430 protein-coding genes, 3 tRNA genes, 1 rRNA gene and 2 pseudogenes (1 of these 436 only partly in view) are annotated in these 451,512 nt (G+C 68.5%); 217 read left to right on the top strand and 219 right to left on the bottom strand.

The window, feature by feature from the left end; all coding sequences use genetic code 11:
* A protein-coding gene (locus tag ACLJRM_RS19095; RefSeq protein ID WP_410663804.1) for a tyrosine-type recombinase/integrase crosses the window boundary here: on the bottom strand, window positions 1-85 show its 5' end (the start). 1,028 nt of this gene lie to the left of the window's left edge; the window shows 85 of its 1,113 coding nt (coding positions 1-85); the start codon lies at window positions 83-85; the stop codon falls past the left edge of the window.
* 348 nt (window positions 86-433) lie between these two features.
* Here ACLJRM_RS19095 and ACLJRM_RS19090 point away from each other — a divergent pair, with 348 nt between their 5' ends.
* Entirely contained in the window at window positions 434-1,552 is a 1,119-nt protein-coding gene (locus ACLJRM_RS19090; protein WP_410663803.1) for a cytochrome P450, read from the top strand.
* On the opposite strand, the gene ACLJRM_RS19085 is transcribed toward ACLJRM_RS19090, so the two are convergent.
* Together ACLJRM_RS19085 and ACLJRM_RS19080 are read right to left on the bottom strand one after the other, a co-directional pair.
* Entirely contained in the window at window positions 1,543-1,968 is a 426-nt protein-coding gene (locus ACLJRM_RS19085; RefSeq protein ID WP_410663802.1) for a nucleoside deaminase, read from the bottom strand. The two genes, ACLJRM_RS19090 and ACLJRM_RS19085, sit on opposite strands and share 10 nt — an antisense overlap.
* The gene (locus tag ACLJRM_RS19080; RefSeq protein WP_101607776.1) at window positions 1,965-2,834 is read right to left on the bottom strand and encodes an LLM class flavin-dependent oxidoreductase; all 870 of its coding nucleotides are present in this window, start codon (window positions 2,832-2,834) and stop codon (window positions 1,965-1,967) included. Before ACLJRM_RS19080 ends, ACLJRM_RS19085 begins: the two co-directional genes overlap by 4 nt.
* A 92-nt stretch (window positions 2,835-2,926) precedes the next feature.
* Here ACLJRM_RS19080 and ACLJRM_RS19075 point away from each other — a divergent pair, with 92 nt between their 5' ends.
* Window positions 2,927-3,373: an Lrp/AsnC family transcriptional regulator gene (locus tag ACLJRM_RS19075; RefSeq protein WP_101607777.1), complete on the top strand. Its 447-nt coding sequence runs from the start codon at window positions 2,927-2,929 to the stop codon at window positions 3,371-3,373.
* A 36-nt stretch (window positions 3,374-3,409) separates the two neighbouring features.
* Here ACLJRM_RS19075 and rox read toward each other — a convergent pair whose 3' ends face one another.
* Window positions 3,410-4,858, bottom strand: a complete 1,449-nt coding sequence (gene rox, locus ACLJRM_RS19070; RefSeq protein ID WP_101607778.1) for a rifampin monooxygenase — start codon at window positions 4,856-4,858, stop codon at window positions 3,410-3,412.
* 264 nt (window positions 4,859-5,122) lie between these two features.
* Between rox and ACLJRM_RS19065 the strand changes: the two genes are divergently transcribed.
* Genes ACLJRM_RS19065 through ACLJRM_RS19055 form a run of 3 tightly spaced genes read left to right on the top strand, consistent with a single transcriptional unit; the run spans window position 5,123 to window position 7,788 of the window.
* Window positions 5,123-5,797: a TetR/AcrR family transcriptional regulator gene (locus ACLJRM_RS19065; protein ID WP_410663801.1), complete on the top strand. Its 675-nt coding sequence runs from the start codon at window positions 5,123-5,125 to the stop codon at window positions 5,795-5,797.
* On the top strand, window positions 5,794-6,927 hold the full coding sequence (locus ACLJRM_RS19060; protein WP_410663800.1) for an FAD-dependent oxidoreductase: 1,134 nt from the start codon (window positions 5,794-5,796) through the stop codon (window positions 6,925-6,927). The genes ACLJRM_RS19065 and ACLJRM_RS19060 overlap by 4 nt, the downstream gene beginning before the upstream one ends.
* Before the next feature lie 54 nt (window positions 6,928-6,981).
* The gene (locus ACLJRM_RS19055) at window positions 6,982-7,788 is read left to right on the top strand and encodes a hypothetical protein (RefSeq protein WP_410663799.1); all 807 of its coding nucleotides are present in this window, start codon (window positions 6,982-6,984) and stop codon (window positions 7,786-7,788) included.
* 343 nt (window positions 7,789-8,131) lie between these two features.
* Here the strand turns inward: ACLJRM_RS19055 and ACLJRM_RS19050 are convergent, their stop codons facing one another.
* Window positions 8,132-8,707, bottom strand: a complete 576-nt coding sequence (locus tag ACLJRM_RS19050) for a TetR/AcrR family transcriptional regulator (protein WP_101607782.1) — start codon at window positions 8,705-8,707, stop codon at window positions 8,132-8,134.
* 223 nt (window positions 8,708-8,930) lie between these two features.
* Here ACLJRM_RS19050 and ACLJRM_RS19045 point away from each other — a divergent pair, with 223 nt between their 5' ends.
* The 5 genes from ACLJRM_RS19045 (at window position 8,931) to ACLJRM_RS19025 (ending at window position 15,239) form a co-directional block, all read left to right on the top strand.
* Complete coding sequence (locus ACLJRM_RS19045; RefSeq protein WP_101607783.1) at window positions 8,931-9,383, top strand: (2Fe-2S)-binding protein; 453 nt, start codon at window positions 8,931-8,933, stop codon at window positions 9,381-9,383.
* Window positions 9,370-10,329 carry an FAD binding domain-containing protein gene (locus ACLJRM_RS19040; protein ID WP_410663798.1) on the top strand — a complete coding sequence of 320 codons (960 nt, stop codon included), beginning with the start codon at window positions 9,370-9,372 and terminating at the stop codon, window positions 10,327-10,329. The genes ACLJRM_RS19045 and ACLJRM_RS19040 overlap by 14 nt, the downstream gene beginning before the upstream one ends.
* Entirely contained in the window at window positions 10,329-12,503 is a 2,175-nt protein-coding gene (locus tag ACLJRM_RS19035; RefSeq protein WP_410663797.1) for a xanthine dehydrogenase family protein molybdopterin-binding subunit, read from the top strand. The genes ACLJRM_RS19040 and ACLJRM_RS19035 overlap by 1 nt, the downstream gene beginning before the upstream one ends.
* 71 nt (window positions 12,504-12,574) lie before the next feature.
* On the top strand, window positions 12,575-13,384 hold the full coding sequence (locus tag ACLJRM_RS19030; protein WP_410663796.1) for an endo alpha-1,4 polygalactosaminidase: 810 nt from the start codon (window positions 12,575-12,577) through the stop codon (window positions 13,382-13,384).
* 226 nt (window positions 13,385-13,610) lie between these two features.
* Window positions 13,611-15,239 (top strand): carboxylesterase/lipase family protein, encoded by a 1,629-nt coding sequence (locus ACLJRM_RS19025; protein ID WP_410663795.1) that lies wholly within the window; start codon window positions 13,611-13,613, stop codon window positions 15,237-15,239.
* Window positions 15,240-15,276: 37 nt separating this feature from the next.
* On the opposite strand, the gene ACLJRM_RS19020 is transcribed toward ACLJRM_RS19025, so the two are convergent.
* Entirely contained in the window at window positions 15,277-16,275 is a 999-nt protein-coding gene (locus ACLJRM_RS19020; protein WP_410663873.1) for a glycosyltransferase, read from the bottom strand.
* 101 nt (window positions 16,276-16,376) lie between these two features.
* Between ACLJRM_RS19020 and ACLJRM_RS19015 the strand changes: the two genes are divergently transcribed.
* A complete protein-coding gene (locus tag ACLJRM_RS19015) occupies window positions 16,377-16,787 on the top strand; it encodes a DUF6228 family protein (protein ID WP_410663794.1) in 411 nt (136 codons plus the stop codon).
* 80 nt (window positions 16,788-16,867) lie between these two features.
* On the opposite strand, the gene ACLJRM_RS19010 is transcribed toward ACLJRM_RS19015, so the two are convergent.
* From ACLJRM_RS19010 to ACLJRM_RS18990, 5 genes are all read right to left on the bottom strand, one after another.
* Window positions 16,868-17,527 (bottom strand): response regulator, encoded by a 660-nt coding sequence (locus ACLJRM_RS19010; protein WP_101607790.1) that lies wholly within the window; start codon window positions 17,525-17,527, stop codon window positions 16,868-16,870.
* A complete protein-coding gene (locus ACLJRM_RS19005) occupies window positions 17,524-18,717 on the bottom strand; it encodes a sensor histidine kinase (RefSeq protein WP_410663793.1) in 1,194 nt (397 codons plus the stop codon). Before ACLJRM_RS19005 ends, ACLJRM_RS19010 begins: the two co-directional genes overlap by 4 nt.
* 93 nt (window positions 18,718-18,810) lie before the next feature.
* Window positions 18,811-20,262 carry an alpha/beta hydrolase gene (locus tag ACLJRM_RS19000; protein ID WP_410663792.1) on the bottom strand — a complete coding sequence of 484 codons (1,452 nt, stop codon included), beginning with the start codon at window positions 20,260-20,262 and terminating at the stop codon, window positions 18,811-18,813.
* A gap of 139 nt (window positions 20,263-20,401) precedes the next feature.
* Window positions 20,402-21,004 carry a TetR/AcrR family transcriptional regulator gene (locus ACLJRM_RS18995; RefSeq protein ID WP_101607793.1) on the bottom strand — a complete coding sequence of 201 codons (603 nt, stop codon included), beginning with the start codon at window positions 21,002-21,004 and terminating at the stop codon, window positions 20,402-20,404.
* 149 nt (window positions 21,005-21,153) lie between these two features.
* A complete protein-coding gene (locus ACLJRM_RS18990; RefSeq protein ID WP_410663791.1) occupies window positions 21,154-22,368 on the bottom strand; it encodes a saccharopine dehydrogenase family protein in 1,215 nt (404 codons plus the stop codon).
* Between the two features lie 97 nt (window positions 22,369-22,465).
* Here ACLJRM_RS18990 and ACLJRM_RS18985 point away from each other — a divergent pair, with 97 nt between their 5' ends.
* Window positions 22,466-22,999, top strand: coding sequence for a TetR/AcrR family transcriptional regulator (locus ACLJRM_RS18985; RefSeq protein WP_410601285.1), 534 nt, complete (start codon window positions 22,466-22,468; stop codon window positions 22,997-22,999).
* 10 nt (window positions 23,000-23,009) lie between these two features.
* Window positions 23,010-23,387 (top strand): hypothetical protein, encoded by a 378-nt coding sequence (locus ACLJRM_RS18980; protein ID WP_410663790.1) that lies wholly within the window; start codon window positions 23,010-23,012, stop codon window positions 23,385-23,387.
* Between the two features lie 689 nt (window positions 23,388-24,076).
* Here the strand turns inward: ACLJRM_RS18980 and ACLJRM_RS18975 are convergent.
* Complete coding sequence (locus ACLJRM_RS18975; RefSeq protein ID WP_101607797.1) at window positions 24,077-24,469, bottom strand: MerR family transcriptional regulator; 393 nt, start codon at window positions 24,467-24,469, stop codon at window positions 24,077-24,079.
* Between the two features lie 58 nt (window positions 24,470-24,527).
* Between ACLJRM_RS18975 and ACLJRM_RS18970 the strand changes: the two genes are divergently transcribed.
* The gene (locus tag ACLJRM_RS18970) at window positions 24,528-25,895 is read left to right on the top strand and encodes an MFS transporter (protein ID WP_410663789.1); all 1,368 of its coding nucleotides are present in this window, start codon (window positions 24,528-24,530) and stop codon (window positions 25,893-25,895) included.
* 48 nt (window positions 25,896-25,943) lie between these two features.
* Here the strand turns inward: ACLJRM_RS18970 and ACLJRM_RS18965 are convergent, their stop codons facing one another.
* On the bottom strand, window positions 25,944-26,234 hold the full coding sequence (locus ACLJRM_RS18965) for a hypothetical protein (RefSeq protein ID WP_101607798.1): 291 nt from the start codon (window positions 26,232-26,234) through the stop codon (window positions 25,944-25,946).
* Window positions 26,235-26,270: 36 nt separating this feature from the next.
* The gene (locus tag ACLJRM_RS18960) at window positions 26,271-26,537 is read right to left on the bottom strand and encodes a hypothetical protein (RefSeq protein ID WP_101607799.1); all 267 of its coding nucleotides are present in this window, start codon (window positions 26,535-26,537) and stop codon (window positions 26,271-26,273) included.
* A gap of 154 nt (window positions 26,538-26,691) precedes the next feature.
* Between ACLJRM_RS18960 and ACLJRM_RS18955 the strand changes: the two genes are divergently transcribed.
* The 3 genes from ACLJRM_RS18955 to ACLJRM_RS18945 are packed head-to-tail and all read left to right on the top strand — an operon-like array spanning window position 26,692 to window position 28,697.
* Entirely contained in the window at window positions 26,692-27,117 is a 426-nt protein-coding gene (locus tag ACLJRM_RS18955; protein ID WP_168214320.1) for a helix-turn-helix domain-containing protein, read from the top strand.
* Between the two features lie 57 nt (window positions 27,118-27,174).
* Window positions 27,175-27,603, top strand: coding sequence for an ImmA/IrrE family metallo-endopeptidase (locus ACLJRM_RS18950; RefSeq protein ID WP_233223273.1), 429 nt, complete (start codon window positions 27,175-27,177; stop codon window positions 27,601-27,603).
* Complete coding sequence (locus ACLJRM_RS18945) at window positions 27,600-28,697, top strand: MAB_1171c family putative transporter (protein ID WP_410663788.1); 1,098 nt, start codon at window positions 27,600-27,602, stop codon at window positions 28,695-28,697. Before ACLJRM_RS18950 ends, ACLJRM_RS18945 begins: the two co-directional genes overlap by 4 nt.
* Here the strand turns inward: ACLJRM_RS18945 and ACLJRM_RS18940 are convergent.
* Window positions 28,621-29,832 (bottom strand): DUF418 domain-containing protein, encoded by a 1,212-nt coding sequence (locus ACLJRM_RS18940; protein ID WP_410663872.1) that lies wholly within the window; start codon window positions 29,830-29,832, stop codon window positions 28,621-28,623. The genes ACLJRM_RS18945 and ACLJRM_RS18940 overlap by 77 nt on opposite strands.
* Window positions 29,833-30,300: 468 nt before the next feature.
* Entirely contained in the window at window positions 30,301-31,281 is a 981-nt protein-coding gene (locus ACLJRM_RS18935; protein ID WP_410663787.1) for an FG-GAP repeat domain-containing protein, read from the bottom strand.
* Between the two features lie 104 nt (window positions 31,282-31,385).
* Here ACLJRM_RS18935 and ACLJRM_RS18930 point away from each other — a divergent pair, with 104 nt between their 5' ends.
* A complete protein-coding gene (locus tag ACLJRM_RS18930; RefSeq protein WP_101607803.1) occupies window positions 31,386-31,772 on the top strand; it encodes a VOC family protein in 387 nt (128 codons plus the stop codon).
* 150 nt (window positions 31,773-31,922) lie between these two features.
* Window positions 31,923-32,339 carry a hypothetical protein gene (locus ACLJRM_RS18925; protein WP_410663786.1) on the top strand — a complete coding sequence of 139 codons (417 nt, stop codon included), beginning with the start codon at window positions 31,923-31,925 and terminating at the stop codon, window positions 32,337-32,339.
* 64 nt (window positions 32,340-32,403) lie between these two features.
* Here the strand turns inward: ACLJRM_RS18925 and ACLJRM_RS18920 are convergent, their stop codons facing one another.
* On the bottom strand, window positions 32,404-32,769 hold the full coding sequence (locus ACLJRM_RS18920) for a hypothetical protein (RefSeq protein ID WP_410663785.1): 366 nt from the start codon (window positions 32,767-32,769) through the stop codon (window positions 32,404-32,406).
* A 442-nt stretch (window positions 32,770-33,211) separates the two neighbouring features.
* On the opposite strand from ACLJRM_RS18920, the gene ACLJRM_RS18915 reads away from it, so the two are divergent.
* The gene (locus ACLJRM_RS18915; RefSeq protein WP_101607806.1) at window positions 33,212-34,453 is read left to right on the top strand and encodes an acetyl-CoA carboxylase biotin carboxylase subunit family protein; all 1,242 of its coding nucleotides are present in this window, start codon (window positions 33,212-33,214) and stop codon (window positions 34,451-34,453) included.
* A gap of 39 nt (window positions 34,454-34,492) precedes the next feature.
* On the top strand, window positions 34,493-36,538 hold the full coding sequence (locus tag ACLJRM_RS18910) for a hypothetical protein (RefSeq protein ID WP_410663784.1): 2,046 nt from the start codon (window positions 34,493-34,495) through the stop codon (window positions 36,536-36,538).
* Between the two features lie 31 nt (window positions 36,539-36,569).
* Here ACLJRM_RS18910 and ACLJRM_RS18905 read toward each other — a convergent pair whose 3' ends face one another.
* The 6 genes from ACLJRM_RS18905 to ACLJRM_RS18880 form a co-directional block, all read right to left on the bottom strand.
* Complete coding sequence (locus ACLJRM_RS18905) at window positions 36,570-37,253, bottom strand: choice-of-anchor P family protein (protein ID WP_233223265.1); 684 nt, start codon at window positions 37,251-37,253, stop codon at window positions 36,570-36,572.
* A gap of 27 nt (window positions 37,254-37,280) precedes the next feature.
* A complete protein-coding gene (locus ACLJRM_RS18900) occupies window positions 37,281-38,099 on the bottom strand; it encodes a L,D-transpeptidase family protein (protein ID WP_101607809.1) in 819 nt (272 codons plus the stop codon).
* A gap of 777 nt (window positions 38,100-38,876) precedes the next feature.
* On the bottom strand, window positions 38,877-39,365 hold the full coding sequence (locus ACLJRM_RS18895) for an HIT family protein (protein ID WP_410663783.1): 489 nt from the start codon (window positions 39,363-39,365) through the stop codon (window positions 38,877-38,879).
* Window positions 39,362-40,750: a hypothetical protein gene (locus ACLJRM_RS18890; RefSeq protein WP_410663782.1), complete on the bottom strand. Its 1,389-nt coding sequence runs from the start codon at window positions 40,748-40,750 to the stop codon at window positions 39,362-39,364. The genes ACLJRM_RS18895 and ACLJRM_RS18890 overlap by 4 nt, the downstream gene beginning before the upstream one ends.
* 20 nt (window positions 40,751-40,770) lie before the next feature.
* Complete coding sequence (locus ACLJRM_RS18885; RefSeq protein WP_410663781.1) at window positions 40,771-41,421, bottom strand: response regulator; 651 nt, start codon at window positions 41,419-41,421, stop codon at window positions 40,771-40,773.
* Window positions 41,418-42,500 carry a sensor histidine kinase gene (locus ACLJRM_RS18880; RefSeq protein WP_410663780.1) on the bottom strand — a complete coding sequence of 361 codons (1,083 nt, stop codon included), beginning with the start codon at window positions 42,498-42,500 and terminating at the stop codon, window positions 41,418-41,420. The genes ACLJRM_RS18885 and ACLJRM_RS18880 overlap by 4 nt, the downstream gene beginning before the upstream one ends.
* Window positions 42,501-42,588: 88 nt before the next feature.
* On the opposite strand from ACLJRM_RS18880, the gene ACLJRM_RS18875 reads away from it, so the two are divergent.
* The 4 genes from ACLJRM_RS18875 (at window position 42,589) to ACLJRM_RS18860 (ending at window position 47,132) form a co-directional block, all read left to right on the top strand.
* The gene (locus tag ACLJRM_RS18875; RefSeq protein WP_410663779.1) at window positions 42,589-44,055 is read left to right on the top strand and encodes an alpha/beta hydrolase; all 1,467 of its coding nucleotides are present in this window, start codon (window positions 42,589-42,591) and stop codon (window positions 44,053-44,055) included.
* 239 nt (window positions 44,056-44,294) lie between these two features.
* Window positions 44,295-44,744 (top strand): DUF6294 family protein, encoded by a 450-nt coding sequence (locus tag ACLJRM_RS18870; protein ID WP_410663778.1) that lies wholly within the window; start codon window positions 44,295-44,297, stop codon window positions 44,742-44,744.
* Between the two features lie 496 nt (window positions 44,745-45,240).
* Entirely contained in the window at window positions 45,241-46,482 is a 1,242-nt protein-coding gene (locus ACLJRM_RS18865; protein ID WP_410663777.1) for a 2-isopropylmalate synthase, read from the top strand.
* On the top strand, window positions 46,479-47,132 hold the full coding sequence (locus ACLJRM_RS18860) for a Sua5/YciO/YrdC/YwlC family protein (protein WP_410663776.1): 654 nt from the start codon (window positions 46,479-46,481) through the stop codon (window positions 47,130-47,132). Before ACLJRM_RS18865 ends, ACLJRM_RS18860 begins: the two co-directional genes overlap by 4 nt.
* A gap of 15 nt (window positions 47,133-47,147) precedes the next feature.
* On the opposite strand, the gene ACLJRM_RS18855 is transcribed toward ACLJRM_RS18860, so the two are convergent.
* A complete protein-coding gene (locus ACLJRM_RS18855; RefSeq protein WP_410663775.1) occupies window positions 47,148-47,738 on the bottom strand; it encodes a TetR/AcrR family transcriptional regulator in 591 nt (196 codons plus the stop codon).
* A gap of 101 nt (window positions 47,739-47,839) precedes the next feature.
* Here ACLJRM_RS18855 and ACLJRM_RS18850 point away from each other — a divergent pair, with 101 nt between their 5' ends.
* Window positions 47,840-48,532 (top strand): nitroreductase, encoded by a 693-nt coding sequence (locus ACLJRM_RS18850; RefSeq protein ID WP_410663774.1) that lies wholly within the window; start codon window positions 47,840-47,842, stop codon window positions 48,530-48,532.
* Between the two features lie 544 nt (window positions 48,533-49,076).
* Here ACLJRM_RS18850 and ACLJRM_RS18845 read toward each other — a convergent pair.
* Window positions 49,077-49,556 carry a hypothetical protein gene (locus tag ACLJRM_RS18845; RefSeq protein ID WP_410663773.1) on the bottom strand — a complete coding sequence of 160 codons (480 nt, stop codon included), beginning with the start codon at window positions 49,554-49,556 and terminating at the stop codon, window positions 49,077-49,079.
* 230 nt (window positions 49,557-49,786) lie between these two features.
* Between ACLJRM_RS18845 and ACLJRM_RS18840 the strand changes: the two genes are divergently transcribed.
* The 6 genes from ACLJRM_RS18840 to ACLJRM_RS18815 all read left to right on the top strand — a co-directional run bounded on the left by ACLJRM_RS18840 (window position 49,787) and on the right by ACLJRM_RS18815 (window position 63,469).
* Window positions 49,787-50,617: an ESX secretion-associated protein EspG gene (locus tag ACLJRM_RS18840; RefSeq protein WP_410663772.1), complete on the top strand. Its 831-nt coding sequence runs from the start codon at window positions 49,787-49,789 to the stop codon at window positions 50,615-50,617.
* 52 nt (window positions 50,618-50,669) lie between these two features.
* Window positions 50,670-52,013, top strand: a complete 1,344-nt coding sequence (locus ACLJRM_RS18835; protein ID WP_410663771.1) for an MFS transporter — start codon at window positions 50,670-50,672, stop codon at window positions 52,011-52,013.
* 130 nt (window positions 52,014-52,143) lie between these two features.
* A complete protein-coding gene (locus ACLJRM_RS18830; protein WP_101607822.1) occupies window positions 52,144-53,052 on the top strand; it encodes an AurF N-oxygenase family protein in 909 nt (302 codons plus the stop codon).
* A 1-nt stretch (window position 53,053) separates the two neighbouring features.
* Entirely contained in the window at window positions 53,054-54,559 is a 1,506-nt protein-coding gene (locus tag ACLJRM_RS18825; protein ID WP_410663770.1) for an FAD-dependent oxidoreductase, read from the top strand.
* Between the two features lie 318 nt (window positions 54,560-54,877).
* The gene (locus ACLJRM_RS18820; protein ID WP_410663769.1) at window positions 54,878-63,172 is read left to right on the top strand and encodes a SpvB/TcaC N-terminal domain-containing protein; all 8,295 of its coding nucleotides are present in this window, start codon (window positions 54,878-54,880) and stop codon (window positions 63,170-63,172) included.
* 66 nt (window positions 63,173-63,238) lie between these two features.
* Window positions 63,239-63,469 (top strand): hypothetical protein, encoded by a 231-nt coding sequence (locus ACLJRM_RS18815; protein WP_410663768.1) that lies wholly within the window; start codon window positions 63,239-63,241, stop codon window positions 63,467-63,469.
* 144 nt (window positions 63,470-63,613) lie between these two features.
* On the opposite strand, the gene ACLJRM_RS18810 is transcribed toward ACLJRM_RS18815, so the two are convergent.
* Complete coding sequence (locus tag ACLJRM_RS18810; RefSeq protein ID WP_410663767.1) at window positions 63,614-65,002, bottom strand: KamA family radical SAM protein; 1,389 nt, start codon at window positions 65,000-65,002, stop codon at window positions 63,614-63,616.
* An 84-nt stretch (window positions 65,003-65,086) separates the two neighbouring features.
* On the bottom strand, window positions 65,087-66,460 hold the full coding sequence (locus tag ACLJRM_RS18805; protein ID WP_410663766.1) for a hypothetical protein: 1,374 nt from the start codon (window positions 66,458-66,460) through the stop codon (window positions 65,087-65,089).
* Between the two features lie 73 nt (window positions 66,461-66,533).
* Here ACLJRM_RS18805 and ACLJRM_RS18800 point away from each other — a divergent pair, with 73 nt between their 5' ends.
* The 3 genes from ACLJRM_RS18800 to ACLJRM_RS18790 are packed head-to-tail and all read left to right on the top strand — an operon-like array spanning window position 66,534 to window position 70,540.
* A complete protein-coding gene (locus ACLJRM_RS18800; protein ID WP_410663765.1) occupies window positions 66,534-68,144 on the top strand; it encodes an amidohydrolase in 1,611 nt (536 codons plus the stop codon).
* Window positions 68,145-68,153: 9 nt separating this feature from the next.
* Window positions 68,154-69,746 carry an apolipoprotein N-acyltransferase gene (lnt, locus tag ACLJRM_RS18795; protein ID WP_410663764.1) on the top strand — a complete coding sequence of 531 codons (1,593 nt, stop codon included), beginning with the start codon at window positions 68,154-68,156 and terminating at the stop codon, window positions 69,744-69,746.
* A gap of 26 nt (window positions 69,747-69,772) precedes the next feature.
* Window positions 69,773-70,540: a polyprenol monophosphomannose synthase gene (locus tag ACLJRM_RS18790; protein WP_101607829.1), complete on the top strand. Its 768-nt coding sequence runs from the start codon at window positions 69,773-69,775 to the stop codon at window positions 70,538-70,540.
* Here the strand turns inward: ACLJRM_RS18790 and ACLJRM_RS18785 are convergent.
* Window positions 70,527-71,291, bottom strand: a complete 765-nt coding sequence (locus tag ACLJRM_RS18785) for a DeoR/GlpR family DNA-binding transcription regulator (protein WP_101607830.1) — start codon at window positions 71,289-71,291, stop codon at window positions 70,527-70,529. The genes ACLJRM_RS18790 and ACLJRM_RS18785 overlap by 14 nt on opposite strands.
* 51 nt (window positions 71,292-71,342) lie before the next feature.
* On the opposite strand from ACLJRM_RS18785, the gene ACLJRM_RS18780 reads away from it, so the two are divergent.
* On the top strand, window positions 71,343-71,714 hold the full coding sequence (locus tag ACLJRM_RS18780) for a DUF4406 domain-containing protein (protein WP_410663763.1): 372 nt from the start codon (window positions 71,343-71,345) through the stop codon (window positions 71,712-71,714).
* Here ACLJRM_RS18780 and ACLJRM_RS18775 read toward each other — a convergent pair.
* Window positions 71,711-72,595, bottom strand: a complete 885-nt coding sequence (locus ACLJRM_RS18775; RefSeq protein ID WP_410663762.1) for a LysR family transcriptional regulator — start codon at window positions 72,593-72,595, stop codon at window positions 71,711-71,713. The genes ACLJRM_RS18780 and ACLJRM_RS18775 overlap by 4 nt on opposite strands.
* 73 nt (window positions 72,596-72,668) lie before the next feature.
* Between ACLJRM_RS18775 and dapA the strand changes: the two genes are divergently transcribed.
* A complete protein-coding gene (dapA, locus tag ACLJRM_RS18770) occupies window positions 72,669-73,568 on the top strand; it encodes a 4-hydroxy-tetrahydrodipicolinate synthase (RefSeq protein ID WP_410663761.1) in 900 nt (299 codons plus the stop codon).
* Between the two features lie 92 nt (window positions 73,569-73,660).
* Here dapA and ACLJRM_RS18765 read toward each other — a convergent pair whose 3' ends face one another.
* The 3 genes from ACLJRM_RS18765 to ACLJRM_RS18755 all read right to left on the bottom strand — a co-directional run bounded on the left by ACLJRM_RS18765 (window position 73,661) and on the right by ACLJRM_RS18755 (window position 76,424).
* Complete coding sequence (locus ACLJRM_RS18765) at window positions 73,661-74,008, bottom strand: RNA polymerase-binding protein RbpA (protein WP_005151365.1); 348 nt, start codon at window positions 74,006-74,008, stop codon at window positions 73,661-73,663.
* 226 nt (window positions 74,009-74,234) lie between these two features.
* Complete coding sequence (locus ACLJRM_RS18760) at window positions 74,235-74,993, bottom strand: thymidine kinase (RefSeq protein WP_410599042.1); 759 nt, start codon at window positions 74,991-74,993, stop codon at window positions 74,235-74,237.
* A gap of 30 nt (window positions 74,994-75,023) precedes the next feature.
* On the bottom strand, window positions 75,024-76,424 hold the full coding sequence (locus ACLJRM_RS18755) for an MFS transporter (protein WP_101607834.1): 1,401 nt from the start codon (window positions 76,422-76,424) through the stop codon (window positions 75,024-75,026).
* 270 nt (window positions 76,425-76,694) lie between these two features.
* On the opposite strand from ACLJRM_RS18755, the gene ACLJRM_RS18750 reads away from it, so the two are divergent.
* On the top strand, window positions 76,695-77,369 hold the full coding sequence (locus ACLJRM_RS18750) for a transglycosylase family protein (protein WP_168214322.1): 675 nt from the start codon (window positions 76,695-76,697) through the stop codon (window positions 77,367-77,369).
* Between the two features lie 90 nt (window positions 77,370-77,459).
* Here the strand turns inward: ACLJRM_RS18750 and ACLJRM_RS18745 are convergent, their stop codons facing one another.
* Entirely contained in the window at window positions 77,460-78,239 is a 780-nt protein-coding gene (locus ACLJRM_RS18745; protein WP_101607836.1) for a glycerophosphodiester phosphodiesterase family protein, read from the bottom strand.
* A 66-nt stretch (window positions 78,240-78,305) separates the two neighbouring features.
* Between ACLJRM_RS18745 and ACLJRM_RS18740 the strand changes: the two genes are divergently transcribed.
* Complete coding sequence (locus ACLJRM_RS18740) at window positions 78,306-78,689, top strand: hypothetical protein (protein WP_101607837.1); 384 nt, start codon at window positions 78,306-78,308, stop codon at window positions 78,687-78,689.
* Between the two features lies 1 nt (window position 78,690).
* Here the strand turns inward: ACLJRM_RS18740 and ACLJRM_RS18735 are convergent, their stop codons facing one another.
* The gene (locus ACLJRM_RS18735; RefSeq protein ID WP_101607838.1) at window positions 78,691-79,671 is read right to left on the bottom strand and encodes a tyrosine-type recombinase/integrase; all 981 of its coding nucleotides are present in this window, start codon (window positions 79,669-79,671) and stop codon (window positions 78,691-78,693) included.
* Window positions 79,672-80,316: 645 nt separating this feature from the next.
* Between ACLJRM_RS18735 and ACLJRM_RS18730 the strand changes: the two genes are divergently transcribed.
* Together ACLJRM_RS18730 and ACLJRM_RS18725 are read left to right on the top strand one after the other, a co-directional pair.
* Complete coding sequence (locus ACLJRM_RS18730; protein WP_410663760.1) at window positions 80,317-80,838, top strand: DUF4303 domain-containing protein; 522 nt, start codon at window positions 80,317-80,319, stop codon at window positions 80,836-80,838.
* An 88-nt stretch (window positions 80,839-80,926) separates the two neighbouring features.
* A complete protein-coding gene (locus ACLJRM_RS18725) occupies window positions 80,927-81,766 on the top strand; it encodes a class I SAM-dependent methyltransferase (protein ID WP_410663759.1) in 840 nt (279 codons plus the stop codon).
* Here the strand turns inward: ACLJRM_RS18725 and ACLJRM_RS18720 are convergent.
* Genes ACLJRM_RS18720 through ACLJRM_RS18705 form a run of 4 tightly spaced genes read right to left on the bottom strand, consistent with a single transcriptional unit; the run spans window position 81,744 to window position 84,482 of the window.
* A complete protein-coding gene (locus ACLJRM_RS18720; protein WP_410663758.1) occupies window positions 81,744-82,409 on the bottom strand; it encodes a class I SAM-dependent DNA methyltransferase in 666 nt (221 codons plus the stop codon). The genes ACLJRM_RS18725 and ACLJRM_RS18720 overlap by 23 nt on opposite strands.
* Window positions 82,410-82,419: 10 nt before the next feature.
* Window positions 82,420-83,178, bottom strand: a complete 759-nt coding sequence (locus ACLJRM_RS18715; RefSeq protein ID WP_101607842.1) for a putative protein N(5)-glutamine methyltransferase — start codon at window positions 83,176-83,178, stop codon at window positions 82,420-82,422.
* The gene (locus tag ACLJRM_RS18710) at window positions 83,175-83,942 is read right to left on the bottom strand and encodes an NAD(P)-binding domain-containing protein (protein WP_101607843.1); all 768 of its coding nucleotides are present in this window, start codon (window positions 83,940-83,942) and stop codon (window positions 83,175-83,177) included. The genes ACLJRM_RS18715 and ACLJRM_RS18710 overlap by 4 nt, the downstream gene beginning before the upstream one ends.
* A gap of 12 nt (window positions 83,943-83,954) precedes the next feature.
* A complete protein-coding gene (locus ACLJRM_RS18705; protein WP_410663757.1) occupies window positions 83,955-84,482 on the bottom strand; it encodes a DinB family protein in 528 nt (175 codons plus the stop codon).
* A gap of 140 nt (window positions 84,483-84,622) precedes the next feature.
* Between ACLJRM_RS18705 and ACLJRM_RS18700 the strand changes: the two genes are divergently transcribed.
* From ACLJRM_RS18700 to ACLJRM_RS18680, 5 genes are all read left to right on the top strand, one after another.
* Window positions 84,623-85,150: an RNA polymerase sigma factor gene (locus ACLJRM_RS18700; RefSeq protein ID WP_410663756.1), complete on the top strand. Its 528-nt coding sequence runs from the start codon at window positions 84,623-84,625 to the stop codon at window positions 85,148-85,150.
* A 41-nt stretch (window positions 85,151-85,191) separates the two neighbouring features.
* Complete coding sequence (locus ACLJRM_RS18695; protein WP_410663755.1) at window positions 85,192-85,641, top strand: peroxiredoxin family protein; 450 nt, start codon at window positions 85,192-85,194, stop codon at window positions 85,639-85,641.
* Between the two features lie 32 nt (window positions 85,642-85,673).
* Window positions 85,674-86,279, top strand: a complete 606-nt coding sequence (locus tag ACLJRM_RS18690) for a TetR/AcrR family transcriptional regulator (RefSeq protein WP_101607847.1) — start codon at window positions 85,674-85,676, stop codon at window positions 86,277-86,279.
* Window positions 86,263-87,882 carry an acyl-CoA dehydrogenase family protein gene (locus ACLJRM_RS18685; protein ID WP_410663754.1) on the top strand — a complete coding sequence of 540 codons (1,620 nt, stop codon included), beginning with the start codon at window positions 86,263-86,265 and terminating at the stop codon, window positions 87,880-87,882. The genes ACLJRM_RS18690 and ACLJRM_RS18685 overlap by 17 nt, the downstream gene beginning before the upstream one ends.
* 135 nt (window positions 87,883-88,017) lie before the next feature.
* On the top strand, window positions 88,018-88,449 hold the full coding sequence (locus ACLJRM_RS18680) for a hypothetical protein (protein WP_101607849.1): 432 nt from the start codon (window positions 88,018-88,020) through the stop codon (window positions 88,447-88,449).
* 4 nt (window positions 88,450-88,453) lie between these two features.
* Here the strand turns inward: ACLJRM_RS18680 and ACLJRM_RS18675 are convergent, their stop codons facing one another.
* Window positions 88,454-89,614, bottom strand: a complete 1,161-nt coding sequence (locus ACLJRM_RS18675; protein WP_410663753.1) for a 4-hydroxybenzoate 3-monooxygenase — start codon at window positions 89,612-89,614, stop codon at window positions 88,454-88,456.
* A 53-nt stretch (window positions 89,615-89,667) separates the two neighbouring features.
* On the opposite strand from ACLJRM_RS18675, the gene ACLJRM_RS18670 reads away from it, so the two are divergent.
* Both ACLJRM_RS18670 and ACLJRM_RS18665 read left to right on the top strand, forming a co-directional pair.
* The gene (locus ACLJRM_RS18670; RefSeq protein ID WP_410663752.1) at window positions 89,668-90,426 is read left to right on the top strand and encodes an AraC family transcriptional regulator; all 759 of its coding nucleotides are present in this window, start codon (window positions 89,668-89,670) and stop codon (window positions 90,424-90,426) included.
* 25 nt (window positions 90,427-90,451) lie between these two features.
* Window positions 90,452-91,099, top strand: coding sequence for a DUF4865 family protein (locus tag ACLJRM_RS18665; protein WP_410663751.1), 648 nt, complete (start codon window positions 90,452-90,454; stop codon window positions 91,097-91,099).
* On the opposite strand, the gene ACLJRM_RS18660 is transcribed toward ACLJRM_RS18665, so the two are convergent.
* Both ACLJRM_RS18660 and ACLJRM_RS18655 read right to left on the bottom strand, forming a co-directional pair.
* The gene (locus tag ACLJRM_RS18660; protein ID WP_410663750.1) at window positions 91,036-92,196 is read right to left on the bottom strand and encodes an SWIM zinc finger family protein; all 1,161 of its coding nucleotides are present in this window, start codon (window positions 92,194-92,196) and stop codon (window positions 91,036-91,038) included. The genes ACLJRM_RS18665 and ACLJRM_RS18660 overlap by 64 nt on opposite strands.
* Window positions 92,193-94,910 carry a DEAD/DEAH box helicase gene (locus ACLJRM_RS18655; RefSeq protein WP_410663749.1) on the bottom strand — a complete coding sequence of 906 codons (2,718 nt, stop codon included), beginning with the start codon at window positions 94,908-94,910 and terminating at the stop codon, window positions 92,193-92,195. Before ACLJRM_RS18655 ends, ACLJRM_RS18660 begins: the two co-directional genes overlap by 4 nt.
* A gap of 69 nt (window positions 94,911-94,979) precedes the next feature.
* On the opposite strand from ACLJRM_RS18655, the gene ACLJRM_RS18650 reads away from it, so the two are divergent.
* Entirely contained in the window at window positions 94,980-95,774 is a 795-nt protein-coding gene (locus ACLJRM_RS18650; RefSeq protein WP_410663748.1) for a TetR/AcrR family transcriptional regulator, read from the top strand.
* 178 nt (window positions 95,775-95,952) lie between these two features.
* On the opposite strand, the gene ACLJRM_RS18645 is transcribed toward ACLJRM_RS18650, so the two are convergent.
* From ACLJRM_RS18645 to ACLJRM_RS18625, 5 genes are read right to left on the bottom strand one after another with little or no spacing between them, the layout of a single operon-like run.
* The gene (locus tag ACLJRM_RS18645) at window positions 95,953-96,183 is read right to left on the bottom strand and encodes a hypothetical protein (protein ID WP_101607855.1); all 231 of its coding nucleotides are present in this window, start codon (window positions 96,181-96,183) and stop codon (window positions 95,953-95,955) included.
* Window positions 96,184-96,189: 6 nt separating this feature from the next.
* On the bottom strand, window positions 96,190-96,738 hold the full coding sequence (locus ACLJRM_RS18640) for a hypothetical protein (protein WP_410663747.1): 549 nt from the start codon (window positions 96,736-96,738) through the stop codon (window positions 96,190-96,192).
* Entirely contained in the window at window positions 96,722-98,122 is a 1,401-nt protein-coding gene (locus ACLJRM_RS18635; protein ID WP_410663746.1) for a hypothetical protein, read from the bottom strand. Before ACLJRM_RS18635 ends, ACLJRM_RS18640 begins: the two co-directional genes overlap by 17 nt.
* Window positions 98,119-98,406, bottom strand: a complete 288-nt coding sequence (locus ACLJRM_RS18630; RefSeq protein ID WP_410663745.1) for a hypothetical protein — start codon at window positions 98,404-98,406, stop codon at window positions 98,119-98,121. Before ACLJRM_RS18630 ends, ACLJRM_RS18635 begins: the two co-directional genes overlap by 4 nt.
* Before the next feature lie 37 nt (window positions 98,407-98,443).
* Entirely contained in the window at window positions 98,444-99,481 is a 1,038-nt protein-coding gene (locus ACLJRM_RS18625) for a hypothetical protein (RefSeq protein ID WP_410663744.1), read from the bottom strand.
* Between the two features lie 83 nt (window positions 99,482-99,564).
* Here ACLJRM_RS18625 and ACLJRM_RS18620 point away from each other — a divergent pair, with 83 nt between their 5' ends.
* Both ACLJRM_RS18620 and ACLJRM_RS18615 read left to right on the top strand, forming a co-directional pair.
* On the top strand, window positions 99,565-100,698 hold the full coding sequence (locus ACLJRM_RS18620; RefSeq protein ID WP_410663743.1) for a glycosyltransferase: 1,134 nt from the start codon (window positions 99,565-99,567) through the stop codon (window positions 100,696-100,698).
* Window positions 100,695-101,927: an RNA polymerase sigma factor gene (locus tag ACLJRM_RS18615; protein ID WP_410663742.1), complete on the top strand. Its 1,233-nt coding sequence runs from the start codon at window positions 100,695-100,697 to the stop codon at window positions 101,925-101,927. The genes ACLJRM_RS18620 and ACLJRM_RS18615 overlap by 4 nt, the downstream gene beginning before the upstream one ends.
* Window positions 101,928-102,033: 106 nt before the next feature.
* Here ACLJRM_RS18615 and ACLJRM_RS18610 read toward each other — a convergent pair whose 3' ends face one another.
* Both ACLJRM_RS18610 and ACLJRM_RS18605 read right to left on the bottom strand, forming a co-directional pair.
* Window positions 102,034-102,525 (bottom strand): DUF1772 domain-containing protein, encoded by a 492-nt coding sequence (locus ACLJRM_RS18610; RefSeq protein ID WP_101607861.1) that lies wholly within the window; start codon window positions 102,523-102,525, stop codon window positions 102,034-102,036.
* Window positions 102,526-102,557: 32 nt separating this feature from the next.
* A complete protein-coding gene (locus ACLJRM_RS18605; RefSeq protein ID WP_410663741.1) occupies window positions 102,558-103,385 on the bottom strand; it encodes an NmrA family transcriptional regulator in 828 nt (275 codons plus the stop codon).
* 81 nt (window positions 103,386-103,466) lie between these two features.
* Between ACLJRM_RS18605 and ACLJRM_RS18600 the strand changes: the two genes are divergently transcribed.
* Window positions 103,467-104,405, top strand: coding sequence for an AraC family transcriptional regulator (locus tag ACLJRM_RS18600; protein WP_101607863.1), 939 nt, complete (start codon window positions 103,467-103,469; stop codon window positions 104,403-104,405).
* Here the strand turns inward: ACLJRM_RS18600 and ACLJRM_RS18595 are convergent.
* Window positions 104,384-105,337: a helix-turn-helix transcriptional regulator gene (locus ACLJRM_RS18595; protein WP_410663740.1), complete on the bottom strand. Its 954-nt coding sequence runs from the start codon at window positions 105,335-105,337 to the stop codon at window positions 104,384-104,386. The genes ACLJRM_RS18600 and ACLJRM_RS18595 overlap by 22 nt on opposite strands.
* 131 nt (window positions 105,338-105,468) lie before the next feature.
* Here ACLJRM_RS18595 and ACLJRM_RS18590 point away from each other — a divergent pair, with 131 nt between their 5' ends.
* Entirely contained in the window at window positions 105,469-106,125 is a 657-nt protein-coding gene (locus ACLJRM_RS18590) for an SDR family NAD(P)-dependent oxidoreductase (protein WP_410663739.1), read from the top strand.
* Here ACLJRM_RS18590 and ACLJRM_RS18585 read toward each other — a convergent pair.
* Window positions 106,105-106,908: a pentapeptide repeat-containing protein gene (locus ACLJRM_RS18585; protein ID WP_410663738.1), complete on the bottom strand. Its 804-nt coding sequence runs from the start codon at window positions 106,906-106,908 to the stop codon at window positions 106,105-106,107. The two genes, ACLJRM_RS18590 and ACLJRM_RS18585, sit on opposite strands and share 21 nt — an antisense overlap.
* A 269-nt stretch (window positions 106,909-107,177) precedes the next feature.
* Between ACLJRM_RS18585 and ACLJRM_RS18580 the strand changes: the two genes are divergently transcribed.
* Window positions 107,178-108,359: a S8 family peptidase gene (locus ACLJRM_RS18580; protein ID WP_335645071.1), complete on the top strand. Its 1,182-nt coding sequence runs from the start codon at window positions 107,178-107,180 to the stop codon at window positions 108,357-108,359.
* Window positions 108,360-108,435: 76 nt separating this feature from the next.
* On the opposite strand, the gene ACLJRM_RS18575 is transcribed toward ACLJRM_RS18580, so the two are convergent.
* On the bottom strand, window positions 108,436-109,266 hold the full coding sequence (locus ACLJRM_RS18575) for an SGNH/GDSL hydrolase family protein (protein ID WP_410663871.1): 831 nt from the start codon (window positions 109,264-109,266) through the stop codon (window positions 108,436-108,438).
* A gap of 152 nt (window positions 109,267-109,418) precedes the next feature.
* Between ACLJRM_RS18575 and ACLJRM_RS18570 the strand changes: the two genes are divergently transcribed.
* On the top strand, window positions 109,419-110,642 hold the full coding sequence (locus ACLJRM_RS18570; RefSeq protein ID WP_410663737.1) for a helix-turn-helix domain-containing protein: 1,224 nt from the start codon (window positions 109,419-109,421) through the stop codon (window positions 110,640-110,642).
* On the opposite strand, the gene ACLJRM_RS18565 is transcribed toward ACLJRM_RS18570, so the two are convergent.
* A complete protein-coding gene (locus ACLJRM_RS18565; RefSeq protein ID WP_410663736.1) occupies window positions 110,601-111,446 on the bottom strand; it encodes a helix-turn-helix transcriptional regulator in 846 nt (281 codons plus the stop codon). The two genes, ACLJRM_RS18570 and ACLJRM_RS18565, sit on opposite strands and share 42 nt — an antisense overlap.
* 85 nt (window positions 111,447-111,531) lie before the next feature.
* On the opposite strand from ACLJRM_RS18565, the gene ACLJRM_RS18560 reads away from it, so the two are divergent.
* Window positions 111,532-112,311, top strand: coding sequence for an SDR family NAD(P)-dependent oxidoreductase (locus ACLJRM_RS18560; RefSeq protein WP_410663735.1), 780 nt, complete (start codon window positions 111,532-111,534; stop codon window positions 112,309-112,311).
* On the opposite strand, the gene ACLJRM_RS18555 is transcribed toward ACLJRM_RS18560, so the two are convergent.
* Together ACLJRM_RS18555 and ACLJRM_RS18550 are read right to left on the bottom strand one after the other, a co-directional pair.
* Window positions 112,308-112,769, bottom strand: a complete 462-nt coding sequence (locus ACLJRM_RS18555) for a tautomerase family protein (RefSeq protein WP_101607872.1) — start codon at window positions 112,767-112,769, stop codon at window positions 112,308-112,310. The genes ACLJRM_RS18560 and ACLJRM_RS18555 overlap by 4 nt on opposite strands.
* 5 nt (window positions 112,770-112,774) lie before the next feature.
* Window positions 112,775-114,484 (bottom strand): phytoene desaturase family protein, encoded by a 1,710-nt coding sequence (locus ACLJRM_RS18550; protein ID WP_410663734.1) that lies wholly within the window; start codon window positions 114,482-114,484, stop codon window positions 112,775-112,777.
* A 133-nt stretch (window positions 114,485-114,617) separates the two neighbouring features.
* On the opposite strand from ACLJRM_RS18550, the gene ACLJRM_RS18545 reads away from it, so the two are divergent.
* Window positions 114,618-115,163 carry a TetR/AcrR family transcriptional regulator gene (locus tag ACLJRM_RS18545; protein ID WP_410663733.1) on the top strand — a complete coding sequence of 182 codons (546 nt, stop codon included), beginning with the start codon at window positions 114,618-114,620 and terminating at the stop codon, window positions 115,161-115,163.
* Window positions 115,164-115,181: 18 nt separating this feature from the next.
* Here the strand turns inward: ACLJRM_RS18545 and ACLJRM_RS18540 are convergent, their stop codons facing one another.
* The 9 genes from ACLJRM_RS18540 to ACLJRM_RS18500 form a co-directional block, all read right to left on the bottom strand.
* Window positions 115,182-116,129 carry a glycoside hydrolase family 6 protein gene (locus ACLJRM_RS18540; RefSeq protein ID WP_410663732.1) on the bottom strand — a complete coding sequence of 316 codons (948 nt, stop codon included), beginning with the start codon at window positions 116,127-116,129 and terminating at the stop codon, window positions 115,182-115,184.
* Between the two features lie 1,926 nt (window positions 116,130-118,055).
* The gene (locus tag ACLJRM_RS18535; RefSeq protein ID WP_410663731.1) at window positions 118,056-118,832 is read right to left on the bottom strand and encodes an AraC family transcriptional regulator; all 777 of its coding nucleotides are present in this window, start codon (window positions 118,830-118,832) and stop codon (window positions 118,056-118,058) included.
* 233 nt (window positions 118,833-119,065) lie between these two features.
* Window positions 119,066-120,124 (bottom strand): zinc-binding dehydrogenase, encoded by a 1,059-nt coding sequence (locus tag ACLJRM_RS18530; RefSeq protein WP_410663730.1) that lies wholly within the window; start codon window positions 120,122-120,124, stop codon window positions 119,066-119,068.
* Between the two features lie 1,077 nt (window positions 120,125-121,201).
* Window positions 121,202-121,798: a DUF3558 domain-containing protein gene (locus ACLJRM_RS18525; protein WP_410663729.1), complete on the bottom strand. Its 597-nt coding sequence runs from the start codon at window positions 121,796-121,798 to the stop codon at window positions 121,202-121,204.
* Entirely contained in the window at window positions 121,795-122,481 is a 687-nt protein-coding gene (locus ACLJRM_RS18520; protein ID WP_410663728.1) for a hypothetical protein, read from the bottom strand. Before ACLJRM_RS18520 ends, ACLJRM_RS18525 begins: the two co-directional genes overlap by 4 nt.
* Window positions 122,482-122,522: 41 nt before the next feature.
* Window positions 122,523-122,906 (bottom strand): hypothetical protein, encoded by a 384-nt coding sequence (locus ACLJRM_RS18515; protein WP_410663727.1) that lies wholly within the window; start codon window positions 122,904-122,906, stop codon window positions 122,523-122,525.
* Window positions 122,903-123,214 carry a hypothetical protein gene (locus ACLJRM_RS18510; RefSeq protein WP_410663726.1) on the bottom strand — a complete coding sequence of 104 codons (312 nt, stop codon included), beginning with the start codon at window positions 123,212-123,214 and terminating at the stop codon, window positions 122,903-122,905. Before ACLJRM_RS18510 ends, ACLJRM_RS18515 begins: the two co-directional genes overlap by 4 nt.
* Window positions 123,211-123,684 carry a YbaB/EbfC family nucleoid-associated protein gene (locus ACLJRM_RS18505; RefSeq protein WP_410663725.1) on the bottom strand — a complete coding sequence of 158 codons (474 nt, stop codon included), beginning with the start codon at window positions 123,682-123,684 and terminating at the stop codon, window positions 123,211-123,213. The genes ACLJRM_RS18510 and ACLJRM_RS18505 overlap by 4 nt, the downstream gene beginning before the upstream one ends.
* A gap of 962 nt (window positions 123,685-124,646) precedes the next feature.
* Entirely contained in the window at window positions 124,647-125,597 is a 951-nt protein-coding gene (locus ACLJRM_RS18500) for an NADP-dependent oxidoreductase (RefSeq protein WP_410663724.1), read from the bottom strand.
* An 84-nt stretch (window positions 125,598-125,681) separates the two neighbouring features.
* Between ACLJRM_RS18500 and ACLJRM_RS18495 the strand changes: the two genes are divergently transcribed.
* Window positions 125,682-126,260 carry a TetR/AcrR family transcriptional regulator gene (locus tag ACLJRM_RS18495; RefSeq protein WP_410663723.1) on the top strand — a complete coding sequence of 193 codons (579 nt, stop codon included), beginning with the start codon at window positions 125,682-125,684 and terminating at the stop codon, window positions 126,258-126,260.
* Here ACLJRM_RS18495 and ACLJRM_RS18490 read toward each other — a convergent pair.
* From ACLJRM_RS18490 to ACLJRM_RS18465, 6 genes are all read right to left on the bottom strand, one after another.
* Window positions 126,257-126,973, bottom strand: a complete 717-nt coding sequence (locus ACLJRM_RS18490; RefSeq protein ID WP_410663722.1) for a methyltransferase domain-containing protein — start codon at window positions 126,971-126,973, stop codon at window positions 126,257-126,259. The two genes, ACLJRM_RS18495 and ACLJRM_RS18490, sit on opposite strands and share 4 nt — an antisense overlap.
* 27 nt (window positions 126,974-127,000) lie before the next feature.
* Window positions 127,001-127,071 (bottom strand) — tRNA-Gln (locus tag ACLJRM_RS18485).
* Window positions 127,072-127,078: 7 nt separating this feature from the next.
* Window positions 127,079-127,154, bottom strand: a tRNA-Leu gene (locus ACLJRM_RS18480).
* 22 nt (window positions 127,155-127,176) lie between these two features.
* Window positions 127,177-127,250: transfer RNA gene (locus tag ACLJRM_RS18475), tRNA-Leu, on the bottom strand.
* A 259-nt stretch (window positions 127,251-127,509) separates the two neighbouring features.
* Complete coding sequence (locus ACLJRM_RS18470) at window positions 127,510-128,250, bottom strand: dienelactone hydrolase family protein (RefSeq protein ID WP_410663870.1); 741 nt, start codon at window positions 128,248-128,250, stop codon at window positions 127,510-127,512.
* A gap of 19 nt (window positions 128,251-128,269) precedes the next feature.
* Window positions 128,270-128,506: a cupin domain-containing protein gene (locus tag ACLJRM_RS18465; protein ID WP_410663869.1), complete on the bottom strand. Its 237-nt coding sequence runs from the start codon at window positions 128,504-128,506 to the stop codon at window positions 128,270-128,272.
* Window positions 128,507-128,805: 299 nt separating this feature from the next.
* On the opposite strand from ACLJRM_RS18465, the gene ACLJRM_RS18460 reads away from it, so the two are divergent.
* Window positions 128,806-129,399 carry a class I SAM-dependent methyltransferase gene (locus ACLJRM_RS18460; protein ID WP_410663721.1) on the top strand — a complete coding sequence of 198 codons (594 nt, stop codon included), beginning with the start codon at window positions 128,806-128,808 and terminating at the stop codon, window positions 129,397-129,399.
* Window positions 129,400-129,467: 68 nt separating this feature from the next.
* On the opposite strand, the gene ACLJRM_RS18455 is transcribed toward ACLJRM_RS18460, so the two are convergent.
* Window positions 129,468-130,076 carry a TetR/AcrR family transcriptional regulator gene (locus ACLJRM_RS18455; protein ID WP_101607910.1) on the bottom strand — a complete coding sequence of 203 codons (609 nt, stop codon included), beginning with the start codon at window positions 130,074-130,076 and terminating at the stop codon, window positions 129,468-129,470.
* An 86-nt stretch (window positions 130,077-130,162) separates the two neighbouring features.
* On the opposite strand from ACLJRM_RS18455, the gene ACLJRM_RS18450 reads away from it, so the two are divergent.
* Complete coding sequence (locus ACLJRM_RS18450; protein ID WP_410663720.1) at window positions 130,163-130,588, top strand: nuclear transport factor 2 family protein; 426 nt, start codon at window positions 130,163-130,165, stop codon at window positions 130,586-130,588.
* On the top strand, window positions 130,585-131,430 hold the full coding sequence (locus ACLJRM_RS18445) for an NmrA family NAD(P)-binding protein (RefSeq protein WP_410663719.1): 846 nt from the start codon (window positions 130,585-130,587) through the stop codon (window positions 131,428-131,430). Before ACLJRM_RS18450 ends, ACLJRM_RS18445 begins: the two co-directional genes overlap by 4 nt.
* A 120-nt stretch (window positions 131,431-131,550) precedes the next feature.
* Here ACLJRM_RS18445 and ACLJRM_RS18440 read toward each other — a convergent pair whose 3' ends face one another.
* The gene (locus ACLJRM_RS18440) at window positions 131,551-132,336 is read right to left on the bottom strand and encodes an MBL fold metallo-hydrolase (RefSeq protein WP_410663718.1); all 786 of its coding nucleotides are present in this window, start codon (window positions 132,334-132,336) and stop codon (window positions 131,551-131,553) included.
* A gap of 90 nt (window positions 132,337-132,426) precedes the next feature.
* Here ACLJRM_RS18440 and ACLJRM_RS18435 point away from each other — a divergent pair, with 90 nt between their 5' ends.
* A complete protein-coding gene (locus tag ACLJRM_RS18435) occupies window positions 132,427-133,065 on the top strand; it encodes a CGNR zinc finger domain-containing protein (RefSeq protein WP_101607913.1) in 639 nt (212 codons plus the stop codon).
* A 493-nt stretch (window positions 133,066-133,558) separates the two neighbouring features.
* On the opposite strand, the gene ACLJRM_RS18430 is transcribed toward ACLJRM_RS18435, so the two are convergent.
* The gene (locus tag ACLJRM_RS18430; protein ID WP_410663717.1) at window positions 133,559-134,152 is read right to left on the bottom strand and encodes a TetR/AcrR family transcriptional regulator; all 594 of its coding nucleotides are present in this window, start codon (window positions 134,150-134,152) and stop codon (window positions 133,559-133,561) included.
* A gap of 9 nt (window positions 134,153-134,161) precedes the next feature.
* Window positions 134,162-135,139 (bottom strand): quinone oxidoreductase family protein, encoded by a 978-nt coding sequence (locus ACLJRM_RS18425; RefSeq protein ID WP_410663716.1) that lies wholly within the window; start codon window positions 135,137-135,139, stop codon window positions 134,162-134,164.
* A gap of 165 nt (window positions 135,140-135,304) precedes the next feature.
* Between ACLJRM_RS18425 and ACLJRM_RS18420 the strand changes: the two genes are divergently transcribed.
* Together ACLJRM_RS18420 and ACLJRM_RS18415 are read left to right on the top strand one after the other, a co-directional pair.
* On the top strand, window positions 135,305-135,757 hold the full coding sequence (locus tag ACLJRM_RS18420; protein ID WP_410663715.1) for a nuclear transport factor 2 family protein: 453 nt from the start codon (window positions 135,305-135,307) through the stop codon (window positions 135,755-135,757).
* Window positions 135,758-135,774: 17 nt separating this feature from the next.
* Window positions 135,775-136,992, top strand: coding sequence for an epoxide hydrolase family protein (locus ACLJRM_RS18415; protein ID WP_410663714.1), 1,218 nt, complete (start codon window positions 135,775-135,777; stop codon window positions 136,990-136,992).
* A 9-nt stretch (window positions 136,993-137,001) separates the two neighbouring features.
* Here the strand turns inward: ACLJRM_RS18415 and ACLJRM_RS18410 are convergent, their stop codons facing one another.
* Both ACLJRM_RS18410 and ACLJRM_RS18405 read right to left on the bottom strand, forming a co-directional pair.
* Window positions 137,002-138,741, bottom strand: a complete 1,740-nt coding sequence (locus tag ACLJRM_RS18410) for a pyruvate dehydrogenase (protein ID WP_410663713.1) — start codon at window positions 138,739-138,741, stop codon at window positions 137,002-137,004.
* Window positions 138,742-138,826: 85 nt separating this feature from the next.
* Window positions 138,827-139,426 (bottom strand): isochorismatase family protein, encoded by a 600-nt coding sequence (locus ACLJRM_RS18405; protein ID WP_410663712.1) that lies wholly within the window; start codon window positions 139,424-139,426, stop codon window positions 138,827-138,829.
* A gap of 119 nt (window positions 139,427-139,545) precedes the next feature.
* Here ACLJRM_RS18405 and ACLJRM_RS18400 point away from each other — a divergent pair, with 119 nt between their 5' ends.
* Window positions 139,546-140,502 carry a helix-turn-helix domain-containing protein gene (locus ACLJRM_RS18400; protein WP_410663711.1) on the top strand — a complete coding sequence of 319 codons (957 nt, stop codon included), beginning with the start codon at window positions 139,546-139,548 and terminating at the stop codon, window positions 140,500-140,502.
* A gap of 375 nt (window positions 140,503-140,877) precedes the next feature.
* Here ACLJRM_RS18400 and ACLJRM_RS18395 read toward each other — a convergent pair whose 3' ends face one another.
* Window positions 140,878-141,243: an ArsR/SmtB family transcription factor gene (locus tag ACLJRM_RS18395; protein ID WP_410663710.1), complete on the bottom strand. Its 366-nt coding sequence runs from the start codon at window positions 141,241-141,243 to the stop codon at window positions 140,878-140,880.
* A gap of 264 nt (window positions 141,244-141,507) precedes the next feature.
* Here ACLJRM_RS18395 and ACLJRM_RS18390 point away from each other — a divergent pair, with 264 nt between their 5' ends.
* Window positions 141,508-142,179, top strand: a complete 672-nt coding sequence (locus ACLJRM_RS18390; RefSeq protein ID WP_101607923.1) for a hypothetical protein — start codon at window positions 141,508-141,510, stop codon at window positions 142,177-142,179.
* Between the two features lie 7 nt (window positions 142,180-142,186).
* Here the strand turns inward: ACLJRM_RS18390 and ACLJRM_RS18385 are convergent, their stop codons facing one another.
* The 14 genes and pseudogenes from ACLJRM_RS18385 to ACLJRM_RS18320 all read right to left on the bottom strand — a co-directional run bounded on the left by ACLJRM_RS18385 (window position 142,187) and on the right by ACLJRM_RS18320 (window position 157,559).
* Entirely contained in the window at window positions 142,187-142,336 is a 150-nt protein-coding gene (locus ACLJRM_RS18385; protein ID WP_168214325.1) for a hypothetical protein, read from the bottom strand.
* A gap of 177 nt (window positions 142,337-142,513) precedes the next feature.
* Window positions 142,514-142,864, bottom strand: a complete 351-nt coding sequence (locus ACLJRM_RS18380) for a beta/gamma crystallin domain-containing protein (protein ID WP_101607924.1) — start codon at window positions 142,862-142,864, stop codon at window positions 142,514-142,516.
* Between the two features lie 141 nt (window positions 142,865-143,005).
* The gene (map, locus tag ACLJRM_RS18375) at window positions 143,006-143,803 is read right to left on the bottom strand and encodes a type I methionyl aminopeptidase (RefSeq protein ID WP_410663709.1); all 798 of its coding nucleotides are present in this window, start codon (window positions 143,801-143,803) and stop codon (window positions 143,006-143,008) included.
* 155 nt (window positions 143,804-143,958) lie between these two features.
* Window positions 143,959-145,332, bottom strand: coding sequence for an aspartate aminotransferase family protein (locus ACLJRM_RS18370; protein ID WP_410663708.1), 1,374 nt, complete (start codon window positions 145,330-145,332; stop codon window positions 143,959-143,961).
* Complete coding sequence (locus ACLJRM_RS18365; RefSeq protein WP_410663707.1) at window positions 145,329-149,393, bottom strand: Pls/PosA family non-ribosomal peptide synthetase; 4,065 nt, start codon at window positions 149,391-149,393, stop codon at window positions 145,329-145,331. Before ACLJRM_RS18365 ends, ACLJRM_RS18370 begins: the two co-directional genes overlap by 4 nt.
* Window positions 149,390-150,658, bottom strand: a complete 1,269-nt coding sequence (locus ACLJRM_RS18360; protein ID WP_410663706.1) for an aspartate kinase — start codon at window positions 150,656-150,658, stop codon at window positions 149,390-149,392. Before ACLJRM_RS18360 ends, ACLJRM_RS18365 begins: the two co-directional genes overlap by 4 nt.
* A 730-nt stretch (window positions 150,659-151,388) precedes the next feature.
* Window positions 151,389-151,676 (bottom strand): hypothetical protein, encoded by a 288-nt coding sequence (locus ACLJRM_RS18355; protein WP_410663705.1) that lies wholly within the window; start codon window positions 151,674-151,676, stop codon window positions 151,389-151,391.
* Window positions 151,673-152,341 carry a hypothetical protein gene (locus ACLJRM_RS18350; RefSeq protein WP_410663704.1) on the bottom strand — a complete coding sequence of 223 codons (669 nt, stop codon included), beginning with the start codon at window positions 152,339-152,341 and terminating at the stop codon, window positions 151,673-151,675. The genes ACLJRM_RS18355 and ACLJRM_RS18350 overlap by 4 nt, the downstream gene beginning before the upstream one ends.
* Window positions 152,338-152,676, bottom strand: coding sequence for a PadR family transcriptional regulator (locus ACLJRM_RS18345; RefSeq protein WP_410663703.1), 339 nt, complete (start codon window positions 152,674-152,676; stop codon window positions 152,338-152,340). Before ACLJRM_RS18345 ends, ACLJRM_RS18350 begins: the two co-directional genes overlap by 4 nt.
* A gap of 51 nt (window positions 152,677-152,727) precedes the next feature.
* A pseudogene (locus ACLJRM_RS18340) lies at window positions 152,728-153,140 on the bottom strand (carboxymuconolactone decarboxylase family protein).
* Window positions 153,141-153,263: 123 nt separating this feature from the next.
* Window positions 153,264-154,079, bottom strand: coding sequence for a serine hydrolase (locus ACLJRM_RS18335; protein ID WP_410663702.1), 816 nt, complete (start codon window positions 154,077-154,079; stop codon window positions 153,264-153,266).
* A 97-nt stretch (window positions 154,080-154,176) separates the two neighbouring features.
* Window positions 154,177-154,833, bottom strand: coding sequence for a DUF6518 family protein (locus ACLJRM_RS18330; protein ID WP_410663701.1), 657 nt, complete (start codon window positions 154,831-154,833; stop codon window positions 154,177-154,179).
* Between the two features lie 24 nt (window positions 154,834-154,857).
* A complete protein-coding gene (locus ACLJRM_RS18325; RefSeq protein WP_146044335.1) occupies window positions 154,858-155,292 on the bottom strand; it encodes a hypothetical protein in 435 nt (144 codons plus the stop codon).
* 107 nt (window positions 155,293-155,399) lie between these two features.
* Entirely contained in the window at window positions 155,400-157,559 is a 2,160-nt protein-coding gene (locus tag ACLJRM_RS18320; RefSeq protein ID WP_410663700.1) for a DUF6461 domain-containing protein, read from the bottom strand.
* 125 nt (window positions 157,560-157,684) lie between these two features.
* On the opposite strand from ACLJRM_RS18320, the gene ACLJRM_RS18315 reads away from it, so the two are divergent.
* Window positions 157,685-158,101 (top strand): hypothetical protein, encoded by a 417-nt coding sequence (locus ACLJRM_RS18315; protein ID WP_410663699.1) that lies wholly within the window; start codon window positions 157,685-157,687, stop codon window positions 158,099-158,101.
* Between the two features lie 57 nt (window positions 158,102-158,158).
* On the opposite strand, the gene ACLJRM_RS18310 is transcribed toward ACLJRM_RS18315, so the two are convergent.
* The 4 genes from ACLJRM_RS18310 to ACLJRM_RS18295 form a co-directional block, all read right to left on the bottom strand.
* The gene (locus ACLJRM_RS18310; RefSeq protein WP_410663698.1) at window positions 158,159-159,316 is read right to left on the bottom strand and encodes an HAF repeat-containing protein; all 1,158 of its coding nucleotides are present in this window, start codon (window positions 159,314-159,316) and stop codon (window positions 158,159-158,161) included.
* Between the two features lie 533 nt (window positions 159,317-159,849).
* The gene (locus tag ACLJRM_RS18305) at window positions 159,850-160,638 is read right to left on the bottom strand and encodes an ANTAR domain-containing protein (RefSeq protein WP_410663697.1); all 789 of its coding nucleotides are present in this window, start codon (window positions 160,636-160,638) and stop codon (window positions 159,850-159,852) included.
* 60 nt (window positions 160,639-160,698) lie between these two features.
* Window positions 160,699-161,382: an ABC transporter ATP-binding protein gene (locus tag ACLJRM_RS18300; protein WP_410663696.1), complete on the bottom strand. Its 684-nt coding sequence runs from the start codon at window positions 161,380-161,382 to the stop codon at window positions 160,699-160,701.
* Window positions 161,379-162,461 (bottom strand): ABC transporter permease, encoded by a 1,083-nt coding sequence (locus ACLJRM_RS18295; RefSeq protein WP_410663695.1) that lies wholly within the window; start codon window positions 162,459-162,461, stop codon window positions 161,379-161,381. Before ACLJRM_RS18295 ends, ACLJRM_RS18300 begins: the two co-directional genes overlap by 4 nt.
* A gap of 171 nt (window positions 162,462-162,632) precedes the next feature.
* On the opposite strand from ACLJRM_RS18295, the gene ACLJRM_RS18290 reads away from it, so the two are divergent.
* On the top strand, window positions 162,633-163,808 hold the full coding sequence (locus ACLJRM_RS18290; RefSeq protein WP_410663694.1) for a sensor histidine kinase: 1,176 nt from the start codon (window positions 162,633-162,635) through the stop codon (window positions 163,806-163,808).
* Complete coding sequence (locus ACLJRM_RS18285) at window positions 163,805-164,440, top strand: response regulator (RefSeq protein ID WP_410663693.1); 636 nt, start codon at window positions 163,805-163,807, stop codon at window positions 164,438-164,440. Before ACLJRM_RS18290 ends, ACLJRM_RS18285 begins: the two co-directional genes overlap by 4 nt.
* A 241-nt stretch (window positions 164,441-164,681) precedes the next feature.
* On the opposite strand, the gene ACLJRM_RS18280 is transcribed toward ACLJRM_RS18285, so the two are convergent.
* The gene (locus tag ACLJRM_RS18280; RefSeq protein ID WP_101607942.1) at window positions 164,682-165,248 is read right to left on the bottom strand and encodes a TetR/AcrR family transcriptional regulator; all 567 of its coding nucleotides are present in this window, start codon (window positions 165,246-165,248) and stop codon (window positions 164,682-164,684) included.
* Window positions 165,249-165,335: 87 nt separating this feature from the next.
* Between ACLJRM_RS18280 and ACLJRM_RS18275 the strand changes: the two genes are divergently transcribed.
* Window positions 165,336-165,797 (top strand): nuclear transport factor 2 family protein, encoded by a 462-nt coding sequence (locus ACLJRM_RS18275; RefSeq protein ID WP_410663692.1) that lies wholly within the window; start codon window positions 165,336-165,338, stop codon window positions 165,795-165,797.
* A 1-nt stretch (window position 165,798) separates the two neighbouring features.
* On the opposite strand, the gene ACLJRM_RS18270 is transcribed toward ACLJRM_RS18275, so the two are convergent.
* The 4 genes from ACLJRM_RS18270 to ACLJRM_RS18255 form a co-directional block, all read right to left on the bottom strand.
* Window positions 165,799-166,557, bottom strand: coding sequence for an ABC transporter ATP-binding protein (locus ACLJRM_RS18270; RefSeq protein ID WP_101607944.1), 759 nt, complete (start codon window positions 166,555-166,557; stop codon window positions 165,799-165,801).
* On the bottom strand, window positions 166,554-167,576 hold the full coding sequence (locus ACLJRM_RS18265; RefSeq protein ID WP_101607945.1) for a glycine betaine ABC transporter substrate-binding protein: 1,023 nt from the start codon (window positions 167,574-167,576) through the stop codon (window positions 166,554-166,556). The genes ACLJRM_RS18270 and ACLJRM_RS18265 overlap by 4 nt, the downstream gene beginning before the upstream one ends.
* Window positions 167,577-167,591: 15 nt before the next feature.
* Entirely contained in the window at window positions 167,592-168,395 is an 804-nt protein-coding gene (locus tag ACLJRM_RS18260) for an ABC transporter permease (protein ID WP_410663691.1), read from the bottom strand.
* Window positions 168,396-168,470: 75 nt separating this feature from the next.
* The gene (locus tag ACLJRM_RS18255) at window positions 168,471-169,163 is read right to left on the bottom strand and encodes a class I SAM-dependent methyltransferase (RefSeq protein ID WP_410663690.1); all 693 of its coding nucleotides are present in this window, start codon (window positions 169,161-169,163) and stop codon (window positions 168,471-168,473) included.
* Window positions 169,164-169,244: 81 nt separating this feature from the next.
* Between ACLJRM_RS18255 and ACLJRM_RS18250 the strand changes: the two genes are divergently transcribed.
* On the top strand, window positions 169,245-170,255 hold the full coding sequence (locus ACLJRM_RS18250) for a DUF2891 domain-containing protein (RefSeq protein ID WP_410663689.1): 1,011 nt from the start codon (window positions 169,245-169,247) through the stop codon (window positions 170,253-170,255).
* A gap of 28 nt (window positions 170,256-170,283) precedes the next feature.
* Entirely contained in the window at window positions 170,284-170,769 is a 486-nt protein-coding gene (locus ACLJRM_RS18245; RefSeq protein WP_410663688.1) for a DinB family protein, read from the top strand.
* Here the strand turns inward: ACLJRM_RS18245 and ACLJRM_RS18240 are convergent.
* Window positions 170,756-171,499, bottom strand: coding sequence for an SDR family NAD(P)-dependent oxidoreductase (locus ACLJRM_RS18240; RefSeq protein ID WP_410663868.1), 744 nt, complete (start codon window positions 171,497-171,499; stop codon window positions 170,756-170,758). The two genes, ACLJRM_RS18245 and ACLJRM_RS18240, sit on opposite strands and share 14 nt — an antisense overlap.
* Before the next feature lie 45 nt (window positions 171,500-171,544).
* A pseudogene (locus tag ACLJRM_RS18235) lies at window positions 171,545-171,766 on the bottom strand (Atu4866 domain-containing protein); the annotation flags it as partial.
* Window positions 171,767-171,867: 101 nt separating this feature from the next.
* On the opposite strand from ACLJRM_RS18235, the gene ACLJRM_RS18230 reads away from it, so the two are divergent.
* From ACLJRM_RS18230 to ACLJRM_RS18220, 3 genes are all read left to right on the top strand, one after another.
* A complete protein-coding gene (locus ACLJRM_RS18230) occupies window positions 171,868-172,725 on the top strand; it encodes a helix-turn-helix transcriptional regulator (RefSeq protein WP_410663687.1) in 858 nt (285 codons plus the stop codon).
* A gap of 543 nt (window positions 172,726-173,268) precedes the next feature.
* Window positions 173,269-173,670 carry a hypothetical protein gene (locus ACLJRM_RS18225; protein ID WP_410663686.1) on the top strand — a complete coding sequence of 134 codons (402 nt, stop codon included), beginning with the start codon at window positions 173,269-173,271 and terminating at the stop codon, window positions 173,668-173,670.
* A 133-nt stretch (window positions 173,671-173,803) separates the two neighbouring features.
* Entirely contained in the window at window positions 173,804-175,279 is a 1,476-nt protein-coding gene (locus ACLJRM_RS18220; protein ID WP_410663685.1) for a hypothetical protein, read from the top strand.
* A 76-nt stretch (window positions 175,280-175,355) separates the two neighbouring features.
* Here the strand turns inward: ACLJRM_RS18220 and ACLJRM_RS18215 are convergent, their stop codons facing one another.
* Window positions 175,356-175,889 (bottom strand): hypothetical protein, encoded by a 534-nt coding sequence (locus ACLJRM_RS18215; RefSeq protein ID WP_410663684.1) that lies wholly within the window; start codon window positions 175,887-175,889, stop codon window positions 175,356-175,358.
* A 316-nt stretch (window positions 175,890-176,205) separates the two neighbouring features.
* Here ACLJRM_RS18215 and ACLJRM_RS18210 point away from each other — a divergent pair, with 316 nt between their 5' ends.
* Entirely contained in the window at window positions 176,206-176,463 is a 258-nt protein-coding gene (locus ACLJRM_RS18210; protein WP_101607958.1) for a hypothetical protein, read from the top strand.
* A gap of 25 nt (window positions 176,464-176,488) precedes the next feature.
* Here the strand turns inward: ACLJRM_RS18210 and ACLJRM_RS18205 are convergent, their stop codons facing one another.
* On the bottom strand, window positions 176,489-177,940 hold the full coding sequence (locus ACLJRM_RS18205; protein WP_410663683.1) for an aldehyde dehydrogenase: 1,452 nt from the start codon (window positions 177,938-177,940) through the stop codon (window positions 176,489-176,491).
* A 79-nt stretch (window positions 177,941-178,019) separates the two neighbouring features.
* On the opposite strand from ACLJRM_RS18205, the gene ACLJRM_RS18200 reads away from it, so the two are divergent.
* The 3 genes from ACLJRM_RS18200 to ligA all read left to right on the top strand — a co-directional run bounded on the left by ACLJRM_RS18200 (window position 178,020) and on the right by ligA (window position 181,765).
* Complete coding sequence (locus ACLJRM_RS18200; protein ID WP_168214326.1) at window positions 178,020-178,556, top strand: TetR/AcrR family transcriptional regulator; 537 nt, start codon at window positions 178,020-178,022, stop codon at window positions 178,554-178,556.
* A 65-nt stretch (window positions 178,557-178,621) separates the two neighbouring features.
* Window positions 178,622-179,719 carry a calcium:proton antiporter gene (locus ACLJRM_RS18195; protein ID WP_101607961.1) on the top strand — a complete coding sequence of 366 codons (1,098 nt, stop codon included), beginning with the start codon at window positions 178,622-178,624 and terminating at the stop codon, window positions 179,717-179,719.
* Window positions 179,720-179,773: 54 nt separating this feature from the next.
* Window positions 179,774-181,765 (top strand): NAD-dependent DNA ligase LigA, encoded by a 1,992-nt coding sequence (gene ligA, locus ACLJRM_RS18190; protein WP_410663682.1) that lies wholly within the window; start codon window positions 179,774-179,776, stop codon window positions 181,763-181,765.
* Between the two features lie 230 nt (window positions 181,766-181,995).
* Here ligA and ACLJRM_RS18185 read toward each other — a convergent pair whose 3' ends face one another.
* The 4 genes from ACLJRM_RS18185 to ACLJRM_RS18170 are packed head-to-tail and all read right to left on the bottom strand — an operon-like array spanning window position 181,996 to window position 186,897.
* A complete protein-coding gene (locus ACLJRM_RS18185) occupies window positions 181,996-183,147 on the bottom strand; it encodes a family 2 encapsulin nanocompartment cargo protein terpene cyclase (RefSeq protein ID WP_410663681.1) in 1,152 nt (383 codons plus the stop codon).
* Window positions 183,148-183,173: 26 nt separating this feature from the next.
* Window positions 183,174-184,037: a geranyl diphosphate 2-C-methyltransferase gene (locus tag ACLJRM_RS18180; protein WP_101607964.1), complete on the bottom strand. Its 864-nt coding sequence runs from the start codon at window positions 184,035-184,037 to the stop codon at window positions 183,174-183,176.
* 53 nt (window positions 184,038-184,090) lie between these two features.
* Window positions 184,091-185,479 (bottom strand): family 2B encapsulin nanocompartment shell protein, encoded by a 1,389-nt coding sequence (locus ACLJRM_RS18175; RefSeq protein WP_101607965.1) that lies wholly within the window; start codon window positions 185,477-185,479, stop codon window positions 184,091-184,093.
* The gene (locus ACLJRM_RS18170) at window positions 185,476-186,897 is read right to left on the bottom strand and encodes a family 2B encapsulin nanocompartment shell protein (RefSeq protein ID WP_410663680.1); all 1,422 of its coding nucleotides are present in this window, start codon (window positions 186,895-186,897) and stop codon (window positions 185,476-185,478) included. Before ACLJRM_RS18170 ends, ACLJRM_RS18175 begins: the two co-directional genes overlap by 4 nt.
* Window positions 186,898-187,368: 471 nt before the next feature.
* Here ACLJRM_RS18170 and ACLJRM_RS18165 point away from each other — a divergent pair, with 471 nt between their 5' ends.
* From ACLJRM_RS18165 to ACLJRM_RS18150, 4 genes are read left to right on the top strand one after another with little or no spacing between them, the layout of a single operon-like run.
* Entirely contained in the window at window positions 187,369-187,707 is a 339-nt protein-coding gene (locus tag ACLJRM_RS18165) for an ArsR/SmtB family transcription factor (RefSeq protein WP_101607967.1), read from the top strand.
* Window positions 187,704-188,357 carry a cation transporter gene (locus ACLJRM_RS18160; RefSeq protein ID WP_174720411.1) on the top strand — a complete coding sequence of 218 codons (654 nt, stop codon included), beginning with the start codon at window positions 187,704-187,706 and terminating at the stop codon, window positions 188,355-188,357. The genes ACLJRM_RS18165 and ACLJRM_RS18160 overlap by 4 nt, the downstream gene beginning before the upstream one ends.
* 10 nt (window positions 188,358-188,367) lie before the next feature.
* On the top strand, window positions 188,368-188,979 hold the full coding sequence (locus ACLJRM_RS18155; protein ID WP_410663679.1) for a class I SAM-dependent methyltransferase: 612 nt from the start codon (window positions 188,368-188,370) through the stop codon (window positions 188,977-188,979).
* 43 nt (window positions 188,980-189,022) lie between these two features.
* Complete coding sequence (locus ACLJRM_RS18150) at window positions 189,023-189,481, top strand: hypothetical protein (protein WP_410663678.1); 459 nt, start codon at window positions 189,023-189,025, stop codon at window positions 189,479-189,481.
* A 4-nt stretch (window positions 189,482-189,485) separates the two neighbouring features.
* On the opposite strand, the gene ACLJRM_RS18145 is transcribed toward ACLJRM_RS18150, so the two are convergent.
* On the bottom strand, window positions 189,486-190,532 hold the full coding sequence (locus ACLJRM_RS18145; protein ID WP_410663867.1) for an oxygenase MpaB family protein: 1,047 nt from the start codon (window positions 190,530-190,532) through the stop codon (window positions 189,486-189,488).
* Between the two features lie 96 nt (window positions 190,533-190,628).
* Here ACLJRM_RS18145 and ACLJRM_RS18140 point away from each other — a divergent pair, with 96 nt between their 5' ends.
* Entirely contained in the window at window positions 190,629-191,270 is a 642-nt protein-coding gene (locus ACLJRM_RS18140) for a TetR/AcrR family transcriptional regulator (protein WP_410663677.1), read from the top strand.
* 412 nt (window positions 191,271-191,682) lie between these two features.
* Here ACLJRM_RS18140 and ACLJRM_RS18135 read toward each other — a convergent pair whose 3' ends face one another.
* Window positions 191,683-192,276 (bottom strand): TetR/AcrR family transcriptional regulator, encoded by a 594-nt coding sequence (locus ACLJRM_RS18135; protein ID WP_410663676.1) that lies wholly within the window; start codon window positions 192,274-192,276, stop codon window positions 191,683-191,685.
* A 70-nt stretch (window positions 192,277-192,346) separates the two neighbouring features.
* Between ACLJRM_RS18135 and ACLJRM_RS18130 the strand changes: the two genes are divergently transcribed.
* Window positions 192,347-193,240 (top strand): NADP-dependent oxidoreductase, encoded by an 894-nt coding sequence (locus ACLJRM_RS18130; RefSeq protein WP_410663675.1) that lies wholly within the window; start codon window positions 192,347-192,349, stop codon window positions 193,238-193,240.
* 7 nt (window positions 193,241-193,247) lie between these two features.
* Here ACLJRM_RS18130 and rraA read toward each other — a convergent pair whose 3' ends face one another.
* A complete protein-coding gene (gene rraA, locus ACLJRM_RS18125; protein ID WP_101607974.1) occupies window positions 193,248-193,724 on the bottom strand; it encodes a ribonuclease E activity regulator RraA in 477 nt (158 codons plus the stop codon).
* 370 nt (window positions 193,725-194,094) lie between these two features.
* Window positions 194,095-194,694 (bottom strand): TetR/AcrR family transcriptional regulator, encoded by a 600-nt coding sequence (locus tag ACLJRM_RS18120; RefSeq protein ID WP_410663674.1) that lies wholly within the window; start codon window positions 194,692-194,694, stop codon window positions 194,095-194,097.
* A 60-nt stretch (window positions 194,695-194,754) separates the two neighbouring features.
* Between ACLJRM_RS18120 and ACLJRM_RS18115 the strand changes: the two genes are divergently transcribed.
* Window positions 194,755-195,003 (top strand): hypothetical protein, encoded by a 249-nt coding sequence (locus ACLJRM_RS18115; protein ID WP_101607976.1) that lies wholly within the window; start codon window positions 194,755-194,757, stop codon window positions 195,001-195,003.
* Here ACLJRM_RS18115 and ACLJRM_RS18110 read toward each other — a convergent pair.
* Together ACLJRM_RS18110 and ACLJRM_RS18105 are read right to left on the bottom strand one after the other, a co-directional pair.
* Window positions 194,987-195,607, bottom strand: a complete 621-nt coding sequence (locus ACLJRM_RS18110) for an NAD(P)-dependent oxidoreductase (RefSeq protein ID WP_101607977.1) — start codon at window positions 195,605-195,607, stop codon at window positions 194,987-194,989. The genes ACLJRM_RS18115 and ACLJRM_RS18110 overlap by 17 nt on opposite strands.
* On the bottom strand, window positions 195,604-196,506 hold the full coding sequence (locus ACLJRM_RS18105) for an EamA family transporter (RefSeq protein WP_410663673.1): 903 nt from the start codon (window positions 196,504-196,506) through the stop codon (window positions 195,604-195,606). The genes ACLJRM_RS18110 and ACLJRM_RS18105 overlap by 4 nt, the downstream gene beginning before the upstream one ends.
* Before the next feature lie 79 nt (window positions 196,507-196,585).
* On the opposite strand from ACLJRM_RS18105, the gene ACLJRM_RS18100 reads away from it, so the two are divergent.
* Window positions 196,586-197,458, top strand: coding sequence for a LysR family transcriptional regulator (locus tag ACLJRM_RS18100; RefSeq protein WP_410601205.1), 873 nt, complete (start codon window positions 196,586-196,588; stop codon window positions 197,456-197,458).
* A 58-nt stretch (window positions 197,459-197,516) separates the two neighbouring features.
* Here the strand turns inward: ACLJRM_RS18100 and ACLJRM_RS18095 are convergent, their stop codons facing one another.
* Both ACLJRM_RS18095 and ACLJRM_RS18090 read right to left on the bottom strand, forming a co-directional pair.
* Window positions 197,517-198,371, bottom strand: a complete 855-nt coding sequence (locus tag ACLJRM_RS18095; RefSeq protein WP_101607979.1) for an NAD(P)-dependent oxidoreductase — start codon at window positions 198,369-198,371, stop codon at window positions 197,517-197,519.
* Window positions 198,372-198,381: 10 nt separating this feature from the next.
* Entirely contained in the window at window positions 198,382-199,257 is an 876-nt protein-coding gene (locus ACLJRM_RS18090; protein ID WP_410663672.1) for an NAD(P)-dependent oxidoreductase, read from the bottom strand.
* A 95-nt stretch (window positions 199,258-199,352) separates the two neighbouring features.
* Here ACLJRM_RS18090 and ACLJRM_RS18085 point away from each other — a divergent pair, with 95 nt between their 5' ends.
* From ACLJRM_RS18085 to ACLJRM_RS18070, 4 genes are all read left to right on the top strand, one after another.
* Window positions 199,353-202,541, top strand: a complete 3,189-nt coding sequence (locus ACLJRM_RS18085; RefSeq protein ID WP_410663671.1) for a BTAD domain-containing putative transcriptional regulator — start codon at window positions 199,353-199,355, stop codon at window positions 202,539-202,541.
* Window positions 202,542-202,689: 148 nt separating this feature from the next.
* On the top strand, window positions 202,690-205,269 hold the full coding sequence (locus tag ACLJRM_RS18080) for an ABC transporter permease (protein ID WP_410663866.1): 2,580 nt from the start codon (window positions 202,690-202,692) through the stop codon (window positions 205,267-205,269).
* Window positions 205,262-205,954, top strand: a complete 693-nt coding sequence (locus tag ACLJRM_RS18075; protein WP_101607982.1) for an ABC transporter ATP-binding protein — start codon at window positions 205,262-205,264, stop codon at window positions 205,952-205,954. Before ACLJRM_RS18080 ends, ACLJRM_RS18075 begins: the two co-directional genes overlap by 8 nt.
* Complete coding sequence (locus tag ACLJRM_RS18070; RefSeq protein ID WP_101607983.1) at window positions 205,954-206,616, top strand: ABC transporter ATP-binding protein; 663 nt, start codon at window positions 205,954-205,956, stop codon at window positions 206,614-206,616. Before ACLJRM_RS18075 ends, ACLJRM_RS18070 begins: the two co-directional genes overlap by 1 nt.
* 319 nt (window positions 206,617-206,935) lie before the next feature.
* On the opposite strand, the gene ACLJRM_RS18065 is transcribed toward ACLJRM_RS18070, so the two are convergent.
* Entirely contained in the window at window positions 206,936-208,579 is a 1,644-nt protein-coding gene (locus ACLJRM_RS18065; protein ID WP_410663670.1) for a tannase/feruloyl esterase family alpha/beta hydrolase, read from the bottom strand.
* A 241-nt stretch (window positions 208,580-208,820) separates the two neighbouring features.
* Between ACLJRM_RS18065 and ACLJRM_RS18060 the strand changes: the two genes are divergently transcribed.
* A complete protein-coding gene (locus ACLJRM_RS18060; protein ID WP_410663669.1) occupies window positions 208,821-213,113 on the top strand; it encodes a GH92 family glycosyl hydrolase in 4,293 nt (1,430 codons plus the stop codon).
* Between the two features lie 64 nt (window positions 213,114-213,177).
* On the opposite strand, the gene ACLJRM_RS18055 is transcribed toward ACLJRM_RS18060, so the two are convergent.
* Together ACLJRM_RS18055 and ACLJRM_RS18050 are read right to left on the bottom strand one after the other, a co-directional pair.
* Complete coding sequence (locus ACLJRM_RS18055; protein ID WP_410663668.1) at window positions 213,178-214,593, bottom strand: MFS transporter; 1,416 nt, start codon at window positions 214,591-214,593, stop codon at window positions 213,178-213,180.
* Between the two features lie 577 nt (window positions 214,594-215,170).
* Window positions 215,171-217,903, bottom strand: coding sequence for a M36 family metallopeptidase (locus tag ACLJRM_RS18050; protein ID WP_410663667.1), 2,733 nt, complete (start codon window positions 217,901-217,903; stop codon window positions 215,171-215,173).
* A 204-nt stretch (window positions 217,904-218,107) separates the two neighbouring features.
* On the opposite strand from ACLJRM_RS18050, the gene ACLJRM_RS18045 reads away from it, so the two are divergent.
* The 4 genes from ACLJRM_RS18045 to ACLJRM_RS18030 all read left to right on the top strand — a co-directional run bounded on the left by ACLJRM_RS18045 (window position 218,108) and on the right by ACLJRM_RS18030 (window position 225,026).
* A complete protein-coding gene (locus ACLJRM_RS18045; RefSeq protein WP_410663666.1) occupies window positions 218,108-219,004 on the top strand; it encodes an RNA polymerase sigma-70 factor in 897 nt (298 codons plus the stop codon).
* 31 nt (window positions 219,005-219,035) lie between these two features.
* Entirely contained in the window at window positions 219,036-219,794 is a 759-nt protein-coding gene (locus tag ACLJRM_RS18040) for an SDR family oxidoreductase (RefSeq protein WP_410663865.1), read from the top strand.
* Between the two features lie 64 nt (window positions 219,795-219,858).
* A complete protein-coding gene (locus ACLJRM_RS18035) occupies window positions 219,859-222,942 on the top strand; it encodes a GH92 family glycosyl hydrolase (RefSeq protein ID WP_410663665.1) in 3,084 nt (1,027 codons plus the stop codon).
* Complete coding sequence (locus ACLJRM_RS18030) at window positions 222,939-225,026, top strand: FUSC family protein (protein ID WP_410663664.1); 2,088 nt, start codon at window positions 222,939-222,941, stop codon at window positions 225,024-225,026. Before ACLJRM_RS18035 ends, ACLJRM_RS18030 begins: the two co-directional genes overlap by 4 nt.
* A 44-nt stretch (window positions 225,027-225,070) precedes the next feature.
* On the opposite strand, the gene ACLJRM_RS18025 is transcribed toward ACLJRM_RS18030, so the two are convergent.
* Window positions 225,071-225,715 carry a DUF4360 domain-containing protein gene (locus ACLJRM_RS18025; protein WP_101607992.1) on the bottom strand — a complete coding sequence of 215 codons (645 nt, stop codon included), beginning with the start codon at window positions 225,713-225,715 and terminating at the stop codon, window positions 225,071-225,073.
* A 279-nt stretch (window positions 225,716-225,994) separates the two neighbouring features.
* Complete coding sequence (locus ACLJRM_RS18020) at window positions 225,995-226,636, bottom strand: DUF4360 domain-containing protein (protein ID WP_168214328.1); 642 nt, start codon at window positions 226,634-226,636, stop codon at window positions 225,995-225,997.
* A gap of 458 nt (window positions 226,637-227,094) precedes the next feature.
* Between ACLJRM_RS18020 and ACLJRM_RS18015 the strand changes: the two genes are divergently transcribed.
* Window positions 227,095-228,084, top strand: a complete 990-nt coding sequence (locus ACLJRM_RS18015; protein WP_101607993.1) for a malate dehydrogenase — start codon at window positions 227,095-227,097, stop codon at window positions 228,082-228,084.
* A gap of 58 nt (window positions 228,085-228,142) precedes the next feature.
* On the opposite strand, the gene ACLJRM_RS18010 is transcribed toward ACLJRM_RS18015, so the two are convergent.
* A complete protein-coding gene (locus tag ACLJRM_RS18010; protein ID WP_101607994.1) occupies window positions 228,143-228,571 on the bottom strand; it encodes a hypothetical protein in 429 nt (142 codons plus the stop codon).
* Between the two features lies 1 nt (window position 228,572).
* Complete coding sequence (locus tag ACLJRM_RS18005) at window positions 228,573-228,932, bottom strand: MerR family transcriptional regulator (RefSeq protein WP_410663663.1); 360 nt, start codon at window positions 228,930-228,932, stop codon at window positions 228,573-228,575.
* A gap of 52 nt (window positions 228,933-228,984) precedes the next feature.
* Between ACLJRM_RS18005 and ACLJRM_RS18000 the strand changes: the two genes are divergently transcribed.
* Together ACLJRM_RS18000 and ACLJRM_RS17995 are read left to right on the top strand one after the other, a co-directional pair.
* Window positions 228,985-229,821: an NAD(P)-dependent oxidoreductase gene (locus ACLJRM_RS18000; RefSeq protein WP_410663662.1), complete on the top strand. Its 837-nt coding sequence runs from the start codon at window positions 228,985-228,987 to the stop codon at window positions 229,819-229,821.
* 117 nt (window positions 229,822-229,938) lie between these two features.
* A complete protein-coding gene (locus tag ACLJRM_RS17995; protein WP_410663661.1) occupies window positions 229,939-232,386 on the top strand; it encodes a DUF6493 family protein in 2,448 nt (815 codons plus the stop codon).
* Here ACLJRM_RS17995 and ACLJRM_RS17990 read toward each other — a convergent pair.
* Window positions 232,369-233,502: an SWIM zinc finger family protein gene (locus tag ACLJRM_RS17990; protein ID WP_101608003.1), complete on the bottom strand. Its 1,134-nt coding sequence runs from the start codon at window positions 233,500-233,502 to the stop codon at window positions 232,369-232,371. The two genes, ACLJRM_RS17995 and ACLJRM_RS17990, sit on opposite strands and share 18 nt — an antisense overlap.
* A 507-nt stretch (window positions 233,503-234,009) precedes the next feature.
* Between ACLJRM_RS17990 and ACLJRM_RS17985 the strand changes: the two genes are divergently transcribed.
* Window positions 234,010-234,936, top strand: coding sequence for a helix-turn-helix domain-containing protein (locus tag ACLJRM_RS17985; RefSeq protein WP_410663660.1), 927 nt, complete (start codon window positions 234,010-234,012; stop codon window positions 234,934-234,936).
* Here the strand turns inward: ACLJRM_RS17985 and ACLJRM_RS17980 are convergent, their stop codons facing one another.
* Window positions 234,937-236,094, bottom strand: coding sequence for a HesA/MoeB/ThiF family protein (locus tag ACLJRM_RS17980; protein ID WP_410663659.1), 1,158 nt, complete (start codon window positions 236,092-236,094; stop codon window positions 234,937-234,939).
* Window positions 236,095-236,322: 228 nt separating this feature from the next.
* On the opposite strand from ACLJRM_RS17980, the gene ACLJRM_RS17975 reads away from it, so the two are divergent.
* Window positions 236,323-237,192 (top strand): DUF5753 domain-containing protein, encoded by an 870-nt coding sequence (locus ACLJRM_RS17975; protein WP_410663658.1) that lies wholly within the window; start codon window positions 236,323-236,325, stop codon window positions 237,190-237,192.
* Window positions 237,182-237,415: a DUF397 domain-containing protein gene (locus tag ACLJRM_RS17970; protein WP_410663657.1), complete on the top strand. Its 234-nt coding sequence runs from the start codon at window positions 237,182-237,184 to the stop codon at window positions 237,413-237,415. The genes ACLJRM_RS17975 and ACLJRM_RS17970 overlap by 11 nt, the downstream gene beginning before the upstream one ends.
* 255 nt (window positions 237,416-237,670) lie before the next feature.
* Here ACLJRM_RS17970 and ACLJRM_RS17965 read toward each other — a convergent pair whose 3' ends face one another.
* Entirely contained in the window at window positions 237,671-238,537 is an 867-nt protein-coding gene (locus ACLJRM_RS17965; RefSeq protein ID WP_410663656.1) for a TetR/AcrR family transcriptional regulator, read from the bottom strand.
* 87 nt (window positions 238,538-238,624) lie between these two features.
* Here ACLJRM_RS17965 and ACLJRM_RS17960 point away from each other — a divergent pair, with 87 nt between their 5' ends.
* Together ACLJRM_RS17960 and ACLJRM_RS17955 are read left to right on the top strand one after the other, a co-directional pair.
* A complete protein-coding gene (locus tag ACLJRM_RS17960; protein WP_410663655.1) occupies window positions 238,625-240,418 on the top strand; it encodes a right-handed parallel beta-helix repeat-containing protein in 1,794 nt (597 codons plus the stop codon).
* 71 nt (window positions 240,419-240,489) lie between these two features.
* Window positions 240,490-241,119, top strand: coding sequence for a hypothetical protein (locus tag ACLJRM_RS17955; protein WP_101608005.1), 630 nt, complete (start codon window positions 240,490-240,492; stop codon window positions 241,117-241,119).
* An 18-nt stretch (window positions 241,120-241,137) separates the two neighbouring features.
* Here ACLJRM_RS17955 and ACLJRM_RS17950 read toward each other — a convergent pair whose 3' ends face one another.
* Window positions 241,138-242,517 carry a PLP-dependent aminotransferase family protein gene (locus tag ACLJRM_RS17950; protein WP_101608006.1) on the bottom strand — a complete coding sequence of 460 codons (1,380 nt, stop codon included), beginning with the start codon at window positions 242,515-242,517 and terminating at the stop codon, window positions 241,138-241,140.
* Here ACLJRM_RS17950 and ACLJRM_RS17945 point away from each other — a divergent pair.
* Entirely contained in the window at window positions 242,516-243,739 is a 1,224-nt protein-coding gene (locus tag ACLJRM_RS17945; RefSeq protein ID WP_410663654.1) for an aminotransferase class V-fold PLP-dependent enzyme, read from the top strand. The genes ACLJRM_RS17950 and ACLJRM_RS17945 overlap by 2 nt on opposite strands.
* 56 nt (window positions 243,740-243,795) lie before the next feature.
* Here the strand turns inward: ACLJRM_RS17945 and ACLJRM_RS17940 are convergent, their stop codons facing one another.
* From ACLJRM_RS17940 to ACLJRM_RS17925, 4 genes are all read right to left on the bottom strand, one after another.
* A complete protein-coding gene (locus tag ACLJRM_RS17940; protein WP_410663653.1) occupies window positions 243,796-245,838 on the bottom strand; it encodes a M3 family metallopeptidase in 2,043 nt (680 codons plus the stop codon).
* A 102-nt stretch (window positions 245,839-245,940) separates the two neighbouring features.
* On the bottom strand, window positions 245,941-246,651 hold the full coding sequence (locus tag ACLJRM_RS17935; RefSeq protein ID WP_410663652.1) for a histidine phosphatase family protein: 711 nt from the start codon (window positions 246,649-246,651) through the stop codon (window positions 245,941-245,943).
* 62 nt (window positions 246,652-246,713) lie between these two features.
* A complete protein-coding gene (locus tag ACLJRM_RS17930) occupies window positions 246,714-247,553 on the bottom strand; it encodes an undecaprenyl-diphosphate phosphatase (protein WP_101608009.1) in 840 nt (279 codons plus the stop codon).
* Window positions 247,553-248,599: an LLM class F420-dependent oxidoreductase gene (locus ACLJRM_RS17925; protein WP_101608010.1), complete on the bottom strand. Its 1,047-nt coding sequence runs from the start codon at window positions 248,597-248,599 to the stop codon at window positions 247,553-247,555. The genes ACLJRM_RS17930 and ACLJRM_RS17925 overlap by 1 nt, the downstream gene beginning before the upstream one ends.
* Window positions 248,600-248,736: 137 nt before the next feature.
* Here ACLJRM_RS17925 and ACLJRM_RS17920 point away from each other — a divergent pair, with 137 nt between their 5' ends.
* From ACLJRM_RS17920 to ACLJRM_RS17910, 3 genes are all read left to right on the top strand, one after another.
* Window positions 248,737-249,702, top strand: a complete 966-nt coding sequence (locus tag ACLJRM_RS17920) for an aldo/keto reductase (protein ID WP_199193005.1) — start codon at window positions 248,737-248,739, stop codon at window positions 249,700-249,702.
* Window positions 249,703-249,815: 113 nt separating this feature from the next.
* Window positions 249,816-250,829 (top strand): YncE family protein, encoded by a 1,014-nt coding sequence (locus tag ACLJRM_RS17915; protein ID WP_410663651.1) that lies wholly within the window; start codon window positions 249,816-249,818, stop codon window positions 250,827-250,829.
* Window positions 250,826-251,047, top strand: coding sequence for a DUF5703 family protein (locus ACLJRM_RS17910; protein WP_016334446.1), 222 nt, complete (start codon window positions 250,826-250,828; stop codon window positions 251,045-251,047). The genes ACLJRM_RS17915 and ACLJRM_RS17910 overlap by 4 nt, the downstream gene beginning before the upstream one ends.
* Here the strand turns inward: ACLJRM_RS17910 and ACLJRM_RS17905 are convergent.
* Genes ACLJRM_RS17905 through ACLJRM_RS17890 form a run of 4 tightly spaced genes read right to left on the bottom strand, consistent with a single transcriptional unit; the run spans window position 251,040 to window position 254,621 of the window.
* On the bottom strand, window positions 251,040-251,783 hold the full coding sequence (locus ACLJRM_RS17905; RefSeq protein ID WP_101608013.1) for an SRPBCC family protein: 744 nt from the start codon (window positions 251,781-251,783) through the stop codon (window positions 251,040-251,042). The two genes, ACLJRM_RS17910 and ACLJRM_RS17905, sit on opposite strands and share 8 nt — an antisense overlap.
* Window positions 251,784-252,380, bottom strand: a complete 597-nt coding sequence (locus ACLJRM_RS17900; RefSeq protein ID WP_101608014.1) for a winged helix-turn-helix domain-containing protein — start codon at window positions 252,378-252,380, stop codon at window positions 251,784-251,786.
* A gap of 40 nt (window positions 252,381-252,420) precedes the next feature.
* Window positions 252,421-253,299: an alpha/beta fold hydrolase gene (locus ACLJRM_RS17895; protein ID WP_101608015.1), complete on the bottom strand. Its 879-nt coding sequence runs from the start codon at window positions 253,297-253,299 to the stop codon at window positions 252,421-252,423.
* The gene (locus ACLJRM_RS17890; RefSeq protein ID WP_101608016.1) at window positions 253,299-254,621 is read right to left on the bottom strand and encodes a M20/M25/M40 family metallo-hydrolase; all 1,323 of its coding nucleotides are present in this window, start codon (window positions 254,619-254,621) and stop codon (window positions 253,299-253,301) included. Before ACLJRM_RS17890 ends, ACLJRM_RS17895 begins: the two co-directional genes overlap by 1 nt.
* A gap of 265 nt (window positions 254,622-254,886) precedes the next feature.
* On the opposite strand from ACLJRM_RS17890, the gene ACLJRM_RS17885 reads away from it, so the two are divergent.
* The gene (locus ACLJRM_RS17885; RefSeq protein ID WP_410663650.1) at window positions 254,887-256,533 is read left to right on the top strand and encodes an ArnT family glycosyltransferase; all 1,647 of its coding nucleotides are present in this window, start codon (window positions 254,887-254,889) and stop codon (window positions 256,531-256,533) included.
* 125 nt (window positions 256,534-256,658) lie between these two features.
* Window positions 256,659-257,255, top strand: coding sequence for a hypothetical protein (locus tag ACLJRM_RS17880; RefSeq protein WP_410663649.1), 597 nt, complete (start codon window positions 256,659-256,661; stop codon window positions 257,253-257,255).
* A 40-nt stretch (window positions 257,256-257,295) separates the two neighbouring features.
* Here ACLJRM_RS17880 and ACLJRM_RS17875 read toward each other — a convergent pair whose 3' ends face one another.
* Entirely contained in the window at window positions 257,296-257,781 is a 486-nt protein-coding gene (locus tag ACLJRM_RS17875) for a hypothetical protein (RefSeq protein ID WP_410663648.1), read from the bottom strand.
* Window positions 257,782-257,816: 35 nt separating this feature from the next.
* Complete coding sequence (locus ACLJRM_RS17870) at window positions 257,817-258,704, bottom strand: LysR family transcriptional regulator (RefSeq protein ID WP_410663647.1); 888 nt, start codon at window positions 258,702-258,704, stop codon at window positions 257,817-257,819.
* Between the two features lie 70 nt (window positions 258,705-258,774).
* Here ACLJRM_RS17870 and ACLJRM_RS17865 point away from each other — a divergent pair, with 70 nt between their 5' ends.
* The 5 genes from ACLJRM_RS17865 to ACLJRM_RS17845 all read left to right on the top strand — a co-directional run bounded on the left by ACLJRM_RS17865 (window position 258,775) and on the right by ACLJRM_RS17845 (window position 262,714).
* Window positions 258,775-259,500, top strand: coding sequence for an SDR family NAD(P)-dependent oxidoreductase (locus tag ACLJRM_RS17865; protein ID WP_410663646.1), 726 nt, complete (start codon window positions 258,775-258,777; stop codon window positions 259,498-259,500).
* Window positions 259,501-259,792: 292 nt separating this feature from the next.
* On the top strand, window positions 259,793-260,362 hold the full coding sequence (locus ACLJRM_RS17860; RefSeq protein ID WP_410663645.1) for a YbaB/EbfC family nucleoid-associated protein: 570 nt from the start codon (window positions 259,793-259,795) through the stop codon (window positions 260,360-260,362).
* Entirely contained in the window at window positions 260,362-260,718 is a 357-nt protein-coding gene (locus tag ACLJRM_RS17855; RefSeq protein ID WP_101608022.1) for a WXG100 family type VII secretion target, read from the top strand. Before ACLJRM_RS17860 ends, ACLJRM_RS17855 begins: the two co-directional genes overlap by 1 nt.
* On the top strand, window positions 260,719-261,984 hold the full coding sequence (locus tag ACLJRM_RS17850; protein ID WP_410663644.1) for a WXG100 family type VII secretion target: 1,266 nt from the start codon (window positions 260,719-260,721) through the stop codon (window positions 261,982-261,984).
* A 22-nt stretch (window positions 261,985-262,006) separates the two neighbouring features.
* On the top strand, window positions 262,007-262,714 hold the full coding sequence (locus ACLJRM_RS17845) for a hypothetical protein (RefSeq protein WP_101608024.1): 708 nt from the start codon (window positions 262,007-262,009) through the stop codon (window positions 262,712-262,714).
* A gap of 269 nt (window positions 262,715-262,983) precedes the next feature.
* Here the strand turns inward: ACLJRM_RS17845 and ACLJRM_RS17840 are convergent, their stop codons facing one another.
* The gene (locus ACLJRM_RS17840) at window positions 262,984-263,448 is read right to left on the bottom strand and encodes a MarR family winged helix-turn-helix transcriptional regulator (RefSeq protein WP_410663643.1); all 465 of its coding nucleotides are present in this window, start codon (window positions 263,446-263,448) and stop codon (window positions 262,984-262,986) included.
* A 119-nt stretch (window positions 263,449-263,567) separates the two neighbouring features.
* On the opposite strand from ACLJRM_RS17840, the gene ACLJRM_RS17835 reads away from it, so the two are divergent.
* Together ACLJRM_RS17835 and ACLJRM_RS17830 are read left to right on the top strand one after the other, a co-directional pair.
* Window positions 263,568-263,768 carry a hypothetical protein gene (locus ACLJRM_RS17835; RefSeq protein ID WP_410663642.1) on the top strand — a complete coding sequence of 67 codons (201 nt, stop codon included), beginning with the start codon at window positions 263,568-263,570 and terminating at the stop codon, window positions 263,766-263,768.
* A gap of 8 nt (window positions 263,769-263,776) precedes the next feature.
* On the top strand, window positions 263,777-264,706 hold the full coding sequence (locus ACLJRM_RS17830) for a DUF5996 family protein (protein ID WP_410663641.1): 930 nt from the start codon (window positions 263,777-263,779) through the stop codon (window positions 264,704-264,706).
* 33 nt (window positions 264,707-264,739) lie between these two features.
* On the opposite strand, the gene ACLJRM_RS17825 is transcribed toward ACLJRM_RS17830, so the two are convergent.
* Window positions 264,740-265,597 (bottom strand): hypothetical protein, encoded by an 858-nt coding sequence (locus tag ACLJRM_RS17825; protein WP_410663640.1) that lies wholly within the window; start codon window positions 265,595-265,597, stop codon window positions 264,740-264,742.
* Between the two features lie 137 nt (window positions 265,598-265,734).
* Between ACLJRM_RS17825 and ACLJRM_RS17820 the strand changes: the two genes are divergently transcribed.
* From ACLJRM_RS17820 to ACLJRM_RS17775, 10 genes are all read left to right on the top strand, one after another.
* Window positions 265,735-267,780, top strand: a complete 2,046-nt coding sequence (locus ACLJRM_RS17820; RefSeq protein WP_410663639.1) for an MDR family MFS transporter — start codon at window positions 265,735-265,737, stop codon at window positions 267,778-267,780.
* A 152-nt stretch (window positions 267,781-267,932) separates the two neighbouring features.
* On the top strand, window positions 267,933-268,757 hold the full coding sequence (locus tag ACLJRM_RS17815) for a S1 family peptidase (RefSeq protein WP_101608029.1): 825 nt from the start codon (window positions 267,933-267,935) through the stop codon (window positions 268,755-268,757).
* 224 nt (window positions 268,758-268,981) lie between these two features.
* Window positions 268,982-269,965, top strand: coding sequence for a hypothetical protein (locus tag ACLJRM_RS17810; RefSeq protein WP_101608030.1), 984 nt, complete (start codon window positions 268,982-268,984; stop codon window positions 269,963-269,965).
* A 101-nt stretch (window positions 269,966-270,066) separates the two neighbouring features.
* Window positions 270,067-270,411 carry a hypothetical protein gene (locus ACLJRM_RS17805; RefSeq protein ID WP_101608031.1) on the top strand — a complete coding sequence of 115 codons (345 nt, stop codon included), beginning with the start codon at window positions 270,067-270,069 and terminating at the stop codon, window positions 270,409-270,411.
* A complete protein-coding gene (locus ACLJRM_RS17800; protein ID WP_410601112.1) occupies window positions 270,408-270,638 on the top strand; it encodes a hypothetical protein in 231 nt (76 codons plus the stop codon). Before ACLJRM_RS17805 ends, ACLJRM_RS17800 begins: the two co-directional genes overlap by 4 nt.
* A 254-nt stretch (window positions 270,639-270,892) precedes the next feature.
* Window positions 270,893-273,772, top strand: a complete 2,880-nt coding sequence (locus tag ACLJRM_RS17795) for a type 2 lanthipeptide synthetase LanM family protein (RefSeq protein ID WP_410663638.1) — start codon at window positions 270,893-270,895, stop codon at window positions 273,770-273,772.
* 13 nt (window positions 273,773-273,785) lie between these two features.
* A complete protein-coding gene (locus ACLJRM_RS17790) occupies window positions 273,786-273,980 on the top strand; it encodes a hypothetical protein (RefSeq protein WP_101608033.1) in 195 nt (64 codons plus the stop codon).
* Window positions 273,981-274,069: 89 nt separating this feature from the next.
* Window positions 274,070-276,958 (top strand): ATP-binding protein, encoded by a 2,889-nt coding sequence (locus ACLJRM_RS17785; protein WP_410663637.1) that lies wholly within the window; start codon window positions 274,070-274,072, stop codon window positions 276,956-276,958.
* A 3-nt stretch (window positions 276,959-276,961) separates the two neighbouring features.
* Window positions 276,962-277,201: a glutaredoxin family protein gene (locus tag ACLJRM_RS17780; protein ID WP_410601109.1), complete on the top strand. Its 240-nt coding sequence runs from the start codon at window positions 276,962-276,964 to the stop codon at window positions 277,199-277,201.
* On the top strand, window positions 277,198-277,407 hold the full coding sequence (locus ACLJRM_RS17775) for a ferrous iron transport protein A (RefSeq protein ID WP_410663636.1): 210 nt from the start codon (window positions 277,198-277,200) through the stop codon (window positions 277,405-277,407). Before ACLJRM_RS17780 ends, ACLJRM_RS17775 begins: the two co-directional genes overlap by 4 nt.
* Before the next feature lie 640 nt (window positions 277,408-278,047).
* Here ACLJRM_RS17775 and ACLJRM_RS17770 read toward each other — a convergent pair.
* The gene (locus ACLJRM_RS17770; protein ID WP_410663864.1) at window positions 278,048-279,370 is read right to left on the bottom strand and encodes an aldehyde dehydrogenase family protein; all 1,323 of its coding nucleotides are present in this window, start codon (window positions 279,368-279,370) and stop codon (window positions 278,048-278,050) included.
* 93 nt (window positions 279,371-279,463) lie between these two features.
* On the opposite strand from ACLJRM_RS17770, the gene ACLJRM_RS17765 reads away from it, so the two are divergent.
* Window positions 279,464-280,393 (top strand): hypothetical protein, encoded by a 930-nt coding sequence (locus ACLJRM_RS17765; RefSeq protein ID WP_410663876.1) that lies wholly within the window; start codon window positions 279,464-279,466, stop codon window positions 280,391-280,393.
* A 124-nt stretch (window positions 280,394-280,517) separates the two neighbouring features.
* On the opposite strand, the gene ACLJRM_RS17760 is transcribed toward ACLJRM_RS17765, so the two are convergent.
* Complete coding sequence (locus ACLJRM_RS17760; protein WP_101608039.1) at window positions 280,518-282,851, bottom strand: chitobiase/beta-hexosaminidase C-terminal domain-containing protein; 2,334 nt, start codon at window positions 282,849-282,851, stop codon at window positions 280,518-280,520.
* Between the two features lie 189 nt (window positions 282,852-283,040).
* Window positions 283,041-283,496: a hypothetical protein gene (locus ACLJRM_RS17755; protein ID WP_410663635.1), complete on the bottom strand. Its 456-nt coding sequence runs from the start codon at window positions 283,494-283,496 to the stop codon at window positions 283,041-283,043.
* Between the two features lie 166 nt (window positions 283,497-283,662).
* On the opposite strand from ACLJRM_RS17755, the gene ACLJRM_RS17750 reads away from it, so the two are divergent.
* The 3 genes from ACLJRM_RS17750 (at window position 283,663) to ACLJRM_RS17740 (ending at window position 286,070) form a co-directional block, all read left to right on the top strand.
* Window positions 283,663-284,493 (top strand): peptidoglycan-binding protein, encoded by an 831-nt coding sequence (locus ACLJRM_RS17750; protein WP_101608041.1) that lies wholly within the window; start codon window positions 283,663-283,665, stop codon window positions 284,491-284,493.
* Between the two features lie 123 nt (window positions 284,494-284,616).
* Complete coding sequence (locus ACLJRM_RS17745; protein ID WP_410663634.1) at window positions 284,617-285,240, top strand: cyclodeaminase/cyclohydrolase family protein; 624 nt, start codon at window positions 284,617-284,619, stop codon at window positions 285,238-285,240.
* On the top strand, window positions 285,237-286,070 hold the full coding sequence (locus ACLJRM_RS17740; RefSeq protein ID WP_101608043.1) for a bifunctional 5,10-methylenetetrahydrofolate dehydrogenase/5,10-methenyltetrahydrofolate cyclohydrolase: 834 nt from the start codon (window positions 285,237-285,239) through the stop codon (window positions 286,068-286,070). Before ACLJRM_RS17745 ends, ACLJRM_RS17740 begins: the two co-directional genes overlap by 4 nt.
* Here the strand turns inward: ACLJRM_RS17740 and ACLJRM_RS17735 are convergent.
* On the bottom strand, window positions 286,051-286,644 hold the full coding sequence (locus ACLJRM_RS17735) for a TetR/AcrR family transcriptional regulator (protein WP_101608044.1): 594 nt from the start codon (window positions 286,642-286,644) through the stop codon (window positions 286,051-286,053). The two genes, ACLJRM_RS17740 and ACLJRM_RS17735, sit on opposite strands and share 20 nt — an antisense overlap.
* A 113-nt stretch (window positions 286,645-286,757) precedes the next feature.
* Here ACLJRM_RS17735 and ACLJRM_RS17730 point away from each other — a divergent pair, with 113 nt between their 5' ends.
* The gene (locus ACLJRM_RS17730) at window positions 286,758-287,498 is read left to right on the top strand and encodes a class I SAM-dependent methyltransferase (protein WP_410663863.1); all 741 of its coding nucleotides are present in this window, start codon (window positions 286,758-286,760) and stop codon (window positions 287,496-287,498) included.
* Between the two features lie 44 nt (window positions 287,499-287,542).
* On the opposite strand, the gene ACLJRM_RS17725 is transcribed toward ACLJRM_RS17730, so the two are convergent.
* Entirely contained in the window at window positions 287,543-288,994 is a 1,452-nt protein-coding gene (locus ACLJRM_RS17725) for a cellulose binding domain-containing protein (RefSeq protein ID WP_101608046.1), read from the bottom strand.
* Complete coding sequence (locus ACLJRM_RS17720; RefSeq protein WP_410663633.1) at window positions 288,991-291,336, bottom strand: cellulose binding domain-containing protein; 2,346 nt, start codon at window positions 291,334-291,336, stop codon at window positions 288,991-288,993. The genes ACLJRM_RS17725 and ACLJRM_RS17720 overlap by 4 nt, the downstream gene beginning before the upstream one ends.
* A 177-nt stretch (window positions 291,337-291,513) precedes the next feature.
* Between ACLJRM_RS17720 and ACLJRM_RS17715 the strand changes: the two genes are divergently transcribed.
* The gene (locus ACLJRM_RS17715) at window positions 291,514-291,921 is read left to right on the top strand and encodes a YybH family protein (RefSeq protein WP_410663632.1); all 408 of its coding nucleotides are present in this window, start codon (window positions 291,514-291,516) and stop codon (window positions 291,919-291,921) included.
* A 5-nt stretch (window positions 291,922-291,926) separates the two neighbouring features.
* Here the strand turns inward: ACLJRM_RS17715 and ACLJRM_RS17710 are convergent, their stop codons facing one another.
* Complete coding sequence (locus ACLJRM_RS17710; RefSeq protein WP_410663631.1) at window positions 291,927-292,292, bottom strand: RNA-binding S4 domain-containing protein; 366 nt, start codon at window positions 292,290-292,292, stop codon at window positions 291,927-291,929.
* 219 nt (window positions 292,293-292,511) lie between these two features.
* Here ACLJRM_RS17710 and ACLJRM_RS17705 point away from each other — a divergent pair, with 219 nt between their 5' ends.
* Window positions 292,512-294,077 (top strand): GMC oxidoreductase, encoded by a 1,566-nt coding sequence (locus tag ACLJRM_RS17705; protein WP_410663630.1) that lies wholly within the window; start codon window positions 292,512-292,514, stop codon window positions 294,075-294,077.
* A 231-nt stretch (window positions 294,078-294,308) separates the two neighbouring features.
* Here ACLJRM_RS17705 and ACLJRM_RS17700 read toward each other — a convergent pair whose 3' ends face one another.
* Together ACLJRM_RS17700 and ACLJRM_RS17695 are read right to left on the bottom strand one after the other, a co-directional pair.
* Window positions 294,309-294,788: a carboxymuconolactone decarboxylase family protein gene (locus tag ACLJRM_RS17700; RefSeq protein ID WP_101608051.1), complete on the bottom strand. Its 480-nt coding sequence runs from the start codon at window positions 294,786-294,788 to the stop codon at window positions 294,309-294,311.
* Window positions 294,785-295,864: a dihydrodipicolinate reductase gene (locus ACLJRM_RS17695; RefSeq protein WP_410663629.1), complete on the bottom strand. Its 1,080-nt coding sequence runs from the start codon at window positions 295,862-295,864 to the stop codon at window positions 294,785-294,787. Before ACLJRM_RS17695 ends, ACLJRM_RS17700 begins: the two co-directional genes overlap by 4 nt.
* 381 nt (window positions 295,865-296,245) lie before the next feature.
* Here ACLJRM_RS17695 and ACLJRM_RS17690 point away from each other — a divergent pair, with 381 nt between their 5' ends.
* The gene (locus ACLJRM_RS17690; protein WP_410663628.1) at window positions 296,246-297,391 is read left to right on the top strand and encodes a Cmx/CmrA family chloramphenicol efflux MFS transporter; all 1,146 of its coding nucleotides are present in this window, start codon (window positions 296,246-296,248) and stop codon (window positions 297,389-297,391) included.
* Here ACLJRM_RS17690 and ACLJRM_RS17685 read toward each other — a convergent pair.
* A complete protein-coding gene (locus tag ACLJRM_RS17685) occupies window positions 297,342-297,959 on the bottom strand; it encodes a GNAT family N-acetyltransferase (protein ID WP_101608054.1) in 618 nt (205 codons plus the stop codon). The two genes, ACLJRM_RS17690 and ACLJRM_RS17685, sit on opposite strands and share 50 nt — an antisense overlap.
* A 52-nt stretch (window positions 297,960-298,011) precedes the next feature.
* Here ACLJRM_RS17685 and ACLJRM_RS17680 point away from each other — a divergent pair, with 52 nt between their 5' ends.
* The 3 genes from ACLJRM_RS17680 (at window position 298,012) to ACLJRM_RS17670 (ending at window position 299,523) form a co-directional block, all read left to right on the top strand.
* Entirely contained in the window at window positions 298,012-298,611 is a 600-nt protein-coding gene (locus ACLJRM_RS17680) for a formylglycine-generating enzyme family protein (RefSeq protein ID WP_410663862.1), read from the top strand.
* Between the two features lie 81 nt (window positions 298,612-298,692).
* Window positions 298,693-298,956 (top strand): amphi-Trp domain-containing protein, encoded by a 264-nt coding sequence (locus ACLJRM_RS17675; RefSeq protein ID WP_101608056.1) that lies wholly within the window; start codon window positions 298,693-298,695, stop codon window positions 298,954-298,956.
* Between the two features lie 81 nt (window positions 298,957-299,037).
* Entirely contained in the window at window positions 299,038-299,523 is a 486-nt protein-coding gene (locus tag ACLJRM_RS17670; RefSeq protein WP_410601091.1) for a hypothetical protein, read from the top strand.
* Window positions 299,524-299,617: 94 nt separating this feature from the next.
* Here the strand turns inward: ACLJRM_RS17670 and ACLJRM_RS17665 are convergent, their stop codons facing one another.
* Complete coding sequence (locus ACLJRM_RS17665; RefSeq protein WP_410601090.1) at window positions 299,618-300,343, bottom strand: SDR family oxidoreductase; 726 nt, start codon at window positions 300,341-300,343, stop codon at window positions 299,618-299,620.
* A 92-nt stretch (window positions 300,344-300,435) separates the two neighbouring features.
* On the opposite strand from ACLJRM_RS17665, the gene ACLJRM_RS17660 reads away from it, so the two are divergent.
* A complete protein-coding gene (locus ACLJRM_RS17660) occupies window positions 300,436-301,110 on the top strand; it encodes a TetR/AcrR family transcriptional regulator (protein WP_101608059.1) in 675 nt (224 codons plus the stop codon).
* 1 nt (window position 301,111) lies between these two features.
* Here ACLJRM_RS17660 and ACLJRM_RS17655 read toward each other — a convergent pair whose 3' ends face one another.
* The gene (locus ACLJRM_RS17655; RefSeq protein WP_101608060.1) at window positions 301,112-301,969 is read right to left on the bottom strand and encodes a fructosamine kinase family protein; all 858 of its coding nucleotides are present in this window, start codon (window positions 301,967-301,969) and stop codon (window positions 301,112-301,114) included.
* A 97-nt stretch (window positions 301,970-302,066) separates the two neighbouring features.
* On the opposite strand from ACLJRM_RS17655, the gene ACLJRM_RS17650 reads away from it, so the two are divergent.
* A complete protein-coding gene (locus tag ACLJRM_RS17650; RefSeq protein ID WP_410663627.1) occupies window positions 302,067-302,756 on the top strand; it encodes a hypothetical protein in 690 nt (229 codons plus the stop codon).
* Here ACLJRM_RS17650 and ACLJRM_RS17645 read toward each other — a convergent pair.
* Window positions 302,727-303,548: a helix-turn-helix domain-containing protein gene (locus ACLJRM_RS17645; protein ID WP_410663626.1), complete on the bottom strand. Its 822-nt coding sequence runs from the start codon at window positions 303,546-303,548 to the stop codon at window positions 302,727-302,729. The genes ACLJRM_RS17650 and ACLJRM_RS17645 overlap by 30 nt on opposite strands.
* 57 nt (window positions 303,549-303,605) lie before the next feature.
* On the opposite strand from ACLJRM_RS17645, the gene ACLJRM_RS17640 reads away from it, so the two are divergent.
* Window positions 303,606-304,490, top strand: a complete 885-nt coding sequence (locus ACLJRM_RS17640) for an alpha/beta fold hydrolase (protein WP_410663625.1) — start codon at window positions 303,606-303,608, stop codon at window positions 304,488-304,490.
* On the opposite strand, the gene ACLJRM_RS17635 is transcribed toward ACLJRM_RS17640, so the two are convergent.
* Window positions 304,466-304,843: a hypothetical protein gene (locus ACLJRM_RS17635; protein ID WP_410663624.1), complete on the bottom strand. Its 378-nt coding sequence runs from the start codon at window positions 304,841-304,843 to the stop codon at window positions 304,466-304,468. The genes ACLJRM_RS17640 and ACLJRM_RS17635 overlap by 25 nt on opposite strands.
* A 164-nt stretch (window positions 304,844-305,007) precedes the next feature.
* On the opposite strand from ACLJRM_RS17635, the gene ACLJRM_RS17630 reads away from it, so the two are divergent.
* Together ACLJRM_RS17630 and ACLJRM_RS17625 are read left to right on the top strand one after the other, a co-directional pair.
* Complete coding sequence (locus tag ACLJRM_RS17630; RefSeq protein WP_410663623.1) at window positions 305,008-305,763, top strand: thioesterase II family protein; 756 nt, start codon at window positions 305,008-305,010, stop codon at window positions 305,761-305,763.
* A gap of 101 nt (window positions 305,764-305,864) precedes the next feature.
* A complete protein-coding gene (locus tag ACLJRM_RS17625; RefSeq protein ID WP_410663622.1) occupies window positions 305,865-306,881 on the top strand; it encodes an alpha/beta fold hydrolase in 1,017 nt (338 codons plus the stop codon).
* On the opposite strand, the gene xylA is transcribed toward ACLJRM_RS17625, so the two are convergent.
* Complete coding sequence (gene xylA, locus ACLJRM_RS17620; RefSeq protein WP_410663621.1) at window positions 306,878-308,047, bottom strand: xylose isomerase; 1,170 nt, start codon at window positions 308,045-308,047, stop codon at window positions 306,878-306,880. The two genes, ACLJRM_RS17625 and xylA, sit on opposite strands and share 4 nt — an antisense overlap.
* Before the next feature lie 92 nt (window positions 308,048-308,139).
* On the opposite strand from xylA, the gene ACLJRM_RS17615 reads away from it, so the two are divergent.
* Window positions 308,140-309,315, top strand: coding sequence for an ROK family transcriptional regulator (locus tag ACLJRM_RS17615; RefSeq protein ID WP_101608068.1), 1,176 nt, complete (start codon window positions 308,140-308,142; stop codon window positions 309,313-309,315).
* Here the strand turns inward: ACLJRM_RS17615 and ACLJRM_RS17610 are convergent.
* The 3 genes from ACLJRM_RS17610 to ACLJRM_RS17600 all read right to left on the bottom strand — a co-directional run bounded on the left by ACLJRM_RS17610 (window position 309,272) and on the right by ACLJRM_RS17600 (window position 311,774).
* The gene (locus ACLJRM_RS17610; protein WP_410601080.1) at window positions 309,272-309,733 is read right to left on the bottom strand and encodes a hypothetical protein; all 462 of its coding nucleotides are present in this window, start codon (window positions 309,731-309,733) and stop codon (window positions 309,272-309,274) included. The genes ACLJRM_RS17615 and ACLJRM_RS17610 overlap by 44 nt on opposite strands.
* A 429-nt stretch (window positions 309,734-310,162) precedes the next feature.
* On the bottom strand, window positions 310,163-311,080 hold the full coding sequence (locus ACLJRM_RS17605) for a lysyl endopeptidase (RefSeq protein ID WP_410663620.1): 918 nt from the start codon (window positions 311,078-311,080) through the stop codon (window positions 310,163-310,165).
* 214 nt (window positions 311,081-311,294) lie between these two features.
* Entirely contained in the window at window positions 311,295-311,774 is a 480-nt protein-coding gene (locus tag ACLJRM_RS17600; protein WP_410663619.1) for an Lrp/AsnC family transcriptional regulator, read from the bottom strand.
* 135 nt (window positions 311,775-311,909) lie between these two features.
* Between ACLJRM_RS17600 and pdhA the strand changes: the two genes are divergently transcribed.
* The 6 genes from pdhA to ACLJRM_RS17570 all read left to right on the top strand — a co-directional run bounded on the left by pdhA (window position 311,910) and on the right by ACLJRM_RS17570 (window position 317,730).
* Entirely contained in the window at window positions 311,910-313,007 is a 1,098-nt protein-coding gene (gene pdhA, locus ACLJRM_RS17595; protein ID WP_410663618.1) for a pyruvate dehydrogenase (acetyl-transferring) E1 component subunit alpha, read from the top strand.
* Entirely contained in the window at window positions 313,007-314,005 is a 999-nt protein-coding gene (locus ACLJRM_RS17590) for an alpha-ketoacid dehydrogenase subunit beta (RefSeq protein ID WP_101608073.1), read from the top strand. Before pdhA ends, ACLJRM_RS17590 begins: the two co-directional genes overlap by 1 nt.
* The gene (locus tag ACLJRM_RS17585; RefSeq protein ID WP_101608074.1) at window positions 313,998-315,191 is read left to right on the top strand and encodes a dihydrolipoamide acetyltransferase family protein; all 1,194 of its coding nucleotides are present in this window, start codon (window positions 313,998-314,000) and stop codon (window positions 315,189-315,191) included. The genes ACLJRM_RS17590 and ACLJRM_RS17585 overlap by 8 nt, the downstream gene beginning before the upstream one ends.
* Window positions 315,192-315,272: 81 nt before the next feature.
* Window positions 315,273-316,661, top strand: a complete 1,389-nt coding sequence (locus tag ACLJRM_RS17580) for an MFS transporter (RefSeq protein ID WP_410663617.1) — start codon at window positions 315,273-315,275, stop codon at window positions 316,659-316,661.
* Window positions 316,588-316,845 (top strand): VOC family protein, encoded by a 258-nt coding sequence (locus tag ACLJRM_RS17575; protein WP_146044350.1) that lies wholly within the window; start codon window positions 316,588-316,590, stop codon window positions 316,843-316,845. Before ACLJRM_RS17580 ends, ACLJRM_RS17575 begins: the two co-directional genes overlap by 74 nt.
* Window positions 316,846-316,947: 102 nt before the next feature.
* On the top strand, window positions 316,948-317,730 hold the full coding sequence (locus tag ACLJRM_RS17570; RefSeq protein ID WP_101608077.1) for a PE-PPE domain-containing protein: 783 nt from the start codon (window positions 316,948-316,950) through the stop codon (window positions 317,728-317,730).
* Window positions 317,731-317,825: 95 nt separating this feature from the next.
* On the opposite strand, the gene ACLJRM_RS17565 is transcribed toward ACLJRM_RS17570, so the two are convergent.
* Window positions 317,826-318,962: a serine hydrolase domain-containing protein gene (locus ACLJRM_RS17565; protein WP_410663616.1), complete on the bottom strand. Its 1,137-nt coding sequence runs from the start codon at window positions 318,960-318,962 to the stop codon at window positions 317,826-317,828.
* Between the two features lie 221 nt (window positions 318,963-319,183).
* Between ACLJRM_RS17565 and ACLJRM_RS17560 the strand changes: the two genes are divergently transcribed.
* Window positions 319,184-319,678, top strand: a complete 495-nt coding sequence (locus ACLJRM_RS17560; RefSeq protein WP_101608079.1) for a hypothetical protein — start codon at window positions 319,184-319,186, stop codon at window positions 319,676-319,678.
* Here ACLJRM_RS17560 and ACLJRM_RS17555 read toward each other — a convergent pair.
* Window positions 319,675-320,037 carry a hypothetical protein gene (locus tag ACLJRM_RS17555; protein ID WP_101613211.1) on the bottom strand — a complete coding sequence of 121 codons (363 nt, stop codon included), beginning with the start codon at window positions 320,035-320,037 and terminating at the stop codon, window positions 319,675-319,677. The two genes, ACLJRM_RS17560 and ACLJRM_RS17555, sit on opposite strands and share 4 nt — an antisense overlap.
* A gap of 71 nt (window positions 320,038-320,108) precedes the next feature.
* Between ACLJRM_RS17555 and ACLJRM_RS17550 the strand changes: the two genes are divergently transcribed.
* The 4 genes from ACLJRM_RS17550 to ACLJRM_RS17535 all read left to right on the top strand — a co-directional run bounded on the left by ACLJRM_RS17550 (window position 320,109) and on the right by ACLJRM_RS17535 (window position 322,249).
* Window positions 320,109-320,504 (top strand): GntR family transcriptional regulator, encoded by a 396-nt coding sequence (locus ACLJRM_RS17550; RefSeq protein ID WP_101608080.1) that lies wholly within the window; start codon window positions 320,109-320,111, stop codon window positions 320,502-320,504.
* A complete protein-coding gene (locus ACLJRM_RS17545) occupies window positions 320,501-321,526 on the top strand; it encodes a DUF1648 domain-containing protein (protein WP_410663615.1) in 1,026 nt (341 codons plus the stop codon). The genes ACLJRM_RS17550 and ACLJRM_RS17545 overlap by 4 nt, the downstream gene beginning before the upstream one ends.
* 36 nt (window positions 321,527-321,562) lie before the next feature.
* On the top strand, window positions 321,563-321,823 hold the full coding sequence (locus tag ACLJRM_RS17540) for a PASTA domain-containing protein (protein ID WP_199192999.1): 261 nt from the start codon (window positions 321,563-321,565) through the stop codon (window positions 321,821-321,823).
* A 75-nt stretch (window positions 321,824-321,898) separates the two neighbouring features.
* On the top strand, window positions 321,899-322,249 hold the full coding sequence (locus ACLJRM_RS17535; protein ID WP_101608083.1) for a DUF5997 family protein: 351 nt from the start codon (window positions 321,899-321,901) through the stop codon (window positions 322,247-322,249).
* On the opposite strand, the gene ACLJRM_RS17530 is transcribed toward ACLJRM_RS17535, so the two are convergent.
* Complete coding sequence (locus ACLJRM_RS17530; protein ID WP_410663614.1) at window positions 322,246-323,013, bottom strand: LysR family substrate-binding domain-containing protein; 768 nt, start codon at window positions 323,011-323,013, stop codon at window positions 322,246-322,248. The genes ACLJRM_RS17535 and ACLJRM_RS17530 overlap by 4 nt on opposite strands.
* Window positions 323,014-323,142: 129 nt before the next feature.
* Window positions 323,143-323,424 carry a hypothetical protein gene (locus tag ACLJRM_RS17525; protein WP_410663613.1) on the bottom strand — a complete coding sequence of 94 codons (282 nt, stop codon included), beginning with the start codon at window positions 323,422-323,424 and terminating at the stop codon, window positions 323,143-323,145.
* Window positions 323,425-323,431: 7 nt separating this feature from the next.
* On the opposite strand from ACLJRM_RS17525, the gene ACLJRM_RS17520 reads away from it, so the two are divergent.
* Window positions 323,432-323,647: a hypothetical protein gene (locus ACLJRM_RS17520; protein ID WP_410663612.1), complete on the top strand. Its 216-nt coding sequence runs from the start codon at window positions 323,432-323,434 to the stop codon at window positions 323,645-323,647.
* A 29-nt stretch (window positions 323,648-323,676) separates the two neighbouring features.
* Here the strand turns inward: ACLJRM_RS17520 and ACLJRM_RS17515 are convergent, their stop codons facing one another.
* From ACLJRM_RS17515 to ACLJRM_RS17495, 5 genes are read right to left on the bottom strand one after another with little or no spacing between them, the layout of a single operon-like run.
* Window positions 323,677-326,400: an AbfB domain-containing protein gene (locus ACLJRM_RS17515; RefSeq protein WP_410663611.1), complete on the bottom strand. Its 2,724-nt coding sequence runs from the start codon at window positions 326,398-326,400 to the stop codon at window positions 323,677-323,679.
* A gap of 9 nt (window positions 326,401-326,409) precedes the next feature.
* Window positions 326,410-327,402, bottom strand: coding sequence for an ABC transporter permease (locus ACLJRM_RS17510; protein ID WP_101608086.1), 993 nt, complete (start codon window positions 327,400-327,402; stop codon window positions 326,410-326,412).
* Complete coding sequence (locus tag ACLJRM_RS17505) at window positions 327,399-328,355, bottom strand: ABC transporter permease (RefSeq protein ID WP_410601329.1); 957 nt, start codon at window positions 328,353-328,355, stop codon at window positions 327,399-327,401. The genes ACLJRM_RS17510 and ACLJRM_RS17505 overlap by 4 nt, the downstream gene beginning before the upstream one ends.
* 38 nt (window positions 328,356-328,393) lie before the next feature.
* Complete coding sequence (locus ACLJRM_RS17500; RefSeq protein ID WP_101608087.1) at window positions 328,394-329,869, bottom strand: sugar ABC transporter ATP-binding protein; 1,476 nt, start codon at window positions 329,867-329,869, stop codon at window positions 328,394-328,396.
* A 2-nt stretch (window positions 329,870-329,871) separates the two neighbouring features.
* Window positions 329,872-330,942, bottom strand: a complete 1,071-nt coding sequence (locus ACLJRM_RS17495) for an ABC transporter substrate-binding protein (RefSeq protein WP_101613213.1) — start codon at window positions 330,940-330,942, stop codon at window positions 329,872-329,874.
* Window positions 330,943-331,103: 161 nt separating this feature from the next.
* Here ACLJRM_RS17495 and ACLJRM_RS17490 point away from each other — a divergent pair, with 161 nt between their 5' ends.
* The 5 genes from ACLJRM_RS17490 to ACLJRM_RS17470 all read left to right on the top strand — a co-directional run bounded on the left by ACLJRM_RS17490 (window position 331,104) and on the right by ACLJRM_RS17470 (window position 335,762).
* Complete coding sequence (locus ACLJRM_RS17490; protein ID WP_410663610.1) at window positions 331,104-332,102, top strand: LacI family DNA-binding transcriptional regulator; 999 nt, start codon at window positions 331,104-331,106, stop codon at window positions 332,100-332,102.
* Window positions 332,103-332,205: 103 nt separating this feature from the next.
* Window positions 332,206-333,309: a sensor histidine kinase gene (locus ACLJRM_RS17485; RefSeq protein ID WP_410663609.1), complete on the top strand. Its 1,104-nt coding sequence runs from the start codon at window positions 332,206-332,208 to the stop codon at window positions 333,307-333,309.
* Window positions 333,306-333,941, top strand: a complete 636-nt coding sequence (locus tag ACLJRM_RS17480) for a response regulator (protein WP_410663608.1) — start codon at window positions 333,306-333,308, stop codon at window positions 333,939-333,941. Before ACLJRM_RS17485 ends, ACLJRM_RS17480 begins: the two co-directional genes overlap by 4 nt.
* 97 nt (window positions 333,942-334,038) lie before the next feature.
* Window positions 334,039-334,437, top strand: a complete 399-nt coding sequence (locus ACLJRM_RS17475) for a hypothetical protein (protein ID WP_101608091.1) — start codon at window positions 334,039-334,041, stop codon at window positions 334,435-334,437.
* 2 nt (window positions 334,438-334,439) lie between these two features.
* Window positions 334,440-335,762, top strand: a complete 1,323-nt coding sequence (locus tag ACLJRM_RS17470) for a DJ-1/PfpI family protein (protein WP_410663607.1) — start codon at window positions 334,440-334,442, stop codon at window positions 335,760-335,762.
* A 9-nt stretch (window positions 335,763-335,771) separates the two neighbouring features.
* On the opposite strand, the gene ACLJRM_RS17465 is transcribed toward ACLJRM_RS17470, so the two are convergent.
* From ACLJRM_RS17465 to ACLJRM_RS17450, 4 genes are all read right to left on the bottom strand, one after another.
* Window positions 335,772-336,725 carry an Acg family FMN-binding oxidoreductase gene (locus ACLJRM_RS17465; protein ID WP_410663606.1) on the bottom strand — a complete coding sequence of 318 codons (954 nt, stop codon included), beginning with the start codon at window positions 336,723-336,725 and terminating at the stop codon, window positions 335,772-335,774.
* 109 nt (window positions 336,726-336,834) lie between these two features.
* Complete coding sequence (locus tag ACLJRM_RS17460) at window positions 336,835-337,194, bottom strand: antibiotic biosynthesis monooxygenase (protein WP_410663605.1); 360 nt, start codon at window positions 337,192-337,194, stop codon at window positions 336,835-336,837.
* Window positions 337,195-337,249: 55 nt separating this feature from the next.
* Window positions 337,250-337,900 carry a response regulator gene (locus tag ACLJRM_RS17455; RefSeq protein ID WP_410601056.1) on the bottom strand — a complete coding sequence of 217 codons (651 nt, stop codon included), beginning with the start codon at window positions 337,898-337,900 and terminating at the stop codon, window positions 337,250-337,252.
* Complete coding sequence (locus tag ACLJRM_RS17450; protein ID WP_410663604.1) at window positions 337,897-339,147, bottom strand: sensor histidine kinase; 1,251 nt, start codon at window positions 339,145-339,147, stop codon at window positions 337,897-337,899. The genes ACLJRM_RS17455 and ACLJRM_RS17450 overlap by 4 nt, the downstream gene beginning before the upstream one ends.
* A 119-nt stretch (window positions 339,148-339,266) precedes the next feature.
* Between ACLJRM_RS17450 and ACLJRM_RS17445 the strand changes: the two genes are divergently transcribed.
* Genes ACLJRM_RS17445 through hypF form a run of 3 tightly spaced genes read left to right on the top strand, consistent with a single transcriptional unit; the run spans window position 339,267 to window position 343,957 of the window.
* Window positions 339,267-340,040, top strand: coding sequence for an ABC transporter ATP-binding protein (locus ACLJRM_RS17445; RefSeq protein WP_410663603.1), 774 nt, complete (start codon window positions 339,267-339,269; stop codon window positions 340,038-340,040).
* The gene (locus ACLJRM_RS17440; RefSeq protein ID WP_410663602.1) at window positions 340,025-341,590 is read left to right on the top strand and encodes a hypothetical protein; all 1,566 of its coding nucleotides are present in this window, start codon (window positions 340,025-340,027) and stop codon (window positions 341,588-341,590) included. The genes ACLJRM_RS17445 and ACLJRM_RS17440 overlap by 16 nt, the downstream gene beginning before the upstream one ends.
* 54 nt (window positions 341,591-341,644) lie before the next feature.
* Window positions 341,645-343,957 carry a carbamoyltransferase HypF gene (gene hypF / locus ACLJRM_RS17435; protein WP_410663601.1) on the top strand — a complete coding sequence of 771 codons (2,313 nt, stop codon included), beginning with the start codon at window positions 341,645-341,647 and terminating at the stop codon, window positions 343,955-343,957.
* Here the strand turns inward: hypF and ACLJRM_RS17430 are convergent.
* The 6 genes from ACLJRM_RS17430 to ACLJRM_RS17405 are packed head-to-tail and all read right to left on the bottom strand — an operon-like array spanning window position 343,913 to window position 349,008.
* Window positions 343,913-344,032 (bottom strand): DUF6893 family small protein, encoded by a 120-nt coding sequence (locus ACLJRM_RS17430; RefSeq protein WP_410663600.1) that lies wholly within the window; start codon window positions 344,030-344,032, stop codon window positions 343,913-343,915. The genes hypF and ACLJRM_RS17430 overlap by 45 nt on opposite strands.
* Window positions 344,029-344,679 carry a DUF6084 family protein gene (locus ACLJRM_RS17425; protein WP_410663599.1) on the bottom strand — a complete coding sequence of 217 codons (651 nt, stop codon included), beginning with the start codon at window positions 344,677-344,679 and terminating at the stop codon, window positions 344,029-344,031. The genes ACLJRM_RS17430 and ACLJRM_RS17425 overlap by 4 nt, the downstream gene beginning before the upstream one ends.
* Window positions 344,680-344,682: 3 nt before the next feature.
* Window positions 344,683-345,309: a DUF5947 family protein gene (locus tag ACLJRM_RS17420; protein WP_410663598.1), complete on the bottom strand. Its 627-nt coding sequence runs from the start codon at window positions 345,307-345,309 to the stop codon at window positions 344,683-344,685.
* Window positions 345,306-346,163 (bottom strand): NifU family protein, encoded by an 858-nt coding sequence (locus ACLJRM_RS17415; protein ID WP_410663597.1) that lies wholly within the window; start codon window positions 346,161-346,163, stop codon window positions 345,306-345,308. Before ACLJRM_RS17415 ends, ACLJRM_RS17420 begins: the two co-directional genes overlap by 4 nt.
* Before the next feature lie 9 nt (window positions 346,164-346,172).
* Window positions 346,173-347,939: a nickel-dependent hydrogenase large subunit gene (locus tag ACLJRM_RS17410; RefSeq protein ID WP_410663596.1), complete on the bottom strand. Its 1,767-nt coding sequence runs from the start codon at window positions 347,937-347,939 to the stop codon at window positions 346,173-346,175.
* 19 nt (window positions 347,940-347,958) lie between these two features.
* Complete coding sequence (locus tag ACLJRM_RS17405; RefSeq protein WP_101608103.1) at window positions 347,959-349,008, bottom strand: hydrogenase expression protein HypE; 1,050 nt, start codon at window positions 349,006-349,008, stop codon at window positions 347,959-347,961.
* 328 nt (window positions 349,009-349,336) lie between these two features.
* On the opposite strand from ACLJRM_RS17405, the gene ACLJRM_RS17400 reads away from it, so the two are divergent.
* The 15 genes from ACLJRM_RS17400 (at window position 349,337) to ACLJRM_RS17330 (ending at window position 359,785) form a co-directional block, all read left to right on the top strand.
* A complete protein-coding gene (locus tag ACLJRM_RS17400) occupies window positions 349,337-349,828 on the top strand; it encodes a helix-turn-helix domain-containing protein (protein WP_233223160.1) in 492 nt (163 codons plus the stop codon).
* Between the two features lie 46 nt (window positions 349,829-349,874).
* On the top strand, window positions 349,875-350,168 hold the full coding sequence (locus ACLJRM_RS17395; protein ID WP_410663595.1) for a muconolactone Delta-isomerase family protein: 294 nt from the start codon (window positions 349,875-349,877) through the stop codon (window positions 350,166-350,168).
* Window positions 350,169-350,223: 55 nt separating this feature from the next.
* Window positions 350,224-350,661, top strand: a complete 438-nt coding sequence (locus tag ACLJRM_RS17390) for a helix-turn-helix domain-containing protein (protein WP_101608106.1) — start codon at window positions 350,224-350,226, stop codon at window positions 350,659-350,661.
* A 32-nt stretch (window positions 350,662-350,693) separates the two neighbouring features.
* A complete protein-coding gene (locus ACLJRM_RS17385) occupies window positions 350,694-351,317 on the top strand; it encodes an SIS domain-containing protein (RefSeq protein ID WP_410663594.1) in 624 nt (207 codons plus the stop codon).
* Window positions 351,314-351,529, top strand: coding sequence for a HypC/HybG/HupF family hydrogenase formation chaperone (locus ACLJRM_RS17380; protein ID WP_101608108.1), 216 nt, complete (start codon window positions 351,314-351,316; stop codon window positions 351,527-351,529). Before ACLJRM_RS17385 ends, ACLJRM_RS17380 begins: the two co-directional genes overlap by 4 nt.
* Window positions 351,526-352,194 carry an SIS domain-containing protein gene (locus ACLJRM_RS17375; RefSeq protein ID WP_410663593.1) on the top strand — a complete coding sequence of 223 codons (669 nt, stop codon included), beginning with the start codon at window positions 351,526-351,528 and terminating at the stop codon, window positions 352,192-352,194. The genes ACLJRM_RS17380 and ACLJRM_RS17375 overlap by 4 nt, the downstream gene beginning before the upstream one ends.
* A complete protein-coding gene (locus ACLJRM_RS17370) occupies window positions 352,191-353,441 on the top strand; it encodes a hypothetical protein (RefSeq protein ID WP_410663592.1) in 1,251 nt (416 codons plus the stop codon). The genes ACLJRM_RS17375 and ACLJRM_RS17370 overlap by 4 nt, the downstream gene beginning before the upstream one ends.
* The gene (locus ACLJRM_RS17365) at window positions 353,438-353,959 is read left to right on the top strand and encodes a hydrogenase maturation protease (protein WP_410663591.1); all 522 of its coding nucleotides are present in this window, start codon (window positions 353,438-353,440) and stop codon (window positions 353,957-353,959) included. The genes ACLJRM_RS17370 and ACLJRM_RS17365 overlap by 4 nt, the downstream gene beginning before the upstream one ends.
* Window positions 353,932-354,204 (top strand): HypC/HybG/HupF family hydrogenase formation chaperone, encoded by a 273-nt coding sequence (locus ACLJRM_RS17360; RefSeq protein WP_101608112.1) that lies wholly within the window; start codon window positions 353,932-353,934, stop codon window positions 354,202-354,204. Before ACLJRM_RS17365 ends, ACLJRM_RS17360 begins: the two co-directional genes overlap by 28 nt.
* 10 nt (window positions 354,205-354,214) lie before the next feature.
* Window positions 354,215-355,342 (top strand): hydrogenase formation protein HypD, encoded by a 1,128-nt coding sequence (gene hypD / locus ACLJRM_RS17355; protein ID WP_410663590.1) that lies wholly within the window; start codon window positions 354,215-354,217, stop codon window positions 355,340-355,342.
* The gene (gene hypE / locus ACLJRM_RS17350) at window positions 355,339-356,442 is read left to right on the top strand and encodes a hydrogenase expression/formation protein HypE (protein ID WP_410663589.1); all 1,104 of its coding nucleotides are present in this window, start codon (window positions 355,339-355,341) and stop codon (window positions 356,440-356,442) included. Before hypD ends, hypE begins: the two co-directional genes overlap by 4 nt.
* 10 nt (window positions 356,443-356,452) lie before the next feature.
* Window positions 356,453-356,836, top strand: coding sequence for a hydrogenase maturation nickel metallochaperone HypA (locus ACLJRM_RS17345; protein WP_101608115.1), 384 nt, complete (start codon window positions 356,453-356,455; stop codon window positions 356,834-356,836).
* On the top strand, window positions 356,791-357,552 hold the full coding sequence (gene hypB / locus ACLJRM_RS17340; RefSeq protein WP_410663588.1) for a hydrogenase nickel incorporation protein HypB: 762 nt from the start codon (window positions 356,791-356,793) through the stop codon (window positions 357,550-357,552). Before ACLJRM_RS17345 ends, hypB begins: the two co-directional genes overlap by 46 nt.
* 64 nt (window positions 357,553-357,616) lie before the next feature.
* Complete coding sequence (locus tag ACLJRM_RS17335; protein WP_101613215.1) at window positions 357,617-358,384, top strand: DUF1206 domain-containing protein; 768 nt, start codon at window positions 357,617-357,619, stop codon at window positions 358,382-358,384.
* Between the two features lie 51 nt (window positions 358,385-358,435).
* On the top strand, window positions 358,436-359,785 hold the full coding sequence (locus tag ACLJRM_RS17330; RefSeq protein WP_101608117.1) for a DUF2252 domain-containing protein: 1,350 nt from the start codon (window positions 358,436-358,438) through the stop codon (window positions 359,783-359,785).
* Window positions 359,786-359,803: 18 nt separating this feature from the next.
* On the opposite strand, the gene ACLJRM_RS17325 is transcribed toward ACLJRM_RS17330, so the two are convergent.
* Both ACLJRM_RS17325 and ACLJRM_RS17320 read right to left on the bottom strand, forming a co-directional pair.
* A complete protein-coding gene (locus ACLJRM_RS17325) occupies window positions 359,804-362,374 on the bottom strand; it encodes an FtsX-like permease family protein (RefSeq protein ID WP_410663587.1) in 2,571 nt (856 codons plus the stop codon).
* Window positions 362,375-362,378: 4 nt separating this feature from the next.
* Window positions 362,379-363,119: an ABC transporter ATP-binding protein gene (locus ACLJRM_RS17320; RefSeq protein WP_410663586.1), complete on the bottom strand. Its 741-nt coding sequence runs from the start codon at window positions 363,117-363,119 to the stop codon at window positions 362,379-362,381.
* Window positions 363,120-364,433: 1,314 nt separating this feature from the next.
* On the opposite strand from ACLJRM_RS17320, the gene ACLJRM_RS17315 reads away from it, so the two are divergent.
* The 3 genes from ACLJRM_RS17315 (at window position 364,434) to ACLJRM_RS17305 (ending at window position 369,626) form a co-directional block, all read left to right on the top strand.
* Window positions 364,434-367,214 carry a BTAD domain-containing putative transcriptional regulator gene (locus ACLJRM_RS17315; protein ID WP_410663585.1) on the top strand — a complete coding sequence of 927 codons (2,781 nt, stop codon included), beginning with the start codon at window positions 364,434-364,436 and terminating at the stop codon, window positions 367,212-367,214.
* Between the two features lie 577 nt (window positions 367,215-367,791).
* Window positions 367,792-368,991, top strand: a complete 1,200-nt coding sequence (locus tag ACLJRM_RS17310) for a sensor histidine kinase (protein WP_101608119.1) — start codon at window positions 367,792-367,794, stop codon at window positions 368,989-368,991.
* The gene (locus ACLJRM_RS17305) at window positions 368,979-369,626 is read left to right on the top strand and encodes a response regulator (protein ID WP_101608120.1); all 648 of its coding nucleotides are present in this window, start codon (window positions 368,979-368,981) and stop codon (window positions 369,624-369,626) included. Before ACLJRM_RS17310 ends, ACLJRM_RS17305 begins: the two co-directional genes overlap by 13 nt.
* 429 nt (window positions 369,627-370,055) lie before the next feature.
* Here the strand turns inward: ACLJRM_RS17305 and ACLJRM_RS17300 are convergent, their stop codons facing one another.
* Window positions 370,056-371,753 carry a bifunctional 3'-5' exonuclease/DNA polymerase gene (locus ACLJRM_RS17300; protein ID WP_101605794.1) on the bottom strand — a complete coding sequence of 566 codons (1,698 nt, stop codon included), beginning with the start codon at window positions 371,751-371,753 and terminating at the stop codon, window positions 370,056-370,058.
* Between the two features lie 150 nt (window positions 371,754-371,903).
* On the opposite strand from ACLJRM_RS17300, the gene ACLJRM_RS17295 reads away from it, so the two are divergent.
* Window positions 371,904-373,538: an acyl-CoA synthetase gene (locus ACLJRM_RS17295; protein WP_101605795.1), complete on the top strand. Its 1,635-nt coding sequence runs from the start codon at window positions 371,904-371,906 to the stop codon at window positions 373,536-373,538.
* On the opposite strand, the gene ACLJRM_RS17290 is transcribed toward ACLJRM_RS17295, so the two are convergent.
* Window positions 373,535-374,485, bottom strand: coding sequence for a hypothetical protein (locus ACLJRM_RS17290; RefSeq protein WP_174720381.1), 951 nt, complete (start codon window positions 374,483-374,485; stop codon window positions 373,535-373,537). The genes ACLJRM_RS17295 and ACLJRM_RS17290 overlap by 4 nt on opposite strands.
* Before the next feature lie 261 nt (window positions 374,486-374,746).
* On the opposite strand from ACLJRM_RS17290, the gene ACLJRM_RS17285 reads away from it, so the two are divergent.
* The 5 genes from ACLJRM_RS17285 (at window position 374,747) to ACLJRM_RS17265 (ending at window position 379,495) form a co-directional block, all read left to right on the top strand.
* Entirely contained in the window at window positions 374,747-375,997 is a 1,251-nt protein-coding gene (locus ACLJRM_RS17285) for a S8 family peptidase (RefSeq protein ID WP_101605797.1), read from the top strand.
* A gap of 100 nt (window positions 375,998-376,097) precedes the next feature.
* Window positions 376,098-376,850: an SDR family oxidoreductase gene (locus ACLJRM_RS17280; RefSeq protein WP_101605798.1), complete on the top strand. Its 753-nt coding sequence runs from the start codon at window positions 376,098-376,100 to the stop codon at window positions 376,848-376,850.
* On the top strand, window positions 376,847-377,911 hold the full coding sequence (locus ACLJRM_RS17275) for a phosphotransferase family protein (protein ID WP_410663584.1): 1,065 nt from the start codon (window positions 376,847-376,849) through the stop codon (window positions 377,909-377,911). The genes ACLJRM_RS17280 and ACLJRM_RS17275 overlap by 4 nt, the downstream gene beginning before the upstream one ends.
* Window positions 377,911-378,567, top strand: a complete 657-nt coding sequence (locus ACLJRM_RS17270; RefSeq protein ID WP_410663583.1) for a histidine phosphatase family protein — start codon at window positions 377,911-377,913, stop codon at window positions 378,565-378,567. The genes ACLJRM_RS17275 and ACLJRM_RS17270 overlap by 1 nt, the downstream gene beginning before the upstream one ends.
* A gap of 10 nt (window positions 378,568-378,577) precedes the next feature.
* The gene (locus tag ACLJRM_RS17265) at window positions 378,578-379,495 is read left to right on the top strand and encodes an SMP-30/gluconolactonase/LRE family protein (RefSeq protein WP_101605801.1); all 918 of its coding nucleotides are present in this window, start codon (window positions 378,578-378,580) and stop codon (window positions 379,493-379,495) included.
* Here ACLJRM_RS17265 and ACLJRM_RS17260 read toward each other — a convergent pair.
* Window positions 379,487-379,957: a VOC family protein gene (locus ACLJRM_RS17260; protein WP_410663582.1), complete on the bottom strand. Its 471-nt coding sequence runs from the start codon at window positions 379,955-379,957 to the stop codon at window positions 379,487-379,489. The two genes, ACLJRM_RS17265 and ACLJRM_RS17260, sit on opposite strands and share 9 nt — an antisense overlap.
* A gap of 62 nt (window positions 379,958-380,019) precedes the next feature.
* On the opposite strand from ACLJRM_RS17260, the gene ACLJRM_RS17255 reads away from it, so the two are divergent.
* A complete protein-coding gene (locus ACLJRM_RS17255; RefSeq protein WP_410663581.1) occupies window positions 380,020-380,970 on the top strand; it encodes a helix-turn-helix transcriptional regulator in 951 nt (316 codons plus the stop codon).
* A gap of 226 nt (window positions 380,971-381,196) precedes the next feature.
* On the opposite strand, the gene ACLJRM_RS17250 is transcribed toward ACLJRM_RS17255, so the two are convergent.
* The 4 genes from ACLJRM_RS17250 to ACLJRM_RS17235 are packed head-to-tail and all read right to left on the bottom strand — an operon-like array spanning window position 381,197 to window position 384,934.
* Window positions 381,197-382,024, bottom strand: coding sequence for an enoyl-CoA hydratase family protein (locus ACLJRM_RS17250; protein ID WP_410663580.1), 828 nt, complete (start codon window positions 382,022-382,024; stop codon window positions 381,197-381,199).
* Window positions 382,021-382,713 carry an SDR family NAD(P)-dependent oxidoreductase gene (locus tag ACLJRM_RS17245; protein WP_410663579.1) on the bottom strand — a complete coding sequence of 231 codons (693 nt, stop codon included), beginning with the start codon at window positions 382,711-382,713 and terminating at the stop codon, window positions 382,021-382,023. The genes ACLJRM_RS17250 and ACLJRM_RS17245 overlap by 4 nt, the downstream gene beginning before the upstream one ends.
* A complete protein-coding gene (locus ACLJRM_RS17240) occupies window positions 382,710-384,212 on the bottom strand; it encodes a benzoate-CoA ligase family protein (protein ID WP_410663578.1) in 1,503 nt (500 codons plus the stop codon). Before ACLJRM_RS17240 ends, ACLJRM_RS17245 begins: the two co-directional genes overlap by 4 nt.
* The gene (locus ACLJRM_RS17235; protein ID WP_410604006.1) at window positions 384,209-384,934 is read right to left on the bottom strand and encodes a creatininase family protein; all 726 of its coding nucleotides are present in this window, start codon (window positions 384,932-384,934) and stop codon (window positions 384,209-384,211) included. Before ACLJRM_RS17235 ends, ACLJRM_RS17240 begins: the two co-directional genes overlap by 4 nt.
* A 48-nt stretch (window positions 384,935-384,982) precedes the next feature.
* Between ACLJRM_RS17235 and ACLJRM_RS17230 the strand changes: the two genes are divergently transcribed.
* The 4 genes from ACLJRM_RS17230 to ACLJRM_RS17215 all read left to right on the top strand — a co-directional run bounded on the left by ACLJRM_RS17230 (window position 384,983) and on the right by ACLJRM_RS17215 (window position 388,958).
* Window positions 384,983-385,804: a PaaX family transcriptional regulator C-terminal domain-containing protein gene (locus ACLJRM_RS17230; protein ID WP_101605808.1), complete on the top strand. Its 822-nt coding sequence runs from the start codon at window positions 384,983-384,985 to the stop codon at window positions 385,802-385,804.
* Window positions 385,801-386,583, top strand: coding sequence for a tryptophan 2,3-dioxygenase (locus ACLJRM_RS17225; RefSeq protein ID WP_101605809.1), 783 nt, complete (start codon window positions 385,801-385,803; stop codon window positions 386,581-386,583). Before ACLJRM_RS17230 ends, ACLJRM_RS17225 begins: the two co-directional genes overlap by 4 nt.
* Complete coding sequence (locus ACLJRM_RS17220; protein WP_101605810.1) at window positions 386,580-387,770, top strand: kynureninase; 1,191 nt, start codon at window positions 386,580-386,582, stop codon at window positions 387,768-387,770. The genes ACLJRM_RS17225 and ACLJRM_RS17220 overlap by 4 nt, the downstream gene beginning before the upstream one ends.
* A gap of 117 nt (window positions 387,771-387,887) precedes the next feature.
* Window positions 387,888-388,958, top strand: coding sequence for a Glu/Leu/Phe/Val family dehydrogenase (locus tag ACLJRM_RS17215; RefSeq protein WP_410604008.1), 1,071 nt, complete (start codon window positions 387,888-387,890; stop codon window positions 388,956-388,958).
* Window positions 388,959-389,041: 83 nt separating this feature from the next.
* Here the strand turns inward: ACLJRM_RS17215 and ACLJRM_RS17210 are convergent, their stop codons facing one another.
* Entirely contained in the window at window positions 389,042-389,230 is a 189-nt protein-coding gene (locus ACLJRM_RS17210) for a DUF5302 domain-containing protein (protein ID WP_076164687.1), read from the bottom strand.
* 76 nt (window positions 389,231-389,306) lie between these two features.
* Entirely contained in the window at window positions 389,307-390,272 is a 966-nt protein-coding gene (locus ACLJRM_RS17205; RefSeq protein WP_101605812.1) for a winged helix-turn-helix transcriptional regulator, read from the bottom strand.
* A 131-nt stretch (window positions 390,273-390,403) separates the two neighbouring features.
* Here ACLJRM_RS17205 and ACLJRM_RS17200 point away from each other — a divergent pair, with 131 nt between their 5' ends.
* Complete coding sequence (locus ACLJRM_RS17200; RefSeq protein ID WP_101605813.1) at window positions 390,404-391,876, top strand: carotenoid oxygenase family protein; 1,473 nt, start codon at window positions 390,404-390,406, stop codon at window positions 391,874-391,876.
* A 144-nt stretch (window positions 391,877-392,020) separates the two neighbouring features.
* Window positions 392,021-393,244 (top strand): acetyl-CoA acetyltransferase, encoded by a 1,224-nt coding sequence (locus tag ACLJRM_RS17195; RefSeq protein WP_101605814.1) that lies wholly within the window; start codon window positions 392,021-392,023, stop codon window positions 393,242-393,244.
* Here ACLJRM_RS17195 and ACLJRM_RS17190 read toward each other — a convergent pair.
* Window positions 393,160-393,558 carry a hypothetical protein gene (locus ACLJRM_RS17190; RefSeq protein ID WP_101605815.1) on the bottom strand — a complete coding sequence of 133 codons (399 nt, stop codon included), beginning with the start codon at window positions 393,556-393,558 and terminating at the stop codon, window positions 393,160-393,162. The genes ACLJRM_RS17195 and ACLJRM_RS17190 overlap by 85 nt on opposite strands.
* 92 nt (window positions 393,559-393,650) lie before the next feature.
* On the bottom strand, window positions 393,651-394,520 hold the full coding sequence (locus ACLJRM_RS17185; protein WP_101612988.1) for an alpha/beta fold hydrolase: 870 nt from the start codon (window positions 394,518-394,520) through the stop codon (window positions 393,651-393,653).
* Window positions 394,521-394,581: 61 nt separating this feature from the next.
* On the opposite strand from ACLJRM_RS17185, the gene ACLJRM_RS17180 reads away from it, so the two are divergent.
* Entirely contained in the window at window positions 394,582-395,319 is a 738-nt protein-coding gene (locus ACLJRM_RS17180; RefSeq protein WP_101605816.1) for a TetR/AcrR family transcriptional regulator, read from the top strand.
* 99 nt (window positions 395,320-395,418) lie between these two features.
* On the opposite strand, the gene ACLJRM_RS17175 is transcribed toward ACLJRM_RS17180, so the two are convergent.
* Both ACLJRM_RS17175 and ACLJRM_RS17170 read right to left on the bottom strand, forming a co-directional pair.
* Window positions 395,419-396,051, bottom strand: coding sequence for a TetR/AcrR family transcriptional regulator (locus ACLJRM_RS17175; protein ID WP_101605817.1), 633 nt, complete (start codon window positions 396,049-396,051; stop codon window positions 395,419-395,421).
* A 224-nt stretch (window positions 396,052-396,275) separates the two neighbouring features.
* Window positions 396,276-397,622: a sensor histidine kinase gene (locus ACLJRM_RS17170; protein ID WP_101605818.1), complete on the bottom strand. Its 1,347-nt coding sequence runs from the start codon at window positions 397,620-397,622 to the stop codon at window positions 396,276-396,278.
* 77 nt (window positions 397,623-397,699) lie between these two features.
* Between ACLJRM_RS17170 and ACLJRM_RS17165 the strand changes: the two genes are divergently transcribed.
* From ACLJRM_RS17165 to ACLJRM_RS17155, 3 genes are read left to right on the top strand one after another with little or no spacing between them, the layout of a single operon-like run.
* Window positions 397,700-398,215 (top strand): lipoprotein ABC transporter ATP-binding protein, encoded by a 516-nt coding sequence (locus tag ACLJRM_RS17165; protein ID WP_233224295.1) that lies wholly within the window; start codon window positions 397,700-397,702, stop codon window positions 398,213-398,215.
* Window positions 398,212-398,871: an ATP-binding cassette domain-containing protein gene (locus ACLJRM_RS17160; RefSeq protein ID WP_101605820.1), complete on the top strand. Its 660-nt coding sequence runs from the start codon at window positions 398,212-398,214 to the stop codon at window positions 398,869-398,871. Before ACLJRM_RS17165 ends, ACLJRM_RS17160 begins: the two co-directional genes overlap by 4 nt.
* Window positions 398,868-399,983, top strand: coding sequence for an FtsX-like permease family protein (locus tag ACLJRM_RS17155; RefSeq protein ID WP_101605821.1), 1,116 nt, complete (start codon window positions 398,868-398,870; stop codon window positions 399,981-399,983). The genes ACLJRM_RS17160 and ACLJRM_RS17155 overlap by 4 nt, the downstream gene beginning before the upstream one ends.
* On the opposite strand, the gene ACLJRM_RS17150 is transcribed toward ACLJRM_RS17155, so the two are convergent.
* The 5 genes from ACLJRM_RS17150 to ACLJRM_RS17130 all read right to left on the bottom strand — a co-directional run bounded on the left by ACLJRM_RS17150 (window position 399,980) and on the right by ACLJRM_RS17130 (window position 405,388).
* Window positions 399,980-400,681 carry a response regulator transcription factor gene (locus ACLJRM_RS17150; RefSeq protein WP_101605822.1) on the bottom strand — a complete coding sequence of 234 codons (702 nt, stop codon included), beginning with the start codon at window positions 400,679-400,681 and terminating at the stop codon, window positions 399,980-399,982. The genes ACLJRM_RS17155 and ACLJRM_RS17150 overlap by 4 nt on opposite strands.
* Window positions 400,682-400,757: 76 nt before the next feature.
* Window positions 400,758-402,242: an apolipoprotein N-acyltransferase gene (locus tag ACLJRM_RS17145; RefSeq protein WP_410663577.1), complete on the bottom strand. Its 1,485-nt coding sequence runs from the start codon at window positions 402,240-402,242 to the stop codon at window positions 400,758-400,760.
* Window positions 402,243-402,311: 69 nt separating this feature from the next.
* Window positions 402,312-403,118, bottom strand: coding sequence for a sugar phosphate isomerase/epimerase family protein (locus tag ACLJRM_RS17140; protein ID WP_410663576.1), 807 nt, complete (start codon window positions 403,116-403,118; stop codon window positions 402,312-402,314).
* Window positions 403,118-404,269, bottom strand: a complete 1,152-nt coding sequence (locus tag ACLJRM_RS17135; RefSeq protein WP_410663575.1) for a dihydrodipicolinate synthase family protein — start codon at window positions 404,267-404,269, stop codon at window positions 403,118-403,120. The genes ACLJRM_RS17140 and ACLJRM_RS17135 overlap by 1 nt, the downstream gene beginning before the upstream one ends.
* A gap of 78 nt (window positions 404,270-404,347) precedes the next feature.
* Entirely contained in the window at window positions 404,348-405,388 is a 1,041-nt protein-coding gene (locus ACLJRM_RS17130) for a LacI family DNA-binding transcriptional regulator (protein ID WP_410663574.1), read from the bottom strand.
* Between the two features lie 38 nt (window positions 405,389-405,426).
* Here ACLJRM_RS17130 and pip point away from each other — a divergent pair, with 38 nt between their 5' ends.
* The 3 genes from pip to lpdA all read left to right on the top strand — a co-directional run bounded on the left by pip (window position 405,427) and on the right by lpdA (window position 409,106).
* Window positions 405,427-406,839 carry a prolyl aminopeptidase gene (gene pip, locus ACLJRM_RS17125; RefSeq protein ID WP_410663573.1) on the top strand — a complete coding sequence of 471 codons (1,413 nt, stop codon included), beginning with the start codon at window positions 405,427-405,429 and terminating at the stop codon, window positions 406,837-406,839.
* Window positions 406,840-406,902: 63 nt separating this feature from the next.
* Window positions 406,903-407,673 carry a lysophospholipid acyltransferase family protein gene (locus ACLJRM_RS17120; protein WP_410663572.1) on the top strand — a complete coding sequence of 257 codons (771 nt, stop codon included), beginning with the start codon at window positions 406,903-406,905 and terminating at the stop codon, window positions 407,671-407,673.
* 47 nt (window positions 407,674-407,720) lie between these two features.
* The gene (lpdA, locus tag ACLJRM_RS17115; protein ID WP_410663571.1) at window positions 407,721-409,106 is read left to right on the top strand and encodes a dihydrolipoyl dehydrogenase; all 1,386 of its coding nucleotides are present in this window, start codon (window positions 407,721-407,723) and stop codon (window positions 409,104-409,106) included.
* Here lpdA and ACLJRM_RS17110 read toward each other — a convergent pair.
* Entirely contained in the window at window positions 409,096-409,356 is a 261-nt protein-coding gene (locus tag ACLJRM_RS17110; RefSeq protein WP_410663570.1) for an AMED_5909 family protein, read from the bottom strand. The genes lpdA and ACLJRM_RS17110 overlap by 11 nt on opposite strands.
* A gap of 122 nt (window positions 409,357-409,478) precedes the next feature.
* Between ACLJRM_RS17110 and ACLJRM_RS17105 the strand changes: the two genes are divergently transcribed.
* Window positions 409,479-410,222, top strand: coding sequence for an XRE family transcriptional regulator (locus tag ACLJRM_RS17105; protein WP_410663569.1), 744 nt, complete (start codon window positions 409,479-409,481; stop codon window positions 410,220-410,222).
* Between the two features lie 10 nt (window positions 410,223-410,232).
* The gene (locus ACLJRM_RS17100) at window positions 410,233-410,703 is read left to right on the top strand and encodes an NUDIX hydrolase (RefSeq protein ID WP_410663568.1); all 471 of its coding nucleotides are present in this window, start codon (window positions 410,233-410,235) and stop codon (window positions 410,701-410,703) included.
* Between the two features lie 113 nt (window positions 410,704-410,816).
* Here the strand turns inward: ACLJRM_RS17100 and ACLJRM_RS17095 are convergent, their stop codons facing one another.
* From ACLJRM_RS17095 to ACLJRM_RS17085, 3 genes are all read right to left on the bottom strand, one after another.
* Window positions 410,817-411,926 (bottom strand): GTP pyrophosphokinase family protein, encoded by a 1,110-nt coding sequence (locus ACLJRM_RS17095; RefSeq protein ID WP_410663567.1) that lies wholly within the window; start codon window positions 411,924-411,926, stop codon window positions 410,817-410,819.
* A gap of 819 nt (window positions 411,927-412,745) precedes the next feature.
* Window positions 412,746-413,117, bottom strand: coding sequence for a PH domain-containing protein (locus ACLJRM_RS17090; protein WP_101605830.1), 372 nt, complete (start codon window positions 413,115-413,117; stop codon window positions 412,746-412,748).
* A 28-nt stretch (window positions 413,118-413,145) separates the two neighbouring features.
* The gene (locus tag ACLJRM_RS17085; RefSeq protein WP_410663566.1) at window positions 413,146-413,625 is read right to left on the bottom strand and encodes a hypothetical protein; all 480 of its coding nucleotides are present in this window, start codon (window positions 413,623-413,625) and stop codon (window positions 413,146-413,148) included.
* A 78-nt stretch (window positions 413,626-413,703) separates the two neighbouring features.
* On the opposite strand from ACLJRM_RS17085, the gene ACLJRM_RS17080 reads away from it, so the two are divergent.
* A complete protein-coding gene (locus ACLJRM_RS17080; RefSeq protein WP_101605832.1) occupies window positions 413,704-414,474 on the top strand; it encodes a hypothetical protein in 771 nt (256 codons plus the stop codon).
* Here the strand turns inward: ACLJRM_RS17080 and ACLJRM_RS17075 are convergent.
* From ACLJRM_RS17075 to ACLJRM_RS17065, 3 genes are all read right to left on the bottom strand, one after another.
* Complete coding sequence (locus ACLJRM_RS17075; protein WP_101605833.1) at window positions 414,467-414,763, bottom strand: hypothetical protein; 297 nt, start codon at window positions 414,761-414,763, stop codon at window positions 414,467-414,469. The genes ACLJRM_RS17080 and ACLJRM_RS17075 overlap by 8 nt on opposite strands.
* A 76-nt stretch (window positions 414,764-414,839) precedes the next feature.
* A complete protein-coding gene (locus ACLJRM_RS17070) occupies window positions 414,840-415,925 on the bottom strand; it encodes a winged helix DNA-binding domain-containing protein (RefSeq protein WP_410663565.1) in 1,086 nt (361 codons plus the stop codon).
* 1 nt (window position 415,926) lies between these two features.
* Window positions 415,927-417,063, bottom strand: a complete 1,137-nt coding sequence (locus ACLJRM_RS17065) for an epoxide hydrolase family protein (protein WP_410663564.1) — start codon at window positions 417,061-417,063, stop codon at window positions 415,927-415,929.
* A 63-nt stretch (window positions 417,064-417,126) separates the two neighbouring features.
* Between ACLJRM_RS17065 and ACLJRM_RS17060 the strand changes: the two genes are divergently transcribed.
* Complete coding sequence (locus tag ACLJRM_RS17060; RefSeq protein ID WP_410663563.1) at window positions 417,127-418,080, top strand: helix-turn-helix transcriptional regulator; 954 nt, start codon at window positions 417,127-417,129, stop codon at window positions 418,078-418,080.
* On the opposite strand, the gene ACLJRM_RS17055 is transcribed toward ACLJRM_RS17060, so the two are convergent.
* Complete coding sequence (locus tag ACLJRM_RS17055) at window positions 418,058-418,519, bottom strand: GNAT family N-acetyltransferase (RefSeq protein WP_101605837.1); 462 nt, start codon at window positions 418,517-418,519, stop codon at window positions 418,058-418,060. The genes ACLJRM_RS17060 and ACLJRM_RS17055 overlap by 23 nt on opposite strands.
* 100 nt (window positions 418,520-418,619) lie before the next feature.
* Between ACLJRM_RS17055 and ACLJRM_RS17050 the strand changes: the two genes are divergently transcribed.
* Entirely contained in the window at window positions 418,620-419,531 is a 912-nt protein-coding gene (locus ACLJRM_RS17050; protein WP_410663562.1) for an NADP-dependent oxidoreductase, read from the top strand.
* Between the two features lie 50 nt (window positions 419,532-419,581).
* On the opposite strand, the gene ACLJRM_RS17045 is transcribed toward ACLJRM_RS17050, so the two are convergent.
* Genes ACLJRM_RS17045 through pstC form a run of 4 tightly spaced genes read right to left on the bottom strand, consistent with a single transcriptional unit; the run spans window position 419,582 to window position 424,117 of the window.
* On the bottom strand, window positions 419,582-421,147 hold the full coding sequence (locus ACLJRM_RS17045) for a substrate-binding domain-containing protein (RefSeq protein WP_410663561.1): 1,566 nt from the start codon (window positions 421,145-421,147) through the stop codon (window positions 419,582-419,584).
* A complete protein-coding gene (locus ACLJRM_RS17040; protein ID WP_199193138.1) occupies window positions 421,144-421,935 on the bottom strand; it encodes a phosphate ABC transporter ATP-binding protein in 792 nt (263 codons plus the stop codon). Before ACLJRM_RS17040 ends, ACLJRM_RS17045 begins: the two co-directional genes overlap by 4 nt.
* 50 nt (window positions 421,936-421,985) lie before the next feature.
* Entirely contained in the window at window positions 421,986-423,128 is a 1,143-nt protein-coding gene (gene pstA / locus ACLJRM_RS17035; RefSeq protein ID WP_410663560.1) for a phosphate ABC transporter permease PstA, read from the bottom strand.
* A complete protein-coding gene (gene pstC, locus ACLJRM_RS17030) occupies window positions 423,128-424,117 on the bottom strand; it encodes a phosphate ABC transporter permease subunit PstC (RefSeq protein WP_410663559.1) in 990 nt (329 codons plus the stop codon). The genes pstA and pstC overlap by 1 nt, the downstream gene beginning before the upstream one ends.
* A 257-nt stretch (window positions 424,118-424,374) precedes the next feature.
* Between pstC and ACLJRM_RS17025 the strand changes: the two genes are divergently transcribed.
* From ACLJRM_RS17025 to ACLJRM_RS17015, 3 genes are all read left to right on the top strand, one after another.
* Window positions 424,375-426,729 carry a hypothetical protein gene (locus tag ACLJRM_RS17025; protein WP_410663558.1) on the top strand — a complete coding sequence of 785 codons (2,355 nt, stop codon included), beginning with the start codon at window positions 424,375-424,377 and terminating at the stop codon, window positions 426,727-426,729.
* The gene (locus ACLJRM_RS17020; RefSeq protein ID WP_369862503.1) at window positions 426,726-427,652 is read left to right on the top strand and encodes a sortase; all 927 of its coding nucleotides are present in this window, start codon (window positions 426,726-426,728) and stop codon (window positions 427,650-427,652) included. The genes ACLJRM_RS17025 and ACLJRM_RS17020 overlap by 4 nt, the downstream gene beginning before the upstream one ends.
* A 199-nt stretch (window positions 427,653-427,851) precedes the next feature.
* Window positions 427,852-429,744, top strand: coding sequence for a S8 family peptidase (locus ACLJRM_RS17015; RefSeq protein WP_101605843.1), 1,893 nt, complete (start codon window positions 427,852-427,854; stop codon window positions 429,742-429,744).
* A gap of 65 nt (window positions 429,745-429,809) precedes the next feature.
* Here ACLJRM_RS17015 and ACLJRM_RS17010 read toward each other — a convergent pair whose 3' ends face one another.
* Window positions 429,810-430,901, bottom strand: coding sequence for a substrate-binding domain-containing protein (locus ACLJRM_RS17010; RefSeq protein ID WP_101605844.1), 1,092 nt, complete (start codon window positions 430,899-430,901; stop codon window positions 429,810-429,812).
* Window positions 430,902-431,058: 157 nt separating this feature from the next.
* Window positions 431,059-431,466 (bottom strand): DUF1508 domain-containing protein, encoded by a 408-nt coding sequence (locus tag ACLJRM_RS17005; protein WP_101605845.1) that lies wholly within the window; start codon window positions 431,464-431,466, stop codon window positions 431,059-431,061.
* Between the two features lie 221 nt (window positions 431,467-431,687).
* Between ACLJRM_RS17005 and ACLJRM_RS17000 the strand changes: the two genes are divergently transcribed.
* Window positions 431,688-432,428: an SDR family oxidoreductase gene (locus tag ACLJRM_RS17000; RefSeq protein ID WP_101605846.1), complete on the top strand. Its 741-nt coding sequence runs from the start codon at window positions 431,688-431,690 to the stop codon at window positions 432,426-432,428.
* Here the strand turns inward: ACLJRM_RS17000 and ACLJRM_RS16995 are convergent.
* Window positions 432,425-433,459 carry an SDR family oxidoreductase gene (locus tag ACLJRM_RS16995; RefSeq protein WP_101605847.1) on the bottom strand — a complete coding sequence of 345 codons (1,035 nt, stop codon included), beginning with the start codon at window positions 433,457-433,459 and terminating at the stop codon, window positions 432,425-432,427. The two genes, ACLJRM_RS17000 and ACLJRM_RS16995, sit on opposite strands and share 4 nt — an antisense overlap.
* 71 nt (window positions 433,460-433,530) lie before the next feature.
* On the opposite strand from ACLJRM_RS16995, the gene ACLJRM_RS16990 reads away from it, so the two are divergent.
* Window positions 433,531-434,430: a LysR family transcriptional regulator gene (locus ACLJRM_RS16990; RefSeq protein ID WP_410604043.1), complete on the top strand. Its 900-nt coding sequence runs from the start codon at window positions 433,531-433,533 to the stop codon at window positions 434,428-434,430.
* On the opposite strand, the gene ACLJRM_RS16985 is transcribed toward ACLJRM_RS16990, so the two are convergent.
* Window positions 434,410-435,855 carry an ABC transporter substrate-binding protein gene (locus ACLJRM_RS16985; RefSeq protein WP_410663557.1) on the bottom strand — a complete coding sequence of 482 codons (1,446 nt, stop codon included), beginning with the start codon at window positions 435,853-435,855 and terminating at the stop codon, window positions 434,410-434,412. The two genes, ACLJRM_RS16990 and ACLJRM_RS16985, sit on opposite strands and share 21 nt — an antisense overlap.
* 101 nt (window positions 435,856-435,956) lie before the next feature.
* On the opposite strand from ACLJRM_RS16985, the gene ACLJRM_RS16980 reads away from it, so the two are divergent.
* The 3 genes from ACLJRM_RS16980 (at window position 435,957) to ACLJRM_RS16970 (ending at window position 438,889) form a co-directional block, all read left to right on the top strand.
* Window positions 435,957-437,294 carry an LVIVD repeat-containing protein gene (locus tag ACLJRM_RS16980; protein WP_101605849.1) on the top strand — a complete coding sequence of 446 codons (1,338 nt, stop codon included), beginning with the start codon at window positions 435,957-435,959 and terminating at the stop codon, window positions 437,292-437,294.
* 14 nt (window positions 437,295-437,308) lie between these two features.
* Window positions 437,309-437,749: a hypothetical protein gene (locus tag ACLJRM_RS16975; protein WP_410663556.1), complete on the top strand. Its 441-nt coding sequence runs from the start codon at window positions 437,309-437,311 to the stop codon at window positions 437,747-437,749.
* 66 nt (window positions 437,750-437,815) lie between these two features.
* Window positions 437,816-438,889, top strand: a complete 1,074-nt coding sequence (locus ACLJRM_RS16970; RefSeq protein ID WP_410663555.1) for a hypothetical protein — start codon at window positions 437,816-437,818, stop codon at window positions 438,887-438,889.
* Here the strand turns inward: ACLJRM_RS16970 and ACLJRM_RS16965 are convergent.
* From ACLJRM_RS16965 to ACLJRM_RS16940, 6 genes are all read right to left on the bottom strand, one after another.
* The gene (locus tag ACLJRM_RS16965) at window positions 438,855-440,324 is read right to left on the bottom strand and encodes a sensor histidine kinase (RefSeq protein ID WP_410663554.1); all 1,470 of its coding nucleotides are present in this window, start codon (window positions 440,322-440,324) and stop codon (window positions 438,855-438,857) included. The genes ACLJRM_RS16970 and ACLJRM_RS16965 overlap by 35 nt on opposite strands.
* The gene (locus ACLJRM_RS16960) at window positions 440,321-441,010 is read right to left on the bottom strand and encodes a response regulator transcription factor (protein WP_101605853.1); all 690 of its coding nucleotides are present in this window, start codon (window positions 441,008-441,010) and stop codon (window positions 440,321-440,323) included. The genes ACLJRM_RS16965 and ACLJRM_RS16960 overlap by 4 nt, the downstream gene beginning before the upstream one ends.
* A 188-nt stretch (window positions 441,011-441,198) precedes the next feature.
* Window positions 441,199-442,977, bottom strand: a complete 1,779-nt coding sequence (locus ACLJRM_RS16955) for a choline/carnitine O-acyltransferase (RefSeq protein WP_168214237.1) — start codon at window positions 442,975-442,977, stop codon at window positions 441,199-441,201.
* Window positions 442,974-443,822 (bottom strand): class I SAM-dependent methyltransferase, encoded by an 849-nt coding sequence (locus ACLJRM_RS16950; RefSeq protein WP_174720382.1) that lies wholly within the window; start codon window positions 443,820-443,822, stop codon window positions 442,974-442,976. The genes ACLJRM_RS16955 and ACLJRM_RS16950 overlap by 4 nt, the downstream gene beginning before the upstream one ends.
* A gap of 16 nt (window positions 443,823-443,838) precedes the next feature.
* Window positions 443,839-444,690: an arpA protein gene (locus tag ACLJRM_RS16945; RefSeq protein ID WP_101605854.1), complete on the bottom strand. Its 852-nt coding sequence runs from the start codon at window positions 444,688-444,690 to the stop codon at window positions 443,839-443,841.
* Between the two features lie 149 nt (window positions 444,691-444,839).
* Window positions 444,840-447,395, bottom strand: coding sequence for a bifunctional FO biosynthesis protein CofGH (locus ACLJRM_RS16940; RefSeq protein ID WP_410663861.1), 2,556 nt, complete (start codon window positions 447,393-447,395; stop codon window positions 444,840-444,842).
* Between the two features lie 185 nt (window positions 447,396-447,580).
* Between ACLJRM_RS16940 and ACLJRM_RS16935 the strand changes: the two genes are divergently transcribed.
* Window positions 447,581-449,131, top strand: coding sequence for a transposase (locus ACLJRM_RS16935; RefSeq protein ID WP_101605856.1), 1,551 nt, complete (start codon window positions 447,581-447,583; stop codon window positions 449,129-449,131).
* 51 nt (window positions 449,132-449,182) lie between these two features.
* Here the strand turns inward: ACLJRM_RS16935 and ACLJRM_RS16930 are convergent, their stop codons facing one another.
* Together ACLJRM_RS16930 and ACLJRM_RS16925 are read right to left on the bottom strand one after the other, a co-directional pair.
* Window positions 449,183-449,941 carry an SDR family oxidoreductase gene (locus ACLJRM_RS16930; protein ID WP_101612994.1) on the bottom strand — a complete coding sequence of 253 codons (759 nt, stop codon included), beginning with the start codon at window positions 449,939-449,941 and terminating at the stop codon, window positions 449,183-449,185.
* A gap of 8 nt (window positions 449,942-449,949) precedes the next feature.
* On the bottom strand, window positions 449,950-450,747 hold the full coding sequence (locus tag ACLJRM_RS16925; protein WP_101605857.1) for an alpha/beta fold hydrolase: 798 nt from the start codon (window positions 450,745-450,747) through the stop codon (window positions 449,950-449,952).
* A 458-nt stretch (window positions 450,748-451,205) separates the two neighbouring features.
* Here ACLJRM_RS16925 and ACLJRM_RS16920 point away from each other — a divergent pair.
* Window positions 451,206-451,512, top strand: a 16S ribosomal RNA gene (locus ACLJRM_RS16920); the annotation flags it as partial.

Here is a 451,512-nt window from a genome sequence, read left to right as displayed (position 1 = left end):
CGACGGCTTCGGCGAGGACCTGTCGCCGGTTCTCGGCCTTGGTCTCCGGCAGTTTCGGGGCTGCGGGCACGAGTTCGGCGGACATCACGATCATCCTAACGTAACGCGGCCCGTCACGACGGCGAAACTCGGCTCGTCCGGTCCTCGTCTTGTTCCGCTATTGACAAGTTCGTAATGGGCCCCATATTTTTCTGCTCGTCACGTTGATGACGCACTGGGGATTGGGGGTTGACACAATGAAAGCTGTTCGTTTCTTCACGCGTTCGATGCTGCGTAGCATGCGCAGCAAGGAATCGGGCTGGGTGATCTACTACATGGATTACTGATCCTGAAGTGTTTTCCGGTTGCGGCGGCGATCTCGGGATCGCCGCCGCAACCGTCGCGTTCTGGGGGAATTGTGCACACAGTCGTCGAGGGCGTCACGGGTGGCCTGATGGCCGATCCCCTGCGCCCCCTTTTGGCGTGGGACCGGGCGAACACGCCGCCGGTGGTCCTGTTCGAGCCGGGCCGGTATCTGGTGTCGGACGCGGAGATCGCCCGGACGGTGCTCGCGAGCACGACAGAACCGTTCGAAGCCCGCGCGGCCACGCTGGGCGCTGTCGCGGACTGGATCCCGGGTTCGGAGAAGAGCCGTCCGGTGAACGCCGCCATCGCGCGGGAGCTGGACGCCGTGCTGCGGTCGCTGCCACAAGAGCGGATCACGGAGGAACTCCGGGTCGCGATGGACGGCGAGGCCTGGCCCTCGGCGGTGTCGGACCTGTACCTGCGGTTGTTCGGCGATCGGCTGCTGCCCGATCTCTCCCCGTCCGCGAGGAAGGCCCTGCACCGGGCGTTGTCGCTGTCGAACCGGCGTGACCGGGACCGATCCGCGACAGTCGCGTTCCGCCGCCGGATCGCGCACAGCCGGGCGGAGGCCGCGCTCCACCGCTGGGCGTCCGCCCGGGACGGGGACACCGGCTTCCAGAAGGCCGTCCACGACGCTGTCGGGTCGATGGACGATGTCGCGCTGGTGCTGCACGGCCTGATCGGGGCACTGTGCCGGGCGACCGCGATGGTGCTCGCCTGGTGTGTGCTGCTCGACAGCGGGTGGCGCGTCGGGATGCCCGCCGGTGCCACCCTCACCAGGGGCGAACCGGGTGATCCGGTGGAGAACCGGGTGCGTGAGGCGTTGCGGCTGTGGCCGACGGCCTGGCTGATGTCCCGGAAGGTCACGACCCCGATCGACGTGGGCGGGGTGGCGCTGTCACCGGGCGAAAGGCTCTTTCTGTGCAGTTTCCTCCTGCACCGTGATCCACAAGTGTGGAATGACGCCGACGAGTACCTCCCGAAACGCTGGGAGAATCCGCCTCAGGGTTACAAGTCCGTCTATCTCCCCTATGGTTTCGGGGCGGCCGCCTGTGTCGGATCGCGTTTCGTGAACCAGGCGACCGCCAAGATCCTGGAATGCTGGGATGAATTACCGGCCCGGAAAATCGAACTGTTGAAGGAAAATCCGGTGATGGGGCCGATTCTGGCCCCACCGGAATTCCGATTCGCCGGTTCTCAGGTGTAGTACCCGGCAACCGGGACACGGGCCTCGTCGAACAACGCAGGCCCTTCCAGTCGCACCGCCGGCGCGGTGGACGGCGGTTTGAGCGCGGTGACCTGCTCGCCCGACAGGGCGAACACGACCCGTCCCAGGCCGGAGCGTTCGATGGCGCCCTGGCACATCCCGCACGGCTGGCAACTGGTGTACATCGTCGTCTCCGCGGCGACGACAGGGTCCAGTTCGCGCGCGGCCCACACGGCGAGCTTCAGTTCCGGGTGCAGGCTGATGTCCGACTGCGACACCGACGTGTTGTGGTCTTCGGCCAGCACCGTGCCGTCGGGGCCGACGAGAAGCGAGCCGAAGGGCGGGTCACCGTCCTTCCGGGACTTCGCGGCCAGCTCGATGGCGTGGCGGAGGAACTTGTCGTCTTCGTCGGTCATGATCGCTCCCGTTCCGGCCGGTATCGGCCCAGTTCCCAGTGTGCTGCCACGGTCGCCAAAGCCTGCCAGGCGGCTTCCGGGCGGAGTGTTTCCTCGGGGTCGCCGGAGAACGGGTCGAGCACGACCGTCTCGGCGCCGAGGTGGCGAAGCCGGTCGAGGTCGTCGACGATCTGCTCGATCGTGCCTTCCCCGGCGAGGCGTTCGGGTCCGGTGATCGGACGGTCGGTGACGTTCAGCAGGATCCGCGGGGTGAACGCGGGGACGGGCCGTTCTTGGGCGTCGGCGATCGTCTTGACCCTGGTGAGTGCTTCGGTGAGCCAGGGGAGGGAGGTCCGCAGAGGATGCCAGGCGTCGCCGACGCGGACGGCGCGGCGGATCCCGGCGTCGCTGTTGCCGCCGACCCAGATCGGGATGTCGCCCGCGCGGTAGTCGGCGTCGTTCGCCCACGCCTTCCGGACGGCGTCGAGGTGGTCGTCGGTCAGCCGTCCTCGTTTCCCGAACGGGACATCGAGCGCTTCGAACTCCTGCCGGGCCCATCCGGACGCGACACCGAGCACGAGCCGTCCGCCGCTGAGCTGGTTCAGGTTCGCGGCCATGCGGGCGATCAGCAGTGGATGCCGGTACGGGACGATGAGCACGGTGGTGCCCAGCCGGATTCTGCTCGTCACGCCGGCCAGCCACGACAGCGTCGTGAACGGCTCGTAGAACGGCGCCGGGTACTGCTCGGCGACGTCGGGGGTGATGGCGACGTGATCGGACACCATGAGCAGGTCGTAGCCGAGGCCTTCGACCGTGGTGGCCCAGCCGCGGAGGATCCCGGGGTCGGTCCCCGGTCCGAAATTCGGGACGTTGACACCTATTCGCACAGGTCAAGGCTATCGGTGCGACGGCGAGCCGGGAAGAGATCTTTCCCGGTGCGCGGGCGTTCCCGCCGTGGATCTGCCGGTATTCTGGCCGGATGGCCGAGACTCTCGACGCGACGGACTGGGCGATCCTGATCGAGCTCCAGAAGGACGGGCGCCTCCCGCTCACCGAGCTGGGGAAGCGGGTCAGCCTGAGCGCGTCCGCGACGACCGAACGGGTCAAGCGGCTGGAGTCGGCGGGGGTGATCACCGGCTACCGCGCCGACATCGACCTCGAAAAGGCCGGGTACGTGGTGCTCGCGGTGGTGCGGCTGAAGTACCCGGGAAGCAAGCACGCGCCGTTGTACAAGCTCCTGGCGGAGCGGACCGAGATCCTCGAATGCCTCCGGACGACCGGTGACGACTGCTATTCGCTGAAGATCGCCGCGCCGTCGATGGGGCGGCTGGAGGAGATCGTCAACGAGCTGGCGCTGTTCGGGAGCACGAACACCAACATCGTCTACAACCAGACGTTGCCCTACCGGGGGCCGCAGGGCCCGTGACCGGACCGGTCACGGGCCCTGGTGCTGGTGCTGGTGTCAGGCTTGTCCCGCCGTCTCCCGGACTTCGCCCTCTCCGAACCACCGGCGCAGCGCGGCGTCCAACCCTTCCTGGTCTTCGCCCGCCCACGCCACGTGACCGTCCGGCCGCAGCAGGACCGCCGGTACCTCCAGCTCTTCGCTGACGTCGACGACGTGGTCGACCCGTTCTCCCCAGCTCCCGACCGAAAGCCGTCCGGTCTGATCGAGCAGCAGGCCACGGCCTGCGTGGGTGAGGTCGTACAGACGGCCGTCCTTGAGCGCCACGTCCCGCATCCGCCGCCCGAGCAGGGCGTGGCCGTCGCCGAAGTCGTAGCGGATCCCGATCGCGACGATCTTCTCGACCAGATACCGGTGGACCTCCTCGAAGTCCATCAGCTCCGACAGCAGCCGCCGCACGGCCTGGGCGCCGGGCTCGGTGGACATCAGTTCGGCCTGCGCCCGGGTGTTGTCCAGGACCTCGGCGGCCACCGGATGCCGTTCGACGTGGTAGCTGTCGAGCAGCCCTCCCGGCGCCCAGCCCGCGATCTCGGCGGCCAGTTTCCAGCCGAGGTTGAACGCGTCCTGGATACCGAGGTTGAGCCCCTGCCCGCCCAGCGGCGGGTGGACGTGCGCGGCGTCGCCCGCCAGCAGTACCCGGCCGACACGGTAGCGCTCGGCCTGCCGGGTCGCGTCGCCGAACCGGGACAGCCAGCGCGGCGAGTGCACACCGAAATCGGTGCCCGCGTAATGCCGCAGCCGTTGCTTGAACTCCTCCAGCGTCGGCTCGACCGTGCGGTCCTCCCGCACACTCTCGGCCGGGACGACGACGCGGTACACGCCCTCGCCGGACGGACCGAGACCGAAGAACTTCTCGGTCTTGCGGATCTCGGTCACCACGGCGGTGATCTCCTCCGCCGTCGCGGTCACTTCCATCTCGCCCAGCAGGTTCTCGTTCCTGGCCGGGTCGCCGGGGAAACCGACACCGAGCAGCTTGCGCACCGTGCTGCGCCCGCCGTCGCAGCCGACGAGGTAGCGCGACCGCAGCCGGGTGCCGTCGGCCAGCTCGACCTCGACGCCCTCGTCGTCCTGGCTCAGCCCGACGACCTCGGTGCCGCGCCGGATCTCCGCACCCGCCTTGACGGCGTGCTCGGTCAGCAGCCGCTCGGTGGCGGGCTGCGGGATGCCGAGGACGTAGGCGTGCGCGGAGTCCAGCCGGGGCGCCCGCGGTTTGACGATGGCGGCGAAGTGACCGTTGAGTTCGTACTGCTTGCCGGTCTCGTGGAACCGCTCCAGGAGACCGCGCTGGGCCATCACCTCGATGCTGCGCACGTGGATGCCGAGCGACCGGACGTGATCGGTCGGCTCGGTCAGCCGTTCCAGCACGACGACGCGCACGCCGTGCAGCCGCAGCTCGGCGGCCAGCATCATGCCGGTCGGTCCGCCGCCGGCGATGATGACGTCGATCATGAATCCCCCCGATTGATCAAGCTCATGGTTCATGAAACCCCTGATTTCCGCAGGTTGTAGCCCTACGGCGGAAGATTGTGAAGCACGATGGGGGTCTTGCCGCAAGCCCCCGGGTGCGCTATATCTTGAAGGGGAGGGGGAGAACCCCTCCTTTTTCGTCCGCTCTGGACAGCTCCCGGAAAGCCGATTCCATTCATTGTGACCTGTGACGAACATGTTCGGTCCGAACTTGTTCGTCACGAACATGTTCGCTACCGTGGGCATATGGCACCTGAGAAGAGCCGCCGGGAACGTCCGGCCAAACCCGCACTGAGCCGCGACGGCATCGTGGCCGCGGCCGTCGGGATCCTGCGGGAAGAAGGCCTGCGGAAGGTCACGATGCGCCGCCTGGCCCAGGAACTCGACACCGGCGCGGCCTCGCTCTACGTCTACGTCCGCAACACCGCCGAACTGCACGCGGCGATCCTGGACGAACTCCTCGGCACGATCGCCCCGCCGCCGTCCGAAGGCGACTGGCGTGACCGGCTCGAGCGGCTGCTCACGGCCTACACCGCGATGCTGCTCGAGTACCCGGGTCTCGCCCTGTCCGCGCTGGTGGCCCGCCCGAGCGGGGAGAACTACCTCGGCCTGGTCGAAAACCTGCTCGTCCTGCTCGCCGAGGGCGGCGTGCCCCCCGAACAGCGCGCCTGGGGAATCGACCTCCTCCTGCAGTACGCGACGACGACCGCGGCCGAGCACGCCGACGAGGAGCCGCACGGTGACTGGGACGCGTTGGCCCTCGCCGTACGGGACGCCGACGAGACGACCCACCCGCAGATCGCCGCCCACGCGGCCGATCTGCTCACCGGACGGCCCGAGCAGCGGATGTCGTGGGGCTTGCGGGTGCTGATCACCGGGATCACGCACACCGCCGTACCACCCGAAAGGAACCCGACATGACCACACATCACCCCATCGCGATCATCGGCGCAGGCCTCGGCGGACTCACCCTGGCCCGTGTTCTGCACGTCCACGGCATCGAGGCAGCGGTCTTCGACCTCGACACGTCGCCGTCCGCCCGGACACAGGGCGGGATGCTCGACATCCACGACGAATCCGGCCAGGAAGCACTCCGGGCCGCCGGTCTCCACGACGAGTTCCGCGCGCTCGTACACCCCGGCGGCGAGGCCATGCGCATCCTCGACCGCCACGGCGTCGTCCACCATGAGGAAGCCGACGACGGTGACGGAGGCCGTCCCGAAGTCGCCCGTGGCGACCTCCGAGACCTTCTGCTCGGCTCACTGCCCGAAGGCACCGTGCGCTGGGGCGCCAAGATCACCGGCGCACGCCCGCTCGGCGGCGGTACACACGAAGTGACTCTCGCCGGGGGCGCCACGTTCACCACAGACCTGCTGATCGGCGCGGACGGCGCGTGGTCCAAGGTCCGGCCCCTGGTCTCCGACGCCGAACCGGCCTACGAGGGGCTCTCGTTCGTCGAAGTCCACCTGTGCGACGCCGTGATCCGTCATCCCGCGAGCACCGCACTGATCGGCGGGGGCATGTTCTTCGCACTCGGCGCGGGCAAAGGATTCCTGGCGCACCACGACTCGGCAGGCAGCCTGCACGTCTACATCGCGTTGAAGACCGCCGAAGACTGGATCTCCACCATCGACTTCACCGACACCACCACCGCGAAGGCCGCGGTGCTCGCCCATTTCGACGACTGGGACGCAGGCCTGCGGGCACTGATCACCGACGCGGACGGCGCCCTGACCCCACGGCCGATCCACGCGCTGCCGATCGGACACCACTGGGACCGCGTCCCCGGGGTCACCCTTCTCGGCGACGCCGCCCACCTGATGTCACCGTTCGCCGGCGAGGGCGCCAACCTCGCGATGCTCGACGGCGCCGAACTCGGCCTGGCCCTCGCCGCTCACCCCGGCGACGTCGACGCCGCCTTGGCCGCCTACGAGAAGGCGTTGTTCCCCCGCAGCGAAGCCTCGGCAGCCGAATCCGCCGAAAGCCTCGTGCTCTGCTTCGCCGAAGACTCCCCGAAGCCCTTGCTGGAACGATTCGCGTCCTATCACTGAGGCAACCACCGCGCGGTGCCGGGCGTAGATCCATTAGGCGCGCGAGGGGGAACGATGGCGAACGCGATGACGGGCTGGCCCGGCGAACCAGGGTTCGACGAGATCACGGCGACCAGGCAATGGCTGGGCAAACGCGGCGTCGAGGTGGGGGAGCCGTCAAGACTGCTCGCCGCCCGCGTCGGCACCCGCTTGAGCCGGCGGACACCAGGCCGGTTCCGCTGGCTCGCCGGAGCGGCCGTGGTGAGCGTCCTGCTGGGCATGGCCGCTGGAGCCGTGGGGCTCGGCGGCAACGGGATTCTTCTCGGCCTCATCTGTGCCTCCCTGGAAGTCGCGCTCTGGCTGTCGTACCGACACCGCGAGCGGGCACTGGGACCGTTGCCGGTGATGGACCGGCGCTCCAGGAGACCTTCGGCTTTCGCGATCCTCGGCGCCTGGTACGTGGCCTCGTTCGTGATCACTTTCGGCGGCGGAGCCGCTCTCACGGCGGCAATCCACCTCACCACCCCGGCGAAGGCGTACGCGTGGGGGCTGGCCGCCCTGCTCGGCTGGGCCGCGCTCTGCTGCGCGGTGATCCTCATCGGCACCCTGCGCCGGCCGGTGTACGCCGAGGACACCGCTTCGGCGGCCGTCGACACCGAACTGCGCGTCCTGGACAGTCAAGCCGCGATACCCGGTTTCTACCCGGTGATCGTCCTGTACGACATGGCCGTCGGCGACCAGGCGCCCGCCGAGTTCACCGGCTGGCTGATCGCCTACGCCGTCCTCGCGTTCGGGACGACGGTGATCGGTGTGTGGCGGCACCACCGCCGTCCCGCGTTGCCGCCCGGCGACTACGGCACCCCCGTGCAGGTCTCCTCGTGAGTGGTAAGGACGGTTATTGAGGGGGTAGGGCAAAGGTGTCGTTGTGGCTGAATCCAAGGTGAGCGAGGGCGTGACTCGCGTGATCAGACGCCGAACTCCCTGATCGCCGCCCGTTCACACGTGAGCGTCCATCCTGCCTGAACGCGACACGTTCGACCTTCCCCTCAATAACCCTCTTTACCACTCACGACCCCCACCGCAAACGCACATGTGGGCATCAATCGGACATTCAGCTGCCAGCGAGTGTCCTCTGTGGATACTCGGAACGACTGGCGTCCGCAGGTCAGTCCAGAACCACGCCACGAAGGCCACCGCTCGACCTTGAAGTCGGCGAAGGTGTCGCTCAGTCCCGGCTGGTGCCCATCCCTCGCCACAGCAGGTCGACGAGACTCGCGACGTCGCGCCGCCACTCGCCGTTCGGGTCGAGGTACAGCAGGCCGCCCAGGCTCCGGAGCACGGTCTCGGGCTTCAGGTCCGGCCGGACGGTGCCGGCGGCGACGTTGGCCTCCAGCAGTGTGGCAACCGCGCCGACCATGGACTCGTAGGCGCCAGCCGGCAGTTCGCCTCGGGAGGCCGTCGCGGAGCGCAGCGCGTCGGCCAGCCCGCGCTTGGTCATCATGTAGTGGGCCAGGTGGTCGGTCGTCCACGCGCGGAAGGCCTCCTCCGGCGCGTACTGTTCGAGCAGGCTCGGCACGACGTCGACGAGCTGGCGCACCTCGCGCTGATAGACCGCCAGGATGAGTGCTTCAGGGGTCGGGAAGTGCCGGTACACCGTGCCGACGCCGACTTCGGCCTGCTTCGCGATGGCGTTGAACGAGACCTCGCCCGACCCGGCCAAGGACTTCGCCGCGGTGACGAGGATGCGTTCGTGGTTGCGCCGGGTGTCCGCGCGCCGGGGATTGACCGATCCCGTCGTCATGGTCCCTCCCGTCCGCCGATCCCGTTCATCGTGAATGTAGCCGAGGAACCCGGGGGACCTGGAGTGACTCCAGGGGCGAGTACCGACATTGCGAAGCGGATTGTAATCCGCTAGCTTGAAAAATGAAGCGGATGAATATCCGCTACACCTCTCGGACGGACTCCCACCACCTCAACCTACGCCGTCGGGCGCTCGGTCCTGACGATCTGCGGAAAGAGATCCAGTGGACATCTCACTCGAAGTCAATGGCAGGACGGAACACCTGAGTGTCGATCCCGGGGTGACACTGCTGGACGCGCTGCGTGAGCGGCTCGCCGTCACGGGGCCGAAGAAAGGCTGCGACCGCGGGCAATGCGGCGCGTGCACGGTGCACGTCGACGGACGGCCGGTGCTCTCCTGTCTCACCTTGGCCGCCACCGTGAAACAGCCGGTGACCACGGTCGAAGCACTGTCCACAGTGGATGGACTGCATCCGGTGCAGCAGGCCTTCGTCGACCAGGACGCCCTGCAGTGCGGGTTCTGCACGTCCGGACAGATCATGTCGGCGGTCGCCGCCGTCGAGCAGGACGTCCAGGACGTCCGCGAGTTCATGTCCGGCAACCTCTGCCGGTGCGCGGCGTACCCGAACATCATCGCGGCGGTCGAGCAGGCGAGGCGGGCCGATGCGTCCCTTTGAGCTGATCGCCCCCGAGACCGTCGAAGCCGCTGTCGCCTCACCCGGCACCTTCCTGGCGGGCGGGACCACACTCGTCGACCTGATGAAACTCAATGTCCTGACACCGCACCAGGTGCTGGACATCAACGCGGTCCCGCTCCGCGGCATCGACACCGCCGACGGGCTGCGGATCGGCGCGCTGGAGCGGATGAGCGACATCGCCGGGCACCCCGGCGTGTACCCGGCGATCTCCCGTGCCCTGCTGCTCAGCGCCTCCCAGCAGATCCGGAACATGGCCAGCATCGGCGGAAACCTGATGCAGCGCACCCGCTGCTCGTACTTCCGGGACGTCGCCATGCCGTGCAACCGGCGGGATCCCGGCAGTGGCTGCCCGGCGATCTCGGGTGCCAACCGGATGCACGCGGTGCTGGGCACCAGCGACTCGTGCGTGGCGACCCACGCCAGTGACGTGGCCGTCGCGCTGGTCGCCCTCGACGCGCGGCTCCGCCTGGTGAGCGCCACCGGTAGCCGCACCGTCGAGCTGGGCTCCTTCTACCGGCAGCCGGGGGAAACCCCTGAGGTGGAGAACGACCTGCGCCCCGGCGAGCTGATCGCCGAGGTCGTGGTCCCCAGGCTGGACTGGGCCTCGAACTCCACGTACGTCAAGGTGCGCGACAGGCAGTCCTACGAGTTCGCGCTGTGCTCCGCCGCGGTCGCGCTGCACGTCGAGGACTCGCGCATCGTCGACGCCAGGGTCGCGGTGGGCGGCGTGGCCACCGTGCCGTGGCGGCTGCCCGAGGTCGAGGCGGCCTTGCGCGGCGCACCGGCGACCGTCTCCGCCTTCGAAGACGCCGCAGCGCTGGCCGTCCAGAACGCGCGCCCGTTGGCCGCTAACGGATTCAAAACGTCGTTGCTGCCGCGGACCATCGTCCGCGCGCTGCTCGAACTGACCGAGGGGAGCCGCTGATGACCAGCCGGGTGGACGGGCCGCTGAAGGTCACCGGCCAGGCCGAATACGGGGCGGACCACACCTTCCCCGGAATGGCCTACGGGTATGTCGTGACCAGCTCGATCGCCCATGGCGAGATCGAGGCGATGGACGTCGCGGAGGCACGGGGTGCTCCCGGCGTGATCGGTGTTTACACGCCGTTCGACCCGCTCGAGCTGCGGACCCCGGTCACGATGTTCATGGGTGAGACCTGGGTTCCTTTGCAGGACAAGGAAGTCGCCTACTACGGCCAGCCGATCGGCTTCGTGGTGGCCGACACCTACGAACAGGCGCGCGACGCCGCGATGCTCGTCGAGGTCTCCTACCTGGCCCGTCCCGCGTTGACGTCGCTGCAGGAAGGCCTCGCCACGGCCGAAGACGCACCGGCGGCGAGGGACGGTTCACCACCGTCGCTCGCGGTTCTCGCGCCCGGCGTCGACTCCATCGAGGACGCGCTGGGCGAGAGCCCCGTGGTCGTCGAAGCCACGTACACCACCGCGACCCAGAACCACGCCGCGATGGAACCGCATTCCGCGGTCGCCGTGTGGGGTCCCGAAGGCCTGACGATCCACAGTGGAAACCAGGGATCCGATCTCCAGGCCGCGGAACTCGCAGGCGCGCTGGACACGAAACCGTCCGAAGTGCACGCGGTGAACCCGTTCGTGGGCGGGGCGTTCGGCGGCAAGGGCCGCACGTCCACGCCGGCGTTCCTGGCGGCCGCCGCCGCCCGGGTCCTCGGCAGGCCGGTCAAGGCCGCGCTCAGTCGGGAACAGGTCTTCACCGCGACCGCGGGCCGCGCCGCGACCGTGCAGAAGATCGCCCTCGGGGCCGAGCACGACGGCACCCTCAACGCGCTGCGCCACGACTCCTGGTGCAGCACACCGATGGACCGGTCGTTCGTCGAGCCGACGTCGCACGGCACCTCACGCGAGTGGTACGCCACCCGGAACCTGGCCATCAGCCAGAAGATGGTGCCGCTGAACGTTCCGCCGACCACCTTCATGCGGGCGCCCGGCGAGGCGCCCGGATCTTTCGCGCTGGAGAGCGCGATCGACGAGCTCGCGGTCGCGCTGAACATGGATCCGATCGAGCTGCGCCAGCGGAACAACTCGACCGCGCCGCCCGGCAAGGATCTGCAGTGGTCGAGCAAGCACCTCGACGAATGCTTCCGGGTCGGCGCCGCGCGGTTCGGCTGGTCTGAGCGCTCGCCCCAGGGACGGGCGGACGGAGACTGGCTCGTGGGTGTCGGCACGGCGACGGCCATGTTCCCCGCTCTGCGTTTCCCTGCGACGGTCGGGATCACCCTGCGGTCCGACGACACGGCCGTCGTCGCGACCAGCGGGGCGGATCCGGGAACCGGCCTGCTGACCGTGCTTTCCCTGGTCGGCGGGGAATCACTGGACATCTCGCCGGATCGGGTGGTGCCGCGGCTCGGTGACTCCGCACTGCCGCCCGGCGGCATGTCCGGTGGCTCGACGGCCACCGCGAGCGCGGGAACGGCCATCATGATCGCCGCGGCGAAGGCGATCGACGACCTGCTGGCGGTGGCGTCGGCCCCGGGAGCGCCGTTCGACGGCATGGACGTCTCCTACGCGGACGGCCGGGTGCTGGCCGGAGACCGGTCGATGACCTTCGGAGAGCTCCTGCGGGCCTTGAACCGCCCGTCGATCTCCGTGACCGGATCGTCGGCACCCGGCGAGGAGCTGACGAAGCATTCGTTCAGCTCGTTCGGCGCCCAGTTCTGCGAAGTCCGCGTGCACAAGTGGACCCGCGAGATCCGGGTGTCCCGCATGCTCGGCGTATTCGACGCCGGCCGGATCATCAACCCGACGGCGGCGCGGAGCCAGATCATGGGAGGCATGATCTGGGGCGTGTCGGCCGCTCTGCACGAGGGGCTGGAGATCGAGGCCAACGGGCGATTCGCCAACGGTGACTTCGCGAGCTACCTGATCCCGGTGAACGCGGACATCCCCGAGGTCGACGTCCATTTCGTCGAGTACCCGGACACCCTGCACAACTCGATCGGCGCGAAGGGAATCGGCGAGATCGGCACCGTCGGGATGGCGGCGGCCGTGGCGAACGCCGTCCACAACGCCACCGGCATCCGGGTCCGGCACATCCCCATCCAGATCGAGGACCTTCTCGACGAGTAGGGGGCACAGGCAGCTCAAGCCGTCGGCTAGATTCCACCAACAGGACCAGCGGGTGGAGAGCAGGTGGCGGCTTGAGCGGCTTCGGCAAGGGGAATCCCGGTATCGGCGGCGTCCTGCTCGCCGGGGCCGCCTTGTGCGCCGTCGCTGTCGGCGGCTGCACGGCCTCGGCGAGCGGCTTCCTGTCGCCACCGGTGAAGGCCGGTTTCGACTACCAGATCGGCGGCGCGTACCCGCCGCCGCCCGGGGTCGGGGTCGTCAGCCGCGACCACACCGTCGACCCCGCCGAGGGCCTGTACAACATCTGTTACGTCAACGCGTTCCAGGCTCAGCCCGGGGCGGAGGGGGAGTGGGGCGACCTCCTGCTGCGCGACGCGAACGGCGACGTCGTCATGGACGAAGACTGGGGCGAAGCCCTGCTCGACCTCCGGACCGCGGACAAACGCGGGCGGGTGGCGGCCAAGGCGAACGCGTGGACCGACGAGTGCGCGGCCAAGGGCTACCGGGCGATCGAGCCGGACAACTACGACAGTTTCACCCGCTCCGAAGGCCTTCTGTCCGATGAGGACGCTCAGGCCTACATTCGCTTGCTTTCCGCGTATGCCCACGAAAAGGGCCTCGCGATCGGGCAGAAGAACACCTCGGAACTGGCCCGGAACCGGCAGGCGAACGGGCTCGACTTCGCGGTCGCCGAAGAGTGCGGAGAGCAGGACAACTGTGACGAGTACGTTTCGTCGTTCGGCGACGACGTGATCGTCATCGAGTACACGGAGACCGGCCTCGCGAACGCGTGCGCCCGTTGGGGCCATTCGCTCAGCATCGTCCGCCGTGACCGCGACGTCGTCCCCGAGGGCGCGTCCGGCTACCTCCGCAAGACCTGCTAACCCCTTCCCATCCCCGGCTGAAAGACCATTTTCCCCGGTAGTTTCACCATTCCGGCGCGACCGAACGGAGGTTGCGCCTTCCGGAGCCGTGGCCAGACTGGAGATCGGCGGGCACTGTCGTCGTCGTGTCCGGGCCGCCGAACCGTTGTTCGGTGCGTCGATGTCACTCGTGTGCCGCGAATCTTCCGATCGGCCGGTTCGGCCGGGCGGGGGTGAAGGAGGACGGATGAGACTCGACCGGAAAATGGTCACCGCCTTGGCGGCTGTCGTCGTGCTGGTGATGTCACTGGCCGGCTCGGCTTCCATGGCCAGCGATCTGACCAGGGCGGAGCTGCCCGCGCCTGCCTGCTCGCCGGGCACCGCGGTGGTGACCGACGACGGCCCTGTGTGCGGTGTCGCCGGCCCCGAAGTCAGGTCATGGCAAGGGATCCGCTACGGCGCACCGCCGGTCGGCAGCCTGCGCTGGAAGCCGCCAAGGCGGCCCGCCCCGTGGACCGAACCCTTCGCCGCGACCGCGGAAGGCAACCAGTGTGCGCAGCCTGCCGGTGCCGGTCCCGGCTCGAACAACGAGGACTGCCTCAACCTGACCGTCCGGGTACCCGCCAAGGCGGGACCCGGGCCGTTCGCGGTGATGGTCCAGATCCACGGCGGCGGTTTCCTGCTGTGGAAGCCGCAGGACGCGAGCCGTCTGGTGACGGCGGGCAACGTCATCAGCGTGGAGGTCAACTACCGGCTCGGGATCTTCGGTTTCCTGGCGCACGAAGCGTTCGGTGCCCATGCCGGGAACTACGGGCTCCAGGATCAGCAAGCCGCGTTGCGCTGGGTGCAGCGCAACATCGCGCGGTTCGGCGGCGACCCGCACAACGTCACGATCTACGGCGCTTCCGCGGGCGGCTCGAGCGTCTGCGCCCACACCACGTCGCCCGCTTCGGCAGGGCTGTTCCACCGCGGTATCAGCGAAAGTGGGGAGTACAACTCGCTGCTCGGCGTGGACACCGTGTGGCAGGCGCAGGACTGCAAGGCGAAACTGCCCACCGAGAAACAGGCCCACCGCGCCGGGGCGCGCTTCGCAACCGCCGTGGGCTGCGGCGTCGCGGCCGAAGCCGCAGCGTGTCTGCGCGGTGCACCCGCTGCCACCCTGCTCGAACAGGCGGGTCACGGGAGGGAACCCGACAGCGGAACGATCGCGCCGATCGTGAACGGAACGACGTTGCCGATGTCGCCAGGCGAGGCCTTCGCCACCGGGCGCGTCAACGACGTGGCGCTGATGCACGGCGTGGCCCGAGACGAGACCCAGCTGCCTTCCGCCTCGACCCCGGCCGACTACGACCGGTTGGTCGACCAGCAGTACGGCAAGCACGCGGCCGCGGTCCGCCGGACGTATCCGCTGGCGCGTTTCCCCGTACCGGCCCCGTTCCTGGCCTTCCGGACGATCGTGGCCGACTCCAACTCGGTGTGCCCCTCCGCGCTCAACAACGAACGGCTGGCGCGGCACATCCCGGTCTACGCCTATCAGATGGACGCCACGGACGTGCCGCCACAATTCTTCGTCGACCCCACGAAACCGAACGGCGCCTACCACATCGCCGAATGGCTGTTGCTGCTCCCGGACGGCGTCAAGCTCAATCCCAATCAGCAGGTGCTGTCCGACCAACTCGTCGCACAGTGGACGGGATTCGCCCGTACCGGTGACCCGACGGTGGACGGCACGCCGCGCTGGGACCCCTACACCGAGGACAATCCCGTCGTCATGTCGCTCAACGCCGCCGGAGACAGTCAACTCACCACCGAGATCCCTCGCCAGCACAAATGCGAACTCTGGAACCCGCTGACGCCTTTCACTGGACGCAGATAGTCGTCGTCGGATTTCGAACAAGTGGGAATACGCCGGTTTACGGCTTGAACAACGCCGATTTCGGCAGTTCTCGGGCCACTTCGTCAGGAGAGGGCATTCGGGCGATTTCTTCGGCAATCGTGCGGGCGGCGTCGCGATGACTGCTTTTTCCCTGGTGCGGCAGCAGTTTCCGAGTGTTTTCGGTGATGGCGTCCGCACTCACCTCACCGGGCAGGAGGCGCAGTCCGGCGCCCGCGGTGCTGAGTGCATCGGCGTTGGCGAACTGGTCGGCGCCTTGAGGGAGGATCAGCTGCGGGAGGCCGACGGCGAGCGCGCCCAGGGTCGTACCGCTGCCGCCGTGGTGCACGACGGCGTCGACGTGCGGCAACAACTCCGCTTGCGATACCCAAGGCCGTACTGTGACGTTGTCCGGTATGGCGCCCAGTTCCTCGGGGCGAACCCGTCCGGAGGCGACCACAATCCGCGCGCCGAGCGCTGCCAGTCCCCGGATGGCGGTCATGAGCACCTCCGGCGTGCCGAAGGCGGTGCCGAGCGTCAGATAGATCAGTGGTCGCGAAGTGGTGTCGCTGCGCCACGGGGAAGATGCCGGTTCGGAATAGGGAACCGGTCGCAGCTCGATGCGCTCGGTCGTCGCAAGGAAGTCCTTGTCCTGCAAAGACGGTGGGCAGATGTCGAGGTGTGGTCCGCCGGTGGGCACCTGGAGTCCGATCCCGTCGGGAAACATGCGGCCGAACCCGTGCCAGAGGCTGGGAACTCCGGCGCGTCGCGCGGCGACGGCAGCCCCCGGCAATCCCCATTCGTGCACGACGAGGTCGGGTCGAAGCCGTGCCAGTTCCGGTTCGAGGTCCTCGGCGTAGATCTCGTAGAACGAATCCGCGGGGCGAAAGGGCCGGAGCCCGTTTCTGCGCAGTGGCGGGTGAACGCTCTCGCCCGCGGCGAAATGCACCTCGTGCCCTGCCTCCCTGGCGGCGACCGCGAGCGGGATCAGCGGGTAGGTGTGGCCGACCGATGCGAGGGCGGCGAAGAGTACGCGCATGCGGATCAGTTCCACTCGGGGTCGAAGGGATGTTCCGATCAGATGTTCACATCATCTGATGGTGACAGTACCTCATCTGGGGTGTTTGCCATGATGGGCGGGTGAAGCAGGTGGTGATCGGCCTGGACGGACATGCCCTCGTCCTGAGTGATGTCATCCGCGGAGCCGGAGGAGAGATCTGGTCTGTCGGCGTCGAGGTCGTCGACACCGGACTACGTGCCGAGAAGACCGTGGCGTCTCACCACGCCGTGGGCTTTGACGATCTCGTCGAGTTCTTCGCCGGAATGGCGGAGAACTGGCACGGGTGGGCAGGTGACCGTGTTTACGAGTCTCTTGAGCACGATCTCCGGATTGTGGGACGACATCTCGGAAGCCGAGTCTGCCTGGTCGTCGAATTGGCCGAAGCGTCCGATCCCGACGGCTGGCGCGCCGAAGCGACCTTCACGGTGGACGCGGGTGAACAACTCAGCGCCGTCGCCGATGATCTCGCGGCACTCCTTGGAGTCGAGTAACGCGATGGGTCACCAGTCGATCGGCGCCGCGAGGCGGTTTGCGCCTCGTGTCCGCGGTGCGAACAACGCCCGGCCGGACGTCACACTTGGCGTACCAAACCGGATTCCCAAGCCCACACGGCGATCTCGGTGCGGTTGCGAGCCGCGATCTTGCGCTGGATCGACGCGAGATGGGTTTTGACGGTGGACAGGGAGATCGTCAGCTCCGTAGCGATCTCGGCATTCGTCCGACCGCGTGCGATGGCCCGGGTGACGTCGAGTTCGCGCTGGCTCAGGGCCGGGTCGGGGCGGCGGGCGCGACGCCGGATCGGGGAGCCGGTGAAGTGGGCGAGCAGCCGGGTGGTGATCGACGGCGACACCAGGGCTTCGCCGTTCGCGGCCGCGTGCACGGCTTCCACCAGCAGGCCGGGACCGGCGTCCTTGAGGAGGAATCCGCAGGCGCCGGAGCAGAGCGCCTCGTGCACCAGTTCGTCGAGGTCGAACGTGGTGACGACCAGAACGCGCAACGGGTCCTTCACGTCGGGGCCCGCCAGTTGCCGGGTGGCGGTGAGGCCGTCGATCACCGGCATCCGGATGTCCATCAGCGTGACGTCCGGGCGGAGCTCGCGGGCCAGCGCCACCGCCTGCTCGCCGTTTTCCGCTTCGCCGACGACTTCGACTCCGGGCACGCGCTCCAGGATGAGCCGGAACCCCGTGCGCACCATGGCCTGGTCGTCGGCCAGCAGGACTCGCAGCGTCACTGGGCCGAGCCTCCTTCTCTGGGCCGGGCCGCCGCCGCTCCACCCGGGAGAGGCAGTTCGGCGAGGACCCGCCAGCCGCGCTCGCCGTGTTCACCGGCGGACAGCCTCCCGTCGAGTGCCGCGATCCGCTCGCCCATCCCGATCAGCCCGTAGCCACCGGCCGATCGGCGTGCGCGGCTTGGCCGCAGCCCGTCGTCGACGACCTCGACCCGGAGGTAGCGCTGGTCGTCGGCGGGCTCGACCGTGACGGTGATGACGCGGGCGTCCGCCGCGTGCTTGCGCACGTTCGTCAGCGACTCGAGCACCACGCGGTGGACGGTCGACACCGTTTCCGGCGCGATCGCGAGGTCCGCCAACCCCGGTGCCAGCCGCAGGGTGACGCCTTCTTGTTCGCCTGCCGCGGCTTCGACGGTCCTCACCAGGTCCCTCGCGACGACGGGCGACGTGTGCCCGGGGTCGCGCAACATCATGACCAGGCGCCTTACCGCGGCGAGGGCTTCCGCGCCGGCGTGCTCGATCTCCTTGATCAGGTCATGTTCGGGACCGTCGGCCAGGACCACGCCGGCGGCTTGCGTCCGAACCACGACCCCGGTGATGTGATGGGCGACCAAGTCGTGCAGCTCTCTCGCCAATTCGAGCCGCTCCCGTTCCCGCGCGGCCACCAGCGCGGCCTCGCGACGGGCGTCGCCGTCGCGCAGGATCAGGCCGATCATGATGCTTCCGCCCCACAGCAACGCCCACAGCACCGCGACGGTCAGCGTCGTGGAGGAGTCGCCGTACCGCAGGACCGGGGCGGCTGCCATCGCGAGGCCGCTGAGTACCGCGAGCACGCCGGCGAGACCGCGGGACACCCGGTGACAGGCCGCTCCGGTCAGCAGCATCAACGCCAGGATCTCGGGATCACCGTCGATCTGCGCGGCGGGTTTCCCGAGGAAGCCCACGGCACTGCAGACCAGTGAAAGCCCGATCGCCGCGCCGGCCAGCGCCGCGGTTCGCTCCGGGAAGCGGCGCCGCAGCAGTGCGAGCACGACGATCACCACGCCCGCCGCGAAATAGAAGATCTCTCCCGGAGGAGCCGGGCCGCGCGGGATCAGCCGCCGGAGCAGCTGTTCGAGGTTCAACCCGACCAAGACCACGAACTCGGCGATCACCAGGCCACGGACCGGCCGCGTGGTGGTGGTCGGGAGCACCGGCTGTCCTTCCTGCTTCGTCGGGCGTTCAGGTGATCATCATGCCCCGGAACCACGGGTGGTGACGGACGACTGTCCGCCACCACCCGGCGATCAACGGGGCTCGGCCGCGCAAGCGAGGTCGCGCTCCGGGCGCTGTCCCGTGGTCAGGAACGTGGTCGCCGCGGTGTCGGCGCAGTGATTCCCGAGGTAGGGATAGACGCCGTGCCCGCCCGCGTCGACGGTGACCATCCGGGCCCGGTCTCCGAACGCCTGGCGCAGGCGCTCGGCGCCGACCAGCGGCGTCGCGGGGTCTCGCTGGTTCTGCAGCATGAGGACGTTCGAAGGGCCTCGGTCACCGATCCTCACCGGCGGTTCGGTGGGCGATGGCCAGAACGCGCAAGGCTGGACGTTGGCCCCGGCGGCGCCGAACATCGGGTGGCGGAGCCTGTCGAGCGCGACGGTGGCCTGGTAGGTGCCCACCGACCGTGGCCAGCGTGAGTCGGCGCAGATCACGTGGTAGCGACCGGAGATCAGGTTGTCCACATTGGACACGTTGGCGCCGCCGAGCGGCGGGAGTGGCTGGCCGGTGTCGATGGCCTGCCAGATCTTGGCCACCAGCGGCATTCCCGCGTCACTGAACAGGAAGCCGTAGGTGAGCATCCGGAAGGCGGCGCCGTCGACGTCCTGCGCGGGTTTCTTGTCCAGCCGCCCGGCGAGCTCGAAGTACTTGGCGGTGATCTGTTCGGGAGTGGAACCCAAGTGGTAGGTCCCGTCCTGAGCGGCGGCGAACTTCGCGAAGTCCGGGAAGCGGTCGTCGAAGCCCTGCGCGTAGAGCCTGTCGTTGGCGTAGTCCCAGCCGCCAGGATGGACGTTGCTGTCGAGGATGATCCTGTCGCCGCGCTGCGGGAACAGCGTCGTGTACACGGCACCGAGGTGGGTGCCCCACGAGTAGCCGGCGAACGAAATCTTCTCCTCGCCGAGCGCCGCGCGGATCCGGTCCATGTCGCGCGCGGTGTCGGCGGTGCTGATGTGCGGCAGCATCCAGGAGGTCTTCGAGGCGACGCACTGCTGTGCGATGGCCTTCGACTGCTCGGCCCGCTTCGCCACGTCGGCGGCGTTGCGCGCGTACGGCGGGACGTTGCCCACCGCCTGCTGCTCCGGTGTCAGATCGCAGGTCACCGGGGTGCTGTGCCCGAGGCCGCGCGGATCGAAGCCGATCAGGTCGTAACTGTCCAGCACGCTCTGCGGAAGTTTCGCCGCGGCCAGCTCGGCCGGGAACTTCAGCCCCGGGGACGGTCCGCCCGGGTTGGTCAGCAGGACACCTCGGCGCTTCTCGGGGTTCTTGCTGGCCAGCCGAGAGATGGCGACGTCGATCTGACGGCCGCCGGGGTCCTTGTGGTCCAGCGGGACCTTGATCGTCGAGCATTCGAGACCGGGTGCGGCGGAGTCGGCCGGACACGGACCCCACCGCACCCCGCCCGGCGACGCTCCCGCCGGTACCCCGGCGAGCATCCCTGTCCCCAGGACGCCGATCGCGAGCGCGATGGACCACGTCTTTCCCATCCGATACCCCTCCTTCGAACGTCGCCCGAAGACCGGTGACCGGCCACGAGCTGTGAGTGAATCCCATTCTGTTGATCGGAGGGTGATCGCACATCGAGCCTGAGAACGGTTCCGGGCCGTTTCGTACCGGTCAAAAGGACTAGGCCTGGTTCAAGGCCCGTTCGATCGCGCGGCGTGCCCGGCCGGCGGCCGCTCGGTCGTGCTGGAGCTGCATGGCCGCGTTCAGGGCCAGTCCGGCGGCGACGATCTCGAACAGCGCCTGGTCGACGTCGAATCCGGCGGGGAGCTCGCCGTTCTCCACTGCCGCGGTCAGGTCCGCCCTCAGTTGCCCTCGCCAGCGCGACCACACCTCGGCCACCGCGTCGCGGACGCGGCCGGGGCGGCCGTCGTACTCGGTGAGCGCCGCGGTCATCAGGCAGCCGCCGGGCAGCAGGGGTTCTTCCAGGTAGCCGACGGAGCCGGCACAGACCGTGCGCAGCCGCCGAAGACCGGGAGGCTCGGCGAGCGCGGGCTCGACCACCCGGTGCCAGAAGTCCACGAACGCCTTGTCCAGCGTGGAGATCTGCAGTGTCTCCTTGGTGCCGAAGTGTTTGTGCACGCCGGACTTGCTCATCTCCAGTTCCTCGGCGAGCCGACCGATGGTGATGCCGTCCAGCCCTTCCTCGGAGGCGATCTCGGCGGCACGGACAAGGATCCGGCTCTTGGTGGCCTGCGCGTCGGCCGCTGAGCGTCGGGGTGACATGTCTTGAGAATAGCGTACGTGCGTACGCTAAATTCGACGGTGACCCGAAGACGAAGGAGCGCGAGATGCGGGTGTGAAGGCTGGGCTGGGCCGGACTGGAGACCGAGGCGGGTGGTGAGCGGCTGGACCTGACCGCCTGACCGCGACGGTCACGCTGTCGCAGTTCTCGCCAATACCGCGCGCGCGTTGGCGAAGGCCGTGCGAAGTGCCTGCTCCGGTGCGGGATCCCAGGACCGGGTGGTCACGACCATGTCGTCCGGGTCGGGTGAGCCGAGGCAGTACGGTGCCAACGCGGAGAAGAAATCCGCTGGGGCGAGCGAACTCTCGGGAGTGTGCACGCCGGGTTCGGCGCTCGAGAGCAGTCCGAGCGCGACGCCCAGAGGAATCCCGGTCACTTCCCCCATGGTGGTACCGGGTAGTTGCGCCAGCGCGCACCCGGCCGCGGCGGGCCGTCCGTGACGGGTTCCGTTGGCCAGCGCGAAGATCGGGGGCAGCCGCCCGGGCCCCAAGGTCCGTTCGAAGGTGCTCGGCAGCACGCGTTCGGCCCGCTCGATGATCGACGCGGCCCGGTGTGGTGACAGGATGCCCCGGTCCACGGCGGCACCGATCGCGGCCATCGCCGTCATCACGCCGGGCCCGGCGAAGGTGACATTGACGCTCGTCGTGCCGGGAAACATGCGCGGGAGCGTGAGCGCCTCGGGATGGCCGAAGGTCCGCACGGTTCGCCGACCGACGCCGGGATAGTCGATCCGGACCGGTCGCAGCGGGCGTTCGTCGACGGCCCGGCCGTGCCGGGTGACGCGGATCGTCCCGGTGACCTGCTGGATGCCGTGCACCACCGCGGCGCTGGGTTTGCCGTCGGGGGCCGCTTCGGGCGGCGCTGCCTCAAGGCTCCACCCGGTGATGATCTCGTCCACGGAGTCCAGCTGGGTTGCGGCGAGAACGGCGAGCAGATTGGTGATCCCTGGACTCGCGCCGATGCCGACCACCGCGGTGACGCCCGCCGAACGGGCGAGAGCGTCCAGTTCGAGCATCGGGGCGATCGGCTCCCAATCGTCGCAGATATCGAGGTAGGAGCATCCGGCATCGATCGCGGCGCGCAGGATCGGTTCCCCGAAACGGAAGAACGGCCCGACGGTGTTGAGCACCACGTCGGCATCGGCGAGAGCCGCCCGCAATGCCGGAGTGTCGGTCACGTCCAAGGCCAGGCTGCGCACGCCGGGCCCCGTGGCGGCCGCGGCGCGTTCGGCGCGGCCGCCGTTCAGGTCGGTCACGGTCAAATCGGTGACCTGCTCAAGGCCGGCCGCGACACGACAGGCATACCTGCCCATGCCTCCGGCGCCGCCCAGTGCCAGTACTCGCATGCCTCGGCTCCCCGCTGATATATTTACTGTCGTGTCAGTCAATAAAGTAGGGCGGCCTAGCAAGGCTCGTCAACGCATGGGAGAAATCCTGCGGGCCATGACGGCGGTCGTGGCCCGCGACGGACTGGCGGGCATCACCATCGCCAACGTCGCCGCGGCGGCCGGGCTGCAGCGCACCCTTGTGCTGCACTACTTCGGCAGCCGCGACGAGCTGATGGCCTCTTTCATCACCACTGCCGTCGCCGAGTACGGCGATCGCATGGTCGGTGGCGACGGGCCCGAGCGCGAGCCGATCGAAGCGCGGCTGGACCGGCTGTTCGAACCCGGCACCTACCGCAGCCGCGAGGACTTGGTGATCTGGGCCGAACTGGTCGCCAAGGCGGCCAGGGACCAAACCGTCCGGCAGCGTCTGCACGAGTTGTGGACCGGCCGATGGCTACCCGAGATCGAGCGACAGCTCGGCCTCGCGTACCCGGACGCCGACGCCGAGCGCGTCGAGCAGGTCGCCTACGCCCTGGCCTGCTTGGTGGAAGCGCACTGGTACTTCCAGTTGCAGGGAGTCGACGACGACCGGAGGCGACGGCAGGCACAGCAGGCCGCCCGGACTCTGCTCACCACCCTCGGCGCCTAGTGTCTCGGCGGTGAAGATCTGGATGGAGCCGCCTGCCAAGACCGACGTCGAAGCCGTTGTTCGTCGCTGCTTCGGCCTCCTGCGGGATGGAAAGATCCTTGAGGCCGAACAACTCGTCGATCACACGTCGGTCAAGCACGTGCTCAAATCGCTCTGGGCAGGTTCCTTCGGTGCGAGCCTTGATTCGGAGCCCGCTGCCGGCGAGTGGGAACGCGACTCGTCCTGGCTCGGCGAGCTCGACCTGGGGAGCTTCGCATGGGGTGACTCCGGCAGCAATCTGTACGTCGAGATCTCCTTCCGAGAGCAGACGATCGAGGTGGCCTTGGGCTTCTGGGTCAAACCTGTCGACGCCGGTTGGGTCGTCTCGGGACCGTCCACGCTCTGGTAGTCGTGAGTGGCGTTTCGGGTTAGAACCCGAAACGCCACTCACGACCCCCTCCGAATAAGCGGTGGTCCGGGCCGAACTCGGTGTGCCAGAGTGACGAAATGTCCACCAGGTTCACTGATCGCGATGAACCCCTGAGCTACCTGCTAACGGGGTCGGTCCTGGTGCGCTGCCCACGATGTACCGGGCAGGCGGTGGCGTCTTACTCGCGGGTGAGCTGCACGGGATGCGGCTATGCCAAAGTGGACGGGCACCCGGGCGCCTCGATCGGCCAGGTGGAGTTCCGTGCTCACGGCCGCTGCCGGAACTGCGGGCGGTCGGTGACGCAGTGGCGAAAGCGATGGCGGCGTGCCGAGCCGCGCACTCTGCCGGTGTCCTGCCCCGGCTGCCGGACCGCGACCGAGCTGCCCGTGTCGTCGACGTGGTCCTGGTCCGTTCCGGCGGTTCCCCGGTATCGCGGTCTGGAGCTGTGGCTGCAAACCCCGTGCAGGGGAGAGACCCTCTGGGCGTATCACGAAGCCCACCTGGACTACTTGGAAAGGTATGTCGCGGCGGGACTCCGCGAGCAGGTGCCGAACCGGAACAGCAGTCTGGCCAGCCGCCTTCCGGCCTGGATCAAGTCGGCGAAGAACCGCGACGACGTCTTGCGTGCCTTGAGTCGAATGCGTGCTTCCTTGCCCTCAGGGGAAGCGTCAGCCGGCCTCGCGTAGTTGCGCGGCCGCCTGTTCGACCAAGGGTGGCGCGGTGGCGATGACCTGGTCAAGGGTGCTGCGGGCGGTGGTCAACTCGGTGATCGCGGCGCTGAGCCTGGCGCGTTCGCGATGCAGGTCCAGCAGGAGTTCGGGACAGTCGGCAATGAGTTTCCCGCCCTCGGAACCCATGCAGGGCAGCAGATCCGCGATCGTGGTGGTGGAAAGGCCCGCGGCGAGCAGATTGCGGATGTGTTCGACGGTGGTCACGTCCGCGTCGGTGTACACGCGGTAGCCGCTGGGGAGTCGCTCCGGCCGCAGCAGGCCTTGCTCCTCGTAGTAGCGCAGCAGACGCTGGCTGACGCCGGTCCTGCGTTCCAGTTCGCTGATGCGCACGACGCCTCCGAAATTCGCGCTTGACTTTCACATCTATGTGAGACATTAGCGTCGCGGTATGTCCGACCGACAACTCCGAATCTCCGCGGGGCCCCGTGAGTGGCTCGGCCTCGCCGTGCTGGTGCTGCCGACCGCGTTGCTGTCCATGGACGCCACGGTCCTGTACCTGGCGCTTCCCAGTCTCGCCGCCGATCTGGACCCGAGCCCGGGCCAGCTGTTGTGGATCTCCGACGCCTACGGCTTCCTGGTCGCGGGTTTCCTCGTCACCATGGGCACGCTGGGCGACCGCGTCGGCAGGCGCCGACTACTGCTGATCGGTGCCGCGGTCTTCCTGGTCATTTCGGTACTGGCGGCCTACGCGCCGTCTGCCGAGCTGCTCATCGTCGCCCGCGGGCTGCTCGGGATCGCCGGCGCGACTCTCATGCCGTCCACCCTCGCGCTGATCGGGAGCATGTTCCGTGATCCGCGCCAGCGGGGAGCCGCCATCGGGCTCTGGTCCGCGGGTCTGTCGGCGGGAGTGGCGCTCGGCCCGGTGGCAGGCGGGCTGCTGCTCGAATGGTTCTGGTGGGGTTCGGTGTTCCTGCTCGCCGTCCCGGTGATGATCCTGCTCCTGATCACCGGCCCGCTCCTGCTGCCGGAACAGCGTGACACCGAACTCGGGAAACTGGACCTGGCGAGTGTGGCCTTGTCCCTGGCGGCCGTGTTGCCGATCGTCTACGGCATCAAGCACCTCGCCGAAGGCGGGTCGGCACTGCCGGGTGCGATCGCACTGCTGCTCGGTGGTGGTGCCGGGATCGTGTTCCTGCGACGGCAGCGGCAGCTGAGCCTCCCGCTGATCGACCTCCGGCTGTTCGCCGCGCGGCCGTTCCGCAACGCGCTGTTGATCCTGCTCGCCGCGCTCGCCTGCGTCGCCGGGGTCTATCTTTTCGCCGCGCTCTATCTCCAGCAGGTGACCGGGCTGTCACCCCTCGAGGCCGGTCTGTGGCTGGTGCCCTCCGCGGCGGCGATGGTGCTCACCTCGGTCGCGGCACCCGCAGTGGTTCGCCGGATGCCGGTTCACCGGTTGCTCGCGTGGTCGCTGGCGGTGTCGGCGGCCGGCTTCTTCGTCTTGGCCTGGACTCCGGAAGAACAGGGGGTTGCGCCACTGGTCGCCGGACTCGTGCTGATCTACCTCGGTCTGGGGCCGGTGATGGCGCTGAGCACGGACATCGTGGTCAGCGCGGCGCCGCCCGAGCGGGCCGGTGCGGCGTCGGCGTTGTCGGAGACCAGTGTGGAATTCGGGCTGGCGCTCGGAGTGGCGGTGCTCGGCAGCATCGGCACCTTCGTGCAGCGCGGGCACGGCTTCACGCCGGGACTCGTCGTGGTCGCGGCGATCGGGGTGGTGGTGTTCCTCGGCCTCGCGGTCCTCGCCGGCCGACGGGCTTGAGCGCCCGGCTCGGCCCGGAGTGGTCTCCGGGCCGAGCCGTCTCGCGAGCTACTTCGTGCAGTGGATCCCGGCTTCACCGCGGTACATCACGAAACTGATCTTCACCGAGTACAGGTGGATGGTCACGCACTGATCGGGCGTGTACCCGTAAACCGACGCGTGATCGTAGGCCTGCTGCAGCGCCGTTCGCTTGGCCGACGCCGAGGTCTTCTCGACGGTCGTCCCGAGGAACGCACGGGTCTCCTGGACACTCTCCGAGGCGCTCGCCACCGTCGGCGCGAGTGTCATGAGTCCTGCGAGGACCGCGGCCCCCGCGCCACGGGCGATCATTCTGGTCATACTTCCCTCTCCTTGGGTTCTTCGGCGAGTGCTGCGTCAGCGCTGGCAGTAGAGCCAGACGGTCGCGCTGTAGTAGCTCGTGTGGGACCGGACGTCGGCACTGCGCCGGTAACACTGCGAGTCCAGCCAGCCCGTGTTGCGCGCGAAGGTGCGGGCGACGCGTTCCGCCGACGTGATGGCGTCCGACGGATACGGGCCGATGCCGGTGGCGTAGAAGTCCCCGGTCTCCACGGCGAGAGCCGGCGGCGCCGACACGGTCACCGCGGCCACCGCCAGGGCCGCTGCGATCAGCAATTTCTTCATGAGAACTCCCCCTCCAGGTCGTCAGCCAACATTGACCGACACCCCTCAGTCATTCATCTCAGCTAACGTGAGAGACGTTATGGGAGCTTCTTGACGGTTGTCAATCCCAGATGAACAGACAACCGGGTAGCGTTCATCTCAGCTAATGGAGGTGATGATGACCGAACCACGGGCAACGACGCTCACCGAACGGATCGACCGCCTCTTCCAGGTGGTCCGACGGCCCAACGGTGAGCAGTACAGTCACGAGGAGGTGGCGCGAGCCTGCCGGGAGAGCACCGGGGAGTCGTTCTCCGCCGCCTATCTCTGGCAACTGCGGACAGGCCGCAGGGACAACCCGACCAAACGGCACCTCGAAGCGCTCGCGGGGTTCTTCCAGGTGCCGCCCGCGTACTTCTTCGACGACGAGCAGGGGAGAGCTCTTGCCGAAGAGGTCGAGTTGCTGGGAGCTTTGCGCAACGTCGCAGTACGGAACCTGGCGTTGCGTGCGGTGACGTTGTCCGAGGAGGGGCTCGGCACCGTGGCCGATATCGTCGAGGCGATCAAGCTGCGGGAGTCCAGGCGCAACCAGGGGGAGTAGCCAATGTTCGGCAGGAAGAGTGCGCTCTGGCGCAGATGTGAGCGGATCGCGTCCGCTGTGCGACTACCGGATCCGTTCGAGGTCACCACGTTGTTCGGTGAGGTCGCCGCGATGCGGGGGCGGCCCATCGAACTGGTGGCGCTCCAGGCTCGGCCGGGAGCGCCGTGCGGGGTGCTCGCGGCCACCGATCGAGCGGACTACGTCTTCTACACGCAGGACACGTCCCCCTTGCACCAGGTGCACATCCTGCTGCACGAACTCGGTCATCTGCTGTGCGGGCACGTCGAAGGCGAGGTGCTGCCGGAGACGGTGGCCGCGCTGATCACGCCCAGTCTGTCGGTGGACCTGGTCCGCAGGGTGCTCGGCCGCACGACGTACGCGCAGGAGCAGGAGAAAGAGGCCGAACTCGTCGCGTCGTTGCTCATGCGCCGCGCCGTGGGCGCCGGGCCCGGATCCGATCGGCTGCGCCACGCTCTCGGCTCGTGATCAGCTACCTGTCCGCCGGGCTGCTGGCGCTGATCGGCCTCGCCCGGCTGGTGACGGTCCGCACCGGGCCGAAGCATCTGGTCACGTTCTTCCTCAGCATGGCGGCAGGCCTCGCCGTCTCCGCCGAGACCACGGTCCGGTTGCTCGGCGACGAGCTGCTCCCGCGGCTGGTCACCAACGCGCTGCAACTGCTCGCGATGCGCGCGCTGGTGCAACTGGTCCGCAGTACCCGGTCGCCGGAGAAGCCGACACCGTTCTGGCCGATCGTGCTGTGCTGGGCCGTGATGGTCCTGTGTTACCTGGACATCGCGCCACATCGGCTCGAGGTGGGCACACCCGAATTCCAATGGCGCTTGAGCGTCGTGGTCTATCAGGTGGTCCTCACGACGTACGGGGTCACGTGCCTGGCGATGTTCACCCGCACCCTGGCCCGCAGCGCCGCGGGCCGTCCACGAGGGACGTTCCGGACAGGGCTGCGGATCCTCGTCTGCGCCGCGGTCGCGACCATCGGATGGGTGCTGTTCTCCGGGCTTCCGTCGCTGTGGCTGGAGATCACCGACCTCGCGGACCTCGATTTCATGCCGCGCGCCCGCCTTCTCGGACTCTGCGCGATGGTGCTGTGGGTTCTCGGCGGACTGTTCACCACCTGGGACGGTGCTCTCCGCCTGGTGCGTGCGTGGCAAGGGATCCGGGCGGTCACACCGCTGTGGAAGGAGCTCGTCGCCGCTCACCCGCAGATCGCCCTGCCCGTGCGCCACGACATCGAGTTCAAGCTGTACCGCAGGCTGATCGAAATCCGTGATGGCGTCTTGGCGTTGCGGGCACACGTCCCGCCGCACCTCGGGGACTGGCTGCGCACCCCGGTCGACGAACCCACGCGCGCCGCCGCCGAAGTCGCGGCGGCGCTGGTGATGCGTGAGGCCGGCCGGAGCTGGCCACACCATCCGGCGGGCGCGGACGAGGCGCAGCCCAGCATGCGGGAGGAAAGCGCCTGGCTGAGCGCGGTGTCGTCCGCGTTCACGCACTCCCTCGTCGTGAGGGAGGTGCGGGAACGCGCGGTGGCGTCCGCCGCGGGGCGTAGAGACGATGCATGAGCAGTTCGAGGGGGCCACGGTCGAAACGCCGAAGCCACAAGAGAGCGAACGCGACGTTCACCAATCCGACGAAGGTCCAGAGGCCGACGATCCACCACGGACGGGCATCCGCGAAACGCTCGGCGAGCCCGAGTCCCCAGCCATAGCACAGGAAACCGGCAAGCAGGTTCTGGAGTACGTAACAGGAGAGAGCCGTTCGGCCGACCGCGATCAGTCCACTTCGGACAGATCCCGGCTTCTCACGCATCCGAAGTGAGAGATGGGTGACCAAGGCGAGCAGGCCCAGGGCGACGAGTGGTGGCAACAGGTACCTGTCGACGAGCAACCAGTCCGGCCCGCTGAAACCGGTCAGCACGTTCAGCGGCAAGCCGACGGCGAAGCCCAGCACGAGCAGTCGCGCACGAAGCTGTGCGCCCTTCTCGGTGTCTTCGAAGACACCGGCCCTCCGCAGCCGGGAACCGAGCAGGAACAGGACGACGGCGGAGGGCACGATCAGGATGGTCTCCGCCCGCAACATCAGGAACTCGTTGAAGCGGACGGCGACCTGCGCGGGCCAGCTGGCCGTCGTGGCGGGGTCGACCGGGGCCGCCTCGCCGGAAACGCCCGGTCCGGCCACGAGCAACGCTGTCGCGGCGAGGATCAGCGTGGTGTACACGCCACCCACCACGACGACGACGTTGCGGACGACCCGATCGCTCCGGCCGACGAGGTACGCGACGAGCAGCGACGTGAGCCCGTAGGCCATGAGCACGTCGCCTTCGAAAACGAGCAGGTAGTGCGCGACCCCTTCCATGAACAGAATTCCCGCCCGGAGTGGATACCTGCCAGGCCAGGAGACACCGCGCCTCCGCGCGGACTGATACTGCAACTCGAGGCCCACGCCGAACAGGATCGTGAGCAGCGCGAGGAACTTGCCGTTGCTGAGCGTACGAAGTCCGATTTCGACGTGCTCCGCGACGCCGTTCGCGGTCCCGACGAAATCCTGGAAGAAGCCCGCGGGCCCGCCGGGATGCGCGAAAAGAAACACGTTCGTCCCGAAGGTGCCGAGGATCGCCACCCCCCGGAGTAAATCGAGAGAAGAAATCCGCCCACTACGGGATTGCTGCGCGGCGGTGGCCGCTGTCCGGTGGATCATGTCGTCGAGCGTGCCACCGCCCGCAACGGGCATCGTCCGTCGTTGGGACGATCTTGCCCTGGTCACTTGGTAGCAGTCCGGTCGTTCGTCGCCTTCGCTACCGGGTTCGGCCGAGTGATCCTTCGTGTGGGGTCGAAACCCGTTTGAGGGAAGGGCTATTCTGTCGCGCTCGCGTCCTGGCCTTTCGGGGCCACGGGGAGTGATCCGGTCACGAACCGTAGATCGTGTGCTGCCGACTGGTCCGACCGACTGTCATCCTTTCGATGCTCGGTCGTGTCGATCCAAGGGACTACAGGAAAAACGGAAGAGGTCGGGTTGGTCGGGAGCGCCGGCCCCGCCCACGATGACTTACTCCTCAATATGTGTGCGGCGTGATGAGACGGCTCTACTGCTCCGTTCGGTGACCGCCCGAGCGGCGTGGAGCCGAAGTCACCCCCACGCCGCCGGAAAGAGCCACATCCGGTTCACCTATTGCGAGCGCAACACCCAGACGTCGTTGGCGTTCACCGCGACGAGGTCCGCGTCGCCATCCCCGTCCACATCGGCAGTGAGGGTTTCCTTCGTGCCGAAGAAGGAACCCGCGTACCACGGTTCCGGCGAGGAATAGCCGGTACCGGTGGAGCGCATCACCTGGACGTCGTTGTCGTTGATCGCGATGAGGTCCGCGTCGCCGTCGGCGTCGATGTCCGCGGTGAGGGTCTTCTTGCTGCCGTGGAAAGAAGTCGTCGACCACGACACCGGGGTGTCGAACCAGCGGTTCGCGGTGCCGGCCACCACTCTCGTGCCGGCGAGGTCGACGAGGATGAGGTCGGCCTTGCCGTCACCGGTCGCGTCCGCCGCCAGTGTCGCCTTCTCGCCGCGGATGGGCGGTGCCCACGCCGTGAGCGGCAGTGTCGTGGTGCCGTCCGACCTCGCCGCCAGGGTGGCCACGTCGAACAGGCCGATCACGTCGGTGTCGCCGTCGCCGTCCAGATCCGCTGCCAGGTTCCCGTAGTCGCCCGCGATGGTGTTGTTCAACCACTGCGAGGGTGTTCCGAAGCGTTCCACGCCGTAGTAGTCGACGATCGACCTCGCCACGAAGATGCCGCGGGGTGTCGAGGCCGTGGGCCGCCGGACCGCGATGGCGTCGGCGCGGCCGTCGTTGTCCATGTCGCCGACGAAGTTGGCGTTGCCGTTGAAGCCGCTGCTCAGGAAGTTGCCCGCACCCCAGTTCTGCTGCGGCTGGAAGCCGGAACCGTTCGAGCGCAGCACGTAACACCCGTACAGGTAGGTGTTGTAGCTGACCAGGTCGTCCTTGCCGTCTCCGTTGACGTCCCCCGCCATGACCGCGACCTGCGCCGTGAACGGTCCGGCCGACCACTGTTCCGGTACGGCGGAGGTCGCCGCCGCCGGCGGAGCGAGGGTCAGGGTAAGCAGACCGGCTACACCGGCCATCACCAAAGCACGCATCACGTCCCCTTCGTGTCGGCTTGCAGTACTCAAGTCGCGATGAACCGGGAACCGTTACGAGCGGGGCTTGACCTCAAGCAAACTTGAGATTTTATCGTGCTTTCATGACAGTGCAGCTGAACCACACCATCATCAACGCCACCGACCGGGCCGCGACGGCGGGTTTCCTGGTCTCGATCCTCGGGCTGCCCGAGCCCGCCGAGTTCGGCCCGTTCCTGGTCGTCCAGACCGGCAACGGGGTCTCGCTCGACGTCATGCAGAGCACCGAGGAGTTCTCCAGGCAGCATTACGCGTTCTTGGTCGAGGAGGCCGAGTTCGACACGATCTTCGGGCGGATCCGCGCCGGAGGTCTGCCGTACTGGGCGGGGCCGGGGCACCGCGGCGCCGGAGAGATCAACTCCAATGACGGCGGCCGGGGCGTGTACTTCGACGACCCCGACGGTCACGCGCTGGAGATTCTCACCCGGCCGTACGGATCCGATGAACACTGAATGAACAGCGCGTGGTTTCGATCTCGTCCTGCGCCGCTGAACTCGGGCTTTGCCAGTCGGAGCAACACCGGAAGCGCCACCGGTGGTACCTCCGCGACCGCATGATCCACTACCTTCGGTCGCACCTGAAGCCTGACAGCTGGAGCCGTCATGCCGACTCTGACCACCGTGGCCTGCTGGACGATCACCGCGTCGGACGACCTCGCGTGCGTCACCCACGCCGCTGTCGGCGAGTACTGGGCGCCGCGGGTGTGGAACGGACACGGGCTCGCGATAGCCGGGGCCGATCTCGCCGGTTTCGAGAAGGTGCTCGGCGAGGTGATGAAGCTGCCGGTCTACTGGCTGGCGCGGACCCGGTGCGGGAACATCGGAGCCGGGGACGCCGCGATCTGGTCGGAGCCGAGATGCGACCCGGACGACGAGTTCGTCTACCTCTCGGGTCCCTGCCGGGCCGATGGGCCGACGGCGGGGTATCGGCAGGTCTCGACGTTCGCCATAGACCTGGTCCACCTGCGCGGCCTGCGGATCAGGATCGCCGCGTACCGGGCGGCGTCGGCCACCTGCTGACGCCGGGGTCGAACCTGGCCGGGAAGGGGCGCTCGAAGGTGGCACCCCTCCCCGGCTCACCGGGTCAGTGGTCCCAGCGAATACCGATCCGCCAGTTGACCGGGTACTGCAGCTCGCCGACGGTCAGCGTGTAGTAGCTGGCAGGCAGCACGCAGGATTCCGTCTTCGCCGGCGCGTGGATGTAACCGCCGCCCGAGCAGTTGCCGATCGTCCACTTGAACCAGTGGTCAGGCGAGCCGGGTGCGGCGGTCGCTTCGAGGTCCACGTGGATGGTCCCGCCGGGGAAGAATCCCGACGCGAGCGAGCAGCTTGTCGCCGTAAAACACTCTTTCGGTCCAGCGCCGCCGGCGGCGCTGGCCACACCGGCCCCGGTGATCGCGGTGCCCAGTACCGTTCCGGCCACGATCGCGGCCGCTCCGATCTTCTTCACTATGACTCCCCAGTCAGATGTTCCGTTCGCTCGACGGCGAACTGCCGGAGACCCTACTCGACGGGATGAGCCGGCGTGATCCGGTCCGAGAATTCGCAGGCGAGGCGGCCGCGACGGGGACTCTGTGGTGTTCGTGCCGGCGCCATCGACACTTTCGTCCTCGCCACGTCGACGGCAAGATCTTCGTCAACCCGGCAGGTCGTTCCCGTTGACACATCTCGGAAAAGCGGTTCGACCGATTGTCCATTTTGGATCGATCGACGATGACGTCGGTCACACTCGCGGAGGGAACCCCTATGAGTAAAGAAAAGACGGCCCCATCGCGACCTCGGTCCGCCAGGCAGCCTGCGATCCATTCAGCGGGTGGTGTCACTCTCCAGGTACGGTTGGTCGGCTCATGCTTTCCGAGGAGTTGCCGACGCCGACACGGAGGAACGGTCCTATGACGCGACCCGAACCGGCCACGAAGAATCCAGACAAAGGGTACGTGGCTCTTTTAGGGTGGAGCCTGAACGCCGTGGAGGCGCTCGACCGGTTCGATCGGCGGTACGTCGTCGTGGCGCCGGACTGGGCCGAGAAGTACTGCGTGGAACACGACATTCCCTACCTGTCATGGAATTTCGAGCGGCTCAACGACCGTTCGCTGGAGATCGCCGAGACGCTGCAGCGTGAAGGCGTCGACGTCGCGATCCCGCTGTTCGAGGAAACCGTGGAGTGGGCCGGGGCGATCAACTCCGTGTTGATGGACAACCCGCGCCTGTTCGGCCAGGCCATGCTGCTGCGGGACAAGTCCCTGATGAAGCGCAGGGCGCAGCTCGGCGGGATCCGGGTCGGGATCTTCGAGGAGGCCCACGACCGCGACGACGTGATCCGCTTCCTCAAGCGCGTCAACCAGACGCTGCTCAAGCTCGACGGCGATCCGAACGACCCGATCCACCTCAAGGCCTTCGACAAGGCCGGCTGTCTCGGGCACCGCATCGTCCGCACTCCCGACGACGTCGACGCGATCCCGGAGGAGGAGTTCCCGGTACTGATGGAGTCGCACCTCGACGGCTGGGAGTTCGCCGTCGAGGCGTGGATCCACAACGGGAAGATCAAGTTCCTGAACATCTCCGAGTACGTGACCCTGGGTTACTCGGTGTTCGTGCCCGCGACTCCCGAGCTGGAGCGCTACCGGCCGCAGATCACCGCGCAGATCGAGAAGCTGATCAAGACCTTCGACATCGAGTTCGGCTTCGTGCACCCGGAGTACTTCGTCACGAACGACGGTGAGATGTACTTCGGCGAGGTCGCCTACCGGCCGCCGGGTTTCAAGGTGTTCGAGCTGCTCGAACGCGCCTACGGTTTCAACGCCTACCAGGGGCTCGCGCTGGCATTCGACCCGAAGACGACCGAGGAAGAGATCGATGCCTTCTTCCCGAAGGAGGTCGAAGACGCCGCCGGCGTCGCGGGCTGCTTCGGGGTCTACCCGCGTCGCCGGGTGGTCAGCGAACTGCGGATCCCGCCGGAGACCGAGGACCACGACTACTACGAGTCACACGACCTGTCGGCTCCGCTGGAGGAAACGGTGACCAAGCGGACCGCGTTCGGTACCCACTGGGGCCTGTTGTACTTCTTCGGCGAAGATTCCTATCAGATGCGCGAGCTGCTGAAGCAACAGGAAGAGTTCGACTTCTACGTCTGAGGGCGACCCCGGACCAGGAGACCGACCCGAGGGAAGCCTTTGAAACCGAACGGCGATGTTCCCGGCGCGGCCACCACGCTGGACAAGCGCGTGGCCTCGCTGGACGACGCGATCAGGACGATGGCCGAGACCCGCGACTTCGGCAAGCACACCAAGCTGCGGCGGATGCTGGAGGCGCTGCGGCGGGTGCTGGTGCAGCCTGGCGGTGCCGCGGCGGTCCAGGTCAGAGCGCGGGAGCTGGAGGAGGCGGGCCTGTTCCTGGGGACGGACTGGGCCACTCCGGAGATCCTGATCCCGGCGCTGGTCGGGCCGGGCCTGCACGCCGGGGACGCGGACACCGTGGTGATGGAGGCCTGCAGCGAGCTGCGCACGCTCGCCGTGGCCAGCGGCGACTACGCGCATCCGACGTTGTCCGCCGAGGACGCCCGCGAGTTCCTGTCCCAGGTGCTCGCGATGAATCTGGAACTGCTGTTCACCCCGCCCACCGAGGCCGAGCGGACCGGGCAGGGCCGGACCGCGCAGCTGATCAGGGACCTGTTCCGGCACGTCGCCGACGAGATCGGCTACGAAAGCGTCCTGGACAAGCTGGTCGAGGAGATCTGGCGGATCCTGCGCCAGCGCCCGATCCAGGTCGACCAGGTGCAGTCGCTGATCACCCGGATCGCGGTCTACCGGGGGGATCCGGAGGTCGACCTCGGCAACGCTTCCGGACAAGGCGTCGATCGGCTGATCAGCGCCCTGTTCGGCACCACGGAGGCCTGCCGGGAGGACCCGGGCATCGCGGTCTTCCGGTCCCGGCTGGAGGCGATGGACGACGGTGGCCTGCAGTACGAGGCGACCGGATTCGCCAGGGCGATGCACGACACCGGGCTGGTCTCGCCGTACCACGCCGAGCTGCTGCGGTTCCTGCGGCACAAGAGCGACTATCTGCTCGGGGAGGCGCTCGGCCTGTCCGACGTCGGCCGCAACAGCCTGCTGCGCCACCGCGACCTGATCCACCGGCTGATCGAGGTGGCGGTGCACACCCAGACCGCGCAGTGCGTCTACGGGCTGGCGCTGCTGCTCGACCGCGGCATCCTCCACTCGCCGCCGATGGTGCCCGCGCTGTGGCGTCAGCTCGGGCTCGAGCTGTCCGAGCCCGCGCGCGAGCGGCTGACGACGGTTTTCGGCGACGAGCCAGGGCCCGAGGCGCGGCTGCTCGCGGGCGTGCTGTCGATGCTGGGGCTGCCGCTGGGCGTCGGCCAGGGCGACAACCCGACCTGCCAGTCGGCCCGCGCGCTGTCGATGTGGGCGTACAACGACCCGGACTATCTGCTGCAGATCGTGGTCTGGGCCGCGCGGGACGACGAGGTCGTCATGCACTTCGAAGGCCAGCGGATCTCCTCGAACGACAGCGCCGGGGGCCTCGCGAGCACCCCGCCGTCGGACTTGGACCCGGTTTCGCTGCTCGTGGTGCCGCACCTGGACCGGATCTACGCCGAGATGGGGCGCCGCTGCCTCGGCAGGCCCGGCGATCCGCACCGCTGGGTCAATCCCGAGTTCCACGGCTGGTGGACCGCGCGCGGGTTCCGGATCAACGTCGACGTCGAGACCGGGAACCTGATCGAGCTCGACACCTTCCTGCGGCAGTTCCACGCGAGCTACCACCCGGCCTACAACGGGGGGCAGCCGCTGATCCACCCGCAGCCCGCCGGGGTCGCCGTCACCGACAGCGCCGCCCGCTACGTCGGCTGGCACGCGATCACGATCCTGCGGGTCGCCGCCGATCCGCACGAGGTCACCCGGGTGTACTTCTACAACCCGAACAACGACAGCGGGCAGGACTGGGGTGACGGTGTCGTGGTCTCGACCGCGGGCAACGGTGAGCGGTTCGGTGAAGCCTCGCTGCCGTTCGACCAGTTCGCGTCGCGGCTCTACATCTTCCACACCGACCCGCTCGAACACGGGGAGCAGGAGAAGGTGCCTCCCGAGGACATCACGCGGATCGTCGACTACATCGAACGAAGCTGGGGAGCGAACCGGTTGCCCGCACGCGGACTCCAGGCGGCGAAGGCGCCTCAGGAGCAAAGCCCGCCAACGGAGTGAACCGTTGGCGGGCTTCGAGGTGCGCCGGACGTTAGCCGGTGACGTCGAGATGCGCGGAAACCGGAGTGGGCTTGGGTGCCTTCCCGCCAGGCCGGGGCTTTTCCGCGGGCTTCGTCGGTTTCGGGGTGGCGCCCGGGGCCTTGGCACAGGTGGACGACGCGATGTCGAGAGTCTGTGTCTTGCCGAGGATCCTGGCCGACACGGCGGTCACGGTAAGCGTGCCGTCCGCGTTCTCGGTCTGCTTGTTCACCACCAGTTCGAGCAGCGACGCCAGCGGGACGGTGGTGTTCGGCGGGACCTGGTCGAGCTGGATCGCCTTGCCACCGGCCTTCAGATTCGCGATCGACACCGACCCCTTGCCGTCACGGCATTCGGACTTGATCACCTCGGCGCTGAGCCCGGGCAGGGCGACGCCGGCGGGCAGCACCCCGAGGTTCAGCGAGAGACCGGCGACACTCGATTTCGCGTGCCCCGGCGTCACTTCGGCGTTCAGCGCCCGAGCGCTGATCAGTGCCGGGCCGGGGTTCGGCAGCGCCACCGAGGCGAGCGATTCCTTGCCCGGCCCGGAAACGGCGGGTGTGCGGGGAATCTTGACGAGACCGGACGCGGCGAGGGCGTACGCGGACTCGGCGGGGGCGGCCGTGGCGGGGGTGGCGGCGAAGACCAGACAGGCCGCCACCGTGCAGGCGAGCACGCCGGTTGTACGTGGGGACAAGGAAATTACCTCCATGGTTTCGGGGTTTCAGGCGATCTGCACGACGGTGCCGAGCGGCAACTCCACGAGGCGGTCGAGCGCCTCGCGGGTGACCCGGATGCAGCCGTCGCTGGTTGCTTTGCCGACGAAGCTCTCGTCCGGCCAGGTGTGCAGGCCGACCGTGCCGGGCCCGCCACCGAAGGTCTCGTGTGAATCGGAATGGTTGCTCAGCGGCAGCACGATCGGGCTGTAGGTGTTCACGCTCTCCTTGATGGAGGCGAGGATGAACGCGCGGCCGGTGGGCGTGGGGTGCTCGGCCCTGCCGGTACCGATGGTCCACGAGCCGGTCGGCTTGCCCGCTTCGAGGATTTCCAGGCGGAATTTGCCGAGATCGACCGTGACCTGGAAGTCGTTGTGCGCCGATTCGACGGTTTCGGGCGTGGCGTGCAGCCAGCCTGTCGCGCCGTTGGGCCGCACGGGAAGCAGTACCTGCGCCCAGTCGCCCTGGCGGGCGATCACCGGAACCCAGGTCGGCGAGCCGATCTGAGTCTCCGGCAGCCGGGCGATCGGTTCCGCGCCCGGGGCTCGGTAGACCGCCACGTCCGTGGTCGGGTGCAGCACTTCACCCCCGGCGGGGAGTGCGGCGGCCGGGTCGGCGGGTGCCGAGTCCAGCTCGCCGAAGGTGTTCGCTTCGGGCAGTGCGGCCAGTGCCTCGGGCGACGGCGACAGCGTGGCGACGGGGGCCGCTGCCGCACCGCCTGTCGTGGTACCGCAGCCGGACAGCGGCAGCACCACCAGCACCAAGGCGAAGAGCGCATGAACCGCACGAGGGCGTGCGCCACCGCAAGAGGTCTGCTGTTGGGTCATTCAGTGCCTGTCCTTGCGCAGAGTTATCCGCAACGGGATGTGAATCCGGAATGGACATCTCTAACAGCAAGGCACTGCGTTAATCAATGAAAACGATAAGTGATCAGATCGGATCTGCCTGGTGTTTTGCGGAGTTTCCGCAGGTCAGGTGCCTCTGGATAGTTCACTCGATCAGGGTGGGAATGCGAATTCGGTAACGCTGAGCCAAACCTACTCTGCGTGGCTTTCGCTGCGTCCTTCCGGAGGGTGACGCTGAAATGCTCGGCCTCGATGATCACGCGGAGTGTTCGTAATCGAGTTTGTCGGTTCAACGGTGGTAGATGCCGCTGATCCGGCGTTGCCACCAAGGCCGATCGGGCGGTCCGGCGGGATCGGGCAGGGTCTTTCGGCGTATCTCCTCGTCGAAAGGGCGGATGAGAGCGAGCAGGGCAGTACGGCTTCGCGACGGAAGTGCTCGGAGCGCCAGGTCCAGGGTTTCGCGTGCCAGGGGCTCGCAGCATGGACAGCCGAGAGTCCAGTGTGCTCGGTACTGGTGGGCGACGCGGGCATAGCGCTGCAACTCGCGGAACGCGGTCGCGATGTCCCCTGGCCGGAGCCAGGTCGCCTCGACACGGTGAATGTCCGCCAGTACCCAGCGTGGCAACCCGGGTACGACGGAGAACTGCCGGAGGCGCGGGTGAACTGGAAGGTGCGCGCGGACAGCGGCGGGCGGTCTACGCGCCACGACCCTTTCCGGTTTTCGTCATGCCCGGATCATGCCACGGCCGCGCCGCGTGGTCAGGCGGCCATGCGTTCGCCGAGGCGTCGGGCGAGTTCGGCGATCTCGTCCTCCGGGATGTCGAGGTGGCCTCGTTCCGGAGCGAAGATTGCCGTCTGCTGCTGGTCGTAGGGCACGCCGGGTGGCAGTGGCGCGAGGTGCCAGTGGACGTGCCGGTTGGCTTGCTGGCTGCCGAGGGACAGCACGTAGAGGCGTTCGGTGGGGAGCAGGTCGGTGAGTGCGCGGCCCGCGCGATGCACGATCGCTTGGAGGCCGAGGTATTCGTCGGTGGTGAAGTCGGCGATGGCGTGTTCGCGGTGTTCGACCGGAGCGACGAGGAAGTGCCCGAGCACGGAGGGAAAGCGGCTGGCGAAGACGACGGCGTGGTCGTCGCGGTGGGCGATGTGGTGCGGATAGTCGGGGTTGCCGGCGAGCAGTTCGCAGACGAAGCAAGCACGTCGGGCGAGGTCGAGGTAGGCGTCGGGCTGCCAGGGCACACGTGTGGTCACCGGGGATGGATCGCCGCGCGCTCGGCGACGAACTCGAACCGGGGCGGCAGCGCCTTCCTGATGTCGTCGGCCGTCGCGTCGAGGAGATGCACCGGCAGCGGGCCGGTCATCCGGCCGTCGCGGTCGAACGCGTCCTGTTCGGCGGGCCAGGTCCAGAACCAGCCGAGCGGGAAGTCCAGTGTGGCCGCGAGCTCGCGGGTACGGTCCGGGTCGGTGCGCAGCGTGGTGGGCTGGCTGCCGAGCTGCCAGTGGTCCGCCACGAGCTCCCGCAGCCGTGCACGATCACCGGCGATCACCGGCGCGTCCCCGTCGGCAGGCCAGTAGGCGCTGAACGGCCGAGGTCCGAGCTCGCGAACGGCGTCGAGCCGGTCCTCGAGATGCTCGTAGCCGCCGAGCGAGTCGACGACGGAAACCGCCAGCCCGCGCCAGAAGAGTGGGATTCGCTCGTCGCTCGCGAGGTCCAGCAGCCGGGCCGGAGCGATGTCGCGGTGGACACCGCCGTGCACCCGCGTCGCGAGCAGCCCGGCCACCTCCTCCAAGGTGGACTGGAGGTGTTCCCGCCGGAGCCATGACGCCACCGCGGCGACCGCCTCCTCGATGTCCTGCGCACGCCACAGTCGTGCCGCGGTGACCGCGAGCGCGTCGTCCGCGTCGGTGTCCAGGTCCGCGACGGGCCTCCCGAGAGCGGCGGCGACCAGCGGATGGGCGGCGTGCGGTGTCAGGAGTCCTGCCAGCGCCTCGGGGGCGGCTTGCCTCACCGAGGTGATCCACAGCCACGTGTCCGCCGGATCCTCGTCATCGGGCCCCGCCCAGGCCGCGAGGCGCCCGGCCACCAGGTCGCGGGTGAGCACACCCAGGTCGCACGCCAACGCGAACGCGTCGTCGGCGACGTCACCACTCCCGTCCGCGACCGCGAGCAGCCAGTCCCGCTCGTCGCCGGTGACGTCCTGGCCGGCGGCGACGGCGCGCACCAGCCGCCGGACCGCGGGGCCGGTGGCGCGCCGGTCGCCGGCCGCCGGGAGCGGGAAGGGCTTGGTCACCACGAACGCCTGCTCCGCGCCCATGTCCAGCAAAGTGAAAGGCTCCGGCGCGGTGGCCAGCCGTCGTGCCACGTCCTCGTGCGCTCCGTGCCAGTGCACCAGGAGATCGTCCACCAGCTCACCTTTGCCCGTGAACGCCCGCTGGTGGGACTGCCAGTGCCAGAACGCGTACGGGGTCGTCGCGGACATGGCCCGGTCCGCCAGTTCCGCGACCGCGTCATCTCGGCCGTCGGACTGCGTGAACCGGCCCCGCGAAGGCGGGGCGAGCGTGAGGAAGCACGCGTCGTCGAGGGTGGCGAACCACTTCTTCAGTACGGTGAGGTCGCTCGCGGGGCGTTTGGCCATGACCCAGTATTTCCTGGGGCTCAGTCGTCCCAGGTGACCACTCCGTACTTGTGCGCCTGGATCACCGCCTGCACCCGGGTCGCGACCCCGAGCTTCGCCAGGAGCCGCTCGACGTGGATCTTCACCGTGCCCACGGCGATGCCGAATTCCGAGGCGATCTCGGCGTTGGCCAGCCCGCGTGCGAGACCGCGCAGTACCTCGGTCTCGCGCGGGGTCAGCAGCGCCAGTTCCGGTGGCGCGGGGCGCGGTGAGGTGCGGGCGAAGCGAGTCACCAGTCGCCGCGTCACCTGCGGGTCGATCAGTCCTTGGCCGCGGTGGGCGAGCCTCACCGCGTCGACGAACAATTCGGGCGCGCTGTCCTTCAGGACGAACCCGACCGCGCCGGCCTGCAGGGCGCCGAAGAGGTACTCGTCGAGATCGAACGTGGTCACCGCGATGACCGCGAGCCCGGGATCCAGCCCGCTCAGTCTTCTGATCGCCTCGATACCGTCCAATCCGGGCATGCGGATGTCGGTGAACACCACGTCGGGCCGGCGTCGCCGCGCGAGCGCGAGCAGATCGGCACCGTCCACTGCCGCACCGACGACCTCGATGTCCGGTTCGCCGGAGAGCAGGAGCCGCATCCCTTCCCGGGCTGCTTCCTGATCGTCGGCGACGACGACCCTGATCACGATCCACTTCCCGCACAGGGAATCGTCGCCCGGACCCGCCAGCCACAGCCGTCTCGCGGACCGGCGCTCAGGGTGCCACCGAGTGCTGCCGCCCGTTCCCGCATACCGCGGATCCCGTTGCCCTCCAGTGGCTTCCCGCCACGTTCGCCGTCGTCGTCCACGGTGATCACCACTTCGCCGTCTCGCGAGCGGACCGTCACCCCGGCCCGGCGAACCGAGGCATGGCGGGCGACATTGCTGAGCGCCTCCTCGACGATCCGGTACGCGGCCGCCTGCACCGGGCGCGGAGGATCGTGGCCGCCGAGGTCCAGCACGATGTCCGCGCGCAGCACTTCCCGCATCCCGGTGACGAGACCGTCCAAATCGGACAGAGAGTGGGCGCCGTCCTCCCGCAGGACGTCCACCAGCGACCGCACCTGCCCCAAGGCTTCGCCCGCCAGGTCGGCGATGGCCCCGAGCGCCGGGACGGCGTCGATGCCCGCCTTGCGGCTTCCCAGCGCCCGCAAGCGGATCGCGCTCAACTGGTGCCCGACCAGATCGTGCACTTCTCTGGCGACGCGGTTCCTTTCGCGCGCCCGAGCGCGCCCGGCCTCCGATTCGACGAGCCGCCGCATGGCGTCCGCCCGGTCCGCGTGCAGGCGCAGGGCATAACCGAGGCTGACCGGCAGCACCGCGAGCCCGGCGGAGGTGAGCACACCGGACGGCACGATGGGCACATCGCGTAGCGCGGCCACCGCGATCATCCAGGCGGTGGCCGCGAGGACGAGCACGATCCGGTGGCGTCGCAGGTGGTACGCGGCCGAGAACACCGCCGCCATCGCCGCCCACGGCGAAGCGGGGGAACCGCCCCACAGCGAGCCGAGGGTCACCGCGCCGGTGGCCGCCACCGAGGACAAGGGCAGGGAACGCCGCCAGAGCAGCGGCACGCAGGCCGCGACAGTCCACAGGAGAACGTCCACGGCGATCGCCGCGCCGTCGAGCGCTGGCAGGCCGAGCGAGACGCACAGGACGCCGAGGGCGATCAGGACGTCCTGTGCGAGCGGTGGAAAGGCTCGCCACCTGACGGCGACCGTGTTCATGGGCCTCCCGTTCTATGCCGTGCGGCAGATGCGTCGTCCGTGCTCGCGGTGCCACGGTGAGGCGGCGACCCAAGGAGGATCTTCTCGGATGACAAGTCGAAGGTACGGCGCCGTGATCGTGGCCGTGATGCTGGCGTTGGCGACGGCTCCGGCGTCGGCCGCCCCGCACCCGTCGCTGAACTGGCAGGACTGCGGCAACGGCGCACAGTGCGCGGTGCTGAGGGTTCCGGTGGACTGGAGGGATCCCGGCGGGCCGTCCACCGGTATCGACGTCGTGCGGGTGACGGCGAAGGATCCGGCTCGCCGCACCGGCACGGTGGTGGCCAACCTCGGCGCCGGGAACAGCACGGCGACCATCGTCGGACCGAGACCCGTGCCGCTCCAGACCTGGCTCGACGAACTCACCGAGCGGCTGGACGTCGTCGTCTTCGATCCCCGCGGTCTCGGGCGGAGCGCCGGCGGCACGCAGATCGTGTGCCCGCGTCCGCCTGCCTCGATCCTCGGGTTGGTCCGGCATCAGGACGAAGCGGGTTGGCAGGCCCAGGTCCGGGAGAACGCCGCCTACGACGCCGGGTGCCGTCAAGCGGCGGGCCCGGTGTTCGCCGGGCTCGACTCCTGGCAGACCGCGCACGATCTCGACGCGATCCGGGCCGCGCTCGGCGAGGCGAGGTTGCGGTACTTCGGCAATTCCTACGGCACCACCTACGGCCAGGCCTACGCCGAACTGTTCGGTGACCGGCTGGAGCGGCTCTACCTCGACGGCGTCGCCGACCACACCCGGCCCCGGCTGGCTGACTGGCTGGCCGACTACGCGCTCACCCAGGAACGGCAGCTCCTGCGCTTTCGGGACTGGTGTGCCCGCGCGGCGTCCTGTGCCCTGCACGGCAGGGACGCCGCGAACGCGTGGGACGAAATCGTCGCGACGGCCCAGCGCGCGCCAGTTCCGGCGCCCGGAGCGGGACCTGGTCGCGTCGTCACGGCGGGGGACCTGTTCGCCGGCGCGCTCGTCGGTATGACTCCGCCGCGATGGCCCGCACTGGCCCAGGCCGTCGCGGAAGCGGTCACCGGTGACGCGAGCGACTTCCTCACCGTTCTCCGATTCCCGCCCGACGGGCCGACGGGGTCCGTGCAGAACGCGATCCTGTGCCACGACTTCATGCCCCAGACGCCCGACTACCGCGAGTTCCTCCGCATCGAGCGCAGGCTCAAGGCCCTCGCACCGCGCTTCGGCTGGATCGAAGGCCGCTTCGAACTCGGCCGCTGCGCGGGTGTTCCCGGTGATCCGGCGTATCCGCCGCGTCCGCTGTCGGCGCCCAAGGCACCTGCCGCGCTGGTGACGATCGGCGAACTGGACAACAACACCGCCAACCTCGGAGCGGCGCACGTCGCCGGGCAGCTTCCCCGGGCGAGCACGGTCTGGCACGGGGACGGGCACGCCGCCTACCTGCTGGGCAACCGGTGCCTCCGGAAGCTGGGCAACGCGTACCTTTTCGATGGCACGCTGCCGGCGCCCGGTACGTTCTGCCCCGGCGAACTTGCTCCGCCGGTCGATTGATTTCCTTGTCGGGTTTCGTCGGATAACCGACACAGGATTTCGCACAGTGCGACACGCGCCGCTCTCCCGGTGCGAGAGGCAACGCCGTCGCCGATTGCCTTGCCGTTCAGCGGTTCCGCACTATCGGCGTCCCCTGTGGCCGCGCGTAAGTGATCGCTTCGGCGACCTCCGGAAAGTTAGCGTCGACTTCCGGTCTTTCGCGATCGGCAGGAATTCGACCACCACCGGAGAGAGACATCATGATGACAAAAACGCGCCGCATGGCGACCATTTTGACAATTCTCGTACTGGGGATCGGCAGTGTCTTCGCCGCACCCGCGTCGGCCGGAAGCGCGTCGTCCACCACCGCGCAGGCCACGTGCACCGGTTCGAGTTCGTGCTGGTTCACCTGGGGCCGCATCACGGCGGGGGACTGCACGCTGGACGGTGCGAAATGGACGCTGTTCCCGAACGGCAGTGCCTCGTTCGAGGCGAGGCTCGTCAGCAGCGACAGCAACGACGCCTGGCTGATGTGGGTGAACCTGCTGGACAGTGCCGGTGTCGTGCTGGGACCCATCCATCACGGCGGTAACCCGAAGTTCGTCAAGGGCACGGTCAAGAACCAATGGCACTGGTGGTTCGACGCCGGGTCGTTCGACGCCCGGTTCTACGACCGGATCAACGGTATGCGGATGACCAGCCACTGCTAGCCGCCCGGGCGTGTGTGGTCTGCCGGACCACGCACGCCCGGTGCCGTGCGGTGACTCAGATGGGTTCGGGGGCGCGGCTGGGATCGCGTTCGGGCACATTCGCTTCGACACGCTCCATCAGCAGCGCGAACGACATGACCAGCAGCGGGATCACCAGCACCATCCACATGATCCTTCAGGTACCCGGATCGGTCGTCGGGCAATCGCTCCCATCGGTGGTTTCGCTCCGGCGGGCGTCGGGGAGGACGGGAACCGCCCGATCGACTGACGCCTACTCCAGACTCGACGCCGGCACTACGGCGTCATCACGCAGCGCTGAGCACGACTCCATCTTCCGGCGGGATTCTCGTCGAGCCACTCGCAGGGCAATCACACTGCGTCGCCAAAATAGCGTCTATCAGCCACGCGCTGTGAGCATCGGCACTTTGACGTGGTCCTCTCCGGCCCAGTTCACTTTGTCTTCGCTCCGGGAACGCATCCGGACTGCCGGGGGAGGATGAGCACGGTGGGTACGCCGGATCTGGTCAGAGAATCCGCGCTGGGCGGGCGGTTGGTGTTGTGGGAGGAGTCGGCCCGCGACGGCGCCCAGGGCAAAACCCTGATGAGCGCGGACTTTCGCGTGCGGCTGGCTCGGGAACAGGGACTGGTGTTCGGTGGCGACGGGCCGAGGCACGTGGTGTTCGCGGCCGGCTTCCCCGCGGTGTGCGCGGAAGAGTTCGCCGCCACCCGCCGAGTCGCGCTGGAAGCGGCCGGATCCGTCAGCCCCGCGGCGGTCTGCCGCGCCACCCTCGACGATGTCCGGCAGGCCTGCGACGCGGTACGGGGTGTGCCGAACGCACGGGTGATGATCGTGGTGCCCGCGTCCGACGAGATGGCCGACGCGATGGTGCACCGCCCCGCGATCGAAGCGCTCACCGACGCCGTCGCGCTGGTGCGCGCCGTGCGCGACGGCGATAGCGGCGTCATCCCGGACGTGTGTTTCGCCGACGCGCCCCGTGCCGACCTCGACGTGATGGCCGACGCGGCGACCACCTTGACCGCAGCAGGCGCCGGGGTGATCGTCGTCGCCGACACCACCGGCGATCTGCTCACCGAGCGCTGCGGCGCACTGTTCCAGGGCCTGCTCGAGCGGGTAGGCGAGGACGTCGTCCTGGCCTCACACCTGCACAACGACCTGGGTCTCGGCCTGGCGAACACCCTGGCAGCGGTCCGGGCCGGGGTCCGGGTCGTGTCGAGCTCGTGGCTGGGCGTCGCCGAGCGCAGTGGCATGGTCGCCACCGAACAGATCCTGTTCCTGCTCGCCCATCGCACCGCCGAACTGCTGGGCGAGGCCGACCTCTGGCACACCGCGCCCGACCTGACCAGGATTCCCGCCATCGCCCGCTCGGTGTCGGCGGAGACCGGCCTGCCGCTGACCGTGACCACACCGATCGTCGGCACCGGGGTCGGCACGATCTCCACCGGCACGCCGTTCGTGCGGCCGGAAACGTTCCAGCCCTACGACCCCGCGATTCTGGGCATCGAGCCGGACGTCGTGCTGACCCACCTCGCCAGCGCCCGGGTCCTGCGTGCGGTCGGCGAACTCGCGGGGCTGGTACTCGACCGCGCGGAGACGGCGGCCGCCTTGGCATGGGTGAAGGCGGAAGCGTTCCGCCGCAACGAAGCCGTCATCCCGGTCGAGAGCCTGGTCGGGTTCGTCGACGCGTTCCGCGCGACCACGCCGGTGACGGCGACGTGACGCCGTCGATCGCGGAGTCGGCTGCGGCCGCCGACGCGCTGCGAGCGGGCTCGGCCGTCGTGTTTCCCAATCCGTACCCGTTGACCTCCGTGGTCGCCGCGACCTCACCCGATGTCGTCAACACCGCCAAAGGCCGCCCGGCGGACCAGGCCGTCGCGCTGTGGCTGGTCGACGACGAGCGGTGGACCGAGTTCGCCGACGCACTCGACCTCGACAACGCCACCCGCGACCTCGCCCGTGACCTCCTGGTGCACGAGCGGCTGACGCTGTTGCTGCCGTTGGCGACCGACCGGGTGCCGGACTGGGCGTCGCCGGCCACCCGCGACGGCCATGCCCTCGTATTCGGCGCCTGCTGGGATCCGCTGCGCCCGATCCTCACCGGCATCGGGCACCTGCACGTCAGCAGCGCCAACCGGACCGGGCACCCGCCTGCGGCGTCTCCCGCCGAGGCGCGCGCGATGTTCCCGCCGGAAGTCCACGTTCTCGATGCCGCCGACGACTCGTCCGTCGCCGGGCGCGCGGCGACCACCACTCTGCGCGTGAGCCGGAACCACGGGCTGGCGCATACCCGTCCTGGTGCTCAGGACCGCGCATACAGCGGGCCCGATGCCTACCTCGCGCGCTTGCGCGCCGTCTACGTCGCGACCTGAAACCTCTACTCGGCCTCAACAAGAGGGCAGAGCGCGCTCGAGGAGGACCTCCGCCGCCGCCCGTCCATGCCTGCCGTAGTCGGCGTCGTTCAGCACCATGGCTCGGCTGGCGGCCCCGTCCGCGAGGATCACCAACTGCTCGGCGAGTGCGCCGGGGTCGCGGCAGCCCAGCTCCGTCACCAGCGCGGAGACGAGCTGCACCATCCGCAGTTTCTGCTCGCGGGCGTAGGAGTGAACCGCGCTCTCCACGTCGGGGAACTCCGCGGCGGCATCGATGAACGGACATCCGCGTACCGGAGACGTGGTCGCCGAGGGCTGGCTGAACAGCCCGAGGATCCGCTCCCGTACGGGAATGTCCTCGCGGGTCAAGCTGCTTTCCAGGGTCGCGCCCGAAGACGCGAGGTCCTGCAGGTGTGCGATGACCAAGTCGCTCTTGGTCCGAAAATGCACGTAGAGCGTGCGCTTGGAGACCGGTGCCTCTTCCGCGACCTGTTCCATGCCGGTCGCGTTGATTCCCTGAGTCGCGAACAACCGGGCGGCCGCGGCCAGGATGCGCTCCCGGCCGCCACGTCCCTGTCGTCGAGTGGCCGTAGGCGTCGTTCCCATCGGGCAAGTATACGCCTGTGTTTACTTCGGTGGACCGGGTTGCTAGCCTCGACTCAGAGTAAACACAAGCGTTTACCTAAGTTGTCGTTGAGGAGTGTTTCATGAGCGTGTCGGTCCCTGTCGAGCTGAAGTACAGCGCGGAGAAGCTGATAGGCGGTCGTCACGCGACGCGCGCTTTCCGTCCTGAAGCCGTGCCCGAGGACACCCTGCGTGCGATCTTCTCGCTGGCCGGTGCCGCACCGTCCAATTCCAACGCGCAGCCATGGCAGGTGGAGGTGGTGAGCGGCGCGGCGCGTGAGCGCCTGGCGAATGCCCTGCAGGCGGCCCACGCCGAGAAGCGCATCTCGGTGGACTTCCCGTACTCCGAGGACATGTATTCGGAAGTGCATCACGCGCGCCGGGCCGTGTTCGGCGCGGAGCTGTACGGGGCGTTGGGCATAGCCCCGGACGACTCGGCGGCACGTGCGGCTTATGACGCGGAGAGTCTGCGGTTCTACGGTTCGCCACACGCCGCGTTCCTGTTCGTCACCGGTGACGGCGGGCCGCGACTGGCGGCGGACGTCGGTGCCTACATGCAGACGTTGCTCCTGGCGATGGCCGCGTACGGCGTGGCCAGCTGCCCGCAGGGCTTGCTGAGCTTCTACGCCGACACTGTCCGCGGGGAACTCGGTGTCACTGCGGGAAAGCTGCTCTTGGGCATCTCCTTCGGCTATGCCGACGAGACCGCGCCGGTGAACCGGGTCGCGACCGGGCGAGCCGCGCTCGAGGCGACCACGGCATTTCACGCCTGGTGAACGGGTCGGGGGTGGCGATTCGGGTTATTGAGGGGTAAGTCAAATGTGGCGTGATCGAGCCTCTGCGATGAAGGACCCCTTCGCTGGCTTCAAGGCTGAGAGGTGGCCTTCGCGGCACGGTTCTGGACCGGTCAGCGGGCGCCAATCGTTCCTCAAGTGTCCGCGGGGACACTCTCTGACGGCTGAATGTTCGGTTGATGGCTGGATGTGCGGTTTCGAGGGGGTCGTGAGTGATAAAGAGGGTTAGAACGCGCATTGCCACTCACGACCCTGCTTACAAAGCGTGCAAATAGGCATAAATCAGACATTTATTCGCTCGCAGGTGTCCTCTGTGGACGATCGGGATGCGGCCGGCTCTCGTCGGACGGCCAGATCCGCGACACTGGAGGCTCGTCGCGACCCGCCCGCGAACACGACGCGTTTGCCCTTCTCCTCAATAACCCTCTTTGCCATCCACGACCCCCGCTGCAAAGGTGTGGCCGGTCCAGATCTACGACGTCGAAGCCTTCCGGTCGTAAACCTGAACCGGACACCTACATCCGGCTCAGCGCCGGTAGTGGACCTCACCGCGCAGGGCAGGTGACGTCGGGCTGCCGCAGCGCTGTTCGAACGTCGCGTCGAGGGCGACGAGCCCCTCCGCGCCGCGTTCGATGTGGTCGATCGTGAACGTCGAATAGTCGTCGACGCAGCCCAGGCCGTTGGAGACGGCCAGGATATGCGCGCCGCCGACGTGGTCGTAGGTGCCGGCCTGGAGGTTTCCGGACGGCGCGGTGAAGTCGAGCGCGATGTAGTCGAATCCATGGTCGGTCTCGGCGGCCACCCGCAGGGTTGTTCCGCTCTCCCAGAACCGCACCTCGTTCTCCGGCGAGGCGGTCCAATGACCGCTTCTGCCGTCGACCGGATGCGCACCCTGTTCGGCGGTGAAGTCGAGACTCGCGACGGGCTCGGCGGCCGCGGCCGGCGCGAACGCGGTGGCCAGGCCGGCGGTGACGGCGAGCGTGGCGAAGGCATGACTGAACTTCATGGAACCCCCAAGGTCAGCCGCTCTCCGTGGAGCGGTCCTCACCGATACTGCCGGGATTCCCGGTACCTGCCACGAGTAGAACTACTCAACAGGCCGTCGCGAGCGAGACCGGCTACATCGACTTCGGGCGGCTGAAATTCTGACCGTCACGAACCCCGTCGGCGACTGTGGCCGGATAACATGCTCCGAACCGGGCTCGCCCCGGAGAACAGGCAGGCGGGAGCTTCGAGGTGATCCGCAGTTCGGTGACGATGGCGCTTCCCGCCCTTCCTGCGCTGGTCTACGAAGTGTTGTGGGAACGGCTCCGCCTCGGGCCCATGCCGTCGCCACTCGTCGTGCGCCGCCACGGCGGTGACGAGTCGGAGCGAGAAGAATGCCTTGCTCGCGCACATCGATGGCTGACCTCCAACAGCCTCGGAGACGCGGACAATCTCGACGGCGATCTGCTGCAGGCTCTGCGGGCGATGGACGACCGCGATCTCGCGCTGTCCGTGCGCTACAGCGACTCCGCCGGCCAGGTGTCGATCGGCTGTTTTCCTCAGCCCACCGGCCGGGCGCTGCGCGTGGTTCTGCGGGACGAGACCGTGGAACTGGGATGGATGAACGCGAAGAAGATGGCGGAAGGCATGCTGGAAGCCGTGCCCGATGCCCAGCCGGGAACCGGGCGGCCTCTCCGGGTGAGCGAACTCGCTCTTACCCGGTCGCGCCGGGCGTGGCGGCGATCGGGGTTGCTCAGCGCCGGCAAGCGATCCTTGATCGAGCACGGGGTGACCCCTGATGGCGCCGAGTGGTTCCTCCGTGTTCTGGCGAGGACGAGGGCGACCGGTCAGGTGAGTGCGGCACGACCGGGAGTCGCCGGGAAAGCACTGACGGCCATCCGCCCATTGTCCTTTGTGGATAGTTCAGATGGCCGGTACGTCGTCATGCGCAGCTACGGATCGGTCACGCTGATGCCTGCCGACGATGCGACCTTGACGGCCCGGATCAAAGGGCTCGCGGACGACGACTTCATCGAGAGCCGGTATGCGCGCGAAACAGGTGCGTTCAGCCACCTGTGGTGAGCCAGTATCCGTCTGCCGCACGCTGACCGATCGTCGTTCCGAGGAGAGCGAAATGCCCGACCTGCCCAGCCCGGACGAGGTGACCGTTGCCAAGTCGACGGGAGTGAGCCGTTCGGCGTTCCGGCGTGTGCTGGCGGGCAGTACCGCGGGGGCCGTGCTGGAGTGGTACGACTTCGCCCTCTACGGCATCCTCGCCGCGACCGTGCTCGGGCCGCTGTTCTTCCCCGGTGGTAACGCCGTCGCGCAGTTGCTGCTGGCTCTGGCCACCCAAGGACTGGGGTTCGTCGCGCGGCCGATCGGAGGCATCGTCTTCGGCCATCTCGGCGACCGCCTCGGCCGTAAACCCATGCTGGTCGTGACGTTCCTGCTGCTCGGCCTGTCCACGTCGGCCATCGGGCTGCTGCCCACGTACGCGCAGGCGGGGATCGGGGCGACGATCTCGCTCGTCGTCCTGCGCCTGATCCAGGGCTTCGCGCTCGGTGGCGAGTTCGGTGCCGCCGTGCTGATGGTGAGTGAGTACGGAAGCCCCCGCCGCCGGGGGTTCTGGTCCGCCTGGCCACAGGCGGGCGCACCGCTCGGCACGGTACTGGCGACCGGGGTCGTGGGGTTGCTGACGATCGCGCTGCCCAGCGGGCAGTTCGAGCACTGGGGCTGGCGCATCGGGTTCCTGCTCGCCGTTCCCTTGCTGGTCATCGGCTTCTGGATTCGCCGTCGCATCGACGAATCGCCCGTGTTCCGGCAGGCGCGGTCACGCGCCGACTCCGCCGCGGCCGAACGGTCGCGGTCGAGCATCCTGGAAACGCTCGCTCACCCGGGACCGGTCCTGCGCGGCCTCGGCGTGCGACTGGGCGAGAACGTCGCGTTCTACGTCTACACCGTCTTCGTGGTGGCTTATGCCACGACTTCGTTCGGGTACACCAAATCCGACGTCCTCCTCGCGGTGACCGTCGGATCCCTGCTGCAGTTCGCGGGCATGCTGGCGGGCGGTCACTGGTCGGATGTGGTCGGACGGCGAATCGCGATGCTGGTTCCCGCCGCGGGACTGGCGATCTGGGCGCCGTTGTTCTTCCTGATGGTCCAATCGGACAGCCTGCCGCTGCTCTATGTCGGCGTCGGTGTCGGCGCGGCGCTGCACGGCCTCCTCGCCGGTCCGGAGGCCGCCTGGATCGCGGAACTCTTCCCGACCGAGCGCCGCTTCGCCGGAGCCTCCCTGGTCTTCCAGGGCTCGTCGATCATCGCCGGCGCGCCGGCGCCCTTCATCGCCGTCTGGCTCGTCGAGAACCACGGCACCACCGCCGTCGTGCTGTATCTGGTCGCCACCATCGCGGTCACGCTGGTCGCCTTGCTGTTCAGCGCGGAAACCAGGGGAGCCGACTTCGGCGCCGAGCCGGCCTAGCTCCAGAACCGCCTCACGACACCGGCCCCACGAGCCTGGCCACGCGGCCATTTAGGTGTTACCTTAGGTAACAGTGAATCGCGGTAACATGTAGCCGCGCGCAGCTGTCGACGTCGTCAGGGAGGTCCGTATGACCAGCACCGATGTGCCGCGCACGGCCGGGGCCGGCCGCCGCGAGACCGCTCAGCGGCTTCTCGATTCGGCCGCGATGCTGTCCTACGACCCGGCCACCGAAGTGGACTGGGAGACGCCGCTGGACAAGGACTTCCACGGCGCGAGCCCGGAGTGGAGCACCCTCTACGGCACGAGCTACTGGGCCGAGATGAGCCCGGAGCAGCAGAAGGAACTCACGCGCCAGGAAGCCGCTTCGGTCGCGAGCACCGGCATCTGGTTCGAGATGATCCTCCAGCAGATGGTGCTGCGCGATTTCTATGCCAAGGACCCGACCGACCCGGCCTTCCAGTGGGCGCTGACCGAGATCGCCGACGAATGCCGCCACTCGATCATGTTCGCCCGCGGCGCCGCGAAACTCGGCGCGCCCCCGTATCGACCGCGCCGGCTCGCCGTCGAGCTCGGCCGGGTCTTCAAGGCGACGGCGACCGGTGAAGCCGCGTACGCGGCGATCCTCGTCGCCGAAGAAGTCCTCGACGTGATGCAGCGTGACTGGATGCGCGACGAGCGCGTGGTCCCGTTCGTGCGCACCATCAACAACATCCACGTGGTCGAAGAGTCCCGGCACATGAAGTTCGCCAGGGACGAGACGCGTGAGCAGCTGGAGGGCGCGGGCCCCGTGCGCCGCCGGATCAACGCGCTGGTCATCGCGATCGCGTCGTACTTCATCGTCAGCAGCATGGTCAACCGCGACGTCTACAAGAACGCGGGACTCGACACAGCGCGCGCGTTGCGCGAGGCGAAGGCCAACGAGCACCACAAGTCGATGATGCGCTCCAGTTGCGCCGGTCTGATGGAGTTCCTCGGCTCGTGCGGTCTGCTCACCCGCCCCGCGCTGGTGTTCTACAAGCGGGCGAACCTGATCTGAGATGGCCTTCGCGATCACCCAGACCTGCTGCAGCGACGCCACCTGCGTGTCGGTCTGCCCGGTCAACTGCATCCATCCGACGCCGGACGAGCCGGATTTCGGCACCACCGAGATGCTCTACGTCGACCCCGCGTCGTGCATCGATTGCGGAGCCTGCGCGGACGCCTGCCCGGTGGACGCGATCTTCCCGGCGGATCTGCTGACCGGACCATTCCAGGTCTACGCGGGCATCAACGCGGAGTACTTCGCGGACCGCGAGGTCGTGTCCTCGGCGGACCCGGCGCCCAACTTCCACCGCTGGAGCCCGCCGGCGTTCGACAGGGCCATTCCGAGCGACTTCGCGCCGCCGGACATCGCCGTCGTCGGCTCCGGCCCGGCCGGTATGTACGCCGTCGAGGACCTGCTCCTGCACACGAACGCACGGGTCACCCTGATCGATCGGCTGCCGGTCGCGGGCGGGCTCGTCCGCTACGGCGTCGCCCCGGACCACCCCGCCACGAAAAGGATCGGCGAGACGTTCTCGCGGCTCCACGAGCACCCGAGGCTGCGGCTGGTCCTGGGCACCGAGGTCGGGCGGGACGTCACCGTCGACGAACTGGCCGGGCGCCACGACGCCGTCGTCTATGCGGTCGGCGCCTCGTCCGCGCGAAGCCTCGGTCTGGACGGCGAGGAACTGCCCGGCAGTGTCGCCGCGACCACCGTGGTCGCCTGGTACAACGGCCATCCGGACGTCCCCGCGAACGCGGTGGACCTGTCCGCGGAACGCGTCGTGCTGATCGGCACCGGCAACGTCGCCCTCGACGTGGCCCGGATCCTCACCGCCGACCCGGACACCCTGGCCGGCACCACGATCGCCCCGCATGCGCTGGAACGCTTGCGCACCAGCAAGATCCGGGAAGTCGTCCTGCTCGCCCGGCGAGGACCGGAGGACACCGCCTACTCCACCCAGGAACTGCTCGCGCTCGCCGGGCGCGCCGGCGTGCCACTCGTCGTCGACGACGCGGACCCGCGCACCGCGGCCGCGATCGACGCGGGCACCGGCAAGGCGAAACTGCTGCGCGAACTCGGCCGCGAGACCGTCGACTGGACCGAGCCGCCGGACGCGGACCGACGCCGCATCGTCCTGCGTTTCCACTCCGCTCCCACGGAAATCATCGGAGACGGGCAGGTGCGCGGCCTGCGCGTCACGAGCGCGGACGGGCAGGCAGAAATCACCGCCGGCCAGATCGTGCGCGCCGTCGGATACCACGGTGTCCCCGTGCCGGGCCTTCCGTTCGACGACAGCCGCGGCACCATCCCGAACACCGCCGGCCGCGTCGACGGACGCCTCGGCGCCTACGTCGTCGGCTGGATCAAACGCGGTCCTTCGGGCGGGATCGGCGCGAACCGCACCTGTGCGAAGGAGACCGTGGGAACCCTGCTGGGCGACATCACCTCCGGCAGGCTTCCCGTCCGGACGAGGCGCTCGCCGATCGCCGCGCTGGCCGCGCGATTCCGCGGCCGCTGACCGGATTGCCTGTGGGCCTTCGCTCGGATGAGCGTGGCTGTCTGGTCGGGTCGCAGGTGATTCTTGTGCGAAAACGGGCGTTTCATCGAAATTTAATGCGCCGCCGATAGCGTCACCGGAGATCGAAGTCTCGTCTTTTGCAGGGATTATGCGCTGATCCCGGCGGGGGAAGTTCGCCCGAACGCACTAGTTCGATTCGACTATTCGATCGAATGTCTTCGTCAGACGCGTCACCGTTCGATCCCGCGCGCGACAAAGAATGTCGCTCTCTGCTGGGACCAGATAGTCGAATCCATTGATCCAGAGGGGGTCGGGGGCATGTCTGCCTTCGCGTGGGCTCGTCCGGTTCGTCATCGCCACAAGGCCGTGGTGGTCGTTCTGTTACTGGCGTTGGTGGCGATGGCCGTCCCGAGTGCGGGCCCGCCTGCCTCGGTGCGTGAGGCGGGGCAGGCTTCGGGTGCGGACGGGGCGGTGACGGCTCCCGAGCATCCGGAGGGAACGGCGTTCGATCCGAATCAGATCAAGGACATCAAGGCGGCCGATCCGGGGGCCGGGGTGAACCTGATCGGGCCACCGACGGCGAACTCCATGGGCGATGCGCGGATGTCGTATCCGCTGGAGGTGCCCAAGGGGAGAGCGGGCCTGGAGCCGAAACTGGCGGTGTCGTACAGCTCCGGAGGTGCGAACGGCTGGCTGGGCGTCGGGTGGGACGTCTCCATGCCGTCCATTGCGGTGGACACCCGTTGGGGGGTGCCGCGCTTTGACGCCGGGCTGGAGACCGAGACCTATGTGCTGGGCGGTGAGCAGTTGACGCCGGTGGCCCATCGGGGTGCCTTGCAGGCCCGGACGGCGGAGAAGGTGTTCCACGCGAGGGTGGAGAGCCGGTTCGATCGGATCGTGCGCCATGGGGACAAGCCCGCGAACTACTGGTGGGAGGTCACTGACAAGTCGGGCACCCGCACGGTGTTCGGCGGTGCGGAGAACACCACGTTGACCGATGCCTCGGGTCGGGTGGCGACGTGGGCGGCGCGCGAGGTCCGTGACACCAACGACAACGTGCTGCGCTATCACTACGCCCGGGTGGAAGACGGCGGCACCGCGAAGTCGACGGTGCCGGGCAGCAACCTGTATCCGCGGCGGATCACCTACACCGGCCACGGTGCGAACGAGGGCAAATACTCGGTGACGTTCCTGCGGGACCGCGACCGGGGTGAGCCGCGCCGCGGCGATGTGCAGATCGACGCTCGTGGCGGGTTCAAGAAGGTGACCGCGGACCTGCTGCGGCGGGTGGAGGTCAAACTGGACGACCAGCTGATCCGGGCCTACGAGCTGAACTACCGGGCAGGCGCGTTCGCGAAGACGTTGCTGGCGTCGGTGTCTCAGTTCGGCGAGGACAACAAGCTGTTCAACACCCACTCGTTCGACTATTTCGACGAGGTGCGTGACCAGGCGGGCAACTACACCGGGTTCGCCGACGCCGCCGGTTGGTCGGTCCCGGACGACGATCTGGGCGTGAACATCCGTGAAGGTGAGGCGAGTGCGATCTCGGCGAACACCTCCGTCGGGTTCGGCGCGCACTTGTTCGCCGGCTACAACGTGCAGGGGCTGCCGGTCAAGCAGGGTGGCGTCGGGCTGAAGGTCGGGTTCAACGCCGGCCAGTCCGACGGCCTGTCGGCGCTGGTGGACGTGAACGGCGACAACCTGCCGGACAAGGTCTTCCGCAAGAACAACGACGTGTACTACCGCCCCAATCTGAGCACTCCGGGGGGTGAACCGAAGTTCGGTGACACGCCGACCAGGTTGCGCGACCTCCCGGGGATCTCGACCGAGCGGACGTTGTCGGGCACGATCGGTGTCGAGGCGTTCGTCGTCGCTATCGCCGCGCAGCTGGACTTCGTGGGGACCACGACCACGTCGGATCGGTTCTTCAGCGACGTCAACGGTGACGGCATCACCGACCTGGTCAACAACGGCGGCGTGCTGTTCGGCTACCTGGACGCCAACGGGCAGCCCGCCTACAGCGCGGATTCCACCCGCACCCCGGTGCCGGTCGGCGGTGGCGCGGTGACCGGCGAGATCGTCGGTGACCAGACCGCGCAGTTCAACCAGCAGGTCGACAACTCCCCGCTGCTGGACTCGGTGCGCCGCTGGGTCGCGCCGTTCGACGGCACCGTCCGCGTCGACGGCCGCGTGCAACTGACCGCGGACCCCTCGCCCGCGCGCGCCGCGTACACCAAAGCCGACGGTGTGCGGGTCACCATCCAGGCCAAGGACACCGAACTCTGGGCGCAACGAATCGGCCCGGACGATCACACCGAGTTCACTCCGGCCAATGTGTCGGCGGTCGCGGTGAAGAAGGGCGACGCGCTCTACTTCCGCACACAGTCCATTCTGGACGGAAAGTACGACACGGTGGCGTGGGATCCGGCGATCAGCTACACCGACCTGGCGGCCGGTACGGACGTGAACGGGCTGGCGAACACGGTGTTCCGTGCGTCGGCGGACTTCACGCTCGGCGGCCGCTCGTCGCAGGTGATGGTGCCGGTGACCGGCAAGCTTCAGCTGACCGGCGACGTGGTCAAGAGCAAGGCGACCTCGGACGACGTGACCGTCGTGATCACGAAGGGCAACGGGGTGCACGCTCCGGCGGAGGTGTATCGCAAGGTTCTGCCCGCTGACTCGACCGGGACCACCAAGATCGACATGAGCCTCCCGGTCAGCCAGTTCGAGAAGATGTCATGGCACATCAAGACCGACTCCTCGATCGATGTTTCCGCGGTGTCCTGGGTACCGAAGGCGCACTACACGGAGGCGCCGGGCGTGGAGTCGCTGGTCGACGACAAGGGGCAGCCGTCCCTGGTGATCAGCCCGCCGTTCGACGTGGACATGTACCCCGCCGACACCCTCGCGGCGCCGCAGCAGACCTACAAGGTGACCAAGACCGGCAAGCTGCGGGTCCGGCCGAACGTGAGGCTCAACTTCGGCCTGACCGGGGCGACCAAGATCGCGTTCACCATCAAGAAGCGCGGCGGGCAGCTGCTGGGCAAGCGGGTCGTCGACATCGTCAACGGGCAGTACGGCTCACCCGGCCAGGACCTGGACGTGGTCGTCCCGGTCACCCAAGGCGACGAGCTGTATTTCGACCACTCCACCACGGATTCCAACCTGTTCAGCTTGGTCGCCGAACAGTCCGCGAAGGTCACCTACGACCTCTCGTCCCCATGGCCGACGTTCAGCCCGGCGCCGAGCGCGGCACACGGCTCCGCTCAGCAGGGTGCGTTCCCGCAGCCCTATCGCGGCTGGGGTGTGATCGGCTACCAGGCCAACCGCGACCGCGCGACCCAGCCCATCAAGCAGGCCGAACTCGCGATCGACCAGAGCTTCAAGAACGCCCTTCCCAAGGAACCCAAGGAAGCCGACATCCCGGGGTTCGCCGCGAACCCCCGGATCGCCATGCCCAGGCTGGCGATCTTCGCGCCGAACCCGGCCAAGGGCGGCTGGGCCGCGCAGGACGAGTCGTCCTGGTTCACCGGCACCATGGCGACCAGCTCCCGGCTCGGCGCGGACACCATCGACGTGGTCACCGACGCCGATGTCGCCGGTGACCGCACGGCGATGCGTCGCGGCGTGACCGGTCAGGTGTCCGGCACGCTGTCCGCCGGTCCGTTCGGGGGCACGGTCGTCGGTGGGATCACCGCGGGTTCCGTCGACTACGTCGACCTCAACGGTGACCGCTTTCCCGATGTCGTCGGCGCCAAGGAGATCCAGTTCACCGATGCCAACGGCGGGCTCGGCGCTCGACGCGGCACACTCGGCGGCAACGTCCGCGAGTCCGACACCTTGTCCGGAAACGTATCCTTCTCCTCAGGCAGTGAGTCGGCCACCCTTGCCAGCGCACAGGGCCTGGCCGCTCCGGAGGCCGGGAGCAGCAACAACACCGCCACCTCCGGCCCGGTCCAACCGGCACTCGGGATCGGTGGCAGCGTCGGCGGCGGCGAGTCCGACACCCGCGTCGACCTCGTCGACATCAACGGCGACGGTCTACCGGACAAGGTCTTCGCCAACGGCGACGCCCAACTCAACCTGGGCTACAGCTTCGCCGCCAAGGAACCCTGGTCGGCGGGGCCGATCAACGACGCGTCAACTCGCAACCTCGGCGTCAACCTCGGTTTCAACGTCGACAACTACGGCTTCGCCGGGGGACTGTCCGCCGAACTGGGCACTTCGATCACCAACGCGAGCATGCTCGACGTCAACGGCGACGGTCTCACCGACCGCGTCTTCACCGATGGCGCCAACCCGATCAAGGTGTCCATCAACACCGGCACCGGCTTCACCGCGCCCACTCCGTTCCGCGGCAGCTTCGCCGACATCGCCGTGGACAAGAACGCCACACTCGGTGCGGGCGTCTACTTCACGTTCCCCGTCCCCACCCCGGTCGGCACGTTCGTGTTCAACCCCGGTGCCAACGTCTCCACCGGCATCGGCCGCGCCGAGATCGGCCTGCGTGACATCAACGGCGACGGCCTGGCCGACCACGTCAAATCCACCCGGGACAACGAGCTGCTGGTCGCGGTCAACAAAACCGGCCGTACGAACCTGCTCCGCGCGGTGACGCGGCCGTTGGGCGGGAAGATCGATCTGGACTACACCCGCACCGGTAACACTCAGGCGATGCCCGAGTCCCACTGGGTGCTGTCCCGCACCAGCGTGTCCGACGGCCATCGCGGCGATGGTGCCGACACCCAGCTCGCCACCTATCGCTACGAACAGGGGAAGTACGACCGGCTCGAACGCGAGTTCCACGGCTTCGGCAAGGTCGTCACCGAACAACGCGACCCCGGTGCGGCCGATGCCCTCTATCGCTCGACCACCAACGAATACCGCACCGACGGCCCGTACACCCGCGGGTTGCTGGCCCGTACCCTCTCCGCCGACGGTGCGGGACGGCCCTTCACCGAAACCGTCAACACCTATCGGACACGCGACACCGCGCCGGGCAGCGTGTTCGTAGGTTTGTCCCGGGTGGACAAGCGCTTCTACGAAGGTGCCGAGATACCTGGCAAGTCCACCTACACCGAAATGTCGTATGACGACTTCGGCAACCTGATCCGCTCGTTCGACGCAGCCGACGAGGGCACCGCAGACGACGTCGAGACCACCTACGGCTACACCGCGTCCGACCCTGCCTGCCGGGCGCGCAACCTCGTCGGAACCGCCAACCTGCACAAACAGCGCGGCACCAACGGCGGCGCCGTGTCGCGGCACAGCGAATCCACAGTGGACTGTGTGACCGGTACGGTGCGGCAAGTCCGTGCGTACCTCACCGACACCACCTCGGCCGACATCGACCTGGAGTATTTCCCGGATGGGAACCTGAAATCGGTCACCAAGCCCGCCAACAAGACCGGTCAGCGGTCCCGGCTGGACTACGGCTACGACACCGTCGTCGGCGTCCACATCGAATCCATCACCGACAACTTCAGGCTGCGGTCGGGCGCGACGCACAACCTGAAGTACGGGCAACCGGACCGCACCACCGACCAGAACGGCCAGCAGGTGCTGCGCTCCTACGACAGCGTGGGCCGGTTGGACACGGTCACGGGGCCGTACGAGATCGGGTCGGGCAAGGCCACGATCGACTTCGACTACCACCCCGAAGCCACCGTTCCCTATGCCACCACACGTCACCTCGACCGTGATGCCACCGGAGTCCGTGAGGACACCATCGACACCGTCACCTTCACCGACGGTCTCAAGCGCGTCCTGCAGACGAAGAAGGACGCGTCGGTCGCGAACAATCCCGGTGACACCCCCGAACAGGTCATGACGGTGTCCGGGCGGACGAAGTTCGACTTCCTCGGCCGCGTGGTGGAGACGTACCACCCCGTGACCGAGTCCAAGGGCGACGGCAACACCACGTTCAACGCCGCCTTCGACGCCGTGGCGCCCACGCGGGCCTGGTTCGACGTGCTGGACCGGCCGGTCAAGACGGTCGCACCGGACGAGGTCACGACCGCCATGGCCTATGGATTCGGCCCCGACCGGGCCGGTGTCGCCCGGTTCGAAACCATCGCGACCGACGGCAACGGCAAACAGAAACGCAGCTACACCGACCTGCGGGAGAAGACCACCGCGGTCAAGGAGTTCAACCCGGCGGGTGGACAGCCGGTGATCTGGACCAGCTACGGCCACGACGCGCTCGGGCAGATCACCACCGTGGTGGACGACAAGAACAACACCACCCGGTCCGAGTACGACTCCCTCGGCCGCCGCACTGCGCTCGACAGCCCCGACGCGGGCCGCACCGAGACCCGCTTCGACCTGGCGGGCAACCCGACGGCGAAGATCACCGCGAGCGGCAAGCAGGTCGAGTACGACTACGACCACAGCCGCCTCACCGCGGTTCGTTACCCGACCTTCCCGGCCAACAACGTCACCTACACCCACGGCGCACCCGGCGCACCGGACAACGCCGCCGGCCGGATCACCGAGATCCGCGACGCGGCCGGGACCCTCACCCGCGGCTATGGCCCGTTGGGCGAGACCACCCGGGAAACCCGCACCATCAAGATCGCCGGGCAGGCGGACCGCGGTTACACCACCGGATGGCGCTTCGACGCGTTCAACCGCGTCCTCCAGATGACCTACCCGGACGGCGAGGTCCTCCGCTACGACTACGACAGCGGTGGCGAGGTCACCCGCGCCACCGGGGCCAAGAACGGCACCGACTACCTCTACCTCGGTCGCCTCGACTACGACAAGTTCGGCCAGAAGGTGCTCCAGCAGGCCGGTAACGGGGTGCGCACCACCTACACCTACGACCAGGCCGACCGCAGGCTCGCCACCCTGAAGTCGAAGACGCCGGGTGCCACCGAGTTCCAGAACCTCGGCTATACCTACGACAAGGTCGGCAATATCTCGAAGCTGACCAACAGCACGGCACAGAACCCGACGATCGGTGGTCCGAGCAGTCAGACCTTCGGCTATGACGACCTGTACCAGCTCACCTCCGCTAGCGGCCAGTACACGACCAAGAGCAACCAGCAGGACAAGTACACCCTGGCGCTGGGCTACGACTCCATCCACAACACCACCAGCAAAACCCAGCACCACGAGATCACCGGCACGACCACCCCGTCCGCCCAAGTGGCTTCCCTGAACCACGGCGGCGGGGGGAGCCCGGCGTCACTAGGCCCGCTGTCGGTCGGACCGATCGAGCCGGTCGAGGACCCGACCAACCCTGCCGGGGTCCAGGACAAGACCAGCTATGACTACAAGTACGACTACGGCAGTGGAAAACCGCACGCGCCGAGCAAGGTCGGCCCGACCGACCAGGCCTACGACGCGAGCGGCAATCTCACCGACACGGTGAACACCGCTTCGGACGGCAAACGACGCCAGTACGTGTGGGACGAGGAGAACCGGCTCGCCTGCAACCAGGACACCGCCGCGGCGACGGTCCCTCAAACGCCAGCGGGTTGCGCCGACCCCACCGTCGGCTACACCTATGACGCGGCCGGCGAACGCGTCATCAAACAGGGCGACGGCCAATCCCTCTACCCCAACCGCGGCTACAGCGAACGTGACGGCATCGGCTTCAAGCACATCTTCATCGGCGACAGCCGCCTCACCACCAAGACGGTCGCCGCCGCTGGCTCCGAAAACGCCCAGTCCTACTTCCACGCCGACCACCTCGGCTCGTCCGGCTACGTCACCGACAAGCAGGGCAACGTCACCGAACACCTCGAGTACATGCCCTTTGGTGAAACTTGGGTGGAGGAGCAGGCCGGCCAGAGCGGCACGCCCTATAAGTTCACAGGCAAGGAACTCGACGAGGAAACCGGTCTCTACTACCACGGCGCCCGCTACTACAACCCGAGAACGCAACTCTGGGCGAGCGCAGACCCGGCCCTGCCTGAATACCTGGACTCCAGCCTCGCGGGTGGCATCACCAACCCTCGCAACTTGGCCACCCACACCTATGTTCACAACAATCCCGTCAAGCTGACCGACCCCACCGGCCGGTCGCCAGAGAACTATCAGATGCTTCTGGGCTATATGACGAGTGAGATGAATAAAAACGCCAAGGGGTCAGATGCAGCTGAGCTGCGGCAATTAAATGCGGGTAAACTATGTAGATATTGCCCTGTTACTCCTGAGAGTGCTACCGCCACCAAAATGGAGGCCTACAAGAAATTCATTAATCTCGTGCAGACGGGCGCTCCGTGGGATCACAAGAAGAAGATTTACAAAGATCTCGGATATGATCGAGATGTACCTGAACAATACGATGGCTATTTGAGAAACGATGCTTGGTCTAACATTCACTTTGGATACGTTGGTACTGCCGCCGGGTTTACCACGATCGAGCTGACCGAAGGCGCCAACCGGGCTGATCGCGAAGAGGGTGACCATAAGACTGATCCTGCAGATCAGGCCGCGGTTCAATTTGGTATTGATCTCCGCAACAAGTACGGCGACACCGAGATCACCCCGGAGATCTTCAATAAAGAGATCTGGTTGAATCATGAGAAGCTTGTGGAGGCTGGAGTAATTCAACAGCCGCCACCGATTCCCCGTTGTAATCAAGGGAACGTACAGTCATGCTGACTTATTACGGAAGGTTCTTGGACGGAATCTGGTCGGGTCACACGCAAACCCGAAAACCGTGAAGGCGTGGCGGTCTTGGCGATGGACTTCATCGAGACCGTCGCCCTGGCCGGCGTACGGCAGGCCGTCCGCATCCGGTACGTGTTGCGCGAGTACGAGCGGCACTACAGCCCACCCCGAACCCACCGATCGCTCGCCGCCGCAGCACCCCTCAAACCCTGCCGGCTCGAACACCTTGTCATATGCCGGCAAGACCGCCTTGGCGAAGTCATCCACGAGTACCGACTTGCAGCTTGAACTGCGCGGATGAGGTTTCGGCACGCACACCCGTCAGTATTTCAACGCTTGAGACGCTGCCCGATGGGTCTACGGCCGACGACCGTTTTCGGTGGCCCCAAACGGCGTTTGGGGCCACCGGTTTCATCTACCTACATGTAGAAGTCAACGGGGCTGGTTGGCCCACCACTTCTGGCCGGCTTCGGGCAGCGTCGAGATCGGGTCGTAGTACGGGTAGCGGCGCTGCAAGGCTTCCGGGTCCTCGTGCTCGATCCCGGTCCGGTAGTTCTTGGTCCAGTAGGAGATCCCGAGCTCGCGGTCGTAGTCGGCGAGCTGGTGCACCCACCGCTTCCCGACATACGGCACGTCGCACACGATGCGCGGGGTGGCATACCCCGGCAGGTACCCCATGATCGCGTGCTGCAGTTCCTGTGCCTCGTGCACGGAGACCCGCCAGTGCTCGGCGTTCGGGATCATGTCGCACATGTAGAAGTAGTACGGCAGGATGCTCGCTTCGCCCTGCAGCGCGAAGCACAGGTCCAGCAGCTCGGCAGGGGTCGCGTTGACGCCCTTCATCAGTACGCCCTGGTTGCGGACGTCGCGGACGCCGACGTCGAGTGCGGTCCGGGCGGCTTCCGCGACCAGCGGGGTGACCGACTGCGCGTGGTTGACGTGGGTGTGGATCGCGAGGTTGACGCCGCGGCGCTGGGCGGTGCCGGCGACGCGCTCGAGGCCTTCGACGACCTTCGGCTGGATCCAGTGCTGCGGCAGGGCGGCGAGCGCCTTGGTCGCGAGCCGGATGTCGCGGACGGTGTCGATGTCCATCAGCCGCATGAGGAACGACTCCAGCTGCGGCCACGGCACGTTCGCGACGTCGCCGCCGGAAACCACCACGTCGCGGACGCCGGGGGTCTTCTTCAGGTACTCGATCATCGCGTCCTGGCGATCGACCGGCTTGAGCGAGAGCTTGTGCTTCTCGATCTGCTCGGTCGAGTTCCCGACCAGGTCCATCCGGGTGCAGTGCCCGCAGTACTGGGGGCAGGTCGAGATCATCTCGGCGAGGACCTTGGTGGGGTAGCGGTGGGTCAGCCCCTCCACGACCCACATCTCCGCCTCGTGCAGCGAGTCCCGTTCGGAGTGCGGGTGGCTCGGCCATTCGGTGTCGCGGTCGCTGCGCACCGGGAGCATGTAGCGGCGGATGGGGTCGGCGTACCAGGCCTCGGTCACCTTCGCCGGGTCCGTACCGGCGTTGGGCGCCATCGTGTTGATCATCTGCGGCGGCAGCAGCATCGACATCGTGGCCATCTCGCGCTGGTCGGCGAGCATGTCCTCGTAGAAGCGCTCCTCGAGCTGGTCGCCCATCAGCGCGCGCAGTTGCTTGGCGTTGCGGATGCAGTGCACTCGCTGCCACTGCGCGTCGCGCCACTCTGCCTCGGTCACGTCGTGCCAGCCGGGGAAGCGGCGCCAGTCGGGTTCGATCAGCTCGACTCGGGTGTAGTCGTAGGGCTGATCGTAGGCGGCCACCGGCGAGGTCGGTTGCTGGATCGCAGTCACTTGTACTCCTCGTCGTCGGAAACGCGTGAAAATATCCTGTCACATCGTTCGGACGACGTAAATATTCCTGTCGTGCTCGGTGTGTCAGACGGACACTGCCTCCGGCTCCGAGCGGGTGCGAAGGTGATCGACAGCAGCGATTCCGGCGACCAGCGCGGCGGCGAGCAGCAGCAGGCCGGCCGAGTAGCCGAGGTGATGAACCGGTTCAAGCCGGGTCGATGGCGCGTTCTGGTCGCGGATGCCGACTGCGGCCATCGCCCCGGCGCCGCCGAACACCAGCACCGAGGCCAGCGGTCCGAGCACGGGCACGACGACGCCGTCTTCCGCGAGCCGGGGACCGGTCGTGACGACCACGGAGACGACGGTCGCGCACAGCAGCGCCAGCAGCAGCGCTCCCGGGATCACCGCGTCGTGGTCGATCAGCTTCTCCGGCACCCCGCCGGTCCCCAGATCCACGATGAACAGCACGAGCGCGGACACCACGGCCCCGCCGACGGCGAACTGCACCTTCCAGCGCGACGCGCCCACGAGACATCCGGCGGCGACCCCCACCGCGGCCGCCAGCCAGCTCAGCACCGGCTGGAACGCGACGGAGTACACCGCCAGCAACAGCGGCGCCATCGCGCCCACCTGCACACTCGCCGACGTCGCCGCGGCGAAGAACGCCCGCGATCCGGCGATCGCGCACGCGACGACCCCGCCGACGAGCACGATCAGCCCGCCGATGGCCACGACGACCTCCGCGTGCCTGCCGATCGACGCGACCGGCAGCTCGAGGATTTCGCTGACCTTCAGGACGTCCACCGCGCCCGCAGCCATGGGAAGCAGCACGGCCAGGATCGCCGCGGCGGCGAACCGGGCCGGCAGCGGACGCGGCTCGGGCCATTCCGGATCCTGCGCACGGGAACCGCGCGTGACGACGGCCAGCACGGCTCCGGCCACGCTCAGCGCGGTGAGGACCAGATCCCAGACCAGACCGCCGGTGGCGAGCATGAGCCACGACGCGCCGGCCAGGCCCGCGGCAAACAACTGCGTTCCCACGGTGAGCCCGATGAGCACGAGCCCGGCGGTCCGGGCGCCTCGCCGCAGGAGTTCCTGTGCCGCGGCGAGTACCGCCAGCAGCACCATCGGCGGCCCGGCCAGCGCGACGATCGTCAGCGACGGATGCCCGCCCAGGTCCGGGAACAGGCGCACGAGAGCGGTCGGAAGAGACAGGACGACCCCCGCCACCAGTAGCCACGGCCACCATCGCGTCAGGAACACGGCGGCGAGCACCGCGACCAGCGGCACCAGGGACACCAGCACCAGATCGGACGGCCAGCCCCGTGGCGCCGCCAGCGCGATCAACGGCCGCAGGATCGAGGTGTCGCGGACAGCCGCGAAAACGACCACCACCCCGAGCCCCAAAGCCGCCGACACAGTGGTCCCGGCGACGGCGCGACCTGCTTCCGTCTTCATGTTTTCAGCTCCCCAGCTCATTTCATCGACCCTAACCACGTGGTGATCATCCGCACGCTGCAAACTCGGAAGGGTGACGAACGCGCGAACCACGCTCCTGCTCGGCGGGCGCATCTACAGCCCCACCGCCCCTGACGCCACCGCCATGGCGATCACGGACGGCACCGTCGTCTGGGTGGGGCAGGACGGCCCGGCCAAAGCGCTGCATCCCGACGCCGAGGTGGTCGAACTCGACGGCGCCTTCGTCGCCCCCGCCTTCGTCGACGCGCACGTCCACGCCACCGCGACCGGCCTGCACCTCACCGGGCTGAACCTCGCGAACATCCGAAGCGCCGGAGAATTGCTGGCCGCGGTCCGCGACGCGGTCCGGCCCGGCCAGGTGCTGGTCGCGCACGGCTGGGACGAGTCCCGCTGGTCCGACGGCAGGCTGCCCAGCCGCGCGGAGATCGACGAGGCCGCGAGCGGGACCCCGGTGTACTTGAGCCGGGTCGACGTCCACTCCGCGCTCGTCTCCAGCGCGCTCGTCGCTTTGGCGCACGGCGTACACGACGCGCCGGGCTGGTCCGCCGACGGACCGCTGACCCGCGACGCCCACCACCGCGTCCGTGCCGCGATGCGCGAGGCGATCACTCCGAGGCAGCGCCGCGAGGCCCAGCGCGCGTTCCTCGCCGAGGCCGCCGCGCGCGGGGTCGTCAGCGTCCACGAGTGCGCCGGTCCGGACATCTCCGGCGCCGACGACCTCACCGATCTGCTCGCGCTCGCCGCGGAACCGGGACTGCCCGAGGTCGTCGGCTACTGGGGTGAACGCGGGGGAGTCGACACCGCCCGCGCGCTGGGCGCCAGGGGAGTCGCGGGCGACCTGTTCGTCGACGGCGCCCTCGGCTCCCGCACCGCCGCGCTGCACCAGCCGTACGCCGACGCCCACGACACCTCCGGGACGCTCTACCTCGACGCCCCCGCCATCGCCGAGCACGTCGGCGCCTGCACCGAGGCCGGGTTGCAGGCCGGGTTCCATGTCATCGGCGACGCCGCCGTCGCCGAGGTCGTCGAAGGCTTCCGGCTCGCGGAGATGACCGTCGGCCGTCGCGCGTTGGCAGCCTGTCACCACCGGCTCGAACACGTCGAGATGATCGACGTCGAGCAGGCGCGGGCGCTCGCGGGCTGGGGTGTGGTCGCGTCGGTCCAGCCGCAGTTCGACGCGGAATGGGGTGGCACGCAAGGGATGTACACCGACCGCCTCGGCGCCGAGCGGGCCGTGAAACTCAACCCCTTCGCCGCCATGGCCGCCGAAGGGCTCCTGCTCGCCTTCGGCTCCGACGCCCCGGTCACACCGGTCGACCCGTGGGCCACCGTCCGCGCCGGGACCTACCACCGCACCCCGGGATCGGGACTGTCCGCTCGCGCCTCCTTCACCGCCCACACCCGCGCCGGGCACCGCGCCGCCGGGGTCAACGACGGTGTCACCGGCAGCCTGGTCCCCGGCGCTCCCGCGCACTACGCGGTCTGGGACGCCACCGACCTGGTCGTCGCGACACCGGACTCGCGGGTGCAGCGCTGGTCGACCGATCCGCGGGCGGGCGTACCCCCGCTGCCGAACCTGGAAGAGGGAGCCACCTTGCCCCACTGTCTGCGCACGGTCCGCGACGGGCAGGTCATCCACGACGCGTTCACCCGGACGGCCTAGGGTTCAGGGGTGTCCTCGACCGTGGCGAATCCGGCTCCCCAAGCAGACAGGCGAAAGCGGTTCTCCCGCGCCTGGCTCCTGCGTTTCCTCGTCGCCGCGGCGTCGGGTTTCACGCTGTACCTGAGTTTCGCGCCGCGCCCGTTGTGGTGGCTCGCTCCGCTGGCGTTCACCGGCTTCGCACTGGTGGTACACGGACGCCGGTTCCGCGGCGCCTTCGGCTACGGGTTCGTGTTCGGGCTGGGGTTCTTCCTGCCGTTGCTGACCTGGTTGCTGGATTTCCTCGGGCCGGGCTTCGGGCCCTGGCCGTGGCTCGGCCTGGCGATGGCGCTGGCGGTGTATCTCGGCTTCGGCGGGGCATTCGCCACAGTGGTGTGGAGGCTGCCGCTCGGGCCGCTGTGGGCGGCGCTGGTGATCATCGCGATGGAGACCCCGCGCACCTGGTTCCCCTTCGGAGGGTTCCCGTGGGGCCGTGTGGCGTTCAGCCAGCCTGAGGGCGCTTTCGTCTCACTGGCCTCGATCGGCGGCGCCCCGCTGGTCGGTCTCGCCGTCGTTCTGACCGGCTTCGGTCTCGCGGCGCTGTGCCTGCGGCTCAAGGCCTCCGATCCTCGGCGCTCCGTGATGGCCGCGGCCGCCGTCACCCTCGTACCGGTGGTGGCGGGCCTCGCGGTGTGGCCCACGATCGGCACCGAAGCCCAGGACGGCGAACTCACCGTCGCCACCGTCCAGGGCAACGCCCCCGACATCGGGCTGGCGCTGGAAGGCCGTCGCGACGAACTCCGGAACAACCACCTCGCCGAGAGCGCCCGGCTGCTCGAGAAACTCAAGGCGGACAACACCAAGGTCGATCTGCTGGTCTGGCCGGAGACCGCGATGGCGATGCGGACCGGTGACGCGGGCGTCGACCGGATGGTCCGCGACTACGGCGTCCAGGCGATCATCGGCGCACTGGTCCGGCTGCCGGACGGTTCGGCGCAGAACTCCGCGCTCGTCTGGGATCCCGTCACCGGTCCCGGCCAGCGCTACGCCAAACAGCAGCTCGTCCCGTTCGGCGAGTACGTCCCCGCCCGCGAGCTCGCGAAGCTGGTGACCCCGTTCGTCGACAGCGTCGCGAACATGACCCCGGGTGACGGCGCCAACTCCGCGCTGTCGGTCGCGGGGACCAAGGTCGGGGTCTTCATCTGCTACGAGACCGCGTTCGACTACCCGGCCCGGGAGTCCGTCGCCAACGGCGCGGAACTGCTCGTCGTGCCGACCAACAACGCTTGGTACGGGCCGGGGGAGATGAGCTACCAGCAGCTGGCGATGTCGCGGCTGCGAGCGGTCGAACATGGCCGCGCTGTGATCGTCTCCGCCACCAGCGGGGTCAGCGCGATCGTCGCCCCCGATGGTTCGATCACGGCCTCTACCAGCCTGTTCACCGCAGATTCCCTGGTGGGGCGCGTACCGCTCAGGCAGCAGACTACGCTGTCGGATCTACTCGGTGTGACGACGGAGTACGGGCTGCTCGCCCTGGCGATCGCCGGGGTTACCGGCGGGTACGTGCTGCGTTTCCGCACCCGGCGCGCGAGCGCCGCCAAGGCAACGAGGGAAGCGGCGGGCTGACCCGCCGGAACACGGAGGAAAAGCGGATGGCGCAGGCGCCACGGGGGGACCAGGGAATCGAGCCGGTGCTGGTGGTGGTCCCGACGTACAACGAACGGGACAACATCGGGCCGATCCTGGAACGCCTGCTCAAGGCACTCCCGGACGTGAACGCCCTCGTCGTCGACGACGGCAGCCCGGACGGGACCGGCGACATCGCCGACGAGCTCGCGAAGGCCGACGAGCGGATCCAGGTCATGCACCGGACCGAGAAGGCCGGCCTGGGCGCCGCGTACGTCGCGGGGTTCCGCTGGGGTCTCGCCCGTGACTACGCCACCATCGTCGAGATGGACGCCGACGGCTCGCACGCGCCGGAGGATCTGCCCCGGGTGCTGGCGGCGCTCGAGGACGCGGACCTGTCCATCGGCTCCCGCTACGTTCCCGGCGGCAGCACGGTGAACTGGCCGTTCCAGCGCAAGGCGCTGTCCTGGGTGGCGAACTTCTACGCGAAGGTCGCGCTCGGCATGAAGATCAACGACATCACCGCCGGTTTCCGCGCGTACCGTCGTTCGGTGCTGGAGAAGCTCGCGCTCGACGAGATCGCCTCGCGCGGCTACTGCTTCCAGATCGACCTGGCGTTCCGGACGAAGCTCGCCGGGTTCGAGGTGGTCGAGGTGCCGATCACCTTCACCGAACGTGAGATCGGTCAGTCGAAGATGAGCGGTTCGGTCGTGCGCGAGGCGATCGTCATGGTCGGCATGTGGGGGATCAAGCGTCGCTGGCAGCAGCTTCGCGGGCTGGTCAAGAAGGGCTGACCCCCAGCACGCTCACGCCGAGCTTCCCCAGTTCCTTCACCGTCGGTTCGTCCGGCGCCGCGTCGGTGATCACGCCCGCGACGTCGGACAGGGGGAGCACGGTGAACGGCGAGGCCGCGCCGATCTTCTCCGAGCTGGCCAGCACGTAGGTGTCGGCGGCGCGTTTGGCGAGCGTGCGTTTCATCGCGGCCTCGTCGGAGTCCCCGGTGGTGAGCCCGGTCTCGGGGTGCACGCCGGTGACGCCGAGGAAGAACAGATCGGCGTTGATCCCGTCGGCCGCCTCCGCCGCGGCCGCGCCACAGGTGACGGCGGAGTGCTTGAAGAGCCGTCCGCCGATCAGGAAGACCTCGACCTTCGGATGGGTGACGAGCGCGGCCGCGACCGTGGGGCTGTGGGTGACGATCGTCGCTTCGAGATCGACGGGGAGCGCCTTCGCGAGCGCGAGCGCGGTCGTCCCGCCGTCGAGGATGACGGTCGACCCCAGCCGGATCAACGCTGCTGCACGTTTCGCGATGCGCTCCTTGCCCGCGATGCTGACCGCCATCCGCGTCGCGTAGTCCGCGGTGGCGGGGGAAACCGGCAAGGCTCCGCCGTACACCCGCTGACACAGCCCAGCCTCCGCGAGTTCTCGCAGGTCACGGCGAATACTGTCCTCGGATATGCCGAGTTCGGCGGCGAGATCCTTGGCCACGATCCGGCCTTCGGTCTTCAGTCGTTCGAGCAGTAGGTCTCGACGTTGCGCAGCCAGCATTTGCACGATCCTCCTTGTTCATGCCGATTGTTGCACATTATGCTCCGGCTCATGACCAAACCTCTGATGATCCTCATCGCCGGCCCGTACCGCTCCGGCACCGGCGACGACCCCGAACTGCTCGCCCGCAACCTCGCCCGGCTCGAAGAGGCCGCCTGGCCGATCTTCCGCAGCGGGCACGTGCCGATGATCGGCGAGTGGGTCGCGCTCCCGGTGCTGCGCGGCGCGGGCGGGACGACCGTGGCCGACCCGGTCGCCAAGGAGGTCATGTACCCCACGGCCGACCGGCTGCTGCACCACTGCGACGCCGTCCTGCGCCTGCCGGGGGAGTCCACCGGCGCCGACCAGGACGTCGCGATCGCACTGTCCCGCGGCCTGGCGGTGTACCACCGCATCGAGGACATCCCCGGGTACCGCGCCTAGAGCTCCGCCAGCACCGCCTGGATCGCCGGGCTCGCCTCGGCGCTGCGGCGCCACGCCGCGTGCACCTCACGCGTCGGCGGGCGCCGCAGCGGACGGGCGACCAGCCCTTCGGCCAGCGGCGGCCGCGCCAGTCGCGGGATCAGCGCCAGGACCTCACCCGAGGCGACCAGCGACAGCTGCGTGGAGAAATCGTCCACCAGATGCCGCACGTCGGGCTCCTCGGGCAGACCGGCGAACAGGCGACGGAACCACTGATGACAGACCGTGCCGGGCGGGCTGGTCACCCACGCGTACCCGGCCAAGTCCGTACCTTCGAGAGGCTGCTCGGCTCGCGCCAGCGGATGGGACTCGGCCATCACGACGTCGCCGAGGTCGGTGTGCACCAGGCGCCGGGACAGCGCGGGCGACAGCGGGACGGGCAAACCGTCGGCGTCATGAAGGAGCGCGAGGTCGGCGGTTCCGGCGTCGACGCTGTGCAAGGCCTGGCCGGGGTCCTGCTCGCTGATGTGCAGGCGCAGATCGGGGTAGTTCGTCAGCAGGCACGGATGGACAGGCGCGAGCAGCCCGCGGATGGCGGTCGAGAACGCGGCCACGCGCAGGACACCGCGGGGCGCGCCCTCCGCGACCGACTGGGCGGCCTCGGCACAACGTTCGAGTGCCTGGAACACCTCCAGCGAAGAGTCGACGACGGCCTGCCCCGCCGGCGTGAGTACGACTCCCCGACCCGCCGGAGCGAGTACGGGCGTCCCGATCTGCCGCTCCAGCCGTTTGAGCTGCTGCGACACCGCGGAGGCCGTGAACCCCAGCTCGTCCGCTGCCCGCGCGAGCGTCCCGAGTGCGGCCACCGACCGCAACGCCCGTAAAGCCCCGACCTCGATCATGAAGCAAGGCTACGCAATATCGACCAAAAAGCATCGCTGGACCGCAGGTATCGGCGCCGACAGGATCGAGTACATGACCGAATCGCTCTTCGGCTCCAACCTCGTCGCCATGGTCACCCCGATGGAACCCGGCGGCGCACTCAACGAACCCGGCCTCGCCCGCCTGGTCGACCATCTCCTGACCACCGGATGTGACGGCATCGTCGTCGGCGGAACCACCGGCGAGTCACCCACCCTCACCGATACCGAAGCCGCCTTGCTCGTCCGCACCGTGGCGGCACGAACCGGAAACCGGGCCCGCGTGGTCGCCGGCGTCGGCACCTACGACACCACCGCCTGCATCCGGCGGGCCCACGAAGCTCAAGCGGCCGGGGCGGACGCGCTCCTGCTCGTCTGTCCTTATTACTCCAAGCCGACGCAAGCCGGGATCGTGGCGCACTGCCTGGCGGTGGCCGACGCGACCGAACTTCCCGTGATGCTCTACGACGTCCCCGCCCGTACCGGAACGGCCATGGAAGCGGCCACCCTGCTCGAACTCGCCCGTCACCCCAGGATCCGGGCCGTGAAGGACGCCAAGGGAGACCTGTTCGAGGCGATGTCCGTCATGGCGGGCTCCCCGCTGGCCTACTACTGCGGTATCGACGAACTCAACCTGCCCTACCTCGCCGCCGGTGCCACCGGTCTGGTCAGCGTCGTCGGCAACGCCTTCGCCGACCGCAACGCCCAGCTCATCAGCGCGGTACGCGGGGGAGACCTCGACACCGCGCGGGTACTCAACGCGGCACTGCACCCCTTGACCGAGGCGATCATGCGCACCTCACAGGGGGCGATCATGGCGAAGGCGGCGCTGGCCGAACTCGGCATCATCCCGCACGCGACGGTCCGGTTGCCGCTGCTCGAATCGCCGCCCGACCACCTGCGGCGGCTGACCGAAGCTCTGGCGCCTCTGGTCGCCGGGCTGGTCCCGGCCTGACTCGCTTCCCCAAGACATGGCGAAGCCCCCGCGGAGGGAGGTCGCGGGGGCTTCGCTGTGTTCGTGGTGGGGCTAGCTACTTGGCCGTTGCGTCAGGCGGACCGGGTGGTCCTGCGTCCCTTCAGCTCGGCGAGACGTTCGTTGAGCAGATCTTCGAGCTCCGGAATCGAGCGGCGCTCCAGGAGCATGTCCCAGTGCGTCCTCGGGGGCTTGACCTTCTTCTGCTCCGGCTGTCCGCCGTCCACGATCTCGGACTCGCTGCCGTGCAGCCTGCACTCCCACACCGAGGGGATCTCGGCGTCGTCGGAGAAGGGCACCTCGAACTCGTGGTTCTTGGGGCAGGCGTAGCGCACGGTGCGCCGAGGAGCGAGATCGTGGTTGCGGTCGGTCTCGTAGCTGACCGCTCCCAGCCGGCTTCCACGGAGAACACGGTCGGCCATGATGGGGGTCCTTTCAGTCAGCTCCGGGTGGAGCCAGGGTGATGCTCACCCTATGCAACGACGGGGAGGGCCAGAGGATTCCCTGGACACCATGTCCTTGCTCACGATGAGCTGTGTCACCCGGTGGCAACAGCTTCTCCTAGTAGGAGTGGTTTCGCGCTCTGGCGTGACGTCAATACGGCCATCTTGGTGCGGATATCCCCCAGATGGGCTAGTAGTACGCCTGTCATGTCAACCGTAACTGACCGTGTTGGGCCGAGGTAGGCCCCAGGTCGCCCAGTCGAAAGTGCCGACGGCACAATACCTGATAACGGACAGTGTTCAATTCACCCTCAGAACGTGATGTCAATGAAGTTTCAACTAGCGGTTGCTCGGTATCCGCCACCACAACGGTGTCCCCGGCTCTCAGCACCTCACCGTCGGACACCCTCGCGTTGAACCGTCCCGTCTGCCCGCACCAGCACAACACCTCGACCTGAACCGGCTGCAGCTCGTCCGCCAATTCGAACAACCGCGCCGCACCCGGGAACAACATGCTCCGGAAGTCTGTCGCGATACCGAAGCAGTACACGTCGATTTGGACGTCATCGGCCAGTTCAGCCAGCTGATCCACCTGAACAGGTGACAAAAACTGAGCTTCGTCGACGATCAAGTAGTCCACGTGCCGTCCCGCCGCCCACTGCTCACGCACCAGCAACCGCAGATCGGTCTCGTTCCCGACCTCGGTCGCCTTGCGCGTCAGCCCGATCCGGCTGGTGATCTGCGGCTCACCGGAGCGATCGTGCCGCACCAGCACCATCCCGCGACGACCCTGCCGCGCGTGGTTGTGGTCGATCTGCAACGCCAGCGTCGACTTCCCGCAGTCCATCGGCCCGTAACAGAACTTCAACTTCCCGACGACCGGCACACCCCGCCGTGAACCCGCCACCGGCACCGACGACAACGCGTCCGTGGGGTCCGGGCCACTTTCCTTCAGTACGGTCACGACGCCCGACCCTATCGGCACGCTCCCGGCTCACAGCACCGCCGGTGGTCGGTTACCCGCCGCCTCGATCGCCCGCCGCACCGGGACCAGCCACACGAACACGAAACCGAGCACGAAGAAGATCACCAGCGCGATGATCGCGTACCGGAACGAACCGGTGATCTGCCCGACCGCGGCGAACAACAGGGGACCGAGCCACGACGTCCCCCGCTCACCGACCACGTAGAGCGAGAAGTACTGCGCGTCCTTCCCCTCGGGGATCATCTGCCCGAACAACGATCGCGACAGCGCGTTCGTTCCGCCGAGCACCAGCCCGATCCCGACCGCCACCGCGTAGAACTGCAACGGCTGCCCAGCCTGGATGAAGAACGCGAAGCACAACACGACCGTCCAGGCCACCAGGCTGCCCAAGATCGTCTTCTTCGCCCCGATCCGGGCCGCGATCGCACCGTGGATCATCGCCCCCGCGTACGCGAGGAACTGGATCACCAGGATCGTCACGATCAGCACCGTGGTGCTGTACTTCAACTCGTCCTTGCCGTACTGCGCCGACACCGCCACCACCGTCGTGATCCCGTCGGTGAAGACCAGGTAGCTCCCGAGGAACGCCAGCGTCAGGGGATAGGCCCTCGCGTCCTTGATCGTCCGCTTCAGCTCCTTGAACCCCGCCGTCAGCACCGACAGGCCACGCTCGGCCGACTTCGGCACATGAGTCTGGGGGAGTGCCCGCACCGCCGGAAGCGTGAACACCGCCCACCAGATCCCCGACGTCAGGAAACAGATCCGGATCGCGAGATGCTCGCTCACCCCGAACGCCTCATGCCCCATGAAGAACCCAAGCTGCAACGCCAGCGCCAGGCCGCCACCGAGATACCCGAACGCCCACCCCCTCGACGACACCGAGTCCCGCTCGTCCGGCTCCGCGATGTCCACCAGGAACGAGTAGTAGACGACCAGCGCACCGCCGTACCCGATGTTGGCGAGGATGAACGTCCAGACGCCGACCTGCCAGTTCGTCCCCGCGATGAAGAACATCAGCGCCGACGCCACCGCGCCCAGGAACGCGAACCCGCCGAGGATCCGCCGCTTGTGCCTGCTCCGGTCCGCGATCGCGCCGGCGATCGGCAACACCAGCACCTGCGTCACCGTCGCGATGGACAGCAGATACCCCCACAGCGACCCCGCCGGGAAATGCAGCCCGAACAACGACACGTCACAGCTTTGAAGAGTGCTCGAAGCACCACTCGAATCGGTGCACGGCCTGTCCCCGTTAAGGGTGAAATTCGCCTTGGCATCCGAGGACGCGATATCGCTCAAATAGAGCGCTCCGAACACCGTGATGACCGACGAATAGAACGGCGAATTGGCCCAGTCGTAGAGGTACCAAGCCCGCCATACCCGCTTGCGTTCACGGGTCACGGCCACCGTCATGTACTGCTCCTGAAGTCGAGAACGTCGAGGTCAGCGGGAGACTACTGGTGATCGCGGCCCCCTGTCCGGCACGAGTCCGGACCGTGTTCGTTTCGACGCGAGACGAACACGGTCCGGCCACCTTCCCGACCATCGTCGGCGTGTCGCTGCCACGGTCGACGTGTGTTTCGTGTGAGGCTGGTGGTTGTGTTGTGACTCTTGTGAAGCAAGTGTCCGGTATTTACTGTTCCGCTCATGAGGACCCATCGCCTTCGCACAGCACACCGCGTAGTGGCGAGAACGCTCCTGCTCGCCCTCGCCGTGACGGGCCTGCAGATCGCCACCACCGGATCCGCCGCCGCGGATCCCCACGGCTCCCACTGGGCCAAGCTCCGCATGTGTGAATCGAGCGGGCGCTACAACATCAACACCGGCAACGGCTACTACGGCGCCTACCAGTTCGACCTGCCCACCTGGCGCAGCGTCGGCGGCCAGGGACGACCCGACCAGGCCAGCCCCCGCGAACAGGACTACCGGGCCCTCTACCTCTACCGCATGCGCGGCTGGCAACCCTGGGAATGCGCCGGCAAACTCGGCTTCCGCAACGACGGCGACGGCCGCAGCAAACGCGTCCCGTCCTACGACGACTCCGCCTACATCGGCGGGGGAGGACAACCCGCCCCGCCGCCCCCGCCCAAGCCGAAGCCCACTCCGCCCGCACCACCCGGCGGCCCCAAACCGGCCTGGCCCGGCGTCGTCTACGCCTACGGCGACTGCGCGGCACCGCTCAAGCTGTTCCAACTGCGGATGAACGCCTACGGCTACGGCTTCACCGGAACCGGCTGCTACTACGAGAAGACCCGCGAAGCCGTCCTCGCCCTCCAGCGAGCCAACGGCATCAACGACTCAGGCCGCCTCGGACCCAAGACCTGGGACGCGGCGTGGAGCGGCAAACCACCGCGGTAACCCCTCCGCCCAATGCTATGAAAGGCCCGTTACTTGCAAATTTTGCAAGTAACGGGCCTTTCATAGCGCGCGAGGGGAGCGGCAGGCGAGTCACGAAGGCCAAGCGCCCCGCTCCTGAAGAACCTCACGCAGCAGATCCGGCCGGTCCGTCACGATCCCGTGCACCCCCAGATCCAGCAGCGACCGCATCTCCGCCGGGTCGTCCACCGTCCATGTGTGCACCTCGAAACCCGCCCGCGCCGCCAGCCGCAGGAACGACCGGTCCACCACCTTCAACCGCCCCTGCCGCACCGGCACCTGCGCCATCGCACCCCGCGACAACGCCCGCAGCGAGATCAGCGGCAGAAACCCGTTCGCCCACATCACCGCCACCGAACGCGGTCCCATCGCCGTCACCAGCTTCGGCCCCGCCAGCTTCCGGATCCGGGCCAGCCGCGCGTCGGAGAACGACGCCGCCGCGACCCGGTCGTGCGCCCCGGTCCGCTCGATCGTCCGCACGAAAGGCGCGACGGCCTCGTTCGACTTCACATCGATGTTGAACCGCGCCTCCGGCAACTCCTCGAGGACCTCCTCCAGCCGCGACAACGGCACCCGGCCCCCGATCTTGACGTTCCGCAGCTGCGCCCACGTCTGCCGGGAGATCAACCCCGCACCATCGGTCGTCCGGTCCAACGACGCGTCGTGATGCACGACCACCACGCCATCCGACGTCGCGTGCACGTCCGTCTCGAGATAGCGATAACCCTCCGTCACCGCCTGCCGGAAGGCGGGGAGCGAGTTCTCCAGCCCTTCCAGGTCACCGAGATGCCAGCCCCGATGGGCGAAGGCACGCGGGAGCGGATCGGCGAGGTACGGAAACAGTGTCGACACCCCACTAGTGTGCACTTCGGTCGTGGCCCCGGCATGAGCGTCCGATGGCCAGCTAGGGTCTGACCCGTGAGGGAAGTGGCCGAGCACCCGAAGACGTCCGCCGAAGAGGTGTCCGAGTTACGTCGCGCGGGGGCACCCAAACACTGCGGATGGTGCGGCAGGCGACTCGAACAGGGCGGCAACGTCGGCAGGCGCCGCCGTTACTGTGGGCAATCCTGCCGCCAGCGGGCCTACGAACGCCGGACCGCCCTCCAGCGCAGCGGCCTCCCCGAGGACGCCGTCGTCCTCTCAGACACCGAGATCGCCGCCCTGCAGGACAGGCTCTTCCAACTCCGCTGCGCCGCCGAAGACATCGTCACCGCGGCCGACGACGGAGCGTCCTTGGCCGAACTTCGCGGCCTCGCCGACGAAATCGCCCAGGCGGCCAAGGACCTCGAACAGCTCCGCTGACCTACAAGATCCCGTCCAGCGCCCGATACGTCCGGTTGCTCGCCGCCGCCGCCCGTTGCTCCCGCCCCGTCGCCTCGATGTAGTTCTGACTGGTCGCCAAGCTCGCGTGCCCCAGCAGCGCCATGATCTCCGACGCCGTCGCACCGTCCTCGGCCAGCCGCGTCGCGAACGTGTGCCGCAACGCGTGGAGGTTCGCCCCGACCGGCACACGGTCGTGCAGCCCCGCCCACCGGTAGCAGGATTTGACCAGGTACTCCAGCGCGCCGCGGCCGATCGGCTCGCCCGCACGATCCCGGAGGAGGGGAGTGGAGGGCCCGAACCGCTGCTGCGCGAAGCGACGGCGGCAGGAGGCCAGGTACTCCTCGATGATCTTCTCCATGATCGGCTGGACCGGGATCGACCGGTCGCGGCTTCCCTTGCCGTGAACGTGCAGCCGCATCTCACCCTGACGACCGACCAGCGACCGCGTGGTCAGGGCTCGCATCTCCGCGGCACGCAGTCCGGCGACCAGGCCGAGCGCGATCACCAGGACGTCCCGCTCCGGCCACGGATCCCGCGTCCGGCGGGAACCATCGGCGGCGGCCGCGAGCAACTGCTCCGGGGTTTCCTCGCCCCGCAACGGTTTCGGCGTCAACGGCGGCGCCTTCGGCCGGGCGACCGCGCCCATCGGGTTGCCCGCGAGCAGACCGTCGGACACACAGAAGGTGAGGAACTGGTTCCAGGTCGACCACGCGCGCAGGACCGAGCTCTTGGCGTGCGTGTCCGCGAAGGCACCGAAGGCGTTCCGGAGTGCCTGGGCGGTGAGCATCTCGACGGTGAGGTCGTCAGGGGAGCGGTTGGACTCGCGGAGCAGCAGCTCGGTGATGCCGGCGAGGTCGCGGCGGTAGGCGTCGGTGGTGTGAGGAGAATCCTTACGGGGACGACGTGCGGCGAAAAAGGCTTGCTGTGCCTCGGAGACCCTCATGAGAACCTTGTACCGCATGGCACCGACAATCTTACACTGGGTTATATTCCGTTTCATGCATAATAGTGATTATGCATGAAACGGAGTGACGGGTCCGGAAACCCCTCGCGGGGGATCCTGGTCCGCTCGTTGGCCCTCAGGGTGTCATGAAAGAGTCTCTCCTGACGCTTTTCGTCCCGAATGACCCTTTCATGACGCTTGGGTCACCTGGGAGGCCGCAGGCCTGAGGTGAGCAGGCTGGTCAGGCGAGTTAGTCAGACGAGCTGCCGCTGAACACCTCCGTTGATCATCAACGGCCGAGACGCCTGGATTGATTCGTCACAGTGACGTAATGAGCTTGGGTGATCGGTCATCCGTTTTGGGTTGCCGGGGGTGCCCTGACCGCTTCAGGAGACCAAGGGGTGGTCGGGTTCAGGGAGGGCTGAAGGGGCCCATGCCCGCATGTCACGCGACGAAGGGAGCTTTCCCCGCGTGACATGCGACGAAAGGCCCCTTCAGCTCACGCCAGAGACCCCTCTCAGGCCTTGTTATCCAGGTCGTCCAAAGTGCCGATAATGTACATTATGTCAAGTAAGGTTGATTAGGTGGCCCCAACCGGCCCCCTGACTCACTCGGCCTGATCGAGCCCGCGTTGGCCACACAGACGTGTGGTTCGATGCCCTGGTGATCCCGACCGAAGCGGACCTCGCGGACGCGTTGACCACGGCCGCTCGTGCCGCTGTCTCGGATCTGTTCCGCGGCAACCCTGGCCACACCTTCTACTACGTCACGCTGACCACGCCCGGCGAGGCGTTCGGTCCTGCGCTGTCGGCGTGGTCACGCGAGGCGCTGGCACAGCGATCGGATGCTGACGACGTCCGCTACTCCTACGCCGATTCGCCGTTTTCGATCCAGGGTGAGCAGTATCTGGAGCCCGTCCGCGAACTGTTCGCCGCCAGGCCGGCGGTGTTCGACATCGCCGATGACGACGCGTCCGACGCGGAGTTCGCTCTTCGGCTGCGTGCGATGGAGACAGCGCTGCTCAGGCTGGCTGATGAAGGGCTGTTCGGTGTCGGCGAGGCTCGGGCGGACGTGCTGGCCCTGGTCGAGGTCGTTCCTGGCGACGAGGAAAATGTCGACCGAGCTAGTCGGCTCAACCCGCCCGGGCCGGCGCTGGATGCTTGGCTGGCCTACTGGACCTCGTAGAGACCGCTGCTCCCCTGCCGGTCAGGAGCGTTCTGTGATGGCCTCGCGCTATGGTCATCCGCGGAAACGAACCTGGGGGTTAGACGAAATGTCCGAGAACACCACTGTGCGCGTCGATCCGTCCAACGAGCGGATGCTGCAGGCTTGGGACGGCAACGACGGCGCACTCTGGGCGAAGCGCGCACAACGCTTCAACGACGGTGTCGCCGCGTACCGCGACATCTTCTTCTCTGCGGCCGGCATCCAGTCGACCGACAACGTCCTCGATGTCGGCTGCGGCGCCGGTCAGACGACACGGGACGCCGCAGGCCAAGCCAGCGCCGGTTCCGCGCTCGGCGTGGACCTCTCCAGTGAGATGCTCGGCGTCGCTCGTCGGCTCGCCGAACAGGAACGTGTTCCCAACGTCTCGTTCGAACAGGTGGACGCTCAGATCCATCCGTTCCCCGAAGGCGGCTTCGATGTGGTGGTCAGCAGGCACGGGTCGATGTTCTTCGGTACTCCCCTGGCCGCGTTCGCCAACCTGGCCCGTGCGACGCGTCCTGGCGGCCGTCTGGTCCTGTTGACGTGGCAACCGTTGCGGCTCAACGAATGGATCACCACTTTCCGGACGATCTTCGCCGCGGGCCGTGAGGTGCCGACCTCGAATCTCCCGCTCAGCGATCCGCTCGAAACCGAAGCGCTGCTGAGCTCCGCCGGCTACACCGACGTCCGGTCGACCGCGGTGGACAAGCCGATGTACTTCGGCCAGGACGTCGATGACGCGGCGGAGTTCATCGTCGAGCAGCACGGCGGACGGCTGAGCGACCTGGACGAGAACACGCGCACCAAGGCCGTCGAGACCTTGCGTGCCGACCTCGCCGGGCACCAGACCGACCGAGGCGTCTTCTATCGCTCGGCGGCCTGGCTCATCGAAGCCCGGCGTCCTTGAGCCGCTGCTTGCGGACGATCAGGTAGGCCTGCGGGGTGCTCTCGAATTCTTCGGACGGCTCCCGGACGAGCTGGGAAAGCACGCCGAACCCCGCCTCCCCCAGTTGTTCGGCGATCTTCTCCGGCGCCAGCCGGTACGCGTCGCAGGAGATGTCGTGCCCGTAGGCGTGCTCGATGTGGCGCACTTCGTCGCCGACTTGGAACGCCACCAGCAGATGTCCGCCTGGGGCGAGGATCCGGTGGAAGTCGGCGAAGATCTCCGGCAGCCGCTCCCTTGGTGTGTGGATGATCGAGTACCACGCGACGACGCCCGCCAGCGCTCCGTCCTCAATGGACAAACCGGGCATCTCCCCGATCTCGAAGTCCAGGTGCGGGTACCACTTCCGGGCGACGGCGATCATCTCCGGCGAGAGGTCGACGCCGCGGATGTCGAGCCCCAGGCCGTGGAGATAGTTGGTGATGCGGCCGGGACCGCAGCCGATTTCGGCGACGCGGCCGCCGCCGGCGGCTTGGACGAGTTCCGCGTAGGCGCCGAGCATGGCTCGATCCCAGGTGGAGCCGGCGAGGTGGTCGCGGAGGAGTTCGGCGTAGTCGGCCGCGACCGTGTCGTAGGCGGTTCGGGTCACTTGGAGGTAGTCGGTCACGGCGGGGACCCTATCCCCCGGCACCGACAACAATCGTCGCGTACAGCTCGTCGTCGGTGATCACTTCGGGCGTCAATCCGTTGTGTGCCATGGCTTTCGCGGTGCTCGCGGCCTGGCTCTCCCCTGTTTCGATCAGGAGGTGCCCGCCCGGCGCGAGCCATTGTGAGGCTTCCGCGGCGACGCGCCGGTGGACGTCGACGCCGTCCTGTCCGCCGTCGAGGGCGATGCGGGGTTCGTGGTCGCGGGCTTCGGGCGGCATCATCGCGATGGCGTCGGTCGGGACGTAGGGGGCGTTGACGACGAGGAGGTCGACGTGGCCTCGCAGCGACGCGGGTAGGGGCGTGTAGAGGTCGCCCTCGAACACCTCTCCCCCGGCGTCGGCGACGTTGGCGCGGGCGCAGCGGACGGCGGCGGGTTCGATGTCGGCCGCGTAGAGCCGGATTTCGCCGAGTTCGGCGGCGATGGCGGCGCCGAGCGCGCCGGTGCCGCAGCAGAGGTCGAGGACGACCGCTCCGGGCCGGGCGAGGGTGAGGGCGTGGCGGACGAGGAGTTCGGATCGTTGGCGTGGCACGAAGACGCCGGGTTCGACGACGATGCGGAGTCCGTGGAATTCCGCCCAGCCGAGGATGACTTCGAGGGGTTCGCCCGCGACGCGGCGTTCGATCATGGTGTCGAGGTCCGCGGGTGTGCGGGCTTCGGTGGCGAGAAGCCGGGCTTCGTCTTCGGCGAAGACGCACCCGGCTGCCCGCAGCCGGTCGATGATCGTCACTTGTCCCGCAGCCTGGTGAGGATTCCGTCGAGGGCCTGGCGGACGGTGTCGGGGACGCCGTTGGTGCGCAGGTCGGTGAGGAAGTGTTCGTTGAGTCCGCCGGGGGTCATGTGCTTGCCGACGAGGGTTTCGAGGGAGCCGTTCTGCTGGAGCAGGGATTGGCCGAGTTGACCGAAGATGTGGCTGGTGAAGGTGGTCGCGGTGGTGTCTTCGATGCCTTGGTCGGCCATCCAGGCGGCGATGGTGCCGAGGTAGTCGAGGTGGGCGGCGAAGGTGGCCGTGGCGGCGCTGAAGATTTCGAGGTCTTTTTCCGCGTCGGGGACGATGCTGCCGCCGATGCTGTCGAAGAGGGCTCGTGCTTCGGCGTTGTCGGGGTACATGGCGGTGAGGCTTTGGCGGCGGGATGCCGGGGGCAGCGGGATGCTCCGGACGACTTCGCCTGCCGGTGCGGCCCACTCGCGCAACTGCTCGAGGCGGACGCCGGCGAGGGCGCTGATCAGGACGTGGCCGGGCCGGAGGGTCAGGTCGCGGAGGACTTCCTCGGCGATCGGCGTGCGGACGGCGAGGATGATCGTCGTGGCGCTGTCGGCGACGGCTTGGTTGTTGTCGCAGACCGTGACGTTGGCGAAGCGTGCCGAGAGTTCTTGTCCGACGCTGCGGCTGCGCGGTGAGAGGAAGATCGAGGGCGGCTCGGCGATGTCCTTGCTGAGGCCTTCGACGATGGCGGCGGTGATCTCGCCCGCGCCGATGAATCCGTAGTCCATGGTCACTCCTGCTCAGGCGCCGGTGTCGCCGTCGATGCGTTCGCGGATGAGGTCGGCGTGGCCGTTGTGGCGGGCGTATTCGCCGATCATGTGGACGTAGAGCATGCGGAGCGAGAAGGGGTCGCCGCCGAGGTCGAAGGTGTCGTCGAGGGATCCGTCGGCGGCGGCTTCGTCGGCCAGGCGGATTTCTTCGAGGAGGGTGTTGTAGGCCTCTTCGGCTTTGGTGGCGTCGAGGACTTCGAAGTCGTGGTCCTTGCCGAGGGCGGGGTCGTAGAGGGGTTCGATGTCCTGTGCGGTGTAGCGCAGGCGGAACCAGATGCGTTCGACCTTGGCCAGGTGGCGGATGAGGCCGAGGAGGGTGAGGTTCGAGGGCGGGACCGACGCCTGGGCGAGCTGTTCTCCGGTGAGGCCGGCGCATTTGCCGAGGAAGGTGCTGCGGTGCCACGCCAGCAGGGAGGGCAGGAGGATGCGTTCGTCGGCGGCGGTGTCGCCGGACGGACGGGTCACCTCGGGGGCGGTCCATGTCATAGCGGCGATCATGCCATCGGGTGACAAGGGGTTTGTGGTGAGCCGCGCGACGGGGGCGTGAGCGGGGTCACGTGAGGCGGGCTGAATCCTTTCGCCGGGGTGGCGGCTCTTGTAGGGGCCGGGACGAGCTCGGCGCGGGAGGAGGGGTTGTCGTGGGGGTCGAGTGGCCGAGGGAGTCTTTGATCGTGGCCGCGCAGGGCGGGGACGAGTCCGCCATCGCCGCTCTGGTCTCGGGTTCCCATCCGCATGTGCAGCGGTTCGCGCGTTCGCTGTGCGCTTCGCCGGAGGACGCGGAGGATTCCGTGCAGGAGGCGCTGATCGTCCTGTACCGGAAGATCGGCACTTTGCGTGCTTCCGGAGCGCTGGCGTCGTGGATGTTCCGGATCGTGCGGAACGAGTGTCTTCGCCGGGCTCGGCGGGCGTGGCGTGGTGACGAGCTGATGGGTGCCGATGCGGTGGTCTCGGCGGAGGAGGACGCTCTGCAGCGGTTGGAGGCGCGGCGGGTGGCCGCGGCGATCGCGGAGCTGCCCGCCGATCAGCGTCGCGTCTTGATCATGCGTGACGTCCAGGGGTATTCGGGCCGGGCGGTCGCCGACGCGCTCGGGTTGAGCACTCCCGCGATGAAGTCCCGGCTGCATCGGGCGCGGGCGACGGTCCGTGCGCTGTTGCAGGTTCGCTGATCCCTTTCTCCCCTTCCTGCTCTATCTCTTGAGGAGTCTTCATGCTCGAAATCGGATCTACGGCCCCTGATCTCGCCTTGGAGGACACCGCCGGGACGGTTGTCCGGCTGTCGGATTTCCGCGGTTCGGACGACGTGCTGCTCTACTTCATGCGCTCGACCACGTGCCCGGTGTGCATCGGCCATGTGAAGGACCTCGCGAAGCTCGCCGATGTGCGTGTCCTGGTCGCGGTTCCGGAAGGGCGAGCCGAGGCGGCGGCTTGGCGGGCGAAGCGTGGGCTGTCGCTGCAGGTGGTGACCGGCCGGAGCGGTACGCCGCACGAGGCCGTCGGGTTGGTAAAGAAGGTGTTCGGTGCCCTGCAGCAGTCCGGGAGCGTGCTGATCGGGCGGGACGGGGTGGTCCGCCATGCCCATGGGGCGACCTTGCCCACGGCTGCGTACGACAAGAAGGGCATCGCCAGGGCGATCGAGGAGCTGGTTCGCACACGTTGACTGAAGGTGTGAATCAGTGCTTCACTTCTTGCGTGCCGTATCGCCGTACACCGAAGGTCCAGGAGCGCCTGGACGCCCAGCGCGACGCCGTCCTCGCCGCTGCCATGGAGCAGTTGGCCGAGCGCGGGTACGCGGGTTGTTCGGTGTCGGCGGTCGCGGAGCGGGCCGGGGTGGCGGTCGGGAGCGTGTACCGCCACTACCCCACCAAGGCCGCGCTGGTCGTGGAGCTGTTCCGGAAGGTCGTCACGCGTGAGGTCGAGGCGGTGCGCGCGGTGTCGGAGCGGCCCGGCACGCCGGCGGAGCGGGTCGTGGCGGTCTTCGACACCTTCGCGAGCCGGGCGCTGAAGACGCCGCGGATGGCGTACGCGCTGCTGGCCGAGCCCGTCGACGCGCCGATCGAGGCCGAGCGCCTGGTGTTCCGGCGCGCGTTCCGCGATGTCGTGGCCCAGCACGTGGCCGACGGTGTCCGGTCGGGGGTCTTCCCCGCTCAGGACGCCGAGGTCACCGCGGCGGCGCTCGTGGGGGCGGCGGCCGAGGTGCTGATCGGCCCGTTGACCACCGGCAGTGCGGACGAGGTGTCCGGGCTGCGCACCTTTGTCCTGCGTTCTTTGGGAGGTTCCGATGCCGGTCACTCATGAGGTCACCAACCAGGTGCCGCCGCTGGCGGAGTACGACGCCGCCGCCGATCCGGCTCTGCTGGAGGGGCTGGATCGGGCGGACGCGGGCTGGGCGGTGGCGGAGGTACACGCCCTCGGCAGGCTGGCCGGGAGCGAGCAGGCCCAGGAGTGGGGCAGGCTGGTCAACGAGAACGAGCCGGTGCTGCGGACGCACGACCGGGTCGGGAACCGGATCGACGAGGTCGAGTTCCACCCGTACTGGCACGAGTTGATGGACGTCGCGGTGTCCCACGGGCTGCACGCGACGCCGTGGCGGGATTCCCGGCCGGGTGCGCACGCGGCGCGGGCGGCGAAGATGTACGTCTGGGGTCAGGTCGACGCGGGGCATACGTGCCCGATCTCGATGACGTACGCGGCGGTTCCGGCGCTGCGGTTCAATCCCGAGCTTTCCGAGCGGTACGAGCCGCTGCTGGCGTCGACGGAGTACGACTTCGGGCTGCGTGAGCCGAGCACGAAGCGCGGGCTGATCGCCGGGATGTCGATGACGGAGAAGCAGGGCGGTTCCGACGTCCGGGCGAACACGACGACGGCGCGGCCGCTCGCTGACGGCAGCTATGTGATCGTCGGGCACAAGTGGTTCACCTCGGCGCCGATGTCGGACATGTTCCTGACGCTGGCCCAGGCGCCGGGCGGGCTCTCGTGCTTCCTTCTCCCCCGCGTCCTGCCGGACGGCTCGCGCAACGGGATCCGGGTGCAGCGGCTGAAGGACAAGCTGGGCAACCGGTCCAATGCGTCGTCGGAGATCGAGTACGACGACGCGATCGGATGGCTGGTCGGCGAGGAGGGCCGTGGGGTGCGCACCATCATCGAGATGGTGAACAACACCAGGCTGGACTGCGCGGTCGGGAGCGCGTCGGGGATGCGGTACGGCGCGGTGCGGGCGGTGCACCACGCGCGGCATCGTCGTGCGTTCGGGGCGAACCTGGTGGATCAGCCGTTGATGGGCAACGTGCTGGCGGACCTCGTCGTGGAGTCCGAGGCGGCGACGACGGTCGGGATGCGGCTGGCGGCGGCCACCGACCGGCCGGGTGACGAGCAGGAGCAGGCGTTCCGTCGGCTGGGGCTGGCGGTGACGAAGTACTGGGTGTGCAAGCGCGGTCCTTCGCATGCGGTGGAGGCGCTGGAGTGTCTGGGCGGCAACGGGTATGTCGAGGAGTCGGGGATGCCGCGGCTCTATCGCGAGGCTCCGCTGATGTCGATCTGGGAGGGGTCGGGCAACGTCGCGGCGCTGGACGCGTTGCGGGCGATGGCGAAGCAGCCGGAGTCGGTGGCGGCGTACTTCACGGAGGTCGAGCAGGCGGCCGGTGCCGACGCGCGGCTGGACGACGCGGTGGGCAGGCTGCGCAAGGAGCTGTCCGATCTGTCGGACATCGAGTACCGGGCGCGGCGGCTGGTCGAGTCGATGGCGCTGGTGCTGCAGGGCTCGTTGCTGGTGCGGCACGGGGCGCCGGCGGTGGCCGACGCGTTCTGCGCGTCGCGGTTGAGCGGCGATTGGGGTGTCGCGTTCGGGACGCTGCCGTCCGGTGTGGACACCCGGGCGATCATCGCCCGTGCCGAGGTCTGAGTCGACGCTCAGTACTCGCCTGACCACGTGGTGCCGATTACCCCGGCCGGACCGGCTCCGAGCACTGCAAACAGCCGCAGGATTGCGGAATTCGGGTGCATCCAGGGCCGCGTGTGTCGGCTACGTTCGTCGGTCATGGTCGATCGCCGAAGATGCCTGGCCCTGGTTCCCCTCGCGCTGTTCGCCGCCGGTTGCGGGTCGGCCGAGCCGACGCCGATTTTCGCCGCGGCGAGTCCGAGGCCTTCGACCGAGAGCGTGCCGATGATGGAGGCGGCGGCCCCGTCCGGTGCGCCGTTCGTCGCGGCGGACGGACGGGACTTGAAGGCCTGCGGTGACGGGGAGTGCGAGGTGCTGGTGCGGACCGGCGACCAGATCCCCAACGACGGCGGAGCCGGGCCGCTCTCGGTGACGATCCAGGCCGGGAAGGCGGGGCTCGCGCCCGCTTCCGGCGGGATGGGCGAGGCGGTGTCCGGTCCGCCGGGGATGGTCCATCAGATCAACCGGCAGGTGATCGTCGTCGTCGCGGTGCGGGACGGTGACGGGATCATCCGGCTCAGCAAGAAGTAGCGGATCAGTTCAGACCGGCCATGAACTCACTGAGCAGCCGGTTCGCCGTGCTCGAGGTGTACAGGCGCTCGACGTCGGCGCGTGCCACCCGATGGCGGAACTCCCCTCGGTAGGTCGCGTCTCCGGCGTCGTGGACGGTGTCGGTGAACCATGTCGCGAAGGCCTGGTAGTTCCACACGTCACGCAGGCGGGTGTCGGAGTAGGCGTCGAGCAGGCTCGGATCGTCGTTCTTGTAGTGGCGGACCAGTGCCTCAGCGAAGACGTCGGCGTCGTGGAGGGCGAGGTTCATGCCCTTGGCGCTCATCGGCGGGACGATGTGCGCGGCGTCGCCGAGCAAGTGGAGCCTGCCGTGGCTCATCGGGCTGATCATCTCGCCGCGCAGCGGCACGAGTTGTTTCTCGACGATCGCGCCCTTCTCGGTGAGCGGTTCGCCGAAGCGGGCTTCGAGTTCACTCCAGATGCGCTCGTCCGGCCAATCCTCGGTGGTGTCGTCGAGCGGGCACTGGAGGTAGAACCGGCTCGCTCGCGGTCCGCGCCCGAACTGGGCGGCGAATCCGCGCCGGTGGATCGCCATCAGTGTCTGCTGGTGAGCTGTTACCTCGGCGAGGATGACCAGCCAGGCGTAGCCGTATTCGTGGGTGTGGCGGGTGATGCGGTCTTCGGGGATGGCGGTCCGGGTCGCGCCGTGGTTGCCGTCGCATCCGGCGATGAAGTCGCCTTCGACGGTCGATCCGTCGCCGAGCCGGACGCGAGGACGTTCGTGGTCCTCGATGGTCACGTCGGTGTCGAACCGCAGGTCGCCGCCGTCCTGTTCGAACACGGTGATGAGGTTCCGGACGAGGACCTGCTGGGGGCAGAACCGGCCTTCCCTGTGTTCTTCGACGGAGAGCGGCAAGGGCCGGGGACGGCCGTCGATGCGGAAGCCGAGGTTAGGCTCGGCGGGAGCTCCGGCGCTGACGCGGTCTTCGAGGCCTCGTTTCCGGAAGGCACGGGCCGCTCTGGTGTCGATGACTCCGGCGCGCTGGCGGTGTTCGACGTATTCGCGGCTGCGTCGTTCGAAGACGACACAGTCGATTCCCTCGCGGAGCAGGAAGTTGCCGAGCGCGAGACCGGACACGCCTGCGCCGATGATCAGGACGGGCTTGGTTTCCTTCGCTGTGGACATGCTTCGAGTTTCGCCGAGGTCGAGGCGTCCTACTACCGGTATCCTGACGGTCCATGCTGGAATTCCGCCGAGGCTTGCAGCCGGGTGACACCGGCCGGGGATCGCTGACCCACGGGCAGCTGGTCGGCCCGCATACCCATGTCCGGGGCCAGCTGCTCTACCCGTCCACGGGCGCGCTCGCGACCACTACCGCGCGGGGGACCTGGGTCGCGCCGGCGAACCGGATCACCTGGACACCGCCCGGATTCGAGCATTCCCATCGGGCGTACGGCGAGACCGAGGTCAGGCGCATCGACCTGCCCGTCCGGCTGGGCCGTTTCCTGCCCGCTCTGCCTTCGGTCTTCGCGGTGACGCCGCTGTTGCGTGAGGCGCTCCTGGCGCTCAGCGATGGCCGTCCTCGGGGTCCGGGGCCTCGGCACCGGCTCCGCGGGCTGATCATCGACGAACTCACCGGCGCTCCGCAGCAGGAGCTGTACCTGCCCGAGCCCGCCGACGACAGGCTGCGCTCGGTGACCTCGCTGCTGCACGCCGACCCGGCGAGTTCCGCGACGTTGCGTGAACTCGGGCGGGCCACCGGCGCCAGCGAGCGCGTGCTCAGCCGGCTGTTCCACGAAGAGCTCGGCGTGAGCTTCCGGCAATGGCGCAGCATGCTCCGCGTCCAGCACGCACTCGTCCTCCTCGGGGACGGGCACGCGGTGACGACCGTCTCGGCGCGGCTGGGCTGGGCGAACCCCACGAGCTTCATCGAGGCTTTCGTCGCCGTGGTCGGGGAAACCCCGGGGCGCTACCAGACCGGACTACGGCGAAGGTAGTTCTGTACCTACTAGTATGTACGGTATGCATGCGATGCAGTACGAGATCACCCTCCCCGCCGACTACGACATGGGCATCATCCGCGAGCGCGTCGCCACTCGAGGGCATCTGCTCGACGACTTCGGCGGCCTGGGGCTGAAGGTGTACGGGATCCGCGAGCGTGGTGTCGACGGCTCGACGCTGAACCAGTACTCGCCCTTCTACCTGTGGCACGACGAAGCCGGGATGAACGCCTTCCTGTTCGGCGGCCCGTTCAGCGGCATCGTCGAATCGTTCGGGCGTCCCGAGGTGCAGCACTGGACCGTGCTCGGGTTCGAGGAGGGACCGGCGTTCGGCACTCCCCCCGCGGCGGCGGGGAAGCACGTCGTGCCCATCCCTGCCGAGACCGACCCTGTCGCCTTCCTGGGCGAGGCTCTCGACGGGCTTCGTGAACACCTGCGACAGGACGGCGCGCATTCGGGGGCGCTGGCCGTCGATCCGCGGACCTGGCAGGTGGTGCGCTACAGCCTGTGGCGTGACGAGGCGCCTGAGTCGGACGAGGTCCGGTACCGGATCCTCCACCTGTCCTCGCCGCATCTGGACGAGCTGCGGCGAGGACGGCAGTGGGATCAGCCGAGCAGTGCGGCGAACAGCGCGCCGGGGTCGGTTTCGGGCGGCCCGGCGGGCCACTGATCCCGGTACGGGTACCAGAGTCCGTCCTTGCCCAGCCGCACCTGCACCCCTGTCCCGTGGACGGTGCACTGGTTGCGTTCGACGTCCAGGCCCTCGCCGGGATCGTCGACCACTTCGGTGAAGGCGGCCCGTGCGCGGCCCATCGCCTGCGACGACGGTGTCCACGCGGTCTCCAGGACGTCGAGACCGGCCCGGCCGCCGTGCCGCCAGGCGAGCACCGCGCGGTCGAACTCCTCACCGTTCTCGGCCGGGCGCAGCCGATCGGCGGCCTCCGGACGGGTCGCGGCGAGACGGACGGCGTCCTGTTTGCGGGTGAGCTTCGGCTGCGACGTCAGGAGCGCGCCCGCCGCCTGGCTCGCGTTGGCGGCCAGCAGGGCGAAGGTCTCCGCGGGGATGCCGGGCGCCCCGGGCACGGTCGGTCCTCCGGCGGGCGCGAACCCGGCGAGGTCCGGCAACGGGCCGGGCTCGTCGGCGTAGGCCCGCTCCGCAGGTGTGTCGTCGTCCCCGGTGCGCACGAACCGAGGCGCGTTACGCCACTGCAGTTCGTCGAGGAGCTCCCGCTCCCCCTTACCGCGCATCAGCAGCAGCACGAACGGATCCGCGTCGAGCAGCCACGAGGCCTGGAACGACAGCGCCGCGGCGTGACGGCACGGCAGTTCCCAGCCGGGACAGTCGCAGTCCGGGTCGAGGTCGCCGATCCCGGGCAGCAGATGCACCCCGGCGTCGTCGGCGGCTTCGACGAGGTCGTGTGGCATGTCCCGGTCCAGCAGCGCCGCGAGATGCCCGGCACGGGAAGCGACCCTGTCGAGGAAGCGGTCCCATTCGGTGTCGGTCAGTTCCGCGAGGCGGACCTCGGTGCGGTACTGGCCTTCCTGGTCGTCGACCACGGCGCCGATCCGTCCGGGGCTGACGGTGATCGGGCCGACCCGGCCCCCGGCGGCGTACTTGCGGCCTTGTTTGAGCTGCCGCAGGTCCAGCGCGGTGTCCTCCATCGCGTTGATCCACGCGCGGCCCCACCACGAGCGGGCGAACTGGCCGTGTCCGCCCTGGGCCCCGAAGGCGGGGAAGCCGCGGACGCGATCGTCGGGCGTACTCATCGGCGACTCCTCAACTCGACCAGATCGGCCAGCTCCGCGTCGGTCAGTTCGGTCAGGGCGGCTTCGCCACCGGCGAGCACCGCGTCGGCGAGCGCGCGTTTCTCCCGCAGCATCGCCGCGATCCGGTCCTCGACCGTGCCCTCGGCGATGAGCCGGTGCACCTGCACCGGCCTGGTCTGCCCGATCCGGTACGCGCGGTCGGTCGCCTGGTCCTCCACGGCGGGGTTCCACCAGCGGTCGTAGTGCACGACGTGGTCGGCGTGGGTGAGGTTGAGCCCGGTCCCGGCCGCCTTGAGCGACAGCAGGAACACCGGGACCTCGCCGGCCTGGAACCGGCGCACGAGTTCTTCGCGTTTGGGCACCGGGGTACCGCCGTGCAGCAGCTGGGTGGCGATGCCGCGCTGCGCGAGATGACGTTCCAGCAGCCGTGCCATGGCGACGTACTGCGTGAACACCAGGACCGCGCCGTCCTCGGCGAGGATCGTGCCCAGGAGCTCGTCGAGCAGTTCGAGCTTGCCCGACCGGCCGTCCAGCACCGCGTCCGACGGTTCCTTGAGGTACTGCGCGGGGTGGTTGCAGATCTGCTTGAGCCCAGTGAGGAGCTTGACGATCCGGCCGCGCCGCGCGATGCCCTCGCTGCCGGCGATCTCGGCCATCAGTTCGCGCACCGTCGCCTCGTACAGGGCGGCCTGTTCGGCGGTGAGCGTCACCGGCCGGTCGGTTTCGGTCTTGGCCGGCAGTTCCGGCGCGATCCCCGGATCGGATTTGCGGCGGCGCAACAGGAAGGGGCGCACCAGCCGGGAAAGCCGTTCCGCGGCCTCGGGGTCCTTTCCGGACTCGACCGGTTTCGCCCACACGCGGCGGAAGTCGGCCATCGTGCCCAGCAGCCCGGGGGTGGTCCAGTCGAGGATCGCCCACAGCTCGGAGAGATTGTTCTCCACCGGGGTGCCCGTCAACGCCACCCGCGCCGACGACGTCAGCGTTCGCAACACCTTCGCCGTGCCGGAGCGGTGATTCTTGACGTGCTGGGCCTCGTCGGCGACCAGGAGTCCCCAGTGGACGCCTCCCAGCGGTCCCGGGTCGACCCGCAGGGTGCCGTAGGTGGTGAGCACGAATCCGTCGCCGAGCCCGTCGAGCGAGCGCTCGGTGCCGTGGAACCGCCGCACCGGGACACCGGGGGCGAACCGGGTGATCTCCCGTTCCCAGTTCCCCAGCAGCGACGCCGGGCAGACGACCAGCGTCGGGCCTTGCGCGCGGTGCAGGTGGAGCGAGATCAGCGTGATCGTCTTGCCCAGACCCATGTCGTCGGCCAGGCAGCCCCCGAGCCCGATCGACGTCATGGCGGTGAGCCACTGCAGCCCGCGCAACTGGTAGTCGCGCAGGGTCGCGGCCAATCCCCGAGGCGGGGACTGCGGTTCCGGCGGCGCGAGCAGTCGTTCCCGCAAGGCGGCGAGCCACCCGTCGGTGAGGACGTCGACGCGTTCGCCGTCGACCTCGGCCGTCCCGCTCAAGGCGGCGCCGAGCGCGTCGATGGGAGTCAGCGGTTTCAGGGCGCGATCGCGGGCCTTGGCCGCCAGCGCCGGATCGACGAGGACCCACTGGTCGCGCAACCGCACGACGGGCCGGTGGGCCTCGGCCAGTGCGTCCATCTCGGCCGCGGTGAGCGGTGCGCCGCCGAGGGCCAGCTGCCAGTCGAACTGCAGCAGGGTGCCGCCTGCGAAGAACGACGGGAGGTCGTCCGGCGGTGCGTCACCACCGCCGACGACGGCTTTCGCGCTCAGGTCACGGGCGAGATCGGCCGGCCAGTGCACGTCGATGCCCGCCGTGGCCAGCACGGGCGCGGCGGTGGTGAGCAGCTCGGTGATGTCGGTGTCGCGAAGCCCGACCTCGTCGGGGACCGCCGCGCCCAGCAAAGGTTCCAACGGTGGCCACAGCTGGGCCGCGCGGCGCAGGGCCAGCATCACGTCGATGCGGGCCCTCGGACCGAAACGGTCGTCGCCGGACCAGAGCGCGGCGGCGTCGATCAGGACGCCCGGATCGGCGAGGCTGTGCACCTGGACGACCCCGGTGAAGCGGCCGCTGGTGAAATCGTCGCCGGGTGCCTCGATCCGCACCGAGACCCGGACCCCGGAGTCCAGCCCGGCCGCGACCTCGGCCGCCCAGTCCCGCAGCTGCGGGACGCGATGCGAGGGCGCGGCGGCGAAGGCTTTGACGCCCGCCGCCTGCGCGGCCGCGGGCGTGCGGGGAAGGGTGTCGGCGACGGCGTCGAGGAACGCGCGCAACAGCGGATACCGGGCGGGCAGCAGGTTCCCGTCGCCCGGTATCGCCCGTGCCCGCGCCGGCATCGCCTCGGACAGTTCACGCAGCCAGGCGGCATCGGCGGGTTCCAGAGGACCTGCGCGCCAGGCGTCCACATCGGACTCCGTGACCCCGGGCAGCAGCCTGCCCGCCTCGGCGAGCTTCAACGCCGCCGTGGCGGCCGTGCTCCAGAAGCGCGCCGAGGAGTCTTCACTCGTGCGCAGCCGCAGGAGGGCGGGGAGCGCTTCGGCCATCGGGAGCCGGACGCAAGGGACCGTGGCGACCTCAGGGAGGGCGACAGTCACCTCCCCGGTTCCCGGCGTGTCCCCCTCGGCGTTCCAGAAGACGAATCCGCTGGTCCGGGCCGGAATCTTCGGTTCGAACGCGACACTGTCGAAACCGTCGTGAGACGTCACTCAACCCCAATCTCTGTACGGTGTACAGTTCAGAATAGCACAACTCTGTACAGCGTAGAGAGAAGCGGGATGACGGACGCGGACCACACCGGCACGGGCGATCCACGACGAACCATCGAACTGCTCTGGGGCGTGCGGGAGAAACCCCGCCGGGGCCCCAAGCCGAAGCTCACCGTCGAGGAAATCATCACCGCCGCGATCGAACTCGCCGACGCCGAGGGGATCACCGCGCTGTCGGTGCGCCGGGGCGCGGAGAAACTCGGCGTCTCCCCCATGTCCATCTACACCTACATCCCCAGCCGCGCGGAACTGCTCGACCTGATGATGGACCGGGTGCACGGCGAGCTGACCGACCCGCCGCCCAGTCACGACTGGCGGGGCACGATGACGATCCTCGCCGAGGACGCCTGGGCGATGTACCACCGGCACCCGTGGATGCTCCAGCTCACCACCAGCCGTCTCCCCCTCGGCCCGCACACCTTCGCCAAGCACGAACGCGAACTGGGCGCCGTCGACGCGATCGGGCTCACCGATCTGGAGATGGACGCCGTGATCGCGATGGTCAACGGTTTCGTCCAGGGCATCGCGCGGGGTTCGGTCGAGTCGGCGAGTCTGGTGCGGCGGTCCGGGCTGACGGATACGGAGTGGTGGACGGCCAGCGCCCCGGTGCTCGCGGAGATCCCGGAAGCCGACGCGGGCCTGTTCCCGCTGGCGGCGCGGATCGGCCAGGCGGCGGGAGAGGCGCACGGTGCGGCGAGCGCGCCGCTGCACACGTTCCGGTTCGGGCTGGCGCGGATCCTCGACGGGGTCGAGCAACTGGTTGCCGGGGAAGCGCAAGGGGCGGAACGGGAACTGCCTTCGTGAGCGGCAAGGACGGTTAGGGCGAGCCTGGCGTGCTCGTGCCGTCTTTGGTTCGCAGGGCGGGTGTTGTGAAGCCACTTTCGCAACGTTGAAGGTTGGGAAAGTGGCTTTCACAACGGCGTTGTCCTGGGGGATCCGGTTCCTGGCCGGGGATGAAGGCTCAGACCGTGTGGCCTTCCCCTCAAGATGCCCGATCGCCGCGTCGTCGCAGCCAGCGGTACAGCAGCCACAGTGCCAGCGCGACCGGTGTCAGGACCGCCGCGAACAGGATGCCCGCGAACATTCCGTAGCCGTGCGGATCGGAGGACACCCCGGTGGCGCTGAGCACCGCCGTGCCGACCAGCAGCACGATCACCGCGGCGACGCAGACGAACGCGCCGAGCACGACGCGCCGGATAACCGGCCTGTCCATAGAACATCACTCCGGGTCGGGAGTGCAGATGGTCAGGAACGACTTCCGGTTCTCGCGCTGGACCTCCGCGACGTCCATCCAGCCGCGCTCGCCGAACAGGTAGCTCCCGGGCGGGTGCTGGGCCGAGTCGCGCAGCACCCGGGCGACGTCGGCCTTGGCACCGTTCGCTTGCGGACCATCGACGGTGACGGCGATCGAGCCCGACTTGGTCCAGTCGTAGCCAGTGGGCAACGGCGTCTGGACCTGGAGAGGCCCGTCCGGCGACGATCCCCCGCCGGTCCTCAGCAGGTCCAGGCGTTCCACCCGCACTCCCGGGTGCGGCGCGGTCCACACCTGCTCCGTGCTCTGCTGGGTGCCCGAGTCGAAGGTCAGCCTCAGGCGGATGACGCCCTCACACGGGGTACCGGTCCACAGCTTCAGGACGCCGCCGTCGACGCGGAACCCGGCCGCGGGCGGCAGCGACGGCGCGAACTGCGCCTTGGTATCGCACGCGGTCACCGCCACCACGAGCAAGGCGGCGCAGGCGGCGCGCGGCCACTTAATGGTATCCGCCATCGGACAGTCCAGCGTCTTCCTCGGTCTCGTTGCCGCCGGTGACCTGCTCCCACGCGTAGGAGGCGAGGAAACCCGTATAACCTTCGCGCCCCCATTGCTGGGAGTGGCGCTCTTCGTGGTGCAGCAGCCGGTCCATGTCGAGCGAGCCCTGGGACGCACCCTTGTCGTCCTCGTACCAGGCGTGGCCCGACTTCGCGACCTCGCGAAGCTGTTGCGCCGGATCCTTCGGGTCGTCGATGTTCAGCATGAACGTGTCGCCCCAGGTCGTCCCGCCGCGTTGGCTGAACTGGTCCTGGATGAGGTTTCCGCCCAGGCCCATCATCATGCCGTTCGGGGTGGTCACCAGCCGCCCGCCGTTGTCGTGCACGAAGCCGACATCGTCGTCGTAGCTCCAGGAGTTCTCCCGTTGCCGCTCGGTGATCCGCCGCAGTTCCTCGGATCCGTACGGGGTCGGCGCGAAGTCGGTCTTTTCGCCTTCGGTGCCGTAGTCGGTGCCCGCGTTCATGATGTAGGTCATCCGCACCGCCTTGGCGGCGTCGTCCCCGCTGATGTCGGTCGGCATCAGGAAGTACGACTTGAAGGTTCCGTCGCCGTCCTCGTCCTCGCGGATCTCTTCCATCCCGTCCAGGACCTCGAAGTCCTCCGGCGTGATGTCGTGTTCGTCGGCGATCTTCTTGATCGTGTCGATCGGAACACCCCGGAGGACGGCGTTCTCGAGCCACTGCCGGTAATGGCCGGACGCGGACGGCCCGCTCAGCAGCCCGGCGTCGCGCAACGCCTGTTCCATCTCGACCACCTGGGCGTCGATCTCCCCGCCCTTCTTGGCGCCGGCCAGGGTGGTCGCTCCGTGGTCGCTGATCTCGCCGTCCTGCGCCAGCCGCATCACCCTGGCGAGGGCGGCGTCGATGTTGTTCGCCGTGGTGAGGATCGCCTTGGTTTCCTGCTCCAGCTGCTTCCTGATGGTTTCGCGGTGCCGGGCGGTCTCGGCGCGGTCTTCGGCCTCGAACCGCGACTTCGGCGGAGGGTCGGCGGGTTTGCCGTCCACGATCGCGCCGTCCGCGGCGATACGGAACTGGTAGGTGTCGGCGAGGGAGTCGTTGTTGGCGACCCGGGTCTTCAGGGCGGATACGTCGTCCGACGCGTTCTGCAGGCCGCGTTCGACGGCGGACAGCTCCGCGATCAGGATTTCGGCCTTGTCCCGCGTGTCTCCCAGCGAACCGCGGGCACGCTCACCGGCGGGGCCGTGCCAATCGGGCAGCTTCCTGGCGTCGTCGAGTTCGTCCTGCAGCCCGATGAGTTTGTCCCGCCGCCCACTCAGGTTGGTGGCCGACGCGTTGAGCGCCTCAGCGTCCCATTTGCGGACGTCGTCGTACCCGACCGTCATTCCCCGAAAGCCTCTTCCGCGGAGCGCTCGTTTTCGGAGTACGCCTTCGCGGCCGCCGTGATCGATTCGCTCCACTGGTCGATCTCGTCGGCACGCCCCTGCGCGCGCTCGTTGAACGTCGAGGCCAGAGTGGGCGCGCTCTTCGCCGCGTCCCCACCCGGCAACGCCGTCGCTATCGCGTCCAAGCCGGTACCGGGTTCCACGCCTCTGGCCTGGTCCGCGGCGGATCCCGCGGCCTTGGCCGCGTTCCGCAGCTGACCGATCTCGACCTCGTACCCGCTCACCGCCCGCGACCCCCAACCCTGGATAGGTCAGCGGACTCTACTTGAGCTCCGAAGCCTCCACACCCGATTCGGGCGAGAGAACAGGCGCTTCCTCCACCACCGGCGGGCGGGCGAGTTCGGCCAGCTGCCGGACGACGTCGTCGTACCGCGCCTGATCCGCCGCCGCGCGGGCCTGCGCCCGTTCCAGTTCCTCGCCCAGCGCTGTCGCTCGCGCCTCGGCGAGGCTCCTGGCCGTGTGTTCTTCCGCGAGTGACGCGCGGACGCGGTCCAGATCTCCGCGCAGGACGGCGGATTCCGCCCGTGCGGCGACACAGTCCTTTTCGGACACCGTCACCCGGGCCTTCGCCTCGTCGAGCCGGTCCAGCAAGGCTTCGAGTTCGGCCACCGCGCGGGCCAGCGCCGTGTCCCGCTCACCCAGATCCGCTGTCAGTCGCGTCTTTTCCTCCCGGACGGCCGCGAAGTCCTCACGCAGGGTCCGGAGATCGGAGACCAGCGCGTCGCGGGCGCGTTCGGCCGCCACGGTCGCGGCTTCCGCGGCGCCTCGGGCCCGTTCATGGGCGGCGATCTCGGTCCACGAACGCTGACGGGTCTCCTCGGCGTCCTTCAAAGCCTGCTCGGTGGTGCGTTCCGCCTTGGCCTTGGCCATCTTGTCGTCACGGGACGCGGCCAGCGCGGTCGCGCGCGCCGTGTCGGCCTTCGCCGCCGCCTGCTGGGCGTCCTCGGCCTCGCGCTTGGCCGTGGCGGCCTCGGTCTCGGCTTCGGTGACCCGTCCCAGCGCCGCCTCGGCGGCGTCGTCGAACCGCGAGCGCATCGCGTCCAGCAGTTCCACGAGCGACGCCGCCGCCGGGGTGAACTCGTCGGCGATGCGGCGGACCTCGAGCAAGGGATCGGCCACGCTCGCCACCGCGGCGGCACGGCGGGCCCGCGACGCGGCGTCGGCGTGCGTCTTACTGCAGTAGGCCGAAGGCCGCCCGCCCTTGCGTCTTCCCTCGGCGTCCACCGCGGGCGGGGGCAAGGGGTTCTCGCAGCCTTCCAGCGCGCACAGCCGGACCTCGTCGGCGTCCGTATCGATCACCGCAGCAGGGTAGCGCTGCCCCGTGGGGTGGGAAGCGGGGCAACGCCGGGAAAACCGTTGGACCCGCCGATAGGGTCGACTTCGTGCGTGTTCTCTTCACTTTCGCCGGCGGCAACGGTCACTTCCGCCCGCTTCTCCCGATCGCCCGCGCGCTCGTCGAAGCGGGTCACACCGTCGCGTTCACCGGCGAGCCGATGATGGTCCCGATCGTCGAGGCCGCCGGTTTCCCCGCCTTCCCGTCAGGCCCCAACCTCGGCAGCAAGGGTGAACGGCACCCGTTGCTCCCCGTCGACAAGGATCGCGAGGACGCCGACCTGCGCGACGGTTTCGTCCGCCGTACCGCGCCCCGCCGCGCGGAAGACGTCTCGGCGCTGTGCGAACACTGGTCCCCCGATCTCCTCGTCTGCGACGAAGCCGATCACGGCGCGATGATCGTCGCCGAAAAGCTCGGTCTTCCCCACGCGACCGTCCTGGTCACCGCCACCGGCGCTCTCATCCGCGCCGAACTGATCGACGACGCGCTCAACGAGGTCCGTGCCGTCCACGGGCTTCCCCCGCAGCGGGACCTGGAGATGGCGACCCGCCATCTCGTGCTCTCCCCGTTCCCCGCGAGCTTCCGTGATCCCCGGTTCCCGCTGCCGCCGACCACGTGGCCCTTCCACACGCCCGTTCCCGGCCGCGGCCCGGTGCCGGAGTGGCACGTCGAAGGTCGTCCGACGCTCTACTTCACCCTCGGCACCATCTTCAACACCGAGTCCGGCGATCTGTTCGCCCGGGCGCTGGCCGGTCTGCGGGACGTCGACGCGACCTGTGTGGTGACCGTCGGGAACCTCATCGACCCCGCCGAGTTCGGTCCGCAGCCGGAGCACATCCACCTCGCGAAGTACCTGCCGCAGGACGACGTCCTCCCGTACTGCGACGCGGTCCTCAGCCACGGCGGCTCCGGCAGCCTGCTGGGCGCGATCACGCACGGCTTGCCGATGGCACTGCTGCCCATGGGCGCCGACCAGCCCCACAACGGCGACCGTGTCACCGAACTCGGGCTCGGCACCGTCCTCGACGTCATCCACGCGACACCCGAGGACATCCGTGACGCCGTGACCTCCGCGCTTCGGGAACCGTCCTATCGGGACGCGGCCGGGCGGCTACGGGACGAGGTCACCGCGTACCCGCCGCCGGAGAAGACCGTTCCGCTGCTCGAGGGGTTGCTCGGGTGACCACCGAGCTCGACACGGCGATCACCCGGGCGTTCCGCGAGGAGTCCGGTCAGGTGTTCGCGACGCTGATCCGGGTCACCGGCGACTGGGACCTGGCCGAGGAATGCGTCCAGGAGGCGTTCGCGCTCGCGCTGCGCACCTGGCCCCGCGACGGCGTCCCGGCGAAACCCGGTGCCTGGCTCACCACGACCGCGCGCAACCGTGCCACCGACCGGATCCGGCGGGAAGCCGTCGGCGCGGAGAAACTGCGGGAAGCCGCCGAACTGACCGCGCCCGCCGAGCCGGAATGGGACGAGAGCGGCGTCCACGACGACAGGCTCCGCCTGATCTTCACCTGCTGCCACCCCGTCCTGCCGATGGAAGGCCAGGTCGCGCTCGCACTGCGGACGCTGGCCGGGCTCACCACCGCCGAGATCGCCCGCGCCTTCCTCGTCTCCGAGGCGACGATGTCGCAGCGCCTGGTCCGGGTGAAACGGAAGATCCGCACCGCGGGCATCCCGTACCGCGTACCGCCGTCGGCTCAGCTGCCCGAACGCACGGCCGCCGTGCTGGGGATGCTGTACCTGCTGTTCAACGAGGGCTACTCGGCCAGCGCGGGCACCGACCTGCTGCGGACCGACCTGTCCGCGGAGGCCATCCGCCTCGCCAGGATCCTCGCCGGACTGATGCCGGGCGAACCCGAGGTCCTCGGCCTGCTGGCCCTGCTGCTCCTGCACGACGCCCGCCGGGCCACCCGGGTCGACGGCGAGGGCACCCTCGTCTCGCTCGAGAACCAGGATCGCGGCGGCTGGAACACCGCCGAGATCACCGAGGGCACCGAACTGCTGGAGACCGCGCTCCACCGGGGAGTGCCGGGGCCGTACCAGATCCAGGCCGCCATCGCCGCCTGTCACGCGACCGCGGCCCGCGCTTCCGACACCGACTGGGCCCAGATCGCCGCCCTCTACCGGGAACTGCTGCGTTTCGTGCCCTCGCCGGTCGTCGAGTTGAACCGCGCGGTCGCCGTGGCGATGGCCGAAGGCCCCGAGGCCGGACTCGGACTGGTGGACAAGCTCACCGCGGACGGAAGTCTCCCCGGCTACCACCTGCTTCCCGCGACCCGCGCGGACCTGCTCCGACGTCTCGACCGGTTCGAGGAGGCGGCGGAGGCCTATCGCGAGGCGCTGACGCTCACCGGCACCGAGGCCGAGCGTGCCTACCTGACGGGGAAACTCGCCGAAATCTCCTGACGCCGGGATGTCGGCATCGAGGCGGCGCGTTAATGACCGAGCATGAAAGGGGCCTTCAAGACGTTTTCCGTCCTGAAAGCCCCTTTCATGACACTCGCGGAGCGGATCAGGCGCGGGTGTGCACGATCAGCCCGCCCACCAGAGCGCCGAAGCCGCCGATCGCGGCCAAGGTGCGGACCAGGTTCCACCGTTCCCAGACACCCTCGAACTTCGCCCGCAACGCCTCGAAGTCGGTGTTGGCGCCGTCGAAGCCGGCTTCGAGCGCGTTGTTCAGCGGCACGTTGATCGCCATGGTCACGATCAGCATCACCAGCAGCAGCACGAAACCCGCGATGATCCACGGCAGCGCCGACCGCAGCTCCGATCGGAAGTGCAGTGCCGCCGCCACCGCGGCGAGCAGGGGCGCGCCGCCGAAGCTCAGCGCGAACCAGCCGTTGAGGATCGCGATGTTGATCTCCCGCATCCCCGTCACGTACGTCCGTGCGTCCGCCCGCGCCAGTCCCGGCATGACCGAGCACGTGTAGGCGTAGAACAAGCCCGCGATCAACCCCGCCGCGATGACGGCCGCGATCAGGACGATCTCGCTGAGCGTGGACATTCCCGTCGCCTCCCTTCCGATTCCCGTTCGTTTCATCGATTCCAGACCCCAGTGGCCGCGGCCTTCGCGGCGTAGTCGGAGAAGTCCCTCGCGGGCTTGCCCAGCACCTTCTCGACGTCACCGGTGAGCGAGGAGTTCCGGCCGTCGAGGATCCGCGTGAACAGGTCGGTCAGGCCCTCGATCTCTTCCTCCGGCACGCCCTGTTCGGCCGCGCCCGCGGCGAACTCCGCCGCGGAAACCGGAACGTACCGGACATCCCGCCCCGAAGCCTTGCCGATTTCCGCCGCCACGTCCGCGAAACCGAGCAACCGGGGGCCCGTCAGCTCGTAGACCCGGCCGTCGTGCCCGTCGGTGGTCAGTGCCGTCACGACGACGTCGACGATGTCCTCGACGTCGATGAACGGCTCGGTCACCTGTCCCGCCGGAAGCACGATCTCGCCGGCGAGCACCGGTTCCAGCAGGAAGTGCTCGCTGAAGTTCTGGGCGAACCAGCTGGCCCGCACGACCGTCCACTCGGCACCGGAGTCACGGACGCCCTGCTCGCTGACCACGGCTTCCTCCTCGCCGCGGCCGGACAGCAGCACCAGCCGCCGGACACCGTGTTCCACGGCCAGTTTCGAGAAGTCGCGGATCGCTTCGGCCGCGCCGGGGAAGGCGAGGTCGGGGTAGTAGGTCAGGTAGGCCGCGCCGACTCCGGTGACAGCGGCGGTCCAGGTCGAGCGGTCGTCCCAGTCGAACGCGGGCCGAGAGGCCTTCCGCACCTCGATGCCCCGGTCGGTCAGCTGCTGCGCCACCCGGCGTCCGGTCTTGCCCGTCGCTCCGAGGACCAGGACCGTCTCGTTGTTCTTCGTGTTTGTCATGGCACTAGTCAAGCGCCTCAAGATGAGACGGAACATAGTTCAAAGACTCTTTTCCATGTTTCATCGTCTACACTTCGTGGCATGGATCCCCTCGCCGGTCTGCTCGACGGACCCCGCGCCCGCGGCGCGTTCCTGCTGAAGTCGGTCATGACCCCGCCGTGGTCGCTGCGCATCGAGGACGAGGCGCCGCTGACGGTGATGGCGCAGGTCCGCGGCGAGTCCTGGGTCGTCCCCGATCGCGGGGACGCCGTCCGTCTCGGTACCGGCGACATCGCCATCGCCCGCGGACCGGACCCGTACCTCGTCGCGGACGACCCGGCCACCCCGCCGCAGGCGATGATCCTGCCGGGACAGGAATGCCTGACACCGGACGGACAGCACCTCACCGAACTGTCCGACCTCGGCGTCCGCACCTGGGGCAGCGACCCGGACGGCCCCGTCGTCCTGCTCACCGGCACGTACCCGCTGGAAGGCGAGATCAGCAAACGGCTCCTCAACGCGCTGCCGTCGCTGCTGGTCGTCCGGAACGAGGAATGGGAGAACCCGCTCGTGCCGCTGCTCGCCGGGGAGATCGTCAAGGACTCGCCGGGTCAGGAAGCCGTCCTGGACCGCGTGCTCGACCTGCTCCTGGTCGCCGCGCTGCGGACCTGGTTCGACCGGCCCGGCGCCGCGGCACCGGCCTGGTACCGCGCGCACAGCGACCCCGTCGTCGGGCGGGCGCTGAAACTGTTGCAGCACAAGCCTTCCGAGCCGTGGACGGTGGCGAGCCTCGCGGCCGACACCGGGGTCTCCCGGGCCGCGTTCGCCCGGCGGTTCACCGCCGCGGTGGGCGAACCGCCGATGGCCTACCTCGCGAGCTGGCGGATCGCGCTCGCCGCGGACCTCCTGCGCCAGCATCCCGACGTCACGATCGGCGCTGTCGCCCGGCAGGTCGGCTACGGCAGTTCGTTCGCACTCAGCACCGCGTTCAAACGCGAGCACGGCGTCAGCCCGCAGGGTTACCGCACCGGCGTCGCGTAGCGCTCGACCAGTTCCGCGCCGATCCGCGCGAGTTCGTCCTGGACCGAGACCGGGCCCAGCACCTCGATCATCGAGCCCCAGCCCGCGAGCTGCTGGGCGATCATCCACGCCACCGGCGCCGACACCGTCACCCGCACGCGTCCGTCATCGAGAGTCTCCTCGACGACGGACTGCCGTCCGAAGTGGTCCTGCAGGATCGGCAGATGCCGCTCGGCGATGAGCACGGTCGCGTCCAGTCCCGAACGGCGCTGCTCGACCTGGTCGACCACCTGCTCCCACGCCCGCGACAACTCGAAGTCGTCCGGGCGTCCGGCGGGCAGGTCGCTCACCTCGGCGTCGGACATGCGATCCACGCGGAAGGTGCGCTGGCCCTTGTCGGTGCCCGCGATGAGGTACCAGACGTCGTCCTTGTCCACGAGCCCCCACGGATCCACGACCCGCTCGACCGGTTCCGTGCCCTTCTTCGCGTAACCGAAGCGGACCTTGCGGCGGCGGACGATCCCGGCCTGCAGCACGGTGAGCAGCTCGGGGCGTTCCTTTTCCCGTTCACCCCACCGCGACGGGTCGATGACGACCGCGTCCGCGGCGGCCTGCGCGTCGGCCCGGAAGGTGTCCGGCAAGGCACGGACCAGTTTCCGCAGCGCCGACTTGACCTCGGGAGAAACCGACGCCGCCGGCCCGGCGAGCAGGAACAGCGCCTGAGCCTCCGATGCGGACAGTCCACTGAGGTCGGTGCGCGCGCCGCCGATCAGGGACCAGCCGCCGCCTCGTCCCGGCTGCGGGTACACCGGTACGCCCGCCGCCGACAGTGCCTCGAGGTCGCGCCGGGCCGTGGCGATGGAGATCTCGAGTTCGTCCGCCAGTTCGGAAGCCGTGACGCGGCCACGGGCCTGCATCAGCAGGAGGGTGGCCACCAGGCGATCGGCACGCATGCGGTTCAGTCTGGCAGCCAAACCGCTCATCCGATGCGCACTTTGCCCGCGTTCCGAGGGCGAAATCCGCTTGACCCTCACACTGATGTCAGGCTTTAGGGTCGGCCGCGACCGACCTCGAAGGAGCAGACATGGCAGGCACAGTGATCATCGGTGCGGGACCGGGCATCGGCCGCTCGGTCGCACTCCGGTTCGCCCGGGAAGGGTCGCCGATCACCCTGGTGGCCCGCAGCGCGGCGACGCTGGATCCGCTGGCCGCCGAGCTCGGGACCGCGCTGGCGCTCACCGCCGACGTGACCGACGAGAAGTCGCTCAAAACCGCTCTCGACACCGCGGGACGCGAGCGCGGTGAGCCCGACGTCGTGGTCTACAACGCCGCGATCATCCAGGCCGACACCCCCGGCGAGCTGTCCGTCGAAGGGCATCTCGCGGCGTGGTCGGTCAACGTCGTCGGAGCGATCACCACCGCCGCCCACGTCGCACCCGGGATGGCCGAGCGCGGTTCGGGCACGATCATCGTCACCGGCGGGATGCCCGAAGCCGTACCGGCCTACACGAGCCTCTCGCTCGGTAAAGCCGGTGTGCGGGCGCTGGTTTCCTTGCTGGACACGGAATTCGGCCCGTCAGGGGTGCACGTCGCGACGGTGACCGTCGCCGGTGCCGTCGCGAAGGGGAGCCCGTTCGACCCCGACGACATCGCCGAGCACTACTGGCGGCTGCACACCCAGCCGCGGAGCGAATGGGAGCAGGAGATCGTCCACACAGGACTACCAGTGAGCGGGGTGTGAGAGCGACTCCGGCAGCTTCGTCGTCGCGTCACCCTTCGCGGCGTCCAGCTGCGACTGGATGAGGAAGAGGGCGTCCCGGAAGTCCGCTCCACGGACATCGGCGTCGCGCAGGTCCGCACCGATGACGTCGGCCTGTCGCAGATCGGCGCCCCGCAGATCCGCGCCGATCAGGTAAGCCCCGCGCAGAAGCGCGCCGCGCAGGTTCGCCCCCTTGAGCTTCGCGCCGATGAGGTCGGCACCGCGCCGGTCCTTCTTCTTGCCGGGCACTTCGGCGCGGGCGAGTTCGCTCGCGCGCAGCAGCAGCCCGTTCACCGAGCCCCGGTGCGCGTGGACGTCGAGTTCCCGCAGCACGCCGGGTTTCTCCAGGGTCATCCGCTCGGTCTGGTCGATCATCTCGGCCAGGCCGGCGCGGATCGGCGCCGACGACGGGAGCGCGGCCGCCTCGGTGAGGTAGTAGAGCAGTTCCTGCAGATCCCGCATGACCGGGAAGACCGCGAACATCGACCTCGCCGTCTTCGGCGCCTTCCGCCAGTCCTCGCCGCCGAAGGTGATCTGGGAGACCTTCTGGCCCGCGCCGAAGCAGTCATAAACCGTGCAGCCGGTGAAACCCTTCGTGCGGAGCTTGTCGTGGATGCCGCACCGGGAGTCCCCTCCCAGATTCGGGCACGCTTGGCCCGCCGGTTTGGTGATCGCGAAATCGGCCGACGCCGCGAAGGCCGGAACGACACAGCACAGGCCGAAGCAGTTTTCGCAGTCGGCTCGCAGGCTCGAAGGGGCTGGCACGGTGGTTCGGACTCCAGATGCTCGAGAGGTGTTCCACCCACAGGGTACGGAGGGGCCGACGTGCACATTCCGTGCAGGGCACCCGCCGCCAATGGCCGCCAGACGAAGGTCGGGTCCTGCCCCATTCAGTCGATATCGGACATGTCAAACGCTCAATAACCTCGATCTTCGTGGGATTCGGCAGGTGCCGTCCCATGCGGTCGAGCTGGACCGCTTTCCGCCGCTGTGGTCTTGACCGGCCGGTCCCCTGCGAACGACAGGACGAACACATGCGAGAGATGAGACAAGCGCGTTGGCTGTCCCGTGCCGGAATGGCGAGCGCGGTCGCGGTGGCGATCAGCGTCACCGCCGCTCCCGCGCAAGCCGCCGAGGGACAGATCCTCGCCGCGGGATCCCCCGAAGCGATCCCGAACAGCTACATCGTCACGCTGAAGGACACCGGCGTCGTGGACACGCTGGCCAGCCGCTTCGGCGCGAAGGTGGAGCGCGTCTACAGCAGCTCGCTCAAGGGCTTCTCCGCGACGCTGTCGGAGAGGCAGGCCAAGCGGCTCGCCGCCGACCCGACGGTGGCGTCCGTCGAGCAGAACCAGGTCGTCCACGCCGACGCGACGCAGGTCAACCCGCCGTCCTGGGGTCTCGACCGCGTCGACCAGCGCAACCTCCCGCTCGACAAGAGCTACAGCTACACCTCCACTGGCGCCGGCGTGAACGTCTACGTCATCGACACCGGTGTGCGGATCAGCCACCAGACCTTCGGCGGCCGCGCCCGCAACGGCTACGACTTCGTCGACAACGACGCCGTCGCCCAGGACGGCAACGGCCACGGAACCCACGTCGCGGGCACCATCGCCGGTTCGCAGTACGGCATCGCCAAGGGCGCCACGATCTACGGCGTCCGCGTCCTGAACAACTCGGGCAGCGGCACCACCGCCGGCGTCATCGGCGGCATCGACTGGGTCACCAAGAACCACATCAAGCCCGCCGCGGCGAACATGAGCCTCGGCGGCGGTGCCTCGACCACCCTCGACGACGCCGTCCGCCGGTCGATCGCCGCAGGCGTCACCTACGGCGTGGCCGCCGGGAATTCCAACCAGAACGCGTCCGGCTTCTCCCCCGCCCGCGTGACCCAGGCGATCACCGTCGGCTCGACCACCAACACCGACGCGCGGTCCAGCTTCTCCAACTACGGCAGCCTGGTGGACATCTTCGCGCCGGGTACGAGCATCACGTCGTCGTGGAACACCAGCGACACCGCGACGAACACCATCAGCGGCACCTCGATGGCGACCCCGCACGTGGTCGGCGTCGCGGCCCGCTTCCTGCAGAACAACAAGACCGCCACACCGGCGCAGGTGGCCACCGCGCTGATCAACGCGGCCACCCCGAACAAGGTGACCAACCCGGGCTCCGGTTCCCCGAACCGGCTCCTGTACTGGGCGCCGACCGCCTGATCGCCGTCCCGCACATGAAATGAAGGGGACTTTCATTGCAAATTTCGCAATGAAAGTCCCCTTCATCGCGTCCGGGTCAGAGCACCTTGCGGATGCTCGGCACCACGGCCGCGAGTCCGGCGGCGTTCGGGTGCAGTGGCGCGAAGCTGTTGTTCACCACCGACGGGATGAGCCCTTCGATCCATTTGACGCCGATCGGCTGACAGGCGTCGTGACCGATGCTCGGCGTCCGGATGTCCACGTACTTCGCGCCGTGCGCGGCGGACTGCTCGGCCATCCGCGCGTTGAGCCGGTCGATGTTGCCCTGGATGTAGTCGGCGTCCTGCGGCAGCACCGGGACGAGCGGCCAGCAGCCGCCGGGTTTGAGCCCGGTCGGGTAGCCGACCATGACGATCGTGGCCCGCGGGGCGCGCTGGCGGATCTGCTCGATGGCCGTGCCGTAGGTCGCGGCGAACGCGTCGATCTTGACGGCGTACTTGTCCACCCCGCCCGCGGTGTTGGCCGCCTTGCACGACGCGCCCACCGGCAGCAGGTTCACGCACGACGTGGCGAGTCCGACCAGCCCGATGTCGTTGCCGCCCATGCCGACCGTCACCAGGGTCGTGTCGGCCGAGAGCGCGTCGAACTGTGGCGGGTTGGTGCCGGAGACGATGCCCTTCTGCGGGTTGGTGAAATGAGCCGTGGTCGCCCCACCGCAGGTGACGTCGCGCAGTTCGTCGACCTTGAGCTGCTTCGCCAGCAGCCCCGCGTAGTTGATCGAGGAACGGGCACAGGTGAACAGGTCGGACTGCGGCAGGACCACGGAACCCGCCGAGAACGAGTCGCCCATCGCGACGTACACCTGGCGCTCCGCCGCGGCGAGGGCCGGAGTCCCGATTCCGACGAGGGTGAATGCGGTGCCCGCCACCGCGGCGATCCGAGCGAGTCTTCCCCAGCGAGAACGTGTCACTGCCGCCTCCTGCATGCGTCGTCGAATGCTCCGGTCAGCGTCCGCCGGGAGCGCGTGAACCACTAGAACGGAGGCGCGCGTACTTGATCGGAGTTTTGTAGGTTGCCTCTATGACCATGCCGTCGGGACAGCCCTGGCGACGGCTGGACGCCTCGGTGCTGACCCGGCTGGAGCCCGACACCGCCGCGATCGCGTCCGCCGCGATGGACCAGGTCCGAGCAGGTCTGCGGACCCCGCTGGACGACCGGACGGCCGCGAACCTCCACCTCACCCTCGACGTCGCCTTGGACGCCTTCTTCAGCGAGATCGGCCATCCCGACGTCACCACCGATCGCGAGGTCTACCGCGCGCAGGGCCGGGCTCAGCACACCGCCGGGCGCAGCCTGGAGGAGATGCTCGGCTTCTATCAGTCGGCCGCACTGGGGGTCTGGCGGCAGCTCACCTCGGCGGCGCCCGCCGTCGAGCTGCCGACCCAGGCGATCGTCGAACTCGGCGAGGCGCTTTTCGCCTTCATCGCCGAGCTTTCGGCCGCGGCCGCCGACGGGTACGCCGAAGCGCGGTCACAGGCGGCGCGGGCCGGGCAAGCGCGGCGGGACCGGCTCCTCGGCCTCCTGCTCACCGAACCGGCGGCCACCCGGGAGGTGCTCGACGACGCCGCGAGCCAGGCCGCGTGGGTACTGCCCGGCCGTCTCGTCATCGCCGTCACCTGCGCCGATGCCGCACCGCAGCTGCTGGACCGGATGCCGGGGCGGGTGCTGATCGGCCGCCACCACGACCTCACGGCCGTGGTCATGCCCGCCGACCGGATCGAGTGGTACCTCGGCCGGCTACGGGACCTGCTCGGCCACGACCAGGCCGGGGTCGGACCGGTGGTGCCGCTTCACTCGGCCGCGCTCAGTGCCCGCCGGGCGAGCGCGCTGTGGCGGCTGACCCGCACCGGGGCCCTCGGCGACAGCGCCCTCGTCCACACCACGGACCACCGCATCGACCTGCTCCTGACCACCGATCCCGAGCTCGCCGCCGAGTTCTCGAAGGACGTCCTCGCGCCGCTGGCGGGATTGCCGGAACCGGCGAGGCAACGGCTGACCGCCACTCTCGCGGCGTGGCTCGCGCGGCCGGACCAGCCTCAGGCGATCGGCGTCGAACTGCACGTCCACGTGCAGACCGTCCGATACCGGATCCGGCAGTTACGGACGCTCTTCGGTGGCACGATCGACGATCCGGCCGGGCGGTTCGCCTTGGCCATCGCGCTGAGGATCGGTCCGCTGGTATCGAGGGAACCTACAAAGCACTCAGAGCGGGACGTCCATCCGCTGCGTCCCGACGACCGATAGCAGCCGCAACGCGTTCTCCGACGGAGTCCCGGGGTCGGCGGTGTAGATCACGACCTGCTGGTCCCGGTCGCTGATGTCGAGCACGTCGCAGTTCACGCTGACCGGGCCGACCGCCGGATGCTGGAACGTCTTGCACAGGGTGGGCGCGGCGGAGACGTCGTGCGCGGCCCACAGCCGGGCGAATTCCTCACTGCCTTCGAGGAGCTCGCTGATCAGGCCGGTGATCTCGGGGTCGTCGGGGTAGCGGGCGGCGGTGGCTCGCAGGTTCCGGACGGCGCTCGCGGAGAACTCCTCCACATCGGACACCCCGTACATCCGGCGTTCCGGCGATCCGAGGAACGCGCGCCGGACGAGGTTGCGGTCGCGACGCGGCAGGGCGGAGAAGTCCTCCATCAAGGCCGCGGCGAGGTCGTTCCAGGCGAGCACCTCGTAGGTCGCGGACAGCACGATCGCCGCGGCCTGCGGAAGCCGTTGCAACAACGAGAGAATGCTCGGCCGGACTTCCCGGGAGGGGCCGGGCGGCGGTCCCGGCGGGGCACCGGCGAGATGGTGCAGGTGATCGCGTTCCGCGTCCGACAACCGCAGCGCCCTGCTCAGCCCCGCCAGCACCTCACGCGAAGGCCGGGGACCGCGGGCCTGCTCCAGCCGCGTGTAGTACTCGGTCGAGATGAACGCCAGCTGCGCCACCTCCTCGCGGCGCAGCCCAGGGGTCCGGCGCCTCGGCCCGGCGGGCAGCCCCACGTCGGCGGGGCTGATCCGCTCGCGCCTGCTGCGCAGGAAGTCCGCCAGTTGTCGTCTGTCCACCCCTCCAGTGTGGACGATGGCGTCGCGCCAGCCAGGTACCACCGATGCCTGGATAGGCACCGGACGCGGGTGAAGTCTCGGTGCCATGACCACCACAACGACTGTTTCGGGCCTGCTGGACGGCAAAGTCGCCTTCATCACCGGCGCCGGCCGCGGCATCGGTGCCGCCGCCGCGCGGCTGTTCGCCAGGGAAGGCGCCCGCGTCGTACTCGCCGCCCGCACCGAGACCCAGCTGAAGACCATCGCCGAGGAGATCCGCGCGGCGGGTGGCATCGCGGACCACGTGGTGTGCGACCTCGGCGACGCGGCGAGCATCCGCACGGCCGTCGGCCGTGCCGTCGAGTTGCACGGCAGGCTCGACGTCGCCTTCAACAACGGCGCGACGAACGTGCCTCCCGGGCCGATGGATCAGGTGACCGAGGCCGATTTCGACCACATCTACGCGGTGAACCTCAAGGGCCCGTGGCTGTCGATGGTCGCCGAGATCGAGGCGATCCGCGCCACCGCGGGTACCGGGGCCATCGTCAACAACACCAGTGTCGGCAGCCTGATGGCCAATCCGGAACTCCCCGCGTACGGCGCGATGAAACGAGGCGTCAACAGCCTCACCGCGTCCGCCGCCGTCACCTACGGCCCGGAGGGGATCCGCGTCAACGCCGTCGCTCCCGGCACGACGATGACCGAGATGTTCGGCGAATGGGTCGAGGCCTCGCCGGGCATCCTGGACCGGCTCAACGCCCAGACCCCGCTGGGACGTGTGGCCGAGCCGGAGGAGATCGCCCAGGCCGCCGCGTGGCTGCTGAGCGACCGCGCGTCCTACGTGACAGGCACGGTCCTGCGAGTGGACGGCGGCATGGTGAGCTAGCCCGGCCCGCCGCCGTGGCTGCTCTCGCGGGCGGCCGCGGCGGCGTTCTTCAAGTCGGCGAAGGCGATCGCCTGGCCGGCGGCGCCCCAGTTTCCTTCGGGCACGTCACGGATCAGGGTCCAGACGTGCAAGGCCTGCGCGCTGTTCGGGTCCAGGCCCGCGGCCGTGACGACAGCGGTGTGCACGTCGGCGATGAGACCGGCTTTACGACGCTGCGACAACGCACCTTCGGGAACGGTGATGTCGACGCGGAACCGGGGTTCCCCGCCGCCGCGCCCGCCGACAGCGAGCCGTGCGGGGTCGATCTCGTTCAGGTACACCCAGGTGATCTCGCGGAAGAATTCCGTGTCCGGCGCACCTTCCCAGCGCAGCAGGATCGTCGCGAGTTCGTCGAGCAGGGCCGGCGTCTTCGCCTCGGGAATCGACCCCGTCACCGCGGTCACTTCGATCATGGGCATGCTGACTACCTCCTGGTACCGGTCGGGATGGTGCTCTTGCGCTGGTGCTCCGGCCCGCCTGCCGCGATGAGCGGATCCCAGTCGCCGGGGAGCGCGGGCAGTGAAGCCTTGTCGGCGAGCACGGCGCCCGCCCTGAGCTGCTTGGCGAGGTCGCGGCCGAGCACGGCACCGGCCGCGCCGACACCCGAAGCCATGGCTCCCTCGACGCCCGGCCCCCAGGAGTTGCTGGCACCCGCCAGGAACAGGCCCTTCACCGGCGTCCGGACGCCGGGGCGCAGCGGGCCGAACTGCTGCCACGACAGGTCGATGCCGTACGCGACGCCGTCGCTGGAGAGGGTGTACCGCTCCTGGGTGATCGGTGACCCGGCCTCGACGTGCACGATGTGCTCACGGAACTCGGGGATGACCGCGGCGGCCCGGTCGAGCATCGCTTCGGTGAACTGCTCCTTGCGTTCGGTGTAGCCGGGACGCCGCCGGTACTTGCCGCCGGAATAGGGCCCCTCGTCGACGCCCCAGAACCCGTAGTCCGCCGGTGCGGCCGACATGATCTCCAGGTTGGTGTAGCCGGGCGGGGCGATCCGCTCGTTGTCCGGGTCCTTGATCGACTGGACGGACACGAACCCCGGAGTCCGCGCGAGCAGGTCGGCGATCTGCGGCTCGGACAGCTCCCCCGCCCGTCCGGCCAGTTCGAAGAGTTCCTTGGACGGCTCGGTGACCGGGCAGCTGAAGTAGTTGGTGTTGGGCATCCGCCCGCGCAGGTCGACGTCGAGCGCGACGTAGACGTTGAACAGCGGGATCGACATCCGGTAGCCGTCGGTGCGGCGGACCAGCCGCGACGGCAGTTTGTCCGGGCCGACCAGTTCGAGCAGCGTGCGCTTGATGTCGGCGTTGGAGACCACCACGTCGGCCGGGATCAGTTCTCCCGAAGTGAGCTCCACCCCGGTGACCCGGCCGTGCTCGACGAGGATGCGGCGAACCCGCGCCCTGGTCCGCACCTCACCACCGTGCGCGGTCACCACATCGGCCAGATGCGCGGCCAGCACCTGGCCGCCGCCCTCCGGAAAATAGCCACCGTCGCGGATGTAGTTGTGCAGGAAGACCGCGTGCACCATCGTCGCCGCGCGATGCGGCGGAGACAGATAAGACGCCTGGCTGGACAACACGGCGCGGGCGGCGACGCTCAGCTTGCACGCGTCGAGCAGGCGGTCGAGCGGCTGCATCGCCCACACCGCCGCCGTCCCGGCACGGAGCGCGAATTTGCCCATCTCGAGATGCGACCCCGGCGTGGTCAGCCGATCGGTCGACTCGCCGAGACGCCGCAGGACACCCACGAACTTGCGCAGTCCATCGGCGTCACCGGGCAGCGCCTCGATCAGGTTGGCGAGGTAGCGATCCCAGCCGCGCGGCACCTTCACGGTCACGTCCGGGAAGACGATCGTGTCGAATCCGTCGGGGTCCATGGGGAGGAACCGGACTCGCTCGTCGAGACCGACGCCACGCAGGATCGCCGGGATCGTCCCCTCAGGACCGCAATCCCCCAGGTAGTGCACCCCGACCTCGAACTCGAACTGCTTCCGGCGGAACACGTGAGTGCAGCCGCCCAGCACGTCACCGGCCTCGAGCACGAGTGTTCGCTTTCCGCCGGCGGCCAGATACGCGGCCGAGGTCAGCCCGCCCATCCCGCTGCCGATGACGACCGCATCCCAGCGTTTCATCGCCACTCCCATCGCTCGTCTCTTACCTACTTTCCAGTAACTATGGACTCTGACATAGTATTGAGTCAAGGGACGGCATGAAGAGGCGGAGACAAGGGCGATGGGCCGCAGAGCAGGGCAAACCCGGGAACGCATGCTTCTCAGCGCGGTCGCGCTGCTGCGAGAGCGGGGCGCCGCGGGGATCAGCATCGACGCCGTACTCGCCCGCAGCGAAGCCCCGAGAGGGTCGGTGTACCACCACTTCCCCGGCGGGCGGAACGAAATGATCATCGACGCGGTGCGGCTGGCAGGCGACTACATCACCGCACTCATCGACGAGGCGGCCGAGAGCGGCGACGCCCGCGTCGCACTACGGCGATTCGCGGAGATCTGGCGGATCTCCTTGATCGAGAGCGACTATCAGGCGGGTTGCCCGATCGTGGCTCTGGCCGTCGACAGCGGCGACGAGGTCCCCGGCGCCGAGAACACGGTGCGCGAGATCTTCGCGGGCTGGCAGGAGAAGATCCGCGAGCTGCTGATCGCCAACGGCACCGCCGACGACGACGCCCGGCGCCTGTCGACACTGGCCGTCGCCACGATCGAAGGCGCGGTGATCCTCTGCCGCGCGCACCGCAGCGCGGCCCCGCTCGACGACGCCATCGCCGCGATCATGCCCCTGTTCCCCGAGACAGCTCGCTAGTTCTGACCCGCCTGAGGGTCAGGGACGCTTCGCGAGCGCGTAGGCGAGTGCTGGGTCGAACTCGCCGGCACGGCTGGTGGGAGCCTCGCCGCACGGCCCGTCAGAGATGCCCGGGGTGGTGAGCCAGAGCAGTTGCAGCTTGTCGCGTTCTGGCCTCAGCACCTGGTTTTGTCCCACTCGGGCGCCGACCGGATTGCAGTCCCCGGAGGTGGGTGCCCCATTGCGACCGCTGTCGGCCACCATGAGGTAGTCGCTCCGGCCCGTAATCGCCTGCAGGTGTTCCCGGACGCCATTCGCTGACGCGGACGCGGTGACCTCATCGGCATAGCCACGGACGTTGACCGCGAACCCGTCCACGTCTCGCCCCGCGGACGCTATCCACTCGGCGGCCGCAACCGCCGAGGTCGCGTCAGAGACATCGAGAAGAACGATGGTCCGAGAGAGCGCGCCGAGGGTTTTCGCGGCCGCGAGGGAGAGTTGCTCTCGTGACTCGGTGGCAGAACACCCCTTGGCGACCCGGATCACCACCAAGGCGGAGGCCTCCCCGATACCGGCCGCGATCTCGTCCGACCATGCACGGTGGCCTGTCTCGCACGCTTCCGGCCGATCCAGGTCGACCATGAAGATCGGCATCGTGTTGGTGGCGACGGCTCGCCCGACAGCCTGCTTCACCCGGTCTGGCGCACGGATGGTCTGGGCGGCTGGACGTGAGGCGATCTGGCTGCCAACGGACTCGGCCTCGGGCCCGGCCGGTGCCGAACGTACCCACGCCGCGGCCGGATTGTCCCCGTCCACGTAGAAGCCACTCGTCGAGCCGAGCAGGGGTATCGGTTCTCCGACGCCGCGCGGGTCGATCGCATATCCGTCCGGATCGCAGCCCCCCAGAAGGGCGAGCAGGACGACGAGGGCCAACTCGCGAGCGCGGTTGCGGCACCTGCCGGCGTTGTCCTTCTTCTTCGTGGCCACCCAACTCATCGGAGCGGACATTTCTCGGCCCGTACACCACCGAAAGCCGCAAAACTACACCTCCTCTATCGCTTACGCGCGTCGCGAAACTAGTTGCGCGTCATCGGAACGCGATACTGAATCCAGTGTTATGCACAGTGATAATGCCCCTTATGACTGAGCATCCGGGAAGACAGCTTGCTGAGGCTCGATCGGCCGCTGCGCCCGCTCAAAACTGGGCGCGAAAACTGGGCACGTCGATCGCGAAGGCGCTCGTGAGAATCGGAAATCGCCGGGGTGGATCACACCCGGAGGGCGGATTTCGGCGCTCAGCGGCGATCTGAGAGCGTTTTGCCTGGTCAAACGACCTGGTTTGAACATCATCGACCGTTCATGCGCGGCTGGTGACGGCTACCCCCTGGCTCTTGCAGCCATCGCGCCTGGTCGGGCTGCGTTTTCGGGCGCGCTTGTGCTGATCGAGTCGTGGGCCTTCGCCCAGTAGGGCGTCGCTTGTGGCGGTGTCGCATCAGGTTCTGCCGGTGCGAATAACTTGCCGACGACGCGGCTGAGTGAGTCTTCCCGCCCGGGGCGTGCACGGGCGAGAGCGACCGACTACTCCCCTGCGTTGAAGGCGCTCAGACCCGGTTGTGGCGGATAAGTCTCGCTATCCACCACAGTTTCCTGAGTGAGCTGCCGAGACCTTCGGCGAGCGCCTGGGTGACGGCAGCCTGAACGAAGATGGAGGCGAACGCGTAGCCCAAGGCTCGTGGGGATCGGTCACAGCCGCGGTTCACTGCACTGCCGAGATTAGCGAGCCTCGGCGTCAATCAGCTCGCCGCGGCTACCCTGGGGCTCTGACGCTTCTGCCTGGGCGGCGCTCGTTCCGCCGAAGTATGTGCTCGCAGGGCCGAGATCGGGTTCCTGTTCTGTTGTCGTGACAGATCTCTCTGCGCGGTTCGTCGCTGCAGCATCAGGACCGCGACAGCCGATCCGAATCGTCCTGGCAACCTGGATCACCGACGCCTCCACCGGCCTGCCCTGCCTGCGCGAACCCTGGACAGACCCGGCCGCCCCCTGCCTCTGCTGCGGTCACGCCAGCTCGGCGGACCCGGCATGACGCCTCCGACCCCGGCCCCGGCGGGCGCCGCGTCCGACACGGAATGCGGGTGCACACCGGCGATGCCGACGCGGTGATCTTCGACCTCGACGGCACCCCTCGCCGACACCACGGCACGCTACGAGCACGCGCTGCGAGCCGCGCTGAACGCCTTCGGTGCCGAGCTCGACCCCGACTGGTATCGCCGCCACCTCGGGCTGTCCATCCACGACCTGCTCGCCCAGCACCCCGGCACCGCAGGCCCGCCGCACGAGGAGATCATCCGCCTCTCCCGCGATCGGTTGCTGGCCACCGTACACACGCTCACACCGAACCCGTGTGTTCTGACACTGCTGCGCCTGATCTCGGAGTCATCGCGGAGACGAACTTCTGGCGGTCCTTCGGTAACCAAGGGCAAGGCGCGGCGGAAGTCGCACTGAGGTTCAGCGCCATCTTCTTTGGCTTCGGCGTAGTTTTACCAGGTGCGAACCAGCGACCCTGCGTCTTCATCCCACAGCCGGTCCCGCGCTCGGGCAGCTCGCGCCGCGCCTTCTCCGCCGGGCCGTCCGGCTCGTCGTCCCTCTTGCCCGGAGGCCAGCCTGGTTGCTCTGCTGGTCTGCCTCGTGCCCATCGTCCTGCTGCTGCGCAGGGCTGCTCGCGCCGGTCAGATCCGCCCCCGACCGCGCACATAACAGGTCGGCCGCACCACTTGCACCGCTGGGCAGTGCGCCCACGCAGAACGTCGGCAGAACCACGAGGATGGTCTGCGCAGCGACCGAGGACTCGACACTCGCGCTCGGCTGGTGGATCGCTGGGTGGCCCCAGGGGCTCAGGGGCTGCCGTTCGAGCAGTCAGCCGGCAGTACGCGCCCGCATTCGGTACTCGTGCGGTGGCATGCCGTACGCGCTGCGGAAGCGGCGGGTGAGGTGGCTGGCGTCGACGAATCCCCAGCGGCGTGCCAGGGCATCGAGCGGCAGTACTCCGGTGATCAGGTCCTCGCGGACCCGGGCTAGCCGCTTGGCGCGCAGCACCCCGGAGAAGGTGTCCCCGGACTCGTGGAACAGCCGGGCGAGGCTGCGAGTCGACAGTCCGTGAGCAGTGGCGACGTCATCGACGCTCAACTGCGGGTCGTCCAGCCGGGCGTCGACGAACCGCTCGACCGCAGCCCGTCTACTGATCCTCAGCGCCTGAGGGTCGAGCGGGAGGTCCGGCCGGAGTGCCCCCCACATCAGCTCCAGTACAGCGTTTCGGGCCGCGACCTCCATGTCTCTACCACAAAAAGCGGGCAGTGCGGCGAGCGAGTCGAGGAAGCTGCGCAGCAGGTGAAGTGCGGGGAGCCGGGCGATGTGAGGCGGGCCCGCCACGAGCCGGCATCCAACGTCGTCAAATGCTGCGCGGGGTGCGGCCAGTTGGCGAGTCCTGGTCGGCTGGGCGATCTGCACGCGCACTGGCACGTCGGTGCTCCACAGCACTGCCTGGCCGGCGCTGACTTTCCATGACCGATCTTCCTGGGCGAGCGTCAATTCGCCGGATTCGACCATGAGTGCTGCGACCGAGCTCTGTGCGGTGCACGCGATCTCGCGCCTCGTGCGTCGGGCTGTGAACGGGTCGGTGGCGGTCTCCACCACGACGAGATCGTCCCACCTTCGGTGAGTCGACGTGGCGCGGAACTGTAACCGTGGCGTGGGGACCCGAGCGGACCACGGAACAGGGTCGGCGCCGAGGTGGCGTTCCCAACCCTCGGCGTCGAACGATCGGGCCCCGGCGTTATCTGCAGTGGCGACGGAGTCGATATCCACACCCCGAGCATGCCACAGTCGTGCTCTCGCCCCATGAACTGCGGCAGGGCCGCGCTGCGGCCTCACCGCTCGTCGCCGGAGGAATGCACACGCACCAGGATCTTGCCGCGCCCGGTGCCCTCGAAGACACGGTCCAGCGCCGCCGGAGCGTTCTCCAACCCGTCGACCACGTCGTGCTCGGCGCGCAGTCGCCCGTCGGAGAGACGGTCGGCCAGCTGAGAGGTGATCTCGTCGAAACGGTCGGTGTGATCGGTGACCAGGAGGCCGCGCAGGACGGCGCGCTGTTCGGCGACCTCGATCAGGTTGCGCATTCCGTGCCGACGCTGCGGGGCGGCGTGGTAGTCGGCGATCATGCCGATCAGCGCGATGCGGGCGCCGGTGGTGATCCGGGTCAGAACGTGATCGAGGATCTCGCCGCCGGCGGTCTCCAGGTCGGCGTCGATCCCATCGGGTGTGGCTGCGTCGAGGAGGTCGCGCCACCGTGGATCGTGCCGGTCGACACAAGCGTCGAAGCCCAGCTCGTCGACGACATAGCGGCACTTGTCAGCGCCGCCGGCGATCCCGACGACGTGAGCGCCGCGTTCGCGGGCCAGTTGGCCCGCGATCGACCCGACTGCCCCAGCCGCTGCCGCTACGAGGAACGTCTCCCCCGGGCGGGGGTCGGTAGCCTCCACGCCCAGCCATGCGGTGATCCCGGTCAACCCGAGCACGCCAAGAGCGTCCTCCGGCGCAGTAGTGGGAACTCCGCGGGCAGGATCGGACAGGACGGTGAACGGTTCCTCCAGCTGCGTGTCGTCGGCGAGCTGGTACTCCTGCCACCCGGTCCACCCCAGCACCCGCGCACCGACCGGAAGATCGGAACGGCGAGATTCCACGACCCGGCCGATCCCATAGCCCCGCATCACCGCACCGAGGGAGACCGGTGGCAGGTCGCTGCGGATCTCGCTCATGAACACCCGGCTCGCCGGATCGACCGAGAGCAGTTCGGTACGTACCAGAGCCTGTCCGGGCTCGACAACGGGCGTAGCGACCTCAGCCCAGCGCAGGACCGGCTCCGGGCCGGCCTGTTCGGGACGGCGCGTCAACAGATGGGCGCGATGGACGGCGGGACGCGTAATCACGGTGATCCTCCTCGGTGGTCGTACCCGTCCACAGTGGCCCGATCAAACTCGGTCCGACAGGTACCCATCCGACACACGCTGGTACGGCTCGGCCACTGGCGAAACTGACAACGAGGGCCCTGGGGCTCCCTGGGGTTCAGGTCCACCTCGACAAGCGACCAGGGTTAAGAGAAGGCAGATCACGCCGTGACCGCTTCGGGTGGACTCGTAGGCGGTGGGCCGGGCCTGGTGTCCCGGGTACTGGGCTGACCAGGAGCTCTCGCGGCGTGATGCGACCGAGATGGGGTCGCCGTTCCCTGCGGCGCCGGTCCGGCCGGGGTGGAAGATCGTCCGCCGAGGCGGGCAGGACGTCGAGCCCGTGACGGGCCGCGAACGACCGGACGAGGTGGTCGGCCAAGTCGGGATCGATGTCGTGGCCGCTGACGAGGATCCGGTAGAAATAGGGGCTGGTCATCAGCTCCAGCTCCAGCTCGAGATCGGTGCTCCTTGGGGAGCCGGCCCAGCTCTACCACCGTCGCGTCATCGCCAGCGCGCGTGCGCGTTGTGGATTCAGGCAGCGCGTCCGGAGCTCGGTGACGAACCCGGCGTCGAGCTGGGCGCGGGCGATCAGGGTGCAGAACACCTGGCCCTGATTGGTCTCGCCGAGGAACCACCCGAGGCGGCGCAGGTAGCCCGTCGGGTCGGCGACCCGGTCCCCGGAGTCGGGAGGGGTGAGGTCTTCGCTGCTGTCCTGCAGGAACGCGTCGAGCAGTTACGTCCGCGGGCGAGCGCTACCATCGGTAGACCGTCTGTTTCCCGGCTCCGGCGCGTCGGGCGTTCCGCGCTGCGACGGGAACTGGCCGTTCCACGTGCCGGTCCCGGCGGACAAACCGGGCGGCGCCGACCGTGTCTTGATCACACTGGCCGCCCCGGACGGCTCCGACGCCGTGTGGGCTTTCCGCTGATCGGACTCTGGCGGTAGCGGGCGCTATCGTGTGGGGAGAGTCCGGCGGCGGGTGTTCCCGCGCGATCGCGCTTCTGTGGCAATTCGGACATCTCCAACGCTGCCTCCACCATCCGATACCCAGGCCGCCGCATCTAGCGTCGAAGGTTGTCGATGACGAACTCGGCGATCTTCTTGACTGCGCCGCAGGGGTCGGCTTGCCAGGGACCCGCTTCCGGCTTTTCCCGCGTGTTGGTTTTGATGTGTACCAACGTGCTGTCATCGACACCGAGAGCCAGCCTGCAGGCCTTCGGGCCTTTGTCTCGTCGGCTCGGGATGTTCTCTTCAACATCCACGATCACGGCCGGGTAGCCGTTGATCGTGACTTCTTCCCAGTGATTGCCGGTATCGCGGCCTTGGGCACGGTCGCTGTACAACGTGCTGATGCTCTCCCGGATCGGCGGGAACCACGATGTGGTCACGTCGACCGACGGGCCGAACACGATCAGACACTGGCCTTCCCGGGTCTGCTCGTGCCTGCCATCACCGAAGCCGATGCTCTGCAACTGGTCCACGGTGATCGCCGCGCAGGGATCGGCGACGAACTTGGCGCCGTTCAAGGGTGCGGGGATGGGCGGGACCAACACCGACGGTCCCGGTGGTGGTGCCGGCGGGTTCGTTCCGCAACCGGCCAGGAGCGCCAGTCCGCCGGCGATCAGCGTGGCGAGTCCTCGGGTCAGGCGTCGGTTCACGAAGGATCCGCTCCTGGCTTGATCCGCCAGCGGCGGGGCTCCGCGACCACCTCGACACTTGTGCCGACGTCCGGGATCTTGGGGAAGTTGGTTTCGATGACCGTGAGGTCGAAGCCGCTCCCGACCAGTGCCCCGATATCGGTGATCAGGCCGGAGATGAGCGTGATGCAGTCACGCCAGAACTTCTCGAAGGCCGAGTTGATCGCATCCACGAAGTCCTTGACCGCAAGAACCGCCAGCGGCGGAAGCACTACAGAACCGGCGACAATCGCGAACTTGCCGGCCAGCTGTGCCAGGTTGGCCGCGCAGTTCCCGAGCGCGACCAGAAGGTTCTTGTAGGTATTGATCACCGTCGCAGCGACCGTGCTCATCGTTTTGGTCAGGCTCGCGATGGAGACCTGCCCCTTGTTCAGACCATCGACGACCATCCCCGAATACGCAGAGAACTGGTCGAAAGCGTCGCCGTGCCACGCGGCCGTCAGAGACAGCTTGGCGTCGTTGACGATGTCGGCCGCGTCCTTCAGCGCGCTCTCCCTGGCAAAGGCGTCTGCCAGCCTCAACGTCTTCCCCAGGTCGCCGGCGACGAACACGCGGAGCTTGTCGAGCAGTCCGATGATCCCGTTCGCGCCGATCAGGTCCGCGTACTGCCGGATCTTCGCATCCGCGCCCTCCGGGTAGCTCATCGTGGCGAGGTCCGCGGCGGCCTGGCCCGGGTCGGGTGTGGTCACTTGATCTCACCCTCCAGCTTCTTCATCCGCTCATACGATTCCTGATCCAGCTGCTCATAGTGCTGGGCGGCCTTGCCCAAGGCAGCGCTCAACACGGCGAGCTGGGTCGAGTTCGACGCCGTGATCCTCTGAATCGTCTCGATGGCCGCGTTGTACCGGTCCACCGTCCCCGTACCGTTGAGGCCGGGCATCAGATTCGTCGCCGTCCCCGGCAAACCGAGGTCATACGGGCCGAGCGCGACATCCGCCAGATTCACCACCGCGAAGTTCTGCAGCAGCCCCGCCGCATCCGCGACAGCGTCGGCCGCGGCACGCAACTTCTCCGGGTAGACGTGATAGCCCTTACCGGCCCCAGGGTCGAACGGATCCGGGAAACTCATACCAGCCGCTCCTCGTTCCAGACCGTCGTGATCGCCGCGTCATACTGCCGGGCCGCGGCCTCCTCGGCCCGCTGGATACCCAACAGCAGCTGACGAGACAGACTCGACGCGCTGTAGGCCTTCATCGCCGCCACATCCACTGACACGTCGACCAGCTCACCCGCACCGGTCACCGTCACCGACCCCAACTCCCCCGGCAACGTCCACGTGACACGATCCCGCGCCGCGCCCCTCGCGGCATGCTCGACCGCGACCACCGTCGCGTCGATCTCCTTCGCCAAGTGATACAGCTCGTCTTCGTAGCTCACCAGCGATCCCGCCCCTCATCCTCGAGATCATCGTCCAAGAAATCGAGCTGATCGAAACTCTCCTCCTCGACCTCCCCGGCATCAGGTCGCGTCCGACTTGGCTCGGCCACCGTCGCAACTCGGGGAGCAGGTGATGGGCCGGGGTCGTTCTGCTGGGCGGCCGCAGATCCCGGGGTGGGTTCAGGCATCCACTCCTGGTCCTTGTCCACCACCGCGCGCATCTTGGCGACACCGACCTGCGCGGCCTCACGCCGGGCCGCTGACACGGCCTCCAGCACCGCGGGCCCCAACCGCTGAGAATGAGAACTCCGGATCACGTGATCCGCGATCGTCAGGTCCACCAGCTTGCCCTGGCCAGACACCACCGCCACCGCGACACCGTCAGCAGATCGCCCCGTAAACCGGGCCTGCTCCAGCTCAGCGTCAAGCTCACCGGCCTGCTGCCTCAACTTGGCCACATTCAACGACACGCCGGCTCGCCCTCCCCGTCGCCCGACATCTCCCCTGCTGGCCGCCCCACCGGCCTGACCGCGTCACCCGCGATCAATACACGAGCGTAATCGCCCGAGCGGCCAGCGTAGTCGAACCCTCAGACCCGTGTCTCAGTGTTCCGCGGACCTTCTCATCACTCCCCCGTCTGCCACCTGTAGGTGCGCTCGACGCTACCGGGTCTTCCGCGATCGTAAAGAGTTGTCGACGGCCGTGCGGCGACTCAGGCTCCGCAGCTCAGGGGCGGTTCAGGCCGATGTCGGGCTGGGCGAGGCATCCCCACTATGAACAAGCGTGCTCGGCCGCCCACCGCACGCGGACCGTGCGCATCAGGCCCTCCGCCGAGATCGGGCATTGATGCTCTTCACGATGACGGCGATCCACTTCGTGGCTCTCGCCACGAGGTCGTCGTCGATCTTCGACAAGCTCGATCGCTTCATCGGTTGAGGGGACGAGTCAATCAGCTGAGGCCGTGTGCCCATTCATCCAGCAGCTGGTAGCGACCATGCCCGCACCTGTGGTCGCCGCCGCATTCCGGCTATCGCCACACAGGCTGACAGCCCCAGGAGTCACGACTATGGGCCTGCCGGACATGGCTATGTCTAGAGCCACGGCCAAGCTGCACGTGCAGGCGATCAGCAGCTACAAGTGTTCGCCGGAACACCGCAGATAAACCGACGCGGAAGTAAACATATCGCGTTCAAACTTGTCACATTCCCGCAGCTCAGCGCATCGAAGGCAGCGCACAGAAGTTGATTCATGACAGCCGCTGCGCTCACTCTGAAGTGGGCACGTCGATCGCGAAGGTGCTCGCGAGAATCGGAAATCGCCGGGGTGGGATCACACCCGGACGACGGATTTCGGCGCTCAGCGGCGATCTGAGAGCGTTTTGCCTGGTCAGAGGCTTGCTGTTTGCCGCCGGTGAGTCAGGCCGGCCGGGCGATCACAGGACGAGCATGAGCTTGCCGCCGGGGCGGCGGGACTGGCTGAGCTCGGCCGCTTCTTGGATCTGGTCGAGCGTGTAGGTGCGGGCGACCGGTACGACCAGGATGCCTTCGCCGGCGAGCCGGGCGAACTCGTCCATCTGGTCGTAGCGGATCTCGGTGGTGATCCGGACTCCCAGGTCGGCCGCCGCGGCGAAGTCCGAGACGCTGAGGACGCGGTCGGGGTCGCCGGTCAGCTCGATCAGAATCGGCAGCGAGCCACCGGCCGGGCTGGGCTGGTCGGCGCGGTCGATCCGTCCGCCGGTCGGTGTCGCGTCCAGGGCGCGGTCGATACGGCCCCCGGCCAGTGCGCTGACGCGTTCGGCCATGCCCTCGCCGTAGGTGGTCACTTGGGCGCCGATCTCTTCCAGCGCGGCGGTCCGAGTGGGTCCGGCGGTGGCGATCACCCGAATGCCCCGGTGCAGCGCGAAGCGCACCGCCGCCTCACCCACGGTGGTACCCGCGCCGTGGACGAGCAGGAGCTCACCGGGCTGGACGCCGAGATCGTCGAGCGCGCGCCACGCCGTCTCGGCCGCCATCGGCAACGCGGCGGCCTGCTCGGCGGTGACGCCGTCGGGGATGGGTGCCCAGGCCGGCATCAGCGCGTACTCGGCGGCGCCGGCCGTCGGGCCCTCGAAGGTGGCCGGGCCGAAGACACGGTCGCCGATCCGGACGCCGTCGACGCCCTCACCGAGCGCGTCGACGGTGCCCGCGATCTCGAAGCCGAGCCCGCGCGGCAGCGGTGGCAGATGGTCGGCGAGGAGACCGTCGACGACGTGCCAGTCGGCCGGTGTCAGGCCGCACGCCCGTACGGCGATCCGGATCTGACCGGGTCCGGGCTCCGGCTGTGGGACATCGCGGAGCACGATCACGTCCGGGGAACCGAACCGGTCGAACTGAAGAGCCTTCATGACGATCTCCTATGTGATGACAGCATCTGTTGTCATCAACCGTACCAGCATGACGACAGATGCTGTTGTCGTACTCTGACGGGTATGCCGAGATGGGAATCCGACGCACAGGGCCGACTCGAGCGCGCTGCGCTCGAACTGTTCGAGAACCAGGGGTTCGAGCGCACCTCGGTCGCGCAGATCGCGGATGCCGCCGGTCTGAAGGAGCGCTCCTTCTACCGCTACTTCCCCGACAAGCGGGAAGTCCTCTTCGCCGGTAACGAACTCGAGGCCCGCCTCGTCGCGCAGGTCGAGGCGACCGACCCGGGCCTCACGCCGTTCGAGGCGGTACTGACCGCACTGAGAACCGCCGAGGAGATCTTTCGCCCACGCGAGTTCCTGCTGCGCCGCGTCAGAGTGATCGCAGCCAACCCCGCACTGGCCGAACGTGATCTGATCAAGCTCGCCGACATCGCCGACGCGCTCGCACAGGCTCTCGAGCGTCGCGGCGTCGAGCCTGGCAAGGCACGCTTCATCATCGACGTGGTGCTGGCGATCCACCGTCGCGCCGTGTCCCGCTGGCTGGCCGAACCGGCTGCCTCACTCTCCCAGCTCATCACCCAGGCCGCGGACGAGCTGCGCGAGGCGGTCGCCGAGTCGGCGCAGGACGCCAGGCCGAGCTAGGCAGCCTCGAGGACGAAGAACAAGAAGCACAGAAAGGCTGTCTTGCCCGCAAGCTCCTCCGGGAACCGCTCGCGCGCACCCGGCGCGGGGTGGGGCTCGCTGACGACGGCAGTTCGGAAACCGGCCGCGGTGAAGGCATCGGTCATCGCGTGCAGGGGCCGATGCCAGTAGGTCAGCTCGGCTCTCTGGCCATTGAAGCTGTACTCGTCGGACCACTTGACGGTCGCGAAGTAGTCGGCCTCGGGATAGAGCAGCTTGAAGCTGAGCGGGTGGTTGACGGCCAGGATCAGCCGGCCGCCGGGCTTCAGCACGCGGCGGAGCTCGGCCAACGGTGCGGCCCAGTCCTCCAGGTAGTGCAGGACGAGTGCCGCGATGACGTCGTCGAACTCGTCGTCGGGAAACGGCAACGGCTTGCCGATGTCGGCCACTCGCAAGTCCGCGTCGTCGCCGAGCCGCTTTCTGGCCAGCTCCACCATCTTGGCGCTGAGGTCGAAGCCGGTCATGTCGGCGCCTCGATCACGCAGAGCTTCGAACAGCGGGCCCGCCCCGCAGCCCGCGTCGAGGATCCGGCGGCCGGACACGTCCCCGGCGAGATCCAAGATCGCGGGTCGCGCGTAGTAGGCGTTGATGAGACTGGTCTCGTTCTCGGCCGCGTATGCCTCGGCGAAGGCGTCGTAGTCGTTCTCCGCGTGACTCTCGGAAGTGACAGGCATATGGCCCAATATGGCACAACGGGCTTGCTCCCGGTCCAGGGTTCGAACCTGGCCTGACGGAGTCAAAGTCCGTCGTGCTGCCGCTACACCAACCGGGATCGGGTGTGGTGCCCCCACCAGGATTCGAACCTGGACTGGACGCGTTCTGAGCGCGTTGCCTCTTCCGTTGGGCTACAGGGGCGTCGGCGCCGTGGCACCGGGAGTGCGGTTCCGGGGAGTCGAACCCCGACTGTCCTGGCCCTCGACCAGGTGCCTCTGCCAATTGGGCTAGAACCGCGAAAAGAACTGCATCGACGAACTGTGGAATAGAAAAAGCCGCCCTGATCGGTTTCCCGATGGGCGGCTCCCTGGCGTGACGTTTTCGGTCACGGCGGGGAGCCTGGGCAGGCGCGTTCATCATGCCTGCTCCTTTGAATTCCGGCATGCGGTCATCATTGCCAATGTCGTCGACGGACGTCAATCGCATTAATCGGAAACTCCCAATGTCGCCTTTGAGACGCTCAGTGTCTCAAAGGCGACATTGGGAACACCCGTCATTAGGTCAGGGTGCTGCCGAGGAGGGCCAGCAGCCGCTCCCAGTGGCGTTGTGATCCGGCGGGGTCGAAGGCGTCGGTGTCGGCCATGGTGAAGCCGTGGACGGTGCCCGGGTAGATCTCGCAGGAGTAGCCGACTCCGGCGGCGTCGAACGCCTGGCTGATCTCGGTGATGGCCTCGGGTGTCATGTCGTTCTCGGCGAGACCGAGGTGGACCTGGGCGGTGAGACTCGGGATCTGCCGGTGCGGGCTGTCGGGTGCGTCGGTGACCAGGGCACCGGGGTGGAATCCCGCGACGGCGGCCACCTTGCCGGGATGGGCGGTCGCCGTGCGCATCGCGAGGACGGCGCCCATGCAGTAACCGATCACGGCGACCGATCCGGGACGGACCTCGGGCTGGTCGCCGAGAAAGCCGAGGAAGGCTTCGGCGTCGAGCAGGGTGCGTTCGGCGGTGTGCGCCTGGACGAGAGGCATGATCTCGCCGAAGAGCGCAGGCCGGTCTTCGGCGGTGATGTGCTCGGGAAGATCGAACACCGGTGCCGGGCGGTGCCGGTAGAAGACGTTGGGGACGAGGACGTAGTACCCGTTGCCGGCCAGTTCGCGGGCCATCTTCCAGAGGACGGGGCGTGGCCCGAAGGCGTCCGGGTAGAGCAGGACGGCCGGGTGCGGACCGCCCTCGGGGAAGGCTGCGAAGGCGTCTGCCTGACCGTCCGGGGTGGGGATCTGCGCTGTGATGGTGGGAATGGCGGTGCTTCCTTTCTTGCTACTCGGACAACGGAGCCTTCGGACCGACGCGGATGTGCGCGCGTTCGCCTTGCCGTCCGATAAGGCTCAGGTACTCGACGGGGCCGGCGCCGGTGGCGCCGAACCAGTGCGGGGTGCGGGTGTCGAACTCCGCGGCTTCCCCGGGTTCGAGGAGGAGGAGGTCGTGCTCGCCGAGGACCAGTCGTAGCTTGCCGTCGAGAACGTAAACCCAGTCGTATCCCTCGTGGGTGCGCAGATCCGGCTCGGTGTCGTCGGCGCCACGGGGAAGGACGAACTTGTAAGCCTGGATACCGCCCGGTCGGCGGGTCAGCGGCAGGATGGTCGATCCGTCACCGCAGGCGATCGGGCGCCCCGGCGAGGTCGGCGAGGGTGATGTCGTGGCGCTGACGCAGGTGCTTCAACCTCGTCCCGACGGCGTCGAGCGTGCGATCCAGTGCCTCGGCCATCCGTCCATTTTGCCATTCGGCAACAAGATTTGCCATCTTGCCTTCACGGTCGTCACCATCGCCGGAGACGACCGGAGAGGATCGACCGATGACGCACGGGTTCGACAAGGAGTACTGGGAAGAGCACTGGCAGCGGGACGGCGCAGGCAGCCCACCGAATCCGCATCTCGTCCGCGAGGTCGGCGAGCTGGTGCCTGGTACGGCGTTGGACGCGGGCTGCGGTGAGGGCGCCGAAGCGATCTGGCTCGCTTCACGGGGGTGGGAGGTGACCGCCGCCGACATCTCGTCGGCGGTGCTGGCCCGCGCCGCCGAACGTGGCACGCCCGAGCGGCTGCGGTGGATCGAGGCGGACCTGAGCACCTGGGATCCGGGCATGCGGTTCGACCTGGTGACCACGCACTACGCGCATCCGGCGATGCCGCAGCTGGAGTTCTACGACCGCGTCGCGGAGTGGGTCGCGCCCGGCGGGACGCTGCTGATCGTCGGGCACCTCCATACTCACGGCGGCCACGGTCACGGTCACCATCCGCCCGCCGAGGCGTCGGCCACCGCCGCGGCGATCACGGCGCGGCTGGACGAGGCGGCCTGGGAGGTTGTCACTGCCGAGGAGGGCCAACGCATCCTTCCTGGACGAGACGCCCCGCTCCATGACGTCGTCGTGCGCGCGACTCGGCGCCGGTAGGCCAGGTCCGGTCAGGCGCCGTGCCGGTCGAGGAAGCGGCGCTGTCAAGGATTCGCCCGATCCCTCGATCACGCCTCGGCGGTCGAGACTTGCAGCGGGCCGGAGGCCAGGACTCTGGTGACGAAGTTCGCCAACTGTGCCCGCATTTCTTCCCGCGGAATACGCGATTCTCCGTTCAGGTGCTCGACAAGGTCGGCTCGTGTGGCGGCGAGCAGGGCATGGGCGGCGAAGTCGCCGTCAGTCAGGCCGGGGATCTGCTCCAGCACGGCTCGGAGCAGGCTGTGCCACCGCTCGTAGTGCTCGGCGCGGTACGGGCTGCTGCTCCCGCCTTCCTCCAGGGCCAGCGCGAGCGGGCGGTTGTCGAGTTTGAAGCAGAGCAGCGCGTCGAGCAGGGCGACGATGCGCTCACGGGATGGAGTGTCCGGCCCCAGCGGCGGCGGGCCCGCCTCGGCGGCGGCCATGACCGGTTCGGCCCGGGCCGCGTACAGGGCGCGAATGAGCCCGGTCCGATCACCGAAGGCGCGGAAGAGCGTCCCCTTGCCGACGCCGGCAGCGGCCGCGATATCGGCCATGGTGATGTCCTCGGGGCTGGCCCTGTCCTCGAAGAGGGCGTCGGCGGCCGCCAGCACGGCCGCGCGGTTGCGCACCGCATCCTTGCGGGGTTTGCGTTCGGCCACGCACGTCCTCCCTTTGCAAAGCGGACCGCCGGTCCGCTATCTTGTAGTGGACCTTGAGTCCGCATTTTATGAGAGGGAGGGTACCCGTGTCCGAGTACGTTTCTCCGGCAGAGCTTTTCCGCCACGGCCTGCAGCTGATGCTGGCCGGGAACATTCCCGGCTGGATCGACCTGTGGGCCGTGGACGGCACGATGGAATTCCCCTTCGCCCCCGAGGGCTGGCCCGAACGACTGGCGGACCGGGCGGCCATCGCCGCCTACATGCGCGACTACCCCGATCACATCGAACTGCGCGAGTTCCCCCACCTGGAAATTCACCAGACGACCGATCCGGAAACCATCGTGGTCGAGATGCGCGCGATCGGGCGCCTGAAGCAGACCGGAAATCCCTTCGACATGACCTACATCGCCGTCGTGACCGCCCAGGGCGGACGCTTCACCTCCTACCGCGACTACTGGAACCCGCTGGCCGTCCTGGAACCCGGCGTCGACTTCGCGGGAACCACCCGATGACCACCAAGTCCACCCTGGTCATCGGCGCCACCGGTACCACCGGCAGCCGCACCACGGCGAAACTGGTCGCGGACGGCCACCGCGTCCGGGCGGCCAGCCGGCGCACCACGCCGGTTCCCGGTGCCGTACCGGTCGGCTTCGACTGGTACGACTCCGCTACCCACCTCGCAGCCCTCGACGGAGTCGACCGCCTCTACCTCGTACCGCCCCTCGGTGACGCCGATCCCGGAGCGGTCATGCTGCCCTTCCTCCGGCAGGCCCGCACCGCTGGTGTGCACCGCGCGGTGCTGCTCAGCTCCTCGGCCATCCCCGAGGGCGGCCCGGCGGTGGGGACGGTGCACCAGGTCCTGCCCGATCTCTTCGAACAGTGGGCGGTACTGCGGCCTTCGTGGTTCATGCAGAACTTCACCGGCTCGCACGCGCATGCCCGCAGCATCCGCGACGAGGGCGTCATCTGGACCGCCACCGAGAACGGCCGCGTCGGCTTCGTCGACGCAGAGGACATCGCGGCCGTCGCCGTCCGCGCGCTGACCGACGAGCAGGCCCCCAACACCGATCTCGTCCTGACCGGACCCGAGGCACTCGGCCACGACGACATCGCCACGATCATCACCGAGGTCACCGGCCGGCCCGTCGTCCACCGCCGTCTGTCCTACGAGCAGATGCGCGATCGCCTCACAGCGGAGGTGCCGGTGGAGTTCGCCGCCATCCTGGCCGGCATGGACCGTGCCATCGCCGAAGGGGCGGAGGACCGCATCACCGACACCGTCCAGCGGCTCACCGGCCGACCCCCGTACACCTTCCAGGCCCTCGTCGAGAGGGAGATGCGATGCAGCAGCTGATGTTCGGAGGACGATCAGCAGTTCCGGTTCGAGACCCTGCGTAATCTCGACCTGGTCGTCTTCGGTCCTCGCCGTTGACCACGACACGGCCCACCGCCAGCTCGCGCCTCGAGCGGCTGTTCACAGCCCTCCGGGATGGAGTCGGTCGGCCAAGCCCGCCGCGGTGAACGCGGCCACCAGGTCGTCACGGCCTTCGGTGAAGTGCTCCCAGCTGTCGATGTGGACGGGGACGACGACGCGGGCGCCGAGGATCCGCGTCGCTTCGGCGGCGAGGGCACTGTCGAGGACGAGCAGCGCGCCGTCGAGGACCGGCTTCAGTCGCGGGGCTCCGGCGAAGAGCACGGCGGCGTCGACCGGGCCGAACCGGTCGGCGACCTGGCGGACGGCGTCGAGCGAGGCGTTGTCGCCGCTGACGTAGACCGTCGGAAGATCCTGGGCGGTGAGCACGAAGCCGACGACGTCGCCGGTCACCTTCTCCGCGCCTTCCGGACCGTGGAGCGCGGGCGCGGCGGTCACGGTCACCGTTCCTCCGCCTGGGCGGGTCAGCTCGACCGTCTCCCAGGTCCCCAGGCCCTTCGCGGTGCCGCCCAGCCTGCCCGCACCACTGGGTGTGGTGAGTGTCAGCGGCACGCCTGCCAGTAGTTCCCGGCCGGAGTTGTCGAGGTTGTCGGGGTGCTCGTCGTGAGACAGCAGGACGGCGTCGACGCGGCCGAGGTCCGCCGGGCTCACCGAAGGCGGTGCCGTCTTGGTCAGGCCGGGTCTCCCGTCGGGCCTCCCGTAGTGGCCGGGCTCGTCGAAGGTCGGATCGGTCAGGAGCCGCAGGCCGCCGTAGTCGATCAAGGCGGTCGGCCCGCCGAAGACCTGGACGGAGAGCTGGTCGCTGATCTGGTTCGTGCCGACTGTCATCATCCACCTCACGGATAGTTATCCTTATTTCCGTGAGGAACACTAGCCAGTTCTCACGGAAGAGTGCAACCTTTTCCGTGAGGCTTTCTCATGGTTGAACCCGGCGCCTACCATGAGGACGTGCACGACAACGCCGGTACCGATCTCGACACCGCCGCCCTGCCGCCCGCGCCGGGCGCCGAGCAGTACGTCGCGCTGGCCCTCGCCAACACCGCGATCGCGCTGCCCGGCGGCCAGTTCACCGACCTCCTAGGCAACCCGGCCCTCGCGACGGACTGGCTCGTCGAACACGGACTCGCCCCGGTCGACGCCGGTCTGCAGGAGATGTGCGCGGGCCTGGTCCGCTCGCTGCGCGAACAGGTGCGCGTCCTGCTCGCCTCGAAGTCCTGCTCGGATCCGGCCCCGCAGAGCGCGCTCAACGCCGTCAACGACGCGCTGAGCAAGGCCCCGACAGCGGAACTGCTGCGCTGGGATCCGGTCCACGGGCTGCATCGCATCGCGCCGCATCCGGTCACCCAGATCGTCGAGCACGCGCTGGCGACGCTCGCCGCCAACGCCGCGGACCTGCTCACCGGCCCGGACGCCGAGCGGATCGCCGCCTGCGGATCGGCTCCGTGCACCCGGTTCTTCCTGCGCAACGGACGACGGCAGTGGTGTTCCGTGCGCTGCGGTGACCGGGCCCGCGCCGCCCGCGCCTACGCCCGGCGCTCCCAACACGAGCCGGTCTGAACTCGTGAGTGGTAAAGAGGGTTATTGAGGGGAAGGTCGAACGTGTCGTGTTCGGGCGGGATCGGGCGGCGATCAGGGAGTTCGGCGTCTGATCACGCGAGTCACGCCCTCGCTCACCTTGGATTCAGCCACAACGCCACCTTTGCCCTACCCCTCAATAACCCGCATTGCCACTCGCGGACCCGCTTGCAAAGCGTACATATCGTCATCAATCAGACATTTACCCGCCTGGAAGTGTCCTGTGTGGACAGTAAGGGGTGCGGCCGGTCTGCTTCCGCGACACTGAAGGCTCTCTTCACCGCATCGGACGCGGCGAAGAGAGCCTTCAGCCCGGCACGACCCGCCCGCGAACACGACACGTTTGCCCGTCTCCGGTCACCGCGAACCGGATCGGCCACGCTGGACTGTGTGGATTTCTGGTCATCTAACGTCCCAAAATCCACACAGTCGGCCTCACGCAGGGCTGCCGAGCACGCCACATTTGACTTACCCCTCAAACGAGTGCACCAATACGGAGATAGTCCAGGTACAGATCGAGCGCCGCCTCGAGGTGGTCCGCGGTTCCGGTGGACATCAGGATCGTCACCCCGCCCTGAATCGCGGCGATCAACGCGGCCGACGCGCGGACCGGATCGATGTCACGGCTGATCGAGCCGCTCTCCCGCATGTTCTCGATACCCACCTCGACCTGGCGCTGCCACTGTTCGAGCAACTGCCGGGTGACCGCCTGCGCGGCGGGCGTATGCCTGCCGATCTCGGTGATCAGCACGCCGAGCGGGCAGTGCACCCCTTGCCGCCGGTAGCGCTCGACCACCACGTCACGCCACTGGCGCCACGCGTCCCACGAGGTCAACTGCCCCAGGTAGGGCTGCTGGTCCTCGATCACCTGACCGGCCTCCCACTCGGCCACGGCCATCAGCAGTTGTTCCTTGCCCTCCGGGAAGTAGTGGAAGAGCTGACTCTTGCCCGTGCCGCTGCGACAGCAGATGTCGTCGAGGGTCGCCGCTCCCACGCCGCTCTCGCGGATCTCGTCCGACGCGGCCTCGATGATCCGCTGCCGCGTCGCGGCACCTTTCTTCGTGAGCACCAGGACCTCCTATCGATCCATTGTCGCGGACGCGAGCAGCAGCTTTCCCGAGGTGCGGCGGGACTCGAGGTCGCGGTGGGCCTGGGCGGCATCGGCGAGGGCGTAGCGGCCGCCGATCCTCGGCGTCACCTGTCCGCTCCGGATGAACCCGAAGAGCTCGCCCGCCCGTCGCACCAGCGCCTCACGGGTGGGCACGTGATCGACGACCGACGGATAGGACAGGAGGATGCTGTTCGGCAGCTCGGCGGGACGGAAGGTGGGATTGCCGTTCACCACACCGAAGTAGGCGTGCACCCCGTGGCGGCGTAGCGCCAGTTGTGACGAGCGGAACGTCGCCGCACCGCCGCCGTCGTAAACCACCTGCGCCCCTTCGCCGCCGGTCAGCTCGAGGATCCGGTCCTCGAAGCCGCCACCGGCGGACACGAGAACCCGATCCGCGCCGGCGTTCTTCGCCACCGAAACCTTCTCCTCGCGTGACACCAGGCCGATGACGGTGCCACCCCGCGCCTTGATCAGCTGGGTCAGCATCAAGCCCACACCGCCCGCCGCGGAGTGCACCACGGCGACGTCCCCGGGTTTGATCGCGTACGTCTCCGTCGTGAAATGGTTCGCGGTCAACCCCTGCATCAGCACAGCGGCGGCGGTCTCGTCGTCGATGTCGTCCGGCACGCGCACCAGGGCCTCGGCCGGGATGGCGAGCCGCTCGGCGTAGCTGCCCTTGTGATAGCGCCAGGCGACCCGGTCGCCGACGGCGAAGTCTTCGACGCCCGCCCCCAGCTCTGTGACGACTCCCATTCCTTCTACACCCAGCACCGTCGGCACCGACCAGGTGGGCAACGGCATCTTGCGAGCACCGGTGTCCATGAAGTTCACCCCGGCCATCCTCAATCGCACGCCCACCTCACCGGCGGCAGGCACCGGATCCGGGAACTCGGTCCAGGTCATGACTTCCGGGCCGCCGTACTCACGGATGTGGATCGCGTGCATCAGGGACTTCTTTCGGGTCGGAACTCGGGTGTCGACGCCAACGTAGGTCCGGAAAAATGTACCGGCAAGTACAAACTTCACCGGCAAGGAGTGTACTTGCCGGTACATTTCCTCTTCTGCATTCTCGGTTGAGCCAGGCAAGTTCGGCCGACTGAAAGGGAATCGATGGACGACCTCGCCCGATTGGTGGCGGTGGAGGACATACGGCGCGTGATGGCCCGCTACGTCTACAACGCCGACCACCATCGATGGGACGAACTCGCGGCGCTGTTCACGCCCGACGCCCCCTTCGCCGCCTCCACAGTGGACGGATCACCTCAGGCGCGGATGACGGGCCGCGACGAAATCGCCGCCGGTCTCAAAACGCGCAACCACCCGGATTCCGTGCTGGTGCATCACCTCTTCTCCAGCGAGGTCGACGTCGAGTCGGAAGATTCGGCCACCGCCGTCTGGGCCATGGAGGACCTCGTCACCACCTCGCCGAGCGTGCGTTCCGACGGCGAACCCACCGGAATGCACGGCTACGGCCACTACCGGGTGCGCTTCACCCGGTCTGCGGGGAGCTGGCTCATCGCAGACCTCCGCATCACCAGGCTCCGCCTGGACTGGACCTACTGACCTCAGGAGAAAAGACCATGACCGACTCCCTCGAACCGTTCGTCATCCACGTCGAGCAGGACGTCCTCGACGACCTCCGGTCGCGGCTCAAGGCGACCCGGTTCGCGCCCGATCTCGACAACGAAGACGAGGCCTTCGGGCTGAGTACCGCCTACCTCAAGCCGATCGTGGAGTACTGGGCCGACGGTTTCGACTGGCGGGCCGTCGAAGCCCGGCTGAACGGCTATGCCCACCATCGCGTCGACGTCGGCGGCACGCCGGTGCACTTCATCCGCGAGCCGGGCAAGGGGCCCGCGCCGATTCCGCTGCTGCTCATGCACGGCTGGCCGTGGACCTTCTGGGACTGGAGCAAGGTCATCCGCCCGCTCGCCGACCCGGCGGCCCACGGCGGCGACCCGGCGGACGCCTTCGACGTCATCGTCCCGTCGCTGCCCGGATTCGCGTTCTCCACCCCGCTGACCAACGGCAAGGAGAACTTCGTCAGCATGGCCGACCGGTTCCACACGCTGATGACCGGCGTGCTCGGCCATCAGCGGTTCGGGGTCGGCGCGGCCGACTACGGCGCGCTGGTCGGGGCACAGCTCGGCCACAAGTACGCCGGCTCGCTCCATGGTCTGCACCTCGGCAACGAGATGCTGCTCTCGATCTTCCAAGGCGACCGGCACTGGGACCTCACCGGTGGCGCGCCGATCGACCAGCTGCCCCCGGGTCCGCGTGCCGACATGGTCAACTTCGTCGACACCTACGTGTCCCACGTCGCGACGCACATGCTCGACGCGCAGACGATCACGCACGGCCTGAACGACTCCCCGGTCGGGATGCTCGCCTGGATCCTGAAGCGCTGGAAGAAGTGGAGCGACCAGAACGGGGTTTTCGAGGACTCCTACCCGATGGATCACATCCTCACCAACGCGACGATCTATTGGGTCAACCAGGCCATCGGTTCGTCGATCCGTGCTTACAAGAACGTCAACCGCCACCCCTGGCAGCCGTCGCACGACCGGACCCCGGCGGTCGAGGCGCCGACCGGGTTCACCTTCCACCTCGGTGACGCCGCGCCGCCCGGAGCCCACGACCGCGATCAGCGCGTCGCCGCGTTCAAGAAGGGGGCAGGCCACTTCTATGCCGATGTTCGCGCGGTGAACGTCCACGAAAAAGGTGGCCACTTCGGACCGTGGGAGAACCCGGAGGCGTGGATCGGCGACCTGCGCGCCACGTTCCGGCCGCTGCGCTGAGGCCGGTGATCAGGGACGGGGGATGTTGCGGAGGTTGGCGCGGGCGAGGTCGATCATCCGGCCGACACCGCCCTCGAGGACGACTTTGCTCGCGGCCAAAGCGAATCCGCCGAGCTGACCGGCGGTGATGTGCGGCGGGACGGACAGGGCGTTCGCGTCGGTCACGACGTCGACCAGCGCGGGACCGTCGTGGCTCAGCGCTTCCTTGAGGGCAGCGCGCAGCCGGGTCGGGTCGGTCACCCGCTCGGAGCGGAGTCCGGCGCCGCGGGCGATGGCGGCGAAGTCGACCGGGCGGTGATCGGTCTGATAGTCGGGCAGGCCGTCGACCAGCATCTCCAGTTTGACCATGCCCAGCGAAGAGTTGTTGAACGTGATGATCTTGACCGGCAGGTCGTGCAAGGCGACGGTGAGCAGTTCGCCGAGCAGCATGCCCAGTCCACCGTCACCGGACATCGACACGACCTGCCGTCCCGGATAGGCGAACTGCGCCCCGATGGCGTGTGGCAGCGCGTTGGCCATGGTGCCGTGCAGGAACGACCCGATGACCCGGCGGCGTCCGTTGGGGGTGAGATACCGGGCGGCCCACACGTTGCACATGCCGGTGTCGACGGTGAAGATCGCGTCGTCCGCGGCCAGCTCGTCCAGGAGGTCGGCGGCGAACTCCGGGTGGATGGGCACGTGCCGTTCCACGTTACGGGTGTAGGCGTCGACGACGTTTTCCAGTGATTTGCAGTGGTCGCGCAGCATGCGGTCCAGGAACGCCCGGTCGGTTTTGCGCCGCAGGAGCGGCAGTACCGCGCGAAGGGTCTCCCGCACGTCGCCGTGCACGGCCAGCTCCAGCGGGGTGCGCCTGCCCAGCCGGGTCGCGTCGTGATCGACCTGCACGGTCCGGGCCTGGGGCAGGAACGAGTCGTAAGGAAAATCGGTGCCCAGCAGAAGTAGCAGATCCGCGTCCTGCATGGCCCGGTAGCAGGCGCCGTAGCCGAGCAGACCGCTCATTCCGACGTCGTACGGATTGTCGTACTGGATCCATTCCTTGCCGCGCAGGCTGTGGCCGACCGGGGCCTGGACCGTCTCCGCGAACTCCATCACCTCCGCGTGCGCGCCGCGCACCCCGGCACCCGCGAACACGGTGACGGTTTCCGCCTCGTTGATCAGCTCGGCCAGCCGCGTCACCTGGGACTCGGGCGGCATGACGGTCCCGCGCTCGGTGACCGGCTTGCCGTTCCCGGTGGGCGAAGCGGCCTCGAGTTGCGCGACGTCGCCAGGCAGCACCAGCACCGACACCTCGCCCCGGGCCAGTGCGTGCTGCATCGCGATACGCAGCAACCTGGGCATCTGACCGGGCTGGCTGATCTGCTCGCAGTAACCGCTGCAATCGACGAACAGCCGTTCGGGATGGGTCTCCTGGAAGAACCCGGTGCCGATCTGACCGGACGGGATGTGCGAAGCGAGCGCGAGCACCGGCGCACCGGTGCGGTGCGCGTCGTAGAGCCCCTGCACCAGGTGGGTGTTGCCGGGGCCGCAGCTGCCGGCGCACACCGCGAGCCGTCCGGTCAGCTGGGCCTCGGCGGCCGCGGCGAACGCGCCCGCCTCCTCGTTGCGCACGTGGACCCACTCGATCCCCGGTGTGCGGCGGATGGCGTCGACGACGGGGTTCAGGCTGTCCCCGACCACGCCGTAGATCCGTTCCACCCCGGCTTGGACCAGGACTTGGACGAACTGCTCGGCGACGTTGGGCTTGGCCATCACGACCCCTTCGATACTCCGGCGGTGGGACTACGTTCATGATCCACGTGACAGCCGCGCCTCGCAGGTTCTGAACACGGCGGGGTCACCTACCGCCGCTGAGCTCCGCGGAAGTCGTAACGACGACGGCGTAGAGATCACCGATCGTCGCGAGAGCGGCACGATGCTGCTCCGCGGCGGTCACCGGTCCGGTGACGGACGGGAGCGCGCGCGTCGCGCAGGCGGCGGCGACCACGGTCGGGGTGTTTCCGCGCAGGAACGCGCCCTCCGCCGTGAACGTCACGCACATGTGGGTCATGAATCCGGCCACGACGACGTCCTGATGCCCGGCGGCGTCGACCAGCTCACCCAGCCGGGTGCCGACGAACGAATTCGGCGCGGTCTTCACCACGACCTCCTCGCCCGGGGCGGGGGCGACGCGTTCGTGGATCCGGCCGATGTCCTGCTGGAGGTCGTACGGACTGCCTTCGCCGCCGTCGTGCATGACATGAACGACCGTCGCGCCCTCGGCCCGTGCGCGGGCCAGCAGAGTGGCGGCCTCGTCGAGCGCGGCCTCCCAGCCGTCGAGCTCCATCACGCCGCGCGTGTAGGTGTTCTGGTAGTCGACGAGGATCACCGTCGCGTCCGAAAGCGCGGCGGGGGTCGTCGGCAGGGTGCTGATTTCGCGGAGAGTGGTGCTGGTCATCGTGCTTCCTTCGCTTTCCGTGGGTACGGCTACCATGATCGCTGACCCGATCACGTATTGAGATACGGATTCGGGTCAGCTCTGGTCGGGATCGGCCGACGTTCACGAGGAAGGGATCGATGAGCGCTCCGAAGGTGGCCGTCCTCGCGTTCGAGGGGATCAGCCCGTTCCATCTCGCCGTGCCATCACTGGTCTGGGGACCGGAATCCCCGGCGGGCGACATGGAGCCGTGGCCGCTCACGGTCGTCGCGGTGCGGCCGGGCCGCCTCACCACGAGCGCCGGCTACGCGATCGAAGTTCCCGCCGGTCTCGACGCGCTCGCCAAGGCCGACATGGTCGTCGTGCCGTGGTGGTCCGACCCGGAAACACCGACACCCTCACCCGTGTCCACCGCACTGCGTGCCGCGCACGAACGTGGAGCGCTTGTCGTCGGGCTCTGCTTGGGAGTCTTCGCCCTCGCGGACGCCGGCATCCTCGACGGGCGAGCCGCGACCACCCACTGGAAATGGGTCGAAACGTTCCGGCGGCGCTTCCCATCGGTGGAACTGCGCCCCGAAGAGCTGTACGTGGACGAAGGTGACGTCGTGACCGGCGCGGGCGCGACCGCCGGAATCGACACCTGCCTCCACCTGCTCGCCCGCACGGCGGGCCAGGTCGTCGCCAACCGCGTCGCGCGCCGCATCGTCGCCGCGCCACACCGCCCCGGCGGCCAGGCCCAGTTCATCGAACTTCCCGTGCCCGCGCCGGACGAAGACCCCCTCACCCAGGTCATGAGCTGGGCGCAGGCCCATTTGGACACCCCGCAGAGCATCGACAGGCTCGCCGCCCAGGCGCATATGAGCCGGAGCACCTTCACCCGCGCCTTCCGCGCCAGGACCGGGACCACCGTCCACAACTGGCTTGTCGCGCAACGCCTCGCGCGAGCCCGGCACCTGCTGGAAACGACCGCGCTCGGCGTCGACGCCGTCGCCGCGCAGTCCGGTTTCGGCACGTCAGCCCGGCTCCGGGAGCACTTCGCCGCGGCGCTGGGTACCACACCGACCCGCTACCGGGTCGAGTTCGCCGGCGGCGGGTGAAATCCTTTTCCCGCGCCGGGCGGAAACGGAATTACTGTTTCCGTAAACCGGGCGCCCGGAAACGCCCTGTCCCGCACTTGATTTTCACTTGAACGAATAGCTCACCCGCCAGGGTGAGCTCTATCGAGTGCATTGTCCGGTGGAGCTGGATCGAAGAACCACTCCAGGGCAAGATGACCGAGCACGACGACTGCGCAATCACGGAGGACCATGTGGAGCTGTGCGGGACCCCCATCTTCGACTCGGTGGTCGACGAGACGAGAAGGGCGACCTCCGGGAACAGTGCGCTCCTCCCCAGCGATGAGAACAATTCCGAACGGAAAGAGCGACACGCCGAAGCCGACAATGGCTCGCAAGGTCGGCCCGCGTGATTCCCTATCCCTTTTCGGGCGAATTCGGATCGCCGGGAAGGCTGGCGGAATTCTGCAGATCGTCGAGCAATTCCATTTGGCCGGTGATGACGCTGGTCAGGATTCCGCGCGCGACGGCGAGGAGTTCTGCCACCGACGGACTGGTCAGGGAGTAGGACACGGTCGTGCCGTCCTTGCGCGGCACCACCAGTCTGGCCCGGCGCAGCACCGCGAGCTGCTGGGACAGGTTGGCCGGTTCGATGCCGAGGTCGGCGAGCAGTTCGGAGACGTGATGGTCTCGCTCGCTGAGTAGTTCGAGCACCCGGATCCGAACGGGATGGCCCAGCGTTTTGAAGAATTCCGCCTTCACCTGATACAGGGGTTTGCTCATCGGTATCCCTCCGCCGCATGGAGAAGGGTCGATCCGGCCGTCCGCATGACACCGATCGTGCCCGACCACGCCGCCGGCCGAACAACACCCCGCGCGGAACCGCCCCGACCACACCCGATCAGGGCATGACATCCGTAAATTGCATACTTATGCAAGTCTGCACAATCCAGAGAAGGTGAGAACGCCTGTGAGCCACGGCATGCGGGATCCCGCGAGCCTCTTGTCGACGCCCCGACGGCACGACATCGGCGCGAGGAGCGGCCGGTGACCACGCATCGCTCCGGCTCCACCCCGGCCACCAGGGCTCATCTGGTGCTCGCGGCCCGGGCCGCCGAGCTGGCGGACCTCGCCGTGAGCGCCGCCCGGCCAGGCCAGGACACGCGGGACCGATCCGGCCTGATCGGGATGGCTCAGCAGGTCCTCGACGCGGCCGTGGTGGCGGCCAGGCTCGACGGGAAGACCTGGCCGGAGATCGCGAACACGCTCGACGGAGCGACACCGCAGTCCACCCGTGCCCGGTACTGGCCCACGGTCGCGCGGTTTCGGGCGGACCCGTTCCCCTCGCAGGACTCCCGGCGCGTCGGCGTGCCGGAACACACTGGACAGACGTCCTTCCAGATCCGGCGGCTGCCGATCCCGGAACAGGAGCCCGACGATCCCGGCCCGGCCACCCAAGCCGCGGCGGGAGCGACTCCCCCGCCGTCCGGACACCTCGCCCTCGTCACGATGCCTTCAGGGCAAGACGAGACCGGGTACGAGTCGGCGAGTGCGGACACCCGGCTGAAGATCGCGGAAAGGCTGGTCGCCGCCTACGAGCGGATCGCGACCAACGAAAGGCAACCCCCGGAGTGGATCCTCGACGGCCTTGCCCACGCCCGCCGCACCGCCGCCGACCTCCGTGTCCACCTCGACGCCTCGGGTACGACGGCCGATTGACCTCAGCCTAAGCCGAGGTCGCGAGACCGGCTTCGAGCTCGAGGTCACGCTCGCCTTCGGCCTGCTTCCGCAACACCATCTTCGCGACCAGATCGAAGATCGGCGTCGCTTCCTGCGGGAAGGTCACGCTCTGCTGATGCGCGCTCTCGGCGATCATGGCCTGCTACTCCTCAAGGGTGACGACTACGGCGACTGCTCACTCTAACGGCCGCACCGTCAGTGACGGGCCGTATTCGGCTTTTTCGCCGATTTCCGAGGAGGGGTCCATACGCGAACGCAGGGCCGGACGGTGTCCACCGCCCGGCCCTGGCCATGTCGCAGACTCAGCCTGTCGTCACCAGATGCGCACTTCGTACACCCTGACAGTGCCGGGGAAGCCGACGCCCTGCCAGTACCCGAGGGTCGTCGACTCGTACCGGCCGTTGCGTTCGTAGTTGACCGTCGCCTTGTTGTTGCCCGAGTAGATGTTGTAGACACCACCGATGTTCGTGCCCGTGACGCCGCCGTTGGCGAAGCACTTGTTGGTGCCCATCCCGTTGCCGAACGAGATGTCCAGCTTCACGAAGTCGTCCCTGTTGCCACAGCCGACCTCGCTGATGGCGAAGGCGGGGCTCGCCGGAACCGCGACGACCAGGCCAAGGGCGGCCGCGCCGACGACCGCAAGCCTCTTGAGACTCTTTCGCATGGTGACTGGATTTCCTTCCTCAGAAGAACTTCTGGGAGAACGAGTTCCCGAGGAAGGCTATCGACGGACCGGCGACAGGGAACGGAAAGACCGTGACGCTGCCTGTTCCGTGAAACGACGCTACCCGAACAGGCAAGCGACTCAAGAATCCTTTGTGGACGACCGAACTTCCTGGTCTCGCCGGGTGAGCACCAAGGGGTCGCCTTCGGTGATGGCCACGGTGTGCTCGGAGTGGGCGGTGCGCGAACCGTCGGCCGAGCGGATGGTCCAGCCGTCGTCGTCGAAGACGATCTTGTCGGTTGTGCGGGCGAACCACGGTTCGAGCGCGAGGGTCAGCCCCGGCTTGAGCGTCAGCCCGCGTCCCGCTTTGCCCTTGTTCGGAACGTGGAGCTCCTCGTGCATCTCGCGGCCGATGGCGTGCCCGCCGAACTCGGTGTTGACGGGATAGCCGTAGTCGCGGGCGACCGCCCAGATGGCCGCAGAGATGTCACCGAGGCGGTTGCCGGGGCGAGCCTGCTCGATCGCCGCCTCCAGCGCTTCCTCGGTGGCACGGATGATCCGCAGATCCTCATCGGCGGCGGTCCCGACGATGACCGTGCGCGCCGAGTCCGCCGCCCAGCCGTCGATCTTGACCGCGAGGTCCGCCGTGAGCACGTCGCCGTCGCGCAGCGTGTAGTCGTGGGGCAGGCCGTGCAGGACGGCGTCGTTGACCGCCAGGCAGATGACGTTCCGGAACGGGCCCTTGCCGAAGGACGGCTCGTAGTCCCAGTAGCACGACTCCGCGCCACGCCGTTTGATCATGCCGCGCGCGTGGTGCTCCAGGTCCATGAGGTTGACGCCCACGGCGGCGTGCTCGCCGACCTCGGTGAGCACCTCGGCGACGAAACGCCCGGTCACGTGCATGCGCTGGATCTCAGCGGGCGTCTTCAGTTCGATCACGGAAACCTCGCGTCACAGGGTTGGTATTATTATACCGCCACCGTAGCAGCTGGCGGTATAATAATACCAGTCGCGGTGTCGCAGGCCACGACTGTCCGTGAAGGCCTCCTTCCCTACCCTCAAGGTAGGCAAGGAGGCCTTCACGGACACTCACCTCAGCGCACGGCCTCCTCACAGTGCCCGATGGCGTCGAGCAGGATCGTGGCGGCGAGTTCGATCACCTCGGCGGTCACGGTGAGCGGGGGCATCAGCCGGATCACGCCGTCGTCGCGGCCGCCGAGCTCGATGATCAGCCCCCGCCGCAGCGCGTACGCCTGGACGGCGCGGGCGTAGCCGCTCGCCGGGCGGCCGTCGCGGGGGTCGGCCAGCTCGATCCCCCACATCAGGCCCAGGCCGCGAACCTCGCGGACCCACGGATGACCCCGCAGGGCACCGAGCCGTCCTTCGAGTTGCCGTCCGCGGTGCCGGACGTTGCCCAGCACGTCATCGCGCCGGACGACGTGGACGGCCGCGGTCCCCGCCGCGAACGCTGCCTGGTTCCCCCGGAAGGTGCCCGTGTGCGCACCGGGCGCCCAGCCGTCCAGCCGCTGGTCGTAGAAGATGACCGCCACCGGCAGACCCATCCCGCTCAGGGCCTTCGAGGCGATGATGACGTCGGGCTCGATGTCGTAGTGCTCGAACGCGAACCACGTTCCCGTGCGCCCGCAGCCGGTCTGCACCTCGTCGACCACGAGCGGGATGTCCAGCTCCGCGGTCAGCGCGCGGACACGCCGCACGAAGTCGCGGTCGGCCGGGATGACCCCGCCTTCTCCCTGCACGAGTTCCAGGATCACCGCGGCAGGGAGGGGAATGCCGCCGTTGGGATCGCGCAGGGACCGCTCCAGCAGGCCCACGCAGTTGGTTTCGCAGCTGTCCGGCGAGAGCCCCACCGGGCAGCGGGCGCAGTAGGAGTACGGGAAGAAATGCACACCTGGCACGCCGTTGGCGATCGGCCGCTTCTGGGCGACGAGGCCGGTCAACGCCATCGCGGCATGACTCGAGCCGTGGAACCCGCCCTGGAAGGACACCAGGTCGCCACGTCCGGTCACGGTCTTGCAGAGCTTGATCGCGGCGTCCACGGCGTTGGCCCCGCCGGGACCGCAGAAGTGCATCCGCATCCGCGACCGCAGGTCCGGTGGCAGCATGGACAGCTGGGCGTCGACGAACTCACGTTTGGCGGGTGTCGGGAAATCCAGGCCGTGGGTGAGCACGTGCAACTGTTCGGTGGCCGCGTGCACCAGCTCGGGATGGTTGTGCCCCAGGGAGAGCACTCCCGCACCGGCCAGGAAGTCGATGAAGACGTTCCCGTCCATGTCCCACAGGTAATCACCCTCCCCGCCGGCGATCGCGATCGGCAGGTTGCGCGGATAGGCCCGCGCGCTGGATTCCCATTGTCGCTGGTGTTCGAGGAACTCGGCCGAGCGAGGTCCCGGCAGGTCGCAGTCGACTCGCGGCGCCAGCGCCGGTCTCGCCGTCGGGGTGTGGGTCATGGCAGCCTCCTTGCCGCGGTGATCTCTTCCGCCGTGTCGAGTTCGACCGCCGGATTGGCGTGCCAGCGGGTTCGTGCCGGGGTCGTGGTGCCCTTCATCAGGAACGCGTCCGCCTCGACGATCGCCCCTTCCGCCATCGTCACTCCATAGTGGACGAAGGCCCCGGTGCCGATCGTGCATCCCGCGCCGATGGCGATGTGGTCGGATTTGAACGTGCCGTCCTCCAGCGAATGTCCTTGCAGGACGGTGTGCAGGTTCAGCACGCAGTCGTCACCGATGCTCACCAGGGACCGTTCCGGGATCGCACATCCGTCGTCGAAGACGCGGCGGCCGATCCGGACGCCGAGACAGCGCCAAAGGATGTTCTTGAACGGAGTCCCGTTGAACAACGCGAGGTAGCGGGCGGGGCTGAGCTTCCAGTACCGCTCGTGCCGCCAGAAGACCGGATCGTAGATCGAGCAGAACCGCGGTCTCAACGCCCGGAAGCCCTGCACGGCGAGCTCGGCCAGCATGAGGAACCCGACCGAGAACACCAGCGAGGCCACGATGCCGCCGCCGACCGCGAGCGAGCCGAACCGGTCGTGCGCGACACTGGCCGCGGTCCCGATGAGCGTGATACCGAGCAGGTGGAGCCAGTGCACCAGCAGATAGACGAGGATGGTGGCGATGTTGTGCCGGTTCTTCGCCAGCAGGCTCCGGCGCAGGCCCTCTCCCGTGCTGAGGTGCTCGAACCCGGTGTCACGGCGAACGTTCCGGGGGATCTCGAAAGCGGGTGACCCGAGCAGGCCGACGTTCTCCCGGACCGGCCCGTCCAGGGGAACGAGGACCTTGGTGGCGAGAAGGACGTTGCGGCCGACCCGCGCGTCCGGCGGGAAGGCGATTTCGTTGCCCAGGAAAGCCTGTGGCGCGATGGACGTCCGCCGCAGCCGGAACGACGAGGCGGAGAAGTCCGCGTTGAGCTGCGAAAGGCCGTCCGAGACCATCGTCCCGGTGCCGACCGTGCTGAGGAACGGCGACTCGTGTTTCACCTCGACTCCGAAGTTGGACCCGGTCTGCTGGATCTTCGACAGGTCGTATCCCAGTGCCCGCAGGTAGTACACGATGTAGCTGCTGTCCCCGAACAGGTAGGTGTACGCGCGCAGATTCGTCAGCCGTGCGATCAGCCGATGGATCCCGAAATGCGCGCCGTACATCGGGTAGACCCGGTCCGGCCGGAGAAAGCGGTTGAGCAGGCGCGGGATCGTGAGGACGACCGCCAGCCCGGCGAGCAGTCCCCCGAAGTACAGCAGCGCCGAACCGGCGATCTGGTCGCGGTAGAAGGCCCAGCTGGTGAAGTCCGCCGTCGCCGTGAACAGCCTGTCGACGATCAGATCCGTGCCGCCCAGTGTCGCGGGAAGCGTCACCAGCAGCAGGAGCAGAAGGCTGGAAACGCAGAAGACGAACGGCCTGAACCCGCCGCGCGCGACCGTGCCGAGCGCCCGGTAGTCCACTGTGGAGAGACGGGCGGGCGAGCCGTGCCAGGTTTCGCCGTCGGGTACGGACTGCCCGGCGTTCAGGGACGACGAGTGGCCGAGCTGGGCGTCGTCGCCGATCGCGGTTCCGATGTCGAGCACGGTCATCTCACCGACGAAGGCGTTCTCGCCGAGGGTGACGCGGCCGGTCTGGATCCAGCCCGCCCTCGCTCGGTAGCACGAGAAGAAGGCATCTTTCCGGATGACGGCCCCGGCGCCGATGCTGAGCAGATCGGTGCAGACCGGCGGATTCCGGGACAGGATCACGGCGCCTTTGCCGATGTCCGCGCCGAGCGCCCGCAGGTACCAGGAATACAACGGCGTGCCGGTGAACAGCATCAGCGGGCTGAACCGGACCAGTGTCTTCACTGTCCAGAAACGCAGATAGCCGGGGCTCCACAGCGGGATCTCCCCCTGCTTCCAGCGGCCGACGATCGTCCATTTCGCCAGGATCGGCACCACGGAGAGGACGGTGAACACGACGAGCCCGAGCCCGACCGCGCGCGTATACGCGTCAACGAGCCCGGTCGCCGCGCTGACCCAGCCGAATCCCGTGTCCAGGATCCAGCCCGAACCGGCGGCGTAGGCGAGGAAGGCCACCAGCTGAAAGAGTCCGCAAAGGACATAGGCCCCGGTCGACGCCCAGCGCGGCTCCTCGGCGCGGGCGACCGTGGTCCGCATCGAATTGGGAGCCAACTCCGCGAGGCCGCGGACGGTGGGGTTGAGGTACACGTCCCTCGCCGACAACGGCGCGACGTCACCCCGTTCCCGGATCAGCGCGCAGAACTTGGCCAGCAACAGCGAGTCCGCGCCGTAGTCGTCGAAGAAGTGCCCCGTCGCCGAGATCCGCTCCACGCCGAGGACGCGGCCCAGTGCCTCCGCCAGATGCTGTTCGGTCTCGGTGGCCGGTGCCACATAGTCCGCGGTGCTCGGCGCGCTCCGCGGGTTGCTCGGTGCCGGGAGGTTCTTGCGGTCGGCCTTCCCCGCCGGGGTCAGGGGAATGTGGTCGAGCCGTTCGAGATAGGCGGGCACCATGTATCCCGGCAGCAGTTCCCCCAGCCGACGACGCAGCTCTCCGGGGTCGACGTCCGCTCTGTCGCGTCGCAGGCTGTAGTAGGCGACCAGTTCGGTCCTGCCGGCTTCCGGATGGTGGGTCTCGACCACCGCCTGGGCGATTCCGGGGATCTGCAGCAGAACCGATTCGATCTCCGTGAGCTCGACGCGGTAGCCGCGGATCTTCACCTGCGTGTCGGCGCGGCCGTGGTACTCGATCTCTCCTTCCGGGGTGACCCGGCCCAGGTCACCGGTGCGGTAGATGCGGCCGGACGGGTTGTGCCCGATGCCGAGGAAGTCCGGGATGAACGCGCGCTCGGTCAGGTCGGAGCGGTTCAGGTAGCCGCCGGCGAGGCCGATCCCGGCGATACCGATTTCGCCCAGTTCGCCCGCCGCCAGCGCCTCCGGCTCGTCCGGATCGAGGATGACGACCGAGTAGGTCGGCAGGGGCACCCCGATGGTCACCGGCCGGTCCGGTCGCAGGACCGCCCAGGTCGCGGTGACCGTGGCCTCGGTCGGACCGTAGACGTTGAGGAATCGCCGGTCCGGGCGGTACCAGCGGCGGACGAGGTCTTCGGGACAGGCCTCACCGGAAACGAGGAGAAAACGCAGCCGCGGCAGGTCTTCGTCGAGGCTTGCCAGCAGCGTCGGGACACAGCACAACGCGGTGACCTCGTTGTCCCGCAGGAATTCGTGGAGTTCGTGGCCGACGAGGCCGGTGCCGCCGGGCTTCGGCACGAGCGTCGCGCCGCACAGCAACGGTACCCAGATCTCCTCGACCGAGAAGTCGAACGCGATCGTCATGCCCTGGTACACCCGATCGGTGCCCTGGATGCCGTAGACATCGGCGGCGACGCGGACGAAGTTGCAGATCGCGGCGTGGTCGATCGTCACGCCTTTGGGGCGCCCTGTCGAGCCGGACGTGTAGACGACGTAACAGAGTTCGTCCGTCGGGACGTCCTTCTCGTCCGCGCTGAGCCGGTCGCCCGGCAGTGCGGCGATCCGGTCCGAGTCTTCGTCGAGACACAGCAGATCGACGCTGTCCGGCTCGAAGCGGCCACGCAGCCCGGAGATCGACAACACCAGCCGGACGCCGGCGTCCCGGACGATGTAGGCCAGCCGGTCGTCCGGAAACCCCGCGTCCAGTGGCACATACGCCGCGTTGATCTTGAGCACGGCCAGCATCGCGACGTAAGGATGGACCGGTTCGTCGAACAGGAGCCCGATCCGGTCGCCGGGCCGCGCCCCCCGTGCTCGCAGATGGCGGGCGAGACGGTTGGCCCGCTCGTCCAACCCGGCGAAGGTGAGCTTCGTGCTCCCGGCGTCCACCGCGAGGCGATCACCGAGTCCGTCGGCGTGCAACCGGTCGCAGAGTCCCTCGTACAACTGCTCGAGCCGCTCGCCCGCGCGCCAGCGGACCTGCTGCTCGTGGCCGTCGCACGTCAGGACCAGGCCGTCGGTCGTGAACAGACCCGACGGCTGTCCGTACGGGCTCATGTCCGGTCCTCCGCGAGGCCGAACGAGTCGTGCAGAGCGCGGACGGTCGCGTCGACGGCGTCGGCCGGGATCACGGCGGTGAGCCGCGATTGCGAGGTCGTCATCGCCGGGACGGTGACGCGGTGGTCGGCGAGGACCCGCAGCAGTTCGGGCAGACAGCCGGGTGGGTCCAGCAGCGCCGTGCCGACCACGGAAACCGAGCCGAGTTCCTCGAAGACCGTGGAACGGGCGTCGAGCTCCATCGCGAGTTCGGTGATCGGCGGTCCGAGCGGCTCCGTACCCCGGACGGTGAACCGCAGCTCCCCCGGATCGGGCCAGCTCAGGTTGTCCGGCTTCACCCCGCACCGGGCGAGCATCGAGAGCACCCTGGCGTAGTGGTCCGGGCTGGAGGCCGAAACCTGGACCCGGACCAGCCGCACGTCGCGCTCGTGCGCGATGCCGATGACCCGGGGAGTGCCTTCCAGCGACGATTCCCCCGCCGTGACCACGGTCGAGGGGCCGGGATCCGAAGAATGCGTCACGCGCACCGCCACGCCGTGTCGGCGTGCGAGCTCGACGGATCTGGGATGCAGCACCCTGGCACCGACTCCGGCGAGTTCGACCATGGCGTCGTAGGAGATCGTCCTGACCGGCCGGGTGTCCGGCACGATCCGGGGGTCGGCCGTGCGGACACCGTGGACATCGGTGCAGATCTCGCATTCGGAACCGCCGAGCGCGGCCGCGAGCGCGACCGCGGTGGTGTCGGAACCGCCTCTGCCGAGAGTCAGCAGTTCCCCGTTCTCGTCACGTCCCTGGAAGCCGGCGACCACGACGACCTGTGCTTCACGCAGCCGTGCGGTGATCTTGTCGGGATCGACCCGCACGATCGTTCCCGCTCCCGGTTCGCCGCTCACCTCGATCCCCGCCTGGTCACCGGACAGCGACACGGCCTCGACCCCGCGTTCGGCCAGCGCCAAGGCGAGCACCGCCGCGGAGACCTGTTCGCCTGTCGCCATCAACTGGTCGAGTTCCCGTGGAGCCGGTGGCTCCGCGAACTCCCCGGCCAAGGCGATCAGCCGGTCGGTCGTGTCTCCCATGGCCGACACGACCAGGACCACCCGATCCCCCGCTTCGACGAGTGCGGCCACCTCGGCGGCCACCTCGCTCACCATTCCGGGTGTGGCCAGCGACGAGCCACCGTATTTTCGGACGACCAGTCCCTCGCTTCGCGCCTGCGGTAACGGTGGGGTCAAGCCAACGTCGAGATCTTGGGAAGAATTCACCATTTTCCTTTAATGGATCGTCACTGTGACAGCGACTTGTATTCGGGCGACTCGCGGTGACCGGATCAGCCCACCACGAATACAGGTATCCGAAGTGGGGGTACTGCAACGACTGCCGCAGAAGTACCTGCCGGACGACACTCCCCGAAGTCCAGGATTCAGCACCGCGGGCCGGGATGACAGGTTTGGAAAGTAGTGCGAGAAACTTTCGCCGGGTACCTCCATCCGTACGAAAGGTCGAATTTCCCCGTTCGCAGGACATAACGTGGCGACATTGTGCAAGGACATGCCTACAAACAGCCCAGTTCGATGGACTTAGGTCAAATGAATGAATTAGTCGGACCGACTTCGAAATTCGAGTGAACCGCAGATCGACAGGACGAAACTGATTTCGTCACCCGCCTGAACGTACGAGATCCACCAGGCTTCCGTCGAGCGAGGAGAATCTGTCAAGGTGACCGTTGCCCACCTGCCGGGCCACGGAATCCCATAATGCGGGTCGAGTTGCGCTCGTGGACATCGCCGAACCGGGCCGCAATTTTGTTCCCGGTCGCACGGTCAGCGTCTCGCAAACCATGGCGAAATTCGGTCCGGTGATAACAAATGCCGTCAATGGGACTTATCGAAGGATAAGGCACGGTCGGCCCGGGATCACCCGAATTCGAGCTTGCCGAGAACCGGTTTCACGCCAAAGCAAAGGTTTTCCGACGCCGCCTACGACAAACTCGGCATCTCAGGCGGGATTGGCCTCATCATGCTGTTCCGCCGAACGCTTCGTCTTGCCGCCGGATCGCAGATGCCTGACCGAACCGGCCACCAGCGCGGCCGCGCCCATGGCGACGGTCACCGGCATTCCCGCAAACCAGATCATCAGGGCGAGGGTGCCGACGCTCATGGTCAAGGCGAGGGCGCCGACGATGAGCAGGACCGCCATTCTTCGGGTGCGTTCGCCGTCGTCCACGATGTGCCGGAGCAGCGCCGTTCCCGGAGTGGCGGGCTCGGGTGGGCGTTTTCCGCTCATCGGCGCTCCTCGGCCCGCGCGGCGGAAAGAGTAAGGTTGCGTCGCAGTTCCCAGGCGCAGGCGACAAGGCGAAGCGCGTGGCCGAGCCTCTCGCGGCGAGGCACCTCCCGGAGATCGGCACGGAACTCCTCGGCGTACCGCAGGCGATGGCTTTCCGGCAGTATGCGCGCGGCCAACGCCACCAGCCGCTGGCATGCCGGGCCGGGGGCCGCGGGATCGGCGCGCCAGGCAAGGGGACTCGGCCGGTCGCCGGAGAGTTCCGCGCTGACCATCGCCACTTCGGCGCCGCCGCTGGACATGTGCTTGGCCGTGAGCTCCCCGGCGGACCATGTTCCATAGTTCGGCGTCGGGGCGGGCCCCAGCGCGGCCTCCAGATCTTGCACGAGCGTCCGGACCCGGTGAAGGGCCCGTACATAGTCCGAAAAGACCTCTCTGCCGGTCATCGCCTCGATCTCGCTGTCGAGGTATGAGGTCGCCGCTTCGGTGAACATCAGCGCATCGGCGCGCTCGATGTCGGCGGCGAAGCCATATCGGCTGATCGAGTTGGCTTGGGAAACCAGGTTCTCTCGAAGGTAGTCGCGCTCCGGGTACCACCACGGGTACTGGTTCTTCAGCTTCAAGAGCGCGTTGGCGACGCGCCGGGCGGATCGACTGGCGGAGGTCATGAAGCACCTCCCGCAAGTCCGGGCCGGAGGCGGCCGAGCGCGGTCGCCGAAGTCCTGGCGAGCGCGGCCCCCGCGAGCGCGACACCGTCAGGACTGAGACGGTAATACCGGCGACGCGGTCGTCCTTCCGTCTTCGGATCGACCTCTTCCCAGCGGCTCTCCAGCCAGCCGAGGCTTTCCAGCCGCGCCAGAATCGGATGGATCGTCCCGCTCGCCAGGCCTGCCGACGACGAGATCTCCAGGCCGTAACGCTCCTGCGACGGGTCGTCCAGCAGCACGCGGAGCACCAACTGCGTCGGGAGCGTCATCCGGGGCCCGGACCGATTTCCAGCCATACTCTAACTCTACCTAGGGGCTAGGTAGAGTTCAAGAGAGCCATGGGGGCCTCACATTCGGCGGCGGTCTCTCGTCGTACCCGGGACAGCACTCGCGACCAGGAGGCGAAATCCGAGACACTCGACCCGGGCCTGAGCGCGATCGTGAGCGAGCGGCGCCAGCTGATCGGGCTCGCGTGCGGCGAGCTGGTCGTCGTCGAAGTGCTCGGCGTCGGTGAAGACCGTCGCCTCCCGCCAAGCCGCGACCAGGTTGATCCGCACGGCCGATTCGCCCGCGGCGGCGGCCTCCTTGGTGTGCATGTCCAGGCAGACGGCGCAACCGTTGATCTGGCTCGCACGCATCCGGACCAGCTCCTGGACGGTGACCGGCAAAGACGAGTCGAGCAGCCCTTCCCTGCCGAGATGATGCCCTTCAGGAACTTTCCGCCGACGGGGTTGCCGAAGTAGTCGAGCCGGGCGTTCATGACGATCTCCTTGTGTCGTGGTGGTGTTCTGCCCAACCGACGACACAGCCCGGCGAGATGTGAGTCAGGCCGACCGCGCGGACCCGGACCGCCGAGCATGGTCCGGGTCCGATGTGGACGCGATCAGTTCCTGAAATACCCCTTGAACAGGATTTCGCTGATCTTGGTGGTGGTCTCCATGCCGGTTTCGAAGCCGTTCTGGATGACCTTGGTGTTGTTCATCAGGGCGAGGGTGTATCGCTCGTGCGGTCCGACGAAGCCGACCGAGTTCATGATCCAGGAGCCGTCGTCGTTGTCGTCGGACCAACCGTCCTTGTTCCCCGGCCGCGCGGCCGGGCCCGCACCCCAGACTCCCCACTGCTGGTTGACATCGACGGTGCGCATCTCGCGGACGATGTAGTCGCGGTGCTGCCGGGGCAGCTTCGTCAGGACGTAGTTGACCAGCCGGTCGAGGTCGTTCGCGGTGGTGAGGATCCAGCCCCAGTGATGCGGATGCTGGTCGGTGAACCGCATGTCGGTCATGCCGTAGGACGGGAACCGCTTGGCGAACTCGGCCTCCCCGCCGTACCGGGTCCACAGGGTGTGCGCGGCGGCGTCGTCGCTGGAGTTGAGCATCCGGTGCATCAGGTCCCGGTCTTCGACGGTCAGCTGGACCGCCCCGGAGTCGTTGCGCAGCAACAGGTCGACGACCATGGCGAGCTTCGGGGTGGAACAGGCCCAGATCAGGGTCCCGGCGGCCGCGCTCCGGTAGACGGCACCGGTCCACCGGTCCCGGAGGACGATCCCGGTGTCACCGGGCCTGCTGTCGGCATAGGCCTGGGCCTTGGCGATGCGCGTCTGGAGCTCCCTGTCGAAGCGGGTGGTCGCGCCGGCGGGTGCGGCGGAGGTCAACGCGACCACGGCCAGCATCGCGGTCAGGATTACGGAAAATCTCTTCATGTGTTCCCCAGTTTTCGGAAATCGGTCCTTCCTGAGGAGGAAGGCGTTCCGAGGTGCCGGAGGTTGCCACGACTTGGTCGACAGTGACGACGGTCACTTACAGCAGCATCTCTTCGATCAGGTCCGGTGCGGAGACGATGCCGTACCCGATCAAGGTCAGCGGAACGAGCAGTGCCAATGCTTTGCCGAGTTGACCGCGAGTCCTGCCGCCGAGAAGCAGGAGGCCCGCGGCAGCGAGCGCACTCACGACCGGCAAGAGCGGCCTGTCCGAGACGACGAAGCCACCCTTGCGGTAGGCGTCGGCGAGCACCAGTCCGGCAGCGCCTGCCGTGGCGAGCGCTCCCGGCCAGCCGGGGTCACCGATGTGACGGAAACCCATTCCCAGTAAGACACCCGCGACGACGGCGAGAACACACCAGGTGCCGACGGTCGGCAGATCGATCCCATAAGGCGGAGCATCGGGGTACTTGATGCCGTACACGACATTCTTGCCCAGGTAGAAGGCAAGCACGGCGGACAGGAGCGCGATGATCGCTCGTACCACTGCCTGCCGAGACGAGCGCCGTGTGGTCACGAGGCTCACCAAGACGATCCAGATGACGAAACTGTGCGCCAACACCCGCAGGTCCGTGTAGTAGGCGACGGACGCGAACGCGCCGGAAACTACGCCCGCGACGCTGATCAGCAGCTCTGCCGCTCCTGGAACATAGCGCCGAGCGATGGTCTCCGCCTGATCAGTCGAATGTGATGACATAGGCTCCCCCCTCCCTGCCTGCGGTCAGCAGATGTCGCCGTTGACCTTGCCGCCGACGCTGATGGCATCGGTGAGGTTGTCGACCTTGGGATCGAGATCGCCCCAGTTGCCGTTGGGAGAAACCCAGATCTCCTTCCAGCACTGGTTGGACTGGTGCCAGTCGTACCCCCACACCTGCACGCCGGATCGATTCCAGATGGAGGAGGTCTGGTCGCCGTAACCGTCAGCGCCGATGTTGTAGAAGCCGTTCTCGAGGAACCCCCGGCCCCAGCCTCCGTTTTCGTGCCGGGCGCCGTAGTGCTTGAAATAGCAGAACTCGAGATAGGTGCAGTTCCAGATGTAGTAGTCCGAGCCCTCAGGCGGCACGTCCTCCACGGTCGCCGAAGCCGTTACTGAGCTTCCGAGCAACAGAAGGGTTGCGGCAAGCGAGGTGACCGTACCGCGGAACGCGTTCTTCACGGTGAGCTCCATCCATGTCTCAGTGGATGTACCGACGAGCCAGGATATCCATCTTTCTGTTCGTGGGTATGAAAAGGTCAATCGAGGCTGGGCAGACTGAAGCGTCCTCAGCACTCACGGGCCACCCGCCGTGCGTGCTCCAGCAGTTCCTCCCCCGCCGGACCGGACGCGTTCCGCGCCGCCGACAGCGAGCGGATCGCGCCGGACAGCGGATCCGGATTGGTGGCGTGGTGGATCGCCTCCCACAGCCAGGCATGGTCACGATGCGCCCGCAGTTGCGATCGCCTGGCCAGGAGTTCCGCCTCGGCGCTCAGGCGGCGCTCCGCGAGTACGTCGGCGATGACCGGGTCTCCGGCGACGCCGACGTACTCGGCCACGGCCGATGCCGCCTGCCAGGCCAGGTCCCGCAACGTTTCCTCCGGTACGAAAGCCAGCCGATCGGTTTCGGCGCCCAAGGGACCATCACCGGGGAACGCTCGCGAGCCGTCGGGATTGCGTGCCTCCGGATACAGCTCGGACAGGTGCGGAAGGATGCGATAACCGGCGTTCGCCTCGACCATCCGCTCGACGTCCTCCTCCCGCAGCCGGTTTCCGCTGTACCGCTCGACCGCGAGAACACCTTTTTCCAGGTTGTCGCGATAGCTCTCGAAATCAAGACCGGCCAGGGCTTCGTTCACGTCGGGATCCGTGATCTCCTCCGCGCAACCGAGTTCGTGCGAAGCGAGGACGTTCCCGTTGTCCGCGAAGGAAAGCCTGGTCACCGCGTTGATGTTCCAGAACAGGCTCGCCGTCCGGCCGGTCCGCGACAACGACTCCAGCACGGGCCCGCAGGAACCCTGGAACCCGTTGAACTCCACGGCCAGCACGCCACCCTCGACCGGTAGCACCGACACCCAGGGATCGAGATCGAAATCCTGCGAGAGTTCTTCCGCGGACTCCGGTTCGGCCGGGTCCGCGCCGAAGGCCAGGAGCACTTCGTCCGGAGAAGCTCCCCTGACCATCGTGACCGTCGCCGCGTCACCGAGCGCGCTCTCGTCGATCCACCGGTACGCGGTCTCCGGCGGCGGCTCGATGTCGGGTGCGGGCTCACCTCGGAGGACGTAACCCAGCCTGTCACCACGCTTGTACACGATGTCCGGGCCCGGCGGCGCCTGCCACAGCACGAGTTCGTACCGCTCGCGCTCTTCACCGTCCCGGCCGATCGCGTGCACCCTCACCCGGAAATCGCCGGGCCATGGCGGTGTTCTCGTGCGATGCGGGGTGCTTTCACCCAGCGTGGCGTCACCTTGCTCAGCCCGCCAGGAGATCTCGGTGACTTCGTCCCACCAGTCGACGTCCACCGTGTCCGGCGGTCCCTCGAGAATCCGCATCGTCACGGACAGCCGGCCTTCGCCGAGCCCGGTCCGAACGGCGACCCCTCCAGGGACCGCGACGGCCAGGCCGTTACCGCTGAAATCGGCCTCTCCGACGACGGGGCGCTCGGCGAGGACGAACTGGTGTGCGTGCACCTCCGCCGAACAAGACGCCGTCGCCGGCAGCAAGTATTCGGCCCGGCGTTTCTCCAGCAATGCGGCCGCGTACCCGGGCGGCATCGGACTTTCGCTCAACAGAGCCGAAACGGCGGCGAGGGCGACGCCGACGACAGCCGCGGGGGTCCCGGCGAGCAGCGGAGCGTCCGTCCGCCGCAAGACCGGCGCGGCGACCGCGACGGCCAAGGCGAGATGGGCTTCTCCCTGTGCCGCCGCCAGTTCCTCCTCGCCGGTGAGTTCCGGTGCGACCGCCAGCAACGGCGCCAAGGTCTCGTGCTCGGCCAGCTCCGCGACCAGCGCCACGATCAGCGCGGAGATCCCCGGTCGCACCTGATCGAGCAGGCGCACCGCGGTGACCGTCTGCGCGTTCGGCCCGTTCGACATCATGAAACCGAAGGCCTGCGGTGTCGCGTCCGGCCCCGGTACCGCCGCTTCGACCTCCTCCGGAACGACCACCACCAGCTCGTCCAAGGTCAGTTCGAGCGCGCCGAGCAGCCGCTCGGAAACGGGATCACCGAGCGAACGGAGCCTGCTCAACACCTCCGATTCGCCGGACCCGGCCACCAGCCGGCCCGCCTCGAGCCCGAACGCGTCCGGCGTCACCTCGGGGACGCCCAGCCTGCCGAGCGCAGTCGCGGGGCCGCGCGGGATACGGCCGCGCAGCAACGGAATCAGATCCGCCACCACCGGCACGAGCGCCTCCGCCAGCCTCGACGACACCTCCGTGTGCTTCTCCACCCCAGTCCTCCCACTTCGACGACGCGAGGCACGGTAGCGGGTCCCACCGACGATTTCCGGACATCGGCCGGGACTGCGTGTGGGACGCTGTCCGACCTGGCCGGGTGAAGGAAGGTCGTGGGGTCATGACGCGGACGTTCTGGCTCCTCGCAGCCACGACGGTGGTCGGCCTGGGGTTGCTGTTCGGCGGCGCCGCGACCTGGCGCCAGGTCGGAGTCAACCGCGACGGGCAGGCACCGCGGCAGGCCGGAGCACCCGACGGCCCGCAGCATCCCACGCCCGTCGTCGACGAAAACCGGCCATGGCTGCGGATCCACTCTCCGGACATCCAGGCCGCGATGATCATCCTCGCGCGAAGACCGCATTCATGCGACGCGCCCCGGCTCTACCTGTCCCGTGTCGATCTTCGCGGCGCCGACATGCGCGCCCGGCACCTCACGGAGGCGATCCTGGTCGGCGCGCGCGCCGACGGCACGACGATCTGGCCCGAGGATTTCGGACCGGATGTCCGGCGAGAACACGGGATTTCCCTGGCCGAATAGAGTGTGCGCTGGTCGAGCAGCAGCTCGACCAGCGCACACATGTCCTACATCGAAACGCTAGCCGAGGGTCCAGTACACCGCGTGATCTTTTCCGCCGGCGACGGTGGCGGTTCCGACGACGCGGCCGCTGTCGGTGATCCGGTAGGCCTGGCTGCGGTTACCGCCGGGGAGCAGACCCAGTTGCCTGCGCTCACCGTTCCGGAACCAGGCGGTCGCCTGATTCTTGAAGGTACCCACCGCGGTTCCGACCGAGTCGACTGCTTCGACGTCGGCGCCGAGGCCGTCGTCAGCCAGGATGGTGAGATCGCCGGCGGGATCCCAGAGCACGGCCTGCCGCTTGGGCGGGTAGGCGTAGCCGGTACCGACCGCGTAACCGGTAGAGCCGATCTGGTAGACCCAGACCGAGTGCGGGCTGGGCCAGTCCAGGCTGTGCCTCGTGCCGCTTTGATCCCAGGTCGCCGGGATCCGGGGCCCGGTCTTGGTCTCGCTCAGCACACCGGCGGCCACGCCAGGCTTGTTGATCTTGCTGGCTCCGCTGCTGTACCCCAGGGGCTCCAGTTCGGTGATCGGCCCGCCGTTCACCCACCGCACGGCCTGGTTCGCGCCCGTACGGAAACCGCTGCCCACGATGATGCTGCCGTCGGCGGAGATGCCGTCGGCCATGCTCCAGGTCTCGCCGGGCAGCGCGCCCAGATCGGTGGCCTGGCCGTTCGGATCCCAGCGGACGGCGTGGTACTGGTTGTCCGGCGTCGTCCAGTTCCCGACGACGACACCGGTGTCACTGATCGCCGCAGCGGTGCCGTTGCGATAGCCGGGTGGGACCTGCAGCGTGGTCGCCACGCCGTCGGCGTCCCATCGGGTCGGCACGGCGGCGGTCGGGGTCAGCACATAGCCCGCGGAAACCCCCTGGTTGTTGATGTCACGAACCTGCCCCTCGGTGCCGCCTGGCGTGGGCAGGGCCATGATCTGACCATCGGCGTTCCAGCGAACCGGAAGACTGCGCCGCGCGGGTCCCGCGAAGGACAGTCCGACCATCACCCCCGCGTCATTGACCGCCAGAACGGTGCTGGCGTCGTCGCCGGGCAACGTACCGAGGTCGACCGGTCCCGCCTGGGTGGCCTGCGCCGTCCCGGCCATCGCGCAGATGAACACGACAAGAGCCGCCGTCAGCGACCAAAACGGTCTTCGGCCACCGGCCACACGATTCCCCATCATGATGACTCCCCATCCTGATCCAGTAGCAGGTGACGGACATCGGGCAACACGACGCTTCACCGATCACCCCCTGCGGTGACGGCGAGTGTCCCACTGACCGTGTATCGAATTCGCGGCACAAAGCGATTCGCGCGTATCCCCCGAATGACCCCTCACCCAGTTCTGACGCGAGGCGACGCCTCGTCGTCCGCGGATCACAATGCCCTCACTCACAAGTCGGAAGTAACCGCCACTCGGGCGAATTCGACAAGGCCGTGTCGTCGGCGGAGTGTTCATATCATTCCGGCAACAACAACGAATCGATCACAAAAATGCCCTGGTGGACGCCGTGCTCCGTCCTCTGAGGACCGGAGCGGCGCGGGCGACAAGGCTTGCCGGAAATCGGCGATCGCGGCATTAAAGTAATGACAACCCCATGAATGGGATTCCGGGAATCCTATTTCGCGGCATCGTTCTCTTCCCGGCCTGGGCCGAGCGCTCCTCGCCGACGGCGAAATGGCCGGAAGTGAGGCCCGTGGCCGGATCCACCGGGATCAGAGCCGGTGGAGGTCCTCGAGAGCGTCGAGGGTGGCCGTCCGGCGATACCAGTGCAGCCACGCCGCCGCCTGGGAGGCGATCCTGGTCAGCTCGGCGCGGGTGACTTCCGACGGGCCGTGGCCCGAACGGCGATAGTGCACGGAAACGACGCCGGCGCACCCGTCCGGACCGCAGATCGGGATGCTGTGCACGGCCCGGACCTCTTCGGCGACGAGGGCTTCGAGCGCAGGGCGATCGAAAATGCCGCACGTGGTGACGTCGGCGACCGTGACCGGTTCACGCACCCTCAAGGCGATGCCGCACGCGGTGGCGTCCCCTTCGACGTGGGCGAAGTGCTGGAAGAACTCCGAGGAGAATCCCTCGGCTCGTTGCAGTTTCAGGCCGGTATTGCCCGTCGTCACCGTTTGGATGTCACCTTGGGCGGTCTGGGCACGATCGGTCACAGTGTCCAGGGTCGCCCGCAGGAGCCCCGACGGCCGGATCGCGGGCGAGGCAGGAAGGAAGTCGAGCTCGGGCGCGCTCCGCCAGACACGAGGCGAGAACCAGCGCCCGTTCCGCCAGGGGCGAGGCGCGACGAGCAACGCCCTCGCCAGGGTGTCCGGGGCGATGTGATGACGGCGAGCGGCGGTTCCCAGCGCACGCATCGCGGTCGTGGCGTCGGAGAGGCCGTACCTCGCCATCAGCACACTGGCGGCGTGCTCCAAGGTCGCCCTGTCGCGCAACCGCGTCAGCAGGCCGTCGGTGTCCACCGGCAGCCTGGTCCCGGCGGCATCGAGACACGTCATGGCCTCACTATCCGCTCTCCGGTACCGCCGGACAAGAACAGCGTCGAACTGTGGCCGTACCTAGCCCACCGGTGCGGGTGTGCTCAGCCTGCCATCGTGGACTTCCGTGATCCGGTCCACGGCGGCGAGGTGGACGCGGTCGTGGGTGACCAGAACCGTGGCGGTGCCGCGTTCGTGGGTGAGCCGGGTGATCAGCTCGATGACCGCGGCGCCGCGCTCGTGGTCCAGGGCGCTCGTCGGTTCGTCGATCAGCAGCACGGTGGGTTCGTTCATCAGCGCGCGGGCGATGTTCACCCGCTGCCGTTGGCCGCCGGAGAGCTGATGCGGTCGACGACCCGCCAGGGGCGCGAGCCCGACGGTGTCGAGCAGTTCCATCGCCGCGCCACGGGCTTTCGCCGGCGAGCGGCCGTCGATCCGTGCCATGACCTGGAGCTGCTCGGCGGCGGTGAGGGACGGGAGCAGATTGGGCTGCTGGAAGACGATCCCGATCTTCCGGCGGCGCAGTTCGGTGAGTTCGCCGCGGTTCAGGCCGGTGGTCACGACGCCGTCGACGGTGACGGTCCCGTCGTCCGGGCTGATGAGGGTGGCGGCGACGGCGAGCAGGCTGGACTTGCCGGAACCGGAGGGCCCGGCGACGGCGGTGAGCGAACCCGGCGGAACGTCCAGCGTGACGTCGTCGAGGGCGGTGAGGCGGGAGTCGCCGTCGGGATAGGTGAGGGTGACACCGGTCAGGTTCAGGCTCATCGGGCACTCCCCAGTGCGGTCAGCGGGTCGACGGAGGTGATGCGGCGGACGGACAGCGCGGCCCCCAGCGCACCGAGCAGGATCATCACGGCGGCGGGAACGAACACGGTGGCCGGAGTCAGCAGGAACGGCACGGCGGAGCCCGCGACGACGGCGCCGAGCAAGGCGGCCAGTCCGGTTCCGGCAGCGGTGCCGCCGACGAGAAGCACGACGGCCTGGCCGAGCGCGTCCTTCAGTAGGAAGGCCGTGCTGGCCCCCAACGCCTTGAGAACGGCGATGTCCCCGCTGCGCTGAATGGTCCAGACGGTGAAGAAGGCGCCGATCACGAGTGCGGAGATGGCGAACAGGAAGCCGCGCATCAGTTGCAGGGAACCATTTTCCGAGGTGTAGGAACCGATGGCGGACAACGATTCGTCCTTCGACACCGTCTTCGTTCCCAGGGCACGGTCGACGGCCGCGAAATCGACGTCGCCGGCAGCGGTCAGCGCGAGCACGGTCGCGCTCGGCTCACCGCCGATGGGCGGCGCCGTCCTCGCCCAGACGTCGAGGCCTGCCCACACCACCGGGGTGTGGCTGAACCAGGCGTCACCCGACACGGCGGCGACCGTCAGCGGGCGCCCGGCCACGGAAATGGTGTCCCCGCTCCGGACGTCCAGCTCTTCGGCGGCGGAGGACGAAAGTGTCACCGAGTCGCCGGTGAGCATTCCGCTGTCCGGGGCGAGCGCGGAGCCGGGACGGACTCCGAACACGGAGATCCCGGCGCTGCGGTTTCCCGCGGTGGCCTTGGTGGTGGCGATGCCCAGCGGCTCGGCTCCGGTGACGCCCGGTGTCGCGGTCCACTGCCGCAGCTGTGTCTCGCTGACCGCGGAGTTGGCGAAGGAGAGGCTCTGTCCGTCACCGGGAGCGGCGAAGACGATCTTGTCCGCGGGCAGGCCGGTGACGGCGGAGATGTTCTGCTCCCCCAGCCCGGCGGTGAGCCCCGACAACAGACCGACCAGCAGGGTGATGAGCACGACGACGGCGCCCATCAGGGCGAACCGCCCTTTGGCGAATCTCAGGTCTCTCCAGGCGACGAACACGGCTCCGGTCTGTCCTTTCCGGCGGGTGGGCTGGGTACCTCTCCACGATCGCCGTCGAGTCCCGAATGGACATCTCGCCGGAGTTGGCACTTCACGAGCCGGAAGGCGGCGCGCCGCTTCCACCTTTCGATAGAGGCGATTCCCGACCCGGCTCCGTAACCTGGACATACTGTGAACGCCGCGCCCGTCCTGACCCCGACCAGCCGGGTGCTGACCTGGTGTCTGCACCTGCTGCTCCTCGCCCTGCTCGCACTGGCGGCCGCGCGGGCGGTGGCCGACGACTCTCCCCGGGCGGGAGCGGTCGTCGTGACGGCGGCGCTGTGCGCCGTGGTGTACGCGGCCGGGCCGCTCCTGCCCCGCGTCCGGACCTCACGACGAGCCGCCACGTGGTGGCTGACCGCGGTGGGCGCCGTGTGGCTGGCCCTGCTGGTGCTGACCGCCGACGGCGTGTGGGTCGCCTTCCCGCTGTACTTCCTGCAATTGCACCTGCTGCCGCGTCGCCAAGGCCTGCTCGCGGTGATCGTGACCGCGGTGGCCGCGATCACCGCGTTCGCCGCCCATCAGGGCGCCTTCACCCCGGCTGCGGCGATCGGCCCGGCACTCGGCGCGGCCGTCGCGGTCGCTGTCGTTTGGGGATATCAGGCGCTTTACCGCGAGAGCGAGAGCCGCCGGAGCCTGATCGAGGAGCTCACCGCCACCCGCGCCGACCTCGCCGAGGCCCAGCACGCGGCCGGAGTGCTCGCCGAGCGGGAGCGGCTGGCCCACGAGATCCACGACACCCTCGCCCAAGGGCTCTCGAGTATTCAACTCTTGTTGCGTGCGGCCGAAAGGACGCTGCCCGACACCGCCGGGAACGCGGCCCGCTACGTCGAACAAGCGCGCCAGGCGGCCGCGGACAACCTCGCCGAGGCTCGCCGCTTCGTCGTCGCGCTGAGCCCTCCCGCGCTCGACGACACCACGCTGGCCGACGCGCTGGACCGGTTGTGCACCACCACCGGCGCCCGGCACGGGATCACCACGCGCTTCCACCTCACCGGCGCACCCGTTCCGCTGCCGACCACGCACGAGGTCGCGTTGCTGCGCATCGGCCAGGCCGCCCTCGCGAACACCGTCCGGCACGCCGACGCGGCCACAGCCGACGTCACCCTGAGCTACCTGGGCGAGCAGGTCGCCCTCGACGTCGTCGATGACGGCATCGGCTTCGACGACGTCGACAGTGGCTTCGGTTTGACCGCGATGCGGACCCGAATCGAGACACTGGGCGGAACCTTCGCCGTCGAGTCCTCCCCCGGCCATGGCACGACCTTGTCCGTGCGGTTGCCCGCCGAACCGGAGGACCGCTCGTGACCGACGCCCCGATCCGCCTCCTCCTGGCCGACGACCACCCCATCGTCCGGGCGGGACTCCGTGCTGTACTCGAAACCGAGCCCGGTCTCGTCGTGGTCGCCGAAGCCGCGACCGCGGAGGCCGCGGTCGCCCGCGCCGCCGAGGGCGACGTGGACGTCGTGCTGATGGACCTGCGCTTCGGCGCCGGAATGACCGGCGCCGAAGCCACCGCCGCGATCACCGCCCGGCCCGGCGCACCCCGCGTCCTGATCGTCACCACCTACGACACCGACGCCGACACCCTGCCCGCGATCGAAGCGGGCGCCACCGGCTACCTCCTCAAGGACGCCCCGCCCGAAGACCTGGCCGCCGCCGTGCGCACCGCCGCGGCCGGACGCACCACCCTGGCCCCGACGGTCGCCGACAGGCTGATGAACCGCATGCGGATGCCCACCATCGCCTTGACCCTGCGCGAGATCGAGGTCCTGGGTCTGGTCGCCGACGGTCTGTCCAACCGGGCCATCGCCGAACGGCTCCATCTGACCGAAGGCACCGTGAAGTCCCATCTGGCGCGCAGTTACACCAAACTCGGCGTCGACTCGCGGACCGCCGCCGTCGCCACCGCGACCGATCTCGGCCTCATCCGCCGCTGATCACCTCGTGAGTGGTTAGGACGGTTCTGGTGGACCTGCGTTTGCCTACCCACTGGATCCTGATGTCATCTGGTGGGCTCGTTCTGGATGCCGATGTGGGCGTGAGCCGAAGGGGCCTTTGGTCGCATGTCACGCGGGGAAAGCTCCCTTCGCCGCAGGAGATGCGGGCATGGTCCCCTTCAGCTCTCCGTGAACCCGGCCGCCCCGGCTACCGCACCTCACCGTCGTCCCACTCACGAGGTCACTGGACGCCGAGCAGCGTCGCGACGGCCTCCCGCGCCTGACGGGCCGGAGCCGGGTCCCCGCTGATTCCGGCCGTCACGATGGCCCCTTCAGCGAGCAGGAACACCGGCTCGGCCACAGCGAATCCCGTGGCACGCACCCAGGTCTCGACCTGTTCGCGGAACGCCCGCTTGTGCGCCCGCACCTCGGCCAGCACCGCCGTCGACGAGGGGCCGACTTCGCCGTGGGCGTTGATCCAGGCGCAGCCGCGGAAGCCGGGTTCGGCGAACCATTCGGCGAGCCAGTCGAAGATCGAGAGCACCCGCTCCCGGGGATCCTCGACTTCCTCGACATGGGCGGCCAGGCTGCCCCTCCACCGCTGATCACGCCGTTTGAGCATCGCCACCACCAGGTCCTCCTTGGCTTCGAAGAACCGGTAGATCCGCTTCAACGAAAGGCCGGACGCCGCGCGGACCTGGTCCATGCCGACCGCCTGGATGCCGTTCTCGTAGAAGAGCTTCTCGGCGGCGTCGAGCAGGGCTTCGCGGTCCAAACGGTTCTGCTCGTCGGTGACGGCGGCCGGCATCGGAACTCCTTGACGTTGAGAACGGTCGTTCCCTACTCTAGGCGCCAGACGTGGAGAACGCACGTTCTCAACCCGAGGAGGCCGACCATGCCCGAAGATCGCCCACCCTTCCCGCCGTTCACCCAGGAAACGGCCCTGCGGAAGGTCCAAGCCGCCGAGGACGCCTGGAACACCCGCGATCCCCGCCGGGTGGCATCGGCGTACACGCCGGATTCGGTGTGGCGCAACCGGGACACCTTCGTCCAGGGCCGCGAGGAGATCGTCACCTTCCTGACCCGGAAGTGGGAGCGCGAACTGGACTACGCGCTTCGCAAGAACCTCTGGGCGTTCCACGACAACCGGATCGCCGTCCGCTTCCAGTACGAATGGCACGACCAGGCCGGACAAGGGTGGCGCAGCTACGGCAACGAACTCTGGGAGTTCGATGAGCACGGTCTCATGAGCCGTCGCGAGGCGAGCATCAACGACGTCGCCATTTCCCGCGGCGATCGGCGCATCCACGGTCCCCGTCCCGTGGACGAGTACGGGGCCGAGTTCCCGCTCCGGTAGTTCAGCTCGGCTGGATCGCCCGGACCGCGGTGGCGACCTCGCCGCGAAGAGCCGCGTACTCCGCCCAGCCCCGCAGTTCGGCCGCCGGGACACCGGTTCGCGGCAGATCGACGGGCAGGTCCAGGAGGATCCGACCCGGCCTGTCACTGAGCACGATGATCCGGGTGGCGAGGAAGACGGCCTCGTCGACGCTGTGCGTCACGAACACCGCGGCCTGCCCCTCCGTGTCGGTCAGCCCTCGCACGTCCTCCTGCAACCGCTCCCTCGTGAGGGCGTCGAGCGCGGCGAACGGTTCGTCCAGCAGAAGCAGCCGCGGCCGGGCGGCCAGCGCGCGGGCGATCGCCACTCGCTGCTGCTGCCCGCCGGAGATCTCCCACACCCGCCGCTTGCCGAGTTCCCCGAGCCCCACCTTCGCCAGCAACGACGCTGCGGCGGCGGGGCGCTCGGCACGCGGGACACCCGCCCACCTCAGCGCCGCGGTGATGTTGCCGTTCACCGTGTGCCAAGGGAACAACCGCGGCTGCTGGAAGACCAGGCCGACGTCGCGCCCCGGCCGGGGCAGCCGTCCGGCGAGCGTCACCGACCCCGTCGTCGGCCGCTCGAACCCGGCGACGAGCCGCAACAGCGTGCTCTTTCCCGATCCGGACGGACCGACGATGACCACGAACTCCCCCGCGTCGACCTGGAGGCCCACCGGGCCCAGTGCGACGACATCGCGGTAGCGGTGCTCGACATCGTCGATGTCCAGGAGCGGGCTCATGCCGTCTCCGGGACACGGAGAGCGGATCGGAAGGTCTCGAGCGCCGGGACGGCGTCGACCTTCTTCTGTCCTCGCAAGAATTCGGCGGTGTCGCGCAGCCGATCGGCGAGCGCGCCCGGCGCCGACGCCGAGCCGAAGTACTCGGGCGCGCGCTGCTGGGCGTGGTCGAGATAGATGTTCTGTTTCAGTTGCGCGAGCGCGTCTTCACGGGTGCTGCCGATCTGACGGGCGACCGCGTCGGCGACCGTGCCCGGATCCTTGGCGATCTGTCCGAGCGCCGCGTCGGTCGCCTTCAGCCACTCGGTGATCACCTGCGGATTCGCGTCGATGAACTCGTTACTGGCGACGGTGAAGGTCAACGTCGGCTTGCCCGCCTTGGCCAGCTGGGCGCTGTCGATGAGCGTCGTGCCGTCCTTCTGGATGCTGGACAGCGTCGGCGTCCACACGTAGGCCGCGTCGATGTCACCGCGCTGCCAGGCCGCGAGGATGTTCTGTGGCTCCAGATCGACGATGGTGACCTTCGCGGGGTCGACCCCGGCCTGCTGCAAGGCGGCGAGCAGGCTGTAGTGCGCGGTCGAGCTGAACGGAGCGGCGACCTTGCGGCCCACGAGGTCGGCGACCTTGGTGATTTCCTTGCGTGCCACCAAAGCCTCGCTGTCGCCGATCACGTTCAGCAGCTCGATGATCCGGTACGGGATGGCCAGCGGCGGGCACAACGCCTGCGCGGTGGGACTGCTTCCGATCACCGCGAGATCGAGCGAGCGGCCCAGGAACGCGGTGTTGATACTGGCGCCGGAATCGAAGGCGGTCCACTGGATCCGGTAGCCCGGCAAGGCTTTTTCCAGTGTTCCCTGGTCTTTCACCAGCAGGGTGCTGTCGGCGAACTTCTGGTAGGCGATGCGGACGGTCTTCCCGTCGGCGCTCGGCGAGGACCCGCCGACTCCGCAGGACGCGAGCAGCGGGCCGGCGGCGAGCCCGCCGAACAAGGACAGCGCGGATCGCCGGGTGAACTGAGGCAAGGGTTTCTCCTGGTTTCAGACCCGTCCCCGCCACGGGGACAGCAGGCGGGCGAGGGCGACGATCACCGAGTCGATGAGCAGACCGGTGATCCCGATGACGAACAGGCCGAGGATGACGACCGCCGTCTGGTTGTAGCGCTGGGCGTTGAGCACCATCCCGCCGATACCGTCGGCGCCGTTGACCGTTTCCGCGGCGACGACCGAGCTGTAGGCGACACCGACGGCGAGCCGGATCCCGGTCAGGATCTCGGGGGCGGACGCGGGCAGGATCACCGAAGCGAGCACGTGTGCCCGCCGGGCGCCCAGTGCTTGCGCCGCTTCGACGTACTGCCTGTTGACCCCGAGGACGGCCGCGGCGGTCGCCACCGCCACCGGCGGGAACGCCGCGATCATCAGCAGGTAGACCTTCGGTTCCTCGTCGATGCCGAGCCAGATGACCAGCAGGCTCAGGTACGCCAGCGGCGGAAGGGCGCGCAGGAAGGTGACCAGTGGCTCGAGCGTCACGCGGACGACCGGTACCAGCCCCATCACCAGCCCGAGCCCGATGCCGATCAGGATCCCGTACCCCGCCCCGTAGCCGACGCGCCGCAGGCTGACGCCGAGCCGCTCCCACAGCGTGGAACCGGCATAGCCGCCCTGACCGTTCGCGGAGTCCGAAGTGGACAGAAGCTGATCCCAGACCCGTGCCGGGGCGGGGACGATCTGTTCCGGCCACAGCTTGGCGAGGGTGACCAGCTGCCAGAGCACCACCAGGACGACGATGGCGGCGAGCGCCAGAGCGGGCCTGGTGAGCGCGGCGGCCCGGCGCGACGAGGACATGCCGGGGAACTTAAGGCAGGGCACGGCGGACGCAGTAGGGGTTCCGCATGCTGGGAGCGCGACCGTCCGGCGCGCTCAGTCCACGATCGCGGCGATCTCCCACAACCCCAGGGACTTGTCGGCGTAGGCGCCGTTCTCTTCGGTACATCCCTCGACCAGTACCGCCAGCGGCTCGGGGAATCCGAACGGTTCCCGGCACAGGTTCAACGGCCGCCAGTCGCCGGTCGCGATGTCGGTGTTGGCGCCCAGTTCGGTGAAAGTAGTGGTGAGGAGGTACCGGGAGCCGCTCCGCCGAAGGTTGCGCAGTGCGCGCTCGATGTCGGCGAAACTCAGGTGGACCAGACAATCCCGGCACAGCACCAGATCCGCCGAGGGCAGCGGATCGCCGGTCAGGTCGAGCACCCGGAACTCCCGCACCGGGTCGTCCCGGAACCGCGCGGCGTTCAGCTCGACCAGTTCCGCGACGATGTCGGCACCGATGTAGCGCTCGAGATCGAGATCCACCTCACTGAGCCAGCCGAAGTCCCCGCACGGCAGATCGAGCATCGTGCGCACTCCGAAACGGTCGAGCAGACCCGGTAACCGGTCGTGCAGCTGCCTGGTCTGAACCTCCTCGGAACCAGGTCCGGAGACCGAGCCGGAACTCCACAGCCTGGATCGGAAGATGTAGGTGAAGCGGTCCTGGTTCTCCATGCTTTCGAGCTCTTCGGCGACTCGCCGGTAGTTGCGCTGCGCAGTGGTGATCGGCCGTTCGTCCACGCCGCTCATCATAGATCGCTAGGGTTGTTCGGGAGCCAAGGCGAATCCAGGGGGCTGCGGATGATCGGGTGGGACACCGAAAGAGACCGCTTGCTGAGGGCGAATGCCGGCGATCTGGCCAGGACGGCGTTGACGAACGTCGTACGCGAGTATCCGCACCACGAAAGTCACTGGCACTTCGAAGGCGTGACCATCCCTGCCCCGCGACTGTCGCACCCGTGTTTCTACGGCAGTTTCGACTGGCATTCCTGTGTGGAGATGTTCTGGGTGCTGGTTCGCCTGCTGCGTCATCACCCCGAGCTCGTACCGGCCGCGGAGATCCGCGCCACGCTCGACGAGCATCTGACCACCCAGGCACTCGACGGCGAGGTCGCGTTCTTCTCCCCCGAGGAACACCGCACCACCCAGCGCCCGTACGGCTGGTCCGCGCTGCTGGAACTCACTTTCGAGATCGCCACCTGGGAAGACCCGGACGCCGTGCGCTGGTCGACTGCCCTGCAAGAGTTGAGCGAGGTCTTCGTCACCCGCTACCTCGACTGGTTGCCGCGAGCCGCCTATCCCATCCGGTACGGCATACACGAAAACGGCGCGTTCGGACTGTCCCGCGCCCTGCCTTACGCCCGCCACCTCGCGGACGACGGTGACCCCCGGCTGCACCAGGCGATCACCGAGACCGCCTGGCGGTGGTTCGGATCCGACCGCGACTATCCCTGCGCCTGGGAACCCTCCGGAGCCGACTTCCTGTCCCCCGCCCTGGCCGAAGCCGAACTCCTCTCCCGTCTGCTCCCCGCGCCCGAGTTCGCCGGGTGGCTGCACGGTTTCCTTCCCGGCCTCGCCGACCGGACACCCGCGACGCTCTTCACCCCGGCGACCGTGTCCGATCCCTCCGACGGGCAGATCGCCCACCTGCACGGCCTCAACCTGCATCGCGCCTGGTGCTGGGACCGCCTCGCCCAGGCCCTGCCCGACGGCGACGCCAGGATCACCGCCATGGTGGACGCCGCACGCGACCACACACAGGCGTCGCTCCCGCAGACCACCGGCGGCTCGTACATGGTCGAGCACTTCCTTGCCTACTACGCACTTCTCCTGCTCAGCTGAGCGAATCGAGCCGACAATGACCTGGTCGATGGCGAAAACCACCACCGGCGCCGAACGTCGTCTGCTCGAGTACATGCTCGACCGCAACCGGGCCGAGGTCGTCGGCGTGGTGCGCGGCCTGTCCGAAGCCGACGCCCGCAGCCGTCTCGTCACCTCCATGACCACGCCGATCGGCTTGCTCAAACACGCCGCGGTCGCCGAACGAATCTGGTTCCAGCACGTCCTCGCGGGCCTGCCCGAGGACGAATGTGACGGCGGCACGACGCCGGGCGACGCCAGTTTCGTCGTCGCCGACAACGAGACACTGGACGAGGTGATCACCGAGTTCGAGCGCGCCAGTGAGCGCTCCCGGGCGATCGCCGCCGATTTCGACCTCGACGTCGTCAAGACGCATCCCCGCGCCGGTGACGTCAGCTTGCGGTTCATCTACCTGCTCCTGATCGAGGACTTCGCGCGGCACGCCGGGCACGGCGACATCCTGCGCGAGCAGATCGAGGCGTTCAGTAGGCGGTGAGACCGCCGTCGACGACGAGCTCGGTCCCGGTGACGAACGAGGATTCGTCACCGGCCAGGAAGAGCATCACGGATGCGACCTCGGCAGGGAAACCCGCGCGGCGCATGGGAGTGCGCGCGATGTCCGGTTGCCGGTCGCCCTGCTCGTCGAGGAGGTCCTGGATCATCGGGGTGGCGATGACCCCGGGGTGCACCGAGTTGATCCGGACACCACGGGTCGCGTATTCGACGGCGGCGGTCTTGCTCAGCAGCCGCACCGCTCCTTTGGACGCCTGGTACGCGGCGGCGGCGCCGCTGCCCACCAGCCCGAGCACCGAGGAGGTGTTGATGATCGAGGCGTTGCCGGAAGCGCGCAGCAGCGGCATGGCGGTCTTCATCCCGAGCCAGGTACCGGTCTGGTTGACCGCGATCACCCGTTCCCAGGAATCCTGCGTGGTGTCCTCGATCCCGGGCCAGTCCACGACGCCGGCGAGGTTGACCAGGATGTCGAGCCTGCCGAAACGCTGCCCGGTCAGCTGGACGACCTCGCTCCAGTTCTCGGGCGACGAGACGTCCAAACCGGCCGCCAGCACCTCCGCGCCTTCCGCGATCAGGCGTTCGGCAAGCTCTTCCGTGGCGTCCTTGACGAGGTCGGTGACGATCAGGCGCGCGCCTTCGCGGGCGAACAGTTCGGCGGTGGCTTGTCCGATACCGCCGGTCGCGCCGGTGATCAACGCGACCTTGCCGTCCAGCCGTCCAGGCGGGTCTTCTCTTCCGGCGGACTCTCGATAAAGGACGAGATGCTCGTGATAGAGCACGCCGTCGCGGATGTCGCCCGTCGCGGTGAAGCCGGTGTCGTCCACGTAGTCGAGATGGTTGCCGGTCACCGTGTAGCGCCCGGTGTAGGCGCTGCGCCGCTCACCGCGCGCTTCGTCGTAGCGTCCGTCGGCGCGGAGCTCTTGCCGGATGTGCCCGTCCGCGGTGACCCACATGCCGACCACGTCAGTATCGCTAGTCATACCGATCAGCGTCGACGACGGCGAAAGCCGATGGCAGGACACGTGGTGCCTGGGTGTGCCACACCCAGGCACCACGACAAGCGGCGACCTACCCTGGCTCCATGGGCACTGGCGAACTGGGAACGTTCCTGCGCGCACGCCGCGCGGGGCGGACCCCCGAAGACGCGGGCGTGCGCTATTCCGGCAGGCGCCGGGTGCCCGGACTGCGCCGCGAAGAAGTCGCCGTGCTCGCCGGGGTGAACGCCGACTACTACACCCGCCTGGAGCAGGGCCGCGAAACCCGTCCGTCGCCGCAAGTGCTCGACGCTCTCTGCCGCGCCTTGGATCTCGACCCCGACTCCCGCGAGCATCTCTACCGGCTGGCCGGGGCGACACCGGACGGCGCACCCGCGCCGGTGCGTCGGACCGTCAGCCCCGAACTGCGGCAGCTCATGGACGGCTACTCGAACACCCCCGCCTTCGTGCTCGACCGCGTCCTGGACGTACTGGCCACCAACACCCTCGCCGACGCGCTGTTCTCACCGTTCCGCGCGGTGGACAACCTCGCCAGGATGACCTTTCTCGACCCCGCGGCACGACGGTTCTACGCGCGGTGGGACTGGACCGCGCAGGCCACCGTGGCAAATCTGCGGGTGGCCGCGGGCTTCGACGCGCAGGACTCCGGTCTGCGGGATCTGGTGGCCGAACTCGGCGAAGGCAGCGCGCTCTTCCGCGAATTGTGGGAGACCCATCAGGTGCGCGGCAAAACGCGCGAACCCAAACATCTCGTGCACCCCGACGTCGGCCCGCTGACCCTCACCTATCAGGCTTTCGACGTCCGCAGTGTTCCCGGCCAGCAATTGATCATCTACCACGCCGAACCCGCCACCCCCAGCGCCCGGGCTCTCGCGCTGCTGAGCAGCCTTCACGCCACGGAACGCCGCGAGCGGACGGCCGACGACGACCTGTCCGGAGTGTGACCACCCGATCAGAGCAGTCACTCGCTGTTCGTGAGCCAGGTGAGGCGACGAAAGGCAGCCAGCTACCTGTTCGGGTGAACTCACCGTGAGCGCGAATGCTCGATTCCCGTCGGTTTTGGCTGAAGTTGACCGTACCCGGCAGTTGCGATCAGCATCTTTCACTCCCGCGGAACCGGTGTGTGCAACGTCGTCGGCATGGTTCTCCACCTGCGGAGATCACTGCGTCGGCGCAAGTCGCGGTGACCAGGCACGGCGCCGAGAAGACAGGCCGCCGGGCTGCCGAGTCCGGTTGACGGCTCTGGTCCATTCGATGCCGCCGACTACTTTGAGTAGCTTCAGGAGTCACTCGGACCGCTGAGCGACGCGTGCATACCGTTCAGCGCGACACACGCTGTACTACTGAACGGTCACAGACTGCTTTCGACAAGATGTCTTCAGCTGCACCGAGTGAAGACCCGGTAACGCACGCGTGGCCCCCTGCTGTAACAGGAGGCCACGCGGATGTCCCAATCGCCCGCTCGCTAGAACAAGGACAGGACAGCCGTGACCCTACAGCCTGAGAACGCGAAGGCACCAGACAGCGACCCGCCCCAACGGGTCAAAGTTGTCATAGAGCACATCGAAAAGCCGCCGCCTCGGGTCGCCACCTCCGCGGAAATGATCCGCGCGGCGCGACCTCTCCTGAGGAGCCCGGGTCGCCACCGCAAAGTGCAGGCTCGCGACAGCTGGCTTTGCCTGGCGATGGCGGTCCTCGCCGGCTGGGCTCCGACACTGCGGATGTGCCTCCTCCTGACGATCGGCGGCGGAATCATCGTCGGTCTCGTCAAGATCAGCACACCGGAGATCGGTGCGTCGGCAGGGACCTGTGTCGGTCTCCTGACTCTCTTCGGCGCCTGGATTGTCAAAGCCCGCCAAGGTAAACAGCGCCGGGAACCGAGCTTGTAGCCCGATTCGCCCCGTGTCGGCCGGATTGTCGGCACGGGGCCCGCGATTCCGCCGCATTGTTGGAAAATCTCCCCGCCTGCCCGGCGTCCTCCGGTTAAATGATCGCGAAGTCCCTGACATGTGAGGAGATCTCGTGCGGAGAGCTAGAAGACTGGGGGCCCTGGCCGTTTCGGTGCTGGCAGCGACCACAGCACTGGGCAGCCCGGCGTTGGCCGACACCGTGCAGTCGTTCCACACCTCGCTCGACCCCGCCACGGTGCGGGAGTCGGTGCGCTACCTGGTCGAGACCTACCAGGTGAACGAGCGGGAGGCGTTGCGCCGTCTGGAGTTGCAGACCGACGGCGTCAAACTGGACGAGTTGCTGCGACGTGATCGCGGCGCCGAATACGGGGGCATGTGGCTCGACCAGGGCAAGGGCCAGCTGGTCGTGGCCATGACCGAACCCGCCAGGGCCGAGCCGTATCTCAAGGCGATGCCCGCCAGGGCCGATGTCCGCACACAACGGGTCCAGCACTCGTTGCAGCAGCTCACGGCGGCGAAGGAACGCGTCGCGGCCAAGGTCGGCGCGGGACCGGAAGCGGTCTACCTGCCGTCGGTGAGTGAGTCCGAGAACCGCGTCGTGCTGTGGGAACGCTCCTGGGTGGCTCAGGAGAAGGTGGCCATGCGTGCCGCCGGCGACGTCGTGACCGCCGAAGTGAATACCGCCCGCCAGGCCGCGGCGGCGGAATCCGGCGTGGTCGTTTCCCGCGTCCTGGCGAACCCGAACGCGCTGGCCACGCCTAACGTGGACCTGGGTTTCTGTCATCCGCTCTACTGCACCAACTACGGCCCCATGCGTGGCGGTATCCGGTTGGACATGAAGCGGGACGACGGCACCTGGGGCGGCTGCACCAGCGGCTTCAACCTGCGGTCCACCGGCGGCGGTTTCCCCGGCAAGGGCTGGGTTCTCACCGCGGGGCACTGCATGAGGACGAAGACCAACAACACGCCCACCCAGCACAACGGCAATGCCGTGCTGCAGCAGCACGGCATCGAGAAGAGCTCGTATCCGTACGACTACGCGGCTCTGCCGTACGTCGACAACGCGGCGGCCACGAAGTGGCTCGAAGGCCAGACCGGTCGTAACCGGGTGCTCAAGTACTGCCGCAACGGTGGCATGGACAGCAACGGTGACACCCCGTGCGGTGCGCAGGCCACCTCGGTGGACGAATACATCACCGGCACCCGCAAGCTCGCCGAGATCAAGGCCGGGTGGGTCGTCTGCGCCAGCGGGACGGCGTCCAGCGCGGTGAACTACCCGGATTCCGTCGACAGTGGCGCGGGCGCCGGCTACCTCGTCGGAACCCGCTGCGGCCGTGTCCTCTCCACGGACGTCGGCATCAACACCGACCTCTGCGCCCGGCCGGGCGACAGCGGCGGACCGCTGTTCAGCCAGGCCGATCACGCGGCACTGGGCATCCTGATCGGCAACCAGCAGTCCCGGTCCGGCCCCTGCCAGGCGGGCGAACTGAACAACTACGCACCGATCGAGACGATCACCACCGATCTCAGCGAGCGGATCGCCAGCCAGGGCTCGAAGTTCGCGGTCATCACTACCTCGAACGGCTGATCTCCAAGTACGTGAAGGCCCCCTTCACCGCGTCTAGCGCAGTGAAGGGGGCCTTCACGTATTCACACCCGGTCGGTCAACTGATCAGCAGCGGACCTTCGTACCGCAACGTGTCGCCCTCGCCGTACACCCGGACCGTCAACTCCGGCGGCTCCCACGGCGCGAACACCTCGTCCATGTTCTGGGGCGCCGGCCCCAGGTCCACATCGACGGCGAAGGTGTGGGCCACGATGTCGGCCGGGACGACCATGCCGTCCGTGTCGGCCACCTCCAGCCGGGTCACGCCGGCATCGATCGCGCCGAGCACGCCCGGCCGCGAGCTCCACACCGCGAACCCTCGCTCGGTGGTGTCGTTCCCGTACCCGGTGCTCATGATGTTGAACAGCGTGCGCTCTCCCTCACGGAAGACGCACTCCGCCTCGACACCCGACTCGTTGTAGGCCAGCAACCGCCCGCTCGCGGTGTCCGGCCCGAGCCTGGCCCCGGCGTGCCACCCCGCGTGTGACACCGCCTCCGCCGACCCCTCGGTCTCCGCCGCCCGGTAAAGCTCGGTGAAGGCCGTCAGTTCCTCGATCCACTTCGCGACTACTTCATCCCTTGGTGGGGCCACTACGCGTGCGCCCTCCTCTCTGACTGTCCACAATGGTCATTACCGAGGTTGACATACGCGGATGCCGATCGCATCGGGGTTTCCCCGGAGATCACCCGGGCCGCTGCACGGTTCCGTGCAACCGACGGCGAACCGCCCGGTGCTCACGCAGACGCCATCGAGCGGGCACGGAACGTGGACGTTCGGGGCCCTGGGGAACAGCCGATTGCGCCGAGTAGAGCAATCTCGCGGATTCGCCGTCATGGGGTTTCCCATCGCACGTCGGAGTGTCGCCGGGACAAACCCGGCGGCACTCCGACGCAGAGGGGCAAGGCTGATGACCGCGCAGCGCACGATCACGGACGAGATCGGCGAAATCGGTGTCTGGCTGATGGGCGAGTTCGGCGGCCGCGTGCCCGCTGCCGTGATCAGCCGCGTGCTCAACGCGAGCAGGCGCGACCTCGAGGGCCGCATCGACCCTGAGGAACTGGGCGAGATGTTCCATACCCTCTGCCGGTTCCGGCTTCAGCGGATCTTGGCGTCGGACCAGCGGATCACGATCAAGATCCCCGCGCCTGCGTCTCGTGAGTGGTAAAGACGGTTCTAACCGTCTTTGCCACTCACGAGTTCGGCACGGTGACGGTCTTGAGCTCCACGTACTGGGCAAGGCCGGCGGCACCGTATTCACGGCCGACGCCGCTGGCCTTGAACCCGCCGAACGGGCCGTCGAAGCCGATCGGCGCCCCGTTGACGGTGACCGTCCCGGTGCGCATCCGCCGGGCGACCGCGAGCGCGCGCTCTTCGTCGGCTGACCAGACACCGCCGGAAAGCCCGTACTCGGAGTCGTTCGCGATGCGGATCGCGTCGTCCTCGTCGTCGTAGGGCAGGACGACCAGGACCGGCCCGAAAATCTCCTCCTGGGCGATCCGCATCGCGCTGTCGACGTCGGCGAACAACGTCGGCGTGACGTAGTTGCCCTTCTCGAGGCCGTCCGGGATCTCGGGACCTCCGGTGACCAGCCGCGCGCCCTCGGCGACGCCGATCTCGATGTAGTCGCGCACCCGTTGCTGCTGGCCGGGCCGCACCATCGGGCCGATGAAGGTCTTCTCGTCGGCCGGGTCGCCGACGACGAGAGACTCCATCATCTCCTTGAGTCCGTCGACGACCTCGTCGTACCGGCTACGGGGCGCGAGGATCCGCGTCTGCGCGATGCACGCCTCGCCGTTGTTGAGCAGCGACCCGAACTTCAGCCCGGCGATCGCGTCCTCCAGCACGGCGCCAGGCAGGATCACGGCCGCGGATTTGCCGCCTAGTTCCAGGCTGACCCGCTTGAGTTGCGCACCTGCCAGCGACGCGATCCGGCGCCCCGCAGCGGTCGAGCCGGTGAACGCGATCTTGTCGACTCCGGGGTGTTTCACCAGGTACTCGCTGGTCTCGCGGTCCGCAGGCAGCACGCTGATCACCCCGGACGGCAGCCCGGCCTCCGCCAGCAGGTCCGCGAGCAGGCTCATGCTGAGCGAGTTCTCCGGCGAGGCCTTGAGGACGACCGTGTTCCCCGCGAGCAGCGCCGGGACGATCTTGGCCATCGACGCCGAGAACGGTGAGTTCCACGGGATGATCGCGGCCACCACGCCGATCGGTTCCCGGCGCACGATCGAACGGAACGGCGCGGACGGGTCCGAGGGCGTGAGCGTCTCCTCCCAGCCGAACTCCTCGGCCGCCTTCAGGTACGAGACGGCCAGCCGTCCCACTCCGGGTTGCCCGGCCCGCGTGAACCACAGGGCCGAGCCGTTCTCGGCCGAGATCAGCTCGGCGATCTCGTCAGCGCGGGCCTCCCTCAAGGCGTTGAGCTGCCGAAGAACCGCGATCCGTTCCTCCGGCAGGGTCCGCGGCCACGGTCCTTCGTCGAAAGCGGTCCTGGCCGCGGCGACGGCACGGTCGATGTCGGCGGGAAGGGCTTGGACGACGCGCCCCAGCACGGACTGGTCGTGAGGGGACACGATGTCCAGCGGCGCCGGATCGCTCGGCGTCGTCCATTCGCCTCCGATGAAGAGCTTGTCGTTCGTGATCACCGTTCCACCTTCCTTAACTGTCACATCAACGTAGCACTTATGGCAGTTAACGACACAGGTGTGTGATACATTCCCGAACGTGAGAGCTGATGCGGCGCGCAATCTCGAAGCGGTCCTGACCACGGGCGCGCGGATGCTGGCGAGCGACCCATCGACGAGCATCGGCGCGATCGCCGCCGAAGCCGGAGTAGACCGGCGCACCGTCTATCGGCGCTTCGCCTCCCGTGAAGACCTTTTGGCGGCCATCTACGACTCCCGGCTGACCGCGGTCGAAGAGGTGGTCCGCGGCGCCCGGCTCACCGAGTCGGCGGTCCCCGTGGCTCTGCACCGTTACGTCGAAGGCATCATCGAGGTCAACCGCGCCTGGCCGGTCGAGCTGACCCGGATGCGCACCGAACCGTCCATCCAGGAGCGTCGAAGCCGGCTCACCGCCGACGTGGACTCGTTCCTCCGGCGCGCCACCGACGAGGGGTTCCTCCGAGCGGACGTCCCGGACGGCTGGGCGAGCCGCCTGCTGATCCAGCTCCTCCATCTCGCCTCGCGCGAGGACCTGGACGCCCCGCGCGCCGCAGACCTCCTCGTCGGGACGTTTCTGGACGGTGTCGGCATCCACTAAGAACTTCGTCACCCTGTGCCCCACATGGAGCGGCGACGTCACGCAGGGTGTGCGAAAGTGACGTCATGGCCGCCACGCGCAGACGATTCCCCGTGTCCTGGACCACCGTCACCCCGGTCCTCGCCATCGTCGTCTTGGCTCTGAGCTGGGGCCGCGATCTGGGCCCGGTGCCGGTGGCCATCGTCGCGCTCGCCCTGGGCGCGACGGTGCTGGCCGCGGTGCATCACGCCGAAGTGGTCGCGCACCGCGTCGGCGAACCCTTCGGCTCGTTGGTGCTGGCGATCGCGGTCACGGTCATCGAGGTCGCGCTGATCGTCACGATGATGTCCTCGGGCGGCCCCGAGGCTGGGACGCTGGCCCGCGACACGGTGTTCGCCGCGGTGATGATCACCACGAACGGCATCGTCGGCATCTCGGTCATGGTGGGTGCCCGCCGCTACGGCGAGACGCACTTCAACCCGGAGGGCAGTGGCGGCGCCCTCGCCACCGTGGCCACCCTCGCCGCCGTGACCCTCGTGCTGCCGACGTTCACCTTCAGCACCCCAGGGCCTGCTTTCAGCAGCACGCAGCTCACGTTCGCCGCCGTCGCGTCGCTGCTTCTCTACGGCCTCTTCGTGCTCACCCAGACCGTGCGCCACCGTGACTTCTTCCTGCCGGTCGACACCGACGGCACCGTCAAGGAGGAAGAGCACGCCGAGCCGCCGACCAACAAGGCCGCGCTGACCAGCCTCGGACTGCTGCTGGTCGCGCTGGTCGCCGTCGTCGGTCTCGCGAAGGTCGAGTCCCCCGCCATCGAGGCCGGAGTCAGCGCGGCCGGTTTCCCGCAGTCGTTCGTCGGTGTCGTCATCGCGCTGCTGGTGCTGCTGCCCGAAACCCTCGCCGCGACGCGGGCCGCCCGGCGCGACCGGATGCAGACCAGCCTCAACCTCGCCTACGGTTCGGCGATCGCGAGCATCGGGCTCACCATCCCGACCATCGCGCTGGCGTCGATCTGGCTGGACGGGCCGCTGTTGCTGGGTCTCGGCGCGACCCACATCGTGCTGCTCGCGCTGACGATCGCGGTCAGCGTGCTCACCGTCGTCCCCGGCCGCGCGACCCGGTTGCAGGGCGGTGTGCACCTGGTGCTGCTGGCCTCGTTCCTGGTCCTCGCCGTCAACCCGTGACGCGAGTCCTCTTCGGACGGTGTTCTGTCGGTGGTCACGGGTAATCTCTGCCCCGTGAACGCTCGGGACCGCATCCAAGAACTCGCCGATCAGATCGTCGTCCTTCGCGACGCCTACTACCGGGGCTCGCCGAAGGTGGCCGATGCCGACTACGACGCGGTCGAGGACGAGCTGCGGGGGCTCATCGAGGCCAACCCCGGGCTGGCCCCCGATCCGAATCCGCTGGATCAGGTCGGCGCGCCCGCCGTGCTGCACGCGCCCATCCGGCACTCGCGCCCGATGTTGTCGCTGGAGAAGGCGACCAAACCCGAGCAGGTCGCGGCGTTCTTCACCCGTTTTCCCGGTCAGTCGGTGGTCGTCATGCCGAAGCTGGACGGCCTGTCGCTGGCCCTGGTCTACGAGAACGGGCGGCTCGCGCGGGCGATCACCCGGGGCGACGGCACCACCGGTGACGACGTGACCCCGCTGGTGCGGGCGCTGACCGACGGCGTCCCGGAGAAGGTCGACGCCCCCGGACGGGTCGAGGTGCGCGGCGAGGCCGTCATGCTGCGGTCCACCTTCGCCGCGTACAACAAGGTGCATCCGGACAAGCCGCTGATCAACCCGCGCAACGCCGCCGCGGGAACGCTGCGCGCCAAGGACGCGGCCACCGTCTCCGAGCGGCGCCTGCGGTTCTTCGCGTTCGACCTGTCCACCGAACCCGACAGCGCGGAAACCGATCTGGACGGCGCGCTGCGGACGCTCGGCTTCACCGCCGCCGACATGCGGCACTGCGAAGACGCGGAAGCGGCGCAAGCCGTCATCGCGACCATCGAGGAGCAGCGCAACGACCTCGACTACGACCTCGACGGCGCCGTGCTGCGCCTGGCGGATCGCGACGCGTACGCGGCCGCCGGGACCCGGTCCAGTTCACCCCGCGGCGCGCTGGCGTTCAAGTTCGCCGCCGAGGAGAAGACCACCGTGCTCGCCGACGTGGTCTGGGATGTCGGCAAGACCGGCAAGATCGCTCCCGTGGCGTGGCTGGAGCCGGTGTTCGTCGGCGGGACCACCGTCACCAGGGCGACACTGGCCAACCAGGAGGTCATCCGCGCCCGCGGCATCAAGATCGGCGACACCGTGCTGGTACGCCGCGCAGGTGACGTGATCCCGTTCGTGGCGGGTGTCTTGGACGCCTCCAAGCGCACCGGTGAGGAACGCGAGATCGTGCCGCCGTCGGTGTGCCCGTCGTGCGAAGAACCGTTGACCGAACAGGGCAACAGCCGGGAACTGTTCTGCACCAACGTCGCCTGCCCCGCGCAGACCGTCCGCCGTCTGATCCACTGGGCTTCGCGAGCGGCCGCGGACATCGACGCGATCGGCGGGGTCTGGATCGAGCGGCTCGCCGAAGCCGGGATTCTCGAACACCCGTCGGACTTCTACCGGCTCACCAAGGAAACGCTGCTGGAATTCGACCGTATCGGTGACATCTCCGCCACCCGCATGATCGAATCGATCGACGCGAGCCGCGCCGTCGGCCTGCGCCGGGCGCTGATCGGGCTGGCGATTCCGATGGCTTCCGAGGGCATCGCCGCGCGACTGTGCCGGGCGGGGTTCGGTTCGTTGGAGGACGTCGCCGCCGCGGGCGAAGAAGGCCTCGTCGCCGTGGACGACATCGGCCCGAAGGTCGCCGCGTCCCTGATCGAGCACCTCACGCGGTTGCGCCCCGAACTCGAGCGGCTGCGGGAGGTCGGTGTCTCACTGGACGTGCGCGAGGAGGACCTCCCGCCGGTCGTCGTGGCCGGTGCGCCGCTCGAAGGCAAGACGGTCGTGATCACCGGGTCGATCAGCGACCCCCGTTCCGGTGAAAAGGTGCCGCGCCCGACCTTCCAGCGGTTGTGCGAGAAGGCGGGCGCGACCACCGCGACGTCGGTCTCGGCGAACACCGACATGCTCATCACCGGTGCCGACGTCGGGGCGAGCAAGATCACCAAGGCCGAGAAGCTCGAAGTCGAGGTCGTGGACCAGGGTGTGATCTGGCAGCAGCTGATCGCCGCGGGCGTCGTCTAGGCGTAGATCTCGTGAGCAGTGTCGCGAAAGCGCCGCTTGAAGTACGTGATGGCCCCCTTCCTTGCGTCTAGCGCAAGGAAGGGGGCCATCACGTACTTGGGAAAGGCGTGAGGGTCGAGTTTCTTCGGCTGAGCCGAGGCAAGGGGCCCTTCACGGCCCGGACTCGTGAACGACCGCGGCCAGAGGCCGTAGGTAACCAAGACACCCCTAGCCCTAGCCCGAATCGCCACTCACGAGTCCGCGGGCTTCGTCCGGTACCGCGGACTCGTCGAGTGCCATTCGAAACCGCCGCCCATCCACCCCCGCAACCCGCGCATGAACCGCTGCAATTCGAGTGAAGGCACCGCGCTCAGCTTTTCGTGCGCCGCCTGGAAGTCCCGGACGACGTCGTTGTGCAGCTCGACGGTGATCGCCGTGGCCTCCGCGATCGAGCACTTCCGGTCGTCGGCGATCAACAGGACCGCGTTGCACGGCGGCGACTCGTCCTCCAGATCCTTGGTGACCGAGTGCACGTCGTTGACGAGCACGGCCGCCGTACCCGCCTGGATGGCCGCCTCACGGACCCGCGGGTCGTAGTAGAGGTTCGACGTCAGTTCATAGCCGCCGAGGACGTCGATCAACGTCATCGACGTGTAGAAGCTGTCGTGCTGCCTGGCCGCGAGATACTCCCAAGCCGGCGGGTACTTCCCGCTGTGGCGCCAAGCCGCGTAGGCGGTCCAGCTCACGAACATCGCGAACGTCGAATAGCAGACTCGCTGCACCTGCGCGGCCGTCCCGGACGCGCGCAGATACTCGATACCCGAATTCAGTGCGATCAGAACCCGGTCGCTCCGCAGGGTTTCGTCGAGGTCGCGGCTGAACTCCCCCAACGACGGCACCGGGTCCATGGCGGCCATCGCCAGCGCGAGCTTCGGCGGCAGCTCCGCCGGGACGGCGCCGAGGGAGGTGTCGTCGGCGTAGAGGTCGTCGGCCGCCCACCAGGCGGCGTTGAGCTTCGCCGAGATCAGCAGCCTGTCGGGATCCTCGCAGTCCGGGTGGGCGAGCATGACGAGCCTGCCGAAGCCCGCCGTCCCGATCTGCTCGCATTCCTCCTCGTCGAACCCGCACTCCCCCGCCCACAAGGCCAACCGCCGGTCGACCTCCTCGGCGAGCGGTTCGTTGATCCGTTCGGTGACGGGGCAGTACAGCGGCGGTGCCGACCCGTCACCCCACGGCCGGAACGCGTACGCCGGATCGAGACCGGGTCCCTCCGGCGGCGGAGCCTCCTCCGCCGCCGGAGAAATCGCGGCCGGTTGAGCCAGCCTGGCCGCCAGCCGGGCGGCGGACGTGCCCAATCCGCTCGGACCGGCCAGCAACGTGGCCAGCGCACCGTGTTCCGTCATCACTTCACTCCGGTGGTCTCGCGGGATCAGACGCGGTCCGCGGCGATGAGCAGGTAGTGGAAGCTGCCTTCCCGGTAGGCGTCGAGGAACGGCCCCTCGATCCCGGTCGCCACCGACGACTTCGCCCGCAGTTCCCAGTACGGGATCGTGTCCGCCGTGAGGTCCACCACCGAGATCGGCACCAGGTCGTTCGCCGTCATCGCCTTGAAGTACTGGCTGCGCGGATGGATGTTGCAGGTGTAGTGCTGGTCGATCTGCGCGACGGCCTTGGACCGGCCACCGGTCACGTCGTTGTAGCACCCGGTGATGGTGACGTAGCGGCCGCCGAACTCCAGCTGCCGCGCGTGCTCGGCGAAGAGCTCGTGGAGGTCCACGTACATGGTGCTTTCGTTGTTCCAGATGCCCTTGCGCGAGCCGGTTTCGAAGCCGGTGTCGAGCATGTTGCGGAAGTGGTAGCGCACCCGGTCGGCGACGCCCCTGATCTCCGCTTGGTGGTTGGCGAACTCGACCTGCTTCTCCGAGATCGAGATCCCGTCGACGTGACAGCCGAACCGTGCGTTGGCCATGATGCTCGAGCCGCCGCGCCCGCAGCCGGCGTCGAGGAGCCGGTCCTCCGGTTTGACGTCGCCGAGGTGATCGAGCAGGACGTCCGCCTGCGCGGTCTCCAGACGGTGCATTTCGGCGATGATCCGCTCGTCGCGGGTGCTCTCGGGCCCCTCCAGTACCGACCAGTCGACCTCGCCCACCCCGTAGTGGTGGTGGTACAGCCCGTCCACGTCACCCAGCCGCAGGTTGACCGGGTCCTTCTCCTTGTTCCAGTACGACGCCACCGACTTCTGGTATTCGGTGCGCAGCACCTTGGCGGGAACGGGGGTGCGGGCGATGGTCACGTGGGTGGTCCTTTCTGGAGCATTGGTGTTCGTTGTCGTGGCAGGACTGATGGTCACCGCGCGACCTCGACGTTCTCCAGAACGCCGAGCGCGTCGGGCACGAGAACGGCGGCCGAGTAGTAGGTGCTGACCAGGTAGGTCGCGACCGCCTTCTCGCTGATGCCGTCGAAACGCACGTTCAGGCCCGGCTCGTATTCGTCGGGCAGACCGGTCTGGTGCAGGCCGATCACGCCGTTGTCCTCCAACCCGGTCCGCATGGCGAGGATCGAGGACGTGCCGGCCTCGGTGACCGGGATCTTGTCGCAGGGCAGGATCGGCACCCCGCGCCACGCGGCGACCACCTTGCCGTCGACCGTGGTGCCTTCCGGGTAGAGGCTGCGGCGCGTGCATTCCCTGCCGAACGCGGCGATCGCGCGCGGATGGGCGAGGAAGAACTTCGTCTTGCGGCGGCGGCTGACGAGTTCGTCCATGTCGTCGGGCGTCGGCGGGCCGGACCTGGTCTGGAACCGCGATTTGAGGTCCGCGTTGTGCAGCAGCCCGAATTCGCGGTTGTTGATCAGGTCGTGCTCCTGCCGCTCCCGCAGTGCCGCCACGGTCAGCCGGAGCTGCTCGTCGAACTGATTCATCGGCCCGTTGTAGAGATCGGTCACGCGTGTGTGCACGCGCAGCGCCGTCTGGGCGACGGCGAGGTCGTACTCGCGCGGCGAGATCTCGTAGTCGACGAAGGTGCCCGGCAGCAGCGGCTCCCCGTCATGCCCCGACGACATCCCGATCTCGGACTCACCCTTGGCGTTCTGCGGCTTTCCCTTGTGCGCCAGCATGTCCTGCACGTGACGGCGCATCGCCTCCGACCGGCCGTTGAGGTCGGCGAAGTCGTCGGCGCGCAGGGTCAGCACCGTCACCGGGGTGACGGCCTTGACGGTGAACGGCCAGTTGCGATCGATGCCGGCGAGCATTTCGTCGCCGAAGTGGTCGCCGTCGGCCATGCTGCCGATGGCGGCTTCGGTGCCGTACTCGCCCGGCGCCACCTTGGCGACCTTGCCGTGTGCGACCAGCACGACCTCGTCCAGCGGGGAACCGTGGCTGACGATCGTCTCGCCGGGCCGGTACTCGTGCTGCACGAACCGGTCGGCGAGCGCGGTGAGCGTGTCCTCGTCGTCGAAACCGCGCAGCAGTGCCAGTTCCGCGAGTTCCTGCGGGACGACCCTGATCTCGGTGCCGACGTTGGTGAAGCTCACCCGGCCGTCGCCGACGGCATAGGTCAGGCGCCGGTTGACCCGGAAGGAGCCACCGGTCGCCTCGACCCAGGGCAGCATCTTCAGCAGCCAGCGCGGCGTGATGCTCTGCATCTGCGGCCGCGTCTTGGTGGTCGTCGCCAGGTTGCGCGCGGCGGCGGGACCGAGACTGAGCCGCCGGTCGGCCTCCGGCGTCGTGGCGGTCATCCTTCGCGGCCGAGTTCGGCGGCTTCGAGCACGGCGAGCGCGTCCGGCACGAGCACGGCGGCGGAGTAGTACGTGCTGACGAGGTAGGAGATGATGGCCTGCTCGGAGATCCCCATGAAGCGGACGTTCAGGCCGGGCTCGTACTCGTCGGGCAGGCCGATCTGACGCAGGCCGATCACGCCCTGGCTCTTCTCGCCGGTGCGCATCAGCAGCACGGAACTGGTGCTGGTCTGGCTCACCGGGATCTTGTTGCACGGCAGGATCGGGACCCCGCGCCAGGACGGCACCTTGTGCCCGCCGAGGTCGGCGCCGGTCGGGTAGATACCGCGTTTGCTGCACTCGCGGCTGAACGCGGCGATCGTGCGCGGATGCGCGAGGAAGAAGCCGGGGTCCTTCCACACCAGGGCGAGCAGGTCGTCGAAGTCGTCCGGAGTGGGCGGACCGGTACGTGTCGGGATGCGCTGGGTGAAGTCGGCGTTGTTGAGCAGGCCGAAGTCCGCGTTGTTGATCATTTCGTGCTCTTGGCGCTCGCGCAGCGCCTCGATGGTCAGGCGGAGCTGCTGCTCGGTCTGGTCCATCGGCTGGTTGTAGAGGTCGGAGACGCGGCTGTGAACTCGCAGCACGGTCTGGGCGACGCTCAGTTCGTATTCCCGCGGCGAAGTTTCGTAGTCGACGAAGGTGCCCGGCAGCAGCGGCTCGCCGTCGTGGCCGGAGGAGATGTCGATCTCGGCTTCACCGAAGTCGTTGGCACGACCGGAATCCTGCGACGCCTGCTCGATCTGCGCCTGCAGCGATTCGGACTGCTCCAGCACGCGCTCGAAGGCCTGGCGGGTCAGGGTCAGCACGGTGCAGGCCGTGGCCGCCTTCGCGGTGAACTCCCAGATCCCGTCGTCGGCGACGAGGGCCTGCGCACCGAAGTAGTCACCGTCCTTGACCACACCGAGCGCGGTCTCGTCACCGTAGTGACCGGGGCCGGTCTTGGTGATCTTGCCGTGGGCGATGAGGTAGACCCGGTCGGCCCGGTGCCCGAACTCGACGAGCACGTCGCCCGCGGATACCTCCTGCTGCTCGAAGCGGCGGGCGAGTTCGTCGAGCACCTCTTCGTCGTCGTACCCCTTGAGCGGCTTCAGTTCCCCCAGCTCCGCCGGGATCACGCTCACTTCGGTGCCGGCCTTCGAGAACGTCACCCGGCCGTCGCCGACCGCGTAATTGAGCCGCCGGTTGACCCGGTAGGCGCCACCGTTGACCTGAACCCATTCGAGCATCTTCAGCAGCCACCGGGACGAAATTCCCTGCATCTGCGGAACGGATTTGGTCGTTGTCGCCAGGTTTCGCGCGGCGGCCCGGCCCAAACTCAGCTGCGGATTTCCCGGCCCCTGGACACCTTCGGCGGAAGTGTCCGATTCGGTCACGGTCACAGCAAGGTCCACCCTTCAATAGTCGCGTGAGAAAACAAGATCCACCAACCACGGTGTGCCGACTGTGCCCCGAGGTGCGGCCCCCGCAGGGATCAACATAGCAAGGCGGTTTGCCCGCACAAGCGCACTTTCGGGTAGTGAGAAAAGGCCACCCGAATGCCGATTTCCCCATTATGCGAGAAGGCTTCCATCACCATTACTCGGCGCTTTAACGCACCCACACAATCGGTCCAGCGATTGTTCTGAGGTGTTATGCGCCGCCGCCCCGGGACTCCCGGGCGTACGCGTTATGCGGCCGTTGGAGGGGTGCGCCGAGTCCTTTCGGGTCACCCGCGCGCCCGTGTTCGGCGATGGCTTGACAGACAGCGACGAAACAGAGGGTCGCGTCCGGACACTCCGTCGTGTCAAGCAGCCGTTCCACCCCTGCCCACCCGTTGCTGACATGTCAGCGAGCGCTGTACTGTTCTACCCGTGCTGACGTGTGAAACCCAAGGCGCCGCGCTCGCCCGGCTCGGTCGCGCCCTCGCCGACCCGAACCGGTGCAGGATCCTGGTCGCTCTGCTCGAAGGCGTGAGCTATCCCGGCCAGCTGGCCGGGCAACTCGGCCTGAGCCGCTCCAATGTGTCCAACCACCTCGCGTGCCTGCGAGGGTGCGGGCTGGTCGTGGCGACTTACGAAGGCAGGCAGGTCCGCTATGCGCTGGCGGACGCCCACCTCGCCCGCGCGCTGCGGGAACTGGTACAGGTCGTGCTCGCCGTCGACACGGCGGAGCCCTGTGTGGACGACGCCGGTATAGAGGTGCTCCGGTGAGCGTGGAGAGCGGATCCTGCGCGGACGGCTGCTGCGCCACGACATCCACAGTGGACGAGGATCGCCGCGTCGTGTTGTCGCGCCGGGTCCGGCTCCTGGTCGCCGCGACGATCACCTACAACGTCATCGAAGCGGTCATCGCCATCTCCGCGGGCACCATCGCCTCCTCGACCGCGCTGATCGGCTTCGGCCTGGACTCGGTCATCGAGGTCGCTTCCGCCACCGCCGTCGCGTGGCAGTTCTCCGGCAAGGACCCCGAAGCCCGCGAACGCACCGCGCTCAAGGTCATCGCGGTGTCCTTCTTCGCGCTGGCCGCCTATGTGACCGTCGAATCCGTACGCACCCTGTTCGGCGCCGACCCCGCCGAGCACTCCACCGTCGGGATCGTGCTCGCGGCGGTCTCGCTGCTCGTGATGCCCTTCCTGTCCCACGCCCAGCGCCGCGCCGGGCGAGAACTCGGCTCCGCGAGCGCCGTCGCCGATTCGAAGCAGACCTTGCTGTGCACCTATCTTTCCGGTGTGCTGCTCGTCGGGTTGCTGCTCAACAGCCTCTTCGGCTGGTACTGGGCCGATCCGCTGGTCGCCCTCGTCATCGCCGCCGTCGCGATCAAGGAAGGCCGCGAAGCCTGGCGCGGTGAGCACTGCTGCTGAAAGGAACGCCATGACCCCGCCCGCGCGCTGGAACCGTTGCTGGGACGGCAAATCCCGGAACTACGACCGGGAGATGCAGTTTCTCGACCGGAAGCTCTTCGGCGATTCGCGAGCGTGGGCCTGCGGCCAGGCGACCGGCGACGTCCTCGAGGTCGCCGTCGGGACCGGCCTGAATCTGCGGCTCTATCCCGGCGACGTCACGCTCACCGGCATCGACCTCAGCGACGGCATGCTCGCCATCGCCCGTGACCGCGCCGAACGCCTCGGCCACCCGGTGACGCTGAGGCGTGCCGACGCGCACGACCTGCCGTTCGACGCCGGTTCGTTCGACACCGTGGTCTGCACCCTCGGACTTTGCGCCATCCCGGACGACGGCAAGGCGTTGCGGGAAATGGCCAGGGTTCTGCGGCCCGGCGGCCTGCTCATCCTGCTCGATCACATCGCGAGTTCGTCGCGTGCCGTCCGCGGCCTGCAATGGCTCACCGAAAAGATCACCGTGCCGATGGCGGGCGAGCACTTCCTGCGGCGCCCGTTCGACAAGATCGGCGACCTCGGCCTGACGGTGGAGCGCCGGGACCGGTTCAAGCTCGGGTTGGTGGAACGGCTCGTCGCCCGCAAGTGAACTCTGTCATCGGAATTTCATCGACGCCGTCGATCCTGATGACGTGACCTACCCCCAGCAGCCGCCCGTCTGGCAGCAGTACCCCGCTCCGCCGCCGAAGAAGTCCCCGAAAACGGGGCTGGTCTTCGGAGTCGCGGCAGCCGCTCTCGTCGTCGCCGTCGGAGGGATCGCGGTGACCGTGGCGCTCGCGACCGGTGACAACGCCATCAGTGGCACTCCCATCAGCGGCAGCGCCCCCGAGGTCGATCCCGACCCGTTCTCCGCACAGGCCGGAGACTGCATCTCGGCCGATGAAGACGCCGGGACGAACGGCAAGTTCAGCGCCAGCGCGGTCCGGGTCCACTGCACGGACGATTCGGCCAACTACACGGTGATCGCGCAGCTGGCGTCCAGTACCGGCTCGGACTGCAAGGAAGTGCCCGGCTACGAGTACGGCAACCCGGTCGTCTACGACTTCAAGTCGGGATCGTCCAGGGAACTCTGCGTCATGCCGAGGAACTGACGGCTCAAGACAACGAGCCCAGAACGGCTTGGGACTCGATGAGACCGTCTTCGCTGGGTGCTTGCCCGGCGCCGAACACCCGCTGGTGCTGCTTCGCCCGGATGTCACGGTGGGCGTCGGCCGGCCTGTCGTAGCCGTAACGCCGTCGTGCTTCGGCCGGGGTCAAGACCTCTTCGGACAGCGGCGGAACGCCGAGAACGTACGGAGCGACGACCGGCACCGCGGAGGGCGCCAGCAGCCGGGCGACCGCCAGTTTCAGCCGCGGGTTGCGATCGACGACGCCGTAGCCGAGCCGCAGGACCGGCCGGACCAGCAGATCGACGATCCGCGGTTGGGTGAACCCGCTCAGCTTCCGCATCCAGCGCGGCATGGTCGCGATTGTCCCGGCCCGCAGGAACCAGTTCACGATCCAGAGGGCCGGAGCCAGCACCCGCGGCGCCGGCGGCAAGACCACCTTCGCGGTCAACAGGTGGTCCATCATCTTCCGGGCAGCTTCACTGACCGCGAGCCGGGGACGCATCCGCTCGAAGTACTCCCGGACGCCGTCGCGGGTGCGGGGAACGTCCGCGGGGTCGCAGGTCTGGAATTCGGCGGCGATCGCGCACTCCTCCCAATACCGGTTCTCCTCGGCTGGTGTGAGCCGGCCTCCGCCGTACAGCTCGTAGGCCTTGAGCACCGAATGCCAGCCGGTGAGCAGGATCCACAACTGCGAGTGCGGATCGTTGGCGTCGTAGTGGTTGCCGCTGACGGGCTCGACGCCGATCGCCTTGGCATGCACCTTCACCAGCACGTCGGCGGCCTGGGAAACCTTCTGACTGTCGGCGAACGCGACCATGGCGAAATAGCGGACCGTGCGGTCGTAGCGGGTGCGAGGCCGCGCGTAGTTCGCACCGGTCTTGTCGACGGCGGCGATCAGCGCCGGGTCGAGCTCCTCCACCACGACGGACCGCTGCAGCCCGGTGACGGCGGCCGTCACATGCCCCCACACCTTCCAGGTGACCGATCCAGGTCCGAAGAACCCGTGGTCCAGCATCGGTTCCACTGGTTTCATCGCCACGTCGGCCTCCCGTTCCCCGCAATTAATACTGATGCGTAGCAATATCCTACGCTAGAGTAGCTTTGTCCAGAGTGCGCTTGAGGAGGGCCGTTGACCAGCACGACACCGCGGAAACGCCGTGCCTACGCCGCACGCGTGCCCGCCGAGCAGCGCCGAACGCAGGTGCTCGACGCGGCCCTGCACCTGGTGGTCACCCGAGGTCACAACGCCACGACCATGGACGCGGTCGCCGAACAGGCCGGCGTCACGAAACCGGTGGTTTACGGCCAGTTCCGCAGCCGGAACGAGCTGCTGGCCGCACTGTTGCGGCGCGAGCAGGAAGCCGCGCTCCGGCAGTTGCTCGAAGTACTGCCGGGTGACCCGGGCCGGTTCCTCACCGAGGACGCCCCCGAGTTCATCGCGCGGACGCTCGCCGACTTCCTCAACGCCGTCCAGGAAACGCCGGACCGGTGGTATTGCGTCGTCATGCCGATGGCGGACATGCCCGCCGAGTTCCACGCCGCCCGCGAGGCCGCGCGCGCCATCGCCCTCGACCGGGCGGAATCGCTGACGCGATGGCTCCTGGAAGCCGTCGGTGCCCCGGCGGAACTCGATCCGGAAATCGTCGCGCACACCGTCACCGCGCTGTTCGAGATGGCCGCGCGGCTCGTGCTCACCGACCCCGGACGGTACCGGCCGGAGCGGTTCGTCGGCGCGATCCGGGCTGCGGTCGGTCTCGTCCAGCCGCGGTGATATCTGCTGAGTTCTGGGCACCTTCACGGACTCAGTGATGCCCAGCGGCGGTGTCGCGAAAGCCACTTTCGGGACATCAGACGTCGCGAAAGTGGCTTGCGCGACACCTGAACGGCTGCTGTGGCCGCATGCCGGTCTGGATCAGTGACTTCTCGGTCGTGAGTGGGGATTCGGGTTAGAACTGCCCCGTGTTTGCCCACTCTCACCTGACCAGCGCGAATGTGACGTGCCAGCGGTCGAGCGTGAAGGAATCGGGACATTGAGTGTCCCAATTCCTTCATCGTCGCGGGCCGTTCCGATCCCGGAGCTTGATCAACGTCTCAAATCCTCCCCAGCCGCCCACATCGGCATCCCGTGGGTAGGCAAATGCGGGTCCACGGAATCCGAATCGCCACACACGACCACCGCGACCTCAGCCCGCCGGTTGCTCCGAAGGACTGACAACCTCCCAGGCCGCCTCGATCATGCGGAAGATCTCGTCCACCGCGGCTTCCGGATCCGCCGCCTCGCGACCGAGCGAATGGGCATCGACCACGAACCGCGCGATCGTCCGGCAGGCCGTCGCGGAATGCGAGAGACCAGGATCGGCCGCGATCGCCACCGCCAGCGACTCCGCGTGCCGCAGCCTCATCGACTCCTCGTACTCCCGCAACGCGGGCGACCCGTCGATCATGCGCCAGATCGGCGCGGCACCGTCCGCCGTGCAATGCCGCACCATCGCGTGGATCTCCCGGCGCAGCGCGGAAATGAGCGGCTCGTGCGGGGCGCGACCGGTCACCGCCCGCGCGAGGCTCTGCTCGAAATTCGCGTCCCGCTCGAACACCAATGCCTCCTTCGAGGGGAAGTGGGAGAAGAGCGTGGTGACGGCGACGTCGGCCTCCGCGGCCACCTCGCGGATGCCCACCGCGTCGTATCCGCGCTCCAGAAAGAGCCGCAGGGCGGTGTCGGCGATCTTCTGTCGGGTCGCGGCCTTCTTGCGCTCACGACGTCCGAGAACCTCGGTCATGCTGCAACGCTATCAGATCCAAAACACCACCAGTTCTAAAACACTAACCGTTAGTGCTACGGTCGAGCTCATGAAGAAAGTGATCTTCACCGAGTTCGGTGGTCCGGAAGTCCTGCAGCTCGTCGACGCCGAGGACCCGCACGCGGGCCCCGGCCAGGTACGCATCGCGGTGCGAGCCGCGGGTGTGAACCCCTTCGACTGGAGGGTTCGCGAGGGCCAGGTCCTGGGCGCACATCCGACAACGCTTCCCTCAGGGGTCGGGCTGGACGCCGCTGGAGTGGTCGACGAGGTCGGCGAGGGTGTCACGGATGTCGAGGTCGGCGACCGGGTGTTCGGCGAGGGCTTGAACACCTATGCCGAGTTCGCCGTGATGACGGTCTGGGCCAGGATGCCCGAGGGCCTGGCGTTCGAAGAGGCGGCCGGATATCCCTCTGTGGTGGAGACCGCGCTGCGCCTCATCCGCGAAGTGGGGGTGCGATCCGGCGAGACGCTGCTGGTCAGCGGCGCGTCCGGCGGGGTCGGATCGGCGGTAGTGCAGATCGCCCGTGAACGCGGCATCACGGTGATCGGCACGGCCGGGGCCGCGAACCAGGATTACTTGCGCGGCCTGGGCGCCATCGCCACGACGTACGGCGAGGGATGGGCAGGACGGGTGCGAGAGCTCGGCCAGGTCGACGCGGCTCTCGACCTCGCGGGATCGGGCGTGATCCCCGAACTCGTCGAGCTCACCGGGGATCCGCTGAAGGTGCTCTCCATCGCCGATCTCGGCGCACCGGAGTTCGGTGTCCGGTTCTCCGGCGTCGCGGGCAGCGTGCCGGACGCGCTCGCCGAGGCCTCGGACCTCATTTCACGGGGCAAGCTCCATATCCCGGTCGAGAAGTCGTACACGCTCGCCGACGCCGCGACCGCGCATGTCGACAGCCATGCCGGTCACACCCGCGGACGCCGGGTCATCGTCATCTGAGCCTGTTTCAGGCGGGAAGGATCACGACGCCGTCGTCGTCGGAGTAGAGCGTGTCGCCGGGAGTGAAGGTCACTCCCCCGAAGCCGACAGGGACGTCGACGGCGCCGACCCCCGCCTTGGAACTCTTGCGCGGGTTGGTGCCGAGCGCCTTCACGCCGAGCGGGAGTCCGGCGAGTTCGGCGCTGTCGCGGACCGCGCCGTTGACGACCACGCCCGCCCAGCCGTTGTCCACGGCGGATTTCGCGATCATGTCGCCGGTGAGCGCGCTGTGCAGGGAGCCGCCGCCGTCGACGACCAGGACGTTGCCCTCGCCTGGGGTGTTCAGCAGCTTCTTGACCAGGCCGTTGTCCTCGTGACAGGAGACGGTCCGGATCGGGCCGGAGAACTTCCGGTGCCCGCCGAACTGGCGGAACTGGGTGTCGCAGACGCGCAGCCGGTCGCCGTGTTCGTCGACGAGGTCAGCGGTGGTGAAGGAATCGATCACGGCGACAGAGTGTAGGTGCCGTTCAACCGGTTTCGCGCCTGCACGATGAGATCCGCCACACGCCGGGCTTCCGGGATCGCCCGCAGTTCCAGCACCGGCGTCGCCCAAGCGCCGCGGTGTTCGTTCTCCCGGGCCTGCCACCGGTTCCATCGGCTTCCGAAGGTGATCGTGCCGAGGCCTGCCTCGATCAGGCCGACGAACGGGGTCTACCCCGCGAGCCCGCCTCCGAAGACGATCGCCGCGGCGACCGCGATCATTTTCGCGGCCGGTGCGGCGATCCGGCCCACAGCACTTCTTCGCCCTCTTGCAACGGATACGGCTGCATCGAATCCTCCCCAGGTCTTCACCGGGAGTACGTCCGGCACGTCCGTCACGTTGCCTCGGACGGGAACAACGTGCCCAGCACGTGGGTGAGGATCGCGCCGGGGTCGGCCGCCGGGGCGACCGTCTGACGCAGGGCGAGGCCGATCCCCAGTGCGCCCAGCATGACGACGGCCTGGTCCAGCGGTATCGCGGGTTCGAGTCGCAGGCGGCGGGAGTGCTCGGTCAGCAGGGCGACCACCTCCTCGTCGTGACGCCGCTGGATGGCGGCGATCAGGGCGGCGGTTTCCGGTTGCTGTGCCGTCGCGGCGAGCACTTCCGCGGCCGCCGCACTCCATTTCGCCGCGTCCTTGTCCGCCACGTCGACGGGGTTCAGTGCGGCGATCACCTCGTCGCGCGTGGTGGCGCCGGCGAGAGCTTCCCGCAGCCCTCGGAGATGGCCGTCGGCACCGGCTTCGATGATCGCCAGCCACAGCCCTTCCTTGCCACCGAAATGCTTGTAGACGGCTCCGCGGGTGTAGCCGGCGTCGGTCGCGATCTCCTCGACCGTCGCCGCGAGGAAACCGCGCCGCAGGAAGACCTCTCGCCCGGCTTCCAGCAGGTGTCCGTGCGTGCGTTGCTGCTGCTCGGCCCGCGTCAGCCTGGACATCGTCTCTCTTTCAGTAACAGTACATTTCTAGAAACACGACGTTACTGTATCGTCCGGTGCATGGAGTTCCTGGCACCCGTGGCCGCGTTCCTCAGCCTCCCGCTCTTCCTGGCCGGGTTCGCGTGGTACGCCGTGCGTGCCCGCCGATGCGGCGTGAGCCAGTCCCTGCTGGCGCCGATCGAGGAGATCTGGGATCCGATAGCGCACAAGACCAACATCGAGATCCAGATCGAGGCGGAACGCAGTCCGGAGACGCCGTCGCCCGGTGACCCACCCGAGATGCTCAGCCGGTTCAATATCCGACGGTGAAATGCCGGTCCTGGCCCGGATTCTCGAGTTCGTCCACGATCGCGATGGCGAAATCCTCCGCCGAGATCCGGGACGAGCCGTCAGCCGCGGTGAGGATGGTGGTCGCTCCACGCCGGTAGCCCCCGGTCCGGATCCCGGGCTCCAGCATCGCGGGCGGGCTGAGGTACACCCAGTCCCCCGCGTGCGCTTCGCAGGCTTGGAGCTGCGTCGTGCTCGCCGAGGCGATGGTCCGCCAGGCCACCGGCACGAACGCCGGGTCGTCGATGACGAGACCGCCGGAAGGCGAGCGCAGCGGTCCGGCACCGCCGACGACCAGGACACGCGTACCCGCCGCGGCGTCGAGCAAGGCCGTGATGGTGGCGGCGACGGTGTCTTCCGCGCCGGGCGCGGGTCTCGTGGCGCCCACGATGGCGTCGGCTCCGGCGAGGACCGCGGTCATGTGGTCGACGTCGGTGGCGTCGCCTCGCACGACGTCGACGCCCGGGTGCGGGGGTTCAGCCGGGTCACCGCGGAAGACGGCGGTGACGTGGTGCCCGCGGGCGACGGCCTCGGTGACGACACGGGAGCCGGTCATGCCCGACGCTCCGACAACGGCGATCTTCATCGGACGATGCCTTCCTGCTTGGTCTTCGGGGTGATCTGGCCCGCGACGATCGAGGCCAGGGCGAGTGCGAAACCGACGAGCTGGACGAAGCCGAGCGACTGGCCGAGCAGCGCGGCGCCGAGCAGCGCGGCGACCATCGGCGAGAGCAGGCCGAGGACGGCGACCGAGGTGACCGGCAGGGACGTGATGCCGCGGAACCACAGGACGTACGCGAGCAGACCGCCGATCAGCCCGAGCCAGAGGTAGCCGAGGGCCGCGTTCAGGTCGATGGCGGGCGGCGCGCCTTCGAACAGGAAGGTCACCGGCACCAGGAACAGTCCGCCAGCGGTGAGCTGCCAGGAGGCGAACGCCGTCGGTCCGACGTCCGCCGGACGTCCCCACCGTTTGGTGAGGGTGACGCCGAGCGCCATGGTCGCGGCGCCGCCGAGTCCGGCGAGGACCCCGATGACGTCGAAACCGGCCGCCGGTCCGATCACGACCAGCCCGACGCCCACCATCCCGACGATTCCCCAGGCGAACCGCCACGCGGACGGGCTCTGCCGCAGCACGGCCACGGCGAGGATCGCGACGAGGAGCGGCTGGGCGGCGCCGAGGGTGGCCGCGACTCCTCCGGGCAGCCGTTCCGCGGCGACGAAAAGCAGGGGGAAGAACATCCCGATGTTGAGGACGCCGAGGACGGCGGCCTTCAGCCACCAGCCGCCACGCGGGAGGGTGCGGGTGATGGCCAGCGCGATCAGGCCCGCGGGGAGGGCGCGCATGAGCCCGGCGAACAGCGGATGTCCCGGCGGGAGCAGTTCGGTGGTGACGACATAGGTCGTACCCCAGACCATCGGGGCGAAGGCGGTCAGCGCGGTGCCGGTGAGCCCGGCGGTGCGCGGTGTGGTCGTCAGCGTTTTCACGCTTCTCAGCTTCGACGCTGCCGATCAATGAGTCCAACACATGTTTGTCACCTGATCAATCTTGATTCAAGATAGATCCATGGAGCTTCAGCAGATGCGGTACGTCGTGGCGGTGGCGGAGACGAACAGCTTCACTCGCGCCGCGGAACGATGCCTCGTCGTGCAGTCGGCGTTGAGTCACCAGATCGCGCGGCTCGAACGGGAACTCGGCGCTCGGCTGTTCGAGCGCACGAGCCGCAGGGTCCGGCTCACGGCCGCGGGTGAGGCGTTCCTGCCTGCCGCCCGTCAATGTCTCGAAGCCGCCGAGAGGGCGGGTTCGGAGGTGGCCGCCGCGGTCGGCGAGATTCGCGGACGGCTGACCGTCGGCGTCATCCCGACCGTCGCGGCGCTCGACGTCCCCGCCGCGCTGCAGACGTTCCACCGGCGGTATCCGCATGTCCGGATCGGACTGCGGGTCGGCGCGAGCGGGCACCTGGTGCAGCAGATCAAGGACGGCGCGATCGAGGTCGCGTTCCTCGGGCTTCCGGTGTCGGACCGGCCGGAGGGCGTGGGTACCTGCGAACTGGGGCGTGACGACCTGGTCGCCGTGGTGGCACCCGGTCATCCGCTCGCCGACGAGTCCGAAGTGGACTTGAAGCGGCTCTCGTCCGAAGTGTTCGCCGACTTCCCCGCCGGATCGGCGGGGCGGGCCCAGACGGATCAGGCGTTCGCCGCGGCCGGAGTGACCCGTGAGGTGGCCTTCGAGGTGACGGCCGCCGACTTCATGGCGCGGCTCATCCATCAAGGGCTGGGAGTGGCGTTGCTGCCGTCGAAGTACGTGCCGAACCTGAGCGGTGTGGTCACCGTGCCGGTGACGGACGCGCCCGCGCGGATCGAGCATCTGGTCTGGAACCGCTTCACGGTCACTCCGGCGGCGAAGGCGTTCCTGGAAGTGCTGGGCGTCGGTCCGTGAAGGACTCCTTCCCTACCCTGAAAGTAGGGAAGGAGTCCTTCACGGACCATCAGCCGGGTCAGCCTTCCTTGATGACCTCGAACAGGCTGGTCCACGAGCTGCGCCCGTGTCCCGCGGCGATCGCCCGGTCGTAGTGCGACTTGACCGCCTCCGGCAGGAGCACGTCGATTCCCGCGTCCCGGCTCGCCTGCACGATGTGATCGGCGGTCGCGCCCATCATGGTCACGTCGGCCTCGTCGCCGGGGTGGTCGCCCTTCTCGATCTGCTCGGCCGCGGCGTCCAGGTAGAAGTCCATCGTCGCGAACAGGTCCTTGGCGTACGGGACGAACTTCTCCACGGACGTCCCGGCCGAACGCACCAGCGCGCTCGCGTGCATGAACACCGAGAGCGAGTTCAGGAAGATGTCCAGCTGTGCCTGGTAGAACAGCTGCGCCAGCCGGACGTCCTCGCCGAGGAAGTCCGCTCGCCCGATGAGCGCCAGGGTCTCGCGGTACTTCTCGAACACCTCGGCCGGGCCGCTGTAGAAGACGTAGGCCTCCTCCTTGCCCACCAACGGCGCCGGGACCATCAGGCCACCCGCGAGGAACCGCCCGCCACGGGCCTCGACCCACTCCGCGGCTTCGCGGGTCTTCTCCGGGGTGTCCGAGCTGAGGTTGACGATCACCTTGCCCGCCAACGCTTCCTCCGCCTTGCCGAGGATGTCGTACATCGCCGCGTAGTCGGTGAGGCTCAGCAGCACCAGCTCCGATGCCGACACCGCGTCCGCCGGTGTCTCGGCACGCACCGCACCCGCGGCGACGACGCCGTCCGCGCGGGCGGCGGTGCGGTTCCAGACGGTCACTCCGTGGCCGTTCTCCAGGAATACCCGGACCATGGCCTGTCCCATCGGGCCGAGCCCGATCAGTGTGATCATTGTTCTTTCCTTACTTTTTCAGGAGTTCGATGATGCCGATCAGGTCTTCGGCGCCGTGCCCGGCCGCGACCCGCTTGTCCATCAAGGGCTGAAGCGGCGCGAGCAACTCGGCGCTGACACCCTGTTCTTCGGCGGCCTTCGCCAGGTTCGGGAAGGCCGCGGCCTGCATCGCGAGGTTCGACACGACGCCGGTCACGTAGTCGCCGTCGTCGATCTGCTCGGCCGCGCGCTCCAGGAAGCCGCTCATCGCGTCCATCCAGCCGCGAAGCAGCGGAGCGAACTCCCTCGCTTTGGCTCCGGTGGAGCCGACGAGGGCGAAGGCCTGGATGACACCGATGAAGTGCCCGTACATCCCGCTGAGCAGTGCGATGTCGTACAGGGGCGCCAATCCGGGATCGGCCCCGAGGTAGTTGGTGCCGCCGAAGGTGTCGAGCGCGGTGCGGGCCCGGCCGAAGACGGTGCCCGATCCGCTGTAGAAGATGAACGCCGCGGGCGAGCCGATCATCGGCGGGACGGCCATGATCCCGCCGTCCAGGTAGTCCGCGCCCAGTTCCCCGGCCCACGCGCTCATCTCGCGTGCCTGGCCGGGGGTGCCGTTGGTCAGGTTGATCAGCTGCCGTCCTTCGAGCCCGGCCGCGACCGGGTCCAGGACCTCGTGCACCGAGTCGTAGTCGAGCAGGCAGGCGATCACGATCTTGTTCGCCGCGAGAGCCTCGGACACCGTCGAAGCGACAGTGGCTCCCTTCGCCGCCACGCCCTCGGCGCGGCTCGCGGTCCGGTTCCACGCGGTGACCGGATGCCCTGCGGCCAGCAGTGCCTCTACGAGCGCGGTTCCCATCGCGCCCAGCCCCAGTACCGTCACCGGGGTCTTGCCGTGTTCGGTCATGGGACCACCGTGACGCCGCCCGCGCACGGATCACTGCGGGTTCGCGCACGGCCGCCCGCACGAGATTGTCGGTGGTCCGCGCTAACGTCGGTTTCGTGCGTTTCGGAGTGCTGGGACCGCTCGCTGTGTGGACGACCGCCGGCGAGCCCGTCGTCGTGCCCGAGGCGAAGGTCCGCCTCCTGCTCGCCGGACTGCTGAGCAGGGAGGGCAGGGCGGCGTCGGTGTCGTCGCTGACCGACGATCTCTGGGGTGAGCATCCGCCGGGCAACCCCGGCAACACCCTGCAGACCAAGGTCTCCCAGCTGCGCCGCACCCTCGGCAAAGCCGAGCCGGGTGCCCGGGAGATCGTGACGCATCACCCCGCCGGATACGTCCTCGCCGTCGAACCCGGTGACCTGGACGTCCACCGGTTCCGCACGCTCACCGCCCGTGCTCGTGAGGCCGTCGATCCACGTGCCAGGGCCGCACTGCTGGCGGACGCGCTGGCGTTGTGGCGCGGGCCGGCGTATGCCGGGTTCGAGGACGAGACCTTCGCCGTGGCCGCGGCACAGCGACTGGAGGAGGAACGGCTGCTCGCCGAGGAGGAGCGAGCCGAAGCCCGGCTGGCTCTCGGCGAGCATGGGGTCCTCACCGGGGAGCTGGCCGGTCTGGTTTCACGGCATCCGTTGCGGGAGCGGCTCCGAGGCCTGCTGATGCGCGCGTTGTACGCGGCCGGGCGGCACAGTGAGGCGCTCGAAACCTACGCCGAGCTGCGCACCCGTCTGCGTGACGAGTCCGGCCTCGAACCGGGGCCGGAGCTCGCGGCCCTGCACCAGGCCATCCTCACCCGGAGCCCCGATCTCGAACCCGTCCGTGCCACCGCACCGGTGCGGGGGAACCTGCCGGAGGCGCTGACCGAACTGGTCGGCCGCACGACGGCGGTCAAGGAGGTCGGAGCGCTCGTCACCGACTCACGGCTGGTCACCCTCACCGGTCCGGGCGGGGTGGGCAAGACCAGGCTCGCGATCGAGGCCGCGTCGAAACTGGCGATGGCCGACGGCACCTGGCTGGTCGAACTGGCGGGCCTGGACAACGTCGAGTGCCCCACCTGCCCGCCGGAAGACCTGGTCGCCGTCGTCCTGACGGCCGTGCTCGACGTCCGGGAGGAGGCCACTTCCGCGAAGACACTGACGCGCTCACTGGCCGATGCGTTGCGCGACAAAGAGATCCTGGTCGTCCTGGACAACTGCGAACAGGTCGTCGAACCGGTCGCGGCGCTGGTGGAGAGGCTGCTGGCGGCGGCACCCCGGCTGCGCGTGCTCACGACCAGCCAGGAGCCGCTCGGGCTGCCAGGGGAGACCGTCTGGGCGGTCCCGCCGCTCGAACTGCCCGAGCAGGCCGATTTCGCCACCGTGCGGGAATCGAGTGCCGTCCGGCTGTTCACCGCCCGGGCAACGGCCGCCGCCCCGGGTTTCGCGCTCGACGCGGAGAACGCGGCCGTGGTCGCCCGGATCTGCCGCACGCTCGACGGGATCCCGCTGGCGCTCGAACTCGCCGCCACCCGGGTGCGGACGCTCGGCGTGCACGAACTCCTCGCCCGCCTCGACGACCGGTTCGGCCTGCTGTCCTCGGGCAGACGGGGCGGACCACGCCGTCAGCAGACCCTCCGCGCGATGATCGACTGGAGCTGGAGTCTGCTGAGCGAGCCCGAACAGATCGTGCTGCGCAGGCTCGCCGTCCATGCCGAAGGCTGCGGTCTCGACGCGGCCGAGTCGGTTTGCGCGGGCGGAGAGATCGCCTCCGCCGACGTCCTGGACCTGCTGGCCCGGCTCGTCGACCGGTCTCTGGTGGTCAGCAGGCCGGGCAGGTCGGGCGAACCGCGGTTCCGGCTGCTGGAGTCGGTCTCGGCGTACGCACTGGAACACGCCGGGCAGGCGGGCGAACTCGACGACCTGTACCTGCGGCATGCCCGTTTCCACGTCGAACTGGCCGAACGCGGCGACGCGGGATTGCGCGGCAAGGAACAGCGGCGCTGGCTAGACAGGCTCGACACCGAAGGCGCCAACACCCGCCGCGCGCTGGAAACCCTGTTGCGACAAGGCGAACACCGGCTCGCATCGCGGCTGGTGAACGCGACGACGTGGTTCTGGTTCCTCCGCGGCAGGCTGACCGAGGCCCGGCGCTCGTTGGACCTCGTGCTCGTCCCGGAGAGCGCCACCGGCGACGAACACGCGCAGGCACTCGGCTGGCGTACCGGCATCGCCGTGCTCGACGGCACCTGCACCGAGGGTGCGGCGGAGGAAGCCGTGTGGGGCATCGCCGATCCCGTCGCGCGCGCCCGGTCACTGTGGTTCCTCGGCTACGCGTGGTCCACGATCGGCGACCTGTGCCGCGCGGAGAAGCTCACGCTCGGCGCGCTGGAAACCGCCCGTGACGTCGGCGACGACTGGGGTGCCGCGGCCGCGCTGAGCGACAGGGCGGGACACCTGATCGCCGGGGGCGATCTCACCGGCGGCGGCCGCATGGCCGCCCAGAGCGCCGGGATCTTCGACGGCCTCGGCGAGCGCTGGGGCTGGCTGCAGGCGTCGTTCGTCCTCGGCATGTTGGCCTCGATCGCCGGGGACTACGACCACGCCGCCCGCGTCCACCGGGAGAGCCTTCGCCGCGCGGAGGAGCTGGAGCTGTGGCCGGAGGTCGCCTACAAACTGTCCTGGCTCGGCCGGACAGCGCTGCTCACCGGAGACTTCCAGGAGGCCAAGGACTTCCACGAGCGGGCCAGAGCGCTGGCCATCGAACACAGCTTCACCCCGGGCGAGGTCTACGCCGAGACAGGGCTCGCGCTCGGCGCGCGACGCGAAGGGCTGTTCGACGAGGCCGAGCGGCGACTGCTGTCCATTTTGGACTGGCATCGCCGGGTGGAGTCCGCGGCGGGCAGCACCCTGATCCTCGCCGAGCTCGGGTTCATCGCCGAGCAACGCGGAGACGCTGTGAAGGCGAAGAAGCTCCAGTTGGATGGCCTGGCCGTCGCTCGCCCCAGCGGCGATCCTCGCGCGATCGCCCTCGGTCTCGAAGGCCTTGCCGGCGCGGAAGCGGGAGCCGGCTCGTATCACCGTGCCGCACGCTTGCTGGGTGCCGCCGCGGCCTCCCGGGAATCGGCGGGTGCTCCCCTGCCGAAGGCCGAACGCGGCGACGTCGACAGGATCACCGGAGTCATCGTCGCGGCTCTCGGGGAAACCGCGTTCTCCGAGGAGATCGCGATCGGCGAAGCGGCCTCAATCGATCAACTCGTGACAGACAGTCAGTAGCCGGGCACCCGCGTCACCACAATGGACCAAGGATTTACTTCACGTCGGCAACAAAGGGTGATTTCTTTCTGTCGCCGAGCCTCCCTGACCGGTAGCGTGCGTATCCATGCGGGTGAGGTGGGGGGCTCCCGGCGGGCCCAAGGTGACGATGCCGTGGCGAGCGGCTCCGCGGGCGGCATTGACCAGCCCTTTGACTTTGATCATCGCCGCGGTGACCGCCTTACTGGCCTGTTTCCTCGGTACCGCCGCCGTCCTGCAGGCTTCCGCCGCGGGCGGTGCGGCGGTCGCGTACCAGTCCGGCATCGCCTGCCCGGATTACTACGGACCGGTCTTCAGCAAGGACAACGTCCCTGCCGCGGCTGCTCCGCAGATCATCGACTCGGTCCGGAGTAAGGCTCCGGCGCACGGTTTCGCCGCGCCGGTCACCTCCCGCTACACGACCGTTCTCGTCGGCACCGAGTTCAACGGGGATTCCAACTACAAGGTCACCCTCGCCCACCGGGACCAGGCGGTCCCGGGTCACCTCGACGTGACGAACGGGTCTGCGGGCGCCGGGCTCCTGCTCGGGACCGTCGTGGCCAAGGCGGAAGGGATCAAAGCCGGGACCACGCCGAGCTTCCGGGGTGCCCAGCTCCCTCCGGTCACCGGGCTGTACCGCGACCTCGCCGACCCGGCGCCGCGCTGGTGGTGCTCGCAGCAACGGAACGCGGTGGTCAGCAGGCTCGCCAACGACCCGCTCGACTCGGTCATGTTCGCCACCGACGGGAAGACGTTCGACGACGCCGTCCGCACGCTGGGCCTTCCGGCGATCAAGGCGCTGCACCTGTCGTTCTACGAGGCTCCGCCCAAGACCGTGAGCGAGGCAGAGGACCTGCTGGAACGCTCGAAAGCGCTCATCGCCGACGTCAAGGCGGATCTGGGTGCCCGTGGCCTCGGTGACGCGATCACCGGTTCGGTGCCGTTCGAGCGTTCCGTGGAGATCAGCAACCAGGCCGAATCGAATGTCCTGGTGTCGATCCTGCCGCTCGCGGCCATCAGCATCCTGGTCGGCTGCGCCGGTATCGGCACCGTCGCGCTGCAGTGGCACCAGCGCCGTCACCCGCAGCTGCGGCTGCTGGCCGCCCGCGGCAGCGCGCCAGGAGCACTGGGAATGCTCGCGGTCGCCGAACTGGGGCTTCCCATCGTGGCCGGTGGTGTGGCAGGCGGGGTGCTCGCCCGGCTGTTGCTCGGGGTTTACGGACCGCCAGGGGAAATCGGCGAAGGGGCGCTGCTGAGAGGGTCGCTCGTCGCGGCCGTGATCCTCCTCGTTTCGCTCGCGCTGCTGGCCGGGGTGATCGCCTTCCGCACGCATCGGGAGTTCGAACTCGGCCGGGTCAAGTCCGGACGCCGCAAGGGCATGAAGCTGCTGGCGATCTTCCCGTGGGAACTGCTCACCGCCGGCGTCGCCCTGCTCGGCTGGACCCGGCTCGTCGACTACAGCAAGGGATCCCGGATCGGGAACCCGCTTCCCCAGGTCGACCCGCTCGCGCTCACCTATCCGGTGTTCGTCGTGCTCACCGTCGGCCTCCTGGCCGCGCGACTGGCCTGGCTCGCGCTGCTCGCGTCGCACCGCGCGCGGCTGTGGTCCCGGCCCGCGCTGCAACTGGCGATCCGGCGGCTCGCCAGCGCTCGCGCGCCGGTCACCGGTGTCCTCGTGATCGGCACGCTGGCCATCGGCACCCTGGCGACCGGGATCGGGATCGCGCGCGGGCAGGAGGAGGCGCTGCACACCAAGTCGGCGATCTTCGTCGGCGCCGAGACCCGGGTGGACACCGAAAGCGTCATCGGCACCGGCCAGATCCCGCTGCCCGCCGAGATCAACGGCAGCACCACGATCGTCGGCGAGCTCACCGGCACGGGCAACGTCGTGCTGGTCGTGGATCCGCAGACTTTCCGGCGCGCCGCCACCCTCGGCCCGCTCGACGGTGCCGAGGTGGACCGGTTACTCGGCGGCCTGTCGGGTGGTCCCGGCACCGGTGTCCCGGCTATCCGGGCCGGGAACGACGCGGCCCAGAAACCCCGGCTGGGAGCCGGTCTCCCGGACGCCAGGACGATCGGCGAGCTGCCGATGTTCCCGATCATCGGCACCAAGGCCGGGTACGTGATCTCCCGGGAATCGCTCAGCGCCGCGCAATTGCGCGCGGTGCCCAAGTGGAGCCTGCTGTCCGGCTCGTCGATGACGCAGGTGACCGAAGCGCTGGTCTCCGTGGGAGTGGCCACGGCGGTCAACCGCGTCACCCGTGACTCCGCCCTCGACGCGCTTCCGTTCTACGTCGTGTCCTGGACGTTCTCGTTCATGGCCCTGCTCGGCGCCGTGCTCGGCGTGGTGGCGGTGCTGTCGCTGCTGGTCGCGGTCGAAGTCCGCCGACGCCAGAACGCGCTGGCCGGGGCGCTGGTCCTGCGGATGGGGATGCGACCGCGCGCCCTGCTGGCGAGTCACCTGATGGAACTGGGCGCGCTCAGCGGGCTCGCTGTGGTCATCGGCGTCGCCTGCGGGATTTCGGTCGCGGGGCTTTCGGTGCCGCGCTTCGACCCGGCGACCTTCCTCGCCCCGCGGTCGGCACTGCCCAACCCGACCCCGATGGCCCTGACCGTGCTGGCCGTCGGCGTGCTCGTCGTGGCGCTGGCAGGCTGGATCGCGATGCGCTCGGTGCGCACCGCCCGGACCGCGGAGCTGATTCGTGCCTGAGAAACCGATCTTCCGGCTTCGCGGGATCGGCGTCGACTACCAGACGCCCGCGGGCACCGTCACCGGTGTCGACGACGTCACCATCGACATCCCCGCACGCGGGATCACCGTACTGGCCGGGCCGTCAGGTTCCGGCAAATCCACCCTTCTGCGGACACTCGGCCTGTTCGAGCAGCCCGTTCGGGGCACGATCTCCTTCCAGGGCACCGAAACCGCAACGCTGCGGCATCGCGACCGGCGAGCGCTGCGGCGCAACCACCTCGGCCTGGTGTTCCAGAACCCGACCGACAACCTGCTCGCGTACCTGAGCGTCGCCGACAATCTCCGCGCGGCGGCGGAATCGGCCGGAACGGAATGCCTCCCCGACGACATCCTCGAACAGCTGGGGCTCGGCGGCACCGGCGCCTGGCAGATCTCCGCGCTGTCCGGCGGGCAGCAGCAGCGCCTCGCGTTCGGCTGCACCCTGGCGCGCCGCTCGACCGTCGTCCTCGCCGACGAGCCGACGTCCCAGCTGGACGAAGGGTCGGCCGACCTGGTACTCGACACGCTGAAGTACCTGGCGGACCAGGATTTCGCCGTGATCGTCGCTTCGCACGACGACCGGCTCATCGAACTCGGCAGCCGCGTCGCGCGGATGCACAAAGGCAGCCTCGAAGCTGTCGAAGAACGGGAGGTCGTGCCGTGATGGCGGAACCCGCCCTCGAGGCCGTCGGGTTGCGCCGCCGGTTCCCCCATCCCAGCGGGGACGTCGAAGTCCTGCGCGGGCTCGAACTGCGGGTGGCCCCGGGCGAACTGGTCACCGTTTCCGGGCGGTCCGGTTCCGGCAAGAGCGCGCTGCTGGCCCTGCTGTGCGGCTTCGACTCGCCGGATTCCGGCAGTGTCCTGCTGGACGGCGTCCCGATAGCGGGCGCGCCGCCGTGGCACACCTGCGCCGTCCTGCCCCAGGCGCTCGGTCTCGCGAACGAACTGACGATCGCGGAGAACGTGGCGCTGCCGTTGCGGCTCCGGTCCGACATCCCCAAGCCCAGCGCGAAGGACATCCACGCGCGGGTTTCGGAACTGCTGGAGGAACTCGGGATCGGTGACCTCGGCGACCGCTATCCCCTCGAGGTCTCCTTCGGGCAGCAGCAGCGGGTGGCACTCGCCAGGGCCGTCAGCGGGCGGCCTCGGGTCCTGCTCACCGACGAACCGACCGCGCACCTGGACGCCGGGAGCACGCCGCGGGTGCTGAGGCTGCTGCGACGCTGCGCGGAAGAGGGCGCCGCGGTCATCGTGGCGACGCACGACGACGACGTGCACCGGATCGCGGACCGGCGGGTACGGCTGCTGGACGGCGTGCTTTCCTGAGTGGCTCAGAAGTGCAATGAAGGGGACTTTCATTGCAAAATTTGCAATGAAAGTCCCCTTCATTGCACTTGCAGCCGGACGGGGGCGTGGTGCGGGTCAGTGGCCGCGTGATGTCCGTCCTATGACGCCGACTGTGTGGATTTTGGTGCGTTGGATGACCAGAAATCCACACACCCCTACCGCAGGTAGCACCTCACACCGGAGACACGAATGGCGAGTCTCGCGGTCTCAGCATCGATTGTTCCCAATGTCGCATTCGAGACGCTCAGCGACTCAAATGCGACATTGGGTACAGCGAACACGTCCGATGGCCGACGCGCTAAGGAGCGACCGGGCCCGCCTTCCCGTACAGATCGTTCCCGGCCCAGTTCACGATGTCCTGCGAAGGCCGAGACGGCGGGACCGGCACGAAGTTCGCGGCGTCGTCGACGCTTCCGGTGCCGTCGTACTTGGCCTGCAGCGGGTACGGGAACACCGGCCGGGTGCGGAAGACCTTGCCGCCGGCGTCGCGGCCGGTGGCGATCGTCCGGTCCGGCGCGGTGCCGCGTTCGACCCAGGAGACCAGTTCCTTCAGCGGGTCGTACTCGGTCAGCTTGTCGCCGGTCGCGCAGTGGTACAGGCCGGGGACCATGAACAGCCGCGCCCAGTCCCGCGTCGCGGCGGGACCGCCGTTGGCGCGGGTGAGCCGCTGGTAGTAGTCGATGGTGCCCGCCGCGGGGATGGCCTGGTCCGCCCAGCCGTGCCAGATCACGAGTTTGCCGCCGGAGCGCCGGAACTCACGCAGGTCCGTCGACATCGCGTTGGAGCGGATGCCTTCCGGGGTCAGCCTGTCGAATTCACGCGAGGTGAAGGCGAACTTGTCGACCGACGAATGCGGTGTCCCGATCGGGTAGGCCATGTACTTCAGGTAGTTGTCGGCGAGTCCGTACGCGGCAGGGACACCGCCGAACTCCGGCGCCGGGATGATCCAGCCGTACCAGGACAGTTCGGAGCCGACGGTCTGGCCGCCCGGGTACAGCTTGCGGCCGCGTTCGTCGGTGGGCGGCGCGTAGATCTTCTTGGTGGCCTCGACCTGGGCCGGGGTGAGGCAGCCGGCGTTGTCGGTGCCGGTCGGGCAGGCGATCGTCGCCGGGTCGAAGCGGCAGGTGCGCGGGTCGTCGATGGCGCCGTCACCGAGTCCGTCGGACTTGTCGCAAGAGGACAGTGCGGCGGCGTGCAGTGCCGGGAGCTTTTCCGCGGTCAGGATCGGCTTGCCGTCGGCGCCGGTGTTCACCTTGGCGAGCCAGGTCTGGTAGGCGCCGATGAGCGGACCCCAGTAGCCGGCCGGTGCGCCGGCGATGATGCCGTCGAAGTCGTGCGGGTAGCGCTGCGCGAGCAGGAGCGCTTCGCGGCCGCCGTCGGAACAACCGCTGAAGTAGGACTTCTTCGGCGGAGCGCCGTAGAACGCCGAAATGAGGCGCTTGGACGCCTTCGACACCACGTGCGGGGCCCGGAACGCGAAGTCGTCGCGCGCGGCCTGGTTGTTCTCGGCCCATTTGCCGTCGTCGAAGATCAGCTCGCTCTTGCCGACGTGACCGTCGTCGGTGGCCGCGACCGCGACGTCGCCGCCGTGGGGCAGTCCGCAGTCGGCGAACGGCGGGGTGCTGACGACACCGCAGAACCCGCCGCAGCCGAACTGCAGATACCGGCCCGCGTAGGTCTTGGTTGGCAGCCGGAGCTGGAATTGCACCGCCGGTTCGACGTAGCCGCGGACGTCGCAGTTCTCCGGTTCGGTCGCCGTCGCCGGCACCACGGTCGCGGTCTTGACGTGCGTGACCGCCCCGGGAACGTCGTAGGTCCGCACCAGGTCGGCGCAGGTGCGCACCGGGCGGAAGGTCGTTTCGCCGGCGGTGGCCGCCGGTGCCGTGAGTATCGAGCCTGCCGTGATGAGCGCTGCCACGCCGAGCATGGACAACCGCCGCATTTCCCCACCCCAGTTTCCCGGATCGGCTTTCAGTCGGACTCATTCACCCTGGCCCGGCCCCCGGAGGTTGTCCACCGGGTTTCACAAGCGCTCGCGAGGGCATCCGGGTTGTCCAGTTCGGGCCAGGTTTGTCCGAGTGTCTTGACATCGATGTCACAACCGAGTTCTTCTCTCTTGGCGTCCCCGGTCCCCCGCCTGTGCGGCGCCCAGCATGCCCCCGCGAGAAAGCATTGGTGCAACGATGCCCCGAAGCGTCAGACCTTGGGTCTGCAGCCTCTTGAGTGCCACGGTCGTGGCGTCTGGGCTGGTAGCCCTCCCGGCCACCGCCGCGGCCGAAGAGGCTCCGCCGGACTTCTACTCCTCTTTCGAACAGGGTGAACCGCAGCCGACGTGGAGCGACACCGTCGACGTCGACCCGTCCGGCAAGCCGAAGGCGTTCGGCGTCGACGGCGCGAACGCCACCACCATCCCCGGTGACATCCGCGGCAAGGTCACCGAGACGTCCGCCAACAGCGAGAACACCCCGAACGAGGGGGTGTCGAACCTGGTCGACGGCTCGGCCGACACCAAGTGGCTCGCCTGGACGCCGACCGGCTTCGCGCAGGTCGTGCTGTCCGAGCCGACGTCGATCACGCGGTACGCGCTGTCCTCGGCGAACGACTTCGACAACCGCGACCCGCAGGACTGGACGCTGCAGGGCTCCACGGACGGCCAGGCCTGGACGGATCTGGACAAGCAGACCGGCCAGAAGTTCTCGGGGCGGTTCCAGGCCAAGGAGTACCGCCTGCCCGCGGCGAGTGCCGCGTACAAGTTCTTCCGGCTGAACATCACGAAGAACAACGGCGGCGACATCATGCAGCTCTCGGAGCTGCTGCTGGCCAACGAGGACCCGGCGCCGCCTGCCCTGCCGAACATGCGCAGCTTCGCCGACAGCGGCCCGACGGGCGGCTACACGAACAAGAACCGCGTCGGCTTCACCGGCACGCGGGCGTTCCGCTACTCCGGCAGCCACAAGGCGCAGGGGCACGGCTGGTCGTACAACAAGATCTTCGACGTCGACATCCCGGTGGCGGCGACCTCGGAGCTGTCCTACAAGGTGCAGCCGGAGTTCATCCGCGGCGACCTGAAGTACCCGAGCACGAACGTCGCGGTGGACCTGGCGTTCACCGACGGCACGTACCTGAGCCAGCTCGGCGCGGTCGACCAGTACGGTTTCGGGCTTTCGCCGCAGGGCCAGGGTGCGAGCAAGGTGCTCTACACCAACCAGTGGAACCTGGTGCGCTCGCAGATCGGCGTGGTCGCGAAGGGCAAGACGGTCGACCGGATCCTGGTCGGCTACGACAACGCGAGCGGCCCGGGTTCGCTGCAGGGCTGGCTGGACGACATCAAGGTCTCGGCCACGCCGACGCCGCCGGCGAGCCTTCGCCCGAGCGACAACGTGCTGACCACGCGCGGTTCGTTGTCGAACGGGTCGTTCTCGCGCGGCAACAACATGCCCGCGACAGCGGTGCCGCACGGGTTCAACTTCTGGATCCCGACGACCGACGCGGGCACGTTGAGCTGGATGTACTCCTACCACTCGCGCAACAACGAGCAGAACCTCCCGGCGCTGCAGGCGTTCTCCGCGAGCCACGCGCCGAGCCCGTGGATGGCCGACCGGCAGACCTTCCAGTTCCTGCCCTCGACCGCCACCGGCGTGCCCAACCCGGATCGTGAAGGGCGGAAGCTGCCGTTCAAGCACTCGAACGAGACGGCGCGGGCGCACTACTACGGCGTCGATTTCGAGAACGGGATCAAGACCGAGGTCGCGCCGACCGATCACGCGGCGCTGTACCGGTTCAAGTTCCCCGGTGCGGACTCGAACCTGATCTTCGACAACGTCAACAACAACGGCGGGCTGACCCTCGACCCCGCGGGCCGGGCCATCACCGGCTACAGCGACGTGAAGAGCGGGCTGTCCGCGGGCGCGTCGCGGATGTTCGTCTACGCCACCTTCGACAAGCCGGTGACCGCCGGTTCGAAGCTGTCGACCGGTTCCGGTGACCAGAAGCGGGACAACGTCCTCGGTTACCTCAAGTTCGACGCGGGCGCCGACAAGACGGTGAACATGCGGATCGCGACCTCGCTGATCAGCGTCGAACAGGCGAAGAAGAACCTGGCGCAGGAACTCGCCCCGAACGCGACGGTCGAGTCGGTGGGCGAGACGGCGGCGAAGGCCTGGGACGAGAAGCTCAAGGTCATCGAGGTCGAGGGCGCGTCGAAAGACCAGCTGATCACGCTGTACTCGAACCTGTACCGGCTCTTCCTGTACCCGAACTCGGGCTTCGAGAACGTCGGCACCGTCGAGAAGCCGGTGAAGAAGTACGCGAGCCCGGTGTCGCCGAAGACCGGACAGGACACTCCGACTCAGACCGGGGCGAAACTGGTCGACGGCGAGTTCTACGTCAACAACGGCTTCTGGGACACCTATCGCACGGTGTGGTCGGCGTATTCGCTGCTCAGTCCGGACACGACCGGGAAGCTGGTCGACGGTTTCGTGCAGCAGTACCGTGACGGCGGCTGGATCTCGCGCTGGTCCTCCCCCGGCTACGCGGATCTGATGACCGGGACCAGTTCGGACGCTGCTTTCGCGGACGCGTATCTCAAGGGAGTCAAGGGTTTCGACGTCCAGTCGGCCTACGACTCCGCGATCAAGAACGCCACGGTGACCCCGCCGAACGGGGCGGTCGGCCGGAAGGGCATCGACGAGGGCACGTTCCTCGGGTACGCGCCGAACACCGCCGACCACGGGTTCTCGTGGGCGATCGAAGGCTATGTCAACGACAACGCCATCGCGAACATGTCGAAGAAGCTCTACGACGAGGCTCCGGCGACCGATCCGCGCAAGCAGGAGTACCTGGACAACTACGGGTACTTCACCGAGCGGGCCACGCAGTACGTGAACGTGTTCGACCCGAGTGTCGGCTTCTTCCAGGGCCGTGACGCGGCGGGCAAGTTCACCCGGGCGAAGGACCAGTTCGACCCGGAGGTCTGGGGTATCGACTACACCGAGACCAACGCGTACGGCATGCGGTTCTCCGTTCCGCAGGACGGCCAGGGCCTGGCGAACCTCTTCGGCGGCAAGGCGGGGCTGGCGTCCAAATTGGACGAATTCTTCGCCACCCCGGAGACCGGCCTGAAGTACGGCAGCTACGGCGGGATCATCCACGAGATGACCGAGGCGCGGGACGTCCGGATGGGCATGTACGCCCATTCCAACCAGGCCGCGCATCACACGCTCTACATGTACGACTACGCGGGTCAGCCGTCGAAGACGCAGGCGAAGGTCCGCGAGGCGCTGGCGAGGTTGTACGTCGGCAGTGAGCTGGGTCAGGGCTACGGCGGTGACGAGGACAACGGTGAGCAGTCAGCCTGGTGGCTGTTCGGCATGCTGGGCTTCTACCCGTTGCAGGTCGGCAGCTCGGATTACGCGATCGGGTCGCCGCTGTTCACCAAGGCGACCGTGAACCTGCCCGGCGGCAAGAAGATCGTGGTCAACGCGCCGAAGAACAGCGCGAAGAACGTCTACGTGCAGGGCCTCAAGGTGAACGGCAAGGCCCAGTCCTCGACGTCGCTGGCGCATTCCGCGATCGGAGGAGGCGGGACGCTCGACTTCGACATGGGCCCGAACCCGTCGTCGTGGGGTACCGGCCCGGACGACGCGCCGAAGTCGATCACCAAGGGCGACGCGGTGCCGACGCCGGTGCACGACCTGACCAAGCCGGTCTCCGGCGGGGACGCCGCGTTCTTCGACAACACGTCGCGGACCGAGGCGAAGGTCAAGGCGCCGATCCAGTACCAGGTGCCTTCGACGAAGGAGGCGGGTTCGTTCTACACGCTGACTTCCGGCAAGGGTGCGGGCGACGCGAAGAGCTGGGTGCTGAAGGGTTCCTACGACGGGAAGACGTGGGCGGTCGCGGATGCGCGGACCGACCAGAAGTTCCCGTGGCGTCAGCAGACCAGGGCGTTCAAGATCGCGAACCCGGCGCACTACGCGTACTACCGGCTCGAGGTCACCGCGACCACGGGCGGGGAGGCGTCGCTGTCGGAGTTCGAGGTGCTCGGCAAGCCCGACGCGGCGTGCACCCAGACGATCACGGCCGCGCACAAGGGCCCGCTGACCGTGCGCAACGGGGTGACCTGTGTGGACGGTGCGACGGTGTCCGGTCCGGTTTCGGTGGCGCAGGGTGCGAGCCTGATCGTCCGCGGCGGGTCGATCTCCGGGCCGCTGACGGCGACGGGTGCGGCGCAGATCGTGCTGGACCGGACGAAGGTGAACGGTCCGGTGGCGATCACCGGGTCGACCGGGCCGGTGTCGATCGAACTGACCGAGATCGGCGGGCCGGTGGCGTTGACGGGCAACAAGGGGCCGGTGCTGACCGCCAGCACGATCGGCGGACCTCTGGCGTGCGCGGCCAACTCCCCCGCTCCGACGGATTACGACCTGCAGAACACCGTCCGCGGTCCGTCCGCCGGGCAGTGCGCGAAGCTGTAGTCCTCCGGTAAGTAGGTGAAGGCCCCCTTCATTGCGCCTGGCGCTGTGAAGGGGGCCTTCACGTCTATTCGGGACGGCGTCCGCGCAGGATGCCGAAACCGACGAGGGCGCCGGACAGCAGGGTGAGGGCGAGTCCGGCGTAGGTGGTCGCCGTCTGGAAGCCTGCCGTGTGCAGTGCCGTCGTCAGCGCGCCGGGGAAGACCAGCGCCAGGATGGTGCCGCCCAGCGCGATGCCGATCCCGGTGGTGACTTCGCTGGCGGTGTCGACGAGCGCGGCTCCGATGGTGGTCCGGTTCGGCGGCAGGCCGCGCATCACGTTGGTGCCCGCGACGACCCCGACCACGCGCATCCCCGCCGCGACGAGGGCGAGCGCGAGGGCGATCCAGACGTAGCCGAAGCCGCCGAACGCGGTGTAGACGGCGAGTCCGCACACGACCGCGCCCGCGCTGAGCCAGGCGGCTTTGGTGAGGCCGACGCGGGTGACCAGGGGGCCGACGAGAGCGCCGCCGGCGATCAGGACGACGACCTGGGGCAGCATCCCGATCGCCGCCTGGGCGGGTGCCCAGCCCAGGCCGAACTGCAGGTGCAGGGTCACGAGGTAGCTCAGCCCGGCGGTCGCCAGTCCGGCCGCGGCCTTGAGCGCCAGTCCGCTGGACACCAGGGGCCGGGCGACGAGCTTCAGGTCCAGCAAGGGATAGCGGGCCGTCTTCTCGCGAAGGACGAAGCAGATTCCGGCGATGAGCGCGGCAGCGGCGGTGCCCCAGGGCAGAGCCGAGGCGGTGCCTGCTTCGACGAAGAGCGTGGGCGCGAGAAGCGTGAGGACGATCGTCGCGGTCCCCAGCACGGCGCCCGCGACGTCGATCGGATCGCGGTGCAGCTCGGCGGGATCGTCGGCGGGGATGCCGGTCCGGATGCCGATGAACGCGAGCGCGGCGACCGGCACGTTCACCACCAGCAGGGCTTGCCACGGCGCGACGGCGAGCGCGAGTCCGCCGACGGTGGGGCCGATGGCGAGACCGACCAGGCCCACCGTCGAGATCAGGGTGGTCGCGCGGACGCGCAGCACGTCTTCGTCGAACAGGCGGAACGCGAGAGCGAGCGACCCCGGTGTCGTCATCGCCGCCGCGATACCCATGACGGCCCGGACCGCGATGAGCTGCCACGCGACGGTGACGAACATCGTGGCCAGGCTCGCCACGCCGAGCAGAACGAGCCCGGCCAGCATGATCTTGCGCCTGCCGACCCGGTCGGCCAGCGCGCCGAACGCCAGCATCAGCCCGCCGAACACGACGGAATACACCCCGGTCACCCATTGCAGGGTGGTCGTCGAGGCGGAGAGTTCGCGGCCGATGGTCGGCAGCGCGACGTTGAGGATCGAGTTGTCGAGCATCTCGAACAGGAACACGGCCGAGAGCCCGGCCAGCGCGGGCCACACTTCGATCAGAGACCGGGGTGTGCGGGAGGTGGGGGAACGCAACATGAACACTCCTTCGAGGTGAAGGAGTGACGGTTCATTCGAACCCGTGTATGCGCGTGCTCAGAACGGAGAGCACGTTTCTACCCCGATGCCTTGATCATACGACACTCGTGAGTGGTAGTGACAGTTATTGAGAGGTAGGTCAAAGGTGGCGTGACCGAGCCTCTGTGGTGAAGGCCCCCTTCGCTGGCTTCAAGGCTGAGAGGTGGCCTTCGCGGCGTGGTTCTGGACCGGTCGGCGGGCGCCAGTCGTTCCCCGAGCGTCCACAGGGGCACTCCCAGGCGACTGAATGTTCGTTTGATGGCTAGATGCGTGGTTTTTGAGAGGGTCGTGAGCGGTAAAGAGGGTTAGAACCCGCTTACCACTCACGACCCCCTTGCAAAGCGTGCACATGGGCATCAATCGGACATTTGCCCACCCGAAATTGTCCTTTGTGGACAGTCAGGATGTGGCCAGCTCTCGTCGGCCGGTCACATCCGCGACGCTGAAGGCTCGGCGCGACCCGCCCGCGAACACGACATGTTTGCCCTTCTCCTCAAAGAGAACCGTCACTACCACTCACGAGCCCACGCACAGCGGATCAGGCAGGAGCGCCCCGCACCGCGAGTTTCTGCACGTCCATGTACAGACACCCGGCCGTGGACGGCTGCGGCGAGCAGACGTTGCCCGGGTAGAACGACAGCTGGTTGGACGAAACGGTGAGCCGCACGAACAGCACCCCGGTCCCGCTGCCCGGCGCGAGCTGGAGCGCGCTGAGCTTGTTCAGGTCGGCGGGCTTGAAGTCGCCGGTGCCCGCCTTCACCCAGGTCGTGCCGTCCACCGAGGTCTCGACCGTGACGTCCTTGGCCGCGGCGGGCGGATCGTCGCCGCAGTGGTTGGCCGGGTCGATCTCGATGGCGCTGACGTTGACCGGTTTGCCCAGCTTGATCGTGATGAACCTGCTCTCGATCGTGCCGTCGGGGCGGACCACCTTGTCGGTCGACCAGCCACCGCCGCCGAGCACCGAAGACGCCAGCAGATCGCCGGGACCGCAGCCGTACTGGGTGAAGTCGACGCCGTTGAATCCGGCGACCGTGGCCCCCGCGGTGCCGGAGGCCCAGTTGAGGCGCAGCGACCAGTCGACCTTGGTGGTACCCGAGCGCACCGACACCGCGCGGGTCTCACTGTCCGCGCCGCCACCGGAGGCATATACCTTCGGATAGGTGCCCGGCAGCACACCGGGGATCGTGTAGGTGCCGCCGGCGTCGGTGACCGCGGACAGCGAGCCGCCGAAACCGGAATCGTGGCCGCTGAACCGGACCGCGACGCCCGCGATCGGGGCGCCGCCTTCACGGTTGGTGACCTTGCCGGTCACCGTCCCGGTCGGGGTGCCCGCGGGAGGCGGCGTGGAGAAGTCCTCGGCCGGTTCGGTGTCGGCGCCGGTGATCGACGCGGCGAAGTAGCCCATGCCGCGGGCGGCGAAGGCTTTCCACAGCTTGGCGTGCGCGCGGCCGCCGTTGATCACCGTGTCGGCCTGCAGGATCGCGTTCCGCATGTCCAGGAACGACGGCGACGCGGGCGAAAGCTCCATCGCGCGGGTGACCAGCGCCCGCGCGAGCTGGACGCCGAGTGCCGAGCGGACGTCCCACAGCGTGCTCGCCCAGATCTCGCCGTCGGCGTGCACCTCCGGGAAACCGAGGATCCGGCCGAGGTCGCCGTAGGTGTAGCCACCGGGGCCCGCTCCGGGCGTTCCGGGACACTGCGGCGCGCCCGCGCCGACCGGGCAGTCCAGCGGCTGGGTGCGGGCGAGGGGTTTCCCGTCGCTGACGTAGTCGCCGCCGAGGAGCTCACCGGGAGCCGGGGTGTCCTTGATCGCGTTGCGGCCGACGAGGTAGTCGAAGGCGTACCAGTCGCTCCACGCCTCCCCCATCGCGCCGGACTGCAGGGAGTTCAGAGTGGAGTTTCCCTGCGCGTCGACGACGAGCCGGTTCGACAGCCCGTGGGTGTACTCGTGGTGGATGATCGTGGCGTCGTCCGCGGAGTTCGCCGCGAGGAACGGGTCGGTGGGGTCCCTGGGGTCGTGGAACAGGAACATCCCCATGGTCGGTGCCTGGCCGTCGGGCGGGGTGCCCATGAACGCGTTGTCGTAGTAGCCCGGTTCCTGGGCGCCGAGCAGGGTGTGGACCTGGACGGCGTCGCCGTCGACCTTCTCGAAGTTGCCCGCCTGGCGGGTGAAGCCGATCGGGAAGGAGGCGAGGTGGTCGTGGAAGCTGCCGACGTAGGCCAGGGCCTGCACGGCGTTCTGTTCGCGGTTCTTCGCCCACGAGCCCGGCGTCTTCGGGTCCCAGGAGCACGGCCTGGCAGCCGAGCAGGGCGGTCCGACGGCGGCGTTGAAGTCGGTGAACTTGTACCGGTAGGTGCCGTCGGTGTTCGGCCCGACCTCTTCCTGGGGCTGGAACTTCAGGTCGCCGTTGATGTCGGCGGCGACGTGCGCGACGTTGCCGTCCAAGGTCTTCGCGTCGGCGGGCAGCCAGCCCTTCTGCGTCAGGTTGACCTGTTTCTGCGGGCCCGGCTGGGCTTCCCAGGCGAGTCCCTTGGCGCCGTCGGCGTCGTTGGCGTGGTTCACCAGGTTCTTGCGGTAGAGCAGCTTCCCGGTCGCGGCGTCGGTCACCTCCTGGAACATCTTGTCCACGGCGGGTTTGGCCAGCGTGTACCAGGCGAGACGGATCCCGTCGGCGGTGAGGAACGCGACCTGCTTCGAGTCCGGGCCGGGAGCCGCGAGCGCGGCCGTGCCCAGCGAGGCGGGAAGGTCGCGCACGGGCGCGCCGTCCAGCTGGATCAGCCTGCCGTCCTTGGTGACGTGTGCCTTCAAACCGTTGCCGAACAACGGAATCCCGCCGACGGCCTGGGTGAAGGACAGGTGATGCGTGCCTTCGACGTCGACGTAATCCTTGCGCAGGCTCAGTTTCGCGGTGTCGCCGGCGCTGAGGCCGACGAGTCCTTGCTGCGCGCGCAGATAGTCGAGCACGATGTCGCGGGGCGCTTTACCGCTCGGGCCGGTGAGGAAGCCGTCGGTGCGGGCGAGGACGCGGGGGGTGCCGGTGAGTTCGTCGAAGTCGAGCACGGCCTGGTTGCCCAGCTCCGCGCGCGCCTTCGCGACGGAGTTCGCCCGGGACGCCGCGAGCCGGTCCTGCGCGCCGAGGACGCGCGGGCTGGTTCTCGCCGTGTCTCTGACGTCGATGTCCTTTCCGGATCTGTCCGGTGTGGTGTGTACGGCGCCCGGTGCCGGTGCCGCGCCGGCTTGGGGCGCTGTGATCAGCGCTAACACTGTCATTGCGGTCGCAGCGCACAACGAGGCACGCGAACGTGACGAACGTGACGTCACTCCAGACCCCTCTCTCGGTGGTGACGCAGACGTTCCCTTCGTACCGATACAGTCACAGTGGACGTCAGCGCCGATCAGGTACGGCCATCCCGGTGAGCGGTACCCCCGGCCCCGGACCGTCCACAGTGGAAAGAGCGGGATTCGTAGGAGACAATGGACGGCGCGACGGAATTCGAGGAACTGCGTCCCGTCATGTTCGGGCTCGCGTACCGCCTCCTCGGTTCGGCCGCGGAGGCGGAAGACGCCGTCCAGGACGCCTACCTGAAGTGGGCGGGCGCCGAACGCGGGTCGATCGAGTCGCCGCGGGCGTGGCTGGCGAAGGTGGTCACCAATCTCTGCCTGAACCGGCTGACCTCGGCCAGGGTCCAGCGCGAGCGGTATGTCGGGCCGTGGCTGCCCGAACCGGTCCTGACCTCGGACGACACGCTCGGTCCGCTGGAGACGGCGGAACAGCGGGATTCGGTGTCGCTGGCGATGCTGGTGCTGCTGGAACAGCTCAGCCCGGTCGAGCGGGCGGTGTTCGTGTTGAAGGAGGCCTTCGCCTACAGCCATCGCGAGATCGCCGCGATCCTCGACGTCTCCGAGGTCAACTCGCGCCAGTTGCACAGCCGGGCCCGGCGGGATCTCGCCCGACCCGACGAGCGACGGGTTTCGGACCCGTCGCAGCTGGAGAAGCTCGTCGAGAGCTTCCTGTCGGCGGCACGGGACGGTGACCTGCCTGCCCTGGAGAGTCTGCTCACCGCCGAGGTCACGGCGTGGTCGGACGGTGGCGGCAAGGCCTCCGCGGGTCGGCGTCCGGTGCACGGCGCCGCGAAGGTCGCGCGTCTGTACGCCGGGATGTTCGCGAGAGCCACGCAGGTGTCGATCGAGATCGGCGAGGTCAACGGCGGGCCGGCGGTCATCGCGACGGTCGGCGATGCGCTGTACGGCATCCTCGGGTTCGAGGTCGTGGACGGCCGGATCTCCGGGCTCCGCGCGGTCGCGAATCCGGACAAACTCGCGTTCGCCTCGCGGCAGCTGTCACGTTCCGGGTGGCCCGCCGGTTCTTGAGGGTGGAAGCTCTCGTGAACGGAGGACCATGGTGACGAAACCGATCCTGGTGACCGGCGGTACCGGCGATCTCGGCCGTGAGGTGGTGCGGCGGCTGTCCGCCGAGGGACTGCCGGTCCGGGTGATGAGCCGACGGCCGCGCCCTTCCGGCGAGTCCCACGAGTGGGCGCGGTGTGATCTGCGGACCGGTGACGGTCTCGCCGAGGCCGTCGCCGGTGTGTCGGTGATCATCCATTGCGCGTCGACCTTGGGGCGCGGGGACGAGCAGGTGACGCGGAACCTGGCCGAGGCCGCGCGGCGGGCGGGCGGGCCGCATCTGGTGTACATCTCGATCGTCGGCATCGACGTGATCCGGTTCTTCTACTACGACGAGAAGCTGGCCTCGGAGAAGGTGATCGAGGAGTCCGGTCTGCCGTGGACGGTGTTGCGCGCGACCCAGTTCCACGACCTCGTCGCGCGGGCGTCGGCGGTGCAGCGGCGGCTGCCGGTGACGTTCATGCCGTCCGGCTTCCGGTTCCAGCCGGTCAGCACCGGTGACGTCGCGGACCGGCTGGTCGCGTTGGCCTCCGGCGAGCCGGCCGGGCGGGTACCGGATCTGGGTGGCCCCGAGGTGCGGACCGCCCGTGACCTGGCGGAGGCCCACCAGCGGTCGGTGGGGCGCCGGAAACCGATCGTGCCGCTGTGGCTGCCCGGCAAGGCGTTCCGGGCGTTTCGGGCGGGCGGGAACCTGACGCCGGAGAACGCGACCGGAGTGGGCACCTTCGAGGAGTTCCTCTCTTCCCGCGGTTAGTCCTCTACTTGCGACGGCGTGGTCACACCGAGCCGTGCTCCCGGGGGCGAGTTACGGTGGCCTGGTGACGATCACCGGGTTCTTCTCCTCCTTCGAAACGGGTGATCCGCAGCCGGTGGATCCGGCCTTGCGCGTCGGCACCGGGCCACGGTCGTCGCCGACGGCGAAGCCGGGCGTCGGGTTCACCGGCACACGCGCCCTCCGCTACGAAAACTCGCTGCGCGCGACGGTGTTCGAAGTGGACGTCGAGGTCACCGGCAACACCGAACTGTCCTATGTGGTCTTCCCCGAGGCCGAGACCGACGCGGTCCCCAGCTATCGCAGCACGTTCGTGGCGCTGGACGTCGAGTTCGCCGACGGGACATGCGCCGGGTTCAGCGCCGAGAAGCAGGGCCTGGACAAGACGCTGTACGTCGATCAGTGGAACCTGGTGCGGCGCGGGCTGGGTGAGTTCGCCGGACGGCGGATCGCCAGGATCGTCCTGGTCAGCGCGCCACCGGACGGCGAAAGCGCGGGCTGGCTGGACGACGTCCGGGTCACCGAGCGCGTGGCCGAGATCCGCGACCCGGTCGACCACGTCCGCACCACCCGCGGCACGCATTCCAGCGACAAGTTCTCGCGGGGCAACAACTTCCCCGCGACGGCCGTCCCGCACGGCTTCAACTTCTGGACCCCGGTCACCGACGCGGGCGTCACCAACTGGCTCTACAGCTACCACCGGCACAACGACGCCGCCAACCGTCCGGCGCTGCAGGCGTTCGCGCTGTCGCATCAGCCGAGCCCGTGGATGGGCGACCGGCACACCTTCCAGGTGATGCCGGGAATCGGCCCGGTCGAGCCGGACCGGTCCCGCCGCGCGCTCGCGTTCTCCCACGACGACGAAATCGACCGGCCGCATCATTACGGTGTCCGGTTCGCCAACGACGTCACCACCGACATCGCCCCGGCGGATCACGCGGCCCTGTTCCGGTTCACCTTCCCGGGTGACCGCGGCTGGCTGCTGTTCGACAACGCCCGCAACCGGGGCGGGTTGCGGCTGGACGCGGCGAACGGCGTGGTCACCGGTCACACCTGGGTCCGCAGCAGGCTGTCGACCGGGGCGAAGCGGATGTTCGTCCACGCCGAGTTCGACGTCCCGGCCGAACGCGGCGGGAAGATCCGGCGCCCGGCCTGGCGCACGGTGACCGGGTTCCTGGAGTTCGCGGCGGGTGAGGTGACGATGCGGATCGCGACGTCGCTGATCAGCCTCGCGCAGGCGAAGCGGAACCTCGAACTCGAGATCCCCGCCGGAACGAGCTTCGAGCAGGTCCGCGATCAGGCCCGCGCGCGGTGGGCCGAGGTGCTGGACCGCGTCGAGATCGAGGGCGCCACCGAGGACCAGCGCGACACGTTCTACTCCAACCTCTACCGCCTGTTCCTGTATCCGAACTCCGCGCACGAGGACACCCCGGACGGTGTCCGCCACGCGAGCCCGGTCATCCGGCGTCTCCGTCCCAGCACCCGCACCAGGACCGCCGCGAAGGTCGTGGACGGCGAGATGTACGTCAACAACGGCTTCTGGGACACCTATCGGACCACGTGGCCCGCGTACGCCCTGCTCACACCCGGCCGGTGCGGGCGGATGATCGACGGTTTCGTCCAGCAGTACCGCGAAGGCGGCTGGATCTCGCGCTGGTCCTCCCCCGGGTACGCCAACCTGATGACCGGGACCAGTTCCGACGTCGCGTTCGCCGACGCCTACCTCAAGGGTGTGCGCGGGTTCGACGTCGAGACCGCCTACGAAGCGGCGTTGAAGAACGCGACGGTGACGCCGCGGGGGCAGAGCGTCGGCCGGAAGGGCCTGCACGAGTCGATCTTCCTCGGGTTCACGCCGACATCCGTCCACGAGGGCCTGTCGTGGGCGCTGGAAGGCTGCGTCAACGACTTCGGCCTGGCCAATCTCGCCGATGAGCTCGGCCGCCTGGACGACGCCGCGTACTTCCGGCAGCGCTCGCAGCAGTACGCGAACCACTTCGATCACCTGATCGGGTTCTTCCAGGGCCGCAACCGCGACGGCAGCCGTCACTTCGCCGCCGAGGGCTACGACCCGGAGGCGTGGGGCGGCGACTTCACCGAGACGAACTCCTGGAACACCGCCTTCTCCGTCCCCCACGACGGTGCCGGGCTCGCCGCGCTGCACGGCGGCACCGAAGCGCTGGAGTCCAAACTGGACACGTTCTTCGCGACCCCGGAGACCGGCCGGAAACCAGGGTCGTACGGCGGGCTGATCCACGAGATGACCGAGGCCCGCGACGTCCGGATGGGACAGTACGGGCATTCCAACCAGCCGTCGCATCACATCCCCTTCATCTACAACCACGCCGGTGCGCCGTCGAAGACGCAGCGGATCGTGCGGGAGGTCCTGCGGCGGCTCTACGTCGGCGGTGACCTCGGCCAGGGTTATCCGGGCGACGAGGACAACGGCGAGATGTCCGCCTGGTACATCTTCGGCGCGCTCGGGTTCTACCCGCTGGCGATGGGCAGCCCCGAGTACGCGATCGGGTCGCCGCTGTTCACGAAGGCGACCGTCCACCTGGAGAACGGGAAGGACCTGGTCGTCGAGGCGCCCGGCAACACCGCGGACACCGTCTACGTCCACGGGCTGACGATCGACGGACGTCCGCACGAGAGCAGCACGCTCCCGCATTCGGCACTGGCCGACGGCGCGGTGCTGGAATTCACCATGGGCGAGCGGCCGTCGGACTGGGGCCGGTCCCCCGCCGAACCGGCCGACCCGCGCCCGCTCGCGGACATCACGGTGGGCTCGGGCGCACTGTTCGACGACACCACCAAGACCGAGATCACCTTCCCCTCCCGCGAACCGGTCATCGACTTCCCCACGGACGGCTCCGCGCGCGAGGTCGTGATGTACACGCTGACCTCGGGAAGCCGCCGGGGTGATCCGCGCTCGTGGGTGCTGGAGGGGTCCGACGACGGCGAGCGCTGGGCGCTGCTGGACCAGCGTGAGGGCGAGGTGTTCCGATGGCGCCGCCAGACGCGGCCGTTCGCCCTCGCAGAGCCGGCGAAGTACGCCCGTTACCGTCTCCGTGTCACCTCGTCCACCGCCAGGCGGGTCACCCTCGCCCAAGGAGAGCTGCTCGCCCGATGATCGCCCGCATCACCCAGGCCACGACCGACCGTCTGGTCGCCTCCGATCCCGGCCTGGTCCGGCTCCGGCTCGGCTTCTCGGCCGTCCTCAGCATCATCGTCGCGGTGCTGGCCATCCTGCCGTTCCACCAGCCGCTCACGGTCACACTCGTCGCCGCGATCGCCGCGATGACATCCGCCTTCACCGTCAACGACACGACCCCGGGACAGCAGGCGGTGACGCTGGTGCTGGGGCTGCTGCTCGGCGCGGCATCGCTCACCGCGGCCAGTGTCGGTTCGGCGGTGCCGCCACTGGACAGCATCGTGTTCGTGCTGCTGATCTTCGTCGCGGTCTACGCGCAGCGGTTCGGTTCGCGCGGGATCGCGCTGGGATCGCTGTCGTTCTTCCTGTTCTTCTTCGCGATGTTCCTGCAGACCCACCTGAAGCAGGTGCCGGTGCTGCTGCTCGCGCTGACCATCGGGATCGCCGCCAACGCGGTGGTCCGGTTCCTCCTGCTACGCCGGCGCACCGACGCGGAGTTCCTCCGGATCCGGCGGGCGTTCCGGGCAAGGCTCGCCGCGGTGGTGCGGGCCGCCGAAGACCATCTCGCGGTCGGCGGCAGCGAGCGCACCCGCAAGCGGCTCCGCACGACGAACGCCCGTATGCACGAGTCCGTGCTGCTCATCGAGGACACCGCGCCCGAGGTCACCGGCGCGGACTCGGCCAACCGGCTCCGGCGCCGCGCGATCGAGGTCGAGCTGGCGGTGCAATGGCTGACGATCACCGTGCAACGCACCTGCGCCGAGGATCTCGACGACGACGTCCGGGACGACCTGATCGCGCGGATGCGGCGGTTCCGGTCGCTGATCGAACGTGATCCACGGGAACTGCCGCTGATCAGCGAGACCGAAGAGTTCAGCAAGATGCTGGTGGAAGGCAGCCGGATCGACGAGCACGCCGCGCCCGGCGACGGGGTCCGCCGGGCCATCGCCGAACTCGCGCTGGCCGACGTACGTGCGCAGCGGGTCGCCGAGCACGACGTCTCCGACGCCGGGGGTGATCCCGAGGATCCCGACGAGGAGAAGTCGGCGGCGTTCGCCTACGACAACCAGACCCGCAGCGCGATCCAGGCCGTGGTGGGCAGCGGGCTCGCCGTCCTCGGCGGGGAGCTGGTGTCGAGTCAGCGGTGGTACTGGGCGGTGCTGACGGTGTTCGTGGTGTTCATCGGCTCGTCGACCGCGGGCGCGACGTTCGTGAAGGGCGTCCGGCGGCTCGGCGGGACGCTGATCGGCATCGTGGGCGGGCTGGTGCTGACGCTGCTGGTGTCGGGCAGTGTGCCCGCGACGCTGGCGCTGATCCTGGTGTGCGTGTTCGGCATGGTCTACATGGCGCGGGTGTCGCAGGTGATCATGGCGTTCTTCATCACCAGCATGCTCGGGCTGCTCTACAGCCTGCTGGGGACGTTCAGCCTCGAGGTGCTGTGGATCCGGGTCGCGGAGACCGCGGTGGGCGCGGCGGCGGGTGTGCTCGCGGCGGTGGTGATCGTGCCGGTGCGCACCCGTGCGGTGATGCTGGACGACGTCTCGGCGTTGCTGGACGAGCTGGACGAGTTCGTCCAGAAGGCCGCGGGCCTGTTGTCCGGCGCGGAGAACGTCAGTGTCATCGAGAAGTCGCGTGATCTGGACCGGGCGGTGGACAAGGTCCGCACGACGATCGAGCCGCTCACCCATCCGGTGAACCTGAGCAGCCGGCGTGACTACGGCTGGCACGTGCTGACGACAGTGGAGACGATCGCGTTCCGCGCCCGGCACGTCGCGGCACGGTCGCAGGCCGGGCTGCTGGTGAACGAGGCGGATCGGCTGATGCTGTACACCGGGCGGATCCGGGCGAACATCGCGGTGCTGGGGAAGGCGATCGGCGCACCCGGCGGTTCCGGGCACGGGACGCTGGTCCGGGACGACGGCACACCGGTGGCGGACCGGATCGACGATCCGCAGGCGCGTTCGGTCCTCACCAGTCTCGGGCATCTCGACGAGACGGTGATCGCGCTGGGTCGCGTATTCGGGGTCGAAGCCACCGATCCGGCGCCGTCCGGGAAAGGGTGACGGCCTCCTTCGTCGAAGTTCGAAGAAGGCCGCCACCTCAGGGATCAGTTCTTGGGTTTGGGACAGGGTTTCCAGGAGAAGTGGTAGGTGGTCTTGATGGCACCGTCGGTCGAGTCCATGGTGACGAAGCTGGTGGTCTTCTTCGGATCGGAAGTGCCGACCGCGGCCCGCAATTCCGTGTTGATGTTGAAGTTCCGGTCCTCACCGCAGGGCTTGTAGACGATGGCACCGACTTCGATGTCGTCGGTGAACTGCCAGTTGTCTTCGAACGGTCCTTTCAGGTTGTGGTTGACGTAGGATGTCGGGGAATTGCCCTGGAAGTAATAGTTGGCTCGTTCGATTCCGGTGGCACCCGCGGCCAGCGAGGCGAAACCGCGGTAGTCCGCGCTCGCGATACCGTAGGTGAATCCCTGCGGTACGTGAACGTAGAGGTTGAGCTGACAGTTCTTGCGCAGATCGGTCGGTTTGGCACCGACGCCGACCTGGGCGGTGTATTCACTGTAGGTCACCGTGAATGCGGTGTTGTCCGGTGACACGGAAACAGCCGAGGTACCCGGTCTGCATCCGGTTCCGTTGACCGTCACGACGTCGATTACTATCTTGTCGGACGGCAGCAGGGGCGGCACCCAGCCATTCGGTGTGACAACCGAGGAGAAAAGCGTTACGGCAGCAACCAGCGCATTGAGCATGGGATCCTTCCCAAAACTTCCACACGGCGGGGAACTGGGGGGATTCGATGTTAGCGGAGACGATCGTTTCCGGGCCGCCCGCCGATCGGACGAAAACGGTTCCGGCCACCCGGATATCGCGGTGACCGCGGAAAAGGGGTCGTCGAGAAGACCCGTCGCCGCCAGGTGGGGCGACGACGAGCCGCGAAGTCCTCGTCAGGATGGCCAAGGCCCTGACCAGGCATGGGTGGGACGGCCTTCTTCCGGGCAGGGAAGCAGGCCGTCACCCTGGAGACGATGTCAGGCGGTCGGGCAGGTCTTCCACGAGAAGTGATAGGTGGTCCTGAACCCGCCGTCGGTCGAGTCCATCGTGATGAAACTGGTGGTCTTCTTCGGATCCGAAGTTCCGGCCCCGACCCGCAGTTCCGTGTTCACGTTGAGATTGCGGTCCTCGCCGCACGGCTTGTAGATGATGACGCCGCCCTCGGCCTCGTCGCGGAACTGCCAGTTGTCCGACAGTGGACCGTTGACGGGGTGACTCACCTGCGCTGTCGGCGAATTTCCCTGGAAGTAGTAATTCGCCCGCTGCAGCGCCTTGGAGCCCGATTCGAGCGAGGCGAAACCGCGGTAGTCGGCGCTGGCGATACCGTAGGTGAATCCCTGCGGTACGTGGATATTGAGGTTGAGCTGGCAGTTCTTCCGGAAGTCGGTGGGCTTCGCGCCGACGCCGACCTGGGCGGTGTATTCACTGTAGGTCACCGTGAAAGCGCTGTTGTCCTTGGCGACGGCGACCGCGGACGAACCGGGCGGGCAGCCGGAACCATTGACGGTGATCACGTCGATGGTGACGCGGTCCGGCGGCGGTCCAGGAGGAGGCGCCAAGCTATTCGGTGTTATTATCGATGAGAAAAGCGATACGGCGGCAACCACTGCGGTGAGCATGGGGTCCTTCCCAAAACTTCCACACGGGGGGCGGGGAACTGGGCGGACTCATGTTAGCGAAACGATCATCATGGTGCCGCCCGCCGATCGGACGCAACCGTACTGGCAATCGGTTCATGAAATTGTCTTATGGGCCTGTAACCGTTTTCCGAGGTCGATGAAAACACCATCGGCCCGGAAAACACCATTCGGTTCGCACGATATGGAAATGTGTTCCCCGGAGTCGGTGTTGACGATTCCGGAGAGACAAACCGCGATCGGCTCGCGACCCCCGCCGCGAGCTCCCGGTTGCCACGTCCGACACGGTTCCGGCGCATGGCCTGTGTCACGCCTCACCGCGAACTCGACCGGTAGCGGCATCGATCAAGACAAAGGTGACTGGACGCACCCGAACGGCGACTCGGGACAGGACTAGCATCGCGGTACAAGTCGATGTCGCCTCAAGCTGGAGAACCGCAATGACCCAAGCCCCTGTCAACGTCACCGTCACCGGTGCGGCCGGCCAGATCGGCTACGCGCTGCTCTTCCGCATCGCGTCCGGTCAGCTGCTCGGCCCGGACACCCCGGTGAAGCTGCGGCTCCTGGAGATCCCGCAGGCGGTCAAGGCGGCTGAGGGCACCGCGATGGAGCTCGAAGACGGTGCGTTCTCGCTGCTGGCGGGCATCGACATCTTCGACGACCCGAAGCAGGCCTTCGAGGGCGCGAACGTCGCCCTGCTGGTCGGCGCCCGTCCCCGCGCCAAGGGCATGGAGCGCGGCGACCTGCTCGAGGCCAACGGTGGCATCTTCAAGCCGCAGGGTGAGGCCATCAACGCCGGCGCGGCGAGCGACATCAAGGTCCTCGTGGTCGGCAACCCCGCGAACACCAACGCTCTCATCGCGCAGGCGCACGCGCCCGACGTCCCGGCCGACCGCTTCACCGCGATGACCCGCCTCGACCACAACCGCGCCCTCGCGCAGCTGTCGAAGAAGCTGGGCGTACCGGTGACCGAGCTGAAGAAGGTCGCGATCTGGGGCAACCACTCCGCGACCCAGTACCCGTCGATCGCGCACGCCGAGGTGTCCGGCAAGGCCGCGACCGAGGTCATCACCGACCAGGAGTGGCTGACCGAGAACTTCATCCCGACCGTCGCCAAGCGCGGCGCGGCGATCATCGAGGCCCGTGGCCTGTCCTCCGCGGCGTCGGCCGCCTCCGCGGCGATCGACCACGTCCACACCTGGGTCAACGGCACCCCCGAGGGTGACTGGACCTCGGCGGCGGTCGTGTCCGACGGCTCCTACGGTGTCCCGGAGGGCCTGATCTCCTCGTTCCCGGTCACCGCCGCGAACGGCGAGTACAAGATCGTCCAGGGCCTGGAGATCGACGACTTCTCGCGCGCCCGCATCGACGCTTCGGTCAACGAGCTGGCCGAAGAGCGCGACGCGGTGAAGAAGCTCGGCCTCATCTGAGCCTGAACAACCCGCGAAAGGCGGCCGTGTCCCGAGGACACGGCCGCCTTTTCGTTCGTCAGGCGAAGAAGTCCCGCGCGGGCCGGGGCACCCACAACAGCGCGACCAGCACCACCTGGGCGAGGACGACGACCGGGATCACCGCGTGGAACATCGATGAAGACGTCCACGAGAACACGCTGAACACCACCGAAAGCAGCTGCGTGGCCGTGGTCAGCCGCCGCGTCCAGCGGCGCCCCGTCGCGAGCTTCCACGCCGGAACCACGCACAGCACCAGCAGGATCCCGTGGAACACGGCCCCGGACTCGATCGCGACCGCAGCCGAACGGTCGACCTCGGCCTGCCCGAAACCCGGGTACCGCGCCGCGATCTCCGCGCGCAACGCCGCCTCGTTCGCCCACATCACCAGCGGAATCACCAGATGGCTCACCGCCACCGCGAACAGCAACGCCCGGGACGACCGGACCGCACCCGGCACCGTGTTCATGTCACCTCACCCGCTGATCCGCGCCGATGATCGTGTCGAGGTTCGCACGAGTGATCTCCAGCTCGCCGATCGCCTCATCGATCCGGTTCCGCTGCTGCCGCAAAGCGTCGACGAGCTCCGGGCAATCCGGCGTCAGCCAGCCGTCCTCGTCGACGATGCACGGCAGGATCTCCAGGATCTGCGCGGTGTTCAACCCGGCCGCGAGCAGGATCCTGATCCGCCGCACCGCCGCCACGTCGGCCTCGCCGTACACGCGATAACCGCTCGGCCGCCGCTCCGGCGTCAGCAAACCTTGTGCCTCGTAGTACCGCAGCGCGCGTTCGCTGACGCCACTCCGCCGCGCGAGTTCCCCGATCCGCATCCGCCCCCCGGACTTGACTCTGACGTCAATGTCAAGGTTTAGCTTAGCCGCCATGACCTCCGTGACCGTCCTCGGACTCGGCCCCATGGGCCACGCTCTCGCCGCCGCTTTCATCACCGCCGGCCACCCCACCACCGTGTGGAATCGCACCCCCGGCAAGGAAAACGGGCTCGCCGCAGCCGTCGCCGCGACCGCCGACGAGGCGATCGCAGCCAGTCGTCTCGTAGTCGTCTGCGTCCGGGACTACGAGGTGGCCGAGTCCATTCTCGACACCGACGCGCTCAAAGGCCGCACTCTGGTCAACCTCAGCGGCGGCTCACCGCGGCAAGCCCGCGAGATGGCTTCCTGGGCGGCGGACCACGGAGTCGACTACCTCGACGGCGTGATCGTCGCGACCACCGAAGCCATCGGAGGGCCGGAAGCCACCCTGTTCTACAGCGGCCCGGCAGACGTCTACGAGAAGCACCGCGGCACACTGGCCGCGCTCGGCGAGAACGCGAACCACCTCGGCGAGGACCCCGGCCGCGCGGCCGCGTTCGACGCCTCCCTGCAGGACATGCTCTGGACCTCGATGAGCGGGGTGATCCACATGTTCGCGCTCGCCAAGGCGGAGAACATCGGCGCCGACGCCATCGCCGGACACGCCAAGGCGATGCTCGGCTTCTTCCCCGACATGATCGACCTGCTCGCCGCCCAGGTCACCGCGGACCACTACCCCGGCGACTACGGCACACTCGAGTCCACAGCGGCCACTATGGACCACATCCTCGAGGCGATCCGGGCGCGAAACCTCGACAACGGCGTTCTCACCGCGGCCCGAACCCAGGTGGGGCGAGCGATCGACGCCGGCCACGGATCCGAGGGATTCGGCAGGCTCGCCGCACTCTAGGGCCGGAACTGCCGCGCCGTGATCCCTGACCTCGTGAGTGGTAAGGACGGTTCTAACCGCCCTTACCACTCACGAGACCCACAACGGCGCGGCACCACCGAACGCTAAATTGACCGAGTGCAGCTGAACGCGCTCCTCACCGGCCAACCGTCAGAAGTCCTCACCCGGACCCTCGAGCTCTCCCAAGCCGAGCGGAAGGCCTTGCTCCCCGACCTCCTGGCCGCGTTCAAGGACAGCAGCGAGTTCATCGAGGTCGAGCCCAACACCTACGGCGCCCGAAACCCGCTCAAGGGACAGCAAGCCGCGACCGCCCTCTGGGCCATCCTCCCGGCGAGCGATCCCCTGCTGCGCAAACTCTGGATCGCCTCACCCACGATCCTCGAACGCGTCCTCCAAGACCGCTCACTCGCCGAACGCAAGACGATCGCCCTCCGCATGATCGGCCACCAAACCGCCTGGGAAGCGATCCGCCGCATGATCCTCGACGGCGACCTCGAACCCATCAAGACCGCCGACTACCACGCCGGCTGGTTCCGCTGGGCCGGACGCTTCCGCGGGCAGTCCTTGGCCGAACGCCTCCGCACCGAACCCGAAGCACTCACCGAACTCTGGGAACTGCTCGCGACCGAAGGCAACGGAGACGCCAGCTTCGCCGCCTTCGACAAATACGTCCGCGACGAGGACAAGTGGTCCACCGCACTGCTCGAAATGACCGGAACCGGCGAACTCGACCGAACCCGGCTCTTCGACCTCACCCTCGACATCCTCGCCCGCGACTTCGCCGCCTTCCGCGCCCAGTGGTACGCGGCGCTCCACGAGGCCTTCGAACCCACTCCCGACGAGCGCACGACAGCGCAGAGCCGCTACGCCCGGCTGTGCGGAAGCGGCCTCCCCCGCACCGTCTCCTTCGCCGTCAAGGCACTGTCCCTAGTGGACAAACAAGGCACGCTCGACGGCGAAGTCGCCCTCCGGCACCTCCCCGCGGCAGCGGCCGGACGCGGCGCCGCCACCGCCAAACTCGCACTCAAGCTCGCCGGCCGCATCGCCGACCGGCAACCCGAACTGACCGGCCTCGCCGACGAAGTCTTCGAAGCGGCGCTCACCCACGAAGCCTCCGACGTCCGCGCCCTCGCCACCGCCAGACTCGGCGTCACCCCGGACACACCGGCCGTCATCGAGACCGTCGAGTACCCGGAACCCCTGCGACCGCCCTGGCACCAGCGCGAGACGCTCACCATCCCGCTCCAAATCCCGGACACCCCGGCCGCGGTCGCGGAAGCCCTCTCCTCCCTCCTCGCCGACCCCGACCAGGCCGACCTTCTCCTGGCCGTCCTCGACGGCACCCACCGCGTCGCCGCCGAACTCAAGGACGCCCTCAAACCGCTGGTCAAACGCGCCACCAAGATCACGAACGAGAAATACAGCGCGGCTGTCCCCAAACTGCTCGCCACCCTCATCCTCGGCCTCAGCGGCCGCGACGTCGCCCACCCGCCCCAGGTCGACGGCTGGCGCCGACCACTCCACCACCGGGTCACCGCCCTGCTGGAGGGCACCGCCGTGCCCGTCTCCGCGGCCACCCACCAAGGCGGCTGGCTCGACCCGGTCGTCTTCGTCTCCCGCATGCTCGAACACCCCGAAGCACCCGAGGACGACGTCGCCGACGCACTGCTCCGGCTCGCCCCGGACACCCGGACCGAAGCACTCGCGCACGCCGACGCGCTCACCGGACCGCACGCCGACCACATCCGCTACGCCCTCGGCGGGCCTCCGATCTCCGAAACCGGTTGGACCGCTCTCGCCGCGGCCCGCGCACGACACCCGGAATCCGCAGACCCCGCCGCCGCCTTGGGCGGTGAACCCGGACCGCCGATGACCTGGTCGGCGAAGGTCGGCCCCAACGCATACGGCCTGAACTCACTGGACCTCGACGAAACCCCGGAAGCCGTCTCACCGAAGGCTCCCTGGCTAGGCGTGCTTTACGACGGCCCGGATCCCGAGTGGCTCGGCTTCACCGAATGCCACGAGGCGGTGTCCTCGCCGTACGACCGCGACTACTTGGAAGCCGCGGTCGCCGGGAACCTGTTCTTCAACGACGTCGAAGTCGGCTATCCCGTCGAGAAGGCCGTACTGCCCCCATTCCTCGACAGCCCGTCGATACCGGGATTCCCCGGCACGATGCTCATCGCCACCACGCTCGTGCTGAAACGCCCGACAGCCTCCCAGCTGGGCACGGACGCCGCGCTGACCCTGTTGGACCAGCGGATGCTCGGCCCTCGCGCGCTCGGCGAAGCACTGGGAGTGCTCGGTCCCCACCTCATTCCGACGAGGCTGGCACCCCGGCTCTCGATCATCGCGAACGAACACCCGATCGCCGTACTGTCCACTCTGGACACTTTGCTGCCCGCCTTGGAACCTTCCCACCGGGGCCTCTTCGCGCTGCTGGAACTCGCCGCGGACCTGGTGGAACGTGGAGCAGGCGCGATCAGCGCCGAAACGAAGGAATGGCTGGCGGGGTTCGAGGGCAGTTCGAAGGCAGCGAAGGCGGCATCACGCCTCAACCGCTGACATCCGGGCCGCCAGCACGTGTGAACACGGACCGCGATTCTCCTGGTGCTTGGCCCACCAGGCACAGGTGCACCCGGGCGGCGAGAGCCGCACACGCTGCACCGACCCGGCGCGAGCGATCTCGTAGCCGCCGTCCGGCAACGACCGGACGGCTCCGGCAGCAACGAGTTCACGGGCCTTCGCCAGCCGCCGGTTCTCCGGGCCACGCCCGCTCGGGAGCTCGCGCGAGAACCACGTGCCGTCGACGACGTCGTGACCGGCGCGGCCCGTGACGAGCTCCGTCGCTTCGAGGCCGGCCGCCAGCGAGTTCAGCCAGCCGCCCTCACCGGAGAAGCCGCGAGACGGTTCAGGGGACAGCGTCACGATCAGCCGCGCCCGCTCCAGCTCGAGCACCCAGCTCGCGACCTCACTGCCCGGCCGCGTGTAGACGGTCAGGCCTTGGGCGAACCGGATCAGCGGCTCGACGATCCGGAGCCGATGCAGCCCGGACGCCGGTATCGAGTCCTGGCCCGCTCGCGAGGTCAACCGGAGTCCACGGCCGGACGCCACCGCCCACGACTTCCCGACGGCGGTGGGCAGCCTCCGCAGAAAGGCGCGCGCTTCGAGCTTGTCCAGCTCCGCCTTCTTCACCGCGCCCGCCGTTACAGCGGCGACCTCGGCGAAGCCCGCCACCCAGCGATCCGGCAGTGGCACGAGCGACTCGTCGTTCTGCCCGTCGAGAGTGCGGAGGTGGATTCCGTCCCCACGAACGGTCAGGTGCAACGGATCTTGCGCCACCACCCCGGCCAGCACCGTCCTCGTCGCCTCGGACAGGTCCACATTGGTACATCCCTCACCGAGCTCGCCCGCTTCCAGCACATCGAGCCTGGCGTAGACGCCACAGCACGGCGAAAACGCCTCCGCGCGCAGCGTCGTCCGGTCCGCGGTGAACACCGGATCGGACTCGGCGATGAGCCGGTTCACCATCGACGGTGGCATCCAGAACCGCGTGCGCGCGACTTTCCCCAGGACCAGCAGAGCTTGCGCCGCCTGCGCCCCGGGTTCGACGAAACCGTCGAAAAGCACTGGTACCCGGACGTCTTCTTCAACCGGCTCCAGCAAGATCTCGGTGATCACCGGGCCACCCTAGCCAGAGGCCCTGACACTCTTTGCGGGTTTTGACCGGTCCCGTTTGAAATTGATCTTGTTCTTTGCCGAGATGTATAGGGCGTTATACACTTTAAGTCAACGGCAGACCCCGGGATTGCCGTCCGAGGTCTGCCGCCGCCCTCCCCCCGGCCTTTGGGTCTACCGGGCCGATCTCCGCCCGGCGAACGGGTCCGACTCCCCTGCCACAAAGAAGGCATCATGCGACAGCTCCGGAGCCAGGCCGCGATGCCCGGTCGCGACCCCTCCCCCAAACGAAGCGCGCTCGTCCCGACGGGAAACCCGCCCGGCCCCGAAGCCGATTGCCAGCCCCAGTGGCAACAACGCGAGTTCGGCGATCTGTATCCAGTTGGCGAACATCGGACTCCCTCTGCTCGGCTTGCCCCTCACCCGATCACCTCATGCTATTCGCAGACTATTCGCACTTGAAGCGGCTATCCGTGTACTATTCGCGATCTAGTGCTATCTGGGGGTAGCATGATCATGCTTCGAGCGACAGCTCCGCCCGCCTCGACCCTGCGAAAGAAGCTCATGCCCACGTCGTCGCCCCACCCTGGTTCCGACCGCGCCCGGCTCGCCACGAAGCTTCGCGAGATCCGGGCCACCACCGGACTGTCCGGCAACCAATTCGCCAAGACCTTGGGCTGGCCCCAATCGCGGGTGTCCAAGATAGAGACCGCGGCGCAATTCCCGACCGGCGAAGACGTCACGAGATGGCTCGCCGCTGCCGACGCCGTCACCGAGGAAGACGTCGTCACCGAGCTACTCAAGCGTGCCCGCGTGGAATCAGTATCGTTTCGCCAAGAGTTCCGGAAGTCCGGCGGGGCCACCGCACGACAACGATCGGTCCGCGAGCTGGAGCGGCAGGCCTCCCGCGTCGCCACGTTTCAGCCGGCATTGCTTCCTGGCCTCGTGCAGACGCCGGGTTTCATGCGTGAGCTGCTCGCACTCCCCTCTGGCCCCGCGAGCACCGGCGGCGCCTCCGACGCCGATGTCGAGCACATGGTGGCCGTCCGGATAGAACGACAGTCTCAGCTGTACGAGCCGGGCAGAGCCATGCCGATAGTCATCGGCGAGGCCGCTTTGTGGATCCGGATAGGCGATCTCGAGACGCAACTCGGCCAGCTGGACAGACTTCGCTCGCTCGTCGGCCTACGCACGGTCGACCTGCGGATCATGCCCTTCAGCACCGCCATGCCGATCGCGCCGCTACACGGCTTCAGAATCCACGATTCCGACCTCGTCATCGTGGAGATGTTCGCCAGCGAGCACCTGATCATGGATCCGGGCGAGATCGCCGTATACGAGCACATGTTCAGCCAGCTGCAAGCCGAAGCCGTGGCCGGCGACGAAGCGGCCCAGCTGATCCAGAGTGTGACCAGGCGTCTGAGCGACGAGTCCTGATCACACCGCGGTCCGACACGTTCGACACTCCGCGTGCGGCTCTTCCAAGCTGGTGATGAAACTGTGGTCCATGGTGGCGAGACTGAAACCGTACTGACTGTTCAGCGCGAGCTTCGGCGCGTTCGTGATCAAGCGCATCACCGCGTGCGCGACCAGGTTGCCCGCGACACCGGCCGTCACCGCGTTGGCCGCGTGCGCCGGGAGGGTCGCCGCGGGTCTCCACGTCGCCAGCGGCGGCCGCTGGGCGTCGCGATCCTGCTCGGCGAGACGAGCGCACTCGTAGCACGGTCCCGCCCCGGGACGGTAGATGCCCAGATTGACCTGCGGGCCGTGATATCCCCCGTAAACCCAGGGCGTTCCGGTCGACGCGCACGCTTGATTCGTCCACGTCCGGAGTTCCGGAGGATGGTCGGCGGTCATGATCAAGACGTCACAATCGGCGGCAAGTCTCCGCAGCGACGCGACGCTCTCGATCCGCGTCGGCTCCCCCGTGACTTTGACGTCCGAATTGGCCGCACGCAGCCTGTCCACGGCCACGTCCACCTTCAGCAGGCCGAGATGCTGCTCGGTATAGAGAATCTGCCTGCTGAGGTTCGAGAGCTCGACCACGTCCGGTTCGACGCAGTGCAACCGCCCCACCCCTGACATGACCAGGCCCAGGGCGGCCGTGCACCCGACGCCACCCACGCCGACCAGCACCACCCGCGCCCGGGCCAGGGAAACCTGGAAGTCCCAGCTCGAACTTCTTCGCGTCAGATCGATCCACCGGTAGAGCGACCGGCCTCTCGAGTGACGCTCGAGTTGTCGCGCGGTCAACGCGATACACGCCGGCTCGTCGGCGTCTTCGACGTAGCCGCGTTCGATCAACGTCTCGATGGCGGCAGTGGCCTTTTCAGGACAGGAAGCCGGGATTCGATCAGCCAGGTCGGCGACGACCTGGCTGATCGTTCGCGTTCCGTCGAGAAGGTCCAGCAACGCCCACACGACACCATCGGTGTCTCTCAGTTCGGCGGCTATGCCGAAGACTTCCCCGCCGATCCGGATCCAGCCGTCGCCGAAGCGGACCGGTCGATGCTCGTCTTTGATACGTGGACGCACCGGAACCCCTCCTCGGTCAACCGTTGTCTCCGCTGTAAACGTGGCGAATCGCGTCAGCACGCTCCACCATCACGATCTCGATCATCACCAACCACCCCCTCTCCCCCGACAGAGCCGCGTCTCCCGCCGACCCACCTACCGGCGGTTCCACCTCCACAATGTAAACTCAGCATTTGTAGATACCCCAAATGTAGAACTCTACATTGTGGTCGTCTATAGTCGTTTCTAGACTAAGCGGGTGATCCTGGGGGTCACCCTCCGTGATGAAGCTGGGGAGGTGGTGACTTCGTGGGCACGCTGAACCCCACGGCGGTCAAGCGCTGGATCGCGCTCGAGATGAAGCGCCTCCGGGAAGCCGCCGGCTACGACAGAGCGGCTGCGGCCGAGCGCATCGGCAAGGCCACGACGGTCATCGCGCACATCGAGACCTCGCGGAACCTGCCGGCGCCTGCCGACCTCGAAATTCTGCTCGATTTTTACGGAGTACCAGAACGGGCATCGTTCTTCCGCGACCTGACAAGGCGGGCGAAACGCGGCCGGGACTGGTGGATCAAGTTCGATCAGGGGGTGTACGAATGGTTCAACCTGTACCTGGGCCTGGAGACCGGCGCCGCCCGGATCAGCACGGTTGACCTGGTCGTACTGCCCGGACTGTTCCAGACTCGCGATTACGCCCACGCGGTCATCCGAGAGGGTCGCCGATGGAACAGTGAGGCCGAACTCGCCACCATGGTCGAACTGCGGATGGCGCGACAGGAGATAGTGAATCGCCCCGAAGACGCGCCGCATATCTGGTCGATATTGGACGAGAGTGTCCTGCATCGCCAGACAGGTGGCCCGAAAGTCATGCGCGACCAGTTGCAACACTTGATGGATTTGTCCGAACGACCGAATATCGACGTCCAGATCCTCCCCTTCGCCGCAGGGGCCCATGGCGCCTCGGACGGCATGTTCGTGCTCTTGGACTACCCTCCTGAATTTGGCGGGGATCCCGGAACTGTTTATGTCGAGAATCGACGTGAAGGTCTCTATTACGAGGACAGGGAAGACCTGATTCGATTTCGGAAAACGTTCGAACGCCTCCAGGCACAAGCGGAAAACCCTGGGCGGACACGGGATTTCATCCAAAAATTGGCAAGGGAAGTCAATGATCAATGATACGTCTCGACCCACTCTCGTCGGCCTGACCGGCTGGTGGAAGTCGAGCTACAGTGCCGGCACGTCCGGCTGCGTCGAGGTCAACAACACCGTCCCCGGATTTGTGGGCGTGCGAGACTCGAAACTCGGCGAGCAGAGCCCGATCCTCGTATTCGAACGACATGAAATGCGAGCGTTCGTACTTGGCGCCAAGAGCGGCGAATTCGATAACCTGCTCGCCTGACCCCAAGGTGGTCCGCTCCGGCCGGAGCGGACCACCTTTCTTTGCGGGGTACGGCAAAGATGGTGTGGCGCTCACGATCCACCGGGTCGTCCGATCCGCCACTTCCCGTCACTGGAAACCACGCGACTCGCCACCGACCATGGACCGAAGGCGTCCTTCGCCACGTCAGACGAAGCGAAGGGCACCATCACCCCACAGCCACACTCCCACACATCACTCCGGCCGTCTCGACTGGATCGGCCGCGCGGAACAGCGTCAAGACTGTGCCTGACGTTGGCGATACGCACGTTGCTGACAAGCCCTCGAGCAGTAGTCCCGCGGCCTGCCTCGCACTCCCCCGTCCAGAGGCTTGCCGCACATGACGCACTCCCCTCCCCTGGTTTCGTCACGCGTTACCTCACTCGCCCTGCCTTCGACCAGCGCTTGGACACCGTCGAGAGTGCTGCGCAGCCCGAACTCGAAGGGGTCGAGCGGGGTATCCATCCCCCCGCTCTTCCACAGCCGCTCCAAGGCCGGGTAGCCGTTGAGGCGCTCGAACAAGGACTCGCGCTCGCTCCACCAGCGCTCATGGGACACACCCGTGCGCCGCTGGAGCTCCACGGTATCCGCTGCCTGACGAGCGACGGACTCGACGAATCCGCCCACCAGGTTCACCACCGCGATCACCTCCGCGGGCGCCAGACCACTGCGTGACGCGACGTCGAGGGCGTGGTCGTAGCCGGCCATGATGTTCGGACCGGGCAGCCGCCTGGTCCCGGCGCTGTGGACCAGCCACGGGTGCCGCTGGTGGATCCCCCATGCTCGCCGCGACCAGCGTTCGAGACCCTCCCGCCAGCCGAGACCCTCCGAAGGCTCCATCGGGAACTCGCCGTACACGGCGTCCCGCATGAGTTCCACCAGTTCCGCCTTGCCGGGAACGTACCGGTAGAGCGACATCGTGGTGGTACCGAACCGTTCCGCGACCTTGCGCATCGACAGCGCGGCAAGCCCTTCGGCGTCCGCGACCTCGACCGCCGCCGTGACGATCCGGCCGAGGCTCAACCCCGGCCGATCCGGCTCGGGCGCTCCCCACAGCAGCTCGATCGCGCGCTCCGGATCCGGCTGCGCGTCGTCTTTCGCCACCACTACTCCCTTGACGCTCGGCGCTCTCGCGTGTTTAGCTGATAAACCTCAGTATATCCCATAAACAACTCCCAGGAGCGCTTCAGCATGCCTGAAATCAGGTTGTACGTGTCCCCCGACGGCCAGGACGACTGGCCTGGCACCGTCGACCAGCCCTTCGCCACACCGGGAGCGGCACAAGAGGCCGTCCGCGCCGCCACCGCCGGGATGACCGGGGACATCGTCGTCGCCTTCACCGCCGGTGTCCATCACCTGCGAGAACCCCTGGTCTTCGACGACGAGCTGGCGGATTCCGGCACGAACGGCTACCGCGTGATCTACCAGGCGGACGACTACGGGACGCCCGCCCAGGCGAAGGTCGAACTGAGCGGCGGCCGCGAGATCTCCGGCTGGTCGACAGGTGACGACGGCGTCTGGACGGCGCCGGTCGGCGAACTGGCGCCACGACGGCTCACCGTGGACGGCCAGCCCGCGGCGCGAGCGGCCCGCGCGACCGGATTGCCGGGAACCGTGACGAAAACTGCTACTGGTTACGTCACGGACAGCGTCGAACCCCAGTCCTGGCCGGACCCCTCCGGGCTGGAGTTCGTCTACCCCGGCGTCTATCCGTGGTCCGAAGCCCGGCTCGCGGTCGCATCGGTTTCCGGCGATGCCACGTCGACCACCATCACCATGGCCCAGCCCGCCTTCGACAACGCCAAGTCCCTCTACGACTCGAAGTGGTACGCAGCAGGCGGGGACGGGACCTGGGACGGTCTCGCAGCCCCTTCCGTACTCGAGAACAACGTGGCGTTCCTGACCGAGCCGGGCACCTTCGCCGTCAGCCGCACCGAGCAGGGCGAACACGTCCTGCATTACCGCCCGCGCCCCGGCGAGGAGGTCGGCGAGACCACCGTCCTCGCGCCGGTGCTCGAAACGCTTGTCAGCGGGAAGGGTGTGCACGACCTCGTGCTCCGCGGCTTCACTCTCGCCGACGCGGCCTGGTCAGGCCCCGCGCGCACCGGGGGCTACCTGCACTATCACGGGAACTCCCGTTACGAGCAGGGTGACTTCCGGAAGATCGACATGGGCGCGGACGTCGGCTACGTCCATGTTCCGGCCAGTCCGGTTCAGCTGCCCGCCAACGTCAGCCTCGCGTCGGTCAGGCGAGTCACGTTGGAAGGCAACCACCTCACCCGGCTCGGCGCGGGTGGGCTGCTCGTCGAAGACAGCACCGACGTCGAGATCCAGGGATGTGTCTTCGACGAGATCTCGGGCAGCGGGATCGCCGTCCACGAGAGCACCCGGGTCTCGCTCGAGGACAACCTCGTCCACCACATCGGCACCGAGTACCGCGGCTCGTCCGCCGTCATCGTGGTCGAGTCCGAAGAGACGACCGTGGCGCACAACGAGATCCACGACGTCCCGCACAACGGCATCGTGATCACCGGCGGCGAACGGGCCAAGGGCACCCAGGTGATCGCGAACCTCGTCGAACGCAGCATGGGGAAGCTGATGGACGGCGGCGGGATCTACCTCTCCGCGCCGCAGGGGTCCTCGTTCGCCGGCGGCGCGGTGGTCCGCGGCAACGTGATCCACGACGTTCTCACCTCGTTCAACTTCGGGCTCTACACCGACTACGGCGCCGCGTGGATCACCGTCGTCGGCAATATCGTCCACGGTGCCGACACGCCGATCGTGCTCCAGGTCGGCCCGCCGCTGGAGAACGTCGCCTTCCTCGGCAACTTCTGGGACGTCCAGCCGGACGGTGAAGCACCCGAGACGGTGACGATGGCCGGGAACACCTTGCTCTCCAAGGAGAACTTCGACAAGGAAGTCCAGGCCGATCCGGCGGGCGCCGACATCCTCGCGCGGGCGGGCCGCCGGGGTCTGGAACGATGATCACCGCTCCTGCCGGGCGCTCGCCCGGCAGGAGCCGTTCCGCCCACGATCCACGAGGAGACCGCTCGCCCATGCCGACCCAGTCCACGGACTCCCCCGGGACACGCCATCGCCTCGCGAGGATCGCGACCGAGGTGCTCGCCCCCTGGGTCTGGGTGCTCGGCCTGCCGCTGATCGTCGCTTGGAAGGTGACCGGCTACCACCTCGGCGAGACGGTGCTGTGGGGACTCATCGTCGGCGTCACCGGCTCACTGATCCCGATGGCCGTGATCGTGCGAGGCGCGCGGAAGGGCAAGTGGGACAGCCACCATGTGACCGATCGGGCCGGACGGCTCGTCCCGTTCGCGGTCTGCATCGGCTCGCTGACCGCCGGATTCGTCATCCTGATCGCCGGCGGCGCTCCGCACGAGATGATCGCACTCGCGGCCGCCGAGCTCGTCTGCCTGGTCGCCGCGCTGGCGATCACCTTCGGCTTCAAGTTCAAGATCTCCATGCACGCGATGGTGGCGGCGGGCGCGGCCGTCATGCTGATCCGGGTCTACGGCCCCTGGCTCGCCCTGGTCTTCCTCGGCGTCGGCTGGGTCTGCTGGTCCCGCGTCGAACTCGGCGACCACACGAAGGCCGAGGTCACGGCAGGGACGATCGCCGGTGTCGTCCTCGGCGGCGGTGTTTATCTGGTTCTTGAAGCTTTTTTGGCCTGAGCGACGCCGTATAGGCCGTTATACATCTCTCAGGCGCCGGATGCCTTCGGTGAGTTCGGCGAGGTCGGCCGTCGCGGCGAAGCCCAGGCGCAGGAACGGCCCGGACGGCTCGGTGGCGAAGAACCGCTCCCCTGCCCCGACGACGACTCCCCGCTCTCTCGCGGCGCGGGCGAGGGCGTTCGCGTCACTCCCCGCCGGTAGCCGCACCCACAGGTGCAGCCCACCCGAGGGAAGGCGTGCGACAGTCCACTCAGGACACTCCCCCGCCAGCGCCGCGGCCGCTTTCACGCACCGTTCCCGCAATTCGGCGCCCAGTTTCCGCACGTGACGTTCCCAGGACGGCGCGCTGAGGAGTTCGAGTGCCGCTTCCTGCAGCGGACGGGAGACGAAGAAGTCGTCGACCCGCCGGATCGCCTTCATCCGGTCGAGCACCGGTCCTCGCGCGATGAGCGCCCCGATCCGCAGGCTCGGCGCCGCCGCTTTCGTCACCGACGTCAGGTGGACGACCGTGCCGTCGCGGTCGTCGGCGATCAGCGGACGCGGTGCCGTGGATTCGTGCGACAGGTAGCGGGCGAAGTCGTCTTCGAGCACGAACGCACCCGCCGCCCGCGCCACCTCCAGCACCTGAGCGCGACGTTCGGCGGCCAGCACGGTCCCGGTCGGATTGTGGAAGGTGGGCTGACAGTAGAAGAGCCGGGCGCCGGTCATCGCGAACGCCTCGGCGAGCAGATCCGGACGGACACCGTCCTCGTCGATCGGGACCGGTACCGGGCGGAGTCCCGCCGCTCGCGCCGCGGCGAGCGCTCCCGGATAGGTCGGCGACTCGACCAGCACAGGACTTCCCGGAGCGGCGATGGCCCGGAACGCCATCGACAGCCCGCTCTGTCCGCCGGACGTGATCAGGACATCGTCCGGCGACGCGCCGGCCGGCCCCGCGAACACCGACCTCAGCGCGGCCAGCCCGGTGGCGGGTGCGCGATCCCAGGCGTCCGGACGGCGGCCTGCCCGCGCGAGCGCCGCGCTCAAGAACCGGGCCGCCTGCAGTGACCGGTGCGGATAGCCGCCGTCGAGCAGGATCGCGCCGTCCGGCGGCGGCCCCAGGGTGCCGGTGAGGGACCGGGTGTCGACGCTGCGATCGGTCAGCGCGACGGTCTGCCACGCCGTGTCGAGCGACTCCCCCGCCGTCCTCGGCTTTGTCGCCACGTACGTCCCACTGCCGGGGCGGGTCACGACAGCACCTTCCGCGGCCAGCAGGGCGATCGCGCGCGAGACCGTCACCGGGCCGACCCGATAGCGCTCGATCAGCTCCCGGCTACTGGGCAGCCGGTCCCCCGGCGCCGCCGCGCGGACCAAGGAACGCAGCTGGGTCACGAGCGCAGAAGTGCTACTATCCGACATGAAAGAACATGATAGTGCTACTGGAAACCGTGCGGAATCACTACTGGACATTCCAGCGCTGCGAGCCGATACCCCCGGTAGCGAGAAGGTCGTCCACTTCAACAACGCGGGCTGTGGTCTCGTGGCGAAGCCGGTGCTGGCCGCGATGCTCGACCACCTGAATCTCGAAGCCGAGATCGGCGGCTACGAGGCCGCCGCCGTACGGGCCGACGAGGTCGCAGGGTTCTACCGTGAGATCGCCGCGTTGATCAACGCGCGGCCGCGCAACATCGCCTTCGCGGCCAGTGCCACTCACGCCTATTCCACAGCGCTGTCCTCGATCCGGTTCGAAACCGGCGACGTCGTCCTCACCACCCGCAACGACTTCATCTCCAACCAGATCGCGTTCCTGTCACTGCGAAAGCGGTTCGGTGTCCAGGTCGTGCACGCCCCGGACACGCCGGAAGGCGGTGTCGACGTCGAGGCCATGGCGGCGCTCATGCGCAGCAGGAAGCCGAAACTGGTGGCGGCCACGCATATCCCGACCAATTCGGGACTGGTCCAGCCGGTCGCCGAGATCGGGCGGCACTGCCGGGAACTCGGTCTGCTGTACCTGGTCGACGCCTGCCAGTCGATCGGTCAGTACCCCGTCGACGTCGAGGAGATCGGCGCCGATCTCCTCACCTCGACGTGCCGCAAGTTCCTGCGCGGTCCCCGCGGCTCCGGCTTCCTGTTCGTTTCCGATCGCTTCCTCGCGGACGGCCACGAGCCGCTGTTCATCGACATGCACGGCGCCCGCTGGTCCGCGCCGAGGAAGTACGAGCCCGCCGAGTCTGCCGTCCGGTTCGAAGAATGGGAATTCCCGTACGCCACGGTGCTCGGCTGTGCGCGAGCGGCGCGCTACGCCCGCGAGGTCGGCCTGGAGGCGATCTCACGGCGGACGCCCGCGCTCGCGTCGAGACTGCGTGACGGGCTCGCCGCCCTTCCCGGCGTCGAGGTGCTCGACCGGGGCCGGAAACTGGGTGCGCTGGTGACGTTCTCGATCAAAGGCTGGGAAGCCGTCCCGTTCAAGGAGGCGATGGACGCCCGGCGGATCAACTCGGCGCTCAGCTACCGGGAGTTCGCCCAGTTCGACTTCGGCGACAAGAACGTCGACTGGTGCCTGCGGCTGAGCCCGCATTACTACAACACCGAACAAGAGGTGGACGACGTGACCGCGGCCGTCGCCGAACTCGCCGCCTGATCGCGGCTTCCCTGCCCGGGCACTGGGGGTGCACGGGCAGGGAAGCCGTCAGAGCGTCAGGCGCCGGCGAGACCGCGGCGCTGCAGCAGTGGCTCGATCTCCGGGTCACGGCCGCGGAACGCGCGGAAGGCGTCCATCGGGTCGATGCTGCCACCGCGACCGAGCAGCTCGCGGCGGAAGTGGTCGCCGTTCTCCCTGGTGAGCCCGCCGTTCTCGCGGAACCACTGGACGGTGTCGGCGTCGAGGACCTCGCTCCAGATGTAGGAGTAGTACCCGGCGCTGTAGCCGCCGCTGAAAACGTGCGCGAAGTAGGTGGTGCGGTACCGCGGCGGCACGGCTTCCAGCGCGACTCCGGCCTTGGTCAACGCCTCGGCCTCGAACCGCTGGACGTCTTCGACGTGGTCCTCGGTGCCGAGCGCGTGCCACGCCTGGTCCAGAAGGGCCGCGGCGAGGTACTCGGTCGTGGAGAAGCCTTCGCCGTACTGCTGCGACGCCAGGAGCTTGTCGATCTGCTCCTGCGGAAGCGGCTCGCCGGTCACGTGGTGCTTGGCGTAGTTGGCCAGGACCTCGGGCCAGAGCATCCACATCTCGTTGACCTGTGAGGGGTACTCGACGAAGTCACGCGGAACGCTGGTGCCGGAGAACGTCGGGTACTGCACGTCCGACAGCAACGAGTGGAGCGCGTGCCCGAACTCGTGGAACGCGGTGACGACCTCGTCGAAGGTCAGCAGGGTCGGCTCCCCCGCCGGAGGCTTGGCGACGTTGAGCACGTTCACCACGACCGTATTGGTGCCCAGCACTGTCGTCTGGTCGACGAAGTTGTTCATCCAGGCGCCGCCGCGCTTCGAGTCGCGGGCGTAGTAGTCCAGCAGGAACAGGCCGAGTGCCGTGCCGTCGGCGTCGAAGACCTCGAAGGTCCGGACCTCGGGGTGGTACTTCGGCAGGTCCTCCCGCTCGGTGAAGCTCAAGCCGTACAGCTTGGAGGCGGCGAAGAAGACCCCGTCGGTCAGCACCCGGTTCAGCTCGAAGTACGGGCGGAGCGCCGCGGTGTCGACCTCGAACCGGTCCTTGCGGACGCGCTCGGCGTAGAACGCCCAGTCCCACGGCCGCAGGACGGCGCCGGGGATGTCGGCTTCGAGGTACCGCTGCAGTTCTTCGGCCTCCGCCTTGGCGTTGGCCACCGCGACCGGCGCGAGGCGTTCCAACAGCCCGGCAGCGGCGGCGGCCGTCTTCGCGGTCTCGTCTTCGATGACGTACGAGGCGTGGTCGGGGAAGCCGAGCACGGCGGCCCGCTCGGCGCGCAACCGGACCAGCTGGGCGACGATCTCGTTGTTGTCGAACTCGTTGCCCCGGTTGCCCCGCGACACCGACGCGGTGAAGATCCGCTCGCGCAGCGCGCGGTCCTCCAGCGTGGCCAGCGCCGCCTGCGCTGTCGGCAGGGTCAGCTTGAGGACGTACTTGCCCTCCTCCCCCGCGGTCTCGGCGGCCGTCGCGATCTCGTCCCCACCCAACCCTGCGAGTTCCGCGACGTCTTCGACGACGACGGCGAGTTCGTTGGTGTCCTTCAGCAGGTTCTGCTGGAACCTGGTCGACAGGGTCGAAAGCTGCTCGTTCAGCTCGCGCAGGCGCTTCTGGTCGGCTTCGGGAAGCCCCGCGCCGGCCCGGCGGACGTCGGTGTGGTGACGCTCGAGCAGACGGAGCGACTCGGTGTCGAGGCCGAGTTCGTCCTTGCGCTCGAACAGCGTGTTGATCCGGGCGAACAACGCCGGGTTCAGGTTGACGGCATCGGCGTGCGCGGCCAGTCGCGGCGCCATTTCGGCCTGCACTCGCTGGATCTCGTCGTTCGCGTTCGATCCGGAGAGGTTGTAGAACACGCTGGAGACGCGGGACAGCAACCTGCCGGACTTCTCCAGCGCGGCGATGGTGTTCTCGAACGTGGGCGGCTCGGCGGAACCGGCGATCGCGTCGATTTCCGCGGCGTGCTCGGCCAGGCCCGCTTCGAAGGCCGGCAGGAAGTGTTCGTCGGCGATTCGGTCGAACGGCGGAAGGGCGTAGGGCAGCTCACTCGGCGCGGCGAACGGGTTGTCCTGCGAAATCATCGGTGTTGCTCCCGGGTCGTCGAATCTGCTGTTCAGGCCACCTTACGGGCAGTCAGGGGCCGGTGGATGCCGTCCGTGGCGTGACGCCGCCGACGGCGACGGTCACGCTCCGGTGGTACCGCCCACCACCGCGTCGGAGCTCTGCTTTCCCTTGCCGCGCTTGGCTTTGGCCTTCGGTGCCGGTGGGGCGATCCCGGCCAGGTCACCGCCGTTGTCGTTGACGCGCAACACGAACGGACGAGTCTCGGTGTAGCGGACCACCGAAACCGACGCCGGGTCGACCACGATCCGCTGGAACGCGTCGAGATGCTGGCCGAGCGCGTCGGCGAGGATCGACTTGATCACGTCGCCGTGGCTGCACAGGAGCCAGACCGCGTTCTCACCGTGTTTCGCGGTGATCCGGGCGTCGTGCGCGCGAACGGCCGCGACCGAACGCGCCTGCATCTCGGCCAGTCCCTCCCCGCCGGGGAAGACCGCGGCCGAAGGGTGCGCCTGCACGACCCGCCACAAGGGTTCCTTGAACAGATCCTTGAGCGCGCGACCGGTCCATTCGCCGTAGTCCACTTCGGACAAACCGGGCTCTTTGACCTTGTCCAGACCGCGTGCCTCGGACAGCTTCGCGACCGTCTGGCGGCAGCGGAGCATCGGCGAGACCACCAGCTCGGCGAGAGGAACCGGCGCCAGGCGCTCGACGAGCGCCGCCGCCTGTGCCCGGCCGGTGTCGTCCAGCCCGACCTTGGGCGTGCGCCCGGCCAGGACACCCGAGCCGTTCGCCGTGGACTTGCCATGGCGCAGAAGGATCACAGTACTCACGTGGCCCACCCTACGTGTCCGTGCTTTGCCGCTCCCGCGTTTCGTCCTCTGGATGCGGAGGTTTACAGGTGCGGGCCCGCGCCGGGGTCGAGGACGCCGGTGAAGATCAGCACGAAAAGCAGGACACCGAGCACGAGCCGGTAGATCACGAACGGCACGAAGCTCTTGGTCTTGATGTAGGACATCAGCCAGGCGATCACGGCGTAGCCGACGCCGAACGCGACCAGCGTCGCCAGGATCGTCGGCCCCCACTGGGCCGGGGCGCCGTCCTTGCCGATGTCGGTCAGCTTGTACAGGCCCGAGCCGAACACCGCCGGCAGCGCCAGCAGGAAGGAGTACTCCGCCGCCTCCGCGCGGGTGTAGCCGAGCAGCAGCCCGGCGCTGGTGGTGCCGCCGGAGCGAGAGACGCCCGGGATCAGCGCCAGCGCCTGCGCGAACCCGAAGCCGAGGCCGTGCGGCACGGTCAGGTGGTCCAGCGTCCGCTCCTGCCGCCCGATCCGGTCGGCCAGCAGGAGGATGAGGCCGAACACGATCAGCGTGGTCGCGGTGATCCGCAGATCACGGAAGGTCTCGTCGATCGCGTCCTGCAGCAGCAGGCCCAGCACCACGATCGGCAGCGAACCGATGATGATCAGCCAGCCGAGCCGCGCGTCCGGGTCTTGCCGCCAGTCCTTCTTGTAGATCGAGAAGAACCAGGCGCGGAGGATCTTCCCGATCTTGCTCGAGAAGTACAGGATGACGGCGAGTTCGGTGCCGATCTGGGTCACCGCGGTGAAGGCGGCGCCCGGGTCGTCCCAGCCGGCGAGCGCCGCGGTGATCCGCAGGTGCGCGCTGGAGGAGATCGGCAGGAACTCCGTGAGGCCCTGGACGAGCCCCAGGACCAGTGCTTCGAACCATCCCATCAGGCGACACCGGCCAGTTCGATCGCCTCGGCCGCGACTTCGAGAGCGTGTGCGGAACTCTCGGGGTCCGGCATGGAGGGCGCGACGGTCAGCGTCGTGACCCCCGCCCCGGCGAAGGCCTGCATCCGTTCGGCGATCCGCTCCTTGGGGCCCAGCAGCGATGTCGCGTCGATGAACTCCAGCGGGACGGCCGCCATCGCGCCTTCGTAGTCCTTCCCCAGGTACTTCTGCTGGACGTCGGCGGCTTCGCGCTCGAAGCCCATCCGGCAGGCGAGCTGGTTGTAGAAGTTCTTGTCCCGGCTGCCCATCCCGCCGAGGTACAGCGCCGCGTACCCGCGGACCGCGTCGGCGCAGGCCTTCCAGTCGTCACCGACCACGAGCGGGACGGTGGGGACGACGTCGAAACCGTCGAGGGACCGCTCGGCCTTCTCCGCGCCCGCCTGAATCAGCTTCAGCTGCTCTCCGGCATGCTCGGGCGAGAAGAACACGGGCAGCCAGCCGTTCGCGATCTCGCCGGTCAGTTCGAGGTTCTTCGGGCCGATGGCGGCCAGATACACGGGGATCTCTTCGCGTTCGGGGTGCACGGTCAGCGTCAGCGCCTTGCCGGGCCCGCCGGGCAGAGGGAGTTCGAAGTGCTCGCCTTCGTACTTCAGCCGCTCACGGGACAGCGCCTTGCGGACGATCTCGACGTACTCGCGCGTCCGGCCGAGGGGTGACGCGAACTTCACGCCGTGCCAGCCTTCGGAGACCTGCGGACCGGACACACCGAGGCCGAGGCGGAACCGCCCGCCCGACAGCGTGTCCAGGGTCGCGGCGGTCATCGCGGTCATCGCGGGCGTCCGCGCCGGGATCTGCAGCACCGCGCTGCCCACGTCGATCCGTGAGGTCTGCGCCGCCACCCACGCCAGCACCGTCGGCGCGTCCGAGCCGTACGCCTCCGCGGCCCAGACGACCGCGTAGTCCAGTTCGTCCGCCTTCTTCGCCAATGCCAGGTTGGCCGCGTCGTTGCCCGCGCCCCAATAGCCCAAGTTCAGTCCGAGTCGCACGGCGTGAATGTATCCATCGGAGTGTCACTCCTCCGTTCAGGGTGTTGACACCGCGGTGACCCGGCCGGTGGTACTCGATCACGACACGCTCACCTGCTCCGCGTCCCGCACCGGCCTTCCGGCTAGGCTCGCCCGTCGTGGAAAAGCGACAGCTCGGCCGGTCGGGACTGCGGGTCTCGCGGATGGCCCTCGGGACCATGACGTGGGGTGGCGACACCGACTCGGAGGAGGCGGCCAGCCAGCTGGTCGCGTTCGTCGACGCCGGGGGCACCCTGGTCGACACCGCCGACATCTACAGCGAGGGTGAGAGCGAACGCGTTCTCGGCGCGCTGCTCGGCGACCTCGTCCCCCGTGACGACATCGTGCTCGCCACCAAGGCGGTCGCCCGCCGCACCGACGGCCCGTTCGGTGGTGGTGCCTCTCGCGGCGCGCTGCTGAGCGCCCTCGAAGGTTCGCTGCGCCGCCTCGGCACCGACCACATCGACCTCTGGCAACTGCACGCCTGGGACACCACCGTGCCGGTCGACGAGACCCTCGCGGCTCTCGACTACGCCGTGACCAGTGGAAAGGCCCGCTACGTCGGCGTCTCCAACTACTCCGGCTGGCAGCTCGCGACCGCCGCGGCCCGCAGTTCCGCCGTCGCCCCGCTGGTCTCGACGCAGGTCGAGTACTCGCTGCTGGAGCGCGGAGTGGACCGTGAGGTCGTCCCCGCCTCGGAGCACCACGGCATCGGGATCCTGCCCTGGGCCCCGCTCGGCCGGGGCGTGCTCACCGGCAAGTACCGCACCGGGACACCCGCCGATTCCCGTGGCGCTTCGAGTGTTTTCGCGGGCTATGTCGAACATCACCGGACCGATCGCGCGGCCAGGATCGTGCAGGCGGTCGCGACCGCCGCCGACGGGCTGGGCACCTCGCCGCTGGCCGTCGCGCTGGCCTGGGTCCGCGACCGGCCGGGAGTGGTCGCTCCCGTGGTCGGAGCGCGTGACACCGGCCAGCTCACCGGGTCGCTCACGGCCGAGGAGATCACGCTCCCGCCCGCCATCCGATCGGCGCTCGACGACGTCAGCGCGATCGAGGTCGGGTACCCCGAACGCGGCCTTTGAGCCGTCTCGATTACTGGATTAGGTGACTGTTAGGTGACACAGACGTGACGCGGTGGGGTTCCTGGGGGATGCTGGACAAATCCGTTCGACGAGTAGCAGGTGGAGGCACCAAGGTGGGTCGGCTGTCCGCCGTTTCCCGGATCGCGATCCCGCTCGCCGGTGCCCTGGTGCTCTCGTCTTGCAGTGCGGACGACACCCCGAACGACACGCTCCAGATCGTGCAGAACCCCGTCGCGGTGACGGCCGCCGTCTCCCCCGCGGTGACGGCCAAGCCCGCCGGTTCGGTGTTCGCCGGGCCCAGGGTGAAGGCGCTGGCCACCGACGAGGCGAGCAAGACGCTGATCGTCGCCGTCTCGGAGCCGCCTTCGCTGCGCCTCTACGATCTCTCGGCCCTGGACACCCCGAAGACGACCGTGGCCTTGCCCGGCCCCGCCGAGCGGCTCACGGTCTCCGGTGGCCAGGTGCTCGCCAGCGTCCCCGGCAAGAGTCTGCTGGCGAAGGTGTCCCTGCCCGGCGGCGCACTGGAGACGGTCCCGGTCGCGGGGCAGCCTTCCGCCGGTCTCGCCGACGGCGACTCGACGCTGGTCTCGGTCCGTGATCGCAAGGTCGTCGAGGTGCTTTCCGCCAACGCGGGCCCGAAGACCATCACCGGCCAGATCTACAGCGCCGACGACGTGCTGAACACCGGCGACGGCGTGGTCGTCCTGGACAAGCTGCGCACGGCTCTGTTCTCGGTCGACCTGGCCGAGGGCAAGATCGGCGAAGGCCTCCGCGCGGGCGACGGCGCGGCCAACGCGGTCACCGACGATCTCGGGCGCGTCTTCGTCACCGACGCGCGAGCGGGCGCGTTGCTGGCGTTCTCCACGACGCCGCTGCTGCTGCGCCAGCGTTACCCCGTCCCCGGCGGGGCGTACGGCATCGCCTACGACCGCGCCCGGGGGCTCGCCTGGGTCACTCTCACCGAGCGCAACGAGGTCGTCGGCTTCGACGTCCGCGGCGGGGAGCCGATCGAGAAGCACCGGTTCCCCACCCTGCGGCAGCCAGATTCGGTCACCGTCGACGAGCAGGGCGGCCGTGTGGTCGTCGGCTCGGCCATCGGAGAAGGGATCCAGGTGATCACGCCATGACAGTTGTGGACGAGGCGGTGGTCGAAGGGGATTGGGAGTACCGGCGGCTGCAGTTGCCTCCCGGTGTTTCCCGGCGGGCGGCGGCGACGCAGCTGTCGATCCACGCCGAGTTCGCCGGCTGGGAGCTCTCGACCGTCCGGCTCTACTCCGATGGGACCCGGAGGGTGTGGTTGCGCCGCAAGCGCACCGCCACACCCCTGCCCGGCCTGATCACCTGAAGACGCGGCCGAGCCAGTCCGCCCAGAGCTCGTCCTGTTCCGCGGGGTCGACGTCGCCGAACAGGTGATGCATCGCGAGCATCGGCCCGCGGAAACCGCGGACGAAGCGCAGGAGCGCGTCCCCGGTCCGGATCCCGACCGTCTGCTCGTTCGCCAGATAGACCTCGCCATCCACTGTGGACATCGACCCCGTGCTCAGCCGGACCCGGTCGCCCGTGTCCGGCCGCCCGGCGAGACCCAGTTCCCGGCCCAGCGCCAGCCACGCGCGGTCCCAGTCTTCGATCGCGGGCCCGAACACCGTCACCGGCACCGCTTTCCGGCCCGCGAACCCGTTGAGATACTCGACCAGGGTGCGGAGGAACAGCTCGCCGCCACCGCGCATCGCCTCGAACTCGTCTTCCCAGTCGTCGCCGGGCAGGAAGCCGCTCGTCACGGTCCGCAGCACGGTGCTGCCGCCGGAGCGGGCCTCGATCAGGAACTCGTAGGCGACGAACCGCCCGTCCTCCTCGCGTTCCGTGCCGTAGACGAGCCTTTCGAGCGGGTCCCACGACGTGATCGCGGACGCGGGTTCGTAGCCGCCGAACGCGGTCTTCACCGTGCCGCCGACGCCGCCGTCGACCTCACTGCGTCCCATGAACCATGACGTGATCCCCGGCCCGGTCGCGATGGCGTCCCAGACCTGCTCCGGCGTCGCGTCGACCTCGACGCGGTCGGCGATCTCGAATTCGTGCCCCACTCAGCGCTCCTCGGTCTCGGTTTTGACGCTCGGATGGACGGCGACGACGATCCGGTGATCGCGGCCCTGTTCGGCGCCTTCGTCGTGGTACTTGCTCACCAGGTTCGTGATCGCGACGGTGAGTTCTTCGGCGAACGCCGCCCTGTCGGCCGCGTTCGAGAACCGCACCTCGCCGTCGATCGCGAAGGTCGCGACCCGCTTGCGCGCCTTGGTGGAGCCGGTGATCAGCAGGCCGACGTCGCGCACCAGCCTGCCCGCGACCGCGAGCAGCCAACGCGCGGAAAGGCGGTCCGGCGACTCGGCCGGGTCGGGCTGGACCGCGGAAAGCGCGGTCGGCGAGATCACGTAGGACGCCGCTGTCGCGCGCATCATGCGTTCGGTGACGTTGCCCTTGCGCCGCTCTTCGACGAGCTCGACCAGGCCGTGCTTTTCCAGCGCGCGCAGGTGGTAGTTCACCTTCTGCCGCGGCAGGTCCACCCGCGCGGCCAGCATCGTGGCCGACGCCGGTTCCGCGAGTTCGGACAGCAGCCGGGCCCGGACCGGGTCCAACGACACTTCGGCCGCTTCCGCGTCCTCGATCACCGCTACGGAGAACATGGCAAGAAGGTGCCACCGAAAAGAGAACTTGTCAAGGCAGTCAGTCTTGTCGGCGGGCTCTCGTCGCCAGGGCGAGCAGCCGGGGGACCACCTGCGGGGCCGCCTCCAGCGGGACGACGTGCCCGACCCCGGGCAGCACCACGGACGTCCCGTTCTCCACCGCGCCCGCCAGTTCTTCGACGTCGGCGGTGGGCACCAGTTTGTCGCGCTCCCCCACGATCGCCGTCACCGGAACCGCACCGACCTGCGACAACGCCGATTCCCGCGTGTAGGCGTCCAGTGCGGGTCGGAACGCGGACACCGTCTGGGGCCAGTTGCCGCGGATCATCCGGACGGTCAGTTCGACGTCGCCGGGCACCGGGTCGTCCCCGAAGAGCCACCACCGCAGGCCGGCGGTCACCGCCTTGCTGGTGTGCTCCCGCACCAGGCCGATCAGCTTCGTCCCGAAGACCATTTCGAGGTCGCGGCCGAGTTTCCCGAGCGCGTTCGGCCAGATCGCGTCCGGGGTGACGCCGCCCGCGGACATGGCGAGCAACCCGATCCCCGCCACCCTGGCCGCGAAGACGTCCGGATGCCGCTGGGCGAGCGAAAGGATCGCGAGCCCGCCCATGTCGTGACCGACCAGGACGACACGACCCTCGGGAATCACCTTCTCCAGCACCTCGGCGAGATCGTCGGCGAGATGCCCCATCGTCGCCGACGCGGCCCGGACCTCACCGGACTCGCCGTGCCCGCGCTGGTCGTAGGCCAGCACCGCGATCGGCTCCTCCGCGGCCTCGGCCAGCACCGGCGCGACGGCGCGCCAGCTCCGCCTGTCGAGGGCGTACCCGTGAAGGAGCACCACGGTCACCGGCGCCGACGGATCACCCCAGCGTTCGAAATGCAGGGGTGTTCCGTCGGCGGCCAGCAGACCGGACATCAGGCGGAGCGGAGGAAACGGTCGAGCACCCGCACGCCGAACTTCAGCGCGTCGACCGGGACACGCTCGTCGACGCCGTGGAACAGCGCCGAGAAGTCGAGGTCCGCGGGCAGCTGCAGCGGGGCGAACCCGAAGTTGCGGATCCCGAGGGACTGGAACGACTTCGCGTCCGTGCCGCCGGAAAGCATGTACGGGAGCGTGCGGGCGCCCGGGTCCTCGGCGAGGACCGCGGCGGTCATCGCGTCGACGAGGGCGCCGTCGAAGGTCGTCTCGACCGGCGGCAGCTCCATCCACTCCTTCTCGATGTCCGGGCCGAGGATCTCCTCCAGCTCGGCGTTGAACGCCTCGAGACGGCCGGGCAGGATCCGGCAGTCGACCGAGGCTTCCGCGACCGAGGGGATCACGTTGGACTTGTAGCCCGCGGTGAGCATCGTCGGGTTCGCCGTGTCGCGCAGGGTCGCGCCGATCATCCGGGAGATGTTGCCGAGCTTGGCGACGGACCCCTCGATGTCGTCCTCGGGGAAGTCCCAGCCGGTGATCTCGGTGACGCCGTCCAGGAACTCGCGGACGGAGTCGGTCATGACCAGCGGGAAGCGGTGGTTGCCGAGCCTGGCGACAGCCTCGGACAGTTTGGTGACGGCGTTGTCGCGGTGGATCATCGATCCGTGGCCCGCGGTGCCGCGCACCCGCAGCTTCATCCAGCGGATGCCCTTTTCCGCCGTCTCGATGAGGTACGCGCGGACGTTGTCCTTGAGCGTGATCGAGAAGCCGCCGACCTCGCTGATGGCCTCGGTGACCCCCTCGAACAGCTCGGGACGGTTCTCCACCAGCCACTGCGCGCCGTACTTCCCGCCCGCCTCCTCGTCGGCGAGGAACGCGAAGACGAGGTCGCGCGGCGGCACGATGTTGTTGATCTTGTAGTGGCGGGCCAGCGCGAGCGTCATCGCGCACATGTCCTTCATGTCCACGGCACCGCGGCCCCAGACGTAGTCGTCCTGGATCGCGCCGGAGAACGGGTGCACCGACCACTCCGAGGCGTCGGCGGGGACGGCGTCGAGGTGACCGTGGATCAGGAGCGCGCCCCGGGACGGGTCGGCTCCCGGCAGCCGGACGATCACGTTGTGGCGGTTCTTGCCCCCGGACTCGACGTAGGTGATCTCGTAGCCCGCGTCGGTGAGCTTCTCGGCGACGTACTCCGCCGCGGCGCGTTCACCGACGAGCGTGTCGGGATCACCCGTGTTGGTGGTGTCGATGCGGATCAGTTCACTGGTGAGGGTGACTGCCTCTTCGGCGGCGGCTTCGATCAGATTCGGTTCGGTCACCAGGCATTCCTACCATTGGTGGAGCGTGCCGACCCGTCACGACCGCCGCGTGGACACGTGTGAAGACCCACTCCCGCGGACGGCGGCGCCACCAGGCATGTCCGGCGGCCTGCGAGTCCGATCGGCGGTATGGGTGCCGACCGGTCGTGGATAACGTCGGAGTCCGCGAGAGTTCCGGCCGTAGCGCGCGTGCGGGGCCGAATTCGCGCACTGGGGAATGCCTTGAAACAACTCTGCCGGATGGCCCGCGCCTGGAGGTACCGGAGTGTCCGGAACACTTGCCCGTCTTCCGTTGTCCCAGGACGTCGTGCCCGAAAGCAGGCCCCCTCGCTGGGCGGTGTGGCGTTCGCCGTCCGATCAGCCGCGCTGGGCCCGGCCGGTGTTGCTGGGCATCGCGGCGGTGGCAGCGGTGCTGTACGCGTGGAATCTGCCGGCGGTGGACTTCGCGCCGCTGTATTCGGACGCCGTGAAGAGCATGTCCGGGAGCTGGAAGGCGTTCCTGTTCGGGGCCGTGGACGCGGAGGCGACGTCCACTTTGGACAAGCTGGCCGGCTCGTTCGTGCCACAGGTGGTCTCGGCGAAGATCTTCGGGTTCCATGCCTGGTCGCTGGCGTTGCCGCAGGTGATCGAGGGCGTGATCTCGGTGCTGGTGATGTACCGGGTGGTGCGGCGCTGGGCCGGTGTGGTGCCCGGTCTGCTGGCGGCCGGGATCTTCGCGTTGACTCCGGTCGCCGCGTCGATGTTCGGGCACAGCATGCAGGACGGCGCGCTGGTGATGTGCCTGGTGCTGGCCGTCGACGCCTATCAGCGGGCGGTGCTGGAGGGGCGGTTGCGGTCGCTGGTGTGGGCCGGGATCTGGGTGGGGCTGGGTTTCCAGGCGAAGATGCTGCAGGCGTGGATGGTCTTGCCCGCGCTGGCGATCGGTTACCTGCTGACCGCTCCGGTCGAACTGCACCGCCGGGTGAAGCACGTGGCGATCGCCGGTGCGGTGACGCTCGCGGTGTCGCTGTCGTGGATCGCGCTGTACACCTTCACCCCGCCCAGCGCCCGGCCCCACATCGACGGCAGCACGAACAACAGCGCCTTCGCCATGGTGTTCGGCTACAACGGCGTCGGCCACCTGGGCATCCAACTGCCCGGCGCCAGGAAATTCGACAACGACGGCGGCGCGATCGACCCGCAGCGGATGGCCGGGCAGCGTGACATCCTCCCCGCCAAGCGGGGAAATCCCGACGAGGACCCGACGAAAGCGACGAGCAGACCGGTCCAGAAGGGCTGGGCCAAGCTGTTCGACGGCCACCTCGCCGTCGCGGTCGGCTGGCTGTACCCGCTCGCGTTGCTGGCCCTGCTGTGCGGACTGTGGTGGCGGCGCCGGGCCGGGCGCACCGATCCGGTGCGCAGCGGACTGGTGATGTGGGGAGTGTGGCTGCTGACCTTCGGTCTGGTTTTCAGCGTCGCCGATGTCCCGCACACCGCGTACGTGGCCTCGCTCGCGCCAGCGGTCGCCGCGCTCTCCGCCCTGGGCATCGTCCTGTTCTGGCGCGCGTACCGGGAGGGCGGCAAGCGGGCTTGGCTGTTGCCACTCGCGGTGGCGTCCGAGGTGGCTTGGGCCGCGTGGCTGTGGTCGCACTACCCGAATTTCCTGCCGTGGGCGAAGTGGGGTGCGCTCGCGCTGGGCGTGGCCGCTGTCGTCGCGCTGGTCCTGGCGCGCGTGGTCAAGACCACCTCGCCCCGCCTGGTCACCGCCGGGCTCGCCGCCGGGGTCGCGGCCGTGGTGGCCGCGCCCGCCACGTACGCGATCTCCGTGCTGGACCCCGATTACTCCGGCATGTCCTTCGACGCCAACGCCGGCCCGGAGTCGGGCCGGATTCCCGCCGCACCGCCCACGCCGGCCAACGGGGCGGGTGGGTGAGCCGGGCCCCGGAAAGGCCGGTGACGGCGTGTCTTCCCGACAGGCCAATGGTGAGGTGAATCTTGCATTTCTCCTGGATCGGGCTCGATTCTCGAGGCGTCCCGTGTGACGTAAAGTGAGCCGCTGTGCTCAACACAAGACTTTCGGTCGGCCTCTTCGTAGCGGCCGGCGCCCTCGTACTGGCCGCGTGCGACAGCTCTGCCGCGCCGGACGCTGCCAGCCTCGACCCTGCGAAGTGCGCTGACCCGAATTTCGCCAGTGCTCACAAGGATTTTTGCGTCGACAACGCCTCCGTGCCGGAGACGCCGGCAACCGAAGCCGCCACGTTGTCCAACGGCTTGAAGGTCAGGATCGGCTCCGCGAAGTCCGAGACCGTGGATTCGAACGCCTACGACTCCGGCCCAACCGAGAACGTCGTGGTGACAATAGCCACCGAGATCACGAATACCGGCAACGCGACGCTCGTCTTCCCCACGGCGAAGAGCAACGTCCGCACGGAGTTGTCGTACGGCGCCAACCACGCCAAGGCGACGAACTCGGCCGTTCAGAAGAGCGGCCCCACCGACCTTCCGGAGCAGCTCGTCGCGGGCGGATCGGTGACGATGATGTCGACCTTCACGATGCGCGCAGGGGGCGCGGACAACGTCGTCTTCCGGTTCAACCCTGACAGCACCACCACAGACGACATCACCTTCACGAACGTCCAGACCTTGTACAAGTAGCGCTCGCGCGCCTTCTCCGCCGGCTACCTGCTGCGGGACGTCACCGCCAGAAGGAAACCAACCAGCACCACCACAGGTGGAACCGCGCTCGGGATTTCTTCATCCGCACGCCGTGATGCCACAGCACCATCACGACTATGGCGCCCGCGCTGAGCAGAGTCAGCGCACTGCCCATGACGATCACACGAGTGTGCTTGTCACCTTCGTCGAATTCCGCGCGTCGCTCGTCCGGCCACACCCGGATGTGTACCCGGCCGCCGCCCCGGTAGGCCGCCTGGCGGCGCCCCTTGTCGTACTCGAAGGTCTCCGTCCTCGTCACCCCGTCGAGTCCGGTGTATTCGACGTCCGCGGTCTTGCTCCCCTGAGGCCCGGTCGCCACGACCCGCCCCGGGACGAGCCCAGCCGACCGGTTGACATCCACAGCGAGGGAAACACCGAGCCACAGCACCGCGAGCCCGCAGACCAGCAACATCGGCGGAAGCCACGAAACGGCCATCTCAGGCAGCCGGGATCTCGACAACGTCATGCTCTCAGTACGCTAAGGACGCTGTCGCGGTTGCCTCAGTGGTGACGGCTGCGCCGGGGTTCCACCGATCCGTGTTCAGCGGCGATCCTGAGGAATCCGGCGATCGAAGGCGACCTGCTCCCCGGGCGCCAGAGCGCCAGGGTCCGGTACGGCGTCACGTCACCGACCGGCCGGTAGACGACGTCCGGGCGGACGTTCACGGCGGCCAGCGAGGCGGGCACCAGTGCCACGGCCTGCCCGAAGGAGACCACGTCCAGCAGCTGGGCGGTGTCGCGCACGACCGGCCCGTCGGAGCGGCGATCGGGATGGCCGAGCCAGTGACCGGGCTCGACGATCCGCGCATCCGCCCATCTCGGAGCGGGCTCGGCGATCAGATCGGCGACACTGAGCACGTCGCGACCGGCGAGCTCGTGATCGGCGGCGAGCGCGGCGACGCGCGGTTCGGTCGTCAGGAGCTCGGTTTCGAGGCCGTCGCCGTCCACACAGGCCGCGATCGCCAGATCGGCGCGCCCGTCACGGACCAGCTCGGCCTGTTCACCGAACCCGCTCACCACCACGCGGATCTCCACCGCGGCCGGATCCTCCCGGAAGCGTTCGCGAACGCGGTGCAGCAGCCGGGTGGCCACTCCGGGTTTGGCGGTCACCACGAGCGCGTTCCCGACCCGCCGCGTCCGGCGGACGGCGACGTCCAGAGCGGCGAGGACCCTCGCCGACTCGGCGAGAAGGGTCTCCCCCGCGGGCGTCAGCGCCAGCCGCCGCCCGGTGCGGTCGAACAGTTCCGCGCCGATCCGGCGTTCGAGTCCGCGGATGGCCCGTGACAGCGGCGGTTGCGCGATACCGAGACGCCTGGCCGCGCGGGTGATGTTCAGCTCTTCGGCGACGGCGCGGAAGTAGCGCAGTTCGCGGATCTCCGGATCCGGCATACCGCCAGGGTAGGGCCCGCACACCGGATCGGTGCTTCTGTTCGGGCGCGGGGTCGGCTGGAGTGAGGACATGCACACGCACGAAGTCGCGCTCGTCACCGGCGGCAACAAAGGCATCGGCAAGGAGATCGTCCGGCGACTGGCCGCGCGCGGACTCACCGTCTACCTCGGCGCGCGGGATCCGGAAGGCCGCGCGGCCCTACCGGGCGTCCGGTCCGTCCGGCTCGACGTCACCGACGAGGCCTCCGTGGCGGCGGCGGTCGAGACGATCGAGGCCGAGACCGGCAGGCTGGACGTCCTGGTCAACAACGCCGGCATCACCAGCGAATGGGGTCTGCGCACCGCCGACTTCACGGCCGCGCACCTGCGGAACGTATACGAGGTCAACGTTTTCGGTGTCGTCACGATGATCTCGGCCTGTGTGCCCTTGCTGCGCCGCTCCCCCAACCCGCGCGTGGTCAATCTCTCGAGCGGGCTCGCCTCCCTCACCTCGCTGAGCGATCCGGAGATTCCCCTGCCCACCGAAGGATTCCTCGCCTACAGCTCTTCCAAGGCCGCACTCAACGCCTTGACCCTGCTCTACGCCGAAACCCTCCGCGCCGACGGCATCAAGGTCAACGCCGTCAGCCCCGGCATGGTGCCGACCGACCAGAACGCCGGGGCCCCTTTCCCGCGCGGGCACCGCACCGTGGCCGAGGGTGCGGCCGTTCCGGTCCTGCTCGCGACGATCCCCGTGGACGGCCCGTCCGGCGTCTTCCGCGGCCCGGACTCTCTCGAGGACGTCATCCCCTGGTGACGTGGTGGCGAGTACGGCGTCCCGTCCAGCGCCCTGTCCAGGTTCGGACGGACGACCTCGGCGTAGAACAGCTCGGCCAGCTCGAGGCCGGGAAGGAATGACCGCGTCACGCCGGCCACCCTGGCAGGAACGCGCGACGGCAGGCCAGCCGATATCCAGCGCGATGAAGACGTGGCGACCCGATCACCGCTGGCCATTCCCCTGAACAGGTGAGCCGGATTGATCCGGAAGACACACCGTCGGGTCGACGTGAACGATGGATCAGGTCACGAGTACCGCACGGGGAGGCTCCATGTCGGCCGAATTCGACCAGCTGGTCGCCGAATTCGAGAAGTTCCAGTCCAGAATCCAGAACGTCGACGATCGGTTCGCGAACATCGGCGGGATGCAGGACGAGCTGAGCAGGCTCGAGGCGACGGCCACGTCGCCGGACCGCTCGGTGACGGTGGTGGCGGGCCCTGGAGGCGCCGTCATGGACGTCAAGTTCACCGAAGAGGCTCTGCGCCGGAGGCCGGAGGCGCTTTCCGCCGCGGTGATGTCGACCATCCAGCAGGCCGTGGCCGAATCGGCCCGGCGGCAGGCGGCGATCGTCGAGGACCACATGGGCGACGACCTCCACCTGGTCGACCAGGTGCTGGAGACCCAGGCCGAGCTGTTCGGGACCACAGTCGAGGAGCTCAGGTCGAAGATGGACGAGACGGCACCCATGCCGCCCGCGGCCGAGCAACACGACGACTTCTCCGAGCGCTCGCTCCTGCGCACCGACGAGCCCGAACCGCCTCGGCCCGCTCCGCCGGCCCCGAGCAGCGGATCCGACGGCGACCGCTTCCTGAAGGACCTGTTCGACGAGGACGGCCGCTGATGCCCGACGGTGCGGTCAACGGCGGATACGAAGTCGACCCCGCCGCGTTGCGCCGCTACTCCGGCGAGCTCGGCAACTACGGGGGCCAGACCGGGAAGCTGAAGGAGATGGTGGGCCAGGCGGACGTCGGCAACGAGTCCTGGGGACTCGTCGGACTGTTCACCAAGGACGGCTACACGCAGACCTTGCAGTCCCTCAAGGGCTTGATGGAGGCCATGGCCAAGGGCCTCGACAGCGCCGGCTCGAAGATGACCCAGGCCGCCGACATCTACCAGGGCATCGAAGAAGACCACGTGACGACGTTCAACAAGATCGAAGTGAAGATCGACGGGCCGAAGACCGGGGGGAAACCGTAAATGGCCGAAGTCCAGGACGTGACCGCGGGCATGTCGATGAAGTCCTACCAGGGCGACACCGTCATTCCCGGGATCAACACCGAGAACGCGATCAAGAAGACGCCGATCGTCGGCGACGCCGTCCAGCTGGGCAAGGACTCCGTGTCCGCCTACAAGCAGGTGTTCGACGGCAAGACCCAGGCCGACGGCGCCGACATCGCGATGGGCGTCACCACCATCGCGCTGGACGCCAAGACCCTGATCCAATCCGGTTCGCAGACCATCGTGGACATCGCGACGGATCCACTCGGCTGGCTGATCGGGCAGGGACTGAGTTTCCTCATCAACGTCGTCCAGCCGGTGCAGGACGCCATCCACTTCGTCAGCGGGGACGGCCCGGCGCTGAGCAAGGCGGCGGAGAACTTCGGCGCGCTGGCCAAGGCGCTGCAGGACATGTCGGTCAACTTCGACCAGGTCGCGGACGAGCGGCTGGCGGGCTGGGCCGGTGACGCCGGGACAGCGGCGAAGAAGGGACTCGCCGAGTTTTCCAGCGGTATCAACGGTGTCGCGGCGAAAGCCGGGGACATGGCGCAGATGCTGCAGCTGAACAGCATGGTGATGACCTTCATCGAGGAGCTGATCAAGGCGATCCTCACCGAGGTCATCAGCTGGCTGATCACGCTGTGGGTGCCCGCGATCGCCGCGGCCGTCCCCACCTGCGGCGCCTCCACGGCGGCCGCCGGTGCCGCGACGCCGCCGAAGCTCGCGGCCACGGCCACGAAGACGACCGGGTTCGTCAACCGGCTCCGGAAGCTCCTGTCCGACGTGCTGGCGTGGCTGCGCAAGATGCAGGCCAAGCTCGCCGACAGCAAGATGGGCAAGTTCCTGACCGACGGCAACCGGGCCACCGACCGGTTCGCCGACCGGATGAAGAACACCAAGTCCGGCAAGGGTTACGTCGACGCGCTGATGGGTGAGAAGGGCATGCTGGGCAAGCGGCTCGACACACCCCGTCCGGTGTTCAACGCGACGAAGGACGCCGTGGACGTCGACGCGACCCTGCGCGGCGAGATGCTCAGGGACGTGGGCAAGGCGGCGAAAGACGGCGTCGTCAAGGGCCTGACCGGTTCGACGACCGGGGACTGGCAGGACAAACGCGGCCGGGCGATCCTCGACGCCGGTGGCAAGGTGATCGGCTACGCCAAGGACGGCAAGAAGGCCGCGGACCACGGTGACCGCGGCCAGGAGCAGTCCGATGAAGAGACCAAGAACGACCTGGATTTCTGAACGACGACGGAAGGTATTCGGGATGGTCTCGGCGCTCGATGCCGATTCGCCGATCGCGACCGTGTTCGGCGCGATCCTCATGCTCGTGGTCGGGGCCGGGCTCCTCGCCGTCGTGCTGATCGTCGCGTCCAAAATGAGCGGACGGCGGGAGCGCCGGCACTGGATGGCGGGCTTCGCCGCCGAGGTGTCCGGCACCTTCCACAGCGAGCACGGCAAGACATCGCCGGGTTTCGGGGTGGATCCCGTGAGCCTCGAACGGCCGCTCGCGGAGGCGGCGATCGTCCGGTGCGTGGAGTTCAGGTACCGCGATCACGACTTCGTCGGCGTCGACTATTTGGACGACCGGCACCAGCCGGGCGGGGACAGCACACCGCGGGCATTCCATTCGGTCCAGCTGCGGGTGCCGGAGTCGGCCCCGCTGTTCGTGTCCGCCGACGGCGCGTTCCCGACCCGCGTCATGCGGGAGTTCGAGCAGGTGAAGACGTTCGACCGGGACTTCGACGGGGCGGTGAAGGTCCGCGCGGCCGACCGCGAGCGGGCCGCGGAGCTGCTCACCCAAGAGGTGCGTGACTGGCTGCGCGCGGAAACGCGCCTCACCCAGTGGCCCGTGTACCTGGAGCGGGCGACCCTCCGCACCGGCGGGCAACGGCCGCTGACCCGGGAGACGCTGCTCGCGGAGGCCGATTACCTGATCGACGTCTCCGGCCGGCTGCCCACCGATCGCTTTTAGGAGCTTGAACACGAGCTATTGAGGGAAAGGGCAGCTCAGCGTGTGCCGGGTGTTGACGATGAAGGAATTAGGACGTTGAGTGTCCCGATTCCTTCATCGTCGAAGGGTAAGAGCGTGCCACCCCCACAACCTCACGACCGGCAGTCGAGCGGGGAAGATTCAGGACGCTGAACATCCGGAATCCGCCTACGAACACGACACGTTTGCCCCTCCCTCAAGAGGTTCCAGAGCCGTCGTGACTGACGAAGACGGTCGTTCGAGCGTCCCGGCTATCCGTCGTCGTCAGGGAGCCTGTCGAGGACCCGTTCGAGTGCGGGGCCGATGACATCGAGCTCGGCATCGGTGAGCGCGCCGATGAAGTACCGCCGGACGGCGGCGACGTGCGCGGGAGCGGCGGCGACGATGGCCGTCCGGCCCGCTTCGGTGAGCCGGACCATCGAACCGCGCGCGTCCTCGTTGCACTCCTCGCGGACGACGAGGCCGCGCTTCTCCATCCGGATGATCTGGTGGGAGATCCGGCTGCGCTCCCAGCCGACCATCCGGCCGAGGTCACGCGCCCGCAGCACCCCGTCCGGAGCCTCCGAAAGCGGCACCAACAAGGTGTACTCCGCGGCGGACAGCCCCGCGTCCTGGACCAGCTGACGCTCCAGCACCGAGGTCAGCCGCGGCAGCACGTCGATCATCCCGCGCCACGCGCGCGCCTCACGCTCGTCGAGCCAGGGCGCCTCATCCATTGGTCTCAATCCCTACGTGTCGGTTCCCGCACCGAGCCTATCAGCGATGTTGACGCGTCACCGAAAACCCAGTAGATGTAGATGCGTCAACAAAACCGGGTGACGATAGGGAGAGCCGCGTGGTGGACGCCGTCAAGGCGACCGGGCGCGAGAAGCTGATCATCGCGGGTCTCGAAGCGCATGACATGGCCGTACGGCGCATGATCCAGGCTGGCGTGGTGCCGATGACCTGGGTCGCCTTCGCCTGGGAGACGCAACTGCTCAACACACCCGCCCCCACCACCGGCGCTCGCGCCCAGCAGCGCCAAGAGAAGAGATGAGAGAACCGATGACCGACTCCACGACAACGAGTTGGCCGAGCCTGCGGGTCTCGGACTGGACGCCCACCCGCGAGACCCTGCACATGTGGACCCAGATCGTGGGCAAGATCCGCATGGCCCACACTCCCCTGCTCAACCACTGGTGGCAGGTGACGCTGTACGTCAGCCCACGCGGGTTGACGACGTCGGCGATCCCGTACCGCATGGGGGCCTTCGAGATCGAGTTCGACTTCGTCGGCCACCGGCTCGAGATCCGCAGCAGTGACGGCGGCGCGGGGAGCCTCCCGCTCCGGCCGATGCCGGTCGCCGAGTTCTACACCCGGATCCTGGACCTGCTCGACCGGCTCGGGATCGAGGCATCGATCCGGCCACACCCCAACGAGGTCGAGCCGGCGATCCCCTTCGCCGAGGACCACACCCACGCCTCCTACGACGGCGAGGCGGCCGCCCTGTTCTGGCGGCAGCTGCTGCAGGCGAACCGCGTGATCGGCGAGTTCCGGTCGCACTTCGTCGGCAAGGTCAGTCCCGTCCACTTCTTCTGGGGAGCCATGGATCTCGCCTGCACCCGGTTCTCCGGGCGGACGGCTCCGCCACACCCCGGCGGAGCGCCCAACTGCGGCGACTGGGTCATGGTCGAAGGCTATTCCCGGGAACTGTCCAGCTGCGGGTTCTGGCCCGGCGGCGGTGAGGAAGGCGCCTTCTACTCCTACGCCTACCCCGCACCCGAGGGGTTCGCCGACCAGCCGGTCGGCCCCGAAGGCGCGTACTACAGCACCGACTTCCAGCAGTTCCTCTTGCCCTACGAGGTCGCCCGCGCCGCACCCGATCCCGACCGCGCCGTCGCCGATTTCCTCCGCACCACCTACGAGGCCGCCGCGAACCTCGGGCACTGGGACCGCTCCGCGCTGGAAGACGACCCCTTCCGCTGGACTACCTGAGGCTTTCGATCCTCGAACCGCTATTCGCACACGCTAACGGCGTGCCGAGTCCCTTTCGGACCCGCTGGGTTCCTTGGCCTGGCTGGCGTAGTGGGCGGTGACGATCGCGCCCGACATGGCCAGGATCAGGCCCGCGACCGTGAAGGCGGTGAAGCCGTCGCGGACGCGGTCGTCGAGGAAGACCAGGCCGATGACCGAGGACAACGCCGTGTTCGTGGTGAACATGATCGCGTTGACCGCCGTCGCGCCCCCCTTCTGCAAGGCCAGGGCGAACGCGACCGCGGCGGCCAGGCCGTTGAGGATCATCCCCCACACGGCCGGTTCCGCCAGCACGGCCCAGCCCGATGACGGGAGTTCGAGGGTGCGCGCCGAGACACCGACCATGCTGAACCCGACTCCCGTCGCGAAGCCGAGCACCTGCGCGGCCCAGGGACGGTCGAATCGCCTGAAGTACCAGGCGATCGCCCCCACGACCAGTGCCATCGCGGGCAGTACCCAGCGCCACTCCGACGGGAGCACCTTGGCGGGCCCCGGCTGCGCCGACAGTCCCAGCAAGGCCAGACCGACCGCCCCCACACCCAGCGCGACCCAGCCCGCCGCCGCCAGGCGGGTGCCCATGAACGCGGTGATCGCGGCCGTCACTCCCACGCTGAACGCCAGCACCGACTGGACGAGGAACAGCGGCAACCGCTGCAACGCGGCCGCCGCGCAGGCGAAGCCGACCAGGTCGACGCCGATGCCCAGGAAGTAGATCCATTGGCGCCGCAGGTGCACCAGGTCCAGCGCGGTGCCGCCGAAAGCGCCCGCGCGGCGGACACCGATCGACTCCAGCACCGAGCCGCTGCCTGAGGCCAGCGCCGCCAGCAGCGCGAGGATGTATCCGACGATCACCCCCGCAGTCTGTCAGCCGGTCTCGAAGGCCCGAGCCCGTACCGTGGCCCGACGTCGGCTACCGGATCGGGTGATCATCGAAATGCGGTGCCTCCGGCGCCTGTCTTACGTTGTCTTCCTGACGTGAGGGAGACTCGATGACCACGACCGCCGAGGTCAGCAGGCCGGACGTCACCCCACCGGTACTGAGCCGCAAGCGCAGGAACGCGGTGTTCGGGGCGGTCGTGCTCGGCATGTTGCTCGCCGCGCTGGATCAGACGATCGTCGGCACGGCGCTGCCGACGATCGTCGGTGACCTGGGCGGCGCGGGGCACCTGTCCTGGGTGATCACGTCCTATCTGCTCGCCGAGACGATCATGACCGTCGTCGTCGGGAAGCTCGGCGACCTGTTCGGCCGCAAACTCATGTTCCAGCTGTCGGTGATCGTGTTCACGGTGGGCTCGTTCTTCTGCGGGTTCGCCGACGACATGATCTGGCTCATCGTGGCCCGCGCGGTACAGGGCCTGGGGGCGGGCGGGCTGATGGTCACCGCGACCGCGCTGGTGGCCGACGTCGTGCCCCTGCGCGAGCGGGGCAAGTACCAGGGCGTGCTCGGTTCGGTCTTCGGTGTCGTCACGGTGCTCGGCCCGATGCTGGGCGGGCTGTTCGTGGACCACCTGTCGTGGCGGTGGGCCTTCTACGTCAACGTCCCGATCGCGGTCGTCGTGCTGATCGTGGCGGCGAGCGCGATGCCGAAGGTGAAGGCCGCGGCGAAGCCGGTGATCGACTATCTGGGCATCCTGCTGATCGGGCTCGCCGCGACCGGGCTGACCCTGGTCACCAGCTGGGGTGGCACGCAGTACGCGTGGGATTCGCCGACGATCATCGGGATGGCGATCGGCTCGGTGATCCTGCTCGTGCTGTTCGTCTTCGCGGAGAAGCGCGCGAAGGAACCGACCCTTCCGATGCGGCTGTTCCGAAATCCCGTGTTCGCCGTTTCGGCGATTCTGAGCTTCGTCGTCGGCTTCGCGATGCTCGGTGCCCTGTCTTACTTGCCGACGTATCTGCAGTACGTCCACGGCATCTCGGCGACCAGCTCGGGGGTGCGGATGCTGCCGATGGTGATCGCACTGCTGGTGGCCGGCGTCTTCGCGGGCAACGTCGTCGGCAAGACGGGGCGGTACAAGATCTTCCCGATCGCCGGCGGGGTCGGGCTGACGCTGGGCCTGTACCTGCTCTCGCGGCTGACCCCGACGAGCGGATTCTGGGAGATGTCCCTCTACTTCGCCGTCCTCGGGCTGGGGATCGGTTTGAGCATGCAGGTACTGGTCATCGTCGTGCAGAACACCGCCGACTACCGCGATCTCGGTGTGGCGACCTCCGGGGTGACCTTCCTCCGGTCCCTGGGTTCTTCGTTCGGAGCGGCCATCTTCGGCACGATCTACGCCAATCAGCTGGCCCCGAACCTGGCCGCGGCGGGCGCGGAGCATCCGCTGCCGCCCGGGATCGATCCCAAGGCGGTGCAGGTCCCGAACGCGCTGCACGCTTTGCCGGATTCCGTGTCGGCACCCTATGTGCAGGCGTACAGCGATTCCTTGCACACGGTGTTCCTGTACGCCGCTCCGGTCGGACTCGTGGCGCTGGTGCTGGCGTTCTTCCTGAAGGAGGTGCCGTTGCGGGACACCTCGCGAGCGGCCGCGCCGGACCTCGGCGAGGGTTTCGCGATGCCGGAGTCGGGCAACGGCGACCAGGACCTCGAACGCGTCGTCGGCCGCTTGCTGGCCCGCGAGGGGAAGGCGGCGTCCAGCGGTGTCCTCGCGAAGTCCGGATGCGACCTCGACAACGGCGGGCTGTGGTGCCTGGGGCAGATCCGGCTGCGGGAACGGCGGAACAAACCGACGTCCCTGGCGGTGATCGGCAGCCGCTACGGCATCCCGCCCGAGGTGTTCGAAGCCGCCTTCGCGCGGCTCGAGTTCACCGGGCACCTGGCCTTCCGGTCCGGCGAATGGGTCACCACGGCGGCGGGACGCGCCGAACTCGAGAAGCTCATCCGGGCGTGGAAGAGCTGGCTGGCCGAGCGGCTCCTGGATTGGGGTCTGGAAGGACACGAAGAACTCGACGCGGCGCTCGGCCGGGTCGCGAACCGGATCCTGGACCAGGCGGCCGAGGACCGGCCCAGCGGGAAGCACGCGGCGGCCGTCTGAGCCTGAGCACCAGGGGAAGAAGGTCACCCCCTCGCTACCCCCGGTGTAGGGCTGACCCCACCACGAATCAGCGGGTTGACCCGGTGGTTCAGGGAGCCGTGAACGGCGATGCTGGAACCGATCGATCCGAAGTCGTCGAACGAAGGAAAAGCATGTCGCGAGTGGATTCCGTACGCCGCAACCTGATCCGGACAGTCAGTGTCGCGCTGGCAGGGGCGTTCTGCGCGATCGCGGCGGCCGGCAGTGCCGATGCCGTGGTGAACGGGAGGAACTCGACCGAGCGCTACCAGTTCATGGCATCGATCCCGGAGGTCGTGCCCGAGATGAACAACGCCAAGGGTGTCTGCGGGGCAGTGCTGATCCACCCGCAGTGGGTGGTGACCGCCGCGCACTGCGTCGACCCTGGCAACAACCCGGCCGTTCCCGAGGGGACCGTGCGCATCGGCAGCCAGCGGCGGACCTCCGGCGGCACCGTGCGCGAAATCGACCGCTGGGTGCGTCATCCCGGCTACCGGCCTGGTCAGCCGAACAAGAACGACATCGCGCTGGTTCGCCTGGACCGTCCGGTCTCCGAACGGCCGATCCGCGTCGCCGATCGTCCCGGCCGCCCCGGCACACCGACCCGCTTGCTGGGCTTCGGCACCACGGTCGACACCGGCGACCTCACCAAGGCGGTGTTCCCCGAACGACTCCAGGAGCTCGACACCCGCCGCGGGGCGGAGTCCGAGTGCTCGCCCGGCTACGCGGATCCGACCCGGCTGTGCACGATCAGCCGCAAGCGCGACGCGATGGCGTGCATGGGCGATTCCGGCGGGCCGCAGATCCAGTACGGGCGAGCGGGCCGGTGGGAGCTGATCGGCGTCACTTCGGGACCCGGTGACGACGACGTCCCCTGCGCGAACGGCCCCGGCCTCTACACCAGCGTTCCCGCCTACGCCGACTGGATCCAGCGCACCATCCACGCGCGTGCCCGGTGAATTCCACTCACCCTTTCCGCCGCGCGAATCTGCGCGCGGCACAAGCGCATCGCGCATATCCACGCATTCACGAACAATGGCTGGATAATCGCCCGTCGCATTTCGCCGTCCAATAGAGCAGGAGCACTAAGACTCTATTCGATTGCACCTGGCCGGAGTACACCGGATAAGGGGGAGGAAGTCTCACCTCCTTTCACGGACAAGCTCAAAGGTGAGGTGCAGCTGTGCTCGAAGTCGAACTCGACATCTTCTCAGGTATGCCCAATCCGACCTGGACCCTCTCGGAGCGGGAGGAACGGGAACTCATCGAAAGAATCTCGGCCGATCCGGCGCAGGTGTCGCCGGCGGTCACTCCGGACGAGCAGTTCAGCCTGGGTTACCGGGGACTGCTCGTCCGGCTCGTCAAGACCGATGGTGGACCACGGAGCGAACTCACGTCCGCCTGGGGCACTTCACTCCCCACCGAATTCCGGATCGGCAGCAAACCCGCGACGGAACCCGTCGCCGACTGGCTTTTGGGGACGTCCGAGGCGTATCCGGACGCCGGAGTCGACGACGAGCTGCGCGAAGTCGCGTCGAGCGGTGTCGATCTGGTGCAGTCGTCCTTCGACGCCGTGGATCCGGCGAGCTTCGTCAGTCGTCGCGCGGACGGCGCCGCCATATCCGGACTCGAAGGCGAGGGAGCGCACGCGCCCAACGAACCCGGGGGTGACGTTCATGTCGAAGGTGCGAGCTGGTGGGACTGCAATTCCAACTACTTCAACGCGAACGCGTCCCTGTTCAATCAACCGGAGCATGTCGGCAGGAACAACTGTTACTGCTTCGCCAGCAACCATCTGGCGGGCGCGCGTTTCGCGCGGCCGGGCAAGCGCGGCGGACACCCCGCGACGTCCATCACCTGCGGCGGTGTGACCAACGGTCTTTACGCCGACGGCTGGAAGGACGGCTGCCAGACCAACGGCCTGACGATCGTCCTGGTGATCTGGCCGAACCGCGACTACCACTTCTACCGGCTGGTCACCGACGCGCCGTACTGGTGGTGGGGCCACAAACCGGGCGCGACACCCGCCAAGTACACCGATGACTGCGGTCACAGTATTTACCAGTACAACGGTCAGGGATACGCTCCCAACAACTGCTGCCGCGGGAATTACACGAACTTCTGCGGATACTTCTACCAGAACAACAGCACAGCCCTCGTCGCCTAGGAGCCGCCATCACCGCGTATTCCGGTCTCCGGTGGATCCTCCTGGCGCTCGTCCTCTGTGCCTGCAGCACGGTGCCGACGACGTCAGGAGGAAACACCGCCGTGGCCGACAACGCAGCCGTCGAACTCGACATCTTCTCCGGGATGCCGAACCCGGCTTGGACCCTTCAGCAGGCGGAAGCCACCGAGTTCCAGCGCAGGCTCGAGGCCCTGCCACCGGCCGCGGCCGGCCGGATCGACAACAATCTGGGCTACCGGGGCTTCGTCGTGCGCAGCGGCGGGACCACCGTGCTGGTGCAGCGAGGGATCGCGCAGGTCACCCGGGAAGGCGGAACCCTGTTCCACACCGACTCCGGCCGTGAACTGGAGCGATGGTTGCTACGGACGGGCAAACCGTTCATCGACGCCGGGACCTTCGCGCTCGCGGAGCGGGAGCTCGGCAAGTGACGGACGAACAGCTGATCGTCGAATTCGCGCTGACCCGGCTGGACAATCCCGGCCTCGACCTCGAGGAAGTGGCCACGCTGACCGTCCGGCGGCTGGGAGAGGACCGGATGCTGGACTTCGCCGGGCGCACCCTCGTCAGCCGCGGCGAACTGCGCGGCGCCGCGTTCCCGGCCGCGGTCGAGCACGTACTCCGGGTCGTTCTGACGTTGCGCGGCCCGGACGAGTGATCCGCCGTCGGCGCGGGCCGGACCCCCAGTGAAACCGGCCCGCGCCCGAAACCACGGCGGGCCCCCTGCGCCCGCCGCGAGTTCCCCGCCACCAGACCATGGTGCGGCCGGGACCGGTCCCCGCGTATGGGTGCCGGGACCCCATATTCCGGCGGTGAGCGTGCCGTACCCCGTCGTCACTCTCCGGGCACCTTCGTGTGTGCGCTGAATGTGGGGGTCCCGCCCCCATGTGCCGGTCACGGCGAACTGAAAGCATGAACGCCGTGACGCCCCAGCTCCCGGCGACGTCCCTGCCGCTGAAGTGGTGGGTGCACGGCCAGACCCCGCGCGAACGGACAGCGGACAAGCCCAGGTGGGCGGACTTCGCCGAACACGCCGTCACCACGCTTCTGCCGAAGCGCCCCCCAGTCGGTGACTGGTGTGTGGCGTTCGCCGGGGTCTTCAGGTCGTTCGTCGACGCCGCCTGCCGTGACGCGGTCCCCGGCGACCTCGCCGGTGTGGACGTCGACGCGCTCCGCCGGGGTTTCGCGGCTCAACTCGACCAGCATCTGCTCAAGCTCTCGGTCCGCACGCTGGTCCTCGAACTCCACCGTGCCCGCAAGGCCGGGACCCTCAAGGGCGAGACGCCCGAAGATCGCTTCTCGGACTTCGCGCGCAGGCAATCGACCCCTGACGGACTCGTCCGGCTGTTCAGCGAATACCCGGTCCTGGCCCGGCTCGTCGCGCAGGCCTGCCTCCACGCCGCCGAAGCCCACGCCGAAATGCTGACCCGCTTCTCCGCCGACGCCGCCGCGCTGCCCGGCTCGGTCGCGGACGGTGACCTCGGCACGCTGGTCGAGGTGGCGGGCGGGATCGGCGATTCGCACGTCCGTGGACGTTCGGTCAAACTGCTCCGCTTCTCCGGCGGCGCCAAGGTGATCTACAAGCCTCGCCCGCTGATCCTGCACGAACGCTTCACCGACGTCGTCGAACGGCTCAACAAACGGCTGCCCGGCCTCGAACTGCGGACCGCCGACGCGGTGCCGCGCGACGGGTACGGCTGGCTCCGGTTCGTCGAGCACCGGCCGTGCGCCGACATCGCCGACGTCGACCGCTTCTACCGCCGCCAGGGCATCCTCCTGGCGCTTCTGCACGCACTCGACGCGACCGACGTCCACTACGAGAACATCATCGCCAGCGGCGACCAGCCGGTGCTGATCGACATCGAGACGCTGTTCCAGCCGTCACCGCCCGATCAGCCGGACGGCGACCCCGCGGCGGCGATGCTGGCCAGGTCGGTCCAGCGCACGCTGCTGCTCCCCCAGCTCTTCGCCGGGGAGCACGGCGCCGTCGACATCTCCGGGCTCGCCGGGCGCGGCGGCAGGCTGCCCACCGACCGGGTCGACTGGGCCGATCCCGGCACCGACCACATGCGGCTGGTCCGCGTGCCCGGCGAGCTCGCCGGAGGGAACAACCTTCCTCGCCTCGACGGCCGAGACGTCACCCCAGCCGAGCACAGCGCGGCGCTGCTGGCCGGGTTCCGGCTCGGCTACGACGCGCTGTCCACCGTGCGGGACGAGCTCGCCGAACATCTCCAGCGCTGCGCCGAGGACCCCATCCGGGTACTCATCCGGCCGACGAACTTCTACTTCCGACTGCTGGACGAGACCACCCATCCCGACCTCCTGCGCGACGCCGCCGACCGCGACCACGCGTTCGACCTGCTCGAAGAGGATTCGATGGGCGACGAGAAGCTGCTCCGGCTCGTGCCCCACGAGCGGGCCGACCTGTGGGCGGGCGACGTCCCGATGTTCACCTCGAACCCCGGTTCGACGTCGCTGCTGGATTCCTGTGGCGAGAGCATCGAAGGCGTGGTCGACCGGCCGTCGCTGGACACCGTGCTGGCGAAGGTCGCCGACATGGATCCGCTCGACCAGCGTGATCAGGAATGGCTGATCTCGGCCACCCTCGCCATCAGCACGGCGACCACCGGGCACCACGACGGTGGCGAAACGGTGGAAACGGCGGTGCCGAACCAGGCGCCCGACGCGGAACGGCTGCTGATCACCGCTTGCGGCATCGCCGATCACATCGTCGCCAACGCCTTCTCCGATGAGCGCCGCTCCAACTGGCTCGGCATCGAACTCGTCGACGACCGCTACTGGACCGTGCTGCCGATGGGCGCGGGGCTCGGCGAGGGCTACTGCGGTGTCGCGCTGTTCCTCGCCCAGCTCGCCGAGCTGACCGGGATCGCGCGCTACCGCGATCTGGCCGCGTACGCGATCGCCCCGCTCCCCGGTCTCTTCACCACCCTCCGGGCGGACCGCGAACTCGCGGCCACCGCCGGCTGTGGAGGGCTTCTGGGACTCGGGGGCGTCGCGTACACGATCGCCAGGCTCAGCACGCTGGTCGGACTTCCCGCGGGCGACCTCATCGAGCAGGCCGTCGAGCTGATGCCCGACGCCGGCCCCGAGACGCCGTCCGGGTTCACGACGGGACTCGCCGGCGGTGTCGCCTCGATGCGCTCCGTGTATGTCCAAACAGGACTCGACGCGGCTCTCGCACGGGCCGACCGCTACACCGCGCAGCTGCTCGACCGCGAGTGTCCACACGAAACCGGTTTCGCCCGCGGTGCCGCCGGGATCGACTGGGTCCTGCGGGCACACGACCGGACAGGCGAAGAACCGTGCGGAAAGGCGGACGATCGGGCGGAAGGCACCGGCGGCTGGTGCGACGGCCTCGCGGGCGCCGCCCTCGGCGTCGCGGCCCACCTGCCCGATCCCGCCCCCGCACAGGAGCTGGACCGGACGATCAAACGGCTGGCCGACGGGGCACCCCTGAAGGATCTCAGTCTTTGCCACGGCGAGTCCGGAGTGCTGGAAGTGTTGTGCGTGCTGGCGGAGAACGGGCACACTGGCGCCGCCGCCGCGGTGCGTCGCCGGACCGGTCATCTGCTCGCCGCCGTCGACCAGCGTGGTGCTCGTTGCGGGACTCCCGGGGCGGTCTCCGCGCCCGGGCTGCTGAGCGGCCTGGCGGGCATCGGCTACGGCCTGCTGCGGCTGGGATTCGGCGACCGGGTCCCGTCCGCGCTGCTGCTCCGCCCCGACCGCCCGCATCCGGCGGCCACCATCGTTCCGCCGTCAAACCGAGGATGAGGAGAAAAACCGAATGTACGAAAGAGATCTGCCCGCCACCGAGGACGCCCTCGGCGCTGTGAACCTGCCGCGCGCCCTCGAGGTCGGCTCGCGCAACCACGCGCTGGCGGGGAGCAAGCCGCGGCTGAGCGCCAACCCGCTCGCCACCCTGTCCGGCGACCCCGGTTCACCGTCCGTGGTCAGCCTCTTCACCGGCGGCTGGATCTGAGAAAAGCTCACGAAGGCGGGCTCGCGCCGCCCGCCTTCGTGATCAACTCTTCGCCGTAGCAGGGGAATCAGCTCGCTATAGTCACGGCGGTGGGGATCCGTTCGTCGCGGGTGATCGGCCGCGATGCCGAACTGGCCGAGCTCTCGGGAGCTCTCGATCGCGCCATCGCCGGACGCGGCGGCGCGATCTTCCTCGTGGGCGAAGGTGGCGTCGGCAAGTCGCGGCTCGCGATCGAAGCCGCTTCGCGCGCGATCGCCGGGGACATCCCGGTGCTGCAGGGCAGGGCCAGTTCGATCGGCCCGCTCGTCCCGTTCCGGCCGCTGACCCAGGCGTTGTTGTCGCATTTCCGCGGCGGCGGCCCGCCGGAGGCGGCCGAACTCGACCCGTTCATCCCCGTGCTCGCCCAGCTCGTCCCGGACTGGAGCCGGGGCGACCGGCCACGGGAATCCGGCTCCCTGATGGTGCTCGCCGAAGCCGTCTTCCGGCTGCTGGCCGTCACCAGCCGCGATCGCGGCGCGCTCCTGGTCCTCGACGATCTCCAGGACGCCGACGCCGAAACGCTGTTCATCCTCGAATATCTCGTCGACAACCTGCCCGCCGCGCAGGCCCTCTTCGTCGGCACGCTTCGCAACGAGCCTTCCGACGCCCTCCGCCTGGCGACCTCCGGTGCCCAGCGGATGAGCTGCGCCGTCCTCGAACTCGGCAGGCTCGGCCTAGCCGACACCCGTGCCCTCGCCGCGGCCTGTCTGGAGACCGAGCCGGGGAACCTGCCGTCGCCCGCGGCCGAACTGTTGTGGCGCAACAGCGCCGGCCTGCCGTTCATCGTCGAGGAACTGCTCCACGGCATGGTGAACGACGGCCTGCTGGTCGAGGGCCGCGAGGGCTGGCGCGTCATCGGCGAACTCCGCGCCCGCGTCCCCGCCGCGCTCGTCACCAGCATCGGTGTCCGGATGGAGCAACTCGGCGAACAGGCGGAGGAGCTGCTGTCGGTCGCCGCGATCATCGGCCGCCGTTTCCCGTTGTCGGTGGTGCAGACGGTCACCGGCACGAACGACCGGACGCTGCACAACCACCTGAGCGCCGCGGTCTCGGCGAACCTGGTGACCACCGACGAGACGACGCCCGGCTGGTACGCCTTCCGGCATCCGCTGACCGCGGAAGCACTGCTGGAGCGCCAGGCCCCGGCGCGGAAGGCCGCACTCGCCCGTCAAGCCGCCGATGCCGTCGAGAAGCTGTACCCGGGCCTGCCCGGCGACCTGTGCGCGCTCGTCGCGTCGCTCCGGCTGACCGCGCTGGACGAGCGCGCGGCGGGTCACCTGTTCGCGGAAACCGGTCGCCGCGCCCTCGACGCCGGTGCCGCGGACTCCGCGGTCACGATGCTCACCAAGGCCGTCGACCTGCTGGCCGGAGCCGACGCGGGTGACCGGGCCGAGGTGCTGGAGAGCCTGCTGTACGCGCTCGGCCAGACCGGGCAGTTCGACCGCGCCGTCGAACTCTCCGCGGGCTTCGGCGAGATCGGGACACTCGAACGGGCCGCCAAACTGCACACCCAGCTGGCCTGGGCCGCCTACATCGCCGGACGGCACGACGAATGCCTCGGCCAGATCGACCGCGCCCGCGCTCCCCTCGGCTCGGCGATATCGCCCGCTCAGCAGGCCGCGCTCGACGCCGTCGAAGCGAACCTCTGGCTCGACGTCCCCGGCCGGACCGGCACGGCGGAACGGCTCGCGCGCCAGGCGTGGAAAGTGGCCGAGGAGACCGAGCAGCCGTTCGTCGTCTGCCAGGCGCTCCAGGTGCTCGGCATGCTCGCGCTGCCGCGGGACCTCACCGAGTCCGAGCACTACATGCAGCTCGCGCGGCGGACCGCCGAGGACAATCATCTGCCTCACCTCCGCACCCAGGCGCTGGTCCGGCTCGGCGGGCATCGCGTACTCATGAACGGCGACGAGCAGACCCTGCTGCTCGCCCGCGCCGACGCCCAACGGCTCGGGTCGATCACGCTGCACTGCGCCGTCGACGCCGTGCGCACCATGCACGCCGTCCTGCGCTGCGACTTCGGGACCGCGCACGCGCTGCTGGAAGAGAACCTCGCCGTGCTCGGCAGGCTCCGGTTGACCGCGTTGCTGCAGTACGCGCACATGACCAGGGCGATGTCGGCCGGGCACCGGGCGGACCGCCCGGCGATGGAACAGGCGCTCGAGGACTTCCGGGAGAGCGGCGGCGAGAACGCGCAGGAGAAGGTCCTCAGCATCGGTCTGGCCCGCGTCTTCTGCTCACTGCTCGAAGAGGACTTCGACCGGGCGCGCCGGGAACTCGACCAGGTCACCGAACTGGAGGACCTGCGGCCGAGCCGATTCCACCTCGCCGGTCAACACGGGCTCAGGACGCTCGTCGACACCCTCGGCGGCGCAGACTGCCCCGAGACCGGATCCGCCGTCAGCGGGATGCGGTGGAACCGGCAGTTCGTCGAGTTCGCACACGCCGTCGAACACGGCAGGCGAGGCGACGCGGAGAAAGCCGCACAGGCGGTGGCCGCCGCACTGGAGGCGTCCGCGCCCTATCCCCTGGCGCGGCACCTCGGACTCCGGCTGATCGCCGAACCGGCCGCCGCCGATGGCTGGGGCGACCCGGCGGGCTGGCTCAAAGAGGCCGAAGAGTACTTCCACGGCAGGGACATCCCAGCCGTGGCGGCCGCCTGCCGGAGCCTGCTGCGCAAGCTCGGCGCACCCGTCCGGCAGCGCCGGGCCGGGGTCGACCGGGTCCCCGGCGACCTGCGCGCGTCCGGCGTCACCGTGCGCGAATACGAGGTGCTGCTCCTGCTCGCCGAGCGGATGGGCAACAAGGACATCGGCGCACGGCTGCACATCTCCCCCAGGACGGTCGAGAAACACGTCGCGAGCCTGCTCGCCAAGACCGGCCTCGCCGACCGTTCGGCCCTCGCCGAACAGGCCGCCGGACGGCGACCTGGCATGCTGTGATCCATGAGCGACCTCACCGTGTACGGCGCCGGCTGGTGCCCCGACGTCAAACGCAGCCGCGCCCTGCTCGACGCCAAGGGTGTCGAGTACGACTACCTCGATGTCGAAGCGGACACCGGCGCCGAGGAGACCGTGCGCGGACTGCAGAACGGTGAGCGGCGCATCCCGACCATCGTCTGGCCGGACGGCACCCACCTGGTGGAACCGAGCGACGACGAGCTCACCGCGCACCTGAACCGATGACCCTTCCGGACGTCCCGGTCGGCACGAGGGTCGTCGTGCGGTACCGGATCGAAGGCGGTTTCACCGACGCTCTCGGCTACCTGCGCTCCCGTGACGACGCGGAATGCACCGTGGAGACCAAACGAGGTCTCGCGACCATCCGGCTCGCGGACATCGTGCTGGCGAAGACGGTCACGCCTCCGCCGGTGCGGCGTTCCGCCTCGTAAGGGGCAAGGACGGTTAGAACCGTCTTTACCACTCACGAGGACTCACCACGGCTCGGAACCCTCGTCGCCTGAAGTACTTGAAGGTGCGGTGACTGTGTCGCGAAAGCCACTTTCGGGACATCAGACGTCGCGAAAGTGGCTTTCGCGACACCGGAACTCCTTGACTGTCCTTAAGGGACACTTGTCACGATATAGATGTCCGATTTTGACGCTTGGCGCACTTTGCGATGGGGGCCGTGAGTGACAATGCGGGTTCTACTGAGGGGTAGGGCAAAGGTGTCGTTGTGGCTGAACCCAAGGTGAGCGAGGGCGTGACTCGCGTGATCAGAGCCGGATCTCGCGTGAGCGCCCATCCCGCCCGAACACGACACGTTCGACCTTCCCCTCAATAACCCTCTTTGCCACTCACGACCCCCGCCGCAAACGCACATGTGGGCATCAGTCGGGCATCTAGTCGCATGAAAGTGTCCCGAGTGGACAGTCAGAGTGCGGTCGGCTCGCGGCGGCCAGTCCAGATCCGCTCCGCCGGGACGACGATGTTGCGAAAGCCACGTTCGCAACGTTGAAGGTTGTGAACGTGGCTTTCGCAACGCCTACCCTGCGGCCGACGCCTTCACGCGTCCCTACCACTCACGAGGACTCAGGCGAGCGGCTTGTCCAGCACCGCCTTCACGTGGCTGAAGTTGTCGATCGAGTAGCGGCCGTGATAGCGCCCCATCCCGCTCTCCCCCACTCCGCCGAACGGCAGCTCGGGTGCCGCGAGATGGATGATCGCCGCGCCGAACACCAGGCCACCCGACGACGTCTCCGTCTCGATCCTGCGCTTCGTTTCGTCCGACTCGGTGAAGGCGTACAACGCCAGCGGCTTGTCGCGTTCGTTGACGAACGCCAGTGCCGCGTCGACGTCGGGCACCTCGATGATCGGCAGGATCGGGCCGAAGATCTCGTCCCGCATCACCGGGGCGTCCGGGGAGACGCCGGTGAGCACGGTGGGCGCGATGTACTTCTCGTCGCGGTCGGACTGGCCGCCGACGACCGCGGTTCCGTTGTCCAGCAAGGCGGCGAGCCGGTCGTAGTGCCGGGTCGAGATGATCCGGCCGTAGGAGTCACTGGTGGCCGGGTCCTCGCCGAACATCCTCTCGACGGTCTTGGCCAGGTGCTCCGCCAGTTTCGGACCGGTGTCGCCGATCGCGAGGACGTAGTCGGGAGCGACGCAGGTCTGGCCCGCGTTGGCGAACTTGCCGTAGGCGAGGCGCAGCGCGGTCACGGCGAGATCCGCGCCCGGCTCGACGATCGCCGGGCTCTTCCCGCCCAGTTCGAGTGTGACCGGCGTGAGGTGTTTCGCCGCCGCGGTCATGACGATCCGGCCGACGGTCCCGTTCCCGGTGTAGAAGATGGTGTCGAACTTCTGCTCCAGCAGCGCGGTCGTCTCCGGAATCGCTCCTTCGACGACGCGGACGCCCTCGACGTACTTAGGCAGATGTTCGGCGATCGCGGCGGAGGTGTTCGGCGACAGCTCGCTCGGCTTCACGACCGCGCAGTTGCCCGCCGCCAGTGCTCCGACCAGCGGCGCCAGCACCAGTTGCAGCGGATAGTTCCACGGCCCGATGATCAGCGCGACCCCGAGCGGTTCGCGGACGACGCGAGCATTCCCCGGCCGCAGCGGCCGGGGAATTTCGGCGGGCTCCGGATTCAACCAGGAGTCGAGGTTCTCCAGCGTGTGGTCGATCTCGTTGCGCACGAGCGCGATCTCCGCGCGCTTGGCCTCGGCGGCGTTTTTGCGAAGGTCGGCGTAAAGCGCCTTGAGGAAGACGTCCTCCTGCTCGGACAGGAGCGTGCGCAACCCCGTGAGCTGCGTTCGCCGCCAGGCCACTGGTTTGGTGACACCGGAACGGAAGAGTTCCCGCAGGTCATCGACGACGGCGGGCGCTTCACTGCTGCTCATGGCTCCGAGCCTAACAATGCGAACCCGACGGGGTGATACACAGAGGAGTGAGAAACGCCGAACGCGAGAAGTTTCATAGCAGGCTGGAATTTCCGTCGAGAGGGGAATTCCATGCGCAGATCTCTGATCCTGACCGCGTGCGCCGTCGTCGTGCTCGGTGTGGCGTCCGCACCGGCCGCGTCCGCGACCGTCGAGCAGGAGCCCGTGTGCACCGTCAACGGCACTCCGACCCGGGGCATCGACAAGGGTGATCACTTCGACATCGAGGGCACGCCCGCCAACGACGTCATCAAGTGCCACGTCACCGACCTGAACGACGGCGAGGAGTCCGTCATCGTCTACGCCGGGGACGGCGACGACGACGTCTTCTTCGGCGGTGTCTACCCCGCTCAGAACGACGGTCCCCCGGACACCATCAACCTCGGAGCGGGCAACGACACGTTCTCGTCCATTGTCGACACCCGCGCGGCGAATCTCGGCATCGTCAACGGGGACGACGGCGACGACACGATCACCCTCGGCAGGGAAGGGTACGACTTCGGCGCGCACGGCAACGACGGCGAGATCCACGGCGGCGCCGGGAACGACGCTCTCACCCTCTACGGCGGCAACGCCACCGACAACGTCAACATCGCCAACGCCGGCACCGGGATCGTCACCGGTGACGCGGGCGACGACACCATCGTCCTGCAGGGTGGGCGCAGCGGGAACACCAAATGCGGCGACGCGGCCAACAGCGGCACCGTCGACGGCGGCGAAGGCGCCGACAAGATCACCCTGACCGGCGGTGAACCTCGGCTCGAGACGTGCGACACCGCGACCGGTGAGGCCAACGGCAACGATGTCGCCGATCCGGAACTGGCCGGAAAGGTACTCGGCGGCCCTGGCCTGGACACGATCACGTTGACCGGCGGCCGCAACAGCGACACCGGCAGGCAGGCACCCAGCAACGACGAAGAAGGCGAGGTCGACGGTGGCGCCGATGGCGCTACCTGCGTCTTTTCTCCGGAAAGCGTCGGTGAGGTCGCCAACTGCTCCTGACCGTCGCCGGGCGGTATAGGGCGTTATACAGAAGGAGCTGAAGGGCGCTTTCCCCGCGTGCCATGCGGGGAAAGCGCCCTTCGCTGCGTGAGATGCGGGGAAAGTCCCCTTCAGCCCTGGGACGTCACGGGTAGCTGACCAGGTTGCTCGGCGTGGTCCCCGGCGGGGTCACCGCCCCCGCGTCGTTGATCACGTGGGTGATGGTCCCCTTGTAGTTCAGCGAAACCGTCACCAGGTTGTGGAACCGGACGCCGGAGCGATTCGGCACCTCGAACGCGTGGTACAGGTTCACCGACGGGTTGTCGTTGAAGAAGCAGTAGCTGCCCAGTCCCCACGCTTCATGCGTGGTCACGTTGTCCCCCACCTTGTAGGCGGCGTACCCGTTGAGCCCGTTGGGACTCTTCCATCCGGCCTGATCCGGGACGTCGTAAGGGATTTCGTTCTGGAAGAAGATCGTCCGGCCGTTCTGGCCGTTCCAGATCACCTGGTACTTCTGGTAATGCTCGACGAACAGACCGGTCGCCAGCACGTTGTCCCCGTTCACGACCACCCCGGTGTCGCCGGTGTTGATCGGCCAGCCATAGGTGCCCGCGTTGCCGTGGTCGGCCCGCCAGGCCCAGATGTGGTCGATGATCGTGTCACGACTGTTGACGATCAGGCTGTTCGTCGCCTTCCCCGCGATCTGACCGCCGATCCGGAAGAACACGTCCTGCAGGGTCGTCGGGTTGGCCGAGTGGTTCGCCGTCGAGCCCGCCGGGCCGACGGTCAGCAACGACTGCGAGTTGGTCGTGCCGGCGTCGAACAGCAGGCCCTTGAGCCGGACTCCGTCCACATCGGCGACCTTCATCGCGTCCACCCCGTTGTCCGGCACGAGCGTCGGATACCCGACCCCGAGGACGACGGTGTTGGCTTTGGTCACGTTCAGCGTCTGGTTGAGGTGGTAAACGCCCGGTGTGAAGAACAGGTTGCAGCCTTGGGAAAGGGCGTTGTTGATCGACGAAGCCGTGTCCCCCGCCTTAACGACGTAGAACTGGCTCATCGGCAGCGAACTGCCCTGGGTGCCGCCGTTGGCCCAGCTCGGCCCGGAAGCGTTGGTACGCAAGGAAGGCTGGAACACACGGTACTTGCCCGAACTGTCGAGGTAGAGATACGGGACGTCGCGGGACACCGGCGTGGTGCCGAGCGTGGTCTCAGGCGGGTTCGGGAAGGTGTTCGCCGGGGCGCCGTTCGTCCCGGAGAACACCATGTTCCAGACGCCGCCTTCCCAGCTGCCGTAGCTGCTGTCGCGGGTGTACCACTGCTGCTGCGAGATCGACGCGGTCTTGCCGGAGACCTTGGTGTCGGCGGTGTACCCGCCGCTGGCGAAGCCGTAGCTGGCCGGGAAGAGGTTCAGCCCGCCGCGGATGTCCATCCGGCGGAACGGCGCGGCCTGCGCGACGGCCCAGCGGGTCGCGCCACTGCTCGGCACGACGGCGAGGTTTTCCGCCGAGCGCCAGAAGTTCTGCAGCGCCACACCCTTGTCCGACTCGTTGAAGGCGTCGACGGTCACGTCACCGTTGATGACGACGTCGCCCGGGTTCTGCCCGAGACCCGCGACGGAGGTGTAGTAGCCGACATCGTCATGGATGCCGTTGTACACACCGGGCTTGAACAGGTGCGCGTACCTGCGTTCGGTGAACTGCGCCGTCAGGGTGTCCTTCTGCGCGTTGAAGTCCGCGTCGAGCTTGGCCTGGATGGACGACGCCGACATCGCCGGGTCGAAGATCCGCACGTTCGGGCCGAAGTCCGGGACCTCGGCCTGGGCGGGACAGGTCGCCTGCGTCGATCCGATCGTGTAGCTCGCCGAGGCGACCGGGGAGGTCGTCGAGCCGGATTTGAGTGCGATCGCGGAAACCGTGGAGGACGCGGAGACCGTGATCGGCCCGGTGTACTGAGTGGACGACGCGGTCGGCGTGGAGCCGTCCACCGTGTACCGGATGGTCGCGCCCGCGGTCGCGGTCGACAACGTCACCGAGCGGGCGCTCGGATAGCTGCCGCCCGGCGGGTCGAACGTCGGCGAGGCGACGGTCGTGCCGCTGCCGCCGTGGGTGTAGCCGAAGTGCGGGGTGTCGTACTGCGGCCCGTTCTTCTCGTAGGTGAACCAGTAGTCGAGCACGGTGCCGGCGGCGAGCGAACCGACGGTGTGCCGCCAGGTCCCCCCGTTGTCGGTCATGCGGACGTTCTGCTGCCCCACTCCCGGAACACCGGTGTAGTGGATGTCGACGTACCGCGCGGTCGTCGCCGGGGTGAAGGAGAACTGTGCCTGGGTCGCGTTCAAGGACGCGGCACTCTGGCTGTAGTCGGCGGCCGCGGCGGTGGCGCCGCCCAGACCAGTGGCGATCAGGAGTGCGGAGAGGCCGAGGGCGAGCACGCCCCGAACCCCTTTCCGCCGTTTGGGCTGCACAAAGATCCGGTTCACGTCGTGACACCTCCGGCGTTGGAAATCCACGGGCGAAGCAATTCGTTGCGCGCCACAACAAAGTAACCGTCCGTGCGATATGTCCAGATCACGCTTCGGTAACAGTGGTGGTCCAGACCACTGACTGCTCCCACCGGAGGCCAGGCGTACGGCCGTTCGGCGTCCTCGGGTGGCGCGATCGGGTGCCTGTCAGCGGTCCGGGACGACGTACAGCGTCGACGCTTCCCCGCCGTGCATGGCGCTCAGGCTGGCTTGGCAGGCTCGGAGCACCTCGCGGTTCGCGACCGTGTCCGGCGGGACGCCGCATCCGTCGCAAAAGAGTTCGACCGATCCCGGGAAGGTCTCGTCGACCTCGACGTCGATCGTGCGATCGCACCGGCGGCACCATCGGTGCCCGGTGACGACCAGGACGTGCATCGGATCGGAGACGCAGCGATGCACCCAGGAGCGGTGGACGTAGCAAGTGGTCCGGACGTGCGCGCTCAGCCCGTGTTCCTCGGCCACGTCTTCGGCGGCGAGGATCGCGGCCAGCCGCCGGTCTTCGATCTCCCCGTACAAGTCCCGGCGCCGGGCCGGAGGTGCCGCGTCCGCCTCCGCGAGCAGTCTGAGATGAGCCCTTGAGGGTGGCGAAGTCCGAAGCACCATGTGGGTCTCAACCTTTCGGCGTCCACCGGAAGTCTTATCAGGTCACTTCCGATTTCGCCGGAGTGACACCCGACCGGGCGACAACGGCGGGTCCGTTTGTACGGCCCTTGTATTCGCGCTGCTCATGCTGACCGGACAACGGGCGAGTTCGTTCAGGAGGCAGCAAGTGTTGACCAAGGTAGCCGTGCTCGCGACCGCGACCGCGCTCTCGTTCGGCGTGGCCGCACCGGCCAGTGCCGAACCGGCCGCGGCCGCGGTGCCCGCGGCCAGCATGGAAGCGGTGCTCAAGGCCGCGCAGATCGACCCGCGCCGGGCCGACAGCGCCTTGACCCCCGGGGCCAAGGACAGCGTGCTCCTGGTGGAGCAGGCGCTGGCGGCCAAGGGACTGCTCGACCAGCAGTACGTCGACGGCCACTTCGGCACGTCGACGATCACCGCGTACTCCAGCTACCAGAAGTCGCTGGGGTACACGGGAATCGACGCCTCCGGCCTGCCGGGCAAGACGTCGCTCGAGAAGCTCGGCGACGGCCGGTACACGGTGACCGCGACGGTCTCGGCGGGGAGCCGCCTGACCTACCACGGCAAGACCATGAACACCCGGACCAAGGCGATGCTGGTGAAGGCGGAGGGCCTGCTCGGCAGGCAGCTCACCATCACGCAGGGCTCGTACAACCCCGGCGGTGTCGGCGCTTCGGCCGGTACGCACGACGGCGGCGGCGCGCTCGACATCGGCGTCGAGGGCATGTCTTCGGCCACGCGGACCGACGTCGCGAAGAAGCTGCGTCAGGTGGGCTTCGCGGCTTGGGTCCGGACCCCTGCTCAGGGTTTCGCCTATCACATCCACGCGATCGCACTGTCCGATCCGGACCTGTCGTCCGGCGCGCAGCACCAGGCCGGTGACTACTACCTCGGCTACAACGGCCTCGCGGGCCGCGGTTCCGACGACGGCCCCGCCGTCTCGCCGAAGGTCACCTGGGAGGAGTACCAGCGCGCGTGACCCCGCTGCCCGAAGGCCACCTCCGCCGACGTTGATCATCGGCGAAAGGTGGCCTTCGGGCCGTCCGCGAACGCCCGGGTAGGCTTCGGCGCGACGGCGAAATCAGCGGGAAGGGAACATCGCGTGGAGGCTCAACCGGTCGGTCAGTGGCTCGACGAGCTGGCTTCGAAGGCCTCGACGCCCGGTGGTGGCGCGGCGGCCGCGATGAACGCCGCCGTGGGTGCCGCCCTGGTCTCCATGGTGTGCAACCTGACCATCGGCAAGCCGAAGTACGCCGAGCACGAGGCGACGATGACCGAGGCCCTCGCCAAGGCCGAAGACCTCCGCGCCCGCGCGCTCGGCCTCGCCGCCGACGACGCCGCCGCGTTCGACGCCGTGGTCGCCGCCTACAAGCTCCCCAAGGCGACCGACGAGGAGAAGCAGGCCCGCAGCGCCGCCATCCAGGCCGCCCTGGTCGGCGCGGCCGACGTCCCGCTGCGGACGGCCGCCCTCGCCGCCGAGGTCGTCGATGTCGCCGCCTCGATCCTCGAAGGCGCCAACACCAACGTCATCTCCGACATCGCGGTCGCCGCCTCCTCCGCCAGGTCCGCGCTCGAGTCGGCCGTGGTCAACGTCGAGGTCAACCTCGCGTCGATGTCCGACGAGCAGCTGCGCAAGGAGACCGAAGCCCGGCTCGCCGAGCACACCCCCGCCGCCGGGCGCGCCGACGCGCTCGTCGCCGCCGTCCGCGAGAGGATCGCCCGATGACGCTGATCGACGGGCGCGCGATCGCCGCCGCCATCACCGCCGAGGTCACCGAGACCGCCGCCAAGCTGCGCGAGTCGGGCACCGCTCCGACGCTGGCCGTGCTCGTGCCGACCGACGACGACGCCACCGCCTGGTACGTGCGCTCGATCGAGCGCGCCGCGAAGAAGGTCGGCGTCGACTGCCGGGTGGTCCAGCTCGAGAAGCCGACCGGCGAGGACGTCACCCGCGAACTCGACAAGCTGTCCGCGGACCCCTCGGTGCACGGCATCATCTGCCAGACCCCGCTGCCCGAGGGCGTGACGCTCGACCACGTCGGCGCGCACATCGACCCCGCCAAGGACGTCGACGGCGCCAACCCGGTCAGCCTCGGCCGCCTCACCGCGGGCCTCCCGACCTACGCTCCCGCGACCGCCGCCGCGGTGCTGGAGATCCTGAAGCGTGAGCAGGTCGCCCTGTCCGGCGCCCAGGTCGCCGTCGTGGGCCGCTCGACCGTCGTCGGCAAGCCCGCCGCGCTCCTGCTGCTCGGCGAGAACGCGACCGTGACCGTCTGCCACTCCCGCACCAAGGACCTCGCGGCGGTCACCAGGACCGCGGACGTCCTGGTCGTGGCCGTCGGCCGCGCGCACTTCGTCGGCGCGGACCACGTCAAGCCCGGCGCCGTGGTGATCGACGTCGGCACCAACCCGACGCCCGAAGGCGGGCTCGTCGGCGACGTCGATCAGGCCGCGGTCGAGGGGATCGCGGGCTCGATCACGCCGGTCCCCGGCGGCGTCGGCCCGGTCACCACTTCGCTGCTGCTGCGGCACACGGTCACCGCCGCGCAGGCCTGACCCCGGAGCCGACGACGGCGGCCACGGTCTTCCGGACCTGGGCCGCCTCCGGCCTGGCACCCGTGCGATCGGCGAACAGCAGATGCGTCGCGCCGATGAGCGTCGCCGCGAGCGTGTCGACGTCGGCGTCCTCGGCGATCCTGCCCGCTTCGCGTTCCGCCTTGAGATAACCGGCGATCATCACGGCCGCCTGCGTCAGCACCGGGACCCCGGCCGGCCACTCGCGGCGCAACCGGGCACGGAGTTCGTCGCGGAAGATCACGAGCGGGACGATCGCGACCGCGACCGATTCGAACACCGCCGTGAGTGCCTCCGCAAGGTTGTCGACGACCGTTCCGGTACCGACGGCCTGGTGAAGGCTCTCTTCGTCCAGCTTCTCGACCCGGTCCAGCACGAACTCGGCGAGGAACGCGTCGAAGTCGTCGAAGTGCCGGTGCAGCACGCCTTTCGCGCAGTCCGCCTCGGTGGTCACCGCGCGGCTGGTGAGACCGCTCGGCCCGTCTCGCAGCAGAACGCGTTCAGCGGCGTCGAACAACTGCGCGCGCACGGCGCGCAGGGCCACCCCGGTCGGCATACGGCTCCTTCGCGTTGACGAGTGGGCAAGTGCCCACTTAAGGTGGGCGCATGCCCACTCTACCGTCGGGGCAGGAGCCTCACCGTCATCGGCAGGCCGCGGAATCCTTCGGCGTGGACGCCGAACGCTACGACCGGACCCGGCCCGCCTATCCCCCGGAACTCATCGACCACCTCGTCGCGGCCGCTCCCGGCCGCGAAACCCTCGACGTCGGTATCGGCACCGGAATCGAAGCGCGCCAGTTCCAGGCGGCGGGCTGTCACGTGCTGGGCATCGAACCGGATCCGCGGATGGCCGAGTTCGCCCGCCGGAGCGGAATCGACGTCGAGATCGCGAAGTTCGAGGCCTGGGAACCCGCCGGACGCCGGTTCGACCTGCTCGTCTCCGGGCAGGCCTGGCACTGGGTCGACCCGGTGGCAGGCGCCGCCAAGGCCGCCGAAGTCCTCCGGCCGGGCGGGGTCTGGGCCGCGTTCTGGCACGTGCCCGAACCACCGGAAGCAGTCACGGACGCCCTGGCCGACGCGTACCGGCGGTTCGTCCCCGATGCCCCGATCGACCTCAAGAGTGTGCCGAAACAGCCCGCGGACCCGTATGGGCCGCTCATCGCGAAGGTCGCCGACGGCCTGCGCGAAGCAGGCGGCTTCCGCGAACCGGAGCGAATCCGCCACGACTGGGATCGGGTCCACACCCGCGACGAATGGCTGGACCAGCTCCCGACGTTCGGCTCGCTCACCTGGGTCGAACCCGGTGCGCAGCAACAGATCCTCGCCGAAGTCGGCGAGGCGATCGACCGGCTGGGCGGCCGGTTCACCACCCGCTACGCCACCGTCACGATCACCGCGGTCCGGGACTGACGCGCCGGTGGCGGGAGCCGCGCCGCTCCCGCCACCGGCGTCCGTCAAGGCGTGACGGGGATGTTGGTCAGCCCGTTCACCGCCCTGGACACGGTGTTGGACGCGTGGACGACGTTGGGCCGTTCCGGGCACTTCGAAGTCGACGTGATCTTGATGGCGTACTGGCCCACGCCGCCGAGATCGGACTTGTTGCCCCGCCAGACGTTCCCGCAGCCGTTGGGGAAGGACGGGGTGGTGCCGGGATTGTGCGTCTCGTAGCCGTTCACGAACGTCCCCGGTGCGGCGAAGGTGCCGGTGTTGTCCTCGATGACGTAACCGAATCCCTTGACGTCGACCCAGGAATCGGCCGAGTTCTGCCCGGAGATCCCTTGACCGTCGAAGGTGTTGCCCCGGATGACGCCGCCTTCGGTGCCTTCCTTGACGTCGATGCCCTCCGCGGCGACGTACGGTCCGATGTGGTTGCCGAGCACCTGGATCCGGTCGCTGCGGTCGACTCCGCCGGAGTTGCCGTGGCACGCCCAGTTCGAGTTCGCCGAGCCGAGGTAGACGCCCTCGCCGTAGCCCGCCTGCACGAGGCCGGTGTGGCTGATCGTCGAGTCACGGATGACGCTGTCGGCCGACGAACGCCGGAAGTGGACGGCCTCTTCGTCGATCCGGTGCACCCGTACCCCGTCGATCACGGTGTGGTGCGAGTTGTCGGCGACGATGCCCTTCTTCGACTCCTGCACGGTGAAACCCTGGAGGTGCCAGTACGGCGCACCGTAGAGCCAGAATCCGTACCCGGAGTCCCAGCCCGCCGTCGGCGCCGGGCAGGAAGGTGCCTCACCCGAGGGGCCGTCGTTGATCAGGACCGCCGTCGACGGCCCGGTCACCGTGATCGGCGCACCGGCCGTCCCGGGTTTCGTGGCCATGAAGGAACCCCGGTAGGTTCCGGCGGCAAGCCGGATGGTCTGACCAGGGCTCGCGGCCGCCAGAGCGGCCTGCAGCTCCGCCGCCGTGTCGACGTCGACGACATCGCCCGCGGGCACGGTCGTCGTGGTGGTCGGTGGTTTGCTCGTGGTGGTCGTCGTGCTCGGCGGCGTGGTGGTGGTCGGCGCCCCTCCCCCGCACGGGCTGCCGTTGACCGTGCATCCGGTCGGCAGGCCCAGTCCGGCGGTGTTGAAGCCGAAGCTCGCCGTCCCGCCGGGTTTGATCGTGCCGTTGAAGCCGGCGTTGGTGACCTTGTAGTGCTGCCCGGTCCTGGTCAGCACCGAACTCCACGACGCGGTGATCGCCGTCCCGGCGGGCAGATCGAACTCGATCGTCCACTGTGTACTGTTCGCGTCCCCGGCGTTGGTCAGTGTGTACTTCCCGCCGTATCCGCTGTCCCAGGCCGAACTCTGGGCGAACACGGCGGACAGGCTGGGCGCGGCGGCCTCGGCGGAGACGACGGCGCCGAACAGGCCCGCCACCGACGCCGTGGCCGCGATCGCGGCGAGCAGTCGTTTCCTCGTCATTCCGTGCCTCCGCACTTCGTTCCGGCGATCGAACACGCGACCGGGAGTGCCTGACCGGCGGCGTTGAAGCCGAACGTCGCCGTGCCGCCGGGTTTGACGCTTCCGTTGTGCGACGCGTTCCCGAACCGGTGGTGCTGGCCGGTCTTGGTCAGCACCGAACTCCAGGAACTGCTGACCGTCGTCCCCGCGGGCAGGTCGAACTCGACCGCCCACGAACCTACCGCCGCCGAACAGCTGTTGGTGATGGTGAAACCGGCCCCGTAGCCGCTGTCCCACACCGACTTACGGGCGAACGCCGCCGTCAGGCAACCGCCGGGATTCGAGCTGGTCGTGGTGGTCGGCGTCGTCGAGGTCGGTGTGATCGGCGTGGTCGGCGTCGAGGTCTGGCCTGTCGACGAGGACGGCGGAGTCCCGTCGACGGACTTCAGGAACAGCGACGACGCGGCGTCGGTCTTGGTCGCGTCGACCCCGTGTCCTCCGGTGTAGTCCCGCTGCTCGTTCTTCGCCCAGTCGGCGATCGGCGTGCCTCCGACGTCGAGGTGCTTGTACGCGGTGCCGTCCCACCCGAAGGCGTACACGCGATGGCGGTCGGCGTAGAAGTCGTTATACGGGCCGTTGTCCGTGAGCTGTTTGGTCATGGCGTTGTTGAAGAACACGTTGCGAGGGCCGGTGGCACCCGACCATTTGACGGCCTTCTTGCCCGCGCCCCACCAGATCGGGAACCAGTTCGAGTCGTCGGGACCGCCGCCGCCCTCTTCACCGCAGTTGGCCCGGCAGTTCCCGGAGCGGTGCGCGTAGGGGACCTTGACCGTGTTGAGCTCGAAGAGGTTGTTGCGTTCCCAGCCGCCGTGCAGGTTCAGGTCGGAGTCGAACGAGTTGCCGATCACCACGTTGCCCGAGGCGGACCACTGGAAGGTGAAGTGCCGCAACAGGGTGGAGGTGTTCCCGGCGTAGAGCGAGTCCCAGACCCGGGAGCCGCGGAAGTAGCCGTTGCCGCCCTTGCCCTTGTTCCACGAGCCGTTGAGTTCGTTGTCGACGATCTGGAGGTTCTTGGCCTCCTCGGTGACGATCGGATGCGATCCGGTCAGGTCGGCGCGGATGCCGCGGACCCAGGAGTTCGCCGCCCACTTGAACACGATCCCGTGCATCTCGGCGGCGGGCGCCATGTTCCCGTAGTTGTTGTTCGCCTCGGCCGGGTTCAGGCCGGGCATGTCCTGCGTGAAGCCGAGATTCTCGAATCCGACGCCGAGCACCGGATCGACGAGCGGCGCCGCCTTCGAGTCGTAGGTGGCGCCGTCGATCGGGGCCGAACCGTCCGAAGTGGAGTTCACCGGGACGTCGTACTCGAGCGGTTTGTCGAGGGTGATGGTGCGCGCGGACGTGTCGAGCGCCGCGATGGTGAAGATCTGCTGGCGCATGTGCATGTTCAGCAACGGGAACGTGGTCGGCGTCGCCTGCTGCTGCTCGTAGAACTTCTGCGAGTTGGCCGCGCGGATGTTCACCAGGCCGCCGACGGCGAGCGAGGTCAGGGCGCCGCTGCTCGCCAGGTGGACGACACGGTCCCCCGTCCGCGCGGCGAACGCGGTGTCACCCGGTTTGCCCCGTAGTTTCACCCCGGCCTTCCAGTGGACGTTGATCGTCCCTTCGAAGATGTCCTTGCGGTTGGCGGGCGCCGAGGCGTGGTCGCTCGCGTAGGACGAGTGCACTCCCCTGGACTGGACACGGAACAGCCCGCGCCCCGGCCAGAGCCAGCCGCCCTTGCCCGCGCCCGAGGTCATCCCGTCCTCGTCCCAGTCGGAACCGTCCGGGGTGAGGGTGTCGTACCGGGTGTTCGCGTCGGGCCGGTAGACGAACTTCGTCGCGTCCTTGCCCGCGCCGCGCAGGATCAGGTAGTCGGCGTCGACGTGGATCTCGTGCGTGACGTCGAACCGGCCTGCCGGGAAGGTGATCGTGCTCAGCTTGGTGTAGCTCCCCGACGGCGAGCACGCGCTCTTGATCCCGTCGATCGCCGCCTGGATCCCGTTCGTGTCGTCGGCGCCGTCGTCGGGTTCGACGTTGTACTGGGCCGCCAGTTCCGCGGCGGTGACCTGGCAGGCGGCGTTCGGATTCACTTCACCGGAGCCGGGCAGCGTGGCGCCGCCCCGGTACCCGGCCTTGGACCAGTCGTAGAGTCCCGCGACCGGCGCGCGGCGGTTGGCCGCGCCGACATCGAGGCCGGTCAGCGCGCCGGGCCCCGGCGCCGCGTCCGCCACGTCGGGCGGTACCTGCAGGAGTGCGGCGGTGGCGACCACGGCGGCGACCGCCGGGAGGACGGCACGACGAAGAGGACTTTTTCGGGACACCCGAAACCTCCGTGACGGACTGACGGAAGGTGTTGCGGCGTGTACACCCGGACTCCGTCTTTATAGTTCACGTCCCTGTCACTCGTCAACGGATGTGAACAACATCCATGTATGTGAACACGATGAGTTTTCGGGCCTCGCGGGGTTATCAAGTCGAACCCATCAGAGGAGCACTTCATGAGTACCGACGAAAGCCGGATCCGCACCCTCATCGAGGACTGGGCCAAGGCCGTGCACGCCGGCGATCTCGACGCCGTTCTCGCCGGGCACACCGGCGACATCGTGATGTTCGACGTCCCGCCGCCCTACGAAGGCGTTCTCGGCATCGACGCCTACCGCGAAACCTGGCCGTCCTTCTTCATCTGGCAGGCGACGGGCGCGTCGTTCGAGATCGTCTCGCTCGACGTCACCGCGGGCGAGAACGTCGCGTTCGCGCACGCCCTGCTGCGCTGCGGCACGGCCGAGGAGTTCGAGCGGAACCCGGCGAACCGGCTGCGGCTGACCTTCGGGCTGCGCAAGGAGTCCGGCCGCTGGCTCGTCGCACACGAGCACCATTCGTTCCCGGCCGAGGCCGGTTCGGACTGAACCGCTCAGTTCTCACCGGTACGGAAACGGTCGAGCACCCGGCGTTCCCGTTTGGTCGGGCGTCCCGCGCCCCGCTCCCGCCGCGCGACCGGCACGGCGGACTCGGGCGGCGGCGCGGGCGTCCGGTCGAGGAAACAGGTCGCGGCGTCGGCGGCACCGACCCGTTTCTGGATCACCCGCGTCACTTCCAAGATCCGCGTGGTGTCGTTGACCCGGGCGCGCACCTCGTCGCCCGCCACGACCGTCGTCGCGGGTTTGGCGGGTTTGCCGTTGACGCGGACATGGCCGCCGCGGCACGCGGCGGCGGCATCGGGGCGCGTCTTGGTCAGCCGGACGGCCCACAGCCAGCGATCAACTCGAGTGGACTCCACAGCAGTACATAGTGGCCCATCGACCGGCGCGATGCCCGCCTGCCCGGCCCAAGCGAGTCGAAAGAACTTTCACTTTCGTTGCCTCCCGGCAGTCCCACAGGTATAACTTGTTCTAAATCCCTCAACGGTGAGGACGATCACGTGAGCGACGAAACCATGCGGAGCAGCGCTTCCGGGCAGTTATCCCGCCGCGTCTTTATTACTGGAACGGGTTCTATCTTGGGGGCGACAGCCCTGGGTGGGACCGCCTTCGCCTCCGCTGAGAACAGGCCGTCGGCGAAGAGTTCGATCGCGGACGCCGCGCGAATCCCGGCGCTCGTCGTCGGTTCCGGATACGGCGGCTGCGTCGCCGCGCTCCGGCTCGCCGAAGCGGGCGTCGACGTCCACCTGGTCGAGCTCGGCAAGGCGTGGGACACCCCGGGCACGGACGGCAAGATCTTCGCCAACACCACCACCCCGGACTACCGGTCCTTCTGGCTGCGGACGCGGACCAAGCAGCCGCTGAGCAACTTCCTCGGCTTCCCGCTGGACAAGGACGTCCCGCGCCACACCGGGATCCTCGACGCCGAAGAGTTCAGCGGCATCACCGTCTACCAGGGCCGCGGTGTCGGCGGCGGTTCACTGGTCAACGGCGGGATGGCCGTCACGCCGAAGCGCGAGAACTTCGCTTCGGTCCTGCCGACGGTCAACGCCGACGAGATGTACGGCGTCTACTACCCGCGTGCCAACACGGGGCTCGGCGTCGCCACCATCGACCAGAACTGGTTCGAAACCGCCGAGTGCTACCAGTACGCGCGGGTCGGCCGGAAACACGCGCAGCGATCGGGTTTCCCGTTCCTGTTCGTTCCGGACGTGTACGACTGGGACTACATGAAGAAGGAGCAGGCGGGCACGGTGCCGAGGTCCGCGCTGGCCGGGGAGATCCTCTACGGCAACAACGCGGGCAAGAAGTCGTTGCAGCAGACCTATCTCCCGCGGATCAAGGCGACAGGGCGGGTGACGATCTCGTCGCTGCACCGCGTCACGTCGGTCACGCCGTCGTCCGGCGGCGGGTACACCGTGGTGATGGAGCAGCTCGACACGGCAGGCACGGTGACCGCGACGAAATCCGTGACCGCGGACAAGGTGTTCTTCGCAGCGGGCAGTGTCGGCACGAGCAAGCTGCTGGTCAAGCTCAAGGCCACCGGCGCACTGCCCAACCTCAGCACCGAGGTCGGCAAGGGCTGGGGCGACAACGGGAACGTCATGTGCGGCCGGGCGAACCACATGTGGGACGCCACGGGCGCGCTGCAGTCGTCCATCCCCACCGCGGGCATCGACAACTGGGCCGCGGGCGGCGCGTTCGCCGAGGTCGCGCCGCTGCCGACCGGTATCGAGACCTACGCCTCGTTCTACCTGTCCATCACCAAGAACCCCAACCGGGCGGCGTTCTCGTGGAACGCGAGTACGAACAAGGTCGACCTCAACTGGCAGACAGCCTGGAAACAGCCGTCGATCAACATGGCGAAGACCATCTTCGACAAGATCAATTCCAAGGAGGGGACGATCTACCGGACCGACCTCTTCGGGCTGTACAAGATCTGGGGCGACCATCTCACCTACCACCCGCTCGGCGGCGCGGTACTGGGCAAGGCGACCGACAATTACGGCAGGCTCAACGGCTATCCGGGACTTTACGTGATCGACGGCGCGCTGATTCCGGGTAATACCTCGGTGAACCCGTTCGTCACCATCACCGCGCTGGCGGAGAGGAACATCGAAAAGATCCTCGCCACCGATCTCTGACGCCGTCCGGGGCGGCGGGTGCCTCGTGCGCGGCGCCCGCCGCCCCGTTTTCGGTGCCGAGGTGAACGTGCTCATCGCGATCCGGACCCCGGAGTCGTTCGGCGCCGTGCTGGAGAAGGCGCTACGCGACATTCCCCTGGGCCAAGGGTTTCCGTGGTTCGGCACTCAGCTGACCGCGAGGCGAGGATGCTCAGCAGTGGCTGGAAATCGCTCGCGTTTTCCTCTGAGCTCTCAAATCTTCGGCAGAACGCAAACGGTGTCGATTCCCAGCACATGGTTCAGCCGTCCGAAGGCGAGCCAGGCACCGATGCTCATGCTCAATTCGACGATTTCCGCCTGACTGTAGTGCTCGCCCATCCGCTTCCAGAATTCGTCGTCGATTCCGTGGTGATCGAGCGCGTAGCGTTCGGCGTACTCGGCGGCCAGCCGGGTACGTTCGTCGAACGCCTCGGTGGTGCGCCACTCGGTCACCGCGTCGGCGAACTCCTCTTCGACCTTCACTCCGTCGCGTTCGGTCCGCCAGTCCAGGCAGAAGACACAGCCGTTGATCTGCGCGGTCCGCAGTCGCGCCGCCTCGAACTCGCGGAGCCCCAGCGTGGTGTGCGAGTAGACCGCGAGTGAGAAGTTCGACGCCGCGACACCGATGCCGGGCACCATCTCGCCCCACACGTAGCCGATCGGGTCCTTGCCCTCGGGAATGTCGATGTTCATCGCGCGCTCCTTCCAAGCTTGCCGATGGCCGGTCGCAACGGGACGTCGAGTGCGTCGTAGAGCCCCGGTTTGGCGTCCACGAGCCAGTCGATGGCGCCGACCAGCCTGCCGACCGCGGTCGCGTTGCCGCCGGCGGACCGGTTCTCACCCTCGTCCGTGGCCTCCACCGAGACCTCGATCCTGGGACGGCCTTCGATGATCACCCGGTGCGCCCCGTCGCCGCTGGGCGGCTTCGGCCAGTCCGGCGCGCACGACGCGTGGATGCGCGTGACGTGCTCGATGACGATGCGGGGCTCGCCGTCCACGATCCCCTGCACCTCGAACCGGACGGCGCCCTGCGTACCCGCCTCGAACTCACCCATCGCCCGCGTGGTCACGGTTTCCTCGAGCGGACGGCGGTCGAGCGTCTCGCGGATCTCGTCCAGGTCGACACCGAGGCCGCGGGCGATCAGCCGCACCTGCCCGCCCCACACCATGGTGGGAACCGACGGGGCCAGCATCGGCGGCTGGTAGTCCATCGGCTGTCCCATGCCGACCAGGTAGCGGACGGAATCCGGCTGGTCGTAGGTCGAGTAGTCGAAGATCTCCTGACAGCGGACCCCCTCCACGGTGGTGCCGAGCCCGCTGATCAGCAACGGCAGGATGTCGTTGCCCCAGCCCGGATCGACGCCCGAGACGAACAGTGAGCCGCCGCCCTCGGCGATCGCCGTGAGCACCGGTTCCCGCAGTTCGTCCGGCGCGTTGCGCTGGTCGTACAGCGGGTAGAGCGCGGGTGTCACGACCACCGCCCCCGCCCGGATCGCGCGGACGATGTCGGCGAGCGCCTCGGCGGGCCGGATGTCGCCGGACGCCGCGTACACCACCGCCCGCGGGCCCGCCGCCAGCACGGCTTCGACGTCATCGGTCGCCGCCACACCGAATTCGCCGTCGACACCGGCGAGCGCGGCCGCGTCGCGGCCGACCTTCGCGGGATCGTGCACGAGCACACCGGCGAGTTCCAGCGCCGGATGCGCGTCCACGGCGCGGATGGAGGCACGGCCGATGTTGCCTGTACCCCAGACGACCGTTGGAATCATGGAGTCGAGGTTAACCGAATCCCGGATCGGTTCCCAGTACCGAAACAATCACGAAAACCGCAGGTCAGAACGCATTACTCGGCTTTATTCAAGGGGGCAACGAAAGCGTTCCGGTCCGCGGAACGGACCCCGTTTTCTTCGCCGACCGGCAATACCCGTTAGGCCGTTCGCCACCGCCTGTGTAATGTGCGCACTCGTGACGAGCCCCGAGTCGGACAGAATCCCGCCGCCGGTCATCCGGCGGCGAGTCGTCGTGTCCGGCGGTTAGACGCCGTCCTCCTCGCTTCCCGGTGACCGGAGCGCTCTTCCGTGCGCCCGGCCGGTTTTCGTCCTGTCCCGCGCACGGCTCCTCCTGTTCACTTTCTGCTTGGGAGTCGTCCGTTGCCCCTGTTCGTCTATGTCCTCGGCCTTGCCGTCTTCGCGCAAGGCACCTCCGAATTCATGGCTTCCGGTCTCGTGCCGGGAATCGCCGGTGACCTGTCCGTCCCGGTGGGCGCCGCCGCCGCGCTGACTTCGGCGTACGCGGTCGGAATGATCGTCGGAGCCCCCGCGATGGCCGTGCTCAGCGCGCGCTGGCCGCGCCGCCGGGCACTGGCCGGGTTTCTGACCGCCTTCGTCGTGGTGCACGTCATCGGCGCGGTGACGACGAGTTTTCCGGTGCTGTTCGGCACCCGGATCGTCGCGGCGGTCGCCAACGCCGGGTTCCTCGCCGTCGCCATGCCCGTCGCGGTCGCCTTGGCACCGGCGGGAAAGCAGGCGCGGGCGACCGCGGTCCTGCTGGCGGGGATCACGCTGTCGTGTGTCGCCGGTGTGCCCGCCGGATCCGTCCTGGGTGATCTCGCGGGCTGGCGCTCCGCGTTCTGGGCGGTCGCCGCGCTGTGCCTGCCCGCCTTGGTCCTGGTGTTCCGTTCGACGCCCACCGAGGCGGTGGACAGGCCCGAAATCTCGATCAGGCGCGAAGCACACGAACTGAAAGCGCCTCCGGTGCGGCAGGCGATGATCCTCGCGGCCCTGGTCAACGGCGCGACCTTCGCGACGTTCGCGTTCCTCGCGGTCATCGCGACCGATGTCGCCCACCTCCCCGCCGGGGCGGTTTCCGCGCTGCTGGCGGCCTTCGGCGTCGGCGCGTTCCTCGGGGTCACCGTGGCGGGCCGCAAGGGCGACGGTGAACTCCGGCGCGGCCTGATCCTCGCTTTGTGCGCCCTGCCGGTGGGCTGGGCGGTGCTGGCGGCGACGGGAGCGCACCCGATCGCCCTGTTCGTCGTGACGACCGTCCAAGGTGGACTGTCGTTCGGCTGCGGGTCGGCGCTGGTGGCGCGCGTCATGCACGTGGCGACCGGGGCACCGACGCTGGGCGGTTCGTTCGCGACGGTCGCGCTCAACGCGGGCGCGTTCCTGGGACCGGTGCTCGCCGGTTTCGTCACGGAAGCGACGGACGACTATCGCCACGCCCTCTGGATCAGCGCGGCGATCGCCGTCATACCGCTGCTGCTGATCCGGCGGGCACAGGTGCCGAGTCGCCCCTGAGCCGCGCGTGGAGGTGGACGTCGTGCCACCCGTCCGCGTGCAACATCGAAGAGCGCAGGGTGCCTTCGAGGCCGTATCCAGCCTTGTCAGCGACGCGGCAGGAAGCGTTGTTCGCGGTGGAATGCAGGAGGGACAACCGGTTCAGCCGGATGGTTCCGAACGCCCACCGCGTCAACGCCGCCACCGCGCCGCCCGCGATCCCGGTGCCGCGTGCGGAAGGGAGAACCCAATAGGACAACTGCGCCGACGCCTCGAAGAGTGAGACGGTGCGGAGGCCGACCTGCCCGACCGGCCGGTCTTCACGGGCGTCGACCACCGCCCAGCTCGCGTCCGTCTCGTCCGTCCAGCGCTGCTCCCACCCCGCGATCCAGGCGTGTGCTTCGGCCTCGCCGTCGACGCGGCGGACGTGCCAGCGCTGGATGGCGGGACAGGCGAAGGCGGCTTCGACGCTCTCCGCGTCTTCAGCGCACCAGGGTCGCAACACCAGCCTGTCGTCGACGACCAGGCACGGCTGCTTGGCGGCCCGGAACGTACCGGCAGGCAGGACGGGCTCGATGAGCAGAGGCACCCGCTCATCATGGCGCACCGGCGCCGCCGTTCTGGGTACCATCGGCCGGACCATGGAGATGATCACCGTGCCGGCGGGCGAGGTAACGCTTTCCGACCGGCGGACGCAGCGGAGCTGGACCGTCGCCGTCGCGTCCTTCCTGCTCGCGCCGGTTCCGGTCACCCGTGAGGCCGGCAGGCTTCCCCTCGTCGAGGTTTCGTGGCCGGACGCCCTCCTGTTCTGCAACGCACTGTCCGAACGCGAAGGGCTGACCCCGGCCTACCGGCTGGACCCCGAAGTGTCGTGGGACCGGTCGGCGAACGGCTACCGCCTGCCCTCCGAAGCGGAATGGGAGCACGCCTGCCGAGCCGGTACGAGCGGTCCCCGTTACGGACCGCTCGACGAGATCGCCTGGTACCGCGAGAACTCGGCGGAGTCGGTGCACGAAGTCGGCGGGAAGACTCCCAACGCGTGGGGCCTGCACGACATGCTGGGCAACGTCTGGGAATGGTGCTGGGACATCTACGACGCCGACGTCTACGGCGAGTACCGGGTCCTGCGAGGCGGCGGCTGGTTCGACGAACACTGGAGCTGCCGGGCCGGGGTACGGCGCCGCAGCCACCCCACGTTCCGCGTCGACGACGTCGGTTTCCGCTTCGCCCGGACACCGTGACCCCGGCTGCGGCGCGCGATGATCACACGATTGAATGACGCCACGGACACCCGGCCAGGGTGTCGGACCCTGGAGGAAACCGTGACCGGATCCGCTCCCCGAGACGTCGAACGCGTCTACTCCACCGCCGACGTCGTCGCCAAGCTGCGCCGCCTCGCCGACGCGCTCGAGTCCGAGACCTCGTTCCGCATCCAGATCGCCGGGGAACGGTTCCGCGTCCCCGCCCGCGCGCAGTTCTCGATCGAGCACGAACGCGGTGACGGCGAGGAAGAGGTCGAGTTCCAGCTGAAGTGGAAGATCGAGGAGTCCGACTCCGACGACGACGCCGAAGGCACCGTCGTCTGATCTTCCGTCCACAAAGGACTTCAAGGGGCGGGCTCGCTAATTCCGTGGCGGGCCCGCCCTGCTGTTCCCTACTGTTCCCCCGTGACCAAGAACTACGATCGCCGCGCGTTCGCTCTCGCCTACCTCCAGGCTCAGCCGGACTACGCGGACCGGTTCATCGATGACAAGGCCGAATCCGACGCCCTGCACACTCACCGGAAGCAGGTGCTAAAGGGGCTGGAGTCGCTCTTCGGTCTCGAACTGACCTTCGAGGGTGTCTCCGACAGGACCGATGGTTCGGTCCTGTTCATGATGTTCACCAGCGCGGCCCGGAACCATCTGGCGATCCAGCCATCGGGCATTCTCGAAGGCGGCTTGCTCGTCAAGGTACTGGAGCGGGCAGGCCAGGACGAGCCGGTGCTCAAGTCGATGGGACGAAGCCTCGACCTGCGAAACCAACTGCTGGAGTCGTACGTCGACACGATGGAACCGCTGGTCGGCATCCTTCTCGGGGAGCGGGCGGACGCGGTGTTCACTTCGGCGGATCTTCGTGGGATCGGAGTGGACGACACGGAGCCGCGGCCCTAGTGAGTGACGAGGACGGCGACCACGTTCCCAATGTCGCATTTGAGTCGCTGAGCGTCTCAGATGCGACATTGGGAACACCAGCCGTAGGGAGACCTCACACGATGCCGCCGTTGGCGCGGAGGACCTGGCCGTTGACCCAGCGGGCCGGACCGGCGAGGAACGAGACGACTTCGGCGATGTCGGACGGGGTGCCGAGGCGTTCGAGTGGCGGCTGCGCGGCCATGCTCGCGATGGTTTCCTCGTCCTTGCCGTCGAGGAACAGCGCCGTGGCCGTCGGGCCGGGGGCGACCGCGTTCACGGTGATGTCGCGGCCGCGCAGTTCGCGGGCGAGGACCAGGGTGATCGCCTCGACCGCGCCCTTGGTGGCGGCGTAGGCGGCGTACCCCGGCAGAGCGAGGCCGAGCACGGACGTGGAGAAGTTGATGATCGCGCCGCCGTCACGGACGCGGCGGGCGGCCTGCTGATCGACCACGAAGGTGCCGCGGATGTTGGTGCGGTGCAACCGGTCCAGCCGGTCGAGATCCAGTTCGGCCACCGGTGCGAGATACATGGTCCCGGCCGCGTGGACCACGACGTCGATCCCGCCGAAGGTCTTCTCCGCGGTGTCGAACACGGCCGCGACGGCGTGCTCGTCGGCGACGTCGGCCTGAGCCGCGATCGCCTGACCGCCCTTGGCGCCGATCGCGTCGACCGCGGCCTGCGCCTCGTCCTTGTTGCCGCCGTAAACGACGACGACCGCGAATCCGTCGGCGGCCAGTCGCTCGGCGGATTCCCTGCCGATTCCCCGCGACCCGCCGGTGACGATCGCTACGCGTGTCATGAGGTGCTCCCATCAGGTGTTTCCGTTGATAACGCTCTCAACGTATCACCGATACCGAAGCAGCGCTACCCGGCAGGTGTTATCGTTGATACATGAGCTTGACGACGAAAGACCGGTTGGTCCGGGCGGCGGCGGAGCTTCTGTTGGAGGGCGGCCGCGAAGCGTTGTCGACGCGCGCGGTCAGCGCGGCCGCCGGAGTGCAGGCGCCGACCCTCTACCGGACCTTCGGCGACAAGGAGGGCCTTCTCGACGCTGTCGCCACGTATGGCTTCCAGAGCTATCTATGCGAGAAGCACGGCCTCGGCGAGACCGACGACCCGGTGCTCGACCTTCGGCGCGGCTGGGACCTGCACGTCGAGTTCGGCCTGTCCCAGCCAGCCTTCTACATGCTCATGTACGGCGAGCCCCGCGTCCGCGAAGCGCGTCAAGAGGCGGACGCGATGCTCCGCCTGATCGTCGAACGCATCGCCGAGGCGGGCAGGCTGCGCGTACCCGTCGAACAAGCCGCGCAACTGGTCCACGCGACCGGGATGGGCGTGATCCTCTCGCTCCTCGCGAGCCCGCCGGAGCAGCGCGATCCGGGCCTGATCACCGCCGCGCGCGAACACGTCATCGCGACCATCACCACTGACACCACCGACGAAGCTTCGGACATCCCGAGCCGCGCGATCGCGCTCAAGGCCGCGCTGGAGAAGGAACCCGGGGACGCGCTGACCCCGGCCGAGCACGCGATGCTCGCCGAATGGCTCGACCGCATCGCGCGGTGAACTACCGGCCCGCCGCTCTCGCCGCAGCGACCGCCTGCCCGGCGTAGGACCGTCCGAAGAGGACGGTGTGCACGAGCAGCGGGAACAGCTGGTGCGCCCCGATCCGGTCGGTCCAGCCATCGGCGAGCGGGTTGACCTCCTGGTAGGCGGCCAGTACGCGGTCGAGCAGCGGGCAGCCGAACAACTGCAGCATGGCGAGATCGGTCTCGCGATGGCCGCCGTGCGCGGCGGGGTCGATGATCGAGGCTTCGACGGCACCCCACAGCACGTTGCCGTTCCACAGATCACCGTGCAGCCGGGCGGGAGGTTCCGCCGGTCCGGCCACCTCCGGAAGGCGCGCACAGGCCTGCTCGATGACAACGGCCTCGGCAGCGTCCAGCGTGCCCTCGTCGACAGCGCGGCGGACATACGGCAGCACCCGATGCTCGGCGTACCACTCCGGCCAGTCCTCCCCCTGCGCGTTCTCCATCGGGGCCAAGCCGATCCACGCGTCGACAGGCCCCTCCGGCGGCGCCGCGCCGAACGCGGGCGCACCGGCCGCGTGCAACGCCGCCAGTCCCCGCCCCAGCCGCTCCGCCGCGTGGTGCGTCGGGCGGCCGCCACCGACCAGTTCGGTCACCAGCCATTCGCCGTCGAACCCGCGGATCTCGGGCACCCGGACGGCACCTGCTTCACCCAGCCATCTCAGCCCCGCCGCCTCCGCGGAAGTCGCGTTCCGCGCGTGGCCCCGTTTGACGACCACGGTGTCACCGCTGTCCAGCACCACTTCGGTGACGGCGCCCGAGAGACCCCTCTGCTCGACAACGGCTCGTCCAGTGATCCTCGTGGCCGCCTCGGCAGGCGACGAAACCTGGGTCATACCCGCAACCTACCTCCGCCGATCGAGTGAACGCTCGTTGTCTAGAGTGATCGCCGGGGGAAATCCACGCGCTTTCACTTTCGAGGGGGGATCGGTCGTGCCCACACGTCCGAGAGTTCGTCACGCCGTCGTCGCCACGGTGCTCGGCGCCGCGCTGGTCGGCTGCACGCCGCCGACGAACACCGGCCAGGCCAGGACCGCCGCCACGACGTCCGGGGAGACGTCCGCCAGTGCCCCGCCGACGACGACGGAGAAGCCGTACCTGACCACCACGCCCACGCTGGAGGTCACCGGCGACGCGGTCAAACCGGGCACGAAGCTGAAGTTCGGCGAGCAGGCGATCATCCCGATCTACAGTGACTACGCGAAGGGCTTCGTCGGGCTGACGGTCACCGTCGAATCGGTGAAGGCGTCCGACGCGGACATCAACGCCCTGCCGCTCAAGGACGAGGACAAGGCCAAACTCCGCGGCAAGCACTTCTTCTTCGTCCGCGAGAAGCTGACGAACGTCGACGGCACGAACCTGGCCAGGGTGGCCGCGCCGATCCTGAGCGCGAGGACCAAGAGCGGCGGCTGGCCGGGCTCTCTGCTGGGGGTGGGGGCTTCCGAAGTCACCGGCTGCAAGGGCGGCAGCATCGCGCCGCACGACTTCTCGGTCAAGGGAGCGGTCTTCGAGGCCTGCCGTCTGCACTTCGGCGTCCCGTCGGACCCGATCGCCTCGCTCGCGTACACGTCCAAGCCTTACGAGACCGCCGATTCACGCGCCGTGACCTGGCGGAACAAATAACCCGGCCGGTTTGCCGACCTCGGTCGGGCTGCAGCCGGTCAGGGCCCTGAACTCCCGGACGAGATGCGCCTGATCGCTGTAGCCGCCCAAGTGCGCGACCTCCGCCCATCCGAGGGACGACGCCCGGTTCAGCAGCGCCATCACGCGGTTGAGCCGGGTGATCCGCCCGATGGTCTTGGGGTTCAACCCGATCTGTGCACGGAACCGGGCATTGAGGTGCTGCCGGCTCCAGCTGATCGCGTCCGCGAGGGCGTCGACGCGGACCGGTGCGGCCGAAAGCCGGTCCCAGGCGTACCGAACAGGTGCGGAGAGTTCCGGACCGCGTGCGAGTTTCTCCATCAGGTACTCGTCGAGCAACCGGAACCGCTCCGGCCAGTCCTCCGCCTCCGCGAGCCGCTCGGTCAGGAGCCCGGACGCCATCAGATCGGACGCCGCGATCACCGAATTCGTCAGCTCCCGCAGCGGAATCCCGAACAATCCGTACGCGCCGAGCGGGGTCAGGGCGACGGCGATACCTTGCGAAGCACCGGTCTGCTCCGCGAGGAGCGGCCGATCTCGCAACCCCAGTACGGGCGATTCCGGCATCGCACGTTCCGGCGCTTCGAGGTCGATCACCCAGATGAGCACCGAGAGCGGAGTGACCCGCCAGGAGTTCGGCCCCGCGTCGGGAAGATCGTGCGCGACGTAACTCGAGACATGGGCGGCGAGGCTGGGATGCGGCAGCCGGAGCACCCGCTCTCCCGGCGCGCGGACGATGTCCCGCCGCGGAACCACGAGACTCCACCCGCCCATGCCGCCATCTTACTTTCGTTCAAGACCGGAAACGTGGCTCTGCCTAGCGTTCCTCGCATGACGAAAATCGGGAAATTCAGAGATCCGGCGGCGGAACGGCGCTACTTCGCCGCCTACGACCGCGCCATGGCCGAGTGCCCTGAGCCGAGCGCCATGTTCGACGTCGAGACGCGCCATGGCACCACCCGGGTCTACCGCTACGGCGGCGAAGACCCGCCGATCGCCCTGTTGCCCGGGCTCATGGCGACCTCGGCCTGTTACGCGGCCTTGATCCCCGCCTTGGCCGAACGGCACGCGGTCTACGCGATCGACACCCTCGGCGAGGCGGGCCGGAGCGTGCAAACCGCTCCGTTCAAGGACATCCGTGACCGGGCGAGCGCGCTCGACGACGTCTTCGAGCGCCTCGGGCTGACCTCGGTGCACCTCGTGGGTGGTTCGACCGGCGGCTGGCACGCGGTCAACCAGGCGATCCACGCGCCCGGCAGGCTCGCGTCCCTCGGCTTGCTGGACGCGACCACCGTCTCGGCGCCGTTCGCCCGGAAGGTGTTCTGGTACGGCATGCCCGCGGCCGTACTCGACAGTGAACGCCTGTGGCGGCGGTTCCTGACGTGGTCCGCGGGAGAGGACATCTTCGACCAGCCCGCCGCCCGGCTGGTGCTCGCCGGGATTCGGTCGTACCGCGCACGGGTGCCGTTCCAGGTTTGCCCGGACGAGCAGGACTTGAGGTCCATCCAGGTACCCACGCTCGCCCTGTTCGGCGGGCGTAGCGCCGTGCACGATCCGGCCGCCGCCGCGGCACGACTCGAAAGCCTGCTCCCCCGGGCCGACGTCGAAATCCTGCCCGGCGCCGGGCACTACCTCTACCTCCGGCCGGAGGATCGCGACCTGGTCATCGAGCGAGTCCTCGAGTGGGTCGCTCAGGCGGCCTTGGCGCCGGAGTGACCGCGTGCCGCCTCCAGGCTGGCCCGGCACGCGGCGATCAGCCGGGCCGAAGCGGCGCTTTCGCCGTGGCCGCACCGAGGGCAGGACATCTTGACGTCGCCGGACAGCTCGTCGACGGAGACGATCAGCGTGGTCGCACACGAGCGGCACCAGCGGTGCCGGGTGATCGGATTGACGTGCATCGGGGAGGCGACGCACTCGTGGATCCAGCGGCCGTGCACGTGGCAGGTCAGCCTGTCGTCCGGGGACAGGCGGCCGAGGTCTTCCGCGTCGTCCTCCAGCGCCAGCAGAACCGGCAGGGTACGGCGCACCGGGTTCAGCCGCGTGGTCGAGGCCAGTGTCGTGGTGGTCATCGCTTTCTCCTTCCGGCTCCTTTATCAGGACGTCGAACGGAGAACGCCAGATACGACACGGCCAGTGGCCTTTCTTCCGGAGCTCTCCCCCTGCCGGGTGAATTGATCTTGGTCGAACCCAAACCGTTACCCCATTCGGGTTAACCGCGCGTATCTTTCGGATCATGACGGCCCCGCTCGTTCCACTGTCCACATCAGACAGTCGCGGCCCCGGCTACCTGCTGCTTCCGCCCGCGGGGGGAACTCTCCAGGCGTTCGGCCCACTCGCCGCCACGGCAGGCGCGGACGTCTGGGGCGTCGAATATCCCGGACACGGGGAACGGCCCTCGGAAACGCCGGCGTCCTCTGTCGAAGAACTCGCCACGCTCTTGACCGATGCGACGTCCGAAGACTGGTTCTCCCGCACCGTGACGATCGGTTTCGGGATGGGCGCCTTCGTCGCGTTGGAAACGGCGCAACGGCTGGGCGTCGCCCCGCGCGCGCTGATCGTCGTGGACGCGTGCGCCCCGCAACGACGTTCGCCGGACAAGGACGCCAAGGCGGGCGCGTCGGCCATGGGACGGGTGTTCGGCCGCACCGGGCTCACCCCGGTCGCGGGCTACCGCGATTCACCCGAAGGCTGGGAGTACGCGCTGGACCTGCTGCTCGGCGACCTCCAGCTGGTGAACGCCTACCGCGGGCCCGTCAGGACACGGCTCTCGTGCCCGCTCGCGGCGATTCGCGGCACCGACGATCCCGCGTTCGCTGCGGGCGACGACGCCACGGGCGGCTGGCGGGTGTGGACCTCCGGGCCGTTCGTGGGCCGCGTCGTCCCCGGCGGGCATCTCGGCGTTCTCGAATCCGGCCGGGAGGCCGAGTTCTGGGCCCGGATCCGACGGCTGGAGGCGGCCTTCCTCGACGTCCAACCGGAAGTCGCGTAGGCGAGGTGACGTACACCGGTGACGTCGTCCGACGGTCGCCGCGCCCTGGGCCGGACCCTTAATTTCGATCCCGTACCAGGCGTTTCGCGGGAGGGATCAGGATGCTCAGCAGGAGAAGGTTCGCGCAGGCCGTCGTCGCCGCGACGGCGGGAGCCACGGTCGCGAGTTGCTCGTCCCGGCCCGCGGCGGCACCGGTGGCGGCGCCTGTCACGACCGTCGGGAACACCTCGTTCGGCCCGCTCAAGCAGATCGACGCCGGAGAATTGAGCATCGGGTACGCCGAGGCCGGCCCCGCCGACGGTCCGGCGGTGGTCCTCCTGCACGGCTGGCCCTACGACATCCACAGCTACGTCGACGTCACCCCGCGCCTGGTCGCGGCCGGGTACCGGGTGATCGTGCCGTTCCTCCGGGGCTACGGGCCGACGCGGTTCCTGTCGAAGGACACCTTCCGCAACGGCCAGCAGTCCGCGATCGCCGCCGACATCGTCGCGCTGCTGGACGCGCTGAAAATCCAGAAAGCCGTCTTCGGCGGCTTCGACTGGGGCGCCCGGACGGCCGTGATCATCGCCGCGCTGTGGCCCGAGCGCTGCAAGGCACTCGTCTCGGTGAGCGGCTACCTCGTCACCAACCGGGAGACGAACAGGCAGCCGCTCTCCCCCAGCGCGGAACTAGGTTGGTGGTACCAATATTACTTCGCAACCGAGCGCGGCATCCTCGGCTACGAGAAGAACCGCCACGACTTCAACAAGCTGATCTGGAAGATCGCGTCGCCGAAGTGGACCTTCGACGACGCGACCTACGACCGCTCGGCGGCCTGTTTCGACAATCCGGACCACGTGGCCATCGTGATCCACAACTACCGCTGGCGGCTCAGCCTCGCCGACGGCGACCCGAAACTCGATGCCCTCGAACAGAAACTCGCGCAGGGCCCGGCGGTCTCGGTCCCCACGATCACGATCGGCAGCGATTTCGACGGCCCGAACACCGACGGCAAGGCCTACCGATCGAAGTTCTCCGGCAAGTACGAGCACCGCGTCCTGAACGGGATCGGCCACAACGTGCCGCAAGAGGCGCCGGAGGAGTTCGCCAAGGCCGTCATCGACGTCGGCCGGTTCTAGCGCGCCCCGGTGAGGTGTTCGAGTGCCAGCTGGGACAGGCGGATGAAGCCGTAACCGCGTTCCGCCGCCTTGTCCGGGTCGAAGTCCTCGAACGCCGACCGGTCCGCCAGCAGATCCGCGGCGGTCTCACCCTCGTTGAGCGTCGGTTTCGCCAGCTCGGGGACGAGAGCGGCATCCAGCGCGGCCCGAACCTCGGGATCGGCACGGAAGGCGCGGGAGCGTTCGGCGAACAGCAGGTAGCTGGCCATGTTGGCCTCGGCGCTGGCCCAGACGCCGTCCATGTTCTCCGTGCGCAGCGGCTTGTAGTCGAAGTGGCGCGGCCCGTCGTAACCGCCGTGCTCCAGCAGGTCCACCAGGAAGAACGACGACAGCACGTCGCCGTGGCCGAAGACGAGATCCTGGTCGAACCGCGGGCCGCGCTGGCCGTTGAGGTCGATGTGGAACAGCTTTCCCTGCCACAGGGCCTGCCCGATGCCGTGGACGATGTTGAGCCCGGCCATCTGCTCGTGCCCGACCTCCGGGTTCACGCCGACGATCTCGTGGTTGTCCAGCGTGGAGATGAACGCGAGCGCGTGCCCGACGGTCGGCAGCAGGATGTCCCCACGCGGCTCGTTCGGCTTCGGTTCGAGCGCGAGCCGAAGGCCGTAACCCTGGTCGATGACGTACTGGGCGAGGAAGTCGATGCCCTCGCGGTACCGGTCCATCGCCGCGCGGACGTCCTTCGCGGCATCGGTCTCGCTGCCCTCACGGCCGCCCCAGAGCACGAACGTCGACGCGCCGAGTTCGGCGGCGAGGTCGAGGTTCCGAAGCACCTTCCGCAGCGCGTAGCGGCGGACTTCACGGTCGTTGCTCGTCAGACCGCCGTCCTTGAAAACGGGGTGGCTGAACAGGTTCGTGGTCACCATCGGGACGACGAGGCCGGTTTCGGCCAGCGCGGCCCGGAATCGCTTCAGGTGCCTCGCCCGCTCGGCGTCGTCCGAGCCGAACGGGATGAGGTCGTCGTCGTGGAAGGTGATGCCCCAGGCGCCGAGGTCCGAGAGGCGGTGCACGGCCTCGACCGGGTCGAGCGGTCCCCGGCTCGCCGGGCCGAACATGTCGTTCGCCTGCCAGCCGACGGTCCACAGTCCGAAGCTGAACTTGTCCGCACGCGTCGGTGCCTGAACCATCACGCCTCCCATTAGTTTGATGCCTGAACTTATCGACGCCATCCCGGCGGGTCAAGGCTTTCGTTCAGGCATCGAACGAATACAATCGCGCGATGATCGGCACGCGTCCTGCTGGACAGCACACCGTGCGGCAGCACAACGCCGCACTCGTTCTCGGTGCGATCGCGGACGGCCCCGGCGCCTCGCGGGCAGGACTCGCCGCCGCCACCGGTCTCACGAAGGCCACCGTGTCGAGCGTGGTCGACCGCCTGATCGCGGCCGACCTCGTGGCCGAAGGCGAGCCGGAACGCCGCGTCGGCCCGGGACGGCGCGGCACGGTCGTGTCGCTCTCCCCCACCGGGCCGCACGGGCTCGGCATCGAGATCGGCGTCGACTACCTGGCGTCCTGCCTGGTGGATCTGAACGGGACGGTCCGGTTCGAGGAGGTCCGGTACGCGGACAACCGGACTCCGCGTGTCTTCCAGCGCGTGTCGGCGTTCCTGCGCAAGGCACGGAAGCGGGCGGAAGCGCTCGGCGTGCCCGTCGGCGGGGTGGGCATCGCGGTTCCGGGCCTGGTCGAATCCGGTGTCGTGCGGCTGGCCCCCAACCTGGGCTGGCGCGACGTCGACCTCGCGGACCGGCTCGGCGAGACCTTCACCGTCGCCAACGAAGCCAACTTCGCCGCGCTCGCCGAACTCTGGCACGGCACCGCGTTGCCGGATTTCGTCCACGTGTCGGGCGAGATCGGGATCGGCGCGGGAATCGTGCTGGACCGGGCGTTGTTCGAGGGCGTCCGCGGCGCGGGCGGCGAGATCGGCCACCTGCCGGTGGCGCCCGACGGCCCGCCTTGTTCCTGCGGCGCGAACGGCTGTCTGGAACGGATGGCCGGGCAGGAGGAGATCCTGCGGCTGGCGGGCGCCGGCACGGTGGACGACTTGATCTCCGCGCTGGAATCGGACGACGCCGCGGCGATCTCCGCGGTCACCACCGCCGCGGGTCATCTCGGCGTCGGACTGTCCACCGTGGTCAATCTGATGGACGTCCCGGCGGTGGTGCTAGGCGGGACCTACGCGCGACTGGAGCCGTGGCTGCGTGAGCCACTTCTCGCCGAGCTCGAGCGCCGCGTACCCAGCACGGCGTGGTCGCCGGTGCGGGTCGTCCGCTCGGCGCTCGGCACGGGAGCCGCCGTACGAGGTGCGGCCGGCTCGGTCATCCGCGGCGTCCTCGCGGATCCCGAGCACCATCTCACGACTCACTGGCCATCCGATCAGGACGCTCAGGGCCGGTGACCCCGGGCAGCAACGGTTCGATCGCCTGCGCCCGCTGCTCGATGTCGGGCCGCTGGGCTCGCCGCGCGTAGTCGATGAGGGCCTCGCGGTCCTCCCGCAGAAGCCACCCCTGCTCGCTTCCGGTCTCCAGCCTCACGAGGTGCTGCACCAGTTCGGCGGACTCGGCGCCGAAATCCCGCATACGGCGCGTGAGCAGTTCCGCCGCACCGAGGTAGCCGTTGTTCCAAGCGTGGACGGCGAGCAACTGCGCCGTCGCGGCGAGGATGTCGCCGAGGTGGAACCCGCCCTCCGCGGCGAGATGCCCGGCGAGCCGGAAACTGCGTCTGCCCTCGCCGACCGGACCCTCCTCGCGAATCGCTTCGAGCAGCGCCCCGATCTGCCGCGTCAGATAATCCTGACCCGCGCCTTCCACCGTCACCGCAGTCCTCCACCCAGTCGCCGAGATCGTAGGAAGGTGTCAATGGGGAGTACTTCAGATACATCGAATGCCGAACCGTTATCACCCGAATGGGGTGTGCGGCCGTGCCTCTCGGTCAACAGGGTGCCACGGCTCCCGTCTCGCCCGCGGGGCACCAACCCGGATGCTGACGTAACCACTGGTCTCGCTCCCGCTCGACGTCGCGCTGAGTCATCCCGCGCGCGGCGTTGACGCAGCCGCCGGTCTGGCACTTGGTGACGATCGCCGTAGTGGCTTCCGTGCTCGACCGCAAGGGACAGCACACGCGCCACGATTCCTCCGCCTCCGCCATCGAACCCGCCTGTATTCGGCGGGTGGGCGGAGAGCGTTACAGAGTCCCGGGGCGACGCGTGCGTGACGTCGCCCCGGGACTCACTGGCGCGGCAAGGGTCAGCTGGTGGTGGCGGTGTTGATCGCCCGTGCGTACGCGGCGGCCGTGCCTTGCGCCGAACACTTCTTGATGTCGTCGTACAACCACATGAAGCCACCGGGGATGCCCGCGGACGACTTCCACGACCTCATCCGGCTCTCCACCTGCGCGGGCGAGTTCCCCGCGGTGCAGCCGGAACCGTTCCTGCTCCACAGCCCCGGATCCACCGGCATGCCGAGCGACTGCGACCACGTCGCCGGATTGTTGCCACTGCCGCCCGCGTACGCCTGGAGGTACACGCGATCGACCAGGCCGCCGAGTCCGTTCTTCACGCCCTGCCAGTACGAGACCGCGGTGTACGGCGCGAGCGTGAAGTTGCGGTAGCCCATGGCGTTCGCCATCCGGGCGAACGTGACGGTGGAGTCGACGTCGTAGTGCGATTCGTCGTCGTTGTTGATCGCGTCGGCGCCGGTGGCGTTCTTCAGCGCCAGGAAGTTGCGGTACAGAATGGTCCCGCTGCCGGTGCCGTCGCGCGTGATCAGGTTGTCGATGGCCTCCCAGTCCGGCGTGCCCCAGGCGCCGACCGAGACCTCGATGCGGTTGACCGACGTCGGTGCCTGCTTCAGCGTCCGCAGCCTCGCCGGCCATCCGGCGTCGCCGACGTAGCGGCCGCCCGCGACCACGAGGTGGTCGTTGTAGTACAGGTCCCCGTTGTCGTGGACGTGGATGCTCCACAGGATGACCGTGGTGAACCCCGACGAGCGCAGGGTGTCCATGACGCCCTGTCCGTCCTGATAGAACGGTCCCCCGCCGTAGATCGCGGAGCGTCCGGCCGCGGCGGGTGCCGCCTGGGCCTCGGCGGCGCTCGGTTGACTCGTCTGGACGATCGCCGCGGCGGCCGCGAAGGCCACCATCGCCCGCACCCAGGTCCACCTCATCAGGTCAGCTCCCTTCGGCCTGTTCCGGAGGGTATGAGATTTTCCAACGGCGGAGCCAGGTTTGTTCGGAGATCTGTCCGGTGGAATAGGCCGTTCAGCGCATGCCACCGCTCGTTCGGTGGCCGAAGTACGTGAAGGCCCCCTTCCTTGCGCCTAGGTACATGAAGGGGTCCTTCACGTACTGCCATCGAGCGCAAGGACCGCATTCAGAGGACTAAACGCGGGGGGCGGCGCCCTGCTGTTCCTCGAAGATCAGCCAGGTCCGGGTCGACCGCACGCCGTCCAGCGCCTGCAGGCGTTCCAGGACGACGTCCCGCAGTGACGCGTTGTCCGGCGTCCGTACCAGCAGCAGGATGTCGAAGTCACCGCCGACCAGCGACACGTGCTCGACGTACGGGATCTCCCGCAACTCGGCCGACATCGTGCGCCACGACGTCTGCTCGACGGTGATCAGGATGTACGCGCTCGTCCCGAGTCCGGCCCGCCGCGGATCGATCCTCGCGCCGAAGCCGGTGATGACGCCTTCGGACATCAGGCGATCGAGGCGAGCGTAGGCGTTGGTGCGCGAGATGTGCAGCCGCTCCGCCAGAGCGCGGACGGCGAGCCTGCCGTCCACGGACAGTTCGTTGAGGATCTCGCGGTCGATGTCGTCGAGGGCAAGGACCGTTCGTCCCGGATCCGGCCCGTGAGCCACGCCACTTGTGGACGGTTGGCGAGACTGAACCGATTCTGCGGACAGTTTGTCGCTCATTTCGCCTGCCTCTTGAACACCAAGACTCCGGAAACCACCATTTCAGCATCATATGTCTGCGAAAGGTGGTGCTGCGTCATGTCGCGGGAGACTCTTGCCGCCGCGTTGCTGCCGTCACCGGTCCCGGTGCGGTTCCTCGCCGAGGACGGCACGCGCGTCGACGAGCACGGCGGCTACACCGCGCCGCCGTCCGATCGGCTCGTCGAGGCCTACCGGCTGATGGTGCTCGGCCGCCGGTTCGACGTCCAGGCGACCGCGCTGACCAAGCAAGGCCGCCTCGCGGTCTATCCGTCGAGCGCCGGCCAGGAGGCCTGCCAGGTCGCGAGCGCGCTGGCCCTCACCGACGCCGACTGGCTCTTCCCCACCTACCGTGACTCGGTCGCGCTGGTCGCCCGCGGGCTCGAGCCGGGCGAGATCCTGACGCTGCTCCGCGGTGACGCGCACTGCGGCTACGACCCCACCGAAACCCGGGTCGCTCCCCAGTGCACGCCGCTGGCCACCCAGACCCTCCACGCCGCCGGGCTCGCGCACGCGATGCGGCGCCGCGGCGAGGAGGCCGTCGCGTTCGCGCTCATCGGCGACGGCGCCACCAGTGAAGGCGACTTCCACGAGGCGCTCAACTTCGCGGCCGTGTTCAAGGCGCCCGTGGTGTTCTTCGTGCAGAACAACGGGTTCGCGATCTCGGTGCCGTTCGAGAAGCAGAGCGCCGCGCCCGCGCTGGCCTACAAGGGCGTCGGCTACGGCGTCCGTTCCGAACAGGTCGACGGCAACGACGCCGTCGCGGTCCTTTCGGTGCTGGACGACGCCGTCGCGCACGCGCGGGCCGGTCGCGGGCCGGTGCTGGTCGAGGCGCACACCTACCGGATCGACGCGCACACCAACGCCGACGACGCGACGCGCTACCGCGACCCGGCCGAGGTCGAGAAGTGGCGCGCGGCCGACCCGGTCCGGCGCCTCGAGACCTACCTGACCAACGAAAACCTGCTGTCCGGCGACGACATCGAACGATTCCGGGCCGAGGCGGAGACCTTCGCGGCCGGGGTGCGCGACACGTTGAACGCGGACGTGGAGCCGGATCCGTTGTCGTTGTTAGAGCACGTGTACGCCGTTCCGACCCGTCAGCTGGCCGCTCAGCGGGCGCTGGTCGCGGCCGAACTGGAAGCCGTGGAGGGCTGATGACCGAGATCTCGATGGCCCAGGCGCTCAACGCCGCCTTGCGTGACGCGGTCAAGGACGACGATCGCGTGCTGATCTTCGGCGAGGACGTCGGCCCGCTCGGCGGCGTCTTCCGGGTGACCGACGGCATCACCGCCGACTTCGGCGAGGAACGCTGTTTCGACACCCCGCTGGCGGAGTCCGGCATCGTCGGCTTCGCGGTCGGGATGGCGATGGGCGGGTTCCGCCCGGTGGTCGAAATGCAGTTCGACGCCTTCGCCTACCCCGCTTTCGAGCAGATCACCTCGCACGTCGCGAAACTGCGGAACCGCACCCGCGGCGCGCTGTCGCTGCCGATGGTCATCCGGATTCCTTACGCGGGCGGGATCGGCGGCGTCGAGCACCACTGCGATTCGAGCGAGGCCTACTACACCCACACGCCCGGCCTGCGCGTCGTCACGCCCGGCACTCCCCAAGACGCCTACGACCTCTTGCGCGACTCGATCGACTCGCCGGACCCGGTGATCTTCCTCGAGCCCAAGTGCCGCTACTGGGCGAAGGAAACCGTGTCCTTCACCCGCGACGGCGCGGCCATGGACCGCGCGGTCGTGCGCCGCGAAGGCAAGGACGTCACGCTGATCGCGTACGGCCCGATGGTCGCCACCGCGCTGGAGACCGCGGAAGCCGCGAAGGCCGAGGGCTGGGACGTCGAGGTGGTCGACCTCAGGTCCCTGAGCCCGTTCGACGACGAGACCGTCACCGCTTCGGTGCGCCGGACCGGGCGCGCGGTCGTCGTCCACGAGGCCGCCGGGTTCGGCGGTTACGGCGCCGAGGTGGTCGCGCGGGTCACCGAGCAGTGTTTCCACCAGCTGCACGCGCCCGTTCTACGCGTTACGGGACTCGATATCCCTTATCCGCCACCGAAGCTGGAGCGCCATCAGCTTCCGGACGTCGACCGGATCCTGGACACCGTCGCCCGGCTGCAGTGGAACGACGAGCCGGCGGTGGCCGGTGCCTGACTTCCTGCTCCCCGACCTCGGCGAGGGACTGACCGAAGGCACCATCGTCACCTGGCTCGTCGCGGAGGGCGACACCGTCGGCGTCGACCAGCCCGTCGTCGAGGTGGAGACCGCGAAGGCCGCGGTCGAGGTGCCGGTGCCGTTCGCTGGCGTCGTCACCCGCCTCCACGGCGAACCCGGCCAGTCGCTGCCGGTCGGCGCTCCCCTGCTCACCATCGGCCCCGGGTTCGCCGAACCCGGAGTGACGACGGCGAGCGAGGGCAGTGGCAACGTCCTCATCGGTTACGGCACGACCACCACGACGAGGCGCCGCCGGACGCGCACTGTCGTGACCGCTCCCGTGAAGCCGTCCAAGGCGCCGGGCGTGATCTCGCCGTTCGTCCGCAAGATGGCCGCCGACAACAAGATCGACCTGACGAAGCTGACCGGTAGCGGTCCGGGCGGCATCATCCGGCGGGCCGACGTCGAAGAGGCACTCACCGTCCCCGCGCAAAAGGACGGCGAGAAGCGGATCCCGCTGACCGGGGTCCGCAAGGCCGTCGCCGACAAGCTGACGACCTCGCGGCGCCAGATTCCCGAGGCGACGGTCTGGGTCGACGTCGACGCGACGGAACTCGTCGCCGCGCGGAAGTCGCTCAACGCCTCGGCACCCGACCGCCCGGTGAGCCTCCTCGGCCTCGTCGCCCGGTTCGCCGTGGCTGGTTTGCGGAAATACCCCGAGCTGAACTCGCGTGTCGAGGGCGACGAAATCGTCCAGCTGCGGGACATCAACCTCGGTTTCGCGGCGCAGACGGACCGTGGTCTAGTCGTGCCGGTCGTCCGCGACTCGGGTTCACTGTCCACAAGGGAGCTTTCCGCGGCGATCGGCGATCGGACCGCCCAAGCCCGTGAAGGGAAACTCGGCCCGGCCGGTCTCACCGGCGGGACGTTCACGGTGAACAACTACGGCGTGTTCGGGGTGGACGGCTCGGCCGCGATCATCAACCATCCGGAGGCGGCCATCCTCGGCATCGGCCGGATCATCGACCGCGCCTGGGTCGTCGACGGCGCGTTGGTGGCACGGAAGGTCTGCGAACTCACGCTGGCGTTCGACCACCGGGTGTGCGACGGCGGGACGGCTGGCGGCTTCCTGCGGTTCGTCGCCGACTGCGTCGAGTCGCCGGTCACCGCGCTCGGGGATCTCTGAGCGGGTCGCACAACTCCCGGTTGTGGAGGGTCAACGACCCGTTGTTCGACTTCGGCGCCCCGGCTTGCTTTGATCTCGCGAGTGGGTGGGAGATCGCTGGGGCGACGGTTCGGCTGGCTTTGGGCGGCGTACGCGGCGAGCGCGTTCGGTACGAGGTTCGCGTTCGACGCGTTCAGCCTCATCGCCATCGTGGCGCTGGGCGCGGGCGCCACCGAGGTGTCGCTGCTGGCGGCCGCCGGTCTCGTCGTGGGCGCCGTCGTCGCGCTTCCGCTCGGCCCCTGGGTCGAGTTCCGCCGGAAACGGCCGGTGATGATCGCGATGGACCTGGTCCGCTGCGCGGCGCTGCTGACCGTCCCGGTGGCGTACGCGCTCGGGATGCTCGGCTTCGGTCAGCTGGTCGCCGTGTCGGTCGTCGTCGCCGCGGCCGACATCACCTTCCTGGCCGCGAGCGGGGCGTTCCTGAAAACGCTGCTGCCCAAGGAAGATCTGCTCGTCGCGAACGCCAGGTTCGAATCCACCACCTGGACCGCGACCGTACTCGGCCCGCCGCTCGGCGGGTTCGCCGTCGGCCTGTTCGGGCCGGTGATCACGATCGCCGCCGACGCGGTCAGCTACCTGCTCTCGGCGGTGGGGATCCGCGCGGTCGGCGGCTCGGAGCCGCCACCCGCGAAGCCGGAAGGCCCCCGGCTGAGCGGCCGGGACCTGCGGGAAGGCTGGCGGTTCATCCTCACCCATCCGCTGCTGCGGCCCCTGTTCGTCAACACGATCGTGGTCAACGGCCTGATCATGGCGACCGCGCCCCTGTTCGCCGTCCTGATGCTCGGGCAACTCGGCTTCGCCCCGTGGGAGTACGCGGTGGCCTTCGCCGTGCCTTGTCTCGGCGGACTGATCGGATCGAGGCTCTCCCGGAGTCTGGTCGCGCGGTACGGCCGGGACCGGGTCCTGTTCACCGCGGGCTGGCTGCGCGTCTGCTGGCCCGTCGGGCTGGTGTTCATCCATCCGGGGGTCTCGGGGCTGATCCTGGTCATCGTCGTCGAGTTCTGCCTGATCACCTGCATCGGCGTGTTCAACCCGGTGCTGGCCACGAGCAGGCTCGAACAGGTGCCCCTCGACCGCGCGGCGCGCACCCTGTCGGCCTGGTCGATCGCCGGCAAGCTCACCACCGCCTCCCTGACCGCGTTATGGGGCCTGCTCGCTGCGTTCACCGGCCCGCGTGCCGCTGTCGGCATCGCCGGGGCGCTCATGCTCGCGACGCCGCTCCTGCTCCCCCGAAAACGTCGGACCGCTGTGCCAGTATCGGCGAATGGCGATCAAGAGAGTGGTTTCCGATCTGGAGATCACGTCGATGGAAGAGACGAAGGCCTTCTACGTTCAGGTACTCGGCTTCGAGGTGGTGATGGACCACGGATGGATCGTGACGCTGGCCGACCCGGATCGGCCGGAGGTGCAGCTGAGTCTCATGACCCATGACGAAACCGCGCCCGTCGTCCCGGTCGCCTCGATCGAGGTCGACGACGTGGACGCGAGTTACGCGGCGGCCAAGGCGTCCGGCGCGGAGATCGTGCACGAGCTGACCGACGAGCCGTGGGGCGTCCGCCGGTTCTTCGTCCGCGATCCCGGCGGTCACGTGGTCAACGTGCTGTCCCATCGCTGAGGCCGTTCGGCCCAGCTCGCTGGGCCCGATGGCGGGTTTCATCAAAATTTCATGACGCATCCCTAGCGTTCGAACACGCACCGTAGTCGAACGAGAGGGACGATGACCGTGAAGAAACTCAGGGGGGTCCTGGCCGCGGCCGCGCTGGCCACCGGGCTGATCGGCGCCACCGCGCCGGCGGCCCAGGCCGACGCGGCCGACCAGGCGCGCTATTACATCCTCATCGGCGGCACCTGCGACGGCGCCGCGACCGTCTACAACGACGCCTGGTTGCGGGGCGGGATCCGCAAGGTGGTCCACTACCCGGCCGGGGCCGCCGGCGCGCCCAACTGCGACCAGACGCCGATGGACCAGAGCGTCGCGCGCGGGCACGAAGAAGCCCGGCGTGTCGTCCAAAGCTCCTTCGACGAGAACCCCGGCGCCGAGTTCACCGTCGTCGGCTACTCGCAGGGCGCGCTGGTCGCGAACCTGGTGCTGAACGACATCGCCGACGGGAAACTGGCCGTGGACAAGTCGCGGTTCCGGGCGAAGATCTTCGCCGACCCGATGCAGCCGGTCGGTCCTCCGGGACGCGGGATCAGCGCGGTGCTCCCGGCGGGCACCGGGGCGCCGTCGCCGTTCGGCGGCTACGTGTCCTTCGGGCCGGGCCGCACCGATTTCGGCGGTATCCCGTTCATCCGCTACTGCATCGAGACCGACGGTGTCTGCCACTTCGACACCTTCGAGGCGCCTGGCGGGTACTTCGCCCAGCACCTTTGTTACCAGTGGGCCCGTCCCACCGATCACCGCTCGATCATGGAGGACACGATCGCGGACGGCGTGTACACCAACGGTTCGCACGCGCTGCCGCGGCAGAACTGCCGTCCGCCGCATCCCGCGCCGTGACCCGGTGAAGACTGCTGCCGCCCGGCGCCCGATAGCCGGGTGACAGCCGATCGAGCGATGGCCCGCCCACAGTGTCGTGAGCGGGCCATCGCCAGTCACTTGCAGAACGCGGTGTCCACAGTGGCCATCACGGCCTTGGAGCCCTTCTCGGGTTCGCCGAAGGTCCCCGGCATCGCGGTCACGGCGAGACCGACGGTGCGGCCGTCTTCCGTGGCGCCGCCACGGGTTTCGAACCCGTCGATGTCCCCGCCGTGCCCCCAGTACACCCCGCCGCAGCTGAGCGGGTTACTCATCAGGCCGAGTCCGTATTTCGTCCCGGGGAACAGGGGCGCGTCCACCGTCTTGCGCATTTCGGCCAGCTGCGCGGCGGGCACCAGCTTGCCTTCGAGCAGGACGCGGAAGAGCTTGCCGAGGTCGCTGGGGGTCGAGATCAGCTGACCGGCCGCCCCCGCCCAGGACGGATCCATCTCGGTCGCGTCGATCACCTTGCCGGTGGCGACATTTCCGGTGGCATACCCCTGTGGGTGCCGCCCCTGGATGGTCTGGTCGCCGACCTGCGGCCAGTAGGTGTTCTCGAGGCCTGCCTTCTTGATCACGCGTTCGGTGATCTGTTCCTGGATCGGACGTCCGGTCACCTTTTCGACGACCATGCCCGCCAGCAGGTAGCCCGTGTTGCTGTACTCCCATTTGGTGCCCGGCTGGAATTTCGCCGGATGACTCAGCGCCGCGGCCAGCAGTTCGTGGTTCGGGAAGTACCGGTGCTGCACCTGTTCGAAGTCACGCAACCCGAGGTGTTCGGTGTAGTTCGGCAGCCCACTGGTGTGCTGCAACAGCTGCCGGATGGTGATCTTGGTGGCGTCGATGCCTTCGCCACGCACGATTCCGGGAAGGTACTTTTCGATCGGCGCGTCCAGTTCCACCTTGCCCTCGGCCACCAGCTGCAGGACGACGACCGCGGTGAACGTCTTGGTGTTGCTGCCCGCCCGGACGGTGCCGTCGCGAGGGACCGGGACCTGGCGGTCGATCCGCGAGGACCCCGCCACCAGCGACGTCGTGCGTCCTCGGCCGGTCACGTAGGCCAGCGCGGCCGGGAACTTCTCCTGACGTACCAACGAGTCGAGGCCTTTCTGCAGCTCAGAACCCTTGGCCGGGGCCGCATCCGCCGCCGTGGTCCAGGCGGCCCCCATCAGCCCCGCCACCGTCAGGACCACAACACCCTTGCGTAACGTCATTCGCACTCCTTCATCGACCGGATCCACACCGATGACACTGGCCGAATCGGGCATGAAGATCAGGAGGGCAGGCTGCCGGATCAGGGGTGGCGCTGGCGCTACCCCTATTAGTAGGGAACTTTTTTCCGACCAGAATTCGTCCCACCATTGTCCGGGCGGGACACGGCTGGTTAAGGTCAGTTCGGTAAGTGGACTAGACCACCCGAGGCCGGGAGGCGACGATGCCCCTCGACGAACAGCAGACCTGGGCGATGCTGCGAGAGCTGGACGAACCCGGCCACTGGGAAGTGCCGCACGACTTCGACGGGCCTGCCGCGCGCGCCCGATTCGAGCGGCTGGCCGAGCAACTCGGGCGGGCATTCGACTGCGTCTGCGAAGTCGATCGTCATGTCCAGGACGCCAGCCATCTCGGCAGGATCGAGATCCCGGCGAGCGCGACGCCCGCGCCGGACCACCTGACGGTCACGATCAGCAATTTCGGCGGCCTGGCCGCGGTGACCCTGGGAAATCCGGGCAGTTACGACGAGGACGAGGAATTCGAGTTCTTCCCGGCGCGGGATCGAAAACGGGTCGAAGACGAGCTGGAAGCACTCGGCTACCTGCCCGTCTCCGAACATCCGCTGTGGACCAAGTACACCGGGATCAGCGGCTTCGACGCCCTCTACCCGCCGGACCGGCCGCCGTCGTGGTGGGACCGGTTCTTCGACTACCTCTAGGCGTTGCTCGGCGCGAGCGCGGCGGCGAGTTCCGCCGCGTTCGGCACGCTGACGAGCACCTCGTCGAAGGGGAGCCCGGCGACCGCGCGATCGACCTCGACCCGCAGCGCCGGCACGCCCCTGCGGACCGACACCAGCTGACGAACGCCCGTCCCCAGCCCCCAGTAACCCACCTTCAGCACGCCGCTGACCAGCACCCCGGCCCGTCCCCCGCGCGCTCGCCCCACCGGCTCTTCGACGCGCTCGACGGCCTTGATCGCCGCCAGCGGGACGACCACTTTTTCGCGCCATACGGCCAACCGCTCCCAGGCCGAGAACCTCACTCGCACTCCGCCCTCGGCGATGTCCATCTTCGCCATCACGACCACCTTCCACCGGTAGCTAGCTGATCTAGTTGTTATAGCAAGTGTATAGCAGATATCCTGGGCGGGTGTTGCTGACTCTCGACCTCGACAGCGAGGTGCCGATCTACCAGCAGATCCGCGACCGGATCGTCGAAGCCGTCGCCGACGGCGTGCTGGTCGAGGGCACCAGCCTGCCCTCGACCCGGCAACTCGGCGCCGACCTCGGGATCAACTTCCACACCGTCAACAAGGCCTACGACCTGCTGCGGACGCAGGGATTCATCCGGATCAACCGCAAGACCGGCGCCGTCGTCCGGCGGGACGCGGCCTCCGGACCGGCGGAAGACGGCTACGCGGACGAGTGGCAGGAGCGGCTGCGCACCCTGCTCGCCGAGGCCGTCGCGCTCGGCCTGGGTCCGCGCGAGGTGACGGGCCGGTGCGAGACCGTGCTGGACTCCTTCGCGGTGAGCACGCGGCGATGACCAGCCCGATTTGGCTGAACCTGGCCCTGATCGCGTTCACCGCGGCCGTCTTCCGGTCGGCGCCCGCGCTGGCGCGCCCGACGCTCCCATTCGGCGTCCGGATCCCGGCCGGGCGCACCGGAGAACCCGTCATCGTCCTCGTTCGCCGCCGCTACAACCAGGGAATCGTGGCGGCGGCCCTCCTCGCCATCGCGGCGGTGCTCTTCGCCTGGCTCGCGCCGGACGTCGTCCTGATCGGTCTCGTCGTGGCCTGTTCGCTGCTCGGCGCGCTGGCGCATCGTTCGATCGTCGCCGCGAAACGGGAAGGCGCCTGGTACGCCGGGACACGGCAGGCCGTCGCCGCCGACACCTCATTGCGGTCGGACCCCGTCCGTCCACAGTGGATCCTCCTGGTGCCGGCGGGGTTGCTGGCCATCGTCACGGCGGCCATCGGCCTGTTCCAGGACACGGCGGCCTTCTCGACGGTGTTCGCGCAGGTCCTGACCGTCGTGCTGATCTCGCTCCTGGCGGTCGCGATCCCCCGTGCCCGCCCCGAGATCGACGCCGCGCGGCCGTCGGTTTCGGCGTCGCGGTATCGGGAGTACCTGCACGGCGTCCTCAGCCTGCTGCTGGTCTCCGCCGGTTGCGTCAACGCGACCCTGCTCGTGGTTTCGCTCCAGCTGTGGGAGGTCGTCGAAACGAGCGTGCCGGTCACGATCGTGGCCTACCTCCCCCTCGTCGCCGCTTTCGTCGCGTGGCTCGCCTTCTCCGTCCGGGCGGGCGACGCCGGGTACCGGCTGTCGCCCACCGGCGACGAAGCGGAGACCCCGTACGAGCAACGCGACGACGACCGCTTCTGGCACGCGGCCGGAATGGTCTACCTGAACCGGAACGACCCGGCGCTGCTGGTGCACCGGCGGGTCGGGACCTACTGGACGCTCAACCTGGGGCATCCGATCGCCTGGCTGGTCCTCGCCGCGGTCGCCGTGGCCGGGGTACTCGCCGGAACCGGTGTCGTGACCCTCCCGGCCAAGGGTGCTTGACGGTATTCTGGTCGCGGGTGAAGGACGATGGCCGTCGTGCCGGATTTCGTGGGGAGGCAGGCGCTCGACGCCTGGCTGACCGGGCATGACGCGGGCTTGACGCTGCAAGGCCCCGATCCCGACAGCCCTCACCCCCTCCTGAACGGCCTGGTCGCCGCGCAGGTACCCGCGCCGGGAACGCGGCTGCCGCGGTGGGGTGTGGTGACCGTCTGGATCACCGGCGGCGGAGACCCCGCAGGTGTCCGCGAGCCCCGCCGTCCGCTGCCGAACCTGCTCGAAGACCAGTCGGAGGGCTGATCACCGGGTGTGATCAGAGGAGCCCGGGCCGCTCGTTACCCTGAGGCAATGACGTCGCACAAGACCCCTCAAACCATGAAGCCCGCGACAGCGGCGAAGAAGCTGGGTGTGTACCTCGAAGCCACTCCGGCCGAGTTCCAGGAGGGTGTCGTCTCCCGCGACGAACTGAACGCGCTGCAGGCCGAACCGCCCGAGTGGCTGCGGGACCTGCGCCGCAACGGGCCGCACCCGCGTCCGGTCATCGCGGCCAAGCTGGGCATCTCCATCAGCGGCCTGGCGCGAGGCGGGATCACCGGCGCGCTCACCACCGAACAGATCGACGCGGTCAAGACCGAAGACCCCGACTGGCTGAAGCGGGAGCGCGAGACCCAGGCCGAGGTCCGCAAGGAAGAGGCCCGGGTGAAGGCCACCCGCACCGAAAGCTAGCCCCGGCGGCGAGGCTTTCCGCGCTTCCCGCCCTGGGGAGCACCGCGCTGCCCGCCCTGCGGCTTCCGGCCGCCGGGCTGGGGGCGCTTGCTCTTCGGCGGGGCGTTCTTCTTCTCCTGAGCCTTCTCCTGGACCTGCTTCTCCGGCGCCTGCTGCCGTCCCCGGGTGCTGTTGACGGTCCGGCCGCGGACGATCCCGATGAACTGCTCCATCAGATCGGTGGTCTCGTCCTCCGGCCAGGACAGCGCGACACCGGACTCCGGCGCTCCGGAGATCGGACGGAAGGTCAGATCACGGCGGTGGTGCAGCCGCGCGAGGGACTGCGGGACGAGCAGGAGCCCGACACCGGCGGCGACCAGTTCGATGGCGTCCGCCGTGGTGGCCGGGCGCTCCAGCGCGGGTTTCCCGGGCGGCCGGTCCCAGTCCAGCGTGTCGTCGAGCGGATGCAGGACGACGTCGTCGGCGATGTCGTCGACGGAGACCTCGTCCGCGGCGGCGACCAGGTGATCCTTGGGGACGACCACCACGGTCGTCTCGGTGTAGAGCGGGATCGCGTGCAGGCCCTCACGATCGATCGGGAGCCTCAGCAGGACGGCGTCCACGTCGCGAGCACGGACCAGCGCGGCGGCGTCGGCGGCCGCCGTCTGGACGAGCTCCAGTGGGACGCCGGGCGACCGCTCGTTCCAGATCCGGACCCACTTCGAGGGCGTCACACCGGGGACGTACGCGAGTTTGAAGGGGGCGGGGGTGTCCGGGCCGGTCATGGGGGCAAGGTTACCGGGAGTATCGAGAGAGGAAGCCGGGGACCAGCGGTCACCTGAGTCCTTCGGCCCTAGAGCGACAAATGATTCTGGGGTCTTTCAGCCTGTTCTCGCTGATCGAGGTAACCGTCGTCATAGCGGGCGCGACGAGTGATCGAGTGCGTCCGCGGGGGGCACCCCCGGAGCCACCCGGACCGGCAGTGCGGCGCTGACCAGCGCACCTACCATCACCACCACCGATCCCGCCGTCGCCGCGTCGGTGAGTTCCGCGGCGGAGGCCGCCCGCGGGTCCGTTTCACGTTCGTTCGCCGAATCGGCCAGCCGGTCGTCGGCTGCTTCGGAAGCCGCGCAGAAGTCGTCCGAGGCCGAGTCGGCTCGCCGGGAAGCGGAAAGGGCGGCCGCACGGAAGATCACCTACAGCGTGACCACCACCGGGGCGGGCATCTCGTCCGTCACGTACCTGAAGCCCGGTTTCAACATCTCCCAGGAAACGGACGTGAAAGGCAAGAAGTGGTCGAAGACCATCGAGTCCGACGAGTCCACCTTGGGCGTCAACATGAACGCGCAGAACGCGGGCGGGGGCAGACCGAGCTGGTGTCCCCAATGCCTCATTTGGGTCGCTGAGCGTCTCGAATGAGGCATTGGGGCCACTGACCTGCGAGCCTCCTACGGAGCCCAAGCCGCCGAGACCGCCCAGGTGACGTCCTGGTCGTACGAGACCGGGTTGTCGAACGGGTGGCCACCGCCGCTGGCGGCGACGAAGACCTCCTCGACGTAGTGCCGCATGTTCGTGCCGAGTTCGTTCACCGACGCGAGCCGCACGCCACCGGCCCCGGGCTGGGCGCAGAACGTGGCGTCCTTCCGGAACAGGTCGGTGTTGTCGTTCCCGCCGAGCCGCACCCGGAAGTCCGCGTGCCGGAGGAACTGGCCCGGATAGTTGCGCGCCTCCAGCGAGTAGCACGACGGATCCGCGAGCCCGCGCCGCACGAAGAACGTCGCGTCCGCCTTCAGCAGTGCGGGGCTGGAGCCGTTGACGACGTCCGTCCGCGCGAGGCCGTCACGGTGCCGCAGGAACCGGTCGGTGAAGCCCGGTGTCGTCACCTTGAACGACCGTGCCTGATCCAGCGGCAGGTCGGCGCCACTACGCCAGAGCGGGACCGAGGCCGCCCAGGTCGTGTCCGCCGCGAAACCCGACGGCGTGTCCCACGGGTTCGCCCCGCCGCTGCGCGCGAGATAAACGGTCTCGGCGTAGTGGCGGATGAAGGCGCCGCGCTGGTTGAACGACTCGAGCGCCGTTCCGCCGGCGCCTTCCCTCGCGCAGAAGGTCGCGTCCGCGGCGAACAAGGCCGAACCGTCGTTCGCGTCCTTGCGGATCCGCGACGACGCGTGCCGCAGGAACTGACCGGGGTAGTTCCGCGACTCGAACGACAGGCACGAAGCGTCGGCCAGCCCTTGCCGTACCCAGAACGTCGCGTCCTTCTTGGCGGCATCCGCGCTGCCTTCGCCGAGGACGTCGGTGCGCACGAAGTCGTTCTGGTGCCGCAGGTACCGGTCGGTGTACCCGGCCGTGGTCACCCTCAGCGAAACCGGCTCGCCCCGGCCCACCTCGGTGCCCTTGGCGATGGCGAGCACCTTCTGGTTGATCTCGCGCACCCGCGCCTCGGTCATTTTCAGGACCCGGCGGTCGTAGGTGTAGAAGCCGTTGACCTCGTTCTCGACGTCGTACGGCTCGGTGTACACCGACGCGGAAAGCCCGCGGCCGTGCACGAACCGTCCGACCTGCTTCGTGATCTCCACGTACCGGTTCGTCAGCGACGTCTCGTCGGGATACAGCGCGCCGTACGCGAAACCCTTGCCGGGTTCCCATTCGTGCCCGGCGACGCGTCTGCCGAGGCCGCCGTACTCCCCCAGCACCGCGACCCGTCTCGCGTCGGGTTGCCTCGTGCCGGTGGAGACCTGGTAGGCGTGGTCGTCGATCACGTCCCCGTTGCCCGGGTCCGGATCCGACACGCAGCAGTTGGAACCCGAGTTGTGGTTGATCAGCCGCGTGTTGTCGATCGAGCGGACCAGGTCGACGATGCGCCCTGCGTCGTACTCGCCCCAGCCCTCGTTGAACGGCACCCACTGCACGATCGACGTGATGCTCTTGTGCTGCTCGATCATGCGCCGCAGCTCGGACTCGAAGTTCGTGTGCCCGTTGGGAACCTCGTCGATCGAGTCGAGCGACGGCATGTCCTGCCAGACCATCAGCCCGAGCCTGTCGGCGTGATAGAACCACCGCGCGGGCTCGACCTTGATGTGCTTGCGGACCATGTTGAAGCCCAAGGCCTTCTGGCGTTCGAGGTCGAACCGCAGCGCCTCGTCCGTCGGCGCGGTGTAGATGCCGTCCGGCCAGTAGCCCTGGTCCAAGGTGCCCAGCTGGAAGACGAACTTCCCGTTGAGCAGCGGCCGCATCACGCCGCCGACCATCGCCTTGCCCAGTGACCGCATGCCGAAGTACCCGGTGACGGCGTCACCTCCGGGCAGCCGCACGCGCAGGTCGTAGAGGAACGAATCGTCGGGTGACCACAGGCGCGCGTTCGGGACCGGGACACGGAGGTGGGACCCGACGGCGCCGGTCGCGGTACCGACCACTTGGCCGCCCGAAAGCACTTCGGCGGTCGCCTGCTGCCCGGGTGTGCCCTGGACGACGAGGTCGAGCGCGCCACCGGGGACGTCGGGCGTGGTGTCGAGCCGGGTGATGTGCTCGGCGCGGACCGGTTCCAGCCACACGGTCTGCCAGATCCCCGACGCCGCCGTGTAGAAGATGCCGCTGGGCGTCTTGCGCTGCTTCCCGACCGGATAGCGGCTGCCGTCGACCGGCGACGCGACGCCGACGACGATCTCGTTCTCCCCCGCCTTGAGCGCCGGGGTGATGTCGAACGAGAAGGCGTCGAAACCGCCGGTGTGGCTCCCGATCGACGTCCCGTTGACCCACACCCTGGTCTCCCAGGTGACGGCGCCGAAATTGAGCTTCACCCTCCGACCGTCCCAAGTGGACGGAACGGTGAAGGTGCGACGGTAGAACATGTTGTCTTCGTGCCGTTTGATCCCCGAAAGCATCGACTCGATCGGGTAAGGCACCAGGACGTTCTCGCTCAGCGGCCTGCCGATCGGCGGCGAGTTCAGGTTCGGCGCACCGGCGAAGCCCCAGGTCCCGTTGAGATTGAGCCATTCCGACCGCACCAGTTGCGGGCGCGGGTACTCGGGCAGCGCGTTCGACGGCGAGACCTGGCTCGTCCACGGGGTCGGGAGCGGGACGGGGGCGGCTTGGGCGACGGGGACGAGTGTCGTCGCGGCGGCCAGCAGACCGGCCACGACGCTCAGGGCGCGTGCGGTTCTTCGGTGCATGCGATCTCCCTATCTCCGGGTGGTCGTGCGGGCCAGCGACCGCTGCAGCACAACGACCACCAGCAGGAACGCGCCGCTGACCACCGATTGGTAGTTGCTGTCGAGAGTTCCTATCTGGTTGATGACGTTCTGGATGACCGTTCGGATGCCCACGCCGATGACCGTTCCGAGAATCGTGCCCATCCCGCCGGTCAGCAGGGTGCCCCCGATGACGACGACGGAGATGGCGTCCAGTTCGAGGCCGACCCCGATCACGGTGACGCCGGACTGCAGATAAGCCGCGGTGAGCGCGCCCGCGAGCCCGGAGAGGACACCGCTCATGACGTAGACGGTGACCTTCGTGCGCGCGACCGGCAGTCCCATCAGCTTCGCGGACTGCTCCGAGCCGCCGGTGGCGAACACCGACTGCCCGAACCGGGTCCGGCGCAGCACGAGCCCGCCGATCAGGCACAGGGCCGCCGCGATGAACACCGGATAGCCGAAACCGAAGAGCGTGCCGCGTCCGAGTTCGACGAACACCTCGCCCTCGGGGATCTTGTACGTCGTCGCGCCTTCGGACGTGATCGCGAGCAGCAGGCCACGCGCGAAGAGCAAGGTCGCCAGCGTGACGATGAACGGCGCCATCCCGGTCTTCGCGACGAGAAGCCCGTTGATCAGCCCGATCAGCCCGCACACCGCCAGCGGGAGCAGCAGCGCGACGAGGAATCCCCATTGCGCCCCGTAGGCCGCGAGCACCCCGCCCAGGGCGTAGACCGAACCGACCGACAGGTCGATCCCGCCGGTGATGATCACGAACGTCATCCCGAGCGCGATGATCGCGAGGAACGAACTCTGCAACGCGATGTCGCGCAGGTTGTCCAGGCTGCCGAACCGCGGGAACAGCAGCCACGCCACCGCGACCATCAGCACCAGCGCGATCGCCGCGCCCTGTTTCTGCAGCACGCCGGTCATCAGCTCGCGCCGCGTGGAGTCCTGTCCGGCCAAGGTGGGCGCCGCGGTCATCGGCTGCTCCGTTCGCGTGCGACGTACACCGCGCCGACGATGATCGCGGCCTGGATCATCTGCGCGGTGGAATCCGGCAGGTTGTGCTTGATGAGCGTGGCGCGGACGAGCTGCATGAGCAGCACACCCATCACCGTGCCGAGGATGCGGACGCGTCCGCCGGTCAGCGGGGTGCCGCCGACCACGACCGCGGTGATCGCGGACAGTTCCATCAGCAACCCGGCGTCCGCGGGGTCGCCGGCGCCGAGCCGGGCGGTGGAGAGCACCCCGGCCAGCGCGGCGAGCAGCCCGCAGATCGCGTAGACGCCGATGAGGACGCGGTTGACCGGCAGTCCGGCCAGCACACTCGCCCGGCGGTTGCCGCCGATCGCGACCAGCCGCCTGCCGAACGCCGTCTTCCCGACCAGCGCCGCCATCAGGACGGCCAGCACGGCCGCGATGAGGACGCTCACCGGGATCCCGAGCACCTCGCCGGTACCCAATGCCAGGAACGCCGGATCGTGCAGCTGGACGAGCTGACCGTCGGCGAGCACCAGCGCGAGACCGCGCCCGCCGACCAGTAAGGCCAGTGTCGCCACGATCGGCTGGATCCCGACTTTGGCCACGAGGACGCCGTTGAGCGCCCCCGCCGCCAGTCCCGCCGCGAGCGCGATGGCGACCGCGGGCAGCGTCCCGGCTCCGAGGTAGAGCGGGATGAGCGCGGCCGACAGCGCCATCACCGCCCCCACCGAAAGGTCGACGCCCTCGGTGCCGATCACCAGCGCCATCCCGAGCGCGACCACCAGCACCGGTGCCGCCTGGATGAGCTGGGTGCGGAAGTTGCCCACGGTCAGGAAGTTCGCCGTGAACGCGATGTTGAACAGGACCAGCGCGACGACGGCGACGTACACGCCGTACTCCTGCAGCCAGCGCGCCACCCGGGTCCGGTCCACCGTTTTCGCCGTGTCCGTCATGGTGTTCCCCGGGTCCTCGGTTCTCTGCTGGGTGCTGGTCATTCCGTTTCCCCGCCCGATGCGATCGCGGCCAGCACGTGGTCCTGGGTCAGCTGCTCCCCCGCCAGCTCCCCGACGACCGCGCCGTCCTTGAGCACGACCAGCCTGTCTGCGCCGTCGAGGAGTTCCTCCATCTCCGAGGAGATCAGCAGGACGGCGAGCCCGTCCTTGGCGAGTTCGTCGATCAACGCCTGCACCTCCGCCTTCGCGCCGACGTCGATGCCCCGGGTCGGCTCGTCGAGCAGCAGCACTTTCGGCTCGGTGCACAGCCAGCGCGCCAGCAGCACCTTCTGCTGGTTGCCGCCGGAGAGCTCGGAGACCTTCTGATCAGGGCTGGACACCTTGATACGCAGCCGTTTCACGAACGTGTCGACGATCCGGTCCTGCCGGGCACGGCTGACCAGGCCGAAGCGGGACAGCTTCGGCAACGCGGCGAGCACGATGTTCTCCCGCACCGAAAGATGGGGAATGATCCCCTCGGTCTTGCGGTCTTCGGCGAGCATGCTGACGCCCGCGCGCATCGCGGCCGCCACGTTCCCCGGCGGGACCTGCTTTCCGCCGACGAGGACGGTGCCACCGGACAGCGGCAGGTCACCGACGATCGCCCGCGCGGTCTCGGTCCGGCCGGAGCCGAGCAGCCCGGCCAGCCCGACGATCTCGCCGGGTTTGATCTCCACCGAGACCCCGCTCAGCCGGTTGCCGCTGGTGAGGTTTTCCGCGCGCAGGATCGGTTCCCTGCCCGCCTCGTGGTCGCCCTCGAAGGCCGTCGCACCGTGCGACCGGATGTCGCCGACACTGCGGCCCAGCATCATCGACACCAGTTCCAGCCTCGGCAGGTCGGCGAGCGGTCCGGTGTGGACCCGCTTGCCGTCCCGCAGCACCGTCACGCGTTCGCAGATCCGGTACAGCTCGTCCATCCGGTGACTGACGTACACGATCGCGATCCCGCGCTCGTGCAGTCTGCCGATGACCTCGAACAGCGTCTCGACCTCACGCGGCTCCAAAGAGGACGTCGGCTCGTCCATGATCACCACGTCGGCGTCGACGGAGACCGCGCGGGCGAGCGCGACCATCTGCTGGGCGCCGACGCCGAGTGTCCCGAGTGGACGGCGGACGTCGGCGTCGATGCCGTAGTCCGCCAGCAGGGCCGCCGCGTCGGCGTTCATCCGCGCCCAGTCGACGAGCCCGAACCGTTTCCTCGGCTCGCGGCCGAGGTACACGTTGCTCGCCACGCTCATCAGCGGGATGAGGTTGACCTCCTGGTAGATGGTGGAGATCGCGCCCCGCGCGTGGATCGTTCCGGAATCCGGCCGGTGCACGCCGGTGAGCACCTTGATCAGCGTCGACTTGCCGGCGCCGTTCTCGCCCACCAGCGCGTGCACCTCGCCCGGCCGCAGCGCGAACGACACGTCGTCGAGCGCGCGCACCCCGGCGAACGTCTTCGTCACGCCTTCGACCTCGAGAACCGGTTCCATCGTCAGTACGCGTTCCCGAGCTTCTGCGCGGCGTTCGCCGAGTCGTACTGGTCGTCGGAGATCACCACGGTCGGCGGGATCTCCTTGCCGGCGGCGAAGTCCTGCAGCGTCGAGAAGGCGAGCGGACCGAAGCGCGGGTTGGACTCGATCACCGCGTTGTAGCTGCCGTCGGCGATGAGCTGGACGGCGTTGCGGGTGCCGTCGATCGAGACGATCTTGACGTCCTTGCCCGGAGTCTTGCCAGCGGCCTTGAGCGCGGTGACCGCGCCGATGCCCATCTCGTCGTTTTCGGCGTAGACGGCGGTGATCTCGGGGTTGCTCTGGATCAGCTGCTCCATGACCGTCTGCCCCTTGGAGCGGTCGAATTCACCGGTCTGCTCGGCGACGATCGAGACGCCCGGCGTCGCGGCGATCTCGTCCTTGAAGCCCTTGGTGCGGTCGGTGGTCACGTTGTTGCCCGAGGCACCGAGCAGGATCGCGACCTTGCCGGTGCCGCCGGTGGCCTTCACCATCTCCTGCGCAGCGCGCTTGCCCTGCTCGACGAAGTTCGAGCCGATGAAGGTCAGGTAGTCGGAGCACGGCTGCGAAGTCACCTTGCGGTCGATCGTGATGACCGGGACCTTCTTGGCCTTCGCCGCGTCCAGCGCGGGCTGCAGGCCGTCGGAGTTCAGCGGCGCCACGATGAGCAGTTGCGCTCCCCTGTCCAGCAACGACTTGATGTCGCTGACCTGTTTGTTGAGATCGCTCTGCGCGTTGGTGACCAGCAGTTTGTCCGCCGGGACACCGAGTTTCGTCGCTTCGTCCTTGATGGACTGCGTCTCGGCGATCCGGAACGGGTTCGCCTCCTTCTCCGACTGGGAGAAGCCGATGACCGCGTTCTTCACGTCCACCTGCGGGTAGCCGGTCTTCTCGCGGGCGCATCCCGGCCCGGTCGCGGCCTGGCTCGGCGCCGCGGAAGCGGCCGGTCCCGCCCCCGACGGGGCGGATTGCTGGGTCTCGCGGCTGGTGCAGGCCGTCAGCGCGAGCGCGAGGCCGGTCACCAGGAGCAGGGTGCGGCGGATGGGCAGGGACATCGATCGCTCCTCGGGGAAGTCGAGCACACGGGCCTGCGGTGACCCATGTCACTCGTAAGGACGATGCCAGATTTACATCGTTGGTACAACGTTGTAAATCCGCCGTTCGCGCGGTTAGGCTGTGCCGGATCTGTGCCGGAGCACTGCAGAGGGGAGCGAGGGTGGCCACGCTCAAGGACGTCGCCAAGCTTGCGGGCGTCTCGGTCAAGACCGTCTCGAACGTGGTCAACGGCTACGACTTCGTGAAACCGGAGAACCGCAAGCGCGTCGAGGAGGCCCTGGCGTCGACCGGCTACCGGCCGAACCTGGGCGCCCGCAACCTCCGCCGGGGGCGCACCGGGTTCCTCGGGCTGATGCTGCCCGAACTCAGCATCCCGTACTTCGGCGAACTGGCGGGCCTGGTGCTGCAAGCGGCGCAGGAGCACGAGTGGAACGTGCTCATCGAACAGACCCTCGGCACCCGGGAGCGGGAGCGCAACGCGCTGTCCGCGCTGGGACCGCATCTGATCGACGGCGCGATCATCAGCCCGGAAGCGTTGCACACCAACGACTTCGAGGACCTGGCGCCGGGTGTGCCGCTGGTGATGCTCGGCGAGCACGTCGTCGACGTCCCGATAGACCACGTCGGCATCGACAACGTCCAGGCCGCCCGGATCGCGGTACGCCACCTGGTCTCACTCGGCCGCCGCCGGATCGCCGCGATCGGCGCGCATCCGCAGCGCCACACCGCCGCGCAACGGCTGGAGGGCTACCACTTCGCGCTCGAGGAGGCGGGAATCGCGCCGATACCGGAACTGGTCCTGCCTGCGTTGCGCTACCACCGCGCCAACGGCGCCGAGGCGATGGCGCATCTCCTCGCGCTGCCGGAACCGCCCGACGCGGTCTTCTGCTTCAACGACCTTCTGGCCATCGGCGCCCTTCGCGCCGCGGCCGAGCGCGGGGTGCGGGTGCCGTCGGACATGGCGATCGTCGGCTTCGACAACAACGAGGAGAGCGCGTACAGCCTGCCCTCGCTGACGACGATCGCCCCGGACAAGGCGGCGATCGCGCGGGCCGCGGTCGATCTGCTGCGGCGGCGCATCGCGGGCGGGAGCGACCTCGAACCCGAGGACGTCCAGACACCTTTCTCGCTGGAGATCCGGAACAGCACCATCGCCTGACTCCGCTTCGCTCCGCGTTCCTACCGCAAGTCGTCCTCTGGTTGCGGTCCTTGCACGTGCGAAGTACCGCAACCAGAGGACGACTTGCGCTTATGGTGGGTCCGTGAACCGGGCCCTTGCCGTGCTGACCCTCGTCGCGTACGTGACGTTGCCCCTCGGCTCGGCCAACTACGAGACGCTCGTGCTGCCGACGCTCGTCGTCGGGCTGGTCTACGCGGCGATCGCGATCGCCGGGTTCCCCTGGGTCCAGAAACGCGGGCGTGCCCTCGCGATCGCGTATGTCTGCGTTCAGTTACCGCTCGGCTTCACACTGTTCTCGCTTTCGGGTGCCGCTGTCGGGTCGGTTCTGCTTCTCGTGGTCCTCGTCTGCCACACCGTCTTGCTGCTGCCGTTGCCCGTGGCGTTCGGGGTCGCGGTGCTGATCCCGTTGATCCACCTGCCGATGTCGCCGTTGGACGGACTCCGCGAGGGGCTCGGGACGCTGGCGGTCATGGTGTTCGCCGCGGTGGTGACCGAGTTGATCGTCCGGGAGAAGCGGGCGCGGGAGGAGCTGGCCGAGGCGCACGAACGGCTTCGCGACTACGCCGCCCAAGCCGAGCAGCTCGCGACGACCCAGGAACGCAACCGGGTCGCGCGCGACATCCACGACGGACTCGGCCATCATCTGACGGTCGTGCAGATGATGCTGCAGGCCGCCCGTGCGGTGATCGGCACCGGCGACACGGAACGAGCCGACGGGATGCTCGCCAAGGCACAGGACCAGTCGCGTGAGGCGCTGGCGGAGGTCCGCCGGTCGGTGTCTGCGTTGCGAGAGCCTCGTTCGGAACCGCTCCCGGACGTGTTGCGCGCCTTGGCGGGCGAGGCGTCGGCGGCGGGCGTGCCGACCGGGTTCGAGGTCAAGGGGACGGCGAGGGACACTCGCGCCGAGGTGGAGGAGTCGCTGTTCCGGGCGGCCCAGGAGGGACTGACCAACGTGCGCAAGCACGCGCGGGCCAAGGCCGCGACCGTGGTGCTCGACTACGGCGTCGCCGATCGGGTCCGGCTCGAAGTCCGCGACGACGGCCTCGGGCTGACCGGGGATTCCCCGCCGGACAAGGGTTTCGGGCTTCTCGGGCTCCGCGAGCGGGTCGCCGGGCTCGGCGGCCGGGTGTCGGTCGACTCCGCGGAAGGGCACGGTTTGACGCTCACCGTCGAGGTGCCGGGATGAGCGTCCGCGTGCTGCTCGTCGACGATCAGGCGTTGTTCCGCGAGGCGCTGGCGACCCTGCTGGAGGTTCAGCCCGAGATCGAGGTCGTCGGCGAGGCGGGTGACGGCGAGCAGGCCGTCCGGCTCTGCGCCGAACTGTGTCCCGACGTCGCGCTGATGGATCTGCGGATGCCGGTGCTGGACGGGATCGCGGCCACCGCCCGGTTGCGGGCCGAGCAACCCGGCGTTCGCGTGCTGGCGCTGACCACGTTCGACGACGACGAGGACGTCTTCGCCGCGTTGCGGGCGGGTGCCGTCGGCTATCTGCTCAAGGATGTCTCATCGGCGCGGCTGGTCGAGGCGCTGGTCGCGGCCAAGCGGGGCGAGTCGGTCCTTCAGCCGTCGGTGGCGGCGAAACTCGTCGCCAAAGTGGCCCAGCTGCCCGCCGGCCCGCCCCGGGAGAGCCCGCTTTCGGAGCGCGAACTGGAAGTGGTCCGGCTTCTGGCGGACGGCCGCAGCAACCGGGAGATCGCCAGGACGCTGTTCCTCGCCGAAGGCACGGTGAAGAACCTGGTGACGAGCGTGCTCGCCAAGCTCCAGGTGCGGGACCGGACCCAGGCGGCGCTGCGCGCGAGGGAACTCGGCCTGTTCTGACCGGGGTCACATGACCTCGTACATGACTTCCGGCACCTGCCGATATGCCCCGCCGCGCCCGAACATTGCTCCCGTCGCACCGACCGAGGGAGCCGAAATGAAGCACACGACAGAACCGCAGACCCGTAACCGGGCCGTCCTGCACTTCACCCGCCACGCCGTGGAGATGCTGCTCGCGATGGTGGCCGGGATGATCGTCCTCGAACCGGTCTGGTCGTTCCTGTGGCCGGACCTGGCGAAGAACGTGACCGCGAGCGCGCTGGTGATGGCGACGAACATGTCGTTGGGCATGGCGTTGTGGATGCGGATCCGGCGCCACGGCTGGGCTTCGATCGCGGAGATGTCGGCCGCGATGTACCTGCCCTACGTCCTCTTCCTGCCCTTCTTCTGGACCGGCCTGGTCTCCGGAGGGACCTTGATGACGGCCGGGCACGTGCTGATGGTGCCCGCGATGCTCGCCGCCATGCTCCGCCGTCGCGCCGAGTACGGAGCCTGACGATGCGCACCTTCCTCCGCGTCACACTGACGGTGCTCGCGTTCACCGTCGCCGCGCTGGCCCTGCCGCTCACGCTCGGCGGTGTCACGCTCGGCGCCAGCTTCGAAAACCGCTACACACCAAGAACCGATGGTGCCACGCCACAACCGGTCCGCCGCGCGCACGATCCCGCCAAGCCGACAGCGGTGGTCGTCGTGGGGAACGAAGGCGCCGTCGTCTCGGACACCCTCGCGCCGTACGAAGTCCTGGCGACGACCGGCGCGTTCAACGTCTACACCGTCGCGCCGCTGGCCCGGCCGGTCACCTTGACCGGCGGGCTCGACCTGATCCCCGACCTGAGTTTCGCCGAGCTCGACAGCCTGTTGTCGTCCGCCGCCCCGGATGTCGTGGTGGTGCCCGCGTTGCCGGACCTCGGCGAGCCGACCACGCGGCCGGTGACCGACTGGCTCCGGCAGCAGTCGGCGAAGGGCGCCCTGCTCATGAGTGTCTGCAACGGCTCGGGCCTGCTCGCCTCGGCCGGGCTCCTCGACGGACGTCACGCCACCGCGCACTGGTTCCGCATCGGTGGCTTCGAGGAAGAATTTCCCGCCGTGGACTGGATTCGCGGCACACGCTACGTCGACGACGGGAACATCGTGACCACGGCCGGGATCCTGTCTGGGATCGACGGGGCATTGCGGATCACCGAGCGGATCGCCGGCCCCGAAACCGCGCGGAAGGCGGCCGAAGCCGTCGGCTGGGCCCACTACTCCCCCGGCTCGAGCACACCGATGACACAGAACACCTTCGAGGCCGCGGACACCGTCGTCGCAGTCAACACCGCCTTCCGGTGGGACAAACCGCACCTGGGGGTCCTGCTGACCACCGGGATCCGCGAACTGGAACTCGCCGCCGTGTTCGACACCTACGGCGAGTCGCTGGCGGTCGAGACGACGGCCGTCGGCGTGGACGGCGCGCCGATCCTGTCCCGGCACGGGCTGACCTTCGCCCCGCGCACCGCGGCGGCGGACGACCTCGACCGGCTGATCGTGCCCGGCGCCGGCGCCGCCGCGAGTCACGCCGCCGACCGGTATCCCGGGCTCTCCCCCGTGTACCTGCACGCCGAACCGGGTTTCCCGTTCGACGCGGTGCTCGAAGACCTGGCACGCATCACGGACACCGCGACCACGCGATGGACGACCAGGACACTCGAGTACCCGTCTTCGCACCTCGCGCTCGACGGCGTGGCCTGGCCGTGGACGGTCACGCTCCGGCCGTTCGGGCTCGCCGTCCTCGGGCTTCTCGTGGCCTTCGGAATCCGTGCCCTCTATCGCCGCCGCGCGTGATGGACGCGCTCACGGTCCGGTCCTGGTGACCTCCTCGACTCCGCGGCGTGGCGTGGTGGTGCCGGGAAAGCCATAGCCCAGCCGGAAAATGACCTGCGGATGCTCGTTCTCCCCGAGCAGCGACCGCAGGACGGTGCGAGCGGCCGGGATTTCCATCGGCTGCGAGTAGAACGACGCGCTGAGACCGAGCGACGTCGCGGTGAGCAGTGCTCGCTGCATCGCCCGCCCGGCCCGGACCTGGGCGAGCGGCCCGTCGATCGGCGTCGTCAGCACCGCGACGACGGGGTCGCGTTCGAATTCCCGGGTCTGGTCGCTCTCCCCGTGATGCCGCACCGGCAGCAGCCCGCCCGAGGGGCGTGGCCCGCCCGCGTAGGCCGGGACGCCGTCGTGGCTGCCGTTCCCCTTGGTCCACGCACGGAGTTCGGTTTGGAAACCTTCGTCGAGTGTCTGCAGGTGATCGGCTCGCCGGATCAGCCCCGCGACGGCCTCCAGCAGACCGATCTCGTCGAGCAGGATCAGCTTCGCGCCCTCTTCGCGGGCCGCCTGACACACCGCGTGGCGGGCTCCGGCCGGGACCGGGGTCGAGGCGAACGGCCGCCGGTTGCTGTACCGCGCGCGGATCGACGCCGCCAGCCGCTGCTCGGCCGCCGTCGCCCGGTGCCGAGCGCCGACCTCGACCCTGGCCAGCAGTTCCGGCCGGTTCTTCGACGGGAGCAACTCCACGTCGCAGGACCGGCCGGCGACGGCGAGCGCGAGTTCGAGGTTCATCAGCGCCGCACCGCAGGACAACCGCGCCTCCCGCCGGTCCGGGTCGCACACCTTGAGAACCCGCTCCTCGTCGAGGACGACGCCGATGACGTCCTGCCCGACCTCGAAGAGCCAGGGCTGCGTGTTGTGGGGAGACGGCGCCCGGACGGCGGCCTCCAGCGCGGCGGTGACGACCGGTGCTTCAGTGAGGATCATCGCGGCTCCTAGCCGGAGAGGGTCCCTCAGCCTGTCGCGCCGGAGGCGCCGCCGGGAGTGGCCGTGGTCCTTTCCGGACCGGGACTTTCGGCCCTCCCGGCCGCCGCGATCAGGCGTCCACCCGAGGTCCGGGGCCGGTCTCCCGGACGACGCGGTAGCGCGGGTTCGCGCTCACCCGCGACTCCACCTCGCCGGGCAGCCCGTCGAGGGCCGCCTGGATGGCCTCGATACGGCCCGCGGTGTCCGACGTCTCTTCGAAATGCTGGTAGTCCGCCTCGCTCGCCCAGCTGACGAGGTTGAACACCCGCGTCCCGTCGATGCTCGCGTGGAACCGCGCCGAGACGTACCCCGGGTAGAACCGGACCCAGCGGTCCTGGATGTCGGCAAAGGCGTCCACCAGTGCCGCCTGGGTCTCGGGTCCGTCGACCGCGTACTCGATGATCGAGTAGAAACCCTTGTCCTCGCTCATGTTCACTCCTTGATCCGTTGGTGAACCCAGGATTCACCCTCCACCAAGGTGGAGATCAAGAGTGACCTGCCTCATGGGCGACGATCGCCAGCTGGATGCGGTTGGTCAGGTCGAGCCGGGTCAGCGCGCTGGAGATCGTCGCCTTGATGCTGGACCGCGAAAGATGCAGCCGCTCGGCGATTTCCGCGTTGTTCAGCCCCTCGGCGACGGCGTGCGCGACTTCGCGTTCCCGTTCGGTCAGCAGCTCCATCCGGGTTCGCGCGGAACCGCGGTCCGGGCCCTGTCTCGCCGCCATGGCGATCACGGTCCGGGTGACCTCCGGCGACAGCACCGGCTCCCCCGCCGCCGCGCGCCGGACCGCGTCGACGATCCGTTCCGGCGGGGTGTGCTTGAGCAGGAACCCCGCCGCACCGGCCCGTAGCGCGGCGAGCACCGTCTCGTCGGCGTCGAACGTCGTCAGCATGACCACGGCGGGCGCGGGTTCCCCCGTGCGCTTGCCGAGGGCGGCGGTGGCGGCGATGCCGTCGAGCACCGGCATCCGGACGTCCATCAGCACGACGTCCGGCCGCAGCCGGGAGACGGCGTCCGTCACGTCGGCGCCGTCGGCCGCCTCGCCGACGACCTCGACGTCGGTCGCCCCGCCCAGCATCAGCCGGAGTCCGCCGCGCACGAGAGGGTCGTCGTCGACCACGAGCACCTTGATCACGACGCGCACGGTATCCGAGCCCGCATGCGGAACTCCCCGTCGGCGATCTCCCTGATCAGGTCTCCGCCGTGGAGCGCGACCCGCTCGGCGAGACCGGTCAGTCCCGCTCCGGCACCGGGGATCTCGCTCGTGGTGACGCCGATCGGCGCGGCGTTGGCCACCTGGACCAGCACTTCGCCCGCCACGGCGTCGCTCACCCGTACGTCGACCACCGCGCCGGGAGCGTGTTTGCGCGCGTTCGTCAGTCCTTCTTGGACGATCCGGTAGATCGTGCGCTGCACCTGCGGCCGCAGGTCTCCGAGTCCTTCGGCGAAATCGGCCCGGACCTGTTGGCCGCTGAGCCGGGCTTCGTCGACGAGCGCGGGCAGCCTGGCCACCGTCGGCTGCGGCGCCTCACGGCCGTCTTCGCCGTCGGGCTGCTGACGCAGCAGGTCGAGCACCTCGCGCAGCTCTTCCAGCGCTTGGTTGGCGTTGGACCGCACGACCGCCACGACGTCGCGGACCTCGGCCGCCGACGGTTCCGGCGCGGCGCCGCGTTCCGCCTGGGCCGTGCGGTACTCCAGCGCGCCGGCGTGCACCGCGAGCAGCGAGATCCGGTGGGCGAGGACGTCGTGCATCTCGCGCGCGATGCGCTGGCGCTCGGCCCGGCGGCTCTCCTCCAGTTCGCGTGTGTGCCCCCGCCGCTCGGCGTCCGCGCGCATCCGCAGGGCGAGGACGACCTGACGGCGGGCGCGCACCCCGATCCCGGCCGTCACCACGAGCGCCGCTCCGAGCACCAGGCTGATGAGCCACGGCAGCGGCTGGGTGGCCGCACCCGGAAAGAACGAATGGATGTAGGGGACGCTGATCAGCACCGCCACCGAGGTGATCGGGACCGCCGGCTTCCAGCCCCGGTGCAGCGCGAGGGAGAACAGCAGCAGGATCATCGCCGCCGCCGCGGTGTTCGCCAGCGCCCCGGCCGTCGCCGCGAGGAGGCCGCTCGTGACCGGGAACCGCCGGCGCCACCAGATCGCCAGGCAGATCACCGCGCCCGCGACCGCGTCGCCCACCTGCGCCCAAAGCGGCAGTCCGAGCACGTTCGGGAGCACGAAGTACTCGAACTCGAGGAACCAGACCAGCGCCGCGATCGCGAACATCGTGATGTCCACGGCCCAGTCACGGGGCGTGCGCCTGCCGGACGACTCCCCCGGCTCGTCGGCGCGGGCGAGCTCGCCGGGCAGCATCCAGCGGTCCACCGTCACGGCCATCCTCGCAGTGTAGATAAGGACGGACCGGACAAGTGGCCACGATCTTCGCGGCCACCTGGCCATCGGGTCTGCCCCGCGGACCGAGGTGCCGCACCCCCGGCTCCGGCCATCGTGAGCCCATGCAGACCGAAACGGTGCCCGCCCTGCGGCTGGACGGGCTGACGAAGACGTTCTCCGGGAAGACCGCCGCCGACCGGGTGGAGCTCACCGTGCCGACCGGCTCGCTGACCGGGCTGGTCGGCCCGAACGGCGCGGGAAAGACCACCTCGCTCGCGATGACGGTCGGGCTGTTGCGGCCGGATTCCGGGACCGCCGTCGTCCACGGCATCGACGTCTGGAAGGAACCGGCGAGGGCCAAGGCGATCCTCGGGGTCCTGCCGGACGGCCTCGCCCTGCCGGAACGCCTGACCGGCGCCGAACTGCTGACCTACTGGGGGCTGCTCCGGGGCATGGACGCCGCCGTCGTCCGCTCGCGGTCGGCCGAACTGCTGCGGATCCTCGAACTCGACGAAGCCGAGGAACGCGGCGTGCTCGTCATCGAGTACTCGACCGGGATGCGGAAGAAGATCGGCCTCGCGACGGCGTTGCTGCACGCGCCCAAGGTGCTCGTGCTCGACGAACCGTTCGAGGCCGTCGACCCGGTCTCGGCGCGGGTGCTGCGGGCGATGCTGCTGCGCTTCGTCGCCGCCGGCGGCTCCGTCGTCATCTCGTCGCACGTGATGTCGCTGGTCGAGGACCTCTGCGACCGGGTGGCCGTCATCGCGGACGGCCGGGTGGTGGCGAGCGGCACGCTCGCCGGAGTGCGCGGCGATTCGACACTCGAAGACGTCTTCGTCCGGCTCGTCGGCGAGCGCGGTGTCGGGGAGGAGGACCTGCTGTGGTTGGCGACCTGATCCGGCTGAAGCTCGCGATCCAGCGGCACACGCACAGCTGGAAACGAGTGCTCGGCCTCGTCGCGGGCGTCCTGGCGGCCGCGGCCACCTGGGCGGTCGTGTTCGTTTCGGAGCCCGCCGCCCGCACCGACGTGCTGCTGCTGGTCCTCGCGTTCTGGACGGCGGGCTGGATGATCGGCCCCGTCCTCACCTCCGGCGCCGCGATGCTGCGCCCGGAGTACTTCACGCTGCTGCCGCTCTCGCGCCGGGGGCTCGGAGCCGGGCTCCTGGCGTCCGCGTTCGCCGGGGTCGGCGGCGCGGTGACGGCGATCGCGGCGCTGGCGCTGATCCCGTACGCGCTCGCCGAAGCGACCTCCGCCACGGCGATCGCCGCTGCCGTCACCGGCTTCGTCGGCGCGGTGCTCCTGGTCGGGTTCGTGGTGGCGCTCTCGCGGACGGTGTACGCGTTGCTGGGCGCGGCGATGCGCACCCACCTCGGCGTGGAACTCGCGGCCGTCCAGTACGGCCTGCTGCTGTCGTCGATGACGGCGGGCTGGGTCGTCGTCCGCCCCGTGCTGGAGTCGATCCCGACCTTCCTGCGCGAGGGCTTCGGGACCATCCCCGCCAGGGCGGTACTGGAGTGGACGCCGTTCGGGCTGCCGCTGCGCGCCGCCGGGGAGATGGCGGCCGGACGGCCGTCGCCCGCGCTGGGTTCGCTCGCCCTGCTCGCCGTTGCCACGGTGGTGGTGAAGCTGGCCGCGATCGCGCTCCTGACCCCGCACGTCGGCGATCGCACCGTCCGGCGTCGCCGCCGCCCGCTGGGCAGCCGCGCCGGGTGGCTGCCCGCGAGCCCGCTCGGCGCCGTCGTCGGCAAGGAGATCCGCACCTGGTGGCGGGATCCGTGGCGGAGCCTGGAGGTGCGCTCGGCGATCTGGTTCGGCGTGTTCATCGCGGTCTACGGCGCGATCGCGGGTGTCCCCGAGATCGCCGGGCTGGCCGGTGTCGCCGTCGCGCTCACCGTGGCGCTCAGCGGCGCGAACCTCTACGGCCAGGACGGCACCGCGCTGTGGCAGCTCGTGGTGGCCGAGAGCCCGGAGTCGGTGCGCGCCGACATCCGCGGCCGCCAGATCGGCATCACCGTCCTTTTCGGACTGCCCGCGCTCGTCCTGTCGGCGCTGATGATGGCCGTGACCGGGATCTTCGACTACACCGTGCCGATCCTCGCGGTGCTGATCGCGCTGCTCGGCGTCGGCTGCGGCACCGCGCTGGTGATGTCGGTGCTCGGCGCGACACCCGGTGTCGACCCGCACCGGCGCGTCAACGCCACCGACGCCGGGGAGAACACCGCCGGGATCTTCGCGGCGTTCCAGATCCAGCTGTGGGCGACCGCTCCGACGACCGCGATGGCCGCGGTGCTGACCTTCGCCGGGGACTCGCTCCCGGCCTGGTTCGGCGCGGCGACGCTCGCGGTGGCCCTCGTCAACGCGGTGACGGGCGCCTGGCTCGGTGGCGCCCTCGCGACCCGCAGGTTGGCGGCACGTCTGCCCGAGACGTTCGCCAAACTCCGGTGAGCCGCCCGGCCGCGGGGGGTGCGGCCGGGCGGCTCAGGGGGAACACTGAGCCGGGTGGAGGCGCACGTTCGGCGCGCCGTCCGGGTCGAAGGGATCGTGCAAGGCGTCGGGTTCCGGCCCTTCGTGCACGGCCTCGCCACCCGGCTCGGTCTGGCCGGTCTCGTCGGCAATGACGGGAACGGCGTCTTCATCGAGGTCGAAGGGCCGATCGCCGAAGTCGGCGCGTTTCTGTCCGCCCTCAGCCGGGATGCGCCCGCGCTGGCCGAGGTCGAGCGGGTGACCACCACCGAGGCCGAGCCGGACGGCCGTCCGGGATTCGCCATCGTGGCCAGCGAGTCCGGCGGGACGAAACGCACGCCGGTCTCCGCGGACAGCGCCACCTGCGCGGACTGCCTGCGCGAACTGGCCGACCCGGCGGACCGCCGGTACCGCTACCCGTTCGTCAACTGCACCGCTTGCGGGCCGCGGTTCACCATCGTGCGGGACGTGCCCTACGACCGTCCGCTGACCACCATGGCGGGTTTCGCGCTGTGCGCGGCGTGCGCGGCCGAGTACCACGACCCGGCCGACCGGCGGTTCCACGCCCAGCCGGTCTGCTGCCCGGACTGCGGTCCCCGGCTCCGGCTGTTGGACGCGGCCAGAGCGGAACTCACGGGCGATCCCGTCGCCGGGACAGCGGCGTTGCTGACGGCAGGACGGGTCGTGGGGATCAAAGGACTCGGCGGATACCACCTGGCCGTACTGGCGAGCGACGAGGCCGCGGCCTCGACCCTGCGGAAACGCAAGCACCGCGAGGACAAACCGTTCGCCGTCATGGTGTCCGATGTGGACGAAGCCGCGCGCCTGTGCGAAGTGGACGAAACCGGAAGGTCCGCGCTGGAGAGCCGAAGACGGCCGATCGTGCTGCTGCCCCGGCTCGACGGCGCTCCGGTGGCGGGGTCGGTCGCGCCGGGGACCCGGTCCCTGGGCCTGATGCTCCCGTACACGCCCCTGCACCACCTGCTCCTCGCCGCCGTCGGCGCGCCGATCGTGCTGACCAGCGGGAACATCTCCGATGAGCCCATCGCCTTCACCGACGAAGACGCTTTCGATCGGCTCCGCGGGATCGCCGACGCCTACCTGACCCACGACCGGCCGATCCACATCCGCACCGACGACTCGGTCGTCCGGCCGTGGCGAGGGCGCGAAACCGTCCTCCGCCGTTCGCGCGGGTTCGTCCCGGTACCGATCAGGCTTCCCCGGCGGGCACGGCGGCCGGTACTCGCCTGCGGGGCGGGTCTGAAGAACACGTTCTGCCTCGCCCAGGACGGCCGTGCGTTCGTTTCGCACCACATCGGCGATCTGGAGAACTTCGAGACCCTCCGCTCGTTCACCGACGGGATCGTCCACTTCGGACGGCTCTTCGACATCGACCCGGAGGTGGTCGCGCACGATCTGCATCCCGAGTACCTCTCCACCAAGTACGCGCTCGATCTCGCCGAGGAGACCGGCGTGGACCTGACCGGCGTGCAGCACCACCACGCGCACATCGCGTCCTGCCTCGCCGACAACGGCGAGACCGGGCCGGTACTCGGGGTCGCCTTCGACGGCACGGGGTTCGGCACCGACGGCACGATCTGGGGAGGGGAATTCCTGCTCGCCGACCTTGTCGGGTTCGAGCGGCTCGCGCACCTCGCGCCGGTTCCGCTCCCGGGTGGCGCGGCGGCGATCAGGCAACCGTGGCGGATGGCCGCGGTCTATCTGGAGGAGGCTTTCGCCGGTGCTCCGCCGCTGTCGGCCGTCCGCACGCGCAACGAGTCCGCGTGGTCCGGCGTGCTCGGGTTGGCCCGGAGCGGGGTCGCGGCTCCCCTCACCTCCAGCGCGGGCAGGCTGTTCGACGCGGTGGCGGCCCTGCTCGGTGTCCGCGACACCGTCCGCTACGAAGGGCAGGCCGCGATCGAACTGGAGCAGCTGGCCGACCCCGTCGAACGGGGCGCGTACCCGGTGGGCCTGTCCGGAACCGGACCGCTGGTGGTCGCCGGGACCGACCTGGTGCGAGCCGTCGCGGAAGACCTCGCGCGCGGCCGCTCCCCCGCCGTCGTGGCCGCGAGGTTCCACAACGGCGTCGCCGAGGGCATCGCGCGCTGCTGTGCCGTGCTGCGCGAACGGACCGGCGTCGGCACGGTCGCGCTCTCCGGCGGGGTGTTCCAGAACCTGCTGCTGCTCGACCGGTCCGTGGATCTGCTGACCGACGACGGTTTCCGGGTCCTCACCCATACGAAGGTGCCGGCGAACGACGGCGGGATCAGCCTCGGTCAAGCGGCCGTCGCCGCGGCCCGCGACCTACATCCTCCTGATCGCGAGATAGCGCCGGATATCGGGGATTGACAGGACGAAGAGCACCACGATCCCGCCTGCGAGCAGGACCAGGATGGCCAGGAAGATGTAACCGAGAATCGTCATTTCGCAGACCCTTCCGTCTGTTCGGCCACCTCGAGCAGGGCGGCCACGGTGCCGCTCCAGGTCGGCAGCGCGTGCCGCGATTTGTACCGCTGCAAGGCGTTCAGCGTCTCCCGGTCCAGCCGCAGCCAAGCGCTGCCCGGGAAGTGCAGGTCGACGGTCTCCCTCCACACCTTCACCGGGAGTCCGTAGGAGGTCTCCTTGCTCCACGGGACCTGCTGGACCGACATCCGGCCTTCGCGCATGCTGAAAACGGTGCCGCTGAACAACAGCAGCAGCGGGATCACGCCGTCGGAGACCGAGTTGAAGTACTTCGTCGAGGCGATCTCCAGGTCGTAGGTGACCGGTACCGGCAGTTCGAGCGTGGTGGCTCCGGTGAACCCGGGGACCATCGCGGTCACCGTCGTGAACTGCATCGGCTTCACCGTGTCGGCCCACCTCGCGGTGTCGCCGAACAGGTCCCGCAACAGCTCGGCTTCCTGCGGCGAGTAGCGCCGCCGGTGCGGTTCGACGCGGATCTGGCACCGCAGCGCGATCGCCTCGATCCGTTCGCCGGTCACCTCGCTGATCCGCAGCCGCAGGTTCAGGCTCGGCACCACGCCGTACCGTTCGGGTGCGGCGTCGAGGCAGTCGAAGACCAGGTCCGCCACGGCTCACCCCAGACCGAAGTCGCGGGACTTCTCCCGCACGTCGCCGAAGAACCGGTCGACCTGTTCGCGGGCCTCCTGGCCACCGTCGAAGCCCTTCCAGTACACACGGACGAGCCCGACCAGCCGGTAGCAGACGTCGATCGGCACCAGGAAGGTGTCGACCGTCGTGTCCGTACGGCGGACCAGGATCGCCTCGATCTCCGGCCGAGCGGCGGCCAGCAAGGGGTGGGTCGCGGCCAGCTCGGCCCAGGCGTCCAGGTTCAGGAGACATTCGGTCGCGCCCGCCGGGCTCGGGTAGAACGCGGCGACGCCCTCGTCACCGCGGAGCAGGAACACCGCGCCCACCGGGATGCCGAGTCCGTCCCATTCGGCGCTCGTCAGCGGACGTCCGGGATCGTGCAGGTAGCGGTCCGGTACCGCCCGGAACCGCCCACCCGCCTCCGGGCTGCTGAACAGCAGGAAGCAGCCGCGGCAGGCGCACAGGATCGCGCGGCGTTCGGTGTCCACGATATGCCCGTGCCCCGGCCCGGTCGGCTCGGTGCACAACTGGCAGCGTTCCGGCTCCGGCGCCCGGGCGGGCGCCGGTTTCTCCGGCTCGACGAAGCGCCGGAGCCCGGTGTGCCCGCTCACGACGTCACCGCCGCGGGCAGGGCGACCCGCACCCCGTCGCTGTCCGAGAGCAGCGGCAGCGGGTCGAGGTGACGGCCACCGTCGTCGAGTCCTTTGCCCGCCAGCCGGACGTCGAATCGGGCGTCACACCCCGCACAGGTGAGGACCGAGCCCGCCAAAGTGGACTCGGCGAGACCGGAACCGCAGGCGGCGCAGGAGTCCCGGTAGGCGTAGAGCGTGCCGCGCACCGAACAGAGCAGGACGTCGACGCCGTCGATCCGCACGGCCACCGGCCGCCCGGTCGGCGGACCCGGTTCCGGCACCGCGCTCCACCGCGAACCGGACGGCTCGGGCGCGTGCCAGCCGTCCGGCGGCCCCATTCCGACTTGCAGCAGCGGCACCGGTTCTGGCTCCGGGGTCACCCCTTCGACCTCGACTCCGGCGACCTCGGGCGCCGCCCTGGTGATCGCGCCCTCGATGGCCATCTTCACGGTCAGCGTCGAGGACGGGCAGCCCTGGCAGTTGCCCTCCAGCCGCAGCCTGGCCGTCCCGTCCGCGTGGACTCCGAGGTACTCGACCCCGCCGGCGTGCGAGCCGAGATAGGGCCGGACCTCGTCCAGCGCCCGCTGGATCCGGGTGTCCACGTCGACCGGGTGGAGGTCGTGCAGGACGAGCAGGCCGGCCACCAGGTCGTCCCCGGCGAGCCGGAGCAGGACGTCTTCGGTCACCAGCCCGGCGATGCGCTCCAGTCCTTCGCCGTACATTCCGACGACGACCCGGACCAGTTCCTCGGCGACCTGCTTGCCCCGACCGTCCGGCAGTTGGCCGAGCAAGGCCTCGATCCGGTCACCGGTGTCGCCCGCCGTGGTCGGCATCCGGCCCCCTCAGTACTCGCCGTTGAACGCGTGCGGGGTGTGGTGCTTCGTGAGGACCTTCCCGGTGCCGAGGGACATGTGCACACCGCACGGCAGGCACGGGTCGAAACTCCGCACCGCGCGCATGATGTCGATGCCCTTGAAGTTCTCCGGCGGGTTCTCCTCGAAGATCGGCGTGTTCTGCACGGCGTCCTCGTACGGGCCGGGGGTGCCGTAGGTGTCGCGGACACTGCCGTTCCAGGGCGTCGGCGGATACGGGTGGTAGTTCGCGATCTTGCCGCCCTTGATCACCATGTGGTGCGACAGCACGCCGCGGACGGCCTCGGTGAACCCGCAGCTGACCGCCTCGTCCGGGACGACGAACTTCTCCCACGTCTTCGTGTTCCCGCCCCGGATCTCGGCCAAGGCCTTCTCCGCGAAGTGCAGCGCGAGCCCGGCCGCGTAGGCCTGGAAGTACGTCCGCGCGCGGTTGCGTTCGAGCGCGTTGCTCCACTGTGGAATCTTCCACTCGAAGCTCTTCGCGGGTTTGAGCGCGGTCCTCGGCAGATTGATCTGCACGCTGTGCCCGGTGGACTTCACGTACTCGGTGTCGACCAGTCCCGCCAGCGCGGTCACCCACAGCCGGGCGATCGGGCCTCCGCCGGTGTCGAGCGCGAGATGGTCCTTGCCGTCGAACCAGCGGGGCGACATCGTCCACGAGTACTTGTCGTCGAAGTCGCGTTTGGCCGGCCGCGGGATGGTGTGCTGGTTCCACGGATGCCGCCGGTCCACCGGATTGCCCAGCGGATCCTGCTTGACGAACATCTCCTGGTCTTCCCAGTCCTCGTAGAACGAGTGACCGAGCAAGATCCGGATGCCGAGGTTGATGTCCACCAGGCTGGTGGTGACGAGTTTCCCGTCGACCACCACGCCCGGGGTGACGAACATCTTGCGGCCCCAGTTCTCCATCTTCTCGTAGGTGAAGTCGCAGTGGTCCGGGTCGTTGAGGCTGCCCCAGCAGCCGAGCAGGATCCGCCGCTGCCCGACTTTCTCGTAGCCGGGCAGGGCTTCGTAGAAGAAGTCGAACAGGTCGTCGTGCATCGGCACGACCTTCTTCATGAACTCGACGTAGCGCATCAGCCGGGTCAGGTAGTCGGTGAACAACTGCACCGTCGCGACCGTGCCGACACCACCGGGGTACAAAGTGGACGGATGGACGTGGCGGCCTTCCATCAGGCAGAACATCTCCCTGGTGTAGCGGGAGACGTGCAGTGCCTCACGGTAGAACTCGCCCTCCAGCGGGTTCAGCGACCGCATGATGTCGCCGATGGTCTTCATCCCGTGTTCGGACGCGTGCGGGGATTCCGTGCGGTTGGCCAGTTCGAGCACACCCGGGTTGGTCTCGGCGACCATCCGCTCGCAATAGTCCACCCCGACCAGGTTCTCCTGGAAGATGTTGTGGTCGAACATGTACTCGGCGGCCTCGCCGAGATTGATGATCCACTCACCGAGATGCGGCGGGCGCACGCCGTAGGCCATGTTCTGGTTGTAGACCGAACAGGTCGCGTGGTTGTCCCCGCAGATACCGCAGATGCGGCTGGTGATGAAATGCGCGTCGCGCGGATCCTTGCCCTTCATGAAGATGCTGTAGCCACGGAAGATCGACGACGTGCTGTGGCACTCGACGACCTCCTTCTTGGCGAAGTCGATCTTGGTGTAGATCCCGAGACTGCCGACGATCCTGGTGATCGGATCCCACGCCATCTCCACCAGGCCGGGGTTCTGGGTATCGGTCATCGCTGGATTCCTCGCTCCGTCACCAGTTGGACTTGTAGCCGGTGGTCAGTGAATTCCCTTTGTGCCGCCACTTCGGTTCCTCGTCGGCGGTCCGCATGGTGAACCCGCGCAGCGCGCGGATGACCGTCCCGTAGGCCGTGCTCGCCGCGGCGGACACCTTCGACCCCGGCGGCTCGTCCATGAACGGCATGAACTTGTCCGGGAACCCGGGCATCGTGCAGGCGATGCAGATCCCGCCCACGTTCGGGCAGCCGCCGACGCCGTTGATCCAGCCGCGTTTCGGGACGTTGCACTTGACCACCGGACCCCAGCAGCCCAGTTTCACCAGGCATTTCGGCGAGCCGTAGTCGTCGGCGAACTCGCCCTGCTCGTAGTAGCCGGCACGGTCACAGCCCTCGTGCACGGTCGCGCCGAAGAGCCACTGCGGGCGCAGCGCCTCGTCGAGCGGGATCATCGGGGCCTGCCCCGCGGCCTGGTACAGCAGGTACAGGATCGTCTCGGAGAGGTTGTCCGGATGGGTCGGGCAGCCGGGCACGCAGACGATCGGGATCCCGGCCTTGGACCGCCACTCCCAGCCGAGGTAGTCGGGCACGCCCATCGCCCCGGTCGGGTTCCCCGCCATCGCGTGGATACCGCCGTAGGTCGCGCACGTGCCGACGGCGAGGACCACCAAAGCCTTGGGCGCCAGCCGGTCCAGCCATTCGCTGGTGGTCATCGGCTGGCCGGTGGCGGGGTTGTTGCCGAAGCCGCACCAGTATCCTTCGGACTTGATCTTCTCGTTCGGGATCGAGCCCTCGACCACGAGCACGAACGGCTCCAGTTCACCCCGATCGGCCTTGTGCCACCACTCGATGAAGGTGTCCGCGCCGGTCTCCGGCCCGCATTCGAAGTCGATCAGCGGCCAGTGCACCGCGACCTTCGGGAGCCCGGGCAGGGCGCCGAGCACGATCTCCTCGATACTCGGCTGGGTGGCGGCCGTCAGGGCGACCGAGTCGCCGTCACAGCCGAGACCACCGTTCATCCAAAGAATGTGCACGACGGGTTCGTCAGTCGTTTCGGCCGTGGTCATCGAGGACCACCTCCTCGCAGCCCGAGGCCGCATTCGAAGTCGGCGAACGCCCGGTGGGTTCGACAAGGGCCGACACGCGAGCGTGGAAAGTGGAGAACGGGAAACGACCTCGGAAAGATCCCGGCTTTTCCGGGGCGTGAACACTGTCACGGTAGACCTCGCCGGACGACATCGGCAAGACGACAGGACAGATCTGTCCTCGCGTTCTTTGCTTGGGGCGCAAAGCCCGCACAGGTAGGCTGGCCGAAGCGGCCTCGACGACGGGATTCTCGTGGACGTACCGAATTTCGAAGGTTCGGGAGTACCCCTTGAGCTACTCCCGGTCGTCGTGCTTTCCAAGATTTTCCCGGCCCGTCCTTCCTCGATTCCGGAAATCCGCGAATTCGTCCGCCATTGTCTCGCCGATTCCCCGCTCACCGATGGGGACAACCGGGAAGTGAGCCAGACGGTCTTCCGCGCGCTTCTCGACGCGGCGGGCCCGACGGGCACCATCCAGATCTCGTTCCGGATCTTCCCGGAGCACGTCGAGGTCGACGTCCTGCATTCGCATTCCGGGCAGCCCGGCGAGCCGACGCTCGCCCAGGTGACCGAGCTGAAGTCGGATTCCCCCACGGCGGCACCGGGTTCCGAGGCGCCGGGGTCGTTCGCCGACTGGATGACCGAGGTACTGGAGCGGGAAGGGCTCACGCAGGAGGCCGCCGCACGTCAGCTGGGCGTTTCGGTCAAGACCGTCGGGCGGTGGGTCGGTGGCGAAACCGAACCGAGGCTGCGGGACCTCCGGCGGCTCCAAGAACGGTTCGGAAGATCGCCGCTCACCTGAAACCGCGCTGTTGACAGTGCCCGCGCCGCCGCCGGATGGTGGACGGATGAAATTCCTGGTGCTGTTCCGGATGGAACTCGCCCTGCTGTCGGGCGAGATGGCCGCCGCCGTCGCCAGGATGCCGCGCTATGCCGGGCCCCTGGAGGAAAAGGGCAAGGTACTCGCGCGCTACCACCTCGTCGGCCAGCACGGCGGGGCCTGGATCTACGACGTCGGGTCCAACGAAGAACTGGAACGGCTGCTCGCGATGTCGCCGGTCTACAACTTCGCACGGTACGAGATCCACCCCCTCGCCGACATGCCGGATCCGGCCGCGGGTCTCACCGAGATGCCCGGTTGACGGATCGGAGATCGCGGCGAACACTTGTGTCGTTCCCTCGGGACAGAGGTGTCCGATGAGCGCGCCGAAGCCGAATCCCGCTCGCGAACGACACTGGATCTGTGCCCAGCGGCTGCGCGAGCGACGACTTTCCCTGGGCCTGACCCAGCGCGAAGTCGTGGTGCGCCTGCAAGAACACGGGAGTTGTACGACCAACCGCGCGCTGAGCGCGATGGAGAACGGGCGCGGCCTGGACCTCGGCCTGCTGCCAGAGCTAGCCGCTTCGCTGTCCTGCTCGGTCACCTATCTGCTCGGACTGACCGCGAATCCGGAGAGCTGGCTACCTGAATCGGCGCGGCATGACGACGTGCCGCCCGCCGAACCGGTGTCCGTCCCGATCTGGCGGACAGCCGGAATTCTCGGCCCCGGCCTGCCGGAGGGTTTCCTCGCGCCCGGCAGACAACGAACAGGCGGCAGGCCCGGCAGCAACGGGTCTCCTCGCCTGACGGACTGATCTGTTTTCCCACCACATAAAGGACTCCGCCCGTGACAGAGCTGTCACGTCCCGGCGGCCTCGGTGTGGTCGACGCCCTCGTGCGCGACCGTGCCCGCCCGCTGGACGATCTCGCCGAGCACGCCGAAGACGTCGCCCGCACCTGCCACGCCATGGCGAAGCGGTTCCATTGCGGCGGGAAACTCGTCGTGTTCGGCAACGGCGGACCGAGCACCGACGCCCAGCACGTGGCCGTCGAGTTCGTGCATCCGGTGATCGTCGGGAAACGGGCGCTGCCCGCACTGTCGCTGACCTCGGACGTCGCCACGCTCACCGGGGTCGCCAACCGGGCCGGTCTCGACGAGATCTTCGCGCATCAGATCCGGTTCCTCGCCGAACCTCCCGACATCGCGCTGGGCCTGTCCACCGACGGCGACTGCCGCAACGTCCTGCGAGGCCTGGAGCGGGCCCGCGAGCTCGGCATGCTGACCGTCGCCCTCGTCGGCGGCGACGGTGGGGCGATCGCCGCCCGCCGGGCCGCCGACCACCTGCTGATCGCCGCCTCCGTGGATCCCAGGGTGGTCAAAGAGGTGCACGTGACGATGTACCACGTGCTGTGGGAGCTGGTGCACGTGTTCCTGGAACAGCCTGGCGTTCTCGACGAGGAGGCGCGATGAACGACTGCCACGACGACGTCTGCGTGACCTGTTCGGACACCGCCGTCCCGGTCACCGTGCTGCGGCTGCTGGACGACGCCCTCGCCGTCGTCCGCACCGACGCCGGGACCGAGGAGGAGGTGAGCGTCGCGCTGGTCGCGTCCCACGTCGGCGACACCGTCCTCGTGCACGCCGGGGAGGCCATCGCGGTGCTGGGAGGCGATTCCCGATGAGCGGAGACGTTCCCGCCACCGAAGTCCAAGCCCTCTACCCGTTCCTGTACGCGGACTCGTCCGATGTGGACTCTCTTCTCGAACAGGTCCGGAGATCCACTGTGGACAAGGCCCGGGAGATCACCGAGTTGCGCGCGTCGGTGTTCGCGAGAGACGGGCAGCGGCTTCTCGAGTGCGCGCGGGCGATGACCGGCGCCTTCGCCGTCGGCGGCAGGCTGCTGACCTTCGGTAACGGGGGCAGTTCGACCGACGCGCAGGACCTCGCCAGTCTCTTCTTGAATCCGGCCGGGGACTCGCCACCGCTGCCCGCGTTCGGGCTGACCAACGACATCGCGGTGATCACCGCGCTCAGCAACGACATCGGTTTCGACGTGGTGTTCGCCCGGCAGATCGCCGCCTTCGGCAGGGCGGGCGACATCGCGGTCGGCCTGTCCACCAGCGGGAACTCCGCCAACCTCCTGCGCGCCTTCGACGAAGCGAGCAGGCTGGGATTGCTCACCGTCGGCATCGCGGGTTACGACGGCGGCAAGATGGCCGAACTGGACAGTGTCGACTACCTGTTCGTGGTGCCGTCGCCGTCCGTGCACCGCGTCCAGGAGGCGCAGACCACGCTCTACGACGTGCTGTGGGAGCTCACCGTGGCCGGACTCCGGGATACGCCGTGACCGCCGCACTGGACCGGGTCAAGGCGGTCGCCGACGCCGTGCTGTACGAGGGCTACCTCCTGTACCCGTACCGCGCGTCGGCGGCCAAGAACCAGGTCCGGTTTCAATGGGGAGTGCTGACCCCGCCCGCCTACGCGGCGGGCGGGACCGGCGAACACGAGTGGTCCCAGGCCGAACTGATCGCCGAGCCCGCGCCGGACGGCGTGCTGCGGGTGCTGCTCCGGTTCCTGCAACTCCAGAAACGCGTCGTCGAAGTGGCCGCACGGCCCGTGCCGTCGGCGACCGTCGACGGCGTCGAGTACACCACCTGGGAGGAGGCCGTCGAACGGGAGGTCGACACCGTCGTTCCCTTTTCCGCGCTGCGCACCGAGATCAGGGTGCCGTTCCAGGTAGGCGGCGGTGAGGACGTCGAGCAGGTCCGCGACGATACTCGCCTGGTCCGGCGGCGCGCCGGCTTGTCCGGGGAGCTGCGGATCCGCGCTGTCGACCTGCCGGACCCGTTCGGCGGCCTCAAACTTCGCCTGCGGGTGGAGAACACCTCCGGCTGGGCCGAGCCGGGGGCGACCCGCCCGGACGCGCTCGCGCACTCGCTGATCGCCGCGCACGCCCTGCTGTCCACCTCGGACGGACACTTCCTGTCCTCGGCCGATCCACCCGAATGGGCCGCGCGGGTGACCGAAGAGTGCGTCAACGAGCGGCTGTGGCCCGTCCTCGTCGGTGACACCGTCCTGTGCACCCCCATCATTCTCAACGACCATCCGGAGATCGCCGAGGAAAGCCCGGGAACCCTCTACGACGGCCTGGAAATCGACGAGATCCTCACGTTGCGCACCATGACGCTGACCGACGAGGAGAAACGTCAGGCCCGCGCCACGGACGCCCGCGCCGCCGAACTCCTCGACCGCGTCGACGGTCTGTCACCGGATCTGCTCGACCGGTTGCACGGCACGATCCGCTACCTGCGCTCGGTCACCGGCACCCCCGAACCGGAAGTGGAACCCACCACCGTCACCGTCGGCGGAGTGGCCGTCGGCGAGGGCAGCCGGGTCCGGCTGCGGCCGGTCAAACGGGCCGACGCGCACGACATGTTCCTGGCCGGGCGGGTCGCGGTGGTACGGGCGGTGCTGTTCGACGTCGACGACGTCTGCCATCTCGCGGTGACACTGGAGGACGATCTCGGCTCGGACCTCTACGCCCAGCACGGCCGGTACCGCTACTTCGGCGCCGACGAGGTGGAACCGCTATGACGCCCCGAGTGCTGGTGGCCGGTGTCGGGAACGTCTTCCTCGGTGACGACGGGTTCGGCGTCGAGGTCGCCCGGCGCTTGTCCACAAAGGACTTGCCGGCGGACGTCCGGGTGGCCGACTACGGCATCCGGGGCATGCACCTGGCCCACGATCTCGCGAGCGGCGGCTACGGGCTGACGATCCTGGTCGACGCCACGATGCGGGGCGACCCGCCCGGCACGGTGTACGTCGTCGAACTGGATCCACCGGACGGACCGCCCCAGGCGGAAGCGCTCGACGCGCACGGCATGCAGCCCGACGTCGTGCTGAACCTGGTCGCCCTGCTCGGCGGGGATCCCGGCCGGGTATTGCTGGTCGGTTGCGAACCCGCGGTCCTGGAGCAGCGGATGGGGCTCAGCCCCGCTGTCGAAGCCGCGGTCGACACGGCGGCCCGCGTGGTCACCGATCTCGTCAAGGAGAGCTCCGACGCGAGGAGGAAGCAGGTGCCGCCATGTGCCTTGGCATTCCCGGAGAAGTGATCGAGATCCTGTCCGACCGGCCCGATCTGGCGCGGGTCGACGTCAGCGGGGTCAAACGGGCGATCAACATCGGGCTGGTCGCGGAGGAGGGCATCGCTCCCGGCGACTGGGTGCTCATCCACGTCGGCTTCGCGCTGTCGAAGATCGACGAAGCCGAAGCGAAGGCCGCGATGGACTTCCTCGAAAGCATCGGCAAGGCGTACGAGGACGAAATGGCGGCACTACGGGATTCCCAGATCGTTTAGGAGGGGCGGCATGCGTTTTGTGGACGAGTTCCGCGACGCCGAGAAGGCCAGGGCGCTGGCTTCGAAGATCGCCGGTCTGTGCGAATCCGGCCGGGAGTACAAGTTCATGGAGGTGTGCGGCGGGCACACCCACACCATCTACAAACACGGGCTCGAGGACTACCTTCCCGAAGCCATCACCCTCGTGCACGGCCCCGGCTGCCCGGTGTGCGTGATCCCGATGGGCCGCATCGACGACGCCATCAGCATCGCCCGCCGACCCGGGGTGCTCATGACCTCGTTCGGCGACATGATGCGCGTCCCCGGCAGCGACGGGAACTTCTTCGACTCCAACGCCGAGGGCACCAACATCAGGATGGTCTACTCGCCGCTCGACTCGCTCAAGATCGCCCGGCAGAACCCGGACCAGCAGGTCGTGTTCATGGCGATCGGGTTCGAGACGACCACGCCGTCCACCGCGATGACGGTCCTGCGCGCGGCCGCGGAAGGGATCGGCAACTTCTCGATCTTCTGCAACCACATCACCATCATCCCCGCGATCAAGGCGATCCTCGACTCCCCCGACCTGCGTCTCGACGGGTTCATCGGCCCCGGCCACGTCTCCACGGTGATCGGCTGCCGTCCGTACGAGTTCATCGCCGGGCGGTACGGCAAGCCGATCGTGGTCGCCGGGTTCGAACCGCTCGACATCCTGCAGTCGATCTACCTGCTGATGCTGCAACTCAAGGAAGGCCGCTCCGAGGTCGAGAACCAGTACTCGCGGGTGGTGCCCTGGGAAGGGAACCCGACCGCGCTGCGTGCGATCAACGAGACGATGCGGTTGCGGCCGTACTTCGAATGGCGCGGGCTCGGGTTCATCTCGCATTCGGCGTTGCGGCTGCGCGACGAGTACGCCAGGTTCGACGCCGAACTGAAGTACGAGGTCCCCGGTGTGCGGGTCGCCGACCCCAAGGCCTGCCAATGCGGCGAAGTACTCAAGGGAGTGCTGAAACCGTGGGAGTGCAAGGTGTTCGGCACCGCGTGCACCCCGGAGACACCGATCGGGACGTGCATGGTCTCCCCCGAGGGCGCCTGCGCCGCGTACTACAACTTCGGCCGGTTCACCCGGACCAGGGTGCGCGAGGCGAGCGTCCGATGAGCACGTCGACAGAGTCGACAGGATTGCCGTCGGAACGCGAACAGCGGGTGCTCGACCGGATCGACAAGGCCCGGCGCCGCCGCCCGAAGGTCCGCGAGGAGCGCATCACACTCGCGCACGGCTCCGGCGGCAAGGCCACCCAGACCCTCATCGAGGCGATCTTCCTCGACGCGTTCCGCAATCCCCTGCTCGAACCGCTGGAGGACGCGGCGCGGCTGACGATCGACGGCTCACGGCTGGCGCTCACCACCGATTCGTACGTCGTGTCGCCGCTGTTCTTCCCCGGCGGGAACATCGGCGACCTCGCGGTCAACGGCACGGTCAACGACCTCGCCGTGTCCGGCGCGAAACCGCTGTACCTGACGGCGGGTTTCATCCTGGAAGAAGGCTTCCCGGTCGCGGACCTGATAAGGATCGTGGAGTCGATGAAACTGGCCGCCGAAGCCGCCGGGGTGTCCATCGTGACCGGCGACACGAAGGTCGTCCAGCGCGGGAAGGCCGACGGCTGCTACATCAACACCGCCGGCGTCGGCGTGCTCGGTACCCCGCACGAGCTCGGCGTCGCGACGATCCGGCCCGGTGACGCGGTCCTGGTGTCCGGCCCGATCGGCGAGCACGGCGTCACCGTCATGCTGGCGCGCGGCGAACTCGACATCGAGGCCGATCTCGTGTCCGACACCGCGCCGGTCCACGGTCTCGCCGCCGCCCTGCTGGACGCCGCACCGGGAGTGCGGGCGATGCGCGACGCCACGCGGGGCGGTGTCGCGACGATCCTCAACGAAGCCGCGAAGGCCGCCGACGTCGCCGTGGTGGTCGACGAAGACCAGGTCCCGGTCGGGCACGAGGTGCGCGGCGCGTCGGAACTGCTCGGCATCGACCCGCTCTACGTCGCCTGCGAGGGCCGGATCGTGGTCTTCGTGGACGGTGCCCAGGCCGAACTGGCACTCGACACGATGCGCGCGCATCCACTCGGCACGAAGGCGGCGATCATCGGCCGGGTCAAGGCCGATCCACCTGGCCTGGTGCTGCTGAACACGGTGTTCGGCGGGACCCGGATCTGCGATCTGCTGGTCGGCGATCCCCTGCCGCGGATCTGCTGAAGGAGCGCCCGTGCACGAACTGGCGATCACGCAGGCCGCGGTCGAGGAGATCACGCGGCGGCTGGGGGAAACCCCGATCCGCAAGGTGACGCTGGAGATCGGGGCGCTTTCGGGCGTGGTCGTCGATTCGGTGCGGTTCTGTTTCGAGGTCATCGTGGACGGCACCCCGTTGCGGGACGCGGTACTGGAAGTGATCGAACCGCCGGGACGCGCTCGCTGCCGCGACTGCGCCCGCGAATTCACCGTCGAAGATCCCCGGATCCCCCTGTGCCCCCGCTGTGGCGGCGCGAACCTGCGGGTGCTCGGCGGGCAGGAACTCCGGATCAAATCTGTGGAGGTGCGAGGCGAATGTGCGCAACCTGCGGGTGCTCGGACGACGCCGGAGTCCGAGTGATCGACCCGTCGTCGGCCGGGCATGAACACGGACACGGACACGGCCATGGGCACTCACATCCGGAACCCGACCGGACCGTGCTGCTGGAACAGGACATCCTCGCGGCCAACGACCGGCTGGCGGCGGACAACCGGACGTGGCTGGCCGCGCGGGGCATCCACACGCTGAACGTGATGAGCTCCCCCGGTTCCGGCAAGACGACGCTGCTGGCCCGCACCATCGTCGACCGCGGCCGCACCCTGCCGATGTCGGTGATCGAAGGCGACCAGGAGACGATCTTCGACGCCGAGCGGATCAGGGCGACCGGCTGCCGCGTGGTGCAGATCAACACCGGGGCCGGCTGCCATCTCGACGCGGGCATGCTGGCCAAGGCGCTGCACACCCTCGCGCCGCCGCCGCGGTCCACGGTGTTCATCGAGAACGTCGGGAACCTCGTCTGCCCGGCGCTGTTCGATCTCGGTGAGGCCGCGCGGGTGGTGGTCATGTCGGTCACCGAGGGCGCCGACAAACCGCTGAAGTACCCGCACATGTTCCGGACCGCGGACGTCGTGCTGCTCAACAAGATCGACCTGCTGCCGTACGTCGACTTCGACGTCGAGTCGTTCACCGAGGATCTGACGCGGGTGAACCCCCGGCCGGAGGTGCTGTGCCTGTCCGCGACGACGGGTACGGGCCTCGACGAGTGGTACGGCTGGCTGGACGGTCGCGAAAGCTGACAGATCGGACACATTGGGCCGCCCGGCCCTGGTGAACGCGCGGCCGCTCGACAAGGATCGCCCGATGCGCGACAGCAAGACGTTCGACCTGATCGCCCGGGGCGGGCTCGTCTGTTACGCCGTGGTGCATCTGCTCGTCGCGTGGCTCGCGGCGCAGGTCGCCCTCGGCGACAAGGCCAGGGCGGACAAGGCGGGCGCCCTGCAGGTGGTGGTCGCGGAAGGCGGCGCGTGGCTGCTGTGGCTGATCGCGGCCGGTCTCGCCGTACTGGCGTTGTGGCAGCTCAGCGAGGCGGCCACCGGGCACCGGCACGTGGACGCACGGCGGCGGACGGTCCGCAGGATCGTCAGCGGGATCGAGGTCGTGCTGTACGGCCTCGTCTCCTACAGCGCGGTGAAGGTCGCGATCTCGGGCGCGGACGACGGCCAGGGCTCCATGGTCGCCGACATCCTCGCGGAGTCCTACGGCCAGGTTCTGGTGACGGTCGTCGGGATCGGCGTCGTCGCGGTGGCGGTGTTCCTCGCCCAGCGCGGGTTCCGGAAGACCTTCGTGCGGGAGCTCGACTTCGGGAAGGCGTCGGGGACGACCCGCACCACGACGATCCGGCTCGGCCAGGTCGGCTGGATCGCGCTCTCCGCCGCGTACGGCACCATCGGCGTGCTGACGGTCATCGCCGCGGTCACCTTCGACCCCGCCAAGGCGAGCGGACTCGACGCCGCGCTGAAGACGCTCGTCGCCCAGCCTTACGGCGGTCCGATGCTGCTCACGCTCGCGGCCGGGATCGCCGCTTTCGGGGCCTTCGCACTGCTGGACGCCCGATTCCGCAAGATCTGATCTGCCCGGCGAACCGACCTGTGGCACCGTGAGAGCCGTCTGGAGGTCGTGATGGCAGGTGTGGTCGAGTGGATCCGCGAGCAGGGCGAGGACGATCGGCAGGCGCGGATCGTCGAAGTGCTGGTCGACGCCTTCGAAGACCTCATGCGCGCGGACGCCGACGCGTTCCGCCGCAAGTTCCGCAAGATGGCGGCCGCCCCGTTCGCGTTCTACCGCGGTTCGGCGTGCCTGTTCTACGCGGACATGGCGCACGAGGAAGACCCGTGGGCGAACGACGAGACCAGCCGCGTGTGGATCCAGGGCGATCTCCACGCCGAGAACTTCGGCAGCTACATGGATTCGTCCGGGACGCTGGTGTTCGACGTCAACGACTTCGACGAGGCCTACCTCGGCTGCTTCACCTGGGACCTCAAACGGCTCGCGGCCAGTGTCGCGCTGCTGGCGTGGAGCAAGGCGATCTCGGACGACGACATCGAGACGCTGATCGGCACCTACCTGCGCGCCTACGTGAAGCAGGTCCGCGAGTACGCCGAACGCCCCGGCGACGAACTCGTCCGGCTCCAGCTGGACAGCACCGAGGGCATCCTGCACAACGTGCTGCTCCGTGCCCGGCTCAAGACGCGGATCGACCTGCTCGACGAAGTGACCACCGTGGAGGATTACGACCGGAGGTTCCGGCACGGCCCGGGGGTCCGGGTCCTGGAGAAGGCGGAACGCAAGACCGCGATCGCCGCCTTCGAGTCCTATTTGGACACCATTCCGGAGAACAAAAGGTTCGGTAGCATCACCTACCGGGTCAAGGACATCGTCGGCCGGACCGGTTTCGGTATCGGCTCGGCCGGGCTGCCCGCGTACAACATCCTCGTCGAAGGACGGACCCAGGCGCTCGAGAACGACGTCGTCCTGTCGATGAAACAAGGGAACGTCGCGGCGCCGAGCCGGATCGTGTCCGAGCAGAGCATCCGCGACTACTTCACCAACGAGGGGCACCGCACCGCCGTCTCGCAGCGCGCGTTGCAGGCGCACGCGGATCCTTGGCTCGGGTACACGGAGATCGACGGGACCGGGTTCGTCGTCTCGGAGTTGTCGCCCTACGTCGACGACCTGGACTGGTCGGATCTGACGGAACCGGCGGAGATGGGACCGGTGCTCGACTATCTCGGCCGGGCCACCGCGAAGATGCACTGTGTGTCCGATTCGGACTCCGAGCAGACGCTCGTCGACTTCCAGAGCGAAGCGGCCATCGCCGAAGTGATCGGTGACCGCGAAGACGAGTTCGTCCGCACGCTGACCGAGTTCGGGATGGCCTACGCCGAGCAGTCACGGGAGGACCACCGGTTGTTCGTGGACGCCTTCCGCGGCGGGAAGATCCCCGCCGTCCGGCCCGCCGCGGAGGGCTGACCGGACGACGGGGACCGGCTATTCGCGGAGGCCGATCGCCTCGATCGGCTTGGACCGCAGCGCCACCCGCGTGGCGAGGCCGAGCGAGACCAGGCCGAGCAGGATCGCCCCGGCGATGACCCCGCCGAAGACGGCGATCGTGCCGGACGGCAGCGGTGTCCCGCGCAGGCCGAGGTTCAGCAGCATCAGGGGAACCCCCGCCACCACGGTCCCGAGCAGGGCCGCGACCCCGACGGTCGCCAGTGCTTCGAACCGCATCATGCGGACCACCTGGCGCTTCGTGGTGCCGATCAGGCGCAGCAGCGCGAACTCCCGCGAGCGCTGCGCCGTGCTCATCACCAGTGTGTTGGCCACCGAGATCACGACGTAGCCGAGGATCACGCCGACCGCGACCAGGTTGACGTAGAACTGGGCCTGCTGCTGACCGCCGGCGGGCGCGGCGACCGCGGATCCCGGTGTCACGACCAGACCCGGATAACGAGCCGCGAGGTCGCGCAGGGCGGCGGTCACCGTCGCGGAGTCCGCGTCGGGCTGCTGCCGCACGAGCACCGAATCGTCCATCCGGTCACCGGTGTGCGCCCTGGCCAACTCGACGGGCAGCACGTAGCGGCCGAACGCCTGGTCACGGGTGTACGTGGCGACCAGCCTCAGTTTCGCCGGAGCGCCGTCACCGTAGTAGAACTCGACCTCGTCACCGATCTTCTTGTCGTACCAGCCGGCTTCCCGCTCGCTCATCGCCACGGTGTTCCCGGTCAGATCGGTGATCTTGCCCGACACGACGCCCAGGTCGAGGTTCCCGCGCACCTGTGTGCCGTCGAGCCCCTGCGCCCCGTACCGGTCGACGCGCACTCTGTCCTGCTCCTGCACCGTGTTCATCACCTCGGTGCGCACGACCGGGGTCGCGGCGGCGACCCCGGGGATCCGGCGCGCGGCCTCGGCCACCTCCGGGGACAGGCCGCCCGTTCCACTCGCGAGCACGTGGTCCGCGGTGGTCGACTCCACGGTCTCTTCCTGCCGGGCGGCGGCCGCGGAGGTCTGGCTGTAGAACATCGTCAGGGCGAACGAGACCGCCAGCATCACCGGCGTCACCGCGGCGGCGAGGCGCCGCGAGTTGGCCTGGCTGTTCGCGGCGGCCAGGTAGCCGCTGATCCTCGACGTCCGATTGAGCACCGGTGCGATCAGCTTCGTCATGAACGCGACCACCTTCGGGCTGACCACGGCCAGCCCGATCACGATGATCAGCGATGAGCCCGACGAAGCCGCGAGCCCTGGTTCACCGGGCAGGAAGATCGGGACCATCGAGCCCGCGAGACCGGCCACCACCAGCGCGCCGCCGACGATGACGCGCACACGGCCGAGCTCACGCCGTTCCACCGCGGCCTCGCCGAGCGCCTCCACCGGGCGGATCGAGGACGGACGTCGCGAAGCCGACCACGCGGCCAACCGGGCCGTGCCCAGGCCGAGCGCCAGCGCGGCGACGAGCGGGATCGGGCTGAGCGCCAGCTCGAAGTCCGGCGGGATCACCCCGATCCCGGCGAAGGCATTCCTCAATCCGAAGCCAACGGCCACGCCGAGACCGCTGCCGAGCACCCCGGCTACCGACGCGACCAGCATCGTCTCGGCGCCGATCAGCTTGCGGATCTGCTGGGGTGTCGCTGCGATCGCCCGCAGCAGCGCAAACTCCCGGCGACGCTGGTTGATGACCAGCGCCAGTGTGCTGGCCACGACGAACACCGCGATGAGGAGCGCGAACCCGCCGAACGAACCCGCGAGCGCCATCAGGAGCATGCGGGTCTGGCTGACGTCGAGGAACTCGACCGTGCTGCGCTCGACCCCGGTCGTCACCGTTACCTTGTCGGTGCCGACCGCGTCGCTGATCCGATCGGCGAGGTCGCCCGGCGTGACACCCGGGTCCGCCAGCACGCCGATCGCGTGCACCTGGCCGGGCGTCCCGGCGAGTTCGGCGGCCTTCTCCTGCGAGAAGAACACCGAGGACTGACGGCTGAGGCCGTTGCCCGATTTCGGGGCGGCGATCCCGGAGACCAAGTAGTCCACCGGCGTCGAGCGGACGGCGATCTTCACCCGCTGACCGGCCGTCACCCCGCTCCGGGACGCCAGGTCCGCGTCGAGGACGACCTCGTCGGGACCGGCGGGTGCGCGGCCGTCACGCAAGGAGAAAGGCGCCAGTTTGGCGGCGTCCCAGTTGTGGCCGAGCGACTGGCCGCCTTCCGGCCCGTTCAGCGCGCGGCCGTCGGCCGTCACTACGTTGGCGGGGAAGCTCTGCTCCGCCACCACGCCGCGGACACCCGGCACCGACGTGATCGTCCCGGCGATCGTCACCGGCACCGAGGCCTGCTCCCCGACCTGCTGGGTTTCCATCGGGCCTGCACCGGGCGGGTCGACCGTCTGCTGCCCGCCGACGACGACCGCCGCGTCCGCGTACCGCTGTGTCGGGACACCGGCCCGCAGCCCGGACTCCATCAGGATGCCGCAGCCGGCGACGAGCGCCGTGCCGCAGAGGATCGCGATGAACGCGCCGACGAAGCCGCTCAGGCGGGTCTTGATCGTCTGCCATGCCAAATCCCACATGACGTCACCACTCCCCGAGGTGGGTCATGCGCTCGGCGACACGTTCCGGCGTCGGCTGCGGGAGGTGACCCGCGAGCTTGCCGTCGGCCAGGAACAGCACGCCGTGCGCGGCCGAGGCCGCCACCGGGTCGTGTGTGACCATCAGCACGGTCTGCCCCATGTCGTCCACAATGGAACGGAGCAGGTCGAGCACCTGGCGAGCGGTGCGCGTGTCCAGCGCACCGGTCGGCTCGTCGGCGAGGACGACCTCCGGCCGGGTGACCAGCGCGCGGGCGATCGCGACCCGCTGCTGCTGGCCGCCGGAGAGTTCCGACGGGCGGTGTTCGAGCCGCTTCGCGATCCCGACCCCCTCGACGATCTCGCGCAGCCACTGCGGGTCGGGCTTCTGCCCGGCCAGGCGCATCGGGAGCGTGATGTTCTGCAGCACGTTCAGCGACGGCAACAGGTTGTAGGCCTGGAAGATGAACCCGATGCGGGTCCTCCGCAGCTCAGTGAGCGCTTTCTCACGCAGCTTGCTGAGTTCGGTGTCACCGAGCAAAACCCGTCCCGCGCTCGGCCGGTCGAGCCCGGCCGCGCAGTGCAGGAAGGTGCTCTTGCCCGATCCCGACGGTCCCATCACGGCGGTGAACGTGCCCTTGCGCACCCCGACGGTCACCCCGTTCAAAGCAGTGACCGCGCCGTCACCGGAACCGTAGACCTTGCTCACGGATTCCAGTGCCAAGGCGCACGTGCCCCCTGAATTCATCGTTTCCCCTTAAGCGGTGGTGATCTCTCTCGTCAAACCTACGGTCGGCGAGGGCTCGGATCGATCCCGCGTGAGGGAAGACTCGTGGTAGTGCTGGCACCACCACGACCGGTTGATCGGCGGTCACGACGCTGTGCCGGGTGGCGCGGGAGGGGCCGCAGGCACGCCAGGGAGACCTGAAGCTCCCGGCTGTCCTCAAGGGACACTTCCAGGCAGCTGGTTGCCCGTTTCATACCGTATGTGCGCTTTACTAAGGGGGTCGCGAGTGGCAATGCGCGTTCCATTGAGGGGTAAGTCAAATGTGGCATGACCGAGCCTCTGCGGCGAAGGACTCCTTCGCCGGCTTCAAGATTAAGAGGTGGCCTTCGTGGCGTGGTTCTGGACCGGCCTGCGGGCGCCAGTCGCTCCCGAATGTCCACAAGGGACACTCTCTGGCGACAGAATGTCCGATTGATGGTTAGATGTGCGGTTTTCGAGGGGGTCGCGAGTGGCAAAGAGGGTTAGAACCCGCTTTGCCACTCACGACCCCATCCGCAAAGCGTGCATATGGGTATCAATCGGACATTTACCCGGCCGAATGTGTCCCGTGTGGACAGTCAGGGTGCGGCCAGTCCAGATCCGCGATACTGAAGGCTCCCTTCACCGCATCGGACGCGGCGAAGGGAGCCTTCAGTCCGGCACGACCCGCCCGCGAACACGACACGTTTGCCCTTCCCCTGTTCCACCCCTCTTTGCCACTCACGACCCCCGGACACCAGCTCCCCGGCTGTCCTTAAGGGACACTTCCAGGCAGCGGTCGGCTCTCGCTTGATCGGGTCCGGACACCGGGATGATCGCCGAACCGACAGCGACCATCGCGGTCACGCTGATCTTCGTCACCCGTATCACGATCGACCTCCATCTCCGGCACATTGATCCGACTATCCTGAGCATGCGCGAAAGGCCCTTCCTGATTCGCGGAGGCATGCCGCTCAGTGAGCGACCGGTGAAATCCTCGGCAGCCCGGCTACCTCACCAAGATGACCAAGATGCCTGCCCGCCCTGGCACGAATCTTGGATTCTCCTTGTATCCCGTGCCGGAACAGCGTGACGATATAGTAGAACAAAGGCGTCTACTTCTGCGTCATCCGTCGAACCGACCCCGATTCACCATGAATTTCCGTTGTTCGACCGGCGCCACCAACCAGGACCACCACGAATTCCCCCGGATCAATTCCGTTGACCATCGGCGCGAGGGGGCCGAGTTGTAAAACTCAGGGAATTCTGGGATTTTCCTTGTATCCTCCCTCGTACTTGACTCGGGGAGGAGGGGCCTTGATCGAGTTCGGACTTCTGGGAGAGATAGAGGCCCGCTGGAACGGCGAGCCGATGGAACTCGGCCACAAGCGGCAGCGATCGGTGTTGGTGGTACTCCTGACCGAACCGAATCGAGTGATGTCCGCCGACCAGCTGATCGACCGGGTGTGGGCCCGGCAACCACCCCGTGGTGCCCGTGGCACGCTGTATGGCTACCTGTATCGGCTACGGCAGGCATTGGCCGAAGCCTCGGACGTCGACATCGTGCGAAGATCCGGCGGCTACGCGCTGAGCGTCGACCTCCGGGCCGTGGACCTGCACCGGTTTCGTGACTTGATCGGCCGAGCCAACGAGGCCGAAGGGGAATGCGCGCTGACCCTGTTCGACGAGGCGCTCGGACTGTGGCGGGGCGAAGCCTTCGCCGGGATCGATCTTCCTTTCGTCAATGCCCTGCGGGACACGGTGAACAAAGAGCGGCTCGCGGCGCAGTTGGACCGTAACGACCTCGCGTTACGCCTTGGACAGCACGCGGTGGCACTGCCCGCTCTCGCTGCCATGGCCACCGAGAATCCGCTGAACGAACGGGTGGCCTGCCAACTGGTCCTGGCCCTGTATCGCGATGGCCGCGCGGCCGAGGCGTTGGAGCACTACGAGCAGATACGAAGACGGCTGGCCGACGAGTTCGGTGCCGACCCCGGGTCCGCCTTGCGGGAGTTGCATCACCGGCTGCTGACGGCCGACCCGGCCTTGTCCACCTCCGTCGTTCCCGGCAGGCCGAGTACACCGCCGCGGCAGCTTCCCTCACCGCCCGGGTCGTTCGTCGGACGGGCTCGCGAACTGGCCGAACTCGACGGCTTCCTGGCCACGCGGGGCGACACCGATATCGTCGCCACGATCGATGGCAGCGGTGGCATCGGCAAGTCCTGGCTGACCTTGCACTGGGCTCACCGCAACCTCGACCAGTTCCCGGACGGGCAGCTGTACTGGGACCTTCGCGGGTTCGATCCGGCGGCAGGCCCCGTGCCGCCGACCGTCGTACTCTGCGGGTTCATCGAGGCTCTCGGTATCGATCCCGAAACGATCCCGACGGGTACCGATGCCCAGGCCGGACTGTTCCGCAGTGTGACCGCCAACCGCAGGTTGCTGATCATTCTGGACAACGCCAGGGACTCCGCCCATGTCCTGCCGCTTCTGCCAGGGTCACCGTCTTGCACCGTCGTGGTCACGTCGAGGAACCAGCTCACCAGTCTGACCGCCTCGCACAACGCTCGACGGCTCACGGTGAAAGCGCTGAACACAGCGGAGGCGACCGAGTTGCTGACCCGCAAACTGGGCAGGGAGCGGGTGATCTCCCAGCCCGAGGCCGTCGCCGAGCTGCTGGGTCATTGCGCCGGTCTTCCTCTGGCGCTGGGCATCGTGGCGGCGCGCGCCTGCACCAACCCCGGCTTCCCGTTGGCGGTGCTGGCCGACGAGCTACACGATGTTTCCACCCGCCTCGACGCTCTGGACACCGGCGAGCCGACGAGCAGCGTTCGTGCGGTGTTTTCCGCCTCCTACCAAGCCCTTCGACCGGATGTCGCGAGGGTGTTCCGGCTGCTGGGCCTGGTACCGAGCCCCGACATCAGCCTCGCCGCGGTGGCGAGTCTCGCCGGTCAGCCCAAGGCCGGCACCCACATCGCCATGCGCGGCCTCGAGGCGGCGCATCTCGTGCAGCAGCCTGTCCCCGGCCGATATCGTATGCACGACCTCGTCCGGCTGTATTCGGCCGAACACGCGCAGTGCGACGAGCCTGCCGATTCCCGAACGGCGGCGGTCCGGCGATTGTGTCTTTTCCATCTCCAGACGGCGTACGCCGCAGACCGCCTCGTCTATCCTCAGCGCCCGCCGATCACGCTGGCCTCGGCGGAAACCGGCGGTGTGCCGCATTCGATAGTGGACCGCGCTTCCGCGATGACCTGGTTCGAACAGGAGTTTCCCTGCCTGCTCGCAGTTCAGCACCTTGCCTCCGAGCAGGGCTGGGACACGCTCGTGTGGCAGCTGGCCTGGGTGCTGCACAGTTTCTTCTGGAGGTCCGGCGACTGGCATGACTGCGTCGCCGCTTGGAGCCTCGGCGTGGCCGCGGCCGACCGGCTCGGAGCGTCCGACGTCCAGGCTTTGGCTCGTCGCAACCTCGGCGAGGCCTGTGCCCACGTGGGTGACCACGACGGAGCTCTCAAGAATCTCGAGCACGCACTCGAACTGGCCGAGTCGAGCGACGACCGGGCCGCGTTGGTACTCACCCACCGATCGCTGTCGGTCGCGTGGGAGCAACAAGGAGACGACAAGCGGGCGTTACGGCACGCCGAGGACATGCTGCGACTCTGCGAAGACACCGGGGACCATCTGGGAACCGCCGACGCACTGCACGGGATCGGCTGGCTCCAAGCCCGGCTCGGCCAGCACCGGCGAGCGACCGCCACCTGCGAGCAGGCTCTTGCGCTTGTCAAGCAGCATGACCGTCGCGAGGCCGAAGCCGCCGTCCTCGACAGTCTCGGCTACATAGCCCACCACTCCGGTCAAAGGGCCATGGCGCTGAAACACTTTCACCAAGCGCTCGCACTGTGCCGGGACCTGGGCAACACCCACATCGAGGCGGAAGTCCAGGTCCACCTCGGCGAAACACTCCGCGCGGACGGCGAACACGATCAGGCTCGCCAGGCATGGCAGCGGGCCCTTCACCTCTATGAAGAACAGCACCGCGTGGCGAAGGCCGAGAGCCTCCGACAGGAACTGGCCGCCGTGCCGCCCTCTGCACCGTGAGCCGGAAAACGGCGATCCCAGCTTTCGCCCAGATCCTCCGGGGAAGATGAGTGACACCTGGCCGTCAGGTGACCCACCGAGACCAGGCGGACGAACGAACAACGAACGCTGAGGGAAGAATGCGACAAGTCAAAGGACTCCTAGTGGTATGGGCATCGGCCGGTGTACTCGGCCTGATCGCACCAGGCCTCCCACTCGCTTCGCACGACGCGGCCGTGTCCACGGCGAGAGCCGGCACCGTACCTCCGCCGGACTACTCACCGGCCGGAACCGCTTGGTGCACCAACAGCACCCCTGCGGGAAATTGGGAACCGTGTTGACCCAGCGAGGGCTCGGCCCTCACCGGAGCCGGCCACGGCAGGTGGCCTGATCTCGCGTTGCCGCAGCGATCACGTCGTGTCGAGGGGTCACGACGTGGTACCGGCTCGGCTCGCGGCGGTCGTGCCCTCGACACAGGCGACATCGGCCTTGTCGAGGGCGCGATGAGCGGCATCGAGGGTGCTCGCGGCTTCACGAGGTCCTGATACGAGCAGGACCTGCGGTGACGCCGCCGCGGCCCGGATGGAAGACTGTCCGGGTGATCACCCGGCTGCGGTCCTGTTGGTCCGCGATCCGGTACCTGGCAATCGGCGCGGCCTCCTCCATGGTCGCCTGGTTCGCTCTCATGGGCATGATCTTCGTGCTGCTGATGTGCCCGTTCGGCGTCGGGATCCCGGCGTTGCCGATCGCGCTCCAGCTGATCCGGCGTCCGGTCAACTTCGAACGACGGCGGGCCGCGCGCCTGCTGGGCGAGCCGATCCCCGAGCCGTACCGCGCCGGGAACCCGGTGACGGATCCGGCCTCACGGCGGGACCTCGGCTGGCTCGCCTTCCACGCCGCCACCGGCTTCGTCATCGGGACGTTCGCCGTCGCGCTGCCGCTCGGCGGCCTCCGGCAGATCATCTCGGCGTTCGTCTGGCCGTCCGTCGACGGTGGGGTGGAGAGCTCGCTCGGCTTCATGGTGACGTCCTGGCCACTCGCGGCGCTCAGCGCGATCACCGGCGTCGGCATGATCGCGCTGATGTTCCTGTTCCCCAGGGTGGCCCGTTGGCAGGCATCCGCCGCGAAGAAGCTGCTCGCTCCCGCGCCCGGGGTCGTGCTGACCGACCGCGTCGTCGAACTGGCCGCGTCCCGCGCCGCCGCACTGGAGGCGCACGGCGCCGAACTCCGTCGTCTCGAACGGGATCTGCACGACGGGACGCAGGCGAGGATCGCCGCGGTGGTGCTGCAACTGGGGATCGCCGACTCGATTTTCGAGAAGAATCCGGAAAAGGCCCGGGAGTTGCTGGGCAAGGCGCAGGACACCGCGACCGGCGCGCTGGCCGAACTGCGGACCGTCGTGCGCAGTATCTATCCGCCGCTGCTGACCGACCGCGGCCTCGACGGCGCCGTCACCGCGCTGGCGGATCGCTGCCCCGTTCCGTGCACCGTGGACGTTCTCAGCAGCAGCCGTCGCCCGGCCGCTGTCGAAGCCGCCGCCTACTTCGTCGTCGCCGAGATGCTGACCAACATCACCAAGCACTCCGGCGCCGAACACGCCTCGATCACACTCGACGGCACCGCCGACACCCTGCTCATCGAAATCCGTGACGACGGCCACGGTGGCGCCGAAGAATCCGGCGGCAGCGGCCTGTCCGGCATCCGCAAGCGCGCCGAAGCGTTCGACGGGACCTTGAAGCTGACCAGCCCGGCCGGTGGGCCGACCGTACTGAAAGTGGAGCTGCCATGCGGGTCGTGATCGTCGAGGACGACGCGCTGTTGCGAGAAGGCCTGGTGTTGCTGCTGAACACTTCGGGCATCGACGTCACCGCGGCGGTGGACAACGTGGACGAATTCCTCGACCTGGTCACCAAGGAACGGCCCGACGCGGTGATCACCGACGTCCGGCTGCCGCCGACCCACACCGACGAAGGCCTCCGGGCCGCCGTCAAAGCGCGAAAGATGTACCCCGGGCTACCCGTCCTCGTGCTGTCCGCCCACGTCGAAACCGGCTACGCGGCCGAACTCCTGGCCGACGGCAAGGGCGCAGTCGGGTACTTGCTGAAGGAGCGGGTCGGGAAGGTCGAGAAGTTCCTCGATGCGCTGGACCGGGTCGTCAAGGGCGGGACGGCCATGGACCCCGAGGTGATCACCCAGCTGATGGCGCATCGCCGGGCGACCGACCCCCTCGAAGGACTGACCGCGCGGGAACGCGAGGTGCTCGGGCTGATGGCGGAGGGGTACAACAACACGACCATCGCCGAACTGCTGGTGGTGAGCGATGGCGCGGTGCACAAGCACATCCGGAACATCTTCGCGAAGCTCGGGTTGCCGGAGGACAGTGGGCACCGGCGGGTTTTGGCGGTTTTGGCCTACCTGGGCGGGAAGGGCTGAGTCCGTCCTTTCGGGACGGTTGGCCTTGGCTGTCCCACCATGAGGGTCGCACCAGCCTTTCCGGGGTGTCGCGAAAGCCACTTTCGGGACGTCTGATGTCCCGAAAGTGGCTTTCGCGACGTCCCGGGAGGCTGGTGCGGCCTTCACGGTGGCTTTGTGGCTGAACCCAAGGTGAGCGAAGGCGTGACTCGCGTGATTGGAGCCGGATCTCGCGTGTTCAGACCCCGAACTCCGTGAGCGTCTCCCGATCACGTGAGATCCGGCTTCAAGCACACGTGATCCGTCTCTGATCACCCGCGAACGCCCATCCCGCCCGAACACGCCACGTTGCCCTCCTCCTCGGAGAACCCGAAGCGCCACTCACGACCACGGTGACCCACTCGGTACCGCGCTAGGACACGTCGCCGCGATTAGTCCTCTACTTGCGATTTACTTCGCGTCCGCGTAGGTGTCCACGGCGGCGATGTGCAAGGGGAACCGGACCGGGCAGGCCTCCCCGAACAGCATCCGTGCCGCCTCCGTCATGCTGTCCACAATGGACTGCGAGACCTCGTCGGCGAACTCGGCGGGGGTGTGCACCAGGACCTCGTCGTGCTGGAAGAACACCAGATGCGCGGGGGAGGGGAGCTTGCCCCGCAGGGTCGCCAGCAGGACCGCGGTCATGTCCGCCGCACTCGCCTGCACGACGAAGTTGCGGGTGAACCGGCCCCAGTTGCGGGACGCCTGGCGAGCCTTGAGCTCTCCGGCCTCGTCGTCCGCGACACCGCCGGTCAGCGCGCGCCAGGCCTCCGACGGCGCGGGCGACGTGCGGCCGAGCCGGGAGCGGACGCGCTCGCCGCGTTCCCCGGCCTGCGCGGCACGCTCCACATAGGACACCGCGTCCGGGAACCTGGTCCGCAGCAGCGCCAGCAGCGGTCCCGCCTCGCCGGACGTGCCGCCGTACATCGCCGAAAGCATCGCGATCTTCGCCCGGTCGCGGTCGTCACGGTCGTCCCAGGCGGGCACCGGGACGCGGCGGACCCCGGAGAACATCGCCTCGGCGAGGCTCGCGTACAGATCCGTGGCCGCGGCGACGTCGGCCAGCTTGCGGTCCCCGGACAACGCCGTCAGCACCCGCGGCTCCAGTTGCGCGGCGTCGGCGACCACCAGTTTCCAGCCCGGATCGGCGCGGACGCAGGTTCGCAGGACCTTCGGGATCTGCAGCGCGCCGCCACCCCGGCTCGCCCAGCGTCCGGAGACGACCCCGCCGACGATGTAGTGCGGGCGGAACCGGCCGTCGTGCACCCACTCGTCGAGCCAGGTCCAGCCGTTGGCCGAATGCAGCCGCGCGAGTTCCTTGTACTCCAGCAGCGGCGGGACGGCGGGGTGGTCGATGTCGCGCAGCAGGTACTTCCTGGCCGACGTGACCTCGATGCCCTCGCGTCCGAGCGCCCGGACGACGCTGGCCGGGGCGTCCGGGTTGACCGGGCGCCCGCCGAACGCCTCGCTGATCCGCGCCGCCAGCTCGACCAGCCGCTTCGGCCGCTGCCCGGCCGGGACGCGCGGCCCGAGCTGATCGGCGAGCAGTGCGAGATGCAGGTCCGCCCGCCACGGCAGCCCGTCGGCCGACATCTCCGCGGCCGCCAGCGCGCTCGCCGACTCGGCGGCGAACAACAGCCGGAGCCGCTCCGGATGATCGGTGAGCGCGACGCGCTTCTCCTGCTCGGCCAGCACCCGGCGGGCCGCGTCGATCACGGTGACGCCGGACGGCAGCCGGGGGCCGCGCGTCTCGAACAGCGTCGGCTGGTCGTCCTCGGCCCAGAGGGGCGGCTCGTCGGCGGGCGCCTCCTGCCCGTTCGCCCTGGCCAGCGCGCCGTGCAGGCTCCGCGACTCCTGCGGGCGGCCCTCGTGGGCCAGCAAGAGCCCCTCGGTCAACGTCAGGTCGTGACACCGCCGCACCCGGACGCCCGCCTTGATCAACGCCGGATACGTCCTTTCGACCGACGGGAACACCCAGCGTGGCGCGTGCTCCGCCTCCAGGCGCCGCACCTCGTCGACGAACTCCGCAAGCTTCAGGCCCCGCGGCGCTTCCCCGGAAATCGAGATCGCGAAGTCGCCATCTTCCTCTTGACCTGCGAACGCTTGCACGTTGCCATTGTGCTAGTTACCACCGACATTTCTGTCACCAGCACGCTAGTGCGCCTGCGCTACCGGTCGGCTACTGTCGAGTAGCAACCCATACCGCCGGTACGTGAAGGCGGAATGGCGTCTCGCCGCAGCAGCAACGGAGGTGCCCGGATGAGAAACCCCACCGGCCTCGCCACCCTGGTGGCGGGCAAGGTGACCGAGACCGTGCGGAGCATCGACGTGATGCGCCAAGCGGGCCTGCTCCCGATCCCGCGGGTCGACGAGGGCCTGCGTTCGCTGGTCATGGTGCGGAAGTGGGGTCCGTTCGCCGGCGCGAACATGATCGCCGCCCGCCGGGACCCGACCGCGACCGGCATCATCGACGAACTCGGCCCGCTGACCTTCAAGCAGCTCGACACCCAGTCGAACGCGCTGGCCAGGGCGTGGGCGGAGCGTGGCCTCGGACCGGGTTCGGTGATCGCCGCGTTGTGCCGGGACCACCGCGGTCTCGTGCTGACGATGCTCGCCTCCGGCAAACTCGGCGCGAAGCTGCTGCTGATGAACACCGGGTTCGCCAAACCGCAGCTCGCGGACGTCGCGAAGCGCGAAGGTGTCACGGCGCTCGTCTACGACCAGGAGTTCACCGACCTGCTGGACGCGGTCGAGGGCGAGGTCGACCACTACCTCGCGTGGGTCGACTCGGACACCGTGCGCCCACGCGACATCCCGGTCGTCACCGAACTGGTCGCCAGCACCGACGACCGCCCGTGGCCCGCGCCCGCCAAACCGGGTGGTTTCATCCTCCTGACCAGCGGCACCACCGGGACACCGAAGGGCGCGCCGCGGCCGCACACCTCGGCGCTCGCCTCCGCGCAGTTCCTCGACCGCATCCCGCTGCGGACCGGCGAGGCGACCTACATGGGCGCGCCACTGTTCCACGGCACCGGGTTGTCGCAGTTCATCCTGTCCTTCGCGCTCGGCTCGAAGGTCGTCATGCGGCGCAAGTTCGTGCCGGAGGAGACGCTGCGCGGGGTCGCGGAGAACCGCTGTACGACGCTGGTCCTCGTGCCGACGATGCTGCAGCGGATCGTCGACCTGCCCGAAGAGATCCGCGCCAAGTACGACACCTCGTGCCTGCGGATCATCTTCGTCGCGGGTTCCGCGCTGTCCCCGGACCTCGGGAACCGCGCGACGGCCGCGTTCGGCGACGTCGTGCACAACCTCTACGGCTCGACGGAGGTCGCGGTCGCGACCGTCGCGACGCCGGAGGACTGGCGCAAGGCGCCGGGCACGGTCGGCCGCGCGCCGGTGGGCTGCAAGGTCGCGCTGTACGACGAGAAGGGCGGCAAGATCACCGAGCCGCATGTCACCGGCCGGGTGTTCGTCGGCAGCGGGCTGAGCTTCCAGGGCTACACGGACGGGCGGCACAAGGAGATCATCGACGGTCTCCTCTCCAGCGGCGACGTCGGTCATTTCGACGAGGACGGCTTGCTGTTCATCGACGGCCGCGACGACGAGATGATCGTCTCCGGCGGCGAGAACGTCTTCCCGATCGAGGTGGAGAACCTCCTGGTCGAACGCGAGGACGTCCTCGAAGCCGCTGTGGTCGGTGTCGAGGATCCCGAGTTCGGGCAGCGGCTCAAGGCGTTCGTGGTGCGGGCCGACAAGTCGGACCTGGACGTCGACGGGGTGCGTGAGTACGTCAAGGCCAACCTCGCCCGGTACAAGGTGCCGCGCGACGTGGAGTTCCTCGACGAGCTACCGCGCAACGCGACCGGAAAGGTACTGCGCAACAAGCTGCACTAGTACTCCCAGTCGATGCCGAAGACCCCGGGACCGAAGTCGAGCGCGACGGCGTGGACGCCGTTGTTCTGATCGAGCTTCAGGTCCCGGCGGTCCAAGGGAGATGTCCCTTGCCGCGAATACTGCCAGCACTTCGTCGGGATGGTGTCCGGGTCGAACCGGATCTCCAGCAGGTACTCCCGGACCGGACGCCGGAACTCGCGGTAATGCGTGTTCCGGCATTCCGGGTACGGCGGGCCGGGGTTCGTCAGGGAGTACTCGATCAGGTGCGTCTCGCCGCGGTCGATGGGCCGGTCGAAGAGCAGTTCGGCCACCGTGAGCCCGTGCTCGTCGTCGACCTCGGCGCGGCCGACGTGGCAGTTGCGCAGCGTGTTCAGCACCGGCGGCCCGGCTTCCGGATCGCCCTGGGCGTAGACCAGCAGCCAGCGATCCTGCCCGTCCGCGCCCGCCTGGAACACCGCCCGCGCGGTCACCGCGCGTTGCCCGCCGTCCGCGGCGATCTCGCACAGGTCGTGCAGGCCGACCAGTTTCAGCTGATGGTGTTGCTCGAGCGCGTTAGGGGCGCCGACCTTCTCCAAGAGCGCCTGAAGCGCTTCGAGTGGGAAGGTCAACGGCTGTTCGGTGGTGGCCCGGCTGCGGCGTGACGACGCCCCGCGCGGCCGCGGCGGCGGCAGCAGGCTGAGCAGCGAACCGGCGGGAATCGCCAGGACCTCTTCGAGGACCCGGACCGCGGACAGCGAGCTCTGCCGTTCCGGCTGGCGTTTGCCGGACTGCCAGTAACTCAACGCGGTGACGCTGACCGACGCGCCTCGGGCCAGAAGCCGGGCTTGGATCCGGTCGAGACTCAGGCCGCTGGTGGCGATAGCCGACCGCAATGCCGTGGCGAACGCGGTCCGCGGCTCCTCTTCATCGTCCGTGGTCACTCGATCCGCCGTGCTCCCCGCCACCATATGTCGCCCGACCGCCCCCGCCTGCCGTTTCTGGACACCGTTGGAGTTGATAACAACACGAATAACTTTAACAGTCTGGGGTAACACTCCAGGGGCGCCTTCTGCCAGGCGAAAACGCCTTTCCGGACGAGCGCCGTTAGTCCTTATGGCCTAGTACTGGTAACTGTGAATCATTGCCCGGCACCTGGCGAACCGGTTTGCATGGCTGCAGCAACGATCATCCTCCCGGGTGATCCGCACGGCGCGGCAGGAAGGGAACCAGTGAGCAAGTCCCGGAAGAACCTGAAGTCCCGAAAGACCCGTAGCGGTTTGGTGGCGGGAGTCGCCCTCGCCGGTGTGACCGCGGCGGTCGCCACGTTCGGTGCGGGTGCGGCCAACGCCGACCAGCAGGGCGAGATCCGCGGCGCCGGTGCGGCCAACGCGGTCGGCGGCAGCTACATCGTCGTCCTCAAGCCCACCGCGGTCGGCCAGGGCGTGGCCGCGGCGAGCGAGATCACCGCGAACGTCGCCTCCAAGGCACAGGGCCTCACCGGTCAGTACGGCACCACGCTTTCCCGCACCTACGGCTCGGCGCTGAACGGCTTCTCGATCAAGGCCGACGAGGCCGCCGCGAAGCGCCTCGCCGCCGACCCGCAGGTCGCGTACGTCGTCCAGAACAAGACGTTCAAGATCAGCGAGACCCAGGACAACCCGCCGTCGTGGGGGCTCGACCGCGTCGACCAGGCGGACCTGCCGCTCGACAACAAGTACACGTACCCGACGAAGGCCGACAACGTCACCGCCTACGTCATCGACACCGGTGTCCGCGGCTCGCACAAGGACTTCGGTGACCGCGCGACCGGCGGCAAGGACTTCGTCGACAACGACGACACCCCCAACGACGAGCACGGTCACGGCACGCACGTCGCCGGCACCATCGGCGGCACGGACCACGGCCTGGCCAAGGGCGCCAAGATCGTCGGCGTCCGGGTGCTGGACGCCAACGGCAGCGGCACCACCGAGGGTGTCGTCGCCGGTGTCGACTGGGTCGCGGCGAACGCCAAGGGCCCGTCGGTCGCCAACATGAGCCTGGGCGGTGGCGCGGACGACGCCCTGGACGAGGCGGTCAAGGGAGCCATCGGCAAGGGCGTGACCTTCGCGCTCGCGGCGGGCAACGAGTCCTCCGACGCCGGCACCACCTCCCCGGCCCGAGTCAAGGAGGCCATCACGGTGGCCGCCAGCGACAAGACCGACAAGCAGGCCAGCTTCTCGAACTACGGTTCGGTCGTGGACCTCTACGCGCCGGGTGTCGACATCACCTCGTCGTGGGGAACCGGTGACGACGCCACGAACACCATCAGCGGTACCTCGATGGCCGCTCCGCACGTCGCGGGCGCTGCCGCCCTGTACCTCTCGGCCCACCCTGACGCCACCCCGGCCCAGGTCGCCGAAGGCCTGGTCGCCGCGGCCGCCGACGGCAAGATCAGCAACCCGACCGGGGGCACCGCGAACAAGCTGCTCCAGGTGAAGTAAACGTCCTTGCGGACAGGCTGCCCCCGGCGAACTCCAGGCGCCGGGGGCAGCCACCTGTCCGAGGGGCGCCGGACTTGTTACCAACGGGTAAGCTCCAGCCATGGTCCTGCGGAAGAACATCCTGATCACCGGGGCGAGCTCCGGACTCGGCGAGGGAATGGCCAGGCAGTACGCCGCCAGAGGCCGCAATCTGGCACTGGCCGCCCGCCGTGTCGACAGGCTCGAAACCCTCGCCGCGGAACTCAAGAAGGCTTATCCCGGCATCACCGTGGTCACCCGGAAGCTGGACGTGAACGACCACGACCAGGTCTTCACCGTCTTCGAGGAGTTCCGTGAGGAGCTCGGCTCCCTCGACCGCGTGATCGTGAACGCGGGCCTCGCCAAGGGACAGCCGATCGGCTCCGGCCGGTTCGACGCCAACCGCCAGACCCTGCAGACCAACTTCCTCGCCGCGGCCGCCCAGATCGAGGCCGCCGTCGGCATCTTCCGTAAGCAGAAGGAAGGCCACCTCGTGGTCGTTTCCTCCTTCTCCGCGCTTCGCCCCTTCCCCGGCAACATGACCGCGTACGCCGCCTCGAAGACGGGCGTCTCGGCGCTCGCCGAGGGCACCCGGATCGAGCTGATGAGGACGCCGATCAAGGTCACCCAGCTGCTGCCCGGGTTCATCGAGTCGGAGATGAACGTGGACATCTCGAAGATCCCGCTCGCCGTGAAGGCGGAGACCGGCGCGCAAGCGCTGGTCAAGGCGATCGAAACCGAGAAGGCGAAGGCGTTCGTGCCGTCGTGGCCGTGGACCCTGCTCTCGAAGGTGTTCCGGTTCGTCCCGGTGTCGGTGCTGAAGAAGTTCGCATGACCCTGGCCGAGGACAAGACCGTCGAGGTGCGCGGTGAGGACTCGTTCGACCCCGCGGTGGTGCACGCCTGGCTGTCCGGACGCGTTCCGGGCCTCGGCGACGCGCCGCCCGTGGTTCGCCAGTTCCCCGGTGGAGCCTCGAATCTCACGTACCTGCTCACCTATCCGGACCGCGAGCTGATCCTGCGGCGCCCGCCGCTCGGGCACAAGGCCGCGTCCGCGCACGACATGCGCCGCGAGTTCCGCGTCCAGCAGGCGTTGCGGCCGGTCTTCCCTTACGTGCCCGAGGTTCTCGCCTTCTGCGACGACGAAACCGTGCTCGGCGGCGACTTCTACGTGATGGAACGCCTCGAAGGCCTGATCCTGCGGGGAGATCTGCCCGCGGGGATCGACCTGACGGCCGAGAGCGCGCGTGAGTTGTGCGGCAAGGTCGTCGACCGGCTGGTGGAGCTGCACGCCGTCGACGTCGAGGCCGCCGGGCTGGCCGATCTCGGCAAGGGCGCCGGTTACGTCGAACGCCAGGTGCGCGGCTGGTCGGAGCGGTTTCTCAAGGCGCGCACGGACAACGTCCCCGACTGCGCCGAGGTGATGGCGTGGCTGAAGGAGAATCAGCCGTCCGAGGTCAAGATCTGCTTGATCCACAACGACTACCGGCTCGACAACCTGGTCCTCGACGACGATCTCGGCATCGTGGGCGTGCTGGACTGGGAGATGGCCACCCTCGGCGATCCGCTGATGGAACTCGGCAGCACTCTGGCGTACTGGGTGCAGGACGACGATGACGACGTCATGAAGCTCAGCCGCCGCCAGCCGACGCACGTGCCGGGGATGTACACGCGCGAGGAATTCGTGCGGCGGTACGCGGAACGCTCCGGCCTCGCGATCGGCGACTGGACGTTCTACGAGGTGTACGGCCTGTTCCGGCTCGCGGTGGTGATCCAGCAGATCTACTACCGCTTCCACGCGGGGCAGACGAGCAACCCGGCGCTGAAGGATCTCTGGCAGTTCGTCGGCTATCTCGACGGGCGTTGCCGCCGGATCATCGCGAAAGGCCAGGCGTAATGGGCGCGATCTACCTGGTCCGGCACGGGCAGGCGTCATTCGGCGCGGAGAACTACGACCAGCTCTCGCCGCGCGGCTTCGAGCAGTCCACTGTGGTCGGTGAGGAACTGCTGCGGCGGGGTGTCGAGTTCACCCAGACGCGGTCGGGTTCCCTTGCCCGCCAACGGGACACGGCCGCGACGGCGTTGAAGACGCTCGGTTCCGGGGTTGCCGTCGTCGAGGACGAACGCTGGAACGAGTACGACCACGTCGACATCGCGAAGTACCACGCGGCCGGTGTCCAGCAGACCGATTCGCGGGCGTATCAGGCCGCTTTGGACGGCGCGCTGAGCGCGTGGATCGCGGCCGGAGCCGGCGGACCGTGCGCCGAGACCTGGCCTCAATTCTTGGAGCGGGTGAAGGGCGCGCTGGCGGACGTCGTGGCCGCGTTGGGCAAAGGCGAGCACGCCGTCGTCTTCAGCTCCGGTGGGGTGATCGCGACGGTCTGCGGCGCGCTGATGGGCGCGCCCGAGGCGGGGCTGCTGAAACTGAACCGGGTCACCGTGAACGCGGGCATCACCAAACTGGTGTCCGGCCGCGGCGGGGTGACCCTGCTGTCGTTCAACGAACATCCGCACTTCGAGGCGGAAGCCGCGAAACTGCTCACCTACCGCTAGGAGACACGCGATGGCGTTCGGCGAGGTCACGGTCATCCCGGTCAACGGGCACGGTCCCGAAGACGTCGTGGTCGACGACCAGGGGCGCGTCTACACCGGCGTCGACGACGGGCGGATCCTGCGCGTCTCGCCGGACGGCAAGAGGATCGACGTCCTCGGCGACACCGGCGGCCGCCCGCTGGGGCTGGAGTTCTACGGCGACGATCTCCTGATCTGCGACGCCAAAGCCGGACTGCTGACGATGCCGCTCGCCGGTGGCGACATCACCACCCTGGCGACTTCGGCGGTGGGCCTCGACTTCGTGTTCTGCAACAACGCCGCCGTGGCCGCCGACGGCACGGTGTACTTCACCGACTCGTCGCGGCGGTTCGGCATCGAGAAGTGGCGCGACGACCTGATCGAGCAGACCGGCGGCGGACGGTTGCTGCGCCGGACCCCGGACGGGAAGATCGAGCAGCTCGCCGACGGTTTCCAGTTCGCCAACGGCGTCGCGCTGCCGCCCGACGAGTCCTATGTGGCCGTGGCCGAAACCGGCGCCTACCGGGTCGCTCGCGTATGGCTCACGGGCGACCGGGCGGGCACGCGGGACTACCTCGTCGACGACCTTTGGGGCTATCCCGACAACATCTCGACCGGCAGCGACGGACTGATCTGGATCACCGTGGCGAGCCCGAAGGTGCCCGCGCTTTCCTTGATACAGAAGCTCCCCGCGCCGCTGCGGGCCGGTGTCCGCGCGCTGCCGACGTCGCTCCAGCCCGCGCCCGCGCGGGAATGCGGGGTGCGCGGGGTGACTCCGGACGGGAAGCAGGTCCACGAACTGCGCGGGGAGATCGACGGGTTCCATGTCCTCGTCGGGGTCCGGGAACGGGCGGGGAAGCTGTACTTCGGCTCCCTGGAGGACAACGCGATCGCCGTCACGTCAGTCTAGGCAGAATTCGTTGCCCTCCGGGTCGTTCATCACGATGAAACCGAGGCTCAGCGGCTGCTCGGGCTCGAAGCGCTGAATCCGCTTCGCCCCCAGCGCGACCAGCCTTTCGCACTCGGCCTCGAGTGCCGCCATGCGCTCGTCCCCCTCGAGACCGGGAGCGGCGCGGAGATCGAGGTGGATGCGGTTCTTGGCGATCTTGTCCTCCGGGACCTGCTGGAAGAAGATCCGCGGCCCCACGCCGTCCGGGTCCTGGAGGGCCGACCTGCTGTTGCGCTGCTCCACGGGCACGCCGACCCGCTCGAGGAACTCGTCCCACGCGTCCAGCGGATCGGTGCCCTCGGGCACTTCGACCCCCGGCGGGCCGGGGTGGACGTAGCCCAGGGCGTCGCGCCAGAAGGTCGACAGGGCTTTCGGGTCGAGGGCGTCGAAGCTGACCTGGAATTCGCGGCTCTTGCGGTTCATGGGACCACTCTGACATGCCTAGCGGACAGGATCGGTCCGCTATCTCTGACAGAGTGGGTGACATGGAGGACGAGCGGGGCACGACCGAGCGGGTGCTCACCCTGCTCGGACTGCTGCAGCAACGCGCGGTGTGGACCGGTCCCGAACTGGGCGAACGGCTCGGCGTCACCCCGCGCACGATCCGGCGGGACATCGAGCGGCTGCGCGCCCTCGGCTATCCGGTGCAGGCCAGCAACGGCGTCGGCGGTGGCTACCAGCTCGGCCCCGGCCACGACATGCCGCCACTGTTGCTGGACGACGAGGAGGCGATCGCCACCGCGGTCTCCCTGCTCGCCGGCGCGGGCAGCGGTGACGCCGCGCTCCGGGCCCTCACCAAACTGGACCGGGTGCTGCCGACCAGGCTCCGGCACGAGGTCCGCGCGCTCTCCGGCTCGGTGGTCTCATTCGACGGAAGCCGCGCGCCGATCGACCCCGACGTGCTCATGACACTGGCGCGCGCGTGCCGCGACGAGGTCGAGGCGGGCTTCGGCTATCCGTCCTCCTCGGGTTTCACGGTGCGACGGGTCGAGCCGTACCGGTTGGTGGCCTCGGGACGGCGTTGGTATCTCTTGGCTTTCGACCTCGACCGTGACGACTGGCGCACTTTCCGCGTCGACAAGATGACGGACGTTTCCGCGCGATCTTGGCGTTTCCGTCCGCGTCCGGCGCCTGATGCGGCGGCTTATGTGCAGGAGAACGTGGCGAGCCGGGTCTATCAGCATCAGGCGCGGTTTTTGGTGCACGCGCCCGCTTCGGTCGTGCGGGCGCAGATCCCGGCGTCGGCCGCGGTGGTGCGGGAACGGGGGGACGCGCGGTGCGAGGTTTTGAGCGGGGCGGGGGATCTCGACTTCCTGCTGATGCACGTGGTGGTGCTGGGGCATTCCTTCGAGGTGATCGAGCCGGTGGAACTGGAGGAACGGTGCCGGATTCTGGCCGAACGGTTGCTTTCGGCTGGGGGTTCCGTTCGCGAGTGACCCGCATTTAGAGGACTAATGCGGTGCGGGCCGGGCCCGGTCGCGGTCTGGGCCCGGCGTTGCGAAAGCCACTTTCGCACCCCTCAACGTTGCGAAAGTGGCTTTCGCAACGCCTGATCGCCGGCTGCGCTGACCGGACGTAGCGAAGGCCTCCTTCACTACCTTCAGGGTAGGTAAGGAGGCCTTCACGGAAGGCGCGCATTTAGAGGACTAACGCGACCCCCGTCTAGCGCCCGGTCCATTGAGGGGAGCGCCCGGCCGCCCAGGCGGCATAGAACTCCCCGTGGTCCTTGGCGGTCATCAGCAAAGCCTGCGTGATCGCCTCGAGCTCGATGGAGCTCCCCAGGTCCATGTCCTGCTCGCGCGTCAGCAGCACCTTCGTGGTGCTGTACGCCAGAGCCGGGCCATCGGCCAGACGCCGTGCCAGCGAAGAAGCCGCGGAAGGCAAGTCGGAGTCGGGGACGACCTGCGAAGCCAGCCCGATGGCCTCGGCCCGCGCGGCGTCGATCTTGTCGCCCAGCATCAGCAACTCCGTCGCCCGCCCCAAGCCGACCAGCCGCGGCAGCAGGTACGCCGAGCCCATGTCCGCCCCGGCCAGCCCGACCTTCGTGAACAGGAAAGCGAACTTCGCCGACGAGGCCAGCAGCCGGAAGTCACTGGCCAGCGCGATCACCGAGCCCGCGCCCGCCGCAACGCCGTTCACCGCGGCGATCACCGGGATGGGGCACTCGCGCAGCGCTTTCACCACCGCGCCGGTCATGCGGGTGAACTCCAGCAGCTCCGCGGACTCCATTTTCTGCAGTTCGCCGATGATCTCTTCGACGTCGCCGCCGGAGCAGAACCCGCGGCCGCGGCCGGTGATGACCAGCACCCGGACGTCGCCGCGGTGCGGCAGTTCGGCCAGCAGGTCGCGGAGGTCCGCGTAGATGTCGAAGGTGAGCGCGTTCAGTTTTTCGGGGCGGTCCAAGGTGACCGTGGCGACGCCATCGTCCACAGTGAACTCGAAATGTTCCCAGTTCGCCGTGATCGGCGGCGTGGCGCGGAACGGGCTCATGATTGGATCCCACCTCCATCGAGGACGAGTGTCTGTCCGTTGATCGCGGCGGCTTCGGCGGCCGCGAAGAAGGTCACCGCGTGGGCGACCTCGTCTGGTTCGAGCAGGCGGCCGAGCGGGGACGCGGCGGCGAGGGCGGCTTCCGCGCCGGCTTCGTCGCGGCCGGTCCGTTCCTGGATCCGGGCCATCGAGGCGGCCGTCATGTCCGTGCGCACGAAGGCGGGGCAGACGGCGTTCGCGGTGACGCCGGTGCCCGCGACCTCGGCGGCGGTGGCGCGCATCAGGCCGACGGCGGCGTGCTTCGAGGCCGTATAGCCCGCCGTGTAGCGGTAGCCGATGTGCGACGCCGTCGAGGCGACGGTGACGATCCGGCCGGTGTCGCGCGAGCGCATGCCGGGCAGAACCGCCCGTGTGCACAGGAAAGCGCCGGTCGCGTTGACCTCGATCTGGGTCCGCCACTGGTCCAGCGACGTCTTCGCCAGCGGCGCGCTCGCCGAGATCCCGGCGTTGTTCACCAGGACGTCCACCGGTCCGAGGCCGTCGAAGTACCGGGCGACGGCGTCCTCGTCGGTGACGTCGCAGTCGGCCCGGCCGGGGGCGTGCACCTGGTCGCCGGCGGCCTGGAACCGGGCGGCGATGGCCGCGCCGATCCCGCGCGTTCCGCCGGTGACGACGACGATCCTGCTCACTCTGCCTCCACCCGGCGCAGCGCGCGCCGATCGAGTTTTCCGTTGGCGGTGCGGGGGAGTTCGGTCACGAACACCACCTCGCGCGGATATTTGTGCTTCGCCAGATGTGTCCGCACGTGGTCCTTCAGTTCTTCCGGGGTGACGGAAAGGCCTTCCGCCAGGACGACGCACGCCCGCGGGACCACCAGGCCGTCGACGCTCACGCCCAGTACCGCGCAGTCGACGACGGCGGGATGACCGATCAGGCAGTCTTCGATCTCGCTCGGCGCGACGAACACGCCGGACACCTTCAGCAGGTCGTCGGCCCGGCCGTGGTGGTGGAAGTACCCGTCGGCGTCGCGGCTGAAGAGGTCGCCGGTACGCACGGTGTCGCCGTGGAACGTCCGCGCGGTCTTCTCCGTGTCGCCGTGATACTCGCGGGCGATGGTCGGACCGGTGACCTCCAGGGTGCCGATCTCGCCGTCCGGCAAGGGATCGTCACTCTCGTCGAGGATGCGGGCGGTGTAGCCGGGGACCTCGCGGCCGAGGCTGCCGACCCGCTGCGCGCCGGGCACATTGGACAGATAGATGTGGTACGCCTCCGAGGAGCCGATCCCGTCGATCACCGGGACACCGAACAGGTTGTCCCACTTGCGATGCAGCTCCGAAGGCAGCGCCTCGCCCGCCGACGTCGCGAGCCGCAGAGAGCTCATGTCCACTCCTGCCGCCGAAGGATGGGCGATCATCGCGCTCATCATGGTCGGCACGTTGACCAGGATCGTCGGCCGGTGGCGCTCGATCAGCGAGAACAGCAGCTCGGCGGTGCTGCGCTGCGGGAACACGATCCCGGAAGCGCCCACGCCGAACGGGAACAACGCGGTCAGATCCCGCGCGTAGCCGAAGAACAGCTTGGGCACGGCCAGTACACGGTCGTCCTCGCGAAGGCCGAGCACGCCGAGCGCGTACCGGTCGAAACTTTCCAGCGCACTGCGCGCCGGGTGCACGCACGCCTTGGGCGAACCGGTGCTTCCGGTGGTGAACTTCCAGATCGCGACGTCGTCCAACGAAGTCGGAGCGGCTTCCAGTTCCGCGGAGGCCGAAGCGACCAGCGAGGCGAACGAGTGCTCACCGGGCTCCAGGGCGATGTCGCCGATCACCAGCAGGTTCCGCGCCCCGGCCTCGCGCAGCGCGGGCAAGGTCGCGGCATCGGCGACGACGACCACGGCCTCGGTGTAGTTCAGGTAGTACGCGTAATCCTTGGGCTGCAGGAAAGAATAGACCTCGGCGGTGACCGCGCCGATCTTCTGCGCCGCGTACCAGACGGCCACGAACTCGATGCTGTCGTTCAGCGCCAGCAGGACCCGTTGTCCACTTCGGACACCGAGCTCCCGCAGCACGTTCCCGGCCCGGTTCACCCGCGCCGCCAAATCCGCGTAGGTGACTTCCTCGTCACCGCACACCAACGCCGTGCGGGAACCGGGGAGGCGGTCCACGAAATGGGTCGCCAGATTGAAGGTCATACCAGCTCCCGGATCGCTTCGACCAGGATGTCGGTGAGCACCGAGAAGGTCTTCTCGCCTTCTTCGGCGGTCGCCTGGGCGGGGGTTCCGCAATAGGCCTCGGTCATCCCGGCCGAGGCGAAGTCGGTGACCCCGCCGCGCGCCAGGTCGACGTGGACGGCGGGCAGGTCGCGCTGGACGACGGCGTCCACGAGGTCCGGCCGGTCGGCGAGCACCAGCGACGTCTCGTACTGCCCGGCATGACACTCGCCGGAGCGGAACTCGTCGGTGAGCCGCGCCGCGTACCGGCGGCGGACCAGGTCCACGAGGCCGACGCCCGCGGTTTCCGCCACCCGCCGCAGTACGGCGAGGTGCGCGGGCTCGAAATGGTTGTTGACCAGCAGGATCCGGGGGAGTCCCTGCTCGGCGAGCGCGCCGCAGATCTCGGTCAGCAGCGCGTGCAGCGTCTCCTCGCCGATCGAGATGCCGCCCGCGAACCCGGCCGCGAACCGGGTCACGCCGTAGGGCATCTCTGGCAGGATCAGCACACGAACGCCGGGGTCGCCCGCCAGCCGCGCGGCGGCGCGCTCGCACATTCCCCGTGAGATCAGGGGATCGGTGCCCAGCGGCGCGTGCGGTCCGTGCGGTTCGACGGCGCCCACCGGCAACAGCAGCACGGGAACGCGCGCGTCGGACGCGAGCGCGGCGACCTGGCGCGAGCTCAAATCCGCGAAGTACGTCACTCGAATCAAGCTACACCGCAGCGGCCTGAGGTGTATAGAGTTGCTCGCATGCCCGAATCGGCCACACCTCACGGCGACCCAGGTCCCCAGGAACTGGTGATGACGCTGCTCGGCACCTACGTGTCGCCGCGCGAGAGCCGCCGTGTCTGGTCCGGCGGCCTGGTCGGCGTGCTCGCCGGGCTGGGCTACTCCGACGGCGCGGCGCGGATCGCGCTGGCCAGGCTCGCCCGCCGCGATCTGCTCGCGAGACACAAGTCGGGCAGGCTCGTCCACTACTCGCTGACCCGCCGCACGATCGCGTTGCTGGACGACGGCGACCGCCGGATCTTCTCCCTCGGCAGGCGCGAACGCGAGGTCGGGGAGTGGACGGTCCTGTGGCAGAGCATCCCCGAAAGCCGCCGTCAGGCCCGGGAACGGCTGGTGCGACGGCTGCGCTTCCTCGGTTTCGGCCCGGTACAGGACGGCACCTGGATCGCCCCGCACGACCGCGAGGCCGAGGTGCTCGCCCTGCTGGCCGAATTGGACGTCTCCGAACACGCCGGGCTGATGCTCGGGACACCGTCGGCGGGGCTCGACGTCCGGCGGTTCGCCGGCCGGGCCTGGAACCTCGACGGCCTCGCCGCGCGTTACGACGCGTTCGTCCGAGATTTCGGCGGATATTCAGGCGACCTGCCTGACGCCGAGGCGTTCCAGGTCCGAACCTGGCTGACGCACACCTTCCGCGCCTTCCCGTCGCTCGATCCGGAACTCCCGGTCGGGCTGGTGCCCGCTCCGCCGAGCCGGGCGGCCGCGGTCGAGCTCTTCCACGATCTTTACGAGGCGCTGGCACCGGCGGCACAGCGCCACTTCGATGAGGTGACCGAACCATGAACGACACTCAGGCGGCATTGAGTTACACGTCCTACCTTTCGCTGGACGAAGTGCTGGACGCGCAGCATCCGAGGTCCGACGAACACGATGAACTGCTCTTCATCGTGATCCACCAAGTGTATGAACTTTGGTTCAAACAAGTTCTCCACGAGGCGCTTTACCTGCAGGAGCAACTCGAAGCGGGTAACACCGCTCACGCCACCCGCACGCTGAGGCGAATCCTGACTATCTTCAAGGTGGTGGTCGCGCAGATCGATGTGCTCGAGACGATGACTCCGAGCCAGTTCACCAGCTTTCGCGCGCGACTCGACGCTTCGAGCGGGTTCCAGTCGGCTCAATTCCGCGTACTGGAGGCCGTTCTCGGCCGCCGGGACGAGCGGGTGTTCGCGCATTACCCCGAGGGCGGTGACCAGCGTGCCCAGATCGCGGACGCGATGGCACGGCCGTCGCTCTTCGATTCCTTCGTCACGTACCTCGCGGTGAAGGAGTACGACGTCCCGACCGGGCGCGATGTCACCAAGCCACTCGAACCCTCTCCGGCGCTCCAAGAGGTTCTGCTGCGGGTGTACCGCGACGACACAGGGCCGTCCGTCGTGGCGGAGCACCTGGTCGATCTGGACGAAGGGATGCAGGAGTGGCGGTATCGGCACGTGAAGATGGTCGAGCGCACCATCGGAGACAAGACCGGGACGGGGGGCTCGTCGGGCGCGCACTACCTGCGTTCGACGCTTTTCTCCCCGATGTTCCCGGACCTCTGGGCGGTGCGGAGCAGGCTTTGACGAACCTCGACGAACTCCGCCGCGACCCCAACGCGCTCGCGGCGCATTACACGGAATTCGGTGTGGCGGACCGGATCCTGTTGACCGGGCACTCGCACCAGGCATGGCCGGACGTCGCGCGGGAAGGTCTTCTCGAGGCCTTCGCCGACGCGGCCGAAGAGGTCGACACGAAATGGGACCGGGCCTTCGCGAAGGCCGACGAGCTGCGGGCCGGGTTCCGGGCGCTGCTCGGTGACCCGCACGGCGGCATCGCGCTCGGCGCCAGCACCCACGATCTGGTGATCCGGTTCCTGTCGGCGATGGACCTGCGCGGGCGCCCGCGCCTGATCACCACCGACGGGGAGTTCCACACGCTGCGCCGTCAGCTGGCGCGACTGGCCGAGGAAGGTGTGGAGGTCGTCCGCGTCCCCTCGGCACCGGTCGCCACCCTGGCCGAGCGTGTCGCGGCCGAGGTCACCGAAGACACCGCCGCCGTCCTCGTGTCGGCCGTGCTGTTCGAGACCTCCCGGCTCGTGCCGGGCCTGGCCCACCTCGCCGACGTCTGCCTCTCGAAGTCGGTGAACCTCGTCGTCGACGCGTACCACGCGCTCGGCGTCGTCCCGTTCGCGCTGCACGACCTCGGGCTCACCAACGCCTGGGTCCTCGGCGGCGGCTACAAGTACCTCCAGCTCGGCGAGGGCAACTGCTTCCTGCGGATGCCCGCGCACGCGCAGGAACTGCGGCCGGTCGTCACCGGCTGGTACGCCGAATTCGGCGCGCTCGCGGACGAGCGCCGACCCGGCCAGGTCGCCTACGCCAGTGGTTCGGACAGGTTCGCCGGGGCGACCTACGACCCGACGAGCCACTACCGGGGCGCTCGCGTGTTCCGGTTCTTCGCCGAGCAAGGGCTCACGCCCGAGTTCCTGCGGGAGGTCTCGCGACACCAGGTCGGCTTCCTCGCCGAAGGCTTCGACAAGCTGGGCCTGCCCGAAGACGTCATCACTCGCGACCGCGAGACGCCGCTGGACCGCATCGGCGGCTTCCTGTCCCTGAAGTGCGCGGACGCCGGAGCGTTGCAGGCCGCCCTCGCCGAACGCGGGGTCCGGACCGACAGCCGCGGCGCGTACCTGCGGTTCGGCCCGGCGCCGTACCTTTCCGACGGTCAACTCGACTCCGCACTGCGCATCCTGGGCGAGATCGTCCGCTAGGTTTGCGCTGTGGCACCGTCGCCGCCGGATGACCTTCGTGCGGGGGCTGTGCCTTGTTCCAGGAACTTCGCACGTGAGCCACAAGCCGCGTGCACTCCATGACAAGGAGTCACCACAGTGACCGAAGTGTTCGGCCAAGGTACCGGCCATGAACAGGTCGTCTTCTGCCAAGACCAGGCCACCGGCCTGAAGGCCATCATCGGGATCTACTCGACGGCGCTGGGGCCGTCGCTCGGCGGGACCCGGTTCTACCCCTACGCATCCGAGGACGCCGCGCTCGCGGACGTCCTCGCGCTGTCGAAGGGCATGGCCTACAAGAACGCGCTCGCCGGGCTCGACCTCGGTGGCGGCAAGGCCGTCATCATCGGCGACCCCCACAAGCACAAGTCCGAAGCGCTGCTTCGCGCCTTCGGCCGGTTCGTCCAGTCGCTGGGCGGCCGCTACATCACCGCCTGCGACGTGGGCACCTACGTGCAGGACATGGACATCGTCGCCCGCGAATCGGAGTTCGTCACGGGCCGCTCGCCGGAGAACGGCGGCGCCGGCGATTCCTCCGTGCTCACCGCCTTCGGCACCTACCAGGGCATGCGCGCCTCCGCGGACGCCGTCTGGGGCGTCCCGGACCTCGCGGGCCGCAAGGTCGGCGTCGCCGGGGTCGGGAAGGTCGGGCACATCCTGGTCGGGCACCTGATCGAAGCGGGCGCGCAGGTGGTCATCACCGACGTCTCGCCCGCGGCGATCGAGCGCACCCGCGCGGCGTACCCGGGTGTCGAGGTCGTCGAGGACCTCGACACGCTGATGCGCACCGAACTCGACGTCTTCGCGCCGTGCGCGCTGGGCGGTGTGCTCACCGACGAGACCGTCGCCGAACTCCGCACCAAGATCGTGTGCGGAGCGGCCAACAACCAGCTCGCGCACCCGGGCGTCGACAAGCTGCTCGACGACCGCGGCATCCTCTTCGCGCCGGACTACCTGGTCAACGCCGGTGGCGTGATCCAGGTCGACGACGAGCGGCACGGCTTCGACTTCGCGCGGGCGAAGCGCAAGACGACGGCCATCTTCGACACCACCAAGGCGGTGTTCGCGCTGGCCAAGGCCGACGGCGTGCCCCCGGCGGCGGCGGCCGACCGGCTGGCCGAGCGCCGGATGACCGAGGTCGGCGGGCTGCGGTCGATCCTGACCGTGTAGGTCTCCCAAACGCTATGAAGGGGACTTTCATTGCAAAATTTGCAATGAAAGTCCCCTTCATGGCACGCGGGAGAGGCTGGGACTCAGCCGCTCTTGCGACGGAAGGTGCGCTTGTTCGCGGCGGGCCCGTGCGCGTGCAGGTTCTTGCCGCCCGCGTTCTCGTGGGCCGAGCCGGAGCGGGCCTGAGCCTGCTTGCGCTCCAGCGCCTCACGGAACTTGCGCTTGGTGTCGTCCTCTTCTCCATCCGCTGGGGACGGCGCGGGTTCAGTCATTGCTACCTCCGAGGTGACGACATGTGACAAGTGCCCAGCCTGTCAGGAACCACCACGGATGGCGAGTCGATTTACGTCACCTCGGCGGGGCGGGCAGCTGGACCGGGCCGCCGAACTGGATCCGGTTCCGCAGCAGCGGCCGCCAGCAGTGGTCGCACAGCAGGATCGGCTTCAACCGGTTGCCGCAGTCGACGTGCTCCAGCGTGATGTCGGGTTCCTGTCCCGGCACCTCGAAGCCCCGCGACCACTCGGCGATGAAGGCCAGCGCGGGGAAGAACGCGAGGCCTTTCGCGGTCAGCCGGTAGTCGTGCGCGTCGGTGCGGGTCTTCGCGGTCCCGGTCCGCAGCACGCCGACCTCCACGAGTTTCGACAGCCTGCCCGAAAGCACGCTGGGCCCGATGCCGAGTTCGCGTTCGAACTCCGAGAAGTGCCGGGCCCCGAGCAGCGCGCTCACCACGAGCCCGGTCGACCATCGGTCGCCGAGGAGTTCCATGGTGTCGGGGAAGAACATCAGCGGATCGGCGGCCAGGGACTCGGCGTCCTTGCGGCGGAAGCGTTTCCCCGCCGTCGCTTCGACGACGCCGGTGTCGTCGAGGCGGCGCGCGCGGATGTCGCGGGCGTCGACCCGGCGTTCGCAGGAGGCACAGCCGAGCGGCGCCGACGTCGCCAGTTCGCAGTCGAGGTGGATCAGCGTCGGCAGCACGGCGCGCCGTCCCTCGACCCATTCTCTTTCCCAGGCCCAGATCGAGATCAGCAGCGGCCACAGTTCGAGGCCGCGTTCGGTGAGCCGGTACTCGTGCCGGGTGCGCCGCGCGTCCCGGTACGGCGTGCGGACGAGCATGCCCGCGTCGACCATTTCGCGCAGCCGCCCGGACAACGCGGTGGGCGAGATGCCGAGCCGGAGCCGGAGTTCCTCGTAACGGCGGAAGCGCAGGAAGAGGCTCTGCAGGATCAGCAAGGTCCACTGATCGCCGAGCAGTTCGAGAGCCCGGCGCAGCGGATCGCCCGCCGGCCTGACGCGGTGCGCCGTCGCCTCTGTCACGTAGTTCCCTTCGGATGGTGTGTCGCGCTCAGCGTACTACTGACTACAGCAAACGAAGTCTATTGACAGCTGGCTACAGAAATCATAGTCTCTCAGCCAATCGGTCAACGCGAACCAACCGGGGAGAACCGATGACCAGCACCTCCGAGCAGCCGATCCTGGTGGCAGCCGCCACCGGGGAACCCGAGGTCAACCCGTATCTGATGGGCGTCTACGCCCCGGTCGGCGAAGAGCTCGACGCGAGCGATCTCGAGGTCATCGGCAAGATCCCCGCGGATCTCAACGGGGTGTACCTGCGCAACGGGCCCAACCCCCGGTTCGAGCCGGAGGGCCGCTACCACTGGTTCGACGGCGACGGCATGATCCACGCCGTCCACCTGGAGAACGGCAAGGCCCGCTACCGCAACCGCTGGGTCCGCACCAAGGCGTTCGAGGCCGAATCCGAAGCGGGCAAGGCGCTCTGGAAGGGCGTCATGGAGTCGCCCAAGGACAACCCGTTCGGCAACACGCACGGCCTGAACGTCAAGGACAGCGCCAACACCGACCTGATCTTCCACCGCGGCCAGGTGCTCTCCACCTGGTACATGTGCGGCACGCCGTACGCGGTGGACCCGCTCTCGCTGGAGACGCTGGGCGCCGAAGACTTCCTCGGCACGCTGGTCGGCGACATGATGGCCCATCCGAAGGTCGACGAGCGCACCGGCGAGATGTTCTGGTTCGACTACGGGCCCCGGCCGCCGTACCTGCGCTACGGCGTGATCAGCGCGGACGGCAAGGTCGTGAACACGACCGAGATCGAACTCCCCGGCCCGCGCCTCCCGCACGACATGGCGATCACCGAGAACTACGCCGTTTTGATGGACCTGCCGCTGATCCAGGACATGGAGGCGGCGCGCAACGGGCGCCACAAACTGCTGTTCGACCGGTCGCTGCCGAGCCGGTTCGGGGTACTGCCTCGCTACGGTAACGGTAGCCAGATCCGCTGGTTCGAGGCCAGCCCGTGCTACATCTACCACGTCGTCAACTCCTGGGAGCAGGGCGAGGAAATCGTCCTCGACGTCTGCCGTGTCCAGCGCCCGCAGCCACGCGCGGACGCGCACACCCCGCTCGCCAAAATGCTGTCGTACCTGCGGCTGGACGCCTCGCTGCACCGCTACCGGTTCAACCTGCGGACCGGACAGTGCCTGGAGGCCCAGCTCGACGACGACAACACCGAATTTCCGTCCGTCGACTCGAGGGTGGTCGGCGGCCGGAATCGCTTCTCCTACGCGGTGCACATCTCGCCGGATTCGACGCTCAAGTTCGACGGCCTGGTGTGTTACGACAATCGTGCCGGCACCAAGACCGAATATCGTTTCGGTCCGGGCCGGTGGGGTAGTGAGGCGCCGTTCGCACCTCGCGACGGCGCGGCCGCCGATTCCGATGACGGCTATCTGGTGACTTTTGTCCAGGACGAGCGTGAGGGGCGCTCGGAGCTGGACATCTTCGACGCCGCCGATCTCACTGCCGGACCCGTGGCCAGGGTCCTGTTGCCCCAGCGTGTCCCGCTCGGTTTTCACGCGACCTGGGTCCGGGCGGACCAGCTGGAACCTTCCCGTAAGTGAGTGATCCCCTTTCGCGCCGGCCCACCGCCAGAGGTGTGGGCAGGTGCGCGAGGGCCGGATTAGCCGCCGTCCGAGTCGCCCCTTCCAGGGGGTGGGGCGACTCGGGCACGGCACCGGCCCTGGACCTGGAGAGTGGAACGGCCGATGACGGTCTTCGTACTGGGCGGGGCACAGACCGATTTCGCGCGGAACTTCGCGAAAGAGGGCGGCGGGCTGTTCGAGATGTTCGCCGAAGTGGTGCCGGACGCGCTGGTGGACGCGCAGGTCGAGCCGAACGACATCGGTGTCGCCCACGTCGGCAACCTGGCGGCCGAGTTGTTCACCGGTCAGGCCCAGCTCGGCGGGCTGCTGGTGGCGGCCGTCCCGGATCTGGACGGCATCCCGAGCACCCGGCACGAGGCCGCTTGCGCTTCGGGCGGGACGGCGGTGCTCGCCGCGAGCGCCGACATCGAGTCCGGACGGTACGACGTCGCGCTGGTGACCGGGCTGGAGCTCATGCGCAACACCGACGCGCGGTCCGCGGCGGGCCACCTCGGCTCCGCGGCCTGGGTCGGCGCCGAGGCGCGCTCGGCCGATTTCCCTTGGCCCGTCTTGTTCGCCGACGTCGCCGATGCCTACGACTGGCGGTACGGGCTCGATCCCGGGCACCTCGGCCTGTTCGCCCGCAACGCTTTCGCGAACGCCGCGCTCAACCCGATGGCGCAGGCGCGCGACTGGAGTTTCCCCGACGGTTCGTTCGGTCAGGACGACCGGCTGAACCCCGTCGTGGCGGGCGCGCTGCGCAAGAACGACTGCGGCCGCATCTCCGACGGAGCCGCCGCGATCGTCCTCGCCTCACCGGAATTCGCCGCCGAGTGGGCGAAACGCGTGGGCCGCGATCTCGCCGAAGTCCCGCGACTGGCCGGATTCGGTCACCGGACGGCGCATTTGTCGTTGCGGGGCAAGCTGGATCGCGCCGAAGGACAGGAGTACCTGTTCCCGCATCTGCGGGGCGCGGTGCTCGACGCGTACCGGCGCGCGAAGGTCTCCGGCGCCGAGGAGATGGACGTCGTCGAACTGCACGACTGTTTCACCATCACCGCGCTGGTGGCGCTGGAACATCTGGGCGCGGCCCCGCCGGGAGCGGCGGGACGGCTCGTCGAATCCGGCGGGATCGCGCGGGACGGCGTTCTCCCGGTGAATCCCGGCGGCGGGCTGCTCGGCCTCGGTCACCCGGTCGGCGCGACCGGGGTGCGGATGGTGCACGACGCCGCGCGCCAGGTCGCGGGAACCGCCGGGCCGCTTCAGATCGAGGGCGTGCGGAACGTGCTGACCTTGAACGTCGGGGGATCCTTCACGACCGTGGTCGCGATGGTCGTCGCCCGCTGAACCCACCGGCCGCGATACGCCGCTCCGGTGAGCGTCGCCCCGAGGAAGACCGCGGCGGCGACGCCGGTTTCGAGGGTGAACTGGAGTGCGCCGAGCGATCCGACGGTGAATCCCGAATGGACGCTCCAGGCGATCACCGCCGTCCCGGCCGCGGCGGTCGTGCTCGTCACCGCTCCGGCGACCAGCACGACGAAACCCAGTGCCGCCAAGGACAAGCCGTGACGGTCCGCCGAGCCGAAGAGGCCGGCCACCGACGCCGCGGCGACGACGGCGACACAACCGAACGGGAAACCGAAGCACTCGGGATTCCTCATCCGCCCAGTCAACTCCGCGTGACCGGGCGTGCGGTCAGCGTGAACGTTTTCCCTACGCGTTCGCCGGGATTCTTGACGAAATCCTGATCCCCTCAGGCCTTGCGCGCGTGCGAGGTGATCGTTTCGGCGATCGCGGGCCACAGCTGCCGCGGCAGTTCGTGTCCCATCCCGGGGAACACCACCAGCTCGGCGTCCGGGATCGCTTCCGCGGTCGCCTTCCCGCCGCTGACGTTGATCAGTGGGTCGCTCTCGCCGTGGATGACGAGTGTCGGGACGCGGACTTCGCGCAGCTTCGCCGTCCGGTCGCCCGAAGCGACGACGGCGGCGGCCTGCCGCAACGCACCGGCCGGGTGATTCGCCCGGTCGTAGTTGCGGGTGGCCTTCATCCGCAGGAACTCGTCGTCGGAAGGGTGCCCGGGCGAGCCCACGAGCTTGAACCACGTGACGCCGTCTTCGATGGCCTGCTCACGGGTGGCGGCGGGCGGCCGGGTCAGCCCGGCCAGCGCCTCCGGCTCCGGATGCCCGACCGAGGGGTCGCCGGTGGTCGACATGATCGACGTCAGGCTGAGCAGCCGTTCCGGCGAGTCGATCGCGAGCTGCTGCACGATCATCCCGCCCATCGACGCGCCGACGACGTGCGCGCGCTCGAAGCCGAGCGCGTCGAACAGCCCGGTCACGTCGGAGGCGAGATCCGAGAGCAGGTACGGCGCCGTCGTCAGGTCGCCCGAGGCCAGCGCGGCGAGGTCCGGCACGGGAAGGTCGTCCAGATAGGACGAGAGGCCGATGTCGCGGTTGTCGAACCGGACGACGTGGAAGCCGCCCTCGGCGAGCAGTTCGCAGAAGCCGGTCTCCCAGGTGACCATCTGCGCGCCGAGCCCCATCACCAGGACGAGCGGCGGATCGGCGGGGGAGCCGAAGGTGTCGTACTCGAGTTCGAGGCCGTTCACACGCGCGCGGGGCATGGCACGATCCTGCCGGAAGCCCCCGCCGTACGACCAGTCGAATGCGGTTACGGTAGCCCGCATGCCGACTTTCTCCGAAGACGCGGGTTCGCGACCCCGATCCCGTGCGGCTTCCGGACGGCCGGCGGTCACCAAGGACCGGATCATCGACGCCGCGTTGGAGCTGTCGGCCGAGACCGGGCTGGAAAACTGGACGTTGCGGCAGCTCGCGGCCGCCGTCGACGCCTACCCCGCGGTGGTCTACCACCATGTGGGCGACCGGGACACCGTCGTCGTCGCGGTGCTGGACCGGGTGGTCGGCGAACTGACCCTGCCCGACGAGACCCTGCCGTGGCGCGCCTGGTTCGACGAGTTCCTGCCCACCGTGCGGACCGTGCTGCGCCGCTATCCGGGTTCGGCGCGACGGCTGGCCCTGTTCGGCCCGTCGGTCGCCGCCGCCGTGCCGACCATGAACACCGGCATCGGCCGCCTGCTCGCGGCCGGATTCGGCACCGAGGCGCCGTTCGCCTACAACCTGCTGCTCGCCACCGCCTGTCAGTTCGTCGCGATGGAGGACGACCGCGAGAGCGCGATGGCGCTGCAGATGGACCGGTCCGAGGGCTACGCGGCGTATCGCACCCGCGAAGACCTGCCGGGGATGGCGGCGCTGGGTGAATCGATCGCGGCGCTGGTCGCCGATCCCGATCTCGCGGCCGGCTACTACGAGCGTCTCTACGCTTACGCGGTCGAGCGCTGCATCGACGGGCTGGAGCACCGGCTCACCCAGTTGAACGCATTCGAAAGTTTGACAGAGCCGTGACAGTGAATCGGCGTAGTGTGGAGGGATACCGGTGCTTCGTCACCGGTCCCGAAGCCCCTGGCACCCACCTCCCCCTCGAGGTGCCGGGGGCTTCTCATGTCACTGGCGCGGGGCGGCGCGCTGGATCTCGGGGAACACCTCACCGACCAGCGTGACCAGCGACTTGCTGAGCAGCGTGTGCACCTGCGAGCGGTCGAGCGAACCGCGGACGAGCCATTCGCGGCCCGCCGCCTTGACCATTCCGCCGAACGCGCGGACCAGCGCGTTCAGTTCTTGCCCGTGCTCGCTTTCGCGGGAGAGGCCGACGGCTTCGAGCACCCGGTCGGCCGATTCGCGATCGGCTTCTTCGAGGATCCGTTCGACTTCGAGGTCCCGGCCGATGCCCTCCGGCGCGATCGCGGCCAGCCACATCTTCTCCTGGCTGGTGACCATGTCCAGGAACCAGTCGATGGCGACGTCGGCGCGCAGTTCGAGCGGGCCCTCCGGCAGGATCTCGACGGCGAGGCGCGGCACGGTCAGCGCCCGCCGGATGATCTCCAGGTAGAGCTCACGTTTGGTACCGAAGTAATGGTTGATCAGACCCCTGGCCACCCCGGCCTCCGCCGCGATGTCCGATGTGGACACTTCGGAGTAGGGACGGTCCCCGAAAAGCCTGGCGGCGCAGACGAAGATCTGCTCCTTGCGCTCGTCCGGTTCCAGTCTCCGCCATCTCGGCGCCGGCTCCGTGGTCATACGGCAATCTTCCCACGATCGATTCAGCGCGGCCGGACGGTCGCGGGATTTCTGTGACATGTGAAAGCAAAGTGTAAGTTAATCCGGCGTGTACCGTCTGTTGGCCCGCTGGTCTTTACCGTCTTCTCTCAGGTGGCATGCCGTGCGCGCTGTCGGGGCGCGTTTGCCTCCTACCGGCCCGGCCTGGCGAGTAACCCCCCCTAGCTCGCCAGGCCCGGGCCTTCTTAATGCGGTGAAGGTCTTTCGGCGGGCAAGAGCAGCGTGAACGTCGTCGGCGACGGGCTCGTCAGCCGCAGTCGCCCGCCCTCCGCCTCGGACAGGCTCCGTGCCAGCCGCAGGCCGATCCCGTGGCCTTCCCGCTCCTCGGTCCGTTCTTCGGTCACGAACGGATCGGTCCCGTCCGGGATGGCCCCCTCGTCGCTCACGTCGATGGCCAGCGCCTCACCGGCGTCGCGAGCGACGACGGTGACCGTGCCCCGTCCGTGCGTCGCCGCGTTGTCCAGCAGGACGGCGAGCACCTGCCGCACGGCCGCGTCCGCCGCCCGCGCCGGCAGGGCTTCCCGTCCGCTGATCCGCAGCGCGCGGCCGCGTCCGGCGAGCAGGCCGTGCCAGGTCTGGCGGACCTCCTCGAAGAGTTTGCCCAGGTCGAGCAGTGCGCGCGGCGCCCTGGTCTGCTTGGCCAGCGCCAGCAGATCGTCGATGGTCCGTTCCAGCCGGTCGGCCGAGGTGATGCCGTCGCGGATCGTGGCGTAGGGGTCGCGATCGGGATTCTCCAGCGCCGCTTCCAGCTGTAGGCGCAGCCCGGTCAACGGCGTCCGCAGCTGGTGGGAGGCGTCGGAGGAGAAGGTGCGTTCCCGTTCCAGCGTCTCGCCGATCCGCTCGGAGGTGACGTCGAGTGCTTCGGCGACCTGATCGATCTCGCGGACTCCGGTCCGGCGCGTGCGCACGGTGAAGTCGCCTTCGCCGAGGCGTTCGGCGGTGACGGCCAGTTCTTCCAGCGGCCGGGTGAGCCGGGTGGCGATCCGGCGGCCGATCAGCCAGCTGGCCCCGATCGCGATGAGGGCGAGCCCGGCCATCTTCAGCCAGGTCAGCCGGATCCGGGTGTCCAGCTCGGACCGGGGATGGGCGGCACGGACCACCCCGACCAGCGCCGCCCCGCTGAGCACCGGGACGGCGAGGACCACTTCGTCGCCGAGCCTCCCGGTCGCCATGTCGGTGTCGTGCGCCTCGCGGACGAACCGGTCTTCGGTCGCCGGGCCGTCGCCGGTCAGGAGCCTGCCGGTCGGCGTGTAGACCGCGACCCGGATGCCGTGGATCCGATCTTCGCCCTCGTCGGCTTCGACCGGTCTGAGTTCCGGGGTCCGGCCGTTGGCCAGTTCGCCGGTCACCGCGAGGGCGACGGTGTCGGCGGCGCGTTCGAGGTCGTGGGTGGACATCCCCTCGTGGAACCTGCCGACCGCGATGGCCAGCGGCACCCCGAAGAGGGTGATCGCCAGCACCGCAGCCAGCACGGTGAGGGTGACGATCCGGCGGCGCACGGACAGAGTGTGGCCGACGAGGACGAGGATCACCCACCCGAAGCGATATTTTGCCGTCCGTTGACCTGAGATCAAGGCGATGTTGACCCCGTTCGCCTTACCTTGGGGCCATGCGCCGACGTGCCGCCGTCATGGCAGGCCCGGGGCCCGGATCCGTCCCCCTCGTCCGGTTCGCCGTCCCGGGCGAGTGTGTGGCCGTGCTGCCCGCCGGAGGTGGGGAAACCCCCGGTGGCGGTCCCGGCGTCGGCGTCCTGCTCAGGCGCGGGAACCTCTTCGGCCATCTCACCGTCGAGCAGAACGTCTTGCTGGCGGGAAGGCTCGCCGCCCGTCGCGCCCCCGAAAACGCCGGTGACCTGCTCGAACTGGCCGGGCTGGCCGGCCGCGGTGACGCCTATCCCGGCACGCTGTCGGCGCTGGAAGGCGCGCGGGCCGGCGTCGCCGTCGCGCTGGCCGGGGCGCCCGAGGTACTGCTCGCCGACGAACCGGCGGGTGAACTCGACGGGCTCGCCGCACTCGAACTGATGGACCTGCTGTGCGCCGTCGCGACCCGCGGGACGGCCGTCGTCGTGGCGACCCGCGACCACGGGATCGCCGCGGCCGCGCACCGGATCGTGAGAGTGGCGTGACGGCACCTCTGGTCCGCACCGACGAGCTGGCGCACACCTATGGCTCGGGGCTGACCGCGGTGGTGGCCGTGCACGGCGTCAGCTGCGTGATCGGCACGGACACCCGCGCGGTGGTGACCGGCCGGGCCGGTGCCGGGAAGACCACGCTGCTGCACCTGCTCGCCGGGATGAAGAAACCGACGGCGGGCACGATCGACTGGCCCGCGTTCGAGCCGTCCCCGCCGGGGCCCGACCTGATCGGGCTGGTCCTGCAGGACGGCGGGCTGCTGCGCGATCTCGACGTCCGGCTCAACGTCGCCCTGCCGCTGGTCCTCGCGGGCCGGACCGGCACCGCGGTCCGCGACGCCGTCGACGGCGCGCTGGACCTGGTGGGTCTCACCGGCTTCGCCAAGAAGGCACCCCGTGACCTGAGCGGTGAGCAGATCCGGCTGGCGATCCTGGCCAGGGCGCTCGCGCCCGCGCCGAAACTGATCCTCGCCGACGACCCGGCCGGCTGGCTCGACCGGCGCGAAGGGGAACGGCTTTTCGGCAGGCTCGTGCACGCGGCGGACCGGCTGGCCGCCGGGTTGCTGGTGGCCACGGCCGAACAGGCGCCGCCGGACCTGTTCGGGGAGCACTGGTCGATGGTCGACGGGAAGCTGGTGCGGGACCGGTGATCGCGGCGATGGCGTTGTGGGTCGGCGGGATCGCGCGCGTGCGCCCCGCCAGGCTCGGCGTGCCCGCGGCCGGGGTCGCGATCGTGACCACGCTGCTCGCGGTGCACGGCTGGACCGGGGCACCGGCGCCGCCGTGGGTACCCGCGACGGTGCTCGTGGTGCTGCTGGCCGCCCCGTCGGAGCGTTCACTGCGGGGAGACCAGGACCTGCTGCGGGCCCGCGGCGCGACCGGCGGGCAGGTGCTCGGGCTGGCTTCGGCCGAAGCCGCGGCCGCCGGGCTGGCCGGTGGCGTGGCGGGTGTCGCGCTGTCGCTGGCCGCCGGTTTCCTGCCCGGATCAGGGTTGTCCCTTGTCCGGGAAATCGTTCTCTTGCTGCTCGGCGGCCTGGTCGTCGCGGCCCTCGCCGTCCTGCCGCCGGTGCTGCGCGAGTGGTATTTCGTCCCGGCCGACGACGGGCCGCCCTGGTGGACGGCCTACGGCCTCGACTTCGTCCTGCTCGCGCTCGCGTTCTTCTGGCCGCTGCTCGGCTGGGCGGGCGGCACGATGCTGCTGTGGCGCCTGGTGGAGCTGGGGCTGCGCAAGGGAAAACGGGCGATCGGCGGGGCGCTCAGGCCGCTCGTCTCCGGGCTCGCGGGGGTGCTCGCGCTGTCCATTTCGTGGCGGAGCGCGTTGCTGGCGCGGTCGGTGGCGCTGGTCGCGCTGGCGGTGGCGTTCGCGATCTCGTCCGCCCTCACCAGGGACGGCTGCACCGCGGCGACGGTGGACCGGGTGGCGTCACTCCTGCTCGCCGCGGCCGCCGCGGGACCGTCGTTCGGGCTGGCGCTCAACGAACGCCGCCGCGACCTGCTGATCGTCAGCACCCTCGGCGGGAAACGCCGTCAGGTGGCGACCTTCATCGCGGGCGACGCGCTGATCGTCGGCGGCGGGGGCCTGATCGCCGGGCATCTGCTCGGCGTGTTGTTCGTCCTGCTCACCCCGGTGGAATGGGTGGCTTTCCCCCACGGGTACTTCGGGATGCTGGGCGCGGTCGTGATCGTTTCGTGCGTCGTGGCGTCCGCGCGGATCGCGCAGCTCGCCGCCCGCGACGAAGTGTCCGATCTTCGTGACTACTAGCCCTCGAAGGGCTGTTCGAGGCGGTAGCCGTGGCCGCGCAGGGTCGAAATCCGCGGCGCCTGCTCGGGTGTGGGCGCCGACTCGGCCAGTTTCCGTCGCAGCGCGGCGATGTGGACGTCGAGGGTCTTCGTGGAGCCGTACCAGTGCGCGTCCCACACCTCCGACATCAGGGTGTCCCGGCTGACCGCGACGCCCGGCTGTTCGGCCAGCCGGGCGAGCAGATCGAACTCCTTGGCGCGCAACGGGATCTCCCGTCCGCCGACGCTGACCCGCCGCCCGGCGGTGTCCACCCGCAGATGCCCGACGGCGATCGCGGGCCTGCTCTCCGGCGGGGCCGTCCCGCGCCGCAGGTGCGCCCGCACCCTGGCGAGCAGTTCGCCGAGGCGGATGGGTTTGGTGAGGTAGTCGTCGGCGCCGGCCTCCAGGCCGACGACGACGTCCATCTCCTCCTGCCGGGCGGTCAGGATGACCAGCACGGCGCCGGGGAGCGCCGCGCGCAGCCGCCGGCAGACCTCGACCCCGTCCAGATCCGGCAGGCCGAGATCGAGCAGGACGAAGTCGATGTCGTCGGCCGCCGCGGCCGCGAGCGCGGTGCGGCCGTCCCGCTGCCAGGAAACCTCGTAGCCGTGCAGGCGAAGGGTCGATTCGAGGACGCCGCCGATCGCGTCGTCGTCTTCCACCACCAGCAATTTCGGCATGCGGGGGAGCTTAACCGTTGAACACTGTTCTTTTCGGCCAAGACGTTACGAACACCACCTCGTCCGTAACAGGGCGCTAACGTTTCCCTGTGCGTTTCCGCTGGAGTGTCCATAAAGGACAGAGTGCGGCGGCGGCGAGACACAGCCAGGCGAACACGTCGCCGACACGGGCGTACACGGTCTGTGTTCTCGGCTGTGCCGGCAGATCCGCGACGAGTGTCTGCTGGTCGGTGCGGAAATAGTCGGCTTTCCCGAGTATCCGGCCCTGATCGTCCACAGCTGTGGAAATACCGTGGGTGGAGTGCCGGAAGAGCGAGTAACCGTTTTCCACCGCGCGGAAGACCACTTTCTCCGAGTGCAGTGAGCCGAATCCCTGCCAGTCGTTCGCGGGCACGAGCATCAGCGAGGTCTCTTTGCCCGCGGCCTGGCGCATCAGGCCGGGGTAGTCGGCGTCGTAACAGATGACCGTCGCGAGCCGTCCGTACGGCGAATCCGCGGTGGGCACGACTCCCGGGCCGGGCTTCATCGGTTCCATCGGCGTCGGATGCGTCTTGTCGTAGGTCCACAGCACTTCGCCCGTCGGCCCGACGAGCACGGCCAGATTCCGGATGTACGGAGCTTGGGTGGTGTAGAGCGCGTAGGCGAGCCCGACGTGGATACCCGCTTGTTTCGCTTCGGCGCCGACCCGTTTCAGCAGCTCCGCCTGGTCACGCTCCAGGACACTGGCGTGCGTTTCCGGCCAGATGACGATCTTCGCCCCCGCCGACGCCTGCTGCCGCGTCCTGGTCACGAGATCTTCGGTGACCGGCGCCAAGGCCGTGCCGACCGCGACCGGGTCCGCCGCGACGACTTCCTGTGCCCGCCAGTACTTCACGCCGATCCGCTCCAGTGCGTCGGTACTCGCCGTGTCCGCGGCCGTCGAGGGACTGATCCCCGCGATCCGGACGGTCTGCGTCGTCGGTGCGTCGAACAGCAACCGCACGCCGCCCGCGAGGAACACCAGGCCGAGCACGCAGGCGTGGACGAGCGCCGTGCGCTTGACCCGCGGCCACCCTTCCGCCCAAACGGTGTTCACCACCGAGGCGAACCACGCGAGGACGAAGGTGAGGCCGTACACGCCGGTCACGGACGCCGTCTGGAGCAGCGGCAGGTTTCCGGACTGGGTGCTGCCGAGCGCGCCGAAGTCCCCGAATCCGGTGACGAGGGTGAAGAGATATTCGGCCGCCACCAAGGTCGCCGGGAACACCAAGGTCTTCAGCGGCCCGGCACGGTCGGCGATCAGGCGGTCGGCGAGGAAAGCCGTCGTCTGCAGCACCGCGAGCAGGGTGAAGGCGAGCAAGGCGGACAGGACGAACGCCAGGCCGGTGGCCCCGAGCCAGAACAGTTGCCCGATCAGCAGGGACAGGCCCACGAACAGGATCGCGCGCCGGACGGGGACCTGGCGGGCGTAGCGGAGCAGGAAGAACGGGAACACCCAAGCCGCGAGCGGGACGTTCCAATCGGTGTGGACGGAGAGCAGGAGCAGCGCTGTGCCCAGCCACCAGAGCAGCCGTGGTTTCATACCGCGAACGGTAGGAAACCACGGCCGCCCGGACAGCCGACCTTGGGCAGCGGACGACCCTTACTTTCGTCAGGAAACGTGATCCCGGTACGCCTTGACGGTCTCCGCGAGGACTTCGCCACCGGGGCGGCGCCAGAGATCGGCGTCGAACACCTCGACCTCGATGGGCCCGGTGTACCCGGCGGCCGCGACACAGGCCTTCAGGTGCCGGTGGTCGATCGGGCCGTCACCGGGCAGCGCGCGGCCGAGCAGGGTGTCGGTCAACGGCACCTTCTGGTCGCAGACGTGGAATCCGGCGATCCGCCCGGCCGCCGCGGCGATCGACTCCTCGATCCGCGGATCCCACCACACGTGGAACTCGTCGACGATCACGCCGACCTGGTCGGCCGGATGCTCCAGTGCGATCGCCAGCGCCTGATCCACAGTGGACAGGACCGAACGTTCCGCGCACTGCATGGGATGCAGCGGTTCCAGACCGAGCCGGACGCCGCGCTCACCGGCGTACGGCGCCAGTTCGCCGACCGCGTCCGCGACCCGCTGCCGCGACGACGTCAGGTCGCCGTTCACCCCGCCGACGACCAGGACGAGGACCTCCGCACCCAGCGCGGCGGCTTCGTCGATCGCCTCCCGCGTCTGCGCGACACCGTCCACAGGGGACCCTTCCGGGGTGATCCCGGTGAAGAAACCGCCGCGGCACAACGACGACACGCCGACGTCGTACTCCTTGAGCAGCCGGGCAGTCTCCTCGACGCCGGTCTCGGCGACCTTGTCCCGCCACAGGCCGATCCAGCGGACACCCGCCTCGGCGCACCCCGCCACGGCCTCCGGCAGCGACCACGCCTTGGTGGTGATCTGGTTCAGGCTCAACCGGTCCATCAGGCCACCCCCGCCGCGGCCAGCAGCGGCCGCATCCTCGCGACGGCGAGGTCCGGGTCGGCGAGCACCCCGGCGGCGTCCGCCAGGCGCAGCAGTTCGGCCAGATGCGTGATGGACCGTGCCGATTCGCGGCCCGCCACCATCCGGAAGTGCTTCTGGTGCCCGTTGAGGTAGGCGAGGAAGACGACGCCCGTCTTGTAGTTCCTGGTGGGCGCCCGGAAGATCGCCCTCGAGAGCGCGACGGTCGGGTCGAGCAGGCCGTGGAAACCGGCCTTGTCGCCTTCGTCGAGCCGGGCGAGCGCGGCGCCCGCGACCTGCGCGACGGCGTCGAAGATGCCCAGAAGTGCTTCGCTGTGGCCCTGTTCGTCCCCGGCGATCAGTTCGGGGTAGTTGAAGTCGTCACCGGTGTAGCAGGCGACGCCCTCGGGCAGCGCGCGGCGGAACTCGGTCTCGATCGACGCGTCGAGCACCGAAACCTTGACCCCCGCGATGACGCCGGCGTGTTCGGTGCAAAGCCTGCCGAGTTCCTTGGCGGCCTCACGGACGTCGCCGTGTCCCCAGTAGCCTGCCAGCGCCGGATCGAACTGCTCGCCCAGCCAGTGCAGCAGGACCGGGCGGTCCGCGCCGGAGAGTAGTTTCCCGTACGCGGCATGGTAATCCTCGGGCCCGGACGCCGAAGCCGCGAGCGCGCGGCTGGCCATCACGACCGGGATCGCCCCGGCTTCGCCGACGATGTCCAGTTGCTCGCGCCAGGCGTCCACAATGGACTCCGTGGTCGCGTCGCCGCCGGGGAGCTGGTCGGTGCCGACCCCGGCGACCCACGGCCGTCCCGCGGCGAGCGCGCCGGTGCGCCGGATCAGGTCCTTGGTGGTGTCCCAGTCCAGGCCCATCCCGCGCTGCGCGGTGTCCATCGCCTCGGCCACGCCGAGACCGCAGGACCACAGGTGCTCGCGGAAGGCGAGCGTCGTGTCCCAATCCAGTACCGCGCCCTCTTCGGGATCGGCGACGGCGAACGGGTCGGCCACCACGTGTGCGGCCGCGTAGGCGATCCGGGAGGTCGGCGGTGATGCCAGTTTCGCGGGCGTTTCCGCCCCTTGCGGCGTCCACTCCGCCAGTCCGCCGTCGGCGGTGGGCAGGGCGATCAAGGTCATCGGGTCTCCGTGGCGCGGGGGTGAGAAAGCGCTTTCTCGTGCCACGGTAAGTCACCGCGTGGACCGCACACAAGGGTTTCAGCGAGCGGGGGAAGCGGTGCTGCGGCGCAGGACGACCTCGCCGGACATGCGCACCACGCGCGGCCGGGTGCCGGGCGAGGCCTTGAGTGCCAGGTCCATGGCCCGTTCGCCCAGCTTCTCCAGCGGCAACGCCACCGTGCTCAGCGCGGGCGTGAGATCGCGCACTACCGGGATGTCGTCGAAACCGGCGATCGACATCTCACCGGGTACGGAGACGCCCGCGTCGCGCAGTGCCGCCATCGCGCCGATCGCCATCACGTCGGTCACCGCGAACACGCACGTCGGCCACTGCTTCCGCGGCCGGGCGAGCACCTTCTCCATCGCTTCGTAGCCACCGTCACGGGTGAACGCGGCTTCCGCGACGTCGTCCTCGCGGAGTTCGACGCCGTGCTCCAGCAGTTCCGCCGCGAAGCCGTCGAGGCGGTCGACAACGGTGGTCAGGCTCCTCGGCCCGGCGAGTACCGCGAACCGCCGGTGCCCCAGGTCCAGCAGGGCTTTCGCCAGTTCGGCGCCGCCCCCGCGATTGTCGGGCTGGACGGTGTCCACCTTGAGCCCGCGGTGCCTGCTGACCGCGGCGACGTGCCCGCCGCCGCGCCGGTACGGCTCGAGTTCGGCGGCCATCGCCTTTTCCCACGCCTTGTCCTCGAACGCGGAGCCGATCAGCAGGATGGCCGAGGCACGCTGGGCGCGCAGCGTGGAGACGTACGCGACCTCCTTGGCCGGATCGCGGAACGTGCTCGCGAGCATCACCAGGAGCTCGTTCTCGCTCGCCACCCGCATGACGCCGCCGGCGATCGCGGCGAAGTACGGGTCGCCGACGTCATGGCAGATCACTCCGACGGTCGGCTGCGAGCCACCGGCCAGGGCCTGAGCGTGGGCATTGGGGGTGTACGAGAGTTCGGCCGCCGCGGCGATCACCCGTTCGCGGAGATCTCCCCGGACGGTGGCGGTGCCGTTGAGGACGCGGGACGCTGTCGCGAGCGACACGGCCGCGGTGCGCGCCACATCTTCCAGCGTCACGTGGGGACGGGCCTTCATCGATCCTCCAAGCTGACGTTTGGGGCATAGTGGCGGACATGCTCGGCCTTTACCCGGAAATCGAACCTTACGTCCAAGGGATGTTGCCCGTCGGTGACGGCAATGAGATCTATTGGGAGGAATGCGGCGATCCCGAGGGCAAACCCGTGATCTTCCTGCACGGTGGCCCCGGAAGTGGTTCGATCCCGAGACATCGCAGACTGTTCGATCCCGACCGGTACCGGATCGTCCTTTTCGACCAGCGCGGCTGTGGGCGCAGCACCCCGAACTGCGCCACCCCGGAGGCTGATCTTTCGGTCAACACGACGTGGCACCTCGTCGCCGACATCGAGCGGTTGCGCGAGCATCTCGACATCGAACACTGGATGGTCTTCGGCGGCTCGTGGGGGAGTGTGCTCGGGCTGACCTACGCGGAAACGCATCCCGGACGGGTCACGGAACTCGTCCTGCGCGGCGTGGCCACGTTGCGGGTGAAGGAACTGCAGTGGCTTTTCGGCGGGGGAGCGGCGTTCCTCTTCCCCGAGGCGTGGTCGCGGTTCCTGGCCCCGGTGCCGTTTTCGCGCCGTCAGGACAACCTGATCGAGGTGTATCACGAACTGCTGCACCATCCGGACCCTTCGGTGCACGGGCCCGCCGCGATCGCGTGGAGCCGCTGGGAAGGCGAAACGGTCAAATTGCGCCCGCAGGCCGACGTGATCGACGCGTTCAGCGATCCGTCGTTCGCCCTCGCGATCGCGAGGATCGAGAACCACTATTTCCGGCACGGTGGTTGGCTGGCCGAAGACCAGCTGCTGCGCGGCGCCGGGAAGCTCCGGGGCGTCCCGTGCGTTCTCGTCCAGGGACGCTACGACGTGGTCACCCCGGCCATCACCGCTTGGGAGCTCAGCCAGGTGCTGCCGAGCGCGGAACTGGTGATGGTCGGCGACTCGGGTCACGCGTTCGACGAACCCGGCACCCTGCACGAGTTGATCAGCGCGACCGACCGGTTCGCGTCAGACTGGCGGGGCGCCGGTACACCCCAGGACGAGGAGAGGAACCCAGACATGCTTTTCGGTGACGAGCACGTCCGTCGCTACGAAGAGACCGACGGCGAGGTGGGCCACGACTGGGAGAAGGGCGCGCCTTGTCTCGTCCTCACCACCAAGGGCCGCAAGACCGGCGAGGACCGCAAGTTCGCGCTGATCTACCAGTTCGACGACGACAACAACCCGGTCATCGTCGCCTCCAAGGGCGGGGCGCCGGAGGACCCGGGCTGGTACAAGAACCTGCAGGCGAACCCCGAGGTCAAGGCCCAGGTCAAGGCGGACAAGTTCACCGCGCGGGCCCGGACCATCGAGGGCGAGGAGCGCGCGAAGCTGTGGGAGAAGCTCGCCGCGGTCTGGCCGGACTACAACGAGTACGCGAAGAAGACCGACCGTGAGATCCCCGTGGTGGTGCTCGAACGCGTGTGATCCGCGCCGCGTTCGCGCGTTGTTCCGGCCGAACCGGGGCGGGTTCGGCTACGAATTACGTCCATGGTGCTGAGACCCCGTGAACGCTGGACCGCACTGAGCCCCGTTTCGGGTGACTTGCTGACGTTCCGCCAGATGATCGCCTTCGGCCGGCGCTTCGCCCGCGCCGGCCGGGGGTTCTGGTTCAGCCTCGCGATCAACGTCGTGTGGCCTTTCCTGGTGCTGTTCACCCGGTTCCGGGTGCGCGGCGGGGAGCACCTGCCCGCGTCGGGCGGCTTCCTGGTCGCGTCGAACCACCTCTCGTTCGCCGATCCGACGACGGTGACGGCGTACTGCCTCGCCCACGGCCGCGTGCCGCGCTACCTGGCGAAGGCGAGCCTGTGGGACGCGCCGGTCGTCGGCTCGGTGATGCGCTCGGGCAAGCACATCCCGGTCTACCGCGGGGCGCCCACGGCGTCGGGCGCGTATCGCGACGCCGTGAGTGCCGTGCGTGAGGGCGAATGCGTCGTCATCTTCCCGGAGGCGACCTTCACGGATCACCCGGACGGGTGGCCCATGCGCGGCAAGACCGGAATCGCGCGGATCGCGCTGGAGACCGGGGTCCCGGTGATCCCGCTCGCGAACTGGGGCACGCACCACCTGCTGCCGTCGGACGCCGTCCTCCCGCGCGGCTTCCCGCGCAAGACGGTGAACCTGATCGCGGGTCCGCCGGTGGACCTCTCGGATCTCATGACGCCCTCGCCGTCGCGCGAGGTGCTGGAGGAGGCGACCGAGCGGATCATGGCCGCGGTGACCGAGCTGCTGATCGGGATCCGCGGTTCCCGCCCTGAGTAGGCAGTCTCACCCTTCGGACCGTCCCGGTGAGGGGTAGGTTTCGAAGTATGAGCGCACACTATGACGTCGTTGTTCTGGGCGCCGGGGTCGGCGGTTACGTGGCGGCCATCCGGGCGTCGCAACTGGGGCTGAGCGCGGCGGTCGTGGAGGAGAAATACTGGGGCGGGGTCTGCCTCAACGTCGGCTGTATCCCGTCGAAGGCACTGCTGCGCAACGCCGAACTCGCGCACATCGTGACCAAAGAGGCGAAGTCCTTCGGGATCCAGGTCGAAGGGAAGGTCACCTTCGACTACCAGGCCGCCTTCGACCGCAGCCGCAAGGTCGCGGACGGTCGCGTCAAGGGCGTGCACTACCTGATGAAGAAGAACAAGATCACCGAGTACGACGGGCACGGCACCTTCCTCGACGCCAACACCGTCGAGGTCAACGGCGAGCGGATCACCTTCGACAATTGCGTGATCGCCACCGGCGCCACCGCGCGCCTGCTGCCGGGTACCACGCGCAGCGACCGCGTGGTCACCTACGAACAGCAGATCATGGAAAACGAACTGCCGGAGAGCATCGTCATCGCCGGCGCGGGCGCGATCGGCGTCGAATTCGCCTACGTGCTGCACAACTACGGCGTGAAGGTGACCATCGTCGAGTACCTCGACCGCATGGTCCCGCTCGAAGACGCCGAGGTCTCCGCCGAACTGGCCCGCCGCTACCGGAAGCTCGGCATCGAGGTCTTGACCTCCACCAAGGTCGAGACGATCGACGACACCGGCGAGCAGGTCCTCGTGACCGTGTCGAAGAACGGCGAGCAGCGCGTCCTGGAAGCGGACAAGGTGTTGCAGGCCATCGGTTTCCAGCCGCGGACCGAGGGATACGGCCTGGACAAGACCGGCGTCGAACTGACCGACCGCGGCGCCATCGCCATCGACTCGCGCGGCCGCACCAACGTCCCGCACATCTTCGCGATCGGCGACGTCACCGCGAAACTGATGCTCGCGCACGCGTCGGAGTCCATGGGCGTCGTCGCCGCCGAGACCATCGCGGGCGCCGAGACCATGGAACTCGACTTCGTGATGATCCCGCGCGCGACCTACTGCCAGCCGCAGATCGCCAGCTTCGGCTGGACCGAAGAACAGGCCCGCGAAAAGGGCTTCGACGTCCAGGTGGCGAAGTTCCCCTTCACCGCCAACGGAAAGGCGCACGGCCTCGGCGAGGCCGTCGGTTTCGTGAAGATCCTCAGCGACGGTGAACATGGTGAGTTGCTGGGGGCGCACCTGATCGGGCCTGAGGTGACCGAACTGCTGCCGGAGCTGACTTTGGCGCAGCAGTGGGACCTCACGGTGCACGAGATTTCGCGGAACGTACACGCTCACCCGACACTGGGGGAAGCGGTCAAGGAAGCCGTCCACGGTCTCGCTGGACACATGATCAACATGTAAGTGCTCGGTCCGGTGGGTCGTGAGTGGTGGCCGCCCTCATCCGTGTGGCTATCTCTGCGGCCTTACGTTCTTCGTAACCCACCCAGTACTTGAGTTCGTGGTGGTGCCACCGGTCCACCTCGGACACTTCGCGGTACATGCGTGCGTTGGCCTGGTGGAACTTCAGCCAGTCCGACATGCCCGCTTCCGGTCGAGGACGTCGGGACGTCGCGACCGCATGTGCGTCGCGGAGGGTCTGTGGCTGATTCATCGATCACCTCCTCGTTGCCGCGATTCTCCATCAGTCCCCGGGACGCGATCACCTCTTGGCAGGACATCTCGGGACGTCCTTGGTACCGTCGAAGACGTCCCTACATGTCCCTGGGAGGGCGGATGCCGAACGAACGCCTGCGGGATGCCCTGCTGCGCAACGGTCTTTCGCTGGAACAGATCGCCGACGCCACCGGGGTCGATCAGAAGACCGTGGAACGGTGGATCACTCAGGGCCGCACGCCGTATCCGAAGCACCGCCACAAGCTCGCCGCCATGACGCGCGAGTCCGAAACCTACCTTTGGCCGGACTCGGTGGCGCCGGAGCGCAGGGCCGAGACGGCCGCCGCTGAGGTCGTGCGCGTGTTTCCGCACCGCAACGCCATTCCCGTCGAGCTTTGGGATCGGCTGATCAAGGAAGCGTCGGACACTGTCGAGGTGCTGGTCCACGCTGCGCTGTTCCTGGTGGAGCGCCCGCGGTTCATCAAGGATCTGACTGCTAAAGCGCGGGCGGGGGCAAAGGTTCGGCTGACCTTCGGAGATCCCGAGGGGGAGAGTGTCGCTCTGCGCGGCGACGAGGAGCAGCTAGGCGACGGAACGCTTGCAGCGCGCATCCGCAACGCGCTCGCGTCTTACCGGCCGCTGATCGGGGTAGACGGGGTGGAGATGCGCTTCCACAACACCACGCTCTACAACTCGATCTTCCGCTTCGACGACGAAATGATCATCAACACGCACGTCTACGGCTTCCAGGGAGCCCATGCTCCGTCGCTCCATCTGCGTCGGCTCTCGGTCGGGGACCTCTTCGAGACTTACTCGGAGAGCTTCGAAGCCGTCTGGAACCTCGCCAAGCCCGCCACCTTCTAGGAGGCCACCCATGGCACGCGTCGACTACTACAACGACCCGAACGCTCCGAAGGCGAACAGCATCGCGGTCGCGGTGTCCGCGTTCATCCAGGACGAGGAGGGTCGGATCCTCATGATCCGGCGGACGGACAACGACCTGTACTCCATTCCCGGCGGCCAGCTGGAACTCGGCGAGACCCTTGCGCAGGCAGCCGTGCGCGAGGTCCGCGAGGAGACCGGAATCGAGTGCGAGGTCACCTGCGTCATAGGACTCTACTCCAACCCTGATCACGTCATCGCCTACGACGACGGCGAAGTCCGCCAAGAGTTTTCGATATGCTTCCGTGCCAGTGCAACTGGTGGCGACCTTCGCGCCAGCAGTGAGAGTAAAGAAGTCTTCTGGGTTGAACCCTCACGTCTGGATGAACTGAATATTCACAAATCCATTCGATTGAGGCTGATGCACGCTTCCGAGATGCAATGCGACCCATATTTCACATAGGGTCACCAATTGAGCGGCTGACGATGACGACATGAGCTTAACTCTTTGAGAGTGATTTTCGACATATAGCCACTGGCGGTCGCGTCCAGTAATTGAGTCAGGGCGACGTCGTGTCAACTCTCGTCGAAGTACTTTACGAGCGCACGCAGGGTCTTCTGGGGGACGTGTCGAAGATGTCCCTCGATCAATAGTTTCTGACTCTCGGCTTGAGGTTTCCGTGCAACTTCAAGCATGAACAGGTAGAAGAGGCTTATGCCGCCGTGAAAGCCTTTTTCAGAACGGGAATCTCTCGACCAAACCAATTTTCCATGCGGCGACTCGAAGCCGGGAGGCGTCTCATGACGGAGCCAGGACGTTGCGAGTGCAACCAGCGGTTCCGAAGAATCGGCCAATTGGTTGTTTACGTCGAGAACGGAGCCGTAGCCAAGCAGTTTGAGCTCCTCAAGGCGAGCTGCGGCATAGGACGCGTTTGTCTCCAGCCGATGCTCGCCCACGGCGTTCGAAATCTGCGCGTCCAAATTTGCCACCAAGGCTGATTGGGTTATGTACGCAAGTACTGAATCCAAGTTCAGATCGATGTCCAGTCGAGACGAACCAATGCTTCCCTGAATCTCTGTCGCGTACTCTTGGAGGGCTCCTCGCGTTTCGACAAATTCATCGTCGGCTAGCTCAAGCAGGCTTGCCAGGCGCGAAAATCGTCGAACAACTTGACGCGGAACCTCAACCTTACTCTTATAGCCTAGATCGTGCTCAATTTCGGCCCATGCGTGCTGAAGAATGGACCTTATTTGAATTTCAAACCTGAATTCCGAGTATTTTCTATATTCGGCCAAACTACTTCTACTTGTGGCTATGCTTGCAATATAGTGCAGCGATGTGTAGCCAAATCGATCCGGGTCTAGGCTGTCACTTTTATTAATGGAATTAGCGATGTCAATGAGAAACTCACTTTCAACAATTGAAGCCACTTTGTCCACGTCATCTCGAAAGTAGGTCACAATGCGCAAGCCTAGAATATCGGTGATATCTTCAATGCTAGCGTACTTATCCGACTTTCTTTCGAGTTTCTTTTCAAGACTTTCGATGGTCTTAACGCGATAATCAACAGAGTGCACCTGGATTTCCGCGGTGTCCAGCAAGTCCGTGATCAGTGGTCGCAACTTGGCGCCGAGAGTGCCGCACAAAGCTGCGTAATCATTGTAGCCGTTGGTGTCAAATACCATTCCCGGTCCTTCGCTTGAAAAGCGCTTTTGTTACTCTGCCAAGAGTAACGTCGAGCAGGGTTTAGGGGCGAACATCAGATCCCGACTCGCCGAAGGATTCATCGGGATCCATCGCTCCGGGTAGAAGAGCGCCCAACCGTGCAGCTACGTACGGTCGAAGGCTGTCGAACTTGGCTCTATGGGATCAAGGCGCGCCGCCGTCGGCGGCGCGCTGGTCACCTTGCGTCCGCGTCTCGCCTGCGGGCGCACCTTGCCCGACACGGCGGGCTGCCGCTCCGCTCCGCCCACCGGTCGGGCGGTGTGCCCGCTGAGGCTGTGGACAGGTGTAGCCGCCGCCAGCGGCGCGCAGGTACGCCAAGGAGCACGTTGGCCTCCTCGCTCAGACGATCGTGCTCAGAGGTCGCGAACGGAGCAACGGCTGTTACGCGGAGCCATCACCCCGATGCCAGATCGTCACAGCGGCCGTCACGTCGGGTCAAGGCGGGAAAGCGTGCCTTGACCCGACGCAACGGCTGCGTGGATGGCTTCGTATCGGGGAGATGGGAAAGGAGTGGGCGAGTGCCAGGTCGTCAGACGTCGGGCAGGGGTGAGAACACGCGAGAAGTGTCCAGCCCTGTCCGCGCAGGTCAGCGGCTAAAAGTAGCGATCATGTCGAGGTCAGCGAAACTTCGGGATCAAAAGATCAACATGTAGGTGCTCAGTCTGGTGGGTCGTGAGTGGCAAATAGGGTTCTAACCCGAATCGCCACTCACGACCCACCGGGCCCAAAGCCCACCCGCAGCCCTCGAGCGCAAGTAGTCGACTAAACGCGCCGTGAGGCTAGAGGGTGTGGGAAGCGATCAGCTGGCCGATCGCCCGGATGTCCGAACCCCGGAACTCCAGCCGCACGTTCCCCAGCCCGCTGAACCACAGGTCCAGCTCCGCGTCCAGATCGAACGTGCCCGCGGTTTCGATCGAGAACGCCTGGATCCTGTTGTAGGGCAGCGAAGTGAAGTCCTTCTTCTTGCCCGTCATGCCCTGGACGTTCACTGCTATCAGCCGCTTGTTCGTGAACACCACGAAGTCGCGTACCGCCTTGAACGACGAGATGATCTCTTCCCCGGGGATGATGATCGGCTGCACCGTCGGCGCGATGTCCTTCGGCTTGCACGGCGTGAGCTTGAAGACGGTGTCCTTGGAGAAGTCAATCATGGTCTCCAGGGTACGGATTTCCGTCGGATCAGGCTTCGGGCGTGAACCTCACGACCGCCTTGCCCTCCTTGACCGCGCTCACCGTGTAGCTGATCCCGTTCGTCCGGCCGGCGCTGCCGCTGAAGGACGCTCGTGCGCCGCTGGGGAGAGCGGCCGAGAGGGTGACACCGTCGTCCGACACGGAATCGACCGCGATGTAGGTGACGCGCAGCCGCGCTTCGAAGGCGATCTTGTCCTTCGGCTTCAGGATGACTTCGCAGTCGCCGTCCCGGCACGACTTCAGGTCGGTGCCCTGCGCCGCTACCAGCGGACCGTCCGGGTGGGCGACACCCGACGACGACGGCGGCGGAGCGACCGATGACGAAGACGGCGAAGGTGACGGTGAAGGCGAGGACACGGGAGCGGGCGAAGAAACAGACGGTGGCGAAGCGGGCGGGGTGTCGGATCCGCAACCGGCCAGGGCCGCGGCGGACACGAGCAGGAAGCCGGCCACACGCTGAGTAGACATATGCTCAACGTAAAGCGATGCGCGGGGACCCCTCCCCGGCGGCGACTCTCATACTGCCGGGGAGCAGGAGGAGGCACGATGAAGCGGCTCACGATGGCGCACGAAAGCCTGGCGCTCGGCGTGCCCCGGTCGGCCCCCGGCGCGGTGTTCGCCCTCACGCTCGCGGGCGGCGTGTCCGTCGACCCCGACGAGGGCGGCGAGATCTCCTTCGGGCGCAACCGGCCGCAGGTCGACGTCTGTGTGGGGGAGAACGATCTGCGGGTCAGCCGCAGGCACGGGCACCTGAACTTCACCGGCGGGCAATGGTGGGTCAGCAACACCGGTCAGCTGCCCATCCGCCTGCCCAACTCCCGCTGGCTCTCTCAGGGCGAGGACCCGATCCCCCTGTCGGACGGATACACGCCGCTGTTCGTCCGCGGCTCGGGCAAGCGGGAGCACCTGCTCGAGTTGTACATCGCCGGTCCTGACGGCGGGCAGCCCGCCACCCGGCACGGCGACGTCACCGTGCCGCCCCGCCGTTGGCGCCTCAGCGCGGAGGAACGCCTGGTCCTGGTCGTCTTCGGGCAGCGCTACCTGCTGCACGACCTCAACCCGCAGCCGTTGTCCCGCCAGCAGACGGCCGAGGTGCTCGCCGAACTCCGCCCCGACGAAACGTGGACGAGCCGCCGTGTCGAGCACCTCGTCATCGACGTCCGGGCGCGGTTGTCCGCAGGCGGCGTTTACGGCCTGCGGCGCGAAGAAGTCGGCGAGCCGGTCGGAAACGCGTTGAACGACAACCTGTTGCGGGAGCTGGTGCTCTCCACCACCCTCGTCCCGCCGGACCTCGCCCTGCTCGACGCGCTCAGTTGACGCCTTCCATCGCCGCCTTCGCGACGTCGCTGCCCCTGTCCGCCTCGCCGGCGACCTTCACCAGTGCCGCCGTCGCCTGATCCCGGCTCTCCTCGGCCTTCACGCGTCCCGCCGAGGCCGCGTTCACGCCGAAGAAAGCGCCCACCACCGTGCCGATCACCGTTCCCGCCGCGGTGATCACCGCCGTGACGTCGGACGTGTTCGGGTATCGCATGACCGCCGCCACCGCGATGACCGCGAGCGCGCTCAGCCCCGCCAGCACCGTCATGAATCCGTAGTTCTTGCCCATGGCCCGCTCCCTTCAGGCTCCTTGAGGCAATGCTTCGCCCGAACGGCGCCCTTCGTTACGGCAAAAGGCCGGACCGTTATCCGCCGATGCCGAAACGGACGTCGTGACCCTGTTCCGGCACTACGAATTCCAACAGCCGCATCCCCTCTTTGGTAATCGAATCCTTGTCCCGCAAGGGTTTCCGGGACTCGATCGTCAGGGTCGCCCCTTTGATCTCCCAAACGGCCAGGAATTCACCGTCGACGAGCAAAGTGCCCCGGCGGCCTCCGGGACCCGGCGGTAGCGGCACGCGGCGGCCGTCCGGGATCAGGCGTACGCGGTCCGCGTGGGAGAGCAGGACGTTGTCGTACTCGGGCAGGAACCGAGGGGGCGCCGGGGTTTCGGGGTCGGGCCGAGGCGCGTCGGGGAGGTCGAACAGCTCTTTCCCCGCGGTGTCGGTGAAGGTGCGCAGCCGCGGCCGGAGCCGTTCGAAGACTTCCTTGAGCTTGGTGAGCCCCGACCAGACCTGTGCGTCGCGGACGGTCGCCGGGCCGAACGCCGTGAGGTAGCGCAGCACCAGATCGTCGAGGGAGATACCGTCCCCGACCGGTTTGCCGACCCACTCGTCGAGCAGGGAAAACGCGACCGGTCCCTGCTGTCCCCACAGGCCTCGCGGCGTCACGTGCGCGAGAGGGAGAAGGCTGTTGACCGCGTAGGCGAGGGTGGGCTGGTCGGCGTCGGGCCACCGGTCCGCCAGCGCGGTCCGGATCTCGGCGCGAGTGCGGGGCCGCCCGGCCAGCAGAGCCCGTCCCGCTTCGGTGATAGCGGCGAGATCGAGACCGGCGACCTCCCGCGAGTAATGGCCGAGGAAACCGCGTTCGACCACGGTTTTGATGGTCGGCCACAGGGCGAGGCAGTCTTCGGCCGTCACCAGGTGCACGGTTCCCCGCATCAGCGTCGACCGGACGACCTCGCGGGCGGCCAGCGGTTTCGCCAGCTCGTCCACCTGGAAATCCCGCAGCCGCGACCACAAGCCGACGTAGGACGAGTCGGGTGCCTGCGCCTGGAGGCCCGCCAAATGCTCGATCGCGGGGACGGCGGACAGCGCGGAGCGCTCCAGCAGGAGTTGCCGGGCCAGTGTCGCGCGGTTGAGCGCCCGCGCGCTCAGGCGTTCCGTCGTCATTTCAGCCGCACTTCCGTAGGAACGTACGAAGGTCTTCGGTGAACAGTTCCGGTACCTCCATCGCCGGGAAATGACCACCGGTAGCGTACTCGGACCAGTGGTCGAGCGGCTCGTCCTGAAGACTCCGGATCGTGGTGTCCCCGGCGAAGACGGCGATCCCGCGCGGCGGACCGGCCGGAGCCTCGCCGCCTTCGTCCCAGCCGCCTTGCGACAGCTGCCGGTAGGCCTCCATGCCTTCGTACATGGCGTGCGCGGAGGAGGCGCCCGCGCCGGTGAACCAGAACAGGCTGACCAGGGCCAGCAGGTGATCGCGATCGACGGCGTCGTCCGGCAGTTCCTTGGCCGGATCGGTCCACTCGGCGAACTTCTCCACGATCCACGCGAGCTGGCCGGTCGGGGAGTCGTGCAGCGAATAGGCCAGCGTCTGCGGCCGGGTCGCCTGCACCTGCAGGTAGCCGAGGCCGTCGGCCTGGAACCGGTTGAAGCGCTCGCCGCGTTCGCGGTCCTTCTCCTCGAGGCCGTCCAGCGCGACGGCGGGGCCGAACGGCGTCCCGGCGCTGGTGCCGGTGAGATGCACGCCGGTCACCCGGTGCGCGGCGATCATCGACAGGATGCCCGCGACTCCGGCGCCGGCGTCGGTGCCATGGACGCCGAAACGTTCGTAACCGAGGCGGTCCATCAACGTGGTCCAAGCCTGGGCGACGCGGAACAGGTTGCCCCAGCCGGGCCCGTGCACCGGCGTCGAGAAGCCGTATCCGGGCAGCGACGGGATGACCAGGTGGAATTCGTCGCTCAGCTCGTCGATGACGTTCCGGAATTCGAACGGCGAGCTCGGCCAGCCGTGCGTGAGGAGCACCGCCCGCGCGTCCGGGGCCGCCGAGCGGACATGCAGGAAGTGGATGGTCTGGCCGTCGATCTCGGTGGTGAACTGCGGGAACTCGTTCAGTTCCGCCTCCTGGGCGCGCCAGTCGAAGCCGTCGGCCCAGTACTCGGCCAACCCCTTGAGATAGGCGACCGGGACTCCCCGGCTCCAGTCCCCGGTGACCTCGTGGGGCCAGCGGGTGCGGCTCAGGCGGGTCTTGAGGTCGTCCAGATCGGCCTGGTCGATCGCGATGCGGAAGGGCTTGATTTCGCTCATGAGGGCTACGCTAGGAGCAATTGCGGAAAGGTTCGTTCCGCGATTGCGGACAAGGTGGAACCCATGGCGGAAACTTCGGCGAGACTGCTGCGACTCCTGTCTCTGATGCAGGCCAAGCGCGTCTGGACGGGCCCGGAACTGGCGAGCCGGCTCGGCGTCACGACCAGGACCATCCGGAACGACGTCGAGCGGCTTCGCGGACTGGGCTATCCGGTCGACGCCACACCCGGCGTCTCCGGTGGGTACAGCCTGGGCGCGGGTGCGGCGATGCCTCCGCTGCTGCTCGACGACGAGGAGGCCGTCGCGGTGGCGATGGGCCTGCGGACGGCCGCGGGCGGGACCATCGCGGGGATCGAGGAGACGTCGGTCCGCGCGCTGGCGAAACTGGAGCAGGTGCTGCCCTCGCGGCTGCGGCGCCGTGTCGAGGCGCTGAATTCCGCGACGCTCGCCGTGCGGGGCGACGGCCCCACGGTCGATCCCGAGGTGCTTTCGGTCATCGCCAACGCCTGCCGCGACCGCGAGACCCTGCGGTTCGATTACGTGGGGCACAACGGATCCGAGACGCGGCGGCAGGTCGAACCGCATCGTGTCGTGCATCTGGGCCGCCGGTGGTACCTCGTCGGCTGGGACGCCGACAGGCAGGACTGGCGTACTTTCCGCGCCGATCGGGTGCGGCCGCGGACTCCCAACGGTCGACGGTTCGAGCAGCGCGAACCACCCGAAGGCGGCGTGGTCGCGTACCTCCAGCGCGGTCTGGGCACGGCCATGTGGCGGCACCACGCGACGATCCGGCTGCACGCCCCGGCGGCCGAAGCCGCGAGCAAGGTGCCGCCCGCCGTCGTGGTCGAAGCCGTCGACGAGCGCACCTGCCTGCTCAAAGCCGGCGCGGACACGCTGGAGTACCTGGCGCTCTACCTGGGCATGCTCGACACCGATTTCGACGTCGTCGACTCGCCGGAGTTCGCCGGGCACCTGCGCAAACTGATCGGCCGGTTCAGTCGCGCGGTGGACGCTTGACGTCGAAGACCAGTTCCGGGCGCTCCCAGGTGATCTTCGGCGGGCTGGGCGCGACGACACCCACGCGGCGCGCGCCCATCCGCTCGTAGAACCCGGTGGCGGGCGGGTGGGAAACGACGCGGATCTCGGACATGCCGAGGTCCGCGGCCTGCCCGAGCAGGTGCTCGACCAGCCACGCGCCGATGCCGGTGCCCTGGGCGGAATCGGCGACGAACAGCAGGTCCAGCTCCGCCGGATACTCGATCAGGCTGTAGAAGCCGATCACGTCACGCTGTGCGTGGGCGACGAACGCGGGATGCGTGGCGAGGTAGTCCTCGGTGACCCGGTAGTCCTCGAGAATCGACGCGTACTCCCCTTGGTAGGCGGCGGATTCGTGCAACAGCGCCGTGACCCTGTCGGCGTCGGAAGCGCTTGCCCTGGAGATGCGGTAGCTCGTCACGCTCGAAGCTTAGAACCTCACACCGACAACTCTTGACCTCCAGCTAACTGGAGGGATGAGGCTGGGCTCCGACAGCTGGGGAACGAACTGGAGGAACGAGATGAAAGCGGCCGCGTTCACGGAAGCCGGTGGCCCGGAGGTACTGCGGGTGCTGGAGCTGGAGGAGCCGCACGCCGGGGCGGGGGAGGTCCGGGTGCGGGTGAAGGCGGCGGGGGTGCAGCCGTACGACGCGGCCGTTCGGGCGGGCTGGGAACCCACGGGGTTCGAGCTGCGTTGGCCGCGTGTCCCGGGGAACGAGTTCGCCGGGGTCGTCGACGAGGTCGGTTCCGGGGTTACCGGCCTCGTCGCGGGGGCCGAGGTGCTCGGTTTCACCGCCGTTCAGGCCTACGCCGAGTACATCGTGGTGCCCGCGGAGAACGTCACGGCGAAGCCGCCGGAGATGCCGTGGGAGGTCGCGGGCGGCTTCACGGCGGGAACGCAGACGGCGTACCTGGCACTCGACGGCCTGCGGGTCGCCCGCGGCGAGACGCTGCTGATCCACGGGGCGGCGGGCGCGGTGGGCACGGCCGCGGTCCAGCTTGCCGCGCTGCGCGGCGCGCGGGTCATCGGCACCGCGAGCGAGGCGAACCAGGACTACGTCCGTTCGCTCGGCGCCGAGCCGCTGGTCTACGGCGACGGCCTCGCCGATCGGGTGCGAGCCCTCGCGCCGTCCGGTATCGACGCGGCGCTGGACGGGGCGGGCGGGGTCGCGTTCGACCTTTCGCTGGAACTGGTCGGGAATCCGGACCGCGTGCTCACCCTGGTCGACCACGCCCGCGCGCCGGAGGCGGGAGCGCGGGTGGTCACCGGGACGCGGTCGGCCGAGCGCCTGGGGATGCTGGCGTCGTTGTACGCCAAGGGGGAGCTGCGGTTCCTGGTGCGGCGGACGTACCCGTTCGGCGAGGCCGCGGCGGCGCATCGGGAGATCGAGACCGGGCACGGGCGCGGCAAGGTCGTGCTGACCTTCCCCTGAACCTCGTGAGTGGTAAGGGCGGTTCTAACCGTCCTTACCACTCACGACCCTCAAGATCTCCGCAGCTTCCGGATCACCCCGCGCACCACCAGCGGCGCCACGATCGCCACGAACAACACCAGCGCCGCCCAGCCGCCGAAGCCGCCGAAGCCGCCTTCGTCGTAAGCCGCCGGTGCGGCCTCTCGCCAGTTCTTCGAGCCGCCGCCCGCCGATTCCTCGTCGGGACCGGCCGTCGCGGTCGTGACCTTGTCCCCGGTGGCCGGGCCGGTGGCCGGACCCGCCGACTTGCTCGGCCCGGAGCCGCCCGGTCCGGCGGCGGGTTTGCCGTTCGGGTTGAGGATCCCCGCGGTCACCAGCGGGTCGGGCGGGCTGCTGGCGCCCGCGCCGAGGCTGCCGCGGAAGGTCGGGTTGCCGCAGTTGCCCGCGTTCAGCTGTTTCGGTGGCTGCCCGGTGAGCCGCGAGTTGGAGTTCATGATCTCCTGCGACAGGTTCGGCGGCAGTGGCGAATAGCCGATCCTGGCCATGTTGATCTGGCCGTCGCACGCGACGTGTTCGAGGAACGCGGTCATCGTGTCGGTCTTGCCCTGGTCGCCGTAGCCGCCGCGGCAGGTGTCCCGGCCGGTCGTGCAGGGCATCATGATGTAGGAATACGCCGAAATCGGGTACGTCTTCGGGTCGGCGTTCGAGTAGACCTTGTCGAGTTTCTGGCTGAGGTCCGGGCGGAGTTCCGCGAACTTCAGCGCGGAAGCGATGTTCTCCGCGTAAGGCTGGGTGTACTGGCCCGCGCCGTTCTGCACCCACGCCGACGGCACGTTGTGGCGCTGCGCGTAGGCGAATTCGTCGTAGGCGACGGAGAACGGGATGGTCGCTTTGCCGATGGCCTGCGCGATCTGGTCCGAGTCCGCGAGCAGCCGGTACCAGTCGGCGTCCGGTCCCCGTTCGGGCAGCTGGATCGGGCGCACCCCGGAAGGCAGGCTGCCCATCCCGTTGCCGACGTTGCGGGAGACGAAGCGCTGGTAGGCGTCGGGCGCCGCATACGCGATGAAGTCGTAGAACAACGCCGTCGTCCCGGACTGCCCGGTCCGCCCCACCAGCGTGATGGGCTGGTCCGGCAACGACTTCCCGCCGTTGGTCGCGGTGATCGCCGGATCGCTCCAGCGGGTGATGTCCCGGCTGAAGATACGGCCGATCACCTCGCGCGTGAGGTGCAGGTAGTCGACCCGCTTCCCGGCCTGGTCGGTCACGTTGTACATGACGGCGACGGCGCCGGCGACGTCCGGCACGTACTGGTAGCCGCGGGTCTGCGCGGTCACCCCGCCGCCGCCCGCCGCGAGGAGCGAGGAGACCTCGGCTTCGGTCCCGCCGAAGTCGACCGTGCGGTCGCCGTACTGGTTGACCCCGGCGGGCGAGTTGGTGGCCGCATAGTTGACCGGGATACCGCGCGACGTCGCGCCGTTCTGCCAGTCGGTCATCGCGACGCCGACATAGCTGGACCCGGAGCCGGTGACCCTGCTGAGCGCCGCCGCGCCGGGCGCTCCCGCCACCGAGAGCGACAACAGCAGCGCCGAGACGCCGCCCAAGGCGCCCAGCCGGCGCAAGGCCTCTTTCGTCCTCATCCGAATCGCCCGTTCACGTAGTCGAAGGTGCGTTCATCCGAAGGCGCGTTGAAGATCGTGTCCGTCGGACCGTGTTCGATCACCCGGCCGGGTTCGTTCTCGGCCGCGAGGAAGAACGCGCAGTGATCCGAAACCCGCTGTGCCTGCTGCATGTTGTGCGTGACGATCACGACGGTCACCTCGTGCCCGATCTCGGCGATCGTCTGCTCGATCCGCCGGGTGGACGTCGGGTCGAGGGCGGAGCACGGCTCGTCCATCAGGAGCACGTTCGGCTGTACCGCGAGAGAACGGGCGATGCAGAGCCGCTGCTGCTGTCCGCCGGACAGGGCGCCGCCGGGGGAACTCAGCCGGTCACGGACCTCGCGCCACAACCCGGCGCGTTCGAGACTCTGTTCCACGAGCGCGTTCTTGTCGCCGCATTTGACGCCGGCGAGCTTGAGCCCGGCGAGCACGTTGTCCCGGATGGACATCGCCGGGAACGGGTTCGGCTTCTGGAACACCATGCCGATGCGCAGCCGGACCTGCTGGGGCCGGGTTCCGTCGGCGTAGATGTCCTGGCCGTCCAACAGGACTTCGCCGGTCAGGGACGCCGACGGCACGAGTTCGTGCATCCGGTTGAGGATGCGCAGGAAGGTCGACTTGCCGCAGCCCGACGGGCCGATCAGCGCGGTCACCTCTTTGGCGGGCATCCGCAACGACACGCCTTCGAGGACCAGCCGGTCGCCGAACCAGGCGCCGATCTCCCGCGATTCGAGTGCGGCCGCGCCGGGCGGGGGACCGCCGGTCAGGGTGACCTGAGGCCTGCTGGTGTCCACATCGGACAATTCGGTGGTGTCGGTCACCGGTTCTCCTGTGTTCTCAAGGTCTTCTTCGAACTCTTGGCCTTGCGCTTCGATCGGTCACGCCCGACGAACCTGGCGATCGCGAACAGGCTGAAGATGAGCAGGATCAGCACGAGCGCGCCGACGTAGCCGCGCTGCTGGACGTTTTCCAGCGGCTGCTTGATGAAGCGGTAGATGAACAGCGGGATGCTCTCCTGCGGAGCGGAGAACGGGTTGGCGTTCATCGCGAGCGACCCGAACGAGGTGAACAGCAGCGGTGCCGTTTCCCCGGCCACCCTGGCGATGCCGAGGATGACGGCGGTGGTGACCCCGGTACGGGCGGTGGGCAGGACCACCGACCACACCGTGCGTGCCCGGCTCGCACCGAGCGCCAGCGACGCTTCGCGCAGGCCGTCGGGCACCAGCCGGAGCACCACGTCCACGGTCCGCGTCACCGTCGGCAGCATGACCATCGTCAACGCCAACGTGGCCATCAAACCGTTGTAGCTGAACAGTCCCACGCCCGCCTGGATGCCGGGGATGATCAGCGCCGCGTAGATGAAGAGGCCGGCCACGATGGACGGGAGGCCGCTCATCGCGTCGACCATGATCCGCACCGGGCGGCGGAACCGGGACCGCGTCTCGTTGAGGAAGATCGCGGTGAGCAGGCCCAGCGGGACGACGAACACCAGGGTCAGCGCGGTCTGCTGGAGGGTGCCGACCACCGCGTGCAGCCCGCCGGTCGCGGTGACCGGATCGGTCGGCGCGACCGCGGACATGTCGTGGGAGAAGAAGGCCAGCCGCAGGTAGGGCGCGCCCTCGATGACGATGTAGGTCAGCAGGAACAGCAGCGGGACGAGCAGCGTGAGCGCTCCGGAGACCACGACGGTCGAGACGATCCGGTCCGACGCGGCCAGCCTGCCCAGCCTGTCGCGGGTGACCAGGTAGAGCATCGCCAGGTACAGCAGGTAGGCGACGATCAGATCCGCCAGCCAGCCGGGGGATTCCAGCAGCAGGTGCATGACGAACCAGGTGAGCAGCGTGGCCGACACCGCACAGCCGAGCGCCGCCAGCCTGTCCTGCCGGGTGGTCTCCGACGGGCGGCGTTTGACGAGTTTGCGCGGGCCGGACGTCACCGGGGGAGTCAGCGTCGTGGTCATCAGGCATCCACCCCTGCACCGGACCGGCTCTTCGAGATGATCACCGACGCGGTGAAGTTCGTGGCCAGGGTGAAGATGAACAGCACCAGGCCCGCGGCCATCAGCCCGGACAGGTAGAGCCCCGACGCGCCCGAGTTGTTGGCGATGAACCCGGAGATGGTCGCGCCGCCGAACTGCAGGACGTGCTGCGTGATCTCCGGAACCTGGGGCAGCAGAAGGGAAACGGCGATCGTCTCGCCGAGCGCGCGGCCGAGCCCGAGCATCGAGCCGCCGATGATCCCGCCCCGGCCGAACGGCAGCATGACCGTTTTGACCATGCCCCAGCGCGTGCTGCCCAGCGCGAGCGCCGCTTCCTTTTCCCCGGGCGGGGTCTGCGCGAACACCTCGCGGATCACCGAGGTCGTGATCGGGAGGACCATCAGGGAGACCACCAGCCCGGCGATGAACATGGACTGGATGTAGAGCGTGTTCTCCTTGGACGCGAACAGTGGGAACCAGCCGAGGTTCTCGGTCAGCCACGTCGAGACCGGGACGATCTGCGGTCCGAGGAAACTGAAGCCCCACAGTCCGTACAGCAGACTGGGGATGGCGGCGAGCAGGTCGACGAGGCCGGTGAGGAAGCCGCGGACCCGGCCGCTGGAGTACTCGGTGATGAACAGCGCCGCGAGGATGCTCAGCGGTACCGCGATCAGGACCGCGATGAGCGCGACCACCACCGTGCCGTAGAGCAGGCCCAGGACGCCGAGCACGCCCGAGGCCGGATCGAACCGGATGGTGCCGAAGAAGCCGAAGCCGCTGTTCTCGAAGGCGGGCCCGGACCGATACACCAGGAAGAAGCCGATGACCAGAAGGATGCCCAGCATGGTCAGCCCGGCGCCGGTGGTGACCCGGCGGAACGCCCGGTCGGCCCGGGAAAGGACTTCGGTGATCGCCCGCCGCACCGGTGCTCCCGGTGGGGACGGGTCGGGCCGGGGTGGCGCGACGGTCACGAGCGGCCTTCCTTCGTCTCGGTAAGCAAGGGAAATGAGGGCACACCACGTCGCCCCTCGATGCGGCCAGTATGTGGTGCCCGATACCGCGAAAGGTGTCCACGCGGAGAACGCCCGACGGGGCGCGTGTGAATCTGTGCCGGGGCGGGTCCGGGGACGGTTGACCCCGAACGGGCGACTCGGGGACGTTGGTTTCGGCGAGGTTCGTGAACGAGTCCCGCTCTCCGCCGTATGCCCGCGCACCTTGGGAGTCGTCCGTGTTCTTCGTCCGCGCAAGACAAGTCGGGATCTTGCTGATCTGCGGGGTGCTGATGGTCACGGGAGTGTCCGTCCCCGCGGCACAGGCGCAAGCGCCGGCAAACCCGTCCTACACGCTCAAGACCGAGCCCGCGGAGCTGACGGCGGCCCGCAACGGCGACCCGGTGCGGATCACGGTGTCGGGATTGGCGAGCGGCGCCCAGGCGTCCCTGAAAGTCTGCCCCAAGGTCCTGCCGGACAACCTGATCAAGGTCGCCGGTAAACCGCCGTGGGCGCGGGACAACACCGTCAGCGCGCGGGTCAAGGCCTACTGCGGGGAATTGAAGGACGAGTTCATCGCGAATCCGGCGCATATGGACAGCGCCACGGGACGCCGGAGCAGCAGAACCGGCGATATCGTCATCGACACCCAGATTCCCCTCGGTGCCTCCACCCCGAAAGCGATTATCTGGGACCCGCAGTACACCACCTTCAACAAAAACGCCGAAGGCCAAGCGGACAAACCTCCGACGGTTTCCTGGGCGGACAATCCCGACGTCGTCGATCCGGCGACCGGCGCCAAGACCCGCAAGAAGTATTCCTTCCGATGCGATGAGCAGAATCCCTGTTCGGTCGCGGTCACGATCACCGCGAAGAACGCCGACGGCGCGTTCGTGACCTGGATCGACAGCTCGATCGAATTCACTCCGACGCAGCAGGAGATCGGCGTCAAGGGCTGCAAGGGCGCCGGTCAGAACACGATCAGCGCGAGCATGCCCGAACGGCTGGGACGGGCCGCGGTCGCCTGGAACCAGGCTCTCTGCGCGCCCACCCAGGCCGAACAACCGGCGAACATCGTGAGCGAGACGGAGAACGCCGGGCTGACCGCGTTCGACAAGGGCACCTCCGACCTCGTGATCACCGGCAGCGGGGGCGCGCTCGCCAGTCAGGCCGTGCGCGACCGGCAGTACATCCCGGTCGGGATCAACGCGGCGGTCGTGGCCGCGGTCGGCTGGTCGCCGACCGACAGCGACGACAACGGGAATTCGCTCAACGCGAAGTTCAACGGCACCCTGCGGTTCACCCACGACGAACTGGCGAACATGGTCACCAAGGGCGGCCAGCAACCCGATCTGGACGGCCGGGGCGGCATCTTCAGGAACGGCTCCCCGCTGGTCGGCCGCAACCCCGGGCTCGCGGCGGTGACGAGGGAGAACGAGGCGAACGCGGCCAGCGCCCGGGCCGGCGCCGAGAGCCTGGACTTCTTCGGGGTGACCGGGGAATCCGGACCGGGCACCGTGCCGCTCGCGTTGAGCAAGGTCCTCGCCGGGGCGGCGCCGACGGCGTGGGTGTTCCCGAAGAAGGGCACCGAGTACTTCGGTGAGCTGGACGGGAAGTCGCCAGGGGTGATCTCCGATCTGAACGTGCTCGATCCGGGTGCCCGCTCACTGCACAACGTCGACGCGAAGACCGGTCAGCTCGCCGTGCGCAAAACCGTCCAGAACGGCGTCGTCGGCACGGGATTCGTCTGCACCGGCGGGTGCATGAGCTGGGTGATCACCGACCTCGCGACCGCGCGGGCCTACGGCTGGGCGCCGGTCGCGCTCCCGGACGGCAAGGGGAACTTCGTCGCACCGACCAAGGAAAGCCTGCAGCTGGCGGCGGATTCGATGCAGGTCGGGGCGGACGGGACGGTGCAGCCCGGCACCGTGACCAAGGACGGTGCGTACCCGCTGACCTTCGTGGAGTACCTGGCGGCGCCGGTCAATCCGCTGATCGACGCGACCTGCAAGCCGATGACCGCGAAGCAGGCGCAACTGAAGGCGGTCGCCGAGATGGCGAGCGGCTACGGGCAGGCACTGCTCCCGCCGGGGATGACCCCGTTGAGTCCCGGCCTGGCCGCCGCTGCTCCCGTGCGGGCGGCGAAGATCGGCACCGGGACGGTCAAAGATGCCTGTCAGGAAAGGGAAGAAGCGAAGAATCCTCCCGCGGCGGGGGGAAACGGTGCCACGCCTGCCGCCAACTCTTCGTCGACCGGTCCCTCCGGAGGGCTGGGTTCGACGGCCGGGACGTCGGGGACGGCCGCCGCCACGGGGCCCGCTCCCGCGGCCGCGCCCACCCCGGAAAGCGTGCTGGCGGCCAAGAACCTCGCCGAATCGATCGACATCCCGAAGTTCGCGGGGGCGGGGGTGCTGGGCGCCCTCATCCCGCTGGTGGCCCTGGTGATCCTCGCGACGCTGCCGTCCGCGACGGCGTACGTCGCCGCCGGGCGCCCGGTGCCGCGGTGGCTGGTCGTGGCACTGGCCGAGATCGGTGCCGCGTTCGCCATGCTCTTCGGTCTCCTGCGGCGTAAATCGGCCGGTGAGACGGCGTGAGCACCTCCGTCGAAGGCAGGCACGCGGCGCCTGAGCAGCCGCCCGCGCCGGAACCGGAGACCCGGTTCCTGAGCTTCGGTCCCGGCTGGATCGGCGCCGTCGTCTTCGCCTGGCTGGTCACCACGCTGGTGGCGCTGGCACTGGTCGTCTACGCGCTGGGGCCGATGCTGCAGTCGAGCGACCAGCGGAAGGCACTGGGGGAGATCCGTGGCGAGATCGCGTTGGCGCTGGGTGCCAGCCAAAGCCTGTTCGGCGCCGGCCCGCCCGCCAAACCGGTCGAGTTCGGCAAGCCCGTCGCCGTCCTGGAGATTCCCTCGCTGAAGTTGCAGCAGGTCGTCATCGAAGGCGCGTCGAGCGGCGAAACCGCTTCCGGGCCTGGTCATGTGCCGGGAACCGCCGGGCTGGGGCAGCCGGGCAACGCCGCGATCGCGGCGCGCAACGCGGGGTACGGCGGTCCGTTCGGTTCGCTGGACGCCCTCGAATCCGGAGACGAGATCGTCGTCGCGACGACTCAGGGCAAGTCCGTCTACCGCGTGACCGGAAAGGCGACCCGCCCGCTCGACGAGGGGGCCGACTACGGCAAGACCGAGAACGACCGGCTGACCCTGGTGACGTCGGCGTCCTGGTGGCCGTTGGCCTCGGAAGAAGCGACCGTGGTGACGGCGGTGCTGGAGGGCAGGCCGTTCCGGCCGACCCCGCAGAACGGCAAGGCGGACGCGCAGGACGGCCGGACCGGGGACGGCGACGCATGGGCCGGGCTCGTGCTGGCTTTCGGCGGTTTCGTGGCGGCTGCGGCCGGGGCGACTTTCCTCTACCGCCGATGGCGGCCCGTTTCCACCTATGTCATCACCGGGCCGGTCCTGCTCACCCTGGCGTCGTTGGCGGCTTTGGCGCTTTGGCGACTCTTTCCGGCCTGGGCTTAGGTCCTGGGAGGGATTTCGGTCTTTTCGGACTTGAAATCCCTCTCACGATGTGGATCTTCGCCCGATACCGACTTTGGTCGGTGGACTCCTCACTGATAGCTCTTTAGATTCTCCCCATTGCACCCGGTCAGGGGTAATCCATTCGGGCAGCCGAAGGGATTCCTGTTACGGGATGTTTCGTGAAAACAGGGAGAGTTCGATGAGCAGATTCAGCCGGGTGGTCACATGCTCGGTTCCGGTCGCGGTCGGCGCTTTGCTGCTGTCCACCGCGGTTTCCGGTGCCCAGCCGTCCGAGGAGGCTCGCACGCAGGCCGGGATCAGCGCGCTGCAGAGCATCAAGAACAGCCTCACCCCCGCTGAGCGCAAGCAGTCGAGCCAGCTCGTCGTCGAGAAGCGCCTCCGCGCCGACAAGGGCCTGGCGGGCAAGCTGCCCGAGTACCGCACCGGACTGGGCGTGAGCAACGCCGGCACCGTCGCGGTGGACATCAAGGGCGCAGGACAGTCCCTGGTGGACGCCGTCAAGGCGGCGGGCGGCACCGTCCGCTACGCCTCGCCCGCCGGCGCGATCCGCGCCGACCTCCCGCTCGGCGCGGTCGACGCGATCGCCGGACGCGGGGACGTCGCCGAGGTCAAGGCCGCCTCCCAGGCGATGACCTGGAACGAGTCCGCGCCGCAGGAGCGCCGCAAGGCCACGGCCACGCAGGCCGCCGCCGCGCTGCAGGTCGCCGAGGGCGACAAGGCACACGGCAACGACACCGCCCGCACGAAGTACGGCGTCAACGGCGCGGGCCAGAAGGTCTGCGTCCTGTCGGACGGCATCAAGTCGCTCCAGGCGTCCCAGACCGCGGGCGAGCTGCCCGCCGTCGACGTTCTCCCCGGTCAGGCGGGCAGCGGTGACGAGGGCACCGCGATGCTCGAGATCATCCACGACATGGCTCCCGGCGCCGCGCTCGGTTTCGCGACCGCGTTCACCAGCGAGCAGAGCTTCGCCGACAACATCCGCGCCCTGCGGACCACCGGCAAGTGCACGATCATCGTCGACGACGTCTCCTACTTCGACGAGTCGCCGTTCCAGGACGGCCCGGTCGCGCAGGCCGTCAACGACGTGACCGCGGCGGGCGCGCTCTACTTCTCCTCCGCGGGGAACTCGGGCAACCTGACCGACGGCACCAGCGGCTACTACGAAGGCGACTTCCGCGGCTCCAGCAGCAAGATCTCCGGGATCACCGGCACGCCGCACGACTTCGACCCGAGCGGTACGACCCAGCTGTACAACGCGCTGTCGCCGAACTCGGTCGGCCGCTACGTCACCCTGTTCTGGTCCGACCCGTGGGGCAAGGCCACCAGCGACTACGACCTGTTCGTCCTGAACTCGTCCGGTTCGGTCGTCGCCTCCAGCGAGGGTTCGCAGAACGGCACCCAGAACCCGTACGAGATCGCCCAGGTCCCGGCCAGCGGCTCGGGCTTCAAGGTCGCCGTGGTGAAGTACAGCGGCTCCGACCGATTCATCGCGCTCAACGTCATCCGCGGCCGCTTCGTCCCCTCGGGTTCGCTGAAAGCCTTCAGCACCAACGGTGTCACCTCCGGTCACTCGGCAGCCGTCAACGCCTTCAGCGTCGCGGCCGCCCCGGCCGCCGGTGCCTTCGGCCGCGCACTCGAAACCGGTGACCCGGCGAACCCGGCGGGTCCGTTCCCCGGCCTGTTCACCGGCGCCAGCAAGTGGGAGCGGTTCACTTCGGACGGTCGCCGTCACCAGTTCTACAACCCGGACGGTTCGGTGATCACCCCCGGCAACGTGTCCTCGACCGGTGGCGCCACCCGGAACAAGCCGGACATCACCGCGGCCGACGGCGTCGCGACCTCGGTGACCGGGTTCCAGCCGTTCTTCGGGACCTCCGCCGCCGCGCCGAGTGCCGCCGCCATCGCCGCGCTGCTCAAGCAGGGCAAGCCCGCCGCGACCCCGGCCGAGATCAGGAGCGCCCTGGTGTCGACCGCGATCGACCTCGGTGCCCCGGGCTTCGACCCGGTCACCGGCGCGGGCGTGATCATGACCGGCCCGGCGCTGGCCGCGCTGGGCGTCGCCCCCAAGTAAGCAGGACAAAGGAAAACGGCCCGGTGCGCGCGAGCGCACCGGGCCGTTTCGCTGTTTCAGGAGCTTCAGGACTTGACGCAGGACAGGCCGTTCGGGCCCGAGATGGTCAGGAAGCCGTACCGCTTGATGGTGGTGGCGAGCTGGCCACCGCACAGCGGGCTGGCGGTCGAGGCCGTGTCACCGGCGGCGAAGCCGACGGCGCGCTGGGCCTGGTCGTAGCTCGGGGTCCGGGTGTCGAGCACGTTGTAGACGCTGCGCGAACCGAGGAACGCCGTGGTGAAGGCCGGGGTGTAGTTGCCGGCGGAACCGGAAACCGGGGAACCGTTGAAGCCGGCGCCGGTCAGCGGGTTGACGGTGAAGCCCGCACGCTTGTCCGCGACGACCGTGTTGCCCTGCGCGATCCACTGCGCGATGGAGAACGGCGCGATCGCCCGGGCGCGGTCGGCGGCCGGGATGGAGTTGCCGTCGTGCTCCTGGAAACGCTTGATGGTGACCGGCTTGGTGGTGGGGTCGAAGCCGAGGACGGTCGTGGTGAAGAAGCTCAGCGTGCCGGAGCCGGTCTGGGGCAGGTAGACGATGATGGCGGCGTTGGCGCCACCGACCTGGTTCCAGTTGGTGATGGAGCCGTCGTAGATGCCGCGCAGCTGCGCGAGCGACAGGGTCAGGCCCGCGCCCGAGCCGGTCGCCGAGGAGGACCAGGTGACACCGTCGGTGGCGAAGGCGTAGTACTCGAACGACGCGGGGTCGGACGAACCGCGGGGCGAGGACGACCGCGCGATGTCGATCTTGCCGTCGGCGGCGTCGCCCGAAGCCTTGAGCGCGGCCTTGCCCTGGGACGAGCCGTTCGGCGGCAGGTTGGTCGTGGTGTTGTAGACGACCTGGTCGGCGTAGAGGTCACCGGGAACGGTGAAGGTCGCGCCCGAGGCGAGCAGCGGCGGGATGTTGACGTGGTTGTCGGGGTCGCTGTTCCAGGCGGCGCCGTTGGCGTTGGCCAGGATCGCGCCGGTGATGTCGACGGTGGTGTCCGAGCCCGCGGCGGCCAGGACGTCTTCGAGGCCGTTGGCCGGGGCGACCGCCGAGGCGGTACCGGTCAGGGTGAGGCAGGCACACGCGGCGATCGCGGTGGCGCCGAGAAACCGAGTGGTACGAGCACGCATCTTGTTTGCACTCTTTCTCTAGTCCCCAAGTTGTCACGGGATTCCGTGACCTGCCGCCAATACTCGCTCCGCAACACTGTCCTGCCGCGGTGCTTCGCGTTCCCGCCCGACGTCATGGTGGTTAATCTCCGGGGAACGCACTTTCCGTGATCGGCCGTCACGGAAAAGGATTCGGTGAATGTCCGGCGGAATTGCGGCGGTATTTCCGCCGCCAATCGGCTATGGTCTCGATCCCTTCGCCGATGGCGGCCTCGGTGGTGGCCGACCGGAACCGGTCGAGTCCGCGCTGCGCCTCGATACGCCGTCCGTAGGCGTGGCTGGCGATCGCGACGATCCGGTCGCCCGCGTGCAGGCGCCAGCGCCAGCGGCCCCCGCTGAGATGGCTGAAGTCGCTGGTCAGCTCGGCTATGTGTGTGTTGAGCCAGGTGATCGCGACGAGGCATTCCTCGGCTCGCGGATAGTCGTCGGGGGCCGAGCCCAGCGACACGTTGTTGCCGCCGAGCAGTCGCCATCGGATGGTCTCGTCGCCGGTCTGAACCAGCTGGAAGCGTGGATTCTTCTTCACTGTTCACCGCTCAGAAGACCCTGTGAACGGTGTGAATTCCCCCTGGGCACATCCGGTGAATCGCCTCGATGTGGTGAAGGGGTTACCGGTTTTCATGAAGGCGCGACGGCCGCCGGGTGAACGTTTTCCCCCGGCGGCGGCGCGCTAGCCTGAACGGACGCGGGTAATCGGAAAACAATCACCGAGCCGGATCGGTCCGGCACGGTCTGCGAGGAGGATCGATGGACAACGGCAGGACCGCGGTCGTCACCGGGGCGGGCTCCGGGCTCGGCAGGGAGATCTCCCGCGCGTTACTCGGCGCCGGCTACCGGGTCGCGCTCGCCGGCCGCCGCGCGGACGCGCTGGCCGAGACCGCGGGCGGGGACCCGAAAGCGCTTCCCGTGCCCACCGATGTCGCCGACCCCGATTCCGTCGCCGCGCTGTTCGAGACGGTGCGCGCGGAGTGGGGGCGGCTGGACCTCCTGGTGAACAACGCGGGCGTGTCGGTGGGCGGGACGGTCGACGAACTGTCCTTCGCGGACTGGAAACGCGCCGTCGACACCAACCTGACCGGGATGTTCCTGTGCGCGCAGCAGGCCGTGCGGCTGATGAAGGCGCAGGATCCGCGCGGCGGCCGGATCGTCAACAACGGGTCGATCTCCGCGCACGCCCCGCGGCCCGCGTCCGTCGCCTACACCGCGACGAAACACGCGGTCACCGGGCTGACGAAGTCGATCTCCCTCGACGGCCGGGCCTGGAACGTCGCTTGTGGACAGATCGACATCGGCAACGCGGCCACCGAGATGACGCTGCGGATGGCCGACGGCATCCCGCAGGCAGACGGCGGCGTCAAGGTCGAGCCGACCTTCGACGCCCGGCACGTCGCGGACGCCGTGCTGTACATGGCAGGGCTGCCATTGGACGCGAACGTCCAGTTCCTGACCATCACGGCGACCACGATGCCGTACATCGGGCGGGGTTAAGGGATCACCTTCGCCTTCTTGAACTCGTCGAACAGCCGGAAGAACATCGACGACGTCTCGGCGTACTCGTGGAAACCGGCCCGCCGCGCCTTGGACCCGTCCGCGAACATGTCGTAGTCCCAGCTGAACACGAAGTCGGCGAAGCCCCACGACGACGAGACGGCGCTGTACGGCACCTCCAGCCCGTACTTGGCCGCGAGGGAGTCCCACAGCTCCTCCTTGTCCGCCATGACGACGTCGAGGGACATCGGCAGCGGCGGCGCCACCTCCAGCTCGAAGTACGCGGCGATCTTCGGCCAGAGTTCGCTCCAGCGGAACAGGTCGCCGTTCGCGATGTTGTACGCCTCGTTCGCCGAGCCGGTGGCCCAGGTGGTGGCCTTCGCCAGCAGTCCGGCGTCGGTCATCTCCAGGAGGCTGTCGTACGCACCCGGCTTGCCGGGGAAGCGCAGCGGCAGGCCGAGTTCCTTCGAGATCGACGCGTAGACGGCGATGGCCAGCGCCAGGTTCATCGGGTTGCCCAGCGCGGTGCCGCCGACCACCGACGGCCGGATCGCCGACCAGGTCCAGGTCTTCCCGGTCTGCCGCCGTTCCAGGAATTGCTGCTGGTCGACGTTGAACTCGGGCGGCATGTGCCCGGCGTCGTCTTCGCGCGCCGGGGTCTTGAACGGGCCGAGGTGCGCGCCGTAGACCTTGTAGCCCTGCATGAGGCTGATGTGGCGAAGGCCGGGGGCGGCGGGCTCGATCGCGTCGACGAGGTTGGTCAGCATCGCCAGGTTCGGCGGGACCAGTTCGGCCCAAGTCGGCTTGTCGACATAAGCCGCGTAGAACACGTGCGTGACGTCGTCCAGGCCGCCGAGCTTCGCGCGGGTGTCGTCCGCGTCGAGCAGGTCGACGGCGATCTGGCCCGGGCCGCCGCGCCGCGACAGGCCGATGACCCGCCAGCCGGGCTGGGTTTCGAGGTGGGCGATCAGGTTCTTGCCGATGACCCCGTTGGCTCCGGCGACCAGGGCGACCTTGCGTTCTTCGTTCATGTCACCGAGCCTGGCCCGGCGCCAGTGATAAGTCCAAGGCATAGATATCACCGCTCCGATAATCTGTGTTCATGACCAGCCTGCGGCAGCTCGAGTACCTGGTGACCGTCGTCGACACCGGCTCCTTCACCCGCGCCGCGGAACTGCTGCACGTGACACAGCCCGCGCTGTCGCACCAGATGCGCGCGCTGGAGAAGGGCGTCGGTGGCCCGCTGCTCGAGCGTCTGCCGCGCAGCGTCCGGCTCACGCCGATGGGCCGCGCCATGCTGCCGCACGCCCGCGCCACCCTCGCCGACGCCGAACGCGCGCGGTGCGCGGCCCGGCAGGCGTCCGGGCTGGAAGCCGGGGAACTGCAGATCGCCACGGTCTACTCGGTCGGCCTGGGTGTCCTGCCCGCGGCGTTGCGCGTATGGCGCCGGGAGCGGCCGGAGGTCGACGTCCGGCTGGTGGAATTCCGGCACGCGGACGAGCTCCGTGACGCCATGGCGGCGGGGGAAGCCGACGTCGCGGTCGGCCCGGTCCCGCCGGGCTGGGACGGGCCGGTGCGCGAGATCGGCACCGAGGAGTTCGTCGTCGTCCTGCCGATCGACGGTCCGCGTGAGGACGACGGCACCGGCGTCGTCGACCTCGCGACCCTCGCCGACTGCGCGTGGGTGCATTACGCGCCGGGCAACGGCCTGGCCGATCTCGTCGACCAGGCGTGCGCCGCGGCCGGGTTCCAGCCGAGGGCCGCTGTGCGGACCGAACAGAGCGCGGCGGCCCCGGTGCTCGCCGCGGCGGGCCTCGGTCCCGCGCTCGTCCCGGCCAACGTGCTGCCCGCGGGCTTTCACGGCCGTGTCCTGCGGCCCGAACCGGCGATCCGGCGCACGCTCGCCGCCTATTGCCGGAGCACGCCCGACCCGCTGACCTCGGCCTTCATCGACGTCGTCGCGGGGGAGTGCACGCTCGGGTCACCGCACGGAAGCCGCTGACAGGTCCACGCCCCCGAACGGCGTCGCCTTCACTTCACCCACCCGGTCCGCCCAGACGGCGTGCCCGTGCCCGGACCACAGTGGGGCGACCGGAAGATCCCGCAGCAATTGGTTCTCCACCAGCCGGTAGACCTCGCCGCTTTCGGCGGATTCGGTCTCCTCTGCCGATTTCAGCAGGTCGGCGAACCCGTCGCTGGAGTAGCCGGTGGCCTTCACGATTTCGGACAGCACCTCCTGCGGGCTCGGCGTCATCAGGTTCAGCTCGATCGCGAACGGGCCCTGGCCGGGCTCGGGGGCGAGCGGGATACCGACGGCCTTGGTGACCTGTTCCGCCAGCGGGCGCAGCCAGTTCGCCGTGGACTGTCCGAAGTGGACCGGCGTACCGGCGGGGAACTCCGCCTGGGTCACCAGGGATTTCCCGGCTCCGGCGTCGAACGTGCAGGGACGGCAGGTGCTGCTGCGCTCGCCGGGGGCGACGGCGGGCGGCAGGAGCGACTTCGCCGGGTCCACCTGCTTGCCGAGAACGCCCGCCTCCAGCGCGGCGCGGTCGCTCCCGAGCGCGAAGCCGTGCCGGACGGTCGCGTCCGAGAAGTGTGCAGCGGTCAAAGGGAAACCGAGGTAGGCGGCGCTGGGCAGCGCCCACATCACGTGCCGCTGCGCGAAATCCGTGTGCATGGCCTCGTGGCGATCGCCGGGGACCGCCGTGGAGAGATCGAGCTTCCCCGCCTTGACCTCGTCGTACTGCGCCGCCGCGTCCCCGGTCTTCAGCTCGATCACGCGTGCCTTGCCCGCCGCGTCCGTCACGCGGACGAGTTTGCCGCCCGAGGGCTGCCAGTCCCCGTCCAAGCGGAAAGGCCCGTTGCCGACGGGGTGCCGGGTGAATCCCGCCCAATCGCGCGAAGCCAGCACCGATCCGGGGAGCGGGACCAGCGCGGGCGACGAGAGCAGCGCCGGGACCTGCCCGGACGGGCGGTCGAGGACGAGCTTGATCGTCAGCGGGTCGGGCGCGGTGATCTCCTTGGCCCGCAAGAGATCCTTGACCACGCGTGACGCCTGCCAGTTCTCCTGGCCGATCGCCTTCCAGGTGTCCACATAGGACTGCGACGTCACCGGGGTGCCGTCGTGGAACTGCCCGCCGTCCTTGAGCTTGACCGTCCAGGTCGTCCGGTCGGCGCTGGTGACCGACTCGGCCGCCCGCGGGGTCGTTTTCCCTGTCGCGGGGTCGTAATCGCCCAGCGGCGTCCACAGTGCACCGGCGAGCATCCGCCCGGACTGGTCGCGGACGTCGGCGGGCAGGAGGGTCGCCGGGGCGGCCAGGCCGACGCGGAGAACGTCCGGTGCGGGCGGTTCGCCGGATTCCGAGCAGCCCGCCGCGAGCAGGGCGGCGGCGAGGAGCGGTGCCAGAAGACGCAAGCGCATGGTCATGTCATAGCAGTCTTTGCCCCGACCAATGGCGGTTGTGCGGGCAAAGTGGTGATCATAAGGTGTGGGGATCAGCCTGGGAGGTTTCTGTGCGAGGAAACTGGTTGCTCCGTTCATGCCTGGCGATCACCACGGTCACGGTGACCCTGATCGCCACGGGCCTGCCCGCCGCCGCTTGCGGCGAGGAGGACAAACCGGCGAGTGAGAAAGTCCGGGTCGCGGGGGCACCCGGCGCGGTGAAGAACGTCAAGGCCGTCGGCAACGTGCCCGACGCGCAAGGCGCCATCGCCATGGGCTTCCTGCAGTACGGAAACCGCGACGTCATGGCCGTTTCCGGCGAATTCGGCTTGAAGGTCTACGACCTCACGAAGAACCCCACGGCGCCGAAGCTGATCGGCGAGGTCAGCCTTCCCGGTCTGTGGGAAACCGAGGACACCGAGGTCGACGTCAAACGCAAGCTGGTGTTCCTCGCGCGGGACCCGCGGGCCTACGGCGGCACCACCCAGACCGGCGAGTCCGGCATCTACATCATCGACCTCAAGAACCCGGACAAACCGGCCCTCCTGAGCTACACCAAGGTGCCCGCCGGGCACACCACCAGCTGTGTCGACGACTGCCGGTACCTCTGGACCGGCGGCCCGGCGAAGGCCGCGAACCAGCCGGCGGACTGGGGCGGCCGCCCGATCTGGGTGACCGACATCCGCGATCCGCGCAACCCCAAGACGTTCCCGAACCCGATCGAACTCGCGCGCAACGACGGCAAGACCGACTACGTGCACGACGTCCAGGTCGACGCCGAGGGCGTGGCGTGGGTGTCCGGCCGGGGCGGCGTCCGCGGCTACTGGACCAGCGGCCACCACCGCGATCCCGTGCTGGGCAAGGTCCGCCGTGCGACGGCGTTCGAACCGGTGCCCTACGCGGGCGGCGGGGTCGAGGAGACGGCGGCGCCGTCGAAGTTCATGCACAACAGCTTCCACCCGGCGGGACACCGGTCGGCCGAAGGCGCCGACTCGAACCGCTGGCGCGGCCGCGATCTCATCTACGCCACCGAGGAGAGCTTCCTCGACGGCTGCGCGGGTGACGGCGTGCTGACGATCTCGTCGCTGCAGAACTCGTACAACGGCGAAGGCTGGCGCTCGACGCCGGAGAAGCCGTTCCGGCTCAAGTCCGTCGGCACCTGGAGCGTGGCCGGGCAGGAAGGCAGCGACCCGGCGTCGGGCGACTGCTCCGCGCACTACTTCGACGTCCGCGGCAAGGTCCTCGTGCAGTCGTTCTACTCGCAGGGCACACGCTTCCTCGACGTCAGCGACCCGACCGACCCGAAGCAGATCGCCTACTTCCGGCCGGCGGACGCCGCCGCGTGGGCGCCGTACTGGCACAAGGGTTACGTCTACGTCGCCGACAACACTCGCGGAATCGACATCCTGAAGCTCACCGCCTGAGCGAAGATGTCCCCATGCGCACTGTGGGGAAGACATGGGTGATCACGGCCGCGGTCGTCCTGACCGCGGCCTGCACCTCGCCGCCGCCGCCCAAGGAACCGGTCGTCTCCACCGATCCAGCGGCGGTCGCCGAGGACTTCCCGGAAGTCGGCGAGATCGTCGAGGCGTCCTGGGTCGAGGAGAGGATGGGCGTCTCCGAAGGCCGCATCGAGGCGCCCGGTCCGACGGATCTCCGGTTGTCCGCGGTGGTGAAGCTGCGTCCCGAAGCCGTGTCGAGGGTGATGGCCGGCAAGAACTGCCACGCCGGTGCTCCGGCCGCACCGGAACCGCTGAAGGCGCTCATGCCCACCGGCGTCGCGTGGCTCTCCTGCGAGCTCCCCATGACCACCAAGTCACGGACCGCGTTCGTGGTCGCCGGTTCCGAGCAGGCCTTTCTGACCTATACGACGATGTAGCGAAGTCGTGCGGAACCGGTGATCATCGGTCACGGTGGCCGCATACGCCGTTCCTAGCTTGGCGTCATGACCACCTTGCTCGAACGGGCCCAGGTTCCCGCTCTTGAGAAGACCCCGCGGCGGAGTCTCACGGCACTGTTCGGGATCGCCGTCGGTATCGCCGCGTACACCGGGTTCCGGCTGCCGGGGGACTGGGTGGCGACCCTGCAGGCGGTCTCCCTCACCGACGGTTTCCACCGGCGTTTCCTCGTCGGCACGCTCCTGAAGCCGTTCGGGCACGACTACCTGGTCTTCGCGATCGCGAGCTTCGGCGTCCTCGGCGCGGTGCTGGCGGCCCTGACGATCGCGTTCTTCGGCAGCCGTACCGAAAGCAGACGGCTGCTGGTCGTCGCCTGGCTCCTGCTGCCGACCGGCGGTTACTTGTTCCACGAGGTCGGCTACTTCGACCAGGTGCTGTACCTCCTGCTTTTCGGCGCTCTGTGGGTGTTGCACCTGAACCGGCCGGTGCTCGCGAGCGCGCTGATGGCGCTTTCGGTGACGGTGCACGAAATCGCTTTGCTCACCGTGCTGCCGGTGTTCGGTTTCGTCCTGCTGCGGCGGTTCCCGTTCCGGCGCGCTTGCGCGCTGCTCGCCCCGGCCGCGGGCCTCGGCCTGCTGATCCTCGCGCTGCCTCCCGCCGCGCCCGGTACCGTCGACCGGCTCCGGCAGGAACTGTCCACAACGGACTTCGCCTACCGCGCCGACGCGCTGGACCTGTTCGGGCGCACGCAGGCCGAGAGCTGGCGGATGTACTCGATCATCGACGTGCTGCTGTACCTGCTGCCGATCGCGATCGTGGTGGTCGGCGGCTTCCTGTACCTGCACCGCCCGACGCTCGCGGCCATGCTGCCCGTCGCCGCGATCGTGGCACCGACGCTGCTCGCGTTCGGCGGCTGGGACGACGCGCGCTGGGGTTTCCTGCTGGCGACCAATTTCGCGGTCGTGTTGTGGCTCTGGCTCGGCCGCCGCGAAGTGACGGCACGCCAGGTCGCCGTGCTGACCGCGGTGTTCCTGATCCTCACGCACGTCCCGACGCCGTACTTCGACGGCTACGCGCCACGCGGGCTCACGCTGGTGACACCCGTGGAAGACTTACGGTGAAGACGGCGCCGCGGTCGTTGTGCGCGGTGATCTCCCCGCCGTGGATCAGGGCGTTCTCCCGCGCGATCGACAGCCCCAGCCCGCTGCCCTCGGTCGCTTGGCGTGCGTGATCGCCCCGCACGAACCGGTCGAACAGGATCGGGAGCAGTTCCCCGGGGATACCCGGCCCGGAATCGGCGACCCGGATCGTCACCGCGCCGGCGGTGCCCGCCAAGGTCACGGTGATCGGGGTCCGGCCGTGCCGGACGGCGTTGACCAGGAGGTTGCCCACGATGGTGTGCACGCGGCGCGGATCGGCGACGACGGTCGTGTCCCCGGTGCTCGTCACCTCGACGGTCGTTCCCGGCACGCTGACCTCGATCGCGTCCTCGACCAGCGCGGGCAACTCGACCGGTTCGGGCCGGAAGTCCGCGGACCCCGCGTCGAACCGGGAGATCTCCATCAGATCCTCGAGGAGCCGCGCCAGCCGCCGGGTCTGCGTTCCGAGCAGTTCGGTCGCGCGGGTCCGGGTCTCGGGGGTGGCGCTGTCGAGCGTCTCGACCGTGGCGACCATCGAGGCGAGCGGGGTCCGGAGGTCGTGGGCGACGTCGGCGACGAACCGCTGCTGCTGGCGGTCTTTGGCGCGCAGGTCTTCGATCGCCGTGCCGACGCGATCGGCCATCGTGTTGAACGACGCGGCGAGGTCGGCGAGCTCGTCGCGGCCCTTCACCGGGACGCGCACGTCGAAGGCACCGTCACCCAGTTCGCGGGCGGCGGAGGCGACGCGCAGTACCGGCCGCCGGATCCGGCCCGCGGCGAAGACGGCGGCCACCACACCGAGGACGGTGACGCCGAGCGCGATGTACACCAGCTTCCACCGCTGGACCGCCAAGTCCTGCTCGAACAGCGTGAGGTCGAAGTACTGCACCACCCAATACGCGACGAAGTTCGCGCTCACCACGAGGAGGCTGCGGCCGGTCAGCGGATCGATCGCGATCGTCGACAGCAGTTTCCCCGGACCTGTGGTCCGCAGGAGGACCACGTCCTTCACGCTTTCCAACGCGGCCCTTCGGTCAGGAGGATTCGCGTTCCTGGTGCCGGTCGTCCAATCGAAGCTCTGTGAGGAGGACTTGACGACCTCGGGAGGTCCTTCGGGCGCCTTGAAATCGTCGTTGGTCAGCTGGGGATGGCTGGTGACGAGCATCCAGTCCGCCGCCGCCGTGTCCATGCCCTGGGAGAAGTGCTCCAAGGCAGCGATATCGCCGGCCATGAACTGTTGGAGATGGGGCCATGCCTGCCCGAACATCGCTCCGAACGACGTTTTCGCCGCGGCGGTGAACCTGTCGCGCGCGTCGTCCTCCTGGATTTTGGCCGCGGTGAAGGCCATGACGGCCGTCGCCGTCGTGGTCACCACCACGACCGCCGCGGTCACCCTGGCACGCAGCCCGAACTTCATGCGCTCACCAGCCGGTAACCGAGTCCGCGCACCGTCTTCAGCACGACGGGATTCGCCGGATCGTCCTCGATCTTGGCCCGCAGCCGCGCGACGGCCGCGTCGACGATCCGGGAGTCGCCGACGTAGCCGTAGTCCCAGACCCGTTTCAGCAGCGTCTGCCTGCTCAGCACCTGGTTCGGATGCTCCGCGAACTCGACGAGCAGCCGGATCTCGGTCGCGGTGAGCGCCAGTTCGACGCCGTCACGGGTCACGCTCATCGCGGCGGCGTCGATCTCCAGCCGCCCCACCCGCAACAGACCGGCCGACGGCCCGGGAGCGGTGACGGCGCGACGCCCGATCGCCTTGATCCGCGCGTCGATCACCCGCGGTTCGGCGGGTTTGACCACGTAGTCGTCGGCGCCGCATTCCAGCCCGGCGACGATGTCGATCGGGTCGCCGCGGGCGGTCAGCAGGACCAGCGGCAACCGGCTGCGCGCGCGGATCCGGCGGCAGACCTCGAAGCCGTCCATGCCGGGCAGCATGACGTCGAGCAGCACGAAGTCGAGTTCGAGCCGGTCGGTGAACAGCACTTCCAGTGCCCGCTCCCCGGTCGGGGCGACGACGACGTCGTGCCCGAGGGCCTTCAGCGCGAGTGTGAGCGCTTCGGCCAGGGCTTCGTCGTCTTCGACGAGCAGGATGCGCGGCATGGGTCCCCCAAGATCGAAAGGCTCACCGATCGTAAGGGCGCCTCGTCGCACTTGCCCGGAGTCGCGGCGGAACCGTCGCAAAGCCGTGCGGTCTCGTCACAAACGGCGGCTGAAGGGGACTTTCCCCGCATGCGATGCGGGGAAAGCGCCCTTCGCCGCGTGAGATGAGGGGAAAGTCCCCTTCAGCCTCAGGCGAGCAACTCCTGCAGTTCCTCGATGGCGGTGGCGAGCTCCGACGCGAACAGTTCCATCTCGTGTGCCACGTGCTTCGGCGTGCACAGGTAGATGTTGAGGCTGTCCGGCAGCAGCACGTACGCGATGCCGATGCACTGCGGGCTGGTCGATCCGAAACCGAAGTACCGGATGTTCACCGACGGCGCCGAGCTGGTGCTCAGGTAGTCGTCGCGCATCTTCAGCCAGCCCGGTGACGAGTACAGCGCCGGGGATCCCTCGACGCCACGCCGCTTCTGGATCAGCTGCAGCTCCCACAAATGCTGCTCCGGAGCGTCGCCTGCCTGACACTCCTTCGCCCGCGTGACGTGTTTCGCCGCCGCCGCGCGGAAGGCCGACTGACGGGTCTGCCGATCCGCGTTCGAGTCGTCCATCACGTGGGCGAACCACAGCACCTCGGGCGTCACCACGCGCATCGCCTCGGTGCGCCCGTTCTGGTACTGCCGCGTCGCGATCGACTCGTACGTCGCGCCGGTGATCCCCTTCGCGCGCTTGTGCGCGAGTTGGTACGCCATCTGCGCGAAGCCGTCGGGGGACATCCCCAGCTCCTTCGCCCGCTTCGCGCCGAAGTTGGTGAAGGACACCGTCTTCGTAGCGGTCGCGTCGGCGTACGCGGCAAAGGACGCGGCGGCGGCACGCGCGTCTTCGCGCAACGCGTCGCCCAGGACGAACTCGATGACCTCGGACGCCGGGACGCCGTCGGCGGGCGGCCGCTCCAGCCGCGTTCCGCTCAGCAGCGCGTCGGTGAACCCGAGGATCGTGGTCCCGTCCAGCTCACAGTGCTCGACGTTGATCCCCGCCGTGCCGTCCTCGAACACGATCAGCGAGACGGCCTTGTCGAACCAGCGGTTGCCGCTGTCACCGTGCAGTAGCTTGTCGCACGCCTCCTGCGTGCCCGACGGCGTGAAGTCCTCCAGGCACAGGCAGAACAACGCGGTCTCGATGTCGTCGAGCGCGGCCGCGTTGCCGGCGGCGAGCAGCGATTCCCGCGTCGCCGCCCACTCCGCCCTCGCCTTGGTGGTGAAATGCCCGGCGGCGGTTTCCGGGTCCTCGACGAAGTTCCCCGACTTCACGACCGCCTGCAACCCCGCGACCAGCTGTTCGGGGGAGTACGGGCGGCCGTCGGGCGCGATGACGTCCATCCGGAACGGGGTGTCGCGGTGGAAGACCACGATGTGCCGCGCCCGCGACGGCCCCGGCCGGTCTTCGCGGTACGGCGTCCGCGCGGTGTCCTGCACGGCGCCGGGGATCCGCGTCGCCGAGAACAGGTACTTGTGCTGCACCATCGACTGCGGCTGCCCGCGCAGCACGATCGGCGGCACCAGTTCCTCGTCGAGCTTCAGCTTGTAGTCCACCGCCGACGCGGCCAGTTCGGCCGCCCGCTCCAGCTGTCCCAGCGGGGATTCGGTGAACAGGAAGAAGAAGTTCGCGTTGAGCGCGATCCGGTCGCGACGGCCGAGGTAGCGGTACGGCCAGAAGGTGTCGAGCCAGCTTCGGACGCCTTCGCGGCTGTCGAACGCTTCGAGCGCGCTCTGCAGTTCGTGCGCAGGGCTTCCTTCCGCGAGGAACTCGGCGACGGCGCCTTCGGTCTCCGCGAGCTCACCGGGGGTGAGCAGCGGCGAGCACCACTCGAGGAACCGGCGGCAGGTGTCCTCCAGGCTGGGGACGGGGACCCGCGGCAGGACCTCCTCGTTGCCGAACGTGCGGGTGGACAGTTCCGGACTGCTCACGGTCATCCTTGATCTCGAAGGGGAAGGGTGTTCAGCGCGGAGGCGAGCCCGCCCGCCGCGCCGTTCGGGCGGGAGACGAACAGCCGCGCGTACAGCCGGCCGTCGGCCTCCAGCCCACGCGGGTCGACGCCCGCGACGGACAGGTTGTCCAGGATCTGGGTCCGTTCCTCTTCCGAAGCGAACTTTCGCTGCCGGAAGACACCGTCGACCCCGGCCGTGTCGTACTCCAGATCGGTGAGGCTCGCGGCGACCGGTTCGTAGGAGAACATCCGGAGCACGAAATGCGCCATCCACGGCCGGCTTTCCCGCGCGATCCGGACGAGGGTCTTTTCCGTGACGTAGCCGATGCAGCCGGTCGAGACGACGATGTCGACGTCGGCCAGCAGCGCGCGCTGCTCCTCCGTCGGGTCTTCGCTCTCCAGATCGGCGTGGATCGCTTCGTCGATGAAGCCCGCAGCGAGCGCGTACTCCAGGGCAGGTGCGGAGGAATCGAGCCCGATGAAGCGGACTCCGTCGCCGACGGCGAGCCTCTCGACCATCCGCCGATCGTGCGCGATCAGGTCTTCCCTGCTCAACGACTCGCCATCGGTGTAATGGTCGTACAGCCGCTCCATCGAGGTGTCACATCGGTACAGCGCCGCGTTGACGCCGTACGAGCAGCCGAGGTCGAGCACCGTCGGGACCTTGACGTCCCGCTCGGCGCGGTACTCGTCGATCAGTTTCGCGAAATAAGCCTTGGCCTGCTGGGGGATGTCGTAGTCCAGCCTGCGCAAGGTGCCGAAGAAGGCGCGCGGATCGGGCTCGGTGTAGATGTGGTCGAAGGAGATCTTGCCGGTCGAATCCAAAGGCACGGGCCGGGCTCCTGACTTAGTCGAGCAGCTGATCGCCCCGGACGGCCGCTGAAGCGACGTGTTCGGGCAGGACCCGGCCGAACAGCTGTCTAGTCCGCTCCGGACTGCCGATGACCCCAGGACGCTCGCTGTAGGCGAAGATCGCGGAATGGCGTGCTGTTGCGCCTTGAACACTACTCACGCGGTGCAGGGCGAAGCGTCCGCGAAACAGCTGAAGATCACCGGGACGCAGAGTGAGCCGTCGGATCAGGTGATCTCCTTCGCCCGACAGGACGGCACGGACATCGTCGAAGTTCTCCGCCGTTTCGGAGCGGATGTTCGGACAATATTCGAAGACACCGCCGTCGGCGGCCTCCTGCGTGAGCATGCTGACGGTGTAGGAGTTGGTGTCGAAATGCCACGGATGCGAGCGGCCCGGTTCGATCACGTTGAGCACCAGCCCGGACAGCGGGTCGGCGAGTTCGTGGAGGGCGGGGAGTTCGAAGCAGTCGGCGACGAAGCGCTGGAACTCGTGGCTCGCGTACAGCTGCTGGATGACCGCGGTCGCCGGGATCTGGTCGCGTGCCACGAAGGCGTTGCCGCGTTCCATGATCGTGCGGCCGGGATGGCCTTCCGGTAGCGGAGTGTCGATGGCGATGTTGTAGGCGTTGACGCGTTCGACCTTCGCGTACGCCTCCGGAGCGATCTGCGCGCCTTCGTGGCGAAGGACGTCACGCAACTCCGGGCGGATGAAGTCGGCGAGCACACTGCATCCCGTTTCCCGCAGTTCGGCGCGGGTCCGGGAGACGATTTCGCGCCAAGCCGGGCTTCCTGGTTCGGACAACGGATAGCGGGCGGTGTCGGCCACCTGGACTGCGCTCGCGGTCATCGTCGTCCTCTCGGCTGCCCGGAAGTGATTCTCGGGTTTAGCACAGAAAACGACGGGGGTCCCCGCTCCTTGTGATCGGTGACACACGCAAAGTGAAGGCCCCCTTCGCCACGCTGTACGCGGAGAAGGGGGCCTTCGCGGGTTATTCGTCAGGAAGTGACAAGCGGCAGCAGCGGCCGCCGGACCGCGGTCGCGACGCCGTCCGACGCCTCGGCCGCGGCGATCCGTTCCGTCGTCGGCGTGCCGTATTCGGTGGTCCGCTGCCGCAGCGGCCGCCCCAGCGGTTCGACCATCGAGCGCATGTCGCTGATCGTCTTGTACGACCCGTTGGCCGCACCCGCCATCCGGCTGATCGTCTCCTCCATCAGCGTCCCGCCGATGTCGTTGACCCCGCCCTGGAGCACCGCGCGGCTGCCCTCTTCGCCGAGTTTCACCCAGGAACTCTGGATGTTGTCGATCATCCCGTGCAGCAGCAGCCGGGACAGCGCGTGCACCGCGCGGTTCTCGCGCAGCGTCGTGCCCGCCCTGGCGAGCCCGGCGAGGTAGATCGGCGAGCTCTGGTGGATGAACGGCAGCAGCACGAACTCGCTGAACCCGCGCCGCCCGTTGCGCTCCAGGCCTTCCCGCTGCAGTTTCGCCAGCAGCTTCAGGTGCCCGACCCAGTGCGCGGGGGTGTCGACGTGGCCGTACATCATCGTCGACGTCGTCGTGATGCCGAGCTTGTGCGCGGTGGTGACGACGTTGATCCATTCCGACGTCGGCAGCTTGCCCTTCGTCAGCACCCAGCGGACGTCGTCGTCGAGGATCTCCGCCGCCGTGCCCGGCAGCGAGTCGACGCCGGACGCCTTCGCCTGGGCGAGCCAGTCCTCGATCGAGAGGTTCGTCCGCGAAGCGCCGTTGACGACCTCCATCGGGCTGTAGGAGTGCAGGTGGATGCCGGGCTGACGCCGTTTCACCTCGGCCGCGAGATCGAAGTACGCGGTACCCGGCAGATCCGGGTGGATGCCGCCCTGCATGCAGATCTCGGTCGCGCCCGCGGCCCACGCCTCGTCGACCCGGTCGCCGACCTGCTCCAGCGAAAGCGTGTACGCGTCGGCGTCGGTGCGCCGCTGGGCGAACGCGCAGAACCGGCAGCCGGTGTAGCAGACGTTGGTGAAGTTGATGTTCCGCGTGACCACGAAGGTGACGTCGTCGCCGTTCACCTCGCGGCGCAGGTCGTCGGCGATCTCGGTGAACGCGTCGAGCTCCGGGCCGTCGGCGTGCAGCAGCGCCAGAGCCTCGTCGTCCGAAAGCCCGGCGGGGTTCTTTTCCGCGCTGCGCAAGGCATCCCGGATGTCGGTGTCGAACCGCTGCGGCGCGGTCTTGATGTTGCCCTTGATCTCGTCCCAGTCGCCGTAGACCGAGTCGAAGTCACTGCGGCGGTCTTCCGTCCGCCCGACGGTGTCGACCTCGACGTGCAGATCGGTGCGCCCGGCCTCCTTCCAGCCGCCGTCCGGCTCCTGCCACGGGATGCCCACCGGGATGGCCTCTTCGATCGCGAGCCCGGTCTCGGTGTCGGTCAGCGGCGCGAGATGCGCGTTCATCCGCGGGTCCAGCCACGGCTCGCCGGTCTTGACGTATTCCGGGTAGATCGGGAGCCGCTCGCGCACGGTGAACCCGAGCGCTTCGGTGCGGCGCTTGAGCTCGTCGATCTGCGGCCACGCGCGTTCGGGGTTCACGTGGTCGGGGGTCAGCGGGGAGACGCCGCCCCAGTCGTCGATGCCGGCGTTCAGCATCAGTTCGTACTGCTGGCCGATCAGGTTCGGCGGCGCCTGGATGCGCATCCGCGGCCCGAGCACGAGCCGCGCGACGGCGATGGTCGCGGCGAGCTCCTCGAGGTCGGCGTCCGGGGTCGCGCGCATCTTCGTGTCCGGCTTCGCGCGGAAGTTCTGCACGATGACTTCCTGGATGCCGCCGTAGGTCTTGGCGACCTTGCGGATGGCGAACAACGTGTCGGCGCGCTCCTCGAAGTTCTCGCCGATGCCGATCAGGAGGCCCGTCGTGAACGGCACCGAGCTGCGGCCGGCGTCTTCGAGAACGCGCAGGCGGACGTCGGGGTCCTTGTCGGGCGAGCCGTAGTGAGGGCCGCCCTTCTCGGTGTAGAGCCGCTTCGCGGTCGTCTCCAGCATCATCCCCATCGACGCCGAAACCGGCTTGAGCCGCTGGAAGTCCTGCCAGGTCAGCACGCCCGGGTTGAGGTGCGGCAGCACGCCGGTCTCTTCGAGGACCCGGATCGCCATCGCCCGGACGTAGGACAGCGTGTCGTCGTAGCCGTGGGCGTCGAGCCAGTCCTTCGCCGCCGTCCAGCGGTCCTCCGGACGGTCCCCGAGGGTGAACAGCGCCTCCTTGACGCCCATCGCGGCACCCTTGCGCGCGATGTCGAGGACCTCGTCGGGGGAGAGGAACGGAGACTCGACCCGGCCCGGGACGGTCGCGAAAGTGCAGTAGCCACAGCGATCCCGGCACAAGCGGGTCAGCGGGATGAACACCGAACGGCTGTAGGTGACCACGCCGGGACGGCCGGCCGCGACGAGCCCGGCGTCACGGACGCGGGAAGCGTGGTCGGACAGTGTCTTGAGATCGTCACCGCGCGCCTGGAGCAGGATCGAGGCCTCGGTGAGGTCGAGGGTCTTCCCATCGCGCGCCCTGGCGAGCGCACGGCGCATCGCCGAGGTGGTGGGGGCGGTCGCGTCAGCGGGGGATGCCATTCCCGCACGCTATGGCCGGACTCGCTCCAGCTGCCAGTGCGCATCCCGCCACCGTGTCACCCACGTGGGTATCGTCACTGTTTCCGCTGGTCAGAGCGCGATCTTGGTTGCCGATCAGTGGGCCGGAGTGTATTACCTAAAGTGTGGCTTCGGTGATCGGCAAGAAGGTCGGCGGGCGGACTTACTACTACCTCGTCACCTCCGCCAGGGTCGACGGCGAGCCCCGCGTGGTGTCCCAGCGCTACCTCGGCACGGCCGAGGAGATCGGGCGCGCGATGGACGGCGACGTCTCCGCGCCCGGCGAAGCGCGGCACCGGACCTTCGGCGACGTCGCGGCCGTGTGGGCCACTTTGCGGCGGCTCGGTTTCGTCCGCAGGGTCGACGAAGCCGTCGGAGCCCAGCGCGCCGAGACCACCTTGGGCTCGCATCTCGCGCTCGCCGTCCTGCACCGGGCGACGGCGCCGGACACGGACCTGGCTTCCTGGTGGGAAGACGGCGTCGCGCGCGAGTTCCTGAAGGCCGACCTGGCGAATCACTGGCGAGCGCTGCAACGCCTCACCCCGGAACGGATCACGCGGATCGAGACCGCCGTCGCTGAAGCGGTGCTCTCGGCGCTGGGGACGGGGAACGCCGCGCTCGCCGTCGACGTGCCGCAGTTCGCCACCTTCACCACGGCCGACCCCTGCCGCTGCGAACTCGCCGGCCTCGGCCTGGTGGTCACCAAGGACGGCGCGATCCCGCTGGCGTCACACACCTATCCGAGGGAAGGGGCACCGCCGTTCGCCGCGCTCGCGGACGACCTCCGGGAGCGCTACCCGGCGGGCGACGTCACGCTGGTCTTCACCGCCGGTCAGGCCGCGCAACTGGACCTCGGACGGCATTTCGTCGGCGCGCTCCCGCTTGCGGACCACCCGGACCTGCTGGCGAAACCGGCGTCCGCGCGCAAGCCCGTCGATCCGGTGCGCTTCGCCGGGCTGACCGCCTTCGACACCAGAGCCGTGGTCGGGGGCGTGCGGCGGCGCGTGATCCTGACGCATTCGGAGATCCTGCACAACGCGCAGGCCCGGGCGTTCGGCGACGAACTCGGCACCGCGACCCGCGAGCTCGCCGGCCTCGGCGCCGCACTCGCCGCGGGCACCTACCGGGGAGACCGCGGCCAGGTGAACGCCGAAATCGCGCGGATCACGCGCGGCCGCCGTGTCGAGCGGGTGCTCTCACCTTCCCTGGCGGGCACCAGGCCGGGGGAGATCCGGCTGACGTGGAAGGTGGACGACGCCGCCGTGTCGCGGCTGCGCGACGAGTTCTTCGGCAAGCAGGTGCTGGTCACCGACCACGACTGGCCGGTGTCCGAGGTCGTCACCGCCTACCGCGCCCGGACGCACCTCGACTCGACGTTCCGCTGGCTGACCGGCTCCGCCGTCGCCGGTCCGGCCCCGCGCTGGGACTGGACCCCGCACCGGATCGCCGTCCACACGCTGGTGACGGTGCTCGCGTCGACGGTCACGCACCTCATGCGGCGCGAGGCCGACCGGGCGGGGATGAACCTGTCGGTCCGCGAACTGATGGACAGCCTGGCGGGGATCGGGGAGACGGTGCTGCGGTATCCGTCCACCGGCGGCCGCCCGCGGACGCGGCGCCTGCTGACCGAGCGGAGCCCGGAACAGCAGGCGCTCTTCGACCTCTTCGGTCTCTAGCCCAGACCCGGCCCCACCACCACCCTCAATGGACAGGCTCTGCCTGACCGGCTACTCCGAACGATGGATCTGAAGCGCGGAGAAGGTCTGCACCACCGGCATCAACTCGATGACGTTGATGTTCACGTGCTCCGGCTGCGAAGCCGCCCAGAAGACGGACTCGGCCACGTCGGCGGCCGTGAGCGGCGTCGTCCCCTTGTAGACGTTGTCGGCCTTGCCCTGGTCGCCCTCGAACCGGACGACGGAGAACTCCGTGCCGCCGACCATGCCGGGCTCGACGTTGGTCACCCGGACGCCGGTGCCGTGCAGGTCGGCCCGCAGGTTCAGGCTGAACTGGTGCACGAACGCCTTGGTCGCGCCGTAGGCGTTGCCGCCGGGGTACGGGTAGGTGCCCGCGATCGACCCGATGTTGATCACGTGCCCGCGGCCGCGCTCGACCATGCCGGGCAGCAACGCGCGGGTGAGATGCGCGAGACCCTTGATGTTCGTGTCGATCATCTGGTCCCAGTCGTCGAGCTTCGCCCGGTGGGCGGGCTCGAGGCCCTTGGCGAGGCCGGCGTTGTTGACCAGCAGGTCGACCTCGGCGAACTCCTCGGGCAGGGACTCCGGCAGTGCGGCCACCGCGTCGGCGTCGCGCACGTCCAGCTCGATCGGCAGGACGTTCTCGCCGAGCTCGCCGGCCAGCTTGTCGAGCCGGTCCTTACTACGCGCGGCCGCGACGACCTTGGCGCCGTCGGCGGCGAACCGGCGGACGATCTCGACGCCGAACCCCGCGCTGGCACCGGTCACGAAAACGGTCTTCTGGGACATGGAGACGATCACCCAACTTCTTTCAGGAACCGTGCGAACACGGCGTCGAACTCGGCCTCGCGCTCCAGGTTAGGCATGTGGGCGGCGCCCTCGATCACCGCCAGGGTGGAGCCGGGGATGAGGTCGCGCATCAGCTCGGCGTCCGAGACGGGCGTGAACTCGTCCTCCGTCCCGACGACGACCAGACTCGGCACGGCGACCTTCTTGAGGCTCTCCCGGTAGTCGGGCCGCTCGGCCCGTCCCCTGAGCGCCGCCGCCGCTCCCTCCGGGGGAGTCGTGCGCATCATCCGTAAGACGTGCGCCGCCACGTCCGGCATCGTGCGGACGTTCTCCGGCGAGACCATCTTCGTCAGCACCTCGTCGGCGTACCAGCCGATGCCCTCGGCGAGGACCCGGTCCGCGGTCTCGTTGCGGACGCGCTTGCCCTCTTCTGTCTCTTCTTGAGGGGAGGTGTCGGCGAGCAGGAGCCCGAGGACGCGCTCGGGATACGTGCGGTGGAACTCCATGACGATCTGCCCGCCCATGGAGAGACCGCCGAGGACGAACCGCTCGATGCCCAGGTGATCGGCGAGGCGGGCGATGTCGGCGGCGAAGACGTCGAGGCCGGTCTTGCCGGGGACCACCGTGGTCTCGCCGTACCCCCGGAGGTCCGCGGTGATGACCCGGTAGCCCTCCAGGCTGAAGCGTTCGGCCTGGGGCCGCCACATCGAACGGTTGAAGGGGTGGCCGTGGACGAGGACGACGGGCAACCCGGTGCCGAGGTCGTCGTAAGCGACGGAGATGCCGTCGAGTTCCGCAGTGCTCATGAGACCGACGCTAATCGGAGCAATCCAGGAGTTCAATACGGTGCAATGTACTCGGAGCAATGTTTCTTCCGGGCGTTCACCTTGGGCGCTCCCGGGTCGATCACCGGGTGATCGACCGTTGCGAGCCCATTTCTCGCCTCTGACCTGCGGAAACGCAGTTAAGGTACCCCCCTGTTTTGGGGGGTTTCCGGCCATGTAAAGTTCTCCAAGTCGCCAGGGAAACCGGGTGGCCGCGGGACACGAACCAAGCTCTCACCTCAGGGTGATTGAGTGGGTGTCCCACCAAAACTGCTAGAAATAACTGCTTCGGATAAGGCCGCGTGACTGCGGTGCGATTCGGGGTGTGTTGCTTGAGAACTCAACAGTGTGCTAGTGAACTAAGCCAGTAGAGCTTATGTATTTGAACCTCGTTTGAGGTTCCTTTGAGAGCAAGTATATTGCCTCGATCAAATTTGACATTGTTGGAGAGTTTGATCCTGGCTCAGGACGAACGCTGGCGGCGTGCTTAACACATGCAAGTCGAACGATGAAGCCTTCGGGTGGATTAGTGGCGAACGGGTGAGTAACACGTGGGCAATCTGCCCTGTACTTTGGGATAAGCCTGGGAAACTGGGTCTAATACCGGATATCACCGACCTTCGCATGGGGGTTGGTTGAAAGTTCTGGCGGTACAGGATGAGCCCGCGGCCTATCAGCTTGTTGGTGGGGTAATGGCCTACCAAGGCGACGACGGGTAGCCGGCCTGAGAGGGTGACCGGCCACACT

Origin of the sequence: Amycolatopsis sp. lyj-84, assembly GCF_046549075.1 — a bacterium.
Classification (GTDB): domain Bacteria; phylum Actinomycetota; class Actinomycetes; order Mycobacteriales; family Pseudonocardiaceae; genus Amycolatopsis.
This window is presented reverse-complemented; position numbering and strand designations above follow the sequence as displayed.

Excerpts from the sequence above, each read along its gene's own strand:
- ACLJRM_RS18185 (WP_410663681.1), bottom strand. The coding sequence starts at position 183,147 with ATGACGGAACACGGTGCGCTGGCCACGTTGCTGGCCGGTCCGAGCGGA.
- ACLJRM_RS17955 (WP_101608005.1), top strand. The coding sequence starts at position 240,490 with ATGCCGACCCAGTCCACGGACTCCCCCGGGACACGCCATCGCCTCGCG.
- ACLJRM_RS17395 (WP_410663595.1), top strand. The coding sequence starts at position 349,875 with ATGAAATTCCTGGTGCTGTTCCGGATGGAACTCGCCCTGCTGTCGGGC.
- ACLJRM_RS18660 (WP_410663750.1), bottom strand. The coding sequence starts at position 92,196 with ATGAGTACGCCCGACGATCGCGTCCGCGGCTTCCCCGCCTTCGGGGCC.
- ACLJRM_RS17940 (WP_410663653.1), bottom strand. The coding sequence starts at position 245,838 with ATGATTTCGCAGGACAACCCGTTCGCCGCGCCGAGTGAGCTGCCCTAC.
- ACLJRM_RS18870 (WP_410663778.1), top strand. The coding sequence starts at position 44,295 with ATGATGACAAAAACGCGCCGCATGGCGACCATTTTGACAATTCTCGTA.
- ACLJRM_RS18710 (WP_101607843.1), bottom strand. The coding sequence starts at position 83,942 with ATGGACTACGGATTCATCGGCGCGGGCGAGATCACCGCCGCCATCGTC.
- ACLJRM_RS17335 (WP_101613215.1), top strand. The coding sequence starts at position 357,617 with ATGCGCGACAGCAAGACGTTCGACCTGATCGCCCGGGGCGGGCTCGTC.
- ACLJRM_RS18570 (WP_410663737.1), top strand. The coding sequence starts at position 109,419 with ATGACCATGCCGTCGGGACAGCCCTGGCGACGGCTGGACGCCTCGGTG.
- ACLJRM_RS18365 (WP_410663707.1), bottom strand. The coding sequence starts at position 149,393 with ATGAGCCCGTACGGACAGCCGTCGGGTCTGTTCACGACCGACGGCCTG.
- ACLJRM_RS17970 (WP_410663657.1), top strand. The coding sequence starts at position 237,182 with ATGATCAATGATACGTCTCGACCCACTCTCGTCGGCCTGACCGGCTGG.
- ACLJRM_RS17200 (WP_101605813.1), top strand. The coding sequence starts at position 390,404 with ATGACCAGCACCTCCGAGCAGCCGATCCTGGTGGCAGCCGCCACCGGG.
- ACLJRM_RS17740 (WP_101608043.1), top strand. The coding sequence starts at position 285,237 with ATGACGCTGATCGACGGGCGCGCGATCGCCGCCGCCATCACCGCCGAG.
- ACLJRM_RS17500 (WP_101608087.1), bottom strand. The coding sequence starts at position 329,869 with ATGGAACCGGTTCTCGAGGTCGAAGGCGTGACGAAGACGTTCGCCGGG.
- ACLJRM_RS19035 (WP_410663797.1), top strand. The coding sequence starts at position 10,329 with ATGACCAGCCGGGTGGACGGGCCGCTGAAGGTCACCGGCCAGGCCGAA.
- ACLJRM_RS18680 (WP_101607849.1), top strand. The coding sequence starts at position 88,018 with ATGGTCGATCGCCGAAGATGCCTGGCCCTGGTTCCCCTCGCGCTGTTC.
- ACLJRM_RS18865 (WP_410663777.1), top strand. The coding sequence starts at position 45,241 with ATGAGCACGGTGGGTACGCCGGATCTGGTCAGAGAATCCGCGCTGGGC.
- ACLJRM_RS18020 (WP_168214328.1), bottom strand. The coding sequence starts at position 226,636 with ATGCTCACCGCAGTGGTTGCCGCCGTATCGCTTTTCTCATCGATAATA.
- ACLJRM_RS18030 (WP_410663664.1), top strand. The coding sequence starts at position 222,939 with ATGATCGCCCGCATCACCCAGGCCACGACCGACCGTCTGGTCGCCTCC.
- ACLJRM_RS17165 (WP_233224295.1), top strand. The coding sequence starts at position 397,700 with ATGCGCCGACGTGCCGCCGTCATGGCAGGCCCGGGGCCCGGATCCGTC.
- ACLJRM_RS17700 (WP_101608051.1), bottom strand. The coding sequence starts at position 294,788 with ATGAACATCGACATTCCCGAGGGCAAGGACCCGATCGGCTACGTGTGG.
- ACLJRM_RS17950 (WP_101608006.1), bottom strand. The coding sequence starts at position 242,517 with ATGTCGGATAGTAGCACTTCTGCGCTCGTGACCCAGCTGCGTTCCTTG.
- ACLJRM_RS18765 (WP_005151365.1), bottom strand. The coding sequence starts at position 74,008 with ATGGCCGACCGTGTTCTCCGTGGAAGCCGGCTGGGAGCGGTCAGCTAC.
- ACLJRM_RS17090 (WP_101605830.1), bottom strand. The coding sequence starts at position 413,117 with ATGATTGACTTCTCCAAGGACACCGTCTTCAAGCTCACGCCGTGCAAG.
- ACLJRM_RS17555 (WP_101613211.1), bottom strand. The coding sequence starts at position 320,037 with ATGGCGAAGATGGACATCGCCGAGGGCGGAGTGCGAGTGAGGTTCTCG.
- ACLJRM_RS18440 (WP_410663718.1), bottom strand. The coding sequence starts at position 132,336 with ATGACAGTCGGCACGAACCAGATCAGCGACCAGCTCTCCGTCCAGGTC.
- ACLJRM_RS18090 (WP_410663672.1), bottom strand. The coding sequence starts at position 199,257 with ATGACCGAACACGGCAAGACCCCGGTGACGGTACTGGGGCTGGGCGCG.
- ACLJRM_RS16955 (WP_168214237.1), bottom strand. The coding sequence starts at position 442,977 with ATGACCGTGAGCAGTCCGGAACTGTCCACCCGCACGTTCGGCAACGAG.
- ACLJRM_RS17085 (WP_410663566.1), bottom strand. The coding sequence starts at position 413,625 with ATGTCTACTCAGCGTGTGGCCGGCTTCCTGCTCGTGTCCGCCGCGGCC.
- ACLJRM_RS17665 (WP_410601090.1), bottom strand. The coding sequence starts at position 300,343 with ATGACACGCGTAGCGATCGTCACCGGCGGGTCGCGGGGAATCGGCAGG.
- ACLJRM_RS18120 (WP_410663674.1), bottom strand. The coding sequence starts at position 194,694 with ATGTCCAGGCTGACGCGGGCCGAGCAGCAGCAACGCACGCACGGACAC.
- ACLJRM_RS18270 (WP_101607944.1), bottom strand. The coding sequence starts at position 166,557 with ATGAGCCCGCTCCTGGACATCGACGATGTCGAGCACCGCTACCGCGAT.
- ACLJRM_RS18855 (WP_410663775.1), bottom strand. The coding sequence starts at position 47,738 with ATGGGAACGACGCCTACGGCCACTCGACGACAGGGACGTGGCGGCCGG.
- ACLJRM_RS17375 (WP_410663593.1), top strand. The coding sequence starts at position 351,526 with ATGAGCGGAGACGTTCCCGCCACCGAAGTCCAAGCCCTCTACCCGTTC.
- lpdA (WP_410663571.1), top strand. The coding sequence starts at position 407,721 with ATGAGCGCACACTATGACGTCGTTGTTCTGGGCGCCGGGGTCGGCGGT.
- ACLJRM_RS18445 (WP_410663719.1), top strand. The coding sequence starts at position 130,585 with ATGACCACCAAGTCCACCCTGGTCATCGGCGCCACCGGTACCACCGGC.
- ACLJRM_RS17715 (WP_410663632.1), top strand. The coding sequence starts at position 291,514 with ATGAGTACCGACGAAAGCCGGATCCGCACCCTCATCGAGGACTGGGCC.
- ACLJRM_RS18935 (WP_410663787.1), bottom strand. The coding sequence starts at position 31,281 with ATGCGTGCTTTGGTGATGGCCGGTGTAGCCGGTCTGCTTACCCTGACC.
- ACLJRM_RS17910 (WP_016334446.1), top strand. The coding sequence starts at position 250,826 with ATGACAGTTGTGGACGAGGCGGTGGTCGAAGGGGATTGGGAGTACCGG.
- ACLJRM_RS17945 (WP_410663654.1), top strand. The coding sequence starts at position 242,516 with ATGAAAGAACATGATAGTGCTACTGGAAACCGTGCGGAATCACTACTG.
- ACLJRM_RS18175 (WP_101607965.1), bottom strand. The coding sequence starts at position 185,479 with ATGACCGCCACGACGCCGGAGGCCGACCGGCGGCTCAGTCTCGGTCCC.
- ACLJRM_RS18560 (WP_410663735.1), top strand. The coding sequence starts at position 111,532 with ATGACCACCACAACGACTGTTTCGGGCCTGCTGGACGGCAAAGTCGCC.
- ACLJRM_RS17570 (WP_101608077.1), top strand. The coding sequence starts at position 316,948 with ATGACCGTGAAGAAACTCAGGGGGGTCCTGGCCGCGGCCGCGCTGGCC.
- ACLJRM_RS18550 (WP_410663734.1), bottom strand. The coding sequence starts at position 114,484 with ATGAAACGCTGGGATGCGGTCGTCATCGGCAGCGGGATGGGCGGGCTG.
- ACLJRM_RS17895 (WP_101608015.1), bottom strand. The coding sequence starts at position 253,299 with ATGTCCGGTCTGCTGGCCGCCGACGGAACACCCCTGCATTTCGAACGC.
- ACLJRM_RS17510 (WP_101608086.1), bottom strand. The coding sequence starts at position 327,402 with ATGACCGCGGCGCCCACCTTGGCCGGACAGGACTCCACGCGGCGCGAG.
- ACLJRM_RS18155 (WP_410663679.1), top strand. The coding sequence starts at position 188,368 with ATGACCCCGCCCGCGCGCTGGAACCGTTGCTGGGACGGCAAATCCCGG.
- ACLJRM_RS17820 (WP_410663639.1), top strand. The coding sequence starts at position 265,735 with ATGACCACGACCGCCGAGGTCAGCAGGCCGGACGTCACCCCACCGGTA.
- ACLJRM_RS18995 (WP_101607793.1), bottom strand. The coding sequence starts at position 21,004 with ATGTCACCCCGACGCTCAGCGGCCGACGCGCAGGCCACCAAGAGCCGG.
- ACLJRM_RS17725 (WP_101608046.1), bottom strand. The coding sequence starts at position 288,994 with ATGACGAGGAAACGACTGCTCGCCGCGATCGCGGCCACGGCGTCGGTG.
- ACLJRM_RS18960 (WP_101607799.1), bottom strand. The coding sequence starts at position 26,537 with ATGAAGAAATTGCTGATCGCAGCGGCCCTGGCGGTGGCCGCGGTGACC.
- ACLJRM_RS17295 (WP_101605795.1), top strand. The coding sequence starts at position 371,904 with ATGAGAAACCCCACCGGCCTCGCCACCCTGGTGGCGGGCAAGGTGACC.
- ACLJRM_RS18370 (WP_410663708.1), bottom strand. The coding sequence starts at position 145,332 with ATGACCCACACCCCGACGGCGAGACCGGCGCTGGCGCCGCGAGTCGAC.
- ACLJRM_RS18380 (WP_101607924.1), bottom strand. The coding sequence starts at position 142,864 with ATGCGAAAGAGTCTCAAGAGGCTTGCGGTCGTCGGCGCGGCCGCCCTT.
- ACLJRM_RS19050 (WP_101607782.1), bottom strand. The coding sequence starts at position 8,707 with ATGACGACGGGATCGGTCAATCCCCGGCGCGCGGACACCCGGCGCAAC.
- ACLJRM_RS18785 (WP_101607830.1), bottom strand. The coding sequence starts at position 71,291 with ATGCTGGCTGCGCAACGTCGAGACCTACTGCTCGAACGACTGAAGACC.
- ACLJRM_RS18915 (WP_101607806.1), top strand. The coding sequence starts at position 33,212 with ATGACGCGACCCGAACCGGCCACGAAGAATCCAGACAAAGGGTACGTG.
- ACLJRM_RS17185 (WP_101612988.1), bottom strand. The coding sequence starts at position 394,520 with ATGCCCCGCGCGCGTGTGAACGGCCTCGAACTCGAGTACGACACCTTC.
- ACLJRM_RS17900 (WP_101608014.1), bottom strand. The coding sequence starts at position 252,380 with ATGTTCTCCGTAGCGGTGATCGAGGACGCGGAAGCGGCCGAAGTGTCG.
- ACLJRM_RS18405 (WP_410663712.1), bottom strand. The coding sequence starts at position 139,426 with ATGACCAGCACCACTCTCCGCGAAATCAGCACCCTGCCGACGACCCCC.
- ACLJRM_RS17135 (WP_410663575.1), bottom strand. The coding sequence starts at position 404,269 with ATGACCTTGATCGCCCTGCCCACCGCCGACGGCGGACTGGCGGAGTGG.
- ACLJRM_RS17865 (WP_410663646.1), top strand. The coding sequence starts at position 258,775 with ATGCACACGCACGAAGTCGCGCTCGTCACCGGCGGCAACAAAGGCATC.
- ACLJRM_RS18210 (WP_101607958.1), top strand. The coding sequence starts at position 176,206 with ATGACCGCGCAGCGCACGATCACGGACGAGATCGGCGAAATCGGTGTC.
- ACLJRM_RS17695 (WP_410663629.1), bottom strand. The coding sequence starts at position 295,864 with ATGATTCCAACGGTCGTCTGGGGTACAGGCAACATCGGCCGTGCCTCC.
- ACLJRM_RS18230 (WP_410663687.1), top strand. The coding sequence starts at position 171,868 with ATGGGCACTGGCGAACTGGGAACGTTCCTGCGCGCACGCCGCGCGGGG.
- ACLJRM_RS18580 (WP_335645071.1), top strand. The coding sequence starts at position 107,178 with ATGCGAGAGATGAGACAAGCGCGTTGGCTGTCCCGTGCCGGAATGGCG.
- ACLJRM_RS17780 (WP_410601109.1), top strand. The coding sequence starts at position 276,962 with ATGAGCGACCTCACCGTGTACGGCGCCGGCTGGTGCCCCGACGTCAAA.
- ACLJRM_RS18395 (WP_410663710.1), bottom strand. The coding sequence starts at position 141,243 with ATGAGCAAACCCCTGTATCAGGTGAAGGCGGAATTCTTCAAAACGCTG.
- ACLJRM_RS17290 (WP_174720381.1), bottom strand. The coding sequence starts at position 374,485 with ATGGTGGCGGGGAGCACGGCGGATCGAGTGACCACGGACGATGAAGAG.
- ACLJRM_RS18070 (WP_101607983.1), top strand. The coding sequence starts at position 205,954 with ATGGCGGAACCCGCCCTCGAGGCCGTCGGGTTGCGCCGCCGGTTCCCC.
- ACLJRM_RS17225 (WP_101605809.1), top strand. The coding sequence starts at position 385,801 with ATGAACGACACTCAGGCGGCATTGAGTTACACGTCCTACCTTTCGCTG.
- ACLJRM_RS17360 (WP_101608112.1), top strand. The coding sequence starts at position 353,932 with ATGTGCCTTGGCATTCCCGGAGAAGTGATCGAGATCCTGTCCGACCGG.
- ACLJRM_RS18360 (WP_410663706.1), bottom strand. The coding sequence starts at position 150,658 with ATGGTGAATTCTTCCCAAGATCTCGACGTTGGCTTGACCCCACCGTTA.
- ACLJRM_RS17775 (WP_410663636.1), top strand. The coding sequence starts at position 277,198 with ATGACCCTTCCGGACGTCCCGGTCGGCACGAGGGTCGTCGTGCGGTAC.
- dapA (WP_410663761.1), top strand. The coding sequence starts at position 72,669 with ATGACCGAATCGCTCTTCGGCTCCAACCTCGTCGCCATGGTCACCCCG.
- ACLJRM_RS18000 (WP_410663662.1), top strand. The coding sequence starts at position 228,985 with ATGACCTCCGTGACCGTCCTCGGACTCGGCCCCATGGGCCACGCTCTC.
- ACLJRM_RS17415 (WP_410663597.1), bottom strand. The coding sequence starts at position 346,163 with ATGCCGACCACGGCGGGCGACACCGGTGACCGGATCGAGGCCTTGCTC.
- ACLJRM_RS18005 (WP_410663663.1), bottom strand. The coding sequence starts at position 228,932 with ATGCGGATCGGGGAACTCGCGCGGCGGAGTGGCGTCAGCGAACGCGCG.
- ACLJRM_RS18385 (WP_168214325.1), bottom strand. The coding sequence starts at position 142,336 with ATGATCGCCGAGAGCGCGCATCAGCAGAGCGTGACCTTCCCGCAGGAA.
- ACLJRM_RS17635 (WP_410663624.1), bottom strand. The coding sequence starts at position 304,843 with ATGACCACCACGACACTGGCCTCGACCACGCGGCTGAACCCGGTGCGC.
- pstA (WP_410663560.1), bottom strand. The coding sequence starts at position 423,128 with ATGACCACGACGCTGACTCCCCCGGTGACGTCCGGCCCGCGCAAACTC.
- ACLJRM_RS17330 (WP_101608117.1), top strand. The coding sequence starts at position 358,436 with ATGGCAGGTGTGGTCGAGTGGATCCGCGAGCAGGGCGAGGACGATCGG.
- ACLJRM_RS18835 (WP_410663771.1), top strand. The coding sequence starts at position 50,670 with ATGCCCGACCTGCCCAGCCCGGACGAGGTGACCGTTGCCAAGTCGACG.
- ACLJRM_RS17250 (WP_410663580.1), bottom strand. The coding sequence starts at position 382,024 with ATGAGCCCGTTCCGCGCCACGCCGCCGATCACGGCGAACTGGGAACAT.
- ACLJRM_RS17275 (WP_410663584.1), top strand. The coding sequence starts at position 376,847 with ATGACCCTGGCCGAGGACAAGACCGTCGAGGTGCGCGGTGAGGACTCG.
- ACLJRM_RS18990 (WP_410663791.1), bottom strand. The coding sequence starts at position 22,368 with ATGCGAGTACTGGCACTGGGCGGCGCCGGAGGCATGGGCAGGTATGCC.
- ACLJRM_RS17405 (WP_101608103.1), bottom strand. The coding sequence starts at position 349,008 with ATGACCACGGCCGAAACGACTGACGAACCCGTCGTGCACATTCTTTGG.
- ACLJRM_RS18335 (WP_410663702.1), bottom strand. The coding sequence starts at position 154,079 with ATGAAGAGATTTTCCGTAATCCTGACCGCGATGCTGGCCGTGGTCGCG.
- ACLJRM_RS17240 (WP_410663578.1), bottom strand. The coding sequence starts at position 384,212 with ATGACCTTCAATCTGGCGACCCATTTCGTGGACCGCCTCCCCGGTTCC.
- ACLJRM_RS18635 (WP_410663746.1), bottom strand. The coding sequence starts at position 98,122 with ATGACGGTCGGGTACGACGACGTCCGCAAATGGGACGCTGAGGCGCTC.
- ACLJRM_RS18145 (WP_410663867.1), bottom strand. The coding sequence starts at position 190,532 with ATGAAACCAGTGGAACCGATGCTGGACCACGGGTTCTTCGGACCTGGA.
- ACLJRM_RS17840 (WP_410663643.1), bottom strand. The coding sequence starts at position 263,448 with ATGGATGAGGCGCCCTGGCTCGACGAGCGTGAGGCGCGCGCGTGGCGC.
- ACLJRM_RS16945 (WP_101605854.1), bottom strand. The coding sequence starts at position 444,690 with ATGACCGCGAGCGCAGTCCAGGTGGCCGACACCGCCCGCTATCCGTTG.
- ACLJRM_RS17575 (WP_146044350.1), top strand. The coding sequence starts at position 316,588 with ATGGACCACGGATGGATCGTGACGCTGGCCGACCCGGATCGGCCGGAG.
- ACLJRM_RS19040 (WP_410663798.1), top strand. The coding sequence starts at position 9,370 with ATGCGTCCCTTTGAGCTGATCGCCCCCGAGACCGTCGAAGCCGCTGTC.
- ACLJRM_RS18065 (WP_410663670.1), bottom strand. The coding sequence starts at position 208,579 with ATGCGGCGGTTGTCCATGCTCGGCGTGGCAGCGCTCATCACGGCAGGC.
- ACLJRM_RS17680 (WP_410663862.1), top strand. The coding sequence starts at position 298,012 with ATGGAGATGATCACCGTGCCGGCGGGCGAGGTAACGCTTTCCGACCGG.
- ACLJRM_RS18115 (WP_101607976.1), top strand. The coding sequence starts at position 194,755 with ATGGAGTTCCTGGCACCCGTGGCCGCGTTCCTCAGCCTCCCGCTCTTC.
- ACLJRM_RS18280 (WP_101607942.1), bottom strand. The coding sequence starts at position 165,248 with ATGCCGGCCGCCGTCACCGACGAGCAGAACCGTTTGGACCGCGAAGCC.
- ACLJRM_RS17380 (WP_101608108.1), top strand. The coding sequence starts at position 351,314 with ATGAACGACTGCCACGACGACGTCTGCGTGACCTGTTCGGACACCGCC.
- ACLJRM_RS18255 (WP_410663690.1), bottom strand. The coding sequence starts at position 169,163 with ATGAGCGGCGTGGACGAACGGCCGATCACCACTGCGCAGCGCAACTAC.
- ACLJRM_RS17145 (WP_410663577.1), bottom strand. The coding sequence starts at position 402,242 with ATGAAACCACGGCTGCTCTGGTGGCTGGGCACAGCGCTGCTCCTGCTC.
- ACLJRM_RS17210 (WP_076164687.1), bottom strand. The coding sequence starts at position 389,230 with ATGACTGAACCCGCGCCGTCCCCAGCGGATGGAGAAGAGGACGACACC.
- ACLJRM_RS18315 (WP_410663699.1), top strand. The coding sequence starts at position 157,685 with ATGACGCGGACGTTCTGGCTCCTCGCAGCCACGACGGTGGTCGGCCTG.
- ACLJRM_RS18495 (WP_410663723.1), top strand. The coding sequence starts at position 125,682 with ATGCCGAGATGGGAATCCGACGCACAGGGCCGACTCGAGCGCGCTGCG.
- ACLJRM_RS17195 (WP_101605814.1), top strand. The coding sequence starts at position 392,021 with ATGACGGTCTTCGTACTGGGCGGGGCACAGACCGATTTCGCGCGGAAC.
- ACLJRM_RS18805 (WP_410663766.1), bottom strand. The coding sequence starts at position 66,460 with ATGAAGACGGAAGCAGGTCGCGCCGTCGCCGGGACCACTGTGTCGGCG.
- ACLJRM_RS18415 (WP_410663714.1), top strand. The coding sequence starts at position 135,775 with ATGACCGACTCCCTCGAACCGTTCGTCATCCACGTCGAGCAGGACGTC.
- ACLJRM_RS17075 (WP_101605833.1), bottom strand. The coding sequence starts at position 414,763 with ATGGGCAAGAACTACGGATTCATGACGGTGCTGGCGGGGCTGAGCGCG.
- ACLJRM_RS17230 (WP_101605808.1), top strand. The coding sequence starts at position 384,983 with ATGCCCGAATCGGCCACACCTCACGGCGACCCAGGTCCCCAGGAACTG.
- ACLJRM_RS17305 (WP_101608120.1), top strand. The coding sequence starts at position 368,979 with ATGCGGGTCGTGATCGTCGAGGACGACGCGCTGTTGCGAGAAGGCCTG.
- ACLJRM_RS18685 (WP_410663754.1), top strand. The coding sequence starts at position 86,263 with ATGCCGGTCACTCATGAGGTCACCAACCAGGTGCCGCCGCTGGCGGAG.
- ACLJRM_RS18460 (WP_410663721.1), top strand. The coding sequence starts at position 128,806 with ATGACGCACGGGTTCGACAAGGAGTACTGGGAAGAGCACTGGCAGCGG.
- ACLJRM_RS18310 (WP_410663698.1), bottom strand. The coding sequence starts at position 159,316 with ATGATGGGGAATCGTGTGGCCGGTGGCCGAAGACCGTTTTGGTCGCTG.
- ACLJRM_RS17630 (WP_410663623.1), top strand. The coding sequence starts at position 305,008 with ATGACGGCCCCGCTCGTTCCACTGTCCACATCAGACAGTCGCGGCCCC.
- ACLJRM_RS18845 (WP_410663773.1), bottom strand. The coding sequence starts at position 49,556 with ATGAAGTTCAGTCATGCCTTCGCCACGCTCGCCGTCACCGCCGGCCTG.
- ACLJRM_RS16990 (WP_410604043.1), top strand. The coding sequence starts at position 433,531 with ATGACCAGCCTGCGGCAGCTCGAGTACCTGGTGACCGTCGTCGACACC.
- ACLJRM_RS17140 (WP_410663576.1), bottom strand. The coding sequence starts at position 403,118 with ATGGACCGGTTGAGCCTGAACCAGATCACCACCAAGGCGTGGTCGCTG.
- ACLJRM_RS19075 (WP_101607777.1), top strand. The coding sequence starts at position 2,927 with ATGGCCGAGACTCTCGACGCGACGGACTGGGCGATCCTGATCGAGCTC.
- ACLJRM_RS17625 (WP_410663622.1), top strand. The coding sequence starts at position 305,865 with ATGCTCAGCAGGAGAAGGTTCGCGCAGGCCGTCGTCGCCGCGACGGCG.
- ACLJRM_RS17640 (WP_410663625.1), top strand. The coding sequence starts at position 303,606 with ATGACGAAAATCGGGAAATTCAGAGATCCGGCGGCGGAACGGCGCTAC.
- ACLJRM_RS18055 (WP_410663668.1), bottom strand. The coding sequence starts at position 214,593 with ATGTTGCGTTCCCCCACCTCCCGCACACCCCGGTCTCTGATCGAAGTG.
- ACLJRM_RS17795 (WP_410663638.1), top strand. The coding sequence starts at position 270,893 with ATGAACGCCGTGACGCCCCAGCTCCCGGCGACGTCCCTGCCGCTGAAG.
- ACLJRM_RS18850 (WP_410663774.1), top strand. The coding sequence starts at position 47,840 with ATGAGCGTGTCGGTCCCTGTCGAGCTGAAGTACAGCGCGGAGAAGCTG.
- ACLJRM_RS16925 (WP_101605857.1), bottom strand. The coding sequence starts at position 450,747 with ATGAGCACTGCGGAACTCGACGGCATCTCCGTCGCTTACGACGACCTC.
- ACLJRM_RS17065 (WP_410663564.1), bottom strand. The coding sequence starts at position 417,063 with ATGAGCGAAATCAAGCCCTTCCGCATCGCGATCGACCAGGCCGATCTG.
- ACLJRM_RS17870 (WP_410663647.1), bottom strand. The coding sequence starts at position 258,704 with ATGCCGGATCCGGAGATCCGCGAACTGCGCTACTTCCGCGCCGTCGCC.
- ACLJRM_RS17070 (WP_410663565.1), bottom strand. The coding sequence starts at position 415,925 with ATGACGACGGAACGCCTGAGCGCGCGGGCGCTCAACCGCGCGACACTG.
- ACLJRM_RS17930 (WP_101608009.1), bottom strand. The coding sequence starts at position 247,553 with ATGGGATGGTTCGAAGCACTGGTCCTGGGGCTCGTCCAGGGCCTCACG.
- ACLJRM_RS17515 (WP_410663611.1), bottom strand. The coding sequence starts at position 326,400 with ATGCACCGAAGAACCGCACGCGCCCTGAGCGTCGTGGCCGGTCTGCTG.
- ACLJRM_RS17045 (WP_410663561.1), bottom strand. The coding sequence starts at position 421,147 with ATGAGGACGAAAGAGGCCTTGCGCCGGCTGGGCGCCTTGGGCGGCGTC.
- ACLJRM_RS18080 (WP_410663866.1), top strand. The coding sequence starts at position 202,690 with ATGCCGTGGCGAGCGGCTCCGCGGGCGGCATTGACCAGCCCTTTGACT.
- ACLJRM_RS17320 (WP_410663586.1), bottom strand. The coding sequence starts at position 363,119 with ATGAATTCAGGGGGCACGTGCGCCTTGGCACTGGAATCCGTGAGCAAG.
- ACLJRM_RS18930 (WP_101607803.1), top strand. The coding sequence starts at position 31,386 with ATGACAGTGCAGCTGAACCACACCATCATCAACGCCACCGACCGGGCC.
- ACLJRM_RS18520 (WP_410663728.1), bottom strand. The coding sequence starts at position 122,481 with ATGAGCTACCCGGAGGGCGCGGATGCGAAGATCCGGCAGTACGCGGAC.
- ACLJRM_RS17790 (WP_101608033.1), top strand. The coding sequence starts at position 273,786 with ATGTACGAAAGAGATCTGCCCGCCACCGAGGACGCCCTCGGCGCTGTG.
- ACLJRM_RS17875 (WP_410663648.1), bottom strand. The coding sequence starts at position 257,781 with ATGACGTTGTCGAGATCCCGGCTGCCTGAGATGGCCGTTTCGTGGCTT.
- ACLJRM_RS18880 (WP_410663780.1), bottom strand. The coding sequence starts at position 42,500 with ATGAACACGGTCGCCGTCAGGTGGCGAGCCTTTCCACCGCTCGCACAG.
- ACLJRM_RS17260 (WP_410663582.1), bottom strand. The coding sequence starts at position 379,957 with ATGAACCGCAAGAGCCGCGAATTCCAGGTCAGCTTCGACGCCCTCGAC.
- ACLJRM_RS17495 (WP_101613213.1), bottom strand. The coding sequence starts at position 330,942 with ATGTCCCTGCCCATCCGCCGCACCCTGCTCCTGGTGACCGGCCTCGCG.
- ACLJRM_RS18100 (WP_410601205.1), top strand. The coding sequence starts at position 196,586 with ATGGAGCTTCAGCAGATGCGGTACGTCGTGGCGGTGGCGGAGACGAAC.
- ACLJRM_RS18790 (WP_101607829.1), top strand. The coding sequence starts at position 69,773 with ATGGCGCAGGCGCCACGGGGGGACCAGGGAATCGAGCCGGTGCTGGTG.
- ACLJRM_RS16930 (WP_101612994.1), bottom strand. The coding sequence starts at position 449,941 with ATGTCCCAGAAGACCGTTTTCGTGACCGGTGCCAGCGCGGGGTTCGGC.
- ACLJRM_RS17815 (WP_101608029.1), top strand. The coding sequence starts at position 267,933 with ATGTCGCGAGTGGATTCCGTACGCCGCAACCTGATCCGGACAGTCAGT.
- ACLJRM_RS18130 (WP_410663675.1), top strand. The coding sequence starts at position 192,347 with ATGAAGAAAGTGATCTTCACCGAGTTCGGTGGTCCGGAAGTCCTGCAG.
- ACLJRM_RS17830 (WP_410663641.1), top strand. The coding sequence starts at position 263,777 with ATGACCGACTCCACGACAACGAGTTGGCCGAGCCTGCGGGTCTCGGAC.
- ACLJRM_RS18735 (WP_101607838.1), bottom strand. The coding sequence starts at position 79,671 with ATGCGGTACAAGGTTCTCATGAGGGTCTCCGAGGCACAGCAAGCCTTT.
- ACLJRM_RS17445 (WP_410663603.1), top strand. The coding sequence starts at position 339,267 with ATGCAGACCGAAACGGTGCCCGCCCTGCGGCTGGACGGGCTGACGAAG.
- ACLJRM_RS16940 (WP_410663861.1), bottom strand. The coding sequence starts at position 447,395 with ATGCGCCGTGCGCTCGCCAGGGCGCGCGATGGGAAGACCCTCGACCTC.
- ACLJRM_RS17130 (WP_410663574.1), bottom strand. The coding sequence starts at position 405,388 with ATGAAGGCCCGTCCCCACGTGACGCTGGAAGATGTGGCGCGCACCGCG.
- ACLJRM_RS18245 (WP_410663688.1), top strand. The coding sequence starts at position 170,284 with ATGGCGAAAACCACCACCGGCGCCGAACGTCGTCTGCTCGAGTACATG.
- ACLJRM_RS17150 (WP_101605822.1), bottom strand. The coding sequence starts at position 400,681 with ATGCCGAAATTGCTGGTGGTGGAAGACGACGACGCGATCGGCGGCGTC.
- ACLJRM_RS18345 (WP_410663703.1), bottom strand. The coding sequence starts at position 152,676 with ATGGCTGGAAATCGGTCCGGGCCCCGGATGACGCTCCCGACGCAGTTG.
- ACLJRM_RS17325 (WP_410663587.1), bottom strand. The coding sequence starts at position 362,374 with ATGTGGGATTTGGCATGGCAGACGATCAAGACCCGCCTGAGCGGCTTC.
- ACLJRM_RS18435 (WP_101607913.1), top strand. The coding sequence starts at position 132,427 with ATGGTTGAACCCGGCGCCTACCATGAGGACGTGCACGACAACGCCGGT.
- ACLJRM_RS17505 (WP_410601329.1), bottom strand. The coding sequence starts at position 328,355 with ATGACGGACACGGCGAAAACGGTGGACCGGACCCGGGTGGCGCGCTGG.
- ACLJRM_RS17270 (WP_410663583.1), top strand. The coding sequence starts at position 377,911 with ATGGGCGCGATCTACCTGGTCCGGCACGGGCAGGCGTCATTCGGCGCG.
- ACLJRM_RS17615 (WP_101608068.1), top strand. The coding sequence starts at position 308,140 with ATGATCGGCACGCGTCCTGCTGGACAGCACACCGTGCGGCAGCACAAC.
- ACLJRM_RS18830 (WP_101607822.1), top strand. The coding sequence starts at position 52,144 with ATGACCAGCACCGATGTGCCGCGCACGGCCGGGGCCGGCCGCCGCGAG.
- pdhA (WP_410663618.1), top strand. The coding sequence starts at position 311,910 with ATGTCGCGGGAGACTCTTGCCGCCGCGTTGCTGCCGTCACCGGTCCCG.
- ACLJRM_RS16975 (WP_410663556.1), top strand. The coding sequence starts at position 437,309 with ATGCGCACTGTGGGGAAGACATGGGTGATCACGGCCGCGGTCGTCCTG.
- ACLJRM_RS17545 (WP_410663615.1), top strand. The coding sequence starts at position 320,501 with ATGACCAGCCCGATTTGGCTGAACCTGGCCCTGATCGCGTTCACCGCG.
- ACLJRM_RS19065 (WP_410663801.1), top strand. The coding sequence starts at position 5,123 with ATGGCACCTGAGAAGAGCCGCCGGGAACGTCCGGCCAAACCCGCACTG.
- ACLJRM_RS17175 (WP_101605817.1), bottom strand. The coding sequence starts at position 396,051 with ATGACCACGGAGCCGGCGCCGAGATGGCGGAGACTGGAACCGGACGAG.
- ACLJRM_RS17465 (WP_410663606.1), bottom strand. The coding sequence starts at position 336,725 with ATGATCCTCACTGAAGCACCGGTCGTCACCGCCGCGCTGGAGGCCGCC.
- ACLJRM_RS17095 (WP_410663567.1), bottom strand. The coding sequence starts at position 411,926 with ATGGTATTTGACACCAACGGCTACAATGATTACGCAGCTTTGTGCGGC.
- ACLJRM_RS17180 (WP_101605816.1), top strand. The coding sequence starts at position 394,582 with ATGCCGACTTTCTCCGAAGACGCGGGTTCGCGACCCCGATCCCGTGCG.
- ACLJRM_RS17265 (WP_101605801.1), top strand. The coding sequence starts at position 378,578 with ATGGCGTTCGGCGAGGTCACGGTCATCCCGGTCAACGGGCACGGTCCC.
- ACLJRM_RS18775 (WP_410663762.1), bottom strand. The coding sequence starts at position 72,595 with ATGATCGAGGTCGGGGCTTTACGGGCGTTGCGGTCGGTGGCCGCACTC.
- ACLJRM_RS17015 (WP_101605843.1), top strand. The coding sequence starts at position 427,852 with ATGAGCAGATTCAGCCGGGTGGTCACATGCTCGGTTCCGGTCGCGGTC.
- ACLJRM_RS17765 (WP_410663876.1), top strand. The coding sequence starts at position 279,464 with ATGCGCAGATCTCTGATCCTGACCGCGTGCGCCGTCGTCGTGCTCGGT.
- ACLJRM_RS18420 (WP_410663715.1), top strand. The coding sequence starts at position 135,305 with ATGGACGACCTCGCCCGATTGGTGGCGGTGGAGGACATACGGCGCGTG.
- ACLJRM_RS17860 (WP_410663645.1), top strand. The coding sequence starts at position 259,793 with ATGTCGGCCGAATTCGACCAGCTGGTCGCCGAATTCGAGAAGTTCCAG.
- ACLJRM_RS17470 (WP_410663607.1), top strand. The coding sequence starts at position 334,440 with ATGCGCACCTTCCTCCGCGTCACACTGACGGTGCTCGCGTTCACCGTC.
- ACLJRM_RS18015 (WP_101607993.1), top strand. The coding sequence starts at position 227,095 with ATGACCCAAGCCCCTGTCAACGTCACCGTCACCGGTGCGGCCGGCCAG.
- ACLJRM_RS18355 (WP_410663705.1), bottom strand. The coding sequence starts at position 151,676 with ATGAGCGGAAAACGCCCACCCGAGCCCGCCACTCCGGGAACGGCGCTG.
- ACLJRM_RS17450 (WP_410663604.1), bottom strand. The coding sequence starts at position 339,147 with ATGGCCGTGACGGTGGACCGCTGGATGCTGCCCGGCGAGCTCGCCCGC.
- ACLJRM_RS17645 (WP_410663626.1), bottom strand. The coding sequence starts at position 303,548 with ATGGGCGGGTGGAGTCTCGTGGTTCCGCGGCGGGACATCGTCCGCGCG.
- ACLJRM_RS18780 (WP_410663763.1), top strand. The coding sequence starts at position 71,343 with ATGACCAAACCTCTGATGATCCTCATCGCCGGCCCGTACCGCTCCGGC.
- ACLJRM_RS16970 (WP_410663555.1), top strand. The coding sequence starts at position 437,816 with ATGACCACCTTGCTCGAACGGGCCCAGGTTCCCGCTCTTGAGAAGACC.
- ACLJRM_RS18955 (WP_168214320.1), top strand. The coding sequence starts at position 26,692 with ATGATGACCGAACCACGGGCAACGACGCTCACCGAACGGATCGACCGC.
- ACLJRM_RS18410 (WP_410663713.1), bottom strand. The coding sequence starts at position 138,741 with ATGGCCAAGCCCAACGTCGCCGAGCAGTTCGTCCAAGTCCTGGTCCAA.
- ACLJRM_RS18095 (WP_101607979.1), bottom strand. The coding sequence starts at position 198,371 with ATGATCACACTGATCGGGCTCGGCCCGATGGGACAGGCCATGGTCCGG.
- ACLJRM_RS16960 (WP_101605853.1), bottom strand. The coding sequence starts at position 441,010 with ATGCCGCGCATCCTGCTCGTCGAAGACGACGAAGCCCTGGCCGAAGCG.
- ACLJRM_RS18640 (WP_410663747.1), bottom strand. The coding sequence starts at position 96,738 with ATGGCGGATACCATTAAGTGGCCGCGCGCCGCCTGCGCCGCCTTGCTC.
- ACLJRM_RS17255 (WP_410663581.1), top strand. The coding sequence starts at position 380,020 with ATGGAGGACGAGCGGGGCACGACCGAGCGGGTGCTCACCCTGCTCGGA.
- ACLJRM_RS17590 (WP_101608073.1), top strand. The coding sequence starts at position 313,007 with ATGACCGAGATCTCGATGGCCCAGGCGCTCAACGCCGCCTTGCGTGAC.
- ACLJRM_RS18665 (WP_410663751.1), top strand. The coding sequence starts at position 90,452 with ATGCATGCGATGCAGTACGAGATCACCCTCCCCGCCGACTACGACATG.
- ACLJRM_RS18045 (WP_410663666.1), top strand. The coding sequence starts at position 218,108 with ATGGACGGCGCGACGGAATTCGAGGAACTGCGTCCCGTCATGTTCGGG.
- ACLJRM_RS18670 (WP_410663752.1), top strand. The coding sequence starts at position 89,668 with ATGCTGGAATTCCGCCGAGGCTTGCAGCCGGGTGACACCGGCCGGGGA.
- ACLJRM_RS19020 (WP_410663873.1), bottom strand. The coding sequence starts at position 16,275 with ATGCGCGTACTCTTCGCCGCCCTCGCATCGGTCGGCCACACCTACCCG.
- ACLJRM_RS18545 (WP_410663733.1), top strand. The coding sequence starts at position 114,618 with ATGCTTCTCAGCGCGGTCGCGCTGCTGCGAGAGCGGGGCGCCGCGGGG.
- ACLJRM_RS18595 (WP_410663740.1), bottom strand. The coding sequence starts at position 105,337 with ATGCGTGCCGATCGCCTGGTGGCCACCCTCCTGCTGATGCAGGCCCGT.
- ACLJRM_RS19025 (WP_410663795.1), top strand. The coding sequence starts at position 13,611 with ATGAGACTCGACCGGAAAATGGTCACCGCCTTGGCGGCTGTCGTCGTG.
- ACLJRM_RS17560 (WP_101608079.1), top strand. The coding sequence starts at position 319,184 with ATGCCCCTCGACGAACAGCAGACCTGGGCGATGCTGCGAGAGCTGGAC.
- ACLJRM_RS18875 (WP_410663779.1), top strand. The coding sequence starts at position 42,589 with ATGACAAGTCGAAGGTACGGCGCCGTGATCGTGGCCGTGATGCTGGCG.
- ACLJRM_RS17190 (WP_101605815.1), bottom strand. The coding sequence starts at position 393,558 with ATGAGGAATCCCGAGTGCTTCGGTTTCCCGTTCGGTTGTGTCGCCGTC.
- ACLJRM_RS18695 (WP_410663755.1), top strand. The coding sequence starts at position 85,192 with ATGCTCGAAATCGGATCTACGGCCCCTGATCTCGCCTTGGAGGACACC.
- ACLJRM_RS17280 (WP_101605798.1), top strand. The coding sequence starts at position 376,098 with ATGGTCCTGCGGAAGAACATCCTGATCACCGGGGCGAGCTCCGGACTC.
- ACLJRM_RS18820 (WP_410663769.1), top strand. The coding sequence starts at position 54,878 with ATGTCTGCCTTCGCGTGGGCTCGTCCGGTTCGTCATCGCCACAAGGCC.
- ACLJRM_RS17855 (WP_101608022.1), top strand. The coding sequence starts at position 260,362 with ATGCCCGACGGTGCGGTCAACGGCGGATACGAAGTCGACCCCGCCGCG.
- ACLJRM_RS19055 (WP_410663799.1), top strand. The coding sequence starts at position 6,982 with ATGGCGAACGCGATGACGGGCTGGCCCGGCGAACCAGGGTTCGACGAG.
- ACLJRM_RS17845 (WP_101608024.1), top strand. The coding sequence starts at position 262,007 with ATGGTCTCGGCGCTCGATGCCGATTCGCCGATCGCGACCGTGTTCGGC.
- ACLJRM_RS17060 (WP_410663563.1), top strand. The coding sequence starts at position 417,127 with ATGGCGGAAACTTCGGCGAGACTGCTGCGACTCCTGTCTCTGATGCAG.
- ACLJRM_RS17100 (WP_410663568.1), top strand. The coding sequence starts at position 410,233 with ATGGCACGCGTCGACTACTACAACGACCCGAACGCTCCGAAGGCGAAC.
- ACLJRM_RS19085 (WP_410663802.1), bottom strand. The coding sequence starts at position 1,968 with ATGACCGACGAAGACGACAAGTTCCTCCGCCACGCCATCGAGCTGGCC.
- ACLJRM_RS18490 (WP_410663722.1), bottom strand. The coding sequence starts at position 126,973 with ATGCCTGTCACTTCCGAGAGTCACGCGGAGAACGACTACGACGCCTTC.
- ACLJRM_RS17530 (WP_410663614.1), bottom strand. The coding sequence starts at position 323,013 with ATGACCGGCCCGGACACCCCCGCCCCCTTCAAACTCGCGTACGTCCCC.
- ACLJRM_RS18350 (WP_410663704.1), bottom strand. The coding sequence starts at position 152,341 with ATGACCTCCGCCAGTCGATCCGCCCGGCGCGTCGCCAACGCGCTCTTG.
- ACLJRM_RS17105 (WP_410663569.1), top strand. The coding sequence starts at position 409,479 with ATGCCGAACGAACGCCTGCGGGATGCCCTGCTGCGCAACGGTCTTTCG.
- hypD (WP_410663590.1), top strand. The coding sequence starts at position 354,215 with ATGCGTTTTGTGGACGAGTTCCGCGACGCCGAGAAGGCCAGGGCGCTG.
- ACLJRM_RS17110 (WP_410663570.1), bottom strand. The coding sequence starts at position 409,356 with ATGAATCAGCCACAGACCCTCCGCGACGCACATGCGGTCGCGACGTCC.
- ACLJRM_RS18590 (WP_410663739.1), top strand. The coding sequence starts at position 105,469 with ATGGCAGGCACAGTGATCATCGGTGCGGGACCGGGCATCGGCCGCTCG.
- ACLJRM_RS18890 (WP_410663782.1), bottom strand. The coding sequence starts at position 40,750 with ATGGCCAAACGCCCCGCGAGCGACCTCACCGTACTGAAGAAGTGGTTC.
- ACLJRM_RS18825 (WP_410663770.1), top strand. The coding sequence starts at position 53,054 with ATGGCCTTCGCGATCACCCAGACCTGCTGCAGCGACGCCACCTGCGTG.
- ACLJRM_RS16965 (WP_410663554.1), bottom strand. The coding sequence starts at position 440,324 with ATGAAGTTCGGGCTGCGTGCCAGGGTGACCGCGGCGGTCGTGGTGGTG.
- ACLJRM_RS18110 (WP_101607977.1), bottom strand. The coding sequence starts at position 195,607 with ATGAAGATCGCCGTTGTCGGAGCGTCGGGCATGACCGGCTCCCGTGTC.
- ACLJRM_RS19090 (WP_410663803.1), top strand. The coding sequence starts at position 434 with ATGGCCGATCCCCTGCGCCCCCTTTTGGCGTGGGACCGGGCGAACACG.
- ACLJRM_RS18400 (WP_410663711.1), top strand. The coding sequence starts at position 139,546 with ATGAGCGCTCCGAAGGTGGCCGTCCTCGCGTTCGAGGGGATCAGCCCG.
- ACLJRM_RS18725 (WP_410663759.1), top strand. The coding sequence starts at position 80,927 with ATGTCCGAGAACACCACTGTGCGCGTCGATCCGTCCAACGAGCGGATG.
- ACLJRM_RS16995 (WP_101605847.1), bottom strand. The coding sequence starts at position 433,459 with ATGAACGAAGAACGCAAGGTCGCCCTGGTCGCCGGAGCCAACGGGGTC.
- ACLJRM_RS18925 (WP_410663786.1), top strand. The coding sequence starts at position 31,923 with ATGCCGACTCTGACCACCGTGGCCTGCTGGACGATCACCGCGTCGGAC.
- ACLJRM_RS18755 (WP_101607834.1), bottom strand. The coding sequence starts at position 76,424 with ATGACGGTGGCCGTGACCCGTGAACGCAAGCGGGTATGGCGGGCTTGG.
- ACLJRM_RS18940 (WP_410663872.1), bottom strand. The coding sequence starts at position 29,832 with ATGATCCACCGGACAGCGGCCACCGCCGCGCAGCAATCCCGTAGTGGG.
- pip (WP_410663573.1), top strand. The coding sequence starts at position 405,427 with ATGCTCGGCCTTTACCCGGAAATCGAACCTTACGTCCAAGGGATGTTG.
- ACLJRM_RS17430 (WP_410663600.1), bottom strand. The coding sequence starts at position 344,032 with ATGACGATTCTCGGTTACATCTTCCTGGCCATCCTGGTCCTGCTCGCA.
- ACLJRM_RS16985 (WP_410663557.1), bottom strand. The coding sequence starts at position 435,855 with ATGACCATGCGCTTGCGTCTTCTGGCACCGCTCCTCGCCGCCGCCCTG.
- ACLJRM_RS18650 (WP_410663748.1), top strand. The coding sequence starts at position 94,980 with ATGACGGACGCGGACCACACCGGCACGGGCGATCCACGACGAACCATC.
- ACLJRM_RS17410 (WP_410663596.1), bottom strand. The coding sequence starts at position 347,939 with ATGACCGATACCCAGAACCCCGGCCTGGTGGAGATGGCGTGGGATCCG.
- ACLJRM_RS17735 (WP_101608044.1), bottom strand. The coding sequence starts at position 286,644 with ATGCCGACCGGGGTGGCCCTGCGCGCCGTGCGCGCGCAGTTGTTCGAC.
- ACLJRM_RS18300 (WP_410663696.1), bottom strand. The coding sequence starts at position 161,382 with ATGAGCCTGAACCTGACCGGTGTCACCCTCACCTATCCCGACGGCGAC.
- ACLJRM_RS18985 (WP_410601285.1), top strand. The coding sequence starts at position 22,466 with ATGACGGCGGTCGTGGCCCGCGACGGACTGGCGGGCATCACCATCGCC.
- ACLJRM_RS18330 (WP_410663701.1), bottom strand. The coding sequence starts at position 154,833 with ATGTCATCACATTCGACTGATCAGGCGGAGACCATCGCTCGGCGCTAT.
- ACLJRM_RS18645 (WP_101607855.1), bottom strand. The coding sequence starts at position 96,183 with ATGGACAGGCCGGTTATCCGGCGCGTCGTGCTCGGCGCGTTCGTCTGC.
- ACLJRM_RS17655 (WP_101608060.1), bottom strand. The coding sequence starts at position 301,969 with ATGACCCAGGTTTCGTCGCCTGCCGAGGCGGCCACGAGGATCACTGGA.
- rox (WP_101607778.1), bottom strand. The coding sequence starts at position 4,858 with ATGATCGACGTCATCATCGCCGGCGGCGGACCGACCGGCATGATGCTG.
- ACLJRM_RS17605 (WP_410663620.1), bottom strand. The coding sequence starts at position 311,080 with ATGAGGTGGACCTGGGTGCGGGCGATGGTGGCCTTCGCGGCCGCCGCG.
- ACLJRM_RS17460 (WP_410663605.1), bottom strand. The coding sequence starts at position 337,194 with ATGAGCGAGGACAAGGGTTTCTACTCGATCATCGAGTACGCGGTCGAC.
- ACLJRM_RS18675 (WP_410663753.1), bottom strand. The coding sequence starts at position 89,614 with ATGTCCACAGCGAAGGAAACCAAGCCCGTCCTGATCATCGGCGCAGGC.
- ACLJRM_RS18500 (WP_410663724.1), bottom strand. The coding sequence starts at position 125,597 with ATGAAGGCTCTTCAGTTCGACCGGTTCGGTTCCCCGGACGTGATCGTG.
- ACLJRM_RS18970 (WP_410663789.1), top strand. The coding sequence starts at position 24,528 with ATGTCCGACCGACAACTCCGAATCTCCGCGGGGCCCCGTGAGTGGCTC.
- ACLJRM_RS17000 (WP_101605846.1), top strand. The coding sequence starts at position 431,688 with ATGGACAACGGCAGGACCGCGGTCGTCACCGGGGCGGGCTCCGGGCTC.
- xylA (WP_410663621.1), bottom strand. The coding sequence starts at position 308,047 with ATGGTTCAGGCACCGACGCGTGCGGACAAGTTCAGCTTCGGACTGTGG.
- ACLJRM_RS17475 (WP_101608091.1), top strand. The coding sequence starts at position 334,039 with ATGAAGCACACGACAGAACCGCAGACCCGTAACCGGGCCGTCCTGCAC.
- ACLJRM_RS17120 (WP_410663572.1), top strand. The coding sequence starts at position 406,903 with ATGGTGCTGAGACCCCGTGAACGCTGGACCGCACTGAGCCCCGTTTCG.
- ACLJRM_RS18425 (WP_410663716.1), bottom strand. The coding sequence starts at position 135,139 with ATGCACGCGATCCACATCCGTGAGTACGGCGGCCCGGAAGTCATGACC.
- hypE (WP_410663589.1), top strand. The coding sequence starts at position 355,339 with ATGAGCACGTCGACAGAGTCGACAGGATTGCCGTCGGAACGCGAACAG.
- ACLJRM_RS17660 (WP_101608059.1), top strand. The coding sequence starts at position 300,436 with ATGAGCTTGACGACGAAAGACCGGTTGGTCCGGGCGGCGGCGGAGCTT.
- ACLJRM_RS19000 (WP_410663792.1), bottom strand. The coding sequence starts at position 20,262 with ATGGGAAAGACGTGGTCCATCGCGCTCGCGATCGGCGTCCTGGGGACA.
- ACLJRM_RS18025 (WP_101607992.1), bottom strand. The coding sequence starts at position 225,715 with ATGCTCAATGCGCTGGTTGCTGCCGTAACGCTTTTCTCCTCGGTTGTC.
- ACLJRM_RS17390 (WP_101608106.1), top strand. The coding sequence starts at position 350,224 with ATGAGCGCGCCGAAGCCGAATCCCGCTCGCGAACGACACTGGATCTGT.
- ACLJRM_RS17010 (WP_101605844.1), bottom strand. The coding sequence starts at position 430,901 with ATGCGTGCTCGTACCACTCGGTTTCTCGGCGCCACCGCGATCGCCGCG.
- ACLJRM_RS17080 (WP_101605832.1), top strand. The coding sequence starts at position 413,704 with ATGAAGCGGCTCACGATGGCGCACGAAAGCCTGGCGCTCGGCGTGCCC.
- ACLJRM_RS18610 (WP_101607861.1), bottom strand. The coding sequence starts at position 102,525 with ATGTCCACGCTCAGCGAGATCGTCCTGATCGCGGCCGTCATCGCGGCG.
- ACLJRM_RS17565 (WP_410663616.1), bottom strand. The coding sequence starts at position 318,962 with ATGACGTTACGCAAGGGTGTTGTGGTCCTGACGGTGGCGGGGCTGATG.
- ACLJRM_RS17960 (WP_410663655.1), top strand. The coding sequence starts at position 238,625 with ATGCCTGAAATCAGGTTGTACGTGTCCCCCGACGGCCAGGACGACTGG.
- ACLJRM_RS19060 (WP_410663800.1), top strand. The coding sequence starts at position 5,794 with ATGACCACACATCACCCCATCGCGATCATCGGCGCAGGCCTCGGCGGA.
- ACLJRM_RS18600 (WP_101607863.1), top strand. The coding sequence starts at position 103,467 with ATGGATCCCCTCGCCGGTCTGCTCGACGGACCCCGCGCCCGCGGCGCG.
- ACLJRM_RS17755 (WP_410663635.1), bottom strand. The coding sequence starts at position 283,496 with ATGGTGCTTCGGACTTCGCCACCCTCAAGGGCTCATCTCAGACTGCTC.
- ACLJRM_RS18050 (WP_410663667.1), bottom strand. The coding sequence starts at position 217,903 with ATGACAGTGTTAGCGCTGATCACAGCGCCCCAAGCCGGCGCGGCACCG.
- ACLJRM_RS18135 (WP_410663676.1), bottom strand. The coding sequence starts at position 192,276 with ATGACCGAGGTTCTCGGACGTCGTGAGCGCAAGAAGGCCGCGACCCGA.
- ACLJRM_RS18195 (WP_101607961.1), top strand. The coding sequence starts at position 178,622 with ATGGCCGCCACGCGCAGACGATTCCCCGTGTCCTGGACCACCGTCACC.
- ACLJRM_RS18965 (WP_101607798.1), bottom strand. The coding sequence starts at position 26,234 with ATGACCAGAATGATCGCCCGTGGCGCGGGGGCCGCGGTCCTCGCAGGA.
- ACLJRM_RS17535 (WP_101608083.1), top strand. The coding sequence starts at position 321,899 with ATGAAGCCCGCGACAGCGGCGAAGAAGCTGGGTGTGTACCTCGAAGCC.
- ACLJRM_RS17050 (WP_410663562.1), top strand. The coding sequence starts at position 418,620 with ATGAAAGCGGCCGCGTTCACGGAAGCCGGTGGCCCGGAGGTACTGCGG.
- ACLJRM_RS17480 (WP_410663608.1), top strand. The coding sequence starts at position 333,306 with ATGAGCGTCCGCGTGCTGCTCGTCGACGATCAGGCGTTGTTCCGCGAG.
- ACLJRM_RS17985 (WP_410663660.1), top strand. The coding sequence starts at position 234,010 with ATGATCATGCTTCGAGCGACAGCTCCGCCCGCCTCGACCCTGCGAAAG.
- ACLJRM_RS18275 (WP_410663692.1), top strand. The coding sequence starts at position 165,336 with ATGCCCGAAGATCGCCCACCCTTCCCGCCGTTCACCCAGGAAACGGCC.
- ACLJRM_RS18900 (WP_101607809.1), bottom strand. The coding sequence starts at position 38,099 with ATGACCCAACAGCAGACCTCTTGCGGTGGCGCACGCCCTCGTGCGGTT.
- ACLJRM_RS18605 (WP_410663741.1), bottom strand. The coding sequence starts at position 103,385 with ATGACAAACACGAAGAACAACGAGACGGTCCTGGTCCTCGGAGCGACG.
- ACLJRM_RS18060 (WP_410663669.1), top strand. The coding sequence starts at position 208,821 with ATGCCCCGAAGCGTCAGACCTTGGGTCTGCAGCCTCTTGAGTGCCACG.
- ACLJRM_RS18555 (WP_101607872.1), bottom strand. The coding sequence starts at position 112,769 with ATGCCCATGATCGAAGTGACCGCGGTGACGGGGTCGATTCCCGAGGCG.
- hypB (WP_410663588.1), top strand. The coding sequence starts at position 356,791 with ATGTGCGCAACCTGCGGGTGCTCGGACGACGCCGGAGTCCGAGTGATC.
- ACLJRM_RS17365 (WP_410663591.1), top strand. The coding sequence starts at position 353,438 with ATGACGCCCCGAGTGCTGGTGGCCGGTGTCGGGAACGTCTTCCTCGGT.
- ACLJRM_RS18305 (WP_410663697.1), bottom strand. The coding sequence starts at position 160,638 with ATGACGTGTCTCGATGCCGCCGGGACCAGGCTGCCGGTGGACACCGAC.
- ACLJRM_RS18010 (WP_101607994.1), bottom strand. The coding sequence starts at position 228,571 with ATGAACACGGTGCCGGGTGCGGTCCGGTCGTCCCGGGCGTTGCTGTTC.
- ACLJRM_RS17850 (WP_410663644.1), top strand. The coding sequence starts at position 260,719 with ATGGCCGAAGTCCAGGACGTGACCGCGGGCATGTCGATGAAGTCCTAC.
- ACLJRM_RS18705 (WP_410663757.1), bottom strand. The coding sequence starts at position 84,482 with ATGATCGCCGCTATGACATGGACCGCCCCCGAGGTGACCCGTCCGTCC.
- ACLJRM_RS18515 (WP_410663727.1), bottom strand. The coding sequence starts at position 122,906 with ATGAGTTTCCCGGATCCGTTCGACCCTGGGGCCGGTAAGGGCTATCAC.
- ACLJRM_RS18260 (WP_410663691.1), bottom strand. The coding sequence starts at position 168,395 with ATGTCCTCGTCGCGCCGGGCCGCCGCGCTCACCAGGCCCGCTCTGGCG.